The organism is Mycobacterium sp. TY814 (genome assembly GCF_030755175.1).
GTDB lineage: Bacteria > Actinomycetota > Actinomycetes > Mycobacteriales > Mycobacteriaceae > Mycobacterium.
On the sequence record NZ_JAUFRY010000001.1, the window covers coordinates 1,369,901 to 1,831,273 of the forward strand.

The window sequence follows — 461,373 nt, forward strand, 5'->3', positions numbered from 1 at the left end:
GAGCCGATGAAGAGCCGGTCCGGGGACGGTCCCGCGCCCGAGCCCGGTAGCCGGCGGGACTCGCTGACGCCGGCCGGGGTGACCACGCGGACGGATTCGGTCAGGTCGTCGATGTGGGTGTAGAGGGTGGCGAAGTGTCCGCCCGCGCGAGTGGCCAACCAGCCACCGAGGCTGGAGAACGCGAACGACTGCGGGAAGTGCCGCAGTGTCAGGTTGTGTTTGCGTAACTGGTCTTCGATCCACGGCCCGAGCGCGCCGGCCTGGATACGCGCGGCGCGGCTGACCTGATCGACTTCGATCACCGAGCTCATCGCGCTGACATCCAAGGTGACCGCGGGCTGCTCGAAACGTGGTTCCACGCCGCCGACGACGGAACTGCCGCCGCCGTAGGGAATGACCGAAATCTGTTGGCGGGTACACCAATCCAGCACGTCGACCACGTCCTGTTCGCGGCGCGGCCGCACGATCAGGTCGGGAAGATGGTCCAGCCGCCCCTGCAGGTTGCGCGCGACGTCGCGAAAAGCCTTGCCGCGCGCGTGCCCCGCCCGATCTACCACCTGGGATGAGCACAACCCGGCCAGGGACTGCGGCGGAGTGACCCGAGGGCTCGGCAGCCCGAGCGCGTTCGGGTCGGGGGGGCGGTGGTCGGTGAGGTCGTGGCCGGGCAGCATTGCCGCTACGCGGTCCACCAGATCTTTCGTCTCCTGCTCAGTGAGCGCCTGTTCGAGCGTGCCCCAACCCCACCACGACCGCATGCCGGTGGCGTCAGTGCTTGCGGAGAACGAGCACGCCGCCGGCCACCAGCAATATCAGGGCCAGCACGATTCCCCAGCCGGCGCCGGCGAAGTACCAGGTGACGGCCACCAGTGCGATCAGCGGCGAGACCGCGAAAAGCACAATCCCGGGGTTCTGCTTGATCACTGCCAGAGCGCTTTTGGCCCGGATGGGGTCCAGCTCATTGCCTGCCATCCGTACAGGATGCCAGGTCAACGGCACAATGCAAGCGCGATCAACCGGGTTCGTCGTCCTCGGGTGCGAACAGTTTTTCGGGATGGTGGAAGGTGTTGATGCGGGGTTGTCCGTGGTCGTGGTGGGCGGGTGGGAGCCATTCGGTGTGGCCGTGGGCGTTTTTGCGGGTGGTCCAGCCTTTTTCGGCGAGGCGGTTATCGGGTCCGCACGCGAGGGTGAGGTCGTGGATGTCGGTGAGGTAGGTGTTGGTCCACCCGGAGACGTGATGCACTTGGCAGTGGTAACCGGGGGTGTCGCAGCCTGGGCGGGTGCAGCCGCCTTCTTTGGCCAGCAACATCATTCGCTGGGCGAGGTTGGCCAATCGCTTGGTGTGGTACAGGGCTAACGGCTTGGCCTGGTCGAAGACCGCCAGGTAGTGATGCGCGGTGGCGGCCCAGCGGATCAGGGTGGTCAGGGGGATGCGGGTGCCGCCGGCGGTGCGGGCCCGCCCGGCCCCGGCTTCAAGGTCTTTGAGGGTGGTGGTGACGATGATGCTGACGGGCAGGCCGTTGTGGGTGCCCAGTTCGCCGGAGGCGAACAGTTCCCGGATGGCGGTAATCATGGCGTCGTGATTGCGTTGCGGTTGGCTGCGGGTGTCGCGACGCACCGCGTCATCATCCGGATCGAACACGGGCTTGTCGTCGTCGGGGTTGCCGGCGCCGGGGGCGGCGAGTTTGGCCCACAGCGCTTCGATCAGCGCGCGGAGTTCGGGGGTGATCAGGCCGCTGATGCGTGACATGCCGTCGTACTGCTGGGGGCCCAGGACCAGGCCGCGTTTGCGGGCGCGTTCCTGCTCGGTGTAGTCGCCGTCGGGGTGCAGCAGTGCCATCAGTTCGCGGGCGTAGGCGGAGACCTGGTCGGGCCGGAAGTCGCAGGCTTTGCCGGCGAGGTCTTGTTCGGCGGCCTCGCGGGTGCCGGCGTCGACGGTGGTGGGTAGGTGTGACATGAAGCTGCGGATCACCTTGACCGCGGTGTCGCCGATCAGACCGGCGCACTGGGCCGCCGCGGTGGCGGTCAGCAGTGGTGGCAGGGTTTCTCCGGTCAGGGCGCGGCGCTGGCCGAGGTCTTCGGCTTCGGCGATCCAGCGGTTGGCTTCGGCTTTGGTGATCCGTAGCCGCTCGGCCAGTGCGGCGGGCAGTTTTCCGCCGAGCTCGTCCTCACTGGCCTGGGTTTTGAGTTGGTTGATCAGGGTGTGGCGCACCGACCGCTCTCGGCGCTCGCGGCGTTCCAGGCGCTCCAGGGCCCGCAGCAGCTCGGGGGTGGTGAGTGCGTCAAAGCTCAACGCGCACAGCCGGTCCTGCACCTCCTCGGACGCGTCGAAGACCTCCACGATCTCCTCACGCGTGCTCGATGACATACCCGAATTCTACGAAGGACCACCGACAACACAGGACCGGCAATTTCGGGCAAGATCAAGCGGCACAGAATATTTCGCTCACTTCGAGGCGTTGATGACACAGGACATGCCCCCCGGATGACCAAGGTCCCTACCAATCCCCCGGCGGCAACCGTAACGTCCCTGCCGTGGACATCGAGACCGTCAAGAGCGCAGTCTTGCTGGCCTGTCGGGCGCCGTCCATCCACAACAGTCAACCGTGGCATTGGGTCGTCGAGCACGACGCCGTCCACCTGTTCGCCGATCGCACCCGAACCGTTCGTGCCACAGACCATTCCGGGCGCGGTGCCCTGATGAGCTGTGGCGCGACGCTGCACCACCTCGAGGTTGCGATGGCGGCGGCCGGCTGGCGCGCCACCATCACCCGCTTCCCGGACCCGAATGACCCCCGGCACCTGGCCACCCTGCGATTCCGTCCGATCGACCTCGTCACCTCGGCACACCGCAACCGGGCCGAAGCGATCCTGCAGCGCTACACCGATCGGCTGCCTTTCGACCGCCCGATGTACTGGGACCATTTCGAGCCGGTGCTGCGCGACGCCCTCGACGACGACGTAGCCACCCTCCACGTTCTCGCCGACGAGCAGCGCCTCAGACTGGTCGAAGCATCGCAGCTGAGCGAGGAACTGCGTCGTGACGACGCGTCGTACCATGCCGAACTCGATTGGTGGACATCGCCGTTCGCGCTGTCCGAGGGCATGCCGCCATCAGCGTTGGCGTCCGACACTGAGCGGCTGCGGGTGGACGTCGCCCGGGAGTTCCCGATCCGCGGCCACCAGGAGCGCCGCCCCGGCATAGCCACCGACTGGTCGAAGATCCTGGTGTTGTCGACACCCGCCGACACAAAAGCCGATGTGCTGCGCTGCGGCGAAGTACTCTCGACCGTGCTACTCGAATGCACCATGGCCGGAATGGCGACCTGCACATTGACGCACCTGATCGAATCAAGCGAGAGCCGCGAGATCGTGCGGGACCTGATCGGCCGGCGCGGCGAACCCCAGGTCTTGATCCGCGTCGGTATCACCCCGGCGATGGAACCCCTTCCAGCTCCGACACCTCGCCGGCCATTGCATGCCGTCCTCGAAATCCGCCCCACGCCCCCAGCCGAAAGGATGAGCCAATGAGCATTGAGCCGATCACCGTCCTGTCCGAAAGCGAGAGTTGGGATCTGCTCGGCACCGCCTCGCTCGGCCGGTTGGTGACCAACTTCGGCGGCGAACCGGAGATCTTCCCGGTCAACTTCGTCGTGCAGGACCGGACCGTGTTGTTCCGGACAGCTGAAGGCACCAAATTGTTCTCGGCGGTCGGGCATCGCACGGTGATCTTCGAGGCCGACGACCACAACGTCGCCGAGGGCTGGAGTGTGATCGTGCGCGGCCGGGCCCGGCTGTTGAAGACCGACGCCGACATCCAGCAGGCCGATAAGGCCGGGCTGTATCCGTGGGTGGCGACGGCCAAGCCCAATTTCGTGCGCATCACACCGAACGACATCACCGGCCGCCGCTTCGTGTTCGGTCCCGAGCCCGACCACAACGAGACCGTCGCATAAAGCCTCAGCGGGCGAGTAGCGCGTCGAGCTCTCGAGCGTCAAACCCGTTCAACCGGCGGTGCATCGACCAGGCAATCCTGGCTGCCTGCAGCTTGGCGTGCTCGGCGACCGGCCCGTAGTAGAGCTCGTCCACCGCCTCGTTCCACAGATTAAGCCAGCGCACAAAGTGGTTCGCGGCCAACGGAGTTCGGCTGTGCAGGTCCCGGTGCACCCTCAGTGCGTTGCCGCGGTAGCGTCCGGCGCGGAAAAGTGTGGTCTCCCAGAAGTCGCACATCGTCGGGATGTGCCCGTCCAGCCCGGCGGCCCGCAACTCCGTGAACACTTCGTACAAAGTCTCGTCGTGCAATGCCGTCCCGTAGAAGCGGCGCAGCAAGGTCTCCACGTCGGCACGGTCGGTGAGATCCGGTGCGCCCGCCATCAGACCACCAGCGACAGCGGGCCACGGGTCGGAGGGTTCCTGCGTCGCTTGCTGATTTTGACCAATCTCGTGACGGCGGCCTCGATGCCGCGGGCCAGTTGGTCGACGTCGGTGACCACGTCGTAATCGGTGAGAATCCCGAAGAACATTTCGCCGGCGTAGCTGAGCATCGCCACGCCGGTGCGCAGGTCCATCGCCAGCGGTGGAACCGGGTACAACCCGGTGACCTGCCGGCCCATGATCCGCAGCGGGCGGCGCGGACCTGGCACGTTGGTCGCCACTGTCACCACGCCGCGTTGCGGCAGGCGCATCAGCAGCCCGACGGTCCATGCGCTCAGCGCAAACGGAATGCGGTTCGTCAATGCCACGAACATATTTCCCGCCTGCCGCTGACCGCTCGACTTCGCCCGGCCCAGACGGTCGTGCACCGTTCTCAGCCGTTCGAGCGGACTCTCCTCGTCCACAGGCAGATTCGGCAGCATCAACGACACCCGATTGTCTGTCTCACCGGCCGCGCCGGCCGACCGAACCGACACTGGGACCAGGGTCCGCAGCGAACCGCGCAGCGGCTTGAGCCCGCGCTCGACCATGACGTTGCGATAGCTCTCGGTAATGGCTGCCAGCGCAACATCATTGACCGTGACATCGAACGTCGAGGCGATCAGTTCGATGTCGCTCATGGCCACCCGCGCCCCGCCGTACCGGCGCTGGTCGCTGAGCGGGCCGTTCATTGACGACGCGGACGGGATCAGCAGCCCGGCGGCGATCTCGCCGGCACCCTGGACGGCGCGGGCGATTCCGGCAGTCAGGGCAGCCGAGGCTTGCGCCACACCGCCGAACAGTGACGACCGTTGTGCGGGACTGGCTTTCGCAACTTTCCGCGGTGCACGAGCCTTACCGTGCGACACACTGCCGACACCGTCGTCACACAGCCCGGCGAGGATATGCGTGGCGGCGATTCCGTCGGCCATGCAGTGGTGCAGCTTGGTCAGCATCGCCCAGCGATCGTCGGCAAGCCCCTCGATGACCCACACCTCCCACAGCGGCCGATCCCGGTCCAAGCGCCGTGCCATCACGTCGGCGATCAACCCGAACAGTTCCCGGTCGTCACCCGGATGCGGCAGGGCGGCCCGCCGAACGTGCCGCCGGATATCGAACCCGGGATCGTCCACCCACTCCGGCGCACCAAGATCGAGGGGATGCAGCCGCAACCGCTGCCCGAACCGCGGGCAGCCGCGGATCCGTTGTGCGAAGACCGAGATCAGCGCATCCTGCTCCGGAGCCGGCCCTTCGATGACCGCTAGGCCCCCGATGGCCAGGCTGACGCGCCGATCGGCATCCTCTGCCTTGAGAAACCCGGCGTCCAGCGTCGTCAGGTGGTCCATGGATCAGCACCCTCCCAAGTATGTGCAACTGTCAGTTTCACTATCCGCCTTCGGCGGAGTCCGGAGCAGGGCCAAAGGTCCCACGCCAGTAGGGCTTCGGCCTCTGCCGCAGGTCGCGGCGCACCGACGATGCTGATTGCGTGACCACAGTCATGGACAGGAAGGGCTCGGCCCCGATGAACGCCCAATTCCCTGATGCCGACACGTTGCGAACGGTCCTCACCCTGGCCACCCGCGCTCCTTCCATCCACAACACACAGCCCTGGCGCTGGCGGGTCGGCACCGCCGGCCTGGACCTGTTCTCCGAACCGGACATGCAGCTGAAAAGCACCGATCCCGATGGCCGCGACCTGATCATCAGCTGTGGCGTCGCATTGCACCACTGTGTCGTCGCGCTCGCGTCAATGGGCTGGCATGCCAGGGTAAGTCGCTTTCCCGATCCCGAGAACCCGCGTCACCTGGCCACCATCGAGGTGGTGCCGCAGGTACCGGACCAGTCCGATATCGCGCTGGCCGCAGCGATCCCCCGCCGCCGGACCGACCGGCGCGCGTACAGTTCCTGGCCGGTGCCGGGCGGCGACATCGCGCAGATGGCCGCGCGCGCGGCCCGCAGCGGAGTCATGCTCCGTCAGGTCGACTCACTGGTCAGGATGCGGAACATCGTCGCCCGCGCCGTTTCGGATCACGCCGGCGACGACGCCTACATGCGTGAATTGACCACGTGGAGTGGGCGATACGGGGCCGTCGCCGGAGTCCCGGCCCGCAACGCGCCGCCGTCGGATCCGCAATCCCCGATTCCGGCGCGGTTGTTCGCCGGTCCGGGTCTGGCTCAGCCGTCCGGTGTTTCGCCCGCCGACGACTGTGGCGTGATCCTGGCGCTTGGCACCGAAAAGGACGACCGTCTGTCACAACTGCGCGCCGGGGAGACCACCAGCATCGTGCTGTTGACCGCCACCGCAATGGGTTTGGCATGCTGCCCGATCACCGAACCGCTGGAGATCGCGGAGACCCGCGCCGCGGTGCGCGCCGACGTGTTCGGCGACAGTGGCTACCCGCAGATGCTGCTCCGGGTCGGCTGGGCCCCGATCAACGCCGATCCCTTGCCGGCCACTCCCCGGCGCAGGCTGGTCCGTGTTGTCGACTGGCCCGAGCAACTACTGGACTAGCGGCGCTGACCACCGCACCAGTGTCCCACCCGAAGGCTGTGTGGCGATGGCGAAATCGCCGCCGGCCTCCTCCGCGCGCCGCTTGAGGTTGGTCAGTCCGCTGCCGGTGAACTCCCCAGGCATACCGCGGCCGTTGTCACCGACTTCGATGCACAGGTCGTCGTCGACCTTGACCCGCACCGTCAACGCCGTAGCCTGCGCATGCCGGACGGCGTTGCTGACCGCTTCCCGCACCACGGCCTCGGCATGATCGGCCAACATACTGTCGACCACCGAGAGCGGACCGATGTATTGAACGCTGGTGCGCAACCCGGAATCGGCGAACTGGCCGGCCGCCGCGTCGATGCGCTGACGCAGTCGGGTGATGCCCTGCGAGGACCCGTGCAGGTCGAAGATCGTGGTCCGGATCTCCTGGATGACTCCCTGCAAATCATCGATGGCCCCGGCAAGGCGTTGCTGCACTTGAGGTTCGATGGCCCGGGGAAGAGCAGCCTGCAATGACAGCCCCACTGCGAACAGGCGTTGGATCACGTGATCGTGTAGATCCCGCGCGATCCGGTCGCGATCGGTCAGCACATCGAGTTCGCGCATCTGCCGTTGTGACGTCGCCAACTGCAGGGCCAGCGCGGCCTGGTCGGCGAAAGCGGCCATCATCTCGAGTTGATCGTTGCTGAAGAATCCCGCGCCGTCCCGGCCCAGGACGACGACCACGCCCGCGACGGTGCCGGTGGCGCGCAGCGGCAACAACAACGCCGGACCTATTTCATCCAGGCCGTCCAAGTCACCTTCGGCCAACTGGTCGATCTGCCGTGGCATACCGTTGACGAAGACCTCCCCCAGCGACGTGCCGTTCACCGGAATAGTCTGTCCCGCAACGTGGCTCACTGCGGGCCCGAGCGTCTCGATCACCATCAGTTCGGCGACATCGGCAGGCGAGGCGGTCTCGTCGAGAGGAACGGCAACCAGGGCCGCCTCAGCGGCGGTCAGCTTGAGCGCCTCCTCCGCGAGCAGGCGGTAGACCGTGGCGGGTTCGGTGCCGGACAACAGTTCGGTGGCGATATCCCGGGTCGACTCGATCCACGCCTGGCGCTCTTTGGCCTGCTGGTAGAGAGCGGCATTCGCGATCGCGATACCCGCGGCCGCCGCCAGCGCCTGCACCAGTACTTCGTCGTCGTCGGTGAACGGTTGACCGTTGGTCTTGTCGGTCAGATACAGCGTGCCGAACGACTCCTCCCGCACCAGGATCGGCACGCCGAGGAAGGTCCGCATCGGCGGATGATTCGGTGGAAACCCGACCGATGCCGGGTGCTTCGAAAGATCGTCCAGCCGCAGCGCTTTCGGTTCATCGATGAACAAGCCGATGATGCCTTTGCCCTGGGGCAGGGGGCCGATGCGCCGCACTGTCTCTTCGTCGATGCCCTCGTGGACGAAGTTCATCACCCGCTGTTCGCCGTCGTGCACTTCCAGGGCGCCGTAGCGGGCGTCGACCAGCTCTGTCGCGGAGTGCACGATGGCGCGCAACGTGGCATTCAGCTCCAGTCCCGAGGTGACCACCAGCATGGCTTCCAGCAGCCCGTCGAGCCGGTCGCGGCCCTCGACGATCTGCTCGACCCGATCCTGCACTTCGACGAGCAGTTCCCGCAGCCGCAACTGGGACAGCGTCTGACGGAGCGGATGCAGACCACCTTCCTGGTCGGCCTCGACCGGCTCCCCGACGGTCATCGGCCGGCACCTTCGGAGCGCTTCAATTGCGTTGCGAAGACGGCAGCTTGGGTCCGGCGCTCCATGCCGAGTTTCGCCAGCAGCCGCGAGACGTAGTTCTTCACCGTCTTCTCGGCGAGAAACATGCGATCGGCGATCTGCTTGTTGGTCAGGCCTTCGCTGAGCAGACCCAGCAGCGCGCGCTCCTGGTCGGTGAGACCGGACAACGGATCCTGCTTCTCGGTCGCGTCGCGCAATTTAGACATCAGCGCCGCCGCCGCACGATTGTCCAACAGTGACCTGCCGGCGCCCACGTCCTTGACCGCCCGGGCCAGCTCCATGCCCTTGATGTCCTTGACGACGTAGCCGCTGGCGCCGGCCAGGATGGCATCCAGCATCGCTTCGTCGGAGGTGTACGACGTCAGAATCAGGCACCTCAATTCCGGCATGCGCGACAACAGGTCCCGGCACAGCTCGATACCGTTGCCGTCGGGCAGCCGGACATCGAGAACCGCGACATCCGGACCCGCCGCCGGAATCCGCGACATCGCTTCGGCAACCGAGCCGGCTTCGCCGACCACGTCGAGCTCGGGGTCGGCCCCGAGTAGGTCGATCAGACCGCGTCGCACCACTTCATGGTCGTCGACCAGGAAGACTTTTACCAAGGCATCACTCCTGATCTCGCCATTACTACAGATTGCCGCTTCGCACCGTCAGCACCGAGGAGCCCGCGTTGTACACGCTGCGCACCTGCGCGGCGTGCGCGTCGGTGACGAATAGCTGACCTGGCCCCTCGTTGTCAGCCATGTAGCGGCCACCGTGTCCCCGCACGATCGCCGACTCCACCCGCACATCGGGATACAAGCGTGTCCACCGGGTCAGCCTGCGGTCCAATTGCGCTTTCGCCAAGCGGTTTCCGTCACCCGCCTGCGCGTGGGTCTCCTGCACGGAAACGGCGCGCAGCGGGACGCCACGCAGGCGAGCCTCCTGGAAGGCATGGCGCAACACGGCGCCGTTGTCCGCTTCCGCGACCACTCGCCTGATCGTCGGGACCGTGGTGCCGTCGGGCGACCGGTGGATCACCGCGACGGGACACAGCGAGGATCCGGCCAGCGCGCCGGCAACGGATCCCTGACCGCTGTGCGCGTGATTGCGCCCGATCGAGCCGACACAGATCATCGACGCCGACCGGGACTCCTGCATCAGTTTGGTGAGGGGCCGGCCCCAGAGGATCTCGGTGTCGACCACCACCTCTTTGCCGGTCGCCTTGATCGCCTGCTGGGCGTCGAACAACGCCGCGCGCGCGGCTGCCTGGTGCCCGGCGATTCCGCCTGAGACTGGCGGCGATTCGATGACGTAGACCAGTCGCAGCGGAACGTCTCGGGTGACCGCTTCATCAATTGCCCACAGCGCAGCGTGCAGAGCCGCCCTCGAACCGTCGATACCCACGACGACTGCGGGACCTGAGTCGCGGCTGCTCATCGCGGTCTCTCCTTAACTCGAACGGTCGGCCAACCCGAACGCTATTGACCACTCGCCGGCCGCCCAAGAGGCCTTGGTCCCCGGATCGGTGGCTTAGGTCCCTAGAGCGAAGGGTTTCGCGCGAACTCTTGCCACCGCGGCACGGCGCGAATTTGATGGGTCTGGGCGCCCTGACGCTCGGGTGCCCGGGCAGAAGTTCGGTCGCCTACCCGGGGGTTCCTGTCATGGCCGTCCAAGAGACATCGCCACATTCCGCCCAGCCGACATCTCAGCCCCTGGTGGGCAAAGGGTGGGTCCAGGGCGTGGCGCTGGTGCTGATCTTCGGCTTTCTGGTGATGGGCATCCTGGCCTACCGGACCTACACGGCGGCGATGCCGATGCCGGACAAGGTGGTCACCGAATCCGGCCAGGTGCTGTTCACCGGTGCAGACATCACCGCCGGCCAGGAACTGTTCCAGGCCCGCGGACTGATGCAGTACGGATCGGTGCTCGGCCACGGTGCCTACCTGGGGCCCGACTACACCGCCGACTACCTGCGGATGGCGACAGACGATGTCACCGACCAGTTTCGCGCCGCGGGTGTGGCGGACCCGCACAGTCAGGTGGTCAGCGAGTTCCGCACCAACCGCTACCGTGCCGACACGAAAACGCTGGTGTTCACCGACCGTCAGGCCGCCGCCTTCGACCGCATCCAGAGCCACTATGCGGCCTACTTCGGCGAGAACTCCACCAAATACGGACTGCTGCCCCGGCTGATCACCGACAAGACCCAGATCCGCCGGCTGACGGCGTTCTTCGCCTGGACGGCGTGGGCGGCGGCCGCCGAACGGCCCGGCCACAAGTACACCTACACCAACAACTGGCCGGCCGAACAACGCGTCGACAACGGTCCGACCGCAGCGGTGATCGTGTGGTCCGCGCTGTCGCTCATCGCGTTGCTGGGCGGCATCGGGGTCATGTTCGCGATCTACGGACGCTGGAGCCAGAAGGTCGGCTGGCACGGCGCCGAAACGTCCACTCTGGCGTTCCGCCAGCCTGGCGAAGTGAGCCTGACGCCGGCACAGCGGGCCACCACCTGGTTCTTCGCCGTGGTGTCGGTGCTCTTCCTGGCTCAGTCGTTGCTGGGCGCGGCGGCCGAGCACTACCGGGCTGACCTGTCCACGTTCTTCGGACTGGACCTGGCTCGAGTGCTCCCCTACAACCTCGCCCGCACCTGGCATCTGCAGCTGGCCCTGTTCTGGACCGCTGCGGCGTTTCTGGCCGGTGGCATCTTCCTGGTGCCCTTCATCGCCCGCCGGGAGCCCAAACGCCAGGCGCTGCTGGCGTACGTGTTGCTCGGAGCGGTCGCGCTGGTGGTGTTCGGCTCACTGACCTGTGAGGCGCTGTCCATCTACGGCGTCATTCCCAGTGGCGGTCTGTTCTCTCAGCAGTGGGAATACCTGGACCTGCCGCGGCTGTGGCAGATCCTGCTCGTCGTCGGGTTGTTCGTCTGGATCGCGATCATCTGGCGCGGTATCCGCGCCCGGCTCAAGACCGAATCGAAGATGAACATGCCGTGGCTGTTCTTCTTCTCCGGCTTGGCGATTCCGATGTTCTACGCTGTCGGACTGCTCGCGAGCAGCGACACCCACTCTACTGTCGCCGACTTCTGGCGGTTCTGGGTGGTCCACCTGTGGGTCGAGGACTTTCTGGAACTGTTCACCACCGTGATGGTGGCCTACATCTTCGTGCTGCTGGGGGTGGTACGGGAGCGAATTGCGCTGGGCGTCATATTCCTTGACGTCATCCTGTACTCCGCCGGCGGCGTCATCGGCACCATGCACCACCTGTACTTCTCCGGGACACCGGTGGAACACATGGCGCTAGGTGCGTTCTTCTCGGCAGCCGAGGTGATTCCGCTGACCTTCCTCACCGTCGAGGCGTGGGCCTTCCTGCAGCTCGGCGCCCGCCAGCAGTCCGGGGACGCGAATCCGTTTCCGCACCGCTGGGCGGTGATGTTCCTGGTGGCGGTCGGGTTCTGGAACTTCCTGGGGGCCGGCATATTCGGCTTCCTGATCAACCTCCCAGTGGTGTCGTACTACCAGATCGGCACCGCGCTGACGGCCAACCACGGGCACGCGGCGATGATGGGCGTCTACGGGATGCTCGCCGTCGGTCTGGCGATGTTCGCGTTCCGCTACGTCATCCCCGCCGACAAGTGGCCCGAGCGGCTGGCCCGAACGTCGTTCTGGTGCATGAACATCGGTCTGGCCTGGATGGTATTCGTCACGCTGTTGCCGCTGGGGGTGCTGCAGCTCTACCACTCGGTCGGCGACGGCTATTTCGAGGCGCGATCACTGGGCTACATCACCAAACCCGGCAACGCGGTTCTGGAATGGCTCCGGCTGCCGGGAGACGTGATCCTGATCGTCGGCGGGGTACTGCCGTTCGTCTGGATCGCATGGACCGCGTTACGCAACTTCCGCTCCGGCACGACGGTCGATGAGTTGCCCGAGCGCCCGCTGTACATCGAGACATGACACCGCCCGCCACGGCGGTCTGGCTGATCGCCGGTTACTCGCTGATGCTGCTCGCCGTCGGGTGGTGCTTCGACGCCATGGCACGACACGCCTCGGCGCGCGCCGCGGCCTGGCGGACCGGCCGGTTCAGCTATCGCCCCGACCACGATGCCTGGGTGTGTCCGCAGGATCAGTGGCTGTGGCCGACGTCGTTTGACCCTAAGCACCGGGTGATGCGGTACCGCGCGCTGCCGGTCGTATGCAACAGCTGCCCGGTCAAGGCCACCTGCACCACCTCGGATCACGGCCGGGAGATCAGCCGCGAGGTCGATCCCTGGCCACATTCGGAGGCGGGACGCTTCCACCGCGGGATCGGTTGCAGCGTAGCGGGATTCGGAATCGTTCTGCCCACGGCGACATTGATCGCCAACCACTCGCTGTCGGAGGTGCTGGTCTTGACCGGCACCGTCACCGTCGTGCTGACGCTCGGGCTGCCCCTGGCCCGCCACCTGTGGAACACCCCGGCCAATGCGCCGGACCACCTGCCCCACCGCACCGCCATCGAGGACGAGGTAGCCGCCGCGATCGATCGCTACTCCACCCACTGGGGCGGCAGCTGGAAACCCAAGGAGGACCGGACATGACCGGACTGGCAGTGGGCTTGACCGCCCTCGTGATCGTGATCCTGGTTGTGGCGGCCGCGGCCTCGCTGGCGGTGCTGCGCGAGTACGAACGGGGCGTGGTGTTCCGGATGGGACATGTGCGGCACCTGTACCAGCCGGGATTACGTTTCTTGATTCCGTTGGTGGACAAAATGGTTCGCGTTGACCAACGACTGGTGACGCTGACCATCCCACCGCAGGAGGTGATCACCCGGGACAACGTACCGGCCCGGGTGAACGCGGTGGTGATGTTCACGGTCACCGAGCCGCTGAAAGCGATCCTGGCCGTCGAGAATTATGCGGTGGCCACCTCGCAGATCGCCCAGACCACGCTGCGATCGCTACTGGGCCGCGCCGATCTGGACACGCTGCTCGCACACCGCGAGGACCTCAACAGCGACCTGCGCACCATCATCGAGAAGATGACCGAGCCGTGGGGGGTGCAGGTGCGGGTCGTCGAGATCAAGGACGTCGAGATACCGGAGTCGATGCAGCGGGCGATGGCGCGGGAAGCCGAAGCCGAACGGGAACGCCGCGCCAAGGTGATCAACGCCCGCGGGGAACTACAGGCGTCCGAGGAGTTGCGCGAAGCCGCCGAAACCCTGTCCAAGAGTCCGGCCTCGCTGCAATTACGTTATCTGCAAACGTTGCTGGAGCTCGGCGCCGACCAGAACTCGACGGTGGTGTTCCCGTTGCCCGTCGACATCATCACGCCGTTCCTGCGTGACCCGGACACCCTGCGGGGCGTGCTGGACCGGGTCAACCATCGCGGGTGACCGACACCATTTGTTCACTCTGAACGCACCGTAAATTCATCGAATCCGACACGCTTCGCCCGCCGGCCTTGCCAGGTTTGATTGCACGCCCCGGGCTGCCGAAAAACAGCCGGCTGAGGCAAATGCTGTTCGGCCGCGCCACTTATCTGGTAGTGCATGCGTACGACATTAAGGAGAACTGTGACAATGGATTACGCCTTTCTGCCGCCGGAGGTCAACTCGGCGAGGATGTACACCGGACCCGGTTCGAGTTCGTTCCTGACCGCCGCAGGCAGCTGGGACGCGCTGGCCGCGGAGCTTGTCACCACCGCAGCGGGTTACGACGAGGTGCTGACCGGCCTGGCCACCTGGCAATGGAGCGGTCCCGCATCGCAGGCCATGACGGCCGCTGCGGCCCACTATGCCGGTTGGCTGCAGGCCACCGCCGAACAGACAAAGCAGACCGCGGCGCAGGCGCGGGCTGCCGGGGCGGCCTTCGAGCAGGCCTACGCGATGACGGTGCCGCCGCCGGCCGTCGCCGCCAACCGCATTCAGCTCGCGTCACTGATCGCGACGAATCTGTTGGGCCAGAACACCGCAGCGATCGCGGCCGCGGAGGCGCAGTACGCCGACTTCTGGGCTCAGGACGCCGCTGCCATGTATGGCTACGCCGCGTCGTCGCAATCGGCGACGCAGCTGCTGCCGCAGTTCTCCTCCCCCGCACAGACCGCCAGCCAGAGCGGCCTGTCCGCCCAGCAGGCCGCCGTCAGCCAGGCCAACGCCAGCGCCGCCGCGTCAGATCCGGTGTCGCAGTTCGTCGATGCGGCGACCCAGTCGTTGCAGTCGCTGGGCGGGTCGATCATCCCGGACGATCTGACCGCTCTGGATGTCATCGCAGCGGTCGGCACGTCGATCAACTCCACGTACTACTTGGAAGCGTTCGCCGCCGGGGTCATCGGCGCCGAGAACAATCTCGGGGTGCTGCCCAAGGCGGGTGCGGCGCTGGCGGCCGACGTAGCGCCCGCAGCGTCCGGCCTGACCGCCGCGCCCCCGCTGGGCGCGGGTCTGGGTACCGTCACCGCGACCCTGAGCCGGGCCGGCACGATCGGGCAGATGTCGGTGCCCGCCAGCTGGGCCGCACCGTCGATCAGCCGGTTTTCCGCCCTGGAGCCGGCGGGGTTCACGGTGATTCCCGGGACCGAGGACGCGGTGGTGTCCGGGTACCCCGGCTATCCCGGGCTGCCGGCCGGGACGTCGGCGCGAGGCGCTGGATCCCCGCCGCGCTACGGTGCCCGGCTAACGGTGATGGCGCGCCCGCCGGCCGCTGGATGACCGATTTCGCTTGGCTGCCGCCGGAGGTGAACTCCGCGCGGATGTACAGCGGCCCCGGATCGGGGTCGTTAATGGCGGCCGCCGAAAGCTGGGACTCCCTGGCCGCGGAGCTGGAAACCACGGCCCAGAGTTGCCAATCGGTGCTGTCCACCCTGACTGCATTGCACTGGCACGGGCCGGCGTCGGCGGCAATGACAGCGGCCGCCGCCCCGTACCTCGGCTGGTTGCAGGCCACCTCCGGGCAGGCGCGGCAGACGGCCATGCAGGCCCGGGCGGCGGCGGCCGCCTACGAGTTGGCACATGCGATGACGGTGCCCCCGCCGGTGGTCGCGGCCAACCGCGTCCAGCTGGCGTTGCTGATCGCGACGAATTTCTTCGGCCAGAACACCGCGGCGATCGCAGCCACCGAGGCGCAGTACGCCGAATACTGGGCGCAGGACGCCGCCGCGATGTACGGCTACCAAGCAGGCTCGACCGCGGCATCGGAGCTCACGCCGTTTACCTCGCCGCAGCGGGCCACCGCGGCCTCCCAGGAATCCTCCGGCGACCTGTCACTGCGGGCGCTGTACACCGCACTCGACCCCTCGTCGCTGTTCTACCTCGATGTCACCGTGTTCGACGAGATCCGCGTCGTGGGCACCACGATCGGTTCCGTCACCAAAATCGATCTGACCGCGTGCGGGGTCATCGGGGCCGAGAACAACCTGGGCATTTTGCCGACCGTGGCCACCCGATCAGCGGTGACACCGGTGCCGTCGAACCTCGCAGCCGGTTCGGGACTGGGTCAGGTGAGCGCGACACTGTCGCGCGCCAACACGATCGGCACGCTGTCGGTGCCGCCGAGCTGGGCCACGGAATCCGGTGGCTCGATCAAAGTGGCGCCGGCGCGGGCACTGCCGAATTTCTCCGCCGAGCCGGCCGGCACCGGTCTGGGTTTGCCCGGCGTGCCCGGAATGAAAGCGTCCCGGCCGTCGATTGTCGTGCCGCGCTACGGCCGCCGGCTGCGGGTGATGTGGCCCTCGCCCGCTGTCGGCTGAGGCCTCACCCGTCCAGCGGTTCGGGCGGCGCGGGCGGCTCGGGCGGCGCGAAGTTCCAATTGTCCGGATTGTTGGGCGAATACACGACGGGGAACTGCTGACCCGTGACCGGCCACTGGCCGGCGGTGACGATCATGCGGCGGTAGACCGCGTGCTCGTTGACGGTGGGTCCGTTGATGACGCCGGAAATGGTGACGAACTGCTCGCCGGCCTCGGCGCTGTCGGCTTCCCGCGAGCTGACTCCGGTGACCAGCAATGTGCCGCTGGCCAGGGCGCCGCGCGGGCCGGGACGGATGAACCGGGGCGCCAGAAACACCACCAGCACCGCCACCAGCAGGAGCAGCACCATGAATTCCCACATCTGGCCATGGTAGGACTGCTGGCGTGACGCATGCCGATGATCTGCAGTTCGCCCTGACGCTGGCGGACCGCGCGGACGACGTGACGCGCGCCCGGTTCGGTGCACTGGACCTGCGCATCGACACCAAGCCCGACCTCACGCCGGTGACCGACGCCGATCGCGACGTGGAGTCGCAACTGCGCCAGGCGATCGCGGCCGGACGGCCGGACGACAGCGTGCTCGGCGAGGAGTTCGGCGGAACCACCACCTGGAACGGGCGGCAGTGGATCATCGATCCGATCGACGGCACAAAGAATTTCGTGCGCGGAGTGCCGGTGTGGGCGAGCCTGGTCGCGCTGCTGGAAGACGGCGTCCCCGTCGTCGGGGTGGTGAGCGCGCCCGCGCTGCAACGACGGTGGTGGGCGGCGCGCGGGCAGGGGGCGTACGCCTCGGTCGCCGGGACGCCGCCGCGCCGGCTCACGGTTTCGGCTGTGGCAGAACTGAATTCGGCGAGCCTGTCGTTTTCCAGCTTGACCGGCTGGGCGCAGCTCGGGTTGCGCGGGCAGTTCATCGACCTGACCGATGCCGTCTGGCGGGTGCGGGCCTACGGCGACTTCCTGTCCTACTGCCTGCTCGCCGAGGGTGCGGTGGACATCGCCACCGAACCCGAGGTCTCGGTCTGGGACCTGGCCGCGCTCGACGTCCTCGTGCACGAGGCAGGCGGGCGCTTCACCAGTCTGGACGGCACCGCCGGACCGCACGGCGGCAGCGCCGTGGCGACCAACGGCCTGCTGCACGACCAGGTCCTCGATCGCCTGCGCCCCGCTGTGAACTAGCTAACACGTGCCATCTATCTTACTCCGGAGTAAGATACGGTCATACGCATCGCCCCACCGACAGAGGCTGCTGATATGACCGACACACTTCCTGCTTCCGGCACCCGCTCCAAGAAGCGCCGTGGCCCCCAGACGACCATCGGGATGAAACCGCACAAGCGCACCGGCGTCGACATCGCCATTGCGTTGCTGACACCGCTGGTCGGCCAGGAGTTCCTGGACAAGTACAAGCTGCGCGACCCGCTCAACCGGACGCTGCGCTACGGCACCAAACAGGTGTTCTCCACCACCGCCGCCGCCAGCCGCCAGTTCAAGCGGGTGCAGAGCCTGCGCGGCACGCCGACCCGGCTCAAGTCGAGCGGCAAGAACTACTTCGACCTCACACCGGACGACGACCAGAAGATGATCGTCGAAACCGTCGAGGAATTCGCCGCGGAGATCCTGCGCCCGGCCGCCCACGACGCCGACGAGGCGACGACCTATCCGCCCGGCCTGATCGCCAAGGCCGCGGAACTGGGCATCACCGCGATCAATATCCCGGAAGACTTCGACGGCATCGCCGAGCACCGCTCCGCGGTGACCAACGTGCTGGTGGCCGAGGCTCTTGCCTACGGCGACATGGGCCAGGCGCTGCCCATCCTGGCGCCCGGGGGCGTAGCGTCCGCCCTGACTCACTGGGGCAGCGCCGACCAGCAGGCGACCTACCTGCGTGAGTTCGCGGGCGAGAGCGTCCCGCAGGCGTGCGTGGCCATCGCCGAGCCTCATCCGCTGTTCGACCCGACGCGGCTGCGGACCACCGCGGTGCGCACCCCTTCCGGCTACCGCCTGGACGGCGTGAAGTCGCTGGTGCCCGCCGCGGCCGACGCCGAACTGTTCATCGTCGCCGCACAGCTCAACGGCAAGCCGGCGCTGTTCATCGTCGAGTCCTCCGCCAAGGGCCTCACCGTCAAGGCCGACCCCAGCATGGGCATCCGCGCGGCGGCGTTGGGACAGGTTGAGCTGAACGGTGTTTCGGTGCCGCTGCACGCCCGGTTGGGTGAAGACGCGGCGACGGACGAGGACTACTCCGAGGCGATCGCGCTGTCGCGGCTGGGCTGGGCGGCGCTGGCGGTGGGCACCTCGCACGCGGTGCTCGACTACGTCGTGCCCTACGTCAAGGAACGCGAAGCCTTCGGCGAGCCGATCGCGCGTCGGCAGGCCGTCGCATTCATGTGCGCCAACATCGCAATCGAACTCGACGGGCTGCGGCTGATCACCTGGCGCGGGGCATCGCGCGCCGAGCAGGGCCTGCCGTTCGCCCGGGAAGCGGCGCTGGCCAAGCGATTTGCGTCCGACAAGGGCATGCAGATCGGGCTGGACGGCGTGCAACTGCTCGGCGGCCACGGATTCACCAAGGAGCACCCGGTCGAGCGCTGGTACCGCGATCTGCGGGCCATCGGCGTCGCCGAAGGCGTCCTGGTCATCTAACTCGTATTCTTCAACGGCGAAAGAGTAATCATGGCAATCAATCTCGAGCTACCCGGCAAGCTGCAAGCGGTGGTGACCAAGACCCATCAGGGCGTTGCCGAGTTGGTACGGCCCATCGCGCGCAAGTACGACCTGAGAGAGCACGCCTACCCGGTCGAACTCGACACGCTGATCAACCTTTTCGAGGGCGCGTCGGAGTCATTCAGCTTCGCCGGTGCCGGCGAGCTGCGGGGCAGCGACAAGAAGGACGACAACCACAACGGCGCCAACATGGCTGCCCTCGTGCAGACGCTCGAAGCCAGCTGGGGTGACGTAGCGATGATGCTGTCCATCCCCTACCAGGGCTTGGGCAACGCCGCCATCTCCGCGGTGGCCACCGAAGAGCAGCTCGAGCGCCTGGGCAAGGTGTGGGCCGCCATGGCGATCACCGAACCCGGCTTCGGCTCCGACTCGGCGGCGGTGTCCACCACCGCCAAGCTGGACGGCGATGAGTACGTCATCAACGGCGAAAAGATCTACGTCACAGCCGGTTCGCGTGCCACCCACATCGTGGTATGGGCGACGCTGGACAAGTCCAAGGGCCGCGCGGCGATCAAATCGTTCATCGTGCCGCGCGAACACCCCGGGGTCACCGTCGAACGGCTCGAACACAAGCTCGGCATCAAGGGGTCGGATACCGCTGCTATCCGGTTCGATAATGCGCGCATCCCGAAGGAGAATCTGCTCGGCAACCCGGAAATCGAGGTAGGCAAAGGCTTCTCGGGTGTCATGGAGACCTTTGACAACACCCGGCCGATTGTCGCTGCCATGGCCGTCGGCATCGGGCGCGCCGCACTGGAGGAGATCCGCCGGATCCTCACCGACGCCGGAGTCGAGATCGACTACGACCGGCCCGCGCACGTACAGAGCGCCGCTGCCGCGGAGTTCCTGCGGATGGAATCGGACTGGGAGGCCGCCTATCTGTTGTCGCTGCGTGCGGCATGGCAGGCCGACAACAGCATTCCCAACTCCAAAGAAGCGTCGATGAGCAAGGCCAAGGCCGGCCGGATGGCCAGCGACGTCACCCTGAAGACGGTCGAATTGGCCGGCACCACCGGATATTCCGAGCAGATGCTGCTGGAGAAGTGGGGCCGCGACTCCAAGATCTTGGACATCTTCGAAGGCACGCAGCAGATTCAGCAACTGGTGGTGGCCCGCCGGCTGCTGGGTCTGTCGTCGGCCGAACTCAAGTGAGCTGGCGGGCGAGCTCGTAGATGGCCCGCCCGTGCAACTCGAACAACGCGATCAGGTCGACCGCGTCGCCGCCGAGTTCTTTGGCGACGAACAGTCCGTCCGCACCGGCCATCGCGTACGTCGCCAGCTGATGCACGTTTGCCTCGCTGAGCTGCGGCATGGTCGCGCGAAAGTTGTTCTTGAGCTGGTCGAATGCGCGTGCCCGGACCTGGATGAACATCGTCTTGGCGCGGGGCTCGGCAGGCCGGCGCTCAAGGGCGAGCATCAGCCCAAGCCGCAGGAAGTCCGGCGCCTCCAGTAGCGCCTTGGCGGTCTGCTCGGTCAGTCCCCGAATCAACTCCCGGGGATCCGCCGTCGGTGTCGGTTCCGAGAGGTTCCACGCGGTCAGCCAGGTGCCGAAGCTGCGCTCGATGACCGCGGCGATCAGGTCGTCTTTGTCCTTGAAGTGCCAATAGATCGAGCTGGCCGGCAACCCGCACTTCGCGCTGACCAGCCCGATGCTGGTGCCTTCGTAACCGCGTTCGGCCGCGATCTCGGTCGCCGCGTCCAGAATCCGGGTGCGTGACAGTTCGCCGTCGGCCCGGCGCTTACGCTCGGTCTTCTTGGCGGCCATGTGACTCCCCCTGACTCCGGAACTCCCGCAAGATTACCGTAGCGATCACTACGGTACAACCGACGGGGGAACCGCAAGGCTGACCACCTTCGCCGAACGTGAACTGACGGTGAGATTTTCGCGATTTTTTCGCACTCAGTTCACGCTCGGCGAACGGGGGGGCTAAGCCACCGCGTCGAGCCGGGCCCGGAGTTCGTCGTCGAGTTGGATGTCTCTGACGGCCAGGTTCTCTTCCAAGTGGGCGACCGACGACGTGCCGGGAATCAGCAGCACATTGGGCGCCACACCCAAAGTCCAGGCCAGCGCGACCTGAGCCGGTGTGTACCCCAGTCGCTCCGCGGCACTGCGCACCAGTTCGTGGCCCAGGACCGGGTTCGACGGGGAGAAGGCCGAACCGAGCGGGAAGAACGGCACGAAGGCTATCCCGCGATTTGTACATTCCTCCAGCACCGGAGCCGAAGACCGGTCGACGAGATTGAAAGCGTTTTGAACACAGGCGATCTCGGTTCGCTCCAGCGCGTGCAGCAGATGCCGGTGGGTGATCTCGCTGAGCCCGATGCCGCCGATCAGTCCCTCGTCGCGGGCGGCGATCATCATCGACAGTTGTTCGTCGAAGAGCTCGTCGGGCTCGTTGCTGTCCATCAGCCGAAGGTTCACCACAGCAAGCTGATCGACCCCCAGTGTCCGCAGATTGGCTTCCAGGTCGCGGCGTAGATCGGCAGGATCGGTCAACGGCAGCCAGGCCCCTTTCTCGTCGCGGCGCCCGCCGACTTTGCTCACCAGGGCCAGGTTTTCCGGATAGGGATGCAGCGCCTCCCGGATCAGTTCGTTAGCGACGTCCGGCCCGTAGAACTGAGCGGTGTCGATGTGGTCGACACCGAGTTCGACGGCCCTGCGCAGCACGGCCAGTGCGCCGTCACGATCACGCGGGGGGCCGAGCACTCCGGGACCGGGAAGTTGCATCGCTCCGAAGCCGACCCGGGCCACCGAAAAACGACCAAGTCGGAATGAATCCATAACTGAGGCTAGCGTCGGACTACTTGGAGAAATTCCCCGTGCTGGTGGCGCAATCAAAGGACGTGGTCGGCGCACTCGACCAGGTGCGCGCCGGGGCCTTCACCGGACGGGCGGTCGTGCGGGTTGCGGGCGGGTTCTGGCCCGGAAGTAGGGTGATCGGCATGCGCGCAGCACGGGTGACTCGGCTTGATGGTCCGGAAGCTATTGAGGTGACAGACATCGACGAACCCACCGGCGACGGTGTGGTGGTCGACGTGCACGCCGCCGGGGTGGCCTTCCCGGATGCCTTGCTCACCCGCGGGCTGTACCAGTACCGGCCGGACCCGCCGTTCACGCTGGGCGCCGAGATCGCCGGGGTGGTGCGCTCGGCGCCGGAGGGCGCGCACGTGCAGCCCGGCGACCGGGTGCTCGGTCTGACGATGCTGACCGGCGGCATGGCCGAGGTCGCGCTGCTGGCGCCCGACCGGCTGTTCAAGCTGCCCGACAACCTCAGCTTCGAGGCCGGCGCGGGGGTGCTGTTCAACGACTTGACGGTGTACTTCTCGCTGGCCGTCCGCGGCCGTTTGCAAGCCGGCGAGACGGTACTGGTGCACGGCGCGGCGGGCGGCATCGGCACCTCGGCGCTGCGACTGGCCCCGGCACTCGGAGCATCGAAGGTGATCGCGGTGGTCAGCTCCGAGGAGAAGGGCCGCATCGCCACGGCCGCCGGAGCCACCGACGTGGTGCTGGCGGACGGGTTCAAGGACGCGGTCAAGGAGCTGACCGGGGGCCGTGGCGTCGACATCGTGGTGGACCCCGTCGGCGGTGACCGTTTCACCGACTCGCTGCGCTCGCTGGCGCCGGCCGGCCGTCTGCTGGTGATCGGCTTCACCGGTGGGGAGATCCCGACCGTCAAGGTCAACCGGTTGCTGCTCAACAACATTGACGTGGTCGGCGTGGGCTGGGGCGCCTGGGCCGGCCGCCACCCCGGCGCGCTCGAAGAGCAGTGGGCGGCGCTCGAAGAGCTGTTCACGTCGGGCAAGCTGAGCGCCCCCGAGCCCGAAGTGTTCCCGCTGGAAGAAGCGGCAGCCGCCGTCGCGTCGCTGGAAAACCGCAGCGCCAAAGGCAAAGTCGTGTTGCGGGTGCGCTAGCGCATCGAGCACGGTGTGACTTCGGGACTTGCCCGGCAGCAAAACAAAAAGTAATGTCACTTTTACTTATTGCTGTCGACCATCCGGAGCCGCTTCATGGAATCGTTCGTCCACCTGCGTAAGGGCAGGACACCGCACCGCGTGCACGCCGACCTCGACGGCCTCAAGGACGACGAAATGGGTCGCGGCGGGTTCGCCGGACGCACCGCCAACATCTACCGTCGCCACGACCCCACCGCCTACCGCGCGGTGGGCCCGCTGCGCCCGATCGATGTGCTGGCCGACCAGCTCAAGCCCAGTGACGCCACCGATGCCAACGGCGGACCGCTGGTGATGTTCACCAATCCCGACTGCCGGGTGCTGCTGAGCCGGCGCCACGACGAGATGCCCTTCTACACCCGGCACATTGACGGCGACCTGCTGTGCTTCGTACACAGCGGCGCCGGCCTGCTGGAAACGGAGTTCGGGCCGCTGCGCTACCGGCAGGGCGACTGGATCTATCTTCCGAAAGCCACCACGTGGCGCCAAATACCAGATACCGAAACCACATTGCTGATGATCGAGGCCACCGACGAGTTCCGGGTCCCCCCGCCCGGGACACTCGGACGGCACTTCCCCTTCGATCCGGCACAGGCGGTCATCCCCGAGCCGGCACCGATCGACGACGACGGCCGCGACGAGTATGAGGTCCGGCTGATTCATCGGGAATCGGGCAATGCTGGGTCGACCACTATCCTTTATTACCAACACAATCCGATCGACGTCGAAGGCTGGCGCGGGGACAACTTCGCGTTCACCTTCAACATCGCCGACTACAACGTGATCACCTCCAACAGTGTGCATCTGCCCCCGACAGTGCATCTCTTCATGCAGGCAACCGGCGTCTACGTGATGAACTTCCTGCCCAAACCGGCCGAGGGCGTCCCCGGCACCGAGCGCACCCCGTGGTATCACCGCAACGTCGACTACGACGAGATCGCGTTCTTCCACGGCGGATCGCTCTACGGCATACCGATGCCCCCGGGCCTGATATCCCATGCGCCGCAGGGGGTTCACCACGGCGCACCGGAGAAGGCGCGGGAACGCGCCCGGCGCAAGTTCGATGAGTATTCCAGCGTCGACTGGCAGGTGATCGCTATCGACACCCGGCGCCGGCTCACACCGTCGGCCGAGGTGCTGGCGCACGACCTGGGGCAGCACTCATGAAACACGAGTACGAGCGGATCCCCTATCTTGTTGCATTCCAGAACAATTCCGGCGTGCGTGACGTCTACGGCGGTCTTGCCGAGATCACCGTGCTGGAAAGCTATCTACTCAAGCCGAAGGACAAGCCGTCGGACACCGTGCTGGTTTTCATGCATCCGATCGGCGGCGGCGCCTACCTGCCGATGATCAACGCGCTGGCCCGCGCCGGGCATCATGTCATCTACTGCAACAGCCGATTCCGCGGCACCGATTCGTCGTTGCTGATGGAGAAGGTGGTCGAGGACCTCGGCGAATGCATCAAGGACGCCAAGAACCGGTTGGGCTACCGCAAGGTGGTGCTGGCCGGCTGGAGTGGCGGCGGCTCGCTCTCGGTGTTCTACCAGCAGCAGGCCCAGCACGCGACCATCACGTCCAGCCCGTCCGGCGACGGGCCTGACCTGACCCAGCTCGAGCTGCCGCCCGCCGACGGCATCATGCTGCTGGCCGCGCACATCAGCCGGCACGGCACCCTGACCGAGTGGCTGGACGCCTCCATTCTCGACGAATCCGATCCCACCAGGCGTGATCCCGAGCTGGACATCTACAACCCGGACAACCCCAACCAACCGCCCTATAGCGAGGAGTTCCTCACCCGCTACCGCCAAGCGCAGATCGACCGCAACCGGCGGATCACCGCGTGGGTCCGCGACAAGCTGGCCGAATTGAAAGCGGCCGGCAGACCGGATGACGAGTTCTGCTTCGTCGTGCACGGAACCATGGCCGACCCGCGCTGGCTGGACCCCACGGTCGACCCGAACGAGCGGACACCGGGCACCTGCTACCTGGGCGATCCCCAGGTGGTGAACATGAGCCCGGTCGGCCTGGCCCGCTTCTCGACGCTGCGCGGCTGGCTGTCGCAGTGGAGCTATGACGAGGCCCGGGGCGACGGCGTAGCGTGCGGGAAGGATCTCGCGATCCCGGCCCTGGTGATCGGTAACCTGGGCGACGACGCATGCACACCCAGCCACACCCGACGGCTCTATGAGGCGATCGGGCACCCGGACAAGGAGATGCACGAAATTCCCGGCGCCACACACTATTACGCGGGTCCCGACCAGCGAGACAAGTTGCGGCAGGCGGTCGACATCGTCACCGACTGGCTGACGCGGCACGGGTTCGCTGAATGACGGGTGCGCTGGACGGCATCAGGGTGCTCGAACTCGGCACGCTGATCGCCGGGCCGTTCGTCGGCCGCCTGCTCGGAGACATGGGCGCCGACGTCATCAAGGTCGAACCGCCCGGCGCCCCGGATCCGTTGCGGACCTGGGGTCAGGCCGAGGTGGACGGCCACCACGTGTTCTGGACGGTGCACGCCCGCAACAAAAGGGCCGTCACGCTCGACCTGCGCAAGCCGCGCGGACGCGAGCTGTTTCTGGAGCTCGTCGAGAAATCCGACATCGTGGTGGAGAACTTCCGGCCCGGCACCCTGGAGAAGTGGAACCTGGGCTACGACGTGCTCAGCGAACGCAATCCGGGCATCATCCTGGTCCGGGTCTCGGGCTACGGACAGACCGGGCCGGACGCACACAAGGCCGGCTATGCGTCGGTCGCCGAGGCGGCCAGCGGCCTGCGGCACCTCAACGGCTTCCCCGGTGGCCCGCCACCGCGGCTCGCGTTGTCGCTGGGCGACACCCTGGCCGGCATGTTCGGAGCGCAGGGCGCCCTTGCTGCCCTGTACCGCCGCAGTGTCACCGGACACGGTCAGGTGGTGGACGTCGCGCTGACCGAATCCTGTTTAGCGGTACAAGAATCCACCATCCCCGATTACGACGTCGGAGGCGTGGTGCGGGGGCCGTCGGGCACCCGCCTGGAAGGCATCGCTCCGTCGAACATCTACCAGAGCGCCGACGGCTCGTGGGTGGTGATCGCCGCCAACCAGGACACCGTGTTCGCCCGGTTATGTAAGGCGATGGAGCGTCCGGAACTGGTCACCGACGACCGCTTCGCCAACCACGGCGCGCGCGGCCGGAACCAGGACGAGCTGGACGCGATCATCGGCGCCTGGGCCGCCCATCGCCGGCCCGCCGAGATCATCGAAACACTCTCGGCCGCAGGCGTGATCGCCGGCCCGATCAACACCGTCGCCGAGGTGGTCAACGACCCGCAGCTGCGAGCCCGCGACATGTTGGTGCCCCACCACGACGAACGGCTGGGCCGCGACGTCCTCGGTCCGGGCATCGTGCCGGTGCTGTCGGAATCTCCGGGCAGCGTACGCAATGCCGGGCCGGCCCGACCTGGCCAGCACAACGACGACGTGTACACCGGGCTGCTGGGCAAGACGGCTGACGACATCGCCGAGTTGGTGGCCGAGGAGGTGCTGTGAACTCCCACGTCGACATCCGCGAGGTGGCGCTGCGCGACGGATTGCAGATCGAGAAGCCGATCCCGTTGTCGGCCAAGCTGGAACTGCTGGCCGCGGTGGCCGCCACCGGGGTGCGCGAGGTCGAAGCCACCGCGTTCGTGTCGCCGTCGAAGGTGCCGTCGATGGCCGATGCCGCGGAGTTGGCCGCTGAATTGCACAACTACCCCGACATCGACTTCTCCGCGCTGGTGGCCAGCCCGAACGGGGCCAGGCGCGCGATCGCCGCGGGGCTGCGATCCATCGAGTACGTGGTCGCGGCCTCCGATGCGTTCAGCCAGGCCAACGTCGGACGGTCCAGCGCCGAGGCAACCCGCCAGATCAGCGAAATCGTCGCCATTGCACGCGACGCCGGCGCGTCCGTCGAGGTGATCGTCGCCACCGCCTGGGACTGCCCGTTCGACGGGCCCACTGCGTCACAACGGGTGCTCGACATCGCACTCGCGGCACGCGAGCAGGGTGCGGACCGGTTCTGCATCGCCGACACCATCGGCACCGCCACCCCGGGGCGGGTGAGTTCGCTGATCGCGCAACTCCATCCGGTGATCGGTGAGCTGCCGCTGGGGGGACACTTCCACAACACCCGCGGCGCCGGGCTGGCAAGTGCCTACGCCGCCGTCGCGGCCGGTGTCACCCGCCTGGACGCTTCGGTCGGCGGCTTGGGCGGCTGCCCGTTCGCGCCGGGTGCGACCGGCAACATCGCCACCGAGGACCTGGTGTACCTGCTGACCGACAGCGGATTCGAGGTCGACGTCGATCTGCCGGCGGCGATCGCCGCCGCGCAGGTCGCCAGAACCGCTGTCGGCCACGACCTCCCGAGCGCCCTGCTGCGCGCGGGAGACCGGATGCGCACCTGATGCCGGCCGAGGTGCTCAGCGCCAAGGGCCAGCAGACCCGCCAGTCCATCGAACAGGCTGCGCGGAAGTTGTTCGCCGAGAGAGGTTTTCACGGCACCACTCTGGCCGACATCACTTCGGCGGCGGGAAAGTCGTCAGCTGTGTTCTACCGCTACTTCACCGATAAGGAAGATCTGCTGGCCGCCCTGGCGGAGTCGTTTTTGCATGACGTGGTCGAGCCGTCCGGGTTGCGGGTTCACCTACCGGAATCTCCCGACGACGACGCGTTCTTCACCTCGGTGGTCACCGGCTACTGGAGCATGTTCAAACAGAACATCGGCATCATGATCGCGGTGGCACAGCTGGCCGCCACGCAGCAGCGTTTCGCCGACGTCCAGAACGAGTTCCGGCGATTCGGGATGGATATCGTCGCGGCCTCGGTGCGCCGCGCGCAGGAACAGGGTTACGCCACCGAGCTGAATCCGGAGCATACGGCGGCGGCCATCGCGCTGCTGTTCGAGAACTTCACCACCGTGTTCGTCGGAAAGCCGGACCTGGGGGTGACGATCACCGACGACGAGGCCATCGCCCTGCTGTCGCGAATGTGGAAGAAGACGTTGTACGGCGCCTGACGACCTAAGGAGAGATCAACGTGGATTTCAGCCTCCCCGAACACCTTCCGGGCTTGCTCACCGAGATGGACGAGTTCATCGAGACGGAGATCAAGCCGCTGGAACGGGAGAACATCCAGTACTTCGACCACCGCCGCGAAAATGCCCGCACGGATTGGGACAACGGCGGCATCCCGCGCCGGGAGTGGGAGGACCTGCTCGGTGAGATGCGCAGGCGTGCCGACAAGGCGGGCTGGCTGCGGTACGGGCTGCCCGCGCAGTTCGGTGGGCGCGACGGCACCAATATCGACATGGCCGTCATCCGGGAGCACCTGGCGCACAAGGGACTCGGCCTGCACAACGACCTGCAGGACGAATCGTCGATCGTCGGCAACTTCCCGCAGGTCATCATGATGGACCGGTTCGGCACCGACGCGCAGAAACGGGAGTGGACCGAGGCGCTGATCACCGGCGAACGGTCGATGGCGTTCGGGCTGACCGAGCCCAAGCACGGCTCGGATGCCACCTGGCTGGAAACCACCGCCGTCCGCGACGGTGACGGCTGGGTGATCAACGGCGCCAAGCGATTCAACACCGGCGTGCATCGCGCCACCCACGACCTGGTGTTCGCCCGCACCTCCGGTGAACCCGGCCAGGCGCGCGGCATCACGGCGTTTCTGGTGCCGTGCGACTCCCCCGGTTTCACCATCCCGTACTACTGGTGGACGTTCAACATGCCCACCGATCACGCCGAGGTGGAACTCAAGGACGTCCGGGTGCCCGACGACGCGATACTCGGTGAGCTGGACCGCGGCCTGGAGGTAGGCCAGACCTTCCTGCACGAGAACAGGATTCGTCAGGCCGCCAGTAGCCTCGGCGCCGCTCAGTACTGCATCGACCGCGCCGTGGCCTATGCCGGGGAGCGTCACGTCTTCGGCAAACCGCTGGCGGTCAACCAGGCGGTGCAGTGGCCGCTGGTCGAATTGCAGACCGAGGCGCAGATGGTGCGCCTGTTGGTTTATTACGCCGCAACGCAATTGGACCAGAACCACCACATGGAGGTCTCGGACAAGGTGTCGATGGCCAACTACCGGGCCAACCGTCTGGTGTGCGACGCCGCCGACCGCGCGATGCAGGTGCTCGGCGGTATCGGGTACAGCCGCCACGAGCAACTCGAACACATCTACCGCCACCACCGGCGCTACCGGATTACCGAGGGCGCAGAGGAGATTCAGATTCGCCGGGTTGCCCAGCGGCTCTTCAAGTTCGGCAAGAAGTGACGCTGTCCGACAGCTTGACCGCCCTGCTGACGCCGGTGCTGGGCGACGGCGTGGCGATCGACAACCTGCGGGTGCTCACCGGCGGTGCCAGCCGCACCACCTGGGCGTTCGACGCGGTCACCGGCGCCGATCGCCGGCCACTGATCCTGCGCACCGGGCCCCCCGACGACATCCACGCCGGGATGGAACTGGAAGCCCGGGTTCAGGCGGCCGCGGCAGCCGCGGGCGCGCCGGTGCCACACGTGCTGATCGCGGACAATTCGCTTGCAACACTGGGCAACCCGTTTCTGATCTGCGAGGAGATCAAGGGCGAGACCATCGTCCGGCGGATCTTCCGCCAACTCGACGACCCGCCGCGGCTGCTGCGGCAGTGCGCCCAGGCCCTCGCCGCCATCCATCGCGCCGATGCCGGCGACCCCGATCTGGCACACGAGGACCCCGTCGAGCACTCCCGCCAACAGCTCGACGACATGGGCGACACCACAGCCACTTTCGAACGGACGATCCGCTGGCTGACCAGCCACCGGCCGGCGCCATCGCCCACGGTGCTGGTGCATGGTGATTTCCGGATGGGAAACCTGATCGTCGACGGCTCCGACCTGGCCGCCGTGCTCGACTGGGAACTGGTGCACGTCGGCGAGCGCTACGAGGATCTGGCCTGGTTCTGCGTGCGCGCCTGGCGGTTCGGCGCCCCAGCCAGTCGCGCCGCGGGCGGGCTGGGCAGCATCGAGAGCTTCCTGCGCTTCTATGAGGAGGCCGGCGGGACGACCGTCGACCGGACCGCGTTCCACTGGTGGCTGGTGCTGGCCACGTTGCGCTGGGGGGTCATCTGCCGTTATCAGGCGGAACGCCACCTGTCCGGCCAGACCCGCTCGGTGGAACTGGCGACGATCGGGCGCCGGGTGTGCGAGAACGAGTGGGATCTGCTTGACCTGTTGGAGGATTCATGAACCTGCACGGCCGGCCGACCGCGGCCGAACTCGTCGCCGCCGTCGCCGAATTTCTGGAACGCGACGTCCGGGACGCCACCGCCGGGCAGGTCAACTCGCACATCAATTTCCAGGCCCGGGTGGCGGCCAACGCGCTGCGCATGGTCGAGCGGGAACTGCAGAACCCGGGCGCATCCGACGTGGAAGCGGCACTGGCCGGGCTTGGATTTGCCGATGAAGCCGGGCTCGCCGCCGCCATCCGGGCCGGTGATCTGGACGGCCGCGACGGCGACGTGGTCGCCTGCCTGCGCACGCTGGTGAGCCACCGGCTTGCTGCCGCCCATCCCGGATACGACAAGGAGCCGCAGTCATGACCGTCAATGAGCTCGCAGACCGCCTGTTTTCCGCCATCGAGAACGGCGATCGAGCCACCGTCGCTTCGATGTGGAGCGAGAACGTCGCCGTCTGGCGCACCGACGGCCGCCGCGACGCCACCACATGCGATGACAAGCCGCGGGCGTTGCGCGTCATCGACTGGTTCCTCTCGACCACCGCATCGCGCGGCTACCAGATCCTGGATCGCCAGGTCTTCGAGAACGGATTCGTCCAGCAGCATGTGTTGCACGCCACCGGTCACGGCGGCCAATCGATCGCGATGCGGGTTTGCATCGTGATCAAGGTGGACACAGAAGGACTTATCGACCGAATCGACGAGTACTTCGACCCCGCGGAACTCGCGCCCCTACAAGTGAGGGACCCACGATGACCACCCTGGAAACGCTGCTCAGCGACCCGGAAACCGTCGGACCCTGGGCTCTGGTGCCCGACCGCTCGGCGGTCACCTTCAAGATCCGCAACATGTGGGGGCTGATGCCCGTCAAAGGTTCGTTCACCCAGTTCAGCGGCGAAGGACGGCTGACTCAGGGCGGCGCGGTATCGGGCCGGATCGACATCGAGGTGGCCTCGCTGGACAGCGGGATCGGGCGCCGCGACAAGCACCTGCTGTCGGCCGACTTCTTCGATGCCGAGCGCTTCGCCACGATCAGCGTCGTCGTCAATGCGCTGCAACCGGGCACCGGGAAGTCCGCCGACCTACGCACCCACTTCACCATCAAGGGCATCACCGAACCGGTGTCGCTGCCGGTGACGATCACCGAACTCGACGACGGCTCGGTACAAATCTCGGGCCGTTCGCAGATCGACCGATCCCGGTTCGACCTGGGGTGGAACAAACTCGGGGTGATGTCCAATGCGGTCACGGTGTCCGCTGAGGCAGTCTTCGTGCGGTCGGCCGGCGGCGCGTGAATTAACATCGCACCCGTGCCCGACACCACCCCACTGCGCGTCCTCGTTTACAGCGACAACGTCCACACCCGCGAACAGGTGAAGCAGGCCCTGGGCAAACGGCTGCACCCGGACCTGCCCGAACTGAGCTACGTCGAGGTCGCCACCGGCCCGATGGTGATCCGCACGATGGACGAGGGCGGTATCGATCTGGCCATCCTCGATGGAGAGGCGGCGCCTACCGGCGGCATGGGCATTGCCAAGCAACTCAAGGACGAGTTGTCGTCCTGCCCGCCGATTTTGGTCTTGACCGGGCGCCCCGACGATGCGTGGCTTGCCAGCTGGTCGCGTGCCGAGGCGGCAGTGCCCCATCCGCTCGACCCGATCGTGCTGGGCCGGACGGCGCTGAGCCTGTTACGCGCCCCCGCGCACTAGGCACCCTAGGCGCCGGGGATCCGGATCCTCGCTTCTTCTTCCTCTTCCTCGGCCTGCGGACGGAATTCTCCGGGCGCAATTTCCGGCCTCAATCTGGCGACTGATTCCTCGGCGACTGCGTCCGATGCGCGGAATCCCGACGCCGGAATGCTCGATGCACCCCGTGTCTGCGCGGCCGGCTTCGCTTCGCCGGGGGCTGCCGCCGCCGCGGCATCGGGGGCCGCGGTGGGCAGCACACTCATGGCCGGCACTTCTGCCTCCGGTGCTTCCACACCCTCGGCCGCGACGTCGGCTTCCTCGGTGGCCTCTTGGGCTGCGAGGGCCTCTTCGTCTTCCTTCTCCTGCGCTTTGGCGGGCATCGGCATCGACGGGCCGTCGCCGAGCAGGCCGGAACTCCGGGTCATTGCGCCCATGGGCATCGGCATCGGCATCATGCCGAAGCCCCCGACGCCCGGGCTGGCCACACCGGGATTAGCGCTGGTGGCGGCCGCGCTACCGACGTCGGTTCCGGCCGCGGTGCCGCCGGCGTAAGCACCCGCGTCGCCGCCGGTGTAACTGGCCGGCGCGAGTCCGCTGTCGGCACTGCCCACACCGCCTCCACCACCGCCGCCAGCGGCGGCGGCGCCCTCGGTACCCGTGGTTGCGGGCGGGGCACCTCCGCCGCCGGTCGCGCCGCCAACGCCGGCTGAGCCAGTGCCGCCACCACCACCGCCCGCGCCAGCCGCGGCGCTCACTGCGCCGCCGATGCCACTGGCGAGCGCCGGGAAGCTCTGCAGCACCGACTGCCACGGCACCACCTGCGCGGCAGCGGCCGCCGCGCCGGCGTAGTAGCTCGCCATCGCGCTGACGTCCTGGGCCCACATCTCTTCGTAGATGCTTTCGGCCAGTGCGATCGCCGGCGCGTTCTGGCCGAACAGGTTGCTCATGATCAACTGCACGAACGCATTGCGGTTGGCGTCCACCGCACCGGGATGGATGGTTGCCGCCTGCGCCGCCTCAAAGGCGCTGACCACCGCCAGCGCCTGCCCGGCCGCACCCTGAGATTGCGCCGCGGCCGCGGCCAGCCAGCCTGCATAGGGCGCTGCCGCAGCCGCCATGGCTGCCGACGCCGCTCCCTGCCACGCCTGGCCTGCCAGGTTCGAGATGACCGAGCCGAACGATTGGGCTGCGGTGCTCAACTCGGCTGCCAACCCGTCCCAGGCTGCCGCCGCCTGCAACATCGGTGCGCTGCCGGCTCCGAGGAACATCCGCAACGAGTTGATCTCCGGTGGCAGCGTAAAGAAACTCACAGACCCCGTCCTCCCAGATCGGCCATCGGCATCCCGGCGCTGACCTCGCAAAAGCGTGCAGCGACCCAGCTCAACAGTAACAACAAGCGCTCCGCACGTCTGGCCGTCGCGCAGATCAATCGAATTTTCCGCGACCTCATCCCAGACAGCTTTCGACGAGCCGCGTAGGGACTAACGGCGCCGACCGAGGGACTTCTGGCCCTAACGACGATTCGGTGCCGCAACGAACCATCGGAGAACGTCATTCTCTCGATACCCCACCGGGTGTGGCAGTTGATGGCTAACGGGCAGCAGTGAATTCGGGCGCAGGGGGTTTGACGATGTCGATGGTCAGCGTTTCGCCGGAGGTGGTGTCGCAGGCGGCGTTGGATGTGGCGCGAATCGGGTCGGATGTCAGTGCGGGTAGTGCGGCGGCTGTGCTGCCGACGACGCAGGTAGTGGCGGCGGCCGGTGATGAGGTGTCGGCGGCGATTGCGGCGTTGTTCGGCACTCATGCCCGGGAGTATCAGGCGCTGGCTGCGCAGGCGGCGCGTTATCAGGACCAGTTCGTGGCGGTGTTGAGTTCGGCGGCGGCGGAGTATGCCGGGGCGGAAGTCAGTGCGGCGGCATGGCTGCAGGGTTCAGCGGCGGCAGTGGCGGCCTCGCCGGTGGCTGGGGTGTTTCAGCTGTTGGTGTACGGGCCCACCCACACGGTGAGTCAGTGGTGGATCAACAGTGTGTTCGGTCAGGTGCTGGACCCGATCCTTAACTTCCCCACCCAGTTGTTGTTGGGCCGGGATCTGATCGGTAACGGCGCCGCGGGTACGGCGGCCAACCCGACCGGGGGTGCCGGCGGGTTGTGGTTCGGCGATGGCGGGGCGGGTTACAGCCCGACCGGCAGCACCCCGCTGGCCGGTGGGGCCGGTGGGGCGGCCGGGTTGATCGGCACCGGCGGCGCCGGGGGTGCGGGGGTGGCCGGCGGGGCCGGGGGCACCGGCGGCGCCGGGGGCTGGTTGATGGGCAATGGCGGTGCCGGTGGGGCCGGGGGAACGGCGGTCACTCTGGGCGGGGTCGGGGGTATCGGCGGGGCCGGTGGTCAGGCGTATGTGTTCGGCGACGGCGGCCTCGGTGGGGTCGGTGGTGCGGGCCTGAGCGGCACGGCCGGGCATCACGGGGTCAACCCCGGTGACTGGGGCACCAACGGCGGCCCCGCCGGCAACGGTGGGATGGGCGGGGCCGGAGGCCGGGGCGGGGTCATCATCGGTGACGGTGGCTCCGGCGGCCTCGGTGGGGCCGGCGGTGCCGGTGGGGCCGGCGGCAGTGGCGTGACCGGCACGGCCGGGATCGCCGGGATCGACGCTGGGGCCGGCGGGACGGGCGGCTCGGGGGGGAACGGGGGCGCCGGCGGTGACGGGGCCATGGGTGGGGCCGGCGGGGCCGGCGGGTTGTTCGGTCAAACCGGGACGGCCGGCAACGGCGGGGCCGGCGGGGCCGGCGGGGCGGCCGGGCTGCCCGGCGATGGGGGCGCCGGAGCCGCCGGCACCGCCGGCTTCATCAACGGCGGGGCCGGCGGCAACGGCGGCAATCCGGGTGCGGCCGGAGGCGGCGGGCATGGTGGGGCGGCCGGCGGCGCGGGCGCGGTCGCCGGCGCCGCCGGCGGGTCCGGGCTGACGGTGCTCAGCGGCGGGTCCGGCGGCGCGGGTGGAGCCGGGTTCAGCGCGCTCACCCCGGGCGTCAACGGCGGCGCGGGCGGGGCCGGCGGTAATGGGGGTTCGGTCGGCAATGGCGGCGCTGGGGGCGCCGGCGGCAACGGCGCCGCCGGCGCTTCCGGCCCTGGCGGGCTCAACCCGGGTGACTCCGGCTCCCCCGGTATCGCCGGCGGAGCCGGCGGGCACGGCGGCGCCGGCGGTCTGGGCGGGGTCATCTCCGGTAACGGCGGCGCCGGCGGGGCCGGTGGAGTCGGCGGGGCCGGCGGCAACGGCGGCGACGGCCTCAGCGGGGCAGCCGGCATCGCCGGGGTCAACAACGGCGCCGGTCAAAGCGGCGGATCGGGCGGCAGCGGCGGTGCCGGCGGGGCCGGGGGCACCGGCGGCGACGGCGGCGCCGCCGCCCACGGCACCGCCGGGGTCAACGGTGACGGCGGCGCGGGCGGGCGCGGCGGCAACGCCGGCACCCCCGGCGACGGCGGCGCCGGCGCGGCCGGAGACTCCCTGTTCATCAACGGCGGGGCCGGCGGCAACGGCGGCAACGCCGGCGCTGTCGGGGCCAGTGGGACCGGCGGCAATGCGGGTGTCGGCGGCACCGGCGGCACCAAAGGCCTCGACGGCGGGACCGGAGCCGCGGTCACCGCCGGCGGCAACGGCGGCACCGGCGGAGCTGGATTCAACGCCACCACCGCCGGAACTGACGGGGGCGCGGGCGGGGCCGGTGGCAACGGCGGCTCAGTCGGCAACGGGGGGGCCGGCGGGGTCGGCGGCAACGGCGCCGCCGGCACCGCCGGCCCCAACGGGGTGTTGCCCGGCGACTCCGGCTCGCCCGGTATCGCCGGCGGGGCGGGCGGCCACGGCGGTGCCGGGGGCTCCGGCGGTGTGGTCTCCGGTAACGGCGGCGCCGGCGGCGCCGGCGGTAACGGTGCGGCCGGCGGCAACGGCGGCAACGGGCTTGCCGGGGCAGCCGGGATCGGCGGCGTCAACGCCGGCGCCGGGCAAAGCGGCGGATCGGGCGGCAACGGCGGAGCCGGCGGGACCGGGGGCACCGGCGGCGACGGCGGTACCGCCGCCCACGGCACCCTCGGCGCCAACGGCGATGGTGGCGCGGGCGGGCACGGCGGCAACGCCGGCACCCCCGGCGACGGCGGCAACGGCGCGCCCGGCGAGGCCCTGTTCATCGACGGCGGCGCCGGCGGCAACGGCGGTAACGCCGGCACCCTCGGCGCCGGCGGGACCGGCGGCAATGCCGGTGTCGGCGGCACCGGCGGCACCAAAGGCCTCGACGGTGGGGCCGGGGCCGCAGTCACCAGCGGCGGCAATGGCGGCACCGGCGGAGCCGGATTCAACGCCACCACCGCCGGATCCGACGGGGGCGCGGGCGGAGCCGGCGGTAACGGCGGCTCAGTCGGCAATGGCGGGGCTGGCGGGGCCGGCGGCAACGGCGCCGCCGGCACTCCCGGTCCCAACGGGATCCTGCCCGGCGACTCGGGCTCCCCCGGCATTGCCGGCGGGGCGGGTGGTCACGGTGGGGCCGGCGGGCAAGGCGGCTCGATCTCGGGCAACGGCGGGGCAGGCGGCAACGGCGGGGCCGGCGCAGCCGGCGGCAACGGCGGCAACGGGCTCACCGGCGCAGCCGGGATCGCCGGGGTCAACAACGGCGCAGGCCAGACTGGCGGCTCGGGCGGCAGCGGTGGCGCCGGCGGAGCGGGTGGCGCCGGCGGCGACGGCGGCGCCTCAGCCCACGGCATCGTCGGCACCAACGGCGACGGCGGCCAGGGCGGTACCGGCGGCAACGCCGGCACCCCCGGCGACGGTGGCAACGGCGCGGCCGGCGAGGCCCTGTTCGTCAACGGCGGCGCCGGCGGCAACGGCGGCAACCCCGGCGATGTCGGAGCCGCCGGCACCGGCGGCGCAGCCGGAATCGGCGGCACCGGCGGCACCAAAGGCCTCGACGGCGGGGCCGGGGCACCGGTCACCAGCGGCGGCAACGGCGGCGCGGGTGGGGCCGGGTTCAACGCCCTCACCCCCGGCGCCAACGGCGGCAACGGAGGCGCCGGCGGCAACGGTGGAACCGTCGGCAACGGCGGCGCCGGTGGCATAGGCGGCAACGGCGCCGCCGGCCAGGCCGGGAACAACGGAGTGCTGCCGGGTGAATCAGGTACTGGCGGCGGCACCGGTGGCACCGGCGGCAATGGCGGGGCCGGCGGGTCCGGCGGCTCCGTGTCCGGCAACGGCGGCGCAGGCGGCAAGGGCGGCTCCGGTGCGACCGGAGGCAATGGCGGCAACGGCGTGACCGGTGCCACCGGAGTGGCCGGATTCAACAATGGCGCGGGTGGCAACGGCGGCTCCGGTGGCAACGGCGGCTCCGGTGGCAACGGCGGGACCGGCGGCGACGGCGGCGCGTCCGCCCACGGCATCGTCGGCGCCAACGGCGACGGCGGAGCCGGCGCCAATGGCGGCAACGCCGGCACCCCCGGCGACGGCGGCAACGGCGCCGCGGGCAACGGCACCTTCATCAACGGCGGAACCGGCGGTAACGGCGGCAACCCGGGCGCCATCGGAGGCGGCGGCACCGGCGGCGCGGCCGGCATCGGCGGCACCGGCGGCGCCAAAGGCACCGACGGCACCGGCGGGGCCGCAGTCAATAGCGGCGGCAACGGCGGCACCGGCGCCGCCGGGTTCAACGCGACCATCCCCGGCGGCACCGGCGGAAACGGTGGTGCCGGCGGCAACGGCGGCACCGTCGGCAACGGCGGCGCCGGCGGGCTCGGCGGCAACGGCGCAGACGGCGGCCCCGGCACCGACGGCGGCAGCGGCGGAGCCGGCGGCAAGGGTGGCAACGCTGGCGGCGGGGGCACTGCCGGTGCCGGCGGCAGCGGCGGTAACGGCGGAGCCGGCGGCGCTGACCTGGGGACCGGCGGAACCGTCGCCCCGAAGGGCGGCAACGGAGGCGATGGCGGCAACGCGGGCCTGATCGGCAGCGACGGCGTTGCCGGCAATGGCGGTAGCGGCGGTGCCGGTAGCACCGGCAACAACGGCAATGCCGGCCTAGCCGGAGACGCCGGCGGTGCCGGCGGCCGCGGCGGTAGTGGCGGTAACGCCACCGGCAATCTCGGGGTCGGCGGTAACGCCGGCAGCGGTGGCCGCGGCGGCGCCGGTGGCGCCGGCGGTTCCGACATCGGGGCCGGCGCCCCCGCAGGTGGCAATGGCGGAAATGGCGGTGACGCCGGCACGGCCGGGTTCGGCTTCACAGCGGGCACCGGCGGCACCGGTGGTGCCGGCGGCGACGGCGGTGCTGGCGGCGCGGGATTGAACGGCGGCTTCTCGGGCTCCAGTAGCGGCACCGACGGCGGCGCCGGCGGGACCGGCGGCAGTGGGGGTAACGCCACCGGCGCCGGCAGCGTCGGCGGCAAGGCGGGTAACGGCGGTGCCGGCGGCAGCGGCGGCAACGGCGGGATCGACAAGTTGCCCGGCGGCGGCATGGCCCCGAGCGGCGGCAACGGCGGTAACGGTGGCGACGCCGGCGCGTTCGGCACCGGCGCGACTCTCGGCGGTGGCGGCAAAGGCGGACACGGCGGCAACGGCGGCACCGGAACGGCCGGCAACAACGGCGGCCCGGGCCTTTCCGGCGACGCCGGCGGCAAGGGCGGCACCGGCGGCAACGGCGGCAACGCCACCGGAACCGGCAGCGTCGGCGGCTACGCCGGAAACGGCGGAGCCGGCGGCAACGGTGGCGACGGCGGTACAGGTCTCGCAGGCGGCGCAGCGCCGGCCGGTGGCGCCGGCGGAATCGGCGGTAACGCCGGCAAGGGTGGTACCGGTGCCATCGGGGGCATCAGCGGCACCGGCGGCGCCGGCGGCAACGGCGGCACCGGCGGCACCGGCGCGACCGGCAACCCCGGCGGCGCAGGCTTCGACGGCGGCGTCGGCGGCAGCGGCGGCAGCGGCGGCTCGGGCCTGGACGGCGGCAACGCCGGCCACGGCGGCGCCGGAGGCATCGGCGGTAACGGCGGAGCCGATATCGGCTTCGGTGGTCAGAATGGCGGCACTGGCGGCCTCGGCGGCAATGGCGGCAACGGCGGCATCGGAGAGGGCTCCGCACGCAACGGCATTGCCGGCGCCGCGGGTAACGGAGGTACCGGCGGTAACGGCAGTAACGGGAACGCGGGCGTCCCCGGAGAGGCCGGCCACGCGGGCGGCAACGGTGGCAGCGGCGGCAAGGGCGGCGCCGCCGGCAGCGGCCGCGGCGTCGGCTTCGGCGGCCAGGGCGGCAACGGTGGTAACGGCGGCGACGGTGGCGCCGGCGGTGCTGACACCGGCACCGGCGGGGGCATCGCCCCGTCCGGTGGCGCCGGCGGAAACGGCGGCCATTCCGGCTATCCCGGTGCCGGCACTTTCAACCAGTTCACCGGCAATGGCGGTAACGGCGGCAACGGTGGCGCCGGCAGCACCGGCAATGCGGGCAGCGCTGGTCTCGCAGGTGACGCCGGTGGCGCCGGCGGTATCGGCGGCAACGGTGGTGCGACCTACATCGGCGGCATCGGCGGCAACGCCGGCAGCGGCGGCGCCGGCGGCAACGGCGGCAATGGCGGCACCGACATCGGCACCGGCGGAACCGTCGCCCCCGCCGGGGGCGCTGGCGGCAACGGCGGCGCGGCGGGTACCCCCGGTATCGGCGGCGATGGCAAGGGCATTGGAGCTACCGGCGGCAAGGGCGGCACCGGAGGTGCCGGCAGCAATGGCAACGCCGGACTCGGCGGCTTCGCCGGTGACACGGGCGGCCAGGGTGGTGCCGGTGGTGCCGGCGGAATCGCGACCGGGACCGGCAGTGTCGGCGGCCGGGCCGGAGACGGTGGCGCCGGCGGGAACGGCGGCAACGGCGGGGCAGACAAGAACCTCGGCGGAGGGATCGCCCCCAGCGGCGGCAACGGCGGCAACGGTGGAGACGCCGGCGCGGCCGGCCTAGGTGTGACCGCGGGCAGCGGCGGCACGGGTGGCGCGGGCGGCAACGGGGGCAACGGCACCGCGGGCAACAACGGCAACGTGGGCCTCGCCGGCGACACCGGCGGCGCCGGTGGTACCGGCGGGAGCGGTGGCAACGCCACCGGCCTCGGAAGCGTCGGCGGTAAGGCGGGCAGCGGCGGCCAAGGCGGCAATGGGGGCAACGGCGGCCTCGACGCCGGGACCGGCGCAACCGTCGCCCCGGCCGGCGGCAACGGCGGCAACGGCGGCAACGCCGGCTCCGTCGGCACCGGCGACATCGCCGGCAGCGGCGGCACTGGCGGCAACGGCGGCAGCGGAGGTACCGGACGCACCGGTAACACGGGCAACCCCGGTGTTGTCGGCGACACGGGTGGTCAAGGCGGCGCTGGCGGCAACGGCGGCACCGCCACGGGTGTCGGCAGTATCGGCGGAAACGGCGGCAGTGGCGGCACTGCCGGCAGTGGCGGCAACGGTGGCACCGACCTCGGTACCGGCGGGACCACGGCCCCGGCGGGCGGCGCCGGCGGAAACGGCGGCAATGGCGGCGCGGCCGGCGGTGGCGCGACCTGGGGCAATGGCGGCGCCGGCGGCAAGGCCGGCACTGGCGGGAACGGCAGCACCGGCTACGGCTGGACCAGCGGCATAACCACCGCAGGCGACAACGGCGGGGACGGCGGGGCCGGCGGTGTCGGCGGCAACGGCGGCAACTCCGGGTCGGGTGGCACCAACGGCGCCAGCGGCGCCGGCGGTAACGGCGGCAATGGCGGCAACGGCGGCGTCGGCGCCTACGCCGGTGGCCCGCCCGGAGCCGGCGGCAACGGCGGCAAGGGCGGCGCCGCAGGATCTGCCGGCACCGGCGGTACCTCGAGCCCCGTCGGTGGCGCGGGCGGCAATGGCGGCAACGGCGGCGTCGGCGGCAACGGCGCCAACAACTCCGCCTACTTCAGCGCCGTTGGCACACCAGGGGGCGCCGGCGGCAACGGCGGCGCGGGCGGTGCGGGCGGTGTGGGTGACCTCGTCGAAACCGGCGGCAACGGCGGCCAGGGCGGCGCCGGCGGCAGCGGCGCCAACATCACCGTGGCCTTCGGCGCCACGATCTCCGGCGGCGCCGGCGGTGCCGGCGGCAACGGCGGCGCTGGGGGCACCAGCACCGGCGGTCTCGCCTCCAACACCGGCGGGGCCGGCGGCATAGCGGGAGCCGGCGGCGCCGGCGGTATCGGCGACTCCGCCTCGACCGTCGCACCCGGTGCAGGCGGCAAGGGCGGGGCCGGCGGGCTCGGCGGAGCCGGCGGTTTTGCGAGCGGTACCGGGGCCATCGGCGGCCAAGGCGCCATGGGCGGTGCAGGCGGCGCCGGCGGCGGCGGCGGAAACGCTGCGCTGGGCAAAGGTTTCGTCGGAGCAATCGGTGGCCAGGGCGGCGCTGGTGGCGGTGGCGGTGATGGCGGTGGCACCGGCGCCGGCGGCACGAACGGTTCCGGCGGCCTCGGCGGCAACGGCGGCGCCGGCGGCAACGGGGGCGCGGGATCCAGCGCCGGAGGCACCAGCATGGCCGGAGCGGCAGGCGGCAACGGCGGAGCCGGCGGCGACGCCGGAGCCGGCGGCGCGGTGGGCGGCGGTGGTACCGGAGGGAGCGGCGGTGCCGCGGGCACCGGCGGGACCGGAGGCAACGGTGGCACCGGTGGTAACGCCGGCCCCACCGGCCCAGGCAGCACCGGCCTCGTCGGCGGTGCCGGCGGCACGGGCGGCAACGGCGGCGCGGGCGGCACCGGGACCGGCGGCAACGCCGGTAACGGCGGCGCGGGCGGCAACGGCGGCAACGGCGGCCTTGACACCGGCACGGGCGGCACCGTCGCGCCGACTGGCGGCGCCGGTGGCAATGGTGGCGATGCCGGCACCCCCGGCAGCGGCGCCGTCTCCGGCAAGGGAGGTACCGGCGGCAACGGCGGCAATGGCGGCGCCGGCGCCAATGGCAACAACGCCAACAGCGGCTTGGCCGGTGATGCCGGCGGCCAGGGTGGCGCCGGCGGCAACGGCGGCAAGGCCACCGGCACCGGCAGCGTCGGCGGTAACGCCGGTAATGGCGGTACCGGCGGCAACGGTGGACACGGCGGCTTCGACACCGGAACCGGTGGAAGCGTCGCCCCGGCCGGCGGTAATGGCGGCAACGGCGGGGACGCCGGCACGGCCGGAACCGGCGCCAAAGCAGGTGTGGGTGGCGTCGGCGGGACCGGCGGCAACGGCGGCGACGGCACCTCGTGCAACGTCGCTGCCCCCGGAAAGGTCGGCGACACCGGCGGCGCCGGCGGCAACGGTGGCAATGGCGGTACTGCCAATGGAGACGGCAGCATCGGCGGGAACGCCGGAAACGGCGGTATCGGCGGCGACGGCGGTATGGGCGGCCAGGACACCGGCTCCGGTGGAGCCGTCGCCCCGGCAGGTGGTGCCGGCGGCAATGGCGGTAACGCGGGATTACGCGGCATCGGTTACACCGTGGGCAACGGCGGGATTGGCGGCAGGGGCGGTGCCGGCGGCACCGGCAGCATGGGCAGTGCGGCCAGCCCGGGTCTCGTCGGTGACACCGGCGGCGCCGGTGGTGTCGGTGGCAGTGGCGGCAGCGCCCCAGGCGGCACCGGAGGCAACGGCGGTGCCGGCGGCTACGGCGGCTACGGCGGCCACGGCGGCATCGACACCGGAACGGGCGCACGAGTCGGCGGCATGGGCGGCACCGGCGGCAAGGGCGGCAACGGCGGCGCTGCCGGTTTCGGCGCCACCTGGGGCAACGGCGGCACCGGCGGCACGGGTGGCCAGGGCGGAGACGGCGGCAACGGCGTCACGTTGGGCATCACCCAAGGCGACCCCGGCGGCATGGGTGGCGCCGGCGGCGGCGGGGGCAACGGCGGCGCTTCCGGCAACGGCGGTACGAACGGTGCCAGCGGCGCGGGCGGCTACGGCGGCACGGGCGGCAACGGTTCCGACGCCACCAACGGCAACGGCGGCGCGGGCGGGCGCGGCGGCGCGGGCGGCAACGCCGGTGCCGCCGGCACCGGCGGCACCATCGCCAGCGCGGCCGGGGGCAGCGGCGGTCACGGCGGCAAAGGCGGCGCCGGCGGCGCCGCGGCCCCGCAGGGATTCTTCGCCGGCGCCGGCGGCGACGGCGGCAGCGGAGGCAACGGCGGCTCCGGCGACCTCGTCGAAACCGGCGGCACCGGCGGCGACGGCGGCAACGGCGGCACGGGCGGCACTCCACCGGTCGGATTGAGTCAACAAGGCGGCTTCGGCGGCAGAGGCGGCAATGGCGGCACCGGCGGCTTCGCCTTCGGCGGACTTGCCAGCAACCTCGGCGGCGCCGGCGGCAACGGCGGAACTGGCGGCGTCGGGGGCGGCGGTTCTGCCGGCACACTGACCGCCGCACCCGGCGACGCCGGTCTCGGTGGTGGCGGTGGCAGCGGCGGGACAGGCGGCCAGGCTCAGGGTCCCGGCGCCGTCGGTGGCAACGGCGGTAAAGGCGGTCACGGGGGCATGGGCGGTACCGGCGCTGATGCCTTCTTCGGCTCCGCGTTCAGCGGCGGCAAGGGCGGGTACGCAGGCGCCGGGGGCACGGGTGGCGCCGGCGGATCGACATCCGGCGGCAGCGGCACCGGCGGCACCGGTGGCGACGGCGGCGACGGCGGCGACGGCGGTTCGGGCGGCACCAGCGGCAGCGGAAACCCCGGTGACGCAGGCCTGCCCGGCGGATCCGGCAAAGCCGGCTCCGCCCCCACCGGCCAGATCGGCGGCAACGGCGGAGGTGCCGGTGCGCCGGGTGCCGGCGGCGCCGGTGGCGTCTATCCGTAGGCCGTCCGATAGGCGTATCGGTAGGGTGCGCGCGACCGGCGAGCCGTTCCTGGCTAGGCTGTGGGCAAGGTCATGTCGGGGTACCTCAGTCCGGTTTCGTCACACCTGGTCGCCGCGTGACCGCTGTCGACAGCCCAAACGACGGAAAACGTGGAGCAAGTGAACGTCTACATACCCATATTGGTGATGGCGGGCATTGCCGCGGCCTTCGCCATCGGTTCGGTCTTCCTCGCCAGCATCACCGGCCCGACCCGATACAACCGCTCGAAGCTCGAGGCCTACGAATGCGGGATCGAGCCCACCGAAACCGGGTTCAGCGGACCGCATGCCGCGAGCGGGCAGCGATTCCCGATCAAGTATTACCTGACCGCAATGTTGTTCATCGTCTTCGATATTGAAATTGTGTTCCTCTATCCGTGGGCGGTTAGCTTCGATTCGCTGGGGGCTTTCGCGCTCGTCGAGATGGTCATATTCATGCTCACGGTTTTCGTGGCCTACGCATATGTGTGGCGCCGCGGCGGCCTGACGTGGGATTGAGGTAGGTAGGACGTGGGACTGGAAGAACAGTTACCCGGCGGGATCCTGCTGTCCACAGTCGAGAAGGTTGCGGGCTATGTCCGCAAGAACTCGTTGTGGCCGGCGACGTTCGGGTTGGCCTGCTGCGCCATCGAGATGATGGCGACCGCGGGTCCGAGGTTCGATATCGCCCGATTCGGCATGGAACGGTTCTCGGCGACGCCGCGGCAGGCCGACCTGATGATCGTCGCGGGCCGGGTGAGCCAGAAGATGGCGCCGGTGCTGCGGCAGATCTACGACCAGATGGCCGAGCCGAAGTGGGTCCTGGCGATGGGTGTCTGCGCCTCGTCGGGGGGGATGTTCAACAACTACGCGGTGGTCCAGGGCGTCGACCACGTGGTGCCGGTGGACATCTACCTGCCCGGCTGCCCGCCGCGGCCCGAGATGCTGTTGTACGCAATCCTCAAGCTGCACGAGAAGATTCAGGAAATGCCGCTGGGCGTCAACCGCGAGAAGGCCATCGCTGAAGCCGAAGAGGCGGCGATGGCGGCCCGGCCGACGATCGAGATGCGCGGACTGCTGCGATGAGCTCACCCGACAAGGACTCCCAGGGCGCGACGCTGACTCCGGGGGCCGACTTGCCGCCGGAAGGTCAAGAGGTCATCAACGTTCGCCGCGGCATGTTCGGCGTGCGCGGCACCGGCGACACCTCCGGCTACGGCCGGCTGGTGCGCGAGATCGCGCTGCCCGGCGAGAGCCCCCGCCCCTACGGCAGCTACTTCGACGACATCGCCGACCGCCTCGCCGAGGCGCTGGACCGCGAGGGTCTCTCCTTCAACGAGGCGATCGAGAAGGTCGTGGTCTACCGCGACGAGCTGACGCTGCACGTGCGCCGCGACCTGCTGCCGCAGGTCGCCCAACGACTGCGTGACGAACCGGACCTGCGGTTCGAGCTGTGCCTGGGCGTCAGCGGCGTGCACTTCCCGAACGAGACGGGCCGCGAACTGCACGCGGTGTACCCGCTGAAGTCGATCACGCACAATCGCCGGCTACGGCTGGAAGTTGTTGCGCCCGATAGTGATCCGCACATCCCGTCGCTGTTCGGGGTCTACCCCACCAATGACTGGCACGAGCGCGAAACCTACGACTTCTTCGGCATCATCTTCGACGGCCACCCGTCGCTGACCCGCATCGAAATGCCCGACGACTGGCACGGGCACCCGCAACGCAAGGACTACCCGCTGGGCGGCATCCCGGTCGAGTACAAGGGCGCGCAGATTCCTCCGCCCGATGAGCGCAGGGGCTACAACTGATGAGCACAACCGAAACCCTGGTGGTCGCAGGCGGTCAGGACTGGGACAAGGTCGTCGACGCCGCCCGCAAGGCCGACCCCGGCGAGCGCATCGTCGTCAACATGGGACCCCAGCACCCGTCCACCCACGGCGTGCTGCGGCTGATCCTCGAGATCGAGGGCGAGACGGTCACCGAGGCCCGGTGCGGAATCGGCTACCTGCACACCGGAATCGAGAAGAACCTCGAATACCGGTACTGGACGCAGGGCGTCACCTTCGTCACCCGAATGGACTACCTGGCACCGTTTTTCAACGAGACCGCCTACTGCCTCGGCGTGGAGAAGCTGCTCGGCATCACCGACGAGATCCCGGAACGGGTCAACGTCATCCGGGTGATGATGATGGAGCTCAACCGCATCTCGTCGCACCTGGTCGCATTGGCCACCGGCGGAATGGAACTGGGCGCCATGACGCCGATGTTCGTCGGCTTCCGGGCCCGCGAGATCATTCTGACCCTCTTCGAGAAGATCACCGGCCTGCGGATGAACAGTGCCTACATCCGGCCGGGTGGCCTCGCCCAGGACCTGCCGCCGGGTGGCGTCGACGACATCGCCGCGGCCCTCAAGGAACTGCGCATCCCGCTGCGCCAGATGGGCGAACTGCTCAACGAGAACGCGATCTGGAAAGCCCGCACCGAGGATGTCGGATACCTCGACCTGACCGGTTGCATGGCGCTCGGCATCACCGGCCCGATCCTGCGTTCCACCGGGCTGCCCCACGATCTGCGCAAGAGCGAACCCTACTGCGGATATGAGAACTACGAATTCGACGTGATCACCGCGGACACGTGTGACGCTTACGGGCGCTACATGATTCGCGTCAACGAGATGTGGGAGTCGATCAAGATCGTCGAGCAGTGTCTGGATCAGCTCAAGCCCGGCCCGACGATGGTCGAGGACCGCAAGATCGCTTGGCCCGCAGACCTTTCCGTGGGCCCTGACGGCATGGGTAACTCACCGGAACACATCGCCAAGATCATGGGCAGCTCGATGGAAGCCCTCATTCACCACTTCAAGCTGGTGACCGAGGGCATCCGCGTTCCGGCCGGCCAGGTGTATGTGGCGGTGGAATCGCCGCGTGGCGAACTCGGTGTGCACATGGTCAGCGACGGCGGCACCCGCCCTTACCGGGTGCACTACCGGGACCCCTCGTTCACCAACCTGCAGTCGGTGGCCGCGATGTGCGAAGGCGGCATGGTCGCCGACCTGATCACCGCGGTCGCCAGCATCGACCCGGTGATGGGCGGAGTGGACCGATGAGCGAATCAGGCAGCGGCGAAAGGGTTTTCCTGCGGCTCGGACCGCCGCCGGAGGAGCCCAGCCAGTTCGTGGTCGACGGCGCCCCGGAGTCGTATCCCCCCGAGGTGCAGGCGCGGCTGGAGGTGGAAGCCAAGGAGATCATCGCCAAGTACCCCAACAGCCGGTCGGCCTTGCTGCCGCTGCTGCACCTGGTGCAGGGCGAGGACTCCTACATCACCCCGGCCGGTATGGAATTCTGCGCGCAGCAACTGGATTTGACCGGTGCCGAGGTCTCGGCGGTGGCCAGTTTCTACACCATGTACCGCCGCGGCCCCACCGGCGATTACCTGGTCGGCGTCTGCACCAACACGCTGTGCGCGGTGATGGGTGGCGACGCGATCTTCGCCGACCTCAAGGAGCACCTCGGGGTCGGCAATGACGAGACCACCGAGGACGGTGCCGTCACGCTGCAGCACATCGAGTGCAACGCAGCGTGCGACTACGCCCCGGTGGTGATGGTCAACTGGGAGTTCTACGACAACCAGACCGCCGACTCGGCCCGCGAACTCGTCGACTCCCTGCGCGCCGGCCGGCCGGTGGCGCCCACCCGGGGCGCCCCGCTGTGCAAGTTCCGCGAGACCTCACGCATTCTCGCCGGTCTTCGCGACGAGCGCCCCGACGAAGGGCAGGGCGGCCCGGGCGCGGCCACCCTGGCCGGGCTGCGGGTGGCTCAGGAGAACGACATGCAGGCTCCCCCTGGTCCGGAAGGCCAAGCATGACAACACCTTTGACGCCGGTCATCAGCCGCTACTGGGATGACCCGCAGTCCTTCTCGCTGGAAACCTACGAACGCAACGATGGCTACCAGGCCATGAAGAAGGCCCTGGCCATGAACCCCGACGACGTGATCGCGACCGTCAAGGACTCCGGGTTGCGCGGACGTGGCGGCGCCGGGTTCTCCACCGGGACCAAGTGGTCGTTCATCCCGCAGGGCGACAAGGGCCCCGCGGCCAAGCCGCACTACCTGGTGGTCAACGCCGACGAGTCCGAACCGGGCACCTGCAAAGACATTCCGCTGATGCTGGCCACCCCGCACGTGCTGGTCGAGGGCGTCATCATCGCCGCGTACGCGATCCGGGCCAGCCACGCGTTCATCTACGTGCGCGGCGAAGTGGTGCCGGTGCTGCGCCGCCTGCAGAACGCGGTGGCCGAGGCGTACGCGGCCGGTTACCTGGGTCGCGACATCGGCGGTTCCGGTTTCGATCTCGAGCTGGTGGTGCACGCCGGCGCGGGCGCCTACATCTGCGGCGAGGAGACGGCGCTGCTCGACTCGCTGGAAGGCCGCCGCGGCCAGCCGCGGTTGCGGCCCCCCTTCCCCGCGGTCGCCGGCCTCTACGGCTGCCCCACGGTGATCAACAACGTCGAGACCATCGCCAGCGTGCCGTCGATCATCCTCAACGGCGTCGACTGGTTCCGTTCGATGGGCAGCGAGAAATCGCCCGGCTTCACCCTGTACTCGTTGTCCGGGCACGTCACCCGGCCCGGCCAGTACGAAGCACCGCTGGGAATCACGTTGCGCGAGTTGCTCGATTACGCCGGCGGCGTCCGGGCAGGCCACCGGCTGAAGTTCTGGACGCCGGGCGGTTCGTCGACTCCCCTGCTCACCGACGAACACCTCGACGTTCCGCTGGACTACGAAGGCGTCGGCGGGGTCGGCTCGATGCTGGGCACCAAGGCACTCGAGATCTTCGACGAAACCACCTGCGTGGTGCGCGCGGTGCGTCGCTGGACCGAGTTTTACAAGCACGAGTCCTGCGGCAAGTGCACGCCGTGCCGCGAGGGCACGTTCTGGCTGGACAAGATCTACGCACGGCTGGAGAACGGCCAGGGCACCCGCGAAGACCTCGACAAGCTGCTCGACATCTCGGACGCGATCCTCGGAAAGTCGTTCTGCGCGTTGGGAGATGGCGCGGCCAGCCCGGTGATGTCGTCGATTCAGCACTTCCGCGACGAGTACATCGCGCACGTCGAGACCGGCGGGTGCCCGTTCGACCCCAAGGATTCCATGTTGTCTTTCGAGCCGACTCTGAATGGAAAGGCCTGACGCTGCAATGACAAGTGCGGCCAAGACGGATACCGGCGACGAGGTCAAGCCGCCGGACATGGTGACGCTGACCATCGACGGTGCCGAAATCAGCGTCCCCAAGGGAACTCTGGTCATTCGCGCGGCCGAGCTGATGGGCATTCAGATCCCCCGGTTCTGTGACCACCCGCTGCTCGACCCGGTCGGTGCCTGCCGGCAGTGCCTGGTCGAGGTGGAGGGCCAGCGCAAGCCGCTGGCGTCGTGCACCACGGTCTGCACCGACGACATGGTGGTGCGCACCCAGCTCACTTCGGCGGCGGCCGACAAGGCCCAGCACGGCGTGATGGAGCTGCTGCTGATCAACCACCCGCTGGACTGCCCGATGTGCGACAAGGGCGGTGAATGCCCGCTGCAGAACCAGGCAATGTCCAACGGGCGAGCGGAATCTCGCTTCACCGACACCAAGCGCACCTTCGCCAAACCGATCAACATCTCCGCGCAGGTGCTGCTGGACCGCGAACGCTGCATCCTGTGCGCCCGCTGCACCCGGTTCTCCAACCAGATCGCCGGCGACCCGTTCATCGACATGCAGGAGCGCGGCGCCCTGCAGCAGGTCGGCATCTACGCCAACGAGCCGTTCGACTCCTACTTCTCCGGCAACACCGTGCAGGTCTGCCCCGTCGGCGCGTTGACCGGCATGTCCTACCGGTTCCGGGCCCGCCCGTTCGACCTGGTGTCCAGCCCCAGCGTGTGCGAGCACTGCGCGTCCGGGTGTGCCCAGCGCACCGACCACCGGCGCGGCAAGGTGACCCGCCGCCTGGCCGGCGACGACCCGGAAGTCAACGAGGAATGGAACTGCGACAAGGGCAGGTGGGCGTTCACCTACGCCACCCAGCCAGACGTCCTGACCACTCCCCTGGTCCGGGACGCCAATGGCGAGCTGGCACCGGCGTCCTGGGCGCACGCGATCGTGGCCGCGACCCAGGGCCTCGAGGCGGCACGCGGCCGCACCGGCGTGCTGGTCGGCGGCAGAGCGACCTGGGAAGACGCCTACGCCTACGCCAAGTTCGCGCGAATCGTGCTGAACACCAACGACATCGACTTCCGCGCCCGGCCTCACTCGGCCGAGGAGGCCGACTTCCTGGCGGCGCGCATCGCGGGCCGGCCGGTCAGCGTCAGCTACGCCGACCTGGAATCGGCTCCGGTGGTGCTGCTGGCCGGATTCGAGCCGGAGGAAGAATCGCCGATCGTGTTCCTGCGGCTGCGCAAGGCCGCACGCAAGAACGGCGTCCCGGTGTATTCGATCGCGCCGTTCGCCACCCGCGCGCTGGACAAGATGTCGGGTCGGCTGCTGCAGACCGCGCCCGGCGGTGAGCCCGCGGCGCTGGACGGCCTGGCCACCGGTGAAGTCGGTGACCTGCTCAGCACCCCCGGCGCGGTCATCATGGTCGGCGAACGGCTGGCCACGGTCCCCGGCGCGCTCTCGGCGGCGGCCCGGTTGGCCGACTCGACCGGTGCCCGCCTGGCCTGGGTGCCGCGACGGGCCGGAGAACGCGGGGCGCTGGAAGCCGGAGCCCTGCCCGCACTGTTGCCCGGCGGCCGCCCGGTCGCCGACGACACCGCCCGCTCGCAGGTCGCCGCCGCCTGGCACGTCGACGAATTGCCTTCCGCCGCAGGACGTGACGTGGACGGCATCCTGGCCGCCGCCACCGACGGCACCCTGGGCGCGCTGCTGGTCGGTGGCATCGAACCCGGTGACTTCGCCGACCCGGACGCGGTACTGGCCGCGCTGGACGCGGCGCCCTTCGTGGTCAGCCTGGAGTTGCGGCACAGCCCGGTCACCCAACGGGCCGACGTGGTGTTCCCGGTCGCCCCGACCACCCAGAAGGCCGGTGCCTTCGTCAACTGGGAGGGTCGCTACCGCGGCTTCGAACCGGCTTTCAAAGGCAGCATGCTGCAGGCCAGCCAATCCGATCACCGGGTGCTCGACACGCTGGCCGACGAGCTGGGCATCCTGCTCAACTGCTCGACCGTCGAGTCGGCGCGCGAGGAACTCGCGGGGCTGGGCACCTGGGACGGAAAGCACGCGGGCAGTCCGCACGTCGAGGCCGCGCCCGCCGCGCAACCCGAGTCCGGCGAGGCGGTGCTGGTCGGCTGGCGGCTGCTGCTGGACGCCGGCCGCGGGCAGGACGGCGAGCCGCATCTGGCGGGTACCGCGCGCACCCCGGTGGTGCGGTTGTCGGCCGACACCGCCAAGGAAATCGGCGCCACCGACGGCGAGTCGGTCACCGTCAGCACCGATCGCGGCTCAATCACCTTGCCGCTCAACGTGACTGACATGCCGGACCGGGTGGTGTGGCTCCCGCTGAACTCTCCGGGCTCGGCAGTGCACCAGGAATTGGGCGTCACCTCCGGCGCTTTGGTAAAGATCAGCGCGAAGATCGGGGTGCCGGAATGAACGGTTTGACCGCCTTCGGACACGACCCGTGGTGGCTGGTGCTGGGCAAAGCCCTGGCCATCTTCGTGTTCCTCATGCTCAACGTGCTGGTGGCGATCCTGCTCGAGCGCAAGATCCTCGGCTGGATGCAGTTGCGGCCCGGCCCCAACCGGGCCGGACCGTGGGGCACCCTGCAGAGCCTCGCCGACGGCATCAAGCTGGCGCTGAAGGAAAGCATCACCCCCAAGGGCATCGACTGGTTCGTCTACTTCGCGGCGCCGGCCATCTCGGCGATCCCCGCGTTCACCGCCTTCTCCTTCATCCCGTTCGGCCCCGAGGTGTCGGTGTTCGGACACTGGACGCCCTTGCAGCTCACCGATCTCCCGGTCGCGGTGCTGTTCATCCTGGGCATGTCGGCCATCGGCGTGTACGGCATCGTGCTGGGCGGCTGGGCGTCGGGATCCACTTATCCCCTGCTGGGTGGGGTGCGCTCCACCGCGCAGGTCATCTCCTACGAGGTGGCGATGGGGTTGTCATTCGCAGCGGTGTTCCTGTTCGCGGGCTCGATGTCGACGTCGCAGATCGTCGCCGCCCAGGACCGGGTCTGGTTCGTGTTCCTGCTGCTGCCGTCGTTCGTGATCTACCTGATCTCGATGGTCGGCGAAACCAACCGGGCGCCGTTCGACCTGCCGGAAGCCGAGGGCGAACTGGTCGCCGGTTTCCACACGGAGTACTCGTCGCTGAAGTTCGCGATCTTCATGCTGGCCGAGTACGTCAACATGTTCACGGTGTCGTCGCTGGCCGCGGCCATGTTCTTCGGCGGCTGGCACGCGCCGTGGCCGCTGAACATGTGGGAGGGCGCCAACCACGGCTGGTGGCCGGTGCTCTGGTTCACCCTCAAGATGTGGACGTTCCTGTTCATCTACTTCTGGCTGCGCGCCAGCCTGCCCCGGTTCCGCTATGACCAGTTCATGTCGCTCGGCTGGAAGCTGCTGATCCCGGTCTCGCTGGTGTGGATCATGATCGCGGCGGTCATCCGCACGCTGCGCAACCAGGGCTACGAACACTGGACCACGCTGCTGGTGGTGTGCAGTCTCCTGTTCGCGCTGGCGTTGATCGCCACCCTGCGAAAGCCGTTCAGCGCACCCAGCCCCCGCAAGCGACGCAAGCAACTGGCCGCAACCGCCGACCAGGCCGGTTTCGAAGGCGGTTTCGCGCCCGCATTCCCGACACCGCCGCTGCCGTTCAAGACACTCGAGCAGCCGATAGGTGCGAGCAAGGAGAAGGCACGTGGCTAACATCTTCAAGCGCCTCTGGGATCCGGTAGCCGGATTCGGCGTCACCTTCGGGTCGATGTTCAAGAAGAACATCACCGAGGAGTACCCGGAGAAGCCCGGACCGGTGGCACCGCGCTACCACGGCCGCCATCAGCTCAACCGGTACCCGGACGGCCTGGAGAAGTGCATCGGCTGCGAGTTGTGCGCCTGGTCCTGCCCGGCCGACGCGATCTACGTCGAAGGCGCGGACAACACTGACGAGCAACGGTTTTCGCCGGGCGAACGCTACGGCCGGGTCTATCAGATCAACTACCTGCGCTGCATCGGGTGCGGGCTGTGCATCGAGGCCTGCCCCACCCGCGCGTTGACCATGACCAACGACTACGAGCTGGCCGACGACAACCGCGCGGACCTCATCTACGAGAAGGACCGGCTGCTGGCGCCGCTGCTGGAGGGCATGACGCAACCACCGCACCCGCGGGCCGAGGGCGCCACCGACAAGGACTACTACCTGGGCAATGTGACGGCCCAGGGCCTGCGCGAAGGTCAGGACGCTCGATGATCGTCACGTTCGCAGCGGAAACTCTGACCCGGACCTCCAGCGGCGAAGCCGTGATGTTCTGGGTGCTCGGCACGGCCGCGGTGATCGGGGCACTCGGGGTGGTGCTGGCGGTCAACGCCGTCTACTCGGCCATGTATCTCGCGATGACGATGCTCATCCTGGCCGTGTTCTACATGGCCCAGGACGCGCTGTTCCTGGGCGTCGTGCAGGTGGTGGTCTACACCGGTGCGGTGATGATGCTCTTCCTGTTCGTGCTCATGCTCATCGGCGTGGACTCCGCGGAATCGCTGAAGGAGACCCTGCGCGGCCAGCGGGTCGCCGCGGTGGTCACCGGCGTCGGCTTCGGCATCGCGCTAATCGCCGGCATCGGCAACGTGGCGACCGGCGGCTTCTCCGGCCTCGCCGCGGCCAACGCGAACGGCAACGTCGAAGGCCTGGCGGCACTGATCTTCTCGCGCTACCTGTGGGCCTTCGAACTGACCAGCGCGCTGCTGATCACCGCCGCCGTCGGCGCGATGATCCTGGCACACCGGGAACGGTTCGAGCGCCGCAAGACTCAGCGCGAGCTCTCCGAGGAGCGGTTCCGTCCCGGCGGCCACCCCACCCCGCTGCCCAACCCGGGCGTCTACGCCCGTCACAACGCGGTCGACGTCGCCGCGTTGCTCCCCGACGGCTCCTACTCCGACCTGTCGGTCTCCAAGATCCTGCGCACCCGCGGAGCCGACGGACTCGAGACACCCTCACCGGAAGCTGTCAAGGGAAGCTCATCATGAATCCGGCCAACTACCTTTACCTTTCGGCTCTGCTGTTCACCATCGGGGCTTCCGGGGTGCTGCTGCGGCGCAACGCGATCGTCATGTTCATGTGCGTCGAGTTGATGCTCAACGCCGTCAACCTGGCGTTCGTCACGTTCGCGCGGATGCACGGCAAACTCGACGGACAGATGATCGCGTTCTTCACCATGGTGGTCGCCGCGTGCGAGGTCGTCATCGGCCTGGCCATCATCATGACGATTTTCCGTGCCCGCAAATCGGCGTCGGTCGACGACGCGAATCTACTCAAAGGCTGAGAACGCCAAGATGACTGACTACACCTGGCTGCTGGTGGCGCTGCCGCTGGCGGGTGCTGTGATCCTGCTGTTCGGCGGTAGACGCACCGACGCGTGGGGCCACTGGCTGGGCACGCTGGCCGCGATCTCGGCGTTCGTCGTCGGCGCGATGTTGCTGTCTGAACTGCTAGGCCGCAGCGCCGAAGACCGTGTCATCCACCAGAAGGTGTTCACCTGGATGCCGGTGGGTCAACTGCAGGTCGACTTCGGCCTGCAGATCGACCAGTTGTCGATGTGCTTCATCCTGCTCATCTCCGGCGTCGGGTCGCTGATCCACATCTACTCGATCGCCTACATGGCCGAGGACGAAGACCGCAGAAGGTTTTTCGGCTACCTCAACCTCTTCCTGGCCTCGATGCTGCTGCTGGTGGTGGCCGACAACTATGTGGTGCTCTACGTCGGCTGGGAGGGCGTCGGTCTGGCGTCCTACCTGCTGATCGGCTTCTGGTACCACAAGCCGACGGCGGCCACGGCGGCCAAGAAGGCGTTCGTGATGAACCGCGTCGGGGACGCCGGCCTGGCCCTGGCGATGTTCCTGATGTTCGCCACGTTCGGCACCGTGTCCTACGCCGGCGTGTTCGCCGGCGCGCCCGCCGCCAGCCAGGGCGTGCTCAACGCGATGGGGTTGCTGCTGCTGATGGGCGCCTGCGCCAAGTCGGCCCAGGTCCCGCTGCAGGCCTGGTTGGGTGACGCGATGGAGGGTCCGACGCCAGTCTCGGCGCTGATCCACGCCGCCACCATGGTGACCGCCGGTGTCTACCTGATCGTGCGGTCCAACCCGGTCTTCAATCTGGCCCCCGGCGCGCAGCTGGCCGTGGTGATCGTCGGTGCCGTCACCCTGATGCTGGGGGCGTTCATCGGCTGCGCCAAAGACGACATCAAGCGGGCGCTGGCCGCTTCCACGATGAGCCAGATCGGTTACATGGTGCTGGCCGCCGGCCTCGGCCCGGCCGGCTACGCGTTCGCGATCATGCACCTGCTCACCCACGGCTTCTTCAAGGCCGGACTGTTCCTCGGGTCCGGGTCGATCATCCACGCGATGCACGAAGAGCAGGACATGCGCCGCTACGGCGGCCTGCGCAAGGCCCTGCCGATCACGTTCGTGACGTTCGGGCTGGGCTACCTGGCGATCATCGGTGTTCCGCCCTTTGCGGGCTTCTTCTCCAAAGACGCGATCATCGAGGCGGCGCTGGGCGCCGGCGGCGCCCGGGGCTATGTGCTGGGCGGGGCCGCCCTGCTGGGCGCGGGCATCACCGCCTTCTACATGACGCGCGTCATGCTGATGACGTTCTTCGGTCAAAAGCGTTGGGCGCCAAGCTCGCATCCGCACGAGTCGCCCGCGCTGATGACGGCGCCGATGATCATCCTGGCCTTCGGCTCGGTGTTCGCCGGCGGCCTGTTCGCGATGGGCGACTCCTTGCAGCACTGGCTCGAACCCGTGGTTGGTGTGCACGAAGAGGCGGCGCACGCGTTGCCTGAATGGGCCGTCAGCGTCGTCGCGGTGGCGGTGGTCGTCGTCGGCGCCTTGGTGGCCTACCGGATGTACGGCGGCAAGGCGGAAATTCCGCGGGTGGCGCCCGCTCAGGTTTCGGTGCTGACGACGGCCGCACGGGCCGACGCTTACGGCGATGCCTTCAACGAGGAGGTCTTCATGCGCCCGGGTGCGCACCTGACGGACAGGCTGGTGGCCGTCGACAACGCCGGCGTGGACGGGTCGGTCAACGGCCTGGCCGCCCTGGTGGGCCGGACGTCGAATCGGTTGCGAGGCTTCCAGACCGGCTTCGCCCGTAACTACGCGCTGTCGATGCTGGCGGGGGCGGCCCTGGTGGCCGGCGCACTGTTGGTGGTGAACCTGTGGTGAACGTGCCCTGGCTGAGCGTCCTGTGGCTGGTGCCGCTGGCCGGTGCGGTGCTGATCATTCTGTTGCCGCCGAGCCTGCGGCAGGTCGCCAAATGGACCGGCCTGCTGGTCGCCGTCGCGACGCTCGCGGTCTCGCTCGTCGTCGCGGTCGGGTTCAAGCCCGGTGGTGACACCTACCAGTTCGTCGAAAGACGCACCTGGATACCGGCTTTCGGGGCCGGTTACTCCCTCGGTGTGGACGGCATCGCGCTGATCCTGGTGGTGCTGACCACCATCCTGATCCCCCTGCTGCTGGTGGCCGGCTGGAACGACGGGGGCGACACCAATCCCCGGGGCGTGCACGCGTATGTCGCGCTGACGCTGGCCATCGAGTCGATGGTGCTGATCTCGGTCATCGCCCTGGACGTGCTGCTGTTCTACGTCTTCTTCGAAGCCATGCTCATCCCGATGTACTTCCTGATCGGTGGGTTCGGGCAGGGCCGCGACCGCTCGCGGGCCGCGGTGAAATTCCTGCTGTACAACCTCTTCGGCGGGCTGATCATGCTGGCGGCGGTGATCGGCCTCTACGTTGTCACCAGTCAGCACGGCGGCGGCACCTTCGATTTCGTCCGCATCGTCGACGACGTCAAGGCCGGCCGCCTCGCCGGAGTGGACCCGGTGGTGTTCAAGGCGATCTTCCTGGGCTTCATGTTCGCGTTCGCGATCAAAGCTCCACTGTGGCCGCTGCACCGCTGGCTGCCCGACGCGGCCGTCGAGTCCACTCCCGCCACCGCGGTGCTGATCACCGCCGTGATGGACAAGGTCGGCACCTTCGGTATGCTGCGCTACTGCCTGCAGCTGTTCCCGGACGCCGCAACGTATTTCCGTCCCGCGATAGTCACGCTGGCCATCATCGGGGTGATCTACGGCGCCATCGTGGCCATCGGCCAGACCGACATGATGCGCCTGATCGCCTACACCTCGATCTCCCACTTCGGGTTCATCATCGCGGGCATCTTCGTGATGACCACCCAGGGCCAGAGCGGCTCGACGCTGTACATGCTCAACCACGGCATCTCCACCGCGGCGGTGTTCCTGATCGCAGGGTTCCTGGTATCCCGCGGCGGTAGCCGCAACATCGCCGATTACGGCGGCGTGCAGAAGGTGGCACCCATCCTGGCCGGCACCTTCCTGGTGTCCTGCATGGCGACCCTGTCGCTGCCGGGCCTGGCTCCGTTCGTCAGCGAATTCCTGGTATTGCTGGGCACTTTCAACCGCTACTGGGTGGCGGCGGCGTTCGGTGTGACGGCGCTGGTACTGGCGGCCATCTACATGCTGTGGCTCTACCAGCGGGTGATGACCGGCCCGGTGGCCACCGGGAACGAGAAGATCCGCGATCTGGTGGGCCGTGAGCTGGCCGTCGTCGCCCCGTTGCTCGCGCTGCTGTTCGTGCTCGGCGTCTACCCCAAGCCGGTGCTGGACATCATCAACCCGGCGGTGGAGAGCACCATGACCACCATCGGCCAGCATGACCCCGCTCCCACGATCAACGGCGTACCCCGGAAAGCCGAAGGACCGCACCAATGACGCTGCCCAGCCCCAGCATCGAGTACTTCCTGCTGTCCCCCATGTTCATTGTTTTCGGTATTGCGGTGCTCGGCGTGCTGGTCGAAGCATTCCTGCCGCGAAGGGCGCGCTACGGCGCGCAAGTGGTGCTGACACTCCTCGGGCTGGTCGCGGCCTTCGTCGCCGTGGTCGCCGTGGCGAAGTCGGTCCCGGCCGAGGGCCGGCGTACGGTCCTCGGCGCGGTGGCGGTGGACCGGCCGACACTGTTCCTGCAAGGCACAATCGTCCTGGTCTCGGTGCTCGCCGTCATCTTCGTCGCCGAGCGCAGCCAGCGAACGGTCCCGGCCGCCGAGAAGAGCAAGGTCTTCGCCGGCCTGGATTCCTTCACCCCTCAGGCGTCCGCGGTACCGGGTAGCGACACCGAGCACGAGGCCGAACGCGCCGGCGTCGCCCAGACCGAGCTCTTCCCACTGCTGATGCTGTCCGTCGGCGGCATGATGGTGTTCCCCGCCTCCGACGACCTGCTGACCATGTTCGTCGCGCTGGAGGTCCTGTCGCTCCCGCTGTACCTGATGTGCGGGCTGGCCCGGCACCGCCGGTTGGCGTCGCAGGAATCGGCGCTGAAATATTTTCTGCTGGGCGCCTTCTCGTCGGCGTTCTTCCTCTATGGCGTGGCCTTGCTGTACGGCGCCACCGGCACGCTGACACTGACCGGCATCCGCGATTCCCTTGCCGGCGAGACCAATAAGTCGATGGCTCTGGTCGGCGTCGCGTTGCTGTCGGTCGGTCTGCTGTTCAAAGTCGGCGCGGTGCCGTTCCACTCCTGGATTCCGGACGTGTACCAGGGCGCCCCCACCCCGATCACCGGTTTCATGGCGGCGGCCACCAAGGTCGCGGCCTTCGGCGCCCTGCTGCGCGTCGTGTATGTGGCACTGCCACCGTTGCATCACGACTGGCGCCCGGTGCTCTGGGGAATCGCGATCCTGACGATGACGGTGGGCACCATCACCGCGGTGAACCAGACCAATGTCAAACGGATGCTGGCGTATTCGTCGGTCGCACACGTCGGCTTCATCCTCACCGGCGTGATCGCCGACAACTCCGCGGGCCTGTCGGGCACGTTGTTCTACCTGGTCGCCTACAGCTTCAGCACGGTGGGCGCCTTCGCGATCGTGGGCCTGGTCCGCAATTCCGAGGACGTCGAAGACGCCGACCTGTCGCACTGGGCGGGCCTCGGTCAGCGCTCCCCCATTGTGGGAGTGATGCTTTCGATGTTCCTGCTGGCGTTCGCGGGCATCCCGCTGACAAGTGGTTTCATCAGCAAGTTCGCGGTGTTCAAGGCCGCGGCGCAGGGTGGCGCCGTGCCGCTGGTGGTGATCGGTGTGATCTCCAGCGGCGTGGCCGCCTACTTCTACGTGCGGGTGATCGTGTCGATGTTCTTCACCGAACCCACCGACGACACACCGCATGTCATGGCGCCCGGGGTGCTGAGCAAGGCGGCCATCGCGGTGTGCGCGCTGGTGACGGTGCTGCTGGGCATCTTTCCGCAGCCGGTGCTGGACCTGGCCGAGCGCGCCGCGACATTCGTGAACTAGGTCTGGTCGAAGAATCCCGACTGGTCGTCACCCTTGTTGTAGAAGCCGGAACTGGCGTTGCCCGAGTTCGACACGCCGGAGCTGCCGGCGCCCGAAACGCCGATACCGGAACTGAACTGGCCCGACAGGTTGAACCCGGAGCCGAATGAGCCGGTGTTGCCGAAGCCGACATTGTTGAGCCCCGTGTTGTTGAAGCCAACCAGCTCCGAGCCGTTGTTACCGAAACCCGATATCGCAACGAAGCCACCGGTTTTCACGTTCTGGAAGCCCGACACGGTATCGCCTGAGTTGTTGAATCCCGAGACGTTGGTGGCGCCGGCTGCATGACCGAATCCGGAGACGCTGCCGGGCTGGTCGGTCGCGCTGCCGATGCCGGTGTTGACGCTGCCTGCGTTGAACAGGCCCGTGTTCAGGTCACCGGAATTTCCGAAGCCGGTGTTCAGGGAACCTGCGTTGAACGATCCGGTGTTGCCGCCGAGCCCAGCACCGGCCTGGCCGCCCGCATTGAAATCGCCGGTATTGGCGAAGCCGGCATTGCCGAATCCCATGTTGCTCAGACCGGCGTTGCCGCCGCCGACATTGTTGAAGCCGCCATTGCTGAACCCAGTGTTGTTGAACCCACCATTGCCGAAGCCGGTGTTGATCGCGCCTCCGTTCCAGAAGCCGGTGTTCAGGGACCCGCCGTTGCCGAAGCCGGTGTTGGTGTTGCCTGAGTTGAAGAACCCGAAGTTGCCGTCACCGGAGTTGAAGAAGCCGACGTTGTTGTTGCCCGAGTTACCGAAACCGATGTTGCCGACGCCCGAGTTGAGCGCTCCGATGCCGAACTGGTTGTTACCGGTCAGGCCGAAGCCGATGTTGTTGTTGCCGCTATTGCCGAACCCGAAGTTGAAATTGCCCTTATTGCCGAACCCGAAGTTGGATGAGCCCAGGTTGCCGCTGCCGAGGTTGGACGAGCCCGAGTTGCCGGTGCCGATGTTGCCGCTGCCCCGGTTTCCGCTGCCGAAGTTACCGTCACCGGCGTTATTGCCGAAACCGAGGTTCCCGCTACCGTTGTAGTTTCCGCCACCGAAGTTCAAGGTGCCGAAGTAATTGCCGTTGCCGAAGTTGGTGTAGCCGAGATTGCCGCTGCCCAAGTTGTAGGAGCCCCAGTTGCCGCCGCCCAGGTTGAGGTTCCCGAGGTTGCCGCCGCCTACGTTGACGTTGCCGATATTGCCGGAGCCCAGGTTGAAGTCGCCGGTGTTTCCGGCCCCCAGGTTCCAGCTGCCGAGATTGCCCAGCCCGGTGTTGACGTCAGGCAGTGCAAGGCCGAGTGCAGGTGCGCCGGGCAGCGCGGCCAGGGCTGGGGCCAGCGGTCCGATATCGAGCAGGAACGCGGGCGCGGCAGCACGCCCGAAGATGCCGGCCTGCCCATTACCTGGGTGGAAGAAGCCCGAGCTCGCATTGCCGGCAATCCCGATGCCTGAGCTACCCGCTCCTGCGATTGCGATACCGGCGCTGAGGTTGCCGGAATTCGCAATTCCTACCGTGTCCTGACCGGTGTTGAACCACCCGACCGCACCAGAAGCGGAGTTATTGAAACCTGAGATCAGGGTGGCTCCGACGCCGGCGTCCGAGTTCTGGAAACCGGACGAGAAGCTGGCCGTGTTGTTGAAACCGGAACTGTTTAGTCCTGTGTTGCCGATACCGGAGCCGGTCGCGCCCGGCGGCGTGATCGCACTACCGACGCCGGTATTAAAGTCGCCGGAATTCAGCAAGCCGGTGTTGGTGTTGCCCGCATTGCCGAGACCAGTGTTGAATCCGCCACTGTTCGACATGCCCGTGTTGAAGGCTCCTGTATTGAAGGAGCCCGTGTTGTGCAGCCCGGTATTCCCGGTGCCCATGTTCGATGCGCCCGAATTACCAACGCCCGCATTGAAATCCCCCGAATTTCCGATTCCGAAGTTCGAAGTACCTGCGTTTCCGAAGCCGGTGTTGGTACTACCCCCATTCCAGAACCCTGTGTTGACACCACCGGCGTTGCTGAAGCCGAAGTTGCCGTCGCCGGAATTGAAAATGCCGAAGTTACCGTTACCGGAGTTGAAGAATCCGACGTTGTTGTTGCCCGAGTTCCCGAACCCGAAGTTTCCGGTGCCGGAGTTGAGCGCACCGATTCCGAACAGGTTGTCGCCGGTCAGTCCGATGCCGATGTTGTTGTTTCCGTGGTTCCCGAATCCGAAGTTGTAACTGCCGTTGTTGCCGAACCCGATATTGGTTGAACCCAGATTGCCGCTGCCCAGGTTGAACGAGCCCAGATTGCCGCTGCCGAAGTTGAGACTGCCGAAGTTGCCGCCGCCGAGGTTGCTGCTTCCCCGGTTGCCGAAGCCGGCGTTGCCGTTGCCCGAGTGGCCGAATCCCACATTCAGATTGCCGGAGTGTCCGAGGCCGAGGTTCGTGAAACCGGTACTCCCGAAACCGAGATTGAAGGAACCGAAGTTGCCGCTGCCCAGGTTCAGATTCCCCAGGTTGCCGCCGCCGAGGTTCACGTTTCCGGTGTTGCCGTTACCGAAATTCAGGAAACCGTTGTTGCCGCCCCCAATATTCCATGACCCGATGTTGCCGATTCCGGTGTTCACGTCGGGAATTGCGGCCGCGGCAGCGGCGGCGGATGCCGCCACCTGACCCAACACCGGCAGACCGGCCAGTGCGTTACCCCACGACGACAACGTCGCGGCGGCCGCCGCCGCCCCGCCGTGATAGCCCACCAGTGCCGCCACGTCGGCCGCCCAGAACTCCTCGTACACACTCTCAGCCGCCGCGATGGCCGGCGCATTCTGGCCGAACAAGTTGCCGATCACCAACCGCACGAAGGCATTTCGGTTCGCCGAAACCGCCAGCGGATGCACCGTCGCGGCTCGGGCCGCCTCGAACGCGCTCGCGACCGCTCTGGCCGCCGCAGAAGCATCCCCCGCGCGGCTCGCCGCTACTGCCAGCGACCGCGCATAGACGTCCGCAGCAGCTACCATCTTCGCCGCCGCGGCGCCCTGCCACGCCTGCCCGGCCAACCCCGATGTCACCGCCTGGAACGACTGCGCCGCGGTCGACAACTCCTGTGCCAACCCGTCCCAGGCCAGACCCGCCTCCAGCATCGGCGCAGAACCCGCGCCACGGAACATGCGAATCGAATTGATTTCCGGCGGCAAGCCGAAGAAGCTCATGACCGCGTCCTCCCGATGGACCAGTACGATGACATGTCGCCTGTGACCGCTGTCACATAAGGCGCGCAAGTGACTGTAGAGAACTTGCCCATCGAATGCCGGATTTTTGCTGATTCCCGGCCGCGAGATTCGTTTGCCTAATTCAGAAACGGACGGGTGGCCAGGACATAAATCGCCAGCACGGCTAGCGGCGCCAGCAGCGGCAACCAGGGCACCTGCACCGGAAATGACGTCGCCACCAATCCGACGAAAGTGAAGCCGACGGCGGCGACGATCGTCGGCCAACTGCCGGTGACCACGTCGCCGGACGCATGCCGGCACACCAGGTAGGCCGCGGCGCACAATCCCGACAGCGCGGCCAGCACGTGGGAACCGTCTGAGACCGCGATGAGTAACACCGCCAACAACACGGCAATCGTTGCCGCAGAACGAAATACCGCGCCCAGTCCGACAGCGAGCACGGCAGCGGCTCCGGCGGCCAGCGCAGGCCCGTGCGATCCGATGGTGGCCGCCGCCACCATCAGCAGGCCGAACACCACCGAGAAGACGCGGGTCCCGGACTGCGCGAGCATGTCAGCGCCTCGATCCCCGTACGCGCATCCGACGGTCCGGCATCAGGGCCATCGACTGGTCGAGTGAGCGATCCGACGGCCAGGACAGCACGTCTACGCCGACGGTGGCCATGTCCCGATACATCCCCGAGCGCTGCAGCGCCCACATCTTGACGACCAGTGGGTCGTGCTCGCCCTCGAACGGAGAACTGTCCAGTACGTCCACCACCACCACCACATGGCCGCGCTTACGCAAATCGATGAGCGCCAAGGCGAATTCGGTGTCCAGCAGCGTGGAGAACGCGATGACGATCGCACCCGACGGGACGGCCGCGCGGGGAGCCAGGGTGCCGGTGGTGGTTTCGAATCGCCCGCCGGCATCGAGCACGGTGTCGAGAACGCGATAGAACTGCCGCTGACCGATGTCGGCGCCGAGCCAGCGGGGGCGATTGCCACCGAGAGCGACGATGCCCGCCCGGTCGCCGTGCCGCAGGGCGGTCTGCACCACCTGGGCAGCGCCGCGAACCACGCGTTCGGTGGCAGCGGTTGCGGGCCCGGCCGGCTGGCGATAGGTATCGATCAGCACCACCACGTCAGCGGCGCGGTCGGTCAGGCGCTGCGTCACATGCAGTCGGCCCCGCCGGGCGCTCACCGCCCAGTTCACCGCGCGCAGTTGGTCACCCGGCACATAGAGCCGGATGTCGGCGTATTCCACGCCGGGCCCGATGTGCCGGGTCAGGTGCGCACCCAGCCGGTCGAGCAATTCCACCTGCGGAAGTGACGTCGATTGTGGCGGCGTCAGGGGAAACACGATGACGTCGGCGACATCGACAGTTCCGGTCCCCCTGAGCAACCCGCCCCGCGCGACGACGTCCACCCGGGCCCGCAGGTGGTAGCGGCCCCACCGTTTCGCCACGGCTACAACTGTTTTCGCCTGCGGCTCGCTTTCGGCCTCGTCCAGTTCCATCCCGTCGACGGCCGAGACCGTGAGGTCCGCGGCGGCCGAGCCGTCCGTCGTGGTCCACACCCGCACCCGCGACTCCTCGTTCTCGAAACATCGTTGCGAGTCGGGGTCCGCGTGCACGTGAACCGTCGGGACCGGAGATTGCCAGCTGAGCGAGCACAGCACCCCCAGCAGCGGCGCGGCGAACGCGATGAGCTGCCAGCGTCCGCCCATGACTGCGGCCGCCAGCGCCACTCCTGCGCAGGTGGCGATCGCCAGCGTGAGTGCGGATGCGCGCCAGCGGATCTCGACTTCGCGATGGGTGATCACGTCTGCCGGCGGTCGGCGCGTGGCACGGGCAGGCGCCGCAACAGTTCTCCGACCACGTCGGCGCCCTGGATCTTGCGCACCCACATCTCCGGACGCAGCGTGATCCGGTGGGCAACGGCGGGTACGGCGAGCGCTTTGACGTCTTCGGGGATCACGTAGTCGCGGCCCAACAACAGTGCGCGGGCACGCGCGAGTTGCACCAGGTCGAGTTCGGCGCGCGGACTGGCGCCGACGGCAACCTGGGGATGGTGCCTGGTCGCCGTTGCCAGCGACACCACGTACTGCAGCACGTCCTCGTGCACGGTGACCTGCTCCACCGCTTCACGCATCGCCAGCAGATCGGTTGCGTCCACGACCTGGTTGACCGTTGGCTCCGCCGAACCACGGTCCAGGCGCCGGCGCAGCATCGCCGCTTCATCCTGTTCGGAGAGGTAGCGCAGTTCCAGCCGGATGGCGAACCGGTCCAGCTGAGCCTCCGGCAACGGGTAGGTGCCTTCGTACTCGATCGGGTTGTCGGTGGCCAGCACGATGAAAGGCGTTGGCAGCTTGTGGGTTTGGCCGTCGATACTGACCTGCCCCTCGGCCATCGCCTCCAGCAGCGCCGCCTGAGTCTTGGGGGGCGTGCGGTTGATCTCGTCGCCGAGCAGCAGGTTGGTGAAGATCGGGCCGCGGCGGAATTCGAAACGCCCCGACTGCATGTCGTAGATCGTCGAACCGAGCAGGTCCGCCGGCAACAGGTCGGGGGTGAACTGCACCCGGGTGAATTCCAGTCCCAGCGCGGACGCGAACGAACGCGCGATCAGCGTCTTGCCCAGCCCGGGTAGATCTTCGATCAGGACGTGCCCGCGGGCCAGCAGCGCGGTCAGGATGAGGTTCAGCGCCGAGCGCTTTCCGACCACGACGCGTTCGATCTCGTCGAGGACCGCTTCGCACTGGGCTGTGGTCGTACCAACGGGCATGGCCGCCGGGGTCGTCATCTGTGCTCCATCGTCATACCTTCTCCAACTTACGCAGAATTTCCTCCAGCGCCGCGCGGCCCGGTCCCGGCTGGCTGGCATCGGCATGCCCGACATTGTTCGGATTAACCCATTCCCAGAGTTCGGCGCCGAAAAGCATCTCGCCGGTGGCCCGGAACGCCGCCGGGTCCTTGGCCTGTCGTTGGCCCGTAGTGATCTCAAAGCGACGGGCCAGCATCGGGCGCAGATGACGGTCCCAGTCCTTGCGACTGGAGTCCGACCATCGGATCATCGTCTCGGTGTTCGACAACCAGCGGCGCAGTGAATCACCGAGATCGTCGTGTTCCACCTCAGCTTCCGGCTCACTCGGGTGACCCAGGACGCGGCGCACGTTGAGCAACACCAGCGCCAGGGCCACGCCGGCGCCCACCAGGACGAAGCGGCGGTCCTGCAGAATCAGCGCCAGCATCTCGATCCCGACGATGAGGCAAATACCCAGTGCTATAAGCTTTTTCATGCGACTCTGCCCGCGCGTGGAGCGATCTCGTCGAGCACCAGTTCAAGTACGCGGACCGCTGTCTCACGATGTGCTTCGTCCATCACATGCGGGCTGAACCGGGCTTCCTCGAAGAGATTCACCAACTGGACGGCGTTTTCGGCTCGCAGCGCACGCTGTTCGACCGCACGGGCGAGCACCTCGGTGGGCGTGTCGAACTCCTGCGGCACCGCACCCGGGACGTTGGCCAACTCGCGCTCCATTGCCGCGTAGCAGGCGATGATCGCTTCGCGTGGTTCCCGGCTGAGGTCTGTCATTTCGGCGAGCCCTACCTCCGCGGCCCGCACCAGTGACTCCGAAGCGACGTCCGCAGAGGGCAATTCGGCATGATCGGGAGCCGCTGGTGCTGTTGTCACCGCGCGGCGGCGCCGACGCGACACGATGAAGCCGCCGACGAAAAGCATCAGCAGTACCGGGACAAACGCCACCAGCGACCCGAGCATGTCCGGGCCGTCCTTGGGCCGCGCAGGCTGTTTCGGTTGCGGAGCACCTCCGGTGCCCGGCGGGGTAGCGCCCGAATCCGGTTGCGGCGCGTCAAGACTGATCTGTGGCGGGGTGAACCAGCGGGATACCAGCACCGCGATCAGGAGCCATGCTGCGACCACTCCCAGCGCGATCAACACCACGCGCCAGCTCGGCCGGGCGCTGCCGCCGCCCAGCATGTCGGGCAGCGGGCCGGCGCTGGGCGCCACCGCGCGCGGGTCGCGCAGTCTGGCGATGATCGAGAATGCCAGCAACGCCAAGGTGGCCGCGATCGCCGCGACGAGGAACATCAGCGCCGTCCTGCTCGGCCCCTCCTCGGCAATGCGGCGCCCGTGGTGCGCCGGGAGATACCCGCGTAGCGCGGCGGCAACAAGCATCAGGAGCGCGACCATAGCCACCACCCGCGTGGTGGGCTTGCCGAACATCAGTGACGGTTCCCCGGCGGTTTGGGCCCCATAGCCGAAGGCTAGTGGCGTCGGGCTACCCGGGTCCAGTCGCGGGGGCTTGTCGGCCGGGATGCCTGTTGTGATGTGCCAGGACATCGGCGGCGGTTGGTGTTTAGGAGTTTCGGTGAAGGTGAGCCGCTGCTGTTGGGCTGCGGTGAGCGGGGCCTTCCGTTGCCGACGTATCTCGCCCACGGCCGCGGTTATCCACAAACACGCGACCCTGCCAGAAAGTTTGAGTCAGTAGATCGTGGTACTATCGAACATGTGTTCGACTTCGTGCAGTTCTCGCAGGTGGCCCCCGATGCCACCGAAGCCGAACTCGTCGCGCGCATCGACGCGCTGGAGCAACTCAAATCCGCCGCCGCCGCCGGACAGGCCCGCGCCGCCGCCGCCCTGGACACCGCCCGGCGCGCCGCAGAATCCGCCGCCGGGATCCCCGCAGCCAAACGAGGCCGCGGAGTGGCCAGCGAAGTCGCGCTGGCCCGCCACGACTCCCCGGCCCGCGGCGCCCGCCACCTCGGATTCGCCAAAGCCCTCGTCCACGAGATGCCCCACACCCTGGCCGCACTGGAACACGGGGTCCTCTCGGAATGGCGGGCCACCCTCATCGTGCGCGAATCGGCCTGCCTGGACCTCGAAGACCGCCGCGCACTGGACCGCGAACTATGCGCCGACACCACCGCACTGCACGGCCTCGGGGACAAACGGATCACCGCCGCAGCCAAAACAATCGCCTACCGCCGCGACGCCCGCGCCGTCGTCGAGCGCGCCGCCAAAGCCCCCCAGGACCGCACCGTCACCATCCGCCCCGCCCCCGACACCATGACCTGGGTCAGCATCCTGCTCCCCGTGGCCCAGGGAGTCGGGATCTACGCCGCACTACGCCGCGCCGCCGACACCACCGTCGACCACCGCACCCGCAGCCAAGTCATGGCCGACACCGCCTTCGAACGCCTCACCGCCACCCCCGCCACCACCCCCGCACCGATCGCCCTCAACGTCGTCATCTCCGACCGCGCCCTGCTCGGCGGCACCAACGACGCCGCCCTGCTCGAAGGCTACGGCCCCATCCCCGCCGAGGTGGCCCGCACATGGCTCAACGCCGCGCTGGCCGATCACCACGCCCTGGCCACCCTGCGCCGCCTCTACGCCAACCCCACCACCGGTGCCCTGGTAGCCATGGAATCGCGCGCCCGAGCCTTCCCCCGCGCCCTGGCCGCCTTCATCAACCTGCGCGACCAAACCTGCCGCACCCCCTACTGCGACGCCCCCATCCGCCACCGCGACCACATCCAACCGGTCAAACACGGCGGACCCACCACCGCCACCAACGGCCAAGGCCTCTGCGAACGCTGCAACTACACCAAAGAAACACCCGGCTGGACCGTCACCGCCCACCACCACAACGGCCACCACACCACCGAACACCAAACCCCCACCAAAGCGCGCTACCGATCCACCGCCCCACCGATCTATTCATTCGTCCGCACCAGCGAAGCCGAAGACGCCATCGCCGTGAGACTGATCGAGTTCAATGCCGCCTGACGAGTTACACCGTGAACGGCGCGTAGCTGCCATCGAGCACCTGCAGGTGCCCGATCGTGCGGCCGGTCACCACGCTCGGGCTCACCCGGGCGAGTTGCAGTGCGGCCTGCGCGAATTCCTCGGCGGTGCTCTCGTCGTCGAAACCGCGGGCGTAGTAGGACAGGCCCGGCGTCATGATCGGCTTGGACGGCGCGAGCGCGTTGACCGCGATGTTGTGCTCGGCGAGATCGAGTGCAGCACAACCGGTGAGATGTTCCAGCGCCGCCTTGGAGCCCCCGTAGCCGGGCAGTCCGCCACCCAGCCGCGAGGCGATGGAGGTGATGTTGACGATCGACCCGCCGCCGGCGGTGATCATGTCCGGGCTGACGAGTTGCATCAGCTCATACGCGGCGAACACCGCGATCTCGAAATGCCGGCGGTAGGCGGTCAGCGGGATGCTGACGAATCCCGGATACCGCGCCTTCTCCGCCGCCGCTTTCTTGGCGCGCGGCGCGGCACCCGGCCGTCCCGGCGCGGTGAACGCCGCATTGTTGATCAGAATATTGATGGGCCCCAACGCATCCCGGGCCTCGTCGACCAACCGGATGATGTCATCGTGGTCGGTGAGGTCGGCCCGGATCGCCACCGCCCGTCCGCCGGCCGCCTCGATGTCGGCGACCGTCTCGCCGATGGTTCCGGGCAGCCGCTCATCCCATACGGCCTCGGTGCGTCCGACGACAGCTACCGCCTCACCGTCGGCCGCCAGCGCCAGCGCGATCTCGCGCCCCAGACCGCGACTGGCGCCCGTGACGATGGCCGTCACCGGGTCACCCCATGCACCACGATGGCGGCGGTCTGCTCCACCCAGGCGTCGTCCAACTTCTGGTCCGGATACAGCATCATCCGCAGCATGGTGGCTCCTCCGATAATTTCGATCAGCCGGTCCGGGTCGACGTCGGCATGCGCTTCGCCGCGGTCGATCGCCTCACGCAGCCGCATCCGCACCTCCGCGAACAAACCGTGGAAGCGCGACATCACCCGCGCGTTCAACTCTGGGTCAGCGGTCATATCGGCCACCAGTCCCGGTAGGGCGGCCCGCACCACGGGGGTGGTGAACACGTCGCGGGTGGCCTCGATCATCATCCGGATATCGGCGGCGAAATCACCGGCCGGGGCCACCAACGCCGTCGGCGCCACCGGGAACGCCGCCTCATGCACCAATTCGGCCTTGCTGGACCATCTCCGGTACAGCGCGGACTTCGTAGTACCGGCCCGCTCGGCTACCGCGGCCAGACTGAGATTCGAATAGCCGATGTTGACAAGCAGTTCCGCGGTCGCCGCCAGGATGGCAGAGTCAATGCGTGGATCCCGCGGCCGTCCGGCGCCGGGGACCTTGTCAAGGGTGGACGGGTCTGCTTTCATAACGCTACCTACCGTATCGTAATTACCCCGCAAAGGAAGCACACCCGTGGCCAATGAACCGGCTCTCGAAGATGTGGGCCGCATGCAACGCTCGAGCCGCGACACCGGCACTGTCCCGGCCCTGATGTCGGAGTGGCTGGCGACGAAGCTGCCGGTAAAGCCCGAGGTCACCGTGGAAAGCGGAGTGGACTCGACGGGCATGTCATCGGAAACCATCATCCTGACCGCGCGATGGGAAGGCAACGAACAGAAGCTGGTCGCCCGGGTCGCACCCACCGCACAAGACGTTCCGGTCTTCCCGACCTACCGGCTGGATCACCAGTTCGAGGTGATCCGGCAGGTCGGCGAACTGACCGACGTACCGGTACCCCGGGTGCGCTGGATCGAGAACACCGGCGACGTCTTGGGAGCGCCGTTCTTCCTGATGGACTACGTCGAGGGCGTGGTGCCGCCGGACGTGATGCCGTATACCTTCGGCGGCAACTGGTTCGCCGACGCACCTGCCGAGCAGCAGCGCAAGCTCCAGGACGCCTCGGTCAAGGTGCTGGCCACCCTGCACTCGATCCCTCACGCCGAGAACACGTTTGGCTTCCTCACCCAGGACTTGACCGGTGACACCGCGCTGCGCCGGCACTTCGGCTGGGTCAAGTCGTGGTATGACTTCGCCGTCCCTGACATCGGCAGATCACCCCTGGTGGAGCGCACCTTCCAATGGCTGCAAGACAATTGGCCGGCCGAGGCCGACGCGCGCGAGCCGGTACTGAATTGGGGCGACGCCCGGGTGGGCAACGTGCTGTACCAGGATTTCGAACCGGTGGCGGTGCTGGACTGGGAGATGGTGACCGTCGGCCCGCGTGAACTCGATGTCGCCTGGATGATATTCGCGCACAAGGTCTTTCAGGAGCTTGCCGGCCTGGCAACGCTGCCCGGCCTACCAGAGGTGATGCGTGAGGAAGACGTGCGCGCCACCTACCAGCAGCTGACCGGCATCGAACTCAGCGACCTCAATTGGTTCTACGTCTATTCCGGCGTCATGTGGGCGTGCGTGTTCATGCGGACCGGCGCGCGGCGGGTGCATTTCGGCGAGGTCGAGAAGCCCGACGATGTCGAGACGCTGTTCTACCACGCCGGGTTGATGAAACGTCTTATCGGAGAGGAGCACTAATGCTTGGCCCGCTCGACGAGTACCCGGTACACCAGATTCCGCAGCCGATCGCCTGGCCCGGCTCGTCCGACCGGAACTTCTACGACCGCTCGTATTTCAACGCACATGACCGGACCGGAGACATCTTCGTCATCACCGGCATCGGCTACTACCCCAACCTCGGCGTGAAGGACGCATTCCTGCTCGTCCGTCGCGGGGATACGCAGACCGCGGTGCATCTTTCGGACGCCGTCGACCAAGACCGGTTGAACCAGCACGTCAACGGCTACCGCGTCGAGGTCATCGAGCCACTGCGCAAACTGCGCATCGTGCTCGACGAAACCGAGGGCATCGCAGCCGATCTCACCTGGGAGGGCCTGTTCGACGTGGTCCAGGAGCAGCCGCACATCCTGCGGTCGGGCAACCGGGTCACCCTCAACGCTCAGCGGTTCGCGCAACTGGGCAGCTGGAGCGGACAGCTCAGCGTCGACGGCGAAGACATCAACGTCGACCCGGCGGTCTGGATCGGCAGCCGCGACCGGTCCTGGGGCATCCGGCCGATCGGAGAGCCGGAACCGGCCGGCCGCCCGGCAGACCCGCCCTTCGAAGGCATGTGGTGGCTCTACGTGCCGATCGCCTTCGACGACTTCGCCATCGTGCTGATCATTCAGGAGGAGCCCAACGGGTTCCGCTCACTCAATGACTGCACCCGGGTGTGGCGGGACGGCCGGGTCGAGCAACTGGGCTGGCCGCGCGTCAAGATCCATTACCGCTCCGGCACCCGGATCCCTACCGGCGCAACCATCGACGCGACCAGTCCCGACGGCACGCCGGTCCACTTCGACGTGGAGTCCAAGCTGCCGGTGCCGATCCACGTCGGCGGCGGCTACGGCGGCGACTCGGACTGGACACATGGCCTGTGGAAGGGTGAGAAGTTCGCCGAGCGGCTGACCTACGACATGACCGACCCCGGGATCATCGCCCGCTCGGGCTTCGGCGTGATCGACCACGTCGGGCGCGCGGTGTGCCGGGACGGCGACGGCGACCCGGTCGAGGGCTGGGGCCTCTACGAGCACGGCGCACTGGGCCGGCACGACCCGTCCGGGTTCGCCGACTGGCTAACCGTCGCTCCCTAACTGGTCGATGATCTCGGCCAGCGTGGACAGGCCGATGGGCGCCGCCTGATACAGGAACACCGTGTCCGCGACGCCGTCGAGGCGGTCGCGGATGTGCGCGGCGATCTGCGCCGGTGTACCGCACGCGGCGATGGTGTGCATCATCTCGTCGGTGATCAGCGAGCTCATCTCCTGCCAGCGGCCTTGTTTGGACATCGCGTTGAGCTCGGGCTGCAGGTCCTCCCAGCCGTGGGCGGCCAGCACCGGCCGATATGCCGGCGTCGAACCGTAGAACGACAGCAGCCGCCGGGTCCCCGCGACCGCCTCGTCAGAATCGCCCGAGACGATGACTTCCGGGATGATCCGGAAATCGCGCCGCCCGCTGGCCTCCAGGCCCGCCCGAACTGCGGGCAGGGTGCTGCCGTGCAGAAAACGTTTCGAGCTGAACGGCATCACCAGCAGTCCGTCGGCGTGCTCGGCGGTGGCCCGCGTCAGCCGGGGTCCCAGCGCTCCCACGTAGATCGGCGGCGGGCCGTACGGGTTCGGGCCGGGATTGAACATCGGCGTCATCAGCGTGTGCCGGTAGTACTCGCCGCGAAAATCCAGGCGCCCGCCGGAATTCCACGCCTCGAAGATCGCCCGCAGCGCCGCGATCAGCTCGGTCATCCGCTCCACGGGATGGTCGAACTGCGCGCCGAAACGTTTCTCGATCTGCGGACGAATCTGCGTCCCCAGTCCCAGATGGAACCGTCCCGCACTGAGCAGCTGGTGGTCGTTGGCCTGGTGCGCCAGATGAATCGGGTTGCGCGGAAACGCAATCGCGACATTGGTCATCAGATCCAGCCCGCCCACCGTGGCGGCCAGGGTCAACGGGGCGAAGACGTCGTGCGGGCCCTCGAAGGTGGCCACGCCGTGGGCTCCGGCGTCCCGCAGTTCGCGCGCCCGGTCGGCCGCGTCGGTCAGACCGTATAAAGCGGTGAATACCTTCAACGCACTCCCACCTCAAGATCCGGCACGGAAGTAACCCTACGGAACCGACCGGCAATGCTGTTCACTGGAGCACGTGCCGAACCCCCCCTGGAATGTCGACGTTGTCGTGGTGGGCGCCGGTCTCGCCGGGCTTGCCGCCGCTCGGGAACTCACCCAGCAAGGCCACGACGTGCTGGTGCTGGAGGGCCGAGACCGCGTCGGCGGCCGCTCGTTCAGCGGCAGCGTAGCCGGGCTGCCCATCGACCGGGGCGGCTCGTTCGTCGGCCCCACCCAGGACGCGGTGCTCAAGCTGATCAGCGAGCTGGGACTGCCCACCGTCCCCACCTACCACGACGGCAAGAACGTCATCCACTGGCGCGGTGCGGCCCGGCCCTACAGCGGCACCATCCCCCGGCTGTCGCTGGTCGGTCTGCTCGACATCGGCCGGCTGCAGTGGCAGTTCGAGCGGCTCTCGCGCACGGTCCCGATAGCCGCGCCCTGGCATGCGAAACGGGCGCGCCAACTCGACGGCGTCTCGCTCGGACAATGGCTGAGCATGGTGCGTGCCACCGACTCTTCCCGCGACCTGATGGCGATCATGACGCGGGTGACGTGGGGCTGCGAACCCGAGGACGTCTCGATGCTGCACGCTGCCCGGTATGTGCGCGCGGCCGGCGGACTCAACCGGTTGCTCGACACCGAGAACGGCGCACAGCAGGACCTGGTGCCGGGCGGCACCCAGCAGATCGCCGACCGGGCGGCGGCCGAACTAGGCGACCGCGTGGTGCTGGAGGCGTGCGTACGACGCATCGAACGGCACGGGTCGGGAGTTACGGTCACTTCCGATCAGGGCCAGGCCGAGGCCGGGTTCGTCATCGTCGCGATTCCGCCCGCCCACCGTGCCGGCATCGAGTTCAATCCCCCACTGCCGCCCGAATACACCGAACTCGCCCGGCATTGGCCACAAGGCCGCCTGACCAAGGCCTACGCCGCCTACGAAACCCCGTTCTGGCGGGCCAAGGGCTTCTCCGGCCAGGCATTGCTGGACAAGGGCCCGGTGTTCATCACCTTTGATGTCAGCCCGCACGCCGACGGCCCGGGCATCCTGCTGGGCTTCGTCGACCCCCGCGCCTTCGACTCGCTGCCCGCCGACCGGCGACGTCAGGAGGCGCTGCGCTGTTTTGCGTCGCTGTATGGCGAGGAAGCGCTCAACCCACTCGACTACACGGATTTCCGTTGGGGGTCAGAGGAATTCGCGCCGGGCGGGCCGACCGCCGCGGTGCCGCCGGGGTCCTGGACCAAGTACGGCAAGGTGCTGCGGCGGCCGGTCGGGCCGATTCACTGGGCCGGCACCGAGACGGCAGACGAATGGACCGGGTACTTCGACGGCGCGGTGCGATCCGGCCAGCGGGCCGCCGCCGAGGTCGCCGCGCTGCTATGAGCTGATCAGCGTCACTCGGGCCTGACGGTCGACGGCCGCTTCGGCCAGGGCACGCAGCTGCCTGTTCACCTCGTCCGGCTGTTCCAGCATGGAGCAGTGCCCGCCGGGCAACTCGACCAGGTCCACCACGTTGGGCGCGGTGCGCGCGAGCCTACGGGCCTGGCTGATCGGAGTAAGCCGGTCGTGTTCGCTGCCGATGACCAGCGTCGGCACCGTGAGCCCCTCCAGGTTGAGGTGCCGGGAGCCGATCTCCTCGATGAGCATCCGCGCGCAGCCACCGCGGCCCATCGGTGAGGTTTGTGCGAACAGTTCGTAGACGAGTTGGACGACAGCCGGGTCGGCGCCGGCACCGCAGGCCATCATCGCCACCAGATACCGGCTCGGAATCCGGACCGCGCCCGGCAGCGGCAGCCCACCGACCGCGCTGATCAGGGTCCGCCCCGCCACCACTCGGGCCGGCGACAGACCGCGCGGCACCGAGAGCAGTCTGATCTTGTCCAGCAGGTCACCGCTGGCCGTGTTGATCAGCGCAACGGCGTCGGCACGGCGGCGGACCTTGTGGCGGTAGCGCTCCGACCACGCCTGGATGGTCATGCCACCCATCGAGTGTCCGGCGATCAGCGCCCGTTCGTGCGGCGCCAGGGTCGCGTCCAGCACGCAGTCGAGATCGGACGCGAGGTGTTTGAGGCTGTACCCGCCGCGGCGCGGTACCGCACTGCGGCCATGGCCGCGGTGGTCGAAGGCGATCACCCGGTAATCGGTGGACAGCTCGGCGATCTGGTGCGACCACGCCCGGATGGCACAGACGAAACCGTGCGTCAGGACGATGGGGTAACCCTCGGGCGGGCCGAACACCTCTGCGTGCAGTGTGGTGCCGTCAGCTGCGCGAACTTTGACGGTGCGGCTCGGCGGCAAGGCGGCCGGCAACTGCCGAACCGGTCTTTCACGGGTAGTCATCCGAGCACTCATCACCGCTCCCGCCTTGGTCACGGCTCCGTTGCCGCCATCCAGTTGCCCGCGACTTTACCTGACCGTAATGTGCGGTCCGTCACAAACCAGAACACGATCAGATAACGGCGAAATCGTGCCAGAGTTATCCCGCCGCGGATTTTTGGCGGCAACGACCCTGCTGGCTGGTGGCTGCACTACCTCCGGGCATCAGGCACAGCGCTCCACCGCACCCACCGCCACCGGGCCGCCGGACACGAAATCGGTCCTGATCGTCGGCGCCGGAATGGCCGGCTTGGGCGCGGCGCGCAGCCTCGCCGACGCGGGCTGGCCGGTGCGGGTGCTCGAGGCCCGGGACCGGATCGGCGGACGGGTACACACCACCCGTGACTGGGGCGTGCCGCTGGAGATGGGCGCGTCCTGGATCCACGGCACCACCAACAATCCGCTGGTGGCGCTGGCGCAGCAGGTGCACGCCTCGGTGGTGCCCACCGACTACGACGACTCGACCAAACTGGTGATCGACCCCCAGCTGCAGCCGATGACGTTCGACCCCAAGACCTGGCGGCGTCTGGTGTCCGACGCGTGCGACGAGGTGACCGGCGGAACACTCGGCGCGGCCATCACCGCTCAGTCCGGCGATCTCACCGACCGTGAGCGCGCCGAACTGGATTTCTACGTCACCACCGAGATCGAGGACGAGTACGCCGCCGACGCCGGCCAGCTTTCGGCCACGACGTACGACCTCGGCAAGTTCACCGACGGGCCCCAGTCGGTGATCACCAGCGGATACGACGCGATACCGCAACTGTTGGCCGACGGGCTCCCGATCGTGCTCAATACCCCCGTCACTTCCGTTGCGCGACAGGATAATTCGGTGACCATCCGGGCCGGCGACCGAACCTTCCAAGGATCCGCCGCGATCGTCACGGTGCCGCTGGGCGTGCTGAAGGCCGCGAGCATCACCTTCGATCCACCGCTGCCCGAAGGGCACGCGCACGCGATCGATGCGCTGGGTTTCGGCGTACTGGCCAAGAGCTACTTCCGTTTTCAGCGACGAAGCTGGGACACCGAGAACGCCTTCTACGAGTACCTGAGCCCCGAAAATGGCCCCGGGAAAGGAATGTGGGCCCAGTGGTTCACGCTGCCCGCGGCCTCCGGCCCGATCGTCTTGGCGTTCAACCCCGGTTCGCGGGGCCGCAGCGTCGAGTCCACTCCCCCGGCCGATCTGGTGAAAGGGGCGCAGCCCGTCGCGCGGCAAGTGTTCGGCGCCGACGTCACCGAGGTGCGGTCCTCGAGTTGGACCACCGACCCTTACGCGCTGGGCTCGTATTCCTTCCACGCACCAGGTTCCGGTCTCGACGACCGGCGCAGGCTGCAGGAACCGGTCGGCGACCGGCTCTACCTGGCCGGCGAGGCCATCGGAGCGGACAACCCGGCGACCGTCCACGGCGCTCTGCTCAGCGGCCGGCACGCGGCCGCCGAACTGATGCGCCGGCTACCCAAACCGTGAAACAAACTGTGTATCAGTAGTTTTCCAGCGCATCCACGCTACGCCAGCTCGGCCAGGTAGTCTCAAAGATCCGGTAGATGCGCCCGTCGCGATAGACGGCGATCAGCACCAACTCTATCCGGGTCGGTTCTTCGCCGGGACGTGACGTGGTGATCCACAACCGGCCCGCCAGCCTGTCCGCCGCCTCCACCCAGGCCTCCTCGTCGTACTCGACCGAGTAGGCGATCGACGTGGCATAGAGCCTGCGGTGGCTGTCGCGAAAGTCGGCGAAGCCCTGCGTCAGCCCGTCGGAGCACATCACGAACTCCGGATGGTAGTAATGCTCGATCAAATCGCCGTTCTTCGCGACGACCATGCGCTCGAACATCTCGCGAAGTAGGTCGACCGACGTCGTCATCAGGCCGGCACCTGCGCCGGGGTGCCACGCCCGAGGTTGCGGAATCCGACGGCGGGTTTCTTCAGGCCCACCAGGAACGGCAGCGTCTTCATCTCCAGGTTGAACCGCGCCGACAGTTTGCCCAGCCCGCCCCGCTGCGGCTCGGCGTCCGGCACCTCGGCGGTCGAGAGATCGACGTAGAACGTCGACGTCTCGCCGATGCCCTCGAAGTTGTGGATCAGCGGCATCGACGCCCGGCGCATCGATTCGTCCAGGCACTCGGCCACCGCGTCGGTCATCAGCAGGTACTCGGGGATCGGCACCGAGTTCTTCAGCATGCGGTGCACCAAAATGACGTCGACGCCCGCCAACTCGACGTAGCGCTTCACCTTCTGCTCGGCGACCTCACCGACGTGCGCCACGAACTTCAGCGACAGAGTGCCCAGTTGCTCGCAGCTGCGACAGTCGCAGAGCGCTTCCTTCTTGAACCGCTCGCGGCGCGCCAGGAACGACTGCCGCATCTTGGGTAGCCTCTCGCAGACAACGCGGGCGTCGCCGTCCGGCACCCAGAAGAAGGCGGCATCGCCCTCCAGCTTGGCCAGCTTCAGACCCTTGCCACCGGCGTCGATCACCGCCTCCAGCAGGGCGCCTACCGCCTGTTGCGCGTGCGCGAGGTGCAACCGGTTCCAGCTCATGTAGTTGGTGTATCCGCCGATATCCGCAATGAGCAGAACGGCGCGCCGAATCGCCATGGTGTCGCAAGTTTAGTACCGCGCTCAGGATCGGGGAATGTACGGGAGCCTGACCCTGTTGATGGCAGCCCACAGGGCACGCTCGCGAGCGTTGCCGGCGACGAACAGCAGCTGGTCACTGGCTTCGAGCACATCTTCGGGCCCGGGGACGATGACGTTCTCGCCGCGCACCACGGTGACCAGCGCGGTGTTGGCCGGCAGCCCCAGCTCGCCCACGGACTGCCCGACCAGTGGATTATCTTGCGGCAGAGTGAGTTTCGTCAGTGCGGTGCGTCCCTCCTGCAGCCCCATCAGACGCACCAGGTGCCCGATGTCGATGGCGCCCTCGATGCCCGCGACCATCGCGCCGGGCGTCGAGACCGCGACGTCGATCCCCCAGGACTGGCCGAACAGCCACTCGTTGCGCACGTCGTTGATCCGGGCCACCACCCGCGGCACGCCGAACTCGGACTTGGCCAGCAGACCCACCACCAGGTTCGCCTTGTCGTCTCCGGTGGCGGCGATCAGCACATCGCAGGTCTGCACTCCCGCCTCCTGCAGCGCGGACATTTCGCAGGCGTCGGCGTTGAGCCAGTCCGCTTCCGGCACCTTGTGCGGCTCGAAGTTGCGCCGTTGCCGCTCGATCAGCAGGACCTTGTGACCGGCGTCGAGCAACTCCTGGGCGACCGAGCGGCCCACATTGCCGGCGCCGGCGATGCCGATCCGCAATTTCCGCTTGGTCACGTGACCATCTTTGCGTATGGACAGAGACCCGGCACTTCCCGCTGTGCAACGCGCGGCGGCCCGGCGCGGGCTGATTTACTGACAGCACGCCGAAATCGGCGGCCTCGTCCACACCAGATCGCCTCGTCTGAACTGGAACCACATGACCCTGGAACAGCTGTACCTGACTGTGTCGATCGGCGGCCTCGTGCTGCTGGCGAGCATCGTCGGTACCCGCGTGGCCACCGTCGTCGGGTTCCCCAGCCTGCTGTTGTTCCTGCTGGTCGGCGTCGCGATCGGCGAGGACGGCCTGGGATTGCAGTTCGACGACGTCATCCTGTCCCGCAACGTGGGGATCGCCGCGCTGGCCGTCATCCTGGTGGAAGGCGGCCTCACCACCCGCTTCAGCGACATCCGCAAGGTACTGGCGCCCGCGGCCGCCCTGGGCACCCTGGGCGTGGTCATCAGCACCGTGGTCACCGCGGTGGGCGCGCACCTGTTGCTGCACTTCGACTGGCAGCTCGCGCTGTTGCTGGGCGCCATCGTGTCCTCGACCGACGCGGCGGCGGTGTTCTCGGTGCTACGGGTGCTGCCGCTGCCGCGGCGGCTGGCCGGACTGCTGGAGGCGGAGTCCGGATTCAACGACGCACCAGGGGTGATCCTGGTTCTGATGTTCTCGGTGGTGCCCTTCGTGTTGAAGCCCGAAGGCGCGATCACCGACCTGCTCTACGAACTGCTCGGCGGCTCCGTGATCGGTTTGCTGGTGGGCTACCTCGGCTCGTTCGGTTTGCGGCGCATCGCGTTGCCGGCCTCCGGGCTGTACCCGATCGCCACGTTCGGTCTGGGGCTGGTGGCGTTCGCCGCCGCGGGAGACGCCCATGCCAGTGGCTTCATCGCCGCGTATCTCGCCGCCGTGGTGCTGGCGAACTCCGGCCTGCCGCACCGCTCGGCAACCCGTTCCTTCGCCGAAGGGGTCGGCTGGCTGGCCCAGATCGGTCTGTTCGTCCTGCTCGGACTGCTGGTGGACCCGAGCGAACTGGCGGTCGACGTGATCCCCGCGATCGTGATCGGGCTGGTGCTGCTGCTGGTGGCGCGGCCGCTGTCGGTGGTGGGCACCCTGATCTGGTTCCGGACGCCGTGGCGCGACCAGGCTTTTCTATCCTGGGCGGGCCTGCGCGGCGCGGTGCCCATCGTGCTGGCGACCTTTCCGATTGTGGAGGGCGTTCCGGACAGCTCCCGGTTGCTCAACATCGTGTTCGTGCTGGTCGTCGTCTTCACCCTGATTCAGGGCCCCAGTCTGCGGCCGATCGCGCGCCTGCTGGGCCTGATCTCCCGTGAAGCGACTCGCGAGATCCAGGTGGAAGCCGCTCCGCTGGACATGCTGGACGCCGAACTGCTGACCATGCGGGTGCAGCGTCCGTCGAGGCTGCACAACGTGACCATTCTGGAACTGCGCCTGCCCGACCCGGCCGTCATCACGCTGATCATCCGCGACGGCCACACCTTCGTCCCGGAACCCGATACCCGCATCGAGAGCGGCGACGAGCTCCTGATCATCACCACCAGCAAGACCCGCGCGGCGGCCGAGGCCCGGCTGCGCGCGGTCAGCCGCCGCGGCAAGCTCGCGCACTGGTTCGACGAGTACGGCGAGCTGGATTAGTCCGCAAACCTCGGTTCGCCCAGGGTGAAGGTCGCCTCTTCGACGTACGCGCCCAGGTGCAGTCCGGGGCGCAGCCATGTCGGCAGCGGGCCCGACGAGGACACACCGACGGTCACCAGTGCCGGGCGGATCCGGCCGTTGAAGGTGAGCAGCGAGTCCCCGACGCGACCGTCCGCGAACTGCTGGCGCGCGCTGCCCTTGACTTTCAGCGGCAGCGCCGGGCCCTTGACCCGCGGCGTCGCGCTGACCGTCCACGACGGCTCGGAGGTGCTGCTGCCGGTGATCAGATTCCCGTCCGCCAGCTCTCCGTCGAAGCGGGCCAGAGTTTTGGGCATCGCCCAGTTGGTGCGGCCGCCGACCAGACTGGACTCCGAATCCACCGACATGAAGGCGACGTTGCCCCAGGGTCGCAGCCCGCTGCGAGAACCGACGATGCCGAGGACCTCGTCGTAGGCCCCCACCGGGGTGTCGGTGTAACGGACAAAGGCGCCCAGGGTCACCAGGGCGGGGTTGCCGGACAAGGCCGGCGGCAGGGCTGCGGCCGCGGCGCGACCGCCGCGACCCAGCCACAGCAGGGCGGAGCAGCGGCACTCCCACGGAGCGGGCGCTTCGTTGCGCGGCAGCGTCGCGACCAGCGCATGGCTGAGCGCGCTTTCCGGCACGCCCCGCACGCCGGTCAGCTCGATGCGAGTGTCGTTGTCCCCCATAGTTACTCCTGATTCTCGATACGCGCCTGGTAAGCGGCCCGCTGCTCGCGGTCCAGCTCTGCGGTGACCTTGTTACCACCCGACAACCGGAACACCGCATCGACCAGGGCAGCCGGCAATGGGGCGGTCCCGCGAGAGACCAGACCCACCGCCTTGGGCACGAACACGGTGCGGGAGGCGCCGTTGGCCAGTTCGGCGACCACTGCTGTGGCCACGTCCTCCGGATTGACCACCAGGAAGCGCTCCAGCGGCCCCGGTGCCGACATTCCGGCGATCAGTTCGGTACGGACGAAGCCGGGACAGATCGCCGAGATGTGGACGCCGCTGCCCCGCCACTCCTGACGCAACGCCTCACTGAAGCCGACGACGGCGTACTTGGACGCGCAATAGGTGGCGGCGTTCGGAGAAGCCAGGGTTCCCATCACCGAGGCGATGTTGACGATGTGCCCCGATCCCTGCGCCGCGAAGCGGGCGCCGGCCAACCGGGCGCCGGTCAGCACGCCCAGCACGTCGATCTCGATGGTGCGCCGGGTGACGCCGGGGCTCTCCTGCAGGAACGGCCCGATGGGCATGATGCCGGCGTTGTTGACGAGCACGTCGAGCCCACCAAGATCCGAGGTCGCCTGGTCCAGGAAGGCCTCGAAGCCCGCCGCGTCGGTCACATCGAGGTGATGGCCCGTTGCCCCGATCTCGGCGGCGGTCTGCCGGACGGCGGCGTCCTGTACATCGCCGAGGGCCACGGATGCGCCCGCAGCGATCAGCGCCTCACCGATCGCCCGCCCGATGCCTTGCGCCCCACCGGTGACGGCAACCCGACGACCTCGCAGCTTCGCCATGCGGCCCAGAATCTCATACCGTGCGCCGCCGGCTGCGCTCAACTCCCCGACCCGAGCGCAGCATGAACGAGATCCACTGCGTACGAAGCGCTTTGCGCCGCCCCCTCCATGGTGGTGGGCCAGTCGTTGTGAGTCCAGTCACCCGCCAGAAACAGGTTGGGCACCGAGGTCCGGTTGCCGGGGCGGATGGTTGACATGCCGACCCGGGACGAGAACGTGGCCTTCGGCCAGGGCACGACGGTGACGTCGAGAACCCGGGCCTGCCGGGCGGCCGGGTAACTGGCGCGCAGCGCGCCGACCAGGCGGTCGGCCACTTCCGGGTTCTTCAGCGTCATCAGGTCATAGGCGGCGCAGGTGGTCAACGCGTAGAGATGGTTACCGTCCGGGCGCGGACCGTGCATCCGGTCGCGGTCGAAGACCCAGCCGATGTCGCTGTCCAGCAACGACTCCCACGGCGCCACGGTCCCCAGTGGCCGATCGAGCAGCACGTAGGCGTTCATGATCGGGATGGGCTCGAGTTGTTTGGCCGCCAACCGGATCTCCTCGGATCCCGGCACCTCGTCCAGCAGCGAGCGCAGATTCCACGACGGCACAGCCAGCACCACCGCGTCGGCGTCGATCACGCTGCCGTCGGCCAACCGAACCCCGGTCGCCCGGCCGTCGTCCACGACCACCGCTGCCGCCCGGGTGCGCAACCGCACCTGTACGCCACGTTCGGCCATCACCTGCCGAGCGCCGTTGAGGTACAACGTCTCCAGGTCGACGGTCGGATAGCCGATGCGCATGGCCGACCGGCCGCCGCGGCGCACCCGGTCGGCGCCCGTACGCAGCAGCGCGGCGAAGGCGTGTGCCGAAGCCAGCCGCGGCAGCTCGTTCAGCAGGCCGATCACCATGGAATTAACCATGATTCGCCGCACCTCGGCCGGAAACCCACAACGGTCGAGCCATTCATCGACGGTGATGTCATCCAGCGCGTCGTCGAACCGCACCACGTCACGCATCAGCCGGGCCCATGCCGGCGCGGCACGCAGCAGAGCGGGCAGTCCCAGACCCCGCACCCTTCCGAGCAGCAAGCGACGCGCGTTGCGCGGGCGCAGGCCGAAAGTCTCGACGTGCCCGCCGGGATACCGCACGCCGAACTCGTCGGGAAACTCCAGAAGATGTTGCGTGCCAATGGATTTCAGATAACGGAAAATGCAGTCGTAGGAACCCGCCAGCACATGCTGGCCGTTCTCGATGGAGTCGCCGTGCCCGGACGTCAGGCCGATGGTGCGCCCGCCCAGCTTGCCGTTGCTTTCCACCAGAGTGACCGCGTAGCCGAGTTCGGCCAGCCACACCGTAGCGGCCAGCCCCGCCAGGCCACCGCCCACCACCACGACGCGCTGCGTCACTGTTCACCTCCGTCCAGGTCAGCTGCCAGGCCCAGGGCCCGCATGGTGCCCGAAAGGTGCGCCCGCACGGCCAGGCGCGCCCCGTCGCCGTCCCCGTCCCGGAACGCCCGGGCGATGCGTTCGTGCTCGTCGATAATGGTGGCCAGGCGCTCGGGATGGCGCGCCGATTCGCCGATCATCCGCATCTGCCGGTCGCGCAGGGTCGAGTAGAAGCCGGCCAGGATGGCGTTACCGGCCGCTTCCAGCGTGGCGTTGTGGAAAGCGCGGTCGGACTCCAGGAACTCGTGCAACTCGGCGCCGGCGGCAGCCTCGCGCTGCCGCTGCACCTGCGCCGAAAGTCGTTCATAGACGGCCGCACACGCAGCGGGACCGCGCCCGATCACCGCCCGTACCGCGAACTCCTCGAGCACCAGCCTGGCCTGCAGGACCGCGCGCACCTCGTCCGGGGAGACCGGCACCACCAGCGCTCCCCGCTTGGGATACAGCCGCAACAGCCCGGCCGCCTCCAGCTGCAGGAATGCCTCGCGCACCGGGGTGCGCGACATCCCCAACGCGGTGGCGACCTCACCCTCGCTGATCAGTTCCCCGCCCGGGAACTCCCCGGTCAGCACCTTGGCCTTGACGTAGTCCAGAGCACGGTCCTTGGCCGCGCCCGGACCGGTGGTGACCTCCAACGTCTCAGCCCTCCCTTGCGGCTCAGTGGTATCCCGACTCTATTCGGCGGGCGCCACGCACACGCGGTTGCAGCATAGATACAAGATAGATACGATATAGACATGAGCACCACAATGGACATCCACGCCGCGACAGTCGAGGACTGGGCTGAGCAGGCCCGCTATTTCGAGTACACCCAGGCCGCCGATCCGATCGGCTCAGGCCATACGCCCCGGGTGCCGATTGCCCAGTTCAGCCCGGAGATCTACCTGGACCGGCCCACCGGCGTGGTGCCGCTGGACCTGTCGGGCGACCTCGGCATCAGCACGGGCGCGGCCACGAGTCCGGCGCTGCTGGCCAACTTCGTGCGCATCCGCGCGGGCGAGCAGATCGACACCTGCCCCAACGCCACCTCGCAGATGTACTTCGTGTTGTCCGGACAGGGCCTCGTCACGGTCGACGGACGCACGACCAGCTGGACCAAGGGCGATTTCCTCACTCTGCCAGCCGGTGCCAGGGCGGCCTTCCGCGCCGGCGAGGACGCGGCGATGTACTGGGTGCACGACGAACCGTTGCTGCGCCACCTCGGCGTCCGGGCGTCCGAACCGCGATTCCGTCCGACCAAGTTCCGCGCCGCGGACGTGGTCGCCGAACTCGAGCACATTGCGGCGCAACCGGGCGCCAACGAGAGGAACCGGGTCAGCGTGCTGCTGGCCAACGCCGAGCAGGAGCAGACCCTGACGCTGACGCATGTGCTGTGGGCGATGTTCGGCGTGCTGCCGCCCGGTCAGGAGCAGCGCCCGCACCGTCACCAGTCCGTCGCGCTCGACCTGATTCTGGATGCCCAACCGGGGTGCTACACGCTCCTGGGCACCCACCTCGACGATCACGGCCGTATCGCCGACCCGATACGGGTGGACTGGCAGGCCGGCGGCGCCTTCACGACGCCCCCCGGCATGTGGCACGCGCACTACAACGAGTCCGGCGCCCCGGCGCACCTGATTCCGGTGCAGGACGCGGGGTTGCAGACCTACCTGCGCAGTCTTGACATGCAGTTCAGCCGTGTGCCTTCGACGCAGCCTCGACGTTCGCGATCTTGCTGAACCCGCTGACCGTGAGCACGCGCACGAGCAACGGGTGGACGATCACGTGCAGCGCGTCCACAGCGTCGGCCTGATCGAACAGGGCGTTGATGCCGGCGCTGTCCACATATCTGACGGCGCTCAGATCGATGGTTATCGGGTCGCGGCTGCCCGCGTTGGCGTCGGACAGAGCGCGCTTGAACACCTCGATGTTGCTCAGGTCGATCTCGCCGGTGGCCGTCAGGCGTGGCGACCCGTCGGAGTCACGGTCGGTGTTCAGGGTGAGCGGTGTCGCCATTACGTGATCCTTGCATGCATGGAGACGGTCGTACCGGCTTCGCTGGATTGGATGCTGCAGTCCTCCATCAGGACTCGCATCAGGGAGATGCCGCGTCCGCGGCTGAATTCGGCGACCTGGGTCGGCGTCTTCCATGCTCCGGTGTCGGTGACGGTGACCTGCAGCCGGTCGACGATCGCTGTCGCGCGCAGCGAGACGGTGCCCACCCGCTGGTCGCGGTGACCGTGCTCGATTGCGTTGGCCACCGCTTCGCCGGCGGCGATCAGCACGTCCTGAATCTGCTCAGGCTCGACACCCGCCCGAGTCAGCCAGCTGCGCAAGGCATCTCGACTGTCGGCGAGATAATTGGCGTCGGCCGCGAACTCCAGCGAGAACGGCGCAGGCTGCCGGTACAGCAACATGGCCACATCGTCGGGATAGCCGCCGCCAGGCTCCAGCTGGGACATCAGCCGGTCGGCCACCTCTTCGAGCTCCTGCGAGCGGCCGTTCTGCACCAGGTCGGCAGCACGTGTCATGCCGTCGTCCAGGGAGTGCCCGCGGCGTTCGACCAGCCCGTCGGTGTAGAGCAACAGCGTCGCGCGCGGCGGCATGGTGATGCGGCTTTCGGGGCGCTGCCAATTCGGGCGCAGCGCCAGGGGAAGCCCGTGTTCCCCACCCAGCAGCACCGTTGTGCCGTCCGCGTACACCATGATCGGGGGCGGGTGCCCCGCGCTGGAGTAGACCAATTCCCCCGTTTCCTGGGTAAGCACCGCACAGAAAGCCGTTGTGCAGCGGGCACCGGGGAGTCGCTCGGCGAAGCGGTCCAGGGCGGTGAGAACAGCGCCGGGGCTGGGCTGCTCGAGCAGCAGCGCGCGGCAGGCGCTGCGCAGTTGGCCCATGACGGTCGCCGCCGCCAAGCCGTGACCGACGCAGTCCCCGACGATCAACGCGACGCGATCCTCGTCGAGATCGACCACGTCGTACCAGTCCCCGCCCACCTGCAACGGATGGCTCGCGGGCAGATACCGCACCGCGAAACCCTGAGGCAGCGACGTCGGCCCCAACATCGCATGCTGCAACGCCACCGCGGTCTCGCGCTGCTCGTCCAGTTGGTAGACGCGCTGCAATCCCTGCCCGAGCCGCCCGGCCAGCACCGCGAGCAGGGTCTGGTCTTCCCGGGTGAAACGCCGGTGCTCGGTCAGTTCGACCCAGATGGCCAGAAGTCCGCGGGGATGCTGCGACGCGATACCGGCCACGCCCGCATCGACGGTGACGGTGCTCAGCAGATCCGTCTCGCGCAGGGACCCGATCTGCTGTTGCAGTTCCGGCGAGAGGTCGGCCCACTCGACCGGCTCTCCGGCGCAGACGACTCGCGGTGCGCGTTCGGTGGGGCCGTTGGCGAAGGTGACCGCCAGCACCCGGCGGGCCTGCCACACCCGGCGCAGCACCTCGGCGGCGCCCTGCAGGGCGTCGGTCAGCGTATCTGCTTGCACCAGTTGTTGATTGAGCTCCGCCAACGCACTCTGACTCTGCACGGCATAGTGTTCGGCCGTAATGTCGCGGAAGGTGCCGACCATGACACGGCGCCCGGAGTCGGGGTCATGAGCGTGGTTGAAGTTGACCGCGATCCACAGCCGGTGCCCGTCGCGGTGGGTGACCGGAATTGTCAGACTGCCCTCGGATTCGTCGAGCGACTTCGCGAACTCGTCCTCGACCAGCTGGCGGGCCGTGATATCGAGCTCGGGGTCCGGCCACCAGGCGTGCGGAGGATCGTACGGAAGTCCTTCGGGGCCGTAGCCGAGGATTTCGCCGAAGGCCGCGTTGATCTCGATGACGCTGCCGTGTTCGTCGATGACGAAGAAGGCTTCCTGCAGCGAGTCCACCAGCGCGGTGCGCCAGCGTGCGTGGTAGTTGCGCATCCGCGCCAATTCGACGTTGGCGCGCACCCGGGCGAGCAGTTCGGCGGCGGCGAACGGCTTGACCAGATAGTCGTCCGCGCCGGCCAACAGGCCTTCGATGGACGCTTCCTGACCGGCCCGCGCCGACAGCAGCAACACCGGCAACGCTGCCGTGCGCTGGTCGGCCCGCAGCGCGGCCAGCAGCTGCAGGCCGTCCATCTTGGGCATCATCACGTCGCTGATCACCAGATCCGGGAGCTGGACGCGGATCGCCTCCAAAGCCTGCTCACCATCCGCCGCACCGCTCACCTGGTACCCGGACGCACCCAGCAGATTGCCCAGATACTCCCGCATGTCGACGTTGTCGTCGGCGACGAGCACCCGGGGCTGCGCGGCGCCGCCCTTTGCGGGCAGCGCCGCCGAAACCGGTGTGGACACCGATTCGCCGGGCAGCCAGCGCAACGCCTCCTGCACATACGGCTCCGAGATCGCGCCGATACTGGTCCGGGGGGCGCTCGGGTCGACCAGTTCGTCCGCGGGCAGATGTGCCGTACCGAAGGGCAACCGGATCGTGAAGGTGGTGCCCTCGCCCTCCCGGCTGTCGGCGGTGATGGTGCCACCGTGCAGCCCGACCAGTTCTTTCACCAGAGCCAACCCGATGCCGCTGCCCTCGGTGGATCGCGCACGGGAGGTCTCGATGCGGTGGAAACGTTCGAACAGCCGCGGCATCTCGGCAGCCGACACACCGACCCCCGTGTCGGCGAAGCTGATCACCGCCTGCCCGCCCTCCTGGGTGACCCGCACCGAGATGCCACCGTCGAAGGTGAACTTCAATGCGTTGGAGAGCAGGTTGAGCACCACCTTCTCCCACATCTCGCGGTCGACATACACCGGCTCGTCCAGCGGCGGGCACTCCACCGTGAGCGCCAGGCCGACCTGGTTGATTGCCGAACGGAACACGCTGGCCAGTTCGGCCGTGAGGGACGCCAGGTCCACCGGCTCGAACTGGGCACGCATCCGCCCCGCCTCGATGCGGGAGAAGTCAAGGAGGGTGTTGACCAGCTTCGCGAGACGTAATCCGTTGCGGTGCACCAGCTCCAGTTCCTGACGAGCGGTCTCGTCGAGACTGTCGTCGCGGCTGCGCAACTCGTCGACCGGCCCCAGGATCAAGGTGAGCGGGGTGCGGAACTCGTGGCTGATGTTGGAGAAGAAGGTGGTCTTGGCGCGGTCCAGTTCGGCGAGTTCCTCGGCGCGCTGCTGCTGGGTCTGGTAGCTGCGGGCGCTGCTCACCCCGGTCGCGAGGTAGCCGGCGACCAACTCGACGAAACCACGGTAGCCGTCGTCGAGCTCGCGATACCGGTTGAGTCCCGCGACCAGAAACCCGAGCGGCGGGGCGCCCTGTTGCAGCAGCGGCACCATGAAGGCCTGTTTCGGCGGCTCGGGCCAGGCGCCGGTGGGCAGGTTCGCCGCCACGCCGTCGAGTTCGATCACCTCACATTCGCCCTGCGCCGCCTTGTCGGCCGGCCACAACGAGTCGCCGTCGCCGGTCAACGTCTCCGGTGCCGCCGGATGCCCGAACGCGATGCCGCTGACACCGGCCAGCTGTGCGTCGCCCCGCTCGCCGAACAGGTAGGTCAGGCTGAAGGGGAGGTCATAGGGGTTCTTGTTGAGCTGGCCTGAGGCGAAGTCGAGCATCTGGCGCTCGGTGCGGATGACGCTGGGGTCCGAGCCCAGATCGCGCAGTGTCGCGATGCGCCGTTGGGCAATGACCCGCTCGGTGTCCTCGCTGACCACACAGAGCAGTCCGACGACGCGGGCGTCGTCATCGCGCAACGGGCTGTAAGAGAACGTGTGGTAGGACTCCTCCGGATAACCGGACCGGCCCAGGATGAGCATCAGCGCCTCGTCCCAGGTCGCTTCACCCTCGCTGAGGACGCGCTCCACCCGCTGGGCGATATCCGGCCAGATCTCCGCCCAGACTTCGCTGGCGGGCCGGCCCAGCGCCCACGGATACTTGCGGCCCAAGGTGTCGCGGCGGTAGGCCGCGTTGCAGAAGAAGGTCAGCTCCGGGCCCCAGCCCATCCACATGGAGAACTGGGACGACAGCAGGATGTCCACGGCGGTGCGCAGGCTCTGCGGCCAATTATCAACTGGCCCAAGCGGAGTCGACGCCCAGTCGACGGCCGCCAGATCGCGGCCTATCTCCTGGTCTGCGCGAAAGACCACTGACGTCCCTTTCCCGTCCTCGGAACCCGTACCCGACACTCAGTATGACTTCACCTGGCCGCCAGCGGTGTGGCGATGTCCTCCAACGATTTGCCTTCGGCGTCGACGGCGAGGAACCAGGCGACCAGGCCGCCGATGATCATCACCGCCGCGCCCAACAGATAGCCCAGGAACAGCAGCAGCGGCCTGGAGCCGTCACCGATCAGTGCGCCGTAAATGACCGGCCCGAGGGCGCCGAAACACTGCGCGATGGCGAAGAACACCGCGATTGCCTTGGCACGAACCTCGAGCGGGAAGATCTCGCTGACGGTCAGATAGGCGGCGCTGGCACCGGCCGACGCGATGTAGAAGATGACGCACCAGGCGACGGTCTGGGTGATCGCGTTCAGCACGCCGGCCTGGAACAGGGCCGCGCTGACGGCCAGCAGCAGCCCCGAGAGCAGGTAGGTTCCCGCGATCATCCTGCGCCGGCCGATGGTGTCGAAGAAGTGCCCGATTGTCAGCGGCCCCAACAGATTCCCCACTGCGAACGCGATGAGGTACAGCGGCGTCGACGCAGACGGCACGCCATAGAACTTGCCCAGCACCAGGGTGTAGGTGAAGAAGATCGCGTTGTACAGAAACGACTGGCTGATCATCAGCACGGCACCCAGCGCGGCCCGGCTCGGGTAGTCGCGAAACAGCACGCGCGTCAGCGCGAGGTAGCCGATTTCCTGGGCGGGCCGCAATTCGATGGCCGTCGATTCGTCGACCGGCGGCAGCGCGGCCCCGGTGGCCCGCACCTCCTCCTCGATGTGGGAGATGGTCCGCTCGGCGTCCTCGGTGCGACCGTTCATCACCTGCCAGCGCGGGCTTTCCGGCAGGTTGCGCCGCACCAGCAGAATCACCAGAGCCAGCACCGGGCCGAGCAGGAAGGCCAGGCGCCAGCCCAGGCTCAGATCGATCGCGCGCAGGAAAATGAAGGTGCCCAGCGTGCCCAGGACCGCCCCGGCCCAGTAGGTGCCGTTGACCGCGATGTCCACCCGGCCACGGAACCGGGCCGGGATCAGCTCGTCGATCGCCGAGTTGATTGCGGCGTATTCGCCGCCGATGCCCATCCCGGAGATGAATCGCGTGAGATAGAGGAACGCGATCCAGGCCGCACTGTTCCCGAGCGTGGCGGCGGTGAGCGCACTGCCGAGCAGGTACACGCCCAGCGTGACCATGAACAGGTTGCGCCGGCCCAGCTTGTCGGACAGGCGCCCGAAGAACAGCGCACCGGCCACCTCGCCCGCCAGGTAGACGGTGGCGACGAACCCGACGGCGGCCGACGACAGATGCAGTGTCTGCGGTTCGGTCAGCGTTTCGGCGACCGCACTGGCGACCGTGATTTCCAGGCCGTCCAGGATCCAGGCCACGCCGAGTGCTACCACCATGCGCGTGTGGAAGGGCGACCAGGGCAGCCGATCGATCCGTGCGGGAATCAGGCTGCGGATCGCTCCACGTTCGTCGCTATTCGGCACACGTCCTCGTTCCCGTCTGGGGGATTCCAGAAACATTCATCCCGCAAGCTGATCGGCCGTCGGCGGCTGAGCGAACACGCGTTCTCCGGTGATCAGGTCGGACTCGTCGAAGCCGAACACCGCCCACAGCCGGAGCTCGAACGGCTCCGTCGCCGTAGTCGGAGTACCGCGCAACCAGAACTCGATCTGCACCTGCCCGTCGTCGAGGTGGGTCAGCTCGATCAGCTCGTTGGTCTGGTCGGGCACCAGCGTCCGGCCGTCGATCCAGTACCGCATCACCTCGTCGGCTCCGTCGAACACGGTGCCGTCGGGCAGTTCGTAACGGGGATGGCTGAATGTCGCCATCGTCCGGTCCCATTCCTGCACGTTCTCGCTCTGCATGTGCTCGATGACGCGAGCCGTGCGAGCCTCCTGATGCGCGCGCCGGTCGGGATCGGCCATGAACGCTCCTTTCATGAATTACTCAGCCCAACAACCAGATTGATGGTGACGGCCAGGATAACCGCCCCGAAGAGGTAGGACAGCAGGGCCTGGCACAGCGCGATCCGCCGCAGTTGGCCGGTCTTCAGCGTGGTGTCGGATACCTGGTAGGTCATTCCGATGGTGAATCCGACGTAGAAGAAGTCGAGAAAACGCGGGTTGTCCGTGCCGTTGAAGTCGATGCCGCCGGACGAGTCCGAGTAGTACACATCGGCATAGCGGATGCTGAACACGGTATGGACGACGCACCACGCTACGGCGATGCTGACCACTCCGATGGCTGCGGCGATGTCCTTCTCGGCCCCGGTCTTCGAACTGGCGGTCAGTAGATGCGCCACCCCGGCCAGACTCGCCACGCTCGCCGACAGGATCACCACGTCGATGAGCCAGCCGGTCGGCGGGTCCTCCGGCACCACGTGCTCACGCGTCCGCTCGGCGTCCATCGGCAGCACGACGATCCACGTCCACACCAGATAAACCAGCGCCGCCGTGGTCCAGCCGACGCTCGGCGCGTACTTCCAGCCCGTCGTGCCGGCGATCAGCGACACGGCGGCCACGCCGACGAGCCCCGCCACCATCAACCGGGTAACGACGTGTCTGCGCCAGCCTCGCATCGCGGTCAAATCAGCGCCGCGGCCGGCGGCAGGGTGGCAGCGACCGGCGTGAGGTCGCCGGAAAGTCCTGCGGCAGTGCGCAATTCGCGGAAGGAGTCGATCAGCGCGTCGGTGGCCTCGTGCGGATCGTCGAGCGTGCGGTCGTCGGTCAGCACCGAGACGGCCAGTTGGTCGACGTAGCTCCAGACCGTGATATTCATGCCGCTGCCGGCGACGATCGGCCCCACCGAATAGATTTCGTTGAGCGTCGCCCCCTCGATGCAGCCGCGTTCGCGCGGCCCGGGCACGTTGGACACGACCAGGTTCATGACGGCGCCCGACTCCATACGCCGGGCCTGGGTGCGAAAAATCCCCGGCGACAACGCCGTCGGCAGATAGGACATCCACGCGGGCAGCACGGTCGGACCGAGCAGCTGGTGATTCTCCTTCGCGATCCTGGTGGCCATCGCCGTGAGCGTCACCCGTTGCATCGGGTCATCGACGTGCACCGGCAGCGACGGTGTCATGTATGTGAATTCATTGCCGGCCAAGCGGTCTGGCGACGGGTTGTAACTCACCGGTACCCCGGCGATCAACGGGACGTCGGCGTGGCCGTCATAGCGCAGCAGCAATCGGCGCAGCGCGCCCGCGACGGTCGTCAGCACGACGTCGTTGAGCGTGACCCCGAGGTGCTTGCTCGTCTCCTTGACGTCGGCCAGCGCGAGCGGCGCGGTCGCGAACCGGCGCCCCGGGCCGACCCGGTGGTTGATGAAGCACGGCGGCGGGGCGAAATTGCGCGCCAGGTCGGGGTTGGCGCCCCGTTCCTTCGATCTGCGCCGCACCCGTGCGACGCCCGAGGCCGTCTCGTTGACCAGACGCGGCAGTTTCCGGATCAACCCGGCGTGGTCGCGGACGGCCTCCTTGAGCAGGTGCGAGCGCGTCGGCAGTTCGGGCGGCACCCGCCGCGGCTCGGGCTGATGCGGCGACAGCGCCTGAGCCATCTGGTTTGCCGAGGCCATGCCGTCGGCCAACACGTGATGGACCTTGTGAATGATGGCGATCCGGTTGTCGGCGAGCCCCTCCGCCACGTACATCTCCCACAGCGGGTGATCACGGCGCAACGGGGTGCTCGCGATCTCGCCGATCAACTCATCGAGTTCGCGGCGCCCACCCGGCGCCGGCACCTGAGCCCGGCGTACGTGGTATTCGAGGTCGATGTCGTCGTTGATCACCCACATGGGGTGGTGCAGCTTCAGCGGGATGTCCAGCAGCTGGTAGCGCAACGGCTCAAGAGCCATAAGCCGTTGGTACCCGACCGAGCGAAACAACTCGAAGTCGAAGTCCTGCTCCATATTCGACACGTCGAGGATGCCGATTTTCAGCGTGTGCATGTGGATCTCGGGTGTCTCGGTGTAGAGCATCAGCGCGTCGACACCGTTGAGTCGCTTCACACGCCTATTCCACCCCGTCGCGGGTTTGGACGCCAGACCCCCATCCCGGGCTTACACTTCGGTCGGTTGTCCGACTAATCAAGGAGCCGTCGATGGCATACGTGCGTGCGGAGCGGCGCCAGGAGGAGATCGTCGCCGCCGCGGTCCGGGTCCTGAGCGACGTCGGAGTTCCGGGGACGACCTTGCGCGCGGTGGCGGCCGAGGCCGGGATTCCGCTCGGCACGCTGCACTATGTGTTTCCGACGAAGGACCAGTTGCTGCGCGCGGTCATCACGGCGGTCATCGACGACGTGGTGGCGACGGTGCAGCCCGGCCTTGCGCCCGACCGCGGCGTCGCGCACGGGCTGCGGCAGGGTATGACGGGGTTCTGGAACGCGCTGGTCGAACGTCAGATCGGACTGCAGATCATGCAGTACGAACTGGCCATGTACTCGGTGCGTAGCGAAGGCGCGGGCGGACTGGCCCAGTTGCAGTACGACCGCTACACCGATCTGGTCAGCACGCTGTGTGAGCAGGCGGCACGGGCGGCCGGCGAACGATGCGCCGTCGACTTCCCGACACTCGGGCGGTTGGCGCTGGCCGTGCTGGACGGCCTGATCGTGCAGTACGTGGCCAGCACCGACGCCGCGCGCGCACGGCACGATCTCGAACGCGCCGTGGACATGCTGGTGATGTTCGCCGACCCCCAGCCGATCCCGGCGGCGCGGTGACCCGTGTTGCGCAGGCGCCACCGACTGTGGCTTACTAATTCGGTCGGTTGACCGACTTATTCTGGACGCGGGAGGCACTCGGTGCGGAACTCAACGGTTGTCGTGGTGGGCGCCGGTTTATCCGGACTGACCGCTGCGCACGAGCTCGATCGCCGCGGCATCGACGTCATCGTCCTCGAAGCGGCCGATCGCGTGGGCGGGCGCGTGCTGGGCCGGACCAGCACGCTGGGGTCGCGTTTCGACCTCGGTGGGCAGTGGATCGGCCACGACCACCACCGGGTCAAGGAGTTGGCCACCGAGCTGGGCGTGACGGTGTTTCCCATGCACACCGGGACGCTGCCCACCGTGATCGACGGCCCGCGGCGGGTTTCACCACTGGGCCCGTCGATGCTCGTCTCGGCTCTGGCGCTGACCGGGATCGGCGTGCTGGCACGGCTCGGGGCACCGGCCGGATTCAACGCGACGACACTCGACCGCTGGCTGAGCAAGGTGCCGGGCCGTACCGCTCGGCGACTGCTCGAGGTGGTGGCCCTGATCTCGTGGACCGGCGATCTCGACCGGCTGTCGGTGCGGGCTGCCACGGACATGATCCGTCACCAGGGAGGCCTGCTGACGATTCTCGGGACCAAAGGCGGCGCCCAGGAATCATTGCTGGTCGAGAGCGCCGGGGCGCTGGTCGAGCGGTTGGCGGCAGGGCTGGGCCCGCGGGTGCGCACCGGACATCGGGTGACCTCGATCGAGTGTGGCGACCGGGTGCTGCTTCGCACGCCGTCAGGGGTTGTGCAGGCCGACAAGGTGATCGTCACGGTGCCGCCGCCCGTAGCGTCGCGGATCGCGTTCGAACCCGCGCTACCCGCGGATCACGTTGCCCTGCAGTGCAATACATACATGGGGTCGGTCTTCAAGGCGGTCGCTGTCTATCAGCGGCCATTCTGGCGGGAACGGGGCGGCGGGGAGTTCCTCGTCCTGGGCAAACCCGGCAGCGCGGTTTTCGACACCTCCGCGCCGGGAGGACCCGGCCATCTGTGTGTGCTGGTCGGGGGCCCCGAGGCGCGCGAACTGTCCCTCCTGGACGACGCGGCGCGCCGCGAGGCAGTGCTGGCGCCGCTGGTGGCCCACATCGGTCATGAGGTGCTGCAGCCGGTCGACTGGCAGGAGAAGTCCTGGCACCTGGACGAATTCGTCGAAGGTGGGTACGTCGCACTGCCGAAACCCGGCACCACCGAGGGATTCGTGCCGATGGCATGCGCTCCGGTCGGCGACCTCCACTGGGCTGGATCAGAGACGGCCAGCGGGCATCCGGGCTATCTGGACGGGGCGATCGAAGCCGGCCGGCGCGCCGCCGCAGAAGTGACCGCTGCCCTACAGCCGTCCCTCGACCCGTAGTTTCGGGTGCACCCAGTTGGGCGATCGGCGTTCCTTGAAGGCCAGAAAGCCCTCGATCGACTCGGGCGCGCCGAGGCTGGACTGCATCCCGATCCGGTCGTAGAGGCCCAGGTAGCTGTCCAGGCTGGACTTGATCACTGCCCGGGCGGCAGGTGCGGTGCGGCAGCACTGTGCGAGCACTTCCCTTGCCGCAACGGGCAACTCGTCGTGGGCAACGACGCGCGCCACCATCCCCCACTCCAGCGCCTCGCGGGCGGACAGGGTGCGGCCGGTGAACATCAGGTCGCGGGTCCGTACCGGACCGATGAGCCGGGCGAGCATCTGGCTGTAATAGGTGTCGGCGATGCCGCGGTAGAGCTCGGGCACCCGGAAGGTGGCGCGGTCGCTGACCACGGCCATGTCGGCACACAGCGCGATCTGCAGTCCCCCGCCCTGACAGAGTCCGTTGACCGCGGCGACCACCGGCTTGGCGGACTGGCGCAGGGTATCGAAGGGCAGCGCGTCCATGCCGAGCGCCGAGCCGAAGGTCAGCCAGTTGTCACTACCGCCGCCGCCCATGTCGCCGCCGGGTGCGAAGACGTCCCCGGTGCCGGTGATGAGCAGGCCCGCCAGATCGGGATCGGAGCCGACGTGATTGACCGCGTACTTGATCCCGAAGTACATCGCCGGCGTCATCGCGTTGCGGGCTTCCGGCCGGTCCAGGGTGCAGACTCCGAAGGCGCCCTCGCGGGTGAACTTCAGAAACGGCGTTCCCAGCCAGTCGCCGTCGGGTGGCCTGGGGGCCGGTGGTTGCTGACCCTGCGTCATCAATGCCCTTGCTGTCCAGGCGCATTGGTGAACCACACGTTCTCCTCGCGTAGCTCGCGGCTGCGCCAGCCGTCTTGGGTCCGGACGAGTTCGTGGTGATAGTAGCCGCCGCATACGCTCATCTCCGCCGTGCCCGGCAGCTGCATCGGGTTGTAGAACATCGCCCGGACCCGCGCGGTGTCGCCGTCGATGTCGGCCTCGATGTTGGTGATGTAGTGCATGGTCCAGGGAATCACGGCCATTCCCTTGCTCAGCCAGTCGCTGACCTCATCGCGCGGGCCGGCGACCGCCCCGGCAGAGGTGTAGTCGATGACCGCGTCGTCGGTGAAGACCGAACGGTAGAGCTCCCAGTCCTTACCGTCGACGGCGCGCGCGTAGCGGTACAGCAGTGCGGCGATCTCGTGCTCGTCACTGATCTTCTGCGGATTTGTCATGATATGCCGTGACTCTAAAGATTTAGAGTCCTAGGCGCAATAGCCGGTATGATCCAGCCCATCGTGACTCCACACAGGGCCAAGGGTGAACACCGTCGCAGGTTGTTGTGCGACACCGCGATTCAGTTGCTCGCCGAGGAGGGCGCCAAAGGCCTGAGTCATCCGAAGGTGGATCAGCGGGCCGGCCTGCCCGCCGGCAGTACGTCGTTCTACTTCCGTACCCGCGCCGCGCTGCTGTTGGCGACCACCCGGCGGGTGTGCGAGCTGGACCTGGCCGACCTGTCCGCGGTGCTCGGACCCCGCGAGGACGACTCGGGCGGCATTTCTCCTCTGGCGGCCCTGATCATGCTCTCGGCGCAGGAGCCCCGGCTCAGCCGCACCAAGGCCCGGTTCGAACTCATTCTGCAGGCCAACAGGGACCCGGATCTGACGGCCGTGTTTCACGAGAACGTGCAGCTGCTCACCCGGATTCAGCGCGACATCGTCATCCGGTCGCAGCCGGGCCGTGAACTCGCCCCGGCGACCGTCGACGAACAGGTCTCTGCCACCTTGAATTTCGTCAGTGGCTTGTTCCTGCGGCTGGTCGCCAGCCAACGGGCGTTCGACGATGGCCACCATCTCGACCGGCTCCTCACCGGCATCATCAACGGCATCGCCGCGGCGCATCAGGACACAGCCGACGAACCCTGACCTACGAAAACGCCGCGTACCGGCAGGCTTCTGTCGTCGGCGGGCGCCGCCTGCCGGGCGAAGTAGGTCACGTAGAAGGCGGCGCTGAATGCCGCCAGCGTGCCGACGATGAGCACCCCGAAGGGCACCGAGAAGCGCGCCATGTCCGCCGCAAAATAGCGACAACACACCAACAATGCCGCCAGGAACGCGGCGCCGAAACCCGTCATGCCGATCCGCCACCACACCCGGTCGCGCACCGGTTCCCGCAACGCCGACTCCACCGTCAGGCACAGCACCCCGCCCGCCAGAAGATCGACGCCGTAGTGATACCCGAAGCCGAGGGTCGCGGCGACGGTGCACACCAGCCACAGCGCGCCACCTATCCGCAGCCACCGCGGTCCCCCGCGGGAGTGCAGGAACACCGCCAGCGCCCACGCCGTGTGCATTGAGGGCATGCAGTTGCGTGGGGTTGATCCGTCGAAGGCAATTGCCCTGGGCGACAAATTGATCCGCGGCACGGAGTGCGGCCAGAAGTCGCCGACTTCGAATCCCCGGCCCGCGCTCCCGAAGGCGAAATCCGGGCCGACCAACGGGAAGAACACGTAGATCAGCGGCCCGATCAGGCCGAGCACGAGGAATGTCGGGATCAGGAAATGCCGTGGCCAGCCGCCGATGCTGACGTTGCGCAGTTGATAGATCGCGACCACCATTGCCGCGACGGGCAATTCGATGTACACCCAGTGAAACGCCGCGTTGAGAACCGGACCACCCGCATGCAGGAGCCGGCCCAGTAGCCACGACGGTTGCGCGAGGGCGTGATCGGCCAGCAGTGCGTACTCGTCCATGACCACCGGCCGCAGGATCGCGGTAATGCGCAACCAGCTGTCGCCGACCTTCGTGGCGATGATGAGCAGCAGGCCGAAAGCGACTCCCCGCAGGGCCGTGCCGTGTTCCTCCCTGGCCCAGCGCCGCCACGCGACGATCACCGCCAAACCGGTGAGCACGATCAGCGGACCGTTGCCGAGCGTCCACGCACCCCCTCGCGCCAGCCGCACCGCCGCGAAAACCACGTCAAGGGCCGCTGCCAGCGACAACGACCAGAGCCGGTAGTGGCGCGACAACCCGACCATCGCCACGCCCAGACTCACCCACGGAACGGTGGCCGACGTCGGCGTGCCGAAATAGTCGCCGGCCAGGCTGCGCAGCGGACCCACAAACCCCGAGCCGCTGGCCGTGATCTGCAGGCCGATCAATACGGCAGCGATGAGCGCGACGGCGGTCGGCGCCCACAGGCGGCCCGCCTGGGATCGCCACTGCGCTGCGCGCAGCTCGCCGGTGAACACCCGACGAATAATAGGTGTCAGGTTGGCGTCCCGGGCAAGACTGGGTGGATGCGCGCCCCGGTGTGTCTACCCCTGGGGGCGGCGCCGGACACCGAAAACCGGGACGAGACCCGAGTGATTGTCGATGTCGGAATGGGCGACCGGTTGGCCGGGCCGACGACGTCGGGGGCGCAAGTGAGTCAGGCCGCGCCGAACACCACCGCGACGTTGTTTCCGCCGAAGCCGAACGACTCTGCGACGGCGTAGCGGTAATTGCCGCGACGCGGCTCGCCGGCGACGACGTCCAGCGCGACTTCAGGGTCCGGTTCGGTGAAATTCAAAGTGGGCGGCACGATTTGGTCACGCAGCGCCTGAACGGTGAGCACCGCCTCGATCGCGCCGGCCGCCCCCAGTGAATTTCCCAGTGCAGCCTTCGGCGCGTATACGGCGGGCGAGTGCTCACCGAGTGCCCGGTGGATCGCGCGCGCCTCGGCCGCGTCACCGAACGTGGTTCCCGTCGCGTGCGCCTTGACGAGGTCGATGTCGGCCGGCGCCAGTCCGGCCAGGTAGACGGCACGGCTGATGGCGTCGCCGGCGCGCTCACCGGCCGGGTCCGGCAGCACGGCGTCGCATCCGTCGGACGTGACGGCGGCGCCCATCAGCCGGGCCAGGATGGGCGCGCCCCGCGCTTTCGCGTGTTCCTCGGTCTCCACCAGCATCATCGCGCCGCCTTCGGCCAGCACCATGCCGTCGCGGTGCTTGTCGAACGGGCGGCAGGCACCGGTCGGGTCGTCGTTGTTGGTGGAAAGCATGCCGAGCTGCCAAAACGTGGCCAGGGGAACCGCCTCGATCACGGTCTCGACACCGCCGCAGATCGCCATGTCGGCTTCTCCGAGGACGATGTTCTGCCACGCTTGCGCGATGGCCGCGGTGCCTGACGCGTCAGCCATCACCGACGTCTCGACGCCCGCTTTCGCCTCGCGGTCCAGTCCGATCACCGCAGCAGGCGCGTTCGGCATGTATTTCTGCACCGAAATCGGCGAGATCGCCTTCAGGCCCTTGACCTTCCAGATGTTGTGCCAGAGCGGGATGTCCTCGGTGCTGCCCAAGCCCAGGCCGACCGACACCATCAGCCGATTGGTGTCGACCTCGGGCGAGCCGGCCTGCTCCCACAGGCGCCGGCTCACCACCGCCGACAGCTTCTGCATGAACGCGAACCGGCGCAACTCGACGCGGCCGAATTGCTCGTCCAGATCTTCGCGTAACGGACCCCCGATGCGCACCGGCGAATCGAATTCGGTGACGAAGTCCTTATCCAATTTGCGAATTCCGCTGCTGCCCTGCAACAGTTGCTGCCAGGTTTCCTCGGCATCTGGGGCGAGTGACGTCGTGGACGCCACCCCGGTGACGACGACGTCAGGGAAACCTTCACCCGTTCTCAGTGCTGCCATGCCGATCCCTCGTGTCGAACATCGACGTCACGTCCCCCTCCAGGTGCCACGCCTGCCGTAGGTATCAACTTCCCAGGAAGTGCCGGCGAAAACCCGTCATGGGCAAATCGCACCATGATGATAAACAGCCCCGCAGAAGCCGAAAAGACCTCGTCGAACTCCGGCGGCGGCGTGCCACGTTTTCACCGCTCGGCTGCGGGTAACACTGTCGATCTGCCGAATGAAGGGTCGCCGTGGGGCACGCCTCGCTGATGCATGGAACTATTCCCGCCGTGGTGCAATTCGTCACCGCTGTGGCGCTGCTTTATGGAATCGGGTGGCGTGGGCGGCGGTGGCGCCTGGTGTGGATTCCGTCGGCAGTCACCGCGGGGGCGGTGACCGTCGCGGCGGCGCATTGGGCGTACGACACGCTCGGAATCGCCAGTGAGCCCGCGCCACGACGACTTTGGTTGTGGGTCTTCCTTTTCGGACTCGCCGCCGCCACGGCCGTTGCCGGGTGGCGTGGTGCCGGCGGATGGCGCCGCAATGCATCGGTATTCGCGACATCGTTCTGCTTACTGAGCACCGGTTTGACGATCAACAGCTGGCTGGGTTACTTCCCCACCGTTGATGCCGCATGGAGCCAGCTCACCAACAGGCCACTGCAGGATCAGGTTCACATCGGAACCGCCTACGCCCTGCAGCGCAAAGGCGCTGCGGTGCAACGCGGAAAGCTGGTGGCGGTGACGACGGGCACCAAGGTGTCCGGGTTTTCACACCGCCGCGACTGGGTCTACCTGCCGCCGGCCTGGTTCGCCGGGACACCGTCCACGCCGCTTCTGGCGATCCTGATGATAGGAGGCGAATTCGGCACTCCGGCCGACTGGATTCGCGTCGGCAATGCCACCACCGCCCTCGATGCGTACGCCGCCGCGCACGGCGGCAACGCCCCGATCGCTGTTTTCGCCGACGCCACCGGTGGATTCACGGTCGACACCGAGTGCGTCGACGGACCGCGCGGCAATGCCGCGGAGCACCTGACCGCGGAGGTGATTCCGGAAATCAATGAGCTGTTCGGCCTTGGCGGAGAGCCGAAGTGGGGCGTGGTCGGCTTCTCCTCCGGGGGTACCTGTGCCGTCGATCTGGCGGTGATGCACCCGAACACCTTCAGCGCTTTCGTCGACATAGGCGGCGATGTGGGCCCGAACGCCGGCAACCGGGAACAAACTATCGACCGGCTCTTCGGCGGTGAAGCGGATGCATACTGGCGGTTCGACCCCAGGACGGCGATCGGCCGGCATGGCCAGTACACCGACCTGTCCGGCCTGTTCGCGGTGCCCGGCACGTCTGGCGATCACGACGGCGTGGGGCAAGACGCCGCGGAGGCGCTGTGCGAGACAGGTGCCGCCAGCGGCATTGCCTGCGAGGTGATCGCGCTGCCCGGCAAACACGACTGGCCGTCGGCCGCGAATGCCTTTGCGGTGACGCTGCCGTGGCTGGCCGAGCGGCTGCGCACGCGAAGCGGTGCCGCTTCGCTTCAGCGGATCGACTCGATGGCACGACCGGAGTCCAGGTCGCGGTAGGCGGTCAGCAGCCGAATGTGGTTGCCCACGTTGATCTCCCAGCCGTAGTTCTCCACCGGGCAGGTAAGCCAACCGATGTAGGTGTTCCACGCCTGCGCACGGCGGTACTCCTCGAACGCCTCGGCGGGTGTCGGCAGATCCTCGATGCCGTGGCCGCGCAGCAGGCTCAGGTGCAAGTCGATGAGCCGTCGTTCGTGGGCGCGCCGTTGCGCGACGTCCAGTCCGGTGACGATCAGATAGGACAGGTCGTGCATGTAGTAGCCGCGGACGCTGAGCTGCCAGTCCACGAATCCCATTGAGCCGTCGGGGAGCACGAAGGTGTTGCCCACGTGGCAGTCACCGTGCACCAGAGTCTGCTGCAGCTGTGACTGATGGCGCTGGACCAGCTGCACCTTCTCGTACAGCGAGTCCGTGCTCTCGTTTACCGACTGCACCAATTCCCGCTTGTGCAGGTTGTTGCCCACCTCGTCGGCGATCATCGCCGGCACGAGATCGGGATGGGTGAACAGTTCGTGCAGTTCTCCGGCAACCTGCGTCTGCGCCCACTTGAGCTCGGGGGCCGACCAGTCGGCGCGCGTTCCCCAGTGCCGCGCATGGAATCCCGCGAGCTGCCGGATGGCGTCTTCCAGGCTCGCCAACGACGGCGATGACGCCACGGACGGAAACTGTGCCCCCCGGGCGGTGAGGTCCTCCAGGGCCAGGCCGAAACTTCCGGTGGCCGCGTCGAACCATGCCCCCAAGCATTGCGGGGTGCGAACCATGGTCCAGGGCCACAGGCGGCTGTACGCCTGAACCTCGTTGCGGTAGAGCGGATAGGCCGGCAGGTCCGGCCGAGCGAGCTTCAGCACGACCCGCCGGGGCAGACCGGTACCCGCCCCGTCGTACGTCAGCTCCAGATCGACGCGTCCGGACGTCGACACCGCGTCGCCCTCACCCCACTGCCACACCCTGCGGACTCGGAGGTCGCGCACCCCGACGCCGGGATTGAGGGTGCCGATCAACTGCTCGATGAGCTCGGGCGTGATCGCTGCCGCATCGGTGGGGATTTGACCAAGTTCAGACATTGAGGACCCTCCGGAGTCTGAGCGGCAATCGGCCGCCCTGCCGTTTGGCACGCTAATACAAATGGGTTATTTCTGCAATACGATCGTGATAGAGTCTGCGGCGTGGAAGAGGGCAGCAGAGAACCCGCCCGGGTAACGCTCATCGACACCGCCGAACGGCTCATCGCCGAGCAAGGTCCCGCCGTGTCGCTGCGCCAGGTGGTAGCCGCAGCCGGGCAGCGCAACAGCGCCGCGATCCGCTACCACTTCGGCACCCGGGAACAACTCATCACCGCGGTCGTCGAGGCACGACAGAGCGTCTTCGAGCCGCAACGCCTCGAGCGGCTCGCCGCACTCGAGGCAGGAGCCGACTTCACCGCCCGCGGACTGCTGGAGGCGTTGCTCGGACCGGTCTTCGAATACCAGCGTGCGTGCGCTCCCGGCTTCCATGCGCGGTTCATGGAGAAGATCCGCGACTACCCGGGTATCGACCTCACCGGCCGGCGCGACTGGGCCGCGACCACCCTGATCGTGCGACGCCTCGAAGCCCTTGCCCCGCCCTGGCCGGACGCTCTTCGGGCGCTTCACACCCGGGGCTTGATCACCGTCGTCTTCGCCCTGCTCGCCGACCTTGAACGGGCACAGTACGAATCGGGTGAGGAGCGGACACTGGCGGAGCAGGCCACCCTGGAGATGGTGCTCGGGGTGGTCAACTCGGTCACCAATGACGGCGGCGACGGGCAGTCCTAAAGCCCAGTCGCAAGCCTCGATTCGAGCTATGGGCGCGTGGTTGCACCGATGAATTCCACCCCGGCGCGAATAGCGGGGCGGTGGCGCAGGATTCGGTAATGCGCTAAGCGGCCGAGCCCTTTGGTGGTCAGAAATTGTGCACCTTGCCACGCAGCGGCCAGTCGCTCGGTGGCGGCATAGGGGCTGTCCGGGTCGTCGGGGTCGTGGATCAGGAGCAATGGTGGGTAGTTGGCTCGCCGACCGATCCGCGTCATGTTCGTCTCTTCCAGCGGCATAGCGATTCGCTTTTCCAGCCGGCGGTGCAGACCCGCGCGGATCCGGCGACCGAAGCCGTGGCGTGCGGCGAACCAGTCGAGATAGAGGGGAAAATCGCCCATTGGCGCCAATAGGACCAAGCGCCCTACGGGTGCGCCCTGCGCCGCCGCCAGCGCAGTCGCGTTCGCTCCGAGTGAGTGAGCCACTACCGCATGGGCTGGCCCGTGGGCCTCGATCATGGCCGCAATCGCGTCGGCGCACTCGGTGGCGGTGGTACGCCCGGGCGCGAGCGCACCCGGATCGGATTCGTTGTGGCTGGGCAAGTCGAAAGCAACGACTCGATACCCAGCCTCCACCAGCGGTTTGACGAAGATTGCCAGATGCGCGCGCTGGCCGCCCCACCCATGGACCAGATAAATCGGCCGTCCCTCGCCCCACTCCTCGCCAGCGACCCGATGCCCATCCCAATACGCTTCTATCGGCCTGCCTGGGGACACACCCGGCGGCATGCGCAGACTAGATTCGAGAATCGGTGGGGTGCACCACAACTCGACTGCCCACCGTGATCCCAACGAGGGCGCGAAGCGCTCGAGCAGCCAGAAAAGTCGGCGCACTTTGGCATCGACCGGGGGAAGGACTCCGGAGCCGACGACATCGAGCGGGGCAATCGCGCCGGCCTGCGCTTGTGCCGACGGTCGAGGAGCTCCTTCAGTCATGATTCGCGATCGTAGCCTCCTCCCACCTACCGCCTGCTGAACCTTCGATTACTCGACCTCAAACGTGGACCGCCAAGAAAACGTTAGCTTGGCGAATGTTCCCCACGAGGTTCCTATCGGGAAAAAAAATGGCCCCCGGAGAAGTCTCCGGAGGCCATCCCACTTTGTAGCGGGGACAGGATTCGAACCTGCGACCTCTGGGTTATGAGCCCAGCGAGCTACCGAGCTGCTCCACCCCGCGTCGGTAAACGCAAGGTTACCCAACGCGTGGCGACCTCTCCAAATCGCGTGCTCACCAGCACTGAGGCAGCCGGCCCGGGCGAAAATCCGTTGCATCTGCCGCGCCACCGGGAATACCGTTCACCAGCCAACCCACGTTCAAGGAGACCGTCATGCCCGAACAGCTCGGGCCCAAGCTGCTCAACTTCGCCACAGACATCGCCGGCAACACCGTCGAGCAGGCCAAGGTCACCGCGTCGATGCCGTTCGTGCACCCGCACGTCTCACTGATGCCCGACGCGCACCTGGGCAAGGGGTCGGCGGTCGGAACCGTCATCCCCACCCGGGGCGCGGTGATCCCGGCTGCGGTCGGCGTCGACATCGGCTGCGGAATGGTCGCGGCCAAGACCCGATTCACCGAGCAGGACCTGGCCGACCGGTTTGGCGACTACCGACCCAAGCTGTCGGCACTGCGCCAAGCGGTCGAGGATGCGATCCCGCTTTCCCCCGGCAACTACAACAAGAGCCTGCAACGGTTTTCGTTCACCGCCCGCAAGCACGACGAGCTGCTGAAGCTACAGCAGGACCTCGACGTCGACCTGTCGCACAGCCCGAAGTGGTTGCAGCAGCTGGGATCTCTCGGCGGCGGCAACCATTTCATCGAACTGTGCCTGGACACCGACGACAACGTCTGGCTGTTTCTGCACAGCGGCTCCCGCGGCGTCGGCAACAAGATCGCCCAGCGGCACATCAAGATCGCCCTGGACCAGTGCACGGCCAACCCATCGATCAGGCTGCCGAACCGAGACCTGGCGTACCTTCAGGAGGGCACACCCGAATTCGACCGCTACATCAAGGATTTGACGTGGGCTCAGCGCTTCGCCTACCTGAACCGGGCCGAGATGATGGACCGGTTCATCCACGTGTTCGCGGAGTGGATCGGGGCCCAGGCGCAGCGCGTGGAGGTCGAGCGCATCAACACGCATCACAACTACACGGTGCCGACCACCATCCAAGGCGAAACCGTGTGGCTGACCCGCAAGGGCGCAATCGATGCCACCGAAGGCAAGCTGGGCATCATTCCCGGCTCGATGGGCACCCGCTCATACATCGTGCGGGGCAAGGGAAACGCAGACGGTCTGTGGTCGGCTCCGCACGGAGCCGGCCGGCGGTTCAGCAGGACCAAGGCCAAGGAACTGTTCAATGAGCAGGACCTGGCCGACGCAATGCTGGGCATCGAATACCGGCACGGCAGGGAGTGGATCGACGAGATTCCGCAGGCGTACAAGGATATTGACCAGGTCATGGTCGACGCCGCATCCCTGGTCGACGTGGTGACCTCGTTGCGGCAGATCCTGAACGTCAAGGGGACCTGAGCTTTACGCCGTCTCGGTCTCGGCCTTGAGCAGCCAAGCCTGCTTCTCCAGGTCGTCGATGATGGCGTGCAGTAGGTCCGCGGTGGTGGGGTCCGCGTCGTCGACGTCGTCGTGCACTGCGCGCAGGGTGCCTACGACGGCGTGAATCCGAGTGGTGATGATGTCGACGGTGTCGGCGACGCTGACCAACCCCGGCGGTGCCGCGGGCACGGTGGTGCCGGCGACGACCGTGTCGGAACGCCCGTCGGGAACGGCGTCCAGGGCGCGCATCCGTTCGGCGATCGTGTCGCTGGCTTCCCGCGCGACGTCGACCAGGCTGTCGAGTTGCAGATGCAGATCCCGGAAGTTCGTCCCGACGACGTTCCAATGCGCCTGCTTGGCCTGCAGGTGCAACTCGATCAGGTCGACGAGCACTTTCTGCAGATTGTCGAACAAGCCGGCTGGGGCCTGAAATCGGTTGATATCGTTGCTGTTACGGCGATTGGTGGAGACTGATGTGGTCACGGTCGGTCCTTTCGTTTGTTCATTCATCCCACCCGTTGCCCAGGATGATGTCGACGAAGTTCGCCCGCTGGAACGTCGGGTCGAAGTGCGCCAGCACGTCGTCGTTCATGGTGCCGAAAGTGCTGTCCGGGCGGTGCTTCATGCCGTCGTTGAAGGCGGCGATGATGCGGTTCTTGAAGTCCGGCCGAGGGTGCGCCGCAGTCACCGCGTCCCGTGCCTCCGGTGCCAGGTCCTCGCGGCCCATGCCCAGCACGTCGGTCTCCACACCGGCTGTGACCAAGGCGATTTCGGGGTCGAGGAACTCGGGCACGCCCGGCGTGGTGTGTAAGGCGATGCCCAGCCACACTTTTCGGGCGTCGGCCGGGTCGTGGCCGCGCTCCAGCAGGAAGTCGCGCGCCGCGTTGGCGCCGTCGACTTCGAAGCGCTGCGCCGACGTGCGGTAGCGCTCGGTCAAGCCGATGTCGTGAAACATCGCCCCTACGTACAGCAACTCGAGGTCGGGTTGCAGGCCCAGCCGGCGCCCCTGCAGGGCGCCGAAGAGATACACCCGCCGGGAGTGGTCGAAGAGCAGATCGTCTTCGGCGGCGCGGATGTAGTCGGTGACCTCGCGGACCAGTGGCGTGTCCGGGATGGCGATGCCGGCGATGGTGTCTATCGATTGAGTGCTCATCCGGTCAGTCTGCGGCGGTCAAACCCTGACGGCGGGTAGCCGTTTGCGCCGTCTTTCCCACAGAAAGCGACATGGCCGCAGAATGGACGGGTGGGGGCTCGCGTGATTGTGATCGTCGTCTTCGACGACGTGACGATGCTGGATGTCGCGGGAGCCGGCGAAGTGTTCGCCGAAGCCAACCGCGCCGGTGCCGACTATCAGCTCAGGATCGCGTCGGTGGACGGCCGCGACGTCACCACGTCGATCGGGACCCGGCTGGGCGTCACCGACGCAATCACGTCGATCGAATCCGCGGACACCGTCCTGGTCGCCGGCAGCGACGACCTGCCTCGGCGCCCCATCGACCCCTCCCTGGTCAAGGCCATCAGGTCGATCGCCGGCCGGACCCGCCGGCTGGCCTCCATCTGCACGGGATCGTTCATTCTGGCGCAGGCCGGGCTGTTGCAAGGCCGGCGCGCCACCACGCACTGGCATGACGTCCGGTTGTTCGCGCGAGCGTATCCCGACATCTCAGTTGAGCCGGACGCAATCTTCGTCCGCGACGGCGACGTCTTCACCTCGGCCGGGATATCGGCGGGCATCGATTTGGCGCTGGCTCTGGTCGAAATGGATTACGGCACAGAGCTGGTCCGCGCCGTGGCCCGATGGCTGGTGGTCTACCTCAAGCGCGCGGGCGGGCAGTCACAGTTCTCGGTACTGGTCGAGGCGGACCCGCCACCGCAGTCTCCGCTGCGCAAGGTCACAGCGGCGATCTCGGCCAATCCGGCCGACAACCACAGCGTGAACGTCCTTGCGCAGCGGGCCTCGTTGAGCACCCGGCAGCTGACCCGGCTCTTTCAGTCCGAACTCGGGACGACGCCGGCCCGCTACGTCGAGATGGTGCGCATCGACGCCGCCCGCGCTGCCCTCGACGCGGGGCGCAGCGTTGCGGAGACGGCGCGGTTGGCGGGGTTCGGCAGCGCCGAGAGCCTGCGCCGGGTGTTCGTCGACCACCTGGGCGTCACGCCAAAGGCCTACCGGGAGAGGTTCCGCACCGCGGCGCGCGGCTGAGCGCCTACTTCGTGTTGTTGAACTTCGTGATGGCTTCGTCCAGGCGCTGCAGCGCGGACCCGTAGCCGGCGAAGTCGCCCTTCTTCTGCGCGTCCCTGGCAGCGCCGATCGCCGCTTGGATCTCTTGCAGCACAGCGGCTTTGGCGGGCGACAGCGTGGTCGACGCGTCAGGCGGGGGCGGTATCGCCGCCGTCGGCGGTGGTGTCCCCGGCCCGTTGGCCGGCGGCGGAGGATTGGCCGGCGGGGCGGCCGGCACTCCGGCGTCGGTGGGTTGGATTCCGGTCGCGGCGGCTCCCGCACCGGGGCCGAACAGCGCCGTCAGCGCATCACCCACGGTGGGCCCGTAACCGATCTTGTCGTTGTACATCATCGCCACGCGGATCAACCGCGGATACGACGAGGCCGCGTCACTGGCCCCCGGCGATGCGTAGACCGGCTCGACGTACAGCAGGCCACCCTGACCCACCGGGAGCGTGAGCAGATTGCCCCAGCGGATGCGGTTCTGGTTGTCACGGCCGATCACGCCGAGGTCCTGGGACACCGCGGGATCGGTGGTGATCGCGTTGTTGGCCAGCTTCGGCCCGTTGACCTGACCCGGGATGGTCAGCACCGTGATCTTGCCGTAGGTCGCGGGATCCGAACTGGCGCTGATGTAGGCGGCCAGGTAGTCGCGCTTGAACCTGTTCATCGCGCTGGTCAGCTGATAAGACGCCGAACTGTCGTTCTTGGCAATGTTTTTCGCGACGATGTAGTACGGCGGCTGGTAGCTGCTGGCGGTGGGGTTGGGGTCCAGCGGCACGTCCCAGAAGTCCGAGGTGGAGAAGAACGTCACCGGGTCGTTGACGTGGTACTTGGCCAGCAGCATGCGCTGCACCTTGAACAAGTCCTCGGGGTAGCGCAGGTGTTCGGCCAACTCGGGGCTGATGTCGCTCTTGGGCTTCACCGTTCCCGGAAACACCTGCATCCAGGCCTTGAGCACCGGATCGTTCTCGTCCTGCTGATACAGCGTCACGGTGCCGTCGTAGGCGTCCACGGTCGCCTTCACCGAATTGCGGATGTAGGAGACCTTCTTGTCGGGCGCCAGCCGGTTAAACGCCACCTCGGTCGAGTCGGCCGTCGCCGAGGACAGCGAGGTGAGCTCGGAGTACGGGTAGTTGTCCAGCGTGGTGTAGCCGTCGATGATCCACACCATCCGCTTGTTCACGATGGCCGGGTACACCGCGCTGTCGGTGGTCAGCCACGGCGCCACCGCCTCCACCCGCTGGGCGGGGTCGCGGTTGAACAGGATCCGGCTATTGGAGCCGATCACGTTGGAGAACAAGAAGTTTCGTTCGGCGAACTTCGCGGCGAACACGCTGCGGGAGATCCAGCTGCCGATCGCCACCCCGCCGGCACCGGTATAGGTGTAGTTCTTGGTCTCGGTGCTGGTCTCGTAGTCGTACTCGCGGTCGGCCCCGGTCTTGCCGACGATCGCGTAATCGGCGGCCGCGTTGGCGATGACCGGCCCGAAATAGACCCGCGGCTGGTCCAGCTGGGCCGGGCCGTCCGACACGATGCTGCCGTTCGCCCCGACGACGTTGACCAGGAACTGCGGGTAACCGCCGTTCTGGTTCGGGTCGTTGGCGATGCCGCGCACCGTGTTGGCCGGCGAAGCGATGAAGCCGTTGCCGTGGGTGTAGACGGTGTGCCGGTTGATCCAGTCGCGCTGGTTATCGATCAGCCGGTCCGGGTTGAGTTCCCGGGCGGCAACCACGTAGTCGCGCAAACTGCCGCCACGGTCCTGGTAGCGGTCGATCGACAGCTGGTCGGGGAAGTAGTAGAAGTTCTTACCCTGCTGGAACTGGGTGAACGCCGGGCTGACGATGGTCGGGTCGAGCAGGCGGATGTTGGAGGTGGTAGCGCGGTCGGCGGCCACCTGCTGCGCGGTCGCCTGCCCGTCGCCGGTGTAGTTGCGGTAGGTCACCACGTCCGGCGTCAGCCCGTAGGCCTGTCGGGTAGCCGCGATACTTCGGCTGATGTATTCGCTTTCCTTCTGCGCCGCATTGGGTTTGACGCTGATCTGCTCGACGATCAGCGGCCAGCCCGCCCCCACGATCAGCGACGACAGCAACAGCAATACCAGGCCGATCGCGGGAATGCGCAAGTCGCGCAACGTGATCGCGGAAAACACCGCGGCCGCGCAGATCAGAGCGATCGCCATCAAAATCAGCTTGGCCGGCAGCACCGCGTTGATGTCGGTGTACCCGGCTCCGGTGAACGGCTTGCCTCCGCGGGTGTGTGAGAGCAGCTCGTAGCGGTCCAGCCAGTACGCCACCGCCTTGAGCACCACCAACACCCCGACCAGGCTGATCAGCTGGATGCGCGCCGAGCGGCTCAACGCCCCCGCCCGCCCGGACAGCCTGATCCCGCCGAACAGGTAGTGCGACACCAGATTAGCCACCAGGGCCAGGAACACCGCCACGAACAGGTAGCTGAGCACCAGCCGGTAGAACGGCAACTCGAACGCGTAGAAGCCGAGGTCCTTGCCGAACTGCGGATCGGCGATGCCGAAGTCGCCGCCGTGCAGGAACAACTGAATGCGCACCCAGTAGCTCTGCGCCACCATTCCGGCCAGCAAACCGATCGCCGTCGGCACCCCGATGCCCACCAATCGCAGCCGGCTCAGCACGACAACCCGATAGCGCGCCACCGGATCGTTGTCGTTGCTCGGGACGAACACCGGGCGGGTGCGGTAGGCCAGCGCGAGCCCGCCGAACACGATGCCGCCCACCAGCAGACCTGCCACCAGGAACACCACGATGCGGGTGACCAGCACGGTGGTGAACACCGAGCGGTAGCCCAGCTCGCCGAACCACAGCCAGTCGACATACGCGTCGATCAGCCGGGGGCCGGCCAGCAACAGCACGATCACACCCAGCGCGATCAGGATCAGAATCCGGCTACGCCGAGTCAACTTCGGCATCCTTGCGGTGGGCCGCATTCCCACTGGCTACGCTCCCTGCTTCGTTTTCCCGATGGCGACAACTGTACGCAAGTGGCCTGACTGGCAGCTCGGCTAGCAGCTCGGAGTGGCCGCCCCCGACGTCATCGCATGCAGGGCGTCCACCGCGGAACCGAGCGTTTCGACCTTCACCAGCTTGAGCCCCGACGGAATGTCGGACATCGCCTCGTAGCAGTTCTTCGCGGGCACCAGGAACACCGAGGCGCCGGCGGCACGGGCCGCGGCCATCTTGTGCGTGATGCCGCCGATGGGACCCACCTTGCCGTCGACGGTGATCGTGCCGGTGCCGGCGACGAACGTCGAACCGGCCAGGTCACCGGTGGTGAGCTTGTCGACGACGGCGAGGCTGAACATCAGCCCGGCCGACGGCCCGCCGATGTTGGCCAGGTTGAAGTCGACGGTGAACGGTGCCCAGGGCGCGTCGAGCACCGCCACGCCCATGAACCCGTAGTCGCGGTCCTTGTTGGTGCCCAGCGTGATCTCTGCGATGCCGGCCGGCTCATTCTTGCGGCGGTAGTCGATCGTCACTACCTGGCCGGGCTTGGATTTCTTGAGCAGCGAGGTGAACTCCTCGACGTTGGCCACCGGCGTCCGGTCGACGGCGTCGATCGCGTCACCGGGCTTCAACTTCCCGGCCGACGGGCCGGGGTCGGTGACCGTGGCGATAGTGACCGCTTCCGGGTACTTCAGGTAGCCCAGGGCGGCGTACTGCGCGCTGTCCTCGGAGTTCTTGAAATCGGCGTTGTTGGCCTGGTCGACCTCGTCGCGGGACTTGCCGGGCGGGTAAATCAGGTCGCGCGGCACCAGCTGCTCCTGACCCGAGATCCACAGACTCAGCGCCTCGCCCAGGGTCAGGTCGTCGCGCTGGGAAACCGTCGTCATGTTCAGGTGACCCGTCGTCGGGTGGGTCTGGGTGCCCTCGATCTGCACGACCTGCTTGCCGTCGACCTCGCCGAGCGTGTCGAAGGTCGGTCCCGGCCCCAGTGACACAAACGGGACCGTCACCACCGCGAGCAGCACCCCGAAGACCACGATGGGGACGAGCGCGACCATCAGGGTCAAAATCCGCCTGTTCACGCCGCTTACCCTAACCGGCGTGGCCTCGGACACGTTCAGCTGAGAGCGTGACCGTGCCGCGCGCTTTCCGTCAGCGTGGTGAGTACGGTTGACCTCATGGCTGACCTGCCTTTCGGCTTCTCCAGCGGAGACGACCCCGACCGTGAGAAGCGCGAGAAGAACGATCCCAACGCCGGCGCGGGCAACAACCCGTTCGGGTTCGGGGGTGACTTCGACATGGCCAACCTGGGCCAGTTGTTCACCCGACTGGGTGAGATGTTCGGCGGTGTCGGCAGCGCGATGGCGTCCGGCAAGGACGCCGGCCCGGTGAACTACGACCTGGCCCGACAGGTGGCGTCGGGTTCGATCGGGTTCGTCGCCCCGATCCCGGCCACCACCAACTCGGCGATCGCCGACGCGGTGCACCTGGCCGAGACCTGGCTCAACGGCGCGACGGCACTGCCGGAAGGCACCACCAGAGCGGTCGGCTGGAGCCCGTCGGACTGGGTCGACAACACGCTGGGCACCTGGAAGCGGCTGTGCGACCCGATGGCCCAGCAGATCTCCTCGGTGTGGGCGCAATCGCTGCCAGAAGAGGCCAAGGGCATGGCCGGCCCGCTGCTGCAGATGATGTCGCAGATGGGCGGTATCGCCTTCGGTTCTCAGCTCGGCCAGGCACTGGGCCGGCTGTCCAAAGAGGTGCTGACGTCCACGGACATCGGCCTGCCGCTCGGACCCAAGGGGATCGCCGCCATCCTGCCGGACGCGGTGGAGTCCTTTGCCGAGGGCCTCGAGCAGCCGCGCAGCGAGATCATGACGTTCCTGGCGGCCCGGGAGGCCGCCCACCACCGCCTGTTCAGCCACGTTCCCTGGTTGTCCAGCCAGTTACTGGGAGCCGTCGAGGCGTACGCCGCGGGGATGCAGATCGATATGACCGGCATCGAAGAGCTGGCCCGGGATTTCAACCCGGCATCGCTGGCCGATCCGGCCGCCATGGAAAACCTGCTCAGCCAGGGCGTCTTCGAGCCGAAGGCCACGCCCGCGCAGACGCAGGCGCTCGAACGGCTCGAGACGCTGCTCGCCCTGATCGAAGGCTGGGTGCAGACGGTGGTGACCGCCGCACTCGGTGACCGGTTGCCCGGCGAGGCGGCGCTCAGCGAGACGCTGCGCAGGCGCCGCGCCAGCGGGGGCCCCGCCGAGCAGACCTTCGCGACCCTGGTCGGGCTGGAGCTGCGGCCGCGCAAACTGCGCGAAGCCGGTGCGTTGTGGCAGCGACTGACCGACGCCGCCGGGATGGATGCGCGGGATGCCGTGTGGCAGCACCCCGACCTGCTGCCCGGCGCCGACGACCTCGACGACCCGGCGGCCTTCATCGACCGGATCGTGGGCGGTGACACCAGCGGGATCGACGCGGCGATCGCCGAGCTCGAGGATGACATCCGGGACGACCCGGGTCCTGTGGATAACTGACCACAGCCGCGCGCCCGGCCTGGCACCGTGACATCTCATGGCGTCGGCCGCACCACCGTTGTTCTCCCTCGATCCGGCGATGCCGGTGCTGTTGCGGCCCGACGGTGTGGTGCAGGTCGGGTGGCATCCCCGCCGTGCGGTGCTGGTGCGTCCCCCGGGCGATCTGACCGCGCCGAATCTGGCGGCACTGCTGCGGTCCATGCGGTCGCCGGTGTCGCTCACCGAGTTGCAGCGCCAGGCCGGTGGGTTGGCCGGCGACGACCTGACGGATCTGCTCACCCAGCTGGTCGAGGCCGGAGTGGCCACCCGCGGCGGCGGCGACCCGTCGGGTCGGACGGCGTCGATCCGGGTGCATGGCCGGGGTCCCCTGTCCGACCTGCTGGTGCACGCGTTGCGCTCTTCGGGCGTGCGGACCGGGCACACCAGCCAGCCGCACGCTGCCGTCACAACGGCCAGCGTGGATCTCGTCGTGCTGACGGATTTCCTGGTGGCCGACCCGCGCATGGTGCGCGACCTGCACAACGCGGGTGTCCCGCATCTTCCCGTCCGGGTACGCGACGGCACCGGCCTGGTGGGGCCGCTGGTCCTGCCCGGTGTGACCAGCTGCCTGGGCTGTGCTGACCTGCACCGTCGCGACCGCGACGCGGCGTGGCCGGCCATCGCGGCGCAGCTGCGCGACACCATCGGGGTCGCCGATCGGGCCACCATCCTGGCCACCGCAGCGCTGGCGCTGAGCCAGGTCAATCAGGTCGTCGCGGCAGTGCGCGGGCAGCAGCCCGATCCGCCCGCAGCGCTCAACGCCACCCTGGAGTTCGATCTACGGGCGAGCACGATCATGGCCCGCCCGTGGACCCGGCATCCGCTGTGTACCTGCTAGCCGAGCCGGCCCTGCTCCGGAACGCAGGTCGAGATCGACGCGTAGGCACGGCCGAGGGTGTCCAGCACGTCCTCGGTCAGGGTGCGCTCGTTGCGGTGCTTGTCCAGCACCTCGATGATCGCTCGGAACAAGGAATCGGCGGCGTCGTGCTGCGATTGTCTGGCTGCCATGGCTGTTGGTGTCCACCCTCCGGACGTGGGGATCGATGCGTCACACGGATGCGCGACCCGAAGAGAGTACATATCCCAAAAGAACTACGACTCAAATCGATGCAGACGATGCGGTGGCCGTCGTGGATGATGGGGGTGTGTCAGAGATCAAGCGCGGCCGCGCCGCCCGCAATGCCAAACTCGCCAGCCTGCCGGTCGGCATGGCCGGCCGGGCGGCCCTCGGGTTCGGTAAGCGGCTGACCGGCAAGTCGAAGGACGAAGTCAACGCCGAGCTGATGGAGAAGGCCGCCAACCAGCTGTTCACCGTTCTGGGCGAGCTCAAGGGCGGGGCGATGAAAGTCGGGCAGGCGCTGTCGGTGATGGAGGCTGCCATCCCCGAGCAATTCGGCGAGCCGTACCGCGAAGCGCTGACCAAACTGCAGAAGGACGCTCCCCCGCTGCCCGCCGCCAAGGTGCACCGGGTTCTCGACGCCCAGCTGGGCACCAAATGGCGGGAACGCTTCACGTCGTTCAACGACACCCCCGTCGCCTCAGCCAGCATTGGCCAGGTTCACAAGGCCATCTGGTCCGACGGCCGCGAGGTGGCCGTCAAAATTCAGTACCCGGGCGCCGACGAGGCGCTGCGCGCCGACCTCAAGACGATGCAGCGCATGGTCGGGGTGTTCAAGCAACTCTCCCCCGGCGCCGACATCCAGGGCGTGGTCGACGAGCTGATCGAACGCACCGAGATGGAGTTGGACTACCGGCTGGAAGCCGACAACCAGCGCAAGTTCGCCAAGGCGTACGCAGGCCATCCCCACTTCGCGGTTCCGCACGTGGTGGCCAGCGCGCCGAAGGTGGTGATCCAGGAGTGGATCGACGGCATCCCGATGGCCGAGATCATCCGTCACGGCACCCCCGAGCAGCGTGACTTGATCGGCGTTCGGCTGCTGGAACTCACCTTTGACGCGCCGCGGCGGCTGGAAATGCTGCACGGCGACGCCCACCCGGGCAACTTCATGCTGCTGCCCGACGGACGGATGGGCGTCATCGACTTCGGCGCCGTCGCACCGTTGCCCGGCGGATACCCCATCGAACTCGGCATGACCATTCGGTTGGCCCGCGACAAGAACTACGACCTGCTGCTACCCACCATGGAGAAGGTCGGGTTCATCCAGAAGGGTCAGCAGGTCTCGGTCCGCGAGATCGACGAGATGTTGCGCCAGTACGTCGAGCCCATCGAGGTAGACGAGTTCCACTACACCCGTAAGTGGCTGCAGCGGATGACGGTGAGCCAGTTCGACCGCTCGGTGGCCCAGATCAAAACGGCGCGGCAGATGGACCTGCCGCCCAAGCTGGCGATCCCGATGCGGGTGATCGCATCGGTGGCCGCGATTCTGTGCCAGCTGGATGCGACGGTGCCCATCAAGGCGCTGTCGGAGGAGCTGATTCCCGGCTTCGCCGAACCAGACGCTGTCGTGGTTTAAGCGCCCGTCAGGCGGCCTCTTTGCGAGGCCGCCCTCGGGGACGCTTACGACCGACGACCGAGCCGCGCTCGAAGATCTCGCCACCCCAGACACCCCACGGCTCGGCTCGTTCCAGCGCCGCGGCCAGGCACTGGCGCCGCACCGGGCAGTGCACGCACAACGTTTTGGCACGTTCGAGGTCGGCCGGGGTTTCGGCAAACCATAGGTCGGGATCACCGGCATGACACGGCAGAGCCGGCTGCGTCCGTCTAGGGACTGTCGATGCCGACATGTCCTTTTCACCTGCTTCCTGGTCGGTTGGTTGTCCTTTGCGTGATCCGGACCAGGGAAGTTGTCTGCGGAGACAACGATGGCCACGGATCGACTTCCGGTCCGTGGCCATGTGGCGAAAACTGGCTGCTTACGTCTTTACGTTGAGCCTCACGGACGCTTCAGTCGCGGCGGCGACGCGGTGCTTGCCCGCTGCCGCCGGGGTAGCGGCGGCATGGCGGGCGGCGGCGCGTACGCCGTACAAATTCATCGAAATCATCGCGGGCCACCCTCCTTCCGTGTGCGCTACGAGCGGCCGACAAAATACGTTACCGAGACTAAACGGTACCGGCCGGGCTCGGCAACCGATTTTCTGACCTGCGGATATGCCGCTTCACTGAGCCTGCCGGACCAGCTCGAGCACGTCGGGGCCGTACTGCTCGAGTTTGCGGGCACCGATGCCGGGGATGGCGATCAGCGACGCCTCGTCGGTGGGCCGCAGTTCGGCGATCGCGATCAGGGTGTTGTCGCTGAACACGATGTAGGCCGGCACATTCTGTTCTTTCGCCGCTGCCAGGCGCCAGTCTTTAAGCTGCAGCAACAGTTCCTCGTCGACGTCTCCAGCGCAGGTTTCACATCGCCGCAGCATGATGGACGCCGGCGTGGAGAGGTCCTTGTTGCAGACTCGGCAGCGCGCCGGGCCCTTGTTGCGCCGCGACTTGCCGGGCGCGGCCTCCACCCGGGTCTGGGGGGCGATGCCGTTGAGGAACCGGGACGGCTTGCGGGTCTGACGGCCACCCTGGGACCGCGCCAGCGCCCAACTGAGCGCCAAATGCATTCTGGCCCTGGTGATTCCGACATAGAGCAGTCGGCGCTCTTCCTCGACCGGCTCGCTGTCGGCGCCGCGCGCCAGCGCGTGCGAGATCGGCAGGGTGCCGTCGGCCAGGCCGACCAGGAACACGGCGTCCCACTCGAGACCCTTGGCGGCGTGCAGGGACGCCAGTGTCACGCCCTGCACCACGGGTGGGTGCCGGGAATCGGCCCGCAACCGCAACTCGGCCACCAGACCCGGCAACTCCAGCCCCGGACGCTGGGCCACCTCGTCGTCGACCAGTTCGGCCAGTGCGGTGAGGGCATCCCAGCGGTCGCGGGCCTTGGTGCCGGCGGGTGGCTCCTGCGTCAGCCCGAGTGGCTCGAGGACGCCGCGGACGACCTCTGCCAGGTCGCCTTCGGGCCCGCGGTCGGCCGCGCGCTGCAACGCAAGCAGGGCCTGTTTGATCTCCTGACGATTGAAGAATCCCTCCCCGCCGCGGACCTGGTAGGCGATGCCGGCCTCGGTCAGCGCCTCCTCGTAGATCTCCGACTGCGCATTGACGCGATACAGGATCGCGATTTCCGATGCCGCAGTGCCGTTTTCGATCAGCTGCGCGATGGCGGCCGCGACCGAAGCGGCCTCGGTGTGCTCGTCGGGATGCTCCCGGAAGGACGGCGCCGGGCCGGGCGGCCGCTGACCGATGAGCTGTAGCTTGCTGCCCGCGACGCGGCCCCGGGCGGCGGCGATCACCTGGTTGGCCAGCGACACGACCTGCGGCGTGGACCGGTAGTCGCGTTCCAGGCGCACCACCGTGGCGTCCGGGAAACGCCGGGAGAAGTCCAGCAGAAAGCGCGGTGAGGCGCCGGTGAAGGAGTAGATGGTCTGGTTGGCGTCGCCGACGACGGTGACATCGTCGCGGTCGCCGAGCCAGGCCGACAGCACCCGCTGCTGCAGCGGGGTGACGTCCTGGTACTCGTCGACCACGAAGCAGCGGTAGCGATCGCGGAATTCGGCGGCCACCGCGGCGTCGTTCTCGATCGCTGCGGCGGTGTGCAGCAGCAGATCGTCGAAATCGAGCAGCGTCACGTCCTCGTCCCGGACCTTGAGCGCCTCGTAGGCGGCGTAGACGGCCACCACCTTCTCGGCGTCCAGCGGCGTGTCCCGCCCGGCCCCTGCCACCGCACCCGCGTACTGCTCGGGGGTGATCAGCGACGCCTTGGCCCACTCGATCTCGCCCGCCAGGTCGCGCACGTCGTCGGTGCTGACGTTGAACCGGCACCGGCTGGCCGCCCGGGCGACGACGGCGAACTTGGTGTCCAGCAGTTCCCAGCGGGTGTTGCCGACCACCCGGGGCCAGAAGTAGCGCAGCTGACGGTGCGCGGCGGCGTGGAAGGTGAGCGCCTGCACAGTGCCGACGCGCGAGCCATTCTGCGCCGCCGCGTCCAGCGCGCGCAGCCGGGACCGCATCTCACCCGCCGCGCGCTGGGTGAACGTGACCGCCAGCACCTGGCCGGCGGCGACGTGACCGCTGGCGACCAGCTGAGCGATGCGATGGGTGATGGTGCGCGTCTTGCCGGTGCCGGCACCCGCCAGCACGCAGACCGGGCCGCGCGGAGCGAGCACGGCTTCGCGCTGCTCGTCGTCCAGCCCCGAGATCAAGGCATCGGCCATCACCGGCATGCCGTCCATCTTGGCAGTGCCCGCCGACAAGCCGGGCGTGTCCCGGTTCTCGGCGGGCCGACACAGGAATGGTTCATCGTCGGGCTACGTTATCGAGTCATGACCAACGCTGCGCTGACCATGTACACCACCAGCTGGTGTGGCTACTGTTTCCGGCTCAAGACGGCGCTGAAGGCTCAGGGCATCGCCTATGACGAGGTCGATATCGAACAGGATTCTGCCGCCGCCGATTTCGTCAGCTCCGTGAACGGGGGCAACCGGACGGTGCCGACCGTGAAGTTCGCCGACGGGTCGACGATGACCAATCCGAGCGCGAGCGAGGTCAAGGCGAAGCTAACCGGCTGAACGCGGGCGGCCGACACGGGCGGCCAATTGGTGCGGACCGTCGCGTCCTGTCGCGCTTACGATAAGGACCATGGCAGGGGCGCTGGTCCGGCGGGCAATTTTCGTCGTGTTCTTCGCACTCGCCGCGCTCACCGCGTGCTCACACCAGAGCACCCCGGCAGCTCCCAGCACCTCGGCGGCCACCGGAGTAGACGCGCTGATCGTCAGCGTCGAAGACGTGCGGCGCATCGCCAACTACGAAGAGCTCACCACGCACGCCCATGCGAACCTCAATCACCCGCCGGCCGGCGACGTCAACGCGCCGGGGCCCTGCCGGGCGGCCGGCACCAGCGATCTCACCTTCGCCAGCGGCTGGACCGAGTTTCGCAGCGCGGGCTACAGCGGGGTGACCGACGACCTCGACCCGGGCGGCCGCACCATGAAGGACTCGGTGAGCCAGGCCGTCGCGATCTACCCCGATGCGCAGGCGGCCCGCTCTGCTCTCGATCAGCTGGAAGCCTCACTGAACGCGTGCGTCGCGTTGAACGACCCGAAGTACGCATTCAAGCTGGACAAGCCTGATGCGATGAGTCTGCGGATCACCGACAACGGGTGGAGTCACCAGTACCGGGCCCGCAAGTCGGTGTTGATGTCGGTCGGCGTGCTGGGCATCGAGCCGGCCGAGCGGATCGCCAGCACGATCCTGGACAACATCTGCGACCGCATCAAGTAGCGCGCCCGGCCGGCTCAGCCTTCGGCGGCCCAGGACTCGATGATCACCCGGGCGATCGAAATCGAGCCCGGCAACAGCAGTTTGGAGTCCGACGCACTGGACCAGTCACCGGCCTCGAGTGCCGCACGGATCTCGTCGCGGGTGAACCAGGTCGCCTCGGCGATCTCGCCGTCGTTGAACGAGAACGGTTCCTCCGGGTCGCCCACGGCGTGAAACCCGACCATCAGGGAGCGCGGAAAAGGCCAGGGCTGGCTGCCGAGGTAGCGCACGTCCGTGACGGTCAGTCCGATCTCCTCGCGGATCTCACGGGCGACGCAGACTTCGAACGACTCGCCGGCCTCCACGAACCCGGCCAGCAGCGAGAACATCCGCTGCGGCCAGACCGCTTGGCGGGCCAGCACCGCGCGATCGCCGCCGTCGTGGACCAGGCAGATCACCGCCGGGTCAATACGGGGGAACTCTTCGTGGCCGGTGAGCGGGTTGACCCGCGCCCAGCCGGCGCGGGCCGGCTTGGTCGGAGTGCCGTCGACCGGGCTGAAGCGGGCGCTGTCGTGCCAGTTGAGCAGCGCCAGCGCGGACGACACCAGCTGGCTGCTGGTGTCGTCGATGATGCGTCCGAGCCGGCGCAGATCCAGAACCTCGACTTCGCCGTCGTCGGGTGGCTGCAGCGGGCCCCGAATCGCCCAGACGTGACGGCCGCCTTCGACGCGCCCCAGGAACACGGCGTCCGGAGGCGGTGTGTCACCCTCCGCTGCCGCCGGGCCGAGCACCACTTTGCCGCCGGCGGCCAGTACCTGGTTGCGGGAATCGACGCGCAGCAGCGCCGCGTCGGGCCACCCGGCCGCGGCCGCGTCGATGTCGGTGCGCAGCTGGTCGGCGCGATCGGCCCCGACGCGCGACAGCAGCGGAATGTCCCGCAACCTGAAGTCCACGCGCAGGCCCTATCGTTCGTCCGCGATGTGGCGGACATAGAGCAGCCGGTCGCCCGCCTCGATGGCGTCCACCTCGGGCGCGCCGATGCGGAGCAACTGCCCACCGCGGACCACCCCGAGCACGATGTCGCGCAGATGCCGCGGCGACCCACCGACCTCGGACTGTTCCACCTCGCGTTCGGCGATCGCCAGCCCCTGGTCCGGGGTCAGCAGGTCCTCGATCATCTGCACCACTGTCGGAGTGGTGGTGGCCAGGCCGAGCAGCCGGCCGGCGGTCTCGGAGGACACCACCACCGAGTTGGCTCCGGATTGCTGCAACAGATGCTGGTTTTCGGCCTCACGGATGGAGGCGACGATCATTGCCTTGGGTGAGAGTTCCCGCGCGGTCAGCGTGACCAGTACCGCGGTGTCGTCACGATTGGCGGCGACGATGATCGAGGCGGCGTGCTGCGCGCCGGCCAGCCGCAATACGTCGGATTTCGTGGCGTCGCCGTGGACGGTGACCAGGCCGGCCGAGGCGGCGCGCTCCAGGGCCGCCCGATCGGTGTCGACGACGACGATTTCGCCGGGTGGCACTTCGTCGCTGAGCATGGCCCCGATCGCCGTCTTGCCCTTGGTCCCGTAGCCGATGACGACGGTGTGGTTGCGCACTCTGTTCCTCCAACGCTGGATCTTGAAAGCCTGCCGCGATGTTTCGGTGACGACCTCGAGCGTCGTGCCGACCAGCAAGATCAGGAATGCGATGCGCAGCGGCGTGATGATCAGAACGTTCGTCGCCCGGGCGAATTCGGAGACCGGCGTGATGTCGCCGTAGCCGGTCGTCGACAACGTCACCGCGGAGTAGTACAGGCAGTCCAGAAACGTCAGGCTGTCGCCGCGCGAGTCGTGGTAGCCGTCGCGGTCGAGGTAGACGGTGACCGCGCCGACCAACAGCGCCACCAGCGCGATGCTGACCCGGCGGGAGATGATGCGGGCGGGACTGGAATGGCCCTGCGGGATCCGCAGCACGCCGACGAGCGCATAACTGGGCTGGACGGTCAGCCTCTCGTCGAGACGCCGCAGCCGCCGCCAGCTCCCTTTCGCCACGGAAGTCATGTAACCACGATCAGGCGAGGGTGGGGCGACCGGAGTCGACCAGCAGCGTGCTCAACTCGTCGGCGTCGGGCAGCTCATCGGGCACGACGGTGGCCCCGCTGCGGACGTAGTAGAAGGCGGTACGCACCGACGATTCCGGGCAGCCCTGCAGGGCCGCCCACGCCAGCCGGTACACCGCCAGCTGGACGGCGGCGTGGCGCCTGGCGTCCAGCCCGCGCGGCGGCTCACCGGTCTTCCAGTCCACCACCGTGACACCGCCGTCGTCGTCGGCGAAGACCGCATCGATGCGCCCACGCACCACGGTGTCGCCGATCGGCATCTCAAACGGCACCTCGATCGCGATCGGGGTGCGGGCCGCCCATGGCGAAGCGGTGAATGCCTGCTGCAGAGCGGCCAACTCCTGCGGGTCACCCACGTCGGAGTCGGCCGCGCCGGGCAGATCACCCAGGTCGAACAGCAACTCGGCGCCGTAGAACTGCTGCACCCACGAGTGAAAGGCGTTGCCGAGCAACGCATGTGGATCTGGCCGGGTGGGGAGCCGGTGGATCAGCCGCTGCGCCGCCGCTTCGGGGTCGCGGGCCAGATCCACCAGGCCGCTGACCGAGAGCTGGCTCGGCAACGCATGTTCCGGGGGCTGGGCGGTGCGCGCCCGCTCGGCGAGTAATGCGTCGACGTCGGCGGCCCAGCCTTCGAGGTCGGCCTTGCCCTCGACGTCCATCGTGTTATCCGCCGACCTTGCCTTGCTGACCAGCGCGGCCCCGCGTTCGACGTCGGCGCGCCGCCGCGACAACGGGTCGACAGGCCAGACCGCTTCGACAACGTTGTCCTGCAGGGGATTTCGCTCGCCGTCGGCGGGTGCGGGTGCCCAGTGCTCGACGACCCCGCAGGCTTGGCCGGCCTGCGCGGACTCCTCGATGATGTTTTTGAGTTCACCCAGGAACTCCGACGGCCCACGCGGCTTGATCCCGGTGGCACCCCAGTGGTGCCCGGATATCAGCAGCGTGTCCTCGGCCCGGGTGACACCTACATAGAGGAGTCGGCGTTCCTCGTCGACGCGTCGCTGGTCGAGCTGAGCGCGGTGCTCGGTGATTGTGTCGGACAATTGCTTTCGGTTCGTGACGGCCGAGGTGTCCAGGACCGGGATGCCGAGCGCGCCGGCCGCGGCGCGATCACCGCGCAGCAGCGGCGGCAGTTCACCGGCGTCGGTGAGCCAACTGCTTCGCGACGCGTTCGACGGGAAGGTCCCGCCGGACAGGTGTGCCACCGCGACCACCTGCCATTCCAGGCCCTTGGCGGCGTGCACCGTGAGCACCTGCACCCGGTCGCGGGCGGCGATCGGCTGTGCAGGTGTCAGGCCGTTCTCCACTTCCGCGGCCACGTCAAGGTAGGCGAGCAAGCCGGCCACTGAGGCCTTGGCTGCGCCGCCGGCGCGCTCCGCGTAGCCGACGACCTCATCGGCGAAGGCATCGAGATGCTCGGCGCCAGACCATTGCCCGGTGGCGGCGGCGCGAACCTCGCAGTCGACCCCCAGGACGCGGCGAACCTCAGCGACCAGGTCGGGCAGGGAGTGACCCAGATGCCCCCGCAGCGCGGTCAGTTCGGCGGCCAGAGCTGTGATCCGTTGATGGCCGGCGGCCGAGTAGCCGCCGGGCGGGCCTGGGTCCGAAACGGCGTCGGCCAGGCAGGCGACGTCTGCGTCCGGACCGGTTGCCTTCGCGATGGACTCGGCCGAGAGCGCTTCGGTGGCCCGCCCGGAACCGCCCAACTCCTGAGCGCGCCGCCACAACGCGGCGATATCCCGCCCGCCGAGGCGCCAGCGCGGGCCGCTGAGAACCCGCATCGCCGCCGCGCCGGCCGTCGGGTCGGCGACCAGGCGCAGCATCGCCACCACGTCGGCGACCTCCGGGACGGACAACAGGCCCGCCAGGCCGACGACCTCCACGGGGATCCCGCGGGCGCGCAGCGCATCCGCGATGGGGGCGGCATCTGCGTTGCGGCGCACCAGGACCGCGGCCGTGGGCGGCGCGATCCCTTCGTCGCGGGCGTGCCGGTAATGCTCCTGCAGGTGGCCGGCGATCCAGTCACGCTCGGCCACGATATCGGGCAGCAGCGCACAGCGGACGGTGCCCGGCGGGGCGTCCGGGCGGGGGCGCAGCGGCCGCACGGCGACCGAGCGCCGCCGCGCCTCGGCCGATATGGCGTTGGCGAGCTGCAACGTTCGCGGGGGGTTGCGCCAGCTGGTCCGCAACTCCAGCGTCGGCGCCGGCGATCCGTCGGACAGCGGGAAGTCGGTGGTGAATCGCGGCAGGTTGGTCGCCGAGGCGCCGCGCCAGCCATAGATCGACTGGATGGGGTCGCCGACCGCAGTCAAGGCCAGCCCGTCATCGGCGCCGCCGCCGAACAATGACGACAGGGCGATGCGCTGAGAGTGCCCGGTGTCCTGGTACTCGTCGAGCAGCACCACGCGGTAGCGACTGCGCAGGTCCCGTCCCACCTGCGGGAACGTCGCTGCCAGCCGCGCCGCCGACGCCATCTGCATGCCGAAGTCCATGACCTTGGCACCGCGCATGCGTTGCGCCAGCGCATCCAGCAGCGGCACCAGCTCGGCGCGCTGAGTCTGGGTGGCCAGCATGCGCAGCAGCGACTGGTTGGGACCGCTACCGCGTTGCTGCGGCCCGGCCGGCAGGGTGTGCACCAGCCGCTCCAGCTCGAGATGGGTGTCGCGGAGCTGGTCGGTGCTCACGAGGTGTTCGGTCAGCTGCCCCCACAGCCGTAACACCAGCGCGGTGACGGCGGCCGGCGTCTTGTCGGTTTCCAGCGCGCCCTCGTAGCCGTTGACCACATCGAATGCCAGCTGCCAGAGCTCGGTTTCGGTGAGCAGTCTGGTATCGGGTTCCACCGGCAACAGCAGGCCGTATTCCCGAAGTAGCGAGCCTGCGAACGCGTGATAGGTGCTGACCGTCGGCGTCCCCTCCCCCGGCCCCGGGCCAACTCCAGATAGCCGCGCAAGACGCGAGCGCACCCGCCGCAACAGCTGGCCGGCGGCCTTGCGGGTGAAGGTCAAGCCGAGCACCTGGCTGGGTTCGGCGTAGCCGTTGGCGACGAGCCACACCACGCGCGCCGCCATGGTCTCGGTCTTGCCGGCCCCGGCGCCCGCGATGACGACGAGCGGGCCCGGCGGTGCGGCGATCACCGCCGCCTGTTCCTCGGTGGGCGGGAAGATGCCCAGCGCATCGGCCAATTCAGTGGGGCTGTACCGCGGGCTCGTCACGCGCACCCCTCGTGGGCGGGGCAGGACGGCCGCAGCGGGCAGTGCGAGCAGCCGTCGTTGCGCCGGGCGATGAACTGGGGCCCGGCCGTGGCCTCGGCGGCCTGGCGAACCAGGTCACGCCAGTGCTCGCGGGCCTGCGGGGTGAGCGGATCCTGCTCGCGCTGCGTGGCACCGGCGGCTCCGGTCTTGCCTGGGTAAACCAACCGCGCTCCACCGGGCTCGTCTGGTCCGCTTTGGAAGTCCGGGATCATGCCCTCGGCGACGGCCAGCTGATACATCGCCAACTGGGCGTGCTGCTGGGCGTCATCCTTGCTGACCGGGGTCTTTCCCGTCTTGACGTCGACGATGACCAGCCGGCCCGCGGCGTCGCGCTCCAGCCGGTCGACCCGGCCGCGCAACCGGACCTGTCCCCCGTCGCTGCGCGGGGCCTCCAGGACTCCGTCGACGCCGATTTCGACGCCGACCTCGGTCAACTCGGCGCGCGTCTGTGCGCGCCACTCAACGAACGCCTGAATCATGGCGCGGTGCCGGCTGAGTTCGTTGGCCGAATGCCATTCGGCGTCGAACGGCAGGTGCTGCCACACTCGGTCCAGCTCGGTCAGCAGTTGAGACTCCGTCTTGCCGGGTTCGGCGATCAACGCGTGCACCACCGAACCGATCGCCGAGCGCAGCTCGCGCGGATTGCTTCCCCCGTGCCGCTCGGCGAGCCAGCGCAGCGGGCAATCCGTCAAGGTCTGCAGTGTGGACGGTGTCAGCGTGACGACGTCGTCGCTGCCGCACAGCGGAGCGTCGGTGCTGACCGCAACCAGCCCGTGCCATGCCGAAGGGTCGGCCCCCGGCACCCCGGCCTCGGCCAGGCGGGCCAATTGCGTTGCGGCACAGGATCTGGCGTTCTCGTCGACCGTGCCCTCTGGTGCGCACACCACCGACCGCAACCGGCCCACCACCGCTGCGGCGGACAGCACCCGCGGTGAGCAAACGGGTTGGGCCACAACGGCTTCCTCGCCTGCCAGCGACGCGATCTCGAAGAAGAACGGCGATGGCAGGGCGGCTTCTCCCCCGCTGCCGCCGGTGTCGCTGTCGATCGCCGTCACCAGCAACGCGCGGCGGGCCCGGCCCATCGCGGCAACCAGCAACCGGCGCTCCTCGGCCAGCAGCGGCGCCCGCACCGACGCCTCGCCGGTGACGCCGTCGAGTCCGTCGAGCAGTCGCTGGGTGGCCAGGATGCCGCCGCGCGGCACCGTGTTGGGCCACAAGCCGTCCTGCAACCCGGCGATGACCACCACATCCCATTCCTGTCCCAGCGCCGCGTGCGCGCTGAGCACCTTGACCTGCTGCGTCTGCGAACCCGAATCGCGGCCGGCGGGCGGCAGCCGCAGCGCCTCGACATGCTCGACCAGCCCGCGCAGCGACGCGCCGGCGGTGCGTGTGACGTAGGCGTCGGTGACATCGAACAACGCGGTCACCACTTCCAGATCCCGCGTGGCCTGGGCCCCCGCCGGGCCGCCCCGCTCGATGGCTGCCAGCCAGCGCCGCTGCAGGCCGCTGCGGTGCCATGCCGCCCACAAGGTGTAGCGCGGGTCGCCTCCGCCGCGATGGCACCGGGCGGCGGCGGCCAGCACGGCACGTACCCGTCGCAGCGCGCCGGACTGCGGCCCCGCCAACGCCCCGTTGCCGTTGAGCGTCTCCACAAGCAGTTCGCCGAAGGCTTCCGACCGGCCGCGTTGCAAGGTTCTGCGCAGCTGCCGCAACGAGACCGGGTCCACCCGGCCGATCGGCCCGGACAGCAGCGCCAGCGCCTGGTCACTGTCCAGCCCGTCGGCAGTGGCGGCCAGGACGGTGAGCAGCGTGCGGGCTGCCGGCTCGTCCGACAGCGACCCGCCGGTCGGCGGTAGTGCGACCGGGACGCCGGCGGCGGCCAGCGCGCGGGGTAACCGGGCGCCCGCACGCGGCACCGATCGGACGATCACCGCCATCTGGGACCATGGCACGCCGTCGACGAGATGTGCCCGGCGCAGGGTGTCGGCGATCAGTGCGGCCTCCGCGTGCGCCGAGGCGGCCAGGCGCGCGGTGACCGCTCCTTCCTCTTTGCCTAAGCCCTCGATGCACCTGCCGGCGCTGGAGCCGGGCAGCCGGCCGGCGATGCCGCTGATCACCCGGGCGACGGCGGGGCCGCAGCGATGGGACTCCGTCAATGTCACCGCCGGTCCGTCGACGCCGAGCAGCCCGGCGGACTCGCCACCGCGGAAGCCGAAGACCGCCTGGTTCGGGTCGCCCGCGATCAGGGCGGTATCGGCACCGGCCGCCAGCACCCGAACCAGTTGCGCCGCTTGCGGATCGAGTTGCTGAGCGTCGTCGACCAGCAGCACCCGGACCCGGGCCCGTTCGGCGGCCAGCAACTCGGGATCGACCGCGAGGGCCTCCAATGCGGCGCCGACGAGTTCCGCGGCGGCCAGGGCCGGCGCCGTCGCCTGCGGCGCCGCGGTGCCGACCGCCGCCCGCAGCAGCATCACTTGTTCGTACTGTCGGGCGAACTGACCGGCCGCGGCCCACTCCGGGCGTCCGCAACGACGCCCCAGCCGCTCCAACTGCTGGGGGTCGAGGCCACGCTCTGCGCAGCGCGCCAACAAGTTTCGAAGTTCGTTGGCGAACCCCGCGGTGCACAGGGCGGGCAGCAGGTGCTCGGGCCACCGGTTGGCGTCCTCGGCGTCCCCGGCCAGCAGTTCCCGGATGATGGCGTCCTGTTCGGCGCTGGTCAGCAGTCGTGGCGGGGGTCCGCCAGCCCGCTCCGCCGCGCGGCGCAGCACGGCATAGGCGTAGCTGTGCAGCGTACGTACCAACGGCTCGCGCACGGCCGCCGTCGTGCTCGATGCCAGCATCGCCCTGGTCAACGCGCTGCGTTCGCGCATGCCGATCCGGCCCGAACCAGCAAGCAGCAGAACAGATTCCGGAGCTATGTTCGCCGCGATATGGGCGATCGCAGCCTCGACCAGCAAGGTGCTCTTGCCGGTCCCGGGGCCGCCGAGGATGCGCACCTGACCGCGCGACCCGGGCTGCAGCACCTCGCGCACCTGCCCATCCCACTGCAACGCCATGCCCGGCATGCAACCACGGAGGTCCGACAAGTTGCCGCGAGCAGGTATGACGCGGACTGGCATCATCGAAGCGTGACCCTTCATGTGCACCGCTTCGGCCCGGCCGGCCCGCTCCAGATGCTGGCATTGCACGGATTGACCGGTCACGGGCGGCGCTGGCAGCACTTCGCGGACTACGTGCCGGAAATCGCGGTGGCCGCACCGGATCTGATCGGGCACGGCCGCTCGTCGTGGGCCGCACCGTGGACCATCGACGCCAACGTCACTGCGCTCGCCGCCCTGCTCGAGGCGGACGCCGAGGCTCCGGTGCTGGTGGTCGGGCATTCGTTCGGTTCTGCGGTGGCGATGCATCTGGCGGCGGCCCGACCGGACCTGGTGTCGTCGTTGCTGCTGCTGGATCCCGCGATCGGCCTGGACGGGCAGTGGATGGCTGAGATCGCCGAGGCGATGTTCGGCTCCCCCGACTATGCCGAGCGGTCCGAGGCACGCCAGGAGAAGGGCGGCGGCGTGTGGGCGGACGTGGATCCGGCGGTGCTGGACGCCGACGTGGAGGAGCATCTGGTGCAGCTGCCCAACGGGCGGTACGGCTGGCGAATCAGCCTGCCGGCGATGATGGCGTACTGGAGCGAGTTGGCACGTGCGGTTGTGCTGCCCCCGCCCGGGGTGCCGACGACGCTGGTGCGGGCCCGGTGGACGTCGCCACCCTATGTCAGCGAGGAGTTGGTCGCAGGACTGCGTGAGCGATTGGGCGACGACTTCGAGCTGCTCGACTACGAATGTGATCACATGGTTCCGCACGCCAAGCCCGACGACGTCGCCGCCCTGGTCCGCAAGCGGCTGCAGCTGGTTTAGCCGTGGCCGCGGTGACCGACGAGCAGATCGAGCGGGTACGCGCTCTGGTCGCGGCCATCCCGCCCGGCAGAGTGTCCACCTACGGTGACATCGCTTCTGCCGCAGAGCTTTCCAGCCCACGCATCGTTGGCTGGATCATGCGCACAGACTCCGCGGACCTGCCTTGGCACCGGGTTATCACCGCGTCGGGCAGACCCGCCGCCCACCTCACCACCCGGCAGCTGGAGCTGCTGCGCGCGGAGGGAGTGCTGGCGGTCGACGGGCGGATACGGCTGTGCGAGGTCCGGCACGAATTCTGAAGTGCCGCAAGCCGTCAGCCTGCTAGGCCGGCTGCACCGGACGTCCCGGTCTCACCCGTCAATCCGATGGGGCCGTAATTGCCCGGTGCACCCCACTGGCCCTGCACGTAATTGAGGGGATAACCAGGAGGTCCGCCGCTGCCGGGTGCGCCGCCGGCTCCTCCGCCGCCGCCGACGCCGGGGTCGCCGCCGGCACCCCCGGCACCGCCGCCGCCGTTGACGCCACCGTTGGGTCCCGTGCCGCCGGTGCCGCCATTGCCGCCCATACCGCCGGTACCGCCGGTGCCACCCATGCCACCGTCGCCGCCACTACCGCCGTTGCCGCCACTGGTGTTGCCGCCGCTGCCACCGGTGCCACCCGTGCCGCCGGGCGCGCCATAGCCGCCGGTACCGCCGGCGCCCCCGGCACCCGCGTTGCCACCGACGGCGTTGCCGCCGCCGTTTCCGGCGTTGCCGCCGTTTCCACCGCTGCCACCGGCACCGCCGGGCCCGGCGCCGTAGCCATACCCGTCACTGAGTGACGCGCCCTTTCCGCCAGTACCGCCACTGCCGCCGGTGCCGCCGGCCGGGCCGTTAGTGCTGAGTAGGGGATTGATCGGCCCATTACCGCCGATCCCGCCGATGCCGCCGGTACCGCCACCCACGCCGCCGGTGCCGCCGGCGCCGCCGTTGCCGTAAGTGTTGCGCGTCCCCAAGAAATCTTCGACGGGAAAAGCGTTGTATCCGCCGTTGCCGCCAGTGCCGCCGCTGCCCCCGTAGCCACCGGTGCCGCCTACACCGCCATCGCCGGCGTAGGCATAGAAAACGGGGAAGTTGGAAGCGTTTCCGCCCCAACCGCCGTTGCCACCTTGTGCGCGGAACCCGCCGGTACCGCCGACGCCGCCGGTGCCGCCGAAGGCACGGATGTTGATATTGAGTTCGCCGTTCACGGCGGCTGCGCCATCGCCGCCATTGCCGCCTCTTATGCCGGGAAGCGAGGAGTCCGGCCCACTTGCGCCACTGTCGCCTATCAGGTGTTTGACCCCGAAGCCGACATCTTCGAGCCTGGTACCTGCCCCATTGGCACCGAATCCCACTTGCCCGGTGTTGATTTGCCCGGGGGGGTTGTAGCCGTTCGCGCCGGTCCCGCCGTTGCCCCCGACGCCTCCCGCGCCGCCGCTTCCCGCGTCGCCCTGATTACCGGCCTTGGCTCCGGCGCCGCCGGCGGCGCCGCCCGCGCCGCCATTGCCGCCGTTGCCGCCGTTGCCGCCGTTGCCGCCGGCTCCGCCGCTGGCGGCGCCGGTGACGCCGTTGCCGCCGGCACCGCCAGTTCCAGCGGCACCGCCGCGTCCGCCGTCGCCACCTCCGGTGGCACCGTCGACGGCGGGGGCCCCACCTTTTCCGCCAGCGCCGCCATCACCGCCGATGCCTCCAGCGGTACCGGGAGCACCCGCAGTGGCGTAGCTCATACCGTTGCCGCCGTTCCCGCCGATGCCGCCGACACCACCGGTGCCGCTGGTGCCTACGGCGCCTATCTGCCCGCCGAGTGACAGTGCGGCACCGCCGAGGCCGGCCTTTCCACCAGTACCACCCCCGCCACCGGTGCCGCCGGTGCCGCTGACCCCGCCTCTGCCGCCCGTGCCGCCGATACCACCCTCGCCACCGGCGCCCCCACTTCCACCGATAATTCCGCCGGTTCCGCCGCTGCCGCCCGAGCCGCCGTTGCCGCCAGCACCTCCGGCAATGCCCGCGTCGCCGAACCAAATGCCATCCGTTCCGGTGCCACCGACACCGCCGGCGCCGCCGGTGCCGCCGCTGCCACCGGCGCCCATTTCGCCTGGTTTGCCGCCGGCAGCTTGGGCGAGACCGCCGAGCCCGCCGCTGCCTCCGCTGCCGCCGTTACCACCGTCGCCGCCGCTACCGCTGGCGGAACCGCCGGCACCCCCGGCACCCCCCGCGCCGGCCAGGCCGCCGGATCCACCGTCGCCGCCGCCACCGGAGCTCTTACCCCCGAGGCCACCGGCCCCGCCGCTTCCACCGCTACCGCCCGTGCCGCCCGTCATGCCGTGTTGACCGGGATCGGTCGCATTGGCACCTGGAACGCCCTTCGCGCCATTTCCGCCGTTGCCACCAGCGCCGCCGTTGCCGACCGAACCGCCGTCACCGCCTCTACCGCCGGCGCCGCCCGCGCCGCCATCGCTGGTCGCCGAGGCCCCGGTTCCGCCGACGCCGCCGTTGCCGCCAGCGGACGGGGCGTTGCCCGACGCCCCGTCAATGCCAGGGCGGGCGCCGGCGCCCCCAGCTCCGCCAAGGCCGGCGAGACCGCCAGCGCCGGGCTCGCCGCCGCGGCCGCCGTCCCCACCGGCGCCCGCAGTGCCGTTGACCACCACCCCGTTCCCGCCGCTACCGCCGTCGCCCGGCGCTCCGCCCTGACCGCCATTACCGCCCGCTCCGCCCTGACCGCTGGTGCCCTTCCCGATCGCGGTGCCGCCGAGGCCACCAACGCCGCCTTTGCCGCCCACACCACCGCTACCACCGTCACCACCGGTCAACCCGGCACCGCCGGTGGCACCCTTCGCACCCGAACCGCCGCTCGCGCCGTGGCCGCCCGCACCTCCGACACCGCCGTTGCCCGACGTCGAACCGCCCGCACCGCCGTCGCCTCCGGCGCCACCGCCACCGCCGGCACCACCGTCGCTACCGGGGCCTGGTCCCTGAGTACCCGCCAATCCGTTACCGCCGGCACCTCCGTTACCGCCGTCGCCTACCGATCCCCCGGCACCACCCTTGCCTCCGCCACCGCCAGCCCCACCAACAGCGGTCGCGTCGGCGCCGGAACCGCCGGCGCCGCCCTTCCCGCCGGCGGTAGCAGTTGAACCCGCATTACCGTCGGCCCCAATTGCACCCGGTTGAGTTCCGGTACCGCCGGCGCCACCCAGACCCGCGGCTCCGGCGGCACCGGGGTCACCGCCCTTGCCTCCGTCACCGCCGCTGCCCGCAACACCGTTCACAACCGCGCCGTTGCCGCCGGCACCGCCATCACCCGGAGCTGCGCCGTGACGGCCGTTGCCACCGGCACCGCCATGACCGCCGGCCCCAATGCCGAGCGCGGCCCCGCCGGCGCCACCGGCGCCCCCCTTACCGCCGGCACCACCGTTGCCGCCATCAACGCCGTTGGCGCCCGCACCGCCGACCGATCCGGTGACGCCGCTACTACCGTCTGCCCCAGTACCACCGGAGCCCCCGGCACCGCCATTACCCGAGATCGTCCCGCCGGCACCGCCCGCTCCGCCGGCCCCGCCGGCACCGCCGGGGGTGCCGCTGGCGCCCGGCTCGGTGACCTGCGCAGCGGACATCCCATTGCCTCCGGCGCCACCGGCGCCGCCGTTGCCCACGGAGCCACCCGCACCACCTTTGCCGCCGGCACCGCCGGCTGCGCCGGCAGTTGTCGCATCGGCGCCGGAACCGCCCGCACCCCCATCGCCACCGGTGATCCAGCTTCGGCCGTGCACCCCGGCAACTCCACCGTGTGCGCCGGCCCTGCCGCCAGCACCGCCGATGCCCGCATTACCGCCTCTGCCGCCGTCGCCGCCGCTACCGGCGATCCCGTTGACTACGGCGCCATGACCTCCCGCTCCACCCGAGCCGGCAACTCCGCCGTCACCGCCGGCACCGCCGACACCGGGTGCACCAGCCTTGCCGAAAAGGCCGCCTCCGTGACCCGATGCCCCACCGATGCCGCCGGACCCCCCGAGGCCACCGTCACCGCCCGCCCCGCCGGTGAGTCCGAGGTCGCCACCTGCACCATGACCGCCGCCACCCCCCACCCCACCCGTACCGCCGGCGCCGCCGGCGCCGCCGGCGCCGAACAGCAGGCCGGCGTGGCCACCTGCACCACCGTGTCCGCCGACGCCGCCAACTCCGCCGTTGCTGCCGTCTGCGCCCGGCAGGAACCCGTCATAGCCCGGGAGCCCGACTGCGCCGTCTCCGCCGGAACCCCCCGCGCCACCGTTGCCGAACAGCAATCCGCCACGGCCGCCGGCACCGCCGGTACCGCTGTGTGGGCCGCCGGAACCCCCCGTCCCACCGTTGCCGAACAGCAGTCCGCCGGAACCGCCGGCACCACCGCGACCACCGGTACCGCTAACCGAGAGCCCCCCCGCACCGCCGACGCCACCAGAACCGAGCAACCCTGCCGCGCCACCCGTACCACCGGCGCCGCCGATCCCTGTCGTAGAGGAACCGCCGGCACCACCGGCACCACCGGAGCCGATCAATCCGGCAGCGCCACCCCTGCCGCCCACTCCTCCGTTGCCGCCGTTCGCCCCGGTCGCGCCGGAGCCTCCGGCACCGCCGTTGCCCCAAAGGATGCCACCGGCGCCACCGCTTTGGCCGGTACCCGGCGCGCCGTCGGCGCCATTCCCGATGAGCGGGCGTCCGAAGTATGCAAAAGTGGGAGTGTTAATGGCATCCAGCGATTGCCGAATTATTTCGGCACCCAGGGCTTCGGTGTGGAAATACGAAGCCGATCCGGCCGCCAAAGAGTGCAGAAATTGATCGTGGAAAGCGGCCGCCTCGGCGGCGACCTTCTGGTAGCCCGCTGCGTGTGCCCCGAAAAGGTCCGCGACGCGCGTCGAGACCTCGTCGGCGGCCGCCGACAGCACCTCGGTGGTGGGCAGCGCCGCAGCAAGAGTGGCTGCGCTGATCGCTGATCCGATGCTCGCGACGTCCGACGCCGCCGCGATGAGGGCGTCGGTTGCAGCGATCACATACGACATGGCAACGGCCCCACTTTCCCGCAGAGATTCCCGATTCGCAGATGTTATTCGCGGTGCCAGATATGAGGCCAGATTTTTACGTTCGTTATAGAAAAGTTATTCGTTGTGCGGGCTGTGTCGAACAATTTTACAGATCGATACCTATTGCGGAGAAAGGGGCCTCTTGTACGGTTTCTTGGCAGCAAATTGCCATACCCCTGGTACTTCCGCGTGAGATATCTGGCGTGAAGTAGGCCGGCGCGCTAGAGGATCATCCGCACCATCGCCGCGGTACGGGCCAGACCCGGAAACGCCTCGGCGGTGGACCGTGGATGCAGAGCATGGACCGCAAGACGAAACATCAACGCGCGCAACAGCATCTGTGACCATTCCGGCAGCGCGCTCCAGCGTTCGATGAGGCCGTCGTCGGCCTCGCCCCAGGACAGCGCGTCGACGACGACCACACCGGCCGCCCAGGACGCCGGCCGCCAGTACGGGGTGATGTCGGTGATGCCGGGAGGCGCGGTGCCCGCGAAAAGCACTGTGCCGTAAAGGTCTCCGTGTACCAGTTGATTGGGGCTGCGGGTGGGCTTGCGCAGCGTGGCGAGTTGATTGATCAACTCTACGGAGCGCTGCGCGTCCGCGGATGCCGGCGCGGTCTGCGCGCCGGGCGGCACCGACTGCAACGGCCGTTCCTCCCACGCGGCACGGTCGGCGGCGATGAAGACGTCGACGTCAGCCCACGGTGCGGTGGGTCCCTGGGTCAGGAAACGGGGGCGCTCCAGCTTGCCGGTGGCCTCGTGCAGGCGAACGGCCGCCGAGACGACCTCGTCATGGCGGGCTTCCGGTGCACCCGCGACGAAGGTGTCCGCCCGCCAGCCCGACACCACGTAGCGACCGTCGGTGGATCGGACCGGCCGGGCCAGCCGCACACCGTCGACGAACAACGTCTCACGCACCCGGGCCGACCATGTCGCGCGGGCGTTGTCGGCCACCATGGACAACACCACTTCACCGCACCGCCAGCCGCCTTCCCAGGCGGCGCCGAGGGGCGCGGGCTGGACTCCGGTCAAACCGAACGCTGCCAGCACATGCTCAGGCGGCGGCTCGACAGTCACAGCGGTCAGCCTAGTCGGGCGACGATGCGCGTCGGAACGGACGCGCTGAGGAGCCCGACAATCCAGCCCAGCGGGCGACGATGCGCGTCGGAACGGACGCGCTGAGGAGCCCGACAATCCAGCCCAGCGGGCGACGATGCGCGTCGGAACGGACGCGCTGAGGAGCCCGACAATCCAGCCCAGCGGAGGCCTAGTAGAGGCGCCTGCGCGCCGCAGTCAGTACACCACCATGTCGGGCTGCATCTGCGCGGCCCACGCCAGGATCCCGCCCTGCAGGTGCACGGCATCGGAGAACCCGGCCTGCTTCACCGCAGCCAGCGCTTCCGCCGAGCGCACCCCGCTCTTGCAGTACAGGACGGCCACCCGGTCCTGCGGCAGCTGCGCCAAGCCCTCACCGGAGATGATCAGCCCCTTCGGCACGAGCTGGGCGCCGTCGATGTGCACGATGTCCCACTCCACCTGCTCGCGAACGTCGATCAGGGCCAACTTCTTGCCGGCATCCATCATGGCGCGCAGCTCCTGCGGTGTGATGGTGGAACCGCTCGCCGCCGCGGCGGCGTCCTCCGAGACCACACCGCAGAACTGCTCATAGTCGATGAGTTCGGTGATCTTCGGCGTAGTGGGATCCTTCCGGATCCTGATGGTGCGATAGCTCATCTCCAGCGCGTCATAGATCATCAGCCGGCCGAGCAGGGTCTCGCCGATGCCGGTGATCAGCTTGATTGCCTCAGTGCCCATGACCGACGCGATCGAGGCGCAGATGATGCCCAGTACACCGCCCTCAGCGCAGGACGGCACCATGCCCGGGGGCGGCGGTTCCGGGTAGAGGTCGCGGTAGTTGAGCCCGAGCCCGTCGGGTGCGTCCTCCCAGAACACCGACGCCTGGCCTTCGAAACGGTAGATCGATCCCCACACGTACGGCTTGCCCGCCAACACGGCGGCGTCGTTGACCAGATAACGGGTGGCGAAGTTGTCGGTGCCGTCCAGGATCAGGTCGTACTGGCTGAAAAGGTCCACGGCGTTGTCAGCTTCCAGCCTGAATTCATGGAGTCGCACCTCGATCAGCGGGTTGATCGCAACGATCGAGTCGCGCGCCGACTGCGCCTTGGACCGTCCCACGTCGGCCGTGCCGTGGATGACCTGGCGCTGCAGATTGGATTCGTCGACGACGTCGAAGTCGACGATCCCGATAGTGCCGACACCGGCGGCTGCGAGGTAGAGCAGCGTCGGGGATCCGAGCCCTCCGGCCCCGATCACCAGCACCCGGGCGTTCTTCAGCCGCTTCTGTCCGTCGACACCCAGGTCGGGAATGATGAGATGGCGACTGTAGCGCGCCACTTCCTCACGGCTGAGTGTCGCGGCGGGTTCCACAAGCGGCGGCAACGTTGGCGTCACAACATCGAGGTTAGGCGATCAGCACGCCCGCGAGAACCTACGCGATCGGGTAAGGCCAGGGATTGAACCGGCACGTCTTGCCGTCGGCCTTGACCTGGTCGGGGTCGAACTTGGCCCCGTCGTCGTTGGACGTGGAGAACGTCTGCTGCATCATCACCGGCGCCAGCGCGCCCTGCTGATCGCACGGCTCGTGCTTAACGTACCCGATGGCGTGTCCCACTTCGTGATTGATCACGTACTGCCGGTAAGAGCCGATGTCACCCTCGAACGGCACGGCTCCCCGAATCCAGCGCGCCTCGTTGATGAACACCCGAGACTGCCGATCAGACCCGAAAGACGGGTTGTAGCACGACGTCTCGAGCCGGAACTCGTAGCCGCAACCCTCCCGCACCGAGACCGGTGAGACCAGCGAGACCCGGAAATCCGGCTTGCTCCCACTGTTTCCGTCGATCCGGATGAACGCGAATTGCGGGTTGTGGGTCCAGCCCTTGGGGTTGGCCAGCGTCATGTCGACCATCTGCGCGAACGCGTTGTCGCCGCCGTACATGTTCGGGTCCAGACCGTTCTCGATTTCGATGGTGTAGCGGAACACTTTGCTGGTGCCCTGACCGATCTGCGGAGTGGTCCCCTCGATGACGCGGTAGGTCTTGTCGCCCGCCTCGGTGTACGGGCCGCCGTCGGGCAGCGTTCCGGCCGGCAGGTTTGCGTCGAACGCGACCAGGCCGCGCGGCGGCGTGTCGATGATCGACGTGCCCACCGCACCGATGGTCGGCGGCTCCTTGTGGATCGTGTGAGCCGCGGGCTTGGGCGTGCTGGTGCCGGTGACCGTCTGGTACACGACGACGAGGGTGAGCACCGTCAGCAGCGGAAGCGCGTACGCCCGCCAGCCGTAGGTGGACACGAACCGCCCCAGCCAGGTCTGCTTGCGCCACTGGCGCGGCCGGTCCCGGTCCGCGCGCACCCGCCCCGCGCTCTGGCCGAGCGGGTCACGCTGCGCCCGCAGCGGCTCACGCCAGTCGTCACGCAGCACTGGCGCCCGACCGGTATCGCGGGGCGGCCACTGGGACGTCATTTCCCCAGGATGGCACAGTAGCCGGGGGCAACCGGCCCTGGCGCGCCCGAAAACCCGCCGACCTGCTTCATATCGACCTCACACCCCAACGAGTCCGCAGGTAGTAAGGTCATGGCAATACAAGGGCGGCCCAGGGGGATGGCTGAACGGTCGCCGGCCGAAAGCGATCAGATTGAGGACGATGAGCGATCTAGCCAAGACGGCGCAGCGACGTGCCGTCAGATCGGCCGACGGTGTTCGGCCGATCGAAGGCGCTCCGGTCTCCAACCGCCGGGACAACCGGTTGCCGCGCGACGAACGCCGCGGCCAGCTGCTTATCGTCGCCAGCGACGTCTTCGTGGAAAGCGGATACCACGCCGCCGGCATGGATGAAATCGCCGACCGCGCCGGAGTGAGCAAACCGGTTCTGTATCAACACTTTTCGAGCAAGTTGGAACTCTACCTGGCGGTGCTGAATCGGCACGTGGAGAACCTGGTCAGCGGCGTGCAGCAGGCACTGGGCCGCACCACCGACAACCGGCGCCGACTGCACTCGGCGGTGCAGGCTTTCTTCGACTTCATCGAGCACGACAGCCAGGGCTACCGGCTGATCTTCGAAAACGACTACGTCACCGAGCCCGAGGTCGCCGCGCAGGTGCGGGCGGCCACCGAATCGTGCATCGACGCTGTTTTCGCACTCATCGCCGAAGACTCGGGCCTGGACCCGCACCGCGCCCGGATGATCGCGGTGGGACTGGTCGGCATGAGCGTCGACTGCGCCCGGTACTGGCTGGACTCGGATCGTCCGATCTCGAAGTCCGACGCGGTCGAGGGCACCGTGCAGTTCGCCTGGGGCGGCCTGTCACACGTGCCGCTCGCCCGTTCCTAAGCCTTGGCTTTGGCCACCGCTTCGGCGCCGACCCCGAATCCGACCCGGCGCGCGTCCGCGACACCGATTTCGACATAGGCGATCTTGGCCGCGTTGACCAGGATGCGCCGGCCGCGCTCGTCGTTCAGGCTCAGCAGACCGGAGTCCTCGCGCAGCGCGGCACCGACGAGCTCCTCGACCTCACCAGGCGTCTGCGCACTGGAGAAAACCAGCTCGCGCGGACTGTCCGTGATACCGATCTTGACCTCCACCGGGGCCCCTTCCGTTGGCATTTTCGTCGCAGGCGTCTGTGCAGCAGGCTAGTGGACGGGTCGGACCGGCACAGCGCCCCGCCCCCCAAACCGGCAGTTCGCGGTTAGTGAACAAACCCATCACGATTCGGTTTAGGCACCCGTCGCAGCCCTGAACCGGTCCGTCCACGTCATTAACATCGGCACCATCAGTAACATCCGTGACACCCTCTACGACATCGTCCGAGACCTCGAAGAGTTCCCGGGCGATGACGCTCGCGCGGAAAGCTACGCCGCAGACTTCGACGACGACGACCCGGAGACCGACAGCTGGGACGATTCCGACTACCAAACCGACGAGGAATGGGCATGGCCCGCCGACCGCCGCTGGCGCCCGATCGCCATGTTCCTCGGCGCCGTTGTGGCGATCGGAGCCATTGCCACCGCGGTGATCATCAACAGCGGCGACAGCGCCACCACCAAGGCGACGGTCGGGGTGCCGGCCCCCCGTACGGCCATCACGACGCCCCGATCCAGTGCGCCGCCGAGCGCGACCGCGAGTGCCCCGCCGACCTCATCCCGCGGCCTGCTCCCCCCGGAGACGGTCACCACCATCGCGCCCAGCGACGCGCCCACCAAGACGGCAACGCCGCGGCTACCGACCGCTGCCCCGGCTCCGACAGCCGCCCCGCCCGGCGCGGCGATCAACCCACGCACCGTCGTCTACAGCGTGACGGGCACCAAGCAGCTCTTCGATCTGGTCAACATCGCCTATACCGACGCCCGCGGCTTCCCGGTGACCGAGTTCAACGTCGCGCTGCCCTGGACGAAGGTTGTCGTGCTCAATCCTGGCGTGCAGACCGAATCGGTGATCGCGACCAGCATCTACGGCCAGCTGAACTGCTCGATCGTCAACGCGCAGGGTCAGGTAGTGAAGGCGTCGACCACCAGTTCCGCCCTGGCGACCTGCACCCGCTAACTCAACCCGAGTTCGCGCATCCGGCTGTCGTGGGTGTGCTGTAGCCGCTCGAAGAACGCGCCCAGCTGCCCCAGCCCGCCCGTCCCGGAAACCACCAGGTCGACCAGTTCGTCGTGATCGGCCAGCAGGAACTGCGCCTGGGTGATCGCTTCGCCGAGCAGCCGCCGCGACCACAGCGCCAGCCGGCTGCGTTGCTTGCCGCTGGACGTCACCGCCGCCCGCACCTCAGCGACGACGAACTGGGAGTGCCCCGTCTCGGACAGGGCCTCGCGCACCACGTCGGCCACCTCGTCGGGCAGCCCGTCGGCGATCTCCAGGTACAGGTCGGCGGCCAGGGCGTCGCCGACATACGTCTTCACCAGGGCTTCCAGCCAGGTGCTCGGGGTGGTCAGCCGGTGGTAGTTCTCCAGCGCCGAGACGTATTTCGACATCGCCGGCACCACGTCGACACCGCGCCGTTCCAGGGCGTCCCGCAGCAGCTCGTAGTGCCCCATCTCGGCGGCGGCAATGCTGGCCATCGAGATCCGGCCCCGCAGGTTCGGGGCCATCCGCGCCTCTTCGGTCAACCGGTAGAACGCCGCCACCTCGCCGTATGCGAGCAGCGCGAACAATTCGTTGACGCCAGGGTGATCCGCCGGCAGCCGGGGCCTGGGCGAATCGGCCGCCTTGTCGTGGGAGTCGGCGGTGGATGGCGAAGGCATGGTGACACTTTAGTCGGCAGGATTAACGGAACATGGGTGCCCGCTGGGCGACCAGGTATCATGCTTGGTAGGCAGTGGCTGAATCTGTGCTGTCACTGCCCAAAAGAAATGTGCGTGCACGCAACGGCCCGCCCCGATCAAGCAGCGGGCCTCGGCGACGTAATCGGAGTCGGAAATCGTGCGCGCGAACCGCGACACAGACGAAGTACCGACTCAAACTCGATTACTGTCACCGAAAGGCTCTCCTCCCGCGTATGACCGCACTAAAAAGCACCACCCCGTTGACCTTTGCCAGCCTTGGAGTTCGCGACGAAATCGTCAGCGCACTGGCCGAAAAGGGCATTGAAACCCCATTTGCTATCCAGGAACTCACCCTGCCGCTCGCGCTCGCCGGCGAAGACGTCATCGGCCAAGCGCGCACCGGCATGGGCAAGACCTTCGGGTTCGGCGTACCGCTGCTGCAGCGCATCACGTCCGAGACCGCCACGCGACCGCTGACCGGCGCACCGCGGGCCCTGGTTGTGGTCCCGACCCGTGAGCTGTGCCTGCAGGTCAACGGCGACCTGGCCACCGCCGCCAAGTACCTCAAGGTGAAGAACGAAGACGGCACCGAGCGCCCACTGTCCGTCCTTGCCATCTACGGCGGTCGTGCCTACGAACCGCAGATCGAAGCGCTGCACAAGGGCGTCGACGTCGTGGTGGGCACCCCGGGCCGGTTGCTCGACCTGTGCCAGCAGGGCCACCTGCAGCTGGGCGGATTGTCGGTGCTGGTCCTCGACGAGGCCGACGAGATGCTCGACCTGGGCTTCCTTCCCGACATCGAGCGCATCCTGCGCCAGATTCCGGCCGACCGGCAGTCGATGCTGTTCTCCGCGACCATGCCGGACCCGATCATCACCCTGGCCCGCACGTTCATGGTTCAGCCCACCCATATCCGGGCCGAGGCACCGCACTCGCTGGCCGTGCACGACACCACCGAGCAGTTCGTCTACCGCGCCCACGCGCTGGACAAGGTTGAACTGGTCAGCCGGATTCTGCAGGCCCAGGATCGCGGCGCGACGATGATCTTCACCCGCACCAAGCGCACCGCCCAGAAGGTCGCCGACGAACTCCAGGAACGCGGTTTCGCGGTCGGAGCCGTGCACGGCGACCTCGGTCAGATAGCCCGCGAGAAGGCGCTCAAGGCATTCCGCTCCGGCGACATCAACGTGCTGGTGGCCACCGACGTGGCCGCGCGCGGCATCGACATCGACGACGTCACGCACGTCATCAACTATCAGTGCCCGGAGGACGAGAAGATGTACGTCCACCGCATCGGGCGCACCGGCCGCGCCGGCCGCACCGGCGTCGCCGTCACCCTGGTCGACTGGGACGAGCTGGAGCGCTGGTCGGCGATCGACAAGGCGTTAAGCCTGGGCTCCCCCGACCCGTCGGAGACCTACTCCAACTCGCCGCACCTGTACTCGGAGTTGGTCATCCCCACCGACGTCGGGGGTAGCGTCGGCACGCCGCGCAAGGCGCCCGTCAAGCAACGCGAGGCCAGCAGCGGCACATCGCAACGCCCGCCCCGGCGTCCGGACCGCCGCAAGCGCACCCGCGGCGGCAAGCCCGTCACCGGCCATCCCGAGGCGAACACCGCTGCCGCCGCTGACGCGGCTCCGGAGAACGCCGCACCCGCCGGGGCCGGCACCGGCGCTCCGTCCAGCAGCACCCGCCGTCGTCGCCGTCGTCGCAAGCCGGCAGACGCCGCCGCGGCGGCCAACTGACGGCATACTCACATCCGTGGTCCGACCCGAGCGCCGCACCAAGACTGACATTGCGGCCGCCGTGGCAATCGCGGTCGTCGTCGCGGTAGCCGCGTCGCTCATCTGGTGGACGAGCGACGCGCGGGCCACCGTCAGTCGGCCGGCCGCGACTGCCGCCCCGACGCCCAGCCAGGCCCGCGACGTCCCGGCCACCCTGCGCCAGCTCTGGACCGCTCCCAGCCCGGGAACCCGGGTTCCGGTGGTGGTGGCAGGCTCCGTCGCCACCGGCAACGGGCGCGAGGTGCAGGGGCGCGATCCCGGCACCGGTCAGGTCCAGTGGAGCTACTCGCGGGACACCGACCTGTGCGGGGTGACCTGGGTATACCACTACGCCGTCGCCGTCTACCGGGACGACCGGGGCTGTGGCCAGGTCAGCACCATCGACGGATCGACCGGGCGGCGTGGGCCGGCCCGCAGCAGCTACGCCGATCCGAAGGTACGGCTGTCCTCTGACGGCACCACCGTGCTGTCGGCGGGCGACACCCGGCTGGAGATGTGGCGCTCCGACATGGTCCGGATGATGGCGTACGGCGAGACCGACGCGCGCGTGAAGCCGGTGAACCGCGGCCTGCACTCCGGCTGCACCCTCGAATCGGCCGCAGCCAGCTCGTCGTCGGTGGCGGTGCTCGAGGCCTGCACGAACCAGGCGGACCTCAAGCTGATCCTGCTGCGACCCGGCAAAGAGGACGACGAACCACAGCAGCAGGTGGTGCAGGAAACCGGGGTGCGGCCGGGCACCGGTGCCCGCGTCGTGGTGGTCTCGCAGAACCGCGCCGCGGTGTACCTGCCGACACCGCAGCCTCACCTCGACGTGGTCGACGAAACCGGGACCACGGTGTCAAGCACCCTGCTGGCCGGACCGCCGTCACCGTCGTCGGTGGTGTCCAGCACCGGGAACCTGGTGACCTGGTGGACCGGCGATGCGCTGCTGGTGCTGGAGGCGACCAACCTGACCGCGCGTTACACGATCGCCGCCGGAGAGACGGCCGCCCCGCTCGGCCCGGGAGTGATGATGGCCGGTCAGCTACTGGTGCCGGTCACCGGTGCGATCGGCGTTTACGACCCGGTCAACGGCGAGGCCAGCCGGTACATCCCGGTGGAACGTCAGCCGGGCAGCTCGGCGGTGATCCCGGCGGTCTCGGGCTCCCGCGTGATCGAGCAGCGCGGGGACACCGTGGTGGCGCTCGGTTAGTTGTAGTCCACCGCGAAGGTCGGCAGGGCCTTGCCGGTCTTCCAGTGCTTGATCAGCGCCTTCGCCAGTTCGCGGTAGGCCAGCGCGCCCTTGTTCTTCCGCCCGGCCAGCACCGAGGAGCCCGACGCGCTGGCCTCGGCGAAGCGCACCGTCCGCGGAATCGGCGGCGCCAGCACCGGCAGCTCGTAGCGGTCGGCGACATCGAGCAGCACATCGCGGGTATGGGTGGTCCTCGAGTCGTACAGCGTGGGGAGAGCACCCAGCAGGCGCAGATCCGGATTCGTGATCTGCTGGACGTCGGCCACCGTGCGCAGGAATTGCCCCACCCCGCGGTGCGCGAGCGTCTCGCACTGCAGCGGCACAATGACCTCGCCCGCAGCGGTGAGCCCGTTGAGCGTCAGCACCCCGAGCGACGGCGGGCAGTCGATGATCACCACGTCGAAATCGTCCGCGAGTTTGGCCAGCGCCCGCTTGAGCGCATATTCGCGCCCGGCCCGCATCAGCAGCATCGCCTCGGCACCTGCGAGGTCAATGTTGGCCGGCAGCAACGTCATTCCCTCGGACGTCTCGACCAGCGCGGCACCCGGTTCGACATCGCCGAGCAGCACCTCATGGACGGAGACCGGCAATTTGTCCGGATCCTGGCCCAGCGAGAAGGTCAGACACCCCTGTGGGTCCAGATCGACGAGCAGCACCCGTTTTCCCTCGTCCACCATCGCCGCACCGAGCGACGCGACCGTCGTCGTCTTGGCCACACCGCCCTTCTGATTGGCCACCGCCAGCACGCGCATGTCACTCACAGTGCCCATCCTGGCACGGAACCCATTGCCCCGTTCGGGTGGCGGGCCCGGCACCGCCCCCGGCGTGTCTCGGGCAGAATCGCGGGCATGGGCGTACACAACCGGAGGCTGGTGCTGTTGCGCCATGGAGAGACCGAATGGTCGAAGTCGGGGCAACACACCGGCCGCACCGACATCGAGTTGACCGCCGCCGGCCGGGAGCAGGCCGAATTCGCCGGCGTGGTGCTCGGCGATCTCAAACTCGACAGGCCATTCGTGTACTGCAGCCCCCGACGCCGGACGCTGGTCACCGCCGACCTGGCCGGACTCATCGTCGACCAGGTGACGCCCTTGGTCGCCGAGTGGGACTACGGCGACTACGAAGGCCTGACCACGCCGGAGATCCACGAAACCGACCCGGACTGGCTGGTGTGGACACACGGATGCCCTGGCGGTGAAAGCGTCGCGCAGGTCAGCGAACGTGCCGACCGGGCGATCGCTCTCGCATTGGAGAACATGGAGTCGCGGGACGTTCTTTTCGTGAGCCACGGTCATTTCTCCCGGGCCGTGATCACCCGCTGGGCGCAGTTCGACCTGAGCGAGGGCAGCCGCTTCGGTATGCCAACCGCCACCATCGCGATCTGCACTTTCGAGCACGGTATACGGCAGCTCGCTCAGCTCGGCCTGAGCTGCCATCCCAAACCGGCTGCGATCGCGTGAGCCGCGAACCGGCCTTTGCGCTCACCGGTCCCCGGGGAACCCTGATCGCCGAGCGCGCCGGCGACCGCTACCCCGACATCGCCGCGGCACACGCGGCGCTACGCACGGGACGTGCGCCAATCGTGTTGGGCGCGTTGCCGTTCGATGTGCACCGGCCGGCCGCGCTGTTCGCCCCGGAGAACCTGAGCCACGTCAACGCCCTGCCCGGCTGGCCGACCGGTCCACTGCCGAGCGTCCGCATCGACGCCGCCCTACCGCCCAGCGACGAGCACCGCGACCGCATCAGCCGCGCCCGCAAACAGCTTGCGGCGCAGGATAATCCGCTGCACAAGGTGGTGCTGGCCCGCGCCTTGCGGCTGGCCGCCGATGCTCCACTGGACGGCCGCGTCGTCCTGCGGCGACTGATCGACGCCGACCCGACGGCATACGGCTTCCTCACCGACCTGAGTGCGGCCGGCCCGGACTACGACGGGACGGCGCTGGTGGGTGCCAGCCCGGAACTGTTGGTGGCCCGAACCGGCACGCAAGTGGTGTGCCGGCCGTTCGCGGGCTCGGCTCCCCGCTCGGCCGATCCCGACATCGACGCGGCCAACGGCGCCGAACTGGCCGCATCCGACAAGAATCGGCACGAACATCAGCTGGTCATCGACACGATGCGCGCGGCCCTCGAGCCGCTGTGTGACGACCTGACCATCGCCGCCGAACCGCAACTGAGCCGCACCGCCGCGGTCTGGCACCTGTGCACGCCGATTGTCGGCGAGCTGCGCGACAGCTCAACGAGCGCAATCGATCTGGCGCTGGCGCTGCACCCCACCCCGGCGGTCGGCGGGGTGCCGACCGAGCAGGCCACCGAGTTGATCGCCACCTTGGAGGGCGACCGGGGCTTCTACGCCGGCGCGGTGGGCTGGTGCGACGCGCGCGGCGACGGCTACTGGGTGGTGTCGATCCGGTGCGCCGAGTTGTCGGCCGACCGCCGGACCGCGCTGGCCCGCGCGGGCGGCGGCATCGTCGCCGAATCTGATCCCGACGACGAAGTCGCAGAAACCACAACGAAATTCGCGACGATTTTGAAAGCGCTGGGAGTAGAGCAGTGAGTGCGCAGATCCGCCGCGCCACGCCTGCCGACGTGGCCGACATCACCGCCATGATCCACCAGCTCGCCGAGTTCGAGCACGCCGCCGATGAGTGCACGGTGACCGAAAAGCAGATTGCCACAGCGCTTTTCGGCGATTCCCCGACCGTCTACGGGCATGTCGCCGAGTGCGACGGTCAGGTCGCTGCGATGGCCCTGTGGTTTCTGAACTTCTCCACCTGGGACGGCGTGGCGGGCATCTACCTGGAGGACCTGTACGTGCGGCCGCGGTTTCGCCGTCGCGGCCTGGCCCGCGGGCTGCTCGCGGTCCTGGCAGCAGAGTGCGTGCACAACGGTTACAGCCGGCTGGCGTGGGCGGTGCTCAACTGGAACACCGACGCGATCGCCTTGTACGACGGCGTCGGCGGGCGGCCGCAGACGGAGTGGACCACCTACCGGGTGTCCGGCCCGGAACTGGCCGCACTGGCCGGCCCCGCCTGATCGCGCCCGGCTGCCCAGCGCACCGACGGCCCACTGAACAACAGCGCGAGGGTCACCAATGCCACGAGCGCGACGGGTGTTCCGAACACCGGCCGGTGCGAGCCGACCGCCAGGTACCAGGCCACCGGCAGCAGCAGCAGCTGCGTGAACACAGCCAGTCCCCGGCCCCAGCGCTTGCCCTTCACCAAGGCGAGCCCAGCCGCCAGCACCGCGCCCCCGATCACCGCGAACCAGGCCGCGGTACCCAGACCGTTGACGACATGCTGATCGGCCCCGGCCAGGCCGCGGATTACCAGAATCACGGCGACCACCAGCCCCGCGACTCCCTGAGCCGCGACGATGAAGCCGGCACGACGGACGGTGGACGGGGCGGAGTGAGTCACAGCGCCAGCGTAGTCAGGCTGGCCGGGCGCTCTTGAGATTGCCGCGACGGTCGTGCTCTGCGCCCAGTCCGCCACCATGGCGGCAATCTCGGTGGGACGAAGCCCGCATAAGCTCACTCATCATGCGTGCCATGTTGATCGTCAATCCGATTGCCACCACCATCACGCCGAGCGCCCGCCTGCTGGTGACACGCGCCCTGGGCAATCGCCTTGACCTCACCATCGAGCCCACCAACTACTCGGGGCACGCCGAAGAGCTCGGTCGCAAGGCCGTCGCCGACGCGTTCGACCTGGTCGTCGTCCACGGCGGGGACGGAACGGTCAATCAGGTGGTCAACGGCATGCTCGGCCGGCCCGGCACGCCCCAGTCAGGGCCGGTCCCGGCGCTGGGCATCATCCCCGGCGGGTCGGCGAATGTGCTGGCCAGGGCGCTGGGCATCCCCCGGGACGCATCCGGCGCGACCGACCAGCTCATTGCGCTGCTGGACTCCTACCAGCATCACCACGAGTGGCGCCGCATTAGCCTGATCGACTGCGGCGAGATATACGCGCTGGTCAACGCCGGCATGGGGGTGGATGCGGAGGTGGTCCGGGCCGTCGAAGAGGAACGCAAGAAGGGCCACAAGATCACCCCGGTGCGCTACTGGCGGGTGGCGACTCCCGTCTCGGTGCGCTTCAGCCGCCGCGAACCCAACCTGATTCTGGAACGGCCCGACCACGAGCCGGTCTCCGGCGTGCACTTCGTCTGGGTGTCCAACACCAGCCCCTGGACCTACAGCGACGACCGGCCGATGGTCACCAACCCCGGCTGCAGCTTCGAGTCGGGGCTGGGCCTGTTCGCGCTCACCGAGATGAAGCTGATCCCCACCCTGCGACTGCTGCGCCAGCTGCTCGCCAAGCGGCCGAAGCTGGAAGCCAAGCAGCTCATCCGCGACGATGACATCGACCACATCCGGGTCGGCACCATGACCGGTCCGGCCGCCTGCCAGTACGACGGAGAATACCTCGGCCTGCGCGAAACCATGACGTTCCGGTCCGTTCCGGCCGCTCTCGCGGTCGTCGCGCCACCGCCAAAATAAGCCCTCTGAGCTGCGCAAATCAAAGATGTGACAAGCCCGCGATGAAAAATGGGGCGAAATTCGGCAGTTAGTGTAGTACAACTGAGTAAGGGCCTGGGTAAGAGATCGGCAAAGTGAGATACCCCACGGGCTCACGTAACACTATTGACATCTGTTGAGCCTGTGAAACGATCAAAAGGTTGCATGCAGAAATATGCAGAGGTACGGAAACCTTTCTTGCGCACGCTCAACAGCCAAGAAGAAAAAATGCCCGTGCGCGGTGCTGCGCACTTAGTGAGGAGTAGCAACTAATGGATTGGCGCCACAGGGCGGTCTGCCGTGACGAGGATCCGGAGCTGTTCTTCCCGGTAGGGAACAGCGGCCCGGCACTCGCGCAGATCGCTGACGCGAAACTGGTCTGTAATCGGTGTCCGGTGACGACAGAGTGTCTCGGATGGGCTCTGAACACGGGTCAGGACTCGGGCGTCTGGGGTGGGATGAGCGAAGACGAGCGGCGCGCACTCAAGCGCCGCAACGCCCGGACGAAGGCCCGAAGCGGAGTCTGACAACTCAGCTAAGCAGCAATACGGCCCCGATGAAATCGGGGCCGTATTGCTGCGTGCTCACACCAGCAGCCGCCCCATGCGGCCGATCGGAACCCGCAACACCACGTCGGTTCCGCGGTCGGGGCCTTCCCGCATTCCCAGGGAGCCGTCCAGCTCCGCGGACACCAGCGTCCGCACGATCTGCAGACCCAGGCTGTCGGACTTCTCGAGGCTGAATCCCTCGGGCAGACCACGCCCGTCGTCGTGCACCACGACGTCCAGCCAGCGCGCCGAGCGTTCCGCGCGAATGGTCACCGAGCCACCGGTGGCCGACGGATCGAAGGCGTGCTCGATCGCGTTCTGCACCAGTTCGGTGATCACCATGATCAGCGCCGTCGCCCGGTCGGAATCCAGCACACCCAGGTCACCCACCCGGTTGATCCGGATCGGCCGGTCCACCGACGCCACGTCGTTCATGATCGGCAGGATCCGGTCGATAACCTCGTCCAGGTTGACCTGCTCGTCCACCGACATGGACAGCGCGTCGTGGACCAGCGCGATCGACGACACCCGGCGCACCGACTCGATCAGGGCCTCGCGGCCCTCAGCGTTGACGGTGCGGCGGGCCTGCAACCGCAGCAGCGCGGCCACCGTCTGCAGGTTGTTCTTCACACGGTGATGTATCTCACGAATCGTCGCGTCCTTGGAGATCAGCGCGCGGTCGCGCCGCTTCACCTCGGTGACATCGCGGATCAAGATCGCCGCGCCGACGTTCTCCCCGTGCACCACCAGCGGCAGCGTCCGCAGCAGCACGGTGGCGCCACCGGCGTCCACCTCCATACGCATGCTCGAGCCGCCGGCCAGCAGGTTGAGCACGTGTTCGGCCACCTCTTGGGCTTCGAACGGGTCGGAGATCAGGGGACGGGTGACCTTGATCAGGTTGTGGCCCTCGAGTTCGCTGGAAAGGCCCATCCGGTGGTAAGCCGACAGCGCGTTGGGGCTGGCGTAGGCGACGATGCCTTCGACGTCGAGGCGGATGAACCCGTCTCCCGCACGCGGCGTCGAACGCGACATGGCGACGTCGCCTACGTCGGGAAAAGTCCCTTCGGCGATCATGTGCAGCAGGTCGACAGCGCATTCCCGGTAGGCCGTCTCCAGGTGGCCCGACATCCGCTGCGCGGCCAGCTCGGTCTGATGCTGGGTCAGCACCGCCACCACCCGGCCGCCGTAGCGAACCGGCGACGCCGCGATATTGGGGCCAGGCAGCTGCCACGAATGTTGTTCGCCCGCATCGCTTTCCTGGATGGCGACACTGCTGGTGAAGGTGTCGGCAACCAACGGCAGCCGCTCGGCGGAGACGACGCTGCCGACCGCGTCGGTCTGCAGGACCGTGGGCGCGGTGTTGGGCCGGCACTGCGCGACGCACACCAGCATCCCGTCGTCACGGCGGACCCACATCAGGTAGTCGGCGAAGGAGAGGTCGGCCAGCAGCTGCCATTCCCCCACTACGGCATGCAGGTGGTCGACGGCGTTGCCGGGCAGAACCGTGTGCTCGGCGAGCAGATTACCGAGAGTGGACATGCAGGTACGTGAAGCCCAACGGCTAGCTGATCACGGCTATGAGGTCGCCGGCCTGGATGACGTCGCCGACGGCGACGCTCACCTTGCTGATGGTGCCAGCGATCTCGGCCAGGACCGGAATCTCCATTTTCATGGACTCCAGCAACACCACGACGTCACCCTGGCCGATTTGGTCGCCTTCGTTGACCACGACTTCGAGCACGCTGGCCACGATCTCGGCGCGAACCTCCTCGGACATCATCACCCCACTCGTATCGGCCGCTTCTGCGTATATCGAACCATAAGGCCGGCCGGGGTGGCGGCGCGCGGGCTCATGAGGGCGCGTCGCCGTCCGCATGAGACACTGGAAGGCAACCCGGCGGCCCGCAGGCCGCCCAGTACCGCCAGATTCAGACGAAACGAGGTTCCATCATGGCCAAGCGTGGCCGCAAGAAGCGTGACCGCAAGTACAGCAAAGCCAACCACGGCAAGCGCCCCAACGCCTGACCCGCGTCAGGCCTGAAACTCCCCCCGGACGATCGTCGTCCGGCGGATCTCCAGCCGTAGGCGCTCCCGCAGGCTGTCGGGCGCCTTCTCACCACTGCACTTGGTGGCGATCAAAGCCTTGAGCCGTTCCTCGATGCCGTAGTGCTGGAAGCATCCCGGGCATGCCTCTAGGTGCCTACGCAGGCTTTCCTTCTTCTCCGGGGTGCATTCACCGTCGAGCAGCGTCCATACCTCGGCGATCACCTCGGCACAGCCGAAGGCGCCGTGGTCGTCGTGCCCGCTGGGCCGACCGCAGGACTCACTCATGACGACACCTCCTCGTGTGCCTGTTCGCCGCGGATAAAGCCGCGATCCTTGGCCACGTCGGCCAGCAATTCGCGCAGCTGACGCCGGCCTCTGTGCAGCCGGGACATCACGGTACCGATCGGCGTGCCCATGATCTCGGCGATCTCTTTATACGGAAAACCTTCGACGTCCGCGTAGTAAACGGCCATCCGGAATTCTTCCGGCAGTGCCTGCAACGCCTCTTTGATTTCGGTGTCGGGCAGCCCCTCGAGCGCCTCGACCTCGGCCGACCGTAATCCGGTCGAGGTGTGCTCGGCGTTGGCCGCCAGCTGCCAGTCGGTGATCTCCTCGGTCGGATATTCCGAGGGCTGACGCTGTTTTTTGCGGTAGCTGTTGATGTAGGTGTTGGTCAGGATGCGGTACAGCCACGCCTTGAGGTTGGTGCCCTCGCGGAACGACCGGAACCCGGCATACGCCTTGACCATGGTCTCCTGCAGCAGGTCCTCGGCGTCGGCCGGATTCCGCGTCATGCGCAGCGCACCGCCGTAGAGCTGGTCGAGCAGCGGAATCGCGTCGCGCTCGAAGCGCGCCGTCAACTCGGCGTCGGTCTCCTCCGCGGGCACGGCACCGTCGGGCCCGGTCGCGCCATCGATGTCGGCCATCTTGATTAACACGGTCCCTTCGGTTGCGGCGTCGCCGGAGCGCTCAAACCACGCCACCGGACTCGCAAGGAAGCGATCCAACCGCTCCGCACCCAAGAGGCTCGTCGCAGTTGACACCGAACTCCCTCCTTCAATCTAAAGGCCGCCACCGACTCGTGCAGTCACCGCCTCTCACAACGGCAATTTCCGGCGCGCTATTTCCGGGCCTTGATCCCGCGGTCTGCCCCGATCTAACGTGGCGTTAATGTGACGGCCATGTCCCTTAACGGCAAAACCATGTTCATCTCCGGCGCCAGCCGCGGTATCGGCCTGGCGATCGCCAAACGCGCCGCTCAAGACGGCGCCAACATCGCCCTGATCGCCAAGACCGCCGAGCCGCACCCCAAGCTCCCCGGCACGGTGTACACGGCCGCCAAGGAGCTCGAGGAAGCGGGCGGACAGGCCCTGCCGATCGTCGGAGACGTCCGTGACCCGGACTCGGTCGAGTCCGCCGTGGCCAAGACCGTCGAGCAGTTCGGCGGCATCGACATCTGCGTCAACAATGCCTCGGCCATCAACCTCGGATCGATCCTCGAGGTCCCGATGAAGCGCTTCGACCTGATGAACGGCATCCAGGTGCGCGGCACCTACGCCGTGTCGCAGGCCTGCATCCCGCATCTGAAGGGCCGCGAGAATCCGCACATTCTGACGCTGTCGCCGCCGGTGCTGCTCGGCAAAGAGTGGCTGAAGCCGACGGCGTACATGATGGCCAAGTTCGGCATGACGTTATGCGCCCTGGGGATCGCCGAAGAGATGCGCGAAGAGGGCATCGCCTCGAATACCTTGTGGCCGCGCACCCTGGTGGCCACCGCCGCGGTGCAGAACCTGCTCGGCGGCGACGAGGCGATGGCGCGCGCCCGCAAGCCCGAGGTGTACTCCGACGCCGCCTACGTCATCCTCAACAAGCCGTCCCGGGAGTACACCGGCAACATGGCGCTGTGCGAGGACGTGCTGCTGGACTCCGGTGTCACTGACCTCTCGGTCTATGACTGCGTGCCCGGCGGCAAGCTCGGCGTCGACTTCTGGGTGGACGGCGTCAACCCGCCGGGGTACTCCCAGCCCTGACGTGGCCGCCGCCGCGACACCGGCTCTGGCGGCACTGGGCAAAGCCGGTGTGCCGCACCAGGTGGTGAAGTACGACCACGATTCCCGCGAACGCTCGTTCGGCACCGAAGCGGTGACCGCCCTCACCGAGTCCGAAGGCATTGCGGCAGAACAGATCTACAAGACGCTGATCATCGAGGTGACCGGTGGCCTGGCGGTGGCCATCGTGCCGGCGTCCGCGAAACTGTCGTTGAAAGCAGCAGCCGCAGCGCTGGGGGTCGGTAAAGCCGCCATGGCTGATCCCGCTGTCGCCGAACGAACGACGGGCTATGTGCTGGGCGCCGTTTCGCCGTTCGGGCAGCGTAAGCGGTTGCGCACCGTGCTCGATTCCGGCGCGCTGTCGTGGACGACGATCTATTGCAGCGCGGGCCGCCGCGGTTGGGACGTGGCGGTGTCGCCGCAGGATCTGATCCGGCTGACGGGAGCGGTCACCGCGGCGATCCAGGCGTAGCGGTCAGGAACTGCTCGATGACCGGCGCCAGTTCGAGCGCGTTGTGTACGACGTCGATGTGCCCGCCCGAGTGCAGGTGCAGACGCGAGTGCGGCAGCAACCGATGCATGATGTGCGCGTTGACCACCGGGATGATCGGATCGTCGGTGCCCGCCACGATCAGCGTCTGCTGACGCACCGCGCGCAGGGCGAACAGGCTGGTCCAGACGGAGCCGGCGAGCAGCTGGTGCAGGTAGCCGACCTTTGATCCGGCATGCACCTGTCTGAGGAAGAGCCGTGCGACGTCCTCGCCGTGGGTGCGGACCGTTCCGCCGTACAGCTCGCCGGCGATGAGCCCGGCGTAGCTGGGATCCGAGAAACGGCGCGGGGTAACCATTTTCGCGAGCACGCGCGGGTGTGCCGGCACCATCAGCGCGCCCGTCCCGGTCGCCACCAGTACCAGCCGCCGGCACCGGCGCGGATTCTGGAACGCGAACTGCTGCGCCAGGGCACCGCCCCAGGACAGCCCGAGAACGTCCACCACCCCTATGCCCAGCTTCGTCAGCACCCGGCCCAGCACCCAGGAAAGATAGGGGAAGCCGTAGGGCAGCGGCGATGTCGGCGAGCCGCCGGTGCCCGGGACATCGAATCTGACCACCGGGCAACTCAATTGATCCACTAGCGGGTCGAGCACTTCGAGGCTGGCGCCGATACCGTTGCACAGCACCAGCGGAACTCCGGTTCCGGGCCGAACCTCGACCCGGATCCGCTGACCGCCTGCGGTGACGTAGTGGCTCATTTTTCCATCACATAACTGCCGGGTGCCGGCCCCAGCGGCGGAAGGCCATCCCCGCCAAGGGCTTTGGGCGCGTCGACCTCGGGACCGCTGCGCTGCGCCAGCCATTCGACGTAATGCGGCCACCAGGAGTCGGCGAATTTCTCGGCGGCGCCCAGCCACTGCTGCGGGTCCTCGTCGCCGACCGGGCCGACGCGGTAGGAAGCCTTCGGGTTGCCCGGCGGGTTGACCAGCGCCGCGATGTGGCCACTGGTCGACAGCACGTAACTGTTGTCCTTGCTGCCCAGCAGACGGGCGCTGCGGTAGGTGGCCTGCCACGGCGAGATGTGGTCGGCGACGCCGCCGATCACGTAAGCGTCCGACGTGATCTTGCCCAGGTCGACCGGACTGCCCAGCATGCTGACCGCACCGGGGGTGACCAGCGCGTTGCGCAAACCCATCAGCACCATGTCGCGGTGCAGGGCGGCAGCCATCCGGGTGGTATCGGCGTTCCAGAACAACACATCGAACGCGGCCGGCTTACGGCCCTGTACATAGTTGTTCACCACATACCGCCACACCAGATCGGTAGGCCGCAGCCAGGCGAACATCTCGGCCATGTCGCGTCCGTCGAGGAATCCCTTCTTGGCCGACACCCGAATCGCGGCCTGTGCCGCGCGATCGCTCATGGCCGCCGCGGCGAATCCGGCTCGGGTCTCGTCCAGAACCGTGACCGCCAAAGTCAGCCCGGCGACTCGGTCGCCCACGCCGATCTCGGCCAGATGGGCAGCCGTCATGGCCGCAAGGATGCCGCCCGAGCAGGTCGCCAGCAGATGGGTGCTGTCGGTGCCGGCGATCTTCTGCACCGCGTCCATCGCTTCGATGATCGCCGCGCCGTAGGCGTCGAAACCCCAGTCCCGGTGCCGCGCTTGCGGATTACGCCACGACATGACGAACACCTGCTGACCCTGCGCGACGAAGTACTCGATCATGCTGCGGCCCGGCGCGATGTCCATGACGTAGTACTTGTTGATCACCGGCGGCACCATGAGCAGCGGAATTTCCCGCACCTTCGCGGTCTGCGGTGCGTACTGAATCAGTTCGAACATCGAGTTCTGCAGCACCACAGCCCCCTTGGTGACGGCCACCGTCTCCCCCACCACGTAGGCATCGGGCTCTACCATCGCCGGCACCCGCGGCTTCGACAGCATGTCGCGGGCAAAGGCTTTCAGCCCCCGAACGGCGCTCAGGCCGCCGGTGTCGATCAGGGCTTTCCAGCCGAGCGGGCTGATCAGCGGATTGTTGCTGGGCGCGAGGCCCTCGACCAGGTTGTCCAGGACGAACTGCATCTTCTCCTGGTCGCGCCAGTCGAGTGCGGCGTCCTCGAGCAGCCCGCCGGCGGTCTCCGCCCCGGCCAGGTAGGCCTGCATGATCCGGTGCAGCAGCGGATTCTCCTGCCACGCAGGGTCACTGAAGCGTTTGTCGGCGCGCGCCGGAGCGCGATGTGACTTACCCGTGGTGATGTTGCCGAGTTCGCGGGTCAGCGTGCCGACCCGGTCCGCGACGGCGCCGGGGTGTTGCGCGAGGTTCCCGGCGACCCGCGCCCAGGTTGCGTCGGGCAGCATCCGGCTGAAGAAGGGCCGGGTGGCGCTGGTGAGCAGCAGGTCCAGGGGTGCGGCCAGTTCGTCTGGTTTGGGTTGGGCGGCCATGATCAGCAGGTCCTTTCGGTTGTCGGAATGGTGATGTCGCGCTTCTGGACCTTGCCGGTCGGTCCCTTGGGCAGCTCGTCGACGAGCCAGACCACGCGCGGATATTTGTAGGCGGCGACCCGCTCCTTGACGTGGTCGCGCAATTGCTCGGCGGTCACCGTGGCGCCCTCCTTCAGGGCGACCGCGGCGCCGACTTCCTCCCCGAGCGAGTCATGCGGGAGGCCGATGACGGCGGCTTCGGCGACCGCCGGATGCTCGTAGAGCACTTCTTCGATCTCGCGCGGATACACGTTGTAGCCGCCGCGGATGATCAGGTCCTTGATGCGATCGACGATGTAGTAACAGCCGTCGTCGTCGACACGCCCGACGTCGCCGGTGTGCAGCCAGCCGTCGTCAGTGATGGTGGCTTGGGTGGCTTCAGGCAGGTTCCAGTAGCCCTTCATCACGTTGTGGCCGCGGATCTGGATCTCTCCGGTACCGCCACGGGCGACCTCGACTCCGCTGAGGTCGACGACCCGCATTTCGACGCCGTCGATGGGCGTGCCGATCGAACCGGGCTTACGTGCGCGGTCAGGATGATTGAAGGCGGCCGCCGAGGAGCTTTCGGAGAGCCCGTACCCTTCGAGAACGGTGCAGCCGAAAGTCTTCTCGAAGTCGGTGAGAACCTGCACGGGCAGCGCGGCGCCGCCGGACACGCAGGTCCGCAGACTCCGCGTCGCCCCTGCCGGCGCTTCGGCTGCAGCGCCGAGCAGCGCAGAGTACATGGTCGGCACTCCCTCGAAGATCGTGACGGCGTCGCGCTCGATCACGTCGAGCGCCCTGCGGGGGTCGAAGCGGGGCATGAGCGTCAACGTCGCACCCGCGAGCACCGCGCTATTCAGCGCGCCGGTCAAGCCGAATACGTGGAACAGCGGCAGACAACCCATCACCACATCGTCCGGACCGATCTTCGCCAGCGTGCGCACCGTGACGTCGGCGTTGTGACCAATGTTGCCGTGAGTCAGCATGGCGCCCTTGGGTTTTCCGGTGGTCCCCGAGGTGTGCACGATGACGGCCACGTCGTCGGCGCCGCGCTGGACCGGGCTCTGCTGGGCGGGTAGGTCGGCGATCAGGTCGGCCAGTCCGGCGTCGTCAACCAGCCAGCACCGGGCGCCGACCTCGTCGGCACCGGCGGTGGCCTCCGCGGCGAACGTTGGGGTTGCGAACAGCGCCGCGGCACCGGTGTTGGAAAGGTAGTAGGTAACCTCGCGGGCCTTGAGCAAAGGGTTCATCGGCACCGCGATGGCGCCCCGGTACATGATCCCGAAGAAGGCGATGGCGTAGGCGGGGGTGTTGGCCAGCATCAGCCCCACCCGGTCGCCGGGCTCGATGCCGGCCCGCTCCAACAGCGTCGCCACCCGCGCGGCCGCGGCGTCCAACTGGGCGAAAGTGACCTGCAGGTCATCGCAGCGCAGCGCGATGCTTTCGGGATAAAGGTCCTTCGACACAACGAGATTGGTGCTCAATGCGGTCATGGAATGCCTCCGGGAAATGCTGTTCTGGGCCTGACTCCAGCGTCGTGCCGGCGGCTGCGCACGACAATGTTCGGGCAAACAACGTCAAGCCTTCTTCGGTGTGACCGCGCACATCGGGCCTACAGTTTGTGCATGGCCGTCGGCACCACGGTTGACCCGCACGTCATCGAACTCGGCAGGCTCATGTTGGCCCGCGCCCCGAGTTTGGGTGAAGCCATGGCCGAACAGCTGTGCCGCGAGATCGACGCGTACAGCGACGGGACCGTCGTGACGAAGGACGAAGTACGCGAAAGCTGCGTCGCGAACCTGACATTCATCTTCGACTCGCTCGCTGATGATTCCGATGCCGATGCGGACGTAGCGCCCGCCGAGCGCACCGGCACCGCGCGGGCGATCAGCGGTGTGCCATTGCCGGCGGTGATGACCGCCTACCGCATCGGCTTTCGCTTCATGTGGGAGCAGACCCTCGCCGTGGCACGCGCGGCGGCAATACCCACCGACTCGATCCTCAATGCCACCTCCCGGGTCTTCTTCGCGCAGGAGAGGTTCACGCAGGCGATGAGCGACGCCTACCGCCAACAACTGACGGTGCAGATCCTGGAACGGGAAGAAGAAAGATCGGCAGTGGTGGAGGCGTTGCTGACGCGCCGGATGACCGACCGGCAGAGTCTGTGGGAGGCCGCGGACCTGTTACGGCTGCCCACCTCGGGCCCCTACGTGGTGGTGGCCGCGGTGCTACCTGCGATCGGCAAACTGGGTCTGCCGGCCATCGAGAACAAGCTGTCCGCCCGTGACATCCGGTCGGCCTGGCGACTGCTGCCCGAGCTTCAGGTCGGCATCGTCCATGTGCGGGAACCGGCCCACACCCTCGACGCTCTTGTCGAGGTGCTCCGGCAGGCCGCCAAAGCACGGGTGGGAATCAGTCCGCCGTTCCACGAACTGCCCGAGACCGCTGACGCGTTGCGCTACGCGCGGCTCGCGGCGGGGGGCAACTCGCCGGAACTGGTCACCGCTTTCGATGACACACCGCTCGCCCTCGCAGCGGTCAGCGCGCCCGAGGTCATGACGCGGATCAGATCGTCGGTGCTGGGACGCCTGGACGCCATGCCGGCCGAGGAACGAGCAGTCCTGATCGATACCTTCCGGGCGTGGCTGGATGTCGGCGGCTCGGCGAATGACACTGCGGCGCAGATCTATTGCCATCCGAACACGGTGCGGCACCGGCTGCGCCGCATCGAGGAGCTGACCGGCAGGACACTCACACGTCCCAGGGACGTCGCGGAACTCTGTCTTGCGTTCGAAGTTGAGCAGCGGCTGTATTGACTACCGGTAGTTGTAGAACCCCTCGCCCGTCTTGACCCCGAGCTTGCCCGCGTCTACGTACGAGTGCAGCAGGTCGCGCACGTTCTCGGGCAGATGCGGAAACTCCTGCGCGTAGTTGTTCTCGATGTCGAGCACCACGTCCAGGCCGACCAGGTCCATCATCTGGAACGGCCCTACCGGGAAGCCAAAGTTGACCTTCCAAATGCCGTCGACGTCTTCGGGACGGGCGACACCCTCGGCCACGACGGCGAGGCACTCGCGCTTGATAGCGGCCCATACCCGGTTGAAGATAAACCCGGTGCACTCCTTGCGAGCTTCGAAGGGATGCACTCCGAATTCGGGAAGCACGGCCAGCAACGTGTCGAGCAGACCACGGTCGGTCTGGCCGTTCGACATCAGTTCCAGCGCGTTGAACTGGGGCGGCATATTGAAGTGCATGTTGCACAGCCGTGTTTTGTCGCGGACGTTTTCGGCCATCAGCCGCGACGGGAACGACGACGAGTTGGTGGCGAAGATGGTGTCCGGCGGCGCGGCTGCGTCGATCTCGCCCCAGAGCGGAATCTTGATGTCCAACCGCTCGGGCACCGACTCGATGGCCAGCCAGGCACCGTCCAGCGCCTCCTGCAGCGTCGCAGCGCCGACGGCGGCGCCCGGCTCTCCAAAACCTCGGTCTTGCAGGAGCTTCGGCAGATTGTCGGTGACGTACCCGACTGCCTCGGCCCGCTGTTCGGGACGGCGTGCGTAGATCCGCACCGTGCCCCCGCGGCTGGCCATCATCAATGCGATGCGGCGTCCCAACGTGCCGGCGCCGATCACCGCGACGGGCCGGTCCTGGATTTCTTCGAACGTGTGGGTGTACTTGCCGGTCACATACGCATGTTAGGACGTGTTGGCCCTGACCGGATTCACAGCCCATTGGGATCTATGTCCCAGTCTCGCCTCATAACATCGTGCTTGGACGGACTCACGGAATACCTTCCGAGAGATTTTGCCCAACCAGTAGAGCCGACAATGGAATTCACAGTAGAACCTGCCTTCTTGCCCCGGCTGCAGCATGCCGGACTACCGATGGCCGCGGACCGTGGCGTCGGGTGGAGGGCGTTGCGGGATGCAGGGCCGGTGGTGTTCATGAACGGCGCGTATTACCTGACCCGCCGTGAGGATGTGCTGGCGGCGTTAGGCGATGCCAAGCTGTTTTCAGCACAACTGGCGCTTCAGCCACCCGGCAGCCCGGTGCCGGTGCTGCCGTCCGCATTCGACCCACCACAGCACACTCGCTACCGCAAGATCCTTCAGCCGTTCTTCAGTCCCCACGCCCTGGCGAAGCACCAGCCGGTGATGGAGCGCCACGCCGCTGACATGATCGCTGCACTCGCGGACCGGGGCGGATGCGAGGCGATGGGTGATTTCGCACGCCTCTACCCGTTCCAGGTTTTCCTGGACCTCTACGGGCTGCCAGTGCGGGACCGCGACCGGGTGATCGCCTGGAAAGACGCCGCGGTGGTCGGCAAGCCGGAAGGACAGGAGTTGCTGTCCTATTTCGCCGACGCCATCCGGCAACGCCGGACCACGCCGGGACGTGACATGTTGTCGCAGATCATGGCGGACCCGGGCGACCTCAGCGACCTCGAACTGCTTGGCATGAGCCATCTTCTGGTGCTGTCCGGGCTCGACACCGTGGCAGCGGCCATCGGATTCTCGCTGTTCGAATTGGCCCGCAGGCCAGGACTGCGCGCAGAGCTTCGCGAGGATCCCGAGCAGATCAGGGTCTTCATCGAAGAGATCGTTCGTCTCGAGCCCGCCGCGCCGTTGGCGGCGCGGGTGACCACCGACTTCGTCCACGTGGGCGGCATGACGCTTCCTCCTGGCACACCGGTACGGCTGTGCACTGCGGCGATCAACCGCGACGGCAGCGACGCAATCTCCACCGATGAGCTGGTTATGGACGGAAAAGTGCACCGCCACTGGGGATTCGGCGGCGGGCCGCACCGCTGCCTGGGTTCCCACCTGGCGCGGATCGAGCTGAGCGTGATCATCGCTGAGTGGCTGCGCCAGATCCCCGACTTCGAACTGCCGCAGAACTACACTCCCGAGATCGAATTCCCGTCGAACTCCTTTGCCCTCAAGGCGCTGCCGCTGAGTTGGAGCTGAGCGCTAACCGGCGAACGGTGGGCGGGTCATGACCGTGGGACGGACGCCGTATTTGGGACTTGCGCCGCCCTGACCCATCCCCGGGCCGGCCAGCGGCATGCCGCCGAGCAGGTTGCCGGGCCCTGCGGCGTCGGACGAGGCGGGTGCGAGGTTCTCCACCACGAGCGGCCCCGAATGTCCGGTCACCGGGTTCGCCCCGGCCCAAGTCGGGGGGACCGACAATTTTCCGATAGACGCGGCGTTACCCAGTCCGGCCGACGTCGGCCCACCGCCACCGCTAAGCATTCCGCCCAGACCTCCCAGACCCTTGGGAACGGCGGCCGCGGCATCCGGCGCCGCGCCGCCGATCGCTCCCGTGGTCTTGGCAATCTGCACCCCGAAGTTGGCCATACCGACGCTGAAGTACGGCAAGCCTTCGGTGTTGTACCAGAGGGCGGAGTAGCTGTTATAGCCGGTAACCAGGGTGCCGAGGTTGTTGGGCAGCGTGTTCTGCCCGCTCAACAGGAACCAGATCTCGGTGAGCACCGGATTGGACTGGATCGACGAAAGGGGCGACGCCAGACTCTGCAGCTGATTCGGCAATCCGTTGATCAATTGAGTCAGCGTGGACTGCGCGGTACCCGCTGAGCCGACTCCGCTGGTAACGGCGGTGGCTTGCAGTGCCTGGGCGGCCGGGTTGGCGATCTGAGGTGCCGCGGTGAAGGGCGCCAGCCTGGTCGCTGCCGCGGACTGACCCGCGTATCCGTACATGGCGGTGGCGTCCTGTGCCCACATCTGGCCGTACTGCGCCTCGTTGGCTGCGATGGCACTGGCGTTCTGGCCCAGCAGGTTGGTGTTCAGCAACTGCGTCAGCTCAACACGATTGGCCGCCACCAGCGGCGAGGGCACCGTCGCAGCGATCGCGGTCTCGTACGCCGCCGCGGCCAGTCGGGCCTGTGTGGCCGCTTGTTCGGCTTGCTCCGCGGTCGTGCTCAGCCAGGCCAGGTAGGGTATGGCGGCCCGTGCCATCAGTGCCGACGCCGGCCCCAGCCACTCTTCCCCGCTCAGTGTGGCCAGCACCTTGTCATACCCGCTTGCAGCCGAATTGAGTTCTGCTGCAAGCGCACTCCAGGCCGCTGCCGCACTCATCAGTGGGCCTGACCCCGGGCCCGAATACATCAACGCCGAGTTGATCTCCGGCGGTATAGCTCCAAAATCCAGCATGTTGACCCCTTATCTGTTCCTGGTCGCTTCATCCGGCCGACGGCGGGCGGGTTACCACCTTGTAGCGCAGCCCGTACTTGTGGACATAGCCTGCGGTTCGTCGTCCTCCGGCCCCGGTAGGCATCCCACCGAGCACGGTGTTGCCCGTTCCCGATGTCGAAGTGGTTTGGAGGGAAACATCTTTCGCGACGACGGACGGATTGGCTGCTGGCGACCAAGAGGCCCAGTTCGGCGGAACCGACAGCGTCCCGACCTTGCCTGCCTGACCCGCACTCGCCGACGCGGCGCCACCGGACCCCAGATGGGCGAACTGTGGCGTCGGGTACCAGGCGCCGCCACCTCCGGCCGTGGTTCCCCCGGGTCCGAACGTCAAAGTCTGGTCGAGGTTGTAGCCGTGGTAGCCCGTTCCGTAGGCGTTATAAATCTGCAAGAGGTTGTGGAACCACGTGTAGTACGTGGCCTGGTTGATGCCGGAGGTATTCCACGCGGTGGGTATCTCGTTCAACGGCCACGGCAACGCCGATGGGTTTGTCATGAAATCCGTGAGAAGCTGCTGCAACGACTGGGGCGCGGTGGTCGCCGAACCCGTCGACGCGACCATCTGGGCGGAGTTCCCGGCCGGCGTCGCGACGGCCTGCGCAACCGCGACGTTCTGACCCCCAATTGCATTGGGGGCCATCGTATTCGGCGGCGATGTGAACGGAGTCAGGTCCCGGGCGGTCGCCGACGCGGACGCGTAACCGTACATGGCGGCGGCATCTTGGGCCCACATCTCCATGTACTGGGCCTCGGTGGCCGCGATCGCCGGAGTATTCTGGCCGAAGAAGTTCGTCTCGATCAGCGTCATCAGCAGAATTCGGTTGGCTGCCACTATATTTGGAGGCACCGTCATCGCAAACGCTGCCTCGAAGGCACCGGCGGCCAGCCGCGCCTGACTGGCAGTCTGTTCGGCCAGCGCCGCCGCCGCACCGAGCCAGCTGACATACGGGGCGACCGCAGACATCATCGCAGCCGACGCGGGCCCAACCCACGGGGCGCTGTTCAGCTCCGAGAGTTTGGAGCTGTAGCCGGCCGCTGCGGTGTCCAATTCTGCGGCCAGTTCGTCCCAGGCCGCCGCGGCCAGCACCATCGGCTCTGCTCCCGGCCCGGAATACATCCGGCCGGAGTTGATTTCGGGCGGCAACGCACCGAAGTCGAACACCTGATCCCCCTGTTCTCCGCCAAAACCGGATTCAGTCACCGTGTTCCGTTGTTGTCGTGTGCCACCCGCCGGCGGGCCGAGCGAGCTGCGGATCCGCGACGTGGACCAGATGGATCGGCTCGCAGACCCAGCCCCGCGGCAGTGGCTCCGCGGCAGGGGCGGCGGTCTCCGTGATCCAAATCGGCGGTACAGTCAGGCGCCCCAGGGGTTTTCCCCGACCGAGAGCGGCGGCGCAGTCGCCCGCACTCCCGGGGCCCGGTGAGAGGCAAGCCAATGCCGCCGCCTTGTTGAGTCCATTCAGATAGAAGATCGCGAAGTCGGACGGGGCGCTCAGGGACGCCAGCCTGGACAGAGAGGCTGTGATCGGCGACAGAGTCACGTCGAAGGAAGCCAGTGGCGAACGGCAGAGCGCACGCAGCGCATCGGGAATCGTCGCGATCACCTGGCACCCAGCCGAGATGATCTCCGGGCCTACCCGCAGCGCCCAGGCGCGAGAAGGCGGGCAGGAGGCACCGCCTTGTGCTGTCGACACGGGCGTCCCACCGGGCGGCGGAGTGAACGGAGTCAATACCGCGGCTTCGGCCGACGCACGGGCGTAGGCATACATTGCATTGGCGTTTGTCGTCCACATCTGCTCGTACGCCGCGTCGATCTCCGCGATCGCCGGACTCGTTTGGCCCAGGCAATTGGTCGCGGACAAGGAAAGCCGATGCGCGCGGTTCGCGCTGATGTCGTCCGGGTGAACCAAGGCCGCGAAGGCCGACTCGTGGGCGCTCGCCGCCGCCGAGGCCCGGGTAGCCGCCTGCTCGGCTTGGGTCGCGGTGAGTGCGAGCCACCTCAGGTACGGTGTGGCGGCGTCGCGCATCGCGATCGCCGCGGCGCCTTTCCATTCCTCTGCGAGCGTCGCGGTCGCCTCACGGCAATATGCCACCGTCTCCGAGAGATTCGCCGCCAGCCGGTCCCAGGCATCGGCGGCCTGCAACAATGATTCCGATCCGGGACCGGAATGCATTCGGCCGGAATTGATCTCCGGCGCCTGCCTCCCGAAATCCATCCCTAGCCCTGGTGAGTTGAGCCGGAGCGCAGGCTCTTGACGGCGTCGGGATCGTCTTCGGTCACTCCGACTTTCGCCGCACCGCCCGGCGATCCGAGGTCCGCAAAAAAAGCAGCGTTGATCTGAAGGTACTGACTGAACTCGGCGGGCAAATCTTCTTCGTAACTGATGGACTCGACCGGGCATACCGGTTCGCAGGCACCGCAGTCAACGCACTCGTCAGGGTGGATGTAAAGCATCCGGAGGCCCTCGTATATGCAGTCGACAGGGCATTCCTCCACGCATGCCTTGTCTTTGATGTCGACGCAGGGTTCAGCTATCACGTATGTCACTAATGTTCCTCCCCACTTATTGCTGAACGGCAAGTTCGGCAGGTCTGTTGCGGGCTCAACGCCTTCGCGGCGGCCGATAGCGGCCAAGGAGAAATAGCGTCACACCGCAACAGAATCGGCGCGTCCCTGTGCCGATCATGGCTCCGATTCTTCCGCGAAGAATCGGGCGGCAGTAGAGGGTCTGATGTTGTGAAGTCACACGGTTAGGTTGTGTCAGTTCGGGTGCGCCGCATAACGAATGGCCATCCAGGAACAGGTCAGCGGATGCGCTGCGATAAAGCGCAGCGTCTTGCCAGCTCATTACAAGCTAATTGTGATTTCGTGGAAACATGGCGTTAAGTTCCTATATGCCCGAACTCGCCTCGTTCGAAGTTCTGTTGGCGATCGCGGAGACCGGCAGTCTTGGTGGAGCTGCCCGTGAACTAGGAATGACCCAGCAGGGAGTATCCAGACGCCTTGCGTCGATGGAAGCCCAAGCAGGCGTGGCCTTAGCCGTTCGGACGACGCGTGGCTCGGATCTCACACCCGCAGGAGTCGTCGTCGCCGAGTGGGCCGCCCGCCTGCTCGACGTCGCCCGCGACATCGACGCCGGCCTCGGCTCCCTCCGCGAAGGGCGTCGCCAGCGGATCAAGGTGGCGGCCAGCCAGACGATAGCCGAGCACCTCATGCCCCAGTGGCTGCTGTCTCTGCAGGCCGCCAACAGTCATGGCGACGCCGCCCCACAGGTGATTCTGACCGCCACCACCAGCGAGCAGGCCATCGCGGCGGTCCGGCACGGCGCCGTCGATCTTGGCTTCGTCGAAAAGCCAGGTCCATTAACGGGATTGGGTAGCTGCGTGGTGGGACACGACGAACTGGTCGTGGTAGTGCCGCCGAGCCACAAATGGGCTCGGCGATCACCGGTCATCAGCGCCCTCGAGTTGGCCCAGACACCGCTGGTTTGCCGCGAACCCCATTCCGGTATCCGCGATTCACTCACTGTGGCGCTGCTTCATGTGCTCGGCGACAACCTGCGGCAGCCGCCGCCGGTGCTCGAACTATCCTCGGCAGCAGCGGTTCGTGCTGCCGTCCTGGCCGGTGCGGGACCGGCGGCTATGAGCCGGCTGGCCGTGGGCGACGATCTCGCGGTGGGCCGATTGCGTGCCATTGCCGTGCCCGAACTCGATCTGGGACGGCAACTTCGTGCGGTCTGGGTGGGCGGACGGACTCCCCCCGCCGGCGCCATACGGACGCTGCTGCGCCACATCAGTAGCCTCCGTTGTGAGCAACCGGCATCAGCTGACGAGCTGACTCTGGAAAGGACCTAGCAGGCGACTCCTGCCGGTGCACGGTGCGAGCTTAGGAAAGGTGCAAACCGCATTCGGTCTTGCTTCGTCCCTGCCAGCGCCCGCTGCGGGGATCGGCCCCCACCGCCGGCCTGGCGGTGCACGGCTCGCAGCCGATGGACAAATAGCCCTCATCCACCAGCGGGTTCACCCATACATTGTTCTCGGCGATGTAGTTCTGGACATCCTGTTCGGTCCATGCAGCCAGCGGATTGACCTTCACCAGGTGAAATACCTCATCAAAGGAGATCAGCGGGGCGTTGGCGCGAGACGGCGCCTCCACCCGGCGCAGCCCGCTCACCCACGCGGAGAATCCGCGCAGCGCCCTGGCCAACGGGACAACCTTGCGCAGCCGACAGCATTCGTTGGGGTCGCGGGCGAACAGATCGCTACCCATCAACTCGTCCTGCTCGGCCACGGTGTGCGCGGGCGTGATGTTCAGGAGCCCGATGTCGTAGCGGGCATCGATCGCATCACGACTGCCTATGGTTTCCGCGAAGTGGTAACCGGTGTCCAGGAATATGACCGGAACTCCTGGGCGGACCTTGACGGCGTGATCGATCAGCACGGCGTCCTGCATGTTCGAGGCGACGACGTAGTCGCACGAAGACTGCCCATCGACTTCCGTTGCACCGCCGAAGGTCTCGTCCGTCCAGCGCAACAGATCGGCAGCGCCGGCACCGGCCAGCTCCGCCGCCCCCCGGTCGGCCAGCTCACGCAGCCGGACCTCATTGCGATCGTTCACAGCCGACTCATTCCGTCGCCCCCGTTATGAATGCGCTTCTGAAGCAGAGTTTTCCAGTCTCCCGGAGCTCAATGGCCCGGCGCGCTCCTTCATCAGGGCCATGACTTCAATCCTGCCCCGCCGGAATCGATTTCAGTAGAGATTGGCAGTTGTGACCCCACACGAATGAGTTGTGACCGCATGGCTGCCGAAGTCTGATGAATGGCAGTACCACGTCCAGAGCAAGCGCATATTCAAAATTGCAGCTGCACAACGTATTTCATTCATTTGCTGCGGAGCGCGCGACTTTACCGCCCCCTCCCTTCAGCAACTCTTCAGGTATTGCCCAGCAGTTTGCAGCCTCGAAATCTGCGTCATGACGCCACCGGCCTGGCAACCTGGTTTCTCGATGCCGTTACACCAGCGGGGAATTCGAGGATTGTGATGGAACAGCAGGTCCTGAGCCAAGACGGGGAATCACCATCGAACCCGGGCTGCCCCACAGAGAGAGCCATCGGCTCGCGACCGCACTGGGAGAGGGTTCGAAGCCCGATGCGACGCTCGCGTCATATTGCACATTGGGATCCCGAGGATCTGACCGCCTGGGAAGGGGGCAACAACGTCATTGCGCGGCGCAATCTGATCTGTTCGGTGATGACGGTGCACCTCGGCTACTCGATATGGTCTTTGTGGGCGGTGATGGCGCTGTTCATGCCCGAGGACGTATACGGATTTTCTGCGGCCGACAAGCTCCTGCTCAGTTCCACCGCCACGCTGGTCGGAGCGTGCCTGCGCATTCCCTATGCGCTGGGCACTCCGATCTTCGGAGCTCGTGTGTGGACGGTCTTCTCCGCTTGGGTGCTGATCATTCCCACGGTCGGAGCGATGGTGCTGCTGGACCATCCGGGGCTGCCGTTGTGGCCCTACCTGGTGTGCGCAGGCCTCAGCGGGTTGGGCGGCGGAAATTTCGCGGCGTCGATGTCCAATGCGAACGCCTTCTATCCGCACCGACTCAAGGGGCGGGCGCTGGGGTTGACCGGGGGGCTCGGCAACCTCGGTGTCGCCGGAATCCAGATGGTGGGGCTGCTGGTCATCGCGCTTGCCGGAGACCGGCAGCCATACTGGGTTTGCGCGGTGTACCTCGTGCTCCTGGCGGTGACCGGACTCGCGGGGACGCTGTTCATGAATGACCTGGAGCAACACCGGATCCAGGCGCCTCACCTCGCAAGGATCCTGCCGTCCATCCTGTCCAACCGGAACACCTGGTTTCTCGCCCTGCTCTATCTCGGCACCTTCGGCTCGTTCATCGGCTTCGCATTTGCGTTCGGCCAGATCATGCATATGGAGTTCCGTGCCGACGGAGAGAGTGCCGGGCAGGCGTCGCTGCACGCCGCGGCGCTGAGCTTTATCGGACCGCTGGTGGCGGCGGCAGCCAGAATTTACGGGGGCCGGCTTGCTGACCGGTGCGGCGGGAGCCGCGTCACCCTCGCGGTGTTCACCGCCATGGTGCCCGCCACCGGTGTGGTGCTCATCATGAGCACTCTCGACGACCAGTCCGGCGGCGACTCCGGAGCCACGATGGTCGGCTACATCGGCGGCTTCATCGCCTTGTTCATTCTTGCCGGCCTCGGCAACGGTTCGGTCTACAAGATGATTCCGACACTTTTCGAGGCCTCCAGCAACTCCGCGGAACTCGATGCTGCCGGACATCCCTCACCACGTGTCATCTCGGGAGTGGTAATCGGCTTCGTCGCGGGGCTCGGCTCACTGGGTGGCGTGGGCATCAACCTCGCTCTGCGGCAGTCCTACCTCAGCACCGGCTCCGAAACCTGCGCGTTCTGGATCTTCATGTGCTACTACGCCGCTGCCGGGCTGCTGACCTGGGCGGCATACGTGCGCCGACCCGCCCTGGCGTCAGTTGGGCAATGAGTCACCGGATTCACCCTCGCGGCTCGGGTAAAAACCCGATCGACCTGTCGCGAAACCACTTACGATGCCGACCATGCCCACGCCAGAAGACCTCGACAGCGTCCTAGCAAATCTCAGTGCGCGGGTCGCCGCGGTGGAACGAACGCAGGCCGACTATCGCTCGATGACCGAAGCGATCAAGGCGTTCGGCGACACTCAGCGATTGCTGGCCGATGTGCTGCGGTCGAATATCAGCGAGATGCGATCGACGGCCGACGATTCCAATCAGCGCATCCGCGCCCTCGAGGCGTCCGTTGCGACGATCGTGGGGCTGCTCGGGCAGTCGATTCAGCGCTGACCGACTACAAGAGCGTCATCTGCCCGGGCTCCGGCTCTGCCGGCTCCAACAGCTCCGGTCCGTTGTTGCGGATGTTGTTGACCAGCTTCGATACCTCGCGCAGCTCGATGTCGTGCACATCCGGTGGACGGGCCAGCAACTCGGGATCCAGCGGCGCATCCGGATTCAACCAGGCATCCCAGTCGCCCTCGCCGAGCATCAGCGGCATGCGGTCGTGAATTTCGGCCAGCTCGCCCACGGCGTCGGTGGTGATGATGGTGCAACTCAGCAGCGGCTTGGCTTCTTTGTCCGCCTTCCACACCGACCACAACCCGGCGGCGAACAGCGGTTCGCCATCGCTGCGATACATGAAAAACGGCGTCTTGCCCGCTTTCTTGGCCGTGCCCCCGTCGGGATTCGCGCGCCATTCGTAGTAGCCGTCCATGGGCACCAGGCACCGTTTGCTCTTGGCCGAAGCCCGGAAGGCGGGCGACGTGGCGACCTTGTCGGCACGGGCGTTGATCAGCAGCGGGCCCTTGTTCTCCGGCGCGCCATCCGGACCCGCCTTGACCCAGGGCGGCAACAGGCCCCACCGCATCAGCCGCACCCGGCGGGTGGCCTGGTCGTCCGGCTCGTCATGGCGGGTCACCACCGTCGCGATCGTGGTGGTGGGCGCCACGTTGTAGTTGGGCTCGGATGCCCGTTCGTCGGTGCCCGTGGCCTCGTCGATTGCCTTGATCTTCTCGGCCAGCAGGGCCGGATCGGTGGTGACTGCAAAACGTCCACACATATCTCCAATGGTGGCAGACATGGCTGACACGGAATGATGGACCGGTGAGCGCATGGCAGGCCCCCTCCACGACGGCGCCGGTGCACGCCACCGTCACCGTTCCAGGCTCGAAATCCCAGACCAACCGCACCCTGATCCTGGCTGCGCTGGCGGCCGCGCAGGGCCGGGGCACCTCCACCATCACCGGCGCCCTGCGCAGCCGCGACACCGACCTGATGATCGGCGCGCTGCAGACGCTGGGCCTGCATGTCGAGGGCGCCGGGTCCGGCCTGACGGTCAGCGGCCGCATCGACCCCGCCCCCGATGCCCGGGTGGACTGCGGGCTGGCCGGCACCGTCCTGCGCTTCGTGCCACCACTGGCCGCGCTGAGCGCCGGCGCGGTCACCTTCGACGGCGACGAGCAGGCGCGCGCCCGGCCGATCGCCCCGCTGCTCGACGCGCTGCGCGGACTGGGCGTGCCGGTGGACGGCTCGGGATTGCCGTTCCGGGTGCAGGGCAACGGCGCGGTGGCGGGTGGCACCGTGGCCATCGACGCCTCGGCGTCCTCGCAGTTCGTCTCAGGCCTGCTGCTGTCCGGCGCGTCCTTCACCGAGGGCCTGACGGTGCAGCACACCGGTGCGTCGCTGCCGTCGGCACCGCACATCGCCATGACGGTGGCCATGCTGCGGCAGGCCGGTGTGGTCGTCGACGACGCGCAGCCCAACCGCTGGCAGGTGCTGCCCGGCACCGTCGCGGCACGGCACTGGGAGGTCGAACCCGACCTGACCAACGCGGTCGCATTCCTCGCCGCGGCGGTGGTGACCGGCGGCACCGTACGCATCACCGGCTGGCCGCAGCACAGCGTGCAGCCTGCCGCACACATCATGGACGTGCTGAACAAGACGGGTGCTGTCGTCACACAGGGTGATTCGATCCTGGAGGTACGGGGCGCGGCGGACTACGACGGCTTCGACGTCGACCTGCGCGACGTGGGCGAGCTGACACCGACGGTGGCGGCGCTGGCGGCCCTGGCAGCGACGGGCGCCACCTCCCGGCTGAGCGGTATCGCGCACCTGCGCGGCCACGAGACCGACCGGTTGGCCGCACTGAGCACCGAGATCAACCGCCTCGGCGGCGACTGCCGGGAAACCGAAGACGGACTGGTGATCACCGCGACGCCGCTGCGGGCGGGCCTCTGGCACGCCTACGCCGATCACCGGATGGCGATGGCGGGCGCCATCGTCGGGTTGCGGGTTCCCGGCGTCGAAGTCGACGACATCGCCGCGACCACCAAGACGCTGCCCGAATTCCCGCAACTGTGGGGCGACATGGTGGGTTCTAACGCTTGAGGCCTGGCGACTACGACGAATCCGACGTCAAGGTCCGATCCGGCAAGGGATCGCGGCCCCGGACCAAGACTCGTCCGCAGCACGCCGACGCCGAGTCCGCCATGGTGGTCAGTGTCGACCGCGGCCGCTGGGGATGTGTCCTGGGCGGGGACCCCGAGCGCCGCGTCGTCGCCATGCGGGCCCGCGAACTGGGTCGCACCCCGATCGTTGTGGGCGACGACGTGGACATCGTCGGTGACCTGTCCGGGCGAACCGACACCCTGGCCCGCATCGTCCGTCGCGGTCCCCGACGAACGGTGTTGCGGCGCACCGCCGATGACACCGACCCGACCGAACGGGTGGTGGTCGCCAATGCCGATCAGCTGCTGATGGTGGTGGCCCTGGCCGACCCGCCGCCGCGCAGCGGTCTGGTGGACCGCGCGCTGATCGCCGCGTACGCCGGCGGCCTGCGGCCCATCCTGTGTCTGACCAAGACCGACCTGGCGCCGCCTGAACCGTTCGCCGAGCAGTTCGTCGACCTGGACCTCACGGTGGTGGCCGCGGGCGTCGACGATCCGCTACTGGCAGTGGCCGACCTGCTCGACGACAAGATCACGGTACTGCTGGGACATTCCGGGGTGGGCAAGTCGACCTTGGTCAACCGCCTGGTGCCCGCTGCGGACCGGGCGGTCGGTGAGGTCACCGACATCGGCCGTGGCCGGCACACCTCCACGCAGTCGGTCGCGCTCCCGCTGGCGAACGGCGGCTGGGTGATCGACACGCCCGGCATCCGCTCGTTCGGGCTGGCGCATATTCAGCCGGACGACGTGATGAAGGCGTTCTCCGATCTCTCCGACGCCATCGAAGACTGCCCGCGCGGCTGCGGCCACATGGGCCCACCGGCCGACCCCGAATGCGCGCTGGACGCGCTTGCCGGGACCGCGCCGCGTCGCATCGCGGCGGCGCGCCGGCTGCTGGCCACCCTCAGGGAGACTTGACCACCCGCATACCCAGCTCGTCCGCCGGCACGAGATGCCCTTCAGCGCAACGTATCTGGACTTCGGCTGCGGCGCCGCAACCCAGGTGTTCCAGCCTGAGCCGATGGCGCCCCGGCAGATGCCGCTGCCCCCACTGGAACATCGACCACACCACCGGCATGAACTCGATGCCGGACTCGGTGAGCACATACTCGTCGCGGCTGCGCTGCCCGGGCTCCCGGTAGGGCCGGCGCTCCAGCAGCCCCAGGTCGACGAGCTCGGCCAGCCGCGCCGAGGTTGCCGCCTTGGTGATGCCCACCCGGCGGGCGAAGTCGTCGAACCGGGTGGTGCCGTAGTAGGCCTCGCGCATGATCAGCATCGCGGACTTGGTGCCGACCACGGCCATGGTCTTCTCAATCGCGCACTCCCCGACCGCCGACCACGCATCCCGATCGGCCAGCCTGCCCTGCAGCATTGTCACGCACATCACCTCCCGACCTGGGTTGCTTTCACTATACCTAGGTGTTATAGCTGGATATAGCAGAACATACTCAGCTGCTGGACTCAAGGAGGAGCCATGACCCGTGACGCCGTAATCGTCGGCGCTGTTCGCACCCCCGTCGGCAAAGGCAAGGCCAACGGTGCGTTGCACGACGTGCTGCCGGCCGACCTGCTGGCACACAGCCTGCGCGAGGTGGTGGCCCGTACCGGCGTGGACCCGGCCCGGATCGACGACGTCATCGCCGGCGCCGTCACCCAGGTCGGCGACCAGGCCGTCAACATCGCCCGTAATGCGTTGCTGGGAGCCGGTTTTCCGGAGTCGGTGCCCGGAACCACGGTCGACCGGCAGTGCGGCAGCAGCCAGCAGGCGATCAGCTTTGCCGCCCAGGGCGTGATCGCGGGCGCCTACGACATCGTCATCGCCGCCGGCGTGGAGTCGATGAGCCGGGTACCGATGGGCACCTCGGTGTTGCCGGGCAGCAACCCGTTCGGCGAGGACATGACGCGGCGCTACCCAGACGGACTCGTCCCACAGGGCATCAGCGCGGAGCTGATCGCCGCGAAGTGGGGCTTCTCGCGCGCCCAACTCGACGAGTTCTCCACGGCCAGCCACGAGAAGGCCGCCCGTGCCACCAAGGACGGATTGTTCGACAACGAACTCATCCCGATCGCCGGGCTGTCCACCGACGAGATCATCCGCCCGGGCACGACAGTCGACACGCTGGCCGGGTTGAAGCCGGCGTTCTACAGCGAAGCCACGGCGGCCCGGTTCCCGCAGATCACCTGGCAGATCACGCCGGGCAATTCCTCGCCGCTGTCCGACGGCAGCGCCGCGGTGATGATCACCAGCAGCGAGGTGGCGGCGAAGCTGGGCCTGAAGCCGCTGGCCCGCATCCACACCGCCACCGCGGTGGGCTCCGACCCGCTCTACATGCTGACCGGGGTCATACCCGCCACCGAACGAGTGCTGCAGCGTGCCGGACTGACGCTGGCCGACATCGATCTGTTCGAGGTCAACGAGGCGTTCGCGCCGGTTGTCCTGGCGTGGGCGAAAGACGTCGACGGGGACCAGACTGGCATCCTCGAGCGGACCAACGTCAACGGCGGCGCCATCGCGATCGGCCACCCGCTGGGCGCCAGCGGCGCCCGCATCATGACCACCATGGTCAATGCTTTGGAGCAGCGTGGCGGACGTTACGCGCTGCAGACGATGTGCGAGGGCGGCGGCATGGCCAACGCCACTATCGTCGAGCGCCTGGGCCGATGACACGCGAAATCCAGTTCGACGGCGTGCGGGTGCGCTACGACAGCAGCAAGAGTTACGACGAGGTGGTTGCCGCGTTGCTGGCCGACATCGGCCGGCAACCGGTCCCCATCGCCGCGGTCACCCAACCGTGCGACGACTGGGACACCTATCGGGCCACCGTCGAAAAGCACGTCGGACCAAGCGGTTTCATGCTCTTCGCGCTGATCGATCATGGCACCTGGCTGCCAAATGCGGGCATCGAACGCCGGGCGCTGCGGGTCATTCTCGGCAATCCCCTGATTGCGATCACCATGCTGCGCCACGACGTGACCGCGGGCCTGTTCGCCCCGGTCGAACTGCTGATCCTGGACGAGCCGGACGGCAGCAGTCTGACCTACGTCAAACCGTCGTCGCTGATGGTCGTCGAGCCGAATCCGGAGTTGCTCAGCGCCGCAGAGCAACTCGACGCCAAGCTGGCGGCGTTGGCCGAGAAGGTCACCTCAGATTCTGAGCGAGGAACAACCTAGCCCGGCGACGCCGTGGTGGGCGAAGGCAGCCCAGTAACCCCGTACCTTGCGACCCAGTTCGATGTCGATCGGGTCAGGCCCGGGACCGAGCATCGGCGCGTCGGCCCAGCACTCCGGTGTGCCGAACAGGAGCGGCAATTCGATGCAGTGACAGGCGCGAAGCGGTGCGCCCGGCGGTGCCCAGTCCACCCGGAAGGTCGCGGCCGCACCGCCGTTCGATGTCCAGAACTTGGCGAGCTCACGCGCCGGCGCGCCGAATATTCGCCTCGTCAGAACGTCGCCCACTATTCGTGCGATGACCCGGCCCGGTAGACCCAGACGCGCGAGTCGCCGGCCTCGGGAGTCCATCGCGACGAAGGCGTCGGCATCATTGCGGGTGTAGCCGACGAGGAGCTCGACCCGGCCTGCCGCCTCGGCGAGTACCCGGCTTTCGTCGCGCGCGGACGGCAGCGGGTCGGTACCGGCGATCGGCGCGAACGGGAAACCGCCGAGCATGCCGAATCGCTGTGCGGTTGTCACGGCGGCATTCTGGGCGTCGAGCAGCTGTTCGACGGTGGCCTCGCCGGGTGCGACACCGGCGAGGGCGGCAAGCACCGCCTCCCGCATGGCAGCCGTCATCGCCTGCCTGCCCTTGCGCAGGCCGAGTGGCGCGCTTTGCAGGATTGCGCGGGTGAACAGACCCGCGGTCTGGCTGCTGAGCATCAGCGACAGCACCGAATCTCCGCCTGCCGATTGACCGAAGATCGTCACACGCGACGGGTCGCCGCCGAACGCCGCGATGTACTGCTGGGTCCACCGCAACGCCAGAATCTGATCCCGCAGCCCCAGATTGGCTGCCCCGTCGGGGCTGAGGTATCCGAAGATGCCCAGACGGTAGCTGACGTTGACGACGACGACCCGGCCTTCCCTGACCAGCGCGTCGGGGTCGTACTTGGGCGCCTCACCGCTGCCCGACATGTACGCGCCGCCGTGGAACCACACCATCACCGGCAACCCCTGGGCGTCACGAGGCGCGGTGACCGAAAGCACCTGACAGTGCTCGCTTTTCGCCAGATCGTCGGCTATCGGCCCATTGACGAAGTCCAACCGCGACGGCAACTGCGGGCATGCCGCACCGCGCCGGGTCGCGTCCAGCACATCCCGGTGCCGCGGCGCGGGCACCGGCGCGGCGAATCGCCCGGCGGTCGCATAGGGGATGCCGCGGGCCCTGACAAGAGTGCCGTCGTCGTCGACAAGCACTGGGCCGCAACCCAGCTCGAGGAGTCTCGCTGCCACCGGGTCAGCTACCGCAGCCGTGGCAATCCGAGTATCTGCGCGGCCTCCTCAGCAGTGGCCACGGCACGTCCGGCTTGTTCGCAGAGCTCCACGGCCTCGTTCACGAGTTCCACGTTGGTCGGGGTGCGGTCACCCCGGTAGAACTCCAGTCCCAGGTGCAGGTGCCCGCCGCGCTCGAGCGCGAGCCTGGCCAGCGGGCTGGCGCACAGGTCACCTCCGACGACGGAGACTGCCCACGGAATGTCACACCCCGCAAGCAGTTCCAGATACGCCTCAAGTGCACGCTCGGTCGGGGGCAGCCCGAACGGCGCTCCCAGGTAGCCCAGTTCGGTGGAGAAGTAGAGCTTGATCATCGCGCCCTGCGGCAACCTCCCCGCTCGCCACCAGGCGAGGGTGGTCCGCAGGAAGCCGGGTTCGTAGATGGCCAGACTGGGACCCAGTCCGGCTTGGTGGCAGATCTCGAACGCGCGGCTGATGGTGTCAAAGGAGTTGCTGTAGACCAGATTTCCGGTGGGAACGCCATCGGCGTCGGTGCCGCCGAGGTTGACCGACCCGGGATCGGCCAGCCCGACACGCAGCCCGGCCGCGGCGAGCGGAAGAAGGTGTTCATACGAGATGGAAAAGCCCTCGCCGAAGTGGATCGTTGGGTAGAGCAGCGCGTCGGGCCGGGCCGCGAGGACGGGCCGCCACGCTTGCAGATAACGCTCGGCGGCCTCCTCCACACTCACGCCGTAGCGGTCGATGTGGTTGTGGATGATCGCCGCACCGGCCTCGATGCAGGCCAGCGCGTCGGCGGTGATCTCCGAAGGATCAACGGGCACATGGGGATTGGCCGACTTCGGAGTTGCGCCGTTGATGGCGCACTCGATGATGACGGGACCCACGTACTCAGAGCCAGCCGGTGCGGGCCGCGGCCACCGGCTCGGGAGGTGACGGGGCCAACTGGCCCTCGCGCACCCCGTCGAGCATCCGCTTGACGGTGGCGACGATCTCGGGCGCCGTTGCGGCGAGCCCGGTCAGGTCGGCTTCGGTGACGTCGGAGGCGTCGACGCCGGCCCGCTCCAGCACCGCGGCCGGATCGGCCAGTTGACCGGCCAGCCACGACACCGGATCGGCGGAAAGCTCAGGGACGAAGTGCCGCCGCCCGGGCTCCCATCCGTCGAACCGGGGGTGGTGATGGGCGCGGTCCAGGGTGCCCGGCGGGCTCTCGGTGGATCCGAACAGGTCCACCCGCCATACCGGCCGGGTGAACGTGATCGGGATGCCGGCGTAGATCGAGCCCTGCGGATCGGCCCGGTCGACCAGACGGAGTTCGAGCCGCACTCCCCGTTCCGGGGTTTCCTGACCTGTCATCGGGGACGGGTCGACGAAGTACATGTCGCCGACGACCACACCCAGGGTTTCGAATCCGAACGCTGCGAGCATCTATCGAGCGTAGTCCCGGTTGCCCCGCAGTGCCCCCGGCGCACTCGCCGGAACCGCCGGGCTGACCGGCGGCACCGGATCGACGCGGACGTAGGACGAGCCCAGGGGCGGGCGCGGATCCCGCTCGCCCTTGTTCGGCCACAGCGACGCGGCGCGCTCGGCCAGCGCGGTGATGGTGAGCGACGGATTCACGCCCAGGTTCGCGGTGATGGTCGAGCCGTCGATGACGTGCAAACCGGGGTGCCCGTGCATGCGGTGGTAGGGGTCCACGACACCGTCTGCCGCGGTCTCGCCGATGACACAGCCGCCGATGAAGTGACCCGTCATCGGAATGTCCGCCAGATCCGCCCAGGCCCCGCCGGCGATGCCGTCGGTGTGCTCGGCCGCCCGGCGGGCGACCTCGTGGCCGACGGGTATCCAGGTCGGGTTCGGCTCGCCCACGCCTTGCCGGGTCACCATGCGCCGACCGAACAGCCCACGCCTGGTGAAGGTGGTGAGCGAGTTGTCGTGAGTCTGCATCACCAGCAGCGGGATGGTCTGTTGCGACCAGCGGCGCGGGTTGAGCAGCCGGCGCAGGTCCTGGCGTTGGCGCACAAGCTCTTTCATCCCGGTCCGCCAGCGGCCACGCCGTCTTCCGACACCGTCCAGTCCATCGACGAGGACCGTGCCCATCAGCCCCATCAGGTTGGAGTCGTGACCGTAACGACAGGGTTCGACGTGGGTGTGCTCGTCCGGGTGGATCGACGACGTGATGGCGACTCCCTCGGAGTAGTCGACATCGTCACGGCGCGCCCGCACCGCCAGAATGGCCTCGGAGTTGGTGCGCGACAACTCCCCCAGTCGCGGCGAGATGCGCGGGAGGCTGCCGCCGTCGCGCAGCCGGTGCAGCAGGCGCTGGGTGCCGAGCGCGGCCGCCGAGAACACCACCTGCTCGGCGGTGAACGTCCGGCGCCGGCGGCGGATCTTGCTCCCGGTGCGACGGGTTATCACGTCGTAGCCGCCGTCGCCGCGTGGCCGGACATCGACCACGGTGGTCAGCGGATGGATTGTCGCGCCGAGTTTTTCGGCCAGGTACAGGTAGTTCTTGACCAGCGTGTTCTTGGCATTGTGCCGGCAGCCGGTCATGCACTCGCCGCAGTGCAGGCAGGCGTTGCGGTTCGGGCCGGCACCACCGAAATAGGGGTCACCCACCGGCGCACCCGGCGCGGCCAGGCCTTCCGCGTCGCTGAAACACACCCCGACGGGGGTGGCGTGAAAGGAGTCGGCGACGCCCAGGTCGGTGGCGATCTGCAACATCACCTTGTCCGAAGGTGTTGTGCGCGGATAGGTTTCGACGCCGAGCATCCGGGTGGCCTGGTCGTACCAGGGGGTGAGCTCGTCTTTCCAGTCGGTGATGCCGCTCCAGCGCGGGTCGGCGAAGAACGAGTCCCCGGGCTGGTACAGCGTGTTGGCATAGACCAGCGAGCCACCGCCCACCCCGGCGCCACTGAGCACCACAGCGTCCGACAACACGTCGATCCGCTGGATGCCGTAGCAGCCGACCGACGGCTTGAACAGGTAATCCCGTACGTGCCAGCTGTTCTTGGCGAAGTCCTCGTCGCGGAACCGCCGGCCCGCTTCGAGAACGCCTACCCGGTAACCCTTTTCGCTCAGGCGCAGTGCGGTCACGCTGCCGCCGAAGCCGGACCCGATGACGAGCACGTCGTAGTCGAAGCCAGTCATGCGTTGACCTCCGCCCGTACCGGTAGCACTTCGTGATAGTCGTCGAGAGCCGCGAACCGGGTGCGGCGCTGATATTCGTGGACCAGTCCCGGCCAGTTGGTGGTAACCCGGCCCGACGAGGTGCGGTACCAGGAGTCGCAGGTGGTCCACACCCCGCGCTCCAGGCGGGACTGCACCCCCGAGTCGTAGGACTGCTCGACATCGCGCCGGACCTCGAATGCCCGAGCCACCCCGCCGCGGGCCAGCTCCTGCACGATCTGCCGGATGTAGCGGGCCTGCTGTTCCATCATCAGGATGATCGAGCTGCTGCCGAGATTGGTGTTGGGGCCGTAGATCAGGAACATGTTCGGAAAGCCCGGAACGGCCATGCCGAGGTGGGCGCGGGCGCCCTCGGCCCACTCGGTGTGCAGGTCGCGGCCCTCGCGGCCGGTGATGGTCATCGGGGCGAGGAATTCGGTGGCCTTGAATCCGGTGCCGTAGATGATCACGTCGACCTCGTGCAGCCGGCCGTCCGCGGTGCGCACGCCCGTCGGCGTCACCTCGCGGATGGTGCCGGTCTCGACGTCGACGTTGTCGCACGCCAGGGCCTGGTACCACTCACTGCTGAACAGCACGCGCTTGCAGCCGATCGGATAGTCGGGCGTGAGCTTGGCCCGCAGCACCGGATCCTTGATGTGGCGCTTGAGGTTTGACATCGCGAGGGTCTTCAGCACCCGCGCCAGCGGGGCCGCCTTGGTCAGCGCGAAGCCCAGTAGTTCGGTGGTCTCCCAGATGGTTCCGCGCATGGCGGCGGCGAATCCGGGGACCTTCGCGAACGCGGCGTGGTGCTTGTCGGTGTAGGCGCGATCCAGCTTGGGCACCACGTAGGGCGCGGAGCGCTGAAAGACCGTCACCTGCGCCGCATCCTGGCGGATGCGCGGGACGAACTGGATCGCCGATGCGCCGGTGCCCAGGACGGCCACCCGCTTGCCGGTCAGGTCGACGTCGTGGCGCCATTGCGCGGAGTGGAACGAGGGACCGGCGAACGTGTCGAGCCCCGGGATGTTCGGCAGCGCCGGCCGCGACAGCTGCCCGACCGCGGGCACCAGCACGTCGGCTTTGAGGGTGTCGCCGGACGAGGTCGTCACCCGCCAGGTGGCGGTGCCGTCGTCGTATTCGGCGGAGGTGACCTCGACGCCGGTGCGCACCAGTCCGCGCAGACCGAACCGGTCGGCGGTGTCGTGGATGTAGTCCAGGATGTCGGGCTGCTCGGCGTACCGCCTGCCCCAGTCGGTCTTGCGGGAGAAGGAGTAGGAGTACAGGTTCGACGGGACGTCGCAGGCGGCGCCGGGGTAGGTGTTCTCCCGCCACACGCCGCCGATGTCGTCGGCCTTCTCCAGCACCGTGACGTCGGCGAGACCGTCCTTGGACAGCTCGTAGGCGGCGGCCAGGCCTCCGAAGCCGGCCCCGATCACTAAAACGCGGGGTGTCGATGTCATACGTTCGACGTTAGAGGCGATCGGGGCCGCGGCGTCAGCCGATTGCGGTCGGCAAATCCATGATTCCGGCCAAACGTGGCGCGACCGACCGCTGATAGCGGGCCGGCGTGGTCCCCGTCCAGCGCTTGAACGCGGCGATGAAACTGGTCGCTTCGGCATAGCCCAGCCGCAGCGCCACGTCCTCCACCGACAGCGCGCCGGTGGCCAGCAGCTCCTCGGCCAGCCCCCGGTGGACCTCCTCGACCAGTTCCCGGAAGGTGGTGTTCTCCTCTGCCAGCCGCCGGCGCAGTGTCCGCTCGCTCATCGCCAGCTGCCGGGCGACGGCCGCGATCGTGTGGGGTTCGCCGTCGATCGACGCCAGCCGGTCGCGAACCCGCCGGGCGACGCCGGTGCGCTGCCGGCGGCGCTCCAGCAACGCCTGGCACTGCTGCTCGCACATCACTTTGCTGATCTCGCTGGCCTGCGGTAGCCGGTTGTCCAGCAGCCCCACCGGCCAGCGCGCCACCGTGGCGGGCGAGTCATAGCCCGGAGTCACGCCGAACGCCTCGCGGGCCGCGGCGACTCCGGAGGCGGGCGCGGGACCGGCGAAGTCGATCGAGGTGAAGGGAATGGGGCTGCCCAGCAACTCCGACATCACCCGGGCGATCGCTGCCAGGTCACGCCGCATCAGGAATTCGGCAACCGGACCGGTCAGGTCGGGCAGGTCGAGTCGCAGCGCGACTTCGGGCCCCTCCACGGTGACCGTCGGCAGGCAGAATCCGTAACTGAGGTCGTAGTAGCGGGCCGCGAACCGGACGGCATCGCCCAGCGTCGAGCTGGTCAGGCAGGCGAAACCGAAGATGCCGAACGAGCCCACGTAGTAACTACGGCCCACCCGCACGCCCAGATCGGCCGGCTCGCCGAGCAGCTTCACCAGGTTCGTCGCGACGGCGAGTTCCTGACGCCCCAGGATCATCCGCTCGTGGTCGTGCAGGTCGGCCTCCGACAGTCCGGAGTCGGCGAGCACCTCGGCCACCGAAAGCCCGTTCTGGCAACCGAATTCGGCCATCAAGGCGACGCTGGCCGTGGTTCGCGGAAAATCCCAGTGCGACACCTGGGACCCCACGAACACCTGCACTAGACCAGTATGGCCGCCCGGGCGAACCTGGCCGGCGCTATGCCGCCAGGTCGTCGTCGGAACCGGATGTGGGGGCCGCGGCCACCGACCGCCGGTTGCGCCGCCAGCCGCGCACGGTGGCGATCGCCGTCTTGAGCCCGCGGCGGCGTCCGGTCGTCGGGTCGGTGCCGGCGAAATCCGGCCCCAGGTCGGCGAACATACGCTCGCTGCGCGTCTCGGGCGCATTGTCGGCGCCGTCGCGCAGGTACTTGTCCGGCAGCGACAGCTTGGCCAGCGTGCGCCACGTCTTGCCGTATTGCACCAGGAATGAGCCTGTGGTGTAAGGCAAGTCGTACTTGTCGCAGACTTCGCGCACCCGCACCGAGATCTCGTGCAACCGGTTACTGGGCAGATCCGGGTAGAGGTGGTGCTCGATCTGATGGCACAGGTTGCCGCTCATGAACCGGAGCAACCAACCGCCCTCGAAGTTCGCGCTCCCCAGCATCTGCCGCAAGTACCACTGGCCCTGCGTCTCACCGACCATGTCGGTCTTGGTGAATTTCTCTGCGCCGTCCGGGAAGTGGCCGCAGAAGATCACGGCGTTGGCCCAGACGTTGCGGATCACATTGGCCAGCACGTTGGCCTTCAGTGTCGAGGAGTAGGTCGCGCCCGGCGACACCGAGGTGAGCGCCGGAAATGCGACATAGTCCTTGAACACCTGGCGGCCGGCCTTGAGGAGAAACTCGTCGATCCGCTCGCGAGCCTCGGCGTGATCCATCCGCTTCTTGACGATCTTGCCGATCTCGACGTGCTGCATGCCCACGCCCCATTCGAACAGCAGCAACAGCAGGCTGTTCCACACCAGATTGAAGATGTTGAAGCGTTTCCAGGGCTGGTCGCGGGTGACGCGCAGCAAGCCGTAACCCACGTCATCGTCGATGCCCAGGATGTTGGTGTACTTGTGGTGCACGAAATTGTGGGTGTACCGCCAGTGCTTGGACGACCCGCTCATGTCCCACTCCCAGGTGGAGGAGTGGATCTCGGGGTCGTTCATCCAGTCCCACTGGCCGTGCATGACGTTGTGGCCGATCTCCATGTTCTCGATGATCTTGGCCACGCCCAGGGTCGCCGCGCCGGCCCACCAGGCCGAGCGCCGGGAGCTGGCGGCCAGGATCACCCGGCCGGACAACTCCAGCGCGCGCTGGGCGGCGATGGTGCGGTGGATGTAGCGTGCGTCCCGCTCACCGCGCGAGTCTTCGATGTCGCGGCGTATCGCGTCCAATTCGGCGGCCAGATTTTCGATGTCGGCGTCCGTGAGGTGCGCGAATACGTCGACGTCCGTGATCGCCATGGTCTCCTCGTGGATCGGGGTCAACCTACGTACCCGTAGGTTACCTGTGGGTAACTCTAGATGTCGACCACGCAGTCGCCCGACGCGGCCGACACGCACGTCTGCACGCGGGTACCCGGGTCGTGCTCCTGGCCGGTGCGCAGGTCACGAACATGACCCTCCACCAGGTCGACGACGCAGGACTGACAAATACCCATCCGGCAACCGAACGGCATCTGCACACCGGCCCCTTCGCCGGCGTCCATCACCGACGTCGCCGCATCGGCGGCCACGCTCTTGCCACTGCGGGCGAACGTCACCGTTCCGCCCGCTCCCGCCGGCGCCGCTTTGGCCACCGCGAAGCGTTCGAGGTGCAAGCGGTCGGCGATGCCCGCAGCGCCCCACACCTTGGTGGCCTGGTCGAGCATGCCCTCCGGCCCGCAGGCCCACGTCTGGCGCTCGCGCCAGTCGGGCACCTCGTGGTCGAGCCGGGACAGATCGAGGCGACCCTGAGCCCGGGTCTCGCGTATTGACAGGCGATAACCGGGGTGGCTGTCGGCCAGTGCGGCGAGTTCGGCGGCGAACATGACGTCGGCTTCGGTGGGCGCCGAATGCAGGTGCGCGATATCGCCGATCTGGTTGCGCCGCAACAAAGTTCGCAGCATCGACATCACCGGGGTGATCCCGGAACCGGCGGTGAGGAACAGGATCGCCGGCGGCGCCGGGTCCGGCAGCACGAAATTCCCCTGGGGTGCGGCCAGTCGGACGATGGTGCCCGGTTCAACACCGGCCACCAGGTGGGTGGACAGGAAGCCTTCGGGCATCGCCTTGACGGTGATGGTGATGGTCCCGGCGCTCACCGGGCTCGACGTGAGCGAGTAGGACCGCCAGCGCCAGCGTCCGTCGATGAACAGGCCGATGCCGATGTACTGGCCGGGCTGGTAGTCGAAGCTGAATCCCCAGCCGGGTTTGATGACCAGCGTCGCCGAGTCCTCGGTCTCGCGTCGTACCTCCACGACGCGGCCCCGTAACTCACGGGCCGACCACAGCGGGTTGGCCAGGCGCAGGTAGTCGTCGGGCAGCAGCGGGGTGGTAATTCGCGCAGCGAGCTTGCGTATCACATGCCAACCGGGATGGCGATCGGCACCGGCGACGCTTGGCCGCCTGGTGTTGACGACGTTGGCGGACAGTACCGCGTTCTTGATGCCCATAACGAAAGCTACGGTACCGTAACTTACGGTGCCGTAGCTAGTTCAGAGCAGCTCCAGCAGGAAGGGCAGCTCCTGGGTGGCGTACCAGGCCAGGTCATGATCCTGGGCATCGCCGACGATCAGGTCGGCGTCTTCGTCACCGAGGTCCGCCTCATCGATCACCTCGATCGCCGCCAGCACGGCCTGTTCGGCGCCGGCGTTGTCCACGTATGCGGCGATCACCCGGTCTATGGGCACCGAGCCGGACAACCTGACGACGGCGTCGTCGAGGTCCGGACGGAAAGCGAGCCCGTCCGGGTCGACGTCGGCCGCCACCACCGCGCGTCGCGCAGGCAGCCCGCCACCGGGCTCCACCGCGAGCAATCGCAGGGAGGCCAGGGCCGCCTCGCGTAATGCCACCTCGGCGAGCTCGTCGTCATCGCCCTCTGCGTAGGACTCCCGCAGTGTCGGTGTCACCGCGAAAGCGGTGCCGCCGACCGGGCGCAGGGATCCGTCGGCGACGAGTTGCTGCAGCATCGCCAGCGTGGCGGGGATGTAGACCTGGGTCATGAGCCGCGCATCAATTGGGCGACGTGGTCGTCGACGTACTTGGACAATTCCCGCGCCGGCCGCTTGTAGTTTCCGCTGACCACCGGGTGCGCCGGCAGCTTGACGACCGGTTTTTCCACATCGCGGTACTCGATGGTGGACAGCAGATGAGACATCATGTTCAGCCGCGCGTGCTTCTTGATGTCGGATTCCACGACATACCACGGGCTGACCGGGGTGTCGGTGTGCACCATCATCTCGTCTTTGGCCCGCGAATAATCTTCCCAGCGGTACACCGACTCCATATCCGTAGGACTCAATTTCCATTGCCGCACAGGGTCATTGAGCCTTGCCTTGAAACGTCGCAACTGCTCGCCCTCGGAGACCGAGAACCAGTATTTGCGCAGCAGTATGCCGTCGTCGATGAGCATCTGCTCGAAAATCGGTGTCTGGCGCAGGAACAACGCGTGCTCGTGGGGCGTGCAGAATCCCATGACCTTCTCGATTCCGGCGCGGTTGTACCACGAGCGGTCGAAGAGCACGATCTCGCCTTTGGCAGGCAGATGGGTGATGTAGCGCTGGTAATACCACTGCCCGCGTTCCCGGTCGGTCGGCACCGGCAGCGCGGCGATGTGAGCGACCCGGGGGCTGAGGTATTCGGTGATCCGCTTGATGGCACCGCCCTTGCCCGCGGCGTCGCGGCCTTCGAAGATCACCACCAGCCGCGCTCCGGTGTGCCGCACCCACTCCTGCAGCTTCACGAATTCCGTTTGCAGCCGGAATAATTCGGCCTCATACAGGTCATTCGGAATCTTCGGCGCGGCCGCGGATTTCTTCTTCTTCGGAGTGCTCACATCAATGGATGGTATCGGTACCGGGGCAGAACTACCGGGAAGCTTCCAGCAGCTCGTCCAGCGCCTGGGTCAGCAGGCCCGGCAACAGGTCGACGTCGCTCATCGCGTCGCGGTCGGCGTTGATCCCGAAATACAGCATGCCGTTGTAGGACGTCACGCTGATGGCCAGTGCCTGGTTGTGCAGCAACGGCGGCACGGCATCGGTTTCCAGCAATTTGGTGCCGGCGATGTACATCTGCGATTGCGCTCCCGGCGCGTTGGTGATCAGCAGGTTGTAGGAGCGGGCGGCGAAACTGGTCGCCACCCGGATGCCCATCGCATGCAGGGTCGGCGGGGCGAAACCCGACAACGTCACGATCGTCCGGGCGTCGACCCGGCTGGATGCCGCCGGATTGGACTCGGTGGCATGGGCGATCTGTGACAGCCGCACCACCGCGTTGCCCTCCCCCACCGGCAGGTCGACGAGAAACGGTGTCACCTCGCTCATCGCCTGACCGGGACCGGTCGAGTCGAGCTGTTCGTCGGCGTACACCGACAGCGGCGCGAGCGCGCGCACCGTCGCGGTCGACGAGACGGCCTCGCCGCGCGACATCAGCCAGTTGCCCAGCGCCCCGGTCACGACAGCGAGCACCACGTCGTTGATGTCACAGTCGTAGCGCGCGCGCACCGCCCGATAGTCTTCGAGCTTTCCGCGGGCGACGGTGAACCGTCGGTTGCGCGACACGGGCGCGTTGAGCGGGCTGCTGGGCGCGGTGCCGCGCGCCACCGTGCGCGCGATGTCGACCACCCGGCGTCCGGCCTCGACGATCTGAGTGGAGCTGGTCACCAAGCCGGCGAGGGAGGATCCAACGGCCCGCATCTGCGCGCCCGGACCCGCGATCCAGTCGCCGATGGCGCCGACCATCAACCGGGCGCTGCCGGGGTCGCGTTCGGGAACCCAGATGTCCTCTGGGAACGCCGGGGACCGGCGCGTCCGGTCGGCGATCACATGGTTGATCTCCAGCGCGCCCATGCCGTTGATCAGCGCCTGGTGCGACTTTGTGTAGATCGCGATGCGGTTCTTTGCCAGACCTTCGACGAGGTACATCTCCCACAGCGGCCGGGACTTGTCCAGGGGCCGCGCGGCCAGCCGCGCGATCAGTTCGTGCAGTTGCTCGTCGCTGCCCGGGGACGGCAGCGCCGAGCGCCGGATGTGATAGGTGATGTCGAAGTCGCGGTCGTCGATCCACACCGGCCGGGCCATCCCGAACTTGACCTCGCGCACCTTCTGCCGATACCGCGGAATCTGCGGTAACCGCTGCTCAACGGTGGCCAGCAGCGTCTCGTAACTCAACCCGGCCCGCGGGCGGCGCAGAATCGACAGCGAACCGACATACATCGGGGTGGCGGTGTTTTCCAGCCGGTAGAAGGACGCGTCCGCAGTGGACAAACGAGTCACCATCGCGGCTCGGTCCTCCTCGTCAAGTCGCCCTCTTTCGTTTCAGGGACATGTTGTCGCCCACGGTAACCGCATCCGCGGTTCTGCGAAGGTCGGGGTTCGCGCCGGCAGCGGTTGTGGATGGACGCCGGTGGGTGAATACCGCAGACCGGCGATCGTCTGCCACCCTCCACGGGTGCCCGTTTCCGACACCGCCGTAACGCCGGTGATCGACTACGAACCGCCGACACACCTGCCCGGCCCTGACGCGCCGCGTTGTCTGCCGACGGCGGCGGCGCCGGCCGCTCGCGCGCGCCCTCACCCCGCGCCGAAGACGCCGTTGTCTCCGCGGATGCGTCAGGCCGCCACCTTCGCCGACGCCGCCCTGCGCCGCGTGCTGGAGGTGATCGACCGCCGCCGCCCGGCCGCGCAACTCGGTGCGGTGCTGGCGCCGTACCTGGTCGATGCGGTGGTTGCGGTCAGCCGCGCGGCAGCCGGCACGACGGGGGCCGCGGTGCTACGGCGAATGCGGGTTCAGCCTGCCCTCGGCGATGACGCGGCCGAGGTGTTCGGCTCGTACAGCCGCGGCGAGCGGGTCCACGCCATCGCCTGCCGGGTGGAACGGCTGCCCCCGGGCCGATGGCTGGTGGTGGCGCTGCACATCGGCTGATCACTACCTGGTTTTCGCCGGCAACCGGCCACCGGTGTACCGGGACAACACCGGGCCAGCGATCGCCATGATGAACACATAGGCGGTCGCCAGCGCCGCCACCGCCGGGATCGATGTGCCGACGAGCCCGATGATGATCAGGGAGAATTCGCCCCTGGCGATCAGCGCCGTGCCGGCCCGCAACTGTCCGCGGCGCGCCACTCCGTCACGCCGCGCGGCGAACATCCCGGTGAGCACCTTGGTAGCCGAGGTGACGACCGCCAGTGCGATGGCTACCGCCAGCATGGGCAGCAGCTCTTTGGGATCCACCGACAGCCCGATCGCCAGAAAGAATATGGCGCCGAACAGATCTCGCAGCGGACCCAAGACTTTGCGGGCACGTTCAGCAGTGTCGCCGGTCAGTGTGAGACCCACCAGGAACGCGCCGACCGCGGCGGATGCGCGCAGGGTTTCGGCCAGCGCAGCCACTATCAACGTGATGCCCAGTACGCGTAGCAACATCTGCTCGGAATCAGGATGTGTCACCAGGCGGCCGACGTGATGGCCCCAGCGGTAGGACGCCGCGAACGCCGCAAGCAGCGCACCGATCGCCGCCAGCATGCCACCGACAGCGTCGACCCAGTTGCCCCGCGCCGCCAGCACGGCAACCAGCGGCAGGTAGCCCGCCATCGCGAAGTCCTCGAGTACGAGTACGGCCAGCACTGCGGGTGTCTCGCGATTGCCCAAGCGTCCCAGGTCTTCCAACAACCGCGCGATGACGCCCGAAGACGAGATGTAGGTGACACCCGCCAGCGCCAGTATGGCGACCCCGTTCATCCCCAGCAACCAGCCTGCCACCGCACCTGGAATCGCGTTGAGGACGATGTCGACGCCGGCTGACGGAAGATGGTGTCGCAGACTGGACGCGAATTCCGTCGCGGAGAACTCCAATCCCAGCGTCAGCAGCAGCAGCACGACCCCGATGGGGGCCGCTGTGATGACGAAGTCGTCGGCAGCGGCCACGGGAAGTAGGCCGCCCTTGCCGAGCGCCAGTCCCGCGATCAGATAAACCGGTATCGGGGACAGCGCGAACCGTCGGGCGCCGGCCCCCAGCAGCGCAAGCATGGTCAGGAGTGCGCCGAGCTGAAACAGCAGCGCACTGGAAACTTCCACTGGTTCAGCCCTTGCCGATGATCTGCTCGACCGCGGCGATCCCCTCCTGGGTGCCGATCACGATCAACACGTCCCGTGCCCGCAGGGTTTGCGCCGGACCGGGCGACGCCAGCACCTCGTCGTCGCGCACGATGGCGACGATCGACGCGCCGCTGCGGGTTCGGGCACGGGTGTCGCCGAGGGGACGGTCGACGAAGGGACTGTCAACCGTGACATGGACTTGGCCCGCTTCCAGTCCGGGTACTTCCCGGGTAAGTTCGGCAAACCGCTCGGCAATCCTTGGCGCACCGAAAATCTGGGCGACGGCTTCGGCTTCGTCCTCGGCCAGGCGGAAGACCGGACGGGCCTCGTCCGGGTCCTCCGCCCCGTACACCACTACGTCGAAGTCACCGTTGCGCCGTGCGACGATGCCGATCCGCTCACCCTGGTGGCTGGTGAATTCGTACCGCAGACCGACACCTGGCAGCAGCACCTCCTTGACGTCCATGGTGTCCATCCTTGACGAATCTCCGGCCAGAAGGAACAGGGATCAGCATCGGTACCCGGCGCTGGTAGTCGCGGTACCGCTCACCCAGGTGTGCGGTCAGGTCGTGCTCTTCCAGCTGCAGGGCCACCAGGATGTAGGCCGTGATGCCGACCGAGAACAGCAGGTGCCCGGCCGTCATCGTGGGGGCCGCCCAGAATGCCACCAGGAAGCCCAGCATCAGCGGGTGGCGTACCACCCGGTAGAGCAGGTGGGTGCGAAAACCCAACTCGCGGTAAGGCTTTCCCTGCCATGCCAGGTACACCTGTCGCAGCCCGAACAGGTCGAAATGGTTGATCATGAAGGTCGAGGACAACACGATCGCCCACCCGAGCCAGAACAGCGCCCAGATCGCCCAGCGCCCCGCAGGCTGACGGACCTCCCACAGTTGGCCAGGCATGGCGCGCCACTGCCAGTAGAGCAGCAGCAGCACCGCACTGGCCAGCAGCACATAGGTGCTGCGCTCGATCGCCGCCGGCACCCATCGGGTCCACCAGCGTTTGAAGGCGGGCCGGGCCATCACGCTGTGCTGCACGCCGAACAGGCCCAGTAGCGCCAGGTTGATCGGCACGGCCTGCCACAGCGGGGCGGTGATGCCATTGTTCACCGTGCGCGGCACCAGGATTGCGCCGGCGAAGCCGACGGCATAGCCGAAGGCGACCAGGAAGATCAGGTAACTCAGGGCGCCGTAACCGATTGTCAGAGTGCGTTTCATGAGCTGATTGTTCGCCGGAGAGACGAATCGGGTCATGGGGCGGATGCCTCAAACATCGGTGCCCGTAGGGTGGTTTGATGGCGCTCTTGCTCGGGCCCGCGTTGCGGCACGTATCCGACACGACGGCATTGGTGTGGGTCCAAACCGACAGTGCGGCAACGGTGGACGTACTGGGGGCATCCGCGCGGACGTTCGCCGTTCAGGGTCATCACTACGCTCTGGTGACGGTCACCGGGCTGACTCCGGACACGGTCACCGAATACGAGGTCAGGTGCGACGGCGAAGTCGTCTGGCCGCTGCCGGACTCACCCTTCCCGCCGAGCGTCATCCGCACCCGGGGGCCGAAATCCACCGGCCGGTTGCAGGCCATCTTCGGATCGTGCCGTTATCCCAAGACCGACGACGCCAGCGTCGAGTCGAAACTCGGACTCGACGCGCTGGACGTCTACGCCGCGCGGATGGCCACCCAGCCGATCGACGACTGGCCAGAGGCACTGATCCTGCTCGGCGACCAGCTGTACGCCGACGAACTGACTCCCGAAGCCAGACGGCGCCTGGCCGGCCGCCGCACCCGGACCACGCGCGCCAAGCGACCGCCGGACGAGGTGGTGAGTTTCGCCGAATATGAACGGCTGTACCGGCATTCGTGGAGCGATCCGGAGATCAGATGGCTGATGTCCACGGTTCCCACCGCGATGATCTTCGACGACCACGACATCAGGGACGACTGGAACACGTCGGCGCCGTGGCGTGCCGAGATGAACGAGAAGCCGTGGTGGCGCGACCGGATCCGGGCGGGCCTGGCCTCCTACTGGGTATACCAACACCTGGGCAATCTGAGCCCGCAGGAGTTGGCCGCCGACGAGGACTATCGGCGGCTGATCACGACCGACGGCGACACCTGGCCGCAGCTGACCGAGCTGGCCGACCGCGCCGATGCGGAGGTGGATGGCACCAAGGGCGTCCGGTTCAGCTACCGCTGGGACCTGGGACGCAGCCGGCTCATCATGATCGACTCCCGCAACGGCCGGATCCTGGACTCCGGTCGGCGCATGATGGTCGGGGACCACGAGTTCGCCTGGGTGGAAGCACAGGTAGCCGACCGCCTCGACGAATTGGACCATCTGATGCTGGCTTCGTCGGTGCCGTGGCTCATGCCGCCCGCGCTCGGGGACCTGGAAGCGGCCAACGAGCGTAACGCCGACCGGCCGGGGCTGCGTGGCAGGATCGCCGAAAAGACCCGCCAGGCTTTGGATCTCGAGCATTGGCCAGCGTTCCATAAGTCGTTCGAGCGGCTCGCGGAGCTGATTCACTCGGTGGCCGGCCGCCCCGACGGGCCCGCCACCGTCAACGTGTTGTCCGGCGACGTGCACCACAGTTACGCCGCGCGCGTCGCGTGGACCGGTGCGCCCGATGCGCCGGCCGCGGTGCACCAGCTGGTGTGCTCGCCGGTGAACAACTACGTGCCGCTGTTCGTCAAGCCGGTGTTCACGCTCGCGTGGACGTGTCCCGCCGCGCAGCTGGCCCGATGGTGGGCACGTCTGCACCGCGTCCCGTCGATGCCGTTGTCCTGGGCGAACACCTGCGGTCCGCTGTTCGGAAACACCATCGCCACCCTGCTGGTGGACGGCCGCAGTGCCGAGGTGCTGTTCGAACAGCCCCGCGGCACTGCTGCGCTAGAGGAGGTGGGCCGGGTTTCGCTCAGCCGGCCCACCTGACGGCCGAGCGCCGGTCCAGCACCCAGATGGTGGCCAGCGTCAGGACGACGGCGAATGCGCCGAGCGCGAGCAGACTCCCGCCGGTGCCGCCGTTGAACGTCGACCGGTAGGCGGACATGGCCGGCAGCGTGGCGGTGAGCCGGTCCAGATCGAGGTCGCGGCCCAGCGCTTCGAAGGCGTGCCGGTTGGCCAGGCCGAGGCTCATCAGCCGTCCCGGGAATGCCATTTTGTCCACCGGGACGATGGCACCACCGAACAGCACCTGCGGGAAGCACAGCATGGGCAGCGCGAGTGCGGCCTGCGCGGCGTTGTGCACCGCGGCGGAGGCGAGCAGGCCGAGGGCCAGCGCGGAGGTCGCTTCGATCAGCATCGTCACGAACAGCAGGATGTACACATGCCACCCGGCGGCGGGCAGCCGGCCGAGACCGCGCAGCACGATCAGCAGCACCGCACTCACCGCGGCCAGCACCGGGAGCAGCGCGGTGACTTTGGACGCCACGTAGGCGCCCACACTGAGCCCGGCGAGGCGCTCCCGCCGGAACACCGCGATCTCCCCCACGATCTGCAGCAGTCCGTAGGTCAGGCCGAAGAAGAAACCGTCGAACGCGATCCAGAAGACGATCTGGGCCGGGCCGACGTCGGCCGCGCCACCGGCGTCGAACGCACCGCGCCGGAACAGCGTCGCCATCATCGCCGTCACCAGTACCGGTGAGCCGAGCAGCACCGCCAGTGTCAGCCGGTTTCGGGCCAGCACCTCGACATTGCGGCGCGTCAGCAGCCACCACTGCTGAAAGATGCTCGGACGCTTTATGTCTGGAGTGGACGCGGGAACGGGGCCGGGCCGGACCGCGGTGCGCGGTGCCCACGTCATCACGGGACTGCCGTTGGCCAGTCTGTCGTAGACCTCGGCGAGGTCCTGCACCCCGAAATACCGCCGCGCATCCATCGGGCTGCCGCTGAATGCCAGACGGCCGTCGCGGGCCAGGAAGATCACCCGGTCGCACCGGTCGATGCTGGCCGGCTCGTGCGTGGTCAGCACGACCGTCACCCCCCGCTCCGTCAGGCCGCGCAGCAGCCGCAGCACGTCGGCCGCGGTCGAGGGGTCGAGCCCCGAGGTGGGTTCGTCGAGGAAGAAAAGAGTTGGGCGGGTGAGCAGTTCGACCGCGATGCTGGCGCGCTTGCGCTGACCGCCGGACAGCGAACGCACCGGCACCTCGGCCCGGTCGCTCAGGTCGAGATCATTCATGGTCTCCTCGACCGCACGATCGGCCTCGGCGGCCGAGGTGCCCGCCGGCAGTCGCAGCCGCGCCGCGTAGCGCAGCGTGCGGCGTAGCGGCATCTCGAGGTGGATGATGTCGTCCTGAGGTACATAGCCGATACCGGCACCTCTACCGGCCAGGTTGTGCACCACCTCACCTGCGGACGGCGGCTGAAGTCCCGCAAGGATTTTCAACAGGGTGGTCTTTCCCGCTCCGCTACCGCCGGCGATGGCTACCAGCTCGCCCGGTTCGATGGACAGCGACAGCGGCTGCAGGATTTGTCGTGTGCCGACCCGGCGGCTCACGTCGATGGCATCTACTCGTGTGGTCATAGTGGGAGATCATCGGCCGGTCGCGGGATCGGTTACATGGGGCGCTTGCCTCAAATCAGTCCACGGTCGATGGCCGCGAGACTGGCCTGCGTGCGGTTGTTGACGCCCAACTTCGCATAGATCCGCTCGACGTGATTGCGGGCGGTCTTCTCGGCGATGAACAACTGAGTGGCGATCTCCCGGTTCGACCGGCCCTGCGCGACGAGCCGCAGGACCTCCACTTCCCGGGCGGTGAGCCCCGCCGACCACGAGGCGCGCCGGGTGCTCCGGTGCCCGGCCGCGGCCAGGGCGGCTTCCACCGACTCGGCATCCAGGCGGCCCTCGCGCGCGTCCTGGCGCAGCTGAGCGGCGGCGGCGGCCGGATCCAGAGCGGCCCGGTTCGGGCGCGGCTCGAGCAATTGATGATAGGCCGCCACGGCGGCCAGCAGCCGGTCGTGCGGCGTCAGTTCGTTGCCGGAAAGCCCACGGGGAAAGCCGGATCCGTCGATACGCTCCTCGTGCTTGGTGGCGACGGACACCACCGACTCCAGACCCTGGATCCGGCTCAGTATCCGCCCCGTCAGGTAGGGGTACATCCGCACCCGCTCCCATTCGGCGGTGCTCAGCGGCCCCTTCTTCTCCCAGATCTGGTTGGAGACCCCCAGTCTGCCGAGACCCTGGACCAGGCCCGCACGGTACAAACGGGTGATATCGGCCGGGGGCATCCGGCAGTGCCGGGCCGCCGCGGCCGCGAGGTCGGCGACACCGCGGGAGTACCCCGGCGAGCAGGGACACTTCAAGTCGACGAAATCCGCCATCGCCCTGAGTAATTCGTTGATCTCCTCAGCACCGATGATGCGGTCGCGATCCGGCGCCTGCGCCAGAGCCGCGGTCCACACATCGATTTCGAGGAGCCCGTCCACGATCGCGGCGGCATCGGCGATGAAGACATCGGCCACGGCGGGGCTGAACTGTGTGCCACGCCGGGCCCGGGCGATCTCGAGCGCCTGATCCAGGCCGCCCGTGCGCAGGTGGACCTCGATGACATCGGACAGGTGGACTATGTGTATTTCGAGCGGAATCTCTTCTTCCCGAGCACCATTCGGCATCCCCCGGCCGTCCCAGCGCTCGAAGATGTACGCCAGCGCCGTTGCGACGTCACTGTCGAGTCCGATCCGGTCAGACAGCACCCCGGCCGAACTGCAGTGCGAACTGATGAGATTGGCCACTTGATTGCGCGCGGTGAGCAGGAAGGCCGCCGAACGCAGGCCGCGTTCCCACACCGGCAGCCCGCGCCCCACGTGACTGACCATGAGACGCAGGAACGGCAGGCCGGCCATGTCCACCCCGTAGGTGTCGGCACGGAAGGCGATGTCGTCACCGAACAGCGCCGAGAGCTCATGGGAATCGGCGTGACACCCGATCCAGCCCACCAGGTTGGCGTAGTACACCGTCGCGCGCTGCCGCGCGTCCAGGCCCATCCGGTCGGCAATGCGAGTCGCGATCAGGGTGGACCGCAGCATGTGTTCCATCGGCTGACCCAGACCGAGGTCGATCGCCAGCGAGATGGCCGCCAGCAACTCGGCCTTGCGCAGGCCTTTCGGCGGGTCGTGCAGCGTCGGGTGCACGACCTCATTCTGCACTTTCTGGGGCAGTTGCCCCATGCGACTGCCCGGTTCGCCGGCCTACCCTCGGCCCATGGTGACGGTGATCGAGCACAACCCCTGGCACAGCGTGCTGACCGAAGGGCATGCGTCGTTGGTCAAGGCGCGACGCGTGTTCCGCTATCTGCCCTCGGCGCCACGGTGCAAGCTGTGCAACAACCCGTTCGGCGGCCCTGCCGGGCGGGTGCTGGCCGTCGCCGGGTTCAGTCCGTCGCGCAAGAACCCCAACCTGTGCAGCCGTTGTTGCGACGCGCTTCCCGCAGGTGGTGCCGAGGTGGATGTCGCGGTGCTGTTCGCCGACGTCCGCGGGTCCACCGCCCTGGGACAGCGCGGTGCGGCGACGCACTTCGCGGCGCTGCTCAACCGGTTCTACGGCGCCGCGACCCAGACGCTGCTGCGTCACGATGCGGTGATCGACAAGCTCATCGGCGATGAGGTGATGGCCTTCTTCGTGCGCGGCATCAGCGGTCCGCACTACCGCAGCCATGCGCTCGCGGCCGGGCTGGACCTGCTCAGAGCGGTCGGCTACGGCCGCGCCGAGGGGCCGTGGCTGGAGTTGGGTGTGGCGGTCAACGCCGGCGTCGCGTACGTCGGCAACGTCGGTGGCGCCGTCGTCGACTTCACCGCGCTGGGTGATCCGGTCAACGTCGCCGCACGCATGCAGCAGCACGCTGCCGGCGGAGAGTTGCTCGTCGCTGCCGGAGTGGCCGACGAGCGCGTCGGGACGGCTCCGCGTCGCCCCCTGAACCTGCGGGGGCACGCTGCGCCGGTCGACGCGTTCGTGCTGGGGGCTGAGCCAGCGCCCGGTTGCTCGAACGTGCAGCCAGCCGCACGTTCGGCGTCGAGCGTGCGGCCAGCTTCACACTCGGCGCCGCGCATGGCGCCGATCCCGGACGCTAGCGCTTCTTGACCGATTTGGGGGGCTTGGCACCGCGGCCCTGCTGGCGCGCCGCGGCACGCCGCTCGCGGCGACTGCCGCCGGCGGCCGCACCGGCCGAGGTTTTCGCCGCCCCGCCGCCGTTGCGCTGCAGTTGCGCCGAACCGTCTTCCGATGGGCCGGAGTAGGTGAGCGCGGGCGTGTCGCTGTCGTCGATTCCCTTGGCGCGCAACGTACTCACCGGCTCTTTCGCGCGCACGGGCTCGTCGTCGCCGTCGGAAGCCGCTGCGGCAGTGGCGAACTCGGCCAAGCCCTCGGGCGCTTCGACCGGCGCAACGTCGACCTGAGGTGCCGGCACCGCCTCCACGCTGACGTTGAACAGGAAGCCGACCGACTCCTCCTTCATGCCGTCGAGCATGGCCATGAACATGTCGTAGCCCTCGCGCTGGTATTCGACCAGCGGGTCGCGCTGGGCCATCGCCCGCAGCCCGATGCCCTCCTTGAGGTAGTCCATCTCATAGAGGTGCTCGCGCCACTTGCGGTCGATCACATTGAGCAGCACGTTGCGCTCCAGCTGACGCATCGCGCCCTCGCCGGCGATCTCCTCGAGCTCGGCTTCCCTTGCGGCATAAGCCTTGTCGGCATCCTTGAGCAGCGCGTCGAGGAGTTCCTCGCGGGTCAGGTCGTCGCGCTCGGAGTCCGCGTCGTGGTGGGTGAGTGCCTCGTGGCTGATGCCCACCGGGTACAGCGTCTTGAGCGCCGTCCACAACGCGTCGAGGTCCCAGTCCTCGGCGTATCCCTCAATGGTCGCCCCGTTGACGTAGGCGGTGATGACGTCGGTCAGCATCTCCTTCGCCTGTTCCTTGAGGTTCTCCCCCTCCAGGATGCGGCGGCGCTCGGCGTAGATCACCTTGCGCTGCTGGTTCATCACCTCGTCGTACTTCAGGACGTTCTTGCGCATCTCGAAGTTCTGCTGCTCGACCTGGGTCTGCGCGCTCTTGATGGCGCGGGTGACCATCTTCGCCTCGATCGGCACGTCGTCGGGCAGGTTCAGCCGGGTCAGCAGGCTCTCCAGCGCGGCCCCGTTGAAGCGGCGCATCAGCTCGTCGCCGAGCGACAGGTAGAAGCGCGACTCCCCCGGGTCACCCTGGCGGCCGGAGCGGCCGCGCAACTGGTTGTCGATGCGGCGCGACTCGTGGCGTTCGGTGCCCAGCACGTACAGGCCGCCGGCTTCGATTACTTCGGCGGCCTCTGCGTTTGCTTCCTTCTTGACCTTGGGCAGCTCCTGGTGCCACGCCTCTTCGTATTCCTCGGGCGTTTCCACCGGGTCCAGGCCGCGCTCGCGCAGCCGCTTGTCGGTGAGGAAGTCGACGTTGCCGCCCAGCACGATGTCGGTACCGCGGCCGGCCATGTTGGTGGCCACGGTGATGCCCCCACGCCGGCCGGCCTCGGCGATGATGCCCGCCTCCTGCTCGTGGTACTTGGCGTTCAGGACGTTGTGCGGGATGCGGCGCTTGGTGAACTGGCGCGACAGATACTCCGAGCGCTCCACGCTGGTGGTGCCGATCAGGACCGGCTGGCCCTTCTCGTACCGCTCGGCGACGTCGTCGACCACCGCGATGTACTTGGCCTCTTCGGTCTTGTAGATGAGGTCGGACTGGTCGGTGCGGACCATCGGCTTGTTGGTCGGGATCGGGACGACACCCAACTTGTAGATCTCGTGCAGCTCGGCCGCCTCGGTCTGGGCGGTACCGGTCATGCCGGCCAGCTTGTCGTAGAGCCGGAAGTAGTTCTGCAGGGTGATGGTGGCCAGCGTCTGGTTCTCGGCCTTGATCTCCACGTGCTCTTTGGCCTCGATGGCCTGGTGCATGCCCTCGTTGTAGCGGCGACCGATGAGCACACGGCCGGTGAACTCGTCGACGATGAGCACCTCGCCGTTGCGGACGATGTAGTCCTTGTCGCGGTTGAACAGCTCCTTGGCCTTCAGCGCGTTGTTCAGGTAGCTGACCAGCGGTGAGTTGGCGGCCTCGTAGAGGTTGTCGATGCCGAGCTGGTCCTCGACGAACTCCACGCCCTTCTCGTGCACGCCGACCGTGCGTTTGCGCAGGTCCACCTCATAGTGGGTGTCCTTCTGCATCAGCGGCGCCAGCCGGGCGAACTCGGAGTACCAGTTGGACGCGCCGTCGGCAGGCCCGGAGATGATCAGCGGGGTGCGCGCCTCGTCGATCAGGATGGAGTCGACCTCGTCGACGATGGCGAAGTTGTGGCCGCGCTGCACCAGGTCGTCCAGCGAATGGGCCATGTTGTCGCGCAGGTAGTCGAAGCCGAACTCGTTGTTGGTGCCGTAGGTGATGTCGGCGTTGTAGGCGACACGACGCTCCTCCGGGGTCATCTGGGCCAGGATCACCCCGACGTCCAGGCCGAGGAAGCGGTGCACCCGGCCCATCCACTCGCTGTCGCGTTTTGCCAGGTAGTCGTTGACGGTGACGACATGCACGCCCTTGCCGGCCAGCGCGTTGAGGTAGGCCGGCAACACACAGGTCAGGGTCTTGCCTTCACCGGTCTTCATCTCGGCGACGTTGCCCAGGTGCAGCGCGGCAGCACCCATCACCTGCACATCGAAGGGGCGCTGGTCGAGCACCCGCCAGGCGGCCTCGCGGGCCACCGCGAACGCCTCGGGGAGCAGGTCTTCGAGGTCTTCGGGGTTCTTCTCGTCGGCGAGACGCTTCCTGAACTCGTCGGTTTTGGCCCGCAGCTCCGCGTCGGTGAGTTTCTCGACGTCGTCGGACAACGTGTTCACATAGTCGGCCACCTTCTTGAGGCGTTTGACCATGCGACCTTCACCAAGGCGCAGCAATCTCGACAGCACAGCTTTGTTCCCCTGTTGGGTAGGAGTCTTTCAGGCGACCCCCATCCTAGGTGACGGGGTGATCAGGCCAGGCTGAGTCAGGCCAGCCGAATCAAGCCGTAGTCGTACGCGTGCCGGCGATAGACCACCGAAGGCCGTTCCGTCTCCTTGTCGAAGAACAGGAAGAAGTCATGCCCGACGAGTTCCATCTCGTAGAGCGCGTCGTCGACCGACATCGGCTTGGCGGGGTGTTCCTTGGTGCGCACCACCTTGCCCGGCTCGTGGTCCTTGTGCTCCAAGTCGGCGCCCACGTGGTCATGCGCATCCGCCGGCTCGGCGTTGAACGCCTTGTCCAGTGGCGGCAGCACCGCGGTGGCCTCGGCCAGCGATACCGGCGTCTTGTCGCCGTAGTGCACCTTGCGGCGGTCCTTGCCGCGGCGCAGCCGGTTCTCCAGCTTGGCGACGGCGGACTCCAGCGCGGCATAGAAACTGTCGGCGCAGGCCTCGCCGCGCACCACCGGTCCCCGGCCGCGGGCGGTGATCTCTATGCGCTGACAGGCCTTGCGCTGGCGGCGGTTGCGTTCGTGGTCGAGCTCGACGTCGAAAAGGTAGATGGTCTTGTCTAATCGCTCGCAGCGCGCGAGCTTCTGCGAAACGTAGATGCGGAAATGGTCGGGTATCTCGACGTTGCGTCCCTTGAACACGATCTCGGCCTGGGCCGTTGGTTCGGCCTGGTCCCCGGTTCCGGTTGCATCGAGAACTTGCTCGGAATCCGCTGTGAGCCTTGGCATTCGTGACAACTCGTTTCTCTTTTCACGTCACACGCGACCTGCGTGCCCGGCACTGATTCAGATACGCACCGACGGGGTTAGAGCGGTATGGAGGAGCCACCGCCGCAGGCTGCCCGCCGGAGCAAGAGATCGTATTCTCACCTCCTACCGCGGGTGCTGCTGGTGCTGTCGACGTTAGCCCTTGTTCGCCTTAACGTGCCACCTAATTCGCAGACCTGTTGCGAGTTCTTCACGCGGCGGCGATAGCGAGGACCGCGGCGACCGGCACGCCGGCAGCGCACAGCACCCGAACGGACTCGCGCGACGTGGCGCCGGTGGTGATGACGTCGTCCACGACCAGCACCTCGGTGGCCGGCCGGCGGCCGCGCAGCCGTACCCGGCCGGCGATGTTGCGTTCGCGGGCCGAGATGTCCAAGCCCACCGAGTCGCGGGCCAGGGCCCGCATACGCAAGGCGCCGGTGACGGCGATGTCCGGGTTGGCCGCCACGGCGGCGTCCGCGATTCGGGTGACGGGGTCCCCACCCCGTCGCCGGGCCGCGGAGCGCCGGGTCGGTGCCGGCACGATCGTCAGCGGGGTGCTGACCATACCCCAGCACCACAAACGGTGGATCCCGACGGCCAGGGCCTGCGCGAGAGGTAGGACGAGGTCGCTGCGGCCGCGCTCCTTGAGCGCCAGGATCGCCTGGCGCCGGACGCCGGTGTAGCGGCCGAGTGCGAAGACCGGTACTTCGGGATCGATGCGGGGACTGACCACCAGCGGTTCGCCGGGTTCCACGGCGAGTGCATTCGCGCAGGCCGGACACCATCGGGTGGCCGGGGCTCCGCAGCCGCCGCACTGCAGTGGCAGGACGAGGTCGAGCATCCAGTCAGTGTCGCCGCCGGGGGTGACAAGTCCGGACGGAGACCTACTTGTAACCAAACACTGACCGACTTGCGTTCGCGCGCTTTCAGTTTCGCGCTGGTAGCGGCCCTACCATTCCAGCAGCGAAGGCTTATTACCCATCCGACTAATTAACCCTGGAGAGAAAGCCATGCGGGCGGCGATCCGGTCTCTGCTGGTGTTCCTGGGCATCACTTCGACAGTGATGGCCGGGCACGCCGGCGTCACGCTGATGGCGGCGAGCAAGTCGGCCAGCTACGCCGACATCGTTGCGCTGCTGCCCGTGCGCGGCTCGGTGGTGGGTGTCGCACACCCCGTCGTGGTGACATTCGGCGGACCGGTAGCGAACCGCGAGGCCGTGGAGCATGCCATCGAAGTGACGTCGGCACCCGCGATGAGCGGCAAGTTCGAGTGGCTGGACAGCAACGTCGTGCAGTGGGTGCCCGACCGGTTCTGGCCGGCGCACAGCACCGTGGCGCTCTCGGTGGGCGGTTTGCGCACGGAGTTCAAGACGGGCCCGGCCGTCGTCGGCGTCGCGGACATCACCAACCACACGTTCACCGTGAGCATTGACGGGGTCGAGGCGGACACGCCGGCGCCGGCGCTGCCGGCGCCGCATCACCGCACGCACTTCGGCGAGCCGGGCGTGCTGCCCGCGTCCATGGGCAGGCCGGAATATGGAACGCCGGTGGGGACGTACAGCGTTCTCGCGAAAGACCGCTCGGTGATGATGGATTCGAGCAGCGTCGGCATTCCCGTCGACAACCCCGATGGTTACCGCCTGCAGGTGGACTATGCCGTGCGCATCACCAACCACGGTCTGTACGTGCACTCGGCTCCGTGGGCGGTCAACGCGATGGGCGTCGACAACGTCAGCCACGGCTGCATCAGCCTGAGCCCCACCGACGCGGAGTGGTACTTCAATACGGTCCACGTCGGTGACCCGGTGATCGTCAAAGAAGGCGTCCCGGCCGTGGACAGCGGCAAGGAAGCCGACCCGAAACCGCTGCAGCCGTCGACCCTGAACCCCGACCGGCCACCCAGCTAGAACGGTGGGGGTTCGTCGTCGGGTGGGCCGGTGGCGGTGATGCGGGCCTGGCGGTTGGCGCGGCGTTCGGCGGCGACGCGGGCGGCGCGGTCTTGGGTGCGGGTGCGGCGGCGGGTGGGCATCATCGCGGTGCGCTCGGCGCAGTAGTCCTGTGGTGGGGTGTGGGCTTCGGGGGCGGGCATGCCGCCCACGGCGTGGCACAGGCTGGGAAACAGCAGCGCGCTACCGGGGGTGGTGACGTGGGTGTCCCCGCCCGGGGAGGTCAGGATCAGGGTGCCGTCGGCGAGTTGCTGCTCGGTCCAGCCCCAGAACGTTTTCATCAAATGGTGCGCGCGGCAGTAGCACTTGAGGTTGCCGGCATGGGTGGGCCCGCCCTGGGCGTAGGGGATGGTGATCCAGGTCGCAGCCGGTGGCCGGTACCTCGCAGCCGGGCCAGCGGCACGTCAGATCCCGGGCCCGCACGAAATCGGCCAACCCCGCAGACGGGGTGTAGTGGGGTTCAGGGGCGGCGTAGCCGGGATGGATCAACGGCACCTGTTTGGCGGACAACGCCAACTCGGCCAGCAGTTCAGGGGTGATGAGGTCCTGCCCGCCCAGTAGGTAGGCGGGGTTGTCGGCGTGCCCGTTGAGGGTGGCTTGTTCGGCGATCACCTGGATCACCACCGGCCCGGCGGGCTTGCTGGCGGTGGCGGTGCAATCGGGGCGGCCGCATTCACAGCCCAGCCGGGTCGCCGCAGCGGCCAGCGCCCCCAACGCATCAGCGCGGCGCTGGGCGGTGGTGCGCGGATCATGCGGGCACACCGTGGCCGCCAACGCCGTCAGCCGCGCTTCCACGGCCCGGGCGTCGGTGCTGCGCAACCGGCCCTCGATCGGGCAGATCCCGTCGGCCGGCGGACCGATCCACACCTCCCGATCAGCCTGCGCTTCTTTGCGGCGGCGCAGCGCATCCACATCGGCGCGGGCCACGATCGCATCGACCTTCTTAGCCAGCCGCCCCCGGCTCAACGACGGCCAGCGTGTGACCCGCGCGGCGATCGCGGCGTCCACCGCCGCCAGCACCTGCGGGTCCTCGATCAGATCGGTACGGAACACAATCGTCGAGAACGCCTCCAGATCGATATCCCCGGCACACAACACCGCGCCCACCTGCGGTAGCCGCTCACGCATCGCCCGGGCATAACGCACCTTGGTCTCCGCACGGCCCTGACTGATCTTCAACCCCGCGGCCACCTCCCCAGCCACCGCCCTGGTCGTGTCGATCGCCCAGTCCTCCCGCTCCCCACCCCGGGCCAGCCGGTGGGCGAACAACTCCCCAATCGCCACCAACTCCGCGGCCGCACCCTGATTGACCCAGCGCGCCGCGGCACCGATCCGCGCCATCCAGCCCACCGACTCCTCAGTCGCCACGGCCAACACCTGACGACGCACCACCGACTCGCGCCAGCGGGCATCCCACACCGCCCACTCCCCCACCGTCGGCGACCGGGGACCCGGTGTCTCCCCGGAGGGAGCGCCGCCACTGGATGATTCGAACACTTGTTCGAGTATACAAGGCCCCCTGACACTCCGGTGTCACCGCAGGTCAGGCCCCGTCACTCGTGCGAAAGGCCACCGAGTCGCCGACAATCAGTCCATGCCCGCACAGAATTCGGCCCTCCGAACGGGAAGGGGCAACGGCGGGGCAATTGGGCTAGTCGCGCTGCATGCCGTTCTGGTGCTGTTCACGGTGCTGCTGAATCTGGCACTTCTGGTCACCGCCGATCCACACGATCAGTGCCGCATTCACCACGTGCATTGCGAGCGCGGGTCTCATCTTCGGGAGGCCGCGTTGATCAGCGCGGTGGGAACCGGCGTGCTGATCATCGTCGAGGTCGTTGCGACGACCTACGCCTACTTGTGGAGACGCCGACGACTCCCCCTCGTCATCCCGCTCCTGTGCTCCATCGGCCAATCCCTCATCCTCGTCACCGCTTTCACTCTCGGCTCAGCGGGCCTGTAGCACTCGAGGCGGGTCAGATGCCTCGTCGGGGATTCGCCACCTTGCGACTCCTACTGCGCCGGAGCGCCCACCGCCCCACACGCCGGCAATGCGGTCGTCGTCCCGGCCAGCACGGCCGGGATAGGTGCCGAGGGCACCTCGGCGGCCACGGCCTGAGGCGAGGGCGCCTGCGGCCCCGGCAGCACGACCGGGTCGGCGGCCTTCCCACTGGACGGAGTCATGGGTGCACCTTTGCCGGTACCGGCCTGCGTCGCGATCGGAGCAGCGACCCCTGCACCTTCGGCCGCCCCGGCCCCCGCGCCCGCGACCGGAACAACCGGCGCCACCGGAGGCACCACGGGCACTGGGGGCACCGGAGGCACGACCGGCACGACAGGTACCGCGGGCGCGATCGGCACCGGACCGGGCAGCACCACGGGCGCCGCGGCCACCGGCCCGGCAGCGAATCCCATCTGCTGCTCGATGCAGTTCCCGCCGCCGGTGCGCAGTGGAGTGGCCACCGCACCCGGACTCAACGCCAGCGCAGCCCCGCACAACCCCGCGCCGGCAGCAACCGCTACGCAGAATCGATCGATAATCCGCAACGCCAACTCCGTTCGTTCTCCCCAATTGCCCCCGCAATCAATAACAATGGGGAACCGTATCGGCGTGTCGAATTCTTGCCTAGAGCACAAAATTGATGGTTGCCGAACCGATGCCAAGCACCGGCCGTGCCGTGACAGTGTCTTTCCCAAACAGTTACGAGCGGAAGGGTTTTGACCCTCAAAACTGTGCTACCCGGTCGCCCGGGTCGCCATCGGGCCGCAATCGCCGAATGGCAGAAAAAGCGCGAGAAATGACTATTCAGCTACCGTCTACATCGAATTACAGCGATGTAATTTACAGACATGTAATTCGCTCGCCCGATCAGTCCGAGCCCCACCACAGCGACGGCCAGCTGAAGCTCAGCGCACCCTGGCTCAGCCGGGTGATGAGCTCTTCGAGCGCCCGCAGCGGCAACTCCATCCGCCACTCCGGCAGCAGACCGGCCAGGTGCAGGGAATCCGGTGTGAGCTCGACCCCGGTGATCATCAATCCATGCGGCAGCTCCGGCAGCGCCACCTGGTAGGCCGGCGTCCGCAATGGCAGCTTCCACCGCCGCTGGCCGGCCACCACCGCCCGCGGGCGCAACCACAAAGTCGAGCCCACCACGTCGGCGTCCACCTCGAGACCGCCCAGCCCGGGTCGCCGCGCCCAACTCAGCCGCGCCGTCCCGTCCTCCCCCGACTCGCTGCGCAGATGCGGTGCCGCCTGCTCCAGCACATGGTCGAAGACGTCCTTCGGCAACTCGGTGGTCAGCTCTGTCGGGGCCGCAATGACCAGCGGCGGCACCCCGGGACGGATGTGCACGTTGCGCATCACGGCAACCGCGCTCTGCAGGCGGTTGTCGGCCCAGCAGATATCGCGTGCCGCCACCCGGACTTCGCCGAGCTGGCCCACCGGCAACCCCTGCGGATCCAGCTCCGACTCCAGCTCGACGACGGTCAGCGTCACGTCCTGATCGCCGATGCGAACGGTGACTTCCTTACCGACCAGCAGCTGCTGCAACGTGGCGAACAAGGTCCGGTAAGGCATCGCCACCGCGTGGGCCCCGACCGACGGAATTCCGGTCGAGGACCACAGCGAAGACAGCATCTCCAAGGCGCGGAACGGGTCGTCCCAACGCAGGAATGGAACCTTGGGCGACATCGGCAAGCGCCTCCTCAGCAGCAGGGTAGCCGGTGGGGTCAGTTGCTCGACACTGTTATCCCGGCAGGACCGGCGCCGCGCCGCCGATCATCAGTCCGGCCACTTCTGACCAGCCCTGTTGGTTCTCCGCGGCAGACGCGGAGTACATCAGCACGCCCTGTGGACCGGCGACATAGACGGTGGACGGATTGGCGGCGATGGCGAACAACGGGATCTGCAGCCCTCGTGCGGGCGCATCGGAGTTGACGCCGTCGAGGTTGACGTAGGACACCGGGTGGGTGGCGTCGTTGCGGGTCACCACGATGTCGTCACCTGTTCGCCAATACAGGGACACCACTGACGTTCCGAGTCCGAAGCCCAGCCGCCGGGGGTATGTCAGCGCGAACTGGCCGGCCTGAGTCTGCTCGACACCGGCGAGAATCACCTGTCCCCCGATCACCATCGCCGCGCGGGTCCCGTCGCGGGACAACTGCAGGTCGGTGATCGGCCCGGGGAAGCGGCTGGACACCGCGGTGGAGTCCACCGGGATACGGGCCGGCTGTCCGGTCGCGGGTTCCTGAATCGCCCGCAGCACGTTGTTGGCGTCGACCACCACCCACACCGCATCGTCCAGCGACCAGCTGGGCCTCGACAGGTTGTGCCCGTCGGCGGACTGGACCGCCTCGCCACCGAGGTCGCCGATCCACAGGGAGGCCGCCATGTCCGGCGCCCCGCGGCGCAGTGTCACCACCGATGCCACCTGCCGCCCGCTGCGTGACAATGCGGCGCCGGTCTGGTCACCCATGCGACCGAACGCTCCGGGCAACGTGGTCACATGCTGTCCGTCCAGTTCCACCAGCGATCCACCCACCAGGGCGTGCAATCCGGCGCCGGCGCCGTCGGCCACGCCCGGGTCGGTCGTGGCGACGTCGGAGGTGTTCCAGCCCTGGGCAAACCGATCGTCCAACGGGGCGCCGTCGGCGTTGATGACGTAGGGCCCGCGGATATCGGCCCGCGCCAGCGTCCAGATGATCTGTGCGGCGAGTAGAGCCCGGCTGTGCGGGTCGGTGGTGGAAAGCTTCTCGAGCTCGATGCGGGCGCCGCCATAACCCTTCCCGACGCCGCTCTTGCCGCCGTCGGCCCGGGTGACCGGGCCGCGCAACCGCAGCGGCGGTGCCAGCAGGTTTCGCACTGTGTGCGCCATCTCCGGACGCGGCCCGGCCAGCAGCTTGGAGATCAGCTCGGTGGCCAGCTGGTCGTGGTCGGACACCGCGACGTAGCGCGGGTCGGGCACGACGGTCTTCCCGGTGGGGTCGGCGAAGTACAGCGTGTTGCGTTTGTAGGTCGCCTGGAACTGCTGCCAGTCCAGGAAGACGCCGTTGGGCAGGCGGTCGATGCGCCATCCGCCGGACGTCTTGACCAGCTCGATCTGTCCCGGGTCCGGCAGCTGGCCTTCGGCGGTCTCGAAAACCCCGATATCGGACAGCGAGCCGAGGATGTCGGCCCGCATGCTCGCGGAAACCTTCTCGGCGCCACGGGTTTCCACGAACACCACATGGTCGATGAGCAGCGCGCTACCGGCGTCGTCCCAGGAATTGGAGGCCGACTGGGTGAGGAACTGCCGGGCCGCCAGGTGCCGGTTGGCCGGATCGGCGGTCGCCTTGAGGAATTCGCGCAATAACACGTCGGGATCCATGCCCGGGGTGGGCTTGGGCAGGTTCGACGGCGCCGGTCGCTCGACGGTGCCGATGGCCTGCGGCGCCGACGAACTGGGCACGCTCGCGCAGCCGGCCAGCACGCTCACCGCTGCCATCAGGACACCCAGCAAGCGCCTCATCCGGCGTGCTCCCGGGTGCGCTGATCGGCGACGGATGCGGGGTTGGCCGCCGGCGCCGGCTGCGGGATCGGCTTCATGGGCAACGGGCTGGTGGTGACCTTGTGTCCGCGCACCAGCGGCAGCGTCAGCCGGAAGCATGCACCCTGACCGGGCTCGCCCCACGCCTCCAGACGCCCCTGGTGCAGCCGGGCATCCTCGATGCTGATCGCCAGACCCAGCCCGGTGCCGCCGGAGCGCCGCACCCGAGAGGGGTCCGAACGCCAGAACCGGCTGAACACCAATTTTTCCTCGCCGGGTCGCAGGCCGACACCGTAGTCGCGGACGGTGACGGCGACGGTGTCCTCGTCGGCGGCCATCCGGATCCGCACCGGCTTGTGCTCGGCGTGGTCGATGGCATTGGCGATCAGGTTGCGCAGAATGCGTTCCACCCGGCGCGCGTCGACCTCGGCGATCACTTCGTCGGTCGGCATGTCCACCAGCAGCTCGATGCCGGCCTCTTCGGCCAGGTGGCCGACGTTGGTCAGTGCTTTGTTGACGGTGGTGCGCAGGTCGAGCGCTTCCACCGACAGCTCGGCCACACCGGCGTCGTGCCGGGAGATCTCCAGCAGGTCGTTGAGCAGGGTTTCGAAGCGGTCCAGCTCGTTGACCATCAATTCGGTGGAGCGGCGCAGCGCGGGGTCCAGGTCTGCGCTGTGGTCATAGATCAGGTCGGCGGCCATCCGGACCGTGGTCAGCGGGGTGCGCAGTTCGTGGCTGACGTCGGAGGTGAACCGGCGCTGCAGGTTGCCGAACTCTTCGAGCTGGGTGATCTGCCGGGAGAGGCTTTCGGCCATGTCGTTGAACGAGACGGCCAGCCGCGCCATGTCGTCCTCGCCGCGCACCGGCATCCGTTCGGACAGGTGCCCCTCGGCGAAGCGCTCGGCGATCCGCGACGCCGACCGCACCGGCACCACCACCTGACGCGAGACCAGCAGCGCGATGCCGGCCAGCAGCAGTAGCAGCACCAGCCCGCCGGTGGCCATCGTGCTGCGCACCAGCGTGATGGTGGCCTGCTCGTTGGCCAGCGGGAAGATCAGGTACAGCTCGAGGTTCGCCACCCGCGACGACGTCGGAGTGCCGACGATCAACGCCGGACCGGAGAAGCCCTCGGTGTGCACCGTCGCGTACTGGTAGGCGGCCTGGCCGGCTTTGACGAAGCCGCGTAGCGCGTTGGGCACCTGGTCGACCGGGCCTGCGGTCGAGGCGGCCCGCGGCCCGTCGCCGGGCACCATGAGCACGGCGTCGAAAGCTCCCGCCAGGCCGGCACCGGAGGCGGGATCGGTTTTCGAGGTCAGCGTGTTGCGGGCCAGCTGCAGGCTGCTGTCCAGCGAGCGCGTTTCTTCACCGTTGACGATGCCGCTGACGGTGTTGCGGGCCCGCTCGATCTGATCGGTCGCGGCCTTGACCTTGACGTCGAGCACCCGATTGGTGACCTGACTGGTCAGTACGAAACCCAGCGCCAGGATCACCGCCAGCGACAACCCCAGGGTTAGGGCAACGACACGTAACTGCAGGGATCGACGCCAGACCACGGCGACGGCTCGGCTCACAGCGCTCAAGCCGCGCGGCAAAGGGCCGGAACGCCCCCAGCGACCTCGACTACGTCGTGGCGAGCGCCAGATCACCTACACCGCACTTCCCCGGCCGGATCACGGGGGGCCGGCCTTGTAACCCACTCCTCGAACGGTCAGAACCACGGTCGGGTTCTCGGGATCCTTTTCGACCTTGGCGCGCAGGCGCTGGACGTGCACGTTCACCAGGCGGGTGTCCGCCGGGTGCCGGTAGCCCCAGACCTGTTCGAGCAGCACATCACGAGTAAACACCTGGCGGGGTTTACGCGCCAACGCGACCAACAGGTCGAATTCCAGGGGCGTCAGGGAGATCTGCTCGCCGTTGCGGGTGACCTTGTGGGCCGGCACGTCGATGTCCACGTCGGCGATGGACAGCATTTCGGCCGGCTCGTCGTCGTTGCGACGCAGGCGTGCCCGCACCCGCGCGACCAGCTCCTTGGGCTTGAAGGGCTTCATGATGTAGTCGTCGGCGCCGGATTCCAGGCCGAGCACCACGTCCACGGTGTCGGTCTTGGCCGTCAGCATGACGATCGGCACGCCCGAATCGGCACGCAGCACCCGGCAGACGTCGATGCCGTTCATACCGGGCAGCATCAAGTCCAACAGCACCAGATCCGGGCGCAACTCGCGCACCGCGGTCAGGGCCTGAGTGCCATCGCCGATGACCGCGGTGTCGAAACCCTCCCCACGCAACACGATGGTGAGCATCTCGGCCAGCGAAGCGTCGTCATCGACGACGAGAATCCTTTGCCTCATGGTCTCCATGGTGTCACCAGATCAAGACAAAACTCGGCTACCACACGCGTGTTTCTCGATTGATAAGGCCAAATGGCACCGAAATTGTGCTAAACGGCCGCCTCGGACCCCCAAAGGGACGTGGCCAGAGCGGCCGGATCGATGTCTGCGTCCACCACCAGCCACCGCCCGGACCAACCCGCGGCGGCCAGTCCGGCGTACACCGCGCCGGTCCGCCGCTGCAGCCCGTCGTCGCGTTCATAGCTGTCGCGCGCCCGGCCCGGGTCGCTCTCGGCCCGGCTGCGGGCGCGCTGCCCCGCTAGCTCGGCCGGCACCGCGAGCAGGATCTGCCAGTCCGGCACCGGCAGGGCGAGCCGCTCGTATTCGAGCGTGCGCACCCACTCCACCGCGTCCCCGGCCGCGTCCTGATGCAGCCGCGCCGCGCTGTAGGCCGCGTTGGAGGCGACATAGCGGTCCAGGATCACCACGTCGTGCTGGTGGGTGAGTCGTTCGATCTCCGCGACGGCCCCAGACCGGTCGAGCGCGAACAGCGTCGCCATCGCATAGACCGAGCCGGCGAGGTCGCCGTGCTGACCGTGCAGCGCTTCGGCTGCGAGATCGGCGGTGATCGACTGCCCATAGCGGGGGAACGCCAGCGTTGCGACCGACTTGCCGGCGACCGCGAATGCCGTGCGCAGCCCGTCGGTCAGGGTCCGCTTGCCGGAGCCGTCGACGCCTTCGATCGCGATCAGCACGGCGCGATGCTATCCGCCCAGCGCCGAATGTGCGGCAGGCCGCACGCTCGACGCTGGATGTGCGGCTGGCCGCACACTCGCGACGGGACCCGGCTCAGTAGCGGTAGTGGTCCGGCTTGTACGGGCCCTCGACGTCGACACCGAGGTATTCGGCCTGGTCCTTGGTCAGCTTGGTCAGCTTGCCGCCGAGCGCCTCGACGTGGATGCGGGCCACCTTCTCGTCGAGGTGCTTGGGCAGCCGGTATACCTCGTTGTCGTACTCGTCGTTCTTGGTCCACAGCTCGATCTGGGCGATCGTCTGGTTGGCGAAGCTGTTGCTCATCACGAACGACGGGTGGCCGGTGGCGTTCCCCAGGTTCAGCAGCCGACCCTCGGACAGCACGATGATCGAGCGGCCGGTCTCCTTGAAGGTCCACAGGTCGACCTGCGGCTTGATGTTGGTCTTGGTGGCACCGGAGCGCTCCAGGCCGGCCATGTCGATCTCGTTGTCGAAGTGGCCGATGTTGCCCAGGATCGAATGGTCCTTCATCGCCTTGATGTGATCGAGCATGATGATGTCTTTGTTGCCGGTCGAGGTCACCACGATGTCCGCGTCGGCGATGGCGTCCTCGACGGTCACCACGTCGAAGCCCTCCATCATCGCCTGCAGCGCGTTGATCGGGTCGATCTCGGTGACCTGGACCCGGGCGCCCTGGCCCTTCATGGCCTCGGCACAGCCCTTGCCGACGTCGCCGTAGCCACAGATCAGCACCTTCTTGCCGCCGATCAGGGCGTCGGTGCCGCGGTTGATGCCGTCGATCAGGGAGTGGCGGGTGCCGTACTTGTTGTCGAACTTCGACTTGGTGACCGAGTCGTTGACGTTGATCGCCGGGAAGGCGAGGTCACCGGCCGCGGCGAACTGGTACAGGCGCAGCACGCCGGTGGTGGTCTCCTCGGTGACGCCCTTGACCGACTCGGCGATCTTGGTCCACTTGCCCTTGTCGGTCTCGAAGCGATTGCGCAGCACGCTCAGGAAGATCTTCCATTCCGCCGAGTCGTCTTCCTCGGCGGGCGGCACCACGCCGGCCTTCTCGTACTGCATGCCGCGCAGCACCATCATGGTGGCGTCGCCACCGTCGTCAAGAATCATGTTGGCCGGCTTGTCTTCGTCCGGCCAGGTGAGCATCTGCTCGGCGGCCCACCAGTACTCCTCGAGCGTCTCGCCTTTCCAGGCGAACACCGGGACACCCTTGGGCTCTTCGGGTGTGCCATGCGGGCCGACAACGACGGCGGCCGCCGCATGGTCTTGGGTCGAGAAGATGTTGCACGACGCCCACCGAACTTCGGCGCCCAGCGCGGTCAGGGTTTCGATCAGCACCGCGGTCTGGACGGTCATGTGGAGCGAACCCGAGATCCGGGCCCCCTTCAGCGGCTGCACCTCGGCGTATTCGCGGCGCAGTGACATCAGGCCGGGCATTTCATGCTCGGCGATCCGGAGCTCTTTGCGGCCGAAATCCGCCAGCGACAGATCGGCAACCTTGAAGTCGATGCCGTTGCGAACGTCGGGGGTCAGCGAATTTTCGAGCGTCGTCATAGGGGTTTACATCCTTCTTTGGGGGCTTCTTTGAGTCCGAGCAGGCGCGTCAGCCTAGATACTCTCTGGACTCACTCTAGCCTCCGGCCAATTGCCGTCCTGGTCAGGGCACGTTGATGACGCCGTGGCGCTCGGCGAACGGGGTCATCATCCTGGCCAGATCGGCCGCCACGTCGTGGTCGGCTTCCGGCGGCATCGACACGTAGCTCAGGCACAGCCGGACGATCGCCCGCGACAGCACGCCGGCGTCGTCGTCGCTGGTGGCCAGCCACGTCTGGGTGAACGCCGTGGCCAGCCGCGCCGAGGCACGACTGATGATCGGCGCGCTGTCGGTGGTGATCAGCTGCAGCAGGTCCGGCTTGGCGACACCGGTCAACAACGAGATCACCAGCGGGTCGGCCGCCGACTCGGCGAAGAAGGCCCGGAACCCCTGCAGGAACGACTCGTAGATGTTGCCGATGTTGGCGTCCAGCGCACCCTTGACGGTGTCGACGAGCCGGTCGGCCAGGCGCAGGGCGTAACCCTGCGCCAGGCCCTGCCGGGACCCGAACTCGTTGTAGATGGTCTGCCGGCTGATGCCGGCGGCCCGGGCCACGTCGGACAAGGTGATGGCGGACCAGTCGCGGGTGAGCAGCAGGTCCCGCATCGCGTCCAGCACGGAGTCCCGCAACAAGGCTCGTGACGCTTCGGCGTAGGGAATCCGCTTCACAGGCGCGACCATATCTGTTTTCGGGGCGAAGTTCGTGCCGATCATGACCGGGCGACCTCCACCATGACGAAGTCGGACTTGGCAGCACCGCAGTCGGGGCAGCTCCAGTCCTCGGGAATGTCGTCCCACCGGGTGCCGGGCGCGATGCCGTCTTCCGGCCAGCCCAGCTCTTCGTCGTACTCGAAACCACACTGGACGCACTGGTAGAGCTTGTAGTCACTCATGTCATCTCATCCTTCCTGGACTAGTTCGAAATCGGGCTTCTCGCGGACGGCGCAGTCCGGACAAGTCCAGTCATCGGGGATCTGGTCCCAGCCGGTGCCGGCCGGAAAACCTTCGCGGGCGTCGCCTTTGGCCTCGTCGTAGCGGTAGTCGCAGACGGGGCACTTGTACGCGGCGCTCATGCTGCCGCTCCGTACTTGGCGAGCAGCTTCTTGCGCAGCCGCGGTTGCACATTGACCTTGGTGATGTCGCCGTCGTAGTGCTCGAGCACCCGGTGGTCCATGACCTTGCGCCACAGCGGCGGGAAGTAGGTCAGCGAGATCATCGATGCGTACCCGCTGGGCAGGTTGGGCGCACCTTCCATGCTGCGCAGGGTCTGGTAGCGCCGCGTGGGGTTGGCGTGGTGGTCGCTGTGCCGCTGCAGGTGGTAGAGGAACAGGTTGGTGACGATGTGGTCGGAGTTCCAGCTGTGCACCGGAGCGCAGCGCTCGTAGCGGCCGTTGGCGTTCTTCTGCCGCAACAGCCCGTAGTGCTCGAGGTAGTTGACGGCTTCCAGCAGGCTGAAGCCGAAGATCGCCTGAATGATCAGGAACGGGATCACGCTCACCCCGAAGGCCGCGATCAGCGCGCCGAACAGCACCACCGTCATCGCCCAGGCGTTCAGCACGTCGTTGCCCAGGTAGGTCCGCGGGTCCCAGGGGCTCTTGCCGAGCCGGCGGATGCGCTGCGCCTCCAGGTGCACCGACGAGCGGGCGCTGCCGACGACGCTGCGCGGCAGGAACTCCCAGAACGTCTCGCCGAAGCGGGCCGAGGCGGGGTCCTCAGGGGTCGAGACCCGAACGTGGTGGCCGCGGTTGTGCTCGATGTAGAAGTGGCCGTAGGCCGTCTGCGCGAGGGTGATCTTGGACAGCCAGCGCTCCAGCGAGTCCTTCTTGTGCCCCATCTCGTGCGCGGTGTTGATGCCGACGCCGCCGAGCACGCCCACCGAGAGCGCCACGCCGATCTTGCCCAGCCAGCCCAGTCCGCCCTCAAAGCCCAGCCAGTGCAGGTTCGACGCGGTGAACAGGTAAGCACCCAGGATCACGCTGGCGTACTGGAACGGGATGTAGATGTAGGTGCAGTAGCGGTAGTACTTGTCGTTCTCCAGCCGCTCCATCACCTCATCCGGCGGGTTCTGCCCGTCCGGGCCGAAGCGCAGGTCCAGCAGCGGCAACAGGATGTAGACCAGGAACGGCCCGATCCACAGCGGCAGTTCGGCCGCCGTGTGCCAGCCCAGCTTGTTGACGCCCCAGATCACCGGCAGCATCACGAACAACGCCGTCGGAGCGATCAATCCCATCAGCCACAAGTAGCGCTTCTTGTCGCGCCACTCGGCTACCGGCACCTCCGGAGTGCCGTCGATTTGTGTGGTCATACGCCATACCTCCTTGTGTGAGTCTCACCACTTGAGGTTGGACATTACAACCGTTTACGTCTCGCGTCTAGACACAAGACGTTGTTTTGTAAACTAACTATCCAAAATTAGCTCAAATGTCCAGGTCGGCGTCACCCTTCTCGCGCCGGGCCTGGACCGAGTGCCGCCGGCCGTAGCCGACGTAGATCGCGACCCCCACCAGCAGCCAGATGCCGAAACGGAGCCAGGTGAGCGCGGTCAGATTGAGCATCAGCCAGAGGCAGGCGCACACCGACGCGATCGGCAGCACCGGCACCCACGGCGCGCTGAAGCCCCGGGGCAGGTCGGGACGTGTCCGGCGCAGCACGATGACGCCGGCGGAAACCAGGACGAAGGCGAACAGCGTGCCGACATTGACCATTTCCTCGAGCTTGTTGATCGGGAACACCGACGCGGTCGCGGCGATCACCACCGCAACCAGCACGGTGATGCGCACCGGGGTGCCTCGCGAGCTGGTCTTCGCCAGCCCCCGGGGCAGCAGGCCGTCGCGCGCCATCGCGAACAACACCCGGCACTGACCGAGCATCAGCACCATCACCACGGTGGTCAGGCCGGCCAGCGCTCCGACCGAGATGATCCCGCTGGCCCAGTAGATGCCGTTGGCCTGGAACGCGGTGGCCAGGTTCGCCTGACCGTGGCCCGGGACGCTGCGCAGCTGGGTGTAGGAGACCATCCCGGACAGCACGATCGCCACCGCGACATACAGCAGCGTCACGACCCCGAGTGAGGCCAGAATGCCGCGCGGGACGTCGCGCTGGGGATTCTTGGTTTCCTCGGCCATGGTCGCCACGATGTCGAACCCGATGAAGGCGAAGAACACGATCGAGGCGCCGGCCAGGACGCCATACCAGCCGTAGTGGCTACCGCCGGCGCCGGTCAGCAGCGACAACACGGACTGGTCCATCCCGCGGCCCTGGTGCTCGGCCTCCGGCTTCGGGATGAACGGGGTGTAGTTCGCGGCCTTGATATAGAAGGAGCCGACGATCACAACCAGGATCACGACCGACACCTTGATGGCGGTGACCACCGCGGAGAACCGGGACGAGAGCTTGGTGCCGAGCACCAGCAGGACGGCCACCAGCGCGACGATCAGCAGCGCGCCCCAGTCGAATTCGATCGGCCCGAGCGCGAGGGTGCCGCCGGCGAAACCGAACACCGTACCCAGGTAGCTGGACCAGCCCTTGGCGACCACCGCCGCGCCGATGGCCAACTCCAGCACCAGGTTCCAGCCGATGATCCAGGCCAGGAACTCGCCAAAGGTGGCATAGGAGAAGGTGTAGGCGCTGCCGGCCACCGGAAGCGTGGACGCGAATTCGGCGTAGCACAGCGCCGCCAGCGCGCAGGTCCCCGCGGCGATGAGAAACGAAATCCAGATGGCCGGTCCGGTGATGTCGCCGGCGGTGGATGCGGTGACGGTGAAAATGCCGGCCCCGATCACCACCGAGACGCCGAAGACCACCAGATCCAGCCAGGTCAGATCTTTGCGGAGCCGGGTGGCCGGCTCGTCGGTATCGGCAATCGATTGCTCGACCGATTTCGTGCGCCAGCGACCGGACATCTGCCCGCCCCTTCTCCTCACCTGCAGTTGTGACCGCACAGTACTGGGTACTCTGCGGGAATGGTGGGGAGCGTAGAGAACAAAAATCATGCGGTGGTGATCGGTGCGAGCATCGCGGGGCTGTCGGCGGCCCGGGTGCTGTCCGACTACTACGAGCGGGTGACCGTCTTCGAACGGGACGACCTGCCGAGTGCACCGGCCAACCGCGCGACCGTCCCTCAGGACCGTCACCTGCACATGCTGATGGCGCGCGGCGCCAACGAGTTCGAGAGCCTGTTTCCCGGTCTGCTGAATGACATGGTGGCGGCCGGTGTGCCGATGCTGGAGAACCGCCCGGACTGCATCCACCTGGGCGCCGCCGGTCACGTGCTGGGCACCGGGCACACGCTGCGTGACGAGTTCACCGCCTACGTACCAAGCCGCCCGCATCTGGAGTGGCAGATCCGGCGCCGCGTCTTGGAGATCGACAACGTCGAGATCGTCCGGCGCCCGGTCGCCGAGCCTCGTTTCGAACCTGCCGCGCAACGGGTCACCGGAGTGCTGCTGGACCCTGCCGTGCGCGGTGAGGAACCCGAATTCATAGCCGCGGATCTGGTGGTCGACGCGGCCGGACGCGGCACCCGACTGCCCGTGTGGTTGGACCAGTGGGGTTATCAGCGTGCTCCGGAAGCCACGGTCGACATCGGAATCAATTACGCCACACACCAATTCCGCATGCCCGAGGGCTTGATCGCGGAAAAGGTGGTGGTCGCCGGCGCCTCGCACGACAAGTCGCTGGGGCTGGGCATGCTGTATTACGAGGACGGCACCTGGGTGCTCACGACCTTCGGCGTGGCGCACGAAAAGCCGCCGCGCACCTTCCCCGAAATGCTCGCGCTGGCAGACGATCTGCTGCCGGAACATTTCAACAAAGCGCTGGCACAGGCCGAACCACTCGGTGAGCCGGCGTATCACGCCTTCCCGGTGAGCAGATGGCGTCGCTACCACAAGCTGGAGCGGTTCCCGGCCGGGATCATCCCGTTCGGTGACGCCGTGGCCAGCTTCAACCCGACGTTCGGACAGGGCATGACGATGACGTCGATCCAGGCCGGCAACCTGCGCCGGGCACTGGAGTCACCGGACGGGGATCTGGCAGCGACGCTCGCCCGATTCACTGCCAAGACGACGTTCCCGGTGTGGATGATGAACGCCATCGGCGACGTGGCTCTGCATCATGCGACCGGTCACCCGGAGCCGCGGTGGTGGCGCGCGGTCGGCGGTCTTTTCGATCAGTTCCTCGGGGCCGCCGAGACGGATCCTGTTCTGGCGGAATGGTTTTTGCGCCGGTTCTCGCTGCTGGACAGTCTGTACATGATTCCGCCGGCCCGGTTGATCGGGCGAACCATGGCGCACAACATGCGGCTGTGGATGAAGGAGCGCCGGGAGTTACGCGCTCAGGGTCGGCAGCGCGGGTTGGTCACAAGCCCACGGTAGCCCGGAACAACTTTGCCGGGCGCTCCGCGGACAGCCGGATCGGGCCGTCGTCGGCGCCGACCCACGCAGCCGCGCCGCGATCGAGCGTCACCGACCCGGATTTGCCGTAGACAGTCAGAGATCCCTCCGCGCACAACAGGATCTGCGGCCCGTCGTGGCTGCACGGCGCGTCGACCTCGTGCCCGAGGTGATCGCCGTCGAGCACCAGCAGCGCCAGCGCGAATTCGTCGGTCGGAGTGTCGTAGACGCGTTCCAGGCCGTCGCGGTGCACCGATGGGCGCAGGTGCGCTTCGGGGGTCGGCGTGAAGTCCAGCACCCGGAGCAGCTCGGGCACGTCGACGTGCTTGGGCGTGAGTCCGCCGCGTAATACGTTGTCGGAGTTGGCCATCACCTCCACCGCGAAACCGCGCAGGTAGGTGTGCAGGTTGCCGGCCGGCAGGAAGATCGCCTCGCACGGGGCCAGGGTGATGCGATTGAGCAGCAACGCCGCGAGCACCCCGGCGTCACCGGGGTAGCGCTCCCCCAGTTCCAGCAGCGTCTTCACTTCGGCCGCGAATTCCGTTGCCCCGGAACTGATGTACTGGATCGCGCCGTCGAGCACCGCGGGCACCAGCACGTCGAGGTCGGGCTGGGGCGCGGTGATCCACGTCGTGAACAGCGCGCGCAGGCCGTCCGCATCGGACTGGTCATCGGACCCGGCACTGAGCAACTCGATGAACGGATCGAGATCGGACACGTTCAGCGCGCGCAGCAATTCGACGGTCCGCGACGCCTGACGGAAACCGGCGAGCGCTTCGAAGGGCTGCAACGCCACCAGCAGTTCCGGCTTGTGGCTGGTGTCGCGGTAGTTGCGCACGGGCGAGTTCACCGGGATGCCCAGCCGCTCTTCGCGGGCGAAACCCTCAAGGGCCTGCGCCGCACTAGGGTGTGCCTGCAGCGACAACGGCTCGTCGGCGGCGAGCACCTTGACCAGGAAGGGCAGCACGTCACCGAACCGCGCCCGCAAGGTGGGCCCGAGCTGACCATCCGGGTCAGAGGTTAGTGCGGCCAGCAACGAGGCTTCGCCGTTCGGCGTCTCCAGCCAGGCCGGGTCACCGGGATGGGCGCCGAACCACAGCTCGGCTTCGGGATGCGCGGCAGGCACCGGCCGTCCGGTGAATTCGGCGAGAGCGGTGCGTGATCCCCAGGCGTACGTCCGTAACGCTCCGCGTAGCAGTTCCACCGTTTATCTATCCCCGTGCCAGTCGCAGGTAAACCGCGGCCATCTCCAGCCGAACGGCCAATACTGCCAGTTGCTGCTCGGCGCGGGCCGCGGCGGTCGGCGGCGGGGGTCCGTCCTGCATGTCTTCGGCACCGATCAGATAGACGTCGTCGAGTCCGGCCACCCGGGCGGACACCACCGTCCGCTCGGCGGCCAGCGTCAGTGCCAGGACCCGCAACCGCTGGGGCAGCGGACCGTCGATCTGCTCGTCGTGGAACAGCGCATCGGCAGGGTCGGCGAAGCTGCTCGGTCCGTTGCGCAGTGCCGCCACCGCGTCGCCCAGGCCCGCGGCCGCCGCGGCCTGCTGCGCGACCCGCAGCAGCACCGCACTACCGTGCCGGGCCAGGGCCAGGGTCGCCGCGTTGTCACCGGCCAGCGCGACCCGGCAGTCGGTCATCCGGGCGGCCAATGTCTTGGCGGGGTTGGTGAACAGGTCGCGGCCTGCGCTGTTGCGCAATGCCTCGGCGTCGAGTCCGTCGGCCAGCGCGGCCAGATCGATGGTCAGCCGCGAATCGACGGTTTGCAGCACCGCCAGCCCGGCCGCCAGGTACCGGCACAACCCGAACTCCTCGGGACCCGGCAAGCGCGGCGACAACACCGCGACCCGGCCGGCGGTGGAATCGCGCAGGGGACCCTCGAACGGCGCCACCACCACGACCCGCGCGCCCCGGCGCACTCCGGTGGCGGCCGCGCCCACCAGCGCGGGATCACCGGGATCGTCACCGGCGACAATCAGCACATCCAGCGGACCGACCCACGGCGGCGCTTCGGTGACGAGAACAATCGGCTCGGCGGCCGCGGTGGCCAGCGTCGCCGCCAACAATGCGCCGGCGGTTTCCGCTGCGCCGCGACCGGCCACCCAGATCACGCTGCGCACCCGGTCCTCACCGCGCAGCGAGTCCAGTTCGCCTTCACTGAGAGCGGCCGCGACGGAACGCACCTGCGCGCCGGCCATCGACGCCGCGCGCAGCAGCCCGTCCCGGTCGGCGGCGATCAGGCCGTCAGCGTCCTCGAGATCGACGGCCCCCACGGCACTCACGGTCCGGCTCCGCTTGCCTGCGCGGCGATTTCGGCGCTCACCTGTGCGACCACGGCGTCCACATCCTCGATGCTGCGCCCCTCCACATTCAGCCGCAAGAGCGGTTCGGTGTTCGAGCTCCGCAGGTTGAACCAGCTGCCGTCGCCCAGGTCCACGGTGACACCGTCCAGATGGTCGATGGACTGGATCCGGCCCGCGAAAGTCTTCAGGACGGCGTCCACACAAGCCGGTGCGTCGGCCACGGTGAAGTTGATCTCGCCGGAGGATTCGTAGCGCTGGTAGTCGGCGGTGAGATCAGACAGAGGTCGCTCCTGCTCGCCGAGCGCGGCGAGCACATACAGCGCCGCCAGCATGCCGGAGTCAGCGCCCCAGAAGTCGCGGAAGTAGTAATGCGCCGAGTGCTCGCCACCGAAGATTGCGCCGGTTTCGGCCATCAGTGCCTTGATGTAGGAATGGCCGACGCGCGAGCGCAGCGGCGTGCCGCCGCGCTCGACCACCAGCTCCGGCACCGCGCGCGACGTGATGACGTTGTGAATCACCGTGGCGCCGATCTCGCGGCCCAGTTCGCGGGCGGCCACCAGGCTGGTCACCGTCGACGGCGAGACCGGATTGCCGCGCTCATCGACGACGAAGCAGCGGTCGGCGTCGCCGTCGAAGGCCAGGCCGATGTCCGCGCCGGTTTCGCGCACGTAGTTCTGCAGGTCCACCAGATTCGCCGGGTCCAGCGGGTTGGCCTCGTGGTTGGGGAACGTCCCGTCCAACTCGAAGTACAAGGGCAGCAACGTGATCGAGTCGATGGCGCCGAGCACCGCCGGTGCGGTGTGGCCGGCCATGCCGTTGCCCGCGTCCACCGCCACCCGCAACGGACGCAGGCCGGTGGTGTTGACCAGCGAGCGAAGGAACACCCCGTAGTCGGCCAGGACATCTTTGTCGGTGACCGAGCCGCGCGGCCCGTCATGACCCGGGACGCCCGCGATCACGTCCTCGCTGATGGTCTTCAGCCCGGTGTCGGCGCCGACCGGCTTGGCACCGGCACGACAGAGTTTGATGCCGTTGTACGCGGCGGGGTTGTGGCTGGCGGTGAACATGGCGCCAGGGCAATCCAGCTGCCCGGAGGCGAAGTACAACTGGTCGGTGGACGCCAGCCCAATGCGCACCACATCCAGTCCCTGCCCGGTGACCCCGGCGGCGAACGCCGCCGACAGCGACGGGGAACTGTCGCGCATGTCGTGACCGATGACCACCTGGCTCGCGCCTTCGCCGCGCATCAACCGGGCAAACGCCGCCCCGACATCGGTGACCAGCGCCTCGTTGATCTGTTCGCCCACCAGGCCGCGAACGTCGTAGGCCTTGATGACACGGTGGACAGCCTCGGCGGGCCACGACATTCTGCGGTGCTCCTGACGACCTGGGTGGGATGACTCTTGGCCGCCAGCCTATCGGCCCGGCGGAGCCCCGGACCCAGACGGTGGCGAACTAACCGGGAGGATCCGGCAGTACCCGCAGGTGGCCACGTCGGCGTCCGGAGCGGTGCTCGGGCGGAGCGAGCAGACCACCACTCGGCGCGGTGGCGTGGGCGCCCGCATGATGCAGATGCGCGTCGGCGACGGTCCCCGCGGAGCGCGGTACGTCGTCGAAACCGTCACTGGCGATGAAGCCGTTCACCAGCGCGGGGGTGCGGGCCGGGGTACGCCCAGAAGCCCCGCCCTCGCGGACGGCATCGGCCAGCGCCACCAGTTCGTCGTCCTCGTCCGGATGGGTGGGTAGGGGTCCGGCATGGCGGACCAGTTCCCAGCCGCGCGGTGCCGTGATGCGGCCGGCGTGGTTGACGCACAGATCCCACGAGTGCGGTTCCCGCGCGGTAGCGAGCGGGCCGACCACCGCCGTCGAGTCCGAATAGACGAACGTCAACGTTGCCACTGCATAATGCGGACACCCGGGCCGGCAGCAGCGTCGGGGTACGTTCACGCTCGAAAGGCTATCGCGGGAAAACGCCACCGCAGCGGCGGACACGCGCATCGGCGGGGGCTATGTGGAACCGTTACCATCGGCGTCCAACCGTTACCATCGGCGTCCAACCGTTACCATCGGCGCGTGAGCGGGGAAAGATCGGCTCTGCCGTTCGGCCGGCCGGGCCGCCGAAGAGGCCGGGATCTACGGGGTCCTTTGCTGCCGCCGACGGTTCCCGGGTGGCGCAGCCGGGCCGAGCGCTTCGACATGGCCGTATTGGAAGCCTACGAACCGATCGAGCGGCGCTGGCAGGACCGGGTGTCCGAACTCGACGTCGCGGTGGACGAGATCCCGCGTATCTCCGCCAAGGATCCCTACAGCGTGCAGTGGCCGCCGGAGGTGATCGCCGACGGTCCGATCGCGCTGGCCCGGTTGATACCGGCCGGTGTCGACGTCCGCGGAAATGCCACGCGGGCGCGAATTGTGTTGTTCCGCAAGCCCATTGAGCGACGAGCCAAAGACACCGTCGAACTCGGCGACTTGCTGCATGAAATCCTGGTGGCCCAGGTGGCGATCTATCTGGACGTGGAACCCTCAGTCATCGACCCCTCGATCGACGACTGAGCTACAGACCTCGGATCAGATGATGCCGCGCTTGAGGCGGCGACGTTCGCGTTCGGACAGACCACCCCAGATGCCGAACCGCTCGTCGTGCGCGAGGGCGTACTCCAGGCACTCGTGCCGGACCTCACAACCCAGGCAGATCTTCTTGGCCTCGCGGGTGGACCCGCCCTTCTCCGGGAAGAAGGCTTCGGGGTCGGTCTGGGCGCACAGCGCCTTGTCCTGCCATTGGTCGGCGGGGATCTCCTCGATCGGCTCCGGTTCGAATGCGGCAGGCGCATCGGGAACCACGCTCAGATGAGGACGGACGTGCGGCATGTAGGTTTCAGCCGGCTCGGGAGTGGTGTGCGGTGTGCCTGCCGTTACTCCCCGAAGGTACTCATAGGACATGCTCCGCCTCCTCACTAATAGAGAGTGAAATGGTTTCCCACTGTTTTGATGTACAGATGCCCAATTCGAACAAGTGATCGAATCTCGGTCTGCGACACCGGAACCGGCCGGCCAACCGGGAAATGACACTGATGTGATTAGACACGGGCCAGGGACCCTGGTCAAGCACTTCGGCGCATTTCCATACCATCTCGTGATCGAATTTCGGCGATTCTGTTGTCCGCGAAGCACGGCGTGTCGAGTACGAATTGATCACAAGTCCCTTGCGCCACATTGGTTACCAAGATTCACCCCACCCTAACGTGTCCCGGCGGGCAGGTACTGTCCTGGTGTGAAAGTCACCGTTCTGGTCGGGGGAGTCGGGGGCGCCCGCTTCCTGCTCGGCGTGCAGCGGTTGCTCGGCCTGGGCCAGTTTGCTCAGGGTGAGGATGCCGGCCACGAACTGAATGCGGTCGTCAACATCGGCGACGACGCGTGGATCCACGGCGTGCGCATCTGCCCGGACCTCGACACCTGTATGTACACCCTCGGCGGTGGCGTGGACCCGGAGCGGGGCTGGGGTCACCGCGACGAAACCTGGCATGCCAAAGAGGAACTCGCCCGCTACGGCGTGCAGCCCGACTGGTTCATGCTCGGCGACCGCGACCTGGCCACCCACCTGGTGCGGACCCAGATGCTCAACGCAGGCTATCCGCTGTCGCAGATCACCACGGCACTGTGCGACCGGTGGCAACCCGGCGCACGGTTGCTGCCGGCCAGCGACGACCGGTGTGAAACGCATGTGGTGATCACGGATCCGGCCGACGGAAACCGGCGGGCCATCCACTTCCAGGAGTGGTGGGTACGGCACCGCGCTCAGGTGCCCACCCACAGCTTCGCGTTCGTCGGCGCCGAAAAGGCCACCGCGACAACCGAAGCGGTGGCAGCCATCGCCGAAGCCGACGTCATCCTGGTGGCGCCGTCCAATCCGGTGGTCAGCGTCGGCGCCATTCTGGCGGTGCCCGGGATCCGGGGCGCGTTGCGGTCGGCCCCCGCCCCCGTTGTCGGCTACTCCCCCATCATCGGCGGAAAGCCGTTGCGCGGCATGGCCGATGCCTGCCTGTCCGTGATCGGGGTGGACTCCACCGCGGAGGCGGTCGGCCGGCATTACGGCGCCCGCAGCGCCACCGGGATACTGGACTGCTGGTTGGTGCACGACGGCGACAACGCGCAGATTGACGGTGTCGCGGTACGTGCGGTCCCGCTGTTGATGACCGACCCGGAGGCGACCGCCGAGATGGTGCGTGCCGGGCTGGACCTCGCGGGCGTGACGGTGTGACCGCCCTGCCGCCGGCCGGCGAGCACGGTGCCGCCGCCACCGTCGAAATCCTGCCCGTCACCGGGCTTCCCGAGTTCCGTCCCGGCGACGACCTGAGCGCCGCGCTCAGTGCGGCCGCGCCGTGGCTGCGCGACGGCGACGTGGTCGTGGTCACCAGCAAGGTGGTGTCCAAGGCCGAGGGCCGGCTGGTACCGGCGCCCGAGGATGACGAGGAACGAGACCGGTTGCGCCGCAAGCTGGTCGACGAAGAGGCCGTTCGGGTGCTCGCGCGCAAAGAGCGGACGTTGATCACCGAGAACCGGCTGGGGCTGATCCAGGCTGCGGCCGGGGTGGACGGATCCAACGTCGGGCGAAGGGAATTGGCGCTACTGCCGCTGGATCCGGACGCCAGTGCCGCCGCCCTGCGGGCCGGATTACGGGAGCGGCTCGGCGTCAACGTCGCGGTGGTGATCACCGACACCATGGGCCGCGCCTGGCGCAACGGTCAGATCGACGCGGCGATCGGCAGCGCGGGTCTGGCGGTACTGCACAACTATTCGGGCGCCGTCGACCAGCACGGCAACGAACTGGTGGTCACCGAGGTGGCGGTCGCCGACGAGATCGCGGCCGCGGCCGACCTGGTCAAGGGCAAGCTCACCGCCATGCCGGTGGCCGTGGTGCGAGGGCTGAACCCGGCCGACGACGGTTCGACGGCCCGCAGCCTGGTGCGCGCGGGCACCGAGGACCTGTTCTGGCTCGGCACCGCCGAGGCCATCGAGTTGGGCCGCTCGCAGGCTCAGCTGCTGCGCCGCTCCGTGCGCCGGTTCAGCGACGAGCCGCTGGCGCCGGAACTCGTCGAAAGCGCCGTCGCCGAAGCGCTCACCGCCCCGGCCCCGCACCACACCCGCCCGGTGCGGTTCGTCTGGTTGCAGGACAACGACGCCCGGACACGCCTGCTGGACCGGATGAAAGACAAGTGGCGGACCGACCTCACCGGCGACGGCAGGCCGGCCGACTCCGTCGAGCGCCGCGTCGCACGCGGCCAGATTCTCTACGACGCGCCCGAGGTCATCATCCCGTTCCTGGTGCCGGACGGGGCGCACAGCTACCCGGACGCCGCCCGCACGGCGGCCGAGCACACCATGTTCACCGTCGCGGTCGGCGCGGCCGTGCAGGCGCTGCTGGTCGCACTGGCGGTGCGCGGGGTGGGGAGCTGCTGGATCGGCTCGACGATCTTCGCCGCCGACCTGGTCCGCGAGGAGCTTGCGTTACCCGCCGACTGGGAGCCGCTGGGCGCCGTCGCGATCGGGTATGCGGCCGAGCCCGCCGGGTTGCGCGATCCGGTGCCCACCGCGGAGTTGTTGATCCGCAAATGAAGACGTTCGCGGGCAAGGCGGCCGTGACGGCGGACAAGATTCGCGGCGGCTACTACACGCCCGCGCCGATCGCCCGCTTCCTGGCCGGCTGGGTCACCCAGGCCGGCCCGCGGGTGCTGGAACCGTCCTGTGGCGACGGGCGAATCCTGCGCGAACTGGCCGCCCTCAGCGATCAGACGCGCGGCGTGGAACTCGTTGCCGCAGAAGCGGCGAAGGCGCGCACCTTCGCGCCGGTCGACACCGCGGACCTGTTCTCCTGGTCGGGCGGGTGCGAATTCGACGGCGTCGCGGGCAACCCGCCCTACATCCGGTTCGGGCACTGGGCGGCCCAGCAGCGCGAGCCCGCATTGGCGATGCTGCACCGAGAGGGGTTGCGGCCCAGCCGGTTGACCAATGCCTGGGTGCCGTTCGTGGTGGCGAGCACCGCCCTGGTGCGCGAGGGCGGCCGGGTGGGCCTGGTGCTGCCCGCCGAGCTGTTGCAGGTCGGTTACGCTGCGCGACTGCGCGACTACCTGGTGAGCCGCTACCGGGAGATCACGCTGGTGACCTTCCGGCGCCTGGTGTTCGACGGGGTGTTGCAGGAGGTGGTGTTGTTCTGCGGCATCGCCGGCGCCGGGCCGGCCCGCATCCGCACCGTGCAGCTCGACTCCGCCGACGCCCTCGCCGATGCGGATCTGGAGGTGCCGTCGGCGCCGGCGCTACTGCACGAACGGGAGAAGTGGACGGCGTACTTCCTCGACCCGGCGCAAATCAGACTGTTGCGAGCCCTCCAAGAATCCGACGTCCTGAGCCGGCTCGGCGGGGTCGCCGAGGTGGACGTGGGCATCGTGACCGGCCGCAACAGCTTCTTCACGTTCACCGACCCGCAAGCGCACGAGCTGGGACTGGTGCCGCACTGTGTGCCGCTGGTCTCGCGCAGCGCTCAGCTGTCCGGGCTGGTTTACGACAACGATTGCCGCACAAGCGATTCGGCGGCCGGTCAGCGTACCTGGCTGTTGCACGCACCGGCGCAGCCGCAGGACGGCGCGCTGCTCGCGCACATCGCGGCCGGCGAGGCGGCCGGCGTGCACCGGGGCTACAAGTGCTCGCTGCGCAAGCCGTGGTGGACCACGCCGTCGTTGTGGGTTCCAGACCTGTTCATGCTGCGCCAGATTCACCTCTCCCCGCGGCTGACGGTCAACGCCGCGCAGGCCACCAGCACCGACACCGTGCACCGGGTGCGGGTTGCGGCCGGGATCGATCCGCGCGCGCTGGCGGCGGTGTTCCACAACAGCGCGACGTTCGCGTTCGCCGAGATCATGGGCCGCAGTTATGGCGGTGGCATCCTGGAGCTCGAGCCCGCCGAGGCCGAGCGGTTGCCCATCCCGCCACCGGCGTGCGCCGACCCCGATCTGGCCGTCGACGTGGATCTGCTGTTGCGGGCCAACGAGATTGAGAAGGCGCTGGACCTGGTGGACCGGCGGGTGCTGATCGAGCAGCTCGGCGTTTCGCCGGATGTGGTGGCCCAGTGCCGCGCCGCGTGGCGTGCGTTGCGCCGCCGCCGAACCGGGAGGGGGACGCGATGAGCGTGCGGGACTCGGTGATCGCGCTGCTCACCGACTGGCAGGCACCCAACCCGGCTCAGGACTCGCTGGCCGAGGCGGTGCTGGCGTTCGTGCTCGCCCGCACCGACTCCTGCCTGCGCGAGTGCGAACCAGGACACGTCACCGCATCGACTCTGGTGCTCGACGACACCGGCACGCGGGTGTTGCTCACGCTGCACCCGCGCCTTGGCCGCTGGGTGCAGCTGGGCGGGCACTGCGAGGACGACGATCCCGAGATCCTCGCCGCCGCCCACCGGGAAGCGACCGAGGAATCCGGCGTCTCCGGCCTGTGGTTGCGGCCCGAACTGGCCGCGGTGCACGTGCATCCGGTGACCTGCTCGCTGGGAGTGCCGACGCGGCACCTTGACCTGCAGTTCGTCGCGCACGCCCCGGCCGGCGCGCAGATCGTGGTCAGCGACGAGTCCGACGACCTGCGGTGGTGGCCGGCCGACGAGCTGCCGCCGGGCACGGATCATGCGCTGGAATACCTGGTGCGCCAAGCCCTGAGCCGGGCTCAGACGTCCGAGGAGTAGCGGATCCCGCCGTCGGGGATTGAGACGCCGGGCCACACCCGGGCACCACGCAACAGCTCGCAGCGCGCTCCGATGTCGGCGCCGTCGCCGATCACGCCGTCGCGGATCAGCGCCCGCGGGCCGATGCGGGCGCCGAAGCCGATGATCGAGCGCTCGATCACGCAGCCGGCCTCCACCTTCACCCCGTCGAAGATGACCGCGCCGTCCAGCCGGGCACCGGGACCGATCTCGGCGCCGCGCCCCACTACCGTGCCGCCGATGAGCAGTGCCCCCGGGGCCACGGCGGCGCCGTCGTGCACCAAACTCTCCCCGCGCTGTCCGTGCAGTGCCGGCGACGGGGCGATGCCGCGCACCAGGTCCGCCGAGCCGCGCACGAAGTCCTCCGGGGTGCCCATGTCACGCCAGTAGGTCGCGTCGACGTAGCCGCACACTTTGACGTCCGGGTCGGACAGCAGGGCCGGGAACACTTCGCGCTCCACCGACACCTCGCGGCCGCGCGGGATCCGGTCGATGATCCGGCGCTGGAAGACGTAGCAGCCGGCATTGATCTGATCGGTCGGCGGATCCTGAGTCTTCTCCAGGAACGCCGTGACGCGGCCGTCGCTGTCGGTGGGCACGCAACCGAAGGCCCGGGGATCGCTCACCCGCACCAGGTGCAGCGTGACGTCCGCCTGGTGTTCACGGTGAAAGGCCAGCAACTGGCCCAGATCGGTGCCGGACAGCACGTCGCCGTTGAACACCATGACGGTGTCGTGGCGCAGCTTTTCGGCCACGTTGGCGATGCCGCCGCCGGTGCCCAGCGGCTTCTCCTCGGTCACGTAGTCGATCTGCAGTCCGAGCTTGGAGCCGTCGCCGAATTCGGCCTCGAACACCTCGGCCCGGTAGGAGGTACCGAGCACCACATGCTCGATGCCGGCGGCGGCTATTCGCGACAACAGGTGGGTCAGGAAGGGCAGCCCCGCCGTCGGCAGCATCGGCTTGGGCGCCGACAGCGTCAGTGGGCGCAACCTGGTGCCCTTACCGCCGACCAGGACCACCGCATCCACGTCGTGGGTTGCCACTTCAGCGCCGCCCTTCTGCCAGTTGTTGCCGCGTCGACCGGCGCGAACGGCGCACCGCATTGCGCACCATCACGCGCGAGCGCACCGCCAGCGAGCCCCGCAGCGTCCAGCGCAGCGGAGCACGCCACCAGCCGGTGTGCCGATCCGCCAGGAAGATATAGGTACTGCGGTGATGCGCCGCCAAATGACGGCCGGGGTCGTGGCCGGTCGAGTGCCCCTTGTGGTGCAGCACCTCGGCCGACGGCACGTAGATGGAGAGCCAGCCCGCCCTGCCCAGCCGGTCGCCGAGATCGACGTCCTCCATGTACATGAAATAGCGCTCGTCGAAGCCGCCGATCTGGTCGAACGCCGACCGCCGCACCAGCAGGCACGACCCCGACAGCCAGCCCACCGGCCGCTCGCTGGGGTCGAGATGCTCCTGCCGGTAGGCGCGCGTCCAGCGGTTGCGCGGCCAGACCGGCCCGAGCACCGCGTGCATGCCGCCGCGGATCAGGCTGGGCAGGTGGCGCGCCGACGGGTACACCGAGCCGTCCGGATCGCGGATCAGCGGGCCCAGCGCGCCGGCGCGGGGCCAACGGGCGGCCGCGTCCAGCAGCGCGTCGATGCTGCCCGGACCCCACTGCACATCCGGGTTGGCGACGATCACCCACTCGTCGTCCCACTCGCCGTCACGCAGTGTGGCCACCGCACGGTTGACCGCCGTCCCGTATCCGAGATTGGCGCCGGTGGGCATCAGGCGCACGTTGGGGTAGCGCTCCACAGCCGCTTCCGGTGTGCCGTCAATGGAGCCGTTGTCAGCCAGGACCACCCCGACCGGACGGTCGGTGGCCAGCGACAACGACGCCAGGAACCGCTCCAGATGTGGGCCCGGCGAGTAGGTCACCGCGACGACCGGCAGCACGTCAGTCACGCGTAGAGGGTAACGGTCGTTCGGCGGCGGCCGTCAGCGCCGCTGTGAGCGCGGGGCGCCACGGGCGTAGCGGGGTCAGCCCGGCGGCGGCCCACGACCGGCCGGACAACGCCGAATAGGACGGCCGTTCCGCGGGCCGTGGAAACTCGTCGCTGGTGCACGGCGTCACCCGCTGCGGGTCGGCGCCGCTCTCCTCGAACACCGCGCGGGCCTGCTCGAACCGGGAAACCACGCCCTCGTTGGCGGCGTGCAGCACCCGCCCGCGCACGGGGCTGTCGGCCAGCTCCAGCAGCGCGCCGGCCAAATCGGCGGCGTAAGTGGGCGAACCGGTCTGGTCGTCGACGACCTTGATCGGCCCGTCTTTCGCTGCCAGCCGCTGCATGACCGCGACGAAGTCGCTCCTGTCGACGCCGCCGGTGTACACCCAGGCGGTACGCACCACGACGGCCTCCGGCAGCGCGGCGACCACGGCCCGCTCCCCGGCCAGCTTGCTCTGGGCGTACACACCTTGGGGACCGGTGGGGTCGTCGGGTTCATACGGACGGGGGCCGCTCCCGTCGAACTCGCCGTTGAAGACGTAGTCGGTGGAGACGTGGATCAGGTGGGCGCCGGTGCGGGCGCAGGCACGGGCGAGGTGCTCCGGGCCGGTCGCGTTGACGGCATAGGCGCGGGCCTGGTCGGTTTCGGCACCGTCGACGTCGGTGTACGCCGCGCAATTGATAACGACATCGCCGGGCCGGATGATCTCGTCGGCGGCGGCCTGGTCGGTGACGTCCCACTCCGACGACGTCCTGGCCAGCACGTCGCGACCCGCGCGGGTGGCCTGCGCCGCCACCAGAGTGCCCAGTTGCCCGCCCGCACCGGTGACTAGGAGCCTTTCCGGCCTGCTCGACATGGTTCGAGTCTGGCACGCCGAGCCCGGCTACCCGGAAAGCGGCTGTTGCACAAGTAGCCTACAGTGATGCCTGCGCAAAGTGTGGCTCGTGTGACTCGTGTGGTCTCGACGGCTCTGGCCCTGGTGGTGGTGATTGGCACCGGCGTGGCCTGGAGCAACGTCCGCTCCTTCGAGGACGGCATCTTCCATATGTCGGCAGCCTCGCTGGGCCACGGCGCCGACGACGGCGCGATCGACATCCTGCTGGTCGGCCTGGACAGCCGCACCGACGCGCACGGCAACCCGCTGACCTCCGAGGAACTGGCCACGCTGCGGGCCGGCGACGAGGAAGCCACCAACACCGACACCATCATCCTGGTCCGCATCCCCAACAACGGGAAGTCGGCGACCGCGATCTCGATCCCCCGCGACTCCTACGTCCAGGCCCCCGGGCTGGGCAAGACCAAGATCAATGGCGTCTACGGCCAGACCCGCGAGATCAAGCGCACCAGCCTGGTACAGGCCGGCGCCTCGCCCACCGAAGCCGCGACGGCGGGCACCCAGGCCGGTCGCGAGGCACTCATCAAGACGGTGGCCGACCTCACCGGCGTCACCGTCGACCATTACGCCGAGATCGGGTTGCTCGGCTTCGCCCTGATCGCCGACGCCCTGGGTGGCGTCGAAGTCTGTCTCAAAGACGCTGTCTACGAACCGCTTTCGGGTGCCGACTTCCCGGCCGGCCAGCAGCGGCTGAACGGCCCGCAGGCCCTGAGCTTCGTCCGGCAGCGGCACGAGCTGCCGCGCGGCGACCTGGACCGGGTGGTCCGGCAGCAGGTCGTCATGGCCTCGCTGGCACACCGGGTGATCTCCGGTAAGACGCTGTCCTCCCCCGCCACCCTCAAACGCCTGGAGGCGGCGGTCCAGCGCTCGGTGGTGATCTCGGAGGGCTGGAACATCATGGACTTCGTCCAGCAGGTGTCGAAGCTGACCGGCGGCAACGTCGCGTTCGCCACCATCCCGGTGCTCGACGGAGCCGGCTGGAGCGACGACGGCATGCAGAGTGTGGTGCGGGTGGACCCGCACGCGGTGCAGGAGTGGGTCGGCGGCCTGCTGCATGAGCAGGACCAGGGCAAGACGGAGGAACTCGCCTACACGCCCGGCAAGACCACGGTGAACGTGATGAACGACACCGACATCAACGGCCTGGCCTCCGCGGTACTGGATGTGCTGAGCGCCAAGGGCTTCGCCGCCGGCACGGCAGGCAACAACGACGGCGGCCACGTCAAGAACAGTCAGGTGCGCGCCGCCAAGACCGACGACCTCGGCGCCCAGGAGATCGCGCGGCAACTGGGCGGTCTACCCGTCGTCGCCGACTCCTCCATTGCGGCCGGGTCGGTGCGGGTGGTGCTGGCCAACGACTACACGGGTCCCGGCTCTGGCCTGGACGGCGGGTCGCCGACGCCGGCCCGCGCCTCGACCGTCGGATCGGTCAACAGCAACGTGCCAGCGCCGTCGCCGATCCTCACGGCGGGCTCGGAGAAGCCGGAGTGCATCAACTGAACCCGACCCTGGCCGGGGCCATCCTGGACCCGATGCTGCGTGCCGACCCGGTCGGCCCGCGCATCACCTACTACGACGACGCGACCGGCGAGCGTATCGAGCTGTCGGCGGTGACACTGGCCAACTGGGCCGCCAAGACCGCCAACCTGTTACGCGACGAGCTGGGCGCCGGGCCGGATAGCCGGGTCGCGGTGTTGCTGCCGGCGCACTGGCAGACCGCGGCGGTGTTGTTCGGGGTGTGGTGGATCGGTGCCGAGGCGGTGCTCGACGGGCCGGCTGATGTCGCACTGTGCACCCTGGACCGGCTCGACGAAGCCGACGCTGCCGTCGCCGGCGGCGAGGTTGCCGTGCTGTCGCTGGACCCCTTCGGCCGAGCCGTCCCCGACCTGCCGATCGGCGTCACCGACTATGCGACCGCCGTGCGGGTGCACGGCGATCAGATCGTGCCCGAACCCCGGCCGGGACCGGCGCTGGCCGGTCAGTCGACCGGCCAGCTGATGGCCGCCTGCGTGCAGTCGGCGGCGATGCAGGGCCTGGCGCCGGGCGAGCGGGTGCTGTCCACGGCGACGTGGGAGCGGCCGGAGAAGGTGGTGGACGGGCTGTTGGCGGTGTTGTCGGTCGGCGGATCGCTGGTGCAGGTGGCCAATCCGGATCCGGCGGCGCTGCAGCGGCGGGTCGAGATGGAGAAAGTGACCAAGGTTCTCTAGCGCGCGGCGCCCCCAGCACCCCCTCGCCCGCTGACTCTGCGCAATTGGCGGGAAAGTGCGAGAGGGGCCCGCCACACACGCAGACTCAGTCCAAGCGCGGCGAGCGGCCCGGGCAATACATGTTGATATCGCTATATTTCGATGTTAGCGTTGCCGGAAAGACGACAAGGGAAAGGTGCGGCAATGGCGGTGCAGGTGCTTTTGGCCAAGGCGGCTTCGACGGTGATCACCGGCTTGGCCGGTGTGACCGCGTACGAGGTGCTGAAGAAAGCCGCCAAGAAGGCGCCGTTGCACGAAACCGCGGTCAAGGGAGCCGAATTGGGCCTGCGCAGCACCCGCAGGGCCGAGGTGGCCGCCGAGTCGGCCCGGCTCAAGATCGCCGACGTAATGGCCGAGGCGCGGGAACGGATCGGCGAAGAGGCGCCCACGCCGGCCGTCGGTGACGTCCACGACCACGACCACTGATCCCGTGGCCCTCGCGCTGGTTCCTGACATCGCGCCGGCCGAAGACCCTGCGCTGCAGGTGATTTCCGATGCGGCCGGACGCATGAGAGTCCGGGTCGACTGGGTCTGCCGCAATTCCCGGCGCGCTGTCGCCGTGGAGGAAGCCGTCGCCAAATGCAACGGGGTACGCGTGGTGCACGCCTACCCGCGCACCGGTTCCGTCGTCGTCTGGTACTCGCCCAGACGCTGTGACCGCGCCGCCGTGCTGGAGGCGATCAGCGGCGCGGCACGCGTCGCCGCGGACCTGATCCCTTCCCGCGCACCGCATTCCGAGGAGATCCGTAACAGCGACGTGCTGCGCATGGTGATCGGCGGTGCGGCGCTGGCGCTGCTCGGCGTGCGGCGGTACGTGTTCGCCCGGCCGCCGCTGCTGGGTCCCAGCGGCCGGATGGTGGCCACCGGCGTGACCATCTTCACCGGCTACCCGTTCCTGCGTGGCGCCCTGCGCTCCGTCGGCTCGGGCAAGCTCGGCACCGACGCACTGGTCTCGGCGGCGACGGTGGCCAGCCTGATCCTGCGCGAGAACGTCGTCGCGCTCACCGTCCTGTGGCTGCTCAACATCGGCGAGTATCTGCAGGACCTGACCCTGCGCCGGACGCGGCGAGCCATCTCGGAGTTGCTGCGCGGCAATCAGGACACCGCCTGGGTCCGGCTGGCCAAGGGCCAGGAGGTTCAGGTCCCGATCGACACCCTGGAGATCGGCGACGAGGTGGTGGTGCACGACCACGTCGCCATCCCGGTCGACGGCGAGGTGGTCGAGGGCGAGGCGGTGGTCAACCAGTCCGCGATCACCGGCGAGAACCTGCCGGTCAGCGTCGTCGCCGGGGCACACGTGCACGCCGGTTCGGTGGTGGTGCGCGGGCGCCTGGTGGTGCGCGCCGAGGCCGTCGGCAACCAGACCACCATCGGGCGCATCATCACCAGAGTCGAAGAGGCACAGCATGACCGGGCCCCGATCCAGACCGTCGGCGAGAATTTCTCGCGCCGATTCGTGCCCACGTCGTTCGTCGTCTCGGCCCTGACCCTGCTGGTCACCGGCGACGTCCGGCGCGCCATGACCATGCTGCTGATCGCCTGCCCGTGCGCGGTGGGCCTGTCCACCCCGACGGCCATCAGCGCCGCGATCGGCAACGGCGCGCGCCGCGGCATCCTGATCAAGGGCGGATCGCACCTCGAACAGGCGGGCCGGGTCGACGCGATCGTCTTCGACAAGACCGGAACGCTCACCGTGGGACGGCCGGTGGTGACGAATATCGTCTCGCTGCATAAAGATTGGGAGCCCGAGCAGGTGCTGGCCTATGCCGCCAGCTCGGAGATCCACTCGCGCCACCCGCTGGCCGAGGCCGTCATCCGCTCCACCGAGGAGCGCCACATCAGTATCCCGCCGCACGAGGAGTGCGAGGTGCTGGTCGGTCTGGGCATGCGGACCTGGGCCGACGGCCGCACGCTGCTGCTGGGCAGTCCCGGCCTGTTGCGCGCCGAGAAGGTCAAGGTGTCCAAGAAGGCGCAGGAGTGGGTCGGCAAGCTGCGCCACCAGGCCGAGACGCCGTTGCTGCTCGCGGTGGACGGCACCCTGGTGGGCCTGATCAGCCTGCGCGACGAAGTGCGGCCGGAGGCCGCGGAGGTGCTGAACCAGTTGCGCGACAACGGTGTTCGCCGGATCGTCATGCTCACCGGCGACCATCCCGATATCGCCGAGGTGGTCGCCGACGAGCTGGGCATCGAGGAGTGGCGCGCCGAGGTGATGCCCGAGGACAAGCTCGAGGTGGTGCGCCGGCTGCAGGACGAGGGATACGTCGTCGGGATGGTCGGCGACGGCGTCAACGACGCGCCGGCGCTGGCGGCCGCCGACATCGGCATCGCGATGGGCCTGGCCGGAACGGACGTCGCGGTGGAGACCGCCGACGTCGCGCTGGCCAACGACAACCTCTACCGCCTGCTCGATGTACGGGACCTGGGCGCGCGGGCGGTGGACGTGATCCGGGAGAACTACGGCATGTCGATCGCGGTCAACGCCGCCGGCCTGCTCATCGGCGCCGGGGGCGCGCTGTCACCGGTGCTGGCCGCGATCCTGCACAACGCGTCGTCGGTGGCCGTGGTGGCCAACAGTTCGAGGCTGATCCGGTACCGGCTGGACTAGCGCCGTGGCGATCGCAAGCGCGGCGGAGCCGGGCGCTGCGGGTCGCCACCACCGGGTCTAGCAACAGTCCTTGCCGCGCCAGGCCAGCACACCCTGCCACATGGCCACGCACGCCACGGCCAGTCCGATCGCCGGATCGACCCACCACCCGGCGGGCCAGGCCGCGGTGATCGCCAACCCGGCCAGCACTCCGGCCGCCTGCGTGGCGCACAGATAGTTCTGGGTGCCCTCGCCCTCGGTCGCACCGGAGTGCAGGCGCGCACCCACCCGGTGGTTGGCCCAGCCGAGAGCCGGCATCAATACCAGTGCCAGCGCGGTCAGCCCGATGCCCAGCACCGAGGTCTCGGAGTGCTCGCCGCCGAGGAAATGCCGGATGGATTCCGCGGCGACATAGGGTGCCACCAGCCAGAACGACACCGCGACGCCGCGTTGTGCGCGCCGCTCGGCGGTCGGGGACAGGGTGCGGTCGCCGGTGAAGCGCCACAGCACCATCGCGCTGGCCAGCCCCTCGGACGCTCCGCCCAGCGCCCAACCGGTCAGGGCGATCGACCTGACCGCGATGCCCTCCCATAGCCCGACGCCACCCTCGATGAGCAACACCGCCAGGCTGATCCACGCCAGCCGGCGGGCCCAGACCACGTTGCGCTCCCAGTCGGCAGACTCCTGGTGGCACGCGTGGTCGACGACGCCGGCAGGTTCACCAACAGCGCCCGGACGAGTCATTTCCGCGATGGTAGTGGCCCGCCCGCGGGTGCGCCCGGACCGACGCGCACCCGGCCCCCGTCGGACGCCTTCACCCGTCCTCTCCACCTGGTTAGTTACAGTGGCTAACCACCAGGTCAGCTGCGGGAGGATCACATGGTGCGCACCGACGACGACACCTGGGACCTGGCGTGCAGTGTGGGCGCGACCGCCACCATGGTGGCGGCCGGACGTGCCCGCGCCAGCAGAGCGGGGTTGATCGACGACCCCTTCGCCGAGCCGCTGGTACGCGCGGTCGGCATCGACTTCTTCACGCGATGGGCACGCGGTGAACTGGATACCGCCGACGTCGACTTCCCCGACGCCCCGTGGGGCATGCAGCGCATGACCGACCAGCAGGCGGCCCGCACCCGCCACATCGACGAGTTCTTCGCCGCTACCCAGCGGGCCGGGATTCGCCGGGCGGTGATCTTGGCGTCCGGCCTCGACGCACGCGGATACCGGCTGCCGTGGCCGGAGGACACCATCGTCTTCGAGATCGACGTCCCGCAGGTCATCGAGTTCAAGTCGGTGACCTTGGCGGCGCTGGGCGCCGCTCCCACCGCCGACGTGCGGGGCGTGCCGGTCGACCTGCGACACGACTGGCCGTCGGCGCTGCGCGCGGCCGGCTTCGACACCACCTCCCCCACCGCCTGGGCCGCCGAGGGCCTGTTCGGGTACCTGCCGCCGGCCGGCCAGGACCAGCTGCTCGACGACATCTCCGCGCTCAGCGCCGGCGGCAGCCAGCTGCTGGCGGAGGTGTTCTTCGCCGCTCCGGCCAGCCGCGAGCTCTACGACGCCATCTTCGCCAGGTGGTACGAGCACGGCCTGGGCGTGGAGATGGACCGGCTGGGCTACCCCGGCGACCGCAACGACGTCGCCACCTATCTGCGGCGACACGGCTGGCACGTCACGCGCATCCTGCTCAACGAGCTGTTGGTGGCCAACGGGTTTCGGCCGCATACCGTCGGCCGCTCCAGCGACGAAAACCTGTTCACCGAGAACTACTACTGCACCGCGGTGCTTTCAGGAAGGTCCGTTTGATGCCGAATTCCGCCAAGCCCCTGGACGGCTTCCGGGTACTCGACTTCACCCAGAACGTGGCAGGGCCGCTGGCCGGTCAGATCCTGGCCGACCTGGGCGCCGAGGTCGTCAAGATCGAAGCGCCCGGCGGCGAGCAGTCCCGCAGACTCACCTCGGTGCTACCCGGCCGGCCGCCGCTGGCCACGTATTTCCTGCCCAACAACCGGGGCAAGAAATCGGTGGCGGTGGACCTGACCCAGGAGGATGCCAGGCAGCAGATTCTGCAGCTGGCCGACACCGCCGACGTCGTGCTGGAAGGATTCCGGCCCGGCGTCATGGAACGACTGGGTCTGGGCCCCGACGAAATGCGGGCGCGCAATCCCAGGCTGATCTACGCGCGGCTGAGCGCCTTCGGCGGCAACGGCCCCAACGGCACCCGCCCGGGCGTCGACCTGATGGTGGCCGCCGAGGCCGGCATGTGCACCGGCATGGCCACCCCCACCGGCAAACCGCAGATCATTCCGTTCCAGTTGGTCGACAACGCCAGCGGGCACGTGCTGGCGCAGGCGGTGCTGGCCGCGCTGCTCAATCGGGAGCGGCACGGGGTGGGCGATCTGGTGCAGGTCGCGATGTACGACGTCGCCGTCAGCCTGCAGGCCAATCAGCTGACCATCCATCTGAACAAGCCCAGCGAGCCGCCCGCCCAGCCCGCTTCTCCGGCCAAGAAGCGCAAGGGGGTCGGCTTCGCCACCCAGCCGTCAGACGCGTACAAAGCCTCCGACGGCTATCTGTTGATCAGTGCCTACGTGCCCAAGCACTGGACGAAGCTGTGCCAGATCATCGGCCGGCCCGACCTGGTCGAAGACGAGCGGTTCGCCGACCAGCGGTCGAGGGCGATCAACTACCCCGAGTTGACCGAGGAACTGGAATCGGCGCTGGCCGCCAAGACCGCGGCCGAGTGGGTTGAGCTCCTGCAGGAAGGCGGCCTGATGGCGTGCCTGGCCTACACCTGGAAGCAGGTGGTGGACACGCCGCTATTCGCCGAGAACGACCTGTCCCTGAAGATAGACGGCGGGGACGACGCCATTACCGTCGTTCGCACGCCGGCGCGTTACTCGAGCTTCGACGCCAGGGTCACCGATCCACCGCCGGCGGCCGGCCAGCATAATGACCAGTTTCTGACCTAGTCAGGTCATTTCCGCTGGAAGAAGCCGCTTCGAGCGCTTTCTCCAAAAGACCGCATCGCGAATCTTCTGAGGAATATTCAATTTCTTTTTCTGAAGAAAATTCAGTTTCTCTGTCGCGCCATTTTTTATGCGTAAAACACTGCAATTCTTCGTCCAATCGGATTAAGGTCCTTCTCGTCTTGAACGAGATACCGACTACGGACGGGGTGTAACGCAGCGATGTTCTTTACGACGGTTGCCCCAGAGGCGCTGACAGCGGCGGCGGCGAACGTGCAGGGCATCGCCGCGGCGCTCGGTGAGGCCAACGCGGCGGCCGCCTCCGGAACTACCGGCGTGCTGGCCGCGGGTGCCGATCAGGTGTCGACGGCACTCGCGTCGCTGTTCTCCGGTCACGCCCTGGACTACCAGGCGGTCAGCGCGCAGGCGGCCCTGTTCCACTCGCAATTCGTCGAGGCGCTCGACGGGGCGGCGAACTCGTACGCCGCCGCTGAGGCGGTCAACGCAAGCCCGCTGCAATCCATCCAGTCGCTGCTGTCGCGTCCGATCATCGGCAACGGTGCCGACGGCACTGCGGCCAGCCCCAACGGCCAGGACGGCGGCTGGCTGTACGGCAACGGCGGCAACGGCTACAACGGCGCTGGTGGCAATGGCGGTAGCGCGGGGCTGATCGGCAACGGCGGCGCAGGTGGCACCGGCGCCGACGGGGCCGCCGGGTCCGGCGCAGCCGGTGGCACCGGGGGGTCCGGCGGGCGCGGCGGCTGGCTGTGGGGCAACGGCGGCGCGGGTGGCGCCGGCGGCGTAGGCGGCAGCGGCGCCACCGGCGCCGCGCACGTCACGGGTAGCGCTGGCGGCAACGGAGGAACCGGCGGAGCCGGAGGCGCCGCCGGCTTGTTCGGCACCGGCGGCGCGGGTGGCGCCGGCGGTGCCGCGGGGCAGGGCGGCGGCAGCACCGCGTCGCCCAGCAATCCAACCGGCGAAGGCGGCATAGGCGGGATTGGCGGTGTCGGCGGCGCCGGCGGTGCCGGAGGCTGGCTCTACGGCCAGGGCGGGGCGGGCGGCATCGGCGGTGCGGGCGGTGCCGGCGGCACCGGCGCTGACGGCACCGACTACCAGGGCCAGGCGTATGGCGGGTTCGGCGGGAACGGCGGTGCTGGCGGAACGGGCGGCGGCGGCGGATCCGCGGGCCTGTTCGGCGACGGCGGGGCGGCCGGCCTCGGTGGCCGCGGCGGCGACGGCGGGACCGGTGGAATCGCCACTCCAACGTGGAATGGCAGCGGCGGATTCGGCGGCTACGGCGCAGCCGGCGGTAGTGGCGGCGTCGGGGGTGACGGCGGTTGGCTGCTCGGCACGGGCGGCGCCGGCGGCAACGGCGGACACGGCGGCAATGGTGGGGTCGGCGGCCAAGGCTTGGGCCCGGCCAGCGGCGGCGACGGCAGCAAGGCAGGCGTCGGCGGCAGCGGGGGTGCCGGTGGCGGCGGCGGACGATTGTTCGGCACCGGCGGCGCGGGAGGCAACGGGGCCCTCGGCGGTAATGGCGGCAAGGGCGGTATCGCCGGCACCGTCGCGCCCACCCAGGGCGCCGCTCCGCCGCTGGGCGGCAATGGCGGCGACGGCGCAGCCGGCGGCGTAGGCGGCACGGGTGGTAGCGGCGGCTGGCTGTTCGGCGACGGTGGCGCCGGCGGCGCCGGCGGCGGCGGTGGCCACGGCGCGAATGGAGTCGCCACCACCGTCGATACCACCAGTCGCGGCGGCAGCGGCGGTGATGGCGGCGCCGGCGCAATGGGTGGTCGCGGCGGCGCCAGCGGCTGGCTGATCGGCACCGGCGGGGCCGGTGGCAACAGCGGCGACGGCGGCGGTGGCGGCAACGGTGGCGCGGGTTACGGCACGTACAACAAGGGCGGCAACGCCGGCAGCGGTGGCGCCGGCGCCACCGGCGGAGCCGGCGCGGACTCGGGACGACTGTTCGGCACCGGCGGCAACGGCGGGATGGGCAGCAACGGCGGTGCTGCCGGCCAAGCCGGTACCGGCCAGGGCGGCAACGGCGCCGCAGGCAGCGTCGGCGCCAACGGCGACGGCGGCGCCGGCGGGTCGGCATGGGTGTTCGGCGACGGCGGCGACGGCGGTTACGGCCCAGTGGCCGGCGGCGCCGCGGGCCGCGCCGGATATGTGATCGGTGACGGCGGGGCCGGCGGCAGCGGCGGGCAGGGCGCGGCCGGGGCAGACGCCGGACAGCTGTTCGGCACCGGCGGTCGCGGGGGTGACAGCTCGGCCTCCGCGACGGCCGGCGCCGCGGGCGGCCGCGGCGGCTGGCTGTACGGGGTGGGCGGCGGCGGCGGCAACGCCGGCGCCGGCGCCAACGGAGGAACCGGCGGCAACGGCGGCTACCTGTTCGGCGACGGCGGCAGCGGCGGCAACGGCGGTGCCGGTGACACCGGTACCGGCGGCAATGGCGGCGCCGCAGGCAGCGCCGGGCTGTTGATCGGCGACGGCGGGTCCGGCGGGAACGGCGCGCCGGGCGCCTACGGGTTCGACGGCGGGCTGGGGGCGCAGGGTGCGGCCGCCGGTCGGCTGATCGGCAATGGCGGCAACAGCGGCAACACCTTCGCCGCCGGAGTGTCCGGCCACGACGGCGGCGCCGCCGGTCTCATCGGCGGAAACGGCGGCAACGGCGGCGACTCGGGCGCGGGCGCGGCCGGCGGCCGGGGCGCGGACGCCGGTTGGCTCATCGGCGCGGGCGGCGACGGCGGCAATGCGGGCAACCTCGACGGCACCAACCCGTCCGGAGTGAACGGCGCCAACGGTGGCATCGGGGGCCGCGGCGGCTATCTCTACGGGGTCGGCGGCGACGGCGGCGACGGCGGATCGGTGGAAGTCTCCGGCAGCGGCGGTAACGGCGGTCAGGGCGGCTCCGTCGGGCTCTGGGGCAGCGGCGGCGACGGCGGCAACGGCGCGCGGGGCGGTGACGGGAGCGGCAGCGCCGCCGGCGGCAGCGGCGGCACCGGCGGCGCCGGTGGCGCGGCCGGATTGCTCTACGGCGCCGGCGGCAACGGCGGCAACGGCGGATGGGGCGGCCTCACCTACTACACGGCGGGTGCCGGCGCGACCGGTGGCCTCGGCGGCGCCGCCGGCAACGGTGGCCACGGTGGATACCTCTGGGGTGTGGGCGGCGCCGGCGGCAGCGGCGGCAACGGCGGCTTCGGCATCGCCGGTAACGGCGTCCAGATCGCCGGCGGCAGCGGCGGCGCCGCAGGTGCCGGCGGCGATGTCGGCCTGATCGGTGTCGGCGGCGCGGGAGGCGCCGGCGGTGAAGGCGGCAGCGCCTACAACCTGTCCGGAACCTTCAGTAAGGCCCCGGGCGGAGCCGGAACCGACGGCGGCGACGGTGGCCACGGCGGATACCTGTGGGGCGTCGGTGGGGCCGGCGGCAACGGCGGCGATGCCGGCACCGGTGGCAATGTGAGCTCCGTCAGCGCCGCCGGCAACGGCGGCGACGGCGGCAGCATCGGGCTGGGCGGCATCGCCGGCAATGGTGGAGCCGGCGGCCACGGCAGCAACGCCGGCGTCTCGACCGGCCAGGGTGGTGCCGGCGGCAACGGCGGCAACGGCGGGAGTGCCACCGGTCTGATCGGTTATGGCGGCGATGGTGGCATCGGCGGCGACGGCGGCAGTGCCACCGGAACCGGCGGCAATGGTGGCAACGGCGGCAACGGCGGCAACGTCAACAGCCTCATCGGTATCGGCGGCAACGGCGGGGCCGCCGGCGCAGGCCAGTCCAGCGCGGACGACGGCACGGCGGGCGCCGCCGGACACGGCGGCCTCATCGGTATCTCGGGGGTCGCGGGCTAGCTCAACTGGTCGAGATCGACGTCACCGACCCAGGCGAGATCCGGCAGCGGCACCCGGCTGATCCGCACCGCCTCGTCTGCCGGCATACCGAACAGCCTGAGCAGGCCTTCGGTGACCTCGTCCACCGTCTTCGCGTCGTCGCGATCCGGCTGGTCGTGCAGTAGCTGACCCAGCGCCAGCAAAGACCCGGCGCCGAGCACCATCGCCAGTTCGGGGTCCGTGACCGTGAACCGCCCGGCGGCCGCCGCGGCGCCGATGTCCCGGACACCGCGCGGGCCCAAGCCCTTGTCCGCCATGATCAGTTGCATCCCCAGCGCGAGTCCTATCCGGCTTTCCTTGGGCCGCAGCCGGAACAGCCGTCCCGTCAGGCGGTAGCGGGCGGCGAACTTCTCCGCCGGGTCCTCGATCGCGTCGGTTAGCGCGTCCAGCAGTGCCCCCTGCGCTTCGATGACGTCGTTCACCGCGGCCTGAAACAGTTCTTCCTTGCTGTCGAAGTGGTTGTAGAACGATCCGACACCGACGTCGGCGGCCTGGCTGATGTCCTGCACCGGCACCTCGAGCTGGCCGTTGGCGATGAACGTCTGCGCGGCCTTGATCAGTGCGGCCCGGGTGCGCTGCTTGCGCAGGTCCATACGGCTGGGTGACTTGTCGGTGGCCATTTCCCTCTCCCGGTAGACAGCGCCCTCACCTTAGATCAGAAGCGCGGACTCTCACCGAACCCCAACGTTCCGCTGGTGCAGCCCGGGGCGGCGCCGCGCATTCTTTGAATTGGGAATGAATCGGCGTGGGATTTGCCGAATCCCGCAGGCCCACATGGACGATTTGGTCAGGCGTTGGTAGTGGGATTCAAAGAAATTTGCTGATCACAAATATATGGCGAATCCGGGTCGCCGACGCCCGGTGGACATCAGATGGACCCCATCCGTTCACGCCGGTCCGTTTGCCTGGGCAGACCGACCCAGAGGAGTGTTATGAGTAGCGCTGTCGTCGAGCCGCAGCAGTCGCGAAAGATCCTGCCGAACTTGCGCTACGACGTCCCGGCATCACTGGTCGTCTTCCTGGTGGCGCTGCCGCTGTCGCTGGGTATCGCGATCGCGTCGGGGGCGCCGCTGATGGCCGGGCTGATCGCCGCGGTCAGCGGCGGCATCATCGCCGGCTCGGTCGGCGGGTCGGTGCTGCAGGTCAGCGGACCGGCCGCGGGCCTGACGGTGGTGGTGGCCGGACTGATTGACGAGTTCGGCTGGGAGATGACGTGTGTGATCACCGTCTGCGCGGGAGCCGTGCAGATCCTGCTGGGCCTGGTGCGGGTCGCGCGTGCCGCACTGGCCGTCGCCCCGGTGGTGGTACACGCCATGCTGGCCGGTATCGGCGTGACCATCGTGTTGCAGCAGATTCACGTGCTGCTGGGCGGATCGTCGCGCAGCTCCGCGTGGGCGAACATCGAGGCGCTGCCCAGCGGAATCCTGAACCACGAGTTGCACGAGGTGATCGTCGGCAGCACCGTGATCGCCATTCTGCTGCTGTGGCCGAAGCTGCCACCCAAGGTCAGGTTCATCCCGGGTGCGCTGGTGGCGATCGTGGCGGCCACCGCCCTGTCTCTGATCGTCGACCTCCAGGTGGAGCGAATCAACCTGTCCGGCAACTTCTTTGAAGCCATCGGGCTGCCCCACCTACCGCCGCTATCGCCGGGCGGGCACCCGTGGACACAGGAGATCGGCGCGGTCGCACTGGGGGTGGTGACGGTTGCGCTGATCGCCAGCGTCGAGTCGTTGCTGTCCGCGGTGGGCATCGACAAGTTGCACAGCGGGCCGCGCACCAACTTCAACCGGGAGATGCTCGGGCAGGGCAGCGCCAACGTGGTCTCCGGCCTGCTCGGCGGACTACCGGTCACCGGCGTCATCGTGCGCAGCTCCACCAACGCGGCAGCGGGTGCCCGTACCCGCACATCGGCGGTGCTGCACGGCGTCTGGATCCTGTTGTTCGCGTCGCTGCTGACCAGTCTGGTGGAGCTGATTCCCAAGGCAGCGCTGGCGGGCCTGCTCATCCTGATCGGCATTCAGCTCATCAAGCTGGCCCACATCAGGGTCGCGGTACGCACCGGGAACTTCGTCATCTACGCCATCACCATCGTCTGCGTGGTGTTCCTCAATCTGCTGGAAGGGGTGGCGATCGGGCTCGCTATCGCAATCCTCTTCCTGCTGGTGCGACTGGTCCGCGCGCCCATCGAGGCCCGGCCGATCGGCGACGAATCCAAGCAGTGGCACGTCGACATCGACGGCACCCTGAGCTTCCTGCTACTGCCGCGGTTGACCAATGTGCTGTCGACACTGCCGCCGGGTACCGAGGTCACCCTCAACCTGAACGCCGACTACATCGATCACTCGATCTCCGAAGCGATTTCGGACTGGAAGACCGCGCACGAGGCGACCGGAGGCTCGGTGCACATCGTCGAGACTTCGCCCGCCAATCTGTCCAGCGCGCACAGCAGCCCGCCCAAACGCCACTACACCGCGCGCTCGTTGCGCGAAGCTCCGTGGCCGTCGCGGCGTGATGCCAATGATGGCGGTACGGACTCGTCGATCCTGGACGGCGTCAAGCAGTACCACCGCGTGGGGGTGGGCGCCCTGCACCGGCACGTCCACGAACTCGTCAGTTCGCCGAACCCGGACACCCTGTTCCTCACCTGCGCCGACTCCCGGATCCTGCCGGACACCATCACGGCCAGCCGGCCCGGGGATCTCTACATCGTCCGCAATGTCGGCAATCTGGTGCCCACCGATCCCGCCGAGCGCTCCGTGGATGCCGCGCTGGACTTCGCGGTCAACCAGCTGGGGGTCAGTTCGGTTGTCGTCTGCGGACATTCGTCGTGCCGCGCGATGCAGGTGGTGCTTAACGACGACACCGGCGTGGCGAACCGACCGATAGGCCAGTGGCTGCACTACGCGGACGACAGCGTCGCCGCGTTCCGGGACTGCCACCCCGCCCGGCTGAGCAGCACGTCCAACGGCTTCGCTTTCAGCGAACTCGACCAGCTGTCGATCGTCAACGTCGCCGTCCAAGTCGGGCGACTCACGCGCCACCCGCTCCTGGCGCCGCTGGTGGCGTCCGGGCAGCTGCGCGTCGTCGGCATCTTCTTCGACTTCGCGACCGTGCACGTACACGAGATCAACGAGCACGGCATCGTGCACGCCACCGAAGCGAGCCCGGTTGCGAAGGAAGCGGTCTCAGCCGTTCGGTAGACGAACCACCTGCACGAAGAACTCGTCGATCTGGCGCACCGCATTCATGAACTGGTCCAGGTCCACCGGCTTCGTGACGTAGGCATTGGCGTGCAGTTTGTAGCTGCGCAGAATGTCCTCTTCGGCCGAGGACGTGGTGAGCACCACCACCGGAATTCGACTCAGCTCCGGGTCGGACTTGATCTTCTCCAGCAGGTGCCGGCCGTCGTACTTCGGCAGATTGAGGTCGAGCAGGATCAGATCCGGCCGCGGCGCGTGCTCGTAGCCGCCCCGGCGGTAGAGGTAGTTCAGGCCTTCCTCACCGTCGTGCGCCACATGCAGCCTGTTGTTGAGCTTGTTGTGCTCGAACGCTTCCCGGGTGATCAGCTCGTCGCCGGGGTCGTCTTCCACGAGCAGGATGTCGATTGCGCGGGCGGGTGATGTCATGCGTCTGCTCCTTCGAGTGTGGCCTCAGCGTCGGGTTCAGCCTCGGATTCCGGTATGGGTAGCGTGAATTCGAAGCGCGTCCCATCGGTGTAAGTGGTGTCGATCCAGACTGTCCCGCCGTGGTGTTCGACGATCTTCTTGCACATCGCCAGTCCCAGCCCGGTTCCACCATAGGTGTCGCGGCCGTGCAAGCGCTGGAAGATGATGAACACCTTGCTGACGAACTCCTCGGGGATGCCGATGCCGTTGTCGGACACGCTGAACACCCAGTTGCCGCGGTGGTTGTCGACACCCTGGCGACAAGCGATGACGATGCGCGGCGCGCGGTCTTCCCGGCGGAATTTCACGGCGTTGCCGATCAGGTTCTGCCACAACATCGTCAGCAGCGTGGGATCGCCGAAGACCTGGGGCAGCGGCTGCTTCGGGTGGACGACCTCGGCGCCGGACTCCTCGATCGCCGCGGCGAGGTTGGCGACTGCCGTGTCCAGGGCTGTGCCGAGTTCCACCTTGGTGTACTTGGTGTTCAGGCGGCCGACCCGGGAGAAGCTGAGCAGGTCGTTGATCAGCACCTGCATGCGTTTAGCGCCGTCGACGGCGAAATCGATGTATTGGATGCCCCGCTCGTCGAGCTTGTCGCCGTAGCGTTTCTCCAGTAGCTGGCAGAACGACGCCACCTTGCGCAGCGGCTCCTGCAGATCGTGGGACGCGACGTAGGCGAACTGCTCGAGCTCCGCATTGGACCGGCGCAGCTCGGCCGCCTGCTCGTCCAGCTGGAGTTGGGCCGACTGCGACGCCTCGAGTTCGGAAACGATCCGCTGCCGCATGTTCTCCACGTCGACAGCGATGCCCCGGATATCCGCGGGCCGGCGCGGCGGTTCGATGCTGTCACTGAAGTGGCCGTCGGTGATCTGCCGGCACGAAGCGGCCAGCCTGGCCAGCGGACGGGAGACGGCACGCTGCACCAGGATCCCCAGCAGGGCCGCCGTGACGAAGAAAATCAGCACCATGGCGCCCAGCACCTGGTCCCGCCAGTTGTTCATGCGTAACAGTTGGCCGGCGCCGCGGTCTCGGGCCGCGCTGAGGTGGTCGTTCTGCGCGGCGAAAAGCTGTCGGATGTAGTCGAATTCGGCTTTGCCAAGCGCCACCGTCGCGCCGGGCACCACGGCCGGCGTGTTCGGGGTCACGCTCGCGATGAGCGGCTCAGCGTAATCCCTGCGCCAATTGGCGGCGGTGGCCTCGATGGCATCCAGGTCGGCGGTCAGGTCGGGGCGACGGGTGAGCCTGCCCCGCAGCTCCCGGGCGGCGACCTGCTCGGCGGCCACCCCCTCGTAGTAGGGCCCGAGGAACTGCCGGTCCGCGGAGATCAGGTATCCCCGCAGCCCGGTTTCCTGGTCACGCAGTGCCGATTGCAACTGGTACGCCGATACCCGCGCGGGCTGGATGTTGTCTCGGAGCTCGCGGGCCAACTCGTCGGTGCGGTCCAGCAGGACGGCACCGATCACCGCACCCAGCAGCACCAGTAGGCCCATCGTGGACAGCACGAGGGCGAGCCATCCCCTGACGGTGAACTGCTTTTTCGGCAGCGAACCCGACGCGTCGGTCCTCACGGGCGACCGGTCCGCTCCACGCGCACCACCGCGATGTCGTCGGTGAGCCCACCCTGGTCCTGAGCCAGCTCCTGGGCTCCGTCGATCAGGGCGTCGACGAACTGCGCACCGGCCAGCCCTGCGTGCCGGCACGCCAGCTCGAGCAGGCCGTCCTCGCCGAGCCGGCGCGGCCCGCGGCCCGCGTAGCCTTCGAAGAGCCCGTCGGTGAGCAGCAGCAATCCGTGACCGGCCGGCACTTCCAGCTGGTGTTGCGGCCAGTCGCTGCCGCGCAGGCCCAGTGCCGGACCGTACGGAGGCTCGATCCACTCGACCGAACCGGGCCCGTGCAGCAGCATCCCGGGATGACCCGCGCGGATGGAGGTGACCGGCCCCTGTGCCGGAATCGCCAAACTGAGCACCGTGGCGAAGACGCCGTTCTCGGCCCGTTCGGCGTGTAGCACCCGTTCCAGCTGACGCATCTGTTCCACACCGTGAATACCGGCGAAAGTCAAAGTGCGCCAAGCGATCCGCAGCGCCGCGCCGAGCGCCGCCTCGTCCGGGCCGTGCCCGGCGACGTCGCCGATCAGCACGTGGGTCACCCGGTCGGGTGTCTGCACCACGTCGTAGAAGTCGCCACACAGCAGGGCGTTCTCCCGGCTCGGCCGGTATCGGGCCACGATGTCGACGCCCGGGTCGTCCAGCAGCAGCGGGGACGGCAACAAGCCCCGTTCCAGCAGCGCGTTCTCGCGGGCGCGCAGCTGGCTGGCGTGCAGGTCGGCGGCGATCAGCTCGGCGCGCTTGCGTTCTATCGCGTAGAACAGCGCGCGCCGCAACATCTCGGGTTCGACGCGGCCCTTCACCAGGTAGTCCTGCGCACCGGCGGCCACCGCGGACGCGCCGAAGTACTCGTCGTTGAGTCCGGTCAGGACGACGATCGGCACGGTGGCGTCGCTCTTGAGGATGCGGTCCAGGGCGTCGATGCCGTTGGCGTCGGGCAGGTTCAGGTCGAGCAGGACGCAGTCCGGCCGGGCGGAGGCGAGCTGGCGCTCGGCGTGTTCCATCGACTGCGCCCACACCACCTCGATGTCGGCGACGGTGTCGGCGATCAGTTCTTCGACCAGCACGGCGTCCGCGCGGTCGTCCTCCACGAGCAGAAGAGACAGCGATTGCCACGTCGCCGCCGGGTCCAAGGGACCGGCCACCGTCATGAGGGACCCGCCGGTCCGCGGTGCGCAGGCGCAATCGCCTCAGTCACCTCACACCCCCTGGGCAGTGGAAACGTTTGAGCGGCACGACAGCGCGACGGCAGCGGCGAGTACGCCGACACCGCCCCTGCGCGTTCGTTGCCACCCCGACTGGCTGCTCAATCGCGGGGACTTGGTCGTCAGCTGGATACTAAGCGGTTGGACTGGGGTTCTCTCCCCAGTTGAAGAAACTGCATGGCATCTAACCAGAGGTGCTCAGCGCAGCAGCGCCCGTGACATCACGACCCGCTGTATCTGGTTGGTTCCCTCGTAGATCTGGGTGATCTTGGCGTCGCGCATCATCCGCTCGACCGGGAAGTCGACGGTGTAACCGGCACCGCCGAACAACTGTACCGCGTCGGTGGTGACCTCCATGGCCACATCCGACGCCAGACACTTCGACGCCGCGGAAATGAAGCCGAGGTTGCCCTCACCGCGTTCGGCGCGCGCGGCCGCGGAGTACACCATCAGCCGCGCCGCCTCCACCTTCATCGCCATGTCGGCGATCATGAACTGCACGGCCTGGAAGTCGCTGATCGACTGACCGAACTGCTTGCGGTCCTTGGTGTAGGCGATCGCGGCGTCCAGCGCCCCCTGGGCGATGCCGACGGCCTGGGCGCCGATGGTCGGGCGGGTGTGGTCCAGGGTGGCCAGCGCCGTCTTGAACCCGGTGCCGGGATCGCCGATCATCCGGTCGCCCGGAATCCGGCAGTTCTCGAAGTACAGCTCCGTGGTGGGCGAGCCCTTGATGCCGAGCTTGCGCTCCTTGGGGCCGACGGTGAAACCCTCGTCGTCGATGTGCACCATGAACGCGGAGATACCGTTCGCGCCCTTGTCCGGGTCGGTCACCGCCATCACCGTGTACCAGCTCGACTTGCCGCCGTTGGTGATCCAGGCCTTGGCGCCGTTGAGGATCCAGTCGTCTCCGTCGGCCTTGGCCCGGGTGCGCATGGACGCCGCGTCCGAGCCCGCCTCACGTTCGCTCAGTGCATAGGAGGCCATGGCGGAGCCGTCCGCGATCGAGGGCAACACCTGCTTCTTCAGCTCGTCGGAGCCGCGCAGTATCAGCCCCATGGTGCCCAGCTTGTTGACCGCGGGGATAAGCGAGGCGGAGGCGTCGACCCGGGCCACCTCCTCGATGACGATGCAGGCCGCCACCGAGTCCGCGCCCTGACCGCCGAACTCCTCGGGCACGTGCACGGCGTTGAAGCCGGACGCGTTGAGTGCGTCCAGCGCCTCCTGGGGGAACCGGGAGTTCTCGTCCACGTCGGCGGCGTGCGGCGCGATCTCCTTCTCCGCCAGCGCGCGAATCGCCGCCCGCAACTCCTGGTGTTCCTCGGGCAACTGGAACAAATCGAACGACGCGTCTCCGGACCAACCAGCCATCTCTGCCAGCCTCCTCTTTCCTATTCGCGGGCTAACTTACCCGCAAGTCTTTGCAGTTCCGCATCCTTGGCTCGCACGGTTTCGGCCAGCTGATTCTGAAACGCGACAATGCGCGCCCGTAGTTCCGGATCTGACGATCCGAGCATCCGGACCGCCAGCAGACCGGCGTTGCGGGCGCCGCCGATGGACACCGTGGCCACCGGAACGCCGGCCGGCATCTGCACGATCGACAGCAGCGAGTCCAGGCCGTCGAGCCGGGCCAAGGGTACCGGCACGCCGATCACCGGCAGCGGCGTCGCCGAGGCCACCATCCCGGGCAGGTGGGCGGCGCCACCCGCCCCGGCGATGATCACCTCGATGCCGCGATCGGCGGCCTGCCGGGCGTAGTCGAACATCACACCCGGGGTGCGGTGCGCCGACACGACGCGGACCTCGTGCGCAACGTCGAACTCGGTGAGCGCGGCCGCGGCGTCCTGCATCACCGTCCAGTCGCTGTCGCTGCCCATGATCACGCCGACCCGGGGGTTAGTCATGGTCATGTGGATCCCATCCATCCGTCCATTGCCCGTGGGCCAACCAGTGTGCGGCCAGATCGGCACGTTCGCGCAGCTCGGCGAGGTCTTGCGGACCGGCGGCATCGGTGCCGAGGAAGTTGATGTGACCGACCTTGCGGCCAGGGCGCTCGGTCTTGCCGTAGAGGTGTACGCGGGCATCGGGCATCCGGGCGAACAGATGGTGCAGCCGTTCGTCGATGCTCATGTCCGGTGTCTGCGCCGCGCCCAGCACGTTGGCCATCACCGTCACCGGCACGGTGGCGTCGGTGTCGCCCAGCGGGTAGTCCAGCACCGCGCGCAGGTGCTGCTCGAACTGGCTGGTGCGGGAACCGTCCATGGTCCAGTGCCCGGAATTGTGTGGTCGCATCGCCAGCTCATTGACTAGGAGGGGCCCAGCAGCGCTCCCCGTTGTCTCGAACAGTTCGACGGCCAGCACGCCGACCACGCCCAGCTCCCCGGCCAGCCGCAGCGCGAGCCGCTGGGCGTCGGCGGCCACATCCGGCGCCAGATCCGGCGCCGGCGCGATCACCTGCACACAGATGCCGTCCTGCTGCACCGTCTCGACCACCGGCCACGCCGCACCCTGGCCGAACGGCGAGCGGGCGACCAGCGCCGAGAGTTCGCGGCGCAGCGCCACCCGCTCCTCGACCAGCACCGACACATCGCCGGCGAGGTACTCGCCCGCGATCTGGCGGGCGTGGGCAAGATCACGTGCCATCTGCACGCCGCGCCCGTCATAACCGCCGCGGGCCGCCTTCACCACCAGTGGGCCGCCCACCTCCCCCGCGAACGTGTCCAGCTCATCCAGCGCGTCCGCGTCTTCGATGCCCAGGTAGCGCGGCACCGGGGCACCGAGAGCCTCCAGCCGCCGCCGCATCACCAGCTTGTCCTGGGCGTGCACCAGCGCCTCCGGCGGCGGCAGCACGTTGACGCCCTCGGCGACCAGCTTGACCAGCAGTTCGTTGGGCACATGCTCGTGGTCGAAGGTCAGCGCCGTGGCACCGGCGGCGACCCGGCGCAGGTCCTCCAAGTCGGTGTGCGAGCCGACCACCACGTCGGGGGCGACCTGGGCGGCCGGCTCGTCGGCGGTGTTAGCCAGCACGCGCAGGCTCTGCCCCAGGGCGATGGCGGCCTGATGGGTCATCCGGGCTAGTTGCCCACCGCCGACCATGGCCACCAGCGGGGTACGTGGTCTCGGCACGGCCATCATGTTGTCACGGCGCCTGACCGGCGTGTTTTCCGGCTCTCGTACCAAATCGTTATGTACCATTTTGCGCCGAATTCGAGATCGTCCGTAGACTGGCGTGCTGTGTCCTTTGCCGATGCCACAATTGCGCGCCTCCCCGGGGTGGTTCAACCCTTTGCGATGCGCCACCACGAGCTGATCAAATTTGCCATCGTGGGCGGCACCACATTCATCATTGACTCGGCAATTTTCTACACGCTGAAGCTCACAATTCTCGAATCGAAGCCGGTCACGGCAAAGGTGATCGCCGGGATTGTGGCGGTCATCGCGTCCTACGTGCTCAACCGCGAGTGGAGCTTCCGGGACCGCGGCGGCCGCGAGCGCCACCACGAGGCCCTGCTGTTCTTCGCGTTCAGCGGCGTGGGCGTGCTGTTGAGCATGGCTCCGCTGTGGTTCTCCAGCTACGTGCTGCAACTGCGGGTGCCGAACGTGACGCTGACGGTGGAGAACCTCGCCGACTTCCTGTCGGCCTACATCGTCGGCAACCTGCTGCAGATGGCATTCCGGTTCTGGGCGTTCCGGCGCTGGGTGTTCCCCGACCAGTTCGCGCGCAACCCGGACAAGGCGCTGGAGTCCGCGCTGACGGCCGGCGGCATCGCCGAGGTCTTCGAGGACGCCTTGGAGGGCGGGCTGGAGGACAGCAACGTCACGCTGCTGAAGTCGTGGCGCAACCGGCGGGCCAAGGGCACCGGGCGCCTGGGCGCCTCGGGCGCGGCTCAGCTTGGCGACTCCTCCGAGCCGAGGGTGTCGAAGACTTCGTGATACAGCAGCGCGTGCACCTCGCGTAGCCGCGGAATGTTGTAGAACTCCAGCGGGTCCTGGGACGCCGACTCGATGATCAGCGTGCCGGTCCGGAACATCCGCTCGAAAATCTTGTCCCGGAATTCCACGCTGTTGATCCGCGCCAGGGGGATGTCGATGCCGCTGCGGGTGAGCACCCCGTGCCGGTACATCACCCGCCGGTTGGTGACGACGAAGTGCGTGGTCAGCCAGGACAGGAACGGCCACACTGTCAGCCAGCCGATGATGATCAGCCAGATGCCCCAGACGACGCCCTGCAGGATGTTCTTGGTGAGCTGCGCCCACTGGGTCGAGTTGACGAAGCCCGACCCCACCCCCGCCAGCGCCGTCACCAGCAGCAACGTCAGGACGGGCAGGATCAGCCGCTTCCAGTGCGGGTGACGATGAATCACGACCTGCTCGCCGGCGGCCAGCGCGTTGTCGGGGTAGCCCATGTCGCGCGAGATTACCGCAGGTGCACCACATCGCCCGCGGAAATCACGACGGTCTCGCCGGACTTCGCGGCGTCGCTGTCCCAGGTTTCCAGGATCAGCCGGCCCTGCTCGTCGATGTCGCGCGCGATCCCGACGATCTGCCGGCCACCGGGAAGTTCGGCGCGCACCCGTGAACCGAGTGTCAGGCTGCGGGCCCGGTAGTCGTTTGCCAGCTGGGGGTCGGCGCCGTCGGCGGCGCGCCAGCCGGTGATCCGCTCCCCGAGTTCGCGCAGGATCCGGCAGACGAGCACGTCGCGGTCGGGGTGCTCGACCCCCTCGCCCCGTAACGAGGTGGCCCCAGGCACGCCGGCCGGGGCCTCGCTCACGTTGAGGCCGACGCCGATCACCGCGTACGGCTTGGTCACCTCGGCCAGGATCCCGGCCAGCTTGCCGTGGCCGGTCAGCACGTCGTTGGGCCACTTGAGGCCCGCCTCGACGGTGGTGGCGGTGGCCACCGCGTCGGCCACCGCCAGGCCGGTGGCCAGTGACAGCCACCCCCAGCCGGAGGTCGGGACGTCATCAACCCGCACGCCGACCGACATGGTGATCTGCTCTCCCGGGGACACCCATTGACGGTCATGGCGCCCGCGCCCGGCCGTCTGGTGCTCGGCGATCAGCACCTGGCCGTCGATGTCGGTGCCGGACGCGGCGCGCGCCAGCAGGTCGGCGTTGGTGGAACCGGTCTGTCCGACGACATCGAGGCGCTGCCAGTAGGACTGCCCGCCGATGACCTGGGTGCGCAGTGCGGCCTCGTCGAACAGCTGATCCCGATCAGTCATCCGGTGAGCCTATCCAGCATGTCCCGCACAGCCAGGTAACTGAACACCATGCTGGTGCCGATCGGGTTGCCGCCACCCGGGTACGCGGTCCCACTGGGTGCGGCCATGGTGTTGCCGGCCGCATACAGGCCCGGAATGGGGCGCCCGGACGTGTCGAGCACCCGCGCCGCGGTGTCGGTGCGCAGCCCGCCCTTGGTGCCCAGGTCCGAGATGCCGAACGCGGCGGCGTGAAACGGCGGCTGGTCGATGGGCACCAGGGGCGACGCGCCGCCGGAGAACGCCCGGTCGAACGCCTCGTCGCCGCGGCCGAAATCCTTGTCGACTCCGGTGCCGGCGAAGTCATTGAAGCGGGCCACGGTGGCAGCCAGTCTCGGCCCGGGGACACCGATCTTGGCGGCCAATTCCTCCAGCGTGTCGGCGGTGTGCCACAGCCCGGCCTCGACATACTTCTCGGTCTCGACGATCGGGACGTTGGCGGCCTTGACCGGCGGCCGCTCGCCTTCCTTGTCGTCGTAGACCATCCAGTACGGCAGGGCCAGCGAGCCGTCTTGCAACTGAGCGATGATCTCGCGGCCGGCCCGGTCATAGGCCCGGGACTCGTTGACGAACCGGTCGCCGTCCTGGTTGACGAAGATGCCGCCGGTGAACCACAGCGCGAAGGCGGAGCGGCCGTCGGGGTGGGTCATGCCGGGCGACCACCACGCTTGGTCCAGCAGGTCGGTGGCCGCACCCGCCCCGATGCCCGCCAGCAGCGCCCTACCCAAACTGCCCGGGCCGCCCATGGTGTCGCGTGCGACTCCCGGCACGCCATGAAGGCGGCGAAGCTCGTCGTTGTTCTCGAAGCCGCCCGCTGCCAGCAGCACTCCGCGACGGGCCCGGATGGCCGTGCGCTTGCCCTCGCTCTCGACGATGGCACCCTGGACGGCGCCGTCGGTGACCACCAGCTCGACCAGCGTTGTGTTGAGGCGCAGAGTGGCGTTGGGGTACTGGCCGATGGCTTTGAGGAACCGTGCGATCAGCGCCCGGCCGCCGATGTAGTAGTCGGGCGGGGTCGGTGCGCCCAGCCGATCGGTGTCCAGCGGCCCGCGGATCGCGTCGCGCAGTTCGGGAGCGGCGGCCACCTTCAGCGGCTTGGCCGCGATGTGGCGCTGGCCGTCCAGGCGGGCCTTCGGCGCCTTGCCGTAGTAGTCGGGCCACGGCAACGGCACGAACTTCAGGTCGGGATCCTGCTCGAGGTATTCGATCAGCGGCGCACCGCCACGGACGAAGGTCTCCTGCAGGTCACGTGGAGTCCGGTCGCCGACCACCGCGTGGTAGTAGGTCAGTGCGTCCTCGATGGTGTCTTCGAGACCGCCCCAGTTACCGGCCCGCAACAGCACCGGATTACACGGAAACCACACCCCACCGCCACCGGAATACGCGGTGGTACCGCCGAACTTGTCGGTCGCCTCGATCATGAGCACGTCGAGGCCTTCGCGGGCGGCGGTATACGCGCCGGTGACACCACCGCCGCCGGACCCGGCAACCAGGACGTCGCGCTCTTCTGACCAGTCCACCGCACCTTGGGCGCCCATGACCGGAGACTACTTAAGGGCTGCTTAAGGACCGGGCAGGGGCCTGCCGATAACATCGACTCCCATGACAAGCGTTGCCGACCACACGGCCGAACCCGCTGCCGAGCACACCATCGACATCCACACCACCGCGGGCAAGTTGGCGGAGCTGCACAAGCGCAGAGAAGAGTCGCTGCACCCGGTGGGTGAGGCGGCCGTCGACAAGGTGCACGCCAAGGGCAAGCTCACCGCTCGCGAGCGCATCACCGCCCTGCTCGACGAGGACTCGTTCGTCGAGCTGGACGCACTGGCCAAGCACCGCAGCACCAACTTCGGGCTGGAGAAGAACCGCCCGGTGGGTGACGGCGTGGTCACCGGCTACGGCACCATCGACGGGCGCGACGTGTGCATCTTCAGCCAGGACGCCACCGTGTTCGGCGGCAGCCTGGGCGAGGTCTACGGCGAGAAGATCGTCAAGGTCCAGGAGCTGGCCATCAAGACCGGCCGGCCGCTGATCGGCATCAACGACGGCGCCGGCGCCCGCATCCAGGAGGGTGTGGTCTCCCTCGGCCTATACAGCAGGATCTTCCGCAACAACATCCTGGCTTCGGGCGTCATCCCGCAGATCTCGCTGATCATGGGCGCCGCGGCCGGCGGGCACGTCTACTCCCCCGCGCTGACTGACTTCGTGATCATGGTCGACCAGACCAGCCAGATGTTCATCACCGGCCCCGACGTCATCAAGACCGTCACCGGCGAAGACGTCACCATGGAGGAACTCGGCGGTGCCCACACCCACATGGCCAAGTCGGGCACGCTGCACTACGTCGCCTCCGGAGAGCAGGACGCCTTCGAGTGGGTCCGTGACCTGCTGAGCTACCTGCCGCCCAACAACGCCACCGACGCCCCCCGCGAGCCGTTCCCGGTGCCCGCCGGGGCGATCGAGGAGAACCTCACCGACGAGGACCTCGAGCTGGACACGCTGATCCCGGACTCGCCCAACCAGCCCTACGACATCCACGAGGTGATCACCCGGATCCTCGACGACGACGAGTTCCTGGAGATCCAGGCGGGGTACGCCCAGAACATCGTCGTCGGGTTCGGGCGCATCGACGGCCGGCCGGTGGGCCTGGTCGCCAATCAGCCCACCCAGTTCGCCGGCTGCCTGGACATCAACGCCTCGGAGAAGGCCGCCCGGTTCGTCCGGACCTGCGACTGCTTCAACATCCCGATCGTCATGCTGGTGGACGTCCCCGGCTTCCTGCCCGGCACCGGCCAGGAGTACAACGGCATCATCCGGCGCGGCGCCAAGCTGCTGTACGCCTACGGCGAGGCCACCGTCCCCAAGATCACGGTCATCACCCGCAAGGCCTACGGCGGCGCCTACTGCGTCATGGGTTCCAAGGACATGGGCTGTGACGTCAACCTGGCCTGGCCGACGGCACAGATCGCCGTGATGGGCGCCTCGGGCGCGGTCGGCTTCGTCTACCGCCAGAAGCTGGCCGAAGCGGCCAAGAACGGCGAGGACGTGGACGCGCTGCGGCTGGAGTTGCAGCAGGAGTACGAGGACACGCTGGTCAACCCGTACATCGCCGCCGAGCGCGGCTATGTCGACGCGGTGATCCCACCGTCGCACACCCGCGGCTACATCGGCACAGCGTTGCGGTTGCTGGAGCGCAAGATCGCACAGTTGCCGCCGAAGAAGCACGGGAACATTCCCCTGTGAGCGAGGTGAGCGACGTGAGTGACGTGAGTGACGTGAGCGACGTGAGTGACGTGACCGAAGGCACCGACGGCACCGGGGTGCCGCACCCGCACGAGCCGCACCTCCAGGTCCTGCGGGGGCACCCCACCGACCAGGAGCTGGCCGCGCTGGTCGCCGTCCTGGGCACCATCGGGCATGCGCCCGAGCCGGCCCCGCCCGAGCCCTCCCGCTGGGGCCTGCCGGTGGATCAGTTGCGCTATCCCGTCTACAGCTGGCAGCGGATCACCCTGCAGGAAATGACGCACATGCGCCAATGACGCGGCTGGTGCTCGGGTCGGCCTCGACGGGCCGGCTCAAAGTGCTACGTCAGGCAGGCGTCGATCCCCTGGTGCGGGTCTCCGGCCTCGACGAGGACGCGATGATCGCGGCGCTGGGACCCGAGGCCGCGCCGGACGAGGTGGTGCGCGCGCTGGCCCGCGCCAAGGCCGAACACGTGGCGGCCACGGTTGACGAGCGCGACGTGACCGCGAATTGTGTTGTGCTGGGCTGTGATTCGATGCTCTACCTGGACGGCCGGTTGTGCGGCAAACCGGCGTCCGTCGAGGACGCCCGCGAGCAGTGGCGGTCGATGGCCGGGCGCTCCGGGCAGTTGCACACCGGGCACTGCCTGATTCAGCTGCGCGACCATGGAGTGGTCCGCGTGGAATCCGAAACATCAATCACCACGGTGCATTTCGGCACACCGACGGACTCCGACCTGGAGGCATACCTGGCCAGCGGTGAGCCCCTGCGCGTCGCCGGAGCGTTCACGGTGGACGGCCTGGGCGGGTGGTTCATCGACGGAGTCGACGGCGACCCGTCGACCGTGATCGGCGTCAGCCTGCCACTGCTGCGCTCGCTGCTGGCGCGCTGCGGATTGTCGGTCGGCGACCTGTGGGCGGGCAACGCCGCCTAGCCTCGAAACCATGGCCACCTGGACCGAGTTCGTCACGCAGGCCCCTCAGATCGCGGCCACCTTCATGCGCCGTCATCGCGCCACGGGCAACCTGTGCATGCTGGCCACCCTGCGCTCCGACGGCTTCCCGCGGATCAGCCCGATGGAGCCGCGGATATTCGAAGACCAGTTGTGGATCTCCGGCATGCCGGACACCACGAAATACCGCGATCTGCAACGTGATCCGCGGTTATGCCTGCACACCGCCACCGTCGACACGCAGGTCGAAGACGGTGACGCCAAGCTGTGGGGGCGGGCCCACACCGTCCCCTACGGCCCGCTGAACCAGCGCTTCGCCGATGCGCTGTTCGACGAGATCGGGCTCGACCTGCGCGGCCAGGAGTTCGATCTCATCGGCGTCGACATCACCGGAGCCTCGGCGGTACACGTCGGCGACGGCCACCTGGACATCACCATCTGGAAGCCGGGCCAGGCCGAGCGGGTGGTGCGCAAGCACTGAGTAGGCTGGCGCACGTGCCGCTTCCTCCGGATCCCAGCCCGACCCTGCAGGCCTACGCCCATCCCGAACGGCTCGTGACCGCCGATTGGCTGTCCGCCCACCTGGGCTCACCCGGCCTGGCGATCGTCGAATCTGATGAAGATGTGCTGCTCTACGACGTGGGCCACATCCCCGGCGCCGTCAAGATCGACTGGCACACCGACCTCAACGACCCACGGGTGCGGGATTACATCAACGGCGAGCAGTTCGCCGCGCTGATGGACAGCAAGGGCATCGCCCGGGATGACACCGTGGTGATCTACGGAGACAAGAGCAACTGGTGGGCTGCCTACGCGCTGTGGGTGTTCACCCTGTTCGGCCACCCCGACGTGCGGTTGCTCAACGGCGGGCGGGACCTCTGGCTGTCCGAGCGGCGCGACACCACCCTGGACGTGCCCCGTCGGACCTCGTCGGGCTACCCCGTCGTGCAACGCAACGACGCCCCGATCCGGGCCTATAAGGACGACGTGCTGCAGGCCATCGGCAGTGAGCCGCTAATCGACGTGCGCTCTCCCGACGAATACACCGGCAAGCGCACCCACATGCCCGACTACCCCGAGGAAGGCGCGCTGCGCGCCGGCCACATCCCCACCGCGCGGTCGATTCCGTGGGGCAAGGCGGCCGACGAGAGCGGGCGCTTCCGTAGCCGTGAGGAGCTCGACGAGCTGTACGACTTCTTGAGCCCCGACGACCGGACCATCGTCTACTGCCGCATCGGCGAGCGGTCCAGCCACACCTGGTTCGTGCTGACCCACCTGTTGGGCAAGCCGGATGTGCGCAACTACGACGGCTCGTGGACCGAGTGGGGCAACACCGTGCGGGTGCCGATCGTCGCCGGCATTGAGCCAGGTGAAGCACCAGGGCGATGAACCGATGAGCATGCCGGCGCCCCTGGCTGACGTGGTGTCCGACTTCGCCGAGGTCCAGGGCCAGGACAAGCTGCAGCTGTTGCTGGAGTTCGCCAACGAGCTCCCAGCACTCCCGGCCGATCTCGCCGAGGCGGCGATGGAGCCGGTTCCCGAGTGTCAGTCGCCGCTGTTCCTCCATGTGGACGCCAGCGACCCGGACCGGGTGCGGTTGTACTTCAGCGCTCCCGCCGAGGCACCCACCACGCGCGGATTCGCCGCCATCCTGGCGGCCGGGCTGGACGAGCAACCGGCCGACGCCATCCTCGGGGTGCCCGAAGATTTCTATACCGAACTCGGTCTGGCCGCTCTGATCAGCCCTCTTCGGCTGCGCGGCATGTCGGCGATGCTGACGCGAATCAAAAGACGGCTGCGCGAAGCAGCCTGAAGGGGGAACCGCGTGACCGCCTCCGCGGCGCGCCGCATAAACTTCCCCCGATAAGACTTGTAAGAAAATCTCTTAAAGAGAAATTTCTTCCACGACAGACGAAGAAGACGTCGATACAGGAGGCGCTAGTGCCCAGTCACGCCAGCTCGAAGATCTCCAAGGTTCTGGTCGCAAACCGCGGTGAGATCGCAGTCCGGGTGATCCGGGCAGCCCGGGATGCCGGACTGGCCAGCGTGGCTGTTTACGCCGAGCCCGACGCGGACGCGCCACACGTCAGGCTCGCCGACGAGGCGTTCGCATTGGGCGGGCAGACCTCGGCCGAGTCCTACCTCGACTTCGGCAAGCTGCTGGACGCGGCCGCCAAATCCGGCGCCAACGCCGTCCACCCCGGCTACGGCTTCCTGTCGGAGAACGCCGACTTCGCCCAGGCGGTGATCGACGCCGGCCTGATCTGGATCGGGCCCAGCCCGCAGTCGATCCGCGACCTCGGTGACAAGGTCACCGCGCGCCACATCGCCGCCCGTGCCCAGGCCCCGCTGGTGCCGGGCACCCCGGACCCGGTCAAGGACGCCGACGAGGTGGTCGCCTTCGCACAGGAATACGGCGTGCCGGTCGCGATCAAGGCGGCCTTCGGCGGCGGCGGGCGCGGTATGAAGGTGGCCCGCACCATCGAGGAGATTCCGCACCTGTACGAGTCGGCGGTGCGCGAAGCGGTCGCCGCCTTCGGTCGCGGCGAGTGCTTCGTCGAGCGCTACCTGGACAAGCCCCGCCACGTCGAGGCACAGGTGATCGCCGACCAGCACGGCAACGTCATCGTCGCCGGCACCCGCGACTGCTCGTTGCAGCGCCGCTTCCAGAAGCTGGTCGAGGAAGCGCCTGCGCCGTTCCTGACCGACGCGCAGCGCAAGGAGATCCACGAGTCGGCCAAGCGGATCTGCAAAGAGGCGCATTACTACGGCGCCGGCACCGTCGAGTACCTGGTGGGCCAGGACGGCCTGATCTCGTTCCTGGAGGTCAACACCCGTCTGCAGGTCGAGCACCCGGTCACCGAGGAGACCGCGGGCATCGACCTGGTCCTGCAGCAGTTCAAGATCGCCAACGGCGAGAAGCTGGACATCACTGAAGACCCGACGCCGCGCGGGCACGCCATCGAGTTCCGCATCAACGGTGAGGACGCCGGCCGCGGCTTCCTGCCCGCCCCCGGCCCGGTCACCAAGTTCCACCCGCCGAGCGGCCCCGGTGTGCGCCTGGACTCCGGCGTCGAGTCCGGCTCGGTGATCGGCGGCCAGTTCGACTCGATGCTGGCCAAGTTGATCGTCTACGGCGCCGACCGGCACGAGGCGCTCGCCCGCGCCCGGCGCGCCCTGGACGAATTCGAGGTCGAGGGCCTGGCCACGGTGATCCCGTTCCACCGCGCCGTTGTCTCCGACCCGGCGTTCATCGGTGACGACGACGGCTTCACCGTGCACACCCGCTGGATCGAGACCGAGTGGGACAACACCATCGAGCCTTTCACCGGCGGCGACCCGATCGATGAAGAAGAGAGCCGGCCGCGGCACAAGGTGGTCGTCGAGGTCGACGGCCGCCGCGTCGAGGTCTCGCTGCCCGGCGATCTGGCGCTGTCCAACGGTGCGCCCGACGCCGTCGGCGTGGTGCGCCGCAAGCCCAAGCCGCGCAAGCGGGGTGCGCACTCCGGCGCGACCGCCTCCGGCGACGCGGTGACCGCACCGATGCAGGGCACCGTTGTCAAGGTTGCCGTCGAGGAGGGCCAGGAGGTCGCTCAGGGCGACCTGGTGGTGGTCCTGGAGGCGATGAAGATGGAGAACCCGGTGACCGCGCACAAGGACGGTGTCATCACCGGTCTGGCCGTGGAGCCCGGCGCCGCCATCACTCAGGGCACGGTGCTCGCCGAGATCAAGTAGGCGCTTGCAGACTGCGTCGAGTGTGCGCACACCGCGTCGAGTGTGCGCACACCGCGGCCGACACGCCGGCGGGGGCGTTACAGCCGCACACTCGACCGTTCCTGTGAATAGGGCTCCCTCGTTTGTCGGGCCTGCAGACCGCGGGTAGGGTCGAAAGCAGGTTGAGTTCACAGCCGCCTGGAAACACCGTCTTGTAGGTGCGACTTCCGACCGCGGCATTTCGCTTACTCGATGTGATCCACAGCAACGAACGATCGTCGACTGATGGAGTTCACAAATGTCTGTGACGCAAACCTGGCTGAAATGCGAGAACGCCGAGTTCAACGCCCAATGGGAACAGGGTTCAGGCATGGTCAGCGCTTGCGGTGAGCTCGATGCCGCCAACGCTGACCTGCTCGCCGAATACGTCGCGCGGTGCGTCAAGCACTGCCGCTGGCTGACGCTGGATCTGACGGGCCTGAAATTTATTGGCACAGCCGGATTTTCGGCTCTACACCGGATCAATGTGGTGTGCTCGGGAGCCGATGTGCGCTGGGCGATAGTGCCCAGCCTGGCCGTCGCGCGGTTGCTGCGCATCTGCGACCCCGACGGCGTGCTGCCCACCGCCGGGCCGAAACAGCCGGCGCAGGCGCGACTACTCCAGTTGATCCCGGAGTCGAGCTAGCGATTTGGCCAGCAGGCGGGATACGTGCATCTGCGAGATGCCGACCCGCTCGGCGATCTGAGTCTGCGTCATCGACTCAAAGAACCTCAGGACCAACACCATTCGTTCCCGCTCCGGCAGCGCCTCCAGCAGCGGGCGCAGTGCTTCGCGGTTCTCGATGCGGTCCAGACCCTGGTCGACGTCTCCCAGCGTGTCGGCGATGGCGCGCGCGTCGTCGTCTTCGTTGCCGCCACCGCTGTCGATGGACAGGGTGTTGTAGGAGCTGCCGGCAACCAGGCCCTCCACCACTTCGGCGCGGTCCATACCCAGCTCGGCGGCGAGCTCGGTGGCGGTGGGCGCTCGGCCCAGTCGCTGCGACAACTCCGCGGTGGCGGTGCCCAGCCGCAGGTGCAGTTCCTTCAGCCGGCGCGGAACCTTGACCGACCAGCTGTTGTCGCGGAAGTGCCGCCGGACCTCACCCATGATGGTGGGCACGGCGAAAGAGACAAAATCAGAACCGGTTTCGACGTCGAAGCGGACCACCGCGTTGACCAGCCCGACGCGGGCCACCTGGATCAGGTCGTCGCGGGGTTCCCCCCGGCCTTCGAACCGGCGAGCGATGTGGTCGGCCAACGGCAGGCAGCGTTCCACGATCTTGTCCTGGTGACGCTGAAACTCCGCCGAGCCGGCCGGGAAGCCGGCCAGCTCACGGAACATGTCCGGGACATCGGCGTATTCATTGGGACGCGAATTTGAACCGCCGGCAGTTTGCTGTGTCAACTGGCAGTCACTTACTGGGGGCCGCCCGTCGCGCGGTCAACGAGATGCCGAAGACACTGCCCGCGGCATCGGGCTCGCGACCGTCATGGAAAGTCTGGACATCGTCGGCCAGCGAGGTCAGGACGTGCCAGCTGAAGCTGCCCGGCGCCACGACGTCATGCGTGTCGCAGGCCGCGGAGGCCTCGACCACGAGTTCGTCGTCGCGGGGGTCGACCACCAGCGTCAGGACCGCGCCGGGCGTCGCCGAGCGGATCAGACGCGTGCAGGCCTCGTCTACCGCCAGCCGCAGATCCGCTACCGCGTCGAAATCCAGGTCCTCGAAGGTGCCGATGGCACCCACCAAGGTGCGCAGCATCGCCAGGTTCTCCAGCCGTGCGGCAACGTTCAATTCGACGGCGCGGTATCCGCGTTGGCGCCCGTCAGCGCGCTGTTCCGCATCGGTCATCTGGCCTCCCGGCAATATTCGGCCGACACTACTCCCGGCAGGGGTCCCGGCAGGGTCGCCGGATTGCGGCCCGCCGTGGACCAAGGGGTCGAGCCGGTTGGTCATGATCGCCACCGGGTATCTAACCAGTTGCGGGCGAAGTCGACATAACCGGCACAATCCCCGGTGCGAAAAGGGTCTGGATCGGTGTCGACGTAATTCGGTTCCCCATGATGGGGTAACCACGCTGACGCGGAACTGCCGTTACTCATCATGGTGCAGAGTTGATACCCCAATGTCGGTACGGATAAAACTCCGCCGACCAGGTTTCCGTGTGTGACCTTCCTGACGCAGCCCGCCGCCACCACAATGCTCGGCCGCACAGCGGATCGATGCGCCAGCCGGAGGGCACAGAGCTGACTATTCGCGGCTAATGCCGCGGATATCAGAATGCGAGGGCGAGGGCCGGCCCCGCGATGTGCGGCACGCTCATGGCCAGGGTCACCAACATCAACGTCAGCAGGAACCATCCGGCGCCGTGCCACCCCCACCAGGTGCCCTCGTCGCGCCACACCCGGTAGGTCCGCACGAACGCCCACAAGCCGGCGACCAGCAGGATCAGCGGACCGCCCAACGCCAGCATCGTGCGCTCCGGCGGACCGCAGGCGACGGTGTCGGTGCTGGCGCCGCCGCAGGTGCTGACCCACAACGCCGCGATGACGACGAAGCCGACCGCGGCGGCGGTGGCCAAGGCGGCGAAGCGGATGGCGGCATGGACTTCCCTGTCGTCCTGACCCGCGCGGTCACCATTGCGCAATCTCTCGTCTGCTGTTCGCATCGGAGCACCTCTTGTATCTCGCCGATCGCCTGCGGTGATTGCCGGATTTTGTTAGCCGCAGAGCGTTTTTTATGCCATACCCAGCGACAACGCCGTGCAAACCGGCTGCGGTCCGTGTCACAACCTGCCGGCACTTCCGCCGGCCGGTGGGATACGCGGGTAGCGGCGCGCATATCCGCCGTGAGTAATATCTGTCCTTATGGCGACAGCCAGGAGGCGGTTATCCCCTGAGGATCGACGCGCTGAACTGCTCGCTCTGGGGGCGGAAGTCTTCGGTAAGCGACCCTACGACGAGGTGCGGATCGACGAGATTGCCGAGCGCGCCGGGGTTTCGCGTGCGCTGATGTACCACTACTTCCCTGACAAGCGGGCGTTCTTCGCCGCCGTCGTCAAGGATGAAGCGGACCGGCTCTACGCGGCGACCAACACCCAGCCTTCCCCGGGCATGACAATGTTCGAGGAGATCCGGATGGGCGTGCTGGCCTACATGGCCTACCACGAACAAAACCCGGAGGCCGCCTGGGCGGCGTATGTGGGCCTGGGTCGTTCCGACCCGGTTCTGCTCGGCATCGACGACGAAGCCAAGAACCGCCAGATGGAACACATCATGACCCGCATCGCGGAAGTCGTCGGCGGGATACCGGGACAGGCCGCCCTGGAAGCCGAGGTGGAACGCGATCTGCGGGTCATCCTCAACGGCTGGCTGGCATTCACCTTCGAGACCTGCCGGCAGCGGATCATGGATCAGACACTGGAAGCCGACCGGCTCGCCGATGCCTGCGCCCACACACTGCTGGACGCGATCGCCCGCGTCAACAACATTCCTCCGCAGCTGGCTGAGGCCATGGCGACCGCACGGTTCAAGCCGCCGGTTTAGTCGCGTGTCGGTGCCCCTTGGCACCATGGCAGGGTGAGCACTTCCACGCCGGCCCCGCAGTCTGCACTGGACCGGTTCAGCGCGATCACTCGCGACTGGTTCGCCAGCACGTTCGCCGCGCCCACCACCGCGCAGTCGCAGGCGTGGGCTGCTATCGCCGACGGCGATAACACCCTGGTCATCGCGCCGACCGGCTCGGGCAAGACGCTGGCCGCCTTCCTGTGGGCGCTGGACAGCCTGGCCGCCGCGCCGGATCGGCCGCGCGGCACCCGGGTGCTGTACGTTTCGCCACTCAAGGCGCTCGCGGTCGACGTCGAGCGCAACCTGCGCACTCCGCTAGCCGGGCTGACCCGGCTCGCGCAGGCCCGCGGCCTGCCCGCGCCCGAGATCAGCGTGGGTGTCCGGTCCGGAGATACGCCGCCCGCCCAGCGCCGCCAACTCGTCAACTCACCGCCCGACGTTCTGATCACTACCCCCGAGTCGTTGTTCCTGATGCTGACGTCGGCGGCGCGCGAAACCCTGGCCGGCGTCCAGACGGTGATCGTCGACGAGATCCACGCCATCGCAGCCACCAAGCGCGGCGCGCATCTGGCGCTGTCGCTGGAGCGGCTGGACGAACTGCGGGAGGGCCGCGGCGCCCAGCGCATCGGCCTGTCGGCGACCGTGCGTCCGCCGGAGGAACTGGCCCGGTTCCTGTCCGGGCAGTCGCCGACCACGATCGTGGCGCCGCCGTCGGCCAAGACGGTCGAGCTGTCGGTTCAGGTACCGGTGCCCGACATGGCGAACCTGGCCAACAACTCGATCTGGCCCGATGTCGAGGCCCGCCTGGTCGACCTGATCGAATCGCACAACTCGACCATCGTGTTCGCCAACTCGCGGCGGCTGGCCGAGCGACTTACCGCACGGCTCAACGAGATTCACGCCGAGCGCACCGGTGTCGAGTTACCGGCGGGCAGCAATGCACAGGTCGCCGGCGGCGCGCCGGCCTACGTGATGGGTAGCGGCCAGAGCTTCGGCGCACCGACGCTGCTGGCCCGCGCGCACCACGGGTCGGTCAGCAAAGAACAACGCGCCATCGTCGAAGAAGACCTCAAGAGCGGACAGCTCAAAGCCGTGGTGGCCACGTCCAGCTTGGAACTGGGCATCGACATGGGCGCAGTCGATCTGGTGATTCAGGTGGAGGCGCCGCCGTCGGTGGCCAGCGGCCTGCAACGGATCGGCCGGGCCGGCCACCAGGTCGGCGAGGTCTCGCGCGGGGTGTTGTTCCCCAAGCACCGCACCGACCTGATCGGCTGCGCGGTCAGCGTGCAACGGATGCTCACCGGCCAGATCGAGATCATGCGGGTGCCGGCCAACCCGCTGGACATCCTGGCCCAGCACACGGTGGCCGCGGCGGCGTTGGAGCCTCTCGACGCCGATTGCTGGTTCGACACCGTGCGGCGCAGCGCGCCGTTCGCGACGCTGCCGCGCAGCGTGTTCGAGGCGACCCTGGACCTACTGTCCGGCAAGTATCCGTCGACCGACTTCGCCGAACTCCGGCCGCGGCTGGTGTACGACCGCGACCACGGCACGCTGACCGCCCGGCCCGGCGCGCAGCGGCTAGCCGTCACCTCCGGCGGCGCCATCCCCGACCGCGGGCTGTTCACCGTCTACCTGGCCACCGATTCTGAAAAGCCCTCGCGGGTAGGCGAACTCGATGAGGAGATGGTCTACGAGTCGCGCCCCGGCGACGTCATCGCACTCGGTGCCACCAGCTGGCGCATTGTCGAGATCACTCACGATCGGGTGCTGGTGGTGCCCGCGCCGGGGCAGCCCGCCCGGCTTCCGTTCTGGCGCGGCGACAACGTCGGCCGCCCCGCCGAACTCGGTGCCGCCCTGGGCGCGCTCACCGGCGAACTGGCCGCCCTCACCCGCGATGAGTTCGATAAGCGTTGTGCCGGTTGGGGTTTCGATGAGTACGCCCGGGACAACCTGTGGGGGCTGCTGGACGAGCAGCGCGCCGCGACCCGCGTGGTGCCCACCGACATGACGCTGCTGGTCGAGCGGTTCCGGGACGAGCTGGGCGACTGGCGGGTGGTCCTGCACTCGCCCTACGGGTTGCAGGTGCACGGCCCGCTCGCGCTGGCCGTGGGCCGGCGGCTACGCGAACGCTACGGTCTCGACGAGAAGCCGACCGCCTCCGACGACGGCATCGTGGTGCGGCTGCCGGACACCGAGGAAGCGCCGCCGGGCGCCGAACTGTTCGTGTTCGATCCCGATGAGATCGATCCGATCGTCACCGCGGAGGTCGGGGAATCGGCCCTGTTCGCTTCCCGGTTCCGGGAGTCGGCCGCCCGGGCCCTGCTGCTGCCGCGCCGCAACCCCGGACGCCGGTCGCCGTTGTGGCAGCAGCGTCAGCGCGCCGCCCAGTTGCTCGAGGTCGCGCGCAAGTATCCCGATTTCCCGATCGTGCTGGAGACCGTCCGCGAGTGCCTGCAGGACGTCTACGACGTGCCGACCCTGAGCAATCTGATGACGCAGATCGGTCAGCGCAAGGTGCGGGTGATCGAGGTCGAGACCGCGCGCCCGTCACCGTTTGCCGCCTCGCTGCTGTTCGGGTACGTCGGGGCGTTCATGTACGAGGGCGACGTCCCGCTGGCCGAGCGGCGAGCGGCGGCCCTGTCGCTGGACAGCTCGCTGCTCGCCGAACTGCTCGGCCGCGTCGAGCTGCGCGAGCTACTCGATCCCGAGGTCATCGCCGGCACCGGCCGGCAATTGCAGCACCTGTCGTCCGACCGGCTGGCGCGCGACGCCGAGGGCGTCGCCGACCTGCTGCGCCTGCTCGGCCCGATGACCGAGGACGAGATCGTCGCCCGGGCGACGGCCGAAGACGTCGGGGGGTGGCTGGAAGGTCTGCGCGCCGCCCGGCGGGCGCTAACGGTGTCTTTCGCCGGGCGCAGCTGGTGGGTCGCCGTCGAGGACATCGGCCGGCTCCGCGACGGGGTCGGGGCTGCAGTCCCGGTAGGCCTGCCCGCGGCGTACACCGAATCGGTGGCAGACCCGCTGGGCGAGCTGCTGAGCCGCTACGCGCGAACCCACACGCCGTTCAGCACCGCCGAAGCCGCCGCCCGGTTCGGGTTGGGGCTGCGGGTGACGGCCGACGTGCTGGGCCGCCTGGCCGCGGACGGCCGGCTCATGCGCGGCGAGTTCGTCGCCGCGACGTCCACCGGCGCCGGCTCCGAGCAGTGGTGTGACTCCGACGTGCTGCGGATTCTGCGGCGCCGTTCGCTGGCCGCGCTGCGGGCCCAAGTCGAGCCGGTCAGCACCGCCGCCTACGGGCGGTTCCTGCCGGCCTGGCACCAGGTGGGCACCTCCGACACGGGGGTGGACCGTCTGGCATCCGTGATCGATCAGCTGGCCGGTGTGCGGATTCCGGCCTCGGCGCTGGAGCCGCTGGTGCTGGGGCCGCGAGTTCGTGACTACTCACCCGCCATGCTCGACGAGCTGCTCGCCGCCGGCGAGGTCACCTGGTCGGGCGCGGGGTCGATCTCGGGCAGCGACGGCTGGATCGCGCTGCATGCGGCCGACTCCGTGCCCCTGACGCTGTCCCCGCCCGCCGAGATCGAGTTCACCGACGTGCACCGGGGCATCATGGACGCCCTGTCCGGCGGCGGCGCGTACTTCTTCCGCCAGCTCGCCGGCGCCGGCGGGTCGGAGTCCGAGCTGAAAGCAGCGCTCTGGGAACTCGTCTGGGCCGGCTGGGTCACCGGCGACACCTTCGCTCCGGTGCGCGCCCTGCTGGGCGGCAGCACCGGCCCGCGCAGGCGCTCGGCGCCCGCGCACCGCACCCAGCGCGCACCGCGGCTGAGCCGCTACAGCGTCGCGCACGCGCAGGTCCGCTCGGCCGACCCCACGGTGGCGGGGCGGTGGTCGGCGCTGCCCCCGCCGGAGCCGGACTCCACGCTGCGGGCCCATTTCCAGGCCGAGCTGCTGTTGAACCGCCACGGGGTGCTGACCAAAGGCGCGGTGGCCGCCGAAGGTGTGCCCGGCGGCTTCGCCACGCTCTACAAAGTGCTGAGCGCGTTCGAAGACGCCGGACGCTGCCAGCGCGGGTACTTCGTGGAGTCGCTGGGCGGCGCGCAGTTCGCGGTCGCTTCGACCGTGGACCGGCTACGCAGCTACCTCGACGGGGTGGACCCGCAACGCCCGGATTACCGCGCGGTGGTGCTGGCCGCGACCGACCCGGCCAACCCCTACGGCGCGGCGCTGCCGTGGCCCGCCTCCAACGCCGAAGGTTCGGCGCGGCCGGGCCGCAAGGCCGGGGCGCTGGTGGTGTTGGTGGACGGCGAGCTGTGCTGGTTCTCCGAACGCGGCGGACGGTCGCTGCTGACGTTCACTGACGACCCGGACGCCAGCCACGCGGCGGCCGTCGCGCTGGCCGAACTCGTCTCATCCCGGCGGGTGCCGGCGCTGCTGGTCGAGCGGGCCAACGGCGTGTCGGTGCTGACTCCCGACGGCCCCGCCACGGCGGCGCTGGATGCGTTGGTTGAGGCCGGGTTCTCCCGCACGCCACGCGGACTGCGGCTGCGGTAGCCATGCCCGAAGGTGACACCGTCTTTCACACCGCCGCCGTGCTGCGAGAGAACCTGGCCGGTCGCACGCTCACGCGCTGCGATGTCCGGGTGCCCAAGTTCGCCACTGTGGACCTCACCGGCCAAGTGGTCGACGAGGTCCTCAGCCGGGGCAAGCACCTGTTCATCCGGGTCGGTCCGGCCAGCATTCACTCCCACCTGAAGATGGACGGCAGCTGGCGGATCGGCCGTCAGCGCGTGGATCACCGGGCGCGCATCATCCTGGAAGCCGGCGACGTCCGCGCCGTCGGCAACGATCTCGGCGTGCTGGAGATCCTCGAGCGCGAGCACGACGAGGCCGCTGTCGCACATCTGGGCCCGGATCTGCTGGGGCCCGACTGGGACGCGCGGGTCGCCGCCGCCAACCTGGTCGCCGAACCGGATCGCCCTATCGCTGCGGCGCTGCTGGACCAGCGCGTGATGGCCGGCGTCGGAAACGTCTACAGCAACGAATTGTGTTTCGCCTTCGGGCATCTGCCCACCGCGCCGGTGCGCGCCCTGGCCGATCCGCTGCGACTGGTGTCGCGGGCCCGGGAGATGTTGTGGACCAACCGTTCTCGCCGCAACCGCACCACCACAGGCGACACCAGGGCGGGGCGGCAGGTGTGGGTGTACGGACGGGCGGGCCAGCCGTGCCGGCGTTGCGCCACCCCCATCGCCTACGACGGTGAGGCCGAACGCGTGCAGTACTGGTGCCCGTCCTGCCAGCGGTGAGCCGTGCGCTCAGTCGCGACCGTGCGTCAGGAAGAACTCGGCGATCACCTGCGAGCCGTCGAAAACCCGGGTGGTGGCCCCGATGACCGTCTTCGGCAGGTACTGCTTGCCGCCCGGCCAGGTGTGCCCGCCCTTCTCGATCTGATAGAGGATCACCTCGGTGCCCTCGGCGCACCCTTCGGAGTCGTAGCGGCGCACCACGGTCCCGTCGTTGACCGGGGGCAGGTCCTCGATCGTCGGCGGTCCCTGGCATCGGTCGACGGCGCGCCAGCGGTCGACCAGGCTGTTGACCGAGATGGCGTGGCTCAGTCCGCCGCGGCCCCGGACGTCGCCACCGTTGTAGGGCACCACCGGATCGCCGGTGCCGTGCGCATCCAGCACCGACACCGGCCGCGACGGGTTACAGGCCACGCCGACACCGAGCGTGCCGGAGATCGGCGCGATCGCTGCGAAGACGTCGGCACGCTCGCAGGCCAGCCGGTTGGACATGAACCCGCCGTTGGACATCCCGGTGGCGAACACGTGGCCCGTAGGAACTTTGAAATCATCGCGAAGCTTGGTCACCAGAGAGACCAGGAAACCGACGTCGTCGAGCCGTTTGCGGTCGGCCGGGGCCGCACCCCGCCCGTCACCCCAGCTCTTGTCGTAACCGTCCGGGTACACCACCAGCAGGCCGTTGGCGTCGGCGACGGAGTCGAAGTCGGTCAGCCCGCGCTGGCCGGCGCCGGTGCCGCCGCCGCCGTGCAGGTTGAGCACCAGTCCGACCGGCGGCCCTGGTGGGACGTGCACCAGATACGTCCGGTTCAGTCCGCCGTAGGGAAATATCCCCGCCTGATCCCGCGCACGGGCCGCCGCAACCTGCCGCTCGTTGCACCCGACCAAGCCGGCAAGCAGAACGGCCAGCAGGAGCAGTCGCACCCAGGGCATGCCGTCAAACGTACCGACTCTGCTCACCCCGCTGATGGTGGACGGGTCATGAAGGTGCCCTTGAGCTCCAGGCCCATCGCCAGGTCTTCGTACTTCTGCTCCTTGCGCTTCTTCCAGCCGCTACCGGCCGAAATGGGCGGTGCCATCAGCGGCGGCAGCATCGAGAAGTCGCCACCCGCGTCCGCGCCGGGCAGCGGCGACGCGGCCGACGCCAGCTGGACCGGCATGTGTGCCCCGGTCAGCACCGCGGTGGCCGCCGGTGGCGCCGAGAGGTTCCCCATCGACACGGCGACGCCCATCGCTGCCGCCGGTTCCGCCGAGCCCAGAGCGCCGGCGGCATCGGACAGCGACGCCGCCGAGGCCGTCAGAGCCGATTCGCCCTCCGAGAGACCCTCAGCGATATCCGGGGCCACTGATTGCAGCGCCTGAGCCGAACTGAACTGGGCGAAGTAGCTGAGCATGTTGATCGGAAAACCCGACGAGATGAACTGGTTCGCGTAGGTGTTCGCCAGCCCGAACCAGCCCTGGTTGGGGTCGAACGTGACGCCGATCGCCTGCAACAGCGCGTCGGTCGGAGACACCGGCGGAGCGACCGCGTCCGCGGGCGCCACCGCAGCGGCGGCATTGGCGAGCACGTTGGACACATTGCTGGACGTCGCCGACGCGGCTGCGCTCTGCACCGCTTCGCCCTGCGCCGCGGGGCCCTCCGGTGTGGTGATCGACGGCGGCGAGGCGAACAGCGGCAGCTGCAGGGCCTGCGCCGAAGCCGCCTGGTAGCGATACATGGCTGCGGCGTTGCTGACCCACATGCGTTCGTACTGCGCCTCGGTCTCGGCGATGGCGGCAACGTTCTTGCCCAGGCCGTTGGTCGCGAGCAGCCGGGCCAGCTGGATCCGGTTCGCGCTGACCACCGACGGGTGCACCACGGCGGCCTGTACGGACCCGAAGGCTGCCGCTGCGGCCTGCGCCGAAGAGCCCAGCGCCAGACACTGCTGCGCGGTGCCACCCAGCCAGGTGAGGTAGGTTTCCACCGCCTGCACCATGGCGGTCGACGCCGGACCGTGCCAGGCCTCGGTCACCGACGCCAGCACCGGAGCGTAAGCGCGGATCGACTCTTCCAAGTCGTACCCGAGCCGTTGCCACGCGAAGGACGCCTCGAGCAGCGGTTCCGCTCCCGGTCCGCAGTGGATCAGCGCCGAGGTGACCTCGGGTGGCAGTCCGATGAAATCCATGCCATACACAATGTCAACTCAGGTAAATTTTTGCGAAACATTGCGTTGTCTGGCAGAGGAAATACCCAGGAACATTGCGCGTCAGCGCGCCGCGATCAGGAGACTGCGGCCACCGCGGCCGACAGGCGCGAGCGGAACTCGTCGGGCACGGGCGCGTAGCCATTGTCGGCAAGGCCGTTCTGACCAGGGCCGGTGGCGCTTTGCAGGAACGCCTTGACGGCAGCACCGAGCTGCGGGTCGGGATACTTCGAGCAGACGATCTCGTAGGTGGCGAGCACGATCGGGTAGGCGCCGGCCCGATTCGGTCGGTAGAACGAGATCGTGTCGAAGGCGAGGTCGTTGCCTTCTCTGATGAACCAGGCGGCCGAGATCGTCTTGCCGACCGAGGTGGCGTCGATGCCGACCGGATCCGGGCCCGCCGAGGTGATGACTCTGGCCACGTCCAAGTGCCGGGCCAGGGCGAACGACCATTCGACGTAGGTGACCGAACCTTCGGCGTTCGCGACGGCCGCCGCGACGCCGTCACTGCCCGCCGCGCCCTCCCCCGCGCCGCCGTTGAACACCTTTCCCGCGCCCCTGCCCCACGCGTCGTTACCGGCAGTGTCGAGATATCGCTGGAAGTTGTCGGAGGTGCCGGACTGGTCGCTGCGAAAGACCACCCGGATGGGCGCGGCGGGCAGAGCGACGCCCGGGTTCACCGCGGCGATCGCCGGATCGTTCCACGCCGTGACGGCCCCGTTGAACACCTTGGCCGCGGTCGGTCCGTCCAGATTCAGCGACGGCACGCCGCTGAGGTGGTAGGCGATGGCGATCGGCCCGAACACCACCGGCAGATTCCAGACCGGCGAGCCACACCGCTGCCGCGCCCGCTCATACTCGGTCTTGCTTAGCGGGGAATCCGAGCCGGCGAAATCGGTTTGGCCTCCCAGGAATTCGCTGATTCCGGCACCCGAACCGTTGGCGGTGTAGTTCAACGAGTGCCCAGGGCAGGCCTGTTCGAAAGCCTTGGCGAAGCGGGTCATTGCGTTCACCTGGGCGGTGGAGCCACTGGCTTTGAGCGTCGGCGGGCCACCGCAGGCTCTGACGCCGGTGTCACCGGCACACGCCGACACCATTCCCGCACCGATGGCCAACACCGTCAACCCGGCGCCGAATCGATTGAGGTCCAATTCAATTCCTCGACGAATACCGACGGGTAGTCATGCGGAACACTAACAAGTTCGGAGCACCGAGATTTGTTCTAAAGCGGGCCGGCACCATGCCGATTCGACGATTTCAGCTGCAGTTCGCGACCGGTTCACGGTCTGGAAAACTCACCCGGTCACCGTCACGGATCGAGGGGACGGCACCCATCTCCCTTCGTAACATGCGATGATCGCGATGTAAGCATCGTGTTACGTCGCACTTGTCCGCGGGGAGGTCCCAGTGATGGCGCTGTGCCGCTCACTCTCACGCGCTCTCGTGCCGGCAGCGGCGCTCACGCTGGTGACAGCGACGGTCTTGCCGACCGCCCACGCCGACGGTGTCGACAACCAATTCCTTAATGCGCTCCAGTCGCACGCCATCAATTTCGGGACACCGCAGGCCGCGATACTGGCCGCGCACAAGGTATGCGACGAACTCGACGCCGGTCGACTGAAGGCCGATGTCGCTAATGAAGTGGCGGGTAGCAGCAACCTGGACGGTTATCACTCCGGGTACTTCGTCGGTGTCAGCATCGCCGCTTACTGCCCCAGGCACCACCAGACGAACTAGTCAACGTTAACTGAGTCGTAACCAGGCGCCGGCGTCGCAACACCTAGACTTTCGATACGCATATCACCGGGAGTGATGAGTGATCAGGAAAGTGTTGTTCGGTGTGGTCGTCGTACTGACTACCGCGATAGCCACCGCCAGTCCAGTCGTCGCCGAACCCAGCCCGTTCAGTGTCCTGAACTGCAGCTGCGACGGCAGTGCCTCGTTCCAGCCTCGCGGCACGATGAACGAGCAGATCGACACCGGAATCCAGAACGGCCTGGCCGACCTGTTAGGCGACGGCGGCTAACCAGCGGCGCCGCGCCCGACGGCCTGCACCGAGGCATGTTCATGCAGTGCCATTTCGGTCTCGGGCGCGACCGGCATCAGGTCGAAGACGACCTCCTTGACGGTGCCGGTGAACGCGTACGGCGCCTTGTCCTCGTACTCACGGTCGACGACGAGCCCGTTGTCACGCCCGACGTCGAGCCCGGCATACGAGGTGAACGACAGGCTGACCGTCTGGGGCAGCTCGCCCTCACCGATCTGGCGGTCGCCGGCCCACAGCGTCACCCGCCCCCCGGAGCCGACGACAGGCTGAGCCGAGTCGAACAGCATGCGGACGGTGACCTCCCCGGTGGGGATCGGTTCGGTGGACACCTGCCGGTAGGTCTCGACACCCAGGAAGGAGTAGGTGTGGTGCAGCCGGCGCTGTTCGTCGACCCAGAGCGCGAAGCCGCCCATGAAATCGGCGTTGGCGACGATCACGCCCCGGGCGTCCTCGGGCACCGTCAGGCGCGCCTCGATCGCGTAGGAGCGGCCGTAGATGCGAGGCACCATGCCGCGCTGGATGTTCTGCACATCGCCCTTGAAAGCGAACCGGGTGGTGGTCGGAAGCGGCGGCAGATCGCCGAACATCACCGCGAGCCCGCCCAGTAGCGGCAGCACCCGGTTGCGCTCGGCTTCCTGCCACCACAGCTCCTGCAGCTCGGCGAGCTTATCCGGGTGGTCGGCGACGATGTTGTTGGCCTGGGAGAAATCGTCGGGCAGGTAGTAGAGCTCCCAGACGTCTTTGTCGGGGTCGTAGACACCGGGCGCGAAGCGCTGCATGGTTTCCGGCGACAGATCCCACGGCGCCCGATCCAGCCGGGTCGATGCCCACCATCCGTCTTTGTAAATGGCGCGGCTGCCGAACATCTCGAAATACTGCACGGTGCGGTGCTCGCCGGCCGCCGCATCGTGCAGGCTCTCCAGGAAGCTGGTGCCGTCCATCGGCTCCTGCTCGATGCCGTCGACGCTGGTCGGCACCGGTAAACCGATCGCCTCCAATACCGTTGGGGCGATGTCGATGCAGTGGGTGAACTGGCTGCGCAGCTTGCCGTCGGGCCGGATGCGGCTCGGCCAGGAGATGACCATGGGGTCGCGGGTGCCACCGAGGTGACTGGCCATCTGCTTGCCCCACTGGAACGGCGTGTTGTTGGCGTGCGCCCAGCCCGAGGCGAAATGCGGCGCGGTGAACTCGTCACCCAGCGCCTCGATGCCCCCGTACTGCTCGATCAGCGCCAACTGTTGGTCCGCGTCGAGATCCAGGCCGTTGAGGAAGGTCATCTCGTTGAAGGATCCTGTGTTGGTGCCTTCCATGCTGGCGCCGTTGTCGCCCCAGATGTAGATCACCATCGTGTTGTCGGACTCGCCGAGTTCGTCGATGGCGTCGAGCAGCCGGCCGACGTTGTAGTCCGCGTTCTCGGAGAACCCGGCGAACACCTCCATCTGGCGGGCGTACAGCTTGCGCTGGCTGTCGGTGAGGCTGTCCCAGGCCGGGAAAAGGTCCGGCCGCTCGGTCAGCTCGGCATCGGGCGGAATGATGCCCAGCTGCTTCTGACGCTCGAATGTCTTCTGCCGGTAGACATCCCAGCCCTCGTCGAACTGTCCTTGGTATTTGTCCGCCCACTCCTTGAACACGTGGTGCGGTGCGTGGGTGGCGCCGGTCGCGTAGTACATCATCCAGGGCTTGGTGGAGTTCTGGGCGCGCACGGTGTGCAGCCACTCGACGGCCTTGTCGGTGAGGTCGTCGGGGAAGAAGTACGGCCGGTCAGCCGACGGCGCCTCCGGGATGCCGATGACGGTGTTGTCCTGCGTGATGATCGGGTCGTACTGCCCGGCGGCCCCGCTCGGGAAACCCCAGAAATGGTCGAATCCCCAACCCAGCGGCCAGTTGTCGAACGGACCGGCGGCGCCCTGTACGTTGTCCGGAGTCAGGTGCCACTTGCCGAAAGCGGCTGTCACATATCCGTTGTCGCGCAGAATGCGGGGCAGCGCGGCGCAACTGCGCGGCTTGACGGTGGCGTAGCCGGGGTAGGGGCCGGGGAATTCGCAGACCGACCCGAAGCCGACCCGGTGGTGATTGCGCCCGGTCAACAGCGCCGCGCGGGTCGGCGAGCACACCGCCGTGACGTGAAAGCGGTTGTAGGCCAACCCGTTTTCGGCCACCCGGGACAGTGCCGGGGTGCTGATGCCGCCGCCGAACGTGTCCGGGCCGCCGAAACCGGCGTCGTCGATCAGCACGATCAGGACGTTCGGGGCGTCCTCCGGTGCTGCCGCACCGGGAACGATCGTCCAGTCACCGACCGACTCGGCCACGGTGCGGCCGATGGTGCCGCCGAAATTGCGTTGCGGAATCGGCAGTTTGGTGCGATCGGGGTTGAACTTGCCCATCGCCTCCTCCAAAGCCGAGCCCAGCGCGCGCAGGGTCGAACGGCTTAGCTCGGCAACCGATTTCATCGGCGAGCCGGCCATCGTCTGCTCCACCGCGAGGCGGCCCTGCGCCGGCGTCACGGCGATGATCAGGGCGCTGCCCGCCGACAGGGCCTCCCCGATCTTGTCGCCCAGCCCACTGGTGATGCGGTGATGGGCGAAGGTGCCCGCCAGGGCGCCGGCCGCGGCGCCGAACGCGGCGGTGGCCAGCAGAGCCGGCGAGAACAGGCCGACGGCCAGGCCCGCGCCGGCACCCCACGCGGCGCCGCGGCGGCCGAGTTTGTTGCCGGTGTCCAGCAGCACTCCGTTGCCGTCGGCGTCCTTGCCGACCAGCACCGCACCCTGCAACGGCAAGGTCTTGGCGTTGGCCCGCCCCGTCAGATTCTCGAAGTCACTGCGTGCAGTGTCGATGTCCTGATACCCGGCGACGATGACGAGCGCGTTGTCTTCACTCATGACCAGACTTCCTCTCGGCGGCTGACGAACTCGCGACGCGACCCGGTCACCGGGTCGTCAAACTCGATGCGGTGGGCCAACAACTGCAGCGGCGTGCTGAAGTCGTGGTCTTCGGTATGAATCACTCTGGGGTACAACGGGTCTCCGTGAATCGGCACGCCCAGCTCGGCCATCTGCAACCGCAGTTGGTGGGTACGGCCGGTCCGCGGGGTCAGGCGGTAGAGACCGTCCGGCGACTGGAGTTCGACCAGGGTCTCGGCATTGGGCACACCGGGCTCGGTCACCGCCTGCAGGTTGCCACGGCGCTTGACGATGCGACTGCGCACCACCCGCGGCAGCACCAGCCCAGGGTCGACGGCGGCCCGCGCCAGATAGGTCTTGCACACCAGCCCGCGGGCGAAAAGAGTCTGATACCTGCCTCGGAGCTCGCGCCGGGTGGTGAACAGCAGCACTCCCGCGGTCAGCCGGTCCAGCCGATGGGCCGGACTCAGCTCGGGAAGGCCCAGGCTGCAGCGCAACCGCACCAGCGCGGTCTGGGCGACGTGCCGGCCCCGCGGCATGGTCGACAGGAAGTGCGGTTTGTCGACCACGACGATGTCGTCGTCGCGATGCAGCACCGGGATGTCGAAGGGCACCGGCACTTCGTCGGGCAGATCCCGGTAGAGGTACACGCTGGCCCCGGCGGGTAACACGGTCTCACTGCCGATCGCCGTGCCGTCGGCGTCGACCACTTCACCGGCCAGCACTTTCGCACCTGCCTGAGCACCGAACCGGTCGGTCAGTTCGGACAGCACGTGTCCGCCGCGCAGGCGTACCCGCACCGGCCCCAGGGCGTCCCGAACGCCGATCAGTGCAGGCTCCATCGCGAGCAGACTATCCACCCGCGCGGGTGCGCGCGACGAAATCCGCTAGACACGGTGGTGGTGGAAGCGGGCGGCGCGCCGGCGGATCCGGTGGGCGCGTCCCCGCGTGCGCTGGGGCTGGCCGGCCAGGCGTATGGGTTCGGCGTAGAACATCGCCTTCGCCAGTTCCACCAGAACGAGGTAGACCACGACGAAGCCGCCGAGGGCGGCGAAGAACTGCCACGGCAATGGGGTGAAGCCCAGGGTGGCGGCCAGCGGGGACACGGTGAGGGCGACGCCGATCGCGACCACCGTCAGGCTGGTGGCGGTCAGCAGCCCGCTGGGTCTGCTACGGAAGAACGGGACCTTGCGTGTTCGGATCGCGAAGATGATAAGAGTCTGTGTGGCAAGCGATTCCACGAACCAACCGGTACGGAACTCGACGGCGCCGGCGTCGAGCACACCGAGCATCAACCCGAAAGTCATGAAGTCGAACAGCGAACTGATCGGGCCGAAGATCATCATGAACCGGCGGATGAATGCCACGTTCCAGTGCGACGGCGCGTGCAGTTGTTCCTCGTCGACGCGGTCGGTGGCGATCGGCAGTTGGGAGCTGTCGTAGAGCAGATTGTTCAGCAGGATCTGGCTGGGCAGCATCGGCAGGAACGGCAGCAGCGCCGACGCGGCGGCGGCACTGAACATGTTGCCGAAGTTGCTGGAGGTGCCCATCAGGACGTACTTGATGGTGTTGGCGAAGATGCGCCGCCCCTCGGCCACCCCGGTGGCCAGCACGCCCAGGTCCTTCTCCAGCAACAGAACGTCGGCAGCATCCTTGGCGACGTCGGTGGCGCTGTCCACGGAGATGCCGACGTCGGCGGCATGCAGTGCCAGGGCGTCGTTCACGCCGTCGCCGAGGAATCCCACCGAACGTCCGCTGCGCCGCAGGGTGGCGATCAGCCGTGCCTTCTGCTCGGGAGTGATACGGGCGAAGATGGTGTGCGTGCGGGCCGCCTCGGCGAATTCGTCATCGTTCTCCAGCGGCTCCAGCTCGGTGCCCGTGACAGTGCCTTTGGACACCAGACCCAGATCCCGGCAAACTTTTTCGGCGACCCTCGGGTTGTCGCCGGTGGCGATCTTCAGTTCGATGCCCAGACCGGCCAGGGCTGCCAGGGACCGGCGCGCGGCGGCCTTGGGCTCGTCGGCGAAGACCAGGAAGCCAGCCAGCGTCAGGGCGCACTCGTTGTCGGGACTGATCATGGCGAGGTCATCGGCGGGCCTGGTGGCGACCGCGACCACACGGCGCCCGGCGCCGAACAGACCGGCCAGGGTTTCAGCCGCGGCCTCCGGCGTTGTGCCGCAACGGGTCAGCACCTGTTCGGGTGCGCCCTTGACGATCAGCAGGCGGCCGCCGTCGACTCCGTCGACCAGTGCCGAGGTCGCCCTTCGCTGATGGTCGAAGGGCGACATCGCGATGCGACGCACTCCGGCGACCAGCCGCTGCGCCCGCGGCGCCTCCCATAGCGCGGCATCGAGCGCATTGGCGCTGGCGCCACCGGATTCCGGGTCGACGTCGGTGGCCAGCAACCCGAGCCGCAGCACCGGTTCCGACGGTGCGCCGGTGGGGTCGATCGTGTCGACCAGCCGGATGCGCCCCTCGGTCAGGGTGCCGGTCTTGTCGGTGATCAGGATGTCGATGTCACCCAGGTCTTCAATACAGACCAACCGCTTGACCAGAACTTTCGCCTTGGCCAGCTGCCGCGATCCGGTTGCCAGGCTGGTGCTGACCACAGCGGGCAGCAGCTGCGGGGTGATGCCGACCGCGATCGCCAGCGAAAAGAGCACCGAATCGATAACCGGCTTTTCCAGCAACAGATTGCTGGCCAGGATGACCACCATCAGCGCTATCGCGACCTGCAGCAGCAGATACGAGAACCGGCGTAACCCGACCTGGAACTCCGTTTCCGGCTGGCGGGTGTCCAAACCCGCTGCGATGCGGCCGAATTCGGCGTTGCGTCCGGTGGCGTACACCACCGCGGTGGCCTCGCCGGCGCTGACGATGGTGCCCATGAAGGCAAGGTCGGTCAGGTCGGCGAGCGCGGTGTCGGCCGGCACCGGTTGCGGCGCCTTCTCCTCGCCGGTCGATTCCCCGGTCAGGATGCTCTCGTCACATTCCAGGCCGCTGACGTCGATCAGCCGGACATCGGCCGGCACCGCCTCGCCGAGCGAGAGCCGGATCACGTCACCTTGAACAAGTTGAGTGACGTCGACGGTGACGAATTCACCGTCGCGGCGCACCACGGCGTTGTGGTGGACCCCGGCATGCAGCCGGGCCGCGGCATTCTCGGCACGGTACTCGTTGAAGAAACTGAGGCCGGTGCTGGCCAGCAGGATCACGCCGATGATCAGGGCCTGCATGCTGTCGCCGAGGAAGAACGACACGGTCGCGGTGACCGCCAACAGGATGAGCACCGCGTTGCGCAGTTGCCGGGCCAGGATCGCCAGGGCGTTGACCCGGTGTGTCCGCACCACGTTCGGGCCGTAGCGGGCCAGCCGGGAGGCCGCTTCCGCGCTGGACAATCCGGCGGGCGAAGAGTCCAGCAGGCGCAGGACTTCCTCAAGAGGAGCCGCGGCAACCTCGTTCGCGATCAATGTCGGCGGCACGGCAGGACTCTCGCGCACTTGACCAGATTGCACAAGTGACAAAGGGCATCGGAACGGCCACCCAATCACTCCTGGGGTACCGCGCTGGATGAAAGTGCGCGGTCTGGGCGGCGATCCGCGCGACCACGAGCGTGCGGGAGGCGCACCTGAACCACACGCAGACCCGGTTGGTGGTCACGCCGGACGCCGAGGGGCCGGACCGTCCACTTGTGCCGGATGGTCGCCGGGGCGCAACGCCGCCGCCGTCCAAGACTCCCCCGACTGCCCAACCTGCTGGCGGCGCCGCGGGGTCATCAGCGCCGTAAACGATTTCGCCCCAAGCACTTAACCGAAAATTCGCCCACAGTTGGGCCACTGCGCTCGCGAGCTACTCACGACGAACGTACCGTAAGTCTGATGACGCGGCGACCAACTCGGTTGGAAATAAAGCCCTTTCGGCCCATCTCTGAGCACGTTGACGGGGCATGGTGGCCGCGGTCCACGCGGTTGGTCGACGAACTGCCCGGCCTGGTGACGTCATTGGCCGACGAGCTAGGCCCGATTGCCATGGTCGGCTACCACCGCAACAGCTGGGACAGCGCTCCCCCGGTCCTCGAAATCGGCGGTCGCACTATCGAACTGCTCGGCTTCAGCGGCGACGAGCCGGCCAGCATCATCCTGATCGGCCAAGACGGGCATCACTTGAGCCTGCAGGTCATCCCGCCGGACACCGGCGAGCGCAGCGGTGAGCAGGCGCTGCAGGAAGCGCGCTCAGGCGCCGACGACGAGGTCAACGCCGCGAGCCGTTCTCTGGTGGCGCGATCGGTGGCCGACGTAGCAGAAAAACTGGCCCAGCACGAAGGCCGCGGCGACCAGCAACGCACGGCGGCGCTGCGCCCGCAGATCAGGCAATGGTGCGAGCAGGCCGCGCAACAGTTCATCGACGCGCCGGTGCAGACGTTCGTCCCGATCCTCGTCGAGCACATCGTGCGCGGCCGGCTGATGGACGCGCGCGTACCTGCGCAGGGCTGACCCGCCGCCTATCGCGCAATCCCAGCTCACCCAGGATTACCGTCCGCGCCGCCGGACCCGCCGTTGTTTCCGGCGCCGCCCTTTCCGCCCGTGCCGCCGGCGCTGAGCTGACCACCGCTGCCGACGCCGCCGGAACCACCGTTCCCGCCGGTGCCGCCGAAGCTCGCGAGGGTGCTCGTGCCCGCCGCACCGCCGTTACCGCCACTGCCGCCTTTGCCGCCGATCGCTCCGGCACCACTTCCGCTCGTCGCGCCGGCATTGCCGCCGACGCCGCCGGCCCCGCCGGTGCCGCCGGTGCCGCCGGAACCGACGTTGCCGGTGTTGAGGCCGCTGCCGCCGATGCCTCCCTGGCCCCCGCTGCCGGCCGTGCCGCCGGCACCGGCACTCCCGCCCGCGACACCGGCCGCTCCTTGACCGCCGGCGCCACCGGCACCGCCTTGGCCGCCATTGCCACCGGCATTGGCTCCGGTAACGCCGGCAGTGCCGCCCTGGCCGCCCTGGCCGCCGACAGCCCCCTGACCGCCGGCACCCCCGGCGCCTCCGGCGCCCGCACCGTTGCCCGCCTGCCCGCCGGCGCCGCCGGCGCCGCCGACGCCGCCCTGGCCGCCGGAACCGCCGTTGCGACCGCTGAAGCTCCCGGTCGGGCCCGTGGCGCCGGTGCCACCGTTGCCCGCGGCGCCGCCGGCGCCGCCGGCTCCACCTGCGCCATTGGTGCTACCGATGCCGGCTGAGCCACCTGTCCCGCCGACCCCACCGGCACCCCCGTTGCCGCCGCCGCCGCCCTGGCGGCCTTGACCCGAAACGTTCGACGTCGAGTTCGCACCGGAGCCACCGGTGCCACCCTGCCCGCCTTGACCGCCGGCCCCACCGCTGGCGCCTTGCCCGATTGCGCCGGCTGCGCCGCCGTTGCCGCCAACGCCACCAGCACCGGCTTTGCCGCCGGCACCGCCCCCGCTGCCGAGGTCGGCGGTTCCAGAAGCGCCGTTGCCACCTTGACCGCCCTGACCGCCGGCGCCGCCACTGCCATTGCTTCCGTTCACGCCACCGGCGTTGCCGCCGGCGCCGCCGGTGCCGCCACGGCCACCGTTGCCGGCGGCATCGCCAGTACCGTTCGTGCCGTTGCCGCCCGCACCGCCGGTTCCGCCGGTGCCACCGGTGCCGCCGCTGCCGGCAGTTCCGCCGGTGCCCACGGCACCGACCGCGCCGCCGTCACCACCGCGTCCGCCGGTGCCGCCGGTGCCTCCGGTGCCGACGTCGCCTAACACGCTGTTGAAGCCGTTGGCGGCAGCACCGCCGGCACCGCCCTTGCCACCGGCACCGCCGCTGCCCCTGGTACCCGTTGCGCCGCCGGCGCTTCCGCCCTGGCCGCCGGCTCCGGCATTGCCGCCGGCGCCGCCGTCGTGTCCGGAACTGCTGATGCCGGCGGCTCCGGCACCGCCGTTGCCTCCGGTGCCGCCCTGACCACCGCCACCCATCGCACCCGCGGCGCCGGGACCGCTGCCGGCCGCGCCGCCGGTACCGCCGGTGCCACCGGCACCGGCGTCGCCGCCCTTACCTGCTCCCAGGCCGAGGTCGGGACCACCCTTGCCACCGTCTCCGCCGATTCCGCCCTTGCCACCGGTCCCGCCGGCACCGTTGGTGCCGGTGGCACCGCCGGCGGCGCCGCCTTCGCCGCCCGTGCCGCCGGTGCCGCCGGTACCGCCGACGCCGCCGGTCGCACCGGCCTCGGTGGCCGCGTTGCCCGCGTTAGCGGCACCACCGGTGCCACCGGTGCCGCCTTGGCCACCGTTGCCCGCCTTGCCCGCCATCCCCGAACCGGTCCCAGCCGCACCGCCCGCACCACCCTGGCCGCCGCCGCCCCCGAGTCCGCCCGTGACGCCGCTGCCGCCGGTCCCGCCGGTCCCGCCTTGGCCGCCGGTGCCGCCATCGCCGTTGGTGCCGCCCGCGCCACCGGAGTTACCGCCGGCACCGCCAACACCGCCTCGTCCGCCTTGAGCACCCGTCTGGGCGATCCCGTTGGTGCCGTCGGCACCCTGACCGCCGATACCGCCGGTGCCACCGGTGCCGCCGCTGCCGGCAGTTCCACCGGTGCCCACCGTGCCTGCCGCGCCGCCGTCACCACCTGCGCCACCCGCTCCGCCGGTGCCTCCGGGGCCGAGTCCAGCCACTCCCAAGCTCCAACCGCTGCCCCCGGCGCCGCCGGCACCGCCGTTGCCACCGAGCCCGCCCGTGCCGGTGATGCCGCCGGCACCGCCGGCATCGCCACCCTGACCACCGGCACCACCGCGGCCGCCGGCGCCGCCGTCATTTGCGGAGCTGCCGATACCGGCAGACCCTGCACCGCCATGACCGCCGATACCACCCTGTCCGCCATTGCCGACGCTGCCCGCCGCGCCGGGGCCGGTTCCGGCTGCGCCGCCGGTGCCACCCTTGCCACCGGCTCCACCGTCGCCGCCGTTCCCGGCTCCCAGGCCCAGGTCAGGGCCCGCTTTCCCGCCGTCCCCACCGATGCCTCCCCGGCCGCCCGTTCCGCCGGCGCCGTTGACGCCGCTGGCGTCGGCGGCGCTGCCGCCGACACCACCTCGTCCGCCGGCGCCGCCGCTCAATCCGGCCCCACCGGTCGCGCCGCCCTTGCTGCCGGCGACACCGGAGTCGCCTGCCCCACCCGTCCCGCCGGTTCCGCCCTGGCCGCCGACTCCCGCGTGGCCTGCCAGACCGGTGGTTCCCAGGAACCCGCCAGCGCCGCCGGCTCCGCCGGCACCCGAGTTACCGCCGACGCCGCCGTCGCCGCCGGTGCCGCCAATTACCCCGTGGCCCACACCGGTCCCGCCGGTTCCGCCGGTTCCGCCACTGCCGCCGGCCCCGCCGGCCCCGCCGGTGCCGCCGGAGCCCAGCAGCCCGCCCGCGCCGAACAGTCCGGTGTTGGAGCCGCCGGCTCCGCCGACGCCACCGTTACCCCCGAGGCCACCGGTTCCGCCGGTGCCACCGCCGGCGGTACCGTCGGCGCCCGCCAGACCGCTGCCGCCGTCACCGCCCAGCCCGCCGGCGCCACCGGCCCAGCCCGCAATCGACCTGTTGGCCCCGCCGAGACCGCCGTTGCCACCTTGTCCCCCGGTCGCACCGGTTCCGCCCATCCCACCGGCCCCACCGGCTCCGCCGCTGCCGGCTAACAGACCGCCGGCTCCGCCGGCGCCGCCGTTGCCGCCGGCTCCGCCGTTGGTACTGACTCCGCCGGCCGCGCCCATTCCACCGGCTCCGCCCGCTCCGCCGTGGCCGAAGAGCGTCGCCGATCCGCCGGCCCCGCCGGACTGGCCGAACGCACCGGTCCCGCCACTGCCGCCATTGCCGAACAAGATTCCGCCGGTACCACCGGCGCCGCCGCCGGCCCCCGATCCGCCGGCGCCGCCCGCCCCGCCGTTGCCGATCAGGCCCGCCGAACCCCCGGCTCCACCGGCCTGGCCGGGTGCTCCGGAACCGCCACTGCCGCCGTTGCCGAGGAGGAAGCCGCCAGCCCCACCGGCCTGACCGGTGCCGACGGCGCCGTTGGCACCATCACCAATCAGCGGACGACCGAACAGGGCATTGGTCGGTGCGTTCATCACTCCGAGCACGCCCTGTTCAAAGGCCTCCAGGGGTGACGCGGCGGCCGCTTCAGCTGCGGCGTAAGAGTTCCCGCTGACCACCAGAGTGCGGGTCAGTTGCTCATGAAACGTTGCCGCCTGCGCAGCCAGCACGCGGTAGTCCACAGCGTGCTGAGAAAAGAGTGCCGCAATGGCGGTAGACACCTCGTCGGCTGCCGCGCTGACCACACTCGTCGTCGGTCCGGCCACGGCCGTGTGGACACGCGCCAGCGTTTCGCCGATGCTCTCGATGTCGGCGGCCGCTGAAGCCACGATTTCCGGGGAAATAGATACGTATGTCATCTCATGCCTCTTCGAATACATCGGGAAACCAGCAAGCGGCGTAGGCCGCGGGGAATTACCTGACTATAACCCGATGAGCATTCCCGATCGCGGCGTTTCCGGGAAATTCAAAGCTCCGCACAAAATGTCTGAACTACGGACGTTCGAGCACCAAGTTAGGCTTCTGAACAGCTGCTATGAGTTCGACATGGCAGTGCTGGCGCGAATTATCGGCCAGCTGAGCGCAATTATGCGCGGCATTAAGATTCGGAACCGAATTGGGCCGCTGCATTCGTTGGAATTGTTTATACCCAAGATTACCGAGTATCGATATGTGCAATGTGCACGATTTCTGGGCAGCCGGCAGTGCACAATGCCCGGCGTGACCCAGCCTCAGTTGGTGCGCGTTGTCTGCAATGCCGTGATCGCCTCGACGTCGGCCGGTCCGGGCAGCCCCCAGTCGGGCTTGTAGTCGAACAACTCTTCAGCCCGGGCCGACTGCAGGTCGACATCGAGCACCTCGATGGCGTTCAGCGGAACCAGCGCGGGGTGCACGTGGCCGCAGGCCCGGGCCAGACACATCAGCTCGAAGCGCAGGGTGGCCAGGTAGTTGGCGCAGCGGACCGACTTCAGCGCCGGATCCAGCCCGTGCTGTAGCCAGGCCGACTGCGTCGCGACTCCGGTCGGGCAGCGTCCGGTGTGGCAGCGCTGGGCCTGTATGCAGCCGATGGCGAACATCGCCGTGCGCCCGACGTTGATCATGTCGCAGCCCAGCGCCAGGGCCAGCAGCGCGTTCTCCGGAATACCGAGTTTGCCCGACCCGACGAAAACGACGTCGTGCTGCAGACCCTGTTCGGCGAAGGCGCGGTACACCCGCGGGAAGGCCCACTTGAACGGCAGCGCGACGTGGTCGCTGAATACCAGCGGCGCTGCGCCGGTACCGCCCTCGCCCCCGTCCACCGTCACGAAGTCCACACCCCGGCCGGTGCGCGCCATCCGCGCGGCCAGCTCCGGCCAGAACCCGTCCTCCCCGACCGCCGACTTGATTCCCACCGGCAGTCCCGTCGCCGCGGCGATCGTCTCGACGAACTCCAGCAGGCCGTCCACATCGTGGAACGCCGAGTGCCCGGCCGGGCTCTTGCAGTCCACCCCCGGTGCGATACCGCGGATCTTGGCGATCTCCTCGGTGACCTTGGCGCCGGGCAGCATGCCGCCCAGCCCCGGTTTGGCGCCCTGGCTGAGCTTGATCTCGATGGCCCGGATCGAGGGAGTCGCAGCCACCTCGTCGACCAGGCGGGGCAGGCTGAAGGTGCCGTCCTCGTTGCGGCAGCCGAAATAGCCGGTGCCGATCTGCCAGATGAGGTCGCCGCCGTTGCGGTGGTACGGCGACACCCCGCCCTCACCGGTGCTCTGCATGGCCCCGGCCATTGCGACGCCCTGGTTCAGCGCGGTGATCGCGGCGCCGCCCAGCGCGCCGAAGCTCATCCCCGAGACGTTGACCAACGATGGTGGCCGAAATGCCCTGGCGCGCTTGCGCGCTCCGCCAAGCACCTTGCCGGCGGGCAGCGGCACCTTCGGGTCGGGGTGGCCGGGGTCGCCGTCCGGGGCCGACACTGGAAACGCCGCATGCTTGATGATCGGGTAGTTGTGGGCGCGTTCCAGGTCGTTGTCGGTGCCGAAGCCGAAGTACCGGTTGCTCATCTTCGACGAGGTGTACACCCAGCGCCGCTGGTCGCGGCTGAACGGCTTCTCCGCGTTGTTGTCGGTGACGATGTACTGCCGCAGCTCCGGGCCGACCGCCTCCAGGACGAACCGCAGGTGGCCGACGATCGGATAGTTGCGCAGGATGGTGTGCCGGCGCTGCCAGAGGTCCCAGCCGGCCAACCCGGCTATGCCGCCTCCCAGCACCGCACTCACGGAGCGTTTCTTCACGCCCCCATGCTCACCCGGGCCACCGACAGATGGCTAGGGACGTGAGTCCTCAGTTGAGCGGTACCGGCTCGAGGATTTCGGCGCGCGCCTCGGGTGCGCTGGCCCGTAACTCGTCGGCCGAGACGTCGTCGGGCTGCGCCTGCGAGAGCACCTCGGCCTCCACCCGCGCCTTGTAGTTGGCCACCTCGCGGTCGACGTCCTGCGCGCTCCAGCCCAGCACCGGTGCGACGAGATCGGCCACCTCGCGGGCACAGTCGACGCCGCGGTGCGAGTACTCGATGGAGATGCGCATCCGCCGCGCCAGAATGTCCTCGAGGTGCAGTGCCCCCTCGGCGGCGACCGCGTAGACGGCCTCCACCTTGAGGTAGCCGGGCGCATCCTTGATGGGGCTGAGCAGTTCGGGGCGGCCGGCCGCCAGCGCCAGCACGTCGTCCATCATCGAGCCGTAGCGGTCCAGCAGATGCCGGACCCGGTAGGGGTGCAGTCCGACCCGCTCGCCGACGTGCTCGACCTGGTTGATCAGCGCGAAGTACCCGTCGGCGCCCAGCAGGCTCACCTTCTCGGTGATGGACGGCGCGACTCTGGTCGGGATGAACTGCACCGCGGCGTCGATCGCGTCGGCCGCCATCACGCGGTAGGTGGTGTACTTGCCGCCCGCGATGGCCACCAGGCCGGCCGCCGGCACCGCCACAGCGTGCTCGCGGGAGAGCTTGGAGGTCTCGTCGCTCTCCCCGGCCAGCAGCGGGCGCAGGCCGGCGTACACACCGTCGATGTCGGCGTGCGTCAGCGGGGTGGCCAGCACGGCGTTGACGGTGGTCAGGATGTAGTCGATGTCGGCCTTGGTGGCGGCCGGGTGCGCCAGGTCGAGGTTCCAGTCGGTGTCGGTGGTGCCGATGATCCAGTGGCTGCCCCACGGGATGATGAACATGACCGACTTCTCGGTGCGCAGGATCATCGCGACGTCGCTGACGATGCGGTCGCGCGGCACCACGACGTGGACGCCCTTGGAGGCCCGCACCTGGAAGCGTCCGCGCTGTTTGGACAGCGCCTGGATCTCGTCGGTCCACACGCCGGTCGCGTTGACGACGACATGACCGCGGACCTCGGTGATCGAGCCGTCCTCGGAGTCGCGCACCCGCACGCCGGTCACCCGGTCGCCCTCACGCAGCAGCGCGACCACCTGGGTGGAGCACCGGACCACCGCGCCGTAGTGGGCGGCGGTGCGCGCCACCGTCATGGTGTGGCGGGCGTCGTCGACGACGGTGTCGTAGTAGCGGATGCCGCCGATCAGGGCGCTGCGCTTGAGGCCGGGACTCAGCCGCAGTGCGCCGGCGCGGGTCAGATGCTTTTGCGCCGGAACGGATTTCGCGCCGCCGAGCTGGTCATAGAGGAAGATGCCGGCGGCGATGTAGGGCCGCTCCCACCAGCGCTTGGTCAGCGGGAACAGGAACGGCAGCGGCTTGACCAGATGCGGCGCCAGCGTGGTCAGGGACAGTTCGCGTTCGAACAGCGCCTCGCGCACCAGCCCGAACTCGAGTTGTTCGAGGTAGCGCAGGCCGCCGTGGAACATCTTCGACGAGCGACTGGACGTGCCCGACGCCAGATCCCGGGCCTCGACCAGGGCCACCTTGAGCCCGCGGGTGGCGGCGTCCAGCGCACACCCGGAGCCCACCACGCCGCCGCCGATCACCACCACGTCGAACTGCTCGCTGCCCAGGCGCTCCCATGCCTGTGCGCGCTGCTGGGGTCCCAGCGACCCCTCGGACCAGGTCGGCTCGCTGTCGTTGCTCGGGTTGCTCACGACGAAGGACTCCTGTCGGTTACTTGTCGGTAGGCGTGCGTACCCAGGCTAGTTCGTCAGGCGTTTGTTGAGTCGGACTTCAGTCCAGATCGTCGTGCGCCATCAGCCGCCGCGCCGCTTCGGTGATCGAACCGGACAACGAGGGGTAAACGGCGAGCGTCTGCGCCAGCTCGTTGACGGTGATGCGGTTGGTCACGGCGACCGCGATCGGCAGGATCAGCTCCGAGGCGATCGGGGCCACCACCACGCCGCCGATGACGACGCCGGTGGACTTGCGGCAGAAGATCTTGACGAAACCCTGCCGCAGCCCCGACATCTTGGCCCGCGCGTTGGTGTGCAGCGGCAGCATGATGGTCCGCGCGCTGAACTCGCCGTCGTCGATCGCCGACTGCGGCACGCCGACTGCGGCGATCTCGGGCCTGGTGAAGACCGTCGCCGCCACTGTGCGCAGGCGGATCGGGTTCACGCCCTCGCCCAGCGCGTGGTACATCGCGATGCGGCCCTGCATGGCCGCGACCGAGGCCAGCAGCAGCAGACCGGTGCAGTCGCCGGCCGCATAGATGCCGGGCACCGACGTGCGCGACACCCGGTCCACCTTGAGGTAGTCGCCGGGCCCCAGGTCGATCCCGACGCGTTCCAGCCCCAGGCCGGCGGTGTTGGGGATGGACCCGATGGTCATCAGGGCATGGCTGCCCTCGATGGTGCGGCCGTCGGTCATGGTGACCAGGACGCCGTCATCGGTGCGGGTGACCGACTCGGCGCGGGCGTTCTTGAACAGGTTGACGCCGCGTTCGGCGAAGGACTCCTCCAGCACGGCGGCGGCGTCGGCGTCCTCGTAGGGCAACACCCGGTCCCGGCTGGCCGCCACCGACACCTGCACGCCGAGCTCGGTGTAGGCGTGCACGAATTCGGCGCCAGTGACCCCGGAGCCCACCACGATGAGGTGTTCCGGCAGCTCGGTGAGCCCGTAGAGCTGGCGCCAGGTGAGGATGCGTTCGCCGTCGGGTTGGGCTGACGGCAGGATGCGCGGGCTGGCTCCGGTGGCGATCAGCACGAAATCGGCGTCGTGCTCGGTGACGGTGCCGTCCGGGGCGGTGGCTTTGAGGCGATGCCGGGCCAGGCCTGGCGTGGGGTCGACGAGTTCGCCGCGGCCCTGCACCAGCTTGACGCCCACGGCCCGTAGTTGTTCGGCGATGTCTGCCGACTGCTCGGAGGCAAGCCTGCGGACCCGGGCGTGGATCTGCGGCAGGTCGATCTTGGCGTCGTCGATGTCGATTTCGAAGCCAAGCCGCGGCGCGCGGCGCAACTCGGTGCGCAGCCAGGTGGAGGCGATGAACGTCTTGGACGGCACACAGTCGTCCAGAACGGCCGCGCCGCCGACACCATCTGAATCGATGATGGTGACGTCGACGTCGTCGGGCTTTGCGTTGGCGGCCACCAGGGCCGCTTCGTAGCCGGCCGGGCCTCCACCGAGGATCACGATGCGGGTCACCACAGCCCATAACCTAGCCCGACGAGGATGCACTCCGCAGGGCGGAGTTTAAGCTTTTCCCGTGCCGCTCTACGCCGCCTACGGGTCGAACATGCATCCCGAGCAGATGCTCAAGCGTGCACCCCACTCGCCGATGGCGGGAACTGGCTGGTTACCGGGGTGGCGGCTGACGTTCGGCGGCGAGGACATCGGCTGGGAAGGCGCGCTGGCCACCATCGTGGAAGACCCGGATTCGCGGGTGTTCGTGGTGCTGTACGACATGACGCCGTCCGACGAGATGAACCTGGACCGGTGGGAGGGCTCCGAGTTCGGCGTCCACAAGAAGATCCGCTGCCGGGTGGAGCGCGAATCCTCCGACACCGACATCGACCCGGTGCTGGCCTGGCTGTACGTGCTGGACGGCTGGGAAGGCGGCCTGCCGTCCGCGCAGTATCTGGGTGTCATGGCCGACGCTGCCGAAATAGCCGGTGCGCCAGCCGATTACGTGCACGATCTACGCACTCGGCCGGCCCGGAACATCGGCCCGGGGCCAAGCAGTCCGGAGTAGTGGCCGCCCCCGGGGCGACCGCGCCGATTCGCTGATCCCGATGCGCCGGTGCAGCCGCGCCAGCGGCGCCGGCGCCCACCAGTTCCACTGACCCATCAGGTACATGAACGCCGGGACCAGGACCATTCGCACCACAGTGGCGTCGACCAGTACCGCGATCGTCAGCCCCAGTCCGAACATCCGCATGAACGAGACTTCGGCGGTCGTGAGGGCGGCGAAACTGATCGCCATGATCAACGCCGCCGTGGTGATCACGCGACCGGTGTGAGCGAGCCCGAGGGTGACGCTCTCGTCGTTCGCGGCGCGCCGGGCCGGCCCCGGCAGTGCGCGCGCCGACTCACACCAGTACTCGCGGATCCGCGCGATCAGGAAAACTTCGTAGTCCATCGACAGTCCGAACGCGATGCAGAACAGCAGCACGGCCAGGTTGGCGACCAACGTGCCGGTACAGGTCGTGCCCAGACCTGCGAGATGTCCTTCCTGAAACACCCAGACCAGCGCCCCGAACACGGCCGTCAACGACATGAAGTTCAGGGCGATCGCCTTGACCGGCAGCACCACACTTCCGGTCAGCAGGAACAGCAGCGTGAAGGTGACGACGGCGATGAACCCGAGCACCCACCCCATCCGGGCCCGGACGGCGTCCACGCTGTCGCGATTCGTCTGGGCCAAGCCACCGAACTCGACCGCGCGCGCTAGTGGTGGCCGTACCGCGTGCAACGCGTCGAGCTGGGCGTCGGAGACGCGCGAGTACAGCGGCGCCCTGCTGTTCACGGTCAGGAATGCGCTACCGCCCGAAACGCCGGCCGGTGCGTCCGCCGGCCCGGCCATGCGGCCGCCGATGTAGGTGCCCTGCGGCGCCGAGACGTCCAGGACATCGTCGACCTTCGACAGCGCGGCGGCGTACCGGCCGAGTTCACCCGGGGAAATGCCGTCGGCATCGGGGATCACCACTTGAATGGATTTCGCACTGTCATCGGTGAACTCGCGGCGCAACTGGTCACCCACCTGACGCGACGAGGCCGACACCGGGAGCACCCGCTCGTCCGGGTAGCCCCAGCGCGCATGCAGAAACGGCGCGCCGAGCAGCAGTAGCAGCGCAACGACGGCCAGCCCCGCCGGCACCGCGAAACGCCGGACGAATCTGCTTGTCCGATACCAGAAAAGCCGTTCGACGCGACGTTGCCCGGGGTCGGGCCGCCCGCAGCGCCGCCGTAAGTCCAGCGCATCCAAGCGGTCGCCGAGCACGGCAATCGCCGCCGGTGCCGCGATGATCGCACTGGCCGCCGCGAATGCCACCGTGGCGATCCCGGCGTAGGCGAACGACCGCAGGTAGTACATCGGAAACAGCGCCAGGGCCGACATCGACAGGGCGACCGTGATCGAGGAGAACAACACCGTGCGGCCGGCGGTAGACACGGTGCGCCGGATCGCCTCATCGCAGGGCGAGCCCCCGGCGATCTCCTCGCGGTAGCGGCTGATGATCAGCAAGGTGTAGTCGATCGCCAGTGCCAGGCCCATCGCCATGGTGAGGTTCAGCGCGTAAACGGACACATCGGTGGCGTAGGTGATCAACCGAAGCACTGAGAGCGACCCCAGGATCGCGAACACCCCGACGGCGACGGGCACCGCGGCGGCGAGCAACCCGCCGAAGGCCCACACCAGCACGACGAAGCTGAGCGGAATAGCGATGAGCTCCATGCGCAACAGGTCGCTGGTGGTGCGGTCGTTGACCTGGGCGTAGATCATCGCGCTGCCGCCGACGCGGACGACGACGCCGGTCTGGCCGGTGACCACCTCACCGGCCAGTCGCTTCGCGTACTTCTGGGCCCCGTTCTCCCCGCCCGCGAGGTTGGCGACGATCAGACCGGTCCTGCCGTCCCTGCTCACCATCCCCGCCGGTGCCGGCTGGGTCCACGGCGAGGCGACGCTGAGCACATACGGCGACGCACGCAGCTTTCCGACGATGGCTTGTGCCGCTGCGCGGGCCGATGAACTGAAGGCGCCCTGCGGATCGGTCACCGTCACCAGCAACTGCTGGTCACTCTGGCCGAACGTGCCGGTCAGCAATGAACTGGCGTGCGCCGACTGCGAGTTCGGGTCTTCGAATCCACCCGCGGACAGGCGGTCGATCACCGGAATGCCGAACATGGCGGCGCCGATCATTACCAGGGCGACGACGGCGAGGATGCGCCGTGGCACCGTCGTCGCCAGAATCGCTATTCGCTGCAGCATGAATGGTGTTCCCGCCAAGATTGGGGACGGATTGATCGAAAGAATTCGAGATCAAATGTATTGCCGGCTCCGGATCAGCGTCAAAGCCTCGGGAGAAATCACAGGAATTACCCAGCATTTTTAAAGGCGCCGAGTGCGCCTGGCGTTGATAGCATGCGCGAATGACCGAGCACCTTGACGTAATCATTCTGGGCGCCGGCATTTCCGGAATCAGCGCTGCCTGGCACCTCCAGAATCAATGCCCGGGGAAAACCTACGCCATCCTGGAACAGCGCGACCGACTCGGCGGTACGTGGGATTTGTTCCGCTATCCGGGCGTCCGCGCCGACACCGACATGTACACGTTGGGCTTTCACTTCCAGCCGTGGGCCGGCCGGGCCATCGCCGGCGGCGAACCCATCCGCGACTACCTCGGCCATACGGCAGCTGAGTGGGGTGTCGACAAGCGAATCCGCTTCAACCACAAGGTCATCAGGACGGACTGGCGGAGCGCGGAGAGCCGTTGGGTGCTGCGCGCCGAGCAGGTGAACACCGGAAGCAGGATCGCCTCCTCCGTGACGATCTCCTGCTCGTTCCTGATCGTCTGCACCGGGTATTACAGCCACGAGCAGGGCCACTCCCCCAACTTCCCGGGTTCGCAGGCCTTCCGCGGACCGATCATCCACCCGCAGCACTGGCCGGCAGAACTCGACTACGCCGGCAAGCGGGTGGTGGTCGTCGGCAGCGGTGCCACCGCCGTCACTCTGGTTCCGGCACTTGCCGATTCGGGCGCGGAACACGTGACGATGCTGCAACGCTCCCCGACCTACGTCGCAGCCGAGCCGGAACGGGACGTCGTCGCCGACATGCTGAATCGCCGGCTGCCGCAGGGCGCTGTCTATGCCGCCGTCCGGTGGAAGAACATCCTGCGGCAGGCGGCGTTGTACCGGGCCTGCCGGCGGTGGCCGCAACGGATGCGGGCACGACTGATCAAGCAGGCCCGCCGGCAGCTTCCCCAGGGTTATGACGTGGAAAAACACTTTGGCCCGCAATATAATCCGTGGGATCAGCGGCTGTGCGTGGCGCCCAACGGCGATCTGTTCCGCACCATCCGGCAGGGACGGACCGAGGTGGTCACCGATACCGTCACACGGTTCACCGCCACCGGGATCCTGCTCGATTCGGGGCGTGAGCTGCCGGCAGACATCATCGTGACGGCCACGGGCCTGAACCTGCAGCTCTTCGGGGGCGCGACGGTCAGCATCGACGGCCGGCCCGTCGACCTCGCCCGCACCATGACCTACAAAGGGGCGATGCTCTCGGGTGTGCCCAACCTGGCGTTCGCGTTCGGCTACATAAATGCGTCCTGGACCCTGCGGGTCGAGCTGGTGTCGGAGTTCATCTGCCGATTGCTGACCCACATGGACACCTACGGTCTGACAACCGTGGTGGCCGAGCACCCGGGTGCCGGCGTGGAGGAGCGGCCGTTCATTGAGGACTTCACGCCGGGTTATGTACTGCGCGTGCTGGATTGGATGCCCAGGCAAGGCTCGCGCAGCCCGTGGCGGGTGAACCACAGTTACCTGCGCGACCTTCGGCTGATCAGGCACGGCAAGATCGCCGACGACTGGCTGCGGTTCAGCACGAACCGCTCGGACGTGCCGGCCGCCCCGAACGTGCCGCTCGCTCCCGCAGGCTGACCCGGCGCGAAGTCGGCTGCCCGACAGCGCATCTCGCCTTTGCCGAACCGTCGCAGACCGCCCGCACCACCCCAGATCAATATGTCAACCAGGGTTGACCTCAAGAGTGATCGTGGTTACACTTGCCGCTAAGAACAATTGCATACTGCATCTTTCTCTCACTCTCCCGATCGAGGAGGAGACCCGCGATGACGCTTCTTTGAATATGAGTCAGCCTTTTCTCACCCGGCGGGAAATCAGCACGCCGCCTGATCGCATCCCTGCGTAGGAATTCGCGCGAACCTTTCGGCGCGACGCCCTTCATTTCTCGCGCGGTTTTATTCAAACCATCGCGCGCCTAGGACTTTCTTTTTAACGTTTATCACTGTCTTTCAGCCTGAGGAGTTGGCCGATGAGCCGAATCGCGATCGTCGGAATCGGATGTCGCTACGCCGGCGGTGTGGATTCACCGCAATCTTTCTGGGATTTTGTCGTCAACAAAAAGGACGATGCCATTGTCGACATCCCGGCCGATCGCTGGGACTACAGGCGCTTCTACGACCCGGACAAGGGTGCCGCCGGCGCGATGTACACCAAGCGCGGCGCATTCCTGCATACCGATCCGTGGGAGTTCGACCCGGAGTTCTTCGGCATCTCACCGCGCGAGGCGACCAGCATGGACCCGCAGCAGCGCCTAATCATGGAGGTCGCCTGGGAAGCGGCTGACGATGCGGGTGTGGCCGGCCGGCTGGCGGGCGAGGCGGTCGGCGTCTACGTCGGCGCGTTCAACGTCGATTTCTCGGTGTCCACCATGGCCGCGGCCGCGCTCCCGCACATCGACATGAACACCTCGACGGCCGCCTCGTTTACCATGCTGTCCAACCGGCTCGCCTACGCGCTCAACCTCGTGGGCCCCGCCCTGACCATCGACACCGCGTGCTCGTCGTCGCTGGTCGCTTTTCATCTGGCGTGCCAGGGGATCGCCAATGGCGACTGCGAGATGGCTCTGGCAGGTGGCGTCAACCTCATGCTGCAGCCGGAAACCTTCGTGTCGATGTGCAAGGGCGGCTTCCTGGCGGCGGACGGCCGCAGCAAACCGTTCTCGGCCCACGCCGACGGCTACGGCCGCGGCGAGGGCGCCGGCATGGTTGTATTGCGCAGGCTCGAGGACGCCGTACGCGACGGCGACCGGATCTATGCGGTCGTGGAGGCGACGGGGAGCAATCAGGACGGCCACACCACCGCCATCACCGTTCCGAACGGTGATTCGCAGGAGGCACTGGCGCGTTTGGTCTGCGCCCGATCCGGCCTGGCCCCGCACCAGGTCACCTATATCGAGGCGCACGGCACCGGAACACCGGTCGGCGACCCGATCGAATTGGGCGCGCTGGGGCGCGTGTACGGGCGTGCGGACGGCCGCACCAGGCCCCTGTCGGTGGGCTCGCTGAAAGCCACCCTCGGACACACCGAAGCGGCCTCCGGCATCGCGGGTGTGATCAAAGGCGCGCTGGCCATCTACCACCGGACGCTGCCGCCGCAGGGCTGGTTCGACGATCCCAATCCGGAGATCCCGTTCGACGAGCTGCGGTTGTCCATCCAGGTTGAACCGGAGGCGCTCGATGCGTCCATCGACCGGATGGCGGTCGCCGTCAACGGTTTCGGATACGGCGGCACCAATGCCCATGTGATCCTCGCCGCACCGGAGGCACGCCCGGCGCCGCCCACGCCGGCCGCTCCCACCACCCGCCGAACAGCCGGTGTGTTTCCGATCTCAGCACGCAGCGAGGCGGCGACGCGTGCCCTCGCGGGTGCCTACGCCGACCTGCTCGAGGCGGGCGCGGCTCCCGGCGAGCTCATCGAGGCCGCATGGAATCGCCGCGCGCACCAACGCCATCGGGCGGCGGTGACGTTCTCCGATCCGGCGGATCTGTCCGAGCGGCTGCGGCAGGTGTGCAGCGGCGGCGCCCCGGTCGGTTCGGTGGTGGACAATTCCGCGGGGCTGGTCTTCGTCTTCTCCGGAATGGGTACGCAGTGGTGGGCCATGGGCCGCGACCTGCTCACCGCGGGTGGCGTGTTCGCGGCCGAAGCCGCCCGCATCGACGAGGCCTTCCAGGACATCGCCGACTGGTCGATCGTGGCAGAGCTGTCGCGCCCCGAAAACGAATCCCGGATCACGTCCACGGCGATCGCGCAACCGACGACCTTTCTGCTTCAGGTGGCACTGACTCGCGAGCTGGCCCAGTTCGGCATCACACCCAGCGCACTGGTCGGGCACAGCATGGGTGAAGTGCCGGCCGCATATCTGGCAGGTGCGTTGTCCCTGCACGACGCCTTGCTGGTGACCTATCACCGTGCCCGGTTGCAGGCGACCACGGCCGGGACCGGCGGCATGCTCGCCGTCGGTTTGCCCTACAGCGAGCTGGAACCGCTGCTCGGCGCTGACATGCGCATCGACGTCGCGGCCATCAACGGCCCCTCGGCGGTGACGGTCGCCGGCGTAGTCAGTGAGCTGCAGGCTCTCGCTCAGATCCTCACCGAGCGAGGCGTCTTCAATCGCCTGCTGCGCGTGGAGGTTCCCTACCACAGTCACCGGATGGACCCGATACTCGCCGAATTACGTTCGGAGTTAGGTGTTCTCGCGCCGCAACAGCCCACCGTCCCGCTCTACTCCACGGTCACCGCAGCAGCGGTCACCAGTGGGCTGGATGCCGAGTACTGGTGTGCCAACGTGCGCCGGCCGGTCCGCTTCGCCGACACCGTCAAGGCACTGATGGCTGCGGGCCACCGCACCTTTCTCGAGGTCGGTCCGCACCCGGCGCTGTCGGCGAACATCCGCGAACTGCTGCTCAAGACCCACGAACCGGGCGCCGCGATCCCGACCCTGCGCCGCAACGAGCCCGATGCCGAGAGCATCCGTCAGGCGATCGCCGACCTGTACACCGCCGGCGCACTCGACGCCACGGACCTGTGCAGGACAGTGACCCCGCACGTCGAGCTGCCCCGGTATCCCTGGCAGCGCCAGCGCCTGCGCGACGAACTGCCCGAATTCACGCAGATGAAATTCGGCACCGAGGACAGCTTTTCGATGCTGGGAGACCCGGACCTCGACCATCCGGCCGCATGGGAACTCCACGTCAGCGGGCAGGTACTCCCGTGGCTGACCGATCACGTGGTCAACGGCGTGTGTCTGCTGCCCGGCATGGCGTACGTGGATGCCGCACTGAGCGCGGCAGCCGCCCGCAGCGGACTGAAATCTGCGATCGTCGAGGACATCCGCTTTGCCGCTCCGCTGTTCTTCGATCCGGCCGACGGCGCTATCCTGCGCACCGAACTCGACGAGGCCAGTCGCCGCTTCACCATCCGGTCTCGCGCGGCCACCGGCAGGACCTGGACCACCCACGCCACCGGCCGCCTGGTCGACGGAAAGTGTTCGCCCACCAAGCATCACGTCCCCGATGCCGCCGACATGACCGCCATCGATCCCGGCGACCTGTATGCCGCGATGGCCGGCAACGGCATGACCTACGGTCCGAGCTTCCGGCGCGTCACGTCGTTGCGCGCGAACCTCACTCAGGCCGTCGGCACCGTGGACGCGCGACCGGATGAGGGCACCCGGCACCTAGCGCACCCCGGCGTCATCGACGCTGCGTTGCACACCATTTCGCCACTCATCGAACAGTCCGTCGGGCGCACGCTGGGCACCATCGTGCCGATCGGCGTCGACGTGGTGCGGGTATTCGGCCCGTTCCCCGACTGCGTCGAGGTGATCACCACGGTGCATCCGAACGATCCGCTGCGCGCGGACATCGCGATTCTGGACTCGCAGCGTATGGCGTGCGCCCAACTGTCGGGGGTGCGCTTCGGGTCCATCACGCCCGGGCAGGGGCCGATCGACCGTCTCGATCCGCTCTTCTACGAGGAGGTGTGGGAGCTGTGTGACGAGCTGGACATCGCGACCCTGCCGTCCCCGGAGCACACTGCGACGTTGGTGTTGGCCCTCGGTGACGAGCCCAGCCCGCGGGCCCGGCATCTGGCCGAGGCGCTTTCGCACGCCACCCTGTACCACTGCGCCGACGCGGCCGACGTCGACGCCGAACTGATGCACCTGCTGGGGGTGGCATCCGGGCACTTCCCGCAGATACATGTCTGCGTCGTGGCGGGGCGCGCCACCGACGACAGCTCGGCGCTGTGGCTGCTGAAGCAGATTGCCATCACCACCGAAAGATTCGTCCGGGAGAACAAGGGCGAGCAACCGGAGGAGCTGGAGGCACGCGGCGACGAGGGCTTCTACGCGAGTCTTGTTACCGAGCAGGCTTTTTCGCATCCAAACGACGTTTCCGCGCCGGACGTCAGCCACGCCGGCCTGGCGGGGGCGCGGCGCTCCCTGATCGCCGAGCAGTCGCGGTTGCGCTGGCGGTTGATCGACGTGGGGCCCGACACCGAGCTCACCGAACTGCTGCCCGAGGTGTCGGTTCCGGGCGCGTTCACCCAGGACAAGACCGACGAGATCATCTTGCGCAACGGATCACGGTGGGCCGTCGTCGTGACTCAGACGCTGTCGCAGCGGGTTGAGTCGATGGCACAGCAACACCCGCTCACCGACCCGGACGCCAACTTCGCCGTCGATCTGCCCAAGTCGAGGATCCTGTCGGAACTGGGCTGGCGAAGTTGTGCCCGCCCGGCGCCCGGGGCCGGCGAAGTGGAGCTGCGCATGCAGGTCGTCGGCCTGAACTACAAGGACGCCATCAAAGTCGTCGGGTTGCTCGGCAAAAGAGAACTCGAGGGGACACATTTCGGCACCGACCTGGGCATGGAAGGTGTCGGAGTGATCACCCGGGTCGGACCCGGGGTGGCCGGTTTCGAGATCGGCGACGTCGTGACGACCGCTGCCAGGGGAATGCTCATCCGCTACCAGATCGCCGATGCGGCACTGTGCATCAAACTGCCGGAGTCCGCTGCGACCCGGTTCCGGCCCGAATTCTGCACCAGCATGACCGCTTTCATCACCGCCGAGTACGCGCTGCTCGAGTTGGCCCGGCTGAAGGCGGGCGAGACCGTGCTGATCCACGGCGCCGCCGGCGGCGTCGGGCAGGCCGCGATCCAGATCGCAAAGCTTTGCGGCGCAACCGTTATCGGCACGGCGAGCACCAATGAGCGACGCTCCTTCGCGCTGGGCTCGGGCGCCGATTACATGATCGACTCACGCTCGCTGAACTTCGTCGACGACGTGCGCGAGCTCGCCGGCGGCCGCGGTGTGGACGTGATCATCAGCAGCGCACCGGGCGAGATCCTCCGCCACAACTTCGAAGCCGTCGTCGAGTTCGGCCGGATCGTCGAAGTCGGCAAGGCCGACATCTACGGGAACAGCACGCTGGACATGGGGGTGCTGGACAAGAATCTCGGCTATTTCCAGATCGACATGGACCGGTTCATGAAGTGGGACCCGCAGGCCTGCCTGAAGCGGGAAGCCGACATCTACGAGAAATTCGCCAGCGGCATCTATCTGCCACTGCCGGTCGAGGTTTTCGATGCCGCCGACATCGGACGGGCCTGCGAAGAGGTGTTCCGCTCCAGCCGGACCAGTCGCGTCGCGCTCCGCCTCGCCGACAACACACCACCGGTGAAGCCCGGTTGGCACGACGTCGTCACCGACCCCGACGCCAGCTATCTGATCACCGGCGGACACGGCGGCTTCGGACTGGCCACCGGCCGGTGGCTGGTGCGGCGTGGCGCCCGGCACCTGGTACTGGCCAGCAGAAGTGGTGCGACCACCGAGCTGGCACGCAGGCAGATCGCACGGTGGCGCAACACCGGAATAACGGTCGCCGAGGAACTGGTCGACATGACCGACGCCCGCGCAGTCGCGGCCCTGGTGGACCGCTGCTCGTCGGGTAGCCGTCCGCTGCGCGGTATCTTCCACGCTGCGGGAGCCATCGCCGATCAGCGGATCGCCGACATGAGCCTTGCCGACCTCAAGCGGGTCTACGACGTCAAGGTCAACGGAGGGCGCGCGCTGTGGTCGGCCGTGCAGGCCGCGGGGATCACCCTCGACCAGTTCGTGTTCTACTCGTCGGCCGGCGCGATGCTCGGACTGCTCGGGCAATTCGGTTACGCCGCGGCCAACTTCGCCGTGCAGGCCCTCACCGATTCCATTGCGCAACAAGGCCGCCCGGCGATGTGCATCGGCTGGGGCCACATGTCCGGGACAGGCGGCGGCATGGCAACCGACGAAAACCTGGCCCGGCACATGATCGCGTGTGGTGTCGATCCGATCGAAATGGACGACGGGCCACTCTATTTGGAAGAAGCACTGCGACTCGGTGTCCGGCGGGCGTCGATCATCTCGATCAACTGGTCCCAGTTGGACACGGTGTTCGGCCACTTCCGGCAGTTGTTGCGCACCTCGACGGTCATCTCGACCGCCGCGGAATCGAACTCCGCCCAGGACCGGCTGCGGGCCAACCTGATCGCCCTGGACGAGGACGAGCGCGGCGCGGTGCTCGGGTACATGCTCGCCGAGCAACTCGCCACCGTCATGGGCGTGTCGACGGACTCCATCGATATCGACGTCCCCGTCATGGAACTCGGTCTGAACTCGCTGATGGCCGTCGAATTCAGCGCCCGCACCGGCGAGGCGATCGGTGTGTCGCTCAATACGCTGATGCTCGGACCCAGCTACAACCTGCGCAAAGCCGGTGCCGCACTGGCCGAGACTATCGTCGCGGGAGCTGGGAAATGATCGACACCAAGCGCGACGAAGCGGCGATGCGCGACATGGCCAGCCGGCTGCTTGCCGGACGCGGCAACGGAGCCTCGGCCGGCCCGCTGCCGCGTCCGGCGGCGCCGGCCCCGCGCAGTACCCGGCAACAGTTCGCCGACCACCCCCTGGTGGCGTCGGCCTGCGAACTGAACTCACGCAGACGCGCCATCTGGGAGCTGACCGGAATGCCCAGTCCGCTGTTCCTCGAGCGCAAAGGCTACAACACCGCCGTCATCGACGGACCGGCCCAGCAGCTGACCAACTTCGCCGGCTACAACTACCTGGGCCTGGCCCATCACCCGAAAGTGGTTCGCGCCGTTCAGGATGCGGTCGCGCAGTACGGGGCCTCCGCGTCGAACAGCCGCATCACCTCGGGTGAGATAGCGTTGTATCCCCGTCTCGAGCAGCGCCTGGCCGAGATCTACGACGTCGAGGCGGCGATCCTCGCCACCAGCGGATTCCTCACCAACGCCGGGGTTCTCGGATATCTGCTGAACGACGGTGATGCTGCGGTATGCGACTCACTCATCCACGCCAGCGTGGTTGCCGGCGCCAGGTGGGGCGGAGCGCGCGTCATGACGTTCCGGCACAACGACCCGGACTCGTTACGCGGCATTCTGCGCGCATCCCGGGACCGTTTCAATCGGGTACTCGTCGTGATCGAAGGGCTCTACAGCATGGACGGCGACATCGGCCTGCTGCCCCAAATCGCCTCCGTGGCACGCGAGTTCGACTGCGGAGTCATGGTGGACGAGGCCCACTCCATCGGCGTGCTCGGCCCCCACGGGCACGGCGTACGTGAGCACTACGGGCTGCCCGGAGACGCCGTTGACATCTGGATGGGCAGCCTGTCGAAGGCGCTCGGCAGCTGCGGCGGTTTCATCGCGGGCAACGCGAATCTGATCGAAGCACTCACCACCGCTCCCGCGATGCTGCTCACCGTCGGATTCCCGCCTACCGCCGCGGCGGCCGCGCTCACCGCCCTGGAAGTGCTGGAGAGCGAGCCCGACCGGGTGCAGCGCCTGTGGCGCAACACCGCGATGTTCACCACTGCCCTGCAAGACCTCGGCGTGGACCTCGGGCTGTCACAGAACACACCGATCTGCCCGGTGATGGTCCCCAGCGTGGCCAGGGTCGTGTTCGCCTCTTCGCTGCTGTTGCAGCGCGGAATCTACGTCGGCCCGGTGACCGCTCCGGCGGTTGCGCCGGGTCAGGAACGCCTGCGGTTCTTCATCACCAGCGAGCACACCGAGGATCAGCTGAAGACCACGGCGGGCCAGGTCGCAGAGGTGATCGAGATCGCCGGCAAGCTCGACGACACCATTCCGGTCTGACATGCGCGCGGTAGTTCTCGACGGGCCGCGCAGTGTTCGCGTCGAAACGCGGCCCGATCCGGCCCTCCCCGGACCCGACGGAGCCATCATCGCGGTGACCGCCGCAGGCATCTGCGGATCCGACCTGCACTTCTACGAAGGCGACTATCCGCTGGTCGAGTCCGTGGCCCTGGGTCACGAGGCGGTCGGCACAGTGGTCGAGGCCGGACCGCAGGTCCGCACCGTCAAGGTCGGCGACCTGGTCATGGTGTCTTCGGTGGCCGGCTGCGGCGCCTGTCCGGGCTGCGCCACCCGCGATCCGGTCACCTGCTCGGCCGGCCTGCGGATCTTCGGGTCCGGCGTGCTCGGTGGCGCGCAGGCTGATCTGCTCGCCGTACCCGCCGCCGATTTCCAGTTGCTCAGAATCCCTGACGGCATCTCCACCGAGCAGGCCGTGCTGCTGACCGACAACCTCGCCACCGGCTGGGCGGCGGCGCAACGGGCCGACATCCCCTTCGGCGGCACGGTCGCGGTGATCGGCCTGGGCGCGGTCGGACTGTGCGCCTTGCAGAGCGCCTTCACCCAAGGTGCGGCAACGGTTTTCGCGGTCGATCGGGTGCAGGGCCGACTGGCACGTGCGGCCACGTGGAGTGCGACGCCGATCCGGGCGCCGGCGGCCGAGGCCATCCTCGCCGCGACGGGCGGCCGTGGCGCGGATTCGGTCATCGACGCTGTCGCCACCGACGCGTCGCTGACCGACGCGATCGGGGCCGTCCGGGCCGGTGGCACCGTTTCGGTGGTGGGATTGCATGACCTGCAACCGTTTCCGCTTCCGGCACTGCCCTGCCTGCTGCGCAGCATCACGCTGCGAATGACGACGGCGCCGGTGCAGCGCACCTGGCCGCAGCTGGTTCCGTTGCTGGCCTCCGGCCGGCTCGACCTCGACGGCATCTTCACGACGAGGATGTCGCTGGCCGACGCGGCCGCCGGCTACGCGGTTGCGGAGTCACGGTCCGGCGAGCACGTCAAAGTGCTGCTCACGCCGTGACCGGAAAGCCGGGCAACCCTAGAAGGCGGCCGACTGCTCGATGATGTTGACCATCACCCGCACCCCGATCCCCAGCGCCCGCTCGTCGAGGTCGAATGTGGGCTGGTGCAGGTCCAATTGCGGCCCTTCACCCGACCAGACGCCCAGCCGCGCCATCGCGCCGGGGACTTCTTCGAGGTACCAGGAGAAGTCTTCGCCCCCACCGGATTGCCGGGTATCGGCCAGCACGTCGGGGCCGACGGCCTCGATCGCGTGGGTGAGGATGCGTGTCGAGACGTCCTCGTTGACCACGGGCGGCACTCCCCGCCGGTATTGCAGGGAATGTTCGATGGCCAGCGGCGACAGCAGTCCGGCTACGGCTTCGCGGATGATCGCCTCCAGATCGATCCAGGTCTGGCGGCTGGCCGTGCGCACGGTGCCGGCCAGCACACCGGACTGAGGTATCGCGTTGGGCGCCACGCCCGCATTCACCGCGCCCCACACCAGCACGGTGCTGTTGCGGGGGTCGATGCGGCGCGACAGCACGCCGGGCAGCCCGGTGATCAACGTGCCCAGACCGTAGACCAGGTCGGCAGTGAGGTGCGGGCGCGAGGTGTGCCCGCCGGGTGAATACAGAGTGATCTCGAGCTGGTCGGCCGCCGAGGTGATGGGCCCCAGCCGGACAGCGACCTTGCCGACCTCGAGCCGGGGGTCGCAGTGCAGCGCGAAGATCCGCGACACCCCGGTCAACGCCCCGGCCGCGATCGCGTCGATCGCGCCGCCGGGCATCAGCTCCTCGGCCGCCTGGAAGATCAACCGCACCCCGACCGGCAGCTCGGGCACCGATGCCAGGGCCAGCGCGGTGCCCAGCAGGATCGCGGTGTGCGCGTCGTGACCGCAGGCGTGCGCGATGTTGGGCATCGTCGACGCGTACGGGGCGCCGGTCCGCTCCGCCATCGGCAGTGCGTCCATGTCGGCCCGCAAGGCAATCCTGGGCTGATGCTCGGGGCCGAAATCGCAGACCAGCCCCGTTCCGCCGGGCAGCACCTTCGGGTTCAGCCCCGCGTCTGCCAGTCGCTCCGCCACGAACTGGGTGGTGGCGAACTCCTGGCGCCCCAGTTCGGGATAACGGTGGATGTGCCGGCGCCAGTCGACGAGGTCGTCGTAGTGGGCAGCCAGCCACGACTCGGCGCTGTCGACCAGGCTCACGATGCCGCCCGCTGTTGCCGGGCCGCCAGCACCCGGTCCCGCTGAGCCGGGTCCGCGGCGAGCGCAACCACGGTGCGCGCGAGCATGATCGCGCCTTCGACCACCGCCCGGTCGGCGCTGGGACCCGCCGCGGCGGCCGCGAAAGCGCGCTGGTGCACCGTCGCGCCACCAGCGTCGACCCCGATCACCGGGTGGATTCCGGGCAGCACGTGCGTCACGTTACCCATGTCCGTGCTGCCCAACGGCAGCGCCGCCTCCACGGCCGGCGCCACCGGTTCGCGTCCGAGCCGGCGCATCTCCTCACGACACACGTCCGCCAGCCACTGATCGGGCCGCAACTCGGCGTAGGCCGGGCCGGCCTCGTTGATCTCGTACTCGCAGCCGGCGGCCAGCGCGCCGGCGGCGAAACAGGAGTACATCCTGCCTTCCAGCTCGCGCAGCGAGTCGTACTCGACCGCCCGCATGGCGTACTTGAGCGCCGCCTGCCCCGGGATGACGTTCACCGCCTGCCCGCCGTCGGTGACGATGCCGTGCATCATCTGTCCGGGCGCCAACTGCTGACGCAGCAGACCGATCGCCACCTGCGCCACGGTCACCGCGTCGGCGGCGTTGAGGCCCAGATGCGGCGCGACGGCCGCGTGCGACTCTTTGCCCCGGTATTCCACGTTGACCTCGGACAACGCCAGGGACCGCGCGCCCGCGATGTCGGTGGGCCCCGGGTGCACCATCACCGCCGCCGCAACGTCGTCGAACGTCCCGGCCCGCAGCATCAGCGCCTTGCCGCCGCCGGACTCCTCAGCGGGTGTGCCGAGAAGGGCCACCGTAAGGCCGAGTTCGTCGGCGACCTCGGCCAGCGCCAGCGCGGTCCCCACCCCGGACGCCGCGATGATGTTGTGTCCGCAGGCGTGACCGATTTCCGGCAGGGCGTCGTACTCGGCGCAGACTCCGACGACCAGCGGACCGCTGCCGAAGTTCGCGCGGAACGCGGTGTCCAGTCCCGCGACCGGGGCGATCTCGAAACCGCGTTGGGCGACAAGCTCTTTGGCTTTGGCGCAGCTGCGGTGTTCGGCGAAGGCCAGCTCGGGCTGCGCGTGGATGGCGTGGGACAGCTCGACGAGGTCGCCACCGCGGCGCCGCACCGCGGCCTCGACGCGGTCCAGCGCGCTGGGTGTGGGCACTCGGAGCATCTTGGCAGTATCTCACCGCCACGTGCCCCACTACGATCGCCTACTGCGCCAAATGTGCTTGGCGGCTGTCCCGCCATTCGCAGGATCCAGTGGGTGACGACGCTGGTGGGCACCTGGGTGAGCTACGGCGGATTCCCGGCCACTGTATTGGAAGGCTCAGCACGACTGAGCTATTCGTTTTCCGCACCATGAATCCCGCAGGTCTAACGCGGCTCCTGCGGGGACCGTAGCCCGTCCTGCGGCGCTTTCAAAAACAGTCCGGGAAGCGAAATCCACACATCCGAACACTGTCAGAATCGACGCTTTCGGTCTCCAATTCGGGCTCCTGAAGCCGCTGAAACCGGAGGCCGTGAAACGTACGCCGCTTGATTGCGGCAAAACGGCGCGCGACGCAACGCCCCGTCATATTCTTCTGAATCTGCACTGGTCATGGACGACTTCGGGAGGTCGCAATGGTCAACTTCGCGGTGTTACCGCCGGAAATCAACTCGTTGCGGATGTTTGTCGGTGCGGGCTCAGCGCCGATGCTGGCGGCCGCTGCGGCGTGGTCCGGGCTGGGTGAGGAGCTGGGCTCGGCGGCGAATGCCTTTTCCGCGGTGACCTCCACGCTGGCCGGGCAGTCCTGGCAAGGCCCGGCCTCCCAGGCGATGTCGGCGGCCGCGGCCCCCTACGCGGCGTTCCTGCAGGCCGCCTCGGACCAGGCCCACGGCGCGGCCGGTCAGGCCCAAGTGGTGGCGCGTGTGTTCGAGGCGGCCAAGGCCGCCACCATCCACCCGCAAGCGATCGCGACCAACCGCCAAGCGTTCCTTCAACTGGTCCGGTCCAACTGGTTAGGGCTCAACGCCCCGGCGATCGCGGCCGTCGAGAGTCTCTACGACGATTTCTGGGCCGCGGATGTGGCGGCGATGGCCAGCTATCACGGTGGCGCCTCGGCCGCGGCCGCGCAGTTGACGTCCTGGCAGCAGGCGCTGCAGGGCCTGCCGGGCATCGGCGGGCTGTTCGGCGGGCAACCCGCCGCACCGGCCGCGCCAGGAGATCCCAACCTGGGCATCGGAAACAAGGGCGGCGGCAATATCGGCAACGGCAATGACAGCGGTACCGGCCAGGGCAATATCGGCAACGGCAACACCGGCAGCTTGAATCTGGGCGGCGGCAATTCCGGCAAGCAGAACATCGGCAGCGGCAACAGTGGCAACGCCAACATCGGCGCGGGCAACTTCGGCAACTCGAACTACGGTTTCGGCAACCTCGGCACCGGCCCCATCTCGACCAGCGGCCACAACGTCGGCCTGGGCAACTTCGGAAACTACAACACCGGTTTGGGGAACGCCGGCAACAACAACCTGGGCGGGGGCAATACCGGCAACAACAACATCGGTTTCGGCCTGACCGGCAATAACTTGGTGGGTGTTGGTGGTACGTATTACGACCGGGCGGCCGGCGTGTTCCATTTCGATGGCCTGAATTCGGGCAGCGGTAATATCGGGTTGTTCAACTCAGGCACTGGCAACATCGGCTTCTTCAATTCCGGTGATGGAAACGTCGGTATCTTCAACGCGGGCAGAAATATTCTGCCCGCGGAGCTGGGCAACATTCAAAGCCTGGGCATCGGCAACTCCGGCTACGGCAATATCGGTATCGGCAACACCAGTTCCGGAAACTTCGGCATCGGCAACAGCGGCTCGTTCAACACCGGAGTGGGGAATGCGGGCGGCTACAACACCGGCTACGGCAACTCGGGCAGTTACAACACCGGCAGCCAAAACTCCGGCGCCCTCAACACCTTTGACGGCAATTCGGGCGCTGTCAACACCGGGTTCTTCAATTCCGGCGACACCAACACCGGCTTCGGGTCGACCACCGACACCGGATTGACCAAGTCCGGCTTCAACACCACCGGCTATCTGGTGTCGGGCTTCAACAACACCGCAACCGGCCCCAATGCTCAACTTATGTCGGGGTTCTTCAACACGGCCAGCGGCGGCAACTTTTACAACGGCAACATGTCAGGCTTTTTCAACACCGGTGTGCCAACTACCCAGCCGCCCGTATACCTGCCGCCCTTCACCGCGAGCGGCTACAGTTCCGGCTTCTTCAATATGGGCTCCTTCGGCGGGGGCTTGTTCAGCATTGTTCAGCTGTTCAAGAACCTCTAGCCGGTGCTTGGCAGAGCGGTCAGACCCGCGCGGCGATGAACCCCGCAGCCTGGCCGGGGTACGGCGGGTCCGCGTATTCGCGGTGGGCGAGCCGGTCGCGGCCGCCGACCGTGCACACCGGGTCACCGGGACTGCACAGGTCGATGGCCCGCCCGGCGAACTGACCGGTGGACGACAGCGGGACGTTGAACCGGATACCCGGGTTCCCGAACACCGCGACGGCGGCGACCTTCTGGGCGAGCACCGGGTCGAGCTCGGGGGCCGAGCCGAATTCGCCGACGGTGTCCCCCAGGGGCGGCACACCCGCCAGCATGGAGACCGCGGCCGCGCCCTGGGAGAAGCCACCCAGCACGATCCGCGTCCGCGGGCACTGATCCGCCATGAACGCGATGTGGTCGCGCGCGTCGTTCGCCCCGTCGGCGGTGGTGAGGAAGTTGTAACTGGCCGCGTAGTTCACCGGGTACACGCCGAGGCTGCGTGAGCCCAGGGCCGGCCGCAGCGCGGCCTCGAGCGCGTCGCCGACCACGCCCATCCCGGGCGGCTCGGCGGTTCCCCGGGCGAAGACGAGCTCGACGTTGGGACAGTCATCGGCGCCCGCCGTCGGGACCGGGCCGCCGAGCAGAGCTCCGAAGGCCAGCACGACGGCCGCGGCGAAAATTGAAGACGATTTGTGATGCCGCACAAGGCAGATCATCACACACGCCGGGCAGCGGTGCCCGAGCAAGTACTCTCGCCCAGTGTGACCAGCGAACTCGCCGCGCAGGCAGCGGCCGTCATCGCCGAACGCACCGGTGTGGTGACACACGACGTCGCCGTGGTGCTGGGCTCGGGATGGTCGCCGGCGGTGGCCGCCCTGGGCTCCCCGACCACCGTGCTGGCCCAGGCCGATGTTCCCGGATTCGCGCCACCCAGGGCCGAGGGGCACAGCGGCGAGATCTTGTCGGTACCGGTCGGCGCGCACCGGGTGCTGGTGATGGCCGGACGCATCCACGCCTACGAAGGACACGACCTGCAACACGTGGTGCACCCCGTTCGGACAGCCTGCGCGGCGGGCGCGCAGGTCGTCGTGCTCACCAACGCGGCAGGCGGGTTGCGTACCGACATGGCGGTGGGACAGCCGGTGCTGATCAGTGACCACCTCAACCTCACCGCGCGTTCCCCCCTGGTGGGCGCGCAGTTCGTCGATCTGACCGACGCCTACGCGCCGCGCCTGCGCGCGCTGGCCCGCGCCTGCGACCCGGAGCTTGCCGAGGGCGTGTACGCCGGCCTGCCGGGCCCGCATTACGAGACGCCGGCGGAGATCCGCATGCTACGGGTGCTGGGCGCCGACCTGGTGGGGATGTCGACGGTGCACGAGACCATCGCGGCGCGGGCGGCCGGTGCCGAAGTGCTGGGGGTGTCGCTGGTGACGAACCTGGCGGCCGGGATCACCGGCGAGCCGCTGAGCCACGCGGAGGTGCTGGCCGCGGGGGCCGCGTCCGCGGCGCGGATGGGATCGTTGCTGGCCGACGTGATCGCCCGGTTCTGACCCGTGACGCCCGAGGATTGGATCGCCCACGACCCCGACCCGCATACCGCGGCCGAGCTTGCCGCGCTGGATCCGGCTGAGCTCGCCGCACGGTTCGCGCACCCGCTGACCTTCGGCACCGCGGGCCTGCGGGGGCCGGTGCGCGGCGGGCCGGACGCGATGAACCTGGCCGTGGTGTTGCGGGCGACCTGGGCGCTGAGCCGGGTACTGGAGCCGTCCACGACGGTGGTCGTCGGGCGCGACGCCCGGCACGGCTCGGCCTCCTTCGCTACGGGGGCCGCTGAAGTTCTTGCCGCACTTGGGTTTTCGGTACTGCTGTTTCCCGTTCCGGTACCCACGCCGGTGGTGGCGTTCGCGGTGCGCGCCACCGGAGCGGCAGCCGGCGTCCAGGTCACCGCGTCACACAATCCCGCCGGCGACAACGGCTACAAGGTGTATCTCGACGGCGGTATCCAGATCGTCTCCCCCACCGACCGCCAGATCGAGGCCGCCATGGCGCAGGCTCCGCCGGCCGATGAGATCGCGCGGATCCCCGTCGCACCCGCCGAAACCGATCTCATCGAGCAGTACGTCCGTCGCGCGGCGGCGGTGCGGCGCGGCACGGGTTCGGTCCGGGTGGCGCTGACCGCGATGCACGGGGTGGGTGGCGCGCTCGCCGTGCAGACGCTGCACCGGGCCGGTGTCGACGACGTGCACGTGGTCGACGCGCAGTTCGCGCCCGACCCCGATTTCCCCACCGTCGCGTTCCCCAACCCCGAGGAACCCGGTGCCGCCGACGCACTGCTCGCCCTGGCTGCCGACGTCGACGCCGACGTGGCCATCGCGCTGGACCCCGACGCCGACCGTTGTGCCGTGGGGATCCCCGCGCAGGACGGGTGGCGGATGCTGTCGGGCGACGAAACCGGTTGGCTGCTAGGCGATTACATCCTGTCGCAGCCCGCGCGCCGCCCCCGGACGGTGGCCAGCACGGTGGTGTCGTCCCGCATGCTGGCCGCGATCGCCGCGCAGCACGGCGCGGTGCACGTCGAGACCCTCACCGGATTCAAATGGCTGGCGCGCGCCGACGCCGAGCGACCCGGGACGCTCGTTTACGCGTATGAGGAGGCGATCGGACACTGCGTCGACCCCCAGGCCGTCCGGGACAAGGACGGCATCAGCGCCGCGGTGTTGATGTGCGACCTGGTGGCCTCATTGCGCGGCCGCCCGGTGTCCGACGTGCTCGACGATCTCGCCCGTCGCTACGGCGTGCACGAGGTTGCCGCGGTGCCCCGCCGCGTCGCCGACCCGGACGAGGCGGCCGCGGTGTTGCGGAGGCTTCGCGCCGATCCGCCGGACCTATTGGGAGGCTTCGCCGCGTCCCATACCGACATCGCCGACGCGCTGATCCTGCACGGCGGCGACGACGACACGTCGGTACGGGTGGTGGTGAGACCGTCGGGCACCGAACCGAAACTGAAGTGCTACCTGGAAGTCCGGTGTGCGGTGCACGGTGACCTGGTGGCCGCGCGGCAACGGGCCCGCGCGCTGTCCGGGGCGTTGGTCGCGCAGATCCGGCAGTGGTGAGTGGTAGCCCATGGCGGCGATCCGTCCCCCGCAAGCGGGAGGTCCGCCAGCGCCCGGCTGCGCCGGGCTTGCGATCGCCGCTAGCGCGGCCCGAACTGCCGGTCTCCGGCGTCACCCAGGCCGGGCACGATGAACGCCGTCTCGTTGAGCCCCTCGTCGATCGCCGCGGTGAACAACCGCGCGCTGGGCGCCACCTTCTCGACCGCGGCGATACCCTCCGGCGCCACGCACACGCACAGCACCGTGATGTCGGTGGCACCGCGCGACAACAACAGGCCGATGGTGTAGACCATCGACCCTCCGGTGGCCAGCATGGGGTCCAGGATCATCACCGGCAGGTCGGTCAGGTCGTCGGGCAGCGATTCCAGGTAGGGAACGGGCTGATGGGTGTGCTCGTCTCGGGCGATGCCGACGAACCCGACGTGCGCCTCGCGCAGCACCCCGTGCGCCTCGTTGACCATGCCCAACCCGGCCCGCAGCACGGGCACCAGCAGCGGCGGCCTGGCCAGCCGCACCCCGACGGTGTCGCCGACCGGCGTGCGGATCTGCACCGGCTCGGTGGGGGCGTCGCGGGTGGCCTCGTAGACGAGCATCAACGTCAGCTCACGCAGGGCGGTCCGGAAGCCGGCGTTGTCGGTGCGCTCGTCGCGCAGCACGGTAAGCCGGGCCGCCGCCAGCGGGTGGTCGATGACATGGACGTCCACGGCAAGTGACCCTATATAACAATCGGATTCAGGCCTGCTGACACGCGCATTTTCGTTCGCTCCGCGGGTCCCGAGCGCACCTATACTCCCGGCATGCGGGGTCTGCGACGGCACTTGACCAGGGCTTTCTGCGCCCTGACTCTGAGCGTGGCGGTGCTGCCGGCGCCCCGGGTGGCGCTGGCCGCCGCGACGCTGCCGGCGTATGCGCACGTCGTGATCGTGATCGAGGAGAACCGCTCGCAGGCCAACATCATCGGCAACAAGGCGGCGCCGTGGATCAACGCGCTGGCCGCCGGCGGGGCCATGATGGCGCAATCGTTCGCCGAGACACATCCCAGCGAACCGAATTACCTGGCACTGTTCGCCGGCAACACCTTCGGGCTCACCAAGGACAGTTGCCCGGTGGACGTCGGCGCCCAACCGAACCTCGCGTCCGAGTTGCTGGCCACCGGGCATACGTTCGGCGGCTACTCCGAGGATCTGCCCGCGGTCGGCTCGACGGCATGCAGCGCGGGCAAGTACGCGCGCAAGCACGTGCCGTGGGTGAACTTCAGCAACGTCCCGCCCAGCGTCTCGGTGCCCTTCTCCACCTTCCCGGGCCCCGGGAACTACGCGAGCCTGCCGACGGTGTCGTTCGTGATCCCGAACAACGACAACAACATGCACGACGGCTCGATCGCCCAGGGCGATGCCTGGCTCAACAGCCGGATGTCGGCGTACGCCAACTGGGCCCGGGCCAACAACAGCCTGCTCATCCTCACCTGGGACGAAGACGACGGCGGACCGCGCAATCAGATTCCGACCGTGTTCTACGGGGCGCACGTGCAGCCCGGCAGCTACAACGAAACCATCAGCCACTACAACGTGCTGTCCACGCTGGAGGAGATGTACGGGCTGCCCAAAACGGGTTACGCGGCAACTGCTCCGGCCATCGCAACTATTTGGGGCGGGTAAGCGTCAACAGGCCGGGTCGCTATTGTGTGCCGCATGGCTGCTGACCTCGTGCCCATCCGCCTGAGCCTGTCCGAAGGCGACCGCTACACGCTGTGGGCGCCCCGCTGGCGCGACTCCGGCGACGAGTGGGAGGCGTTCCTCGGCAAGGACGAAGACCTCTACGTTTTCGACAGCGTGGCCGACCTGACCGCCTTCGTCCGCGGCAACGACGACAACGATCTGGTCGACCACCCGGCGTGGGCGGACATCACCGAGGCCAACGCGCACAAGCTGGACCCGGCCGACGACAAGCGGTTCGACCTGGTCGCCGTGGAGGAACTGGTCGCCGAAAAGCCCACCGAGGAGTCGGTGGCCGCGCTGGCCGGGACACTGGCGATCGTGTCGTCCATCGGGTCGGTGTGCGAGTTGCCGGCGATCTCGAAGTTCTTCAACGGCAACCCGACCCTGGGCACCGTCTCCGGTGGCATCGATCACTTCACCGGCAGGGCGGGCCAGAAGCGGTGGGACGCCATCGCCGAGATCATCGGCCGCAGCTGGGACGACGTGCTGAAGGCCATCGACGACGTGGTCAGCACACCCGACGTGGACGAGAAGCTGTCGAAGCAGGCTGAAGAGGAACTCGACGAGGAACTCGAGGAAGAAGACGAGCCCGAGGAGACGGACGAGTCGGACGAGGGCGCCGAGGAGGCCGCTGAGGAAGCCGACGAGGACGACGAGGACGACGAGGACGACGAGGACAAGGACGAAGACGAAGACGAAGACGAAGTCGAGGACGAGCGTGCCGAGGGCGACACCGTCGTGCTGGGCAGCGACGAGGACTTCTGGGCGCAGGTCGGCATCGACCCGGTCCGGATCATGACTGGGGCCGGCACGTTCTACACGCTGCGCTGCTACCTCGACGACCGGCCGATCTTCCTGGGCCGCAACGGGCGCATCAGCGTATTCAGCTCAGAGCGGGCGCTGGCCCGCTACCTTGCCGATGAGCACGACCACGACCTGTCGGACCTGGCGACCTACGACGACATCCGCACCGCGGCCACCGACGGCTCGCTCAAGATCGATATCACCGACGAGAACGTCTACGTGCTCAGCGGGCTGGCCGACGACTTCGCCGACGGGCCGGAGGCGGTGGATCGGGAACAGCTCGAACTCGCCGTCGAACTGCTGCGCGACATCGGTGACTACTCCGAAGAGAGCACTGTCGACAAGGCCCTGGACAAGGGCAAGCCGCTGGGCAAACTGATCGCCTACGTGCTCGAGCCCGATTCGGAAAGCAAGCCGGCCGGGCCGTACGCCACGGCGGTCCGGGCGTGGGAGAAGTTGGAATCGTTCGTGGAGTCGCGGCTGAGGCGCGAATAGCGCCGAGAGCCGGCGACGACGTTCAGCGTGAGCGTCGCGGCTAAGGCGCGAATAGCGCCGTAAAGCCCAGCGGTTTAAGTAGTCGACTACGCAAGACAACCCGTAGCGTCCGGCGTCACGATAATCCCGTGATCGTCACACCTGAGTCGATTGTCCAGGCGGCAACGGATCTGACTGCCATCGACACCACCATCCACGCGGCCCGGCTGCAAGCCGCGGCCCCGACGCGCACGTTGCTGCCGGCGGCGGCCGACGAGGTGTCGGCGGGTATCACAAACTTGTTTGCTCAGCACGCCGAGGATTTTCAGAAGGTGGCTGCTCAGGCATCGGAGTATCACGACCAATTCGTGCACACGATGACCGCGGCAGCCGGCTCCTACGCCGGTGCCGAAGCGGTCAACACCAATTCGCTGCTGCAGGTGCCCTTAGAGATCGTCGGCCGGTTGGTCGACAGCGGCCTCACCTCGTACTATCAATTTTCGGCGTGGATCGCCTCCTTGCCGCAGCCTTTTTCGCAGATACTCGGCGCGATGCTCGGTCTGCCGGTTCTCATAGTGATGGCTCCGTTCGCCTTGTTCTTCACAATCTTCCTCATCGCATCGTTCGCTTTACTTGCGTACAACGGAGTGTCGATATTCCCGCCCTACAACTTGTGAAGTCTCGAGACGGTGACGGTCCTAACACGACTGGGTAGCTCATTCGAGCACTGCTTGCCGCCGGCACCTCGCCCCTGCTTCCATGGTCGCCATGTCCGCGGTCGTCGCCGTGCCGGATCTGCTTGCCCAGGCCGCAACGCAGGTGACGTCCATTGGCGGGGTGCTCGAATCAGCGAGCGGGACGGCGGCGGCATCAACGCAGGCGCTGCCTCCCGCGGCCGCGGACGAGGTCTCCGCCGCCGTCGCACAGCTGTTCTCACGCTTCGGCCAGGACTATCAGTACGCCGCGGATCAGGCCGCGGCGTATTCCCAACAGTTCGTCCAACACCTCACCGCGGCGGCGAACAGCTACGCCAGCGTGGAAGCCGCCAACGTGTCGGTGCTGGCGCCCGCCGCCGCCGGCATCCCCACCCTGGATCAGATCTTCTCGTCATTGGTCAGCACGGTGACGGGGCTGTTCTGGCAAACGCTGTCGTATCTCTACTATCTCGGCTTCCTGTTGCTCATCCCGATCTACGCAGCGCTGGCCTTGTGGCTGCCGGTCGCATTCCTGGGTTCACTTTTCGGGCTTACCTAGATATCGGCCGCGCAGGCCGCAAAAATAGCGTCCCAGTCCTCGATATCGAAGTGGTCCTTGCCCGCCGACCAGTGCAGATCCACGTGGGGAATCGCGCGTTCAAGGTAACGGCCCATAGCGTGCGGGATAAATGAGTCGCAGTCGCCCTGCCAAATGTGGGTAGGCACCGCGATCTCTTCCACCCGGAATGTCCAAGGCTGATAGTCGAGAAACGACTCATAGGCACCGCCCCGGCCACCCTGCCGGAAGGCTTCGAGCTGAGATGCGCGGAACTGCCGCGCGAAGAGGTCGTCCCGCAACTTTCGACGCTCTGGGTCGGGAACCCACGCCGTCAGAAGCCGGCAGAACAAACCCGGCCAGTACTTTGCGCACCAGCCCAGCGGCACGAATGCGGCGTCGAAAGGCCAGGATCCCAGCCGCGCAAGACCGCGATAAACACGGTCCTGCGGGCTCAAGGCACCGACGATCTCCGGCGTCGCCAGTGGACCCCAAGGTCCAAACGCGCCGATGAATCGAAGCCGCGTCGGCGGTATCAGGGCACCGCAGGCGAACAGGTGCGGCCCGGCTCCGGAATGCCCGACGACACCGAATTGGTCCACGCCCAATGCGTCGGCCAGCTCGCAGACGTCGGCCGGCCAATCGGAGAATGCGCGACCCGGCTGAAAGGTCGACCGCCCGAATCCGGGGCGGTCGGCCGCAATCAGCCGGAACCCGTTCCGCTTGGCTGCACCGTCGGCGAACACACCCTCCAGTCGGGAGCTCGGCGTGCCGTGGAAGTAGAACGTGGGATATCCGGTGGCGTCGCCCCACTCCTGGTAGGCCAACGTGCGGCCGTCGGGCAGAAGATGGAGTTGCGCCTCGTCGGTGCGGATGCGGTCGGGAAGCACACCGTGATGCTATTCAGAGACGGTCCATGGCGCGGGACATGCTCGAGGACTCGAGGAACGCGTAGCGCCTCGGCTGGGTCTGACGCCTGGCGGCGCGCTTCTGACTCGGGCCTTCACCGTCCAGGCCGAGGATGGCGATGGCGCGGGTGCGGATCTTGCTCATGGGTATTTCCCTTCGGTTGTGGGGGTCGAGAAGTTCGATGGACCAACTGTCGCCCGTTAGGCCGTCCGCGGGCATCGTCCGAAATACGTAAAGCCGGACAGGGGCGGGTCGTAGATTTCGCGGGCCCGCGGATCATCTCTACGTACTTCCGCTTAGATCCCTTGCTTGAAGTGGGTGAACGCTGGCTAGCATGAGCGAGATCCACCCCTCTTTGCTGAGGGCCAAAGGGAGCGTGAGCGCGTGTTGCTGACCGGGACAGTGACGCTGCTGGTAGCCGGCATCCAGGGCGCGGCCGGGAGGCCGATCCCGACTGACTCGGGAACGCCCGAATTCATGCTGCTGGACCGCCTCCTTTCTGAAGCCGCCGCCACCCACGGCGGTGTCCGGGTCCAGCCCGACGGGCATTTCGATGGCGAGAGTTTCGTGATCGCTTTCGGGGGTGCCGGAGCCGCGCTGGCATGCGCGCTGCAATTGCAGTTGACGCGACTCGACCCCATTCGGTTGCCCATCGGCTTACACACCGGCGATGTGCGCCTCAGCGACGACGCCACGAGCTACGTCGGCACCACGATCACTCGTGCGAGCCGGTTGTGTGCCCTGGCGCACGGCGGGCAGACTTTGCTCTCGGCCACCACCGCCGACGTCGTGGCCGACCAGTTGCCGGCCAAGACCTGGCTGAGCGACTGCGGCGCACATCAGCTACGGGACCTGGCGCGCCCGGAACAGGTACACCAGCTGTGCCACCCCGAGTTGCAGAACGAGTTCCCACCGCTGTGCACGACACACGGCGGCGTGGCAGCAGCTCTGCCGGTCCACCTGACCAATTTCGTGGGCCGCCGCCGCGAGATCGCCGAGGTGACCGAGATCCTCCGCGACAACCGGCTGGTGACGCTGATCGGCGGGGGCGGTATCGGGAAGAGCAGACTTGCCGTTCGGGTCGCAACCCAGCTAAGGCCTGTGTTTCCGGACGGCTTGTACTACGTCGACCTCGAGCCAGTCACCAGCGCCGACTTCGCACCGGCGGCCGTGACCCGGGCGCTGGGAGTCGCGGACAAGCCTGGTCGCTCGGTGGACGAAGCGGTACTACGTCACCTTGGCCAGCGCCGTGTGCTGATCGTGCTCGACAACTGCGAGCATCTGCTGGACAGCGCCGCCCGGCGGATCGGCGCACTACTGCGATCCTGCCCCGGCGTGACAATGCTGGCCACCAGTCGTGAGCCACTCGCGGTGGCCGGCGAGGTGACCTGGCGGGTGCCGGCGCTGTGCTACGAGGACGATGCGATCGCCTTCTTCGTCGACCGCGCCCGTTCGGCCCGGCCGAATTTCGGGATCGCCGATGACAACGCGAACCTGGTGAGCGAGATCTGCCGACGGTTAGACGGGATGCCACTAGGCATCGAGCTTGCGGCCGCGCGGGTTCGCTCGCTGTCGCTGCCGGAAATCAGGGCGGGCCTGGACGACAAGATCCGGCTGCTCACCGGCGGCGCCCGCACGGGGCTGCGCCGCCACCAGACTCTGCGCGCATCCATCGCGTGGTCGCACGAATTACTGAGCGAGTCAGAGCAAGTGCTGTTCCGGAGGTTGGGGGTGTTTGTCGGGCCCTTCGGACTCGATGCGGCACACGCGGTTGTCGGCTTCGGGGACATGCCGCGCTATCAGGTGCTCGACGGCCTGTCATCGCTGGTCGACAAGTCGTTGGTGGCGGCGGACAGTTCACCCGGCGGCACGCGTTATCGGCGGTTCGAGGGAATCGGTGAGTTCGCGATGGAGCGATTGGCCGAGGCCGGGGAAGTCGAAACCACGCGCAGGCGTCACGCCACGCACTACCTGGCCATGGCGGCGGTGCTGGACAGTCCCGGCCGTAACGACTACCTACAACTGCTGGACGGCATCGAGACCGAGATCGACAACCTGCGCGCCGCCCTGGCCTGGTATCGGGACAACTCTGGATTCGAATCGGCGTTGATGATGGCGTCGTCGCTGCAGCAGCTGTGGCTTGTCCGGGGGCACATCTCCGAGGGTCGCGACTGGTTCGAATCGCTTGTCGCACAGGCAGAGAGTGACGGCGTCGAAATCGATGCCGCGGTGTGGGCGCGAGCACTGGCCGACAAGGCCGTACTCAAGATGTTCATCGACGCGACCCCCAGCATCGAGGATGCCCAGCAAGCGCTGAAGCTCGCCCGCGACGTTGGCGACCCGGCACTGACCGCCCGTGCTCTCACCGCCTGCGGTCTGACCGCCGGTTTCAACTATCAGACGCAGACGGTCCAGCACTACTTCGCCGAGGCGGCCCAGCTTGCCCGTGCTCTGGGTGATCGCTGGCGGCTCAGCCAGATCCTCAGTTGGCAGAGCAGCGCCGCGATAGTAGCCGGGGACGCGAACGCAGCGCATGCTCTTGGCCGCGAAGGGCGTGACCTCTGCGACCTGATCGGTGACCGCATCGGCTCGCGTCAGTGCCGGTTGGCGGTGGCCTACGCGCAGCTGTGGCGGGGCGACCTGGCCGGCGCGGTCGCGCAGTTCGGTGCGCTGGTCGAGGACGGGCCCGACGCGGATGTTTTCACCTCGCTAGGTCTCAAGGGCCTGGGCGATGCGCTCGCCTACCAGGGCGACGTGAGTGCCGCGCGCGCGGCCAGTGCGGCCGCCATCGAAAGTGCCACCGGCGAATACTTTGTGGGACTTGGCTATTCGACGCTGGCTCTGACCGCGCTCGCCGACGGTGACGTCGGCACGGCGCGAGAGGCGGACGAAAAAGTCTGGCAAAATTTCAATGTCCAACCCCAGTCCGCCAATTTCTGGCGTGCCTTCAAGGCTCAGGTCCAGCTCGCGAGCGGAGACACCGCCGGCGCGCGGCAATCTGTCGAGGAAGGTGTGGAATCGGCGTCGGGCTGGCACCGGTCCCTGGCGCTGACCACCCGGTGCCGCATCGCGATCGCGCAGAAGGAGCCCGGACAAGCGAGGCGCGACGCATACGACGCGCTCTCGTGTGCCGCCGAAGTCGGTGCCCACGGTGGTGTTCCGGACGTCCTGGAATGCCTGGCGTGCCTGGCCGTCGACGACGGCAACTATCGCGAGGCCGCCCGGTTGTTCGGTGCGGCTGAGGCGCACCGAGTTCGCACGGGCTCGGTACGTCTCAAGGTTTACGACGGCAACTACGACGCGTCTGTGAACGTCCTGCGCTCGGCGATGAGCGACAACGAGATGGCGGCCGCCTGGGCTGAGGGCGCCGCCCTCTCCACTGCCGATGCGATAACCCACGCGCAACGCAACCGGGTTGAACGCAGACGCGCAACCAGTGGCTGGCCGTCTCTGACTCGGGCGGAACTCGACGTGGTGCGCCTTGTGGGCGAAGGACTTTCGAACCGGGACATCGCCGAACGGCTGTTTGTTTCACCGCGCACGGTGCAGACCCACCTCACCCACGTCTACACGAAACTCGGGTTCAACTCGCGAGTGCAACTCGCGCAGGAGGCCGTCCGGCGCGCCTGACGCCGTCATCTGCCCCTCCAATATCACCAAGTCCTTATCGCTCTTGCCGGCGATCATTCAATTCCGCTGAATTCGCACTGTCGGGGGGTGAGAGGTAGCTGGCAACGGCGGTACCGGCGGTACCGGGGGGTTGCTGGCAGCCAATGGCGGCGCTGGCGCGCCCGGCGGCATCGACGGTTGCGTCGGCGGTATCGGTGGAGTCGGCGGGTCCTGCGGGCTGCTCATGGGCCTGACGGGCGGCGGCGGGGGCAACGGCTACGGTGGCGCCGGCGGCCAGGCCCGGCATATTCAGCGCCGGCGGAGTGGGCGGCACGGGGTGGCATGCCACCGTTGGCCCGGCGCCTGCCCAGGGCCTCGCGGTGCCAACGGCACAGCGAGCGCAGCCGGTGTCACGGGGCGCGGGGTCAGGACTGCCACGAGCCGCGGGACCTCGCGACACTGACACCACACACACGACACGCCGAAAAACGTGTACCTGCATTCAAAGTCGAAAGAGCGCGGCGCGCGCCGATCCGACACCTACCCGATCAGCACCGCATACCGCGGCTTGATCACCTCGTCGATTATGGCCAGCCGCTCGTCGAAGTGGATGAACGCCGACTTCATCGCGTTGATCGTGAAGCGCTGCAGATCGGTCCAGCCGTAGCCGAACGCCTCCACCAGCCGGTGCATCTCCTGACTCATCGTGGTGTCGCTCATCAGCCGGTTGTCGGTGTTGACGGTCACCCGAAAACGACTGCGCGCCAACAGATCGAACGGATGCTCGGCGATGCTGGCCACCGCGCCGGTCTGCACGTTGGAGCTCGGGCACAACTCCAGCGGAACTCGCTTGTCCCGCACGATCGCCGCGAGCCGGCCCAACGTCACGTCACCGTCCGGGTCGACCTGGATGTCGTCGACGATGCGCACCCCGTGACCCAGCCGGTCGGCGCCACAGAACGCGATCGCCTCGTGAATGGACGGCAGGCCGAACGCCTCACCCGCGTGAATTGTGAAGCGCGCGTTGTGGTCCCGCATGTATTCGAAGGCATCGAGGTGCCGGGTGGGCGGGTACCCGGCCTCGGCGCCGGCGATGTCGAATCCGACCACACCCTTGTCGCGGAACCTGACCGCCAGCTCGGCGATCTCCCGCGACATCGCCGCATGCCGCATCGCGGTGACCAGGCAGCGCACCTTGATCGGGGTGCCCGCTGCCGAGCACGCCTGCTCCCCCGCGGCGAATCCGGCCAGCACCGCGTCGACGACGTCGTCGAACGACAGCCCGCGGTTGATGTGCAACTCGGGGGCGAACCGGATTTCGGCGTACACCACCGCGTCCGCGGCCAGATCCTCCACACATTCGTAGGCGACCCGGTACAGCGCTTCCGGCGTCTGCATCACCGCCACGGTGTGCGAGAACGGCTCGAGGTAGCGCTCCAGAGAACCGCTGTGCGAGCGGGTACGGAACCACGTCGCCAACTCCTCGGCATCAGTCGCCGGCAACTCGTCGTAACCCACCTCGCCGGCGATCTCCAGCACGGTGGACGGGCGCAGTCCGCCGTCCAGGTGGTCGTGCAGCAGCGCCTTGGGCGCCTGCTGAATCTGTTCGAGGCTCAGGTTCATCGCGTGATCCGATCGATAATCAACGGCCTGCGCGCGGGCGCGTCGTCTCCCACGGTGAAGGCACCGTCCAATTCCGCCAGCGCGGGACTCAGACGCTCCGGTGTCTCGGTGTAGAGCGTGAACAACACCTCGCCCGCTGCGACCGGCTCCCCCGGACGCCGATGGATCGTGATGCCCGCCCCGTGCTGCACCCGCGCCCCCGGCCGGGATCTGCCCGCTCCGAGGCGCCATGCCGCCAGCCCCACTGCCATCGCGTCGATGTCGCCCATTGTGCCGCCCCGGGCGGCCGTCACGGTTTCCGAATACCCACCAATCGGCAACGGTTTCGACAAATCACCGCCCTGGGCGGCCACCAGCCGGGCGAACCGGTCCATCGCGGTGCCGTCGTGCAACGTCTGCGCCGGGTCGACACCGTCGACCCCGGCCAGCTCCAGCATCTCCGCGGCCAACCGCAGGGTCAGCTCCACCACGTCGGACGGCCCGCCGCCGGCCAGCACCTCGAGCGACTCCTGCACCTCCACCGAGTTGCCGACGGCCCGGCCCAGCGGGCACTCCATGTCGGTGAGCAGCGCGCGGGTCGGCACCCCGTGCGCGATGCCCAGCTCGACCATGGTGTGCGCCAGCTCGCGGGAGCGCGCTTCCGGCTTGAGATATGCACCCGAGCCGACCTTGACGTCGAGCACCAACGCTCCGGCGCCCTCGGCCAGCTTCTTGCTCATGATCGAACTCGCGATCAACGGCAGCGACTCGACGGTGCCGGTGATGTCGCGCAGCGCGTACAGCTTGGCGTCGGCCGGCGCCAGCTCACCGGCCGCGAAGATGGCGGCGCCGACGTCGCAAAGTTGTTCGCGCAGCCGCTGGTTGGACAGGTTCGCACTGAAGCCCGGGATGGATTCCAGCTTGTCCAGGGTGCCGCCGGCGTGGCCCAGTCCGCGCCCGGCCGCCTGCGGAACCGCGGCGCCGCAGGCCGCGACGACGGGCACCACGGGCAGCGTGATCTTGTCGCCGACTCCACCGGTGGAGTGCTTGTCGACGGTCGGCAGACCGAGGTCGGTGAAATCCATTCGCGGACCCGAGGCCAGCATGGCCGCGGTCCACCGGGCGATCTCGTCACGGTCCATCCCGCGCAGGAAGATCGCCATCAACAGGGCCGACATCTGCTCGGGCGCAACCGTGCCCTCGGTGTACGCGTCGATCACCCAATCGATCGCGGCGTCAGACAGCCGGCCGCCGTCCCGCTTGGTGCGGATCACGGTGGGCGCATCGAATGCGTTGTCAGTCAACGAGATTCCCGAAAAAGGTCATGGGGACCGAAGGCGTCGGGCAGCAACTCACCGAGTGATCGCGCCCCGCCGGGATGGTCGATCAACATCTCCGGGCCGCCGTGTTCGAGCAGCACCTGACGGCATCTGCCGCACGGCATCAGCGGCGCACCGCCGGAGTCCACGCACGCGAGCGCCAGCAACCGGCCGCCACCGCCGGCGTGCAATGCGCACACGACACCGCACTCGGCGCACAGACCAAGTCCATATGAGACATTTTCCACATTGCATCCGGTCACGATCCGACCGTCATCGACCAGGGCCGCCGCACCAACCGGGAACCGCGAATACGGCGCGTAGGCGTCAGCCGAAGCAGCGATTGCCTTGTCCCGCAGCACATTCCAATCAACTTCAGCCATTCGCATCCCCGCCCGCAGTTGAGCTGACCCGACCAGCCCACCCTAGCCCGCCGCGCAAGACAGGACGCGGATCACATCGTGGCGCTACCGCGGGCAACCTCCGCCGAGCTAAGCTCGCGATTACCGGTTTATGCGTTTGATCAGCCGGTTTCCCAACGGCGTGAATGAGGTGAGTATTCAGGTGGTCTCGAAGACGGCAACCACGGATCCGCCGGTTTCGGAATCGACACGCAAGCGCAAGCCACCGCGGACTCTTTATCGCGGCGACCCCGGCATGTGGGCGTGGGTGTTGCACCGCATCAGCGGGGCCACCATCTTCTTCTTCCTGTTCGTCCACGTCCTGGACTCGGCGGTGCTGCGGGTCAGCCCACAGGCCTACAACACGGTGCTGGCGGACTACAAGACGCCCATCGTCGGACTCATGGAGTACGGACTGGTGGCCGCCGTGGGCTTCCACGCGCTCAACGGGATCAGGGTCATCCTGATCGACTTCTGGTCCGAGGGCCCCCGCTACCAGCGGCGGATGTTGTGGATCGTCGCCGTGACGTTCCTGATCATGCTGGTGATGGCCGGCGTGGTGACCGGTATCCACATGTGGGAGCACTTCAAATGAGCAGCCCCGACCTGCAACTCGGACCCGGTCAGACCGCACCGGTGCAGCAGCGCGCCTACTACCGGCCGGCCAGCCTGGACAACCCTCGTTCGCCGCGCCGCCGTGCCGGCATCCCGAACTTCGAGAAGTTCGCCTGGCTGTTCATGCGGTTCTCCGGCATCGCGCTGGTCTTCCTGGCCATCGGCCACCTGTTCATCATGCTGATGTGGGACAACGGCGTGTACCGCATCGACTTCAACTACGTGGCGCAGCGGTGGGCCTCGCCGTTCTGGCAGGTGTGGGACCTGCTGCTGCTATGGCTGGCACAGCTGCACGGCGGCAACGGGATTCGCACCATCATCGATGACTACAGCCGCAAGAACATCACCCGATTCTGGCTGAACGCGCTGCTGACGGTGTCGATGGTGTTCACGCTGATGCTCGGGACTTACGTGTTGATGACGTTCAACCCCAACGTTTCGTAACAGACCTTGTTGAAAGGTGAGCGGTGATCGAACAACACCGATATGACGTGGTGATCGTCGGCGCCGGCGGTGCCGGGATGCGCGCCGCCGTGGAAGCCGGTCCGAGGGTGCGCACGGCGGTGCTCACCAAGCTCTATCCGACCCGCAGCCACACCGGCGCGGCACAGGGCGGCATGTGCGCCGCACTGGCCAACGTCGAAGAGGACAACTGGGAGTGGCACACGTTCGACACCGTCAAGGGCGGCGACTATCTCGCCGACCAGGACGCCGTGGAGATCATGTGCAAGGAGGCGATCGACGCCGTCCTCGATCTGGAGAAGATGGGGATGCCGTTCAACCGGACCCCCGAGGGCCGCATCGACCAGCGCCGGTTCGGCGGCCATACCCGCGACCACGGCAAGGCTCCGGTGCGCCGGGCCTGTTACGCGGCCGACCGCACCGGCCACATGATCCTGCAGACGCTGTACCAGAACTGCGTCAAGCACGACGTGCAGTTCTTCAACGAGTTCTACGCGCTGGACCTGGCTCTCACCCAGACCCCGACCGGCCCGGTGGCCACCGGGGTAGTGGCCTATGAATTGGCCACCGGCGCCATCCACGTCTTCCACGCCAAGGCGATCGTGCTGGCCACCGGCGGCTCCGGCCGGATGTACAAGACCACCTCCAACGCGCACACACTGACCGGTGACGGCATCGGCATCGTGTTCCGCAAGGGACTTCCCTTGGAGGACATGGAGTTTCACCAGTTTCACCCGACCGGGCTGGCCGGGCTGGGGATCCTGATCTCCGAGGCGGTGCGCGGTGAGGGCGGCCGGCTGCTCAACGCCGACGGCGAACGCTTCATGGAGCGCTACGCTCCGACGATCGTCGACCTGGCGCCGCGCGACATCGTCGCCCGCTCGATGGTGCTCGAGGTGCTGGAGGGCCGCGGCGCCGGACCCAACAAGGACTACGTCTACATCGACGTCCGCCACCTCGGAGAGGACGTGCTGGAGGCCAAGCTCCCCGACATCACCGAGTTCGCCCGCACCTACCTGGGGGTGGACCCGGTGCACGAGCTGGTGCCGGTCTACCCGACCTGTCACTACGTCATGGGCGGCATCCCGACGACGGTCACCGGACAGGTGTTGCGCGACAACACCAATACGGTGCCGGGACTGTTCGCCGCCGGCGAGTGCGCGTGCGTCTCGGTGCACGGCGCCAACCGGCTGGGCACCAACTCGTTGCTGGACATCAACGTCTTCGGACGCCGCGCCGGCATCGCCGCGGCGAATTACGCCGAGGGCCACGACTTCGCCGACATGCCGCCGGACCCCGCCGCGATGGTGGTCGGCTGGGTGCGCGACATCCTGTCCGAGCACGGCAACGAACGCGTCGCCGACATCCGCAGCGCCCTGCAGCAGTCGATGGACAACAATGCCGCGGTGTTCCGCACCGAGGAGACGCTGAAGCAGGCGCTCACCGACATCCACGCCCTCAAGGAGCGGTACTCCCGAATCACCGTGCACGACAAAGGGAAACGGTTCAACAGCGACCTGCTGGAGGCTATCGAGCTGGGCTTCCTGCTGGAGTTGGCCGAGGTCACCGTGGTCGGCGCGCTCAACCGCAAGGAGTCCCGCGGCGGCCACGCCCGTGAGGACTACCCGAACCGCGACGACGTCAACTACATGCGCCACACGATGGCCTATAAGGAGGGCACCCACCTGCTCAGCGATATCAGGCTGGACTTCAAACCCGTCGTGCAGACCCGCTACGAGCCGAAGGAGCGGAAGTACTGATGAGCGTGGACACGGAGGTCGAAAACCCGGGGACCCAGGACCCGCCACTGCCCCCCGTTCCGGAGGGGGCGGTGATGGTCACCCTCAAGATCGCCCGGTTCAACCCGGATGACCCGGACAAGTACGCGGCCACCGGCGGCTGGCAGAGCTTCCGGGTGCCGTGTCTGCCCAGCGACCGGTTGCTGAACCTGCTGCTCTACATCAAGGGCTATCTGGACGGGACGCTGACCTTCCGGCGCTCCTGCGCGCACGGCGTGTGCGGTTCCGACGCGATGCGCATCAACGGTCTGAACCGGTTGGCGTGCAAGGTGCTGATGCGTGATCTGCTGCCCAAGAAGCCGGGCAAGCAGCTGACCATCACGGTCGAGCCGATCCGCGGGCTGCCCGTGGAAAAAGACCTCGTGGTCGACATGGAGCCGTTCTTCGACGCGTACCGGGCCATCAAGCCCTACCTGATCACCACCGGCAATCCGCCTACGCGCGAACGCATTCAGAGCCCCACCGACCGCGCCCGCTACGACGACACCACCAAGTGCATCCTGTGCGCCTGCTGCACCACGAGCTGCCCGGTGTTCTGGTACGAGGGCAGTTACTTCGGCCCGGCGGCGATCGTGAATGCGCACCGGTTCATCTTCGACAGCCGCGACGAGGCCGCCGCACAACGCCTCGACATCCTCAACGAGGTGGACGGGGTGTGGCGCTGCCGCACCACGTTCAACTGCACCGAGGGCTGCCCACGCGGGATCCAGGTGACCAAGGCCATCCAGGAAGTCAAGCGGGCGGTGATGTTCTCCCGCTAGCGCTGCGGCAATTTCAGCACGCGATTGTTCCCGGTGTCGACGACGTAGACATTTCCGGCAGAGTCCACCGCGACTCCTTGCGGGCCCTTGAGTCCGTTGAACGGCAACGTGATCGACGTGGAGGTGTCCTTGGTGAGCTTGACGACGCGATTGGCCTGGCTGTCTGTCACGTAGAGGTCGCCGACGTCGTCGACCGCGACGAAATCCGGATGGCCGACCGCGTACGGCAACACAGTGGCCACCGATCCCGTCCAAGGCAGCCTCAGCACCCGCTCGTTCTCCCGGTCGATGACGAACAGGCCACCGTCGGCGCCTACGGCAACTCCAGCGGGATCGTTGAGCCCGGTGAAGGGCAGTTCCCGCTGACTGGAATTAACCCCGCCCAGTGCCAGTACTCTGTCGTGCCCCGAGTCGGCGACGACGATCCGGTCGGTGCCGGATTTGCGGGTGTAGATGGCCACGCCAGCGGGCCCCGCCAGGTCGGTCAGCGGCAGCACGGTCGGGCTGGTCGTTCCCGCGGCGAGTTCGAGCACCCGGTTGTTCCCCGGCTCGGCGACGGCAAGATTGCCCTGCTCGTCGACGGCTATTCCGCCCGGATGGTTCAGGCCGGCGAACGGTTCGACGGTCTGGGTGGTGGAGCGTGCGGCGAGTTTCACCACCCGGTTGTTGCCGGTGTCGGTGACGAGGACGTTGCCGTTGGCGTCGACCGCGACCCCGAGCGGCCCGTCGAGCCCGGTGAACGGCAGGACGACCTGGGTCTGTGCGGTCTCCGACCGGAACGGAAATCTGTTGGTGAACGCCAGGAATGCGATGCCGGCGACGAGCGCGACCACGACCGCGGCAGCACCGAACCCAAGGGTGCGACGGCGGCTGCGCGTCGGGGATGGGACCGTGCGGGCATCCTGCGTCGAATGGAGTACGTCGGGGACCTGGGCCGGCGCCGCGGGTTTGGTGGCGAGGGCCGCGCGGGCGGCGACGGCCAGTTCCGGCGCGGACTGGTATCGGTCATCGGGGTCCTTCGCCATGCCGCGCGCGATCACCTCGTCGAACCCGGCGGGCATCGCCGGGTCGGAGCTGCTGGGCCTGGGTGGGTCGCCGAACAGATGCGCGGCGGTCAGCCCCTCTATCCCGGCGCCGCTGAATGGCGGGCGCGCGGTCAGGCACTCGTAGAGGACGCAGGCCAGCGAGTAGACATCGGCCCGAGCGTCGGCGATGGTGCCGGCCTTGAACCGCTCCGGAGCCATGTACGCCGGACTTCCGGGGGCGATGTCGGTGCGCGTCAGGCGGGCCGCGGATGCTTCGTGCACGAGCCCGAAATCGATCAGATACACGAATTCTTCGCCGACCATCAGCAGGTTCGACGGTTTGACATCGCGATGCACCAGCCCGGCCTTGTGTGCCGAATCCAGCGCCACGGCAACCTGTTCGACCACGCGCACCGCCTGCTGCGGACTCATCGGCCCGGCATGGTCGAGAACGTGGTGCAGGTCGACGCCGTCGACGATCGGCATCACCAGATACAGGCGCCCGTCGATCTCACCGGCCTCGTAGATCGGGATGATGTGCGGATTGGCCAGCCGGCCCGCGGCATATGCCTCGCGCCGGAAACGCTCCTGGTAGCCGGGCTCCGCGGCCAGCTCCGGTCGCAGGACCTTGACGGCCACGTCGCGGCCCAACAAGGTGTCGTGCGCCCGATAGACCGAGCCCATACCGCCGGCGCCGAGCAACTCGAACAGCCGGTACCGCCCGAACTCCGTGTCCCCGGCCGTCTTCGTCACCACGGGCGCCAGAGCCGCTCGGGCCGCGACGGCCAACTCGCCAGCGGTGGGATGGCACTCGTCTGGATCCTCGGCCATGCCGCGCGCGATCACGTCGTCGAATCCGGCAGGAAGGACGGTGTTGTGGGCGGTGCCGGGCGGCTGCCCGGTCAGGCACTGATGGAGGACGCGGGCCAGGGCGCGGATGTCTTCGCGCGGGTCACCCGGGCTCGAACTGTCCACGGTGGCAGCGAAATCCAGCAGATAGACGAACTCGCCGCCCACCACGAAGGTGTTCGCCGCGCTGACGTCACCGTGCGTCAGCCCGCAGCTGTGGCCGGCCTCCAGCGCCGCGGCAACCTGCTCGATCACCCGCACGGCCAGCTCCGGGCTCATCGGCCCGTCGCGCTGCAAGATGGTCTGCAGGTCGACGCCGTCGACAACGGGCATCACCAGGTAGAGACGGCCGTCGATTTCTCCGGCCTCGTAGACCGGGATGATGTTCGGATTGTTCAGGCGCGCAGCGGCAGCCACCTCCTGCCGAAACCGGTCCTGGTACGCCGGCTCGGCGGGAACCATCTTGATGGCCACGTCGCGGGTCATCATCGTGTCCAGGGCCCGGTAGACCGTGCCGGTGCCGCCCCAGCGGAGCACCTCGAGCAGCCGGTAGCGCCCGAAGACTTCGCCTTCCACGTCCCCCGTCACCGAGCCTCCTCCGAAGCGTTTCTGGATGCTATCAACGCAGGTATGCAAAGAACCCCCGCTCTCGCCAGGCACTTCTACGACCGCTTCGAGCCGATCCATGCGCTGACCTATTTCGCGCCCGAGGCTCGAGCGGCGCTGGACGCATTGGGTTATCGCGGATTCTGGATGGGGTACTTCGCTGCGCGTTCGGCACCGCTGGGCGCCGTGCCGCCGGAGGTCGTGACCGCGGTGTTCTACAACTTCGCGCACGCGCGGGTGGCCAGGTCGCTGCCGGCCGCATGGCAGATCGCCGGGCCGGATCGCGCGTTACGCGCCCGCCAGGACTCGGCCGTCGCGGCCCTACACCGATGCGGCGTCACTGAAGACGAAAACCTCTGTACAGCAGCAGAATTGGCTATGCGCGCGGCACGGGAGGCGCCGGTCGGCGGGCGGGCGCTGTTCGCGGCCAACGTCGCGCTGCCGGTGCCGTCGGACCCGGTCGCCGCGCTGTGGCATGCGACGACGCTGCTGCGGGAGCACCGCGGCGACGGGCACGTCGCGGCGCTGGTGGCGGCCGGGATCTCGGGGCGCGAATCGAACGTCTTTCATACCGCGGCGAGCGCGGTGTCCGAGGAGTTCATGAAGCGTTCCCGTCATTACGACGACGCCGAGTGGGAGGCCTGCCGCCAGAGCCTCGCCGACCGTGGCCTGCTGGACGGCGGTGGCGCATTGACGCCGCAGGGCCGCGACCTCAAGGAAGAGATCGAGACCACTACCGACGCACTGTCGTTGCGTGCGTTCGATGCTCTCGACGACGACGAAGTGCAGGCGTTGTTCAGCGCGCTGACTCCGGTCGCGCGGACGGTGATCGCCGCGGGCGACGTGCCCGCCGCCACACCCATGAGTGCCCGCCTCGACTTCTAGCGTTGAAGTCGGCGTCCGGTGCCAGGGTCGCGCCTTCCTTGGATGCCGCGTAGGCGGCCACGAGACTGTCGATCACGCCGTTCCAGGACTCCTCGTCCACGCACAGGCGGCTCGCGGTGAGTACCAGCCGGTCTGGCGTGCCGGGCAGCAGCGACACCGCGAACAATCGCCCGGTGCGCATGTCGTAGCTGGCGCGCTGCCTGGCGATCACCTCCGACACCGTGACGCCGGGAGGTTCCACGGCCCAGCTCCAGCTACCGCCGGGGCGCGACAGCCAACGGTCGCGGCTGGGTTCGAAGACCGCGCCGAGCACCGGGTTGGCTTCGAAGACCGCGTCCACGGCGGCGCGGATGCCCGGCTGATCCAGCCGCGGGTCGGCAATCAGCACCTCCTCATGGGCCCAGTCCTCGAGTTCGGTCAGCTGCGGAAATTCGGTAATGGCCCAGTACGACGACGATGCGTGCTCCACCTGCCCAGAGTCGACCGCCGCGCTTGGAGAATTCTTGGCGGATTCTTGGAGGCCCTGTCACAGGTTGGCCGACTGTCTCGTCTGGAAGGTATGACACAGAAAACCCGTATCGAACCCTTGCCTCCGAAGCGCGCCGGCCTGTTGGTGCGCACCATGTACCGAATCGCCAGGCGCCGCTTCGGCGAGGTGCCCGAGCCCTTCACCGTCGCCGCGCATCATCCGCGGTTGCTGGTCGCCAATGCCGTGCACGAGACGATGCTGCAACGCGCGTCGCAGACCCTGCCGGCCAGCGTGCGCGAGCTGGCGGTGTTCTGGACCGCGCGGACCGTCGGCTGTTCGTGGTGCGTGGACTTCGGGGAGATGTTGCAGCGGCTGGACGGCCTGGACATCGACCGGCTCAAGGACATCGACGGTTATGCGACCTCGCCGCTGTTCTCCGACGACGAGCGCGCCGCGATCGCCTACGCGGACGCCATGACCACCGACCCGCATGCGGTGACCGACGAGCAGGTCGAGGATCTGCGCGCCCGCTTCGGCGACGCCGGAGTGATCGAGCTGACCTATCAGATCGGCGTCGAGAACATGCGGGCCCGGATGTATTCGGCGCTGGGCATCACCGAGCAGGGCTTCAACTCCGGGGATGCGTGCCGGGTGCCCTGGGCTGACGCGCCCGGTGCGTGATCACTGATGGTGCGGTCCCATCATGCCGGGGCCCATCATGCCCTGCATCATCGCGGGCATGCCGTCGCGCACGAACCCACTGACTTCACGGGCGTGTGCGCGAATCGTCTCCACGAGTGTGGGGTCATCAGCCGTCTCCTCGGCGACCACACCCGTTGGGATGTAAGTGAGTTGGCGCCGGTATCCGCCGGCACTGCGAAACAGCGTCGGCAGGGTCGGGCTCATGCACATCACCTCGGCGCCCTGACCCAGCCGGCTGTACATGTCGGAGACGTGCGCCTGCAACTGCGCGACCAGGTCGGGGGAACGTGACTCCGTGGTAGTGCGCACGCCGCCCGGTACCTCGTCCACCGTGCGGGTGATCTCGCTGTGCCGGGCGAACATGTCCCGATAGACAGCCATGTCGGCCGCACCCATCCCACCGGGACCATTGGTGAGCCGCACCTGCGGCGCCGGCGGTCCGGCCAGGCCGCGCAGGACAGCGCCGACCGCACCGCCGGCGGCCAGCGCTCCGAACACGGCGAGAGCCGCGCGGCGATTCATCAGGGGCATCGTGACCTCACTCAACAGCCACCGACCACTGCGCCAATGGTCTCCCCGACGACCTCAGCGCGGTAGGGCCTTTGGGCCCACGGCATGCGAATCGTTCAATTTCTGAACTAAATCTGCGACGACCTCGTACATTTGGCATCAGTCCTGAGTGTCGGGCCACCGGGGAAGGGGAGCCGCCGATGTCGTCGTACGTGATCGCAGTGCCGGAGGCGTTTGCCCTGGCGTCGGGAGAATTGACCGGAATCCGCGCGGCGATCGAAGACGCCGCCGCGGCGGCCGCACCCTCGACGACGGGCATTGCCGCCGCGGCCGCCGACGAGGTGTCGGCGGCCATCGCCACCTTCTTCGGCAGCTACGCCGACGAGTTGCAGGCGCTGACCGCACGGACGACGACACAGTTCCAATCCGCTTTCGAGCGTGCGGTGAGTGCCGCGGGAGCCGCCTACGCCGCCGCCGAGGCCGCAAACGCGGGGCCGTTGCAGGGGTTGCTGCAACAGCTCGGCAGCGCGTTGTCCACCAGTCCGCTGTTCAACGGCACGGGTGCCGCGACGGTGGGAGCGCTGCTCAACTTCGCGACAGATTCCGTGGGCCTGGGCAAATTCATCAATTTCCCCTCCACGTTGCCCGTCACAGGCACGGGTGGAGTGACCGGCGTCCGGGTCGGCTTCTCGTTCGTGAAAATCCCGATCGGGCCGACGTCGTTCCTGGGCTTCCCGATTCCCCAGTTCAACTACCCCGCTCCGGCGTTGTGGTACTTCCCGACACAGGCGAGCGGAGCGGTGAACGCCAACGGCACGGTGTATTTCTCGCACGGCTTCGGCGCGTTCGGGTGGTTGTACCAGCCGCTTGCCATCGAATTGGCAGGTCAGACCAACAGCGTCGTCGTGACTCCGACCGTGCCGTCGATTCCGTTGCCGCTGGGCCTGTGGATCGGCAGCCCAGAGATGCAACAGGGCGTGGCGTCGTTGTTCCAGGGTCCCCAGACGGCCCTGAACATCAGCGCGCAACGCGCGGGATTCGTCGGCACGCTGCCGCAGGACTTCATCCTGTCCGGCCACTCCGCCGGGGGTGGCCTCACTTCGATCGCGGCCGGCAACTACCTGGCGAATCTGGGTGGTGGCACCAACCATCTCAAGGGCGTGGTGATGTTCGACGGCGTCGCCAACAACAACGCGGTATTCGCAGGCGCGATCAACCAACTGCAGGCGGCCAATGTTCCGATCTACACCGTGGCGGCGCCGCCTCAGTCGTGGAATGCCTTCGGAAACACCACAAATCAGTTGACCAGCCTGTACCCGGGGCAATTCGTCGGCGCCGAGATCGCGGGCGGCTCCCATGTCGACTCGATGCTGGGCCGTGGACCGCTGATCGACTTGGCTTTGCAGGTGATCACCCAGTTCTCCCCGCCCGGCGCCACCGCGGCCGTATACACGCTGTCGACGGGCTGGATCAACGACATGTGGGCCGGGCTGGATCCGACCAGCCCCGATCACGTCGGGATCTACGGGCCCGCGCCCAGTTACGACTACGTGCCGCCCGGCGGTCAGTCGATCTCCCTGCCGCCGGCCACGGCGATCATCCTGCCGGTGTAATCCGCAGCGGCGACCCGGTGAACTTGTCGGGATTAGCGATGTCCCACAACGCAACCACCTTGCCGTCGCGCACGGTCATCGCCGTGATGCGCGGCGCCATCTCCCGGCGGCCTTCGGCAGCGGGGAATCCCGTCGTGTAGGCACCCAATTCGCCGTTCACCAGTGCCAGATGATTCGCGGTGTAGAACGCGTCGCCGTAGCGGCGGGCCAGGCCCATCATGAAGCGGACCACCTTGTCGGCGCCGTGAATGACCTGAACGGCGGTGGGCGCCTTGCCATTCGAATCACCGGTGAACGTCACGTCCGGATGCAGCAGGGACACGACGGTGTCGATGTCACCGGCGGCCATGGCGGCCATCAACCGGCCGACCACCTCGGCGTGCGCGGGATCGGGCTCCGGCGGCGGCGCCGCGGCGACCGCCTTGCGGGCCCGCGACGCCAGCTGGCGCGCGGACGCTTCGCTGATGCCGAGCACGTCGGCCACTTCGGCGAACGGCACGGCGAACCCGTCGTGCAGCACGAACGACACCCGCTGATCCGGGGTGAGCCGCTCCAGCACCACCATGGCCGCGAACCGGGCGTCCTCGGCGGACACCACGGCCGTCAACGGGTCGGCCGCGTGAGCGTCCGAGAAGCCCGTGACGACCGGCTCCGGCAGCCAGTTGCCGGTATAGGTCTCCCGCCGGTGCGCCGCCGAGCGCAACCTGTCCAGGCCCAGCCGGCTCACCACCGTGGTGAGCCAGGCTCGCAGGTCGTGGATGACGCCGTCCTGAGTGCTCCAGCGCAGCCAGGCTTCCTGCACGATGTCCTCGGCGTCGGCCACGGTTCCGGTGAGCCGGTAAGCGACCGACAGCAGATGCGGTCGCAGTGCCTCGAATTCATTCACCTGCGTGGTGGCGACCATAACCCCGAGGGTAACGCCGACTGTTATCGCAGCCGTTTTCACGAATAGATTCAACTGCTTCGCTAGAGTTCTGCCCACGGTCGATTCATGGCCACGACGATTCGGTGCGTGGAATCGCCCGGGCCGGGAAGGCCGGGGTGGGTGGGCAAATCACGACTGGCTCACGAGGCCGTGCTGGCGGCGACAGCGCGGAGATGGACCGTCGGGAGGTCGCGGTGCTGGTGGCGCGTGGGTTGTCGAATCACGAGATCGCCGCGCGGTGTCGCTGTCGGTGCGGACCGTCGAAAGCCACATCTACCGGGCGAGCAGTCAGGCAGGGGTCAGTGGCCGCGCCGCGCTGGCGGCGATGATGCGCAGCGTCGGCGAGGGTGTCCCTACCATCAAGTAGATGGACAACCTGTGGCTGCACTTCACCCGGCACGGCCCGGACTTCACCCCGCCGGTGATCACGCGCGGTGAAGGCGTCACCATCTTCGACGACCGTGGCAAGAGCTACCTCGACGCACTGTCCGGCCTGTTCGTGGTGCAGGTCGGGCACGGCCGTGCCGAACTCGCCGAAGTCGCGGCCCGGCAGGCGCAGACGCTGGCCTTCTTTCCGCTCTGGGGGTACGCGACGCCGTCGGCGATCGAACTCGCCGAACGCGTTGCCGGCTACGCGCCGGGTGATCTGAACCGGGTCTTCTTCACCACCGGCGGCACCGAAGCCGTCGAGACCGCCTGGAAAGTCGCCAAACAGTATTTCAAGCTGACCGGCAAACCCGGTAAGCACAAGGTGATTTCGCGCTCGATCGCCTATCACGGGACCACTCAGGGGGCACTCGCGATCACCGGCCTGCCGAAGTTCACGGCACCGTTCGAGCCGGTGACGCCGGGTGGCTTCCGGGTGCCCAACACGAACTTCTATCGCGCCCCCGAGCCCTACGGTGCCGATGCGAAGGCATTCGGCCAATGGGCCGCTGACCGCATCGCCGAGGCGATCGAGTTCGAGGGACCCGACACCGTCGCGGCGGTGTTCCTGGAACCGGTGCAGAACGCCGGCGGGTCCATTCCCCCGCCGCCGGGTTACTTCGAGCGGGTTCGGGAGATCTGCGACTCCTACGACGTGCTGTTGGTATCGGACGAGGTGATCTGTGCCTTCGGCCGCATCGGGTCAATGTTCGCGTGCAACGACTTCGGCTACGTGCCGGACATGATCACCTGCGCCAAAGGTCTGACGTCGGGCTACGCTCCGCTGGGCGCCATGATCGCCAGCGAGCGGCTGTTCGAGCCGTTCAACGACGGCAAGACCATGTTCCCGCACGGCTACACCTTCGGCGGGCACCCGGTGTCAACGGCGGTCGCGCTGGCCAACCTCGACATCTTCGAACGCGAAGGCCTCAACACCCACGTCAAGGAGTACTCCCCCGCGCTGCGCAGGACGCTGGAGAAGCTGTACGACCTGCCGATCGTCGGCGACGTCCGAGGCGAGGGTTTCTTCTTCGGCATCGAGCTGGTCAAGGACCGGGACACCAAGCAGACCTTCCCCGACGACGAACGCTCCGCGCTGCTCGGACGGGTGTCGGCGGCAATGTTCGAGGCCGGGTTGTACTGCCGCACTGACGATCGCGGCGATTCGGTCATCCAATTGGCGCCGCCGCTGATCAGCGGTCAGGCCGAGTTCGACACCATCGAATCGATCCTGCGCGGCGTGCTCACCGGGGTGAGCACCGGCTGACGCGTCCTCAGGCGTGCTCGCCGAACCGGATGAACAGGGCCAGAGCGATGGTGACCACCGCGGTTGCCGTACCGAAGTACAGGGTGTCCAGGGCGCCGGTCATCAGCATCCGTTCGACGAACTTGATCACCACGACCACCACCAGAACCTGGATGATCGGGCGCTTGAGGTCGCCGAGATTGCGCACCGTCAACCACTCCGGTAGGTGGAGGTCGGCGACGAAAAGCTCGAAGAGCCCGAGCGCGACGATGAGTTGCACCGTCGCCACCAGGAACAGGTCCACGACCTCCAGCAGGCTGATCACCGCGGAGTCTTGCCGCCACCCGCCGTGGGCCAGCATCACGATGAGTTCCACCGCACGCCCGGACGCCCACAGCAATGTGACCGCAGTCGTCACCGCCAGCCCGCACACGGCGATCACGATCAGGAAGCGGAGGTGCTCAAAGACCGATCGCACGCCCCACCCCTGACGCCGCGCTGCCCAGCCGGACCGGCAGGCGCTTGAGCGAGTTGTTCAGGTTCGATCGGATTCGCACCGGGTCGCCGTTCAGCTCGATCGTGGGGAATGCCGCCAGTAGCTCTTCGAAGAAGATCCGTCCCTCGAGTCTGGCCAGGTGGGCGCCGAGGCAGAAGTGGTTGCCCATCCCGAAGGACAGATGGGGATTGGGGTGGCGACGGATGTCGAAGGACTGCGGATTGTCGAACACGCTCTCATCGCGGTTGGCGGAGGTGTAGTACATCGCCACCTTGTCGCCGGCGTTGATGGGTGTTCCCGCCAGCACGGTGTCGACGACCGCGGTCCGCCGGAAGTAGTGCAGCGGGTTGTCGTAGCGGACGATCTCCTCGACGGCGCGCGGGATGAGCGACGGGTCGGACCGTAGCTCGGCGAGCTGGTCGGGATGCCGCAGTAGCGTGAGCAGTCCGGAGGAGAGGATGCCTTTGGTCGTGTCGTTGCCCGCGGTGACCAACTGCACGAAGAAGCCGCCGAACTCGGCGTCGGTCATCGGGCGTCCGCCGAAATCGCCGTGCAGGATTGCCGAGGTGAGATCGTCGGCCGGCGCGCACCGACGCCGCCGCGCCGCGAAATCGATTGCGTACTGCGCCATCTCGGCCCCACCCGCGCCCTCGCCATACCCCGGACCCGCAAGCTCCGGATCCTGACTGGCGGTGATGCGCTCGGCCAGCTGTTGCAGATACCGCCAATCCTGTTGGGGCAGGCCGAAATACTCGCCGATGACGTGGGTCGGCAGCGGCGCCGCCACATCGTGGACGAATTCGACATCGCCGCGGTCCCTGGCCTGCGCCATGATCGCGCCACAGATCTCGCGGACTCGCTCCTCCAGCCGGGCGATCGCGCGTGGCCGAAAGTGCGGCGACAACGGTGCGCGATGCGCGTGGTGTCGCGGCGGATCCATCGCCGCGAGCATGTTGCGCATCCTGGCCAGGCTCTCGGGCGCAGGGTTCTCGATGACGATGCCGCCAACATTGGCCGAGAAGATCTCCGGGTGGCGCGCGACCTCGACCACGTCGGCGTGCCGCAGCACGGCCCAGAAGCCCGGTTCGCCGTGCATCGGCTGCCAGTGCACCGGGTCGGTGCGCCGGAGCACGGCAAGTGCCTCGTGCGGTGCACCGTCGGCGAAGGCGTCCGGGTCGGCCAGGTCGACGAGGTGCGGGGCGGTCGGAGTACTCATCCCACAAGCACATTCGGCCGTGGGAGGCCGGCGGCCTCGCACCGCGCGAGGTAGGTCGCCAACGTACTGGGCCCGTCGTAGGCGCTTTCGACATTGCCGTCGGCGTCGAGGTTGAGGTTGGCACCGTAGATCTGGAACCACACGTGGGTGTCGTCCTCGAGGACCTGCAAAGTGTGGACCGATCCCGCGGGCTCGTAGAGGAACGAGCCGGCCCTGTTGACGTAGGAGTACTCCTGGTATTTCCAGGCTCCCGACGTGGTGTAGCCGTACACCGGCCCGGTGTGCTTGTGCCGCTGCACTTCATAGCCGGCCTGGAAGACGTTTTCGACGATCCACAGCCCCTCGTCCCGTCTCACCTGCAGGACCTTCAGCAGCGACCCGTCGCCGACGTCGACGTAGGGCAGTTCGTCGGCGCCGATATGAACGGCGTGCGGGACATCGACCAGCGTCATCGTGCGAGCCTCCGAATCAATGGTGGGACCGGCCCAGATGCTCCTTCACGATATACGAAGACATTTACATGTCAATTATTTCACGAAGTTTATTATGACTATCCCCGAGCCGGGTCACCTCCAGAAGCGACGCTTCGCCGGCCGGTCACCGGGTGCCATCGCCCGCTTGACCGCATCGACGGCCACCAGAACCTCGCGGCTGTGCGGCCCCCGCGGCTGTTTCAGGAACCGCGCCAGCGCCACGCACAGCTGGTCCAGCGCCGCCCGCAGCTCCGGATCCGTAGCCGCATCGCGGTGCTGCTTCAACTCCTCGAGGACCGATTCGAGACCGGAACGGCGCACCTGTGTCGCCTTCTCGACCTGCTTGAGCAGCTTGTCGAGCGAGCGCGGCGGGGCGGGTTCGGCAGGCGCGGCACCCTCGGCGGCGGCCGACCGGGGCATGGCCCCAGACGGTGCGGGCATGACCGCCTCGGGCACGGGCATCGCGTAGGCCTGAGCCGCCCCGACAAAGCCGACGTTGCTCGCCCATCCCGACGGTTGCTCGACGGGCTGAATCACCTCGGTCAGCGGCCCCGCCTCGGTGCGCTCAGGGTCGATCGCGACGAAGGCGGTGAACCGGGACAGCACCCCGAAGCGCAAGGAGTGCTCCACCAGCCTGGCCGCCAGCTCGTCGTCGGCGGCGTACGACGCGTAGTCATCCTCCAGGTCACGGACCACCGAGCGAGCCCAAATCGTCCGCACCGCAACCGCTTCCGGCACCACCCGGGCAGCCAGCGCAGTCGCGAAAGAGCCGTCGGCGCTGATCTGGAACGTCGCCTCCCCGGCGCCACGGTATCGCCCGGAGACCACACACGGCACCCCGGCGAAGACGTCGGGCGCGCGATTGGGGGTGATCGTGTCGTCCAGAAGCGTTACTCCTTCGGCACTCACCCGTACCGACGTCAGCGCGGGACGCCCGATAGTGCGGGCCAGCCGCGCCATCGCCTCGTCGAGGCGCTCCTCGGATTCGACCAACTCCGATCGGCCGTGCCCCAGCCGTGCCAGCCGGTCGAGGAATCCGGCATTGACCGCACGATCAATGCCCACGCAGTAGATCGCGGTCCGGCCGATCGCCGGAGACAGCGTCCGCAGCAGGTGGTCCTCGCCGGTGATCTGACCGTCGGTCACCAGCACGACGCTGGCCTGCCGGTCTTCGGCAGTCCCGGCCACGATGTCCACCGCCTTGTGCAGCGGCCCGGCCATCTCGGTTCCGCCGCGGCTTTCCAGCGAGCCCAGCCACGACGCCGCCGCGAACCGGTTGCGGTCCGTCGCCTCGACCAGGCCGCCGGCCAGACCCGTGGGGATGTCGATGCGGTCGTCGAAGGCCAGCACACAGAACCGGTCCGCGGAGTCCAGCATGTCGACGATCCGTCCGGCGGCGCGGCGGGCGGCGATCATCTTCCAGCCGTGCATCGACCCCGAACGGTCCAGCAGTACCACGACATCCCTTGGCGCACTGGATGGTTGCACCGGCGGAAGCAGCGTCACCGACCAGGTGCCCTCCTCGCCGTCGGCGTCGGGGACCAACAGGGCCGACGACGACAGCTCGCTGCGGTCGACCCGGAAGCGCAGCACGAAGTCCCGGTCGGCGCGCGCGCCCGGCTGCACCTGCAACCGTGTCAATCCGCCGGCTTCGCTCACCGCGGTCGGCAGCGAGGACCGCAGATCGGTCACCGCGAGTCCGGCTCCGTCGAGGCTCAGCGAAAGGTGAAGGTCCGGGCGTTCATCGGAGTCGACGAGGCGCGGCGGGGTGACCCGGGACGCGTCGGGCACCGCATCGGTGTCCGAGGCCAGCCCCGGCCCGGTCTGGTCACCCGGCAGCGGCGTGCCGGTGGTGTAGCGCGGCGCGACGACCAGCGGGAACCGGAAGGTGGCCTCGCCGTCCTCGAATGACAGGGGCCCGGTCAGCCGCATCTCGATGATCGCTTCCTCGCCGGGCCCGAGATTGCCCACCCGCACCGAGAACACGTCGGAGCGGTCCTCCTCGACGATCGCCGCGCGCTGGCCGGAGACCAGGGCCTGCTCATAGTCGGCGCGAGCCTGGCCGCGTTCCTTGAGCACCCCGACCACGCGTCGTCCGGCCAGATCGGCGGCGAAGTCGGTGACGCCGGCGCGGGCCGGCAGCGGGAAGACATAGGTGGCCTCGAGCGCGGTGTCGCCGGTGTTGACGAAGCGCTGCCGCACCGTGGAGCTGGCCGTCATGCCGACCAGGACGGTGTCGACGCTGAGCGACTTCAGCGGCAGCGCACGGCCGTCGTCGGCACTCAGCTGTCCGCAGCCGGGCCGACCGGTCCGGGTCGGTTGTGCGGGTTCGACGGGGAGCAGGGGTAGCAACTGAGTGCTCATCTAGGGTCCTTTCCGGGGTTGGCGAGCAGGTCCAGCAGCGGCGCGGCGGCGCGGCGCAGCGAGTCGAGTGGCGGCAGTGGGCCGTCGATCAGCACGGTGACAGTGTCGGAAAGTCGGACGGCCCGCAGGTGGGTGACGACGGGCGCGGGTTCCGCTTCGGTGCCGGCTTCCGGGACGGCTGCGGTGACGGCGTCCGGGACGGCTGCGGTGACGGCTTCCGGGACGGCGCGCCAGAATGCGCCGGCCGCGCGGGCGGAGTCCGGTGCGGGTTCGGGGTCCCCCAGACCCGGCGGCATGGCACTGTCCGGGATCGCGGCCAGCGACTCCAGCTGCTCCGCCGACATCGTCGCGAAACGCTCGGCGATCTCGTCGAGCGACAGCCCCTGACCCTGGAGCCGCTTGATCGCGACCAACCGCACCAGGTGCGTGCGTCCGTATGTCAGGGCGCGGCCGCGGTTTCCCGGCCGGGGCAGCAGACCGCGCGACGTGTAGTAGCGGACCATCCGCTCGGCGGGGACGGCCTTGGCCTGCCGGTTGTCCGGTACCGCGCCGGAGGCCTGCACGGCGTCGGCGGCCGCGGCGGCGAATTCGGGCAGGGTCAGCAGTCTCATATTATATGACAGTGTCATATAGATTACCGACACTGTCAATCAGAGTGTCCCCAGTTGTAACTTTCGCAACATCCGTCACAGCGCGCCGTCCGGCGATACGCGGGTCGATCGCTTAATCTGCTCACCGATGCCCTTCACACGGACCTCTCTACGCGCCGCATCGTGCCTGGCGGCAGCCGTTTTCGCGGTCACCGGGTCAGGCGCGCTCGCCAATGCCGAGCCCAGCGCCGAGGTGAATCCGCAGGCCGCCAACTGCCCCTACAAGATCAACACCCCGCCCGCGGTGGACTCCTCCGAGGTGCCCCGCGCCGGTGAGCCTCCGCTGCCGCTGGCCCTGCCGCCCACACCGATCGGCGGTAACGCGCTCAGCGGCTGCGGCATCATCGCCGCCCCCGACACTCCCCCGGTGCCCGGCGACGTCTCCGCCGAGGCGTGGCTGGTCGCCGACCTGGACAGCGGCGCCGTCATCGCCGCCCGTGACCCGCACGGTCGGCACCGCCCCGCCAGCATCATCAAGGTGCTGGTCGCAATGGCGTCGATCAACGCGTTCAACCAGAACAAGGCCGTCCCCGGCACCGACGACGATGCGGCCGCCGAAGGCACCAAGGTCGGCGTGGACGCCGGCGGCACCTACACCATCAATCAGTTGCTGCACGGCCTGCTGATGCACTCCGGCAACGATGCTGCGCACGCGCTGGCCATGCAGCTCGGCGGCATGCAGCAGGCGCTGGAAAAGCTCAACGTGCTGGCCACCAAGCTGGGTGGGCGGGATACCCGGGTCGCCACGCCGTCGGGACTGGACGGGCCCGGCATGAGCACCTCGGCCTACGACATCGGGTTGTTCTACCGCTACGCCTGGCGCAACCCCGTCTTCGCCGACATCGTCGCGACCCGGACCTTCGACTTCCCCGGGCACGGCGACCACCCCGGCTATGAGCTGGAGAACGACAACCAGCTGCTCTACCACTACCCCGGGGCGATGGGCGGCAAGACCGGCTACACCGACGACGCCGGCCAGACGTTCGTGGGTGCGGCCAACCGCAACGGCCGGCGTCTGATGGCGGTGTTGCTGCACGGCACCCGGCAGCCGATCGCGCCGTGGGAGCAGGCGGCGCACCTGCTGGATTACGGCTTCAGCACCGCGCAGGGCACCCAGGTGGGCTCGCTGATCGAACCCGATCCCTCGCTGGTGAGCACCAAGGAGAGTCCGGCCGCACGGGCACCGGACAACAGTCAGGCCGCCGGCCTGATGTCGTCGGCCGACTCCTTGCCGATCCGGGTCGGGGTCGCCGTCATCGGCACCGTCGTCGTGTTCGGATTGATACTGGTAGCGCGCTCGATGAACAGCCGGACACAGCACTGAGAAGCACTAGACTCTGCCGGATGACCGCCCTGTACGAAGACGCCGGACTCACGCTGGATGAGGACGGAATCACCGTCAATCGCTACTACTTCCCGTTCGCCAATGCCAAGCGGATCGCCTACTCCGACATCCGCGGCATCCGGCGCGAGAAGATGGGCTGGGCGACCGGCAAAGGGCGGATCTGGGGCGCGGCCGATCCGCGCTACTGGTTTCCGCTGGACCCCCGCCGCGGCCGCAAGTCGACTCTGCTGGTGATCGACGTGGGCCGGCGGGTGCGGGTGTGCATCACTCCGGACGACCCGGAAGCGGTTATCAAGATACTGAAAGCCAAGGTAAAAGCCTGAGCGGGCGGGGTTTGCTGGTCGGGCTAACCGCCGCCAGCGTCGGAGTCATCTACGGCTACGACCTCTCCAGCATCGCGGGCGCCCGATTGTTCATCGCCCAGGACTTCCACCTCACCACCCGGCAACAGGAGCTGGTCACCACGATGGTGGTGATCGGTCAGATCGTAGGCGCCCTGGCGGCCGGGGTCATCGCCAACGCGATCGGCCGCAAGCGATCCACGGTGCTGCTGACCGCGGGGTACGCGCTGTGCGCGATCCTGGGCGCGTGCGCGGTGTCGCTGCCGATGCTGCTGGCCGCGCGCCTGCTGCTGGGCGTGGCCATCGGCGTCGCCGTCGTGGTGGTCCCCGTGTATGTGGCCGAATCGGCGCCGACGGCCGTGCGCGGCTCGCTGCTGACCGCCTACCAGGTCACCATCCTGGGCGGCATCGTGCTCGGATACCTGGTGGGCTACCTGCTGGCGGGGGCGCATGCCTGGCGCTGGATGCTGGGGATCGCCGCCATACCCGCCATCGTGCTGCTGCCGCTGCTGCTGCGAATGCCTGACACGGCGCGCTGGTATCTGCTCAAGGGGCGGTTCGAGGATGCGCGCCGGGCGCTGTCACTGGTGGAGCCCGACCCCGCAGCCGTCGAGACCCAGCTGAAAGAGATCGCCGACGTGCTGCAGGCCGAGGGCGGCGGGAAGGTCTCGGAGATGGTCCGGCGTCCGTACCTGCGAGCCACCGTCTTCGTCGTCGTGCTCGGCTTTCTGGTCCAGATCACCGGCATCAACGCGATCATCTACTACAGCCCGACGATCTTCGCCGAGATGGGGTTCCGGGGCGATTTCGCTTTACTGGGGTTGCCGGCGCTGGTTCAACTCGCCGGGCTCACCGCGGTGTTCGTCTCGCTGTTCTCCGTGGACCGATTGGGCCGGCGCCCAATTCTGTTGTCCGGCATCGTGATGATGATCGTTGCCGATGCCACGCTCATGGTCATTTTCGCTAATAGCTCCGGCAGCGGTCTTGTGCTGGGATTCGGCGGCATCCTGCTATTCATCGTCGGCTTCAACTTCGGGTTCGGGTCCCTGGTGTGGGTTTATGCGGGAGAGAGTTTCCCGTCACGCCTGCGCTCGCTGGGTTCCAGCGTGATGCTCACCTCGACGCTGACCGGCAATGCGCTCATCGCCGGATTCTTCCTCACCATGCTGCAAATACTCGGCGGCGCAGGGGTTTTCGCAGTCTTCGGCGGATTGACGGTGGTGGCCTTCGGCGTCGTCTACCGGTACGCGCCGGAGACCAAAGGCCGTGAGCTCGAGGAGATCCGAGTGTTCTGGGAAAACGGCGGGCGCTGGCCCGACGAGTCGTGATGACGCTGATCCGGGCCGGCACCGTCGTTGTCGACGGCGAGGTCCACCGTCCAGGCTGGGTGCGCACGGAGCGGCGGCTCATCGCCGACTGCGGATCCGGCACGCCGACTGCGGAGCCCGACGTTGACCTCCCCGATTGTGTTGTGGTGCCTGGCTTTATCGACATGCACGTGCACGGGGGCGGCGGCGCGTCGTTCAGCGACGCACCGGCCGCCGCTGCACAATTCCACCGACGTCACGGCACGACCACCACCCTGGCCAGCCTGGTCACCGCCGCGCCCGCCGAGCTCATCACCTCCGTTCGGCTACTGGCCGACGCGACCAGGGAAGGCGTGGTGTCCGGGACCCATCTGGAGGGTCCGTGGCTGAGCGCGTCGCGCTGCGGCGCTCACGACCACACACAGCTTCGATTTCCCGACCCCGCCGAGATCGACGCGGTGCTCACCGCCGCCGGCGGCACCATCCGGATGGTCACCCTGGCACCGGAACTGCCCGGCAGCGACGACGCGATCCGACGCTTCCTTGACGCGGGAGTCGTTGTCGCCGTTGGCCATACAGACGCGACATATGAACAGACCCAGCATGCGTTGGCGCTGGGCGCCACCGTATGCACCCACCTGTTCAACGCGATGCCGCCGCTGAATCACCGTGAACCCGGACCGGTGCTCGCCTTGCTTCAGGACCCCAGGGTGACGATCGAACTCATCGCCGATGGCGTGCACGTCCGGCCCGAGATGGCAGCCGCGGTGCTGGGCTGGGCCGGCGCCGACCGCGTCGCCGTGATCACCGACGCCACCGCGGCGGCCGGCAGCGAGGAGGGTGAGTACCTGTTGGGGACGGTGCCGGTGGTGGTGGCCGGCGGAGTGGCCACGGTGCGCGGCACCGCCACGATCGCCGGCAGCCTGGCGACGATGGATCAGCTGTTCCGCGCCGTGGCCGGCACCGCGGGGCTGGCCGCCGCGGTCCAGACGACCTCGACCACCCCGGCCCGGGCGCTCGGACTCGACCGGGTAGGGGTCATCCGCGCCGGCTATCAGGCGAATCTCGTTGTCCTGGGCCAGGATCTGCGGGTGCGCCAGGTCATGGCGGAGGGCTCCTGGCTGGCCGATCGGTAGCCGGCTGTCACGTCTGGGCGGGCCGGCGCGTCATAGCTGTGTATCCCAAAGATTGGAGTCCCCATGACGCACCCGTTCCGCGCCGCCGTCGAGGCCGGTCAGTTCGCCACCATCGGCAGCATCTTCGCCGAAGACGGGGTATTGCACAGCCCCATCGCACACCGGCCGTACCGCGGCCGTGCCGTGATCGCGACGGTGGTCGGCACTGTCGCCACGGTGCTTGACGACTTCCACTTCGTCCGGGAACTCGACGGCGCGTTGATCTTCCAGGCGACCGTGGACGGACTGGAGATTCAGGGCTGCGACATCCTGCACACGGACGACGACGGGCTGGTGGACGAGATCACGGTGATGATGCGGCCGCTCAAAGCCGTCGCCGCGTTCGCCGCCAGGATGCGCGCCGAACTCAGCGACGGCGCCTGAACAGCCGCGAAAGCGTCAGCGCCCCAACGGCTCCCGCCGCCATCGCGGCCACCGTCTGACGCGGGCGCAGACCCTCTTCCACCAAGATTCGCGGACTGATGACCGCCGGCGGCGGCGGGTCGACGTGCCTATCCCGCGGGTCCTCGGGTGCCGCCGTGGCGGCCCACGCGGTGCTGAACAACAGCAGCGACCACGTCACGAACGCGAACACCATCAACCCCAACACCGGACCGAACGCCGCACCCGCCGGGCTGCGCACCACCGTCTGCAGGTAGATCGAACCCACCTGCTTGAACGCCTCGAATCCCAGCGCCGCCATCAGTCCGGCCCGGACCGAGGTGGCGAAATGCACCGACTCCCGGGGCAGCCTGGCGATCATCCAGGTGAACAGCAGCCACGTCACCAGCACCGAAACCAGTACGGACACACCCCGGAAGATCTCGTCGAACACCGAATAGTCGGGAATGTGAAGCCATCTCAGCACCGCCGCCATGGGCCTCCGCTGCCCCAGCGCGCTGAGCAGGACCGTCACCATGAGCACCAGAAAGGTGCCGACCATGGCGGTCAGGTCGGACAGTTTGGTGCGCACATAACCGTCGGGTTCCACGTGCTGTTCCCACATCTCGCTCAGCGCCTCGCGCAGGTGCCACATCCAGCCCAGACCCGCCCAGGCCGCTGTCGCCAGACCGATCAGGCCGACCGACGCGCGTGCGTCGATCGCCGAATTGATCAGGTCCACCAACTGCTGCCCCAACTCACCGGCCACCGCGGACCGGATGCGGCCGTCGATCGTGTTCAGCAGCTCCGGCCGGCCCGCCAGGATGTAGCCCGCTGCCGCGAAACCGACCATGAGCAAAGGGAATAACGCGAAGATAGTGTAGTACGTCAGGCCCGCCGCGAAGAACGTGCCCTTCTGCTTGGCGAAACGCTGGTACGCCCGCAGGATGTGGTCCAGCCAGGGGTGGCGGATGCGCAACCGCTGCAGGATTCCGGGCTTGTCAGCCGGTTCGGTCATGCCGCCCCCGACGCGGTCGCGGCCCATGCGGTGCTGTACAGCACCAACACCCAGGTGACGTAGGCGAACACCAGCAGACCCAGCACCGGCCCGAACGTCGCCCCGGCGACACTGCGCATCACCACCCTCAGGTACAGCGAGCCCACCCACTTGAACAACTCGAACCCGGCAGCCGCCATCAGGCCGGCCCGCATCGAGGTGGCCAAACCCACCGATTCCCGCGGCAATCGAACAATGACCCAGCTGAACACCAGCCACGACACAACGAAAGATATCACCACCGAAACGGTCCGGAAAATCCAGTGGAACACCGAAAGTTCAGGTATTCCAAGCATATTCAGCACTACTTTCATCGGCTCGGCGTGGGCCAGCGCAGCGAGCGTCATGGTGGACACCACCACCGCGAAGGTGCCAAGCACGGCGGCCAGGTCGGACACGATGGTGCGCGCGAAGCTCAGCGAGTCCGCCCGGTGGCCCCAGATCCTGCACAGCGCTTCCCGCAGCCGGTACATCCAGGTCTGGCCCATCCAGGCGGCGAAGAGCAGCCCGACCACACCCACGGAGGTGTGCGCCGAAATCGCCGAGTTCATCAGCGTGACCAGTTGCTGGCCCAGCTCGGGGGACACCCAGGAGCGGGTTCGCTCGTCGATCGCGTCCACCAACTCCGGACGCCGCGACAACGCAAAGCCGCCCACCGCGAAAGCGATCATCAGCAAAGGAAACAACGCGATCAGCGTGTAGTAGGTCAGACCCGCCGCGAAGAGGTTCCCGTTGCACTCCCGGAATCGGAGGAAGGCGCGAACAAGGTGGTCGAGCCAGTCATGCCGCGCCCGCAGCCGATCCACGAGGCCGGCCCCGGTCTGCTCTTCGACGGTCAACTCATTCCCTTTGCGGCAGGAAACCTAACCGATCGTAGACCCGTTGCAGGGTTTTGCTGGCGACATCGTTGGCGCGCTGCGCGCCGGCGGCGAGGATGGACTCCAGCTCGGCGGGATCGGACGTCAGTTCGGCCACCCGCGCCCTGATCGGGCTGATGTATTCGACGACGGCCTCGGCGGTGTCCTTCTTCAAATCGCCGTAGCCGCGACCGGCATACCCATCCACCAGCGTGTCGATCGCGATCCCGGTGACCGCCGACTGGATGCTCAGCAGGTTCGAGACGCCGGCCTTGGCCTGCGGGTCGTAGCGGATCTCGCGCTCGCTGTCGGTGACCGCCGAGCGAATCTTCTTGGCGGACTTGGCCGGATCGTCGAGCAGGCTGATCAGGCCGGCGTCGGTGGAGGCCGACTTGCTCATCTTCGACGTCGGGTCCTGCAGGTCGTAGATCTTGGCGGTGACCTTCGGGATCAGCACGTCGGGCACCACAAAGGTGTCCGGGAAGCGGCTGTTGAACCGCTGCGCGATGTCGCGCGCCAACTCCAGGTGCTGACGCTGGTCCTCGCCCACCGGCACCAGGTCGGTGTCGTAGGCCAGCACATCGGCCGCCTGCAGCACCGGGTAGGTGAACAGGCCGACGGTGGTGGAGTCGGCGCCCTGCTTGCTCGACTTGTCTTTGAACTGCGTCATCCGGGAGGCCTGGCCGAAGCCGGTGAAGCAGCCCAGCACCCACGCCAGCTGGCTGTGGGCGGGTACGTGGCTCTGCACGAAAATCGTGGCACTGTTCGGGTCGATGCCCAGCGCCAGGTATTGCGCGGCGGTGACCAGCGTGCGGCGCCGCAGCGCTTCGGGATCCTGCGGAATGGTGATCGCGTGCAGATCCACGACGCAGAAGAACGCCTCGTAACCGTCCTGCAGGCCCACCCACTGGGCCACCGCGCCCAGGGCGTTGCCGAGGTGAAGGGAGTCGGAGGTGGGCTGCACGCCGGAGAAGATCCGGCGGGTTCCGGTAGGGGTGCTCATGATGTCCCGATCTTTTCACGGGGCCCTGGGCCGCTCGGCGCCAGCCAGCGAGCGCCCGGGGGGCGGCTTGCGGTACCGCCGGTACCGCATTTACTGTCGAAATTATGCGACGTCTGCGTAGACCGTCATCGGCGGGCGCCACTCGGAAGCCGATCCATCTCGGACCCACCGACGGCTCGGCCGAGCCGGTGCTGCTGCTGCACCCGTTCCTGATGTCCCAGACGGTGTGGGAGGTCGTCGCCCAGCAACTCGCCGAAACCGGCCGCTACGAGGTGTTCGCACCCACGATGGCCAGCCACAACGGGGGTCCGCGCGCCGGCACCTGGTTCCTGTCGTCGCAGGTGCTCGCCGATCACGTCGAACGTCAGATGGACGAACTCGGCTGGGAAACCGCCCACATCGTCGGCAACTCGCTGGGCGGCTGGGTCGCGTTCGAGCTGGAGCGGCGCGGTCGCGCGCGCAGCGTCACCGGCATCGCCCCGGCCGGTGGCTGGACGCGCTGGAGCCTGGCCAAGTTCGAGGTGATCGCCAAGTTCATTCTGGGCATTCCGCTGCTGATCTTCGCCTGGCTGTTCGGGCCGAACGTGATGCGCGTGCCGTTCAGCCGTCAGCTGGCGACCTACGCCATCAGCGCGAAGCCCGAAGGCGTCAGCGAGCGCGAGCTCAGCGTCATCATCGACGACGTCGCGCACTGCCCGGCCTACTTCCAGCTGCTGCTCAAGGCACTGCTGATGCCCGGCCTGCAGGAACTGGCCGAGAACGCCGTCCCGGCGCATCTGGTGATCTGCACCAAGGACCGGATCGTCCCCTCCCCCAGGTTCAGCAAGCACTTCCGTCACCATCTGCCCGACGACCACCAGTTCACGGTGCTCGAGAATGTGGGGCACGTGCCGATGTTCGAGGCTCCGGGACGCGTCACCGAAGTGATCCTCGATTTCCTCGAAGAAGTGTCGCCGCCCGTCCGCGCCATGGAACCGCCGGCGGGCTGACCCGCCACGACTGCCGATTTGGCAGGACACAGCAGCCATACGATAAGCTGCGAATCGGTCATGAGCGCCAGCGTCAAGCCCCGGCTTGCTGGCCGGCAACCCTCCAACCGCGGTGGGGTGCCCCGGGTGATGACCAGGTTGAGTAGCCGCAACGGCTACGCGGCAAGCGCGGGTCCGCCATTGATCGGGCCCCTGAGCTGACAGGGAAACGTGATGCGCATTCTCCCCGGTTATCCAGCTCTGTCCGCTGTGCCTTTCTTTGCCTAACCGCCATTTCAGAGCAGAAAGCGACCAGAGTGAGCCTCGACAACGACACCGACCCGACGTCGCAGTGGTCCTTCGAGACCAAGCAGATCCACGCGGGCCAGCGGCCGGACCCGACGACCAACGCGCGCGCCCTGCCGATCTACCAGACCACGTCGTACACCTTCGACAACGTCGCGCACGCGGCCGCTCTCTTCTCGCTCGCCGAACCGGGCAACATCTACACCCGGATCGGCAATCCGACCACCGATGTGGTCGAGCAGCGCATCGCCGCGCTCGAGGGCGGCGTGGCCGCGTTGTTCCTGTCCTCCGGGCAGGCCGCGGAGACCTTCGCCATCCTCAATGTCGCCGGCGCGGGCGATCACATCGTGTCCAGCCCGAGGCTGTACGGCGGCACGTACAACCTGTTCCACTACTCGCTGGCCAAGCTCGGCATCGAGGTCAGCTTCGTCGCCGACCCGGACGATCCCGATTCCTGGCAGGCCGAGGTACGGCCCAACACCAAGGCGTTCTTCGGCGAGACCATTTCCAACCCCAAGATCGACATCCTGGACACCCCCGCCGTCTCGGAGGTCGCCCACCGCAACGGGGTCCCGCTGATCGTCGACAACACGATCGCCACGCCCTACCTGATCCACCCGCTCGCCCAGGGCGCCGACGTGGTGATCCACTCGGCCACCAAATACCTCGGCGGACACGGCTCGGCGATCGCCGGAGTGATCGTCGACGGCGGCACCTTCGACTGGACCCAGGGCCGCTTCCCCGGCTTCACCACCCCCGACCCCAGCTACCACGGCGTGGTCTACGCCGAGCTGGGACCGCCCGCCTTCGCACTGAAGGCCCGGGTGCAGCTCTTGCGCGACCTCGGCTCCGCCGCGTCGCCGTTCAACGCATTCCTGGTGGCCCAGGGTCTGGAAACGCTGAGCCTGCGCATGGAGCGGCACGTCGCCAACGCCCAACGGGTCGCCGAGTACCTGGAAGCCCGCGACGACGTGCTGTCGGTCAACTACGCGGGTCTGCCGAGTTCGCCCTGGCACGAGCGGGCCAAGAAGCTGGCGCCCAAGGGCACCGGCGCCGTCCTGGCCTTCGAGCTGGCCGGCGGCGCGGAGGCCGGCAAGGCGTTCGTGGACGCACTGCAATTGCACAGCCACGTCGCCAACATCGGCGACGTGCGTTCGCTGGTGATCCACCCGGCATCGACCACCCACGCCCAGCTGAGCCCCTCCGAGCAACTGGCCACCGGCGTCACCCCCGGTCTGGTGCGCCTGGCGGTGGGCATCGAGGGCATCGACGACATCCTGGCCGACCTGGAGCGTGGCTTTGCTGCCGCCGGGGTATACAGCGCCTCGAAGACAAGCAGCGACCCGCAGACCGTGGCGGCCTTCTGAGGAGACCTGACATGACGATCTCCGACGTGCCTACCCAGACGCTGCCCGCCGAAGGCGAGATCGGCGTCGTTGACATCGGCTCGCTGAGGCTGGAGAGCGGCGCGGTGATCGACGATGTCCACATCGCCGTACAGCGCTGGGGCGAGCTGTCGCCGGCGCGCGACAACGTCGTCATGGTGTTGCACGCGCTCACCGGCGACTCGCACATCACCGGACCCGCCGGCCCGGGGCATCCGACCCCGGGTTGGTGGGACGGGGTGGCCGGCCCGGGTGCACCCATCGACACCGACCGCTGGTGCGCGGTGGCCACGAATGTGCTCGGCGGGTGCCGCGGCTCCACCGGCCCCAGTTCGCTGGCCCGCGACGGAAAGCCTTACGGCTCAAGGTTTCCCCAGATCACGGTGCGCGACCAGGTGGAGGCGGATCTGGCCGCGCTGGCCGCGTTGGGAATAACCCGGGTGGCCGCGGTCGTTGGCGGGTCCATGGGCGGTGCCCGCGCGCTGGAGTGGATGGTCGGTCACCCGGAACGGGTGCGAGCCGGGCTGCTGCTGGCGGTCGGGGCGCGCGCCACGGGCGATCAGCTCGGCACCCAGACCACCCAGATCGCCGCCATCAAGGCCGACCCGAACTGGCAGGGCGGCGACTACTACGAAACAGGTCGCTCCCCCGATGACGGGCTGCGCATCGCGCGGCGCATCGCGCACCTGACCTACCGCGGCGAGGTCGAACTCGACCGCCGGTTCGGCAACGATCCGCAGGACGGCGAAGACCCGACGGCCGGCGGCCGCTATGCGGTGCAGAGTTACCTGGAACACCAGGGCGACAAGCTGCTGTCGCGGTTCGACGCGGGCAGCTACGTGGCGCTGACCGAGGCACTCAACAGCCACGACGTCGGACGCGGACGCGGCGGCCTGCACGCTGCGCTGACCCGGTGCCCCGTCCCGGCGGTGGTCGGCGGCGTCACCTCCGACCGGCTCTACCCGCTGCGGCTGCAGGACGAGCTGGCCGAGCTGCTGCCCGGCTGCGCCGGGGTGCGGGTGGTCAAGTCGGTCTGCGGGCACGACGGCTTCCTGGTGGAATCCGACGCCGTCGGCGTGTTGCTCCGCGAGACCCTCGATCTGGCGCTCGCGCAAGGCGCGTGTTCGCGGTGACCCGCTCCAGGCGTGACCGCTCCCTGTCGTTCGGCTCGGCGGCGGCCGCCTACGAGCGGGGCCGCCCGACCTATCCCCCCGAGGCCATCGATTGGCTGCTGCCGGCAGGCGCGCGCCAGGTGCTCGACCTCGGTGCGGGTACCGGCAAGCTGACCACCCGGCTGGTCGAACGCGGGCTGGACGTGGTGGCGGTCGACCCGGTTCCCGAGATGCTGGAAGTGCTGACCGCTTCGCTGCCCAAAACCCGCGCGCTGCTGGGGACCGCCGAAGAGATCCCGCTGGACGACAACAGCGTGGACGCGGTACTGGTGGCTCAAGCCTGGCACTGGGTGGACCCGGCTCGCGCCATTCCCGAGGTGGCCCGGGTGCTGCGGCCGGGGGGACGGCTGGGCCTGGTGTGGAACACCCGGGACGAACGCCTGGGCTGGGTACGCGAACTGGGTGAAATCATCGGCCGCGACGACGATCCGCTGCGCGATCGCGCGACGCTGCCCGAACCGTTCTCCGAGGTCGAGCGCCACCACGTGGAATGGACGAATTACCTGACGCCGCAAGCGCTTATCGACCTGGTGGCCTCGCGGACCTACTGCATCAACTCGCCGGCCGAAGTACGCACGCAGACCCTCGACAAGGTCCGCGGGCTGCTGGCGACGCATCCGGCGCTGGCGAACTCCGCCGGGCTGGCGCTGCCGTACGTCACGGTGTGCGTGCGCGCGACCCTTTCCTGATCGGCTGTCCCGAATTTCACCGGTAGCCGCGCTTGAGCAGGTGCCGGGCGCCGGCGTTCATCGCCTCGGGTCCCGCGACGTCGAAGTCGAACGCGTTGGCCAGCCGGTTGGTGATGCCGAAGACGAGGGCAACGGCGAGTGCGTCGGTGATCTGTTGCGCGGTAACGCCGTTGGCCAGCACCGCGCGCATGTCTGCCGGGTCGGGGGTGTCCGGCTTTGCCAGCATCCGCAGCGTGGCGCGCAGCGGTTCGCCGATGGGTGCGGTGTCCAGGTCGGCCAGGACGGCTGCCACCATGGCCGGGTCGCCATACCACTGGCTCGAGGTGGCGGAGTGCGCGGCGATACAGAACGGGCAGTCGTTGGCCTGGGACACCACGGCCGCCATCAACTCGCGTTCGCCGACGGACCATTCCGACGGTCCGCGCATCGCCTCGTGCGTCAGCGGGCCGGCGCCGTAGAAGTCGGTTCGGTACAGAGCCAGCTTGACGGCGTCGACGACGGGTTGCCGGGTCATCAACCGGATCACCGTGAACAGCGCCTTGGTCAGGACGGAGTGGCCGCGGTCCAGGACGGTCAGCCTCATCGGCCCGCTCCTGTCGCTGCTGCCAACGCGGCCAGTGCGCAGTCGTACCGGCGGCCGGCCTGGCCGACGGCCGCGCAGACCGCGACTTCGAAGATCTGGTCCTCGCTGAAGCCGGCGGCCCGGGCGGCGGCCACGTCGTCGTCACTCACCTGGTACGGGCGGTGGGCGATCTTGTCGACCAGTGTGGCTATCGGCTCGCTGAGGCGGGCGTTGTCGAACGCGGCCCGTCGCAGTTCGGCCGGTGCGTGCGCGTCGCTGTCGAGGATGCGGGCGACCAGCGCCCGGTGCAGTGCGGTGATGTCGGTCATGTCGTTCCTCCCCTCTCCACAGTGTCGACGAACGGCGGAGCCCCGACGTGACAACACCCCCTATTGCGGAACCGGCAGATCGGGACACAGCGTCAGGTACCCGACCTTGGGTGATATCCACTGTTGCCAGTCTTCGTGGCTGACGTTCGAGGTGAGTTTGGAGCAGAGCAGACCGACGGTCGCGTCAAGCGGGGTGGGCGAGAGTCGCACGGTGGTGTCCGCGCTGCCGGAAGCCAGGCTGCGCCCGTCCGGACTGAACGCCACACTGAGGACGGTGTCGGTGTGACTCATCAGGGGTTGGCCCAGCGGGTGTGCGTGGGTCAGATCTTCCAGGTCCCACAGCTGCACATCGTGGTCGGCGGCCGCGGACGCCAGCGTGTGGCCGTCCGGACTGAACGCCACCTGATACACGTAGCCCGTGTGGCCGTGCAGAGGACGGCCCAGCGATTTCGGGTGCGCCAGGTCGGTCACGCTCCACAGCAACACGGTGTCATCGCCGCTGCCGGCCGCGAGCGTGCGCCCGTCGGGGCTGAACGCCACGCTGTACACGGTGCTCATGTAGGGCCGAAACGGCTGGCTGAGCGGCGCCGCATGGTTTCGGTCGGCGACGTTCCACAGCCGGATGGTGGCGTCGTCGCCGCCGGAGGCCAGGGTGCGGCCGTCGGGGCTGAACGCAACGCTGCGCACCGGCGCACTGTGAGCGGTGAGCGGACCACCCAGCGAAACCGGATGCGCCACGTCCGCCAGATCCCACAACCGGACGGTGCCGTCGTCGCCGCCCGAGGCCAGGGTGCGGCCGTCGCGGCTGAACGCGACACTGCGCACCGGCGCACTGTGGCCGGTGAGCGGACCACCCGACGCAACCGGATGCGCCACGTCCGCCGCATTCCACAGCCGGACGGCGCCGTCGTCGCCGCCGGAGGCCAGCGCGTGCCCGTCGGGACTGAAGGCCACACTCTCGACGGCGCCGATGTGACCTCGTAGTGGCTGGCCCAGCGCTCGCGCGTGCACCGGGTCCGCGAGATCCCACAACCGGATGGTGGCGTCGTCGTTGCCCGAAGCCAGGGTGTGCCCGTCGGGGCTGAACACCACACTGTGCACCGCACCGGCATGGGTCTGGAGCGGCAGCGCCGTGTCGAGGTTCCACAGCTGGATGTTGCCGTCCTGGCTTCCGGAGGCCAGCGTGCGCCCGTCCGGGCTGAACGCGATGCTGGGCACGTTTCCGCTGTGACCCGCAAGGGGTCCACCCAACGGACCGGCGTGCGCCGGGTCTGTCACGTCCCACAACCGCACGGTGTCGTCGTCGCTGCCGGAGGCCAGGACGCGCCCGTCAGGACTGAAGGCAAGACTCTGGACGATGCCGGTGTGTCCGAGCAGGCGCTCGCCGAGCTGCCTCGGGTGTACCGGGTCGGCGAGGTCCCACAGCTGGATGTCGCCGTCACCGCTGCCGGAGGCAAGGGTGCGCCCGTCGGGGCTGAAAGCCAGATCCTGCACGAAACGGGTGTTGCCCGACAGGGGTTCGCCCAGCGGGGTGGGATGGGCCGGATCGGCGACATCCCACATCCGCACCCGGCCGTCGCCGCCGCCGGAGGCCAGCACCCGCCCGCCGGGACTGAACGCCACACTGGCGACACCACCGCCCTGAACCTGCAACGGCCCACCCAGCGCACCCGCACGCCCCGGATCGGCGACGTCCCACAACCGCACCGTGCCGTCACCACCACCGCAAGCCAGCACCCGCCCATCGGGACTGAACGCCACACTGGCGACACCACCGCCCTGAACCTGCAATGGCCCACCCAGCGGACCCGCACGCCCCGGATCGGCGACGTCCCACAACCGCACCGTGCCGTCACCACCACCGGAAGCCAGCACCCGCCCATCGGGGCTGAACGCCACGCTGGCTACGGCGGCGCCCTGGCCTTGCAGCGGCCGGCCCAGTGCGCGTGGGTGCGCCGGGTCGCCGACATCCCACAACCGCACGGTGCCGTCGCCGCCACCGGAGGCCAGCGTGTGCCCGACGGGGTTCATCGCCACCGTGCCGACCGGTGCGGGGGTGGTGATGATGATGCGGGTGTTGTTCAGCACGCTGGCGGCGGTGTAGAGCGCGCCGCGGCCGGCGGCAGGATCCGAACGCAGCCGCTGCGCCGCCAGAGTGGCGGTCAGCGCCCGGATGTTGCTGTCCGTAATGGTTCCGGAGAACACCGCGGCGGCCTGGGAGTCGAGTTCCGCGGCCAGTGCGTTGCGTGCTTCGCGGGTGGCCTGCCGGAACATGACCACCGCGACCACGGCGCCGACGACGGCGATGACGGCGATGACGGACGTGCCGGCGAGAACCGCGCGCAGGATCCGGCCCCGCTGTCGTAGTGCCGCGGCGCTGTCCTGGGCCTGTTCGCGGGCCTGGGTTTCGGCGGCGGCGAGTTTTCGGGCGGCGTCGAGTTCGGCCTGCTGGCGCTGCGTTTCGAGCTCAGCCTGGTCGTTCTCGCGCTGCCGCGAGGCGCTCAGATAGTCGCGGACCTTGTCCAGACGGTCGCGGAATCCCGGTTTGGCCGCCAGTCCTTCCGCCGCGGTCAGCCGGGGGCCGTGCAGCAGCCAGGCGTCCTCACGTTGTTTCTTGTGCCATTCAGCGGCACCGCGTTCCAGCGCGTCGGCGGCCTTGAGATCCTCGCCCTCCTCGGCGAGCCAGCCCGCGAGTTCTTCCCACTGGCGCAGCAGGCTTTCCAGGGCGACCTCGACGACCACCACGCCGTCGCGCAGGTCCTTCATCAGCAACCGCCGCGCGATCAAACGCTCCAGCAGCGGGTGACTGTCGGCCGGCAGGTCGTCCCAGCGGGCCAGGCGCCGCATCGGCTGGTCGTTGTCGGGATTGATGGTGGCCAGCCAGGGAATGAACGCCGCCCGCAATCGGTGCAGCTGCTCGGCTCGCTCACCGGGTTCCGACGACAGCAATTCGCGGATCTCGGCCTGGACGACGCCGTCGATACCGCCCCGCTCGGCATACGGCTTGAGGGTGAGCCGGCCCGTCGACCCGTAGTCGCGGTACAACCAGGCCAGGGTCAGCGACAGCAGCGGAAGGGTGTCGGCGCCGGCGGTGGCATCTGCCAGCAGCTGGCGCACCAGGTCCTCGTCCAGGTACAGGGGCCGCCCACCGTCGGTCGATCGCTGCGCCGGCCCGGTGATCACGCTGTGGAACTGGGTGGCGTCCATCGGACGCAGATCGAACTGCCTGGTCTGCAGCCCGGCGAGTTGTGGCGCGGCCTGCATCAACCCGTAACAGTCGGTGCGCACGGTCGCCACCACGATGAACGGCAGCCGGTCCGCGCCGAGCGCCAGGTCCCGTATCAGTGCCAGGAACCCGGCCGCCTCGGCATCGGTGGTGAAGAGCTCTTCGGCCTGATCCAGCGGCAGCACGATGGTGGGCGGCGCGCCATCGCCGGCCGTGTCGAGCACGTCCCGGCATTCCACCAGCCAGGTCCGCAGCTGCGCTGCGTCGCCGCGGCTGCATGCGTCCTTGATGTCCCCCAGCGGCGGATCGTTGAGGCCGCTTCGCCGCCGGGTGGCACAGATCGCCTGCGCCAGCCCGCACGCCCCGGTGAGCGCCCTGAGCTCGGGCCGGACGATATCCAGGACGAGGTAGCTGCGTGCCTCCCTCTGCAGCCGGGGCACGATGCCCGCGCGCAGGAAACACGACTTGCCTGCCCCCGATGCGCCGAGCACCACGAACAGCGTCTCGTCACTCTCGCGCATCGCGTGCAGGGCATCCATGGCCCGCACCAGCTCCGCGTCGCGGCCGAAGAACACCCCCGCGTCGATTGGCTGGAAGGGTTCCCACCCACGGTAGGGCGGCCGGTCCGGCTCCGAGGCCGGCGGCCATGGGAAGGACGCCGCGCCGATACCCGACGAGGTCGCCGATCCGGGCGGCGCGGCGCCGCCTGTGCGCAGTGCCTCCGCGGGGGTCAGCGGACCCGTGCGGCCGGGGTCCGCGGGTTCGCCGGCCTGCCCGCGCACCGGAGTCGCCAGCGCGGCCGCAGCCGCCGCCGCCAGCTCGCCCGCGCTCGAGTAGCGCTCGCCGGGCTGCTTCGCCATGCCGCGGGCGACGACGTCGTCGAAGCCGACCGGGATAGTGGACCGGCGCTCGGTCGGCAGCGGCGGCGGCGTGGTGAGGTGCGCCGTCATCTGTTGTGCCACCAGGTCACCCTCGAACGGCCGTTCCCCGGTGAGGCATTCATAGAGCACACACGCCAGCGCGTAGACGTCGGTGCGGGCATCGGCGACGTCGGTCATCAACCGTTCGGGGGCCATGTATGCCCAGGTGCCGACGGTGCGGCCGGCGGTGGTCAGTTTGGAGGCCGAGCTGTCGTAGGCGACACCGAAGTCGATCAGGTAGACGAAGTCGTGGTCGGTCAGCAGGGCGTTGGATGGTTTGACGTCCCGGTGCACCAGCCCGTGCGCATGAGCCGAATCCAGGGCGGCAGCGATCTGTTCGATGATCCGCACGGCCCGGGCCGGCGCCATCGGCCCGTCGCGCTTGAGGGCGGTATCGACGTCGACGCCGTTGATGATCGGCATCACCAGATACAGGCGGCCGTCGATTTCACCGGTGTCGTGAATCGGGATGATGTGTGGTTCGGTCAACCGCGCGCAGGTCAGGGCCTCGCGGCTGAACCTCTCACGAAAGCCCGCCTCGCGGCCGCGGTCGGCGGGCAGGATCTTGATCGCGACGTCGCGTCCCATGACGGTGTCGCGGGCCTTGTAGACCTCGCCCATACCGCCCTGGCCGATCAGCTCGACCAGCCGGTACCGACCGAACTCGCCCGCTTCCAACCCACGCGCTCCTCTGCCACTGCTCCCGACACCCGATCACGCGGTGATACGCACATTGAACCGGGCCGATGTTTGTCGATGGGGGGATTTGGCAGGACCGGTTTACAGGGACAGCCCCGAATACATCACCCCGGTGGGGTCGTATTGCTGCCGTACGGACGCCAGCCGCGCCAGATTCGACCCGAAGTACCGTGCCGCCGGGGTGTTCGGTTCCAGATAGTTCACGTAGCCACCGGCCGAAACCTGTTGCACCGTCGTGTGCGCGGTGGCCACCCAGGTGCTGGCCGTCGAGGTCTGGCCGCTGCCGTTCTCGACGTACCACTGCGCGACGGCGGCATGGCGCCGCCACGGGAAGGCGGACCCGTCGGGGTCCACGTCGCCGACCGCCCCGCTCAACGTGTCGACGATCACCGACGCCCGCCCCCCGGCCGGCGGCCACTTCCCGAGGGCAGCCACAATCGCTTGCGCCGCAGCCGAATTCATGGTGCCGATGACGTCAGACCCGGCGACGAAACCGCGCGGCGAGCTCGACGCGCTGCCGCCGGCGAGATACATCACCAAGTCCATGTGCGTCATCGTCTTGTGCTCGGTCGCGGTCGGCTGCGCGCCCACCGCCGACTGGATCGCCGAGGCGACCGCCTGACCCGAGCCGGCCGGGCAGGTCGCCAGCACGTGGCAGCTTCCCTCGGTCCCGTTGACCGACAGGTCGACCAACCCCCAGGTGTTGCGGTCGGCGGCAGCGAGCCAGGTCTGCCACCCGGTCAGCACCTGCGCGCCGGCCGCGGGAGCGAAATCCACCCGCACCACGTCGGAGTCGGCGACCGGGAACGTGGAGAACGTCATCGACGTCGTCACGCCGAAGTTGCCGCCGCCACCACCGCGCAGGGCCCAGAACAGGTCGGGGTGGTCCTCGGCCGACGCGGTGACCGTCTCACCGCTGGGCAACACCACCGAAGCCGAACGCAGCGCGTCGCAGGTCAACCCGGCGTGCCGGGAGTCGGCCCCCATGCCGCCGCCCAGCGTCAGGCCCGCGGCGCCCACGGTGGGGCAGCTGCCGGTGGGAATCGCCCGGCCGGCCGACGCCAGCGCCTGGTGCACCGCGTACAGGGTCGTCGCGGCCGGCACCGTGACCGTGCCGTTGGCGCTGTCGACGTTCACCCCGCCGGTCAGGCCGCGCAGGTCCAGGACCATGGCGCCGGTGGCGGTCGATGCGCCCGTGTAGGAGTGCCCGCCGCCGCGGGGGGCCACTTTGAGTTTGTTGGCAGTGGCGAACGCCAGCGCCTTCGCCACGTCGGATGGCGAGGTGACCACCACGATCGCCGCCGGCGCGGCGGCGTTGTAGTTCGAGTTGAAGACCTGTTTGCCGGTGGTGAAGGCGGCGCCGTCGGCGGGCAGCAGCACCTTGCCCCCGATCGAGGAGGCCAGGCTGCTCCAGGCGCCGGTCGGTTCCGCCCACGCCTGGGGCCGCGATACTCCGAACAGAGCCGAACCCGCCAGCGCCCCGGCGGCGCCGCGCAGAAAAGCCTGACGAGAAATCATGAGCCGCATTGTTAATCGGCGCGGCATCGAACGCGGCCCGCCGCCGACGTGTCGGCGCACAGCGTGACGTTATTGTGTCCGTTGCGGCGGCAAAACGCCGGTCCTGCCAAACCTTTACGCCATCGTGTCCTGAATGAGACTGTGGGAGACGAAGGTTCGAGAGGTCGCTTGAGTGCCAGTGAGGGTGCTCTCCAACAATCCTGAGGGAGCCCACCATGCAGCCATGGCGTCACCAACCCCTGACCGTTCGACTACTGGCGGGATCGGCAGCTCTGCTGGCCGCAGGCGCGGTGTTCGCCGCCCCGGCCGAGGCCAGCCCCGTCGACGACGCGTTCATCACCGCGCTGAGCAACGCCGGCATCAACTATGGCGATCCGCTGAACGCCGAAAACCTGGGCAAGTCGGTCTGTCCGATCCTGGCCCAGCCCGGTGGGTCGTTCAACACGGCCGCTTCCCGTGTTTTCGCCAGCCAGAGCGGGATGTCACCGGAAATGGCCGGGATGTTCACCACCATCGCGATTCAGATGTACTGCCCGTCGGTGATGGCCGATGTCGCCAGCGGCAAGATGCCGGGTGCGCTGCAGCAGATCCCGGGGGTCGGAAGCATTCCGGGCCTGGCCAATATCCCGGGGATGCCCGGGAATTAACCCCGATGGCGGCGACCCGCAGCGCCCGGCTGCGCCGCGCTTGCGATCGCCGCTAACCAGTCCCCAGCGGGTCGATCGTCCACGCGACGTAGACCATCGCCGCACCCACCGACGCGGTGGTGAGGAAGTCGGTTCCCCGGCTGCGCACCACCAGCAGACCGGCCCGCTCGTCGGGAAGGGCCAGTCGCAGCGCGGCGGCCACCCCGACACCGATGCCGATCAGCAGCGAGCCGCGGCGCCAGAAGTTGGCGCCCGCCAGCACGAACGCCACCAGGAAAATCAGCCCGACGAGCAGGATCGGCCACTGGGCGCGCACCGCGCGCCCCACAATGGCCCGAACCGTCATCGGCACGTCACCGCCGTTCGGCCAGCTCGACGACGTTGGTCAGCAGAAAGGCACGGGTCAGCGGACCGACGCCGCCGGGATTCGGTGAGATGTGGCCGGCCACCTCCCACACGTCGGGATGCACGTCGCCGGTGAGCTTGCCGTCGACCCTGCTGACGCCGACGTCGACGACGGCAGCCCCCGGGCGGACCATGTCCGCGGTCAGCATGTGCGGCACCCCGACGCCGGCGACGATGATGTCGGCCTGCCGGGTGAACGCGGGCAGATCGCGGGTTCCGGTGTGGCACAACGTGACTGTGGCGTTCTCGGAGCGCCGGGTGAGCAGCAGCCCCAACGGCCGGCCCACCGTCACACCGCGCCCGATGACCACCACGTGCGCCCCGGCGATCGGCACGTCGTAGCGCCGCAGCAGGTGCACGATGCCGCGCGGGGTGCACGGCAGCGGCGCCGGCATGTTGAGCACCAGCCGGCCCAGGTTGGTGGGGTGCAGGCCGTCGGCGTCCTTGTCAGGGTCGACCCGCTCGAGCGCCGCGTTCTCGTCCAGGTGCTTGGGCAGCGGCAGCTGCACGATGTACCCGGTGCACTCGGGGTTGGCGTTGAGCTCGTCGATGGTCTCGCTCAGCGTTTCGGCCGAGATGTCGGCGGGCAGGTCGCGCCGCAGCGAGGTGATGCCCACCTTCGCGCAGTCGGCGTGCTTGCCGCGGACGTAGGCCTGCGACCCCGGATCGTCTCCGACCAGGATGGTGCCGAGCCCGGGCGTGCGGCCCGCGGCCGTCAAGGCGGCCACTCGCTTGGTCAGGTCGACGAAGATCTCGTCGCGGGTGGCCTTGCCGTCCAGCGTGATTGCGCCCACGCCAGACAGTCTGACATGCCCGCAGCGCCGCCCCGCCGCACCCAAGGTCGCCGGTGTTGCGATCACGATTAGGCTGCCTATATGTCTGCAGCCCCAGACGTCTTGAGCCCCGCCAAACTCGGTCCGCTGACCCTTCGAAACCGGACCATCAAGTCCGCGACATTCGAAGCCCGCACGCCGAATGCGCTGGTGACCGACGATCTCATCGAGTACCACCGCAAACCCGCCGCCGGTGGCGTCGGCATGACCACCGTCGCCTACTGCGCCGTCTCGCAGGGCGGCCGCACCGAAGGCAACGGCATCTGGATGCGGCCCGAGGCGGTACCGGGCTTCCGGCGCCTCACCGACGCCATCCACGCCGAAGGCGCAGCCGTCAGCGCCCAGATCGGCCACGCCGGCCCCGTCGCCAACGCCCGCAGCAACGGAGCGACCGCCCTTGCCCCGGTGCGCTTCTTCAACCCGATCGGCATGCGTTTCGCCAAGAAGGCGAGCGCCGACGACATCGACGATGTGCTGGCCGATCACGCCAAAGCGGCCCGCTTCGCCGTGGAGGCCGGCTTCGACGCCGTCGAAATCCATCTGGGCCACAACTACCTGGCGAGTGCCTTCCTGTCTCCGCTGATCAACCGCCGCACCGACGAGTTCGGCGGGTCGCTGGCCAATCGCGCCAAGGTGGCCCGCGGGCTGGTGATGGCCGTGCGCCGCGCCGTCGACCAGGGCCCGCGGCAGATCGCGGTCACCGCCAAGCTGAACATGTCCGACGGCGTGCGTGGCGGCATCTCCCACGAGGAGTCGCTGACCACGGCCCGATGGCTGGAGGAGGACGGCGGGCTGGACGCGATCGAGCTGACCGCGGGCAGTTCACTGGTCAACCCGATGTACCTGTTCCGCGGCGACGCGCCGCTCAAGGAGTTCGCCGGCGCCTTCAAGCCACCGCTGCGCTGGGGCATGCGGATGACGGGCACCAAGTTCCTGCGCGAATACCCCTACAAAGAGGCGTATCTGCTGGACGAGGCCAAGCTGTTCCGCGCCGAGTTGAAGCTGCCGCTGATCCTGCTCGGCGGCATCACCAACCGCGAGACAATGGACCTGGCGATGGCCGAGGGCTTCGACTTTGTCGCGATGGGCCGGGCGCTGCTGGCCGAACCAGACCTGATCAACCGGATCGCCCGCGACGGCGCGAGCGTCCGGTCGGCCTGTACACACTGCAACCGGTGCATGCCCACCATCTACAGCCGCACCCGCTGCGTGGTCACCGGAGAGCCGGACACGCGCTAGGCCTTCCCGCCCTTCCCGCCCGTCCCGCCGGCGCCGCCGACGCCGCCGACAAAATCGTTGGGGGGCGCGGGTTGCCCGGCACCGGCGGGGCCGGGCCCGGAGCCGAGGTATGTGTCGCCTCCGACGATTGACGCGCCGCCTTTGCCGCCGGCACCGCCGCCGCCGCCGGAACCGCCGCCGCCCTCGGCGCTGAGTTGACCGACACCGCCGTTGCCGCCCTTGCCGCCGTTACCGCCGTCGCCGCCCGGGCCGCCGTAGCCGGTGCCGCCGCCGCCGGCGTTGCCGCCTATCCCGCCATTGCCAGGTGCCGCAACGGCACCGATATTGCCGCCGTTGCCGCTGTCCCCGCCGTTCCCACCCTTGCCGCCGGCGCCGTGCAGGCCGGTGCCGCCGACCCCGCCGGTGCCGCCCCGGGCGCCGTTGGCGTTATCGCCGGGGCCACCGTCGCCACCGCGGCCGCCGGTACCGCCGTCGCCGCCGTTGGCGCCCGTGCCGCCGTTACCACCGTTTCCGCCCTGAGCCGCAAAGGGATTGATGTAGCCGATGGTTCCGTCGCCGCCGCGACCGCCGGCACCCCCGGCGCCGCCGTTACCGCCGTCTCCCTGGACACCGTCCGCGCCGGTCGCGCCCTGAGTCGAACCGGAACCGCCCAGACCAGCGAGACCCGCTTTGCCGCCCGCGCCGCCGTCGCCGCCGCGGCCCCCTTCGCCGGCATGCTGGTCGATGCCGGACTTCGCCATCCCGCCGCTGCCGCCGGTCCCGCCGGTGCCGCCCGTCCCGCCGGTTCCGGCGGTGCCGCCGGTGCCGCCGGCGCCCACCGTGCCGAACTTGCCGCCGTTGAGCGGGTTGGCAGCGCCCCTGGCGCCGCCCTGTCCGCCTTGGCCGCCCTGCCCGCCCTGTCCGCCTGTCCCGCCTGCGTTGGCGTCGGTGCCGTCCACCCCGAGACCACCGTTGATGCCGTTCAAACCCGTGCCGCCCTTACCGCCGGTACCGCCGGTGCCGCCGACACCGCCGATACCGCCGTCACCGCCCTGCAGGCCGTGGTCACCGGCCGCGCCCCCGGCGCCGCCCTTGCCGCCGATGCCGCCGGTACCGCCGATGCCGCCGGTGCCGCCCGGGGTGGGGTTATCGATGCCGGTCTGACCGATGCCCCCTTTGCCGCCGTTGCCGCCGTCGCCGCCGCTGCCGTATTCCCCACCTTTGCCGCCGGCTCCGCCGGTACCGCCGGCACTGCCCTGGGTGAGGGCGTCGGCGCCGTTGCCGCCATGGCCTCCGTGGCCGTTGTTGCCCTGGGTGAGGCCGTCCTGGCCATTGATCACCGGGGTGGAGCCGGTGCCGCCGATGCCACCCTTCCCGCCGGCGCCGGCGTTGCCGCCGTTACCGCCCGCTCCGCCGGTACCGGTGCCGCCGGCGGCGAAGGTGCCGTCCGCGCCGTTGCCGCCGTCACCGGCCAGACCACCCGTCCCGCCGTTGCCACCGGCACCGCCGGCGCCCTGAATACCGTTGCCGCTCTTGCCGGTACCGGCCGCGCCGCCCTGACCGCCATGGCCGCCGGCGCCGCCCGCCCCGCCGTTGCCGCCCGTGCCGCCGGCCTCACCCGCCGTGGTGGCATCCGCGCCGCCGGTGCCGTCCGAGCCGTTCCCGCCGGCGCCGCCCCTGCCGCCGGCACCGCCGTTACCGCCTTTGCCGGCGATGGTGCCGCCGTTGCCGCCCGCGCCACCGGCGCCGCCGGCCCCGCCGGGGTCGCCGTTCGCCCCGCTCTGGCCAACGCCGCTGACCGGAGCGCCGAACATACCCGCCGCGCCGTTGCCGCCGGCACCCCCATTGCCACCGTTGCCGTAGGCGCCACCGTTGCCGCCGGCCCCGCCGGCGGCACCGGAAAGTCCGGCGATCGGAGCGTGGGCGCCGGCCCCGCCGTTACCACCGTTGCCGCCGCTGGTCGGCCCGAATCCGGCCTTGCCGTTGGCGGCGAAGGCGGTGCCACCGCTGCTGCCACCGAGACCGCCGCTGCCGGCTGCGCCCGGTGTTCCACCGTTGCCGCCCTTCCCGCCGACACCGCCGTTCACGTTGAACACGCCGTCGCGGCCGTTACCGCCGTTCCCGGCGACTCCTCCGTTACCTCCGTCGCCACCCGCTCCCCCGGCGCCGTGGCTGCCCGCCGTGCCTGCCGGCGCGCTCCCGCCGACCCCGCCGGCGCCACCGTTGCCACCGGCGCCGCCTTTGCCGCCGCTGGCGCCGTTCTGACCGTCCGCGCCCGGGCTCAGGCCGTCAAAACCGCTCAGCCCGTTGCCGCCGTTGGAGCCGTGGCCGCCCATTCCGCCCGCGCCGCCGGCACCGCCGTTGCCGGCCTTGGCTCCGCCGTTGCCACCTGCTCCACCGGCTCCGCCGTTGCCGCCGTTGCCGCCGTCATCGGGGTAGGTGCCGGAGAAGGCAGGCCTGCCGAACATGCCGTTGCCGCCGCTGCCGCCGGCGCCTCCGCTGCCGTACAACCCGCCATGACCGCCGGCCCCACCGTTGCCGCCGGAACCACCGTCGACGACGGCATCCGTGCCGTTGCCCCCATTGCCGCCGTTGCCGCCGCTGGTCACAGTGCCGCCGGTCTGACCCGCCGCACCCCGGGTGCCGTTGCCGCCGGCGCCGCCTGCCCCTCCGACGCCACCGGCGCCGGGGTTGCCGCCGTTTCCGCCGGCGCCTCCATTACCACCGCCGGCCACACCCGTGGCGCCGTGGCCGCCGTTGCCGGCGGCACCGCCGCTACCGCCGTCACCGCCGGCCGCGCCCAAACCGTGGCCGCCGTCTGGGATGTAGAGGTTGTTGAGCCATCCGCCCACTCCACCGGCACCGCCGGTACCACCCCTGCCGCCGGCACCGCCGTTGCCACCGGCCTGCCCGTTATCGCCCGCACTGACGGCGCTCTGGCCAGCACCGCCGATCCCGCCGGCCCCACCGTGACCCCCGAGACCGCCGGAACCGCCGGAACCGATGAATTGCCCGCCCTTGCCGCCCACACCGCCGGCCCCGCCCGCACCGCCGGACCCACCGTCGAGACCAGCGGCCCCGGCTATGCCGGCGCTACCGAGGCCGCCGGCCCCACCGTCACCGCCGTTGCCGTATACCGTCCCGCCGCTGCCGCCGTTGCCGCCGAGGCCGCCGAGACTGCCCGGGGCACCGCCGTCGCCGCCGGCGCCGCCGGCCCCGCCGTGCCCGAACAGTTGGGCGTTGCCGCCGAGTCCGCCTGTCCCGCCGCTGCGCCCGGCGCCTCCCACCCCACCGTTGCCGAACAACCATCCGCCGCTTCCCCCGTTGCCGCCGCTACCCCCGATGCCGCCGGGGTTCACCGCGGCTCCGCCGGCGCCGCCCGGCCCGCCCGCGCCGATCAATCCGGCAGCCCCTCCGGCGCCGCCCGGCTGACCTGCCGCGCCGGAACCCCCGGCGCCACCATTGCCGTACAGAATCCCGCCGGCACCGCCGGCCTGACCGGTGCCCGCGGCCCCGTCCGCACCGTTGCCGATCAACGGGCGCCCCAGCAAAGCCTGCGTGGGCGCGTTGATCACCGCCAGTGCCTGCTCCAACGGGGACGCGTTGACCGCTTCGGCACCGGCGTACGCCGCGCCGGCAGCGGTCAACGACTGCGCGAACCGGTCATGGAACAACGCCGCCTGCGCGCTGGCGACCTGATACTGCTGGCCGTAGGTGCCGAACAGCGCCGCAACCGCCGCGGACACCTCGTCCGCTCCCGCAGCCACCATCTGGACCGTGGGGGCCAGTGCCGCCGCGTTGGCGGCGCTGACCGCCGCACCGATTCCGGTCACCTGGGCCGCGGCGGAAGCCACCAGATCCGGAGCCGCGAGCACGAAAGACATCGAGATACCTCCTTTGACGCGACGGGCTTAGGACGGCCCGATGCCGGTGAACAGCCAGCCCGCGAGTTGTCGGCCGACGTTGGCAAACCCGGAGTCGAAGGCCGCAGCGACGAGGCCGAGGGTGCCGGTGTTGAAGGCCCCCGAGAGGCCCGCGCCGCGGTTGAGGATGCCGGACAGCTGCGTGCCGAAGTTGTAGAAACCCGAGGCGGCGCCCAGCGACACGTCGGACATGGCGTTGTACCAGCCGGACATGCCAGTGCCGGTGTTCCAGTACCCCGAGCCGCCGCCCCCGCCGGCGTTGAAGAAGCCCGACGAGGCCCCGGTGGTGGTGTTCAGGAAGCCGGGTGTGCCACCGAACCCGACGATGGGCACGTTGACGGGGCCGAGCGCGCTGTCCAGATGCAGGTCGAGCGGAATCCGGTCGATGACGACCAGCGGCGGGATGTCGATGGCCGGGATGGCGTTGGACAGGCTGAGCCCCAGCGGAAGCTGAGGGATCGCACCGCCGGGGACGGTGATTCCCGGAATGGTCAGCGACAGCGGCAGGCCGATGCTGACTGGATCCAGCGGGATGGTGAAGCCCGGGAAGTCGATCGTCGCGGAGTCCCAGGCCACGGCGGTGATGGTGAATCCCTTTGCGGTGGAGGTCGATCCGCCGGGACTGGCCGTCACGACCTTGATCGGTGGTAGGTAGCTGGGCGTCAGCCACACGTCCGACATCGATCCGGAGGTGCTGGTGACGTCGCCGATGGTGACGGGCCCCAGGATCAGGCCGGGGGTGGTGAGGGAGAAGGGTTCGACGGTGATCGAGCCGATGTCGATGGTGGGGTTGACGCCCAGGTGGATGGTGGGGATGTCGAAGGAGGGGATCGGCACCGGGCCGATGCCCCCAGCGGCGGTGATGCCCCACGGGATCGGCGGGATGTAGATGTGCGGCAAGACGGTGATGGGACCGATGCCCCCGGTGACGTCGGCGGCCACGAGGGGGAATTGCGGAAGGGTGTAGTCGAGCGAGTAACCGATCAGGCCCTGGTATTCGCCGCGCCACAGGATGCCGTTGCTGTAGTTGCCGCTGATGAAGGCCCCGGTGTTGACGCTGCCGGAGTTGGCGAACCCGGTGTTGGCATCACCACTGTTCAACCAGCCCGTGTTGGTATCCCCAGGATTGAGATCACCGGTATTGGTGTCGCCCACATTGAACGACCCGGAGTTGTAATGCCCGACATTGCCCACACCACTGTTGAAATCACCCGCATTGAACAACCCGGTACTGGCCGTCCCACTGTTCCCGACACCGGTGTTGTAGCTACCCGAGTTGAACAACCCCACATTGCCGGTCCCGGAATTGAAGAACCCGATATTGCCGGTCCCCGAATTGAACAACCCGAGATTGCCCGACCCCGAATTCAACCCACCGATACCGGTCAGGTTGTCCCCCACCAACCCGATCCCGAGATTGTTGCTGCCCGAATTGGCCAACCCGATATTGCCCAGACCCATGTTGGCCGCACCGAAGTTGCCCCCGCCGGCGTTACCGAACCCGACGTTGCCCCCCACCCACGCCCCCAGCGCCGCATTGCCGAAACCGACATTGCCGTCGCCGACGTTGCCGAACCCGTAATTGCCGGACCCGACATTGCCCAACCCCACGTTGTGCAGGCCCAGATTGCCCAAACCCACGTTCAGATCCCCGACATTGCCCCACCCCAGATTCAGCGAACCCGCACCGGCCCACCCCCCGCCGATACCCGAGAGCATCGCCGGCGTCACCAGACCCAAAGCACTGGTGTTGTACACCCCCGACACCCCAGCGCCCCAATTCAACAAACCCGACTGCAACATCCCCACATTGCCCAACCCCGACGCCGTCCCCACCACCGCACTCGACGCCTGATTCCACCAACCCGACACTCCCGCACCGAAATTGCCGAAACCCGAACCCCCACCCCCACCACTGTTGAAGAAACCCGACGACGGCAACGCCGTCGTATTCCCGAAGCCCGGGGTCAGTGGAACGTCGATCAGCCGAACGTGGCTCGCGATGACGTATGCGGTGCCGTCGACGTTGGCCGAGATCTCCGGCCAGGTGATGGACGGGATGGTGACGGCCTGGGTACCGGCGATGACGTCGAGGTTCAGCAACGATGCGTTGCCGAACCTCAGGCCACCCGGGAATAGGGTGAGCGCGTCGATGCTGCCGGGAACGCGGAAGCCCACCGGGATCTGCCCGACAGAGATGACCGGAGTATTGAACGCCCGGGTGGCCGCGTTGACCAGGATGTCCGATCCACCACCGAAGCCCGGGCCCATCACGATCTGGCCCGTGGCGTAAGGAACGCCCGAATTCCCGCCGATCGAATAGAAAGTCACCGTCGGATCGTTTGTCCATATTTCGATCGGGTCTATCTTCGTGTAGGCGCCGACGCTGGCGGACACGATCTGGTGAATGGTGGCAGAAATGCTGGGAATACTGACGGATGGCAGGGTGAACGGCCCGATGTTGACGATTCCCGTGATGTTCGGGTCGGGGATGGCGATATTGATTTCGGGAATGATGAACTCACCCATCGCGACGTTGCCGCTGAGATGCAGGTTGGTGGAAGGAATTGGGATCGGCGGGAGGACGACGGGCCCGAAGCCACCGGCCACGTGCGCATCCACCAGCGGGATCTGGGGAATGTCCAGGTTGTAGGAGTAGCTGAACAGGCCCTGGTATTCGCCCCGCCACAGGATGCCGTTGCTGTAGTTGCCGCTGATGAAGGCCCCGGTGTTGACGCTTCCGGAGTTGGCGAACCCGGTGTTGGCATCACCACTGTTCAACCAGCCGGTGTTGGTATCCCCCGGATTGAGATCACCGGTATTGGTGTCGCCCACATTGAACGACCCGGTGTTGTAATGCCCGACATTGCCCACACCACTGTTGAAATCACCCGCATTGAACAACCCGGTACTGGCCGTCCCACTGTTCCCGACGCCGGTGTTGTAGCTACCCGAGTTGAACAACCCCACATTGCCGGTCCCGGAATTGAAGAACCCGATATTGCCGGTCCCCGAATTGAACAACCCCAGATTGCCCGACCCCGAATTCAACCCACCGATACCGGTCAGGTTGTCCCCCACCAACCCGATCCCGAGATTGTTGCTGCCCGAATTGGCCAACCCGATATTGCCCAGACCCATGTTGGCCGCACCGAAGTTGCCCCCGCCGGCGTTACCGAACCCGACGTTGCCCCCCACCCACGCCCCCAGCGCCGCATTGCCGAAACCGACATTGCCGTCGCCGACGTTGCCGAACCCGTAATTGCCGGACCCGACATTGCCCAACCCCACGTTGTGCAGGCCCAGATTGCCCAACCCCACGTTCAGATCCCCGACATTGCCCCACCCCAGATTCAGCGAACCCGCACCGGCCCACCCCCCGCCGATACCCGAGAGCATCGCCGGCGTCACCAGACCCAAAGCACTGGTGTTGTACACCCCCGACACCCCAGCGCCCCAATTCAACAAACCCGACTGCAACATCCCCACATTGCCCAACCCCGACGCCGTCCCCACCACCGCACTCGACGCCTGATTCCACCAACCCGACACTCCCGCACCGAAATTGCCGAAACCCGAACCCCCACCCCCACCACTGTTGAAGAAACCCGACGACGGCAACGCCGTCGTATTCCCGAAGCCCGGGTTCGCCGGGATGAGCGTCAGGGCGACGCTGCTGTGCGGCACGCTGACGTTGACGTCGAAGTGCAGCGGCAGGTCGATCGAGTAGCCGCCCGGGAAGAAGGTGATCGGATCGAGCAGACCGGTCGCATCGATGGTCAGGGGAATCGCCTGTTGCGGAATGTTCAGGCCCCCTGGGAACAGGGTGAACGCGGGCAGGCCACCGGACAGATCGATGGTCAGCGGGATGCTGGACGTGGCGATCTGCGGGATTTCGATGGCCGGCAGGCTGATGGTGAGCTGTCCGGTGGTCGCCGGGCCGGGTCCGGTGTGAATGGTGATGCCCTTGTCAGGCGCCAGGAAGGGACCGGTGCTGCTCGAAGTCGACCCGACCAGCCAGTTCACGCCGAGTGCCGTCAGCTTGATGACGGGTAGCGACTGAGTCGTTTCCCCGGTGCCGGCAGGGGTGCTCAGGGGGACGACGATGTTCTGCGCGGGAATCGTGGTGGGTCCCAGCAGGACTATCGGCGCGATCTCCATGACTTCGTGCATGTCCAGGCCCAGCGCCGGAACGTCGATCTGCGGGATGGTGAACGGGCCGATCTCGAACAGTTCGTGGACGTCGAACAACGACATGCCCGGGAGATCGATTTGCGGAATCTCGACTGGCCCGAGATTGACCGTTTGGTGCAGGTCGAGAATGGTCGTGGCAGGGATCTCGATATTGATCGACAACCCGGCCAGCCAGTGACGGTCCCCGGTCCACAACACCCCGTTGTTGAAGCTGCCGGAATTGAACGCTCCGGTGTTGACGTTGCCCGTGTTGAACATCCCGGTGTTGGTGTCGCCGACGTTGAACCAGCCGGTATTGACATCGCCGGAATTGAAGTCACCGGTATTCGTGCTGCCGACGTTGAAGCTGCCCGTGTTGTAGTGGCCGGCATTACCGACGCCGGTGTCGAAATGACCGGCATTGAACAACCCGGTACTGGCCGTCCCACTGTTCCCGACGCCGGTGTTGTGACTACCCGAGTTGAACAACCCCACGTTGCCGGTCCCGGAATTGAAGAACCCGATATTGCCGGTCCCGGAATTGAACAACCCCAGATTGCCCGACCCCGAATTCAGCGCCCCGATCCCGGTCAGGTTGTCGCCGACCAACCCGATCCCGATGTTGTTGCTGCCCGAATTGGCCAACCCGATGTTGCCCAGGCCCATGTTGGCCGCGCCGAGGTTGCCGCCGCCGGCGTTACCGAACCCGGCGTTGCCTCCCACCCAAGCCCCCAGGGCCGCATTGCCGAAACCGACATTGCCGTTGCCGATGTTTCCGAAGCCGTAGTTGGCGTTCCCGATGTTGCCGAATCCCAGGTTGCTCATGCCGAGGTTGCCGAACCCCACGTTGCTGCCGCCGACGTTGCCCGCGCCCAGGTTCAGCACGCCGTCATTGCCCAGACCGATGTTGATGCCGCCGACGTTGCCCAGGTTCAGCGCGTTGGCGAAATCCAGATACTTCAACTCGGCGAAGAACGGATCGAAGATGCTGGGCGGGGCGGGATAGGTGATCATCGCGATCAGACCGTCGAGGGACAACCCGGACATGTGGTGGCCCATATTGCTGAAACCCGACATCAGCGCCGGTGTCTCGGGATTCAGCGTGGTCACGTTGAACAGGCCGGAGATGCCGGCGCCGAAGTTCATGAAGCCGGAGCCGCCGCCACCGCCGGTGTTGAAGATGCCTGAGGACGGCAGGGTGGTCGCGTTGCCGAAGCCGGTGACCGGCTTGATGTCGATGATCGAGATATTGATCGGCGCAACTGTGGTGAGCAGGTCGAAGTTCACCGGGATTGCCGGGACGGTCATTCCCTGGATGGAGAAGGCCGGGATGTCCGCCGCCACGTTGATCGGCACGGTCCCCGAGATCGACATTCCCTTGATGACGGAGGCCGGAATGTCGATGGGCGGTATGTCGATGGGGATGTACTGAGTGATGTCGATGGCGTCCAGCGGAACTTCGGGGATGGTGATGGTCAAAGGCGCCGTGACCGCGGCGACGGCCGGGAAATCACCGAGCGCGACAGGGCCGAGCTCCCCCTCGAAAACGATATTGAGGCCGCCCGGGTCCAGCACGAATTTGTACGGGAATGCCGGAATATTGATGTTGCGCAGGATCACCGGGCCGTAGGCGTAGTTCCCGGTGATGTCGGTCGACTGCAGCAGCGTGGTCTCCGGCGCGAAGAACCGCACCAGGGCACCGCCGTCAAACCCGATGTGGATTGCGGGGATGGGGATGTCCGGTACGGCGAAGCCGTAGTTCACATCTGCGGTCAGCGCGAAGCGGAGCGGCGGAAGGATGTCGATGTCGGGAATGACGATCGGGCCGACACCACCGGTTGTGGTGACGTGTATCGGGAATTCGGGAATCGTGATCCCGTAGGAGAACCCGAACAGGCCCTGGTGGTCGCCCCGCCATAGCGAGCCGTTGCCGTAGCTACCGGTCATAAAGGCGCCGGTGCCGACGTTGCCCGCGTTGCCCACACCGGTATTCGCGCGACCGGTGTTGAACCAACCGCTATTGATGCTGCCCGGATTGAAGTCGCCGGTGTTGACATCGCCGACGTTGAAGCTGCCGGTGTTGTAGTGGCCGGCGTTGGCCAGGCCGGTGTTGACATTGCCGGCGTTGAACAATCCGACGTTGCCGGTCCCGCTGTTGAAGAATCCGAGGTTGTTGCTGCCCGAGTTGAACAACCCGATGTTGCCCTGCCCCGAGTTGAAACCGGAGGTGAGGCCACCGATTCCGTACTGGTTGTCGCCGACCAGCCCGATACCGATGTTGTTGTTGCCGATGTTGGCCAACCCGAGGTTGCCGTTGCCGATATGGCCAAACCCGACGTTGCCGTTTCCGAGATTGCCGAACCCGATGTTGCCGCTCCCGGCGTTGCCCAGGCCCAGGTTGAGGTCGCCGAGATTGCCGAAGCCGATATTGGAGTGGCCGACGTCGGCCAGGCCGAGGTTGACAAGCGCGGGGTTCAGCACGGTGCCGTTCAGGAACGCTCCCGACAGCAGCTGGCCGACGTTGCCCATACCGGAGACCGCCGCGGGCGTGGCCAGGTCCAGCACGCTGGTGTTGTAGACACCCGAGACACCCGAGCCGAAGTTGAGCAGACCCGAGCCGAGCCTTCCAACATTGGCGAACCCAGAGGTTGTCCCTGCCAAAGCATTTGAGGCCAGGTTTCCCCAACCCGACATACCCGAGCCGAAGTTGCCGAAGCCGGACCCCCCGCCGGCACCGGTGTTGAAGAATCCCGAGGACGGGGTGGTGGTCGTGTTCCCGAAACCCGGGACCGGCGGCACGTCGACGATCGGGAAACGGATGGCGCCGATGGTGACCGTCCCGTCGATGGTGGCCGGGACCGACATCGTGAAGCCGTTCGGCAGCAGCGTGAACCCGTCGATTCCGCCGACCAGGTTGGCGACCCCCGCTGAGCCTTCCGGGATGGTCAGGCCCTGCGGGAAGAAGGTGAAGGCGTCGTTGCCGCCGGTCACGCTGGCTTGCACCAGCCGTTGCGCGAGAATGTCGAAGCCGTTCGGGAGAAGGTTGATCTGAGGGACGTTTACGTTGAACGCGAAGGGAATTGGGCTTCCCGGTGTGGCACCGCCGAACGTGGGGCTGGGTACCTTGATGTTCATCAGGTAGCCCGTTCCCAGGGTGACCTCCTTCACCTCGACCAGCGGGTTGCCCAGGGTGAAGGAGTTGAGGGCGAGCGATACCGCGCCGCCGAAGGCGTCGAGCGCCTTCAGCGGCCCGATGGTGTTCGCCCCGAGATCCACGGTTCCCAGCCCTTGCACGGGGATGGCCGGAACGGTGATCGGGTCGAAGTGGATCGGGCCCAGGCCGATCGATGCGTTGGCGACCCGGAAGTGCAGTGCAGGCACCGCAACGGGCGCAATGTGCACGGGTCCGACGAGACCCGCAACGTGGGCGGTGACCGGGAATTCGGAGATATACGGCCCGAAGTACGCGCCGAACAGACCCTGGTAGCCGCCCCGCCAGAAGACGCCGTTGCTGTAGTTGCCCGACATGAAGACTCCGGTGCTCACCGAACCCGAGTTGGCAAAGCCGGTGCCGGCGTGCCCGGTATTGAACCATCCGGTGTTGATGCTGCCCGGGTTGAGGTCGCCGGTGTTGGTGCTGCCGACGTTGAAGTTGCCGGTGTTGTAGTGGCCGGCGTTGGCCAGTCCGGTGTTGAAGTTGCCCGCGTTAAAGAGCCCAGTCGATCCGGTTCCGCTATTGCCGATGCCGGTGTTGAAGTCGCCCGAGTTGAACAACCCGAAGTTCCCGTTGCCGCTGTTGAAGAACCCGGTGTTGCCGGTGCCTGAGTTGAACAAGCCGATATTCGCGCTGCCGGTGTTCAGGTAGCCGAAGCCGGTCAGATTGTCGCCGTTGAGCCCGATACCGATGTTGTTGTTGCCGGTGTTGGCGAACCCGATGTTGTCCAGGCCGGTGTTGGCGGCACCGAAGTTGCCGCTGCCGGCGTTGCCGAACCCGAGGTTGCCCAGGCCCGGCAGGCCCAACGCCACACCCGAGTTACCGAACCCGATATTGCCGTGCCCCAGGTTGGCGAACCCGAAGTTTGCGTCCCCGACGTTGCCCAGACCCAGGTTGTACCCGCCGAGGTTGCCCAGGCCCAGGTTGTAGTCCCCGACATTGCCCAGTCCGAGGTTGAAGTTGCCGACGTCGGCGAATCCGAAGTTGGCCATGACCGTCCGATTGAGTGCGGTGCCGATCGACACCATCCCGGCCAAGTTGTGGCCCACATTGCCCAGGCCGGAGACCACCCCGGGAGCCGTCATGTCCAGCCCGCTGGTGTTGTAGAAGCCCGAAATCCCTGAGCCCCAGTTCAGCAGGCCCGAACTCCAGGTGCCGGCGTTGCCCACCCCGGAACCCGCCCCCGTCAACGCGCCGGACGCCTGGTTCCACCACCCCGACAGGCTCGATCCGGCGTTGCCGAACCCCGATGTCCCGCCCGCGCCGGTGTTGAAGAATCCCGACGACGGTGCCGTCGTTGTATTCCCGAAACCGGGGCTTGCCGGCATGTCGAGGAGATGGACCGGGATGGGCCCGACGGTGATGCCTGCCCCGATGTCCAGCGGGATGCGGTCGATGGTGATCGCCGGAATGGTGAACCCGTCGATCTGCCCGGAGATGTCGATCGTCACCGGAATCGGATCCCCGGGGATGCTGAAACCCGGAATGGTGAAGCCCGGGGTTCCCACCGACAACGTGGTGAGCAGATCGAGTGCCGCATTGGGGACGGCGATACCGTCCGGGAACGCCGTGATCGCCGGCGTATTCCAGTTCATCACCAGGTTCAGCGCGGGGAAGTTGGTGTTGATCCGGATAGGACCGGTGGTATTGACGGTGCCGTCGCTGGAAATCGTTTGCATCGCCGGGATTTGGATCACCCCCGGGATCCCCACGTTGGTGCCCAGGTTGCCGGCGGGGATGGTCACGTTGAGCGGCCCCCACTGTTGGGCGTTGGCAAGTTTCAGTGGGGAGAGGGTGAGCGGCCCGACGCTGATCGAGATGGGGGTGCCCCCGCCGAATGCGGGTACCACGATGTCCGGAATGACAAGGGGCGGAAGGTAAAACGTGTGATGGATGTTCAACGGGATGGTGGGGAGAATCGGGATGGGCAGCAAGGTGATGGGGCCGATGCCGCCGACGAGGCCCAACCGGATCGGGATGGGCGGGATCGAGAAGCCCGCCTCGGACCCCCACAGGCCCTGGTAGTCGCCGCGCCACAACAGTCCGTTGCTGTAGTTGCCGGACACGAAGGCGCCGGTGTTGACGTTGCCCGCGTTCGCGACGCCGGTGTTGGTGTTGCCGGTGTTGAACCACCCGGTGTTCACGTTGCCCGGGTTGACGTCGCCGGTGTTGAAGCTGCCCGCGTTGAAGCTGCCAGTGTTGTAGTTGCCGGTGTTCCCCAGACCCGTGTTGAAATCACCGACATTGAAGAAGCCGGTGCTCGCCAACCCCGAATTGCCCAGCCCGGCGTTGTAACTGCCCGAGTTGAACAGGCCGAAGTTGCCGGTGCCGGTGTTGAAAAAGCCGATGTTGCCGGTGCCCGAGTTGAACAACCCGATATTGCCGGTCCCCGAATTCACCCCGGCGATACCCGTCAGGTTGTTGCCGCTCAGTCCGATACCGACGTTGCCCGTGCCGGTGTTGGCGAATCCGAGATTGCCCGAGCCCATGTTGCCGAAACCGACGTTTTTCATGCCGGCGTTAGCCAGGCCGATATTGCCGCCGGCCAGCAATCCGAGTGCGGAATTACCGAATCCGAAATTCGCGTCACCGATATTGCTCAGACCAAGGTTTAGACTCCCGGAATTCGCGAAACCCAGGTTCTGGGTGCCGGCATTGGCCGCGCCCAGATTCAGAATCCCCACGTTCCCCGCGCCGATGTTGCCATTGCCGACCTGGGCAAGTCCGGCGTTCAGGGTGAGCGTCTTGACCATGTCAGCAAACGACGGCAGGGGGGCTAACGCCGCCGCGGCACCCGCATGGTAGCCGGCCATTGCCGCCACATCCTGGGCCCACATCTGCTCGTAGGCGGCCTCGGCAGTCGCGATGGCCGGTGTGTTCTGCCCAAACAGATTCGACAACACCAACGACAACAGGTGGGACCTGTTGGCGGTGATCAGCAGCGGGTGGACCGTCCCCGCCAGCGCCGCCTCGAACACGGCGGCCGCAACCCGGACCTGCCCGGCGGTCGCCTCCGCGGCGGCGGCCGCCGAATCCAGACAGGCCGAGTACGAATTGGCGGCGGCCGTCATCGCCTGCGAAGACGGGCCGAGCCAGAAGGTATCAGCCACCCCCGCGGTCAGCGAGTCGAACGACGTCGCGACCGAACTCAGCTCGGCGGCCAGTACGTCCCACACAGCGGCCGCGTCCAGCAAAGGTCCCACACCCGCGCCGCCATACACCAAGATGGAATTTACTTCGGGGGGGAATGCATGGAAGCTCACCCGCCTCGCCACCTCATAGTCTTTCAGTGCAATCCACGCAAACCCTGATTAGCAATTTGTGTGGTTGTTATTTGGTGAGCCATTCGAACATCTACACCGCGTCGGAGCGCGACGCGGCGCGCGACCAATGATGCTCTGCGCAATACGGTGACCCAAGGTCAAATTGCCCACATCGGTCCCGCTAAATAGTGCAGAGTGCACAGCCGCCCGTGGCACTGGCTAAGGCGCGGATCAGGGCCCTGTTCCGATATAAATCAGGCCGGACAGTTTCTGGCCGATATTCATCCAGCCGGAGTTGAACGCCTGGGTGATCAGGTCGAGCGTGCTGGTGTTGAACACCCCCGACATGCCGGCGCCGCGGTTGAGCAGCCCGGAGAGCTGCGTGCCGAAGTTGAGGGCTCCCGATGACGATCCGAGCGACGGGTCGGAGATCGCGTTCAGGAACCCGGACAGCCCCGCCCCGGAATTCCAGAAGCCCGAGCCCCCGCCGCCGCCGACGTTGAACAAGCCCGACGACGGCAGCAGGGTCGTATTCCAGAAGCCTGGAGTCCTGCCGAAATCGACGATCGGAATCTCGATCGGACCGACGGTCGACGTGACGTGCAGGTCCAGCGGAATCCGGTCGATGACGGCGGTCGGGAGCCCGAACGCGGGCGTGGCGAAGTTCAGCCCGAAGTTCAGCGGGATGCTGGGAATCCCGCCGCCGGGAATGCCGGAGCCGGGGATGGTCAGGGATATCGGTAGTCCGATGTGGATCGGTTCCAGCGGAATGGTGAACCCGGGGAACGTCGCCGTCCCGGCCAGAATCGTAATCGGGTTCACGGTGAATCCCGGCGACGAGCCGGGGATACCGGCCTGGCTGCCCGAGATCGTGATCGCTCCGGGTACGCGCAGGGCGTAGCTGGCGACCACGACGAAGTCTGAACTGCCCCCGGAGATGGACGTGCTCGGGGCAGTGCTGTAGTTCACCACGAAGCCGGGGACGCTGACACTGAATTGGCCGACGCTGATCGGGCCGATATCCAGGGTGGGGTTGATGCCGAGGTGGATCGAGGGGATCGGGATGGACGGGATGCTGACCGGGCCGATGCCACCATTTGTGTTGATGTACAACGGGATTGACGGAATCTGGATCGGTGGCAGCACCGTGATCGGCCCGACGCCGCCGATCAGGTCGCCACCGACCGCCGGGAACTGCGGCACGGTGTAACCGAGTGCGACGCCGGCCAGGCCCTGATAGTTGCCACGCCAGAGGATGCCGTTGCTGAAGTTGCCGGACATGAACGCGCCGGTGTCGATGCTGCCGGTGTTGACGAAGCCGGTGCTGGCATGTCCGGTGTTGAACCAGCCACTGTTGATGTCGCCCGGGTTGAAGTCGCCGGTGTTGACGTTGCCGGCGTTAAAGCTGCCCGAGTTGTAGTGCCCGGCATTGCCCAGACCGGTGTTGAAATTCCCGGCATTGAACAGCCCCGTGGACGCCGTGCCGGCATTGCCGATGCCGGTGTTGTAGTTGCCCGAGTTGAACAGACCGAAGTTGCCGGTGCCGGTGTTGAAGAACCCGACATTGCCGGTCCCGGAGTTGAACAAGCCCAGATTGCCCGACCCCGAATTCAGCGCTCCGATTCCGGTCAGGTTGTCGCCGCTCAGCCCGATACCCACGTTGTTGTTACCGGTGTTGGCCAACCCGATATTGCCCAGGCCCACATTGGCCAGCCCGACGTTGTTGTTGCCGGCATTGCCCAGCCCGACGTTGCCCAACCCGGCCAGACCGGCCGACAACCCGCCGTTGCCGAACCCGACGTTGCCGTGCCCGACATTGGCGAACCCGACATTGAGGTCGCCGATGTTGCCCAGGCCCAGGTTCTGCGACCCGAGGTTGCCCAACCCCAGGTTGAGGTCCCCGATATTGCCCAGGCCCAGGTTGAAGTTGCCGACGTCGGCCAGACCGATGTTGGCGATCAGCGTCCGGCTCACCCCGTCCCCGGCCGTCAACAACCCCGCCACGTGATGACCCACGTTGTTCAAACCCGACACCAACGCCGGCGCCCCCAGGGCTGCGGTGTTGTAGAACCCCGACACCCCAGAACCGAAGTTGAGCAGGCCGGAATTCAGCGTGCCGACGTTGAAGTAACCCGAACCGGTGCCCAGCAATGCGTTGTGCGCCTGGTTCCACCAACCGGACATGCCGGCACCGAAGTTGCCCCAGCCCGAACCCCCACCGGCCCCGCTGTTGAAGAAGCCGGACGACGGGACGGTCGTCATGTTGCCGATGCCCGGTGTGGCCGGGATGTTGACGAACGGGATGTTGCTGGAGATCACGTACACGGTGCCGTCGACGTTGCCCAGGATCTGCGGGAAGGTGATCGCCGGGATGTCGACGCCCAGGCTGCCCGCGCTGACGCCGAGGTTGACCAGGTTGGCCGCCGGGAACGTCACGCCGCCGGGGAAGACGGTGATCGGGTCGACGAAGCCGGGTACGTGGAAACCCGCGGGAATCCGGCCGATGTTGAGTTCGGGGGTGTTGAAGCCTTGGGTGACGATGTTGATGAAGGTGTTGGCCTCGCCCGCCAGGCCACCATTGGCCGTGATGTTGTTGACCGCGAACGGAGTGGGGGGATCAAGGATCGACGACGGGAAATAATTCGCGCCGAACGAATAGTAAGTGGGGCCAAGGTAGATGCCGGACCTGTCACCCTCCGTCCAGATGAGGAACGGACTGATAGCTGTGTTCGGTCCCCGCACCGGGTCGGTGTGCATGACGACTTTGATGGAGTCGATGCCGGGGATGTGAACGGACGGGACATGGATCGGACCGAACCCGATGCTTCCGATGATGTCGGGGTTGAGCGCGGGGATGTCGATCTGCGGAATGGTGAACGAGCCCATCGCGACGTTCCCGCCCAGTTGCAGGTGGGTGGCCGGGATCGGGATGGGCGGAATGACCACGGGGCCGAACTCGCCGCTGCCGTGAATGTCCAGCAACGGAATGTGCGGCAGCGGATATTCGTAGTGCAGGCCGAACAGACCCTGGTATTCCCCGCGCCAGAACAGGCCGTTGCTGTAGTTGCCCGACATGAATGCGCCGGTGCCGACGTTGCCGGTGTTGACGAAGCCGGTGTTGGCGTCGCCGGTGTTGAACCAGCCGGTGTTGATGTTGCCCGGGTTGAAGTCGCCGCTGTTGGTACTGCCGGCGTTGAAGCTGCCGGTGTTGTAATGACCGGGGTTGGCCAGGCCGGTATTGAAATTGCCCGCATTAAAGAACCCAGTAGAGGCCGTTCCGCTATTGCCGATACCGGTGTTGTAGGTGCCGGAATTGAACAACCCGAAGTTGCCGGTGCCGGTATTGAAGAACCCGACGTTCCCGGTCCCCGAGTTGAACAGGCCGATATTGCCGCTTCCGGAATTCAGCGCGCCGATGCCGGTCAGGTTGTCCCCGACCAGGCCGATGCCGATGTTGTTGTTGCCGCTGTTGGCGAACCCGATATTGCCCAGTCCGACGTTGGCCAGGCCGACGTTGCCACCGCCGGCGTTGGCGAAGCCGACGTTGCCGATGCCCGGCAGTCCCACCGTCAGGCCCGCGTTGCCGAACCCGACGTTGCTGCTTCCGACATTGCCCAGTCCCAGATTGCCGTCACCGACGTTGCCGAAGCCCAGGTTCTGCAGGCCGATGTTGGCAGCGCCCAGGTTCCAGCTGCCGATGTTGCCCAGTCCGACGTTGAGGTTGCCCACGTCGGCCAGCCCGACGTTGACGATGGGGCTCTGGTTGCCCGTCGTCCCCGCGGTGAAAAGCCCGGCCAGGTGCTGGCCGACATTACCGATTCCCGAGAGCTCCGCGGGTGTTCCCAGCGGCAGCGTGCTGGTGTTGAACAGGCCGGACACCCCTGAGCCGAAGTTCATCAGTCCCGAGTGCAGCGAGCCGGCGTTGAGCACGCCGGATGCGGACCCGGCGAAGGCGCTCGTCGCCTGGTTCCACCAGCCCGACACGCCCGCACCGAAGTTGCCGAAGCCGGACACCCCACCTGCGCCGCTGTTGAAGAAACCGGACGACGGTGTCGGCGAGGTGTTGCCGAAGCCCGCGGTCCGCGGGATGTCGATCAGCGTGACGCTGCTCTGCGGCATGGTGACGTTCAGCGCCGCGTGCAGGGGCAGCGAATCGATCGTGAGACCGTTCGGGAAAATGGTGATCGGGTCGAGAATTCCGGTGGCGTCGATAGTGAACGGAATGGCGTTCTGCGGAATGTTGAGTCCGCCGGGGAACAGGGTGAAGGCCGGCAGCCCGCCGCTGATGTCGATATTCAGCGGAATGGCGTCGGTCATGATCGTCGGGATATTGATGACCGGAATGGTGATCGAGTTGTAGCCGGACGTGGCGAAGCCGGTGCCGGTGTAGAAGGTGATGCCTGTGACCGGTTCCCGTGCCCAGCCGGCGTTGCCGTCGAATCCGAGGCCGTTGGGTTGCCCGATGGTCCATACGGCATCACTGATCAGCGGAACCCGCACCTTGACGATCGGCAGGGTGAATTCCGAGGCGAGGCCGGGCGGGTTGTTGAACGGCGTGGTGTAGGTCTGTCCGCCGAGCGTCATGCCCTGCAGGAAGACGATCGGCGGGATCTCCAAAGTCTGGTGAATATCGAGCTCGAACGCCGGAATATCGACCTGTGGGATGACGTAGGGCCCGACATTGATGATCTGGTGGACGTCGAACAGCGACATTCCCGGAATGTGAATGGGGTCGCTGAGTTTGATGGGCCCGAAGTCGAAGGTCTGGTCGAAGTCGAAAATGGTGCTCGCCGGGATTTGCAGGTCGTAGCGGAAGCCGAAGGTGCCGTGCCAGTCACCGGTCCACAGGGCGCCGTTGTTGAAGTTGCCGGAGTTGAACGCGCCGGTGTTGACGTTGCCGGTGTTGAACAGCCCGGTGTTGGTGTTGCCGACGTTGAACCAGCCGGTGTTGACGTTGCCCGGGTTGAAGTCGCCGGTGTTGGCGTCGCCGACGTTGAAGCTGCCGGTGTTGTAGTGCCCGGTGTTGGCCACGCCGGTGTCGAAATTGCCGGCATTGAAAAGACCAGTAGAGACCGATCCGCTGTTGCCGATGCCGGTGTTGTAGCTGCCCGAGTTGAACAATCCGAAGTTGCCGGTGCCGGTGTTGAAGAAGCCGACGTTGCCGGTCCCCGAGTTGAACAGGCCGATATTGCCGCTTCCGGAATTCAGCGCGCCGATGCCGGTGAGATTGTCGCCGGACAGGCCGATGCCGATGTTGTTGTTGCCGGTGTTGGCGAAGCCGATATTGCCCAGGCCGGCGTTGGCGAAGCCGGTGTTGGCGTTGCCGGCGTTGCCGAAGCCGACGTTGCCCAGACCGGCCAGTCCCGCGGTCAGGCCTGAGTTGCCGAATCCGAAGTTGCCGTCACCGATGTTGCCGAACCCGACGTTGCCGTCGCCGAGGTTGCCGAAGCCGAAGTTCTGGGCGCCGAAGTTGCCGAAGCCGAAGTTGGCGTTGCCGGAGTTGCCCGCCCCGAAATTGAGGTCGCCGAGGTTGCCGAAGCCGGCATTGACACCGCCGACGTTGCCGAGGTTGAGCGCGTTGCGAATGTCGAGGTTTTCCAGTTCGGCGATGACGTTGTCGAAGAATTCGGAGATGACGCTGGGGCCGGAGGGATAGGTGATCATCGCGTACAGGCCCTTGTAGGAGATCCCGGACAGATGGTCGCCGAGGTTGCTGAAACCCGAGATGAACGCGGGGGTGTTGAAGTCCACACCGGTGACGTTGAACAGGCCCGAGATGGCGGTGCCGGAGTTGAGTAATCCCGAGGACAGGCCGCCGGTGTTGCCCAGGCCGGAGAGGGTCCCCAGCATCGATTCTTTGGCGGCCTGGTTGAGCAGACCCGAGATGGCCGAACCCGCGTTGAAAAAGCCCGATCCGCCGCCGGCACCGGAGTTGAAGAATCCCGAGGAGGGCGCAGTGCTCGAGTTTCCGAAGCCCGGGACCGGCTTGAGGTCGATGATCGAGATGTGGAACGGACCCGCCGTCAGCGGAATGTCGTAGTTCAGCGGGATCGCCGGGATGGTCATGCCGGTCAGGGAGATGGCCGGGGTGTCCAGCGAGTATTTGAGCGGCAGGATGTCGCTCATCGACATCCCCTTGATCGTCTGCGCCGGGATATCGATCGGCGGGATGTCGATCGGGATCGCCTGGCTGATTGAAATCGCCTGCAAGGCAATGGGATCCATGGCCTGCTGGATCGGCACTGACAGGCCGCCGAGGGTCACGAAATCGAGGATCAGCGGGGCGACCAGTTCGAAGCCGATGGACGGCGGCAGGTTGAAGGGCGGATCTTGCAGCGCTTGGGGAACCGCCAGGTTGATGTTGAAGGGATTGAGGACGATGTTCGAGGCGGTGAGCGGGCCGGCGGTGACGTTTCCGGTGACGTTCAACGCGGAGAGCAAGGTGGTGGCCGGCGCCTCGAAGTTGACGTTGGCCCCACCGCCGAAGCCGATGTGAATGGCCGGAATCGGAATGTCCGGCAACGTGAAGCCGTAGTTGGCTGCTCCGCTGAGGTCGATGTGCAGCGGCGGCAGGATATCGATGTCCGGGATGACGATAGGGCCGACGCCGCCGGTAGTGACGATGTGGATCGGGAACTCGGGGATCGTGATGCCGTAGTAGAAGCTGGCTTGGCCGGCGTTGTTGCCCCGCCAGAACAGGCCGTTGTTGCCGTAGCCGCTGATGAAGGCGCCGGTGTTGAGGGTGCCGGAGTTCAGCAGGCCGGTGTTGGAGTGGCCGGTGTTGAACCAGCCGGTGTTGATGTCGCCCGGGTTGAAATCGCCGGTATTGGTGTCGCCGGCGTTGAAGCTGCCGGAGTTGTAGTGCCCGGTGTTGGCCAGTCCGGTGTTGAAGTTGCCGGCATTAAAGAGACCGGTGGAAGCCGTCCCTGAGTTGCCGATGCCGGTGTTGTAATTGCCGGAGTTGAACAGGCCGAAGTTGCCGGTGCCGGTGTTGAAGAACCCGACGTTGTTGGTGCCGGAGTTGAACAACCCAATGTTGCCCTGCCCGGAATTGAGCCCACCGATGCCGGTGAGGTTGTCCCCCACCAGTCCGATGCCGATGTTGTTGTTGCCGGTGTTGGCGAATCCGATGTTGCCCAGACCCAGGTTGGCCAGCCCGATGTTGCCGCCGCCGGCGTTGCCGAAGCCGACGTTGCCGATACCGGGCAGACCCACCGACAGACCGGAGTTGCCGAACCCGTAATTGGACGTGCCGACGTTGGCGAATCCGACGTTGCTGGTGCCGATGTTGCCCAGGCCCAGGTTCTGCACCCCGATGTTGGCCGCACCCAGGTTGACGTCGCCGACGTTGCCGAAACCGAGGTTGCCGACGCCCAGGTCGGCCCACCCGATATTGGCGATGCTGCTGCCGGCATTGAGGGTGGTGCCGGCCAGGAAAAGTCCGGATAGGTGGTGACCGATGTTGCCCAGACCCGAGACCAGGGCGGGCGACCCCAGCGCGGCGGTGTTCAAGAAACCCGACACTCCGGCGCCGGAGTTCAGCAGGCCGGATCCGAGCCCACCGAAGTTGGCGAGGCCTGACGTCGTGCCCGTCAGCGCGCTCGAAGCCTGGTTCCACAGGCCCGACATACCGACGCCCGAGTTGCCCCACCCGGACCCCCCGCCCGGGCCGGTGTTGAAGAAGCCCGAGGAGGGGGTGGTGGTCGAGTTGCCGAACCCGGGCGTCGCCGGCAGGTTGATCAGCTGAATGGGGATCTCCCCGACGTAGGCGACGCCGTCGACAGTGGCCGGGATGCTGAGCGTGAAGCCGTTGGGCAACAGGGTGAAGGCGTCGATGCCACCGACGAGGTTTGCCACCCCGGCGGAGGCCTTCGGGATGGTCAGGCCGTTCGGGAAGAACGTGAAGGCGTCGTTGCCGCCGGATACGTTGACCGTGGCCACCGTCTGGCCCGGAATGGAGAAACCGTTCGGGAGCAGGGTCAGCGCGTCGCTGGCAAAGGTGATCCGCAGCGGGATGTCGCTGCCCGGGGTGGGGCCGCTGATCCGCACCCCGCCCAGCGACAGGTTCGACAGGAAGAACCCGTTCGGGTTGCCGTACTTGTCGATCGCGACGAAGGGATTGTTGAAGAAGAACGAGCCGATGCGTGCCGAAACGGCGCCACCGAGCTGGTCGAGAAGCCGGATCGGAGCGATCGAATTGGCTGCCAGGTCAACCGAACCCACCGCGTCGATGGGGATCGCCGGGACGGTGATGGGCGCGACGTTGATCGGGCCCAGGCCGACCGCCGCGTTGGTGACGGCGAAGTGGACCGCCGGGACCGGGATGGGCGCGACGTGGATGGGGCCGACCAGACCGGCGACGTGCAGCGTGACGGGGAACCGGGAGATGGTGGGGGCGAAGTAGGCGCCGATCAGGCCTTCGTAGTTGCCGCGCCACAGGATGCCGTTGCTGTAGTTGCCGGACATGAATGCGCCGGTGTCGGTGGTGCCGCTGTTGGCGATGCCGGTGCTGGCATGTCCGGTGTTGAACCAGCCACTGTTGATGTTGCCCGGGTTGAAATCACCGGTGTTGACGTTGCCGGCGTTGAAACTGCCCGAGTTGTAGTGCCCGGCATTGCCCAAGCCGGTATTGAAGTTGCCGGCATTGAAGAGACCGGTAGAGGCCGATCCGCTATTGCCGATGCCGGTGTTGTAACTGCCGGAGTTGAACAGCCCGAAGTTGCCGGTCCCGGTGTTGAAGAACCCGACATTGCCCGTCCCGGAGTTGAACAAGCCTAGATTGCCCGACCCCGAATTCAGCGCCCCGATCCCGGTCAGGTTGTCCCCCGAGAGACCGATCCCCAGATTGTTGCTACCGGTATTGGCCAACCCGACATTGCCCAACCCCGCATTGGCCAACCCGATGTTGTTGCTGCCCGCATTGCCCAATCCGACATTGCCCAGCCCGGCCAGACCCGCCGACAATCCCGAGTTGCCCAGCCCGACATTGCCGTTGCCGATATTGGCGAACCCGACGTTGAGGTCACCGATATTGCCCAGGCCTAGGTTCTGCGACCCGAGGTTGCCCAACCCCAGGTTGAGGTCCCCGATATTGCCCAGGCCGAGATTGAAGTTGCCGACGTCGGCCAGACCGATGTTGGCGATCAGCGTCCGGCTCACCCCGTCCCCGGCCGTCAATAAGCCCGCCACGTGATGACCGACGTTGCCCAGACCCGACACCACCGCCGGCGCCCCCACCGCCGCGGTGTTGTACAAGCCCGACACCCCCGAACCGACGTTCAGCACGCCCGAACCCAGCGATGCGGCGTTGAGGTAGCCCGAACTCGTGCCGACCAGGGCACCGGCCGCCTGGTTCCACCAGCCTGAGACACCGGACCCGAAGTTGCCGAAACCCGACACCCCGCCCGCGCCGCTGTTGAAGAAGCCCGACGACGGCGCGGTGGTCGTGTTCCCGAAACCCGGGGACGCGGGAATGTTGATGCCCTGAATCGGGATCGGGCCGATCCGGATGCCGGCACCGACGTCCAGCGGAATGCGGTCGATGGTGATGGCCGGGGTGGTGAACCCGTCAATCTGGCCATCGATGTCGATGGTGAACGGAATCGGTTGTCCCGGGATGCTGAATCCGGGGATGGTGAATCCCGGGGTTCCCAGCGACAGATTGGTGAGCAGCGACAGCGGGTTGTCGGGAATGCTGATCGCATTCGGGAAAAGCTTGACCTCCGGGGTATTCCAGTTGACGTTGAAATTCAACACGGGAATTCGGGTGTCAATGTGGATCGGCCCGGTAACGGTGCCGTCGGAGGCGGTGGTCGCCGGTATCGTGACGATTCCCAGAGCGTTGAAGGGACCGGCCGAGAAAACGATAGACGGAAATTGCTGTTGCGCGACGAGCGTGATCGACGAAACCGTGAGCGGTCCGATGTTGATCGGTATGCCGGTGCCCACCGAGAATGCCGGAATGGTGATGTCGGGAACGGCCAGGGGCGGGATGTTGAAGGTGTAGTGGATGTTCAGCGGTATGGCCGGGATGATCGGAATCGGCAACAGCGTGATCGGGCCGATGCCGCCGTTGATGCCGATCCCGATGGGAATGGCCGGAATCGACGATCCGGCGCCGAAGCCGAACAGACCCTGGAAATCACCGCGCCACAGCATGCCGTTGCTGTAGTTGCCCGAGATGAGGGCGCCGGTGTTCACGTTGCCGGAGTTGGCGATTCCCGTGTTGGTGTTGCCGGTGTTGAACCAGCCGGTGTTGACGCTGCCCGGGTTGAAGTCACCGGTGTTGGCGTTGCCGATGTTGAAGCTGCCGGTGTTGTAGTGGCCGACATTCGCCAGCCCTGAGCTGAAGTTGCCGGTGTTGAAGAACCCGGTGGAGCCCATCCCGGCGTTGCCCACACCGGTGCTGTAGCTGCCGGAGTTGAACAACCCGAAGTTGCCGGTCCCGCTGTTGAAGAACCCGACGTTGTCGGTGCCCGAGTTGAACAGGCCGATGTTGCCCTGCCCGGAGTTGAGCCCCCCGATGCCGGTCAGGTTGTCACCGGTCAGACCGATGCCGATGTTGTTGTTGCCGGTATTGCCGAAGCCGATATTGCCCAGGCCGATGTTCGCAAGGCCGACGTTGCCGCCCCCGGCATTGCCGAATCCGACATTACCCAGACCGGCGGTACCGAGTGTCAAGCCGGAATTGCCGAGGCCCCAATTGGCGGTTCCGACATTGCCCAACCCGAAATTGCCGTCACCGACGTTCGCGAAGCCCAGATTGCGCACACCGGCATTAGCGGCGCCGAGGTTGAACGCACCGACGTTGCCCAGGCCGACGTTGTAGTTGCCGACATGAGCCCATCCCGCGTTGAGGCTGAGCACCTTCGAGGGGTCGGTCAGGACGGCGTTGACGAATGCGTTGGCGCCGCCGACGAGGTCGGCGAACGCGGGCAACCCGGACGCCACCGCGGCCGCGCCGGCGTGATAGCCCGCCATCGTGGCCACATCCTGGGCCCACATCAGTTCGTAGGCTGCCTCGGCGGCCGCAATGGCCGGCGTGTTCTGGCCGAAGATGTTCGTCATGGCCAGCGACGTGCGCTGCAGCCGGTTGGCGACGATCGTCAGCGGATCCACGAGCGCCGTCAGCGCCGCCTCGTACACCCCCGCGGCCGCCCGGGCCTGCCCGGCCATCACGGACGCCTGTGCCGCCACCTCGGTCAACCACCCGGCATACGGTGCGGCCGCGGCCGCCATCGCCGCCGACGCCGGACCCTGCCATGAGGCGTTGGCCAAACCGGAGGTCACCGACCCGAACGATTGCGCCGCGGCTCCCAGCTCAGCTGCCAACCCGTCCCAGGCGTTGGCCGCCGTCAGTAACGGCTCCGAACCGGCGCCTGCCCGCATCAATAAAGAATTAATTTCGGGAGGCAAGAGCTGAAAGTTCAACCGCACCACCTTCCGTCGATATGGGTGCAGATCATGGTCTCATCACTCGTCATTAGGCGTAGCGCCTTTGACCAAGCGGCTCGATTTCCGCAGCACCGGCTCGTGGGCGTAGATATTCGCAGCCGAAAGGCCGATGACTCCAGTGCGAAATAACCAATTGAATTCAATATTGTTGTGCAGAGTGCACAATCACCCGGGGTAAACCCCGGACCGGCCCCGTGGCCCACCGGCGCGCTGCGCGGCTTGCCGCGGGATATGCACTGCTTATCTAGGGGCTAAAGTTGGTTCGATGCCTCCACCCGCGCCGCCAGCGCTGACCGTTCGGTACGACGGGTCGGAGCGCACGTTCGCGGCGGGCCACGACGTGGTCGTCGGTCGCGACCTGCGCGCCGACATGCGCATAACCCATCCGTTGATCTCGCGCGCCCACCTACTGCTGCGCTTTGACCAGGGCCGCTGGCTGGCCATCGACAACAACTCGCTCAACGGCACCTACGCCAACGGCCGCCGGGTGCCGGTGGTCGACATCAACGACGGCCAGACGGTCAACATCGGCAACCCGGACGGGCCGCTGCTCATCTTCGAAGTCGGGCGCCACCGGGGCCCGGCCGGGCGCCCACCGCAAACCGAATCGCTGCCGGTCCTGCAGCCGTCGGGGCCCGCCGGGCCGTCGGGTGCCATGCCACCCGGGCCACCGGGACCCCCGCCGCCTCCAACCGGACGCCAGGCCACCTGGGTGGGACCGTTGCCGGGACGACAGAATGCCGGCGGTCCCCCACCGCCGCCACCGGGCCAGCCGGTCTACCCGAGCAGCGGGGCCGGATGGGCCCCGCCCGGTTACCCGTCGAGCGGACCGCCACCGCACGCCGCGTCCTCATCGCATATCCCGCACCCGCCGCCGCCGACGCCCAGGCAGCCGCTGCGCGCTCCCGGCCCACCCGCCGGCGCGAAGCCGCCCGAGCAGAGCAACATCGCCACCAAGATGTTCCAGGCCCTGCTGGGCACGGGCACCCACGAGAAGCCGGCCGGTTCGGTCACCATCGGCCGCTCCACCGACAATGACATCGTCATCCAGGACGTGCTCGCGTCCCGGCACCATGCGTTCCTCACCCTCACTCCGCTGGGCGCGGAGATCAGGGACAACAGCAGCGTCAACGGCACCTTCGTCAACGGTGTGCGGGTCGGGTCGGCCATCCTCACCGAGGGCGACCTGGTCACCATCGGCAACGTCGACCTGACGTTCACCGGCGGCACGCTGGTCCGCCGTACCGCGGTGGCCTCGCGCACCGGCGGCCTGGAAGTGAACTCGGTGACGTTCACCGTCGAGGGCGGCAAGCAACTGCTCGACCACATCTCCCTGACCGCCCGGCCGGGCACGCTGACGGCGATCATCGGCGGGTCCGGCGCCGGCAAGTCCACGCTGTCGCGCCTGATCGCCGGCTACACCAGCCCCAGCACCGGCAACGTGACCTTCGAGGGCCACGACATCCACGCGGAATACGCCTCGCTGCGCAGCCGGGTCGGCATGGTCCCCCAGGACGACGTGGTGCACCGGCAGCTGACGGTCAGCCAGGCCCTCGGGTACGCCGCCGAGTTGCGACTGCCACCGGACACCAGCAAGGCCGACCGCGCTCAGGTGGTCGCCCAGGTCCTCGAGGAACTCGAGCTGACCAAGCACGCCGAGACCAGGGTGGACAAGCTGTCCGGTGGCCAGCGCAAGCGGGCGTCGGTGGCCCTCGAACTGCTCACCGGACCGTCGCTGCTGATCCTGGACGAGCCGACCTCCGGGTTGGACCCGGCGCTGGACCGGCAGGTGATGATGATGCTGCGCCAGCTGGCCGACGCCGGCCGCGTGGTGCTGGTGGTCACCCACTCGGTGTCTTACCTGGATGTGTGCGACCAGATCCTGCTGCTGGCGCCCGGCGGGAAGACCGCGTTTCTGGGCACGCCGAACCAGATCGGCGAGGCGATGGGCACCACCAACTGGGCCGACATCTTCACCAAGGTGGGCGCCGACCCGGACGAGGCGAACCGCCGCTTCCGGGAAGGAAACCGGGAGCCGGAGCGTCCGTCGCAAACCAGTCCGGCGGCCGACCTCGGCGAGCCGGTGCACAACAACGGGTTCCGGCAGTTCTCCACCATCGCGCGCCGCCAGGTCCGGCTGGTGGTCTCCGACCGCGGGTACACGGTCTTCCTGGCGTTGCTGCCGTTCCTGATCGGCGTACTGACGCTGACCGTCCGCGGCAAAACCGGGTTCGGCATGGCCGATCCGCTCAGCAGTGCGCCCAACCAGCCCGGGCAGATCCTGGTGATGCTCAACGTGGGAGCGGTGTTCATGGGCACCGCGCTGACCATCCGCGACCTGGTCGGCGAGCGGCCGATCTTCAAGCGGGAGCAGGCGGTCGGGTTGTCCACCGGCGCATACCTGGCCGCCAAGATCGTGGTGTTCTGCGCGTTCGCGATCATGCAGGCCTTCATCGCGACCACCATCGCGGTGATCGGTTGGGGCAAACCGCTCTCGGATGCGGTGCTGCTGGGCGACGTGAGATTCGAGCTGTTCGTCACGGTCGCCGCCACCTGTGTGGCGTCGGCGATCCTGGGCATGGCCCTGTCGGCGATCGCCAAATCCCAGGACCAGATCATGCCGCTGCTGGTCACCGCGATCATGTCGCAGCTGGTGTTCTCCGGCGGCATGATCTGGGTGACCAACCGCACCGGCCTGGACCAGCTGTCCTGGGCCACGCCGGCCCGCTGGGGCTATGCGGCGGCGTCGTCGACCATCGACACCCACCGCCTCACCCCCGGCCCGACCGACCCCAAGGACCAGCACTGGAACCACACCGCGAGCGCCTGGCTGTTCGACATGGCCATGCTCGGCGTGCTGTGCATCATCTACAGCACCATCGTCTGGTGGAAGATCCGGCTGAAGCGCCGTTAACGGCGGCACGCGCCGCTTACTCTGTCCGGATGAATACAACCTCACCGGTGCTGACAGTCCGATCAGACCGTTCGCACCGCGAGTTTGCAGCGGGACCCGACGTGGTGGTCGGCAGCGATCTGCGCGCCGACCTGCGGGTCGCGCATCCCCTGATCTCCCGCGCGCACCTGCTGCTGCGCTTCGACCAGGGTCGCTGGCTGGCGATCGACAACAATTCGCAGAGCGGCATTTTCGTCGACGGCAAGCGGGTGCCGGGTGTGGACATCCGCGACGGCCAGACCATCAACCTGGGCCGGCCGGACGGGCCGCGCATCACCTTCGAGGTCGGCCACTACCACGGCGACGTGGGCGTGCTGCCGCCGACGGAACGGGTGCCGGTGATCAACCCGCACGACGTCGCGCGGACCACCGCCATCCCGACCATCCCGCCCGACGCGGCCCGAGACGCGCGTCAGCCCGGCCCGCAACCGCCGACCCGGGCCGCACAACCCAACGTGCAGCCACCCACCCGGGCGGCCCAGCCGCACTTTCAACCCCCCACTCAGGCGGCCCAGCCCCACCTGCAGCCGCCTACCCGGGCGGCCCAGCCCCACCTGCGGCCCCCCGCGCCCGCGGGCCACGACGACACGGTGTCCCAGGCTCAGACCGGCACCGTGCGGGTTCCGAACGTGGTACCGGCGGCCCCTGCCACCTCCGCCCGCATCGGCCGGGCAGCCGATAACGACATCGTCGTCGCCGATGTCCTGGCCTCGCGGTATCACGCACAGTTGTCGCCCGCGCCGGCCGGAGCCGAGATCCGCGACCTCAACAGCATCAACGGGACCTTCGTCAACGGCCTGCGGGTCGGATCGGCGATCCTGTCCGAGGGCGACGTAGTCACCATCGGCAACGTGGACCTGGCGTTCGTCGACGGCATCCTGGTGCGGCGCACCGAGGCCGCGACGCGCACCGGCGGCCTCGAGGTCCGCGACATCGTGTTCTCGATCAACAACAACCGGCTGCTGGACAACGTGTCGATGACGGCGCGGCCCGGCACGCTGACCGCGATCATCGGCGGGTCGGGCGCGGGAAAGAGCACCCTGTCGCGGCTGATCGCCGGGAACACCACCCCCAGTTCCGGCGCGGTGACCTTCGAGGGCCACGACATCCACCAGCAGTACGCATCGCTGCGCAGCAGGATCGGCATGGTCCCGCAGGACGACGTCGTACACCGGCAGCTGACGGTCAACCAGGCTCTGAGCTATGCCGCCGAGCTGCGCCTGCCGCCCGACACCAGCAAGGACGACCGCGACCAGGTGGTGTCGCAGGTGCTCGACGAACTCGGTCTCACCAAACACGCCGACACCCGCGTCGACAACCTGTCCGGCGGCCAGCGCAAGCGCGCGTCGGTGGCGCTGGAGCTGCTGACCGGGCCGTCCCTACTGATCCTCGACGAACCCACGTCGGGACTGGACCCCGCGCTGGACCTGCAGGTCATGACCATGCTGCGGCAACTCGCCGACGCCGGCCGGGTGGTCCTGGTGGTCACCCACTCCCTGACCTACCTCGACGTGTGCGATCAGGTGCTGCTGATGGCGCCGGGCGGCAAGACGGCGTATCTGGGTCCCCCTGACCAGATCGGCGACGTGATGGGGACGACCAACTGGGCGCACATCTTCGCCAAAGTCGGCGCGGACCCGGACGAGGCGAACCGCCGATTCCTGGCCCAGAAGCAACCGCCCGCGACCGCGGCGGCCCCGGCACCGGCAGACCTCGGCGCCCCGGCCCACACCAGCGTGCGCCGCCAGTTCTCCACCATCACCCGCCGCCAGATCCGGCTGGTGGTCAACGACCGCGCCTACTTCGTCTTCCTGGCCGTCCTGCCGTTCATCCTCGGCGGGCTGGCCCTGACCGTGCCCGGCAACACCGGGTTCGGAATGGCCTCGCCGACCAGCAATACCCCCGACGAAGCGGCTCAGATCCTGACGCTGCTCTCCATCGCCGCCGTCTTCATGGGCACCGCACTGACCATCCGGGACCTGATCGGAGAGCGCCCCATCTTCCAGCGGGAGCAGGCGGTCGGGCTGTCCACCTGGGCTTACCTGGGCGCCAAGCTGACGGTGTTCTTCGTCTTCGCCGTGCTGCAGGCCGCGATCGCCACCGCAATCGTGATCGCGGGCAAAGGTGCCCCTACGCAGAAGGCGCTCGTCCTGGGCAATCCCAGCCTCGAGCTGTTCACCACGGTCGCGGCCACGTGTGTGGCTTCGGCGGTGGTCGGGTTGGTGCTGTCGTCGCTCGCGCGGTCGAACGAGCAGATCATGCCGCTGCTGGTGGTGTCGCTGATGCTGCAACTGGTGCTGGCCGGCGGCATGATCCCGGTGACCGACCGCGTCGGGCTGGACCAGATGTCCTGGGCGATTCCCGCCCGGTGGGGTTACGCCGCGTCGGCCGCGACGGTGAACCTGCGCGAGCTGGTGCCCGGTTCGCTGAGTCCGGAGGACAGCCACTGGACCCACTCCCGCCCGGCGTGGCTCTTCGACATGGGCATGCTGGCCGTCCTCTCGGTGGTGTACAGCCTCGTCGTGTGGTGGAGGATCCGACTCAAGCGCCGCTGACGCCTAGGGTGAAGGAATGACCCGAGCGCAGCAGCCCGTGCTGACCGTTCGGACCGGACCCGTGCACCGCTCCTTCCCCCCCGGGCGTGACGTGATCGTGGGCAGCGACATGGCCGCCGACCTGCGGATCGCCCACCCGGTGGTGGGCCGGGCGCATCTGCTGCTGCGCTTCGAGCAGGGCGGCTGGATCGCCTTCGACAACAACTCACCCAGCGGGATCTTCGTCGACGGCAAACGAGTGCCGCTGGTGGACATCCGCGACGGCCTGACGGTCAGCCTCGCCCGGCCCGACGGACCGCGGGTGAGCTTCGAGGTGGAACAGCACCGCGACGGATCGATACCGGAGACGGACCGGATCCCGGCCGCCGAGCGTCCCTCGCACCGGCCCCCGCCGCCGGCCCGGCCGCCGCGGCTGTTCCGGCGCCTCTGTCCCCCGGCCACCCGCCGGTCGCGTTCCCGCCGGCCGCGGATCCGGATGCACCGACCAACCGGCTGGGCCCGGTGACCACGGTGTCGCAGCTCCCGACTCGGGGCATCAACGTGCTGGGCGCTGCCGACAATCTGGCCGCCCCGGTGGGCCGCACCGCGTGGATCGGACGGGCGGAGGACTGCGACATCGTCGTCTCCGACGTGCTCGCGTCGCGCCGCCACGCCAATCTCGCTCCGACGGCCCTGGGCACCGAGATCCGGGACAACCACAGCATCAACGGCACTTTCGTCAACGGCATCCGGGTGGGCTCGGCCGTGCTGAGCGACGGCGACGTCGTGACCATCGGCAACATTGACCTGACCTTCACCGGCGGCACGCTGGTCCGCCGCACCGCGGGCGCCGCCAGCGCCGGCGGCCTGGAGGTCAACGGACCGTGGGAGATTTGCATCATGCTTCTATGTGCCGGTAACCGCCGCCCTGACCGCCGCGGCAACCTCGGCAGGATCGACGTGAGCCCAGAACCGCAACACCGTCCATCCCGCTGCCGCCAGAGTCGCGTCGGTCGCGCGATCACGCTGGCGGTTCCGCTCCACCTTCTCGTTCCAATAGTCGGCGTTCACCCTCGGCCGTCGATGGTGATCCGGGCAGCCGTGCCAAAAACAACCGTCGATAAACACGGCGACTCGACGGACGACGACTAGCGTAGGGCCAAGGCGCGCGTCCCAGCAGGGTCAGACCCTGGTGGCGGGAGAACTTACTGTTCGGGTGGTTTTCCAAGTCCGTTTAGTGCTGTGGCAATACGGCTGATGCCGGTCGCATTGTCAGTGTCAATGTTCATGCCGTGGGTGTTGTCCGCGTTGTAAAGAGCTTGGGCGGAGGAAACGATTGCGTGTCCTGTTCCGTCCAAGATCGTTATGGTGGAATCCATTTCGCGTTTCAGTAAGTCTGCCAATGCCACCAGCTTGGCCCCTGTCGCGAAGCCAAGGTTCCCGGAAGCGGCAGGTCGCGCTGAATCGAACAAGGGGACAAGCGCGCCGCGCGCCTGTGCCGACTCGGTCTCGATGGTCTTTCCGGCATTCTTGACCTCGCTGGGCTCGATCTGAACACCATCGCTCATCGTGTCGCGCCCTCGTCTGACTTCTCAACTATCCGTGACATGGCATGCCACTTCCGTCGATACCTTGACCCGGCGGTCCTGGTGCCTCTGTATGGAGATACCCCATTAGCAGTATCCACAGAGTCACCAGGAATGACACGGCTAACAGCGCTAGCGCGCCAAGCTTTGCCCACCATCGGTGGTGGCTGGTCAACATGACAACGAGTCCGATGCTCAGGCTGAGCACCGCTGCGCCTGCTAATGAGACAGTGATCCAACCAAGCATCCGGGTGTCCGGCAGGGGCGGGGGCTGATGACAATGGTGGCTAACCACATCGCCTATCCATGCGTCATCGCGACGTGATGCGATGAACAGTGACAGAAGAGCACTGCTGAGCAGGATCGCTGTACCGACAAACCACCACCACGGTTTTCCTCTCCACGGCACGTGGTCAGTAACATTGCGAGTCACCATGTCTCCTTCGGGCGGACGATGATCACGTTCTGGCCGCCCTCTTCCTGCAAACCCATCGGCCACCTGTCTTGGAGGCTGTAGTTGACCGCACCCGGCGTGTGCTGGGTGTACAGGACTTCACCGTCGGGGAGAACAGCGGACACAATTGCCGCGTGATGACTGGTTTCGCCCCCATGCGTGGCGGAGTTATCCCAGTTGAAGTAGATGACATCACCGGGACGAGCGCCCGAAGGCGGGAGTTGTAACCCGCCGTTGTTTAAGAAAAAGTCTCGTTGCGCATCAGCGTTGTACCACGATTTGGTGAACCGTAATCCATCTAGGTCTTTGCCCTTAAAGCCAGGGATGTCAGGTATCAAATTGGTCCAGTCCAGCTTACTCCACTGGCCTTGTTTTTCACTCAATCCGCCGGCTCGCAGCGATTCGGACACGAATAACGCACAGTTATTGTCGAACCGGTTTAGCCCCTCATTATTGGCGTTGGCACGAGCCCATCTGAGGGCTTCAATCGAGTTGTACCCGTTGCCGCTGTTGGTCAATTGAGCCTTCACCTCAGCCGGTACACCGGGTAGATCGTGCAGCTCGACGGGCGCGGCAAGCATAAGTTGATGCTGTTGTTGTGGGGTGAGCGCAGCCCACCACTTCCCGACCTCTTCAGGGCTCAGGCCGTCTGGAAGCTGATCGCGCATCTCCTCCACCGCGTTGCGAACCGCGGAGCTTTGTGCGCTCTGGGTTTGCTGAACTGTGGTGGTGTCGGGGTCGAGACTCACCATGCTTAGCGCCTCGGCGCAAAGCTGGTGGCCTGGGTGGCAGCCTCAACGGCGTCGGCGATTCTTTCGTGGAACTTGAGCGCAGCCAGCAGATCGGCGATCGGGTCCACGCTGGCTTTAGGCAGCCCAATTCTGCCGTCGTTGCTCACTGAAAACCCCTTAGCTGTTGCCTCGGATACGGCCGCTTTCAATTCCTGCTGAGCAATCTCCACCGCATCTTGCAAGGTGTCCAGCGGGGTGGTCGCCCCCCGAGCCAGGATGCCAATGTTCGTCATTCGATCGGCTATCTTGACCAGCATATTGCGGGCCAAAGTACCGGTACGATCTGGCCAGTGTTCCTCAAGCGGTTTGGTCCCGTTGGCGTGAATATTGCCTGCGGTGCGCTCACATTGTTTGGCCACCTCCAATATGTCGTCGGCCGCGGCCTGCCACAGCGCGGGCTGGGCATCGCGCAATTGCGCGAAGGTCACCACCAGGTCCTCCTGAATGACAAATAATCTTGACTAAAAATGGGGAGCAGCCAGCGCGTCAGGCGGCTGGGTTCCTTTATTGATCCGCTGTTCAACGGAGCCGGTCGATCGAAGTATGTAGATGGTCCAGTAGGCTCAAGCCCAGACCATGCGTCCGGTCGTAGTCCGCGATCAAATCAGCCAGGCGATCTAACCGGTTGTTAAACGCTTCGGCACACACCGCTGCGATCGCCTCAGCGAGCCGATCCACCGACACACCCGATACCTGCTGATCTAGCCATACCCTAGCAACGCGTCCTTTGCTATCGACTTTGACCGATACCAGCCCACCCTCTGAACGAGCCTCACCAACTACGTCGTCAAGCGCACGAGCCAGATCCTCGCGGTCGTAACCGTCATTAACGCCCATCTTGGTGGGACCTTTCACCTTCGCTATGTCGTTGCCAATCGAAAACATATCCCCCGCATCTCAGGGCTGCTGACGGGCGGCTCGCAGCGTGGAATATCCTCTTGTGGCATGTTTGGCTGGCTTACGCAGAACCAACGCGACGCGGCGGCGGCTCAAACCTGGGCTGGTTTCTACAGCTACGCCACCGCTAACGGTTTGCACATGCTCTGCATTGAGAAGGTGTATCAACACGCTCATCGGGGCAGCAAAGCCATTGTCTTCATCTACGGCGAGAACGCGGGCGCTCGACGTGATGCCTGGTTTTGGTGGACCCAAGTGCAGCAGGGATCGGTGGTTGCTGCGTATCTCAGTGAGGGATGGGGGCCACACACCAATCGCGACCACGTGCTGTACATCGGGGATGAACACAATGAGACAACAGGTGTCTATGCCGCGGCTGGCTAGAAACGCACCTGGACGTTCGATACGGTCGGGCCAGGACCAGCCGCGGGTCTTCATATCAGTGTTGAGCGCGTCGGTGATGCCGCGTGCCGACCACACCGCCGGATCGATCCCCGCAGCGGTGATCGCCTCGCAGATCCCACCGATATGACCCCGGTGCAGTCCGTGGCAGCCGGCGACCAGCTCAGCGGCCAGCCGCTGCACTGACAAGGGTCGCGGCGCAGCGCGGTAGCGCCGCCGTGCGGAGGTGTTTTTGGCGGATTGTTCTCGGTGCGCGTGCGCGCTTGGTGAGTGAGTCCCTACGGGACTTAAACAACTAAGACCCGCCTTCGGCGGTAGGTCGGGATTATCCACAAGCCCGGCTCGGGATTGCGTCGTGACGAAGGGCGTCAATGACACCCTATGCGCGGCGACCGGGCGCGACTCACGACGCGGTCGCCACCGGCATCGTGCTGGTGGGCAAGGGTGCGCCGACGCAGCGGGCGGTGCTGCTGGGTGACCCCAGCTTCGAGCTGTTCGTCAGCATCGCGGCGACATGCGTGGCCTCGGCCATTCTCGGTTTGCTGCTGTCGTCGATCGCCCGGTCCGGCGAACAGATCATGTCGTTGCTGGTGTTGTCGTTGATGCTGCAGCTGGTGCTGGCCGGCGGCGTGGTGCCGGTGACCAACCGGCCGTTCCTGGACCAGCTGTCCTGGCTGGTGCCCGCACGCTGGGGTTACGGCGCCTCGGCTGCCACGGTCAATCTGCGCGAACTGGTGCCCGGATCGATCAGCCCCGAGGACAGCCACTGGACGCACTCGCGCCCGGCGTGGCTATTCGACATGGCGATGCTGGCCGCGCTGTCGGTGGTCTATTCGGCCGTGGTGTGGTGGCGCATCCGGCTCAAGCGCTGACGCGCCCGGCCCCCTCAGGCGTCCAGGCGCAGGCCGTGCGCCAGCGCGAACGCCAGTGCCTGCGGGACATCGATGCGGGCGCCCGTCAACGACGCGGTCGTCCACAACGCCGGGTCGGCGCTGGCTCCGCGCAGGTCGGCGTCGTCCAGCCGGGTGCCGGTGGTGCGGGCGCCGCGCAGGTCGGCGCCGCGCAGCACGCTGCGGCGCAGATCGGTCTCCACCAGGCTGGTCTCGCGCAGCCGGCACCCGCTCAGGTCGACACCCCGCAGGTCGTTCCCGCCCAGCACCGCCAGGGTGAAGTCCACCTCGTCGAACGTCGCCGGGCGCAGCCGGCACTGCGCGAACACCGAGCCGAGCATGCTGCATTGCGCAAAGGTGCTGTGCCACAGCGTAGTTCGAGTGAACACACAGTTACGGAAGGCCGATCCGCGGTGCTGCGACTCGGCCAGGTTCACGCCGCTGAAGTCGCATTCGGTGAAGACGACGCGTTCGGTGTGCAGCCTGCTGAAGTCCTCGTCGCGAAAGTCCTCGGCGGTGAATTCGCGGTCCGCCCACTCCAAGGTGGTCAGTTGCTGGCCAGGCTGGCCAGCGCGTATTCGCTCACCGCGATCAGCGCGTCGCGGGCCGAGCGGCGGTTGCGGGCGTCGACGCTGATCACCGGAATGTGGTCGGGCAGCGTCAGCGCCCTGCGCACCTCCCCCACCGGATACCGTGGCGCGCCTTCGAACTCGTTGACCGCGACCACGAACGGCAGCCGGCGATGTTCGAAGAAGTCCACGGCCGCGAAGCTGTCCTGCAGCCGGCGGACGTCGACCAGCACGATCGCGCCGATCGCGCCGCGCACCAGGTCGTCCCACATGAACCAGAACCGGCGCTGGCCGGGGGTGCCGAACAGATAGAGCACCAGGTCGTCGGCAAGCGTGATACGGCCGAAGTCCATCGCGACGGTGGTGGTGCGCTTGTCCGGGGTGGCTTCGAGCATGTCGACGCCGGCCGAGGCGTCGGTGACCATCGCTTCGGTCCGCAGCGGCATGATCTCCGACACCGCACCCACAAAGGTGGTCTTGCCCGCGCCGAAGCCGCCGGCGATCACGATCTTCGTCGACGCGGTGTCGTGCGCGCCGAGGTCAAAGCGCGCCTCAGAGTGCCCTAAGACCACGCAGGGTCCTTCCTATGAGCTCGTGCCGCTCATCGCGGGTCGAACGGTCGGTCAAGGTCCTGTGCACCCGAAGGTAACCGGCCGTGACCAGATCGCCGACCAGGACGCGCGCAACACCGACCGGTAAATCCAGCCGGGCCGAGATTTCGGCGACGGACGGGCTGCTCACACACAGCTGCAGGATCTGGCCGCGGGTGTCTCCGGCCGGCCACTGGTGCACCAGCCCCGCCTGCAGGGTCTGCACCGGCGCCTCCAGCGGCAGTTCGACGTCGGTGCCGGTCCGCCCGGCCGTCAAAGTGTACGGCCGGACCAGGTTCGGTTGCCCGCCGGTTACCGCCGGCTCGCGTTGGTCCACTGCGGTCCGGATTCAGCGCGGCGGGAGGACTGCACCACGTTGCCCACCTGTTCGACAAGGATGGCCATCTCATACCCGATCTGACCGATATCGCACGACGGCATCGCCAGCGTGGCCAGGTGCGAGCCGTCCCCGACGCGCATCAGCAGCAGGAACCCGTTCTGCATCTCGACCACCGACTGCAGCACCTGTCCCCCCTCGAACAGCTGGGAGGCGCCGGTGGCCAGGCTGGCCAGCCCGGACGCCACCGCGGCCAACTGGTCGGCGCGTTCCCGCGGCAGGTGCTCGCTGGCCGCGACCGGCAACCCGTCCACCGACACCAGCAACGCGTGCGCCACGCCGGGAACCTCACGCACGAATTTCGACACCAGCCAGTCCAGTGGGCTGTACGACGATTGGACCGTCATTGCTCGCCTTCCTGGGCATCGCGGGCGTGTGACCGGGCGGAGCGCACCCCGCTGAAGTGGCTACCGATGGAGGTGCGGACCGCGTCCGGGTTGCGCGAGGGGAAACCGCCGTTCGGCGCGGCCGGGGCCTGCTCGGCGTCCGCGGCGCCGGGCACCAGCCGCGCCCCGGGTGTGCGCATCGGCAGCCCGTGCTCGGTGCGCGATTCGACCGGGGTCTTCTCGGCTTCGGCGGCCGCCGACCAGCCACGGTCCCACACCGTCTGCCAGTCCAGGTCGGGGCTGTCGACCAGCTGGTGGGGGTCTTGGTCGCCCATGATCTCCGAGAGCATCCGCTGGTAGATGACGTCGTCGTCCTGCGGACCCGACGGGGTGAGGTCGGGCGGCTCGGGTTTGGCGGCAGGCGGTTGCGATTCAGCCGGGCGGCGGGCGAAGAACGCCGAGGTGTCCGACGCCGTGCTCCCGGCCTGCGCGGGCTGCGCCGCCGGTGGCTGGGCGGTCCCCTTCTCCCACCATGGCGTGGGCAGCGGGCGCTTGGCCGGCGGCTGCCCGGCGTCACCCGCCTCAGCCTGCGCGGGGGCTTCGGTGATTCCGCTGGACCCGGGACTGCGGCGGGGCAGCGATGTCACCGACGTCCCGGTCTGGCTGACCTGCAACTCGGGCCCGGTGGGCTCCGGCTCGGGCGGTCGCACCGCGAAGAACTGGCGCTGCGGCGGCTGCTGTTGCTGCGCCTGGCCTTCGACCAGCACCGCCAGCGGCAGGTAGACCTCCGCTGTCGTACCGCTGCCGGCCTCGCCGCTCGCCGGCCCGCGCAGCCCGACCCGCAGACCGTGCCGCGCCGCCAGCCGCCCCACCACGAACAGACCCATGTGCCGAGCGTTCTCCGGGGTGACCTCTCCCCCGGCCTGCAGCCGCATGTTGGCCATCCGACGGTCGGACTCGGTCATGCCCAGTCCGGCGTCGGCGATGCGGAGCAGCACGCCGCCCTCGCTGCCGCGCACGGCGGAGACCTTGACTGGGGTGGTCGGCGGTGAGTAGCGCAGCGCGTTGTCGATCAGCTCCGCCAGCAGGTGGATGATGCCGCCGGCTGAGCCGCCGAGCACCGTGCAGTCGGCCACCGCGCTGATCTCGACCCGGCGGTAATCCTCGACCTCGGACACCGCGGCGTTGATCACCGTCGCCAGCGGAACCGGTTCGCGCTGGTCACGCCCGATCTGGGCGCCGGCGAGAACGAGCAGGTTGGCGCTGTTGCGGCGCAACCGGGCCGCCAGGTGATCCAGCCGGAACAGGTTGTCCAGCCGCTCGGGATCCTCTTCGTTGCGTTCCAGCCGGTCGATGAGCGACAGCTGCTGGTCCACCAGGGACCGGCTGCGCCGCGACATGGTCTCGAACATGTCGTTGACCAGCAGCCGCAGCCGCGCCTCGTCGCCGGCCAGCAGCAGCGCCTGGGTGTGCAGTTCGTCGACGGCGTGCGCGACCTGACCGATCTCCTCGGTGGTGTACACCGCCAGCGGCTGCGGAATCGGCTCGGCGCCGCCCCGCACCCGGTCGATCTCGCCCTCGAGGTCGGTGTGGGCGACCTTCAGCGCGCCGTCACGCAGCACCCGCAGCGGCTTGATCAGGGCACGCGCCACCAGCAATACGACCGCCAGGGCGAGTCCGATGGCGACCAGCACCAGCACGGTGTCACGCACCGCGGCGTCGCGGCGCGCTGTGGCCTGGCCCTGCACCGAGTTGGTCACCGAGGCCGTGGCGTCGTTGATGATCTGCTCGGCAATGCCCTGGGTGGTGTGGATCGAGCGCAGCAGGTCCTCGTTGCTCACCAGCACACTGTCGGGGTCGGACATGATCGCCATCCGGGCCACCATCTGCTGCTGCAGATCCTTGGCGGCCGGCGAGCCGGAGCCCAGCACCTCGCTCATACCGAACAGGGTCGACGGCTCGGTGCCGGCCAGCGTGATCATCGCGGTGCGCAGCTGGGGCTCGGGCAGGTCGGCCCCGCGAGTCACCAGGATCTCCTGCATGGTCATCTGCCCGCGCGCCCCGACGGCGCGGCTCAGGCCCTCCACCTGGGCGCGGATCTGCTCACTGTCGACGTGCACAGACGCGTTGATGGCATCCTCGGCGGTCAGCAGCAGCGGCGCGTAGGTGGTGATCCGGTCGCGCAGGCCGATGCTGTTGTCGAGAACCTTGTCCAGCAGCGACTGCCCGCCGTTGAGCAGCGTGTTCACCCCGGAACGGACGTCGGGGATCACGTCGGTGTCGGCCAGCCGCGTCTGCAACTCGTACTTGCGGGCCGAGAAGTTTTTCTTCGCGCCCTCCACGTCGCGTCCGGTGGAACTGGCCAGCAACGCGACGTCCAGCGCCGACATGTACTTGGTGATGGCCGGTATCAGGTTGGCGCGGGCCGCGGCCAGGCGCAGGTCCCCGGACGTGGACAGCTCGGACTGCACGCGCAGCACACCGAACGTCGTCGCCAGCAGCAGCGGCACCAGGGCGATCGCGAGGACCTTCCAGCGCACCGGCCAGTTGCTCAGCGACCACCTCGGCGGACGCCTGGCCGGCTTGGCCGGCGCCATGGGCGGCGGGACGGGAGGAGCCGCCGCGACCTGATTGGTCGGGCGGGCGAACATGGTCACGTGCCGGCGGCCGGGCCGGCCGCACCCTTCGGTGGCGTCGCGCGAAACGAGAGACTCATGAGACTTCCTGCTGCTTTATTCGCCGGCAGATGGCCGCGGGCGTGAAATGCCTGGCAATTCGACGAGTATGACAGCCGCCAGCCGGGGTCTCCACAATTGTTACTGAGTAGATAAGGTTCGCCGCAACAAGCCGTTACACCGGCGCTCCGGTCCGGCAAACTCACGCGGGATAGTCGGCCATCGCCTTCTTCACCACCGCGTCCACCTCCGCGCTGAGCAGGAACCGCTGCGCGACCAGTGTCTGCGCGGCCGACCGCACGGCGGCGGCGTAGTCGTCGCGGGTCGGGTAGCGCTCGGCCACCGACGGACGGCCGGGGCGAAACGGCAGCTTGCTGCCGATGCGCTCGTACATGACGTCCGGCAACTCCTCGACGAACCGGCGGGCGTTCCAGCCCGTATAGGTGGCCAGCGGCGCCGCAACCGCCGGGAGCTGGATGCCGGCCACCTCGTTGCCGTCCTCGTCGACCGCCGAGACCAGGTCGACGTGTCCCGACGCGGGCAGCCAGGCGGGAGCAGGCGTGTGCGCGTGGCCGAACGCGGACAGCACGTCCTTGCGGGCCACCGCGGTGCCGTCGCTGGTCCGCGGCACGCGGCTGGCCGGCGGCTCGACGCCGTCGGCGACCCAGTTCTCCAGGGCGACCAGCAGTGCCCGGGTGACCGGTGTGACGTCGAGGTGGTGCACCGGGTTGGCGGCGGGCAGGGCGTCCTTGATCTTGCTGCTGCCGAAGTGGTCGGTGCCGGCCAGCAGGTAGCTGCGCACGTCGGGGTCCTCCGGCAGGTCGGCGCCGGTCTCGGGGTCGACGTGCACCAGCGCGCCGTCGCCCTGCCAGTACTCGGTGGCGCTGTTGGCGAAGATCGTCTTCGGCACGCCACCGAGTTGCCGCTGCAGCGCGAGCAGGTCGTTGCCGAACGGTCCCGCGACGCGGACGCCACCGGGCGTCGACGGCTGCGCGTAGCGCTGGTTGAACTCACCGCGGTTGGCGCTGGCGAAATCGCTGAAGACCCCGTCGAACACCGGCATCCCGGACTCGTCGATGTTCAGGCCGTCGGACAGGAATTGCCGCAGCAACCGGCCGGCCTGGGAGACGCCGTAGGCGAACGTGTGGTCGATGGCCATGCTGTCGTCGGCCCGCAGCTGCGAGACCACGTCACGGATGGCCAGCAAACCGCAGCCGGCGACCGGGGCCAGCGCGCTGCGGTACACCAGCTCGTACCAGTGGAACGGCTGGAAGCCGCCGTCCAGGGCGACGTGGGTCTGGTCGGTGAAGCGCCACTTGTCACGGGCGATGGTGGTGGGCTCGGCGTCGGGGGCGGTGCGCACGGTCAGCACCGCGTCGGGGTCCTCCACGTCGACGGTCGGGTAGGCGGTGAAGGTGAACAGTGCCTCGGCGCCCGGGATCGACTCGATTTCGGGTGCCGTGAAGCTAAGCGGGTGGTCGTCGCGGACAGCGTCGGAACGCCACTCCAGGCGCAGGAAGCCGGGTTGCACGTCGGCCTGCGGCGCGGTCAGGCCGAGGATCGCCGGTCCGCGCTGCACGTCCCACTGCCAGCCGCACGAGGCGATGGTCCAGCCGCGCTCCAGCAGGAATCCATTCTTCAGCCACGGGGCGTTGGTGGGGACGCCGCGGTTGGGCACCACGAACAGCAGCTTGCCGTTGCCACCGCCGACCGGGCGCAGCAGCCGCAGGTCGGCGTCGAAACGCACCATTCCGTCGGCGTCGCGGGGTGCCAGCGACAGGTCGGCGATGCGCTCGTTCGACCGGTATTCGGGGTCGACGGCGAACGTGACCGTCGCCTCCACGTTCTCGTAGCGGTTGTCGGTGTGCGGGTAGATGTTGTGCACCTGAACTGACTCGACTGACATCTCGGCTCCTCCCCGGTGGGTCTGAGCCAAGATTTCTGCAGAGCCCTTGGCGAGTTCTTGAAGACGCCTTGGCGGCGACGTCAAGAAAGGCGCAAGGATTTCGCAAGCCGCGCAGTCGACTTCGGGGGTGCCAGGGGTTTTGCCATGATTCACGGATGTTCCGGCTGATGTTCGTATCCCCCCGCATAGCGCCGAACACCGGCAACGCCATCCGCACCGCCGCGGCGACCGGCTGCGAGCTGCATTTGGTGGAGCCGTTGGGGTTCGATCTGTCCGAGCCCAAACTGCGCCGCGCCGGACTGGACTACCACGACCTGGCGTCGGTGACCGTGCACGGCTCGCTGGAGCAGGCCTGGCAGGCGCTGGGCGCGGCGCGGGTGTTCGCGTTCACCGCGCAGGCGACCTCGCGCTTCGCCGAGGTGGCCTACCGTCCCGGCGACGTGCTGATGTTCGGGCCCGAGCCGACCGGGCTGGACGCGGCCACGCTGGCCGACCCGCACATCACGGCGCAGGTGCGGATCCCGATGCTGGCCGGCCGGCGCTCACTGAATCTGTCCAACGCCGCGGCGGTGGCCGTCTACGAGGCGTGGCGGCAGCAGGGGTACGGCGGCTCCGTCTAGCGCGGACGCGCCTGCAGCCATTCCGTGGTCTCCGGCGCTTCGGTGTCCAGGCGCAGCCCGGCCTCGTGCAACTCCTCGACGAGTTGCGCCGTCGGCAGCAGCCGGAACTCGAAGGGCTGGCTGAACACCCGGCCGTCGACTTCCAGGCCGAACTCGCCGGCGACCACCCCGTCGCGGCTGGTGTGGATCGTCATGGTCTGCACGCTGGACCCGCTGACCATGCGGTGCCGACCCTCGGTGCGCATCGCGAACCACTGCGGGAAACGCCACTGGATCAGCGCGGTTCCGGTGGGTTTGAGGTGCCGTGCGGCCGCGCCGAGCGCGGTGCGGCGCACCTCGGGACTCAGGTAGTTGAGCAGGCAGCCGGCCATCACCACGGCGTCGAACCGCTCTTGCAAGCGCAGCTCTGCGAAGGTGGCGTGCACGGTGCGGGCAGTGCGCACATGGGTGAGCATCTCGGCGGATTCGTCGACAGCGGTGACCTGGTGCCCGAGTTCGGCCAGCGGGTCGGCCAGCCGTCCGGCGCCGGCGCCGAGGTCCAGCACCGAGCTGCCCGGCGGGATCAGGCTGCTGATCTGTTCCAGATCGGCGCCTGCCGGCAGCCTGCTGAAGATCTCGACGGCACTTCCATCGCGCGATGACGGCACCCCACAGATATATACCCCTGACATGCAGAAGCAGGCTCGTGCGTGAGCACGAGCCTGCTTTCCACAGGGCACGTCGGGGGGGCAGGGGGGAAACGTGCCACAGCTTGGGGGCGCCGTCAGTGCGGCGCGGTCATCAGTTGCAGTCGTCGGTGCCGAAGGACGGCAGGGTGTAGACGGCTTCGATCTCCTGGAACAGAATCTCGTGGCTCATCGGGTTTATCCTCTCGGTCGAAGCTTTATCGGTGTTGTTGTCATTGAGAATGCCCGACGAAATCCGGCTACGGTGTCCTCCGATAGGGGACATTGCGGGATGAAATCCGTGTCCTCCGATAGGGGGACAAACGGGGGACAAATCAGGCCGGTGTGATCCCGAACCAGCTGGTCAGAGCGCGGCGGAGGGCTTCGGTGTCGGGTGTGGGCGACGACGACGCCCAGGCGACATAGCCGTCGGGCCGGACCAGGACCGCCTGCGCGGCCACCTCGCCCACCGCGCGGCCGGTCGCAATGGTGAGCAGCCGGGAACCGGCCGCCGCGCGGGCCGCCACGGCACCGTCGGTCAGGTCGATGAGTAACGGCCGGCCGTCGCGGGCGAGCTCGGCGACGCGCCTGATGCCATCGGCGCCGGCCACCGCGAAGTCGGGCACCCAGCGCCCCACCCACGGATGGTCGCTGCCGGTCCCGTAGCGGGTGTCGGCGCCGGAGACCAGGTCACCGAGGTGACCGACCACCCCCGGTAGGGCCAGCAGTTCGCCGAACAGCTCCCGCAGCGCCGTGATCTCGGGCCCGGGCCGGATCAGGGCGAGCTGCGCGCGGCTGTGCATGATCAGCCGCTCGGCCACCGGCCTGCGCTCGCTCTCGTAGGTGTCGAGCAGTTCGGGGCCGACGCGGCCGTCCAGCACTGCCGCCAGCTTCCAGCCCAGGTTGACCGCGTCCTGCAGTCCGAGGTTGAGCCCCGGACCGCCCAGCGCAAAGTGCACGTGTGCGGAGTCGCCGACCAGAATCACCCGGCCATCCCGGTAGCGAGACGCGATCCGGGAGTTCATCCCGCTGAACTTGCGCAGATCCGGTGGCACGTCCGGGTCCGCCGGGCGCAGCGGCACGGGAGCACCGAGCAGCCGTTGGACGCTGGCCTCGTGTTCGCGCAGCGTCATCGGCGGGGCGTCGGCCGGCGCGGGATCGGGCTCTTCGCGCGGCGTGCCCGCCAGTTCGATCGTGAACACCACCGCCTGGCCGGCCAGCATCCCCCACGCGAAGATGCCCCGGTCGGTGCGGACGAACTGGCGCGACGGGACGGGCCCGACGCCGGGCACCTCGAGTGCCCCGCTGACCGGCTCCACCCAGTCGTCGGGCGGCACCACTCCGAAGGCCATCCGCTCGACCACGTCGTAGGAGGACGTGCCGCCGAAGTCGATGCCCGCCAGTTTGCGGGTCACGCTGGTGCCGCCGTCGGCCCCGATCAGGTACTGCGCCGTCAGCTCGTAGCCTCCGTCGGGACCGGCTACCTGCACGGTGATGCCGTTGTCGCTCCCGTCTCGGTGCTCGTCGAATCCGTCGAGCCGGTGCCCCCAGCGGAACTCCACGTCGAGTTCGCGGGCTCGCTGCACCAGCACTTCGATGAGCCGTGGTTGTTCGACGTGCAGGATGAACAACTGCGGGTTTGCCACGTCGGTGAAGTCCAGGCTGAAGGCGCCGAAGCTCGACCCGGGAACCGGCTGCGGCGGGTCGTCGGTCCCGGCCAGCGCGGCGTAGAGGCCGCGGTGGTCGAGGATCCGAACCCCTTGTCCGACAATGCCGTTGGCGCGCCGGTACGGGTTGGGGCCGGACATCGGGTCGAGCACCACGGGCCGCACACCGGCCATCGCCAGCTCACAGGCCAGCATCAGGCCGTTGGGCCCGGCCCCGGCGATGACGACGTCAGCCACAGGCAGAAACTACCCGTGGTTTACCAGCCGTTCCAGTGCGTCAGGCTGTCGGCCGGGAGCCGTTTGGCCGGCCGGAAGTCGGTGCCTTTGGTGTAGGCGATCGGGAACAGCCCGCCCTGGCTGTACTCGTCGTAGGGGATGCCCAGGATGTCGGCCACCTTGCGCTCGCCGTCGTTAAGTAGGTGCAGCGTCGTCCAGCAAGATCCCAGACCGCGCGAGCGCAATGCCAGGCAGAAGCTCCACACCGCCGGGAACAGCGAGGCCCAGAAGGACACCCCGCCGATCGGCGAGCTCTCTTCCCGGCCGCTGATGCACGGGATCAACAGGACCGGCGCCTGGTGCATGTGCTCGGCGAGATAGGTCGCCGAATCGCGGACCTTCGCCATCCGCTCGCCGCGGCTGTCGTCGTATTCGGGAGCCGGCGAGCTGAGGTAACCGCTGGCATTGGCCAGGTAGACGTCACCGATCGCCTTCTTGGTGTCGGCGTCCTCGACGAACACCCACTGCCACCCTTGAGAATTCGAACCGGTGGGCGCCTGCAGCGCCAGCTCGAGGCATTCCATCAAGACCTCGCGCGGCACCGGCTTGTCGAAGTCGAGGCGTTTGCGGACCGAACGGGTGGTGCGCAGGACTTCATCGACGGTCAAGTTGAGGGTCATGATTGGAGGCTACCGTTGAGCCATGAGTATCGAACTGTCGCAAGAGGTTTCCAGCAGGCTCGAATCCGACCAGTACGGCTGGCTGACCACGGTCGCCAAATCGGGACAGCCGGTACCACGGCTGATCTGGTTCTACTTTGACGGGGCGGACCTGATCGTCTACACCATGCCCGGCGCCGCCAAGGTCGCCCACGTCGAGGCCCGGCCGCAGGTCAGCCTGAACCTGGATTCCGACGGCAACGGCGGCGGCATCATCGTGATCGGCGGGACGGCGGCGGTCGACGCCACCGATGTCGACTGCCGCGACGACGAGCCGTACTGGGCTAAATACCGCGAGGCCTCCGACAAGTTCGGCCTGACCGACTCGATGGGTTCCTACAGCACCCGGCTGCGGATCACCCCGACGAAGGTGTGGACCACCCCGACGGCCTGATCGTGATGCGCCGAGCGTGACGTGAGGGCGGAAAATCGGCGAAAAATCCACCACCAGAACACGTTCGGCGCCGGGCCGGTCACCGGAAATCCCGGGACTTCGAGCCGACGGCCAGGCTGATGCGGCCCAACCGTTCGGCGACGACGGTGATGGCGCCGCTGGCGTTCTGCACCTGACCCCGGATCAGCAGCGCCGGCGCCGTGTGCGCGAGTTTGCGGTGCCGTGCCCACACTCCCGGCGTGCAGAGCACGTTGACCATCCCCGTCTCGTCCTCCAGGTTGACGAACGTGACGCCCTGCGCGGTCGCGGGGCGCTGCCGGTGGGTCACCGCCCCCGCGATCAGCACTCGGTCCCCGTCGGGCACCGAACCCAGCTCCGCCGCCGGCACCACCCCCATCGCGTCCAAATCGGCCCGCAGAAACTGGGTCGGATAGCTGTCCGGTGAAACCCCGGTGGCCCAGACATCTGCGGCGGCCAACTCCAGCTCACTCATCCCGGGCAGTTCCGGGACGTGGGACGACGAGCCCACGCCGGGCAACCGGTCCGGTCGTTGGGTGGCCGCGGCCCCGGCCGCCCACAGCCCTTCCCGCCGGGACATGCCGAAGCAGCCCAGGGCTCCGGCCGTCGCCAGCGCTTCGGTCTGCGGCACGGTGAGTTGCAGCCGGGACGTCAGATCCAGCAGAGAACGGAACGGGCCGTTGGCTTTTCGGTCTTCGGCCAGCTTCTCGGCCAGGTCGTCGCCGATGTGGCGGACGGCACCCAGCCCGAGGCGGACCTCTGTTCCCCCGTTCTCGAGGGTCGCGTGCGCGAGGCTGGCGTTGACGTCCGGGCCGTGCACCAGCACCCCGTGCCGGCGCGCGTCGGCCACCAACGACTGGGGCGAGTAGAAACCCATCGGCTGGGCGCGTAACAGTGCGGCGCAGAACGCCGCCGGGTGGTGCAGCTTGAACCACGACGAGTAGAACACCAGCGACGCGAAAGACAGGGCATGGCTTTCCGGGAACCCGAAATTGGCGAAGGCGTGCAGTTTCTCGTAGATCCGGTCGATCACGTCATCTGAGGCTCCGTGCAGGGAGCGCATGCCCTCGTAGAACCGGCCGCGCAGCCGCTGCATGCGTTCGCTCGAGCGCTTGGAACCCATGGCGCGCCGCAGTTGGTCGGCCTCGGCGGCGGAGAAGCCGGCGCAGTCGACCGCCAATTGCATCAACTGTTCCTGAAACAGCGGCACACCCAGCGTTTTCCGTAGCGCCGGCTCCATGGAGGGGTGGTCGTAGACCACCGGATCCAGGCCGTTGCGCCGCCGGATGTAGGGGTGCACCGACCCGCCCTGAATGGGCCCGGGACGAATCAGCGCGACCTCCACCACCAGGTCGTAGAACAGCCGGGGACGCAGCCGCGGCAGGGTGGCCATCTGGGCCCGCGACTCCACCTGGAAAACGCCCACCGAATCGGCCCGGGACAGCATCTCGTACACCGCGGGTTCGGAGAGGTCGAGCCGGGCGAAATCCACCTCGATGCCCTTGTGTTCGGCCACCAGGTCCCGGGCGTAGTGCAGCGCCGAGAGCATACCCAGACCCAGCAGGTCGAACTTCACCAAACCGATGGCCGCACAGTCGTCTTTGTCCCACTGCAGCACACTGCGGTTCTCCATGCGGGCCCACTCCACCGGGCACACGTCGGCGATCGGACGGTCGCAGATCACCATGCCGCCGGAGTGAATGCCCATGTGCCGCGGCAGGTTCCGGATCTGCTCGGCCAGGTCGACAACCTGCTCCGGGATACCTTCGATATCGGCGGGCTGCCCACTCCAGTGACTGATCTGTTTGCTCCACGCATCCTGCTGTCCTTGCGAGAACCCCAGGGCGCGTGCCATGTCGCGCACCGCACTGCGCGCCCGGTAGGTGATGACGTTGGCGACCTGGGCGGCATAGTCGCGGCCGTATTTGTCGTAGACGTACTGGATGACCTTCTCCCGCTGATCCGACTCGATGTCGATGTCGATGTCGGGAGGCCCGTCGCGGGCGGGTGACAGGAACCGCTCGAACAGCAGATCGTTGGCCACCGGATCGACCGCCGTCACCCCCAGGGCGTAACAGACCGCGGAGTTGGCAGCCGATCCCCTGCCCTGGCACAGAATGTCGTTTCGCCGGCAGAATTGGGTGATGTCGTGCACCACCAGGAAATAGCCCGGAAACTGCAGTTGGGCAATGACTTTCAGTTCATGCTCGATCTGGGCGTACGCCCGCAGCGCCACGTCTGCCGGCCCGTACCGATCGGCCGCGCCCGCCATGGTCAACGTGCGCAGCCAGCTGTCCTCGGTGTGCCCGTGCGGGACGTCGAACGGCGGCAGTTGCGGCGCGATCAGCGCCAGGCCGAACGCGCACTGCTCGCCGAGCTCGGCGGCGGCGGCCACCACGTCAGGGCACCCAAAGGGCATATGCGCGAACAACCGGGCCATCTCCTCGCCCGAGCGCAGATGGGAACCGCCCAGGGGGGCCAGCCACCCGGCCGCGGCGTCCAGGGACTGCCGGGCCCGGATCGCCCCCATCGCCATGGCCAGCCGGCGCCGCGACGGTCCCGCGAAATGGGCACCCGTGGTGGCGACGACGCCGACTCCGAAATGCGGCGCCAGTTCGGCCAGCATCGCGTTGCGCTCGTCGTCGAGCGGCTGACCGTGATGGGTCAGTTCGATACTGACCCGGGCGGCGGTGAACCGGTCCACCAAATCGGCCAGTGCCCGTTTCGCCGCTTCCGGGCCACCCGCGGAAAGCGCTTGACGCACCGACCCTTTGCGGCATCCGGTGAGGATGTGCCAGTGCCCGCCGGCCGCCTCGGTCAACGCATCGAGGTCGTAGCGCAACTTGCCTTTCTCACCACCGGCCAGATGCGCGGCCGCCAGCTGCCGGGACAGCCGTCGGTACCCTTCCGGACCACGCGCCAGCACCAGCAGATGGGGACCGGGTGGATCCGGTTGCTCGGTGCGGGCGACCGATGAGGAAGTGGCCAATGACAGCTCGGCGCCGAACACCGTTCGCACGCCGAGTTCGGTGGCCGCTTCGGCGAACCGCACCGCCCCGTAGAGGCCGTCGTGGTCGGTCAGTGCGAGCGCTCGCAAACCCAGCCGCGCAGCCTCCTCGACCATCTCCTCCGGCGTGCTGGCTCCATCGAGAAAGCTGTATGCCGAATGCGCATGCAGCTCGGCGTAGGCGACCGAAGACGGCGCCGGCAGAGCGGCCGATCTTGCTGTGTAGGACCCGCGCTTGTGCGATACCGGAGCGTCACCGGCCGGTATGACCGGAGCCACCTCCCCGGCATGGCGGGGCTTGCTGTCGAGCACCCGTTCCATCTCGGCCCAGCTCGGCGGTCCGTGGTACCAACCCATGCCGACTAGTGTATCGAACACTTGTTCGATACACTAGTCGGGCTATCCCACGAAACATCCTCCCGAACACTTTGACAACGGCGCTGAAACGATTTGCGAACAGCGCTACGCGACGGCGCATCGCAGCAGTTAAACGCACTTTTATCTGGAAAACACATTGTTAACCTGGCCGACCTCGGCAGGTGCAGGCGCGACACCGATACTGGTACAGATTGAAAAAACGACGGCGGGGGCTGGGCATGGCAGAACAGACGACACCGAACACCGGACTATCCAGAGCTCCGAACCCTGGCCGGCATGCCGTGATGACGACCGGAGCGGTCGCCGTCGTGGCCGGGCCGGCTCCCGGGCGCCGAAAGATGAATGATTTGCTGGCGCGACGGTTCGCGCAGTCATACGGCGGCACTCCGGGCGCCGCGCACGTGCAACGCGCGGCCCTCCCCGCACCCGGCGATGACAGCGAACTGTTCGGCGTCATCGCCCACGCGCTGGAACAGCCACTCGAAACCGGCCGGCCTTGGGAATGCTGGATCATCGAAGGCCTGGCCGAGGGCCGATGGGCGTTACTGGTCAAGACGGCCCTGGAACCCGGAGCGGCACACCTTCTGACCCGGCTCTGCGACGACGACGGCGCTGCCGATCCGGTTGCCAAACCCCAGTCCGCGCAGGCGATCCCCGGGCCACCCGGCTGGGCCGACAGCCTGTGGCAGGCGGCGGCCCGCGCCGTCACCGGTGTGCTGCGCCCCTGGCCGGCCGGCAACCAGCCACCCGCCATGCGCCGGTACCGGTCGGTGGTCGTCCCCCGCCGCCCCGTCGACCAACTCGCCCGCAAATTCGGCGTCACCGCCGACGACGTCGCGTTCGCGGCAGTCACCGAGTCGTTCCGAACGGCCCTGATACAGCGCGGTGAGCAGCCGCGGGCGGATGCGTTGCGCGTGTCGGGGCCGGTGTTGACAACCCTCCCTGTCGAGCACCAGGACCCCATCCAACAGCTGCGCGCGGTGCACGCGTCGTCCGGCCGGAGCGCCCCGCCGGACTCACCGCTCACGTTGTGTGCCAAAGTTTTTCATGCGCTGACCCGGCAATCACCACATGCCGTGACACTGGCGCCCGCCGCTGCCGGAGCGCGGTTGCGGCTGATGGGCCGACGGGTCGAGCGGGTCCTGCCGATTCCACCGATCGCCCCGGGCGTCGGGGTCACGGTGATCTCTTACGACGGCGACCTGGTCTTCGGCATCACCGCGGACTATGACACCCCCTGGGACATCAACGGGCTTGCCGCCGGCATCGAGGCGGGCGTGGCCCGGCTGATCGCGCTCAACCGCGACTCGGTCGTGCTGTTCGACCGCCGGCGCAAGCGCCGCACACCGCCTAACAGCGCGGCGCGCTGGCGGCCGCCGCCGGCGCCGGCACGGGTGCGCCACTGACGAACACCGGCGTTGACCACCGTGAGAAGGTGGGTCATGCCAAATTCGGGGCCGGTGACCATCGACCCACGCCATCACGATGCGGTGTTGTTCGACAAGGCCCTGCCGTCCTCGCGACAACTGCTCGACCAGCTGCACGAGGTTCATGTCGGTACCGCCGTATGCGGCTCCGAGGAGCTTGTCGGGACGGCCGGGAAGTTGGGCACCCGGCCGGGACGATGTGCCGTGGTGGCGGCGGACGCACGCGGGGCAAACGCCGCCCGAGAAGCCGGATTCGCATTGGTGATCGCGGTCGGCGCCGAACCGGTCAAGAGTGCCGACGCGGTGGTGGCCGACCCGGTTGCTATCAAGGTCCGCACCGGCGACAAGCGCATGTCCGAGTTGCCCGACGCCCGGCAGGCCGTCAATCTCGCCGGTCAATCCCCCGCAGTGTTCTTCGACTTCGACGGCACCTTGTCGGATATTGTCAACGACCCCGACGCGGCCCGGCCGGTCGCGGGCGCCACCGAGGCGCTGCGGGAACTGGCCGCGCAGTGCCCGGTTGCCATCCTCAGCGGCCGTGACCTGGCCGACGTGTCCAAACGCGTGGGCGTGCCCGGCATCTGGTACGCCGGCAGCCACGGATTCGAACTCACCGCACCCGATGGCACCCACCACCAGAACGAAGAAGCTGCGGTGGCCATACCGGTCCTCGAGCAGGCGGCCGGACAGCTGCGTGAGCAACTCGGCTCGATTCCCGGTGTTGTAGTGGAACACAAGCGCTTTGGTGTCGCGGTGCACTACCGCAATGCCGCGCGTGATCGGGTTGGCGAGGTGATGGCGACGGTGCGCAACGCCGGGCAGCGCGATGCGTTGCGGGTGACCACCGGTCGCGAAGTCATCGAACTACGCCCGGATCTCGACTGGGACAAGGGCAAAACTCTGCGGTGGGTGATGGAGCACCTCGGTGCACAGGCGGGCCACCGATTGCCCATCTATCTCGGTGACGACATCACCGACGAGGACGCGTTCGATGCGGTGCGCGCCGACGGCATCCCAATTCTGGTGCGGCACAACGACGATGGTGACCGGGCCACGGCGGCGCTGTTCGCCGTGGACAGTCCTGCCCAAGCCGCCGAATTCACTCATCAGCTGGCCCGGGAATTATCTGACGCTGGCGTGAATTAACCTTCGCCCCACCATAATCCGACTATTTACGGACAACCTCGGCAAAATGACCGAGGCGCGGCCGGATCGGGGTTAGGCTGCGCGGCAGTCTATCGGGAGGACTGCCGTGTCGTTCGTGTATGCAAATCCGGAATCCATGACCGCAGCGGCGGCAGAGGTGGCGGCCATCAGATCAGCGCTCGACGCGGCCGCCGCGGCGGCACTGGCTCCGACAACGCATGTGCAGGCCGCGGCCGCCGATGAGATTTCCGCGGCGATCACCGTGGCGTTCGGCCAACACGGCGCCTCGTTTCAAGCGATCAGCGCGCAGGCAAGAGCGTTTCAAAGCCAGTTCACGCAGGCGCTGGCCGCTGGCGCCAACTCGTATGCGCTCGCCGAGACCACCAATGTGCAGCAGATCGTGCTGGACGCGATCAACGCGCCCACCCAGACATTGCTGGGCCGCCCGTTGATCGGCAACGGTGCAGACGGCACGGCGGCCAGCCCGAACGGCGGGGCCGGCGGACTGCTCTACGGCAACGGCGGCAACGGCTTCACGCAGACCACTGCCGGGGTGGCGGGCGGCGCCGGTGGGTCGGCGGGCTTCATCGGCAACGGCGGCAGCGGCGGTAACGGCGGGGCCGGCGCGGCCGGTGGGGCCGGCGGCAGTGGTGGTTGGCTGTACGGCAATGGCGGGGCCGGTGGCAGCGGCGGTGCCGCTACCAGCCTCGGTGCCGCCGGCGGTGCCGGTGGCGCCGGCGGCAACGCGTGGTTGTGGGGCTCGGGTGGCGGCGGTGGCGGCGGTGCGGCCGGCGCCGACGGTGACGCGGTCACGCCGGGCGGGGCGGGTGGCGCCGGCGGCTATGGCGGGAACGCCGGGCTGTTTAGCGGTGTCGCCGGCGCCGGCGGCAACGGTGGCCATGGTGCGGCCGGGCAGAACACCCTGACCGCCTCGGCCGGTGGCGCGGGTGGGGGCGGCGGGCACGCCGGACTGTTCGGCAACGGCGGGTCCGGCGGAGCCGGCGGTGTCGGTGGGGAGAACAGCCAGTCCGGCCCGTCCGCGGGCGCCGGCGGAGCCGGGGGCGCCGGCGGCGGTGGCGGCTATCTGTTGGGCGACGGCGGAGCGGGTGGGGCAGGCGGGGCGGGCGGCGCCAACGTCAGCGGAGGAGGAGCCGGCGGCACCGGAGGTGCCGGCGGGGCCGGGGGCGCCGCGGGATGGCTATTCGGCAACGGCGGTGCCGGGGCCGCAGGGGGCGACGGCGGAAGCTCCAACGGCGGCGGCTCCACCGGCGGCAATGGCGGTGCCGGAGGGAACGGCGGCGCCGGTGCGGGCCTCTACGGCAATGGTGGGACCGCCGGTGCCGGCGGCTCGGGCGGTGTGAATGTCGCGAGCGGTAATGGCGGCGCCGGCGCTGCCGGCGGGACAGGGGGCAGCGCCGGACTGATCGGCAACGGTGGTCACGGCGGTGCGGGCGGCGCCGGGTCACACCAGACCGGCGGAACCGGCAACGGCGGCGCCGGAGGCAACGGCGGGGCCGGCGGAACCGGTGGCTGGCTGTCCGGCAACGGTGGCGATGCCGGCGACGGCGGGGCCGGCGGTCGCAACAACGCGGGCGGCAACAATTCCTCCGGCGGTCACGCCGGAGACGGCGGCGCCGGCGGCAGCGCCCGCTTGAACGGGGCCGGAGGCCACGGCGGGCAAGGCGGAGCAGGCGGAAACACGGTCGGCCGACAAGCCGGGTCGATAGGCGGTCATGGCGGTGCCGGTGGTGCCGGGGGCAACGGCGGGTGGCTGACCGGCGATGCCGGCGCGGGCGGTAGCGGCGGCAGCGGCGGCAGTAATACGGCCGCCGCCGGCGGTACCCGCAACGGCAACGCCGGCGGCGCCGGTGGTGCCGGCGGCAACGGGGGCGCCGGAGGCAACGCCGGACTGTTCGGCAACGGTGGTAACGCCGGCACGGGCGGCAACGGCGGTGGCGGCGGCGGCGCCCAGACCGGTGTCGACGGCACACCCACCCAACAGGGCGGCACCGGAGGCACCGGCGGAGCCGGAGGCAGTGGTGGCGCCGGAGCCAACGGCGGCCGCAGCGGCCTGCTGACCGGAAACGGCGGCAGCGGCGGCAGCGGCGGGACCGGCGGGTCCGGCGGCACGGCCGGCAACGGCGGTAAACAGGGCGTCCCCGGCATCGGAGGCAACGGCGGCACCGGCGGGGCCGGCGGCACCGGCGGTAGCGGCGGCACCGGCGCGAACGGCGGCCTGCTCTACGGCAACGGCGGCGGCGGGGGCAACGGCGGTACCGGGGGCGCCGGTGGTCCGTTCGGCGCTGGGGTCAGTGGCGGCTCACAAGGTGCACAAGGAAACGGCGGCCACGGCGGTGCAGGGGCAGTCGGCGGCAGCGCACAGACGATCGGCAACGGCGGCAACGGCGGCAACGGCGGCGACGGCGGACTCAGCACCACCCCGGGCATCGGCGGACTCGGTGCCGCCGGCGGTGCGAAGGGCACGCTGTTCGGTGCGGCCGGGGCACACGGCGGCGACGGGACCTGACCCGTCCGCTCACCCACATGTGACACGCTGGACACTCCGGTGTCGAGCGTGGGCTACCGCGGCTAGGAGTGTGTCCGATCAGCAAGCTCGGTTTCTGGAGCATCGTCATGCTCGGAATCAACGCCGTCATCGGAGCCGGCATCTTCTTGACCCCCGGCGCGGTCATCAAGCTGGCAGGCCCGCTGGCACCGCTGGCCTACGTCCTGGCCGGCGTGTTCGCCGGCATCATGGCTCTCGTCTTCGCCACCGCCGCCCGATACGTCCGGACCAACGGCGCCTCGTACGCCTATACGACGGCCGCGTTCGGTCAGCGGATCGGCATCTACGTCGGGGTCACGCACGCAATAGTCGCCTCCATCGCATGGGGTGTACTGGCCACGCTGTTCGTTTCGACCTTGCTCAGAGTTGTTTTCCCGCAACAACACTGGGACCGGGACACCCATTTGTTCAGCGTCAAGACGTTGACGTTCCTGCTCTTCATCGGCGTGCTGCTGCTGATCAACCTGTTCGGCAACCGGGTGATCAAATGGGCCAACGGCATCTCCACCGTCGGGAAGGTGTTCGCGCTCGGCGTCTTCGTCGCCGGCGGTCTCTGGGTGATCACCACGCAGCACGTGAACAACTACGCCACGGCAGACGATCCCGGTGTGTATCAACCGGCGCCCTACGCCTTGTTCGGGGTCGTCGAACTCGGTCAGAGCACGCTCACGGGCGTGGTGCTGGCCACTGTGGCCGCGCTGTACGCCTTCACCGGCTTCGAATCGATCGCGAACGCCGCCGAGGAGATGGACGAACCCGACCGCAATCTGCCCCGCGCGATCCCGCTGTCGATTCTGGCGGTCGGCACCGTCTACGTGCTGGCGGTCACGGTGGCAATGCTGTTGGGCTCCAACCAGATTGTGCAGTCCACCGCTACGGTCAAACTGGCCGCGGCGATCGGGAACGACACCTTCCGCAGCATCGTCGTCCTGGGCGCGCTGGTGTCGATGTTCGGTATCAACGTGGCCGCGTCGTTCGGTGCGCCGCGACTGTGGACCGCGCTGGCGGACACCGGCACCCTGCCCCACCGCCTGTCGCGACAGAACCGGTTCGGCGTCCCGATGCTGGCTTTCGCCATCACCGCGGCGCTCGCGCTGGCCTTTCCGCTGGCGCTGCGCTTCGACAGCGAGACTCTGACCGGGCTGGCGGTGATCGCCCGGTTCATCCAGTTCATCATCGTCCCGATCGCCCTGATCGTCCTGGCCCGCGACCGCACCGGCCCGCATTCACAGGTGCGGCGAAACACGTTCACCGACAAGGTGTTACCGGTAGCGGCGGTGGTGATCTCGGTGGCGCTCGCGGTGTCGTTCGACTACCGGACGCTGATCATGCGGCCACACGGCGGCGCCAACTACTTCTCGATCGTGCTGATCGTGCTGACGTTCGTCGTGGTGCCGGCCGCCGCGTACCTGCACTACTACCGCGCGGTGAAACCCAGCCCCGACGGCGTCGACCCGCAGCGCCCGGCTCCACCGCGCTTGCGCCCGGCTCCACCGCGCTTGCGATCGCCGCTACCCTGACGGCGTCGACCCGCAGCGCCCGGCTCCACCGCGCTTGCGATCGCCGCTACCCTGACGGCGTCGACCCGCAGCGCCCGGCTCCACCGCGCTTGCGATCGCCGCTACCCTGACGGCGTCGACCCGCAGCGCCCGGCTCCGCCGCGCTTGCGCCCGGCTCCACCGCGCTTGCGATCGCCGCTATGACACGTACTCGACTTCGCCGTCGTCGAGCACCAGCCGCGGCCCCTGACCTTCGGCGCCGGAAGCCTCGGTGCGGAAGACCGCCTTGCCCGGCCCGGTCTTCCAGATCAAGGTCGACAGCGTCTCCCCGGGGAACACCGGTTTGGTGAACCGCGCGGCGATCGAGGTGATGTTGGCGGCGACGCCCTGGCCCAGTTCGGCCACCAGCGCGCGGCCCGCGACCCCATAGGTGCACAGCCCGTGCAGAATCGGCTTGGGGAAGCCGGCCAGGTTCGTGGCGAACCAGGGATCGCTGTGCAGCGGGTTGCGGTCGCCGGACAACCGGTAGATCAGCGCCTGATCCTCGCGGGTGGGCAGCTCGACACGCACGTCGGGCTCGCGGTCAGGGAACTCCGGAGCCACCGGCCGCTCCCCCTTCTCGCCCCCGAAGCCGCCCTCACCGCGGATGACGAGCGTGGTCAGCGTCTCGGCGACCAGCGTCCCGGAGTCGGGATCGGTACCTTTGCCGCGCAGCATCAGGATGGCGTTCTTGCCCTCGCCCTTGTCCTGGATGTCGACGACCTCCGAGACGACGGACAACTTGCCGGCCGGCGGAAGCGGCGCGTGCAGCCGGACGGTCTGCGATCCGTGTAAGAGCATGGCCCAGTTGAACGTTCCCACCTTGCCGGCGGCCCCGAAAGCCGGGCAGCAGATCACCGCATAGGTCGGTAGCACCTGCTGCGGGATGTCGTGGCTGTTTTCGGTGGTGAAGGAAAGATCCTCGAGCCCGGCTCCCACTCCGAGCGCATACAGCAGCGTGTCCCGGTCGGTCCACTCGAACAGCTGCGGCTTGGTCACCGCTCCGACGGCACTCGGGTCAATCGCCATGCGAGTCTCCTCCAGATGTCAATTCCGCAATTTCGGTGAAGTAACCATCGCAAACCCTTCCCACCGACGGTGTCGGCAGGGCAGGCTATCGCCATGGCGAAGCGCACCTTGGTCCGAAAGGTCTCCCAATTCGTAGCTGTGGCCGCCGTGGCGGTGATCCTGGGGGCCTGCAGCAGCAGCCCGCAGGCACGCAGCATCACCCTCACCTTCATCCGAAACGCGCAGTCCCAGGCCAACGCCGACGGCATCATCGACACCGCGGTGCCCGGCCCCAGCCTCACCGCCGACGGCAAGGGACAGGCGCAGCAGCTCGCCCATCAGGTCGGACACACCGAGTTCGACGCCTTGTACTCCTCCCCCATGGCTGCCGACCAGCAGACCGCCGGGCCGCTGGCCACCGAGGTCGGCCGGCAGGTCGAGGTCCTGCAGGGCCTGCAGTCGATCAACGCCGGGTGGTACAACGGAAAGCCCGAGTCGATGGCGAACTCGACCTACATGTTGGCGCCGGTCCGCTGGGTGGACGGCGACGTGGACACCAGCATCCCGGGCTCGGTGAGCGGCAGCGACTTCAACTCTCAGTTCAGCGCCGCGGTCCGCAAGATCTACGACAGCGGACACAACAAGCCGGCGGTGTTCTCCCAGGGCACGGCAATCATGGTGTGGACGCTGATGAACGTCAGAAACCCCAAGCTGAGCCTGCTCAACAGCCACCCGCTGCCCAACGTCGGGCGCGTGGTGATCAGCGGCAACCCGGTCAGCGGCTGGACGCTGGTCGACTGGGACGGCGTGCGCAGCTTCAACTGAGCGCGCGTCAAGGTTGACGCGGGCGGCGCAATGCCGCCACGATGGGCTGCATGCGGTATGTCGTTACCGGCGGTACCGGGTTTATTGGCCGCCGACTCGTTTCCCGTCTACTCGACCACGATCCCGGCGCGCAGGTCTGGGTGTTGGTCCGCCGCCGCTCGCTGGGCCGCTTCGAGCGTCTCGCCCTGGACTGGGGCGATCGGGCAAAACCCCTGGTCGGGGAGCTGCCGGAGCTGCATCTGCCCGATCAGGTGATCGCCGAGCTCGGACCCGTCGACCACCTGGTGCACTGCGCGGCCATCTACGACATCACCGCCGGCGAGGCCGAACAGCGAGCGGCGAACGTCGAGGGCACCCGCGCGGCCGTCACCCTGGCACAGCGGCTGGGCGCCACGTTCCACCACGTTTCCTCGATCGCGGTGGCCGGTGACTTCCGGGGCGAATACACCGAGGACGACTTCGACGTCGGCCAGAGTTTGCCGACCCCGTACCACCGGACGAAATTCGAGGCCGAGGCCCTGGTACGGAACACGCCCGGGCTGCGCCACCGCATTTACCGCCCGGCGGTGGTGGTGGGCGATTCCCGCACCGGCGAGATGGACAAGGTCGACGGGCCCTACTACTTCTTCGGCGTGCTGGCCAAGCTGGCCGTCCTGCCGTCGTTCACACCGATGATGCTGCCGGACACCGGACACACCAACATCGTCCCGGTCGACTACGTGGTCGACGCGCTCGTGGCACTCATGCATGCCGACGGCTCGGCTTCTCTAGACGGTCAGACGTTCCACCTGACGGCACCCACCACCGTCGGGCTGCGCGGTATCTACCGGGGCATCGCGCGAGCCGCCGGGCTGCCGCCGCTGCGCGGTACGCTGCCGCGCTCGATGGCGACCTCGGTGCTGAAGGTGAGCGGGCGCGCCAAAGTGGTGCGTAACATGGCGGCCACCCAGCTCGGCGTGCCCGCCGAGGTTCTCGACGTGGTCGACCTGGCCCCCACCTTCGTCAGTGACAAGACACGGGAGGCGTTGCAGGGCACCGGGATTGCAGTCCCCGAGTTCGCCGTATACGCGCCGAAGCTGTGGCGGTACTGGGCTGAACACCTTGACCCCGACCGCGCCCGGCGCGACGACCCGAACGGACCACTGGTGGGCCGGCACGTCATCATCACCGGCGCATCCAGCGGTATCGGGCGCGCCTCGGCGCTGGCCGTGGCGCGGCGCGGCGCCACCGTATTCGCGCTGGCCCGCAATGGCGAAGCCCTCGACGAGCTGGTCGAGGAAATTCGCGCGGGCGGCGGGCAGGCCTACGCGTTCACCTGCGACATCACCGATACGGCGTCGGTGGAGCACACCGTCAAAGACATCCTGGGCCGCTTCGACCACGTCGACTATCTGGTGAACAACGCCGGTCGCTCAATCCGCCGCTCGGTGGTCAATTCGACCGACCGCCTGCACGATTACGAACGCGTCATGGCGGTCAACTACTTCGGTGCGGTGCGGATGGTCTTGGCGCTGTTGCCGCACTGGCGTGAGCGCAGGTTCGGTCACGTCGTCAACGTCTCCAGCGCCGGCGTGCAGGCACGAAACCCGAAGTACAGCTCGTATCTGCCCACCAAGGCGGCGCTGGACGCGTTCGCTGACGTGGTGTCCACCGAGACGCTGTCCGACCACATCACGTTCACCAATATCCACATGCCACTGGTGGCGACGCCGATGATCGCGCCGTCCAAGCGGCTCAACCCGGTGCCGGCCATCAGTGCCGAGCGCGCGGCCGCGATGGTGGTGCGCGGCCTGGTGGAGAAACCGGTGCGCATCGACACCCCGATGGGCACCCTCGCCGAAGCCGGACATCAGTTCGCGCCCCGGCTGTCCCGCCGGATTCTGCACCAGCTCTACCTCGGCTATCCCGATTCCGCCGCCGCCCGCGGTGTCGCCAAACCGACCGAAGCCGTTGCCCCGCAACCCCGTAGGCCCAGGCGCCCCAGCCGGGGCGTGCGCGCCGTCCCGCGGGTGGGGGTGCCCAAGCCGGTCAGGCAGATGGCCCGGCTGGTGCCGGGCGTGCACTGGTGATCACTTCTCGCAGGTGAACTGGTCGACGTCGATGTAGCCCATGCGGAACATCTCGGCGCAACCGGTGAGGTACTTGATGTAGCGCTCGTAGACCTCCTCGGACTGCAGCGCGATGGCCTCGTCCTTGTGCGCCGCCAGTGCCGCTGACCAGATGTCGAGAGTCTTGGCGTAGTGCGGCTGCAGCGATTGCACGCGGGTGACGGTGAATCCGTTCGCGGTGGCCCGCTCCTGCACCATCGGTATCGACGGCAGCCGACCACCCGGAAAGATCTCCGTCACAATGAATTTGACGAACCGGGCAAACTCGAACGTCAGCGGCAGACCGCGTTCCTTCATCTCCAGCGGGTGCAGCCCGGTGATGGTGTGCAACAGCATGATTCCGTCATCCGGCAGCAGGCGGTGCGCGAGGGTGAAGAACGCGTCATAGCGCTCGTGCCCGAAATGCTCGAACGCGCCGATGCTGACGATGCGGTCGATCGGCTCGTCAAACTGCTCCCAGCCTTGCAGCAGAACACGTTTGGTGCGCGGGCTGTCGGATTTCGCGAACAGCTGCTCGACGTGATTGGCCTGGTTCCTGCTCAGGGTGAGGCCGACGACGTTGACGTCATAGCGCTGCACCGCGCGCATCATGGTGGCGCCCCAGCCGCATCCGACGTCGAGCAGGGTCATGCCCGGCTGCAGTCCGAGTTTGCCCAGTGCGAGATCGATCTTGGCGATCTGCGCCTCTTCCAGCGTCATGTCATCGCGCTCGAAATACGCGCAGCTGTAGGTCTGGGTGGGGTCCAGGAACAGCCGGAAAAAGTCGTCGGACAGGTCGTAGTGCGCCTGAACGTCGTCAAAATGCGGGGTCAGATCATCGGGCATTCGCCCAGCGTATCGTGGCGCCGGTGAGCGCAATATTCGTCGATGTCGACACCGGCATCGACGACGCCCTCGCCCTCATCTATTTGCTGGCAAGCGACGCCGATCTGGTGGGCATCGCCTCCACCGGGGGCAATATCGCGGTCGAGCAGGTGTGCGCGAACAACCTTGGCCTGCTGGACCTGTGCCGGGCCGCCGCCATCCCCGTCTCCCACGGAGCCGACCGGCCGTTGAACGGCGAGCGTCCGCGGCGCGGGGATTTCCACGGCCCCAACGGTGTGGGATATGCCGAGCTGGCGCGCAGCGATCGGCGGCTCACCGAGCACGATGCCGCGACGGCCTGGGTGCGCGCGGCACGCGCTCATCCCGGCGAGCTGGTCGGGCTGGCGACCGCGCCCTTGACGAACCTGGCGCTGGCCCTGCGCATGGAGCCGGCGCTGCCGAGCCTGGTGCAGCGACTGGTGATCATGGGTGGTGTGTTCGACGGCCAAGGTCCGCCGGAATGGAACATCGGGGTGGATGCGGACGCGGCGGCCGAGGTGTTCGCGGCCTGGGCCGGCCAACCACGACTGCCCGTCGTGTGCGGGTTGGACCTGACGCGCAAGGTGGTCATGACGCCCCCGATGCTGGACGGTCTGCCCGCCGCGTCGCCGGTGATCCGGTTCATCCGGGAGGCGATGCGGTTCTACTTCGAGGTGTACCGGGACCGTGGCCTCGGGTACCTGGCTCATCTGCACGATCCGCTGGCCGCGGCCGTGGCGCTGGACCCGCAGCTGGTGGTGACCAGGACCGCCACGGTGCACGTCGAGGTGGCAGGCAACCCGGGCATGACCTCAGCCGACTGGAATGGCGCAGGAAAGCCGAACGCACAGATAGGCATTGACGTCGATTCCGAGGCATTCTTCGCGCGGTTCATGTATCGGGTCGGAGAGTTCGCCAACCGGTTGCGCTGACCGGCGGCTATCGGACGCTCCGGTTTGGGGTGCTGTTTCCAGGGTATCTTCGGACCGTGCCGGCGGGCGGTGCCCATCGCCCAGACACCGCCCCTTACCCGGCCACAAGACCGGAAGTCAAGGTCAAGGAGCTGAAACCATACCAACAGTATGGCACATGCGTCCCAAAAAATACCGTTGAACGGTTGCGCAATTGACCCCTGACCCCCTAATTTATAAGCACGGTGAGATTCAGATCACGTATGAGGCGACAAAGCAACGAAGCGTTGGTCACAACTTGGTCTGCACCGCGGGGAGGCGGCCGCACATCACGGCCGGATAGTGAGGGGAAGACTTCGTGTCAGGAACACGACCGGCCGCTCGGCGGCTGAACCTTGTCGCCGTCAGCAGCGCCCAGCACGCCGAAGACGGCGGCGAACGAGGTTGGGTATCACAGGGCCTGTGCAGGTCCAAAGACCCCGATGAGCTGTTCGTGAGCGGAGCGGCGCAACGCCAAGCGGCCGCCATCTGCCGACACTGCCCGGTATTGCGGGAGTGCGGCGCGGACGCGCTCGACAACAAGGTCGAATTCGGCGTCTGGGGCGGCATGACCGAACGGCAGCGCAGGGCCCTGCTCAAGGAGCACCCGGACGTCGTGTCGTGGTCGACCTTCTTGAACAAGCGCAAGTCGCGCTCCGCCGGCTAGTCCGGCGCAGCAGTCATCATTACTTTTCTGTTACAACGCCGATCGCCAATCTTGGCCCGACTGCCGAAACCCGCACCACTGCAACGGATCCGCCGAATTGAGCGGGCGCTCCGGAGCGGCTGATTTTTCACCGGCGGTAAATCCGCAGCATTTCGGCTGATCAGAGTGCGTTCTCACTCGTAGATTCCCTCCAAGAACCACCTCCTCTGCCGGTAGCACAGCAAAAGCGCCCGCTCGCTCTCCAACAGCACTTGGGCACGAGCGACACGGTTGACTCGCTGCCCGGCCTCTGGCCGGTCATCCCACCACCGCTCGTCGACGGGCCATGGCCCGGCCCACCACCGCAGCTGGTCGTCCCGACCCCGGACGGCCAGCCGGGCAGGATCGGCGGAGAACACGCCCCGGCTGGTCACCCGAACCGGATTCCCTTGAACATCAAGCAATTCCACGGGGTCGTCGACCAGCACCGCCGGCGACGGCTCGGGCAGTTGACCGGGCCACGGCTGAGCAGGATCAGCACGCGGCACCGGTTCGTCACCCAGCGGGGTAAACGTGATTCGCTCGGCCGGCCCCCGTCCACCGGACAGCACCGGCACCTGCACCGCCTCCGGGCCCAGCAGTCCCTGCACCCGTACCAGCGCCCGCCGGGCCCGAAGCCTGTCCTCCTCACCAAGACCACCCCACAACGGCAGTTGCAGCGCCCCGGCCGAGACCACTTCGACGGCCTGCAACCGCAACAGCGTCACCGGCCCACCCAAAGGGCGGCCCCGAGCGATCCGATGACTCAGCCATCCATCGAGTTGCCAGCGCACCCGGTCGGCGGTGGCGTCCTCGGTCAACGGTTCGGCGCACCGCCACACCCGGCTCAGCTCCTCACCGGTGGCGGTGACCGCGTGAATGGCCAGTCGGGTGCACCCCACTCCGGCGGACAACAGCGCCTGGTGCAGCGTGGCAGCCAGCGAGCGCCCCGCGAATGCCGCAGCGTCCACCCGGTCGATCGGCGGATCGCAATCCAGCACCGCACCGAGTTCTTGCGGTGGTTCGCGCCCGGAGGGCCCCCGTTCCGATTCACCGCTGGCGAACCGGTGCGCAGCCACCGCGTCGGCTCCGAACCGGGAAGCGACGTCGGTGCGCGACAGCGCGGCGAACTGCCCGATGGTGCGAATTCCCATCCGCCACAACAGATCTGCCAGCTCGTCCCGTCCCGGACCGGACAGGCTGGGCTCGGTGGCGAGCTGGCGGATCGACAGCGCCGACAAGAACCGTGCATCCCCTCCAGGCTCTATCACCCGGCCCGCACGCGCGGCGAAGACGGCGGTGGACAAGCCGTCGGCGATGCCGACCTGACACTCGGCGCCGGCCGCGGCCACCGCGTCGATCAACCGCTCGGCCGCCTGCTGCTCGGACCCGAAGAATCGGGCCGCGCCACGCACCGGCAACACCAGAAGGCCGGGCCGCAGCACCTCGGGGCGGGGCACCAAATCCTCCACGGCGGCAATCACCCCTTCGAAGAAGCGGGCGTCGCGGTCCACGTCGGCGGCCACGATGTGCAGTTCCGGACACCGTGCCCCAGCCTCCCGCCGCCGCAGCCCGCGCCGCACCCCGGCCGCCCGGGCCGTCGCCGAACAGGCGATCACCCGATTCGCCAACGTCACCGCAACCGGATCCGTCGCGGATTGGCCCGCGGCCGCCGCCGCCGCGACCGCGGGCCAATCCATGCACCAGATCGCCAACACACGGGAAGCCATCAGAGTCAGCCGGTTCGCGCTCGATCGGCCGACCGTCCGCAACGGCTGATCTGCAGTCGTACCTCACTGATGCGCCCCACCCCTGGAGGAGTCGCGCCCCCGAAAGACGGAGTCAGTTCGTAGCCGCAGACCCGGGCTTCCAGTCGCGTCGACGCCCCTTCCCAGTCACCGTCGGTGACCAGCACCGTGCATCCCTTCTGCCGGGCACGGGACACCACCGCCCGCGCCCGGGTGCGCGTCACCCGACGCCCCCCCAGGCCGAGGACCACCAGATCCATGCCGTCGATGAGCACCGCGGCCACCTCAACCGGATCGTTTCCCGGGTCCGGCACCACCGCGATCCGGCTCAGGTCCGCCCCCATTTCCACGGCGGCCAGCAACCCGATGTCCGGCTGCCCGATGATCACCGCATTCCCGCCGGCGGCTGTCACCGTGGCCACCATGCGCAGGGCCAGCGACCGCGCTCCCGTCAGCACCGCCACCGTTCCGCGCGGCAACGGCGCCGTACCCACCGGCACCGGATCCTCAGCGGGGGCGGTATCCTTCCCAGATAATGCGGCGATCTTCTGGCGCAGCTGTTTAAGCTGCTCAGCACGGCTTTCCTGGTGTTGATCGGAGGCGAAAGCCGCAGTCATGACCAGCCTCCCAACCAGATGTTTTCGAAAGTATGTTCGATACGTTTCGAGTAAACACCCACCCCCCGACAGCGTCAAGGCGCGGACGGGGACGCCGGGTGCACCTCCGCCGGCCCGCCCTGGTGCTGGTGTGGCTGCTGATAGCCGGCGGCACTGTTGTGGCGCATGGTTCAGCAAACGCCGAGCCAGGCATCTGCCACCCGGCCGAGCTGTTCGTCGCCGACAACAGCGATTCACCCGGACGCGATGAGCCATGGTTGTTCGAACTCCCGGCGGGAGCCACGCTCGCGCTCAACGGCGCGCCGGTCTCGGGTTCGGTTCTCGTGGACGGCGTCTTCTGGTCCGACGAGATGCAGCAGGTCACCATCGAACGGGCACGCGAGTTCCATGTGTGCGCTGTCGACGAACCCGCGCTGCACGCCGCCGCCGAGGCCGTGCGTCGCCAATTCAACCAGCAGGCGGTGCTGACCTTCGATTACCCGACCGAGGATGCACGCGACGCACACGCGACCCTCATCACGGTGCCCGGCATCGATTTCGCACGCTTCCGTGACGCGTTCATCGCCGACGAGGCCGCACACCACCAATTGCTCGGTGGATCGGTCACCACCACAGTCGACCCCGCACTGATCCTGGTCACGCGCAACAGCGATCTGGACATCGCGCGCCGGCTCGTCGAGGCTTCCGGCGGCGACTGGGCCACCGCCGTCATCGCATACGGCGATCGCGAAATCGTCCGATAACGGCCGCTAGTTGGCTGCCACTCCGGTCGGGACCGGAAACGCCGCCGGGATCGGGACTCCCGGCATGAATCGCTGAAAGAGCGAGGTGGCAATCGCCCCGATCTCATCACTGAGGGGGTACATGTGGCGATATTGCAGTACCTGCTTGCCGATCAATCCGAGCCGCTCCTCGAAGGTCGGCACCCGGGCGGGATCCAGCAGCGGGTTGTTGAACGGCGGACGGTCGGCGCGCTGGAACTCGAAGGCGGCGCTGATCCGCGGCGCCGAACCCAGCCGGCTGCCGCGCCCACCCCAGTGCAGTACCGCCTGATTCCAGGCCAGCACCGAACCAGCCGTCGCCGGCAGTGCCCGGATGTCCTGCGGGTTGTAGACGACGGTGTTGTTCTCGCCGTCCCACCGGCGTTGCCGGAACCGGTCGTCGAGGTGCGCGGGCAGCATATACATGCATCCGTTGAGCGGGGTGGCATCGGTGAACGGCAGCCAGACCGTCAGCGTGTGGGGCGAGTTGTCGTCATCGAGAGTGGGAATCACCCGATCGCGGTGCGGACCCCAGCCCAGCGCGTTCTCGTTGGGGTTGACATGCCAAACCCAGAAGTCGGGCAGCGCCTGATAACCCTCACCCAGCACCGACGTCAGGAATCGCGAAAGACCTTGGAAGGCAAGCCATAACTCGTCATAGACGAACGCGAACGCCAGCGGGATGCCGCGCTGGAACAGCGTCGAGACGGCATAGCGGATCGGTGCGATGGTGGCTTCCGACAGAGCGCCGGCCACCTGGACGTAACCCTCGCGCTTCAAGTTGGCCAGCAGTGGGTCGATTTCGCCGACCGCGGCCGGTCTCGCGTAGCCGCCGGCTTCGATCGACATCCCCGGGCACAACTCGCCCCAGAACTCGCGACGCTCCGCGTGAGCAGCGGAAAGGCTACCGATCATCGCGATATCGTATCCCAGCACCGCCGCTGCGGAGGTCCATCAGATCAGGGGAGAAACTATTCCCACTCGATGGTGCCGGGCGGTTTGCTGGTGACGTCCAGCACCACCCGGTTCACCTCGCGTACCTCGTTGGTGATGCGGGTCGAGATCCGCTCCAGCACCTCATAGGGCACCCGCGTCCAGTCCGCGGTCATGGCGTCCTCGCTGGACACCGGGCGCAACACGATCGGGTGCCCATAGGTACGCCCGTCACCCTGCACGCCCACCGAGCGGACATCGGCCAGCAGCACCACCGGGCATTGCCAGATCTGGTTGTCCAGTCCCGCCGCCGTCAGCTCTTCCCGGGCGATCAAGTCCGCGCGCCGCAACGTGTCCAGCCGGTCGGCAGTGACCTCGCCGACGATCCTGATGCCCAGTCCGGGGCCCGGGAACGGTTGGCGCGCAACGATTTCCTCCGGCAGTCCCAGCTCCCGGCCCACCGCGCGCACCTCGTCTTTGAACAGCAACCGCAGCGGTTCGACGAGTTTGAACTTCAGGTCGTCGGGCAGACCGCCGACGTTGTGGTGGCTCTTGATGTTGGCGGTGCCGCTGCCGCCGCCGGACTCCACCACGTCCGGATATAGCGTCCCCTGCACCAGGAAATCAACTTCGCTGCCGTGCAACACATCCCGCACCGCGCCCTCGAACGCCCGGATGAACTGCCGGCCGATGATCTTGCGCTTACCCTCGGGATTGCGGACACCCGAGAGCGCCTCGAGGAAGGTCTGGGCGACGTCCACGGTGACCAGGTTCGCTCCCGTAGCGGCGACGAAATCACGCTCGACTTGCGCGCGCTCGCCGGCGCGCAACAGCCCGTGGTCGACGAAAACGCAGGTCAGCCGGTCGCCGATGGCGCGCTGCACCAGCGCGGCGGCCACTGCCGAATCCACCCCACCGGACAGTCCGCAGATCGCCTGCCCGTCACCGATCTGCTGACGCACCTGCTCGATCAGCGCGCTGGCGATATTGGCCGGCGTCCACTCCGCGCCGATCCCGGCGAAGTCGTGCAGAAATCGGCTGAGCACCTGTTGGCCGTGCGGGGTGTGCATCACCTCGGGGTGGTACTGCACGCCGGCCAGGCCACGGTCGCGCGCCTCGAAGGCGGCCACCGCCGCCCCCGCGCTACTGGCCACCACCTCGAATCCCTCCGGTGCCGCCGTGACGGCGTCGCCGTGACTCATCCACACCGGCTGCACCCCGGGGAGATCCGAATGCAGTTCGCCGCCAAGGACTTTCAGTTCGGTGCGGCCGTACTCGCTGGTGCCGGTGTGCGCGACGGTGCCGCCGAGCGCCTGCGCCATGGCCTGGAATCCGTAGCAGATTCCGAACACCGGCACCCCGAGGTCGAACAACGCCGGATCCAGCTGCGGGGCGCCCTCGGCGTAGACACTGGCCGGCCCGCCGGACAGTACCAGCGCCAACGGTTCGCGGGCGCGGATCTCCTCGACCGTGGTGGTGTGCGGGATCACCTCGGAGAACACCCGCGCTTCGCGGACCCGTCGGGCGATCAACTGGGCGTACTGAGCACCGAAGTCGACCACCAATACGGGCCGCGGCGAGGCTGATTCCACGGGCACCGAGTTTAGCCATGTGACGGACTCCACGGTTGTCAACCTGAGTTGACGAAGATCACAACCGCTCCTATAGTCCCCTGGGTCGTCTACTCACGTTGACAGTTTGGATGGTAGGTGGTTGTGGTGGATTTCCTGGTCTCGCCGCCGGAAGTCACGTCTGCACGCATCGCGCGCGGACCAGGTTCGCTGCCGCTGCTGGCTGCGGCAGCGGCATGGGAGGGGCTGGGCGAGGACCTGGCGTCCACGGCCGACGCGTTCACGTCGGTGGTGTCGAATCTGGCGGAATCGGCATGGCAGGGAACCTCGGCGACAGCCATGGCAGAACTGGCGTTCTCGTACGTGTGCTGGTTGCGGGACGCCGCGACGGGTGCCGCGCAAGCGGCCCGCCAGGCGACAGCCGCCGCTGCCTCTTACGACACGGCACTGACCGCCACCGTGCCGCTGGAGATACTGGCGGGCAACCGGACTCAGTTGCTATCGCTGGTCGCCTCCAACATCCTGGGGTTCAATGCGCCTGCGATAGCCGCCACCGAGGCGGCGTACGAGCAGATGTGGGCCCAGGATGTGGCCGCGATGGCGGACTACTACGCCGGTGCCGTGGCCGCGGCCGCTGCGCTCACACCGTGGCAGACGCTCATCCAGCCCTCAGGTGCCGCCTCGGCGGTGTCGGCCACGTCGGCGGCTTCGGCGCTGTCCGCCACATCGACGGCTTCGGCCGCGGCGCCCAACGTCACCCTGGTGATCGGCGGCAGCGGATTCCCGTTGCCATCACAGAGCTACGTGAACACCGTCATGGCCAACTACGTCACACCCAATTTCCCGGCCTTCACCGTGACCAACGCCCAGGCCCTGCTGACACCCGCGCAGTCGTACTGGATCACCGGCATCAAGACCCTGACCGAGGAAGCGTCCTGGGCGCAGGGGCTGACGATTCTCGACAGCGCAATCCATACCCAGTTGGCAGCGGGCAATACCGTTGTCGTTCAAGGGTTCTCGCAGGGCGCCGGGATCGCGTCGCTGGAGATGGCCAACCTCAAAGCCGCCGGCGTGCCCAGCGATGCGGTGAGCTTCTCCCTGGTCGGGAACCCGATGAACCCCAACGGTGGGCTGTATTCACGCTTCGACGGCCTGACCCTGCCGAGTTTGGGCAAGATGTTTCCAGGCTCCACCCCGGCCAATGATTATCCGACCGTCGTGTACACGATTGAATACGACGGCTTCGCCGACTTCCCCCGCTACCCGCTCAACTTCGTCGCCGACGCCAACGCGATGCTCGGCGCGCTCTACGTTCACCCGCTGTACCCGACCCTCACGCCGGCACAGGTCGCCACCGCTGTGGAGTTGCCCACCGAGGGGCCCACCATGACGAAGTACTACATGATCCCCACTCATAACCTGCCGCTGCTCGAGCCGTTACGAACCTCGTTCCTGGGCAATACGATCGCCGATCTGATTCAGCCCGACCTGAAAGTGATCGTGAACCTCGGCTACGGCGACCCCGACTACGGTTACTCGACCAGCCCGGCCAATGTCCCCACCCCGTTCGGACTGTTCCCGAACGTCAGCCCCGTGACCGTCTGCAACGACCTGGTCACCGGAACCCAGCAGGGCATCAGCGCCGCCTCCGCCGATCTCAGCACCTGGCACCCACCGTCGCTGCCGAGCGTGTCGGCGTCCGGTGTCCCCCACCTGAGCCTGCCGGCATTGCAGCCGCTGTCGGTCGACGGCTTCATCCAGGGCCTGCAGACAGCGAACACCAACATCACCACCGCCGCCACCAGTGCCATGGCGTCGGCGTACTCGACGCTGCTGCCCACCGCCGACACCTTGACCGCCATCGCCGTCTCACTGCCGTCCTACGACGTGAACCTGTTTCTGGACGGCATCAGGCAGGCCGTCGCCGGCGATCCGGCAGGCCTGATCAACGCGGTCGGGTATCCCCTCGCCGCCGACACCGGACTGCTGACCTTCCTCAGCTTCTTCCTGGCCTACGCCTACTACGGCGCAGCCAAGTCAATCGTCAGCGATGTCGCCGGGATCCTGTAGCTGGCGGCTACCTCGATCGCGCGTCGTTGCGGTGCTGAGAGCCGCCAGAACCGGCGCACGCGGTACCAATTTCCCGGCCGCCTGGGCCGAATAACGCCCGGCGGGTCGGGCCGGTGCCCGGCGGTATGATCGCCGGGGTAGCGGACGGATCGATCAGGGGCTAAAAGGGTGCGGGTCACGGGCAGAATTGTGCGGTTTGACGGGGTGCGTGGTTACGGGTTCATCACCCCGGATATCGGCGGTGAAGACGTGTTCCTGCACGTCAACGACCTCGAGATGGAGAAAGGCCGGGCCGTGCGGGGCGCCCAGGTCTCTTTTGAGATTGACGAAGGAAATCGAGGAAAATTCGCGCGGGAAGTACGTTTGTCGAACGGTTCTGCGCCCGTTGACGACGAGCCGTCAGCAGCCGGCGACGAATATTTCGACGTGCTTTCGCCCGAAGAATTCCGCAACACAATTACCGAGAAGCTATTACACATAACTCCAGCACTGAATGCTCAGCAGATCCTCGCGGTGCGGAGCAGCTTTGAAGAGGTGGCCCGCAAACACGGCTTAATAGATTCATAGTTTGCCGCCGGCGCCTCACCGGGCATGTGGAGGGGTGTTGCCAACTACATCGCCAACTACATGGAAGCGGGGTTGTGCCAGTGGTATCTGCGCTCGGTCTGCCGGAGAAAGTGCGCGCCTGCCTGTTCGACCTCGACGGTGTGCTCACCGACACCGCGAGCGTGCACACCAAGGCGTGGAAGGAGATGTTCGACGCCTTCCTGAAGCAGCGCGCCGAGCAGTCCGGAGGAGAGTTCGTTCCCTTCGACGCCGACTCCGACTACCGCCAGTACGTCGACGGCAAGAAACGCGAGGACGGCGTCCGGTCCTTCCTGCAGAGCCGTGACATCGAGCTGCCCGACGGTGGTCCCGACGATTCCGCCGATGCCGAGACCGTCCACGGCCTGGGCACCAGGAAAAACGATGCCTTCCAAGCGGTTCTGCACAAAGACGGTGTGAAGGTGTTCGACGGATCGCGCCGCTACCTGGAGGCGGTCCAGGAGGCGGGCCTGAAGATCGCGGTCGTGTCGTCGAGCGCCAACACCCGCGACGTGCTCGAGATCACCGGGCTGGACCGCTTCGTCCAGCAGCGGGTGGACGGTGTGACGTTGCGCGAGGAGGACATCGCCGGCAAGCCGGCCCCGGACTCCTACCTGCGCGGCGCCCAGCTGCTGGACGTCGAGCCGGACGCCGCCGCGGTCTTCGAGGACGCGATCTCCGGTGTGCAGGCCGGACGGGCCGGTAACTTCGGACTCGTGGTGGGTGTCGACCGCGTCGGTCAAGCCGACGAGCTGCGCGACAATGGCGCCGACGTGGTGGTGACCGATCTCGCCGAACTGCTCGGTGGCGAAGAACAACCCGATGACGACGACGGGGAAACAACATGATCTCTGAGGAAGCGTTTCCGGTTGAGCCCTGGCAGATCCGCGAGACCCGACTCAATCTGAATCTGCTGGCACAGTCGGAGTCTCTGTTCGCATTGTCCAACGGGCACATCGGATTACGCGGCAACCTCGACGAGGGCGAACCCTACGGCTTACCGGGCACCTACCTGAACTCCTTCTATGAGATCCGGCCCCTGCCCTATGCCGAGGCCGGGTACGGATATCCCGAAGCCGGGCAGACGGTCGTCGACGTGACCAACGGGAAGATCATCCGGTTGATGGTCGACGATGAGCCGTTCGACGTCCGCTACGGCGAATTGCTGGACCACGAGCGGATTCTCGACCTGCGCGCCGGGACGCTGACCCGCTGCGCACACTGGCGCTCCCCCACCGGCAAGCAGGTCAAGGTGACGTCCACCCGGCTGGTGTCCCTGGTGCATCGCAGTGTCGCCGCGATCGAGTACGTCGTAGAAGCCATCGACGATTTCTCCCGCGTCACCGTGCAGTCCGAACTGGTCACCAACGAGGACCAGCCGGAGACCTCCGACGACCCCCGGGTAGCGGCCATCCTGGAACACCCCCTGGAGGCCGTCGATCACGAAATCACCGAGGGCAGAGCGCTTCTCATGCACCGCACCCGCAGCAGCGCGCTGATGATGGCGGCGGCGATGGATCACGAGGTCGAGGTTCCGGGCCGGTGCGAGATCAGCACCGACGTCCGCGCGGACCTGGCGCGCACCACGATCATCTGCGGTTTGCGGCCCGGGCAGAAGCTACGCATCGTCAAGTACCTCGCGTACGGCTGGTCCAGCCTGCGGTCGCGCCCGGGACTGCGCGACCAGGCCGCCGCGGCGCTGTCCAGCGCCCGCTACAGCGGCTGGCAGGGACTGCTGGACGGACAGCGCGCCTACCTGGACCTGTTCTGGGACGCGGCCGACGTCGAAGTCGAGGGGGATCCGGAAAGCCAGCAGGCCGTCCGGTTCGGGATGTTCCACCTGCTGCAGGCCAGCGCCCGGGCCGAACGTCGGGCCATCCCGAGCAAGGGCCTCACCGGGACCGGTTACGACGGCCACGCCTTCTGGGACACCGAAGGTTTCGTGCTGCCGGTGCTCACCTACACCGTGCCGCACGCCGTCGCCGACGCGCTGCGCTGGCGCGCCTCGACGCTGGACCTGGCCAAGGAGCGGGCCGCCGAACTCGGCCTGGACGGCGCGGCGTTCCCGTGGCGCACCATCCGTGGTCAGGAGTGCTCCGCGTACTGGCCGGCCGGCACGGCGGGCTGGCACATCAACGCCGACATCGCGATGGCCTTCGAGCGCTACCGCATCGTCACCGGCGACAACTCGCTGGAAGAGGAGTGCGGCCTGCCGGTGCTGATCGAGACCGCGCGGCTGTGGATGTCGCTGGGTCACCACGACCGGCACGGCGTCTGGCATCTGGACGGGGTGACCGGCCCCGACGAATACACCGCGATCGTCCGGGACAACGTCTTCACCAATCTGATGGCGGCCAACAACCTGCGCATCGCCGCTGATGCCGCCAAGCGTCATCCCGACAAGGCCGGCGCGCTGGGCGTCACCACCGAGGAGATGGCGGCGTGGCGCGACGCGGCCAATGCCGCCCACATCCCCTACGACGAGGAGCTGGGCGTCCATCAACAGTGCGAAGGTTTCACCACGTTCGCCGAGTGGGACTTCCAGACCAACACCACCTACCCGCTGCTGATGCACGAGGCCTACGTGCGGCTCTACCCGGCGCAGGTGATCAAGCAGGCCGACCTGGTCCTGGCGATGCAGTGGCAGAGCCACGAGTTCACTGCCGAACAGAAGGCCCGCAACGTCGACTACTACGAGCGGCGGACGGTCCGCGACTCGTCACTGTCGGCCTGCACCCAGGCGGTGATGTGCGCCGAGGTCGGCCACCTGGAACTGGCCCACGACTACGCCTACGAGGCCGCGCTGATCGACTTGCGCGATCTGCACCGCAACACCCGCGACGGTCTGCATATGGCCTCACTGGCCGGGGCGTGGACGGCGCTGGTGGGCGGCTTCGGCGGACTGCGCGATGACGAGGGCGTCCTGTCCCTCGACCCGCAACTGCCCGACGGCATTTCGCGGTTGCGATTCCGCTTGCGCTGGCGTGGTTTTCGCGTGACGGTGGACGCCGACCACGAGAATGTCACCTACACCTTGCGCGACGGCCCGGGCGGTGAGCTGGTCATCCAGCATGCCGGTGAAGAACTCACCTTGACCACCGAGGAGCCCACCACCATCGCGGTGCGACCGCGCGAGGCGCTGCTGCCCCCGCCACCACAGCCGCCGGGCCGCGAGCCGCTGCACCGGCGATCGCTGGCACGGACGAGCGCGGGCTGACGGCCACCGGTCACTTGGCTATGACGGCGAAGTGGCCACTGGTGGCCCACGACGCTTCGAAGACGGAGAAGGGAACCACCTCGTCGCGGCCGTAGTCGACGCCACTGTCGTTGAGGTGCACGACATTGGCCCCGGTGTCGATGCCGGTGACGACGACGAAGTGGTCTTCGTGGGCATGGTCGCCAGGCTGATTCCACAGCGTCTCTCCGTTGACCGCGGCGAGCACTTTGCGGCCGGCACCCAGCTCCGGTGCCAGCGTCCCAATGGTGAACTGGCCCCTGACGCTCGGAATACCGTAGTGCCCCAACAGAACTGCCACGTCCCAAGGGTCGGTGCCGTTGCCGTTGAAGATCGGTCCGGTCCCAGCCGAGTTCGGGGTGTTCGCCGCCACCGCCTTGACCTCGTCCTCGCTGGGTTCGTTGCCGGTGAGCTGACCGACCACGTCGGCCACCGCGACCTCGGCGCACGCCATGTTGTCGTGCTGACGGCGCCAGAATGGTGCTGCCGCTGCGGGATCGCCATACATCCGGGCTCCCCCCGGATTAGCCTGTGCCGCAGCGGGAAACGTGATTACCGATGCAGTGGCCAGCGTTAACAGCGCGCCGGCGAGCCCCAACCGCTTTGATGCCTTCGTTTTCATGATGCAAAGGATCCGCCGAAGCGCTGGCCAGAACTTTGGGAAATCCCTGCAAAATTCTTGCGCCGCAGGCAGCGCAGTTCTCGGCGGCGCCGCGAAATCAGTCGGGCTGGACCATGCGGGTCAACTCGGCATCGACGGACTGCCGCAGCTCGGCATCGGCCAGGTCGTCCAAACCTGTCGACGCCCGAAGGAACGGCTCGAACAGCCGCCAGCCGAACTGCAGGGCAGCGGCATTGGCGACCGCCAGCCGCGCGCTGCGATCGTCGGGAAAATTCGGGCGCACCGCCTCGAGCAGCTGCGCCATGCCGGGAAACTGAGTCTGCAGCTGCCCGATCGGGTAACCGTCCAGCACGGTGCGGGCGATCACCCGCAGATGCCGCTCGGTGGCTTGCTCAACCTCTGCGTCCGGGACGCCACGTTGCCGCGCCGCGGTGGTGGCCGCACCCAGGTGGTCGAGCACCGCGCCGACCAGCTTTTCCTTCGTACCGAAGTGACGAAAAACCAAGCCGTGGTTCACCTTTGAGCGGGCGGCAATGTCGCGGATCGAGGTCGCGGCGGGTCCTCGCTCGGCGAACAGATCAGCGGCCGCCTCCAGCACCGCGGCCGCCACCTCTTCTCGCCCGGTGGGAATCGCGCCGCGCGAAACACTTGCCGCCCGTGTAGTCACGCGTCTACGTTAGCGGAGGTAGTCAATTGACTACAGCAGTCGGCCCGAATAGGACAACACGATGACAAATACGGTTACCGTCACCAAGCTGAGCAGCCGGATCGGCGCTCGCCTCGACGGGGTGCGCCTGGCCGGCGACCTGGACCAGGACACGGTCGACCAGATCCACCAGGCGTTGCTCACCCACAAGGTCATCTTCTTCCGGGGCCAGCATCACCTGGACGACGCCGGCCAGCTGGCATTCGCCGAGTCACTGGGCACCCCGGTCGGCCACCCGGCCGCTAAAGCGTTCGGCGCCGGAGGCGCCCTGGGCCCGATCATCACGCCGATCAACTCCGAGTGGGGCAAAGCAACTTCCTGGCACACCGACATGACCTTCGCCGCCAACCCGCCGGCGGCCTCGATCCTGCGGGCGATCACATTGCCCGGTTACGGCGGCACCACCCTGTGGGCGAACACCGCTACCGCCTACGACGCCCTACCCGGGCCGCTCAAGGATCTTGTCGAGAATTTGTGGGGTCTGCATACCAACAAGTTCGACTACGCGATCAGCGAGGCGGACCTGGAATCGTTGAGTGATGCCCAGCGGGCCATGGTGACCGGGTTTCAGCAGCCGGATTTCCGCACCGAACATCCGGTGCTGCGGGTACACCCGGAAACCGGCGAACGCACCCTGCTGGCCGGCAATTTCGTGCGCCACCTCATCGGGTTGGACCCGCACGACTCCGACGTTCTGTTCGACCTGCTGCAGTCGCGGATCACGCAGCCGGAGAACACCATTCGCTGGAGCTGGGAGGCCGGCGACGTGGCGATCTGGGACAACCGCGCCACTCAGCACCGCGCCGTCGACGACTACGACAACCAGCACCGGCTCATGCACCGCGTCACACTGCTCGGCGACGTCCCGGTCAACGCCCGCGGCGAGCGCAGCCGGGTGATCAGCGGCGCCCCCCTTGCCGTGGCGTAGTCAGGTGACTACACTCGCTGCTATGTAGTCAGTTGACTACATCCCTCTTCCGTGAAGGAACAGCGATGACAACCCTGATAGCAGTCGACAAGCTGGGCAGCCGCATCGGCGCGCAGATCAACGGCGTTCGCCTGGGCGGCGACCTCTCCCCGGCAGTCGTGGCGGAGATCCGCGCCGCACTGCTGACCCACAAGGTGATCTTCTTCCGCGACCAGCAGCACCTCAACGACCAGCGGCAACTCGAGTTCGCCGCCCTGCTCGGCACCCCGATCGGCCACCCGGCGGCCACCGCTCTCGCACCGGACGCGCCAGTCATCACCCCGATCAACTCCGACCTCGGCAAGGCCAATCGCTGGCACACCGACGTCACGTTCGCCGCCAACTACCCGGCCGCTTCGATCCTGCGGGCGGTCTCGCTGCCCAGCTACGGCGGTTCGACGCTGTGGGCCAACACCGCGACGGCCTATACCGACCTGCCCGAGCCACTGAAGTGTCTGGCCGACAACCTGTGGGCGGTGCACTCCAACCGCTACGACTATCTGGACAAAGCGATCCGCAACGAGCAGCTGACCGACCTGCAGCGCGCGTTCCGGCAGGCGTTCGAGATGCCCGACTTCCAGACCGAGCACCCCGTGGTGCGGGTACACCCCGAGACCGGGGAGCGGACCCTGCTGGCCGGCGACTTCGTGCGCAGCTTCGTCGGGCTGGACAACCGCGAGTCCAGCGCCCTGTTCGACCTGCTGCAGAACCGGATCACCGTGCCGGAGAACACGATTCGCTGGAATTGGCAGCCGGGTGACGTGGCCATCTGGGACAACCGGGCCACCCAGCACCGGGCCGTCGACGACTACGACGACCAGTACCGGCTGATGAACCGGATCACGTTGATGGGCGACGTGCCCGTGGATGTCTACGGACAGCGCAGCCGAGTGGTCAGCGGGGCGCCGCTGGCGCTGGTGAGCTGACGGGTGAGCCGATCAGCCGGTCTTCATGATCAGCCGGTCTTGCTGACCGGGTCGATCGGCAGCCACCGCAGCGCGCCCGGCGCGTCGGCGGGCACCACCGGATTCTCCGGCGCGATCGGGTCCAGCCTCCGGTAGGAGTCGCCCTGCAGCGGCCGCTCGTCGTTCTGGCCCTTGTTGGGCCAGAGCGACGCTGCCCGCTCGGCCTGCGCGGCGATCGACAGCGACGGGTTGACGCCCAGGTTCGCCGAGATGGCCGCGCCGTCGACGACGAACAGCGACGGGTAGCCGTACACGCGGTGGTAGGGATCGATGACGCCGTTCGACGGGCTGTCACCGATCGCCGCGCCGCCCAGGAAATGGGCGGTCAGCGGGATGTTGAACAACTCGCCCCAGGTGCCGCCGGCCACGCCGTCGATCTTCTCCGCGATGCGGCGGGTCACCTCGTTGCCCACCGGGATCCAGCTCGGGTTCGGCTCGCCGTGCCCCTGCTTGCTGGAGAACCAGCGGATGCCGAGCCTGCCGCGTTTGGTGAACGTGGTGATCGAGTTGTCCAGGTGCTGCATCACCAGCGCGATCGTGGTGCGCTCACTCCACTCCTTGGGGTAAAGCATCCGCAGCATCAGCCTGGGGTTCGCGCGGGCCTGGTCCAGCAGCTGACGCCAGCGCGGCACATCGGTGCCCTGCGGTCCCGAGCCATCGGTCATCAGCGTCTGCAGCAGGCCCATCGCGTTCGATCCCTTGCCGTAGCGGACGGGTTCGACGTGGGTGTCGCTGGTCGGGTGGATCGACGAGGTGATCGCCACGCCGTGGGTCAGGTCCAGGTTCGGATCCACCTTTAACGTCGCCGCGCCGACGATGGATTCGGAGTTGGTGCGCGTCAGCACGCCGAGCCGGTCGGACAACCGCGGCAGCTTGCCTTTGTCCCGCATGTTGAACAGCAGGTGCTGAGTACCCCAGGTGCCGGCGGCCAGGATCAGGTGCGAGGCGGTGTAGGTGTGCCGATCGCGGCGCACCCAGCTGCCGGTGCGGACCGTCTTGACCTCCCACAGCCCGTCGGCGCGCTGCTCGAATCCCTTCACCGTGGTCATCGGAATCACCTGCGCGCCAGCAGATTCCGCGAGCGCGAGATAGTTCTTCAGCAACGTGTTCTTGGCACCGTGCCGGCAACCCGTCATGCAGCATCCGCATTCCATGCAGCCGGTGCGCGCCGGTCCCGCGCCGCCGAAATACGGGTCGGGCACCGTCTGCCCCGGCGTCTGCTTGCCGTCGGGACCGAAGAACACCCCGACCGGGGTGGGCACCCAGGTGTCGCCGCAGCCCATCTCGTCGGCGACCTCTTTGAAAATGCGGTCGGCATCGGTGAAGGTCGGGTTGTAGACCACGCCGAGCATCCGCTGCGCCTGCTGATAGTGCGGCATCAGCTCGTCACGCCAGTCGGTGATGTCCTTCCACTGCTGATCGTTGAAGAACGGGTCGGGCGGGATGTACAGCGTGTTCGCATAGTTCAGCGAGCCGCCGCCTACGCCGGCACCGGCCAGGATCATCACGTTCTTCAGCGGATGGATGCGCTGAATGCCGTAGCAGCCCAGCTTCGGCGCCCAGAGAAACTTCCGCAGGTCCCACGAGGTTTTGGCGAAGTCCTTGTCTTCGTACCGACGGCCGGCTTCGAGCACCCCAACCCGGTAGCCCTTTTCCGTCAGGCGCAGCGCGCTGACACTGCCACCGAAGCCTGAACCGATAATCAAGACGTCAAAGTCCGGTTTCATCGGAGCAGTATGACCCGCTTTACATCGGGCGCGTCAAGCAGTCTGCCGAGCAGACGCAAAATCGCGTGTTTTGGCGCTACAACGTGCGATTTCATGTCTGCTCGCGACAGAACCGGGCCCCCTCAGCTGGCGACCGTCAGGCCGACCTTCTGGAACTCCTTGAGGTCGCAATAGCCCGCCTTGGCCATCGACCGGCGCAGACCGCCAACCAGGTTCAAGGTGCCGAACGGATCGTCGGAGGGCCCGTTGAGAACGCGCTGCAGCGGCGGGCGCTCGCCGACCGCGATCTGCAACAGAGCACCGCGTGGCAACGACGGGTGCGCGGCGGCCGACGGCCAGAACCAGCCTTCGCCCAGCGCCTCGGCCGACTCGGCCAGCGGCGTGCCGAGCATCACCGCGTCGGCGCCACACGCGATGGCCTTGGCCAGCTCGCCGGAGGTGTGGATGTCGCCGTCGGCCAGCACGTGCACGTAGCGGCCGCCGGTCTCGTCGAGGTATTCGCGCCGGGCGGCGGCGGCGTCGGCGATCGCGGTGGCCATCGCCACGCTGATGCCCAGCACCTCGTCGGTGGTGGTCACCCCGCGGGTGGAGCCGTAGCCGACGATCACCCCGGCCGCGCCGGTGCGCATCAGGTGCAGCGCGGTGCGGTGGTCCTGCACGCCGCCCGCGACGACCGGGATGTCCAGCTCCGAGATGAAGGTCTTGAGGTTCAGCGGCTCGCCATCGCTGGCGACGCGTTCGGCCGAGACGATCGTTCCCTGGATGACCAGCAGATCCACGCCGGCCTGCAGCAGCACCGGGGTCAGCGCCTGCGCGTTCTGCGGGCTGAGCCGCACCGCGGTGGTGACGCCGGCTTCCCGGATGCGGGCCACCGCCGCACCGAGCAACTCAGGGTTCAGCGGGGCCGCGTGCAACTCCTGCAGCAACCGGATCGCCGCCGACGGCTCGGGTTCTTTGGTTGCGGCCTCGATGAGCTGGGCAATCTTTGCCTGCACATCAGAGTGCCGCCCGATCAGCCCTTCGCCGTTGAGCACCGCCAGCCCGCCGAGCCGGCCGAACTCGATGGCGAACTCCGGGGACACCAGGGCATCGGTCGGGTGCGCCAGCAGCGGGATCTCGAACCGGTAGGCGTCGAGCTGCCACGCCGTCGACACATCCTGTGACGAGCGGGTGCGCCGAGACGGCACGATGTTGATCTCACTGAGTTCATAGGTACGACGGGCGCTACGGCCCATGCCGATCTCAACCATGGTCACCGTCAGCGGGCGTAGTAGTTCGGCGCTTCGACGGTCATCGCGACGTCGTGCGGGTGGCTCTCCTTGAGCCCGGCGGGCGTGATCCGGACGAATTGCGCCTGCTGCAGCACCTCGATCGTGGGCGAGCCGGTGTATCCCATTGCCGCACGCAACCCGCCGGTCAACTGGTGGATCACCGAACCGAGCGGGCCGCGGAACGGCACCCGCCCTTCGATGCCCTCGGGCACCAGCTTGTCTTCGGACAGCGCGTCGTCGGCGAAATAGCGGTCTTTGGAATAGGACTTCGCTCCACCCCGGCCTTGCATCGCACCCAGCGAGCCCATGCCGCGGTAGCTCTTGTACTGCTTGCCGTTGACGAAGATCAGCTCGCCGGGCGCCTCGGCGGTGCCGGCGAGCAGCGAGCCGAGCATGGCCGCCGACGCGCCCGCGGCCAGCGCCTTGGCGATATCGCCGGAGTACTGCAGCCCGCCGTCGGCGATCACCGGCACACCCGCGGGGCGGCATACCGCGACCGCCTCCAGAATCGCCGTGATCTGCGGTGCGCCGACACCGGCGACCACCCTGGTGGTGCAGATCGAACCGGGCCCGACGCCCACCTTCACGGCGTCGGCGCCGGCGTCGACCAGCGCCGCGGCCGCCGAGCGGGTCGCGACGTTGCCGCCGACCACGTCGACCCGGTCGCCCACCTCGAGCTTGAGCTTGTTCACCATGTCCAGCACCAGCCGGTTGTGCGCGTGCGCGGTATCGACCACCAGCACATCCACCCCGGCGTCGACCAGCATCATCGCGCGCACCCAGGCGTCGCCGCCGACGCCGACAGCCGCTCCGACGAGCAGCCGACCGTCGCTGTCCTTGGTGGCCAGCGGGTGCTGCTCGGTCTTGACGAAATCTTTGACGGTGATCAGCCCGGTCAGCCGGCCGTGGCCGTCCACGATCGGCAGCTTCTCGATCTTGTTGCGGCGCAGCAGGCCCAGTGCCGCCGAGGCGCTGACCCCCTCCTGAGCGGTGATCAGCGGCGACTTGGTCATCACCTCGGCGACCTGCCGGTTCTGGTCGACCTCGAAGCGCATGTCGCGGTTGGTGATGATGCCGACCAACGCGCCGTCGTCGTCGACCACGGGCAGACCGGAGATGCGGAACCGCGCGCACAGCGCGTCGACCTGAGCCAGCGTGTTGTCCGGGCGGCAGGTGACCGGATCGGTGACCATGCCGGCCTCGGAGCGCTTCACCATCTCCACCTGGCCCGCCTGTTCGGCGACGGGAAGGTTGCGGTGCAGCACGCCCATACCGCCGGCGCGCGCCATCGCGATCGCCATCCGGGATTCGGTGACAGTGTCCATCGCCGAGCTGACCAGCGGCACCTTGAGACGGATCCGCTTGGTGAGCTGGCTGGAGGTGTCCGCGGTGGCCGGCACCACATCAGAGGCCGCGGGCAGCAGCAGGACATCGTCGAACGTCAGGCCCAGCATCGCGATCTTGTGCGGGTCGTCGCCTCCGGTGGGCACCGCGTCTCCGGACAGGCCGCCCACGCGCACGTACGGGCTGCCGACCAGGTCGGAGCTGTCTTCGAGGCCGGACATGCCACGGGACATCGGCGGGGCCCTCCAAATGCAGGCTGGGGTAAGAAAGATCATCCTATCGGCTTCCGGGGACAGCCCGACTCGCGACTTCGCTGTGTCATCTGGGTAGCGGCGCCGACGCGCCACGGTGCCGTGCCCGGGGGCCTGGGGCGCGCCCCGGCAATTTCTGGCGTTATCACTACCGGCCTGCGTAGGCTATGGGGGTGCGTGACCACCTCCCGCCGGGTTTGCCTCCCGATCCCTTCGCCGACGACCCCTGTGACCCGTCGGCGGCCCTGGAGGCCGTCGAGCCGGGTCAGCCGCTCGACCAGCAGGAACGGATGGCCGTCGAAGCGGATCTAGCGGACTTGGCGGTATACGAGGCATTGTTGGCGCACCGCGGGATCCGCGGCCTGGTGGTCTGCTGTGACGAGTGTCAGCAGGACCACTACCACGACTGGGACATGCTGCGGGCGAACCTGCTGCAACTCCTCATCGACGGCACGGTGCGTCCGCACGAGCCGGCCTACGACCCCGAGCCGGACGCCTACGTCACGTGGGACTATTGCCGCGGGTACGCCGACGCCTCGCTCAATGAAGCGACGTCGGACGCCGACGGTTTTCGCCGCCACCTCTGAGGCGCGCGCTCCCTGATTGAAGGCCTGATTTAAGGCGCAGTGCCGCCCGGGAACGGTGTTCTCGGGGTAGCCGGCCCGGAAGTCCTGTCCCACAGTTGCCCCGACGGCGTCGACGGAGCCGGTGAAGCCGCTCCCGCCGCCGGCGAGTTCGGCGTGACCGATGTACCCGGCTTGGGCTTACTTGTGGTGGTCGGCGTCGCCGTGCCGTCCCTCGTCGCAGGTGACGGCGATGTCGACGGCGTGGTGGTCGACGCGTTGGGCTTCGTGGTGGTGGGTGTCGTTGACGGGCTGGGCGCCGTCGTGGTGGCCGGCAGCGGCGTGGTGGTGGGGGTCAGTGTCGTGGTGGGGGTCAGTGTCGGAGTGGTCGAGTCGACCGGTTCCGTCGGCTCCGGCGACGTCGATCCCTCGACCGCCACCGGGGGTGACGCCTCGGTGGCAGGCGCCAGCGGCTGTGGCGTCCACGAATTCGCCGGGGCATCGGGAACCGCCAACTTGGTGGAGGGCGGCGAGGCGGGGCGGGCCGTCGCGTTGGGGTCGCGCTTTTCCACCTTGGTGTTGAGCTGATTCACCTCTTCGAGCAGGCCCTGCCGGCGGCCACCGTCGTTGACGGCCTGCAGCGTGCTGCTGACTTCGGCCAGTTGGGTCTGCGCCTGGGCCCACTGACCCTGGGCGATCATCTGCTCCACCTTGGCCAGGTCGGCCTTGGCGGACAGCACGATCTGATCGTCACTGACCCGCGGCTCGTTGAACATCATGGCGTGCAGGCCGTACAACAGGTCGCCGGGCCGGGCGTCGCCGACGACCGCACCGAATCCGCTGAGGATCAGCAGGGTCGCGGCCACGGAGCCGACGGCGGCGAGGCCGCGCTGGCCATGGCTACGGTCCATCATCCCGTCGCGCAATGCGTCCTCGGCCTCGTCCTGGGAGACCAGCGCACTCGCCGGCGGCCAGCGAAGGTCGTCGCGCCATTCACCCAGCAGTGCCGTCAGTGCCTGGTCGTTCAAGTCGTCGGAACCGCCGAATGCGCCCTCGGTGCGTGCCGCGAGCGCGTCGAGGAGCAGATCGGTGTGGGCCACCTCGTCCAGCGCCGGACGATCATTGCCGAAATCAGAACTACGCATATTCACCTGCCGCGACGATCTCGTCTCTCAACCGTTGAAGGGCGCGGTGTTGCGCCACCCGAACGGCACCCGTCGTGCTGCCGACGGCGGCAGCGGTCTCCTCCGCGCTCAGACCCACCACCACGCGCAGGATCAGGATCTCTCGTTGCTTGGCCGGCAGAATTTCCAGCAATTCGTTCATCCGGGTCACCGAGTCGGCTTCGATGGCCCGCTGCTCCGGACCGGCATCAGAAGACCGGCGCTCGGGCACCTCTTCGGCGGGGTAAGCCAGGTCGCGGCCGGCGGCCCGGTGGGCGTCGGCGACTTTGTGCGCCGCGATGCCGTACAGGAAAGCCAGGAAGGGCCGCCCTCGGTCCCGGTAGCGCGGCAACGCCGTGATGGTCGCCAAGCACACCTCCTGAGCCACGTCATCTGCAGACAGTCCGCCACGTTCGACGGTGCCGACGCGGGCTCGGCAGTATCGGACGACGATCGGACGGATGGTCTCCAGCACCTCCCGAAGCGCGTTCCGGTCCCCCGCAGCGGCCTCCACAACCACTGCGTCGAGACGTTCTCCCTGCATTGTCATCGACGGTGGTTTCTCCAAAGTCACAGACGGGACTCATCCCGGGCTAACTCGCTGAGCGACAATAACGGGCGGACAGAAGGTCAAGCAGTACGCCAGGTCCCGCCGGCGCGTTGTACTTCACCTGCGCAAATATCCCGAATTTCGACGAGTTCGGGCAGCCCCTGTGGCTCAACCGTGACGCTTCCGGTATCGATCAGCAAGCAAGCCAGCGCCCACCGAAGCGGGTTCAGGCCCAGCGGTTCAGCGGCCTGAAGTGCCTGTTCCGCCACCGACCGGGCCCGATCGAGCGCCCCGGCGCTGCACAGCGCGGCAGCCAGCACCACGTCGCTTTTGACGCGGTGCCGCGCGGACCCGCCGGTCATGGACTGTGCCTTCTGGACCGCTTCTTCCGCGCGGCGCACGGCGGTCGAGCCGTCACCGGAGGCCATGGCCAGCTCCGCACCCACCCAGCCTCTGCGCACCGCGAGCCGGTCGGCCGTCTGCGGCGCCAGCACAGCTCCGTCCAGCGCGGCGTCCGCCCGCGTCAGCAACGTCGCCGCCGCGGCAAACCGGCCCACGCCCAGCGCGTCTGCGGCCAGACCGACGAGGGCGTCGGCCCGCGCCTCGGGATCATCGCCCGCCAGCGCGAAGGCCCGCCCGTCCCAGCCGCGCGCCAGGGTGTGCCAGCCCAGCTGGCGCAGAAACGATCCCTGGGTGCTGTGTGCCAGTGACGCGAGCGGGCCGGCAGTGACGCGCTGTCGCAGCGTGGCCAGGTCGGCGTAGGCACTGCCGTAGCGACCCTGACCCCCGGCGGCCACGGCTCGCAGCCACAGCTGCCGCGGTGTGCGCGCGGTCGGAAGTGGCCACTCACCCGGACCGCCCCCGAACGCGGCATCCTCAAATGCCTTGTCGAGCTCAGCAACGCCCGACGCCTCGCGTGCAGTGATGATTTCGCCCCCGCCTGTCGACGCTTCGACAAATCCCGCCGAAAGATTACTGCATGCGGTGGGCAGAATCGCCCGCCGCGTCCCGAAAGTTGAATACAAATTGTGGGTGAACGGCTCCGCTCCGCCCACGAACGAGGGCGATGACACCGCCACTCGGCCCCCGTCACCGGATCACCACGCGATCCGAATTCGAATATTCGAATGGCATTCCGATTTACGGTCAAATTCATTAAGAAAGGGGGCTGACATTTGTTGCCACCGCCATTATGTTTCTTACTGCCATGATTTCGGCGTGATCGGGTCGGCACCCCCGCACGTGAGACGGAACAGGCAGGAAGGACCCTTCGCGATGAGCTTCTTCACGTCCCTGCCAGAGGTCACGTCAGAGCAGATGTTCAGCGGGCCGGGCGCGGGCCCGATGCTGGCCGCCTCTGCGGCATGGGCGGCATTGGCCGATGAGCTGGACACCGCCGCCACTTCGTTCGCTTCACTGATTTCCGACCTGCTGACCTCGGGGTGGCAAAGCCCGGCAGCGAGAACCATGGCCGGTGTCGCCGCGCAGTACGGGGACTGGCTCGACGCGGCAGCCTCCCACGCCGGCGGAGCGGCGGCCGGAGCCCAATCGGTAGCCAGCGTCTACGAAGTCGCCCGGGCCGCCGTGGTGAACCCGATCGCGATCGCGATCAACCGCAACCGTCTGGTGTCGCTGGCGCTGACCAACATCTTTGGCCTCAATGCCCCGGCAATCGCGGCCACTGACGGTGAATACGAAGAAATGTGGGCCACGAATATCGCCGCGATGGTGGGCTACCACGGCGGCGCGAGCGCGATCGCCCAACAGCTGGTGCCATGGCAGAACGCGCTGAGCGGCGTCTGCCGTCAGATCGCGCCGGCAACCGGAGGCGTCGGCGGTACCGCATTGCCACCGGCCCCGGCCGCCACGGCGGTCGAGTACGGACTGATCGCCGGACTCATCGCAACCAGGCTCGGCTCGGGTATCCGGGTGCTGAGCTCGGTCGATACGCTATTCACCGCGACGATGGGGCAGCTGACCAGAGTTGCCTCAGAGCTGAGCGGCCCGGTGTTGATCACCCAGGCGGCGGCGCAGCTTTCCGCCGTGGCGGCGAACCCCGCCCTGCTCACCCGGGCCGCATCGGACATGTCGGCCGTGGCATTCAGTCCGGCGATACTCACCCAGGCGGCAGCGCAGCTGTCGGCCGTCGCGGCCGCACCGACAGCGATCGCCGCCGTTGTCGCCGACCCCGCGCTGGTCACTCAGGCGGCAGCACGCCTGTCGACAATCGTGGCGAACCCCGCTGTGCTGGCGCCGCTCGCTGACCCGACGCTGCTTACCCAGACCGCCGCCCAACTATCGGCCGTCGCAGCCAACCCGGTCCTGCTCACCCAGGCCGCCGCCCAGCTGTCCGCCGTCGCGGCCAACCCGGTCCTGCTCACCGAGGCAGCAGCCCAGATGTCGGCGATCGCGGCAAACCCGGGTCTGATCGCCTCCGTCGTCAGCCCGATCATGCTCACCCAGGCGGCCGGCCAACTGTCCGCCGTCGCAGCCAACCCCGGCCTACTCACCCAAGCCGCCGGCCAACTGTCCGCCGTCGCAGCCAACCCCGGCCTACTCACCCAAGCCGCCGGCCAACTGTCCGCCGTCGCAGCCAACCCCGGCCTACTCACCCAAGCCATCGAACAAGCGGGTGGTGCCATCTCCCTGACCCCGATCTCCATCGACCCGACGCTGATCACCCAAGCCACCACCTTGGCGCCGGTCGCTACCGCACCGGAGGCCGCCGCGCCGGCGTTGCAGGCTTGATCTGCCCACCGGTAAGAGCTTCTGACCGCAAATTGCGGATGACGCTCGCAGCCGGACAATTGCCGACGGTTGGTATGTAACCGCCCGGCCGAACATACCGAAACTGACACTGGGACGCGTTCGACACACAATCGGAATTGTGCGCTGAAAACTTCGCGAAATGGACTCCCGCGTTAAGCGGATCACCATTATCTTTTCTCTTGTCACGATTCCCGGATCAGCGGTGATCGCCGAGCGCTTCAGCCAAAGGATGTGGTGCGTAATGGTGGCGGCCGGAGAGGGAATGGCGGCATCGGTCGGTGGGCGGCGGAGCACCGCCGCGCACACGGCGCCGGGGAGGCGGCAGCAAAGTTCAGACGGGGGTCAGGGTAGATCACCTCGGAGCCGCCATCGCGATGGCGGTCAGGCCGGACGTACCGGCCAGGAAGGAACACTGCGATGAGTTTCCTGGTGTCGTCACCGGAGGTCACTTCAGCCCAGATGTACGCCGGCGCAGGTCCAGCACCCATGTTGGCCGCCGCGGCCGCCTGGGACGGGCTGGCCGACGAATTGGGGTCGGCGGCCAAGTCGTTCACCTCGCTGCTCTCGGACCTGACGGCCTCCGCCTGGCAGGGACCCGCGGCATTGGCGATGGCCGCCGTAGCCAAGACGTACGCCGAATGGCTCGGCGGTGCCGCCAGCCATGCCGGAGGGGCGGCGACGGGCGCCAAAGCTGTGGCGAGCATTTACGAAGCGGCCCGTGCTGCCGTCGTGCATCCGGTCGAGATCGCGGTCAACCGGAACAACGTGGTGTCGCTGGCGATCCACAACATCTTCGGCATCAATGCGCCGGCGATCGCGGCCAAGGAGTTCGAATACGAAGAGATGTGGGCCAGGGACGTGGCCGCGATGGTGGGCTACCACGGCGGTGCCGTCGAGGTGGCGCGGCAGTTGGTGCCGTGGCAGAGCGCGCTGAAATCCCTGCCCGGGCAGGTTGCGGCGGCAACCGGGATCGGAGTGGCTGCGTTGCCGCCGGCGCCCGCGGCCACGGCCGTCGAGTACGGCCTGATCGCCGCCCTGATCGGCGTGGGCGCCATAGGTGCGATTTCGACGGTGGGTGACCAGTTGGGGAAGGTGGGCTACGCCGTCGGTACGGCCTTTGCGCCCGCGACGAAGGCGGTGACAACGGCCGCGGCCGCGGTGGCGGCAAGCGCTAATGCGGCCGTCGCGCCGGTGGCCAAGGCGATCGCCGAGACCCCCGTCGTGGCGGCGGCGAACGCAGCGATCACGCCCGTCGTCCAACAGATCGCGACGTCGGCCAATGGCGTGGTGGCGACCGCGACCGGCCAGCTGTCGGCGATCGCCGGCTCGGCCCAGGACGCACTGGCCCAGCAGCTCGCGACGGTCGCCGCCAACCCGCAGGTCCTGAACAACCTCCTGCAGGCGTCGTTGGCCAATCCCGCGCTGCTCAACCAGATCGTGCCGCTGCTGGCGAATAATCCGGCGCTGGTGACCACCGCGTTCGGGCTCCTGTCCAGCAATCCACAGTTGGTGATGAGTCTGGTGGCGCAGGTGCAGAGCAACCCGGCACTGGCCGCGCAGCTATTCGGGGCATTCGCTCAGCTCCAGGCCAGCAACCCGGCGCTGGCGGCACAGTTGGTGGAGCTGGCTAAGCAACTGGGCAGCCAACTGGGCATCGGCCAGGCTGCCTGAGGCGGGGCGCCCTTTCCCTGCATCACCGCTGCGGTCCAAAGAATGTCCGGGCGGCGGTAACGCACGCGCACCTAAGGTTTCAATCACCGTGATATCTGCGAATCATCGGTAAAAAGTTTGTGCGCTCCGTGTTACCGGAATATTACCCAAGATGGCTTTGGTGGCTATTACAGCTTGCTCACATGACAGCCCTGAGCTGGCGTTTTACCCTGACGAACCGATCCGGTTAGCACACCTAGCCTTCGGCAAAGGCGTCACAGATGAACGCGGAGTTAATTCTCAAACAACGGGCACGTATTTCACCACACCGTGGGCCTATTGACGGCATTTCGATAGCCCACCTAGCGTCTAACGTGTTCGGTGTAGTCATCGGTGACGCCACTGCCATTCAGTTGCACAACTCGCCTCGTTCGCGAGCCTGCCCACTCAGGTGTGCCGTGCAGAGAGGGAATCAGCAATGCCACAGCCGGAACAGCTACCTGGACCCAACGCCGACATCTGGAACTGGCAGTTGCAGGGGTTGTGCCGCGGTGTCGACTCGTCGATGTTCTTTCATCCCGATGGTGAGCGTGGCCGCGCGCGGATGCAACGCGAGCAGCGGGCCAAGGAGATGTGCCGGCGTTGCCCGGTGATCGATGAATGCCGTACCCACGCACTAGACGTCGGCGAGCCCTACGGGGTATGGGGTGGCCTTTCGGAAGCCGAGCGCGACATGCTGCTCAAGGGCTCCCTCGGACGCAACCGCGGAATCCGCCGCTCGGCCTGATTACGGCAAGACGACGCAGGCCCGGGTGGCGTACCCCGGGCCTGTGTTCTGTCGCGCCTGGTTCAGCCGGCAGCCAATCTCAGCAGTTCATCTACCGACCATTGATCGTCGGCGTGATCACCGTATTTGCGCGCGAGTACCGTCGCGTCCGGACCGATCAGGAAGTCGGCGGGCTTACCCAGGTGATTCTCCGTCGGCGCCAAACTTCCGAACATCGATCGCACGGACCCCATCCGGCGTACACCGCGACCGGCGGCGTGCATCGCTCGGGGATGAAGGACCGAACGCAGGGAGGATCCGACTGCGAACTCGCCGTACAACCGGCGATCGGGATCGGCTATCACTGCGAACGGCAAGTCGGCCTGATAGCGGCGAAGCGCCTCGGCGTGCGAATGGAAGACCACCACCTCGGTGATCCCGGCGTCGGCGATCTCTTCGTGCCGGGACGCGATCTCGCGCAGGTGCAGGCTGCAGATAGGGCACGCGGCAAACCGCCGGAACTGAAGATGCACGAGGCCACCGGCAGCGGGAATCGCGACGGCGTCACCGTCGATTGCCGTCACTGTCCGCGCATCGATCAGGTCGCCTACATTCAGCATCACCCGTGCTCCGATCTCCGCCGCTTCACTCCGGGGCAGCGTAACCCCCTCATCCCGCGTCGAGGAGCGGCCGAAGCGCCTCACCCACCGCCGAGACGACGCCCGGGGTGTAACCGTGAGTCGGCAGATTGACGATCACGCCGTCGATGCCCGCGTCGAGGACCCGGCTCTTGATCTGCTCGGCCACCTGCTCGATCGTGCCGGTGACGGCCCGTCCGCCGCGCGCTTCGCCGATGTCCTGAGGTGCGCCGTACCCGTCGACCACCACCGTCAGCAGACAGCTCGTTTCCAAAGTTGCCGGGTCGCGGTCGATTTCGGCACAACGCTGCCGTAGTACCTCGAGCTTGGCCGGCAGGACGTCCATGTCGGCAATGATATTGAGGTGGTCCGCGTACCGGGCGGCCAGCCGGAACGTCTTCTTTTCGCCGCTGCCGCCGAGCATGACCGGAATATGGTCTCGATAGCGTGGCTCGTTGATCGCGTTCTCGGTCCGATACCACTTGCCGGAGAAGCTGGGCCGCTCGCCGTGGAACATGGGCACGATGATCTGCAGCGCCTCGTCGAGCTTTTCGAACCGCTCGGTGAAGGTGTCGAAGTCGAAGCCCAGCTGCCGGTGTTCCAGCTCGAACCAGCCGGCCCCGATGCCGAGGATCGCACGTCCCGCACTCACCACGTCCAGCGTCGTGACCTCCTTGGCCAGCAACGTCGGGTTGCGGTAGGTGTTGCCGGTCACCAACGTCGACAGCTGCACGCGCTCGGTGGCGGTCGCCAGGGCACCCAGCGCCGTGTAGGCCTCCAGCATGGGTTCATCCGGTTCGCCCAGCCCGGGCAATTGGTAGAAGTGGTCCATCAACAGCACGGTGTCGAATCCGGCACTCTCGGCCTCCTGCGCCTGCGCCTTCACGGCGGGGAACAGGTCGGCGACCGGGGTGCCGTAGGAGAAGTTGGGAATCTGCAATCCGAGTCGAATGGTCATGTAGTGGTGTAACCACACCTGGCCGGGATTAAGTCCCGGTTCGGCCGGATCCGTTGCACCGCGGCGCATTGTCACCACCAACATTGCGGGTGGATGACCGGCACGAGTCGATCTCGTTGCACATCACCGACTATGCCTGTGCGGCATAGTAATTCACTACTCTTCGCACCCCATTCCGGTGGCACTATTCGCCCCCTTGACCGATAGTCATAGGGACCACACAGAAACGAACGCACGAGGACAACGAACCGGCGACATGGCCGAAATCTTTCAATTCCACCGCGAGATCATCGTCAGCGGCGACGACCCGCTGTCGAGGACCATCGCCGAGGAGCTTCGGGGCGCCGGCGCGCGGATCATCAAGATCAACACCGCCGCCGACCTGCGCGCCGCCGGGGTACACCGCGCCCGTGCCGTCGTCTGCGCCGGGCCCAACGATGCGGTGAACCTCGAGATTGCCTTACTGGCACGGGAATTCAGTCCTAACGTACGGGTGGTGGCACGCCTGGCCAACGAGGTGCTGCGCCGAGGGGTGGCCGGCGTCAACGGACCCGGCGCGATCCTGGATCTCGCCGACCTGGCGACGCCCTCCATCGTCGAAGCGGTGCTGTCCCGCAACGCACACCAATTCGAAGCTGCGGGAATCGATTTCGTCGTCTGGGGTTCCGAGGCGCCGCACGACGGGACGCTGCGCGAGATCCACGCCGACCTGGCGCCGGTGGCCGTCGTGCACGGCAGGAACTCCCCCGTCCCCGGCGAGGTGGTGCCCTGCCCGGGACGCGACCAACAGGTCTACGCCGGCGACTGGACCTCCATGATCGGCGTCAAGGACGAACTGGAGGCCCGCGGGATCACCGTGCCACCACCGACGGCGACGCGGTCGCGCCACTCCCGCATGCGCCGCGCCATCGATGCGACCCGTGCCATGCTCGACGACCTGAATCCGATGGTGTACCCCTCGCTGGTGTTCACGGCATTGCTGACGCTCGGCTCGACCGTGGTGGTGCGCCTGGGCCATCACAACCCGGACCTGTCCTGGCTCGACGCTCTCTACTTCGCTTCCGAGACGATCACCACGGTCGGGTACGGCGATTTCAGCTTCGCGTATCAATCCACGTTTCTGCGCTTGTTCGCTGTCGGACTGATGTTCGGCGGCGTGATCATCACCGCGGTTCTCACGGCGTTTCTCGCGGACCTGCTGCTGTCGCGGCGCTTCGTCAACACCACCGGACGGCTACGGGCCCGGCACATGCGCGGCCACATCGTCGTCATCGGCCTCGGTTCGATCGGTGTCCGGGTGGTCACCGATCTGACCGCTGCCGGTTACGACGTCCTGGTGGTCGAGCAGAACGAGAACAACCCGTTCCTGCAGACGGTGGCCGAACTGGACGTACCGGTCATCTTCGGTGACTCGACGATGCGTCAGACGCTGGAGGCGGCGCGAGTCGATCATGCGCGCGGTGTGGCAGTAGTGACCCGCGACGACATGGAGAACATCGAAACGGGGATCGTGCTGCTCGAGATCCTGGGATCCGACACGACGGTTCCGATCGTCATGCGGGTGCAAGGGCGCGCCCTGGGCACTGCGATCAACCGGCGGTTCGGCTTCGAGAACGTGCGGTCGATCGTCGACCTGGCGGCTCCCTGGTTCATCGGGGCGGCGATGGGCCTGCAGGTGCTGGGCACCTTCTGGGTCGGCCAGCGCTCCTTCATGGTGGGCGCGATGCTGGTGGCGGCGGGCAGCGAACTGGACGGACTCTTGATGCTCGAGCTGTCCACCCAGACCCGGGTCATCGCCATCATCCGCCCGGAGGGCCCGATCAGATTGCGCCCCCGCCGCGACGCGCGGCTCAAGGCGGGCGACACCGTCTACCTCATCGGCCCCTACCGGGAACTGATCGCGACGCTGCGCAAGGGCCAACCGCCCCCGCTGACCGCGATCAACGGCGAGCGGACGACGACGCTGGCCGCCGCCCGCCGGCCCGACGTCCGCCCGCCACGGTGGGCCCAGGACGTCGAGGTTTAGACATCGTAGTAGAGCGCGAACTCAAAAGCCGTGGGCCGCAGGTTGAATGGCGCCAGCTCGTAGTCGCGCTTGTAGTTGATCCAGGTCTGGATCAGGTCAGGCGTGAAGACGCCTCCCTCGGTGAGGTATTCGCTGTCCTCCTCCAGACGGTCGATCACCGCAGAGAGCTGCGTCGGCGCCTGCGCGATGTCCGCGGCCTCTTCGGGCGGTAGGTCATACAGGTCCTTGTCAATGGGCGGGGGCGGTTCGATCTTGTTCCTGATGCCGTCCAACCCGGCCATCAACATCGCCGCGAACGACAGGTACGGGTTGCCGGAGGCGTCCGGGCAACGGAACTCCAGCCGCTTGGCTTTCGGGTTATTGCCGGTGATCGGGATGCGTACGCACGCAGAGCGATTGCGCTGGCTGTAGACCAGGTTGATCGGCGCCTCGTAGCCCGGCACCAGACGCTTGTAGGAGTTGATGGTCGGATTGGTGAAGGCCAGCAGTGACGGCGCGTGGTAGAGCAACCCGCCGATGTAATGGCGGGCGGTGTCCGAGAGGCCGGCGTACCCGTCCCCGTCGTACATCAGCGGCACGCCGTCTTTCCACAACGACTGGTGGCAGTGCATACCCGAGCCGTTGTCGCCGAACAGGGGCTTCGGCATGAACGTCACGGATTTGCCTGCCTGCCAAGCGGTTTGCTTGACGATGTACTTGTACATCTGGTGATCGTCGGCCGCATGCAGCAGGGTGTTGAACCGGTAGTTGATCTCGGCCTGGCCACCGCTGCCCACCTCATGGTGCCCCTTCTCCAGGGCGAAGCCGGCGTTGGTCAGATGGGTGAGCATTTCGTCGCGCAAGTCGACGTAGTGGTCGGTCGGGGCGACCGGGAAGTACCCGCCCTTGGGGCGTACCTTGTAGCCGCGGTTCGGGCTGCCGTCGGGCTCCGTCTCCGCCCCGGTGTTCCACCATCCGGAGGTCGCGTCGACCTTGTAGAACGCGCCGTCGATGCGCGAATCGAAGCTCACCGAATCGAAGATGTAGAACTCGGCCTCGGGCCCGAAGTATGCGGTGTCGGCGATGCCGGAGGTGATCAGGTAATTCTCGGCCTTGCGGGCGACGTTACGCGGATCGCGCGAGTAGGGCTCCAGGGTGAACGGGTCGTGCACGTGGAAATTCACGTTCAGCGTGGGGGCCTTGCGGAACGGGTCGATGGTCGCGGTCTCCGGGTCCGGAAGCAACAGCATGTCGGACTCGTGGATCGACTGGAATCCGCGGATCGAGGATCCGTCGAAGGCCAGGCCCTCCTCGAACACGTTCTCGTCGAAGGCGTAGATGGGAATTGTGAAGTGCTGCATGGTGCCTGGCAGGTCGCAGAAGCGGACATCGACATACTCGATGCTCTCGTCCCTGGCGAGTTTGAATATGTCGTCGGGCGTTTTTTCGGACAAGGGATGCTCCTTTTTCGGCTATCCGCTGGTGCGCACCTCCCATTGACACATGCCGTGCCGCACGCCGCATCCGGAGAGGTTTGGCATAGGACAATCGGGGTAGGCACGCCTCATGAAAAAGGGCGTAACACTCGCGGTCGCGGCGCTGGCCACGACAATCGCACCATTGGCCGCCTGCTCGACGCAGCAGGGCGGCAGCACCTCGTCGTCGTCTGGCGGGCAGAGCGGCGCGGAGAAGCTGAGCACTCAGCTGAAGGGTGCTGATGGTAGCCAGATCGCTACGGCCACTTTTGATTTCGCAAGCGGTTACGCGACCGTGACGGTGGAGGCCGGCCCCAATTCGGTGCTGACTCCCGGGTTCCACGGGCTTGCTGTCCACTCGGTGGGCAGTTGCGAGCCCAGCGCCTTCGAGTCCGCGGGAGGCGTGTACCAGGCGTCCGGCCATACGGGGTATCCCGCCAGCGGCCGGCTGACCGCCTTGCAGGTCCGGCCCGACGGCTCGGCGAAACTGGTCACCACGACCAGTGGCTTCACCGCCGCGGACCTCAGAAACAGCTCCGGCACCTCGCTGGTCATCTCCTCGGAGCCGGGCACCTTCGGCGAGCCTTCCGCCGACGAAACCGGCAAGCGATTGGCGTGCGGCGTCATCGCGGCGGCGTCCTCGACGACCACGTCGTCGACCACCTCGTCCACAGCGACGACCACCAGTGTCACCACGGTCACCACCACGACCGCTGTCGTGCCCCCGGCGACCACGAGTACGAGCACCAGCACCGTGACGGTCACCGGCACCCCGACCACGACGTCGACAGCGCCGAAGACGGTCACGACTCCTCCTGGCGGCTGAGCCGCGATCGGCACATGCAGACGGCGCTCTTCACCCTGGGACTGGCCCTGTTCCTACTCGGCCTGCTGACCGGGTTCGCTGTCTCATCGCTGAAAAACCCGCGCATGGCGCTGTCGAGCCATCTTGAAGGCGTGCTTAACGGGATGTTCCTGGTGCTGGTGGGCCTGCTGTGGCCGCACGTACACCTGTCCGGTGCGTGGGCTGCCACCGCGGCCGGGCTCATCGTGTACGCCGCCTATGCGAATTGGCTTGCCACACTGCTCGCGGCAGCCTGGGGCGCCGGTCGCAGACTCGCACCAATCGCGACCGGCGACCACCGGGCCTCCGCCGGGGAAGAGCGCACCGTCAGC

At 68.0% G+C, this 461,373-nt stretch carries 372 protein-coding genes, 1 tRNA gene, 7 pseudogenes and 1 riboswitch (2 of these 381 only partly in view); of the genes and pseudogenes, 177 read left to right on the forward strand and 203 right to left on the reverse strand.

The features are described 5' to 3' along the window. The 3 genes in view from QXH22_RS06025 to QXH22_RS06035 are tightly spaced (at most 40 nt apart) and all read right to left on the reverse strand, a layout consistent with a single transcriptional unit that may run on beyond the window. A protein-coding gene (locus tag QXH22_RS06025; protein WP_306241812.1) for an FAD-binding oxidoreductase crosses the window boundary here: on the reverse strand, positions 1-755 show its beginning. 835 nt of this gene lie to the left of the window's left edge; the window shows 755 of its 1,590 coding nt (coding positions 1-755); its start codon is at positions 753-755; the stop codon falls past the left edge of the window. A 10-nt stretch (positions 756-765) separates the two neighbouring features. Beyond that, positions 766-969, reverse strand: coding sequence for a hypothetical protein (locus QXH22_RS06030; RefSeq protein WP_306241813.1), 204 nt, complete (start codon positions 967-969; stop codon positions 766-768). A gap of 40 nt (positions 970-1,009) precedes the next feature. Next, positions 1,010-2,365, reverse strand: coding sequence for an HNH endonuclease signature motif containing protein (locus QXH22_RS06035; RefSeq protein WP_306275156.1), 1,356 nt, complete (start codon positions 2,363-2,365; stop codon positions 1,010-1,012). A gap of 173 nt (positions 2,366-2,538) precedes the next feature. Here QXH22_RS06035 and QXH22_RS06040 point away from each other — a divergent pair, with 173 nt between their 5' ends. Next, positions 2,539-3,528: an NAD(P)H nitroreductase gene (locus tag QXH22_RS06040; protein WP_306244354.1), complete on the forward strand. Its 990-nt coding sequence runs from the start codon at positions 2,539-2,541 to the stop codon at positions 3,526-3,528. Continuing rightward, positions 3,525-3,953: a pyridoxamine 5'-phosphate oxidase family protein gene (locus QXH22_RS06045; RefSeq protein WP_306241815.1), complete on the forward strand. Its 429-nt coding sequence runs from the start codon at positions 3,525-3,527 to the stop codon at positions 3,951-3,953. Before QXH22_RS06040 ends, QXH22_RS06045 begins: the two co-directional genes overlap by 4 nt. Before the next feature lie 4 nt (positions 3,954-3,957). Here the strand turns inward: QXH22_RS06045 and QXH22_RS06050 are convergent, their stop codons facing one another. Next, complete coding sequence (locus QXH22_RS06050; RefSeq protein ID WP_371934159.1) at positions 3,958-4,371, reverse strand: group III truncated hemoglobin; 414 nt, start codon at positions 4,369-4,371, stop codon at positions 3,958-3,960. Then, entirely contained in the window at positions 4,371-5,756 is a 1,386-nt protein-coding gene (locus QXH22_RS06055; protein ID WP_306275157.1) for a wax ester/triacylglycerol synthase family O-acyltransferase, read from the reverse strand. Before QXH22_RS06055 ends, QXH22_RS06050 begins: the two co-directional genes overlap by 1 nt. A 176-nt stretch (positions 5,757-5,932) precedes the next feature. Here QXH22_RS06055 and QXH22_RS06060 point away from each other — a divergent pair, with 176 nt between their 5' ends. Further along, positions 5,933-6,922, forward strand: coding sequence for a nitroreductase family protein (locus QXH22_RS06060; protein ID WP_306244358.1), 990 nt, complete (start codon positions 5,933-5,935; stop codon positions 6,920-6,922). Here QXH22_RS06060 and QXH22_RS06065 read toward each other — a convergent pair. The 3 genes from QXH22_RS06065 to QXH22_RS06075 are packed head-to-tail and all read right to left on the reverse strand — an operon-like array spanning position 6,911 to position 10,105. Then, the gene (locus QXH22_RS06065; RefSeq protein WP_306241817.1) at positions 6,911-8,644 is read right to left on the reverse strand and encodes a GAF domain-containing sensor histidine kinase; all 1,734 of its coding nucleotides are present in this window, start codon (positions 8,642-8,644) and stop codon (positions 6,911-6,913) included. The two genes, QXH22_RS06060 and QXH22_RS06065, sit on opposite strands and share 12 nt — an antisense overlap. Continuing rightward, positions 8,641-9,288, reverse strand: coding sequence for a response regulator transcription factor (locus tag QXH22_RS06070; RefSeq protein ID WP_306241818.1), 648 nt, complete (start codon positions 9,286-9,288; stop codon positions 8,641-8,643). Before QXH22_RS06070 ends, QXH22_RS06065 begins: the two co-directional genes overlap by 4 nt. 25 nt (positions 9,289-9,313) lie before the next feature. Further along, on the reverse strand, positions 9,314-10,105 hold the full coding sequence (locus QXH22_RS06075; RefSeq protein WP_306241819.1) for a universal stress protein: 792 nt from the start codon (positions 10,103-10,105) through the stop codon (positions 9,314-9,316). A 224-nt stretch (positions 10,106-10,329) separates the two neighbouring features. Here QXH22_RS06075 and QXH22_RS06080 point away from each other — a divergent pair, with 224 nt between their 5' ends. The 5 genes from QXH22_RS06080 (at position 10,330) to QXH22_RS06100 (ending at position 16,389) form a co-directional block, all read left to right on the forward strand. Then, complete coding sequence (locus tag QXH22_RS06080) at positions 10,330-12,624, forward strand: nitric-oxide reductase large subunit (RefSeq protein WP_306275159.1); 2,295 nt, start codon at positions 10,330-10,332, stop codon at positions 12,622-12,624. After that, entirely contained in the window at positions 12,621-13,247 is a 627-nt protein-coding gene (locus tag QXH22_RS06085; protein ID WP_306241821.1) for a hypothetical protein, read from the forward strand. The genes QXH22_RS06080 and QXH22_RS06085 overlap by 4 nt, the downstream gene beginning before the upstream one ends. Continuing rightward, a complete protein-coding gene (locus tag QXH22_RS06090) occupies positions 13,244-14,041 on the forward strand; it encodes a slipin family protein (RefSeq protein ID WP_306241822.1) in 798 nt (265 codons plus the stop codon). The genes QXH22_RS06085 and QXH22_RS06090 overlap by 4 nt, the downstream gene beginning before the upstream one ends. A 186-nt stretch (positions 14,042-14,227) precedes the next feature. After that, on the forward strand, positions 14,228-15,352 hold the full coding sequence (locus tag QXH22_RS06095) for a PPE family protein (RefSeq protein WP_306241823.1): 1,125 nt from the start codon (positions 14,228-14,230) through the stop codon (positions 15,350-15,352). Continuing rightward, a complete protein-coding gene (locus tag QXH22_RS06100; protein ID WP_306241824.1) occupies positions 15,349-16,389 on the forward strand; it encodes a PPE family protein in 1,041 nt (346 codons plus the stop codon). The genes QXH22_RS06095 and QXH22_RS06100 overlap by 4 nt, the downstream gene beginning before the upstream one ends. Before the next feature lie 4 nt (positions 16,390-16,393). Here the strand turns inward: QXH22_RS06100 and QXH22_RS06105 are convergent, their stop codons facing one another. Then, positions 16,394-16,750, reverse strand: coding sequence for a hypothetical protein (locus tag QXH22_RS06105; protein ID WP_306241825.1), 357 nt, complete (start codon positions 16,748-16,750; stop codon positions 16,394-16,396). Positions 16,751-16,773: 23 nt separating this feature from the next. Here QXH22_RS06105 and hisN point away from each other — a divergent pair, with 23 nt between their 5' ends. The 3 genes from hisN (at position 16,774) to QXH22_RS06120 (ending at position 20,265) form a co-directional block, all read left to right on the forward strand. Further along, positions 16,774-17,565, forward strand: a complete 792-nt coding sequence (gene hisN, locus QXH22_RS06110) for a histidinol-phosphatase (RefSeq protein ID WP_306241826.1) — start codon at positions 16,774-16,776, stop codon at positions 17,563-17,565. 75 nt (positions 17,566-17,640) lie between these two features. Next, the gene (locus QXH22_RS06115; RefSeq protein ID WP_306241827.1) at positions 17,641-19,032 is read left to right on the forward strand and encodes an acyl-CoA dehydrogenase family protein; all 1,392 of its coding nucleotides are present in this window, start codon (positions 17,641-17,643) and stop codon (positions 19,030-19,032) included. 30 nt (positions 19,033-19,062) lie between these two features. Next, the gene (locus tag QXH22_RS06120; RefSeq protein ID WP_065133823.1) at positions 19,063-20,265 is read left to right on the forward strand and encodes an acyl-CoA dehydrogenase family protein; all 1,203 of its coding nucleotides are present in this window, start codon (positions 19,063-19,065) and stop codon (positions 20,263-20,265) included. On the opposite strand, the gene QXH22_RS06125 is transcribed toward QXH22_RS06120, so the two are convergent. Together QXH22_RS06125 and QXH22_RS06130 are read right to left on the reverse strand one after the other, a co-directional pair. After that, positions 20,258-20,878 (reverse strand): TetR/AcrR family transcriptional regulator, encoded by a 621-nt coding sequence (locus tag QXH22_RS06125; RefSeq protein WP_306275161.1) that lies wholly within the window; start codon positions 20,876-20,878, stop codon positions 20,258-20,260. The genes QXH22_RS06120 and QXH22_RS06125 overlap by 8 nt on opposite strands. Before the next feature lie 162 nt (positions 20,879-21,040). Next, positions 21,041-21,895, reverse strand: a complete 855-nt coding sequence (locus QXH22_RS06130) for an oxidoreductase (protein ID WP_306275163.1) — start codon at positions 21,893-21,895, stop codon at positions 21,041-21,043. Between the two features lie 161 nt (positions 21,896-22,056). Here QXH22_RS06130 and QXH22_RS06135 point away from each other — a divergent pair, with 161 nt between their 5' ends. The 12 genes from QXH22_RS06135 to QXH22_RS06190 all read left to right on the forward strand — a co-directional run bounded on the left by QXH22_RS06135 (position 22,057) and on the right by QXH22_RS06190 (position 32,004). Next, entirely contained in the window at positions 22,057-23,025 is a 969-nt protein-coding gene (locus QXH22_RS06135; RefSeq protein ID WP_306244360.1) for an NADPH:quinone oxidoreductase family protein, read from the forward strand. Between the two features lie 96 nt (positions 23,026-23,121). Continuing rightward, positions 23,122-24,231 carry a homogentisate 1,2-dioxygenase gene (locus QXH22_RS06140; RefSeq protein ID WP_306241830.1) on the forward strand — a complete coding sequence of 370 codons (1,110 nt, stop codon included), beginning with the start codon at positions 23,122-23,124 and terminating at the stop codon, positions 24,229-24,231. After that, positions 24,228-25,397 carry an alpha/beta fold hydrolase gene (locus QXH22_RS06145; protein ID WP_306241831.1) on the forward strand — a complete coding sequence of 390 codons (1,170 nt, stop codon included), beginning with the start codon at positions 24,228-24,230 and terminating at the stop codon, positions 25,395-25,397. The genes QXH22_RS06140 and QXH22_RS06145 overlap by 4 nt, the downstream gene beginning before the upstream one ends. Then, entirely contained in the window at positions 25,394-26,593 is a 1,200-nt protein-coding gene (locus QXH22_RS06150) for a CaiB/BaiF CoA-transferase family protein (RefSeq protein ID WP_306275166.1), read from the forward strand. Before QXH22_RS06145 ends, QXH22_RS06150 begins: the two co-directional genes overlap by 4 nt. Then, a complete protein-coding gene (locus QXH22_RS06155) occupies positions 26,590-27,486 on the forward strand; it encodes a hydroxymethylglutaryl-CoA lyase (protein ID WP_306275168.1) in 897 nt (298 codons plus the stop codon). The genes QXH22_RS06150 and QXH22_RS06155 overlap by 4 nt, the downstream gene beginning before the upstream one ends. After that, positions 27,486-28,097 (forward strand): TetR/AcrR family transcriptional regulator, encoded by a 612-nt coding sequence (locus QXH22_RS06160; RefSeq protein WP_306241834.1) that lies wholly within the window; start codon positions 27,486-27,488, stop codon positions 28,095-28,097. The genes QXH22_RS06155 and QXH22_RS06160 overlap by 1 nt, the downstream gene beginning before the upstream one ends. 20 nt (positions 28,098-28,117) lie before the next feature. Continuing rightward, positions 28,118-29,356 carry an acyl-CoA dehydrogenase family protein gene (locus QXH22_RS06165; RefSeq protein ID WP_306275170.1) on the forward strand — a complete coding sequence of 413 codons (1,239 nt, stop codon included), beginning with the start codon at positions 28,118-28,120 and terminating at the stop codon, positions 29,354-29,356. Further along, a complete protein-coding gene (locus QXH22_RS06170) occupies positions 29,353-30,306 on the forward strand; it encodes a phosphotransferase family protein (protein ID WP_306275172.1) in 954 nt (317 codons plus the stop codon). Before QXH22_RS06165 ends, QXH22_RS06170 begins: the two co-directional genes overlap by 4 nt. Next, on the forward strand, positions 30,303-30,659 hold the full coding sequence (locus tag QXH22_RS06175; protein ID WP_306275173.1) for a DUF6285 domain-containing protein: 357 nt from the start codon (positions 30,303-30,305) through the stop codon (positions 30,657-30,659). Before QXH22_RS06170 ends, QXH22_RS06175 begins: the two co-directional genes overlap by 4 nt. Then, the gene (locus tag QXH22_RS06180) at positions 30,656-31,051 is read left to right on the forward strand and encodes a nuclear transport factor 2 family protein (protein ID WP_306241839.1); all 396 of its coding nucleotides are present in this window, start codon (positions 30,656-30,658) and stop codon (positions 31,049-31,051) included. Before QXH22_RS06175 ends, QXH22_RS06180 begins: the two co-directional genes overlap by 4 nt. Next, entirely contained in the window at positions 31,048-31,590 is a 543-nt protein-coding gene (locus tag QXH22_RS06185; protein ID WP_306275175.1) for a YceI family protein, read from the forward strand. Before QXH22_RS06180 ends, QXH22_RS06185 begins: the two co-directional genes overlap by 4 nt. A gap of 15 nt (positions 31,591-31,605) precedes the next feature. Further along, positions 31,606-32,004 carry a hypothetical protein gene (locus QXH22_RS06190; protein WP_306275177.1) on the forward strand — a complete coding sequence of 133 codons (399 nt, stop codon included), beginning with the start codon at positions 31,606-31,608 and terminating at the stop codon, positions 32,002-32,004. Between the two features lie 790 nt (positions 32,005-32,794). On the opposite strand, the pseudogene QXH22_RS30445 reads toward QXH22_RS06190, so the two are convergent. Further along, positions 32,795-33,251: pseudogene (locus QXH22_RS30445) on the reverse strand (PPE family protein); the annotation flags it as partial. A 362-nt stretch (positions 33,252-33,613) separates the two neighbouring features. On the opposite strand from QXH22_RS30445, the gene QXH22_RS06200 reads away from it, so the two are divergent. The 15 genes from QXH22_RS06200 to nuoN all read left to right on the forward strand — a co-directional run bounded on the left by QXH22_RS06200 (position 33,614) and on the right by nuoN (position 59,371). Then, positions 33,614-43,798 carry a PE family protein gene (locus QXH22_RS06200; RefSeq protein ID WP_306275180.1) on the forward strand — a complete coding sequence of 3,395 codons (10,185 nt, stop codon included), beginning with the start codon at positions 33,614-33,616 and terminating at the stop codon, positions 43,796-43,798. Between the two features lie 159 nt (positions 43,799-43,957). After that, positions 43,958-44,335: an NADH-quinone oxidoreductase subunit A gene (locus tag QXH22_RS06205; RefSeq protein ID WP_306244362.1), complete on the forward strand. Its 378-nt coding sequence runs from the start codon at positions 43,958-43,960 to the stop codon at positions 44,333-44,335. Between the two features lie 12 nt (positions 44,336-44,347). Then, positions 44,348-44,902: an NADH-quinone oxidoreductase subunit B family protein gene (locus QXH22_RS06210; protein ID WP_055580867.1), complete on the forward strand. Its 555-nt coding sequence runs from the start codon at positions 44,348-44,350 to the stop codon at positions 44,900-44,902. Beyond that, positions 44,899-45,627, forward strand: a complete 729-nt coding sequence (locus QXH22_RS06215; protein ID WP_306241844.1) for an NADH-quinone oxidoreductase subunit C — start codon at positions 44,899-44,901, stop codon at positions 45,625-45,627. Before QXH22_RS06210 ends, QXH22_RS06215 begins: the two co-directional genes overlap by 4 nt. Next, complete coding sequence (gene nuoD, locus QXH22_RS06220) at positions 45,627-46,925, forward strand: NADH dehydrogenase (quinone) subunit D (RefSeq protein ID WP_306241845.1); 1,299 nt, start codon at positions 45,627-45,629, stop codon at positions 46,923-46,925. The genes QXH22_RS06215 and nuoD overlap by 1 nt, the downstream gene beginning before the upstream one ends. After that, positions 46,922-47,683, forward strand: coding sequence for an NADH-quinone oxidoreductase subunit NuoE (gene nuoE / locus QXH22_RS06225; RefSeq protein WP_306241846.1), 762 nt, complete (start codon positions 46,922-46,924; stop codon positions 47,681-47,683). The genes nuoD and nuoE overlap by 4 nt, the downstream gene beginning before the upstream one ends. Then, positions 47,680-49,008: an NADH-quinone oxidoreductase subunit NuoF gene (gene nuoF / locus QXH22_RS06230; protein WP_306241847.1), complete on the forward strand. Its 1,329-nt coding sequence runs from the start codon at positions 47,680-47,682 to the stop codon at positions 49,006-49,008. The genes nuoE and nuoF overlap by 4 nt, the downstream gene beginning before the upstream one ends. Positions 49,009-49,015: 7 nt before the next feature. Further along, positions 49,016-51,445 (forward strand): NADH-quinone oxidoreductase subunit G, encoded by a 2,430-nt coding sequence (locus QXH22_RS06235; protein WP_306275182.1) that lies wholly within the window; start codon positions 49,016-49,018, stop codon positions 51,443-51,445. 5 nt (positions 51,446-51,450) lie between these two features. Beyond that, on the forward strand, positions 51,451-52,722 hold the full coding sequence (gene nuoH, locus QXH22_RS06240) for an NADH-quinone oxidoreductase subunit NuoH (RefSeq protein ID WP_306244363.1): 1,272 nt from the start codon (positions 51,451-51,453) through the stop codon (positions 52,720-52,722). Next, the gene (gene nuoI / locus QXH22_RS06245) at positions 52,715-53,263 is read left to right on the forward strand and encodes an NADH-quinone oxidoreductase subunit NuoI (RefSeq protein WP_306241849.1); all 549 of its coding nucleotides are present in this window, start codon (positions 52,715-52,717) and stop codon (positions 53,261-53,263) included. Before nuoH ends, nuoI begins: the two co-directional genes overlap by 8 nt. Beyond that, a complete protein-coding gene (locus QXH22_RS06250) occupies positions 53,260-54,036 on the forward strand; it encodes an NADH-quinone oxidoreductase subunit J (protein ID WP_306241850.1) in 777 nt (258 codons plus the stop codon). Before nuoI ends, QXH22_RS06250 begins: the two co-directional genes overlap by 4 nt. After that, complete coding sequence (gene nuoK, locus QXH22_RS06255) at positions 54,033-54,332, forward strand: NADH-quinone oxidoreductase subunit NuoK (RefSeq protein WP_055580875.1); 300 nt, start codon at positions 54,033-54,035, stop codon at positions 54,330-54,332. The genes QXH22_RS06250 and nuoK overlap by 4 nt, the downstream gene beginning before the upstream one ends. A gap of 10 nt (positions 54,333-54,342) precedes the next feature. Then, positions 54,343-56,232: an NADH-quinone oxidoreductase subunit L gene (gene nuoL, locus QXH22_RS06260; protein WP_306241851.1), complete on the forward strand. Its 1,890-nt coding sequence runs from the start codon at positions 54,343-54,345 to the stop codon at positions 56,230-56,232. After that, positions 56,226-57,797 (forward strand): NADH-quinone oxidoreductase subunit M, encoded by a 1,572-nt coding sequence (locus QXH22_RS06265; protein WP_306275183.1) that lies wholly within the window; start codon positions 56,226-56,228, stop codon positions 57,795-57,797. The genes nuoL and QXH22_RS06265 overlap by 7 nt, the downstream gene beginning before the upstream one ends. Further along, entirely contained in the window at positions 57,794-59,371 is a 1,578-nt protein-coding gene (gene nuoN / locus QXH22_RS06270; RefSeq protein ID WP_306275184.1) for an NADH-quinone oxidoreductase subunit NuoN, read from the forward strand. Before QXH22_RS06265 ends, nuoN begins: the two co-directional genes overlap by 4 nt. On the opposite strand, the gene QXH22_RS06275 is transcribed toward nuoN, so the two are convergent. The 6 genes from QXH22_RS06275 to QXH22_RS06300 form a co-directional block, all read right to left on the reverse strand. Next, on the reverse strand, positions 59,368-62,565 hold the full coding sequence (locus tag QXH22_RS06275; RefSeq protein ID WP_306241854.1) for a PPE family protein: 3,198 nt from the start codon (positions 62,563-62,565) through the stop codon (positions 59,368-59,370). The two genes, nuoN and QXH22_RS06275, sit on opposite strands and share 4 nt — an antisense overlap. Positions 62,566-62,702: 137 nt before the next feature. Then, positions 62,703-63,137: a hypothetical protein gene (locus tag QXH22_RS06280; protein WP_306241855.1), complete on the reverse strand. Its 435-nt coding sequence runs from the start codon at positions 63,135-63,137 to the stop codon at positions 62,703-62,705. Position 63,138: 1 nt separating this feature from the next. After that, on the reverse strand, positions 63,139-64,389 hold the full coding sequence (locus tag QXH22_RS06285; RefSeq protein ID WP_306241856.1) for a DUF58 domain-containing protein: 1,251 nt from the start codon (positions 64,387-64,389) through the stop codon (positions 63,139-63,141). Further along, positions 64,386-65,348, reverse strand: coding sequence for an AAA family ATPase (locus QXH22_RS06290; RefSeq protein ID WP_371934209.1), 963 nt, complete (start codon positions 65,346-65,348; stop codon positions 64,386-64,388). The genes QXH22_RS06285 and QXH22_RS06290 overlap by 4 nt, the downstream gene beginning before the upstream one ends. Positions 65,349-65,379: 31 nt before the next feature. Then, a complete protein-coding gene (locus QXH22_RS06295) occupies positions 65,380-65,862 on the reverse strand; it encodes a hypothetical protein (RefSeq protein ID WP_306241858.1) in 483 nt (160 codons plus the stop codon). Continuing rightward, positions 65,859-66,809: a DUF4129 domain-containing protein gene (locus QXH22_RS06300; RefSeq protein ID WP_306244365.1), complete on the reverse strand. Its 951-nt coding sequence runs from the start codon at positions 66,807-66,809 to the stop codon at positions 65,859-65,861. Before QXH22_RS06300 ends, QXH22_RS06295 begins: the two co-directional genes overlap by 4 nt. Before the next feature lie 285 nt (positions 66,810-67,094). On the opposite strand from QXH22_RS06300, the gene QXH22_RS06305 reads away from it, so the two are divergent. After that, on the forward strand, positions 67,095-68,375 hold the full coding sequence (locus QXH22_RS06305) for an HNH endonuclease signature motif containing protein (protein WP_306275185.1): 1,281 nt from the start codon (positions 67,095-67,097) through the stop codon (positions 68,373-68,375). Between the two features lie 4 nt (positions 68,376-68,379). Here the strand turns inward: QXH22_RS06305 and QXH22_RS06310 are convergent, their stop codons facing one another. Both QXH22_RS06310 and QXH22_RS06315 read right to left on the reverse strand, forming a co-directional pair. Continuing rightward, positions 68,380-69,177, reverse strand: coding sequence for an SDR family NAD(P)-dependent oxidoreductase (locus QXH22_RS06310; RefSeq protein ID WP_306241860.1), 798 nt, complete (start codon positions 69,175-69,177; stop codon positions 68,380-68,382). Then, complete coding sequence (locus tag QXH22_RS06315; RefSeq protein ID WP_306241861.1) at positions 69,174-69,776, reverse strand: TetR/AcrR family transcriptional regulator; 603 nt, start codon at positions 69,774-69,776, stop codon at positions 69,174-69,176. The genes QXH22_RS06310 and QXH22_RS06315 overlap by 4 nt, the downstream gene beginning before the upstream one ends. Before the next feature lie 46 nt (positions 69,777-69,822). Here QXH22_RS06315 and QXH22_RS06320 point away from each other — a divergent pair, with 46 nt between their 5' ends. Then, a complete protein-coding gene (locus QXH22_RS06320; protein WP_306241862.1) occupies positions 69,823-70,941 on the forward strand; it encodes a phosphotransferase family protein in 1,119 nt (372 codons plus the stop codon). Then, positions 70,941-72,056 (forward strand): hypothetical protein, encoded by a 1,116-nt coding sequence (locus QXH22_RS06325; protein WP_306275186.1) that lies wholly within the window; start codon positions 70,941-70,943, stop codon positions 72,054-72,056. The genes QXH22_RS06320 and QXH22_RS06325 overlap by 1 nt, the downstream gene beginning before the upstream one ends. Here QXH22_RS06325 and QXH22_RS06330 read toward each other — a convergent pair. Beyond that, complete coding sequence (locus QXH22_RS06330) at positions 72,039-73,025, reverse strand: TIGR03617 family F420-dependent LLM class oxidoreductase (protein WP_306275187.1); 987 nt, start codon at positions 73,023-73,025, stop codon at positions 72,039-72,041. The two genes, QXH22_RS06325 and QXH22_RS06330, sit on opposite strands and share 18 nt — an antisense overlap. Positions 73,026-73,098: 73 nt before the next feature. Between QXH22_RS06330 and QXH22_RS06335 the strand changes: the two genes are divergently transcribed. Continuing rightward, positions 73,099-74,445, forward strand: coding sequence for a flavin monoamine oxidase family protein (locus QXH22_RS06335; RefSeq protein WP_306275188.1), 1,347 nt, complete (start codon positions 73,099-73,101; stop codon positions 74,443-74,445). Here the strand turns inward: QXH22_RS06335 and QXH22_RS06340 are convergent. Beyond that, a complete protein-coding gene (locus QXH22_RS06340) occupies positions 74,440-75,414 on the reverse strand; it encodes an alpha/beta fold hydrolase (protein WP_306275189.1) in 975 nt (324 codons plus the stop codon). The two genes, QXH22_RS06335 and QXH22_RS06340, sit on opposite strands and share 6 nt — an antisense overlap. Before the next feature lie 115 nt (positions 75,415-75,529). On the opposite strand from QXH22_RS06340, the gene QXH22_RS06345 reads away from it, so the two are divergent. Further along, a complete protein-coding gene (locus QXH22_RS06345) occupies positions 75,530-76,906 on the forward strand; it encodes an NAD(P)/FAD-dependent oxidoreductase (protein ID WP_306275190.1) in 1,377 nt (458 codons plus the stop codon). A gap of 13 nt (positions 76,907-76,919) precedes the next feature. Here the strand turns inward: QXH22_RS06345 and QXH22_RS06350 are convergent, their stop codons facing one another. From QXH22_RS06350 to QXH22_RS06360, 3 genes are read right to left on the reverse strand one after another with little or no spacing between them, the layout of a single operon-like run. Then, a complete protein-coding gene (locus QXH22_RS06350) occupies positions 76,920-77,303 on the reverse strand; it encodes a nuclear transport factor 2 family protein (RefSeq protein WP_306241868.1) in 384 nt (127 codons plus the stop codon). Then, positions 77,303-78,034, reverse strand: coding sequence for a DUF2652 domain-containing protein (locus QXH22_RS06355; RefSeq protein WP_306241869.1), 732 nt, complete (start codon positions 78,032-78,034; stop codon positions 77,303-77,305). Before QXH22_RS06355 ends, QXH22_RS06350 begins: the two co-directional genes overlap by 1 nt. 24 nt (positions 78,035-78,058) lie before the next feature. Further along, complete coding sequence (locus tag QXH22_RS06360; RefSeq protein WP_306275983.1) at positions 78,059-78,742, reverse strand: TrkA family potassium uptake protein; 684 nt, start codon at positions 78,740-78,742, stop codon at positions 78,059-78,061. A gap of 157 nt (positions 78,743-78,899) precedes the next feature. Between QXH22_RS06360 and QXH22_RS06365 the strand changes: the two genes are divergently transcribed. Continuing rightward, positions 78,900-80,396 (forward strand): potassium/proton antiporter, encoded by a 1,497-nt coding sequence (locus QXH22_RS06365; RefSeq protein WP_306241870.1) that lies wholly within the window; start codon positions 78,900-78,902, stop codon positions 80,394-80,396. Here the strand turns inward: QXH22_RS06365 and QXH22_RS06370 are convergent. Genes QXH22_RS06370 through QXH22_RS06385 form a run of 4 tightly spaced genes read right to left on the reverse strand, consistent with a single transcriptional unit; the run spans position 80,393 to position 84,004 of the window. Further along, positions 80,393-81,103 carry an acetoacetate decarboxylase family protein gene (locus QXH22_RS06370; protein ID WP_306275191.1) on the reverse strand — a complete coding sequence of 237 codons (711 nt, stop codon included), beginning with the start codon at positions 81,101-81,103 and terminating at the stop codon, positions 80,393-80,395. The genes QXH22_RS06365 and QXH22_RS06370 overlap by 4 nt on opposite strands. Positions 81,104-81,105: 2 nt before the next feature. Continuing rightward, positions 81,106-81,939, reverse strand: a complete 834-nt coding sequence (locus QXH22_RS06375) for an SDR family oxidoreductase (RefSeq protein WP_306275192.1) — start codon at positions 81,937-81,939, stop codon at positions 81,106-81,108. Positions 81,940-81,977: 38 nt separating this feature from the next. Continuing rightward, positions 81,978-83,330 (reverse strand): hydroxysqualene dehydroxylase HpnE, encoded by a 1,353-nt coding sequence (gene hpnE / locus QXH22_RS06380; RefSeq protein ID WP_306275193.1) that lies wholly within the window; start codon positions 83,328-83,330, stop codon positions 81,978-81,980. Beyond that, entirely contained in the window at positions 83,327-84,004 is a 678-nt protein-coding gene (locus tag QXH22_RS06385; protein ID WP_306275194.1) for a GntR family transcriptional regulator, read from the reverse strand. Before QXH22_RS06385 ends, hpnE begins: the two co-directional genes overlap by 4 nt. A 102-nt stretch (positions 84,005-84,106) precedes the next feature. On the opposite strand from QXH22_RS06385, the gene QXH22_RS06390 reads away from it, so the two are divergent. Beyond that, entirely contained in the window at positions 84,107-85,087 is a 981-nt protein-coding gene (locus QXH22_RS06390; protein WP_306275195.1) for a cupin domain-containing protein, read from the forward strand. Here the strand turns inward: QXH22_RS06390 and QXH22_RS06395 are convergent. The 6 genes from QXH22_RS06395 to QXH22_RS06420 are packed head-to-tail and all read right to left on the reverse strand — an operon-like array spanning position 85,041 to position 93,493. Continuing rightward, entirely contained in the window at positions 85,041-85,364 is a 324-nt protein-coding gene (locus tag QXH22_RS06395; protein ID WP_306241876.1) for an STAS domain-containing protein, read from the reverse strand. The two genes, QXH22_RS06390 and QXH22_RS06395, sit on opposite strands and share 47 nt — an antisense overlap. After that, on the reverse strand, positions 85,364-89,467 hold the full coding sequence (locus QXH22_RS06400) for a SpoIIE family protein phosphatase (protein WP_306241877.1): 4,104 nt from the start codon (positions 89,465-89,467) through the stop codon (positions 85,364-85,366). Before QXH22_RS06400 ends, QXH22_RS06395 begins: the two co-directional genes overlap by 1 nt. Before the next feature lie 50 nt (positions 89,468-89,517). Beyond that, complete coding sequence (locus tag QXH22_RS06405; RefSeq protein WP_306241878.1) at positions 89,518-90,969, reverse strand: MFS transporter; 1,452 nt, start codon at positions 90,967-90,969, stop codon at positions 89,518-89,520. A gap of 36 nt (positions 90,970-91,005) precedes the next feature. Further along, complete coding sequence (locus tag QXH22_RS06410; protein WP_306241879.1) at positions 91,006-91,410, reverse strand: hypothetical protein; 405 nt, start codon at positions 91,408-91,410, stop codon at positions 91,006-91,008. 11 nt (positions 91,411-91,421) lie between these two features. Then, positions 91,422-92,063, reverse strand: a complete 642-nt coding sequence (locus QXH22_RS06415; RefSeq protein WP_306244371.1) for a DUF1345 domain-containing protein — start codon at positions 92,061-92,063, stop codon at positions 91,422-91,424. 5 nt (positions 92,064-92,068) lie between these two features. After that, positions 92,069-93,493: a wax ester/triacylglycerol synthase family O-acyltransferase gene (locus QXH22_RS06420; RefSeq protein WP_306275196.1), complete on the reverse strand. Its 1,425-nt coding sequence runs from the start codon at positions 93,491-93,493 to the stop codon at positions 92,069-92,071. A gap of 92 nt (positions 93,494-93,585) precedes the next feature. Between QXH22_RS06420 and QXH22_RS06425 the strand changes: the two genes are divergently transcribed. Next, positions 93,586-94,203, forward strand: a complete 618-nt coding sequence (locus tag QXH22_RS06425; protein ID WP_306241881.1) for a TetR/AcrR family transcriptional regulator — start codon at positions 93,586-93,588, stop codon at positions 94,201-94,203. A gap of 81 nt (positions 94,204-94,284) precedes the next feature. Continuing rightward, the gene (locus QXH22_RS06430) at positions 94,285-95,589 is read left to right on the forward strand and encodes an FAD-dependent oxidoreductase (protein WP_306241882.1); all 1,305 of its coding nucleotides are present in this window, start codon (positions 94,285-94,287) and stop codon (positions 95,587-95,589) included. Here QXH22_RS06430 and QXH22_RS06435 read toward each other — a convergent pair. Both QXH22_RS06435 and QXH22_RS06440 read right to left on the reverse strand, forming a co-directional pair. Continuing rightward, positions 95,566-96,396 carry an enoyl-CoA hydratase/isomerase family protein gene (locus QXH22_RS06435; RefSeq protein WP_306241883.1) on the reverse strand — a complete coding sequence of 277 codons (831 nt, stop codon included), beginning with the start codon at positions 96,394-96,396 and terminating at the stop codon, positions 95,566-95,568. The two genes, QXH22_RS06430 and QXH22_RS06435, sit on opposite strands and share 24 nt — an antisense overlap. Beyond that, positions 96,396-96,830: a nuclear transport factor 2 family protein gene (locus QXH22_RS06440; protein ID WP_306241884.1), complete on the reverse strand. Its 435-nt coding sequence runs from the start codon at positions 96,828-96,830 to the stop codon at positions 96,396-96,398. The genes QXH22_RS06435 and QXH22_RS06440 overlap by 1 nt, the downstream gene beginning before the upstream one ends. Before the next feature lie 63 nt (positions 96,831-96,893). Between QXH22_RS06440 and QXH22_RS06445 the strand changes: the two genes are divergently transcribed. Further along, positions 96,894-97,520 (forward strand): TetR/AcrR family transcriptional regulator, encoded by a 627-nt coding sequence (locus QXH22_RS06445; RefSeq protein WP_306241886.1) that lies wholly within the window; start codon positions 96,894-96,896, stop codon positions 97,518-97,520. On the opposite strand, the gene QXH22_RS06450 is transcribed toward QXH22_RS06445, so the two are convergent. Both QXH22_RS06450 and QXH22_RS06455 read right to left on the reverse strand, forming a co-directional pair. Continuing rightward, a complete protein-coding gene (locus QXH22_RS06450; protein WP_306275197.1) occupies positions 97,496-98,845 on the reverse strand; it encodes a DUF5933 domain-containing protein in 1,350 nt (449 codons plus the stop codon). The two genes, QXH22_RS06445 and QXH22_RS06450, sit on opposite strands and share 25 nt — an antisense overlap. Before the next feature lie 179 nt (positions 98,846-99,024). Further along, positions 99,025-100,275: a KasA/KasB family beta-ketoacyl-ACP synthase gene (locus QXH22_RS06455; protein ID WP_306275198.1), complete on the reverse strand. Its 1,251-nt coding sequence runs from the start codon at positions 100,273-100,275 to the stop codon at positions 99,025-99,027. Between the two features lie 272 nt (positions 100,276-100,547). Between QXH22_RS06455 and QXH22_RS06460 the strand changes: the two genes are divergently transcribed. Then, positions 100,548-101,837, forward strand: a complete 1,290-nt coding sequence (locus QXH22_RS06460) for an alpha/beta hydrolase family protein (protein ID WP_306275199.1) — start codon at positions 100,548-100,550, stop codon at positions 101,835-101,837. On the opposite strand, the gene QXH22_RS06465 is transcribed toward QXH22_RS06460, so the two are convergent. Further along, positions 101,792-102,901: a phosphotransferase gene (locus QXH22_RS06465; protein ID WP_306275200.1), complete on the reverse strand. Its 1,110-nt coding sequence runs from the start codon at positions 102,899-102,901 to the stop codon at positions 101,792-101,794. The two genes, QXH22_RS06460 and QXH22_RS06465, sit on opposite strands and share 46 nt — an antisense overlap. 102 nt (positions 102,902-103,003) lie before the next feature. Between QXH22_RS06465 and QXH22_RS06470 the strand changes: the two genes are divergently transcribed. Further along, positions 103,004-103,630, forward strand: a complete 627-nt coding sequence (locus QXH22_RS06470) for a TetR family transcriptional regulator (protein ID WP_306275201.1) — start codon at positions 103,004-103,006, stop codon at positions 103,628-103,630. A gap of 26 nt (positions 103,631-103,656) precedes the next feature. Here the strand turns inward: QXH22_RS06470 and QXH22_RS06475 are convergent, their stop codons facing one another. Continuing rightward, positions 103,657-104,601, reverse strand: a complete 945-nt coding sequence (locus tag QXH22_RS06475) for an alpha/beta fold hydrolase (RefSeq protein WP_306275203.1) — start codon at positions 104,599-104,601, stop codon at positions 103,657-103,659. Between the two features lie 167 nt (positions 104,602-104,768). Next, positions 104,769-104,842, reverse strand: a tRNA-Met gene (locus QXH22_RS06480). Between the two features lie 151 nt (positions 104,843-104,993). On the opposite strand from QXH22_RS06480, the gene QXH22_RS06485 reads away from it, so the two are divergent. After that, a complete protein-coding gene (locus QXH22_RS06485; RefSeq protein WP_306275204.1) occupies positions 104,994-106,196 on the forward strand; it encodes an RtcB family protein in 1,203 nt (400 codons plus the stop codon). A gap of 3 nt (positions 106,197-106,199) precedes the next feature. On the opposite strand, the gene QXH22_RS06490 is transcribed toward QXH22_RS06485, so the two are convergent. Continuing rightward, positions 106,200-106,700: a Dps family protein gene (locus QXH22_RS06490; RefSeq protein ID WP_306275205.1), complete on the reverse strand. Its 501-nt coding sequence runs from the start codon at positions 106,698-106,700 to the stop codon at positions 106,200-106,202. A gap of 19 nt (positions 106,701-106,719) precedes the next feature. After that, the gene (locus tag QXH22_RS06495) at positions 106,720-107,370 is read right to left on the reverse strand and encodes an HD domain-containing protein (RefSeq protein WP_306275206.1); all 651 of its coding nucleotides are present in this window, start codon (positions 107,368-107,370) and stop codon (positions 106,720-106,722) included. Between the two features lie 135 nt (positions 107,371-107,505). On the opposite strand from QXH22_RS06495, the gene QXH22_RS06500 reads away from it, so the two are divergent. Beyond that, entirely contained in the window at positions 107,506-108,420 is a 915-nt protein-coding gene (locus QXH22_RS06500) for a GlxA family transcriptional regulator (protein ID WP_371934210.1), read from the forward strand. Between the two features lie 4 nt (positions 108,421-108,424). Here the strand turns inward: QXH22_RS06500 and QXH22_RS06505 are convergent, their stop codons facing one another. Both QXH22_RS06505 and QXH22_RS06510 read right to left on the reverse strand, forming a co-directional pair. Beyond that, on the reverse strand, positions 108,425-111,406 hold the full coding sequence (locus QXH22_RS06505; protein WP_306241896.1) for a UPF0182 family protein: 2,982 nt from the start codon (positions 111,404-111,406) through the stop codon (positions 108,425-108,427). Between the two features lie 69 nt (positions 111,407-111,475). Next, the gene (locus tag QXH22_RS06510) at positions 111,476-112,498 is read right to left on the reverse strand and encodes a PDZ domain-containing protein (protein ID WP_306241897.1); all 1,023 of its coding nucleotides are present in this window, start codon (positions 112,496-112,498) and stop codon (positions 111,476-111,478) included. Positions 112,499-112,576: 78 nt separating this feature from the next. On the opposite strand from QXH22_RS06510, the gene QXH22_RS06515 reads away from it, so the two are divergent. Next, positions 112,577-113,947: a zinc-dependent metalloprotease gene (locus tag QXH22_RS06515; RefSeq protein WP_306241898.1), complete on the forward strand. Its 1,371-nt coding sequence runs from the start codon at positions 112,577-112,579 to the stop codon at positions 113,945-113,947. A gap of 37 nt (positions 113,948-113,984) precedes the next feature. Beyond that, positions 113,985-114,824 (forward strand): cyclodehydratase, encoded by an 840-nt coding sequence (locus QXH22_RS06520; protein WP_306241899.1) that lies wholly within the window; start codon positions 113,985-113,987, stop codon positions 114,822-114,824. On the opposite strand, the gene QXH22_RS06525 is transcribed toward QXH22_RS06520, so the two are convergent. Beyond that, a complete protein-coding gene (locus tag QXH22_RS06525) occupies positions 114,821-114,994 on the reverse strand; it encodes a hypothetical protein (RefSeq protein WP_306241900.1) in 174 nt (57 codons plus the stop codon). The genes QXH22_RS06520 and QXH22_RS06525 overlap by 4 nt on opposite strands. 122 nt (positions 114,995-115,116) lie before the next feature. Between QXH22_RS06525 and QXH22_RS06530 the strand changes: the two genes are divergently transcribed. Beyond that, the gene (locus QXH22_RS06530) at positions 115,117-116,460 is read left to right on the forward strand and encodes an AarF/ABC1/UbiB kinase family protein (protein ID WP_306241901.1); all 1,344 of its coding nucleotides are present in this window, start codon (positions 115,117-115,119) and stop codon (positions 116,458-116,460) included. A 7-nt stretch (positions 116,461-116,467) separates the two neighbouring features. Here the strand turns inward: QXH22_RS06530 and QXH22_RS06535 are convergent, their stop codons facing one another. After that, complete coding sequence (locus QXH22_RS06535) at positions 116,468-116,731, reverse strand: WhiB family transcriptional regulator (protein WP_306241902.1); 264 nt, start codon at positions 116,729-116,731, stop codon at positions 116,468-116,470. Positions 116,732-117,103: 372 nt separating this feature from the next. Further along, the gene (locus QXH22_RS06540) at positions 117,104-119,203 is read right to left on the reverse strand and encodes an ATP-dependent DNA helicase UvrD2 (protein WP_306244373.1); all 2,100 of its coding nucleotides are present in this window, start codon (positions 119,201-119,203) and stop codon (positions 117,104-117,106) included. Between the two features lie 99 nt (positions 119,204-119,302). Here QXH22_RS06540 and mrx1 point away from each other — a divergent pair, with 99 nt between their 5' ends. Next, the gene (gene mrx1, locus QXH22_RS06545) at positions 119,303-119,548 is read left to right on the forward strand and encodes a mycoredoxin Mrx1 (protein WP_306241903.1); all 246 of its coding nucleotides are present in this window, start codon (positions 119,303-119,305) and stop codon (positions 119,546-119,548) included. Between the two features lie 70 nt (positions 119,549-119,618). Next, positions 119,619-120,260 (forward strand): sensor domain-containing protein, encoded by a 642-nt coding sequence (locus tag QXH22_RS06550; protein WP_306241904.1) that lies wholly within the window; start codon positions 119,619-119,621, stop codon positions 120,258-120,260. A gap of 14 nt (positions 120,261-120,274) precedes the next feature. On the opposite strand, the gene nudC is transcribed toward QXH22_RS06550, so the two are convergent. From nudC to QXH22_RS06570, 4 genes are read right to left on the reverse strand one after another with little or no spacing between them, the layout of a single operon-like run. Next, complete coding sequence (nudC, locus tag QXH22_RS06555) at positions 120,275-121,192, reverse strand: NAD(+) diphosphatase (protein WP_306241905.1); 918 nt, start codon at positions 121,190-121,192, stop codon at positions 120,275-120,277. 9 nt (positions 121,193-121,201) lie between these two features. After that, positions 121,202-122,287 carry a TrkA family potassium uptake protein gene (locus tag QXH22_RS06560; protein WP_306241906.1) on the reverse strand — a complete coding sequence of 362 codons (1,086 nt, stop codon included), beginning with the start codon at positions 122,285-122,287 and terminating at the stop codon, positions 121,202-121,204. A 10-nt stretch (positions 122,288-122,297) separates the two neighbouring features. Continuing rightward, positions 122,298-125,564 (reverse strand): ATP-dependent DNA helicase, encoded by a 3,267-nt coding sequence (locus QXH22_RS06565; RefSeq protein WP_306241907.1) that lies wholly within the window; start codon positions 125,562-125,564, stop codon positions 122,298-122,300. Continuing rightward, entirely contained in the window at positions 125,555-128,653 is a 3,099-nt protein-coding gene (locus tag QXH22_RS06570; protein WP_306241908.1) for an ATP-dependent DNA helicase, read from the reverse strand. Before QXH22_RS06570 ends, QXH22_RS06565 begins: the two co-directional genes overlap by 10 nt. A gap of 117 nt (positions 128,654-128,770) precedes the next feature. On the opposite strand from QXH22_RS06570, the gene QXH22_RS06575 reads away from it, so the two are divergent. Together QXH22_RS06575 and QXH22_RS06580 are read left to right on the forward strand one after the other, a co-directional pair. Then, complete coding sequence (locus tag QXH22_RS06575) at positions 128,771-129,505, forward strand: alpha/beta fold hydrolase (RefSeq protein WP_306244374.1); 735 nt, start codon at positions 128,771-128,773, stop codon at positions 129,503-129,505. Between the two features lie 2 nt (positions 129,506-129,507). Then, complete coding sequence (locus QXH22_RS06580; RefSeq protein ID WP_306241909.1) at positions 129,508-129,804, forward strand: MGMT family protein; 297 nt, start codon at positions 129,508-129,510, stop codon at positions 129,802-129,804. 14 nt (positions 129,805-129,818) lie between these two features. Here the strand turns inward: QXH22_RS06580 and QXH22_RS06585 are convergent, their stop codons facing one another. The 4 genes from QXH22_RS06585 to QXH22_RS06600 form a co-directional block, all read right to left on the reverse strand. Then, entirely contained in the window at positions 129,819-134,561 is a 4,743-nt protein-coding gene (locus QXH22_RS06585; RefSeq protein ID WP_306275207.1) for a PE family protein, read from the reverse strand. Positions 134,562-134,803: 242 nt separating this feature from the next. Continuing rightward, a complete protein-coding gene (locus QXH22_RS06590) occupies positions 134,804-135,658 on the reverse strand; it encodes a TIGR02569 family protein (RefSeq protein ID WP_306241911.1) in 855 nt (284 codons plus the stop codon). 216 nt (positions 135,659-135,874) lie between these two features. Next, a complete protein-coding gene (gene moeZ, locus QXH22_RS06595; protein WP_306241912.1) occupies positions 135,875-137,053 on the reverse strand; it encodes an adenylyltransferase/sulfurtransferase MoeZ in 1,179 nt (392 codons plus the stop codon). A 37-nt stretch (positions 137,054-137,090) separates the two neighbouring features. Continuing rightward, positions 137,091-138,125 carry a DUF3152 domain-containing protein gene (locus tag QXH22_RS06600; RefSeq protein WP_306241913.1) on the reverse strand — a complete coding sequence of 345 codons (1,035 nt, stop codon included), beginning with the start codon at positions 138,123-138,125 and terminating at the stop codon, positions 137,091-137,093. 181 nt (positions 138,126-138,306) lie between these two features. Between QXH22_RS06600 and QXH22_RS06605 the strand changes: the two genes are divergently transcribed. After that, the gene (locus QXH22_RS06605; RefSeq protein ID WP_306275208.1) at positions 138,307-138,993 is read left to right on the forward strand and encodes a TetR/AcrR family transcriptional regulator; all 687 of its coding nucleotides are present in this window, start codon (positions 138,307-138,309) and stop codon (positions 138,991-138,993) included. On the opposite strand, the gene QXH22_RS06610 is transcribed toward QXH22_RS06605, so the two are convergent. Then, positions 138,990-139,244 carry a DUF3107 domain-containing protein gene (locus QXH22_RS06610; protein WP_306241915.1) on the reverse strand — a complete coding sequence of 85 codons (255 nt, stop codon included), beginning with the start codon at positions 139,242-139,244 and terminating at the stop codon, positions 138,990-138,992. The two genes, QXH22_RS06605 and QXH22_RS06610, sit on opposite strands and share 4 nt — an antisense overlap. A gap of 217 nt (positions 139,245-139,461) precedes the next feature. Here QXH22_RS06610 and QXH22_RS06615 point away from each other — a divergent pair, with 217 nt between their 5' ends. After that, positions 139,462-140,202, forward strand: coding sequence for an MmpS family transport accessory protein (locus QXH22_RS06615; RefSeq protein ID WP_306244375.1), 741 nt, complete (start codon positions 139,462-139,464; stop codon positions 140,200-140,202). Here the strand turns inward: QXH22_RS06615 and QXH22_RS06620 are convergent. After that, the gene (locus tag QXH22_RS06620) at positions 140,199-140,903 is read right to left on the reverse strand and encodes a ferritin-like fold-containing protein (protein WP_306241916.1); all 705 of its coding nucleotides are present in this window, start codon (positions 140,901-140,903) and stop codon (positions 140,199-140,201) included. The two genes, QXH22_RS06615 and QXH22_RS06620, sit on opposite strands and share 4 nt — an antisense overlap. Before the next feature lie 254 nt (positions 140,904-141,157). On the opposite strand from QXH22_RS06620, the gene QXH22_RS06625 reads away from it, so the two are divergent. Together QXH22_RS06625 and QXH22_RS06630 are read left to right on the forward strand one after the other, a co-directional pair. Beyond that, complete coding sequence (locus tag QXH22_RS06625; protein WP_306241917.1) at positions 141,158-142,669, forward strand: DEAD/DEAH box helicase; 1,512 nt, start codon at positions 141,158-141,160, stop codon at positions 142,667-142,669. Positions 142,670-142,685: 16 nt separating this feature from the next. Next, a complete protein-coding gene (locus tag QXH22_RS06630) occupies positions 142,686-143,900 on the forward strand; it encodes a hypothetical protein (protein ID WP_306241918.1) in 1,215 nt (404 codons plus the stop codon). Here QXH22_RS06630 and QXH22_RS06635 read toward each other — a convergent pair. Continuing rightward, positions 143,897-144,700, reverse strand: a complete 804-nt coding sequence (locus tag QXH22_RS06635; RefSeq protein WP_306241919.1) for a ParA family protein — start codon at positions 144,698-144,700, stop codon at positions 143,897-143,899. The genes QXH22_RS06630 and QXH22_RS06635 overlap by 4 nt on opposite strands. A gap of 87 nt (positions 144,701-144,787) precedes the next feature. Here QXH22_RS06635 and QXH22_RS06640 point away from each other — a divergent pair, with 87 nt between their 5' ends. Genes QXH22_RS06640 through QXH22_RS06650 form a run of 3 tightly spaced genes read left to right on the forward strand, consistent with a single transcriptional unit; the run spans position 144,788 to position 146,972 of the window. Then, entirely contained in the window at positions 144,788-145,399 is a 612-nt protein-coding gene (locus QXH22_RS06640; RefSeq protein WP_306275209.1) for an acid phosphatase, read from the forward strand. Beyond that, the gene (locus QXH22_RS06645; protein ID WP_306275210.1) at positions 145,396-146,493 is read left to right on the forward strand and encodes an isochorismate synthase MenF; all 1,098 of its coding nucleotides are present in this window, start codon (positions 145,396-145,398) and stop codon (positions 146,491-146,493) included. The genes QXH22_RS06640 and QXH22_RS06645 overlap by 4 nt, the downstream gene beginning before the upstream one ends. Further along, entirely contained in the window at positions 146,490-146,972 is a 483-nt protein-coding gene (locus tag QXH22_RS06650) for a GNAT family N-acetyltransferase (RefSeq protein WP_306241922.1), read from the forward strand. The genes QXH22_RS06645 and QXH22_RS06650 overlap by 4 nt, the downstream gene beginning before the upstream one ends. Here QXH22_RS06650 and QXH22_RS06655 read toward each other — a convergent pair. Continuing rightward, the gene (locus QXH22_RS06655; RefSeq protein WP_306241923.1) at positions 146,924-147,355 is read right to left on the reverse strand and encodes a hypothetical protein; all 432 of its coding nucleotides are present in this window, start codon (positions 147,353-147,355) and stop codon (positions 146,924-146,926) included. The two genes, QXH22_RS06650 and QXH22_RS06655, sit on opposite strands and share 49 nt — an antisense overlap. Positions 147,356-147,477: 122 nt before the next feature. Between QXH22_RS06655 and QXH22_RS06660 the strand changes: the two genes are divergently transcribed. Together QXH22_RS06660 and whiB1 are read left to right on the forward strand one after the other, a co-directional pair. Beyond that, entirely contained in the window at positions 147,478-148,434 is a 957-nt protein-coding gene (locus tag QXH22_RS06660; protein WP_306241924.1) for a diacylglycerol kinase family protein, read from the forward strand. A gap of 290 nt (positions 148,435-148,724) precedes the next feature. Further along, a complete protein-coding gene (whiB1, locus tag QXH22_RS06665) occupies positions 148,725-148,979 on the forward strand; it encodes a transcriptional regulator WhiB1 (RefSeq protein WP_036353357.1) in 255 nt (84 codons plus the stop codon). 57 nt (positions 148,980-149,036) lie between these two features. On the opposite strand, the gene QXH22_RS06670 is transcribed toward whiB1, so the two are convergent. Together QXH22_RS06670 and QXH22_RS06675 are read right to left on the reverse strand one after the other, a co-directional pair. Continuing rightward, a complete protein-coding gene (locus tag QXH22_RS06670; protein ID WP_306241925.1) occupies positions 149,037-150,539 on the reverse strand; it encodes a sensor histidine kinase in 1,503 nt (500 codons plus the stop codon). Positions 150,540-150,561: 22 nt separating this feature from the next. Then, positions 150,562-150,777 (reverse strand): biotin/lipoyl-binding carrier protein, encoded by a 216-nt coding sequence (locus tag QXH22_RS06675; protein WP_306241926.1) that lies wholly within the window; start codon positions 150,775-150,777, stop codon positions 150,562-150,564. 173 nt (positions 150,778-150,950) lie between these two features. Here QXH22_RS06675 and QXH22_RS30450 point away from each other — a divergent pair, with 173 nt between their 5' ends. Continuing rightward, a complete protein-coding gene (locus QXH22_RS30450; RefSeq protein ID WP_089025046.1) occupies positions 150,951-151,025 on the forward strand; it encodes a 50S ribosomal protein bL37 in 75 nt (24 codons plus the stop codon). Positions 151,026-151,031: 6 nt separating this feature from the next. On the opposite strand, the gene rsrA is transcribed toward QXH22_RS30450, so the two are convergent. Together rsrA and QXH22_RS06685 are read right to left on the reverse strand one after the other, a co-directional pair. Further along, entirely contained in the window at positions 151,032-151,331 is a 300-nt protein-coding gene (gene rsrA, locus QXH22_RS06680; RefSeq protein WP_306241927.1) for a mycothiol system anti-sigma-R factor, read from the reverse strand. Then, complete coding sequence (locus QXH22_RS06685; protein ID WP_306244376.1) at positions 151,328-151,972, reverse strand: sigma-70 family RNA polymerase sigma factor; 645 nt, start codon at positions 151,970-151,972, stop codon at positions 151,328-151,330. The genes rsrA and QXH22_RS06685 overlap by 4 nt, the downstream gene beginning before the upstream one ends. Before the next feature lie 255 nt (positions 151,973-152,227). Here QXH22_RS06685 and QXH22_RS06690 point away from each other — a divergent pair, with 255 nt between their 5' ends. After that, entirely contained in the window at positions 152,228-153,076 is an 849-nt protein-coding gene (locus QXH22_RS06690) for an NAD(P)-dependent oxidoreductase (protein WP_306241928.1), read from the forward strand. Position 153,077: 1 nt separating this feature from the next. Beyond that, positions 153,078-153,566 (forward strand): YbaK/EbsC family protein, encoded by a 489-nt coding sequence (locus QXH22_RS06695; protein WP_306241929.1) that lies wholly within the window; start codon positions 153,078-153,080, stop codon positions 153,564-153,566. On the opposite strand, the gene QXH22_RS06700 is transcribed toward QXH22_RS06695, so the two are convergent. Genes QXH22_RS06700 through QXH22_RS06710 form a run of 3 tightly spaced genes read right to left on the reverse strand, consistent with a single transcriptional unit; the run spans position 153,544 to position 157,543 of the window. Beyond that, positions 153,544-154,344, reverse strand: a complete 801-nt coding sequence (locus QXH22_RS06700; protein ID WP_306241930.1) for an alpha/beta fold hydrolase — start codon at positions 154,342-154,344, stop codon at positions 153,544-153,546. The genes QXH22_RS06695 and QXH22_RS06700 overlap by 23 nt on opposite strands. After that, positions 154,341-156,029, reverse strand: a complete 1,689-nt coding sequence (locus tag QXH22_RS06705; protein WP_306241931.1) for an alpha/beta hydrolase — start codon at positions 156,027-156,029, stop codon at positions 154,341-154,343. Before QXH22_RS06705 ends, QXH22_RS06700 begins: the two co-directional genes overlap by 4 nt. Positions 156,030-156,031: 2 nt before the next feature. Beyond that, positions 156,032-157,543: a long-chain fatty acid--CoA ligase gene (locus QXH22_RS06710; RefSeq protein ID WP_306241932.1), complete on the reverse strand. Its 1,512-nt coding sequence runs from the start codon at positions 157,541-157,543 to the stop codon at positions 156,032-156,034. A 132-nt stretch (positions 157,544-157,675) separates the two neighbouring features. Here QXH22_RS06710 and QXH22_RS06715 point away from each other — a divergent pair, with 132 nt between their 5' ends. Beyond that, positions 157,676-158,866, forward strand: coding sequence for a CdaR family transcriptional regulator (locus QXH22_RS06715; protein ID WP_306241933.1), 1,191 nt, complete (start codon positions 157,676-157,678; stop codon positions 158,864-158,866). Here QXH22_RS06715 and QXH22_RS06720 read toward each other — a convergent pair whose 3' ends face one another. Next, positions 158,867-159,736, reverse strand: coding sequence for a 3-hydroxyacyl-CoA dehydrogenase family protein (locus QXH22_RS06720; protein WP_306241934.1), 870 nt, complete (start codon positions 159,734-159,736; stop codon positions 158,867-158,869). A 141-nt stretch (positions 159,737-159,877) separates the two neighbouring features. Between QXH22_RS06720 and QXH22_RS06725 the strand changes: the two genes are divergently transcribed. Next, entirely contained in the window at positions 159,878-161,017 is a 1,140-nt protein-coding gene (locus QXH22_RS06725) for a cytochrome P450 (RefSeq protein ID WP_306241935.1), read from the forward strand. 3 nt (positions 161,018-161,020) lie between these two features. Here the strand turns inward: QXH22_RS06725 and QXH22_RS06730 are convergent, their stop codons facing one another. The 4 genes from QXH22_RS06730 to fdxA are packed head-to-tail and all read right to left on the reverse strand — an operon-like array spanning position 161,021 to position 164,807. Beyond that, positions 161,021-162,217, reverse strand: coding sequence for a PPE family protein (locus tag QXH22_RS06730; RefSeq protein ID WP_306244378.1), 1,197 nt, complete (start codon positions 162,215-162,217; stop codon positions 161,021-161,023). A 31-nt stretch (positions 162,218-162,248) separates the two neighbouring features. Next, positions 162,249-163,421: a PPE family protein gene (locus QXH22_RS06735; protein WP_306244379.1), complete on the reverse strand. Its 1,173-nt coding sequence runs from the start codon at positions 163,419-163,421 to the stop codon at positions 162,249-162,251. 31 nt (positions 163,422-163,452) lie between these two features. Next, complete coding sequence (locus tag QXH22_RS06740) at positions 163,453-164,475, reverse strand: PPE family protein (protein WP_306275211.1); 1,023 nt, start codon at positions 164,473-164,475, stop codon at positions 163,453-163,455. A 2-nt stretch (positions 164,476-164,477) separates the two neighbouring features. Continuing rightward, positions 164,478-164,807, reverse strand: coding sequence for a ferredoxin (fdxA, locus tag QXH22_RS06745; RefSeq protein ID WP_306244381.1), 330 nt, complete (start codon positions 164,805-164,807; stop codon positions 164,478-164,480). 329 nt (positions 164,808-165,136) lie between these two features. Between fdxA and QXH22_RS06750 the strand changes: the two genes are divergently transcribed. Beyond that, positions 165,137-166,114: a LysR family transcriptional regulator gene (locus tag QXH22_RS06750; protein ID WP_306241937.1), complete on the forward strand. Its 978-nt coding sequence runs from the start codon at positions 165,137-165,139 to the stop codon at positions 166,112-166,114. Positions 166,115-166,145: 31 nt separating this feature from the next. On the opposite strand, the gene QXH22_RS06755 is transcribed toward QXH22_RS06750, so the two are convergent. Continuing rightward, complete coding sequence (locus QXH22_RS06755; protein WP_306241938.1) at positions 166,146-166,877, reverse strand: phosphoadenylyl-sulfate reductase; 732 nt, start codon at positions 166,875-166,877, stop codon at positions 166,146-166,148. Positions 166,878-167,300: 423 nt separating this feature from the next. On the opposite strand from QXH22_RS06755, the gene QXH22_RS06760 reads away from it, so the two are divergent. Continuing rightward, positions 167,301-168,785 (forward strand): NarK/NasA family nitrate transporter, encoded by a 1,485-nt coding sequence (locus tag QXH22_RS06760; protein ID WP_306241939.1) that lies wholly within the window; start codon positions 167,301-167,303, stop codon positions 168,783-168,785. A gap of 73 nt (positions 168,786-168,858) precedes the next feature. Then, on the forward strand, positions 168,859-169,122 hold the full coding sequence (locus QXH22_RS06765) for a hypothetical protein (protein ID WP_306275212.1): 264 nt from the start codon (positions 168,859-168,861) through the stop codon (positions 169,120-169,122). A 4-nt stretch (positions 169,123-169,126) separates the two neighbouring features. Here QXH22_RS06765 and QXH22_RS06770 read toward each other — a convergent pair whose 3' ends face one another. Next, a complete protein-coding gene (locus tag QXH22_RS06770; protein ID WP_306241941.1) occupies positions 169,127-169,891 on the reverse strand; it encodes an SOS response-associated peptidase in 765 nt (254 codons plus the stop codon). Positions 169,892-169,935: 44 nt separating this feature from the next. Here QXH22_RS06770 and aroA point away from each other — a divergent pair, with 44 nt between their 5' ends. Together aroA and rsgA are read left to right on the forward strand one after the other, a co-directional pair. Further along, positions 169,936-171,219 carry a 3-phosphoshikimate 1-carboxyvinyltransferase gene (gene aroA, locus QXH22_RS06775; protein WP_306241942.1) on the forward strand — a complete coding sequence of 428 codons (1,284 nt, stop codon included), beginning with the start codon at positions 169,936-169,938 and terminating at the stop codon, positions 171,217-171,219. Beyond that, positions 171,216-172,196, forward strand: a complete 981-nt coding sequence (rsgA, locus tag QXH22_RS06780) for a ribosome small subunit-dependent GTPase A (RefSeq protein WP_306241943.1) — start codon at positions 171,216-171,218, stop codon at positions 172,194-172,196. The genes aroA and rsgA overlap by 4 nt, the downstream gene beginning before the upstream one ends. Here rsgA and QXH22_RS06785 read toward each other — a convergent pair. Next, complete coding sequence (locus QXH22_RS06785) at positions 172,183-172,656, reverse strand: helix-turn-helix domain-containing protein (protein WP_306241945.1); 474 nt, start codon at positions 172,654-172,656, stop codon at positions 172,183-172,185. The genes rsgA and QXH22_RS06785 overlap by 14 nt on opposite strands. Before the next feature lie 96 nt (positions 172,657-172,752). Here QXH22_RS06785 and QXH22_RS06790 point away from each other — a divergent pair, with 96 nt between their 5' ends. Both QXH22_RS06790 and QXH22_RS06795 read left to right on the forward strand, forming a co-directional pair. Continuing rightward, entirely contained in the window at positions 172,753-173,943 is a 1,191-nt protein-coding gene (locus QXH22_RS06790; RefSeq protein WP_306275213.1) for a thiolase family protein, read from the forward strand. Next, complete coding sequence (locus QXH22_RS06795; protein ID WP_306241947.1) at positions 173,940-174,449, forward strand: DUF302 domain-containing protein; 510 nt, start codon at positions 173,940-173,942, stop codon at positions 174,447-174,449. Before QXH22_RS06790 ends, QXH22_RS06795 begins: the two co-directional genes overlap by 4 nt. Here the strand turns inward: QXH22_RS06795 and QXH22_RS06800 are convergent. The 11 genes from QXH22_RS06800 to QXH22_RS06850 are packed head-to-tail and all read right to left on the reverse strand — an operon-like array spanning position 174,423 to position 186,809. Next, positions 174,423-175,724: a carboxylesterase family protein gene (locus tag QXH22_RS06800; RefSeq protein ID WP_306241948.1), complete on the reverse strand. Its 1,302-nt coding sequence runs from the start codon at positions 175,722-175,724 to the stop codon at positions 174,423-174,425. The genes QXH22_RS06795 and QXH22_RS06800 overlap by 27 nt on opposite strands. 8 nt (positions 175,725-175,732) lie before the next feature. After that, a complete protein-coding gene (locus QXH22_RS06805; RefSeq protein ID WP_306241949.1) occupies positions 175,733-176,608 on the reverse strand; it encodes a 3-keto-5-aminohexanoate cleavage protein in 876 nt (291 codons plus the stop codon). A gap of 4 nt (positions 176,609-176,612) precedes the next feature. After that, a complete protein-coding gene (locus QXH22_RS06810) occupies positions 176,613-177,149 on the reverse strand; it encodes a hypothetical protein (protein WP_306241950.1) in 537 nt (178 codons plus the stop codon). Further along, a complete protein-coding gene (locus QXH22_RS06815) occupies positions 177,150-178,871 on the reverse strand; it encodes a GMC oxidoreductase (protein WP_306241951.1) in 1,722 nt (573 codons plus the stop codon). Beyond that, positions 178,868-180,349, reverse strand: a complete 1,482-nt coding sequence (locus tag QXH22_RS06820) for an NAD(P)/FAD-dependent oxidoreductase (RefSeq protein ID WP_306241952.1) — start codon at positions 180,347-180,349, stop codon at positions 178,868-178,870. The genes QXH22_RS06815 and QXH22_RS06820 overlap by 4 nt, the downstream gene beginning before the upstream one ends. A 34-nt stretch (positions 180,350-180,383) precedes the next feature. Next, positions 180,384-181,466, reverse strand: coding sequence for an AraC family transcriptional regulator (locus tag QXH22_RS06825; RefSeq protein ID WP_306241953.1), 1,083 nt, complete (start codon positions 181,464-181,466; stop codon positions 180,384-180,386). A 37-nt stretch (positions 181,467-181,503) separates the two neighbouring features. Continuing rightward, positions 181,504-182,796: a fatty acid desaturase gene (locus QXH22_RS06830; RefSeq protein WP_306241954.1), complete on the reverse strand. Its 1,293-nt coding sequence runs from the start codon at positions 182,794-182,796 to the stop codon at positions 181,504-181,506. Between the two features lie 56 nt (positions 182,797-182,852). Continuing rightward, entirely contained in the window at positions 182,853-183,986 is a 1,134-nt protein-coding gene (locus QXH22_RS06835) for a ferredoxin reductase (protein WP_306241955.1), read from the reverse strand. 42 nt (positions 183,987-184,028) lie between these two features. Beyond that, on the reverse strand, positions 184,029-184,535 hold the full coding sequence (locus QXH22_RS06840; RefSeq protein ID WP_306241956.1) for a hypothetical protein: 507 nt from the start codon (positions 184,533-184,535) through the stop codon (positions 184,029-184,031). Beyond that, positions 184,532-185,368 carry a polyphosphate kinase 2 gene (gene ppk2 / locus QXH22_RS06845; RefSeq protein WP_306241957.1) on the reverse strand — a complete coding sequence of 279 codons (837 nt, stop codon included), beginning with the start codon at positions 185,366-185,368 and terminating at the stop codon, positions 184,532-184,534. Before ppk2 ends, QXH22_RS06840 begins: the two co-directional genes overlap by 4 nt. Positions 185,369-185,399: 31 nt before the next feature. Then, positions 185,400-186,809 (reverse strand): wax ester/triacylglycerol synthase family O-acyltransferase, encoded by a 1,410-nt coding sequence (locus QXH22_RS06850; protein WP_306241958.1) that lies wholly within the window; start codon positions 186,807-186,809, stop codon positions 185,400-185,402. Positions 186,810-186,981: 172 nt separating this feature from the next. Here QXH22_RS06850 and QXH22_RS06855 point away from each other — a divergent pair, with 172 nt between their 5' ends. Continuing rightward, positions 186,982-187,455, forward strand: coding sequence for an Rv3235 family protein (locus tag QXH22_RS06855; RefSeq protein ID WP_306241959.1), 474 nt, complete (start codon positions 186,982-186,984; stop codon positions 187,453-187,455). A gap of 3 nt (positions 187,456-187,458) precedes the next feature. On the opposite strand, the gene QXH22_RS06860 is transcribed toward QXH22_RS06855, so the two are convergent. Genes QXH22_RS06860 through mddA form a run of 3 tightly spaced genes read right to left on the reverse strand, consistent with a single transcriptional unit; the run spans position 187,459 to position 189,845 of the window. Further along, the gene (locus tag QXH22_RS06860; protein WP_306241960.1) at positions 187,459-188,607 is read right to left on the reverse strand and encodes a cation:proton antiporter; all 1,149 of its coding nucleotides are present in this window, start codon (positions 188,605-188,607) and stop codon (positions 187,459-187,461) included. Between the two features lie 4 nt (positions 188,608-188,611). Next, on the reverse strand, positions 188,612-189,094 hold the full coding sequence (locus QXH22_RS06865; RefSeq protein ID WP_306241961.1) for a cation:proton antiporter regulatory subunit: 483 nt from the start codon (positions 189,092-189,094) through the stop codon (positions 188,612-188,614). Then, positions 189,027-189,845, reverse strand: coding sequence for a methanethiol S-methyltransferase (mddA, locus tag QXH22_RS06870; protein WP_306241962.1), 819 nt, complete (start codon positions 189,843-189,845; stop codon positions 189,027-189,029). Before mddA ends, QXH22_RS06865 begins: the two co-directional genes overlap by 68 nt. A 77-nt stretch (positions 189,846-189,922) precedes the next feature. Here mddA and QXH22_RS06875 point away from each other — a divergent pair, with 77 nt between their 5' ends. Then, entirely contained in the window at positions 189,923-191,563 is a 1,641-nt protein-coding gene (locus tag QXH22_RS06875) for an alkaline phosphatase D family protein (RefSeq protein WP_306275214.1), read from the forward strand. On the opposite strand, the gene QXH22_RS06880 is transcribed toward QXH22_RS06875, so the two are convergent. After that, positions 191,547-193,154: an ATP-binding cassette domain-containing protein gene (locus QXH22_RS06880; RefSeq protein WP_306275215.1), complete on the reverse strand. Its 1,608-nt coding sequence runs from the start codon at positions 193,152-193,154 to the stop codon at positions 191,547-191,549. The two genes, QXH22_RS06875 and QXH22_RS06880, sit on opposite strands and share 17 nt — an antisense overlap. A 50-nt stretch (positions 193,155-193,204) precedes the next feature. Continuing rightward, on the reverse strand, positions 193,205-194,761 hold the full coding sequence (locus QXH22_RS06885) for an HD domain-containing phosphohydrolase (protein ID WP_371934211.1): 1,557 nt from the start codon (positions 194,759-194,761) through the stop codon (positions 193,205-193,207). Between the two features lie 70 nt (positions 194,762-194,831). Between QXH22_RS06885 and QXH22_RS06890 the strand changes: the two genes are divergently transcribed. Continuing rightward, a complete protein-coding gene (locus QXH22_RS06890; protein WP_306275216.1) occupies positions 194,832-195,707 on the forward strand; it encodes an adenylate/guanylate cyclase domain-containing protein in 876 nt (291 codons plus the stop codon). Here QXH22_RS06890 and secA read toward each other — a convergent pair. The 3 genes from secA to QXH22_RS06905 all read right to left on the reverse strand — a co-directional run bounded on the left by secA (position 195,694) and on the right by QXH22_RS06905 (position 200,175). Beyond that, complete coding sequence (gene secA / locus QXH22_RS06895) at positions 195,694-198,543, reverse strand: preprotein translocase subunit SecA (protein WP_306241966.1); 2,850 nt, start codon at positions 198,541-198,543, stop codon at positions 195,694-195,696. The two genes, QXH22_RS06890 and secA, sit on opposite strands and share 14 nt — an antisense overlap. A gap of 77 nt (positions 198,544-198,620) precedes the next feature. Continuing rightward, positions 198,621-199,313, reverse strand: coding sequence for a ribosome hibernation-promoting factor, HPF/YfiA family (gene hpf / locus QXH22_RS06900; RefSeq protein WP_306241967.1), 693 nt, complete (start codon positions 199,311-199,313; stop codon positions 198,621-198,623). Between the two features lie 229 nt (positions 199,314-199,542). Beyond that, complete coding sequence (locus QXH22_RS06905; RefSeq protein WP_306241968.1) at positions 199,543-200,175, reverse strand: ComF family protein; 633 nt, start codon at positions 200,173-200,175, stop codon at positions 199,543-199,545. Positions 200,176-200,344: 169 nt separating this feature from the next. Between QXH22_RS06905 and QXH22_RS06910 the strand changes: the two genes are divergently transcribed. Further along, positions 200,345-201,241 (forward strand): Ig-like domain-containing protein, encoded by an 897-nt coding sequence (locus QXH22_RS06910; protein WP_306241969.1) that lies wholly within the window; start codon positions 200,345-200,347, stop codon positions 201,239-201,241. Here QXH22_RS06910 and QXH22_RS06915 read toward each other — a convergent pair. After that, positions 201,238-202,699, reverse strand: a pseudogene (locus QXH22_RS06915) (HNH endonuclease signature motif containing protein). The gene QXH22_RS06910 and the pseudogene QXH22_RS06915 overlap by 4 nt on opposite strands. Before the next feature lie 175 nt (positions 202,700-202,874). On the opposite strand from QXH22_RS06915, the gene QXH22_RS06920 reads away from it, so the two are divergent. After that, positions 202,875-203,240, forward strand: coding sequence for a hypothetical protein (locus QXH22_RS06920; RefSeq protein WP_306241970.1), 366 nt, complete (start codon positions 202,875-202,877; stop codon positions 203,238-203,240). A gap of 50 nt (positions 203,241-203,290) precedes the next feature. Here QXH22_RS06920 and QXH22_RS06925 read toward each other — a convergent pair whose 3' ends face one another. The 12 genes from QXH22_RS06925 to QXH22_RS06980 form a co-directional block, all read right to left on the reverse strand. After that, positions 203,291-203,824 (reverse strand): hypothetical protein, encoded by a 534-nt coding sequence (locus QXH22_RS06925; protein ID WP_306241971.1) that lies wholly within the window; start codon positions 203,822-203,824, stop codon positions 203,291-203,293. A gap of 322 nt (positions 203,825-204,146) precedes the next feature. Next, on the reverse strand, positions 204,147-204,968 hold the full coding sequence (locus QXH22_RS06930; protein ID WP_306241972.1) for an LmeA family phospholipid-binding protein: 822 nt from the start codon (positions 204,966-204,968) through the stop codon (positions 204,147-204,149). Between the two features lie 55 nt (positions 204,969-205,023). Next, positions 205,024-206,784: an MtrAB system accessory lipoprotein LpqB gene (gene lpqB, locus QXH22_RS06935; RefSeq protein WP_306241973.1), complete on the reverse strand. Its 1,761-nt coding sequence runs from the start codon at positions 206,782-206,784 to the stop codon at positions 205,024-205,026. Continuing rightward, positions 206,781-208,448 carry an MtrAB system histidine kinase MtrB gene (mtrB, locus tag QXH22_RS06940; protein WP_306241974.1) on the reverse strand — a complete coding sequence of 556 codons (1,668 nt, stop codon included), beginning with the start codon at positions 208,446-208,448 and terminating at the stop codon, positions 206,781-206,783. The genes lpqB and mtrB overlap by 4 nt, the downstream gene beginning before the upstream one ends. 24 nt (positions 208,449-208,472) lie before the next feature. Next, positions 208,473-209,159, reverse strand: coding sequence for a two-component system response regulator MtrA (gene mtrA / locus QXH22_RS06945; protein WP_065048905.1), 687 nt, complete (start codon positions 209,157-209,159; stop codon positions 208,473-208,475). An 80-nt stretch (positions 209,160-209,239) separates the two neighbouring features. Continuing rightward, complete coding sequence (locus QXH22_RS06950; protein WP_306275217.1) at positions 209,240-209,884, reverse strand: dTMP kinase; 645 nt, start codon at positions 209,882-209,884, stop codon at positions 209,240-209,242. Positions 209,885-209,978: 94 nt separating this feature from the next. After that, the gene (gene ahcY / locus QXH22_RS06955; protein WP_306241976.1) at positions 209,979-211,457 is read right to left on the reverse strand and encodes an adenosylhomocysteinase; all 1,479 of its coding nucleotides are present in this window, start codon (positions 211,455-211,457) and stop codon (positions 209,979-209,981) included. A gap of 103 nt (positions 211,458-211,560) precedes the next feature. Further along, complete coding sequence (locus QXH22_RS06960; protein ID WP_172834810.1) at positions 211,561-212,178, reverse strand: TetR family transcriptional regulator; 618 nt, start codon at positions 212,176-212,178, stop codon at positions 211,561-211,563. Between the two features lie 29 nt (positions 212,179-212,207). Further along, positions 212,208-212,390, reverse strand: coding sequence for a rubredoxin (locus QXH22_RS06965; RefSeq protein WP_055576520.1), 183 nt, complete (start codon positions 212,388-212,390; stop codon positions 212,208-212,210). A 6-nt stretch (positions 212,391-212,396) separates the two neighbouring features. Further along, positions 212,397-212,570 carry a rubredoxin gene (locus QXH22_RS06970; RefSeq protein ID WP_306241977.1) on the reverse strand — a complete coding sequence of 58 codons (174 nt, stop codon included), beginning with the start codon at positions 212,568-212,570 and terminating at the stop codon, positions 212,397-212,399. Next, the gene (locus tag QXH22_RS06975; RefSeq protein WP_306241978.1) at positions 212,567-213,802 is read right to left on the reverse strand and encodes an alkane 1-monooxygenase; all 1,236 of its coding nucleotides are present in this window, start codon (positions 213,800-213,802) and stop codon (positions 212,567-212,569) included. The genes QXH22_RS06970 and QXH22_RS06975 overlap by 4 nt, the downstream gene beginning before the upstream one ends. 112 nt (positions 213,803-213,914) lie before the next feature. Continuing rightward, a complete protein-coding gene (locus tag QXH22_RS06980) occupies positions 213,915-215,399 on the reverse strand; it encodes an amino acid permease (protein WP_306241979.1) in 1,485 nt (494 codons plus the stop codon). 93 nt (positions 215,400-215,492) lie between these two features. On the opposite strand from QXH22_RS06980, the gene QXH22_RS06985 reads away from it, so the two are divergent. Then, positions 215,493-216,872 (forward strand): NAD(P)/FAD-dependent oxidoreductase, encoded by a 1,380-nt coding sequence (locus QXH22_RS06985; RefSeq protein ID WP_306244385.1) that lies wholly within the window; start codon positions 215,493-215,495, stop codon positions 216,870-216,872. On the opposite strand, the gene manA is transcribed toward QXH22_RS06985, so the two are convergent. From manA to QXH22_RS07005, 4 genes are all read right to left on the reverse strand, one after another. Continuing rightward, positions 216,856-218,094, reverse strand: a complete 1,239-nt coding sequence (gene manA, locus QXH22_RS06990) for a mannose-6-phosphate isomerase, class I (protein ID WP_306241980.1) — start codon at positions 218,092-218,094, stop codon at positions 216,856-216,858. The two genes, QXH22_RS06985 and manA, sit on opposite strands and share 17 nt — an antisense overlap. Positions 218,095-218,101: 7 nt before the next feature. Then, positions 218,102-219,172 (reverse strand): TobH protein, encoded by a 1,071-nt coding sequence (locus QXH22_RS06995; RefSeq protein WP_306275218.1) that lies wholly within the window; start codon positions 219,170-219,172, stop codon positions 218,102-218,104. Then, entirely contained in the window at positions 219,169-220,560 is a 1,392-nt protein-coding gene (locus QXH22_RS07000) for a phosphomannomutase/phosphoglucomutase (protein WP_306241982.1), read from the reverse strand. Before QXH22_RS07000 ends, QXH22_RS06995 begins: the two co-directional genes overlap by 4 nt. Before the next feature lie 88 nt (positions 220,561-220,648). After that, positions 220,649-221,140 carry a DUF3499 domain-containing protein gene (locus QXH22_RS07005; RefSeq protein WP_306275219.1) on the reverse strand — a complete coding sequence of 164 codons (492 nt, stop codon included), beginning with the start codon at positions 221,138-221,140 and terminating at the stop codon, positions 220,649-220,651. Between the two features lie 147 nt (positions 221,141-221,287). On the opposite strand from QXH22_RS07005, the gene QXH22_RS07010 reads away from it, so the two are divergent. Beyond that, a complete protein-coding gene (locus QXH22_RS07010; protein WP_306244387.1) occupies positions 221,288-221,746 on the forward strand; it encodes a metallopeptidase family protein in 459 nt (152 codons plus the stop codon). Positions 221,747-221,761: 15 nt separating this feature from the next. Here the strand turns inward: QXH22_RS07010 and QXH22_RS07015 are convergent, their stop codons facing one another. Continuing rightward, positions 221,762-222,133, reverse strand: a complete 372-nt coding sequence (locus tag QXH22_RS07015; RefSeq protein ID WP_306241984.1) for a WhiB family transcriptional regulator — start codon at positions 222,131-222,133, stop codon at positions 221,762-221,764. 331 nt (positions 222,134-222,464) lie between these two features. Here QXH22_RS07015 and cofD point away from each other — a divergent pair, with 331 nt between their 5' ends. The 4 genes from cofD to QXH22_RS07035 are packed head-to-tail and all read left to right on the forward strand — an operon-like array spanning position 222,465 to position 226,922. Beyond that, the gene (cofD, locus tag QXH22_RS07020) at positions 222,465-223,451 is read left to right on the forward strand and encodes a 2-phospho-L-lactate transferase (RefSeq protein ID WP_306241985.1); all 987 of its coding nucleotides are present in this window, start codon (positions 222,465-222,467) and stop codon (positions 223,449-223,451) included. A 5-nt stretch (positions 223,452-223,456) separates the two neighbouring features. Next, positions 223,457-224,806, forward strand: a complete 1,350-nt coding sequence (locus QXH22_RS07025) for a coenzyme F420-0:L-glutamate ligase (protein ID WP_306244388.1) — start codon at positions 223,457-223,459, stop codon at positions 224,804-224,806. Further along, entirely contained in the window at positions 224,803-226,371 is a 1,569-nt protein-coding gene (locus tag QXH22_RS07030; RefSeq protein ID WP_306275220.1) for a class I SAM-dependent methyltransferase, read from the forward strand. The genes QXH22_RS07025 and QXH22_RS07030 overlap by 4 nt, the downstream gene beginning before the upstream one ends. Then, on the forward strand, positions 226,368-226,922 hold the full coding sequence (locus tag QXH22_RS07035) for an NUDIX hydrolase (RefSeq protein WP_306241987.1): 555 nt from the start codon (positions 226,368-226,370) through the stop codon (positions 226,920-226,922). Before QXH22_RS07030 ends, QXH22_RS07035 begins: the two co-directional genes overlap by 4 nt. On the opposite strand, the gene QXH22_RS07040 is transcribed toward QXH22_RS07035, so the two are convergent. The 3 genes from QXH22_RS07040 to rfbD are packed head-to-tail and all read right to left on the reverse strand — an operon-like array spanning position 226,904 to position 229,788. After that, positions 226,904-227,983, reverse strand: coding sequence for an NDP-sugar synthase (locus tag QXH22_RS07040; RefSeq protein WP_306244389.1), 1,080 nt, complete (start codon positions 227,981-227,983; stop codon positions 226,904-226,906). The genes QXH22_RS07035 and QXH22_RS07040 overlap by 19 nt on opposite strands. 1 nt (position 227,984) lies before the next feature. Then, complete coding sequence (locus QXH22_RS07045; RefSeq protein WP_306241988.1) at positions 227,985-228,893, reverse strand: glycosyltransferase family 2 protein; 909 nt, start codon at positions 228,891-228,893, stop codon at positions 227,985-227,987. Further along, a complete protein-coding gene (gene rfbD / locus QXH22_RS07050) occupies positions 228,886-229,788 on the reverse strand; it encodes a dTDP-4-dehydrorhamnose reductase (RefSeq protein WP_306241990.1) in 903 nt (300 codons plus the stop codon). Before rfbD ends, QXH22_RS07045 begins: the two co-directional genes overlap by 8 nt. 63 nt (positions 229,789-229,851) lie before the next feature. Between rfbD and QXH22_RS07055 the strand changes: the two genes are divergently transcribed. The 4 genes from QXH22_RS07055 to ctpC all read left to right on the forward strand — a co-directional run bounded on the left by QXH22_RS07055 (position 229,852) and on the right by ctpC (position 234,678). After that, entirely contained in the window at positions 229,852-231,327 is a 1,476-nt protein-coding gene (locus tag QXH22_RS07055; RefSeq protein WP_371934160.1) for an LCP family protein, read from the forward strand. Further along, on the forward strand, positions 231,315-232,034 hold the full coding sequence (locus QXH22_RS07060) for a TIGR03089 family protein (protein WP_306241992.1): 720 nt from the start codon (positions 231,315-231,317) through the stop codon (positions 232,032-232,034). Before QXH22_RS07055 ends, QXH22_RS07060 begins: the two co-directional genes overlap by 13 nt. 183 nt (positions 232,035-232,217) lie before the next feature. After that, positions 232,218-232,499, forward strand: coding sequence for a DUF1490 family protein (locus QXH22_RS07065; RefSeq protein WP_306241993.1), 282 nt, complete (start codon positions 232,218-232,220; stop codon positions 232,497-232,499). Between the two features lie 82 nt (positions 232,500-232,581). Beyond that, a complete protein-coding gene (gene ctpC / locus QXH22_RS07070) occupies positions 232,582-234,678 on the forward strand; it encodes a manganese-exporting P-type ATPase CtpC (RefSeq protein ID WP_306275985.1) in 2,097 nt (698 codons plus the stop codon). Between the two features lie 57 nt (positions 234,679-234,735). Here ctpC and QXH22_RS07075 read toward each other — a convergent pair whose 3' ends face one another. Next, entirely contained in the window at positions 234,736-235,401 is a 666-nt protein-coding gene (locus QXH22_RS07075; RefSeq protein WP_306241995.1) for a cation transporter, read from the reverse strand. 135 nt (positions 235,402-235,536) lie between these two features. On the opposite strand from QXH22_RS07075, the gene QXH22_RS07080 reads away from it, so the two are divergent. From QXH22_RS07080 to QXH22_RS07090, 3 genes are all read left to right on the forward strand, one after another. Continuing rightward, positions 235,537-236,463 carry an SAM-dependent methyltransferase gene (locus QXH22_RS07080; protein WP_306275222.1) on the forward strand — a complete coding sequence of 309 codons (927 nt, stop codon included), beginning with the start codon at positions 235,537-235,539 and terminating at the stop codon, positions 236,461-236,463. Next, on the forward strand, positions 236,463-237,629 hold the full coding sequence (locus QXH22_RS07085; RefSeq protein WP_306275223.1) for a CoA transferase: 1,167 nt from the start codon (positions 236,463-236,465) through the stop codon (positions 237,627-237,629). Before QXH22_RS07080 ends, QXH22_RS07085 begins: the two co-directional genes overlap by 1 nt. A 219-nt stretch (positions 237,630-237,848) precedes the next feature. After that, positions 237,849-241,475, forward strand: coding sequence for a PE family protein (locus QXH22_RS07090; protein ID WP_306241998.1), 3,627 nt, complete (start codon positions 237,849-237,851; stop codon positions 241,473-241,475). On the opposite strand, the gene QXH22_RS07095 is transcribed toward QXH22_RS07090, so the two are convergent. Continuing rightward, on the reverse strand, positions 241,472-242,134 hold the full coding sequence (locus QXH22_RS07095; RefSeq protein WP_306241999.1) for a TetR/AcrR family transcriptional regulator: 663 nt from the start codon (positions 242,132-242,134) through the stop codon (positions 241,472-241,474). The genes QXH22_RS07090 and QXH22_RS07095 overlap by 4 nt on opposite strands. A 312-nt stretch (positions 242,135-242,446) precedes the next feature. On the opposite strand from QXH22_RS07095, the gene QXH22_RS07100 reads away from it, so the two are divergent. Beyond that, a complete protein-coding gene (locus QXH22_RS07100) occupies positions 242,447-244,714 on the forward strand; it encodes a bifunctional SulP family inorganic anion transporter/carbonic anhydrase (protein WP_306242000.1) in 2,268 nt (755 codons plus the stop codon). Here QXH22_RS07100 and QXH22_RS07105 read toward each other — a convergent pair. The 6 genes from QXH22_RS07105 to QXH22_RS07130 all read right to left on the reverse strand — a co-directional run bounded on the left by QXH22_RS07105 (position 244,700) and on the right by QXH22_RS07130 (position 251,120). Then, positions 244,700-245,140: a response regulator gene (locus QXH22_RS07105; RefSeq protein WP_306242001.1), complete on the reverse strand. Its 441-nt coding sequence runs from the start codon at positions 245,138-245,140 to the stop codon at positions 244,700-244,702. The two genes, QXH22_RS07100 and QXH22_RS07105, sit on opposite strands and share 15 nt — an antisense overlap. Continuing rightward, positions 245,137-246,669 (reverse strand): CHASE3 domain-containing protein, encoded by a 1,533-nt coding sequence (locus QXH22_RS07110; RefSeq protein WP_306244393.1) that lies wholly within the window; start codon positions 246,667-246,669, stop codon positions 245,137-245,139. Before QXH22_RS07110 ends, QXH22_RS07105 begins: the two co-directional genes overlap by 4 nt. A gap of 74 nt (positions 246,670-246,743) precedes the next feature. Beyond that, positions 246,744-247,934 (reverse strand): PP2C family protein-serine/threonine phosphatase, encoded by a 1,191-nt coding sequence (locus QXH22_RS07115; protein WP_306242003.1) that lies wholly within the window; start codon positions 247,932-247,934, stop codon positions 246,744-246,746. 252 nt (positions 247,935-248,186) lie between these two features. Next, positions 248,187-249,356: an acyl-CoA dehydrogenase gene (locus QXH22_RS07120; protein ID WP_306242004.1), complete on the reverse strand. Its 1,170-nt coding sequence runs from the start codon at positions 249,354-249,356 to the stop codon at positions 248,187-248,189. Positions 249,357-249,376: 20 nt separating this feature from the next. Continuing rightward, a complete protein-coding gene (gene purE / locus QXH22_RS07125; protein WP_306242005.1) occupies positions 249,377-249,895 on the reverse strand; it encodes a 5-(carboxyamino)imidazole ribonucleotide mutase in 519 nt (172 codons plus the stop codon). Beyond that, positions 249,882-251,120, reverse strand: coding sequence for a 5-(carboxyamino)imidazole ribonucleotide synthase (locus QXH22_RS07130; RefSeq protein WP_306242006.1), 1,239 nt, complete (start codon positions 251,118-251,120; stop codon positions 249,882-249,884). Before QXH22_RS07130 ends, purE begins: the two co-directional genes overlap by 14 nt. A gap of 99 nt (positions 251,121-251,219) precedes the next feature. Between QXH22_RS07130 and QXH22_RS07135 the strand changes: the two genes are divergently transcribed. After that, complete coding sequence (locus QXH22_RS07135) at positions 251,220-251,918, forward strand: GtrA family protein (RefSeq protein WP_306242007.1); 699 nt, start codon at positions 251,220-251,222, stop codon at positions 251,916-251,918. Here QXH22_RS07135 and QXH22_RS07140 read toward each other — a convergent pair. From QXH22_RS07140 to QXH22_RS07150, 3 genes are read right to left on the reverse strand one after another with little or no spacing between them, the layout of a single operon-like run. After that, positions 251,873-252,391, reverse strand: coding sequence for a PH domain-containing protein (locus QXH22_RS07140; RefSeq protein ID WP_306242008.1), 519 nt, complete (start codon positions 252,389-252,391; stop codon positions 251,873-251,875). The genes QXH22_RS07135 and QXH22_RS07140 overlap by 46 nt on opposite strands. A gap of 11 nt (positions 252,392-252,402) precedes the next feature. Continuing rightward, the gene (locus QXH22_RS07145; protein WP_306242009.1) at positions 252,403-253,209 is read right to left on the reverse strand and encodes a biotin--[acetyl-CoA-carboxylase] ligase; all 807 of its coding nucleotides are present in this window, start codon (positions 253,207-253,209) and stop codon (positions 252,403-252,405) included. Next, positions 253,206-254,783, reverse strand: coding sequence for an FAD-binding protein (locus QXH22_RS07150; RefSeq protein WP_306275224.1), 1,578 nt, complete (start codon positions 254,781-254,783; stop codon positions 253,206-253,208). The genes QXH22_RS07145 and QXH22_RS07150 overlap by 4 nt, the downstream gene beginning before the upstream one ends. A gap of 64 nt (positions 254,784-254,847) precedes the next feature. On the opposite strand from QXH22_RS07150, the gene QXH22_RS07155 reads away from it, so the two are divergent. The 8 genes and pseudogenes from QXH22_RS07155 to QXH22_RS07190 all read left to right on the forward strand — a co-directional run bounded on the left by QXH22_RS07155 (position 254,848) and on the right by QXH22_RS07190 (position 261,839). Next, positions 254,848-256,488 carry an acyl-CoA carboxylase subunit beta gene (locus QXH22_RS07155; protein ID WP_306242011.1) on the forward strand — a complete coding sequence of 547 codons (1,641 nt, stop codon included), beginning with the start codon at positions 254,848-254,850 and terminating at the stop codon, positions 256,486-256,488. Further along, a pseudogene (locus QXH22_RS07160) lies at positions 256,464-256,784 on the forward strand (acyl-CoA carboxylase subunit epsilon); the annotation flags it as partial. The gene QXH22_RS07155 and the pseudogene QXH22_RS07160, both read left to right, overlap by 25 nt. Beyond that, positions 256,781-257,422: a nucleoside triphosphate pyrophosphatase gene (locus QXH22_RS07165; RefSeq protein WP_306242012.1), complete on the forward strand. Its 642-nt coding sequence runs from the start codon at positions 256,781-256,783 to the stop codon at positions 257,420-257,422. The pseudogene QXH22_RS07160 and the gene QXH22_RS07165, both read left to right, overlap by 4 nt. A gap of 10 nt (positions 257,423-257,432) precedes the next feature. Then, complete coding sequence (locus QXH22_RS07170) at positions 257,433-257,921, forward strand: pyridoxamine 5'-phosphate oxidase family protein (RefSeq protein WP_306275225.1); 489 nt, start codon at positions 257,433-257,435, stop codon at positions 257,919-257,921. Between the two features lie 14 nt (positions 257,922-257,935). After that, on the forward strand, positions 257,936-258,829 hold the full coding sequence (locus QXH22_RS07175) for a sulfurtransferase (protein WP_306275226.1): 894 nt from the start codon (positions 257,936-257,938) through the stop codon (positions 258,827-258,829). A gap of 4 nt (positions 258,830-258,833) precedes the next feature. Beyond that, positions 258,834-259,253, forward strand: coding sequence for a SufE family protein (locus tag QXH22_RS07180; protein WP_306242015.1), 420 nt, complete (start codon positions 258,834-258,836; stop codon positions 259,251-259,253). A 128-nt stretch (positions 259,254-259,381) separates the two neighbouring features. Further along, the gene (locus QXH22_RS07185; RefSeq protein ID WP_306275227.1) at positions 259,382-261,175 is read left to right on the forward strand and encodes an acetyl/propionyl/methylcrotonyl-CoA carboxylase subunit alpha; all 1,794 of its coding nucleotides are present in this window, start codon (positions 259,382-259,384) and stop codon (positions 261,173-261,175) included. A 277-nt stretch (positions 261,176-261,452) separates the two neighbouring features. After that, positions 261,453-261,839: an STAS domain-containing protein gene (locus QXH22_RS07190; protein ID WP_306242017.1), complete on the forward strand. Its 387-nt coding sequence runs from the start codon at positions 261,453-261,455 to the stop codon at positions 261,837-261,839. On the opposite strand, the gene QXH22_RS07195 is transcribed toward QXH22_RS07190, so the two are convergent. From QXH22_RS07195 to QXH22_RS07205, 3 genes are all read right to left on the reverse strand, one after another. Then, a complete protein-coding gene (locus QXH22_RS07195; RefSeq protein ID WP_306242018.1) occupies positions 261,810-262,598 on the reverse strand; it encodes an RNA polymerase sigma factor SigF in 789 nt (262 codons plus the stop codon). The two genes, QXH22_RS07190 and QXH22_RS07195, sit on opposite strands and share 30 nt — an antisense overlap. Positions 262,599-262,605: 7 nt before the next feature. Then, a complete protein-coding gene (locus QXH22_RS07200) occupies positions 262,606-263,043 on the reverse strand; it encodes an ATP-binding protein (RefSeq protein ID WP_306242019.1) in 438 nt (145 codons plus the stop codon). A 424-nt stretch (positions 263,044-263,467) separates the two neighbouring features. Next, complete coding sequence (locus QXH22_RS07205) at positions 263,468-263,860, reverse strand: hypothetical protein (protein ID WP_306242020.1); 393 nt, start codon at positions 263,858-263,860, stop codon at positions 263,468-263,470. A gap of 199 nt (positions 263,861-264,059) precedes the next feature. Between QXH22_RS07205 and QXH22_RS07210 the strand changes: the two genes are divergently transcribed. The 3 genes from QXH22_RS07210 to nei2 are packed head-to-tail and all read left to right on the forward strand — an operon-like array spanning position 264,060 to position 270,061. Further along, the gene (locus QXH22_RS07210; RefSeq protein WP_306275228.1) at positions 264,060-264,737 is read left to right on the forward strand and encodes a TetR/AcrR family transcriptional regulator; all 678 of its coding nucleotides are present in this window, start codon (positions 264,060-264,062) and stop codon (positions 264,735-264,737) included. A 33-nt stretch (positions 264,738-264,770) separates the two neighbouring features. Beyond that, positions 264,771-269,309, forward strand: a complete 4,539-nt coding sequence (locus QXH22_RS07215; protein WP_306275229.1) for an ATP-dependent helicase — start codon at positions 264,771-264,773, stop codon at positions 269,307-269,309. 2 nt (positions 269,310-269,311) lie between these two features. Further along, on the forward strand, positions 269,312-270,061 hold the full coding sequence (nei2, locus tag QXH22_RS07220) for an endonuclease VIII Nei2 (RefSeq protein ID WP_306275230.1): 750 nt from the start codon (positions 269,312-269,314) through the stop codon (positions 270,059-270,061). Positions 270,062-270,070: 9 nt separating this feature from the next. On the opposite strand, the gene QXH22_RS07225 is transcribed toward nei2, so the two are convergent. The 3 genes from QXH22_RS07225 to pstS form a co-directional block, all read right to left on the reverse strand. Next, complete coding sequence (locus tag QXH22_RS07225; protein ID WP_306244395.1) at positions 270,071-270,988, reverse strand: PHB depolymerase family esterase; 918 nt, start codon at positions 270,986-270,988, stop codon at positions 270,071-270,073. Between the two features lie 23 nt (positions 270,989-271,011). Further along, complete coding sequence (locus QXH22_RS07230; RefSeq protein ID WP_306275231.1) at positions 271,012-272,220, reverse strand: PPE family protein; 1,209 nt, start codon at positions 272,218-272,220, stop codon at positions 271,012-271,014. Positions 272,221-272,315: 95 nt separating this feature from the next. Beyond that, positions 272,316-273,389 carry a phosphate ABC transporter substrate-binding protein PstS gene (gene pstS, locus QXH22_RS07235; RefSeq protein WP_306275232.1) on the reverse strand — a complete coding sequence of 358 codons (1,074 nt, stop codon included), beginning with the start codon at positions 273,387-273,389 and terminating at the stop codon, positions 272,316-272,318. Between the two features lie 259 nt (positions 273,390-273,648). Between pstS and QXH22_RS07240 the strand changes: the two genes are divergently transcribed. Then, positions 273,649-273,975 carry a DUF732 domain-containing protein gene (locus tag QXH22_RS07240; RefSeq protein WP_306275986.1) on the forward strand — a complete coding sequence of 109 codons (327 nt, stop codon included), beginning with the start codon at positions 273,649-273,651 and terminating at the stop codon, positions 273,973-273,975. A gap of 79 nt (positions 273,976-274,054) precedes the next feature. Further along, positions 274,055-274,264, forward strand: a complete 210-nt coding sequence (locus tag QXH22_RS07245; protein WP_306242028.1) for a hypothetical protein — start codon at positions 274,055-274,057, stop codon at positions 274,262-274,264. On the opposite strand, the gene QXH22_RS07250 is transcribed toward QXH22_RS07245, so the two are convergent. Genes QXH22_RS07250 through mgtA form a run of 3 tightly spaced genes read right to left on the reverse strand, consistent with a single transcriptional unit; the run spans position 274,261 to position 280,685 of the window. Next, the gene (locus tag QXH22_RS07250) at positions 274,261-277,164 is read right to left on the reverse strand and encodes an arylsulfatase (RefSeq protein ID WP_306275233.1); all 2,904 of its coding nucleotides are present in this window, start codon (positions 277,162-277,164) and stop codon (positions 274,261-274,263) included. The two genes, QXH22_RS07245 and QXH22_RS07250, sit on opposite strands and share 4 nt — an antisense overlap. Next, complete coding sequence (locus tag QXH22_RS07255; protein WP_306242030.1) at positions 277,161-278,027, reverse strand: pseudouridine synthase; 867 nt, start codon at positions 278,025-278,027, stop codon at positions 277,161-277,163. Before QXH22_RS07255 ends, QXH22_RS07250 begins: the two co-directional genes overlap by 4 nt. Before the next feature lie 45 nt (positions 278,028-278,072). Continuing rightward, positions 278,073-280,685, reverse strand: coding sequence for a magnesium-translocating P-type ATPase (gene mgtA / locus QXH22_RS07260; protein WP_371934161.1), 2,613 nt, complete (start codon positions 280,683-280,685; stop codon positions 278,073-278,075). 378 nt (positions 280,686-281,063) lie between these two features. Between mgtA and QXH22_RS07265 the strand changes: the two genes are divergently transcribed. Then, positions 281,064-281,678 carry a DUF5994 family protein gene (locus tag QXH22_RS07265; protein ID WP_306242032.1) on the forward strand — a complete coding sequence of 205 codons (615 nt, stop codon included), beginning with the start codon at positions 281,064-281,066 and terminating at the stop codon, positions 281,676-281,678. Positions 281,679-281,704: 26 nt separating this feature from the next. Here the strand turns inward: QXH22_RS07265 and QXH22_RS07270 are convergent, their stop codons facing one another. From QXH22_RS07270 to QXH22_RS07285, 4 genes and pseudogenes are all read right to left on the reverse strand, one after another. After that, positions 281,705-285,601 carry a PE family protein gene (locus QXH22_RS07270; RefSeq protein WP_306275234.1) on the reverse strand — a complete coding sequence of 1,299 codons (3,897 nt, stop codon included), beginning with the start codon at positions 285,599-285,601 and terminating at the stop codon, positions 281,705-281,707. 372 nt (positions 285,602-285,973) lie between these two features. Next, positions 285,974-287,512 (reverse strand): FMN-binding glutamate synthase family protein, encoded by a 1,539-nt coding sequence (locus QXH22_RS07275; RefSeq protein WP_306275235.1) that lies wholly within the window; start codon positions 287,510-287,512, stop codon positions 285,974-285,976. Positions 287,513-287,561: 49 nt separating this feature from the next. After that, entirely contained in the window at positions 287,562-289,313 is a 1,752-nt protein-coding gene (locus tag QXH22_RS07280; protein WP_306242035.1) for a glycerol-3-phosphate dehydrogenase/oxidase, read from the reverse strand. 18 nt (positions 289,314-289,331) lie between these two features. Continuing rightward, a pseudogene (locus QXH22_RS07285) lies at positions 289,332-290,808 on the reverse strand (NAD(P)H-quinone dehydrogenase); the annotation flags it as partial. 58 nt (positions 290,809-290,866) lie between these two features. Here QXH22_RS07285 and QXH22_RS07290 point away from each other — a divergent pair. Beyond that, positions 290,867-291,352: a gamma-glutamylcyclotransferase gene (locus tag QXH22_RS07290; protein WP_306242037.1), complete on the forward strand. Its 486-nt coding sequence runs from the start codon at positions 290,867-290,869 to the stop codon at positions 291,350-291,352. On the opposite strand, the gene QXH22_RS07295 is transcribed toward QXH22_RS07290, so the two are convergent. Further along, a complete protein-coding gene (locus QXH22_RS07295; protein WP_306275236.1) occupies positions 291,299-293,587 on the reverse strand; it encodes an MMPL family transporter in 2,289 nt (762 codons plus the stop codon). The genes QXH22_RS07290 and QXH22_RS07295 overlap by 54 nt on opposite strands. Before the next feature lie 161 nt (positions 293,588-293,748). Between QXH22_RS07295 and QXH22_RS07300 the strand changes: the two genes are divergently transcribed. From QXH22_RS07300 to QXH22_RS07315, 4 genes are all read left to right on the forward strand, one after another. Then, the gene (locus QXH22_RS07300; RefSeq protein WP_306275237.1) at positions 293,749-295,266 is read left to right on the forward strand and encodes an NAD(P)/FAD-dependent oxidoreductase; all 1,518 of its coding nucleotides are present in this window, start codon (positions 293,749-293,751) and stop codon (positions 295,264-295,266) included. Between the two features lie 391 nt (positions 295,267-295,657). Continuing rightward, entirely contained in the window at positions 295,658-301,984 is a 6,327-nt protein-coding gene (locus QXH22_RS07305; protein WP_306275238.1) for a type I polyketide synthase, read from the forward strand. Next, on the forward strand, positions 301,981-303,339 hold the full coding sequence (locus QXH22_RS07310) for an aminotransferase class I/II-fold pyridoxal phosphate-dependent enzyme (protein ID WP_306242041.1): 1,359 nt from the start codon (positions 301,981-301,983) through the stop codon (positions 303,337-303,339). The genes QXH22_RS07305 and QXH22_RS07310 overlap by 4 nt, the downstream gene beginning before the upstream one ends. A 1-nt stretch (position 303,340) precedes the next feature. Continuing rightward, positions 303,341-304,366: an alcohol dehydrogenase catalytic domain-containing protein gene (locus tag QXH22_RS07315; RefSeq protein ID WP_306242042.1), complete on the forward strand. Its 1,026-nt coding sequence runs from the start codon at positions 303,341-303,343 to the stop codon at positions 304,364-304,366. 18 nt (positions 304,367-304,384) lie between these two features. Here QXH22_RS07315 and QXH22_RS07320 read toward each other — a convergent pair whose 3' ends face one another. Next, on the reverse strand, positions 304,385-305,554 hold the full coding sequence (locus QXH22_RS07320; protein ID WP_306242043.1) for a M20 family metallopeptidase: 1,170 nt from the start codon (positions 305,552-305,554) through the stop codon (positions 304,385-304,387). Further along, complete coding sequence (locus tag QXH22_RS07325) at positions 305,551-306,732, reverse strand: M20 family metallopeptidase (protein ID WP_306242044.1); 1,182 nt, start codon at positions 306,730-306,732, stop codon at positions 305,551-305,553. The genes QXH22_RS07320 and QXH22_RS07325 overlap by 4 nt, the downstream gene beginning before the upstream one ends. Before the next feature lie 461 nt (positions 306,733-307,193). Here QXH22_RS07325 and QXH22_RS07330 point away from each other — a divergent pair, with 461 nt between their 5' ends. After that, entirely contained in the window at positions 307,194-308,897 is a 1,704-nt protein-coding gene (locus QXH22_RS07330; RefSeq protein WP_306275239.1) for a PPE family protein, read from the forward strand. Positions 308,898-308,916: 19 nt separating this feature from the next. Here QXH22_RS07330 and QXH22_RS07335 read toward each other — a convergent pair whose 3' ends face one another. Continuing rightward, positions 308,917-309,591, reverse strand: a complete 675-nt coding sequence (locus QXH22_RS07335) for a cutinase family protein (protein WP_371934162.1) — start codon at positions 309,589-309,591, stop codon at positions 308,917-308,919. On the opposite strand from QXH22_RS07335, the gene QXH22_RS07340 reads away from it, so the two are divergent. Continuing rightward, positions 309,571-310,425: a purine-nucleoside phosphorylase gene (locus tag QXH22_RS07340; RefSeq protein WP_306275240.1), complete on the forward strand. Its 855-nt coding sequence runs from the start codon at positions 309,571-309,573 to the stop codon at positions 310,423-310,425. The two genes, QXH22_RS07335 and QXH22_RS07340, sit on opposite strands and share 21 nt — an antisense overlap. A 3-nt stretch (positions 310,426-310,428) precedes the next feature. Next, positions 310,429-311,988: a phospho-sugar mutase gene (locus QXH22_RS07345; RefSeq protein WP_306275241.1), complete on the forward strand. Its 1,560-nt coding sequence runs from the start codon at positions 310,429-310,431 to the stop codon at positions 311,986-311,988. 80 nt (positions 311,989-312,068) lie between these two features. On the opposite strand, the gene upp is transcribed toward QXH22_RS07345, so the two are convergent. Further along, positions 312,069-312,692 carry a uracil phosphoribosyltransferase gene (upp, locus tag QXH22_RS07350; protein ID WP_306275242.1) on the reverse strand — a complete coding sequence of 208 codons (624 nt, stop codon included), beginning with the start codon at positions 312,690-312,692 and terminating at the stop codon, positions 312,069-312,071. Positions 312,693-312,785: 93 nt separating this feature from the next. Here upp and QXH22_RS07355 point away from each other — a divergent pair, with 93 nt between their 5' ends. The 4 genes from QXH22_RS07355 (at position 312,786) to QXH22_RS07370 (ending at position 316,238) form a co-directional block, all read left to right on the forward strand. Further along, positions 312,786-313,646 (forward strand): alkaline phosphatase family protein, encoded by an 861-nt coding sequence (locus QXH22_RS07355; protein ID WP_306275243.1) that lies wholly within the window; start codon positions 312,786-312,788, stop codon positions 313,644-313,646. A 33-nt stretch (positions 313,647-313,679) separates the two neighbouring features. Continuing rightward, positions 313,680-315,005 carry a primosomal protein gene (locus QXH22_RS07360; RefSeq protein ID WP_306275244.1) on the forward strand — a complete coding sequence of 442 codons (1,326 nt, stop codon included), beginning with the start codon at positions 313,680-313,682 and terminating at the stop codon, positions 315,003-315,005. Positions 315,006-315,133: 128 nt separating this feature from the next. Continuing rightward, complete coding sequence (locus QXH22_RS07365) at positions 315,134-315,661, forward strand: PE family protein (protein WP_306275245.1); 528 nt, start codon at positions 315,134-315,136, stop codon at positions 315,659-315,661. A 91-nt stretch (positions 315,662-315,752) separates the two neighbouring features. Further along, positions 315,753-316,238 (forward strand): PE family protein, encoded by a 486-nt coding sequence (locus tag QXH22_RS07370; protein ID WP_306242052.1) that lies wholly within the window; start codon positions 315,753-315,755, stop codon positions 316,236-316,238. On the opposite strand, the gene QXH22_RS07375 is transcribed toward QXH22_RS07370, so the two are convergent. Together QXH22_RS07375 and QXH22_RS07380 are read right to left on the reverse strand one after the other, a co-directional pair. Continuing rightward, positions 316,235-317,125: an alpha/beta fold hydrolase gene (locus QXH22_RS07375; protein WP_306242053.1), complete on the reverse strand. Its 891-nt coding sequence runs from the start codon at positions 317,123-317,125 to the stop codon at positions 316,235-316,237. The genes QXH22_RS07370 and QXH22_RS07375 overlap by 4 nt on opposite strands. A 13-nt stretch (positions 317,126-317,138) precedes the next feature. Then, positions 317,139-317,288: a hypothetical protein gene (locus tag QXH22_RS07380; protein ID WP_306242054.1), complete on the reverse strand. Its 150-nt coding sequence runs from the start codon at positions 317,286-317,288 to the stop codon at positions 317,139-317,141. Between the two features lie 240 nt (positions 317,289-317,528). Here QXH22_RS07380 and QXH22_RS07385 point away from each other — a divergent pair, with 240 nt between their 5' ends. Continuing rightward, positions 317,529-320,774 (forward strand): LuxR C-terminal-related transcriptional regulator, encoded by a 3,246-nt coding sequence (locus tag QXH22_RS07385; RefSeq protein ID WP_306275246.1) that lies wholly within the window; start codon positions 317,529-317,531, stop codon positions 320,772-320,774. Positions 320,775-320,904: 130 nt separating this feature from the next. Continuing rightward, positions 320,905-321,216, forward strand: coding sequence for a hypothetical protein (locus tag QXH22_RS07390; protein ID WP_306242056.1), 312 nt, complete (start codon positions 320,905-320,907; stop codon positions 321,214-321,216). 77 nt (positions 321,217-321,293) lie between these two features. Here the strand turns inward: QXH22_RS07390 and QXH22_RS07395 are convergent, their stop codons facing one another. Genes QXH22_RS07395 through QXH22_RS07405 form a run of 3 tightly spaced genes read right to left on the reverse strand, consistent with a single transcriptional unit; the run spans position 321,294 to position 324,057 of the window. Continuing rightward, entirely contained in the window at positions 321,294-322,376 is a 1,083-nt protein-coding gene (locus tag QXH22_RS07395; protein ID WP_306275247.1) for an adenosine deaminase, read from the reverse strand. Beyond that, positions 322,373-323,659 carry a thymidine phosphorylase gene (locus QXH22_RS07400; protein WP_306242058.1) on the reverse strand — a complete coding sequence of 429 codons (1,287 nt, stop codon included), beginning with the start codon at positions 323,657-323,659 and terminating at the stop codon, positions 322,373-322,375. Before QXH22_RS07400 ends, QXH22_RS07395 begins: the two co-directional genes overlap by 4 nt. Then, positions 323,656-324,057 carry a cytidine deaminase gene (locus QXH22_RS07405; protein WP_306242059.1) on the reverse strand — a complete coding sequence of 134 codons (402 nt, stop codon included), beginning with the start codon at positions 324,055-324,057 and terminating at the stop codon, positions 323,656-323,658. The genes QXH22_RS07400 and QXH22_RS07405 overlap by 4 nt, the downstream gene beginning before the upstream one ends. A 274-nt stretch (positions 324,058-324,331) precedes the next feature. On the opposite strand from QXH22_RS07405, the gene sdhC reads away from it, so the two are divergent. The 4 genes from sdhC to QXH22_RS07425 are packed head-to-tail and all read left to right on the forward strand — an operon-like array spanning position 324,332 to position 327,712. Beyond that, positions 324,332-324,670: a succinate dehydrogenase, cytochrome b556 subunit gene (gene sdhC, locus QXH22_RS07410; protein ID WP_306244400.1), complete on the forward strand. Its 339-nt coding sequence runs from the start codon at positions 324,332-324,334 to the stop codon at positions 324,668-324,670. After that, positions 324,667-325,134, forward strand: coding sequence for a succinate dehydrogenase hydrophobic membrane anchor subunit (locus tag QXH22_RS07415; protein ID WP_306242060.1), 468 nt, complete (start codon positions 324,667-324,669; stop codon positions 325,132-325,134). Before sdhC ends, QXH22_RS07415 begins: the two co-directional genes overlap by 4 nt. A 23-nt stretch (positions 325,135-325,157) precedes the next feature. Continuing rightward, positions 325,158-326,912, forward strand: coding sequence for a succinate dehydrogenase flavoprotein subunit (gene sdhA, locus QXH22_RS07420; RefSeq protein ID WP_306275248.1), 1,755 nt, complete (start codon positions 325,158-325,160; stop codon positions 326,910-326,912). Further along, positions 326,912-327,712, forward strand: a complete 801-nt coding sequence (locus tag QXH22_RS07425) for a succinate dehydrogenase iron-sulfur subunit (RefSeq protein WP_306275249.1) — start codon at positions 326,912-326,914, stop codon at positions 327,710-327,712. The genes sdhA and QXH22_RS07425 overlap by 1 nt, the downstream gene beginning before the upstream one ends. Here the strand turns inward: QXH22_RS07425 and QXH22_RS07430 are convergent. Beyond that, entirely contained in the window at positions 327,709-330,174 is a 2,466-nt protein-coding gene (locus QXH22_RS07430; protein ID WP_306275250.1) for a serine/threonine-protein kinase PknD, read from the reverse strand. The genes QXH22_RS07425 and QXH22_RS07430 overlap by 4 nt on opposite strands. Before the next feature lie 42 nt (positions 330,175-330,216). On the opposite strand from QXH22_RS07430, the gene QXH22_RS07435 reads away from it, so the two are divergent. Beyond that, positions 330,217-331,077 (forward strand): hypothetical protein, encoded by an 861-nt coding sequence (locus QXH22_RS07435; RefSeq protein WP_306242064.1) that lies wholly within the window; start codon positions 330,217-330,219, stop codon positions 331,075-331,077. Here the strand turns inward: QXH22_RS07435 and QXH22_RS07440 are convergent. Beyond that, entirely contained in the window at positions 330,989-331,546 is a 558-nt protein-coding gene (locus tag QXH22_RS07440) for a hypothetical protein (RefSeq protein ID WP_371934163.1), read from the reverse strand. The two genes, QXH22_RS07435 and QXH22_RS07440, sit on opposite strands and share 89 nt — an antisense overlap. 78 nt (positions 331,547-331,624) lie before the next feature. On the opposite strand from QXH22_RS07440, the pseudogene QXH22_RS07445 reads away from it, so the two are divergent. Then, positions 331,625-332,227: pseudogene (locus QXH22_RS07445) on the forward strand (carboxymuconolactone decarboxylase family protein); the annotation flags it as partial. On the opposite strand, the gene QXH22_RS07450 reads toward QXH22_RS07445, so the two are convergent. After that, the gene (locus tag QXH22_RS07450; RefSeq protein ID WP_306242065.1) at positions 332,228-332,779 is read right to left on the reverse strand and encodes a hypothetical protein; all 552 of its coding nucleotides are present in this window, start codon (positions 332,777-332,779) and stop codon (positions 332,228-332,230) included. A gap of 179 nt (positions 332,780-332,958) precedes the next feature. Here QXH22_RS07450 and QXH22_RS07455 point away from each other — a divergent pair, with 179 nt between their 5' ends. Next, positions 332,959-334,371: a PE domain-containing protein gene (locus tag QXH22_RS07455; RefSeq protein WP_306242066.1), complete on the forward strand. Its 1,413-nt coding sequence runs from the start codon at positions 332,959-332,961 to the stop codon at positions 334,369-334,371. Here the strand turns inward: QXH22_RS07455 and QXH22_RS07460 are convergent. Further along, a complete protein-coding gene (locus QXH22_RS07460; protein ID WP_306242067.1) occupies positions 334,355-335,275 on the reverse strand; it encodes a sigma-70 family RNA polymerase sigma factor in 921 nt (306 codons plus the stop codon). The genes QXH22_RS07455 and QXH22_RS07460 overlap by 17 nt on opposite strands. Before the next feature lie 388 nt (positions 335,276-335,663). Between QXH22_RS07460 and QXH22_RS07465 the strand changes: the two genes are divergently transcribed. Next, entirely contained in the window at positions 335,664-336,989 is a 1,326-nt protein-coding gene (locus QXH22_RS07465) for an aspartate aminotransferase family protein (RefSeq protein ID WP_306275251.1), read from the forward strand. Between the two features lie 7 nt (positions 336,990-336,996). Here QXH22_RS07465 and QXH22_RS07470 read toward each other — a convergent pair whose 3' ends face one another. The 5 genes from QXH22_RS07470 to QXH22_RS07490 all read right to left on the reverse strand — a co-directional run bounded on the left by QXH22_RS07470 (position 336,997) and on the right by QXH22_RS07490 (position 342,128). Further along, positions 336,997-337,446, reverse strand: coding sequence for a YqhA family protein (locus QXH22_RS07470; protein WP_306242070.1), 450 nt, complete (start codon positions 337,444-337,446; stop codon positions 336,997-336,999). Then, entirely contained in the window at positions 337,430-338,680 is a 1,251-nt protein-coding gene (locus QXH22_RS07475; RefSeq protein WP_306275253.1) for a cytochrome P450, read from the reverse strand. Before QXH22_RS07475 ends, QXH22_RS07470 begins: the two co-directional genes overlap by 17 nt. After that, entirely contained in the window at positions 338,677-339,132 is a 456-nt protein-coding gene (locus QXH22_RS07480) for a 2,4'-dihydroxyacetophenone dioxygenase family protein (protein ID WP_306242072.1), read from the reverse strand. The genes QXH22_RS07475 and QXH22_RS07480 overlap by 4 nt, the downstream gene beginning before the upstream one ends. A 114-nt stretch (positions 339,133-339,246) precedes the next feature. Beyond that, on the reverse strand, positions 339,247-341,517 hold the full coding sequence (locus QXH22_RS07485; protein ID WP_306242073.1) for a VIT domain-containing protein: 2,271 nt from the start codon (positions 341,515-341,517) through the stop codon (positions 339,247-339,249). Beyond that, positions 341,514-342,128: a MerR family transcriptional regulator gene (locus QXH22_RS07490; RefSeq protein ID WP_306275255.1), complete on the reverse strand. Its 615-nt coding sequence runs from the start codon at positions 342,126-342,128 to the stop codon at positions 341,514-341,516. The genes QXH22_RS07485 and QXH22_RS07490 overlap by 4 nt, the downstream gene beginning before the upstream one ends. Before the next feature lie 127 nt (positions 342,129-342,255). Between QXH22_RS07490 and QXH22_RS07495 the strand changes: the two genes are divergently transcribed. The 5 genes from QXH22_RS07495 to QXH22_RS07515 all read left to right on the forward strand — a co-directional run bounded on the left by QXH22_RS07495 (position 342,256) and on the right by QXH22_RS07515 (position 346,719). Beyond that, positions 342,256-343,491 (forward strand): D-alanyl-D-alanine carboxypeptidase family protein, encoded by a 1,236-nt coding sequence (locus QXH22_RS07495; protein WP_306275257.1) that lies wholly within the window; start codon positions 342,256-342,258, stop codon positions 343,489-343,491. A gap of 20 nt (positions 343,492-343,511) precedes the next feature. Beyond that, complete coding sequence (locus tag QXH22_RS07500) at positions 343,512-343,835, forward strand: hypothetical protein (protein ID WP_306242076.1); 324 nt, start codon at positions 343,512-343,514, stop codon at positions 343,833-343,835. Next, positions 343,832-345,181 (forward strand): sugar porter family MFS transporter, encoded by a 1,350-nt coding sequence (locus QXH22_RS07505; protein WP_306275988.1) that lies wholly within the window; start codon positions 343,832-343,834, stop codon positions 345,179-345,181. Before QXH22_RS07500 ends, QXH22_RS07505 begins: the two co-directional genes overlap by 4 nt. Beyond that, positions 345,181-346,296: an N-acetylglucosamine-6-phosphate deacetylase gene (gene nagA, locus QXH22_RS07510; protein WP_306275259.1), complete on the forward strand. Its 1,116-nt coding sequence runs from the start codon at positions 345,181-345,183 to the stop codon at positions 346,294-346,296. Before QXH22_RS07505 ends, nagA begins: the two co-directional genes overlap by 1 nt. 63 nt (positions 346,297-346,359) lie before the next feature. Then, the gene (locus QXH22_RS07515; RefSeq protein WP_306242079.1) at positions 346,360-346,719 is read left to right on the forward strand and encodes a nuclear transport factor 2 family protein; all 360 of its coding nucleotides are present in this window, start codon (positions 346,360-346,362) and stop codon (positions 346,717-346,719) included. On the opposite strand, the gene yhjD (QXH22_RS07520) is transcribed toward QXH22_RS07515, so the two are convergent. Genes yhjD (QXH22_RS07520) through trpS form a run of 3 tightly spaced genes read right to left on the reverse strand, consistent with a single transcriptional unit; the run spans position 346,703 to position 349,633 of the window. After that, a complete protein-coding gene (gene yhjD / locus QXH22_RS07520; RefSeq protein WP_306242080.1) occupies positions 346,703-347,734 on the reverse strand; it encodes an inner membrane protein YhjD in 1,032 nt (343 codons plus the stop codon). The two genes, QXH22_RS07515 and yhjD (QXH22_RS07520), sit on opposite strands and share 17 nt — an antisense overlap. Continuing rightward, entirely contained in the window at positions 347,731-348,612 is an 882-nt protein-coding gene (gene yhjD / locus QXH22_RS07525; RefSeq protein ID WP_306242081.1) for an inner membrane protein YhjD, read from the reverse strand. Before yhjD (QXH22_RS07525) ends, yhjD (QXH22_RS07520) begins: the two co-directional genes overlap by 4 nt. A 1-nt stretch (position 348,613) precedes the next feature. After that, the gene (gene trpS / locus QXH22_RS07530; protein WP_306242082.1) at positions 348,614-349,633 is read right to left on the reverse strand and encodes a tryptophan--tRNA ligase; all 1,020 of its coding nucleotides are present in this window, start codon (positions 349,631-349,633) and stop codon (positions 348,614-348,616) included. A gap of 191 nt (positions 349,634-349,824) precedes the next feature. Here trpS and QXH22_RS07535 point away from each other — a divergent pair, with 191 nt between their 5' ends. From QXH22_RS07535 to QXH22_RS07550, 4 genes are all read left to right on the forward strand, one after another. After that, positions 349,825-350,622 carry an alpha/beta fold hydrolase gene (locus QXH22_RS07535; RefSeq protein WP_306275989.1) on the forward strand — a complete coding sequence of 266 codons (798 nt, stop codon included), beginning with the start codon at positions 349,825-349,827 and terminating at the stop codon, positions 350,620-350,622. A gap of 56 nt (positions 350,623-350,678) precedes the next feature. Beyond that, positions 350,679-350,797: riboswitch (SAM riboswitch) on the forward strand. 121 nt (positions 350,798-350,918) lie between these two features. Continuing rightward, entirely contained in the window at positions 350,919-352,274 is a 1,356-nt protein-coding gene (locus QXH22_RS07540; protein ID WP_306275261.1) for a bifunctional o-acetylhomoserine/o-acetylserine sulfhydrylase, read from the forward strand. A gap of 11 nt (positions 352,275-352,285) precedes the next feature. Next, a complete protein-coding gene (locus QXH22_RS07545) occupies positions 352,286-353,425 on the forward strand; it encodes a homoserine O-acetyltransferase (RefSeq protein ID WP_306275262.1) in 1,140 nt (379 codons plus the stop codon). After that, the gene (locus QXH22_RS07550) at positions 353,422-354,153 is read left to right on the forward strand and encodes a class I SAM-dependent methyltransferase (RefSeq protein WP_306275263.1); all 732 of its coding nucleotides are present in this window, start codon (positions 353,422-353,424) and stop codon (positions 354,151-354,153) included. The genes QXH22_RS07545 and QXH22_RS07550 overlap by 4 nt, the downstream gene beginning before the upstream one ends. 16 nt (positions 354,154-354,169) lie before the next feature. Here QXH22_RS07550 and QXH22_RS07555 read toward each other — a convergent pair whose 3' ends face one another. From QXH22_RS07555 to QXH22_RS07570, 4 genes are all read right to left on the reverse strand, one after another. After that, positions 354,170-354,736, reverse strand: a complete 567-nt coding sequence (locus QXH22_RS07555) for a carboxymuconolactone decarboxylase family protein (protein ID WP_306275264.1) — start codon at positions 354,734-354,736, stop codon at positions 354,170-354,172. After that, complete coding sequence (locus tag QXH22_RS07560) at positions 354,733-355,044, reverse strand: hypothetical protein (RefSeq protein WP_306275265.1); 312 nt, start codon at positions 355,042-355,044, stop codon at positions 354,733-354,735. The genes QXH22_RS07555 and QXH22_RS07560 overlap by 4 nt, the downstream gene beginning before the upstream one ends. Before the next feature lie 60 nt (positions 355,045-355,104). Beyond that, the gene (locus QXH22_RS07565; RefSeq protein WP_306275266.1) at positions 355,105-359,868 is read right to left on the reverse strand and encodes a serine/threonine-protein kinase; all 4,764 of its coding nucleotides are present in this window, start codon (positions 359,866-359,868) and stop codon (positions 355,105-355,107) included. 102 nt (positions 359,869-359,970) lie between these two features. Continuing rightward, on the reverse strand, positions 359,971-361,416 hold the full coding sequence (locus tag QXH22_RS07570) for an FAD-binding oxidoreductase (RefSeq protein ID WP_306275267.1): 1,446 nt from the start codon (positions 361,414-361,416) through the stop codon (positions 359,971-359,973). A 206-nt stretch (positions 361,417-361,622) separates the two neighbouring features. Here QXH22_RS07570 and QXH22_RS07575 point away from each other — a divergent pair, with 206 nt between their 5' ends. Then, complete coding sequence (locus tag QXH22_RS07575) at positions 361,623-362,054, forward strand: DUF732 domain-containing protein (protein WP_306242090.1); 432 nt, start codon at positions 361,623-361,625, stop codon at positions 362,052-362,054. A 52-nt stretch (positions 362,055-362,106) separates the two neighbouring features. Here the strand turns inward: QXH22_RS07575 and QXH22_RS07580 are convergent, their stop codons facing one another. Together QXH22_RS07580 and QXH22_RS07585 are read right to left on the reverse strand one after the other, a co-directional pair. Beyond that, entirely contained in the window at positions 362,107-362,400 is a 294-nt protein-coding gene (locus QXH22_RS07580; protein ID WP_306275268.1) for a DUF3017 domain-containing protein, read from the reverse strand. Positions 362,401-362,407: 7 nt separating this feature from the next. Then, positions 362,408-363,253: a bifunctional methylenetetrahydrofolate dehydrogenase/methenyltetrahydrofolate cyclohydrolase gene (locus tag QXH22_RS07585; protein ID WP_306275269.1), complete on the reverse strand. Its 846-nt coding sequence runs from the start codon at positions 363,251-363,253 to the stop codon at positions 362,408-362,410. 81 nt (positions 363,254-363,334) lie between these two features. Here QXH22_RS07585 and QXH22_RS07590 point away from each other — a divergent pair, with 81 nt between their 5' ends. Next, complete coding sequence (locus QXH22_RS07590; RefSeq protein WP_306242093.1) at positions 363,335-364,531, forward strand: NADH:flavin oxidoreductase; 1,197 nt, start codon at positions 363,335-363,337, stop codon at positions 364,529-364,531. Here the strand turns inward: QXH22_RS07590 and QXH22_RS07595 are convergent. The 3 genes from QXH22_RS07595 to QXH22_RS07605 form a co-directional block, all read right to left on the reverse strand. Further along, a complete protein-coding gene (locus QXH22_RS07595) occupies positions 364,528-368,394 on the reverse strand; it encodes a PE family protein (RefSeq protein ID WP_306275270.1) in 3,867 nt (1,288 codons plus the stop codon). The two genes, QXH22_RS07590 and QXH22_RS07595, sit on opposite strands and share 4 nt — an antisense overlap. A gap of 27 nt (positions 368,395-368,421) precedes the next feature. After that, entirely contained in the window at positions 368,422-379,083 is a 10,662-nt protein-coding gene (locus QXH22_RS07600; protein ID WP_306275271.1) for a PPE family protein, read from the reverse strand. A 231-nt stretch (positions 379,084-379,314) separates the two neighbouring features. Continuing rightward, positions 379,315-390,513 (reverse strand): PPE family protein, encoded by an 11,199-nt coding sequence (locus QXH22_RS07605; RefSeq protein WP_306275272.1) that lies wholly within the window; start codon positions 390,511-390,513, stop codon positions 379,315-379,317. Between the two features lie 289 nt (positions 390,514-390,802). Here QXH22_RS07605 and QXH22_RS07610 point away from each other — a divergent pair, with 289 nt between their 5' ends. From QXH22_RS07610 to QXH22_RS07625, 4 genes are read left to right on the forward strand one after another with little or no spacing between them, the layout of a single operon-like run. Next, positions 390,803-393,451: an FHA domain-containing protein gene (locus tag QXH22_RS07610; RefSeq protein WP_306275273.1), complete on the forward strand. Its 2,649-nt coding sequence runs from the start codon at positions 390,803-390,805 to the stop codon at positions 393,449-393,451. A 29-nt stretch (positions 393,452-393,480) separates the two neighbouring features. Then, entirely contained in the window at positions 393,481-396,045 is a 2,565-nt protein-coding gene (locus tag QXH22_RS07615; RefSeq protein ID WP_306275274.1) for an ATP-binding cassette domain-containing protein, read from the forward strand. 16 nt (positions 396,046-396,061) lie between these two features. Then, entirely contained in the window at positions 396,062-396,550 is a 489-nt protein-coding gene (locus tag QXH22_RS07620) for an FHA domain-containing protein (RefSeq protein ID WP_306275275.1), read from the forward strand. After that, positions 396,547-397,176 carry an FHA domain-containing protein gene (locus QXH22_RS07625; protein ID WP_306275276.1) on the forward strand — a complete coding sequence of 210 codons (630 nt, stop codon included), beginning with the start codon at positions 396,547-396,549 and terminating at the stop codon, positions 397,174-397,176. Before QXH22_RS07620 ends, QXH22_RS07625 begins: the two co-directional genes overlap by 4 nt. A 53-nt stretch (positions 397,177-397,229) precedes the next feature. Here the strand turns inward: QXH22_RS07625 and QXH22_RS07630 are convergent, their stop codons facing one another. From QXH22_RS07630 to QXH22_RS07645, 4 genes are all read right to left on the reverse strand, one after another. After that, on the reverse strand, positions 397,230-397,592 hold the full coding sequence (locus QXH22_RS07630; protein ID WP_306242100.1) for a hypothetical protein: 363 nt from the start codon (positions 397,590-397,592) through the stop codon (positions 397,230-397,232). Between the two features lie 447 nt (positions 397,593-398,039). Further along, the gene (locus QXH22_RS07635; protein WP_306275277.1) at positions 398,040-398,816 is read right to left on the reverse strand and encodes an amidase domain-containing protein; all 777 of its coding nucleotides are present in this window, start codon (positions 398,814-398,816) and stop codon (positions 398,040-398,042) included. A 2-nt stretch (positions 398,817-398,818) separates the two neighbouring features. Further along, positions 398,819-399,286, reverse strand: a complete 468-nt coding sequence (locus QXH22_RS07640; RefSeq protein WP_306275278.1) for a hypothetical protein — start codon at positions 399,284-399,286, stop codon at positions 398,819-398,821. An 88-nt stretch (positions 399,287-399,374) separates the two neighbouring features. Then, complete coding sequence (locus QXH22_RS07645) at positions 399,375-399,740, reverse strand: YbaB/EbfC family nucleoid-associated protein (protein WP_306275279.1); 366 nt, start codon at positions 399,738-399,740, stop codon at positions 399,375-399,377. A 60-nt stretch (positions 399,741-399,800) separates the two neighbouring features. Here QXH22_RS07645 and QXH22_RS07650 point away from each other — a divergent pair, with 60 nt between their 5' ends. Beyond that, positions 399,801-400,136 (forward strand): hypothetical protein, encoded by a 336-nt coding sequence (locus tag QXH22_RS07650; RefSeq protein ID WP_306242103.1) that lies wholly within the window; start codon positions 399,801-399,803, stop codon positions 400,134-400,136. A 428-nt stretch (positions 400,137-400,564) separates the two neighbouring features. After that, a pseudogene (locus tag QXH22_RS07655) lies at positions 400,565-401,026 on the forward strand (ABC transporter permease); the annotation flags it as partial. Positions 401,027-401,040: 14 nt separating this feature from the next. Here QXH22_RS07655 and QXH22_RS07660 read toward each other — a convergent pair. From QXH22_RS07660 to QXH22_RS07685, 6 genes are all read right to left on the reverse strand, one after another. Beyond that, a complete protein-coding gene (locus QXH22_RS07660) occupies positions 401,041-401,586 on the reverse strand; it encodes a pentapeptide repeat-containing protein (RefSeq protein WP_306242104.1) in 546 nt (181 codons plus the stop codon). 5 nt (positions 401,587-401,591) lie between these two features. Then, positions 401,592-402,185: an ATP/GTP-binding protein gene (locus QXH22_RS07665; protein WP_306275280.1), complete on the reverse strand. Its 594-nt coding sequence runs from the start codon at positions 402,183-402,185 to the stop codon at positions 401,592-401,594. Further along, complete coding sequence (locus QXH22_RS07670) at positions 402,166-402,540, reverse strand: DUF742 domain-containing protein (protein WP_306275281.1); 375 nt, start codon at positions 402,538-402,540, stop codon at positions 402,166-402,168. Before QXH22_RS07670 ends, QXH22_RS07665 begins: the two co-directional genes overlap by 20 nt. Next, positions 402,516-402,947 carry a roadblock/LC7 domain-containing protein gene (locus tag QXH22_RS07675; protein WP_306242107.1) on the reverse strand — a complete coding sequence of 144 codons (432 nt, stop codon included), beginning with the start codon at positions 402,945-402,947 and terminating at the stop codon, positions 402,516-402,518. The genes QXH22_RS07670 and QXH22_RS07675 overlap by 25 nt, the downstream gene beginning before the upstream one ends. Next, a complete protein-coding gene (locus QXH22_RS07680; protein WP_306275282.1) occupies positions 402,944-405,583 on the reverse strand; it encodes an ATP-binding protein in 2,640 nt (879 codons plus the stop codon). Before QXH22_RS07680 ends, QXH22_RS07675 begins: the two co-directional genes overlap by 4 nt. 220 nt (positions 405,584-405,803) lie before the next feature. Beyond that, positions 405,804-407,507: an alpha/beta hydrolase domain-containing protein gene (locus QXH22_RS07685; RefSeq protein WP_306275283.1), complete on the reverse strand. Its 1,704-nt coding sequence runs from the start codon at positions 407,505-407,507 to the stop codon at positions 405,804-405,806. 155 nt (positions 407,508-407,662) lie between these two features. Here QXH22_RS07685 and QXH22_RS07690 point away from each other — a divergent pair, with 155 nt between their 5' ends. Further along, a complete protein-coding gene (locus tag QXH22_RS07690; protein WP_306275284.1) occupies positions 407,663-408,127 on the forward strand; it encodes a tRNA (cytidine(34)-2'-O)-methyltransferase in 465 nt (154 codons plus the stop codon). On the opposite strand, the gene QXH22_RS07695 is transcribed toward QXH22_RS07690, so the two are convergent. The 4 genes from QXH22_RS07695 to QXH22_RS07710 form a co-directional block, all read right to left on the reverse strand. Further along, positions 408,124-408,798, reverse strand: a complete 675-nt coding sequence (locus QXH22_RS07695; protein WP_306275285.1) for a bifunctional 2-polyprenyl-6-hydroxyphenol methylase/3-demethylubiquinol 3-O-methyltransferase UbiG — start codon at positions 408,796-408,798, stop codon at positions 408,124-408,126. The genes QXH22_RS07690 and QXH22_RS07695 overlap by 4 nt on opposite strands. A 109-nt stretch (positions 408,799-408,907) precedes the next feature. Next, positions 408,908-409,078, reverse strand: coding sequence for a hypothetical protein (locus QXH22_RS07700; protein ID WP_306242112.1), 171 nt, complete (start codon positions 409,076-409,078; stop codon positions 408,908-408,910). Between the two features lie 49 nt (positions 409,079-409,127). Continuing rightward, on the reverse strand, positions 409,128-410,696 hold the full coding sequence (locus tag QXH22_RS07705; protein ID WP_306275286.1) for an FAD-dependent monooxygenase: 1,569 nt from the start codon (positions 410,694-410,696) through the stop codon (positions 409,128-409,130). A gap of 20 nt (positions 410,697-410,716) precedes the next feature. Beyond that, positions 410,717-411,355: a nitroreductase family protein gene (locus tag QXH22_RS07710; protein ID WP_306275287.1), complete on the reverse strand. Its 639-nt coding sequence runs from the start codon at positions 411,353-411,355 to the stop codon at positions 410,717-410,719. Positions 411,356-411,377: 22 nt separating this feature from the next. Between QXH22_RS07710 and QXH22_RS07715 the strand changes: the two genes are divergently transcribed. Further along, positions 411,378-411,788, forward strand: a complete 411-nt coding sequence (locus QXH22_RS07715; protein WP_306275288.1) for a TIGR03667 family PPOX class F420-dependent oxidoreductase — start codon at positions 411,378-411,380, stop codon at positions 411,786-411,788. A 79-nt stretch (positions 411,789-411,867) separates the two neighbouring features. Here QXH22_RS07715 and QXH22_RS07720 read toward each other — a convergent pair whose 3' ends face one another. Beyond that, a complete protein-coding gene (locus tag QXH22_RS07720; protein WP_306275289.1) occupies positions 411,868-415,170 on the reverse strand; it encodes an error-prone DNA polymerase in 3,303 nt (1,100 codons plus the stop codon). A 305-nt stretch (positions 415,171-415,475) separates the two neighbouring features. Here QXH22_RS07720 and QXH22_RS07725 point away from each other — a divergent pair, with 305 nt between their 5' ends. The 4 genes from QXH22_RS07725 to QXH22_RS07740 all read left to right on the forward strand — a co-directional run bounded on the left by QXH22_RS07725 (position 415,476) and on the right by QXH22_RS07740 (position 421,850). Beyond that, positions 415,476-416,597 (forward strand): wax ester/triacylglycerol synthase domain-containing protein, encoded by a 1,122-nt coding sequence (locus QXH22_RS07725; RefSeq protein WP_306242117.1) that lies wholly within the window; start codon positions 415,476-415,478, stop codon positions 416,595-416,597. A 36-nt stretch (positions 416,598-416,633) separates the two neighbouring features. Further along, a complete protein-coding gene (gene otsB, locus QXH22_RS07730) occupies positions 416,634-417,764 on the forward strand; it encodes a trehalose-phosphatase (protein ID WP_306275290.1) in 1,131 nt (376 codons plus the stop codon). A 106-nt stretch (positions 417,765-417,870) separates the two neighbouring features. After that, positions 417,871-420,291: a PE family protein gene (locus QXH22_RS07735; RefSeq protein WP_306275291.1), complete on the forward strand. Its 2,421-nt coding sequence runs from the start codon at positions 417,871-417,873 to the stop codon at positions 420,289-420,291. Between the two features lie 107 nt (positions 420,292-420,398). After that, positions 420,399-421,850 carry an APC family permease gene (locus QXH22_RS07740; protein ID WP_371934164.1) on the forward strand — a complete coding sequence of 484 codons (1,452 nt, stop codon included), beginning with the start codon at positions 420,399-420,401 and terminating at the stop codon, positions 421,848-421,850. 177 nt (positions 421,851-422,027) lie between these two features. Here the strand turns inward: QXH22_RS07740 and QXH22_RS07745 are convergent, their stop codons facing one another. Beyond that, entirely contained in the window at positions 422,028-422,897 is an 870-nt protein-coding gene (locus QXH22_RS07745; RefSeq protein ID WP_306242122.1) for a MaoC family dehydratase, read from the reverse strand. 93 nt (positions 422,898-422,990) lie between these two features. Here QXH22_RS07745 and QXH22_RS07750 point away from each other — a divergent pair, with 93 nt between their 5' ends. Both QXH22_RS07750 and QXH22_RS07755 read left to right on the forward strand, forming a co-directional pair. Next, a complete protein-coding gene (locus QXH22_RS07750; RefSeq protein ID WP_306242123.1) occupies positions 422,991-423,701 on the forward strand; it encodes a histidine phosphatase family protein in 711 nt (236 codons plus the stop codon). Between the two features lie 50 nt (positions 423,702-423,751). Continuing rightward, positions 423,752-425,770: an SDR family oxidoreductase gene (locus QXH22_RS07755; RefSeq protein ID WP_306275292.1), complete on the forward strand. Its 2,019-nt coding sequence runs from the start codon at positions 423,752-423,754 to the stop codon at positions 425,768-425,770. On the opposite strand, the gene cmaA1 is transcribed toward QXH22_RS07755, so the two are convergent. Then, positions 425,771-426,634, reverse strand: coding sequence for a cyclopropane mycolic acid synthase CmaA1 (cmaA1, locus tag QXH22_RS07760; protein ID WP_306242126.1), 864 nt, complete (start codon positions 426,632-426,634; stop codon positions 425,771-425,773). A gap of 14 nt (positions 426,635-426,648) precedes the next feature. On the opposite strand from cmaA1, the gene QXH22_RS07765 reads away from it, so the two are divergent. Both QXH22_RS07765 and QXH22_RS07770 read left to right on the forward strand, forming a co-directional pair. Beyond that, complete coding sequence (locus QXH22_RS07765; RefSeq protein WP_306275293.1) at positions 426,649-427,584, forward strand: nucleoside hydrolase; 936 nt, start codon at positions 426,649-426,651, stop codon at positions 427,582-427,584. A 337-nt stretch (positions 427,585-427,921) separates the two neighbouring features. Next, positions 427,922-428,269, forward strand: coding sequence for a WhiB family transcriptional regulator (locus QXH22_RS07770; protein WP_371934165.1), 348 nt, complete (start codon positions 427,922-427,924; stop codon positions 428,267-428,269). 173 nt (positions 428,270-428,442) lie between these two features. Here the strand turns inward: QXH22_RS07770 and QXH22_RS07775 are convergent, their stop codons facing one another. Both QXH22_RS07775 and QXH22_RS07780 read right to left on the reverse strand, forming a co-directional pair. After that, the gene (locus tag QXH22_RS07775) at positions 428,443-430,020 is read right to left on the reverse strand and encodes a DNA polymerase Y family protein (RefSeq protein WP_306275990.1); all 1,578 of its coding nucleotides are present in this window, start codon (positions 430,018-430,020) and stop codon (positions 428,443-428,445) included. A 2-nt stretch (positions 430,021-430,022) separates the two neighbouring features. Beyond that, positions 430,023-430,652 (reverse strand): hypothetical protein, encoded by a 630-nt coding sequence (locus tag QXH22_RS07780; protein WP_306242128.1) that lies wholly within the window; start codon positions 430,650-430,652, stop codon positions 430,023-430,025. A gap of 32 nt (positions 430,653-430,684) precedes the next feature. Between QXH22_RS07780 and QXH22_RS07785 the strand changes: the two genes are divergently transcribed. After that, the gene (locus tag QXH22_RS07785) at positions 430,685-431,395 is read left to right on the forward strand and encodes a hypothetical protein (RefSeq protein ID WP_371934166.1); all 711 of its coding nucleotides are present in this window, start codon (positions 430,685-430,687) and stop codon (positions 431,393-431,395) included. Between the two features lie 6 nt (positions 431,396-431,401). Here QXH22_RS07785 and QXH22_RS07790 read toward each other — a convergent pair whose 3' ends face one another. Further along, positions 431,402-432,328 carry a phytanoyl-CoA dioxygenase family protein gene (locus QXH22_RS07790; RefSeq protein ID WP_306275295.1) on the reverse strand — a complete coding sequence of 309 codons (927 nt, stop codon included), beginning with the start codon at positions 432,326-432,328 and terminating at the stop codon, positions 431,402-431,404. A 56-nt stretch (positions 432,329-432,384) separates the two neighbouring features. Next, the gene (gene guaA / locus QXH22_RS07795) at positions 432,385-433,938 is read right to left on the reverse strand and encodes a glutamine-hydrolyzing GMP synthase (protein ID WP_371934167.1); all 1,554 of its coding nucleotides are present in this window, start codon (positions 433,936-433,938) and stop codon (positions 432,385-432,387) included. Positions 433,939-434,064: 126 nt separating this feature from the next. Between guaA and QXH22_RS07800 the strand changes: the two genes are divergently transcribed. From QXH22_RS07800 to QXH22_RS07815, 4 genes are all read left to right on the forward strand, one after another. After that, complete coding sequence (locus QXH22_RS07800) at positions 434,065-435,987, forward strand: PPE family protein (RefSeq protein WP_306242134.1); 1,923 nt, start codon at positions 434,065-434,067, stop codon at positions 435,985-435,987. A gap of 168 nt (positions 435,988-436,155) precedes the next feature. Then, complete coding sequence (locus tag QXH22_RS07805) at positions 436,156-436,554, forward strand: cold shock domain-containing protein (RefSeq protein ID WP_306242135.1); 399 nt, start codon at positions 436,156-436,158, stop codon at positions 436,552-436,554. 80 nt (positions 436,555-436,634) lie between these two features. After that, entirely contained in the window at positions 436,635-437,420 is a 786-nt protein-coding gene (locus QXH22_RS07810; RefSeq protein WP_306275991.1) for a beta-phosphoglucomutase family hydrolase, read from the forward strand. After that, complete coding sequence (locus QXH22_RS07815) at positions 437,417-439,789, forward strand: glycoside hydrolase family 65 protein (protein ID WP_306275296.1); 2,373 nt, start codon at positions 437,417-437,419, stop codon at positions 439,787-439,789. Before QXH22_RS07810 ends, QXH22_RS07815 begins: the two co-directional genes overlap by 4 nt. Positions 439,790-439,799: 10 nt before the next feature. Here QXH22_RS07815 and QXH22_RS07820 read toward each other — a convergent pair whose 3' ends face one another. Then, complete coding sequence (locus QXH22_RS07820; RefSeq protein ID WP_306275298.1) at positions 439,800-440,429, reverse strand: C39 family peptidase; 630 nt, start codon at positions 440,427-440,429, stop codon at positions 439,800-439,802. Positions 440,430-440,526: 97 nt separating this feature from the next. Further along, positions 440,527-441,096, reverse strand: a complete 570-nt coding sequence (locus QXH22_RS07825; protein WP_306242137.1) for a TetR/AcrR family transcriptional regulator — start codon at positions 441,094-441,096, stop codon at positions 440,527-440,529. Between the two features lie 61 nt (positions 441,097-441,157). Here QXH22_RS07825 and QXH22_RS07830 point away from each other — a divergent pair, with 61 nt between their 5' ends. Together QXH22_RS07830 and QXH22_RS07835 are read left to right on the forward strand one after the other, a co-directional pair. Next, entirely contained in the window at positions 441,158-442,063 is a 906-nt protein-coding gene (locus QXH22_RS07830) for a TauD/TfdA family dioxygenase (RefSeq protein ID WP_306275299.1), read from the forward strand. Between the two features lie 65 nt (positions 442,064-442,128). After that, entirely contained in the window at positions 442,129-443,028 is a 900-nt protein-coding gene (locus QXH22_RS07835; RefSeq protein ID WP_306275300.1) for a TauD/TfdA family dioxygenase, read from the forward strand. Between the two features lie 29 nt (positions 443,029-443,057). Here QXH22_RS07835 and QXH22_RS07840 read toward each other — a convergent pair whose 3' ends face one another. The 3 genes from QXH22_RS07840 to guaB form a co-directional block, all read right to left on the reverse strand. Continuing rightward, positions 443,058-444,794: a GMC oxidoreductase gene (locus QXH22_RS07840; RefSeq protein ID WP_306242141.1), complete on the reverse strand. Its 1,737-nt coding sequence runs from the start codon at positions 444,792-444,794 to the stop codon at positions 443,058-443,060. Positions 444,795-444,916: 122 nt separating this feature from the next. Next, complete coding sequence (locus QXH22_RS07845; protein ID WP_306244410.1) at positions 444,917-446,044, reverse strand: GuaB3 family IMP dehydrogenase-related protein; 1,128 nt, start codon at positions 446,042-446,044, stop codon at positions 444,917-444,919. 8 nt (positions 446,045-446,052) lie between these two features. Next, entirely contained in the window at positions 446,053-447,642 is a 1,590-nt protein-coding gene (gene guaB, locus QXH22_RS07850; RefSeq protein WP_306242142.1) for an IMP dehydrogenase, read from the reverse strand. 191 nt (positions 447,643-447,833) lie between these two features. On the opposite strand from guaB, the gene QXH22_RS07855 reads away from it, so the two are divergent. Next, positions 447,834-448,247, forward strand: a complete 414-nt coding sequence (locus tag QXH22_RS07855) for a DUF5319 domain-containing protein (protein WP_065135424.1) — start codon at positions 447,834-447,836, stop codon at positions 448,245-448,247. 212 nt (positions 448,248-448,459) lie between these two features. On the opposite strand, the pseudogene QXH22_RS07860 reads toward QXH22_RS07855, so the two are convergent. The 3 genes and pseudogenes from QXH22_RS07860 to QXH22_RS07870 all read right to left on the reverse strand — a co-directional run. Then, positions 448,460-449,368 (reverse strand): annotated as a pseudogene (locus QXH22_RS07860) (anti-sigma-D factor RsdA); the annotation flags it as partial. Beyond that, complete coding sequence (sigD, locus tag QXH22_RS07865) at positions 449,361-449,936, reverse strand: ECF RNA polymerase sigma factor SigD (RefSeq protein ID WP_055579203.1); 576 nt, start codon at positions 449,934-449,936, stop codon at positions 449,361-449,363. The gene sigD and the pseudogene QXH22_RS07860, both read right to left, overlap by 8 nt. A gap of 80 nt (positions 449,937-450,016) precedes the next feature. Next, positions 450,017-450,862, reverse strand: a complete 846-nt coding sequence (locus tag QXH22_RS07870) for a hypothetical protein (RefSeq protein WP_306244412.1) — start codon at positions 450,860-450,862, stop codon at positions 450,017-450,019. Between the two features lie 349 nt (positions 450,863-451,211). Between QXH22_RS07870 and QXH22_RS07875 the strand changes: the two genes are divergently transcribed. From QXH22_RS07875 to QXH22_RS07885, 3 genes are all read left to right on the forward strand, one after another. Beyond that, positions 451,212-452,684 carry a PPE family protein gene (locus tag QXH22_RS07875; RefSeq protein ID WP_306242144.1) on the forward strand — a complete coding sequence of 491 codons (1,473 nt, stop codon included), beginning with the start codon at positions 451,212-451,214 and terminating at the stop codon, positions 452,682-452,684. Positions 452,685-453,122: 438 nt separating this feature from the next. Continuing rightward, a complete protein-coding gene (locus QXH22_RS07880) occupies positions 453,123-454,376 on the forward strand; it encodes a PPE family protein (RefSeq protein ID WP_306275302.1) in 1,254 nt (417 codons plus the stop codon). Between the two features lie 457 nt (positions 454,377-454,833). Then, a complete protein-coding gene (locus tag QXH22_RS07885) occupies positions 454,834-455,142 on the forward strand; it encodes a WhiB family transcriptional regulator (RefSeq protein ID WP_306242146.1) in 309 nt (102 codons plus the stop codon). A 62-nt stretch (positions 455,143-455,204) separates the two neighbouring features. Here the strand turns inward: QXH22_RS07885 and QXH22_RS07890 are convergent, their stop codons facing one another. After that, positions 455,205-455,741: a peroxiredoxin-like family protein gene (locus QXH22_RS07890; protein ID WP_306244414.1), complete on the reverse strand. Its 537-nt coding sequence runs from the start codon at positions 455,739-455,741 to the stop codon at positions 455,205-455,207. A gap of 49 nt (positions 455,742-455,790) precedes the next feature. Beyond that, positions 455,791-456,717, reverse strand: a complete 927-nt coding sequence (locus QXH22_RS07895; RefSeq protein ID WP_306244416.1) for an LLM class F420-dependent oxidoreductase — start codon at positions 456,715-456,717, stop codon at positions 455,791-455,793. A 256-nt stretch (positions 456,718-456,973) separates the two neighbouring features. On the opposite strand from QXH22_RS07895, the gene QXH22_RS07900 reads away from it, so the two are divergent. Continuing rightward, entirely contained in the window at positions 456,974-458,743 is a 1,770-nt protein-coding gene (locus QXH22_RS07900) for an NAD-binding protein (RefSeq protein WP_306242147.1), read from the forward strand. Here QXH22_RS07900 and glnA read toward each other — a convergent pair. Then, positions 458,740-460,176 (reverse strand): type I glutamate--ammonia ligase, encoded by a 1,437-nt coding sequence (glnA, locus tag QXH22_RS07905; protein WP_306275304.1) that lies wholly within the window; start codon positions 460,174-460,176, stop codon positions 458,740-458,742. The two genes, QXH22_RS07900 and glnA, sit on opposite strands and share 4 nt — an antisense overlap. A gap of 112 nt (positions 460,177-460,288) precedes the next feature. Here glnA and QXH22_RS07910 point away from each other — a divergent pair, with 112 nt between their 5' ends. After that, positions 460,289-461,023 (forward strand): superoxide dismutase family protein, encoded by a 735-nt coding sequence (locus QXH22_RS07910; RefSeq protein ID WP_306275305.1) that lies wholly within the window; start codon positions 460,289-460,291, stop codon positions 461,021-461,023. A 14-nt stretch (positions 461,024-461,037) separates the two neighbouring features. After that, positions 461,038-461,373, forward strand: partial view of a hydrogenase gene (locus QXH22_RS07915; protein WP_306275306.1) — the 5' portion only. 72 nt of this gene lie beyond the right edge of the window; only the first 336 of its 408 coding nucleotides appear in the window; it begins with the start codon at positions 461,038-461,040; its stop codon lies beyond the right edge, outside the window.

What these genes read in the sequence shown, in the direction of transcription:
- QXH22_RS07180 (WP_306242015.1), top strand. Translation starts at nt 258,834, where the DNA reads ATGAGCATGCCGGCGCCCCTGGCTGACGTGGTGTCCGACTTCGCCGAG.
- QXH22_RS06300 (WP_306244365.1), bottom strand. Translation starts at nt 66,809, where the DNA reads ATGTTCGGCAAGCCCACCACGCGGGTGGTGGCTATGGTCGCGCTCCTG.
- QXH22_RS06570 (WP_306241908.1), bottom strand. Translation starts at nt 128,653, where the DNA reads ATGGCGTTGCAGTGGGATGGGCAGGTGCGCGAGGTGCTGCAGCCCGGG.
- QXH22_RS07485 (WP_306242073.1), bottom strand. Translation starts at nt 341,517, where the DNA reads ATGAGCACTCAGTTGCTACCCCTGCTCCCCGTCGAACCCGCACAACCG.
- QXH22_RS06280 (WP_306241855.1), bottom strand. Translation starts at nt 63,137, where the DNA reads ATGCTCGCGCAGTCCGGGACCCGCGTCTTCTCGGTGGTGTTCGGCCTG.
- QXH22_RS06890 (WP_306275216.1), top strand. Translation starts at nt 194,832, where the DNA reads ATGGTGACGGTGATCGAGCACAACCCCTGGCACAGCGTGCTGACCGAA.
- nuoL (WP_306241851.1), top strand. Translation starts at nt 54,343, where the DNA reads ATGACTGACTACACCTGGCTGCTGGTGGCGCTGCCGCTGGCGGGTGCT.
- QXH22_RS07230 (WP_306275231.1), bottom strand. Translation starts at nt 272,220, where the DNA reads ATGGATTTCATCGGACTGCCACCCGAGGTCACCTCGGCGCTGATCCAC.
- QXH22_RS06160 (WP_306241834.1), top strand. Translation starts at nt 27,486, where the DNA reads ATGCCGGCCGAGGTGCTCAGCGCCAAGGGCCAGCAGACCCGCCAGTCC.
- QXH22_RS06865 (WP_306241961.1), bottom strand. Translation starts at nt 189,094, where the DNA reads ATGGACGTCAAGGAGGTGCTGCTGCCAGGTGTCGGTCTGCGGTACGAA.
- QXH22_RS06295 (WP_306241858.1), bottom strand. Translation starts at nt 65,862, where the DNA reads ATGAAAAAGCTTATAGCACTGGGTATTTGCCTCATCGTCGGGATCGAG.
- QXH22_RS07620 (WP_306275275.1), top strand. Translation starts at nt 396,062, where the DNA reads ATGACCCGAGCGCAGCAGCCCGTGCTGACCGTTCGGACCGGACCCGTG.
- QXH22_RS06625 (WP_306241917.1), top strand. Translation starts at nt 141,158, where the DNA reads ATGACCGCACTAAAAAGCACCACCCCGTTGACCTTTGCCAGCCTTGGA.
- QXH22_RS06055 (WP_306275157.1), bottom strand. Translation starts at nt 5,756, where the DNA reads ATGGACCACCTGACGACGCTGGACGCCGGGTTTCTCAAGGCAGAGGAT.
- QXH22_RS06325 (WP_306275186.1), top strand. Translation starts at nt 70,941, where the DNA reads ATGCTTGGCCCGCTCGACGAGTACCCGGTACACCAGATTCCGCAGCCG.
- QXH22_RS07335 (WP_371934162.1), bottom strand. Translation starts at nt 309,591, where the DNA reads ATGATCTGCCTTGTGCGGCATCACAAATCGTCTTCAATTTTCGCCGCG.
- QXH22_RS06410 (WP_306241879.1), bottom strand. Translation starts at nt 91,410, where the DNA reads ATGGCCGATCCCGACCGGCGCGCGCATCAGGAGGCTCGCACGGCTCGC.
- QXH22_RS07315 (WP_306242042.1), top strand. Translation starts at nt 303,341, where the DNA reads ATGCGCGCGGTAGTTCTCGACGGGCCGCGCAGTGTTCGCGTCGAAACG.
- QXH22_RS06820 (WP_306241952.1), bottom strand. Translation starts at nt 180,349, where the DNA reads ATGACATCGACACCCCGCGTTTTAGTGATCGGGGCCGGCTTCGGAGGC.
- QXH22_RS07500 (WP_306242076.1), top strand. Translation starts at nt 343,512, where the DNA reads ATGACCGCCCTGTACGAAGACGCCGGACTCACGCTGGATGAGGACGGA.
- purE (WP_306242005.1), bottom strand. Translation starts at nt 249,895, where the DNA reads ATGACCATGACTAACCCCCGGGTCGGCGTGATCATGGGCAGCGACAGC.
- QXH22_RS06120 (WP_065133823.1), top strand. Translation starts at nt 19,063, where the DNA reads ATGGCAATCAATCTCGAGCTACCCGGCAAGCTGCAAGCGGTGGTGACC.
- QXH22_RS06875 (WP_306275214.1), top strand. Translation starts at nt 189,923, where the DNA reads ATGGCGCTCTTGCTCGGGCCCGCGTTGCGGCACGTATCCGACACGACG.
- QXH22_RS07340 (WP_306275240.1), top strand. Translation starts at nt 309,571, where the DNA reads ATGCCGCACAAGGCAGATCATCACACACGCCGGGCAGCGGTGCCCGAG.
- QXH22_RS07330 (WP_306275239.1), top strand. Translation starts at nt 307,194, where the DNA reads ATGGTCAACTTCGCGGTGTTACCGCCGGAAATCAACTCGTTGCGGATG.
- QXH22_RS06215 (WP_306241844.1), top strand. Translation starts at nt 44,899, where the DNA reads ATGAGCTCACCCGACAAGGACTCCCAGGGCGCGACGCTGACTCCGGGG.
- QXH22_RS06550 (WP_306241904.1), top strand. Translation starts at nt 119,619, where the DNA reads ATGGCAGGGGCGCTGGTCCGGCGGGCAATTTTCGTCGTGTTCTTCGCA.
- QXH22_RS06670 (WP_306241925.1), bottom strand. Translation starts at nt 150,539, where the DNA reads ATGTCCACTCTCGGTAATCTGCTCGCCGAGCACACGGTTCTGCCCGGC.
- QXH22_RS07835 (WP_306275300.1), top strand. Translation starts at nt 442,129, where the DNA reads ATGACAACCCTGATAGCAGTCGACAAGCTGGGCAGCCGCATCGGCGCG.
- QXH22_RS06725 (WP_306241935.1), top strand. Translation starts at nt 159,878, where the DNA reads ATGGAATTCACAGTAGAACCTGCCTTCTTGCCCCGGCTGCAGCATGCC.
- QXH22_RS06130 (WP_306275163.1), bottom strand. Translation starts at nt 21,895, where the DNA reads ATGGATTCATTCCGACTTGGTCGTTTTTCGGTGGCCCGGGTCGGCTTC.
- QXH22_RS06030 (WP_306241813.1), bottom strand. Translation starts at nt 969, where the DNA reads ATGGCAGGCAATGAGCTGGACCCCATCCGGGCCAAAAGCGCTCTGGCA.
- QXH22_RS06370 (WP_306275191.1), bottom strand. Translation starts at nt 81,103, where the DNA reads ATGGGGGACAACGACACTCGCATCGAGCTGACCGGCGTGCGGGGCGTG.
- QXH22_RS06080 (WP_306275159.1), top strand. Translation starts at nt 10,330, where the DNA reads ATGGCCGTCCAAGAGACATCGCCACATTCCGCCCAGCCGACATCTCAG.
- QXH22_RS06640 (WP_306275209.1), top strand. Translation starts at nt 144,788, where the DNA reads ATGGGCGTACACAACCGGAGGCTGGTGCTGTTGCGCCATGGAGAGACC.
- QXH22_RS07830 (WP_306275299.1), top strand. Translation starts at nt 441,158, where the DNA reads ATGACAAATACGGTTACCGTCACCAAGCTGAGCAGCCGGATCGGCGCT.
- QXH22_RS06535 (WP_306241902.1), bottom strand. Translation starts at nt 116,731, where the DNA reads ATGTCGGCATCGACAGTCCCTAGACGGACGCAGCCGGCTCTGCCGTGT.
- QXH22_RS07255 (WP_306242030.1), bottom strand. Translation starts at nt 278,027, where the DNA reads ATGGAGCCTGCACTGATCGGCGTTCGGGACGCCCTGGGGCCGGTGCGG.
- rfbD (WP_306241990.1), bottom strand. Translation starts at nt 229,788, where the DNA reads ATGTCGAGCAGGCCGGAAAGGCTCCTAGTCACCGGTGCGGGCGGGCAA.
- QXH22_RS07570 (WP_306275267.1), bottom strand. Translation starts at nt 361,416, where the DNA reads ATGCGGCTCATGATTTCTCGTCAGGCTTTTCTGCGCGGCGCCGCCGGG.
- QXH22_RS07145 (WP_306242009.1), bottom strand. Translation starts at nt 253,209, where the DNA reads ATGACTGATCGGGATCAGCTGTTCGACGAGGCCGCACTGCGCACCCAG.
- QXH22_RS07710 (WP_306275287.1), bottom strand. Translation starts at nt 411,355, where the DNA reads ATGACCCTCAACTTGACCGTCGATGAAGTCCTGCGCACCACCCGTTCG.
- QXH22_RS07780 (WP_306242128.1), bottom strand. Translation starts at nt 430,652, where the DNA reads ATGACTGCGGCTTTCGCCTCCGATCAACACCAGGAAAGCCGTGCTGAG.
- QXH22_RS07885 (WP_306242146.1), top strand. Translation starts at nt 454,834, where the DNA reads ATGCCACAGCCGGAACAGCTACCTGGACCCAACGCCGACATCTGGAAC.
- QXH22_RS07555 (WP_306275264.1), bottom strand. Translation starts at nt 354,736, where the DNA reads ATGAGGCTGACCGTCCTGGACCGCGGCCACTCCGTCCTGACCAAGGCG.
- QXH22_RS06250 (WP_306241850.1), top strand. Translation starts at nt 53,260, where the DNA reads ATGATCGTCACGTTCGCAGCGGAAACTCTGACCCGGACCTCCAGCGGC.
- QXH22_RS06620 (WP_306241916.1), bottom strand. Translation starts at nt 140,903, where the DNA reads ATGCCTTCGCCATCCACCGCCGACTCCCACGACAAGGCGGCCGATTCG.
- QXH22_RS07715 (WP_306275288.1), top strand. Translation starts at nt 411,378, where the DNA reads ATGAGTATCGAACTGTCGCAAGAGGTTTCCAGCAGGCTCGAATCCGAC.
- QXH22_RS07840 (WP_306242141.1), bottom strand. Translation starts at nt 444,794, where the DNA reads ATGAAACCGGACTTTGACGTCTTGATTATCGGTTCAGGCTTCGGTGGC.
- QXH22_RS07650 (WP_306242103.1), top strand. Translation starts at nt 399,801, where the DNA reads ATGTTTGGCTGGCTTACGCAGAACCAACGCGACGCGGCGGCGGCTCAA.
- ahcY (WP_306241976.1), bottom strand. Translation starts at nt 211,457, where the DNA reads ATGACGACGCTCGAAAATTCGCTGACCCCCGACGTTCGCAACGGCATC.
- hpf (WP_306241967.1), bottom strand. Translation starts at nt 199,313, where the DNA reads ATGCCAAGGCTCACAGCGGATTCCGAGCAAGTTCTCGATGCAACCGGA.
- QXH22_RS06060 (WP_306244358.1), top strand. Translation starts at nt 5,933, where the DNA reads ATGAACGCCCAATTCCCTGATGCCGACACGTTGCGAACGGTCCTCACC.
- QXH22_RS06525 (WP_306241900.1), bottom strand. Translation starts at nt 114,994, where the DNA reads ATGGCAGCCAGACAATCGCAGCACGACGCCGCCGATTCCTTGTTCCGA.
- QXH22_RS07645 (WP_306275279.1), bottom strand. Translation starts at nt 399,740, where the DNA reads ATGTTTTCGATTGGCAACGACATAGCGAAGGTGAAAGGTCCCACCAAG.
- QXH22_RS06710 (WP_306241932.1), bottom strand. Translation starts at nt 157,543, where the DNA reads ATGACCGCATTGAGCACCAATCTCGTTGTGTCGAAGGACCTTTATCCC.
- whiB1 (WP_036353357.1), top strand. Translation starts at nt 148,725, where the DNA reads ATGGATTGGCGCCACAGGGCGGTCTGCCGTGACGAGGATCCGGAGCTG.
- QXH22_RS06500 (WP_371934210.1), top strand. Translation starts at nt 107,506, where the DNA reads ATGCTGGATGTCGCGGGAGCCGGCGAAGTGTTCGCCGAAGCCAACCGC.
- QXH22_RS06065 (WP_306241817.1), bottom strand. Translation starts at nt 8,644, where the DNA reads ATGACCGTCGGGGAGCCGGTCGAGGCCGACCAGGAAGGTGGTCTGCAT.
- QXH22_RS06605 (WP_306275208.1), top strand. Translation starts at nt 138,307, where the DNA reads ATGAGCGATCTAGCCAAGACGGCGCAGCGACGTGCCGTCAGATCGGCC.
- nuoE (WP_306241846.1), top strand. Translation starts at nt 46,922, where the DNA reads ATGAGCGAATCAGGCAGCGGCGAAAGGGTTTTCCTGCGGCTCGGACCG.
- QXH22_RS07140 (WP_306242008.1), bottom strand. Translation starts at nt 252,391, where the DNA reads ATGGGCTACCCCGACAACGCGCTGGCCGCCGGCGAGCAGGTCGTGATT.
- QXH22_RS07875 (WP_306242144.1), top strand. Translation starts at nt 451,212, where the DNA reads ATGAGCTTCTTCACGTCCCTGCCAGAGGTCACGTCAGAGCAGATGTTC.
- QXH22_RS07545 (WP_306275262.1), top strand. Translation starts at nt 352,286, where the DNA reads ATGACGATCTCCGACGTGCCTACCCAGACGCTGCCCGCCGAAGGCGAG.
- QXH22_RS07030 (WP_306275220.1), top strand. Translation starts at nt 224,803, where the DNA reads ATGAAGACGTTCGCGGGCAAGGCGGCCGTGACGGCGGACAAGATTCGC.
- QXH22_RS07465 (WP_306275251.1), top strand. Translation starts at nt 335,664, where the DNA reads ATGGACAACCTGTGGCTGCACTTCACCCGGCACGGCCCGGACTTCACC.
- QXH22_RS07065 (WP_306241993.1), top strand. Translation starts at nt 232,218, where the DNA reads ATGGCGGTGCAGGTGCTTTTGGCCAAGGCGGCTTCGACGGTGATCACC.
- QXH22_RS06930 (WP_306241972.1), bottom strand. Translation starts at nt 204,968, where the DNA reads ATGTCGCCCAAGGTTCCATTCCTGCGTTGGGACGACCCGTTCCGCGCC.
- QXH22_RS06365 (WP_306241870.1), top strand. Translation starts at nt 78,900, where the DNA reads ATGACCCTGGAACAGCTGTACCTGACTGTGTCGATCGGCGGCCTCGTG.
- QXH22_RS06355 (WP_306241869.1), bottom strand. Translation starts at nt 78,034, where the DNA reads ATGGCGATTCGGCGCGCCGTTCTGCTCATTGCGGATATCGGCGGATAC.
- QXH22_RS06135 (WP_306244360.1), top strand. Translation starts at nt 22,057, where the DNA reads ATGCGCGCAGCACGGGTGACTCGGCTTGATGGTCCGGAAGCTATTGAG.
- ctpC (WP_306275985.1), top strand. Translation starts at nt 232,582, where the DNA reads ATGAGAGTCCGGGTCGACTGGGTCTGCCGCAATTCCCGGCGCGCTGTC.
- QXH22_RS06585 (WP_306275207.1), bottom strand. Translation starts at nt 134,561, where the DNA reads ATGTCGTATGTGATCGCTGCAACCGACGCCCTCATCGCGGCGGCGTCG.
- QXH22_RS07090 (WP_306241998.1), top strand. Translation starts at nt 237,849, where the DNA reads ATGTTCTTTACGACGGTTGCCCCAGAGGCGCTGACAGCGGCGGCGGCG.
- QXH22_RS07630 (WP_306242100.1), bottom strand. Translation starts at nt 397,592, where the DNA reads ATGAGCGATGGTGTTCAGATCGAGCCCAGCGAGGTCAAGAATGCCGGA.
- QXH22_RS06140 (WP_306241830.1), top strand. Translation starts at nt 23,122, where the DNA reads ATGGAATCGTTCGTCCACCTGCGTAAGGGCAGGACACCGCACCGCGTG.
- QXH22_RS07695 (WP_306275285.1), bottom strand. Translation starts at nt 408,798, where the DNA reads ATGTCAGGGGTATATATCTGTGGGGTGCCGTCATCGCGCGATGGAAGT.
- nagA (WP_306275259.1), top strand. Translation starts at nt 345,181, where the DNA reads ATGACGCTGATCCGGGCCGGCACCGTCGTTGTCGACGGCGAGGTCCAC.
- QXH22_RS06740 (WP_306275211.1), bottom strand. Translation starts at nt 164,475, where the DNA reads ATGGATTTCGGGAGGCAGGCGCCGGAGATCAATTCCGGCCGAATGCAT.
- nuoK (WP_055580875.1), top strand. Translation starts at nt 54,033, where the DNA reads ATGAATCCGGCCAACTACCTTTACCTTTCGGCTCTGCTGTTCACCATC.
- QXH22_RS07480 (WP_306242072.1), bottom strand. Translation starts at nt 339,132, where the DNA reads ATGACGCTGGTCGATGTCCCGCACGCCGTTCATATCGGCGCCGACGAA.
- QXH22_RS07590 (WP_306242093.1), top strand. Translation starts at nt 363,335, where the DNA reads ATGTCTGCAGCCCCAGACGTCTTGAGCCCCGCCAAACTCGGTCCGCTG.
- QXH22_RS07685 (WP_306275283.1), bottom strand. Translation starts at nt 407,507, where the DNA reads ATGTCAGTCGAGTCAGTTCAGGTGCACAACATCTACCCGCACACCGAC.
- nuoF (WP_306241847.1), top strand. Translation starts at nt 47,680, where the DNA reads ATGACAACACCTTTGACGCCGGTCATCAGCCGCTACTGGGATGACCCG.
- QXH22_RS07120 (WP_306242004.1), bottom strand. Translation starts at nt 249,356, where the DNA reads ATGGCTGGTTGGTCCGGAGACGCGTCGTTCGATTTGTTCCAGTTGCCC.
- QXH22_RS07095 (WP_306241999.1), bottom strand. Translation starts at nt 242,134, where the DNA reads ATGGCCACCGACAAGTCACCCAGCCGTATGGACCTGCGCAAGCAGCGC.
- QXH22_RS06440 (WP_306241884.1), bottom strand. Translation starts at nt 96,830, where the DNA reads ATGACAAATCCGCAGAAGATCAGTGACGAGCACGAGATCGCCGCACTG.
- QXH22_RS07425 (WP_306275249.1), top strand. Translation starts at nt 326,912, where the DNA reads ATGAGCGTGGACACGGAGGTCGAAAACCCGGGGACCCAGGACCCGCCA.
- QXH22_RS07455 (WP_306242066.1), top strand. Translation starts at nt 332,959, where the DNA reads ATGTCGTCGTACGTGATCGCAGTGCCGGAGGCGTTTGCCCTGGCGTCG.
- QXH22_RS07100 (WP_306242000.1), top strand. Translation starts at nt 242,447, where the DNA reads ATGAGTAGCGCTGTCGTCGAGCCGCAGCAGTCGCGAAAGATCCTGCCG.
- QXH22_RS06425 (WP_306241881.1), top strand. Translation starts at nt 93,586, where the DNA reads ATGGCATACGTGCGTGCGGAGCGGCGCCAGGAGGAGATCGTCGCCGCC.
- QXH22_RS07515 (WP_306242079.1), top strand. Translation starts at nt 346,360, where the DNA reads ATGACGCACCCGTTCCGCGCCGCCGTCGAGGCCGGTCAGTTCGCCACC.
- nuoN (WP_306275184.1), top strand. Translation starts at nt 57,794, where the DNA reads ATGACGCTGCCCAGCCCCAGCATCGAGTACTTCCTGCTGTCCCCCATG.
- QXH22_RS07725 (WP_306242117.1), top strand. Translation starts at nt 415,476, where the DNA reads ATGACGACCGGAGCGGTCGCCGTCGTGGCCGGGCCGGCTCCCGGGCGC.
- rsrA (WP_306241927.1), bottom strand. Translation starts at nt 151,331, where the DNA reads ATGAGTGAGTCCTGCGGTCGGCCCAGCGGGCACGACGACCACGGCGCC.
- QXH22_RS07170 (WP_306275225.1), top strand. Translation starts at nt 257,433, where the DNA reads ATGGCCACCTGGACCGAGTTCGTCACGCAGGCCCCTCAGATCGCGGCC.
- QXH22_RS07890 (WP_306244414.1), bottom strand. Translation starts at nt 455,741, where the DNA reads ATGCTGAATGTAGGCGACCTGATCGATGCGCGGACAGTGACGGCAATC.
- QXH22_RS06145 (WP_306241831.1), top strand. Translation starts at nt 24,228, where the DNA reads ATGAAACACGAGTACGAGCGGATCCCCTATCTTGTTGCATTCCAGAAC.
- QXH22_RS06980 (WP_306241979.1), bottom strand. Translation starts at nt 215,399, where the DNA reads ATGTCCGGTCGCTGGCGCACGAAATCGGTCGAGCAATCGATTGCCGAT.
- QXH22_RS07165 (WP_306242012.1), top strand. Translation starts at nt 256,781, where the DNA reads ATGACGCGGCTGGTGCTCGGGTCGGCCTCGACGGGCCGGCTCAAAGTG.
- mddA (WP_306241962.1), bottom strand. Translation starts at nt 189,845, where the DNA reads ATGAAACGCACTCTGACAATCGGTTACGGCGCCCTGAGTTACCTGATC.
- QXH22_RS07310 (WP_306242041.1), top strand. Translation starts at nt 301,981, where the DNA reads ATGATCGACACCAAGCGCGACGAAGCGGCGATGCGCGACATGGCCAGC.
- mtrA (WP_065048905.1), bottom strand. Translation starts at nt 209,159, where the DNA reads ATGGAGACCATGAGGCAAAGGATTCTCGTCGTCGATGACGACGCTTCG.
- QXH22_RS07490 (WP_306275255.1), bottom strand. Translation starts at nt 342,128, where the DNA reads ATGAGACTGCTGACCCTGCCCGAATTCGCCGCCGCGGCCGCCGACGCC.
- QXH22_RS07450 (WP_306242065.1), bottom strand. Translation starts at nt 332,779, where the DNA reads ATGCCCCTGATGAATCGCCGCGCGGCTCTCGCCGTGTTCGGAGCGCTG.
- QXH22_RS06810 (WP_306241950.1), bottom strand. Translation starts at nt 177,149, where the DNA reads ATGCTCGCAGCGTTCGGATTCGAAACCCTGGGTGTGGTCGTCGGCGAC.
- QXH22_RS06850 (WP_306241958.1), bottom strand. Translation starts at nt 186,809, where the DNA reads ATGGTGACTCGTTTGTCCACTGCGGACGCGTCCTTCTACCGGCTGGAA.
- QXH22_RS06395 (WP_306241876.1), bottom strand. Translation starts at nt 85,364, where the DNA reads ATGGCGACACCGCTCACCCTGAACACCGACCGTGACTCCGACGGGTCG.
- QXH22_RS07610 (WP_306275273.1), top strand. Translation starts at nt 390,803, where the DNA reads ATGCCTCCACCCGCGCCGCCAGCGCTGACCGTTCGGTACGACGGGTCG.
- sigD (WP_055579203.1), bottom strand. Translation starts at nt 449,936, where the DNA reads ATGACAATGCAGGGAGAACGTCTCGACGCAGTGGTTGTGGAGGCCGCT.
- QXH22_RS06675 (WP_306241926.1), bottom strand. Translation starts at nt 150,777, where the DNA reads ATGTCCGAGGAGGTTCGCGCCGAGATCGTGGCCAGCGTGCTCGAAGTC.
- QXH22_RS06975 (WP_306241978.1), bottom strand. Translation starts at nt 213,802, where the DNA reads ATGACCACACAAATCGACGGCACTCCGGAGGTGCCGGTAGCCGAGTGG.
- QXH22_RS07395 (WP_306275247.1), bottom strand. Translation starts at nt 322,376, where the DNA reads ATGAACCTGAGCCTCGAACAGATTCAGCAGGCGCCCAAGGCGCTGCTG.
- QXH22_RS07745 (WP_306242122.1), bottom strand. Translation starts at nt 422,897, where the DNA reads ATGGCGATTGACCCGAGTGCCGTCGGAGCGGTGACCAAGCCGCAGCTG.
- QXH22_RS07845 (WP_306244410.1), bottom strand. Translation starts at nt 446,044, where the DNA reads ATGGTTGAGATCGGCATGGGCCGTAGCGCCCGTCGTACCTATGAACTC.
- QXH22_RS07205 (WP_306242020.1), bottom strand. Translation starts at nt 263,860, where the DNA reads ATGCGAACAGCAGACGAGAGATTGCGCAATGGTGACCGCGCGGGTCAG.
- otsB (WP_306275290.1), top strand. Translation starts at nt 416,634, where the DNA reads ATGCCAAATTCGGGGCCGGTGACCATCGACCCACGCCATCACGATGCG.
- QXH22_RS07740 (WP_371934164.1), top strand. Translation starts at nt 420,399, where the DNA reads ATGCTCGGAATCAACGCCGTCATCGGAGCCGGCATCTTCTTGACCCCC.
- QXH22_RS06315 (WP_306241861.1), bottom strand. Translation starts at nt 69,776, where the DNA reads ATGAAAGCAGACCCGTCCACCCTTGACAAGGTCCCCGGCGCCGGACGG.
- QXH22_RS07910 (WP_306275305.1), top strand. Translation starts at nt 460,289, where the DNA reads ATGAAAAAGGGCGTAACACTCGCGGTCGCGGCGCTGGCCACGACAATC.
- QXH22_RS06700 (WP_306241930.1), bottom strand. Translation starts at nt 154,344, where the DNA reads ATGAGCCACTACGTCACCGCAGGCGGTCAGCGGATCCGGGTCGAGGTT.
- QXH22_RS06090 (WP_306241822.1), top strand. Translation starts at nt 13,244, where the DNA reads ATGACCGGACTGGCAGTGGGCTTGACCGCCCTCGTGATCGTGATCCTG.
- QXH22_RS06760 (WP_306241939.1), top strand. Translation starts at nt 167,301, where the DNA reads ATGGAACAGCAGGTCCTGAGCCAAGACGGGGAATCACCATCGAACCCG.
- QXH22_RS07105 (WP_306242001.1), bottom strand. Translation starts at nt 245,140, where the DNA reads ATGACATCACCCGCCCGCGCAATCGACATCCTGCTCGTGGAAGACGAC.
- mrx1 (WP_306241903.1), top strand. Translation starts at nt 119,303, where the DNA reads ATGACCAACGCTGCGCTGACCATGTACACCACCAGCTGGTGTGGCTAC.
- QXH22_RS06790 (WP_306275213.1), top strand. Translation starts at nt 172,753, where the DNA reads ATGACCCGTGACGCCGTAATCGTCGGCGCTGTTCGCACCCCCGTCGGC.
- QXH22_RS07435 (WP_306242064.1), top strand. Translation starts at nt 330,217, where the DNA reads ATGCAAAGAACCCCCGCTCTCGCCAGGCACTTCTACGACCGCTTCGAG.
- QXH22_RS06475 (WP_306275203.1), bottom strand. Translation starts at nt 104,601, where the DNA reads ATGACTGAAGGAGCTCCTCGACCGTCGGCACAAGCGCAGGCCGGCGCG.
- nei2 (WP_306275230.1), top strand. Translation starts at nt 269,312, where the DNA reads ATGCCCGAAGGTGACACCGTCTTTCACACCGCCGCCGTGCTGCGAGAG.
- QXH22_RS07895 (WP_306244416.1), bottom strand. Translation starts at nt 456,717, where the DNA reads ATGACCATTCGACTCGGATTGCAGATTCCCAACTTCTCCTACGGCACC.
- QXH22_RS06835 (WP_306241955.1), bottom strand. Translation starts at nt 183,986, where the DNA reads ATGGGCATCAAGAACGCGGTACTGTCCGCCAACGTCGTCAACACCAGG.
- QXH22_RS07415 (WP_306242060.1), top strand. Translation starts at nt 324,667, where the DNA reads ATGAGCAGCCCCGACCTGCAACTCGGACCCGGTCAGACCGCACCGGTG.
- QXH22_RS07295 (WP_306275236.1), bottom strand. Translation starts at nt 293,587, where the DNA reads ATGCTGCAGCGAATAGCGATTCTGGCGACGACGGTGCCACGGCGCATC.
- QXH22_RS06045 (WP_306241815.1), top strand. Translation starts at nt 3,525, where the DNA reads ATGAGCATTGAGCCGATCACCGTCCTGTCCGAAAGCGAGAGTTGGGAT.
- QXH22_RS07380 (WP_306242054.1), bottom strand. Translation starts at nt 317,288, where the DNA reads ATGAGCAAGATCCGCACCCGCGCCATCGCCATCCTCGGCCTGGACGGT.
- QXH22_RS06150 (WP_306275166.1), top strand. Translation starts at nt 25,394, where the DNA reads ATGACGGGTGCGCTGGACGGCATCAGGGTGCTCGAACTCGGCACGCTG.
- QXH22_RS07360 (WP_306275244.1), top strand. Translation starts at nt 313,680, where the DNA reads ATGGCTGCTGACCTCGTGCCCATCCGCCTGAGCCTGTCCGAAGGCGAC.
- QXH22_RS06905 (WP_306241968.1), bottom strand. Translation starts at nt 200,175, where the DNA reads ATGCTCGACCTCGTCCTGCCACTGCAGTGCGGCGGCTGCGGAGCCCCG.
- QXH22_RS07150 (WP_306275224.1), bottom strand. Translation starts at nt 254,783, where the DNA reads ATGGGCGCCCAAGGTGCGGTGGACTGGTCAGAAGAGCGCGACGTCCTG.
- QXH22_RS06715 (WP_306241933.1), top strand. Translation starts at nt 157,676, where the DNA reads ATGGCCGTCGGCACCACGGTTGACCCGCACGTCATCGAACTCGGCAGG.
- QXH22_RS06290 (WP_371934209.1), bottom strand. Translation starts at nt 65,348, where the DNA reads ATGCCCGTTGGTACGACCACAGCCCAGTGCGAAGCGGTCCTCGACGAG.
- QXH22_RS07370 (WP_306242052.1), top strand. Translation starts at nt 315,753, where the DNA reads ATGTCCGCGGTCGTCGCCGTGCCGGATCTGCTTGCCCAGGCCGCAACG.
- QXH22_RS07130 (WP_306242006.1), bottom strand. Translation starts at nt 251,120, where the DNA reads ATGATGGCCGTGCCGAGACCACGTACCCCGCTGGTGGCCATGGTCGGC.
- QXH22_RS07820 (WP_306275298.1), bottom strand. Translation starts at nt 440,429, where the DNA reads ATGAAAACGAAGGCATCAAAGCGGTTGGGGCTCGCCGGCGCGCTGTTA.
- QXH22_RS06705 (WP_306241931.1), bottom strand. Translation starts at nt 156,029, where the DNA reads ATGGCCGCCCAACCCAAACCAGACGAACTGGCCGCACCCCTGGACCTG.
- guaB (WP_306242142.1), bottom strand. Translation starts at nt 447,642, where the DNA reads ATGTCCCGTGGCATGTCCGGCCTCGAAGACAGCTCCGACCTGGTCGGC.
- QXH22_RS06540 (WP_306244373.1), bottom strand. Translation starts at nt 119,203, where the DNA reads ATGCCGGTGATGGCCGATGCCTTGATCTCGGGGCTGGACGACGAGCAG.
- QXH22_RS07880 (WP_306275302.1), top strand. Translation starts at nt 453,123, where the DNA reads ATGAGTTTCCTGGTGTCGTCACCGGAGGTCACTTCAGCCCAGATGTAC.
- QXH22_RS07495 (WP_306275257.1), top strand. Translation starts at nt 342,256, where the DNA reads ATGCCCTTCACACGGACCTCTCTACGCGCCGCATCGTGCCTGGCGGCA.
- QXH22_RS07755 (WP_306275292.1), top strand. Translation starts at nt 423,752, where the DNA reads ATGCGGTATGTCGTTACCGGCGGTACCGGGTTTATTGGCCGCCGACTC.
- QXH22_RS06660 (WP_306241924.1), top strand. Translation starts at nt 147,478, where the DNA reads ATGCGTGCCATGTTGATCGTCAATCCGATTGCCACCACCATCACGCCG.
- QXH22_RS06970 (WP_306241977.1), bottom strand. Translation starts at nt 212,570, where the DNA reads ATGAGCGCCGCGTACAAGTGCCCCGTCTGCGACTACCGCTACGACGAG.
- QXH22_RS06920 (WP_306241970.1), top strand. Translation starts at nt 202,875, where the DNA reads ATGCCCGCACAGAATTCGGCCCTCCGAACGGGAAGGGGCAACGGCGGG.
- QXH22_RS06115 (WP_306241827.1), top strand. Translation starts at nt 17,641, where the DNA reads ATGACCGACACACTTCCTGCTTCCGGCACCCGCTCCAAGAAGCGCCGT.
- QXH22_RS07405 (WP_306242059.1), bottom strand. Translation starts at nt 324,057, where the DNA reads ATGGCTGAAGTTGATTGGAATGTGCTGCGGGACAAGGCAATCGCTGCT.
- QXH22_RS06180 (WP_306241839.1), top strand. Translation starts at nt 30,656, where the DNA reads ATGACCGTCAATGAGCTCGCAGACCGCCTGTTTTCCGCCATCGAGAAC.
- QXH22_RS07210 (WP_306275228.1), top strand. Translation starts at nt 264,060, where the DNA reads ATGGCGACAGCCAGGAGGCGGTTATCCCCTGAGGATCGACGCGCTGAA.
- QXH22_RS06765 (WP_306275212.1), top strand. Translation starts at nt 168,859, where the DNA reads ATGCCCACGCCAGAAGACCTCGACAGCGTCCTAGCAAATCTCAGTGCG.
- QXH22_RS06455 (WP_306275198.1), bottom strand. Translation starts at nt 100,275, where the DNA reads ATGGCAGCACTGAGAACGGGTGAAGGTTTCCCTGACGTCGTCGTCACC.
- QXH22_RS06910 (WP_306241969.1), top strand. Translation starts at nt 200,345, where the DNA reads ATGCGGGCGGCGATCCGGTCTCTGCTGGTGTTCCTGGGCATCACTTCG.
- QXH22_RS06815 (WP_306241951.1), bottom strand. Translation starts at nt 178,871, where the DNA reads ATGACTGGCTTCGACTACGACGTGCTCGTCATCGGGTCCGGCTTCGGC.
- QXH22_RS06960 (WP_172834810.1), bottom strand. Translation starts at nt 212,178, where the DNA reads ATGGTCGCGCCTGTGAAGCGGATTCCCTACGCCGAAGCGTCACGAGCC.
- QXH22_RS06105 (WP_306241825.1), bottom strand. Translation starts at nt 16,750, where the DNA reads ATGTGGGAATTCATGGTGCTGCTCCTGCTGGTGGCGGTGCTGGTGGTG.
- QXH22_RS07250 (WP_306275233.1), bottom strand. Translation starts at nt 277,164, where the DNA reads ATGAGTGAAGACAACGCGCTCGTCATCGTCGCCGGGTATCAGGACATC.
- QXH22_RS06415 (WP_306244371.1), bottom strand. Translation starts at nt 92,063, where the DNA reads ATGCGAGGCTGGCGCAGACACGTCGTTACCCGGTTGATGGTGGCGGGG.
- QXH22_RS07560 (WP_306275265.1), bottom strand. Translation starts at nt 355,044, where the DNA reads ATGACCGACATCACCGCACTGCACCGGGCGCTGGTCGCCCGCATCCTC.
- QXH22_RS07615 (WP_306275274.1), top strand. Translation starts at nt 393,481, where the DNA reads ATGAATACAACCTCACCGGTGCTGACAGTCCGATCAGACCGTTCGCAC.
- QXH22_RS06200 (WP_306275180.1), top strand. Translation starts at nt 33,614, where the DNA reads ATGTCGATGGTCAGCGTTTCGCCGGAGGTGGTGTCGCAGGCGGCGTTG.
- QXH22_RS06840 (WP_306241956.1), bottom strand. Translation starts at nt 184,535, where the DNA reads ATGACCCAGGTCTACATCCCCGCCACGCTGGCGATGCTGCAGCAACTC.
- QXH22_RS06035 (WP_306275156.1), bottom strand. Translation starts at nt 2,365, where the DNA reads ATGTCATCGAGCACGCGTGAGGAGATCGTGGAGGTCTTCGACGCGTCC.
- QXH22_RS07595 (WP_306275270.1), bottom strand. Translation starts at nt 368,394, where the DNA reads ATGTCTTTCGTGCTCGCGGCTCCGGATCTGGTGGCTTCCGCCGCGGCC.
- QXH22_RS07475 (WP_306275253.1), bottom strand. Translation starts at nt 338,680, where the DNA reads ATGAGTACTCCGACCGCCCCGCACCTCGTCGACCTGGCCGACCCGGAC.
- QXH22_RS06435 (WP_306241883.1), bottom strand. Translation starts at nt 96,396, where the DNA reads ATGACGCAGGGTCAGCAACCACCGGCCCCCAGGCCACCCGACGGCGAC.
- QXH22_RS06465 (WP_306275200.1), bottom strand. Translation starts at nt 102,901, where the DNA reads ATGTCTGAACTTGGTCAAATCCCCACCGATGCGGCAGCGATCACGCCC.
- QXH22_RS06275 (WP_306241854.1), bottom strand. Translation starts at nt 62,565, where the DNA reads ATGAGCTTCTTCGGCTTGCCGCCGGAAATCAATTCGATTCGCATGTTC.
- QXH22_RS07110 (WP_306244393.1), bottom strand. Translation starts at nt 246,669, where the DNA reads ATGGGCCTACTGGTGCTGCTGGGTGCGGTGATCGGTGCCGTCCTGCTG.
- QXH22_RS06085 (WP_306241821.1), top strand. Translation starts at nt 12,621, where the DNA reads ATGACACCGCCCGCCACGGCGGTCTGGCTGATCGCCGGTTACTCGCTG.
- QXH22_RS07240 (WP_306275986.1), top strand. Translation starts at nt 273,649, where the DNA reads ATGGCGCTGTGCCGCTCACTCTCACGCGCTCTCGTGCCGGCAGCGGCG.
- trpS (WP_306242082.1), bottom strand. Translation starts at nt 349,633, where the DNA reads ATGAGCACCCCTACCGGAACCCGCCGGATCTTCTCCGGCGTGCAGCCC.
- lpqB (WP_306241973.1), bottom strand. Translation starts at nt 206,784, where the DNA reads ATGAGGCGCTTGCTGGGTGTCCTGATGGCAGCGGTGAGCGTGCTGGCC.
- QXH22_RS07115 (WP_306242003.1), bottom strand. Translation starts at nt 247,934, where the DNA reads ATGACGGTGGCCGGTCCCTTGGACCCGGCGGCGACGTGGCAATCGCTG.
- QXH22_RS06340 (WP_306275189.1), bottom strand. Translation starts at nt 75,414, where the DNA reads ATGAGTGCTCGGATGACTACCCGTGAAAGACCGGTTCGGCAGTTGCCG.
- QXH22_RS07720 (WP_306275289.1), bottom strand. Translation starts at nt 415,170, where the DNA reads ATGGGTTGGTACCACGGACCGCCGAGCTGGGCCGAGATGGAACGGGTG.
- QXH22_RS07225 (WP_306244395.1), bottom strand. Translation starts at nt 270,988, where the DNA reads ATGCCCTGGGTGCGACTGCTCCTGCTGGCCGTTCTGCTTGCCGGCTTG.
- QXH22_RS07900 (WP_306242147.1), top strand. Translation starts at nt 456,974, where the DNA reads ATGGCCGAAATCTTTCAATTCCACCGCGAGATCATCGTCAGCGGCGAC.
- QXH22_RS07000 (WP_306241982.1), bottom strand. Translation starts at nt 220,560, where the DNA reads ATGTCGTGGCCCGCCGAGGCTGTCCACCGTGTCATCAAGGCCTACGAC.
- QXH22_RS06175 (WP_306275173.1), top strand. Translation starts at nt 30,303, where the DNA reads ATGAACCTGCACGGCCGGCCGACCGCGGCCGAACTCGTCGCCGCCGTC.
- QXH22_RS06750 (WP_306241937.1), top strand. Translation starts at nt 165,137, where the DNA reads ATGGCGTTAAGTTCCTATATGCCCGAACTCGCCTCGTTCGAAGTTCTG.
- QXH22_RS07080 (WP_306275222.1), top strand. Translation starts at nt 235,537, where the DNA reads ATGGTGCGCACCGACGACGACACCTGGGACCTGGCGTGCAGTGTGGGC.
- QXH22_RS07075 (WP_306241995.1), bottom strand. Translation starts at nt 235,401, where the DNA reads ATGACTCGTCCGGGCGCTGTTGGTGAACCTGCCGGCGTCGTCGACCAC.
- QXH22_RS06235 (WP_306275182.1), top strand. Translation starts at nt 49,016, where the DNA reads ATGACAAGTGCGGCCAAGACGGATACCGGCGACGAGGTCAAGCCGCCG.
- QXH22_RS07815 (WP_306275296.1), top strand. Translation starts at nt 437,417, where the DNA reads ATGATCTCTGAGGAAGCGTTTCCGGTTGAGCCCTGGCAGATCCGCGAG.
- QXH22_RS07155 (WP_306242011.1), top strand. Translation starts at nt 254,848, where the DNA reads ATGACAAGCGTTGCCGACCACACGGCCGAACCCGCTGCCGAGCACACC.
- QXH22_RS07750 (WP_306242123.1), top strand. Translation starts at nt 422,991, where the DNA reads ATGGCGAAGCGCACCTTGGTCCGAAAGGTCTCCCAATTCGTAGCTGTG.
- cmaA1 (WP_306242126.1), bottom strand. Translation starts at nt 426,634, where the DNA reads ATGCCCGATGATCTGACCCCGCATTTTGACGACGTTCAGGCGCACTAC.
- QXH22_RS06350 (WP_306241868.1), bottom strand. Translation starts at nt 77,303, where the DNA reads ATGACGACGTCGGTCGACCTACTTCGCGAGATGTTCGAGCGCATGGTC.
- QXH22_RS06495 (WP_306275206.1), bottom strand. Translation starts at nt 107,370, where the DNA reads ATGAGCACTCAATCGATAGACACCATCGCCGGCATCGCCATCCCGGAC.
- QXH22_RS07580 (WP_306275268.1), bottom strand. Translation starts at nt 362,400, where the DNA reads ATGACGGTTCGGGCCATTGTGGGGCGCGCGGTGCGCGCCCAGTGGCCG.
- QXH22_RS06795 (WP_306241947.1), top strand. Translation starts at nt 173,940, where the DNA reads ATGACACGCGAAATCCAGTTCGACGGCGTGCGGGTGCGCTACGACAGC.
- QXH22_RS07460 (WP_306242067.1), bottom strand. Translation starts at nt 335,275, where the DNA reads ATGGTCGCCACCACGCAGGTGAATGAATTCGAGGCACTGCGACCGCAT.
- QXH22_RS06770 (WP_306241941.1), bottom strand. Translation starts at nt 169,891, where the DNA reads ATGTGTGGACGTTTTGCAGTCACCACCGATCCGGCCCTGCTGGCCGAG.
- QXH22_RS07305 (WP_306275238.1), top strand. Translation starts at nt 295,658, where the DNA reads ATGAGCCGAATCGCGATCGTCGGAATCGGATGTCGCTACGCCGGCGGT.
- QXH22_RS06050 (WP_371934159.1), bottom strand. Translation starts at nt 4,371, where the DNA reads ATGGCGGGCGCACCGGATCTCACCGACCGTGCCGACGTGGAGACCTTG.
- QXH22_RS07635 (WP_306275277.1), bottom strand. Translation starts at nt 398,816, where the DNA reads ATGGTGAGTCTCGACCCCGACACCACCACAGTTCAGCAAACCCAGAGC.
- QXH22_RS07265 (WP_306242032.1), top strand. Translation starts at nt 281,064, where the DNA reads ATGACGCGGCGACCAACTCGGTTGGAAATAAAGCCCTTTCGGCCCATC.
- QXH22_RS06600 (WP_306241913.1), bottom strand. Translation starts at nt 138,125, where the DNA reads ATGACGTCCCAGTGGCCGCCCCGCGATACCGGTCGGGCGCCAGTGCTG.
- QXH22_RS07270 (WP_306275234.1), bottom strand. Translation starts at nt 285,601, where the DNA reads ATGACATACGTATCTATTTCCCCGGAAATCGTGGCTTCAGCGGCCGCC.
- QXH22_RS06185 (WP_306275175.1), top strand. Translation starts at nt 31,048, where the DNA reads ATGACCACCCTGGAAACGCTGCTCAGCGACCCGGAAACCGTCGGACCC.
- QXH22_RS06880 (WP_306275215.1), bottom strand. Translation starts at nt 193,154, where the DNA reads ATGACCACACGAGTAGATGCCATCGACGTGAGCCGCCGGGTCGGCACA.
- QXH22_RS06520 (WP_306241899.1), top strand. Translation starts at nt 113,985, where the DNA reads ATGGCGTCGGCCGCACCACCGTTGTTCTCCCTCGATCCGGCGATGCCG.
- QXH22_RS06375 (WP_306275192.1), bottom strand. Translation starts at nt 81,939, where the DNA reads ATGGCGAAGCTGCGAGGTCGTCGGGTTGCCGTCACCGGTGGGGCGCAA.
- yhjD (WP_306242080.1), bottom strand. Translation starts at nt 347,734, where the DNA reads ATGACCGAACCGGCTGACAAGCCCGGAATCCTGCAGCGGTTGCGCATC.
- QXH22_RS07200 (WP_306242019.1), bottom strand. Translation starts at nt 263,043, where the DNA reads ATGACCGATGCGGAACAGCGCGCTGACGGGCGCCAACGCGGATACCGC.
- QXH22_RS06560 (WP_306241906.1), bottom strand. Translation starts at nt 122,287, where the DNA reads ATGACTTCCGTGGCGAAAGGGAGCTGGCGGCGGCTGCGGCGTCTCGAC.
- QXH22_RS07785 (WP_371934166.1), top strand. Translation starts at nt 430,685, where the DNA reads ATGTTCGATACGTTTCGAGTAAACACCCACCCCCCGACAGCGTCAAGG.
- QXH22_RS07575 (WP_306242090.1), top strand. Translation starts at nt 361,623, where the DNA reads ATGCAGCCATGGCGTCACCAACCCCTGACCGTTCGACTACTGGCGGGA.
- QXH22_RS07675 (WP_306242107.1), bottom strand. Translation starts at nt 402,947, where the DNA reads ATGACGGTCCAATCGTCGTACAGCCCACTGGACTGGCTGGTGTCGAAA.
- QXH22_RS06575 (WP_306244374.1), top strand. Translation starts at nt 128,771, where the DNA reads ATGCTGGCATTGCACGGATTGACCGGTCACGGGCGGCGCTGGCAGCAC.
- QXH22_RS06965 (WP_055576520.1), bottom strand. Translation starts at nt 212,390, where the DNA reads ATGAGTGACTACAAGCTCTACCAGTGCGTCCAGTGTGGTTTCGAGTAC.
- QXH22_RS07015 (WP_306241984.1), bottom strand. Translation starts at nt 222,133, where the DNA reads ATGTCCTATGAGTACCTTCGGGGAGTAACGGCAGGCACACCGCACACC.
- nuoD (WP_306241845.1), top strand. Translation starts at nt 45,627, where the DNA reads ATGAGCACAACCGAAACCCTGGTGGTCGCAGGCGGTCAGGACTGGGAC.
- QXH22_RS06690 (WP_306241928.1), top strand. Translation starts at nt 152,228, where the DNA reads ATGTCCCTTAACGGCAAAACCATGTTCATCTCCGGCGCCAGCCGCGGT.
- QXH22_RS06100 (WP_306241824.1), top strand. Translation starts at nt 15,349, where the DNA reads ATGACCGATTTCGCTTGGCTGCCGCCGGAGGTGAACTCCGCGCGGATG.
- QXH22_RS06075 (WP_306241819.1), bottom strand. Translation starts at nt 10,105, where the DNA reads ATGAGCAGCCGCGACTCAGGTCCCGCAGTCGTCGTGGGTATCGACGGT.
- QXH22_RS06390 (WP_306275195.1), top strand. Translation starts at nt 84,107, where the DNA reads ATGAGCACCACAATGGACATCCACGCCGCGACAGTCGAGGACTGGGCT.
- QXH22_RS07085 (WP_306275223.1), top strand. Translation starts at nt 236,463, where the DNA reads ATGCCGAATTCCGCCAAGCCCCTGGACGGCTTCCGGGTACTCGACTTC.
- QXH22_RS07355 (WP_306275243.1), top strand. Translation starts at nt 312,786, where the DNA reads ATGCGGGGTCTGCGACGGCACTTGACCAGGGCTTTCTGCGCCCTGACT.
- QXH22_RS07190 (WP_306242017.1), top strand. Translation starts at nt 261,453, where the DNA reads ATGTCTGTGACGCAAACCTGGCTGAAATGCGAGAACGCCGAGTTCAAC.
- QXH22_RS06125 (WP_306275161.1), bottom strand. Translation starts at nt 20,878, where the DNA reads ATGGCCGCCAAGAAGACCGAGCGTAAGCGCCGGGCCGACGGCGAACTG.
- QXH22_RS06095 (WP_306241823.1), top strand. Translation starts at nt 14,228, where the DNA reads ATGGATTACGCCTTTCTGCCGCCGGAGGTCAACTCGGCGAGGATGTAC.
- QXH22_RS07690 (WP_306275284.1), top strand. Translation starts at nt 407,663, where the DNA reads ATGTTCCGGCTGATGTTCGTATCCCCCCGCATAGCGCCGAACACCGGC.
- QXH22_RS07035 (WP_306241987.1), top strand. Translation starts at nt 226,368, where the DNA reads ATGAGCGTGCGGGACTCGGTGATCGCGCTGCTCACCGACTGGCAGGCA.
- QXH22_RS06830 (WP_306241954.1), bottom strand. Translation starts at nt 182,796, where the DNA reads ATGGCGATCACGGACGTCGACGTATTCGCGCACCTCACGGACGCCGAC.
- QXH22_RS07790 (WP_306275295.1), bottom strand. Translation starts at nt 432,328, where the DNA reads ATGATCGGTAGCCTTTCCGCTGCTCACGCGGAGCGTCGCGAGTTCTGG.
- sdhC (WP_306244400.1), top strand. Translation starts at nt 324,332, where the DNA reads ATGTGGGCGTGGGTGTTGCACCGCATCAGCGGGGCCACCATCTTCTTC.
- QXH22_RS07700 (WP_306242112.1), bottom strand. Translation starts at nt 409,078, where the DNA reads ATGTCCCCTATCGGAGGACACCGTAGCCGGATTTCGTCGGGCATTCTC.
- QXH22_RS06685 (WP_306244376.1), bottom strand. Translation starts at nt 151,972, where the DNA reads ATGGCCGACATCGATGGCGCGACCGGGCCCGACGGTGCCGTGCCCGCG.
- QXH22_RS07300 (WP_306275237.1), top strand. Translation starts at nt 293,749, where the DNA reads ATGACCGAGCACCTTGACGTAATCATTCTGGGCGCCGGCATTTCCGGA.
- QXH22_RS06485 (WP_306275204.1), top strand. Translation starts at nt 104,994, where the DNA reads ATGCCCGAACAGCTCGGGCCCAAGCTGCTCAACTTCGCCACAGACATC.